At 43.5% G+C, this 461,373-nt stretch carries 463 protein-coding genes, 1 tRNA gene, 3 rRNA genes, 7 pseudogenes, 3 riboswitches and 1 other annotated feature (2 of these 478 running past the window's edge); of the genes and pseudogenes, 302 read left to right on the top strand and 172 right to left on the bottom strand.

Annotation, left to right across the window (positions count from 1 at the left end; all coding sequences use genetic code 11):
* The 5 genes from ERJ70_RS04095 to ERJ70_RS04115 form a co-directional block, all read left to right on the top strand.
* Positions 1-282: the final stretch of a PLP-dependent cysteine synthase family protein gene (locus ERJ70_RS04095; RefSeq protein WP_209367353.1), read on the top strand. The gene continues 642 nt to the left of window position 1, outside the view; 282 of the gene's 924 nt are visible here — the last part of the coding sequence; its start codon lies beyond the left edge, outside the window; its stop codon occupies positions 280-282.
* Entirely contained in the window at positions 282-1,415 is a 1,134-nt protein-coding gene (locus tag ERJ70_RS04100; protein ID WP_209367355.1) for a bifunctional cystathionine gamma-lyase/homocysteine desulfhydrase, read from the top strand. Before ERJ70_RS04095 ends, ERJ70_RS04100 begins: the two co-directional genes overlap by 1 nt.
* Before the next feature lie 54 nt (positions 1,416-1,469).
* Positions 1,470-1,808, top strand: coding sequence for a hypothetical protein (locus tag ERJ70_RS04105; protein ID WP_209367357.1), 339 nt, complete (start codon positions 1,470-1,472; stop codon positions 1,806-1,808).
* Positions 1,809-1,916: 108 nt separating this feature from the next.
* A complete protein-coding gene (locus ERJ70_RS04110; protein ID WP_209367359.1) occupies positions 1,917-3,293 on the top strand; it encodes a dipeptidase in 1,377 nt (458 codons plus the stop codon).
* Positions 3,294-3,570: 277 nt separating this feature from the next.
* The gene (locus ERJ70_RS04115; RefSeq protein WP_209367360.1) at positions 3,571-4,038 is read left to right on the top strand and encodes a PCYCGC motif-containing (lipo)protein; all 468 of its coding nucleotides are present in this window, start codon (positions 3,571-3,573) and stop codon (positions 4,036-4,038) included.
* 100 nt (positions 4,039-4,138) lie between these two features.
* On the opposite strand, the gene ERJ70_RS04120 is transcribed toward ERJ70_RS04115, so the two are convergent.
* Together ERJ70_RS04120 and ERJ70_RS04125 are read right to left on the bottom strand one after the other, a co-directional pair.
* Positions 4,139-4,426 carry a hypothetical protein gene (locus ERJ70_RS04120; protein ID WP_209367362.1) on the bottom strand — a complete coding sequence of 96 codons (288 nt, stop codon included), beginning with the start codon at positions 4,424-4,426 and terminating at the stop codon, positions 4,139-4,141.
* A 161-nt stretch (positions 4,427-4,587) separates the two neighbouring features.
* A complete protein-coding gene (locus ERJ70_RS04125) occupies positions 4,588-4,797 on the bottom strand; it encodes a hypothetical protein (RefSeq protein ID WP_209367364.1) in 210 nt (69 codons plus the stop codon).
* 234 nt (positions 4,798-5,031) lie between these two features.
* On the opposite strand from ERJ70_RS04125, the gene ERJ70_RS04130 reads away from it, so the two are divergent.
* Positions 5,032-6,441: a SpoVR family protein gene (locus ERJ70_RS04130; protein ID WP_209367366.1), complete on the top strand. Its 1,410-nt coding sequence runs from the start codon at positions 5,032-5,034 to the stop codon at positions 6,439-6,441.
* 379 nt (positions 6,442-6,820) lie between these two features.
* Here ERJ70_RS04130 and ERJ70_RS04135 read toward each other — a convergent pair whose 3' ends face one another.
* Entirely contained in the window at positions 6,821-7,456 is a 636-nt protein-coding gene (locus tag ERJ70_RS04135; RefSeq protein ID WP_209367368.1) for an FMN-dependent NADH-azoreductase, read from the bottom strand.
* Positions 7,457-7,630: 174 nt separating this feature from the next.
* On the bottom strand, positions 7,631-7,768 hold the full coding sequence (locus tag ERJ70_RS04140) for a hypothetical protein (protein ID WP_209367369.1): 138 nt from the start codon (positions 7,766-7,768) through the stop codon (positions 7,631-7,633).
* A 423-nt stretch (positions 7,769-8,191) separates the two neighbouring features.
* On the opposite strand from ERJ70_RS04140, the gene ERJ70_RS04145 reads away from it, so the two are divergent.
* The 4 genes from ERJ70_RS04145 (at position 8,192) to ERJ70_RS04160 (ending at position 13,316) form a co-directional block, all read left to right on the top strand.
* Entirely contained in the window at positions 8,192-9,046 is an 855-nt protein-coding gene (locus ERJ70_RS04145; RefSeq protein ID WP_209367371.1) for an STAS domain-containing protein, read from the top strand.
* A gap of 420 nt (positions 9,047-9,466) precedes the next feature.
* Positions 9,467-9,838 carry an ArsR/SmtB family transcription factor gene (locus ERJ70_RS04150; protein WP_209369119.1) on the top strand — a complete coding sequence of 124 codons (372 nt, stop codon included), beginning with the start codon at positions 9,467-9,469 and terminating at the stop codon, positions 9,836-9,838.
* Positions 9,828-11,951 carry a heavy metal translocating P-type ATPase gene (locus ERJ70_RS04155; protein WP_209367373.1) on the top strand — a complete coding sequence of 708 codons (2,124 nt, stop codon included), beginning with the start codon at positions 9,828-9,830 and terminating at the stop codon, positions 11,949-11,951. The genes ERJ70_RS04150 and ERJ70_RS04155 overlap by 11 nt, the downstream gene beginning before the upstream one ends.
* An 804-nt stretch (positions 11,952-12,755) precedes the next feature.
* On the top strand, positions 12,756-13,316 hold the full coding sequence (locus ERJ70_RS04160; protein ID WP_209367375.1) for a GNAT family N-acetyltransferase: 561 nt from the start codon (positions 12,756-12,758) through the stop codon (positions 13,314-13,316).
* Positions 13,317-13,780: 464 nt separating this feature from the next.
* Here ERJ70_RS04160 and ERJ70_RS04165 read toward each other — a convergent pair whose 3' ends face one another.
* The 3 genes from ERJ70_RS04165 to ERJ70_RS04175 form a co-directional block, all read right to left on the bottom strand.
* Positions 13,781-14,719, bottom strand: a complete 939-nt coding sequence (locus ERJ70_RS04165; RefSeq protein ID WP_209367377.1) for an NAD-dependent epimerase/dehydratase family protein — start codon at positions 14,717-14,719, stop codon at positions 13,781-13,783.
* Positions 14,720-14,736: 17 nt separating this feature from the next.
* A complete protein-coding gene (locus ERJ70_RS04170) occupies positions 14,737-15,840 on the bottom strand; it encodes a glycosyltransferase (protein WP_209367379.1) in 1,104 nt (367 codons plus the stop codon).
* A gap of 179 nt (positions 15,841-16,019) precedes the next feature.
* Complete coding sequence (locus ERJ70_RS04175) at positions 16,020-17,246, bottom strand: NTTRR-F1 domain (RefSeq protein WP_209367381.1); 1,227 nt, start codon at positions 17,244-17,246, stop codon at positions 16,020-16,022.
* 208 nt (positions 17,247-17,454) lie between these two features.
* Here ERJ70_RS04175 and ERJ70_RS04180 point away from each other — a divergent pair, with 208 nt between their 5' ends.
* Entirely contained in the window at positions 17,455-18,831 is a 1,377-nt protein-coding gene (locus ERJ70_RS04180) for a glycosyltransferase family protein (RefSeq protein ID WP_245208111.1), read from the top strand.
* A gap of 54 nt (positions 18,832-18,885) precedes the next feature.
* Here the strand turns inward: ERJ70_RS04180 and ERJ70_RS04185 are convergent, their stop codons facing one another.
* Genes ERJ70_RS04185 through ERJ70_RS04195 form a run of 3 tightly spaced genes read right to left on the bottom strand, consistent with a single transcriptional unit; the run spans position 18,886 to position 21,768 of the window.
* Complete coding sequence (locus ERJ70_RS04185; protein ID WP_209367383.1) at positions 18,886-19,578, bottom strand: N-acetyltransferase; 693 nt, start codon at positions 19,576-19,578, stop codon at positions 18,886-18,888.
* Positions 19,579-19,582: 4 nt separating this feature from the next.
* Positions 19,583-20,665 carry a Gfo/Idh/MocA family protein gene (locus ERJ70_RS04190; protein ID WP_209367385.1) on the bottom strand — a complete coding sequence of 361 codons (1,083 nt, stop codon included), beginning with the start codon at positions 20,663-20,665 and terminating at the stop codon, positions 19,583-19,585.
* Positions 20,662-21,768, bottom strand: coding sequence for a DegT/DnrJ/EryC1/StrS family aminotransferase (locus ERJ70_RS04195; RefSeq protein WP_209367386.1), 1,107 nt, complete (start codon positions 21,766-21,768; stop codon positions 20,662-20,664). The genes ERJ70_RS04190 and ERJ70_RS04195 overlap by 4 nt, the downstream gene beginning before the upstream one ends.
* Before the next feature lie 224 nt (positions 21,769-21,992).
* On the opposite strand from ERJ70_RS04195, the gene ERJ70_RS04200 reads away from it, so the two are divergent.
* Positions 21,993-23,324 carry a nucleotide sugar dehydrogenase gene (locus ERJ70_RS04200; protein WP_209367388.1) on the top strand — a complete coding sequence of 444 codons (1,332 nt, stop codon included), beginning with the start codon at positions 21,993-21,995 and terminating at the stop codon, positions 23,322-23,324.
* Between the two features lie 65 nt (positions 23,325-23,389).
* Here the strand turns inward: ERJ70_RS04200 and ERJ70_RS04205 are convergent, their stop codons facing one another.
* Positions 23,390-24,913, bottom strand: a complete 1,524-nt coding sequence (locus ERJ70_RS04205; RefSeq protein WP_209367389.1) for a hypothetical protein — start codon at positions 24,911-24,913, stop codon at positions 23,390-23,392.
* Positions 24,914-25,134: 221 nt separating this feature from the next.
* Here ERJ70_RS04205 and ERJ70_RS04210 point away from each other — a divergent pair, with 221 nt between their 5' ends.
* Positions 25,135-25,869, top strand: coding sequence for a BMQ_0737 family morphogenetic spore coat protein (locus tag ERJ70_RS04210; protein ID WP_209367391.1), 735 nt, complete (start codon positions 25,135-25,137; stop codon positions 25,867-25,869).
* 449 nt (positions 25,870-26,318) lie between these two features.
* Here the strand turns inward: ERJ70_RS04210 and ERJ70_RS04215 are convergent, their stop codons facing one another.
* The 4 genes from ERJ70_RS04215 to ERJ70_RS04230 form a co-directional block, all read right to left on the bottom strand.
* Positions 26,319-27,323, bottom strand: a complete 1,005-nt coding sequence (locus ERJ70_RS04215) for a TIGR00341 family protein (RefSeq protein ID WP_209367393.1) — start codon at positions 27,321-27,323, stop codon at positions 26,319-26,321.
* A gap of 456 nt (positions 27,324-27,779) precedes the next feature.
* Entirely contained in the window at positions 27,780-28,280 is a 501-nt protein-coding gene (locus ERJ70_RS04220) for a metallophosphoesterase family protein (protein ID WP_209367395.1), read from the bottom strand.
* 422 nt (positions 28,281-28,702) lie between these two features.
* Positions 28,703-29,452, bottom strand: a complete 750-nt coding sequence (locus ERJ70_RS04225; RefSeq protein ID WP_209367396.1) for a glucose 1-dehydrogenase — start codon at positions 29,450-29,452, stop codon at positions 28,703-28,705.
* A gap of 88 nt (positions 29,453-29,540) precedes the next feature.
* Positions 29,541-30,932, bottom strand: a complete 1,392-nt coding sequence (locus ERJ70_RS04230; protein WP_209367398.1) for an alanine/glycine:cation symporter family protein — start codon at positions 30,930-30,932, stop codon at positions 29,541-29,543.
* 158 nt (positions 30,933-31,090) lie between these two features.
* Between ERJ70_RS04230 and ERJ70_RS04235 the strand changes: the two genes are divergently transcribed.
* The 10 genes from ERJ70_RS04235 (at position 31,091) to ERJ70_RS04280 (ending at position 41,740) form a co-directional block, all read left to right on the top strand.
* Positions 31,091-31,417 (top strand): thioredoxin family protein, encoded by a 327-nt coding sequence (locus ERJ70_RS04235; RefSeq protein WP_209367400.1) that lies wholly within the window; start codon positions 31,091-31,093, stop codon positions 31,415-31,417.
* Between the two features lie 76 nt (positions 31,418-31,493).
* Positions 31,494-32,015 carry a DUF421 domain-containing protein gene (locus tag ERJ70_RS04240; RefSeq protein ID WP_209367402.1) on the top strand — a complete coding sequence of 174 codons (522 nt, stop codon included), beginning with the start codon at positions 31,494-31,496 and terminating at the stop codon, positions 32,013-32,015.
* Positions 32,016-32,074: 59 nt separating this feature from the next.
* Positions 32,075-32,404, top strand: a complete 330-nt coding sequence (locus ERJ70_RS04245) for an MGMT family protein (protein WP_209367404.1) — start codon at positions 32,075-32,077, stop codon at positions 32,402-32,404.
* Positions 32,405-33,205: 801 nt separating this feature from the next.
* Positions 33,206-33,661 carry a CBO0543 family protein gene (locus ERJ70_RS04250; RefSeq protein WP_209367405.1) on the top strand — a complete coding sequence of 152 codons (456 nt, stop codon included), beginning with the start codon at positions 33,206-33,208 and terminating at the stop codon, positions 33,659-33,661.
* Positions 33,662-34,013: 352 nt separating this feature from the next.
* Positions 34,014-35,579: ribosomal RNA gene (locus ERJ70_RS04255) — 16S ribosomal RNA — on the top strand.
* Between the two features lie 388 nt (positions 35,580-35,967).
* Positions 35,968-38,885 (top strand): 23S ribosomal RNA (locus ERJ70_RS04260).
* A gap of 326 nt (positions 38,886-39,211) precedes the next feature.
* A 5S ribosomal RNA gene (rrf, locus tag ERJ70_RS04265) occupies positions 39,212-39,327 on the top strand.
* Together the 16S, 23S and 5S rRNA genes form the textbook arrangement of a ribosomal RNA operon.
* Positions 39,328-39,695: 368 nt before the next feature.
* Positions 39,696-40,073, top strand: a complete 378-nt coding sequence (locus ERJ70_RS04270; protein ID WP_209367406.1) for a DUF2512 family protein — start codon at positions 39,696-39,698, stop codon at positions 40,071-40,073.
* A 280-nt stretch (positions 40,074-40,353) separates the two neighbouring features.
* Positions 40,354-41,301, top strand: a complete 948-nt coding sequence (locus ERJ70_RS04275) for an STAS domain-containing protein (RefSeq protein WP_209367407.1) — start codon at positions 40,354-40,356, stop codon at positions 41,299-41,301.
* A 10-nt stretch (positions 41,302-41,311) separates the two neighbouring features.
* Complete coding sequence (locus ERJ70_RS04280) at positions 41,312-41,740, top strand: hypothetical protein (protein ID WP_209367408.1); 429 nt, start codon at positions 41,312-41,314, stop codon at positions 41,738-41,740.
* Positions 41,741-41,794: 54 nt separating this feature from the next.
* On the opposite strand, the gene ERJ70_RS04285 is transcribed toward ERJ70_RS04280, so the two are convergent.
* Positions 41,795-41,935: a hypothetical protein gene (locus ERJ70_RS04285; RefSeq protein WP_209367409.1), complete on the bottom strand. Its 141-nt coding sequence runs from the start codon at positions 41,933-41,935 to the stop codon at positions 41,795-41,797.
* Positions 41,936-42,020: 85 nt separating this feature from the next.
* Between ERJ70_RS04285 and mug the strand changes: the two genes are divergently transcribed.
* The 3 genes from mug to ERJ70_RS04300 all read left to right on the top strand — a co-directional run bounded on the left by mug (position 42,021) and on the right by ERJ70_RS04300 (position 45,963).
* A complete protein-coding gene (mug, locus tag ERJ70_RS04290) occupies positions 42,021-42,545 on the top strand; it encodes a G/U mismatch-specific DNA glycosylase (RefSeq protein WP_209369123.1) in 525 nt (174 codons plus the stop codon).
* Positions 42,536-43,294, top strand: a complete 759-nt coding sequence (locus ERJ70_RS04295) for a (S)-benzoin forming benzil reductase (RefSeq protein ID WP_209367410.1) — start codon at positions 42,536-42,538, stop codon at positions 43,292-43,294. The genes mug and ERJ70_RS04295 overlap by 10 nt, the downstream gene beginning before the upstream one ends.
* Positions 43,295-44,010: 716 nt before the next feature.
* Complete coding sequence (locus ERJ70_RS04300; protein WP_209367411.1) at positions 44,011-45,963, top strand: aconitate hydratase; 1,953 nt, start codon at positions 44,011-44,013, stop codon at positions 45,961-45,963.
* 189 nt (positions 45,964-46,152) lie between these two features.
* Here the strand turns inward: ERJ70_RS04300 and ERJ70_RS04305 are convergent, their stop codons facing one another.
* Complete coding sequence (locus ERJ70_RS04305) at positions 46,153-46,770, bottom strand: NUDIX hydrolase (protein WP_209367412.1); 618 nt, start codon at positions 46,768-46,770, stop codon at positions 46,153-46,155.
* Positions 46,771-47,056: 286 nt separating this feature from the next.
* Here ERJ70_RS04305 and ERJ70_RS04310 point away from each other — a divergent pair, with 286 nt between their 5' ends.
* Positions 47,057-47,185, top strand: coding sequence for a YjcZ family sporulation protein (locus ERJ70_RS04310; protein WP_074598195.1), 129 nt, complete (start codon positions 47,057-47,059; stop codon positions 47,183-47,185).
* Positions 47,186-47,359: 174 nt separating this feature from the next.
* On the opposite strand, the gene ERJ70_RS04315 is transcribed toward ERJ70_RS04310, so the two are convergent.
* Entirely contained in the window at positions 47,360-47,878 is a 519-nt protein-coding gene (locus ERJ70_RS04315; RefSeq protein WP_245208112.1) for a GNAT family N-acetyltransferase, read from the bottom strand.
* A 323-nt stretch (positions 47,879-48,201) separates the two neighbouring features.
* Between ERJ70_RS04315 and map (ERJ70_RS04320) the strand changes: the two genes are divergently transcribed.
* The gene (gene map, locus ERJ70_RS04320) at positions 48,202-48,957 is read left to right on the top strand and encodes a type I methionyl aminopeptidase (RefSeq protein ID WP_209367413.1); all 756 of its coding nucleotides are present in this window, start codon (positions 48,202-48,204) and stop codon (positions 48,955-48,957) included.
* A gap of 103 nt (positions 48,958-49,060) precedes the next feature.
* Positions 49,061-49,837 (top strand): cobalamin-binding protein, encoded by a 777-nt coding sequence (locus ERJ70_RS04325; RefSeq protein ID WP_209367415.1) that lies wholly within the window; start codon positions 49,061-49,063, stop codon positions 49,835-49,837.
* Here the strand turns inward: ERJ70_RS04325 and nhaC are convergent.
* The gene (gene nhaC / locus ERJ70_RS04330; protein WP_209367417.1) at positions 49,834-51,189 is read right to left on the bottom strand and encodes a Na+/H+ antiporter NhaC; all 1,356 of its coding nucleotides are present in this window, start codon (positions 51,187-51,189) and stop codon (positions 49,834-49,836) included. The genes ERJ70_RS04325 and nhaC overlap by 4 nt on opposite strands.
* Positions 51,190-51,620: 431 nt before the next feature.
* Here nhaC and ERJ70_RS04335 point away from each other — a divergent pair, with 431 nt between their 5' ends.
* From ERJ70_RS04335 to ERJ70_RS04345, 3 genes are all read left to right on the top strand, one after another.
* On the top strand, positions 51,621-52,349 hold the full coding sequence (locus ERJ70_RS04335) for an AzlC family ABC transporter permease (RefSeq protein ID WP_209367419.1): 729 nt from the start codon (positions 51,621-51,623) through the stop codon (positions 52,347-52,349).
* Positions 52,346-52,639: an AzlD domain-containing protein gene (locus tag ERJ70_RS04340; protein ID WP_209367420.1), complete on the top strand. Its 294-nt coding sequence runs from the start codon at positions 52,346-52,348 to the stop codon at positions 52,637-52,639. Before ERJ70_RS04335 ends, ERJ70_RS04340 begins: the two co-directional genes overlap by 4 nt.
* 71 nt (positions 52,640-52,710) lie before the next feature.
* Entirely contained in the window at positions 52,711-53,262 is a 552-nt protein-coding gene (locus tag ERJ70_RS04345) for a GNAT family N-acetyltransferase (RefSeq protein WP_209367422.1), read from the top strand.
* A gap of 232 nt (positions 53,263-53,494) precedes the next feature.
* Here ERJ70_RS04345 and ERJ70_RS04350 read toward each other — a convergent pair whose 3' ends face one another.
* Positions 53,495-54,379, bottom strand: a complete 885-nt coding sequence (locus ERJ70_RS04350; RefSeq protein WP_209367423.1) for a cation diffusion facilitator family transporter — start codon at positions 54,377-54,379, stop codon at positions 53,495-53,497.
* 253 nt (positions 54,380-54,632) lie between these two features.
* On the opposite strand from ERJ70_RS04350, the gene ERJ70_RS04355 reads away from it, so the two are divergent.
* From ERJ70_RS04355 to ERJ70_RS04380, 6 genes are all read left to right on the top strand, one after another.
* Entirely contained in the window at positions 54,633-54,845 is a 213-nt protein-coding gene (locus tag ERJ70_RS04355) for a hypothetical protein (RefSeq protein ID WP_209367424.1), read from the top strand.
* 338 nt (positions 54,846-55,183) lie between these two features.
* Positions 55,184-55,780 carry an NAD(P)H:quinone oxidoreductase gene (gene wrbA, locus ERJ70_RS04360; protein WP_209367425.1) on the top strand — a complete coding sequence of 199 codons (597 nt, stop codon included), beginning with the start codon at positions 55,184-55,186 and terminating at the stop codon, positions 55,778-55,780.
* A 406-nt stretch (positions 55,781-56,186) separates the two neighbouring features.
* Positions 56,187-57,425, top strand: a complete 1,239-nt coding sequence (locus ERJ70_RS04365) for an MFS transporter (protein WP_209367426.1) — start codon at positions 56,187-56,189, stop codon at positions 57,423-57,425.
* A gap of 518 nt (positions 57,426-57,943) precedes the next feature.
* The gene (locus ERJ70_RS04370; protein WP_209367427.1) at positions 57,944-58,186 is read left to right on the top strand and encodes an IDEAL domain-containing protein; all 243 of its coding nucleotides are present in this window, start codon (positions 57,944-57,946) and stop codon (positions 58,184-58,186) included.
* Positions 58,187-58,334: 148 nt separating this feature from the next.
* A complete protein-coding gene (locus ERJ70_RS04375) occupies positions 58,335-59,168 on the top strand; it encodes a M15 family metallopeptidase (protein WP_209367428.1) in 834 nt (277 codons plus the stop codon).
* Between the two features lie 589 nt (positions 59,169-59,757).
* On the top strand, positions 59,758-61,050 hold the full coding sequence (locus tag ERJ70_RS04380) for an MFS transporter (protein ID WP_209367429.1): 1,293 nt from the start codon (positions 59,758-59,760) through the stop codon (positions 61,048-61,050).
* A 119-nt stretch (positions 61,051-61,169) separates the two neighbouring features.
* On the opposite strand, the gene ERJ70_RS04385 is transcribed toward ERJ70_RS04380, so the two are convergent.
* Entirely contained in the window at positions 61,170-62,087 is a 918-nt protein-coding gene (locus tag ERJ70_RS04385; protein ID WP_209367430.1) for a zinc dependent phospholipase C family protein, read from the bottom strand.
* 362 nt (positions 62,088-62,449) lie between these two features.
* On the opposite strand from ERJ70_RS04385, the gene fumC reads away from it, so the two are divergent.
* The 5 genes from fumC (at position 62,450) to ERJ70_RS04410 (ending at position 66,593) form a co-directional block, all read left to right on the top strand.
* Positions 62,450-63,835, top strand: coding sequence for a class II fumarate hydratase (gene fumC, locus ERJ70_RS04390; protein ID WP_209367432.1), 1,386 nt, complete (start codon positions 62,450-62,452; stop codon positions 63,833-63,835).
* A gap of 375 nt (positions 63,836-64,210) precedes the next feature.
* Positions 64,211-65,047, top strand: coding sequence for a YihY/virulence factor BrkB family protein (locus ERJ70_RS04395; RefSeq protein ID WP_209367434.1), 837 nt, complete (start codon positions 64,211-64,213; stop codon positions 65,045-65,047).
* Positions 65,048-65,137: 90 nt separating this feature from the next.
* Complete coding sequence (locus tag ERJ70_RS04400; protein WP_074598179.1) at positions 65,138-65,341, top strand: alpha/beta-type small acid-soluble spore protein; 204 nt, start codon at positions 65,138-65,140, stop codon at positions 65,339-65,341.
* Positions 65,342-65,811: 470 nt separating this feature from the next.
* Entirely contained in the window at positions 65,812-66,015 is a 204-nt protein-coding gene (locus ERJ70_RS04405) for an alpha/beta-type small acid-soluble spore protein (RefSeq protein WP_026569106.1), read from the top strand.
* A 395-nt stretch (positions 66,016-66,410) separates the two neighbouring features.
* The gene (locus ERJ70_RS04410) at positions 66,411-66,593 is read left to right on the top strand and encodes a hypothetical protein (protein ID WP_245208113.1); all 183 of its coding nucleotides are present in this window, start codon (positions 66,411-66,413) and stop codon (positions 66,591-66,593) included.
* Positions 66,594-66,641: 48 nt separating this feature from the next.
* Here the strand turns inward: ERJ70_RS04410 and msmX are convergent, their stop codons facing one another.
* The 4 genes from msmX to ERJ70_RS04430 form a co-directional block, all read right to left on the bottom strand.
* A complete protein-coding gene (gene msmX, locus ERJ70_RS04415) occupies positions 66,642-67,739 on the bottom strand; it encodes an ABC transporter ATP-binding protein (RefSeq protein WP_209367438.1) in 1,098 nt (365 codons plus the stop codon).
* A gap of 124 nt (positions 67,740-67,863) precedes the next feature.
* The gene (locus ERJ70_RS04420; protein WP_209367440.1) at positions 67,864-68,760 is read right to left on the bottom strand and encodes a PucR family transcriptional regulator; all 897 of its coding nucleotides are present in this window, start codon (positions 68,758-68,760) and stop codon (positions 67,864-67,866) included.
* A gap of 652 nt (positions 68,761-69,412) precedes the next feature.
* Positions 69,413-69,589, bottom strand: coding sequence for a hypothetical protein (locus ERJ70_RS04425; RefSeq protein ID WP_209367442.1), 177 nt, complete (start codon positions 69,587-69,589; stop codon positions 69,413-69,415).
* A 48-nt stretch (positions 69,590-69,637) separates the two neighbouring features.
* Positions 69,638-70,969 carry a YheC/YheD family endospore coat-associated protein gene (locus ERJ70_RS04430; RefSeq protein WP_209367444.1) on the bottom strand — a complete coding sequence of 444 codons (1,332 nt, stop codon included), beginning with the start codon at positions 70,967-70,969 and terminating at the stop codon, positions 69,638-69,640.
* Between the two features lie 113 nt (positions 70,970-71,082).
* Here ERJ70_RS04430 and ERJ70_RS04435 point away from each other — a divergent pair, with 113 nt between their 5' ends.
* Both ERJ70_RS04435 and ERJ70_RS04440 read left to right on the top strand, forming a co-directional pair.
* A complete protein-coding gene (locus ERJ70_RS04435; protein WP_209367446.1) occupies positions 71,083-72,222 on the top strand; it encodes a DUF445 domain-containing protein in 1,140 nt (379 codons plus the stop codon).
* A 102-nt stretch (positions 72,223-72,324) separates the two neighbouring features.
* The gene (locus ERJ70_RS04440; protein WP_209367448.1) at positions 72,325-72,681 is read left to right on the top strand and encodes a YlbF/YmcA family competence regulator; all 357 of its coding nucleotides are present in this window, start codon (positions 72,325-72,327) and stop codon (positions 72,679-72,681) included.
* 201 nt (positions 72,682-72,882) lie between these two features.
* Here the strand turns inward: ERJ70_RS04440 and ERJ70_RS04445 are convergent, their stop codons facing one another.
* Entirely contained in the window at positions 72,883-73,068 is a 186-nt protein-coding gene (locus tag ERJ70_RS04445; RefSeq protein ID WP_209367450.1) for a YhzD family protein, read from the bottom strand.
* A 413-nt stretch (positions 73,069-73,481) separates the two neighbouring features.
* On the opposite strand from ERJ70_RS04445, the gene ERJ70_RS04450 reads away from it, so the two are divergent.
* The 5 genes from ERJ70_RS04450 to ERJ70_RS04470 all read left to right on the top strand — a co-directional run bounded on the left by ERJ70_RS04450 (position 73,482) and on the right by ERJ70_RS04470 (position 81,055).
* Complete coding sequence (locus ERJ70_RS04450) at positions 73,482-74,381, top strand: ABC transporter ATP-binding protein (protein WP_209367452.1); 900 nt, start codon at positions 73,482-73,484, stop codon at positions 74,379-74,381.
* The gene (locus ERJ70_RS04455) at positions 74,374-75,624 is read left to right on the top strand and encodes an ABC transporter permease (protein ID WP_209367454.1); all 1,251 of its coding nucleotides are present in this window, start codon (positions 74,374-74,376) and stop codon (positions 75,622-75,624) included. The genes ERJ70_RS04450 and ERJ70_RS04455 overlap by 8 nt, the downstream gene beginning before the upstream one ends.
* A 646-nt stretch (positions 75,625-76,270) precedes the next feature.
* Positions 76,271-77,503 (top strand): metallophosphoesterase family protein, encoded by a 1,233-nt coding sequence (locus tag ERJ70_RS04460; RefSeq protein ID WP_209367456.1) that lies wholly within the window; start codon positions 76,271-76,273, stop codon positions 77,501-77,503.
* Between the two features lie 10 nt (positions 77,504-77,513).
* Positions 77,514-80,456 (top strand): ATP-binding protein, encoded by a 2,943-nt coding sequence (locus tag ERJ70_RS04465; RefSeq protein ID WP_209367457.1) that lies wholly within the window; start codon positions 77,514-77,516, stop codon positions 80,454-80,456.
* Positions 80,457-80,509: 53 nt separating this feature from the next.
* Positions 80,510-81,055, top strand: a complete 546-nt coding sequence (locus tag ERJ70_RS04470) for a GbsR/MarR family transcriptional regulator (RefSeq protein WP_209367459.1) — start codon at positions 80,510-80,512, stop codon at positions 81,053-81,055.
* Between the two features lie 284 nt (positions 81,056-81,339).
* Here ERJ70_RS04470 and ERJ70_RS04475 read toward each other — a convergent pair whose 3' ends face one another.
* Positions 81,340-82,569 carry a hydrolase gene (locus tag ERJ70_RS04475; RefSeq protein WP_209367461.1) on the bottom strand — a complete coding sequence of 410 codons (1,230 nt, stop codon included), beginning with the start codon at positions 82,567-82,569 and terminating at the stop codon, positions 81,340-81,342.
* Positions 82,570-82,815: 246 nt separating this feature from the next.
* Between ERJ70_RS04475 and ERJ70_RS04480 the strand changes: the two genes are divergently transcribed.
* Positions 82,816-84,087 carry an MDR family MFS transporter gene (locus ERJ70_RS04480; protein WP_309507315.1) on the top strand — a complete coding sequence of 424 codons (1,272 nt, stop codon included), beginning with the start codon at positions 82,816-82,818 and terminating at the stop codon, positions 84,085-84,087.
* 73 nt (positions 84,088-84,160) lie between these two features.
* The gene (locus tag ERJ70_RS04485) at positions 84,161-84,376 is read left to right on the top strand and encodes a sporulation YhaL family protein (protein ID WP_209367463.1); all 216 of its coding nucleotides are present in this window, start codon (positions 84,161-84,163) and stop codon (positions 84,374-84,376) included.
* A gap of 233 nt (positions 84,377-84,609) precedes the next feature.
* On the opposite strand, the gene ERJ70_RS04490 is transcribed toward ERJ70_RS04485, so the two are convergent.
* A complete protein-coding gene (locus ERJ70_RS04490; RefSeq protein WP_209367465.1) occupies positions 84,610-85,599 on the bottom strand; it encodes a peptidylprolyl isomerase in 990 nt (329 codons plus the stop codon).
* Positions 85,600-85,797: 198 nt separating this feature from the next.
* Between ERJ70_RS04490 and ERJ70_RS04495 the strand changes: the two genes are divergently transcribed.
* The gene (locus tag ERJ70_RS04495; protein WP_074598165.1) at positions 85,798-85,881 is read left to right on the top strand and encodes a YjcZ family sporulation protein; all 84 of its coding nucleotides are present in this window, start codon (positions 85,798-85,800) and stop codon (positions 85,879-85,881) included.
* 409 nt (positions 85,882-86,290) lie between these two features.
* Here ERJ70_RS04495 and ERJ70_RS04500 read toward each other — a convergent pair whose 3' ends face one another.
* Both ERJ70_RS04500 and ERJ70_RS04505 read right to left on the bottom strand, forming a co-directional pair.
* Complete coding sequence (locus ERJ70_RS04500) at positions 86,291-86,470, bottom strand: hypothetical protein (protein ID WP_026569119.1); 180 nt, start codon at positions 86,468-86,470, stop codon at positions 86,291-86,293.
* Positions 86,471-86,625: 155 nt separating this feature from the next.
* The gene (locus ERJ70_RS04505; RefSeq protein ID WP_209367466.1) at positions 86,626-87,159 is read right to left on the bottom strand and encodes a DUF3267 domain-containing protein; all 534 of its coding nucleotides are present in this window, start codon (positions 87,157-87,159) and stop codon (positions 86,626-86,628) included.
* A 279-nt stretch (positions 87,160-87,438) separates the two neighbouring features.
* Between ERJ70_RS04505 and ERJ70_RS04510 the strand changes: the two genes are divergently transcribed.
* Positions 87,439-87,777, top strand: a complete 339-nt coding sequence (locus ERJ70_RS04510; protein ID WP_209367467.1) for a DUF1878 family protein — start codon at positions 87,439-87,441, stop codon at positions 87,775-87,777.
* On the opposite strand, the gene ERJ70_RS04515 is transcribed toward ERJ70_RS04510, so the two are convergent.
* On the bottom strand, positions 87,774-88,304 hold the full coding sequence (locus ERJ70_RS04515) for a GbsR/MarR family transcriptional regulator (RefSeq protein WP_209367468.1): 531 nt from the start codon (positions 88,302-88,304) through the stop codon (positions 87,774-87,776). The two genes, ERJ70_RS04510 and ERJ70_RS04515, sit on opposite strands and share 4 nt — an antisense overlap.
* Positions 88,305-88,734: 430 nt before the next feature.
* On the opposite strand from ERJ70_RS04515, the gene ERJ70_RS04520 reads away from it, so the two are divergent.
* The 4 genes from ERJ70_RS04520 (at position 88,735) to ERJ70_RS04535 (ending at position 92,252) form a co-directional block, all read left to right on the top strand.
* Positions 88,735-89,934: a quaternary amine ABC transporter ATP-binding protein gene (locus tag ERJ70_RS04520; RefSeq protein ID WP_209367469.1), complete on the top strand. Its 1,200-nt coding sequence runs from the start codon at positions 88,735-88,737 to the stop codon at positions 89,932-89,934.
* Positions 89,927-90,784 (top strand): ABC transporter permease, encoded by an 858-nt coding sequence (locus tag ERJ70_RS04525; RefSeq protein ID WP_309507319.1) that lies wholly within the window; start codon positions 89,927-89,929, stop codon positions 90,782-90,784. Before ERJ70_RS04520 ends, ERJ70_RS04525 begins: the two co-directional genes overlap by 8 nt.
* A 73-nt stretch (positions 90,785-90,857) precedes the next feature.
* The gene (locus ERJ70_RS04530; RefSeq protein ID WP_209367470.1) at positions 90,858-91,790 is read left to right on the top strand and encodes a glycine betaine ABC transporter substrate-binding protein; all 933 of its coding nucleotides are present in this window, start codon (positions 90,858-90,860) and stop codon (positions 91,788-91,790) included.
* A 159-nt stretch (positions 91,791-91,949) separates the two neighbouring features.
* Positions 91,950-92,252, top strand: coding sequence for a transposase (locus ERJ70_RS04535; RefSeq protein ID WP_209367471.1), 303 nt, complete (start codon positions 91,950-91,952; stop codon positions 92,250-92,252).
* 608 nt (positions 92,253-92,860) lie between these two features.
* On the opposite strand, the gene ERJ70_RS04540 is transcribed toward ERJ70_RS04535, so the two are convergent.
* Complete coding sequence (locus tag ERJ70_RS04540; RefSeq protein ID WP_209367473.1) at positions 92,861-93,235, bottom strand: YtxH domain-containing protein; 375 nt, start codon at positions 93,233-93,235, stop codon at positions 92,861-92,863.
* Between the two features lie 106 nt (positions 93,236-93,341).
* Complete coding sequence (locus ERJ70_RS04545; protein WP_209367475.1) at positions 93,342-93,770, bottom strand: HIT family protein; 429 nt, start codon at positions 93,768-93,770, stop codon at positions 93,342-93,344.
* Between the two features lie 501 nt (positions 93,771-94,271).
* On the opposite strand from ERJ70_RS04545, the gene ERJ70_RS04550 reads away from it, so the two are divergent.
* From ERJ70_RS04550 to ERJ70_RS04560, 3 genes are read left to right on the top strand one after another with little or no spacing between them, the layout of a single operon-like run.
* Positions 94,272-95,015, top strand: coding sequence for an ABC transporter ATP-binding protein (locus ERJ70_RS04550; protein WP_209367477.1), 744 nt, complete (start codon positions 94,272-94,274; stop codon positions 95,013-95,015).
* Entirely contained in the window at positions 95,008-96,222 is a 1,215-nt protein-coding gene (locus tag ERJ70_RS04555) for an ABC transporter permease (protein WP_209367479.1), read from the top strand. The genes ERJ70_RS04550 and ERJ70_RS04555 overlap by 8 nt, the downstream gene beginning before the upstream one ends.
* A gap of 13 nt (positions 96,223-96,235) precedes the next feature.
* A complete protein-coding gene (locus tag ERJ70_RS04560) occupies positions 96,236-96,952 on the top strand; it encodes an EcsC family protein (RefSeq protein WP_309507323.1) in 717 nt (238 codons plus the stop codon).
* A gap of 1 nt (position 96,953) precedes the next feature.
* Here the strand turns inward: ERJ70_RS04560 and ERJ70_RS04565 are convergent, their stop codons facing one another.
* Positions 96,954-98,123 carry a M20 metallopeptidase family protein gene (locus ERJ70_RS04565; protein ID WP_309507324.1) on the bottom strand — a complete coding sequence of 390 codons (1,170 nt, stop codon included), beginning with the start codon at positions 98,121-98,123 and terminating at the stop codon, positions 96,954-96,956.
* Between the two features lie 254 nt (positions 98,124-98,377).
* A complete protein-coding gene (locus tag ERJ70_RS04570; protein ID WP_245208114.1) occupies positions 98,378-98,854 on the bottom strand; it encodes a ferritin-like domain-containing protein in 477 nt (158 codons plus the stop codon).
* A gap of 98 nt (positions 98,855-98,952) precedes the next feature.
* On the opposite strand from ERJ70_RS04570, the gene ERJ70_RS04575 reads away from it, so the two are divergent.
* From ERJ70_RS04575 to ERJ70_RS04600, 6 genes are all read left to right on the top strand, one after another.
* The gene (locus ERJ70_RS04575) at positions 98,953-99,609 is read left to right on the top strand and encodes a phosphatase PAP2 family protein (protein WP_209367481.1); all 657 of its coding nucleotides are present in this window, start codon (positions 98,953-98,955) and stop codon (positions 99,607-99,609) included.
* 190 nt (positions 99,610-99,799) lie between these two features.
* Positions 99,800-100,573 carry a cell wall-active antibiotics response protein LiaF gene (gene liaF, locus ERJ70_RS04580; RefSeq protein WP_209367482.1) on the top strand — a complete coding sequence of 258 codons (774 nt, stop codon included), beginning with the start codon at positions 99,800-99,802 and terminating at the stop codon, positions 100,571-100,573.
* Positions 100,574-100,585: 12 nt separating this feature from the next.
* Positions 100,586-101,623, top strand: a complete 1,038-nt coding sequence (locus ERJ70_RS04585) for a sensor histidine kinase (RefSeq protein ID WP_209367484.1) — start codon at positions 100,586-100,588, stop codon at positions 101,621-101,623.
* Between the two features lie 29 nt (positions 101,624-101,652).
* Complete coding sequence (locus tag ERJ70_RS04590) at positions 101,653-102,285, top strand: response regulator transcription factor (RefSeq protein WP_209367486.1); 633 nt, start codon at positions 101,653-101,655, stop codon at positions 102,283-102,285.
* Positions 102,286-102,505: 220 nt separating this feature from the next.
* Entirely contained in the window at positions 102,506-102,943 is a 438-nt protein-coding gene (locus ERJ70_RS04595) for a disulfide oxidoreductase (RefSeq protein WP_209367488.1), read from the top strand.
* The gene (locus ERJ70_RS04600) at positions 102,940-103,425 is read left to right on the top strand and encodes a thioredoxin family protein (protein WP_245208115.1); all 486 of its coding nucleotides are present in this window, start codon (positions 102,940-102,942) and stop codon (positions 103,423-103,425) included. The genes ERJ70_RS04595 and ERJ70_RS04600 overlap by 4 nt, the downstream gene beginning before the upstream one ends.
* Before the next feature lie 87 nt (positions 103,426-103,512).
* Here ERJ70_RS04600 and ERJ70_RS04605 read toward each other — a convergent pair whose 3' ends face one another.
* Positions 103,513-104,010 (bottom strand): antibiotic biosynthesis monooxygenase family protein, encoded by a 498-nt coding sequence (locus ERJ70_RS04605; protein WP_209367490.1) that lies wholly within the window; start codon positions 104,008-104,010, stop codon positions 103,513-103,515.
* Positions 104,011-104,299: 289 nt separating this feature from the next.
* Here ERJ70_RS04605 and ERJ70_RS04610 point away from each other — a divergent pair, with 289 nt between their 5' ends.
* The 4 genes from ERJ70_RS04610 (at position 104,300) to hemY (ending at position 110,235) form a co-directional block, all read left to right on the top strand.
* The gene (locus tag ERJ70_RS04610) at positions 104,300-106,462 is read left to right on the top strand and encodes a transglycosylase domain-containing protein (RefSeq protein WP_245208116.1); all 2,163 of its coding nucleotides are present in this window, start codon (positions 104,300-104,302) and stop codon (positions 106,460-106,462) included.
* A gap of 329 nt (positions 106,463-106,791) precedes the next feature.
* Positions 106,792-107,829 (top strand): uroporphyrinogen decarboxylase, encoded by a 1,038-nt coding sequence (gene hemE, locus ERJ70_RS04615; RefSeq protein ID WP_209367491.1) that lies wholly within the window; start codon positions 106,792-106,794, stop codon positions 107,827-107,829.
* A 53-nt stretch (positions 107,830-107,882) separates the two neighbouring features.
* A complete protein-coding gene (hemH, locus tag ERJ70_RS04620; protein ID WP_209367493.1) occupies positions 107,883-108,833 on the top strand; it encodes a ferrochelatase in 951 nt (316 codons plus the stop codon).
* Positions 108,826-110,235, top strand: coding sequence for a protoporphyrinogen oxidase (hemY, locus tag ERJ70_RS04625; RefSeq protein ID WP_209367495.1), 1,410 nt, complete (start codon positions 108,826-108,828; stop codon positions 110,233-110,235). The genes hemH and hemY overlap by 8 nt, the downstream gene beginning before the upstream one ends.
* A gap of 169 nt (positions 110,236-110,404) precedes the next feature.
* On the opposite strand, the gene yhfH is transcribed toward hemY, so the two are convergent.
* Positions 110,405-110,551 carry a protein YhfH gene (gene yhfH / locus ERJ70_RS04630; protein WP_309507326.1) on the bottom strand — a complete coding sequence of 49 codons (147 nt, stop codon included), beginning with the start codon at positions 110,549-110,551 and terminating at the stop codon, positions 110,405-110,407.
* Positions 110,552-110,632: 81 nt separating this feature from the next.
* On the opposite strand from yhfH, the gene ERJ70_RS04635 reads away from it, so the two are divergent.
* The 5 genes from ERJ70_RS04635 to ERJ70_RS04655 all read left to right on the top strand — a co-directional run bounded on the left by ERJ70_RS04635 (position 110,633) and on the right by ERJ70_RS04655 (position 116,582).
* Entirely contained in the window at positions 110,633-111,364 is a 732-nt protein-coding gene (locus ERJ70_RS04635) for an MBL fold metallo-hydrolase (RefSeq protein ID WP_209367498.1), read from the top strand.
* A 75-nt stretch (positions 111,365-111,439) separates the two neighbouring features.
* Positions 111,440-112,435: a lipoate--protein ligase gene (gene lplA, locus ERJ70_RS04640; RefSeq protein WP_209367500.1), complete on the top strand. Its 996-nt coding sequence runs from the start codon at positions 111,440-111,442 to the stop codon at positions 112,433-112,435.
* A 313-nt stretch (positions 112,436-112,748) separates the two neighbouring features.
* A complete protein-coding gene (locus ERJ70_RS04645) occupies positions 112,749-114,290 on the top strand; it encodes a fatty acid--CoA ligase family protein (RefSeq protein ID WP_209367502.1) in 1,542 nt (513 codons plus the stop codon).
* Positions 114,291-114,400: 110 nt separating this feature from the next.
* A complete protein-coding gene (locus ERJ70_RS04650) occupies positions 114,401-115,615 on the top strand; it encodes a M48 family metalloprotease (RefSeq protein WP_209367504.1) in 1,215 nt (404 codons plus the stop codon).
* A 28-nt stretch (positions 115,616-115,643) separates the two neighbouring features.
* Entirely contained in the window at positions 115,644-116,582 is a 939-nt protein-coding gene (locus tag ERJ70_RS04655) for a hypothetical protein (RefSeq protein ID WP_209367506.1), read from the top strand.
* On the opposite strand, the gene ERJ70_RS04660 is transcribed toward ERJ70_RS04655, so the two are convergent.
* The gene (locus ERJ70_RS04660; RefSeq protein WP_209367508.1) at positions 116,579-117,040 is read right to left on the bottom strand and encodes a DUF3939 domain-containing protein; all 462 of its coding nucleotides are present in this window, start codon (positions 117,038-117,040) and stop codon (positions 116,579-116,581) included. The two genes, ERJ70_RS04655 and ERJ70_RS04660, sit on opposite strands and share 4 nt — an antisense overlap.
* Positions 117,041-117,264: 224 nt before the next feature.
* Between ERJ70_RS04660 and ERJ70_RS04665 the strand changes: the two genes are divergently transcribed.
* Positions 117,265-117,774, top strand: a complete 510-nt coding sequence (locus ERJ70_RS04665) for a competence protein ComK (protein WP_209367510.1) — start codon at positions 117,265-117,267, stop codon at positions 117,772-117,774.
* On the opposite strand, the gene ERJ70_RS04670 is transcribed toward ERJ70_RS04665, so the two are convergent.
* Complete coding sequence (locus ERJ70_RS04670; RefSeq protein ID WP_209367511.1) at positions 117,722-118,111, bottom strand: YhjD family protein; 390 nt, start codon at positions 118,109-118,111, stop codon at positions 117,722-117,724. The genes ERJ70_RS04665 and ERJ70_RS04670 overlap by 53 nt on opposite strands.
* Positions 118,112-118,296: 185 nt before the next feature.
* Here ERJ70_RS04670 and ERJ70_RS04675 point away from each other — a divergent pair, with 185 nt between their 5' ends.
* Positions 118,297-118,566: a hypothetical protein gene (locus ERJ70_RS04675; RefSeq protein WP_209367512.1), complete on the top strand. Its 270-nt coding sequence runs from the start codon at positions 118,297-118,299 to the stop codon at positions 118,564-118,566.
* Positions 118,567-118,620: 54 nt separating this feature from the next.
* Here ERJ70_RS04675 and ERJ70_RS04680 read toward each other — a convergent pair whose 3' ends face one another.
* The 3 genes from ERJ70_RS04680 to ERJ70_RS04690 form a co-directional block, all read right to left on the bottom strand.
* A complete protein-coding gene (locus ERJ70_RS04680) occupies positions 118,621-118,953 on the bottom strand; it encodes a YolD-like family protein (RefSeq protein ID WP_209367513.1) in 333 nt (110 codons plus the stop codon).
* A gap of 2 nt (positions 118,954-118,955) precedes the next feature.
* The gene (locus ERJ70_RS04685) at positions 118,956-119,177 is read right to left on the bottom strand and encodes a WYL domain-containing protein (RefSeq protein ID WP_209367514.1); all 222 of its coding nucleotides are present in this window, start codon (positions 119,175-119,177) and stop codon (positions 118,956-118,958) included.
* A gap of 867 nt (positions 119,178-120,044) precedes the next feature.
* Positions 120,045-120,305, bottom strand: coding sequence for a hypothetical protein (locus ERJ70_RS04690; protein WP_209367515.1), 261 nt, complete (start codon positions 120,303-120,305; stop codon positions 120,045-120,047).
* 203 nt (positions 120,306-120,508) lie between these two features.
* Here ERJ70_RS04690 and ERJ70_RS04695 point away from each other — a divergent pair, with 203 nt between their 5' ends.
* Together ERJ70_RS04695 and lepB are read left to right on the top strand one after the other, a co-directional pair.
* Positions 120,509-121,144, top strand: a complete 636-nt coding sequence (locus ERJ70_RS04695; RefSeq protein WP_245208117.1) for a TVP38/TMEM64 family protein — start codon at positions 120,509-120,511, stop codon at positions 121,142-121,144.
* Positions 121,145-121,217: 73 nt separating this feature from the next.
* Entirely contained in the window at positions 121,218-121,760 is a 543-nt protein-coding gene (gene lepB / locus ERJ70_RS04700; RefSeq protein ID WP_209367516.1) for a signal peptidase I, read from the top strand.
* A gap of 291 nt (positions 121,761-122,051) precedes the next feature.
* Here lepB and ERJ70_RS04705 read toward each other — a convergent pair whose 3' ends face one another.
* Together ERJ70_RS04705 and ERJ70_RS04710 are read right to left on the bottom strand one after the other, a co-directional pair.
* Positions 122,052-122,783 carry a hypothetical protein gene (locus ERJ70_RS04705; protein ID WP_209367517.1) on the bottom strand — a complete coding sequence of 244 codons (732 nt, stop codon included), beginning with the start codon at positions 122,781-122,783 and terminating at the stop codon, positions 122,052-122,054.
* 170 nt (positions 122,784-122,953) lie between these two features.
* Positions 122,954-124,084, bottom strand: coding sequence for an MFS transporter (locus ERJ70_RS04710; RefSeq protein WP_209367519.1), 1,131 nt, complete (start codon positions 124,082-124,084; stop codon positions 122,954-122,956).
* A 77-nt stretch (positions 124,085-124,161) separates the two neighbouring features.
* Between ERJ70_RS04710 and addB the strand changes: the two genes are divergently transcribed.
* Positions 124,162-127,653 carry a helicase-exonuclease AddAB subunit AddB gene (gene addB / locus ERJ70_RS04715; RefSeq protein ID WP_209367521.1) on the top strand — a complete coding sequence of 1,164 codons (3,492 nt, stop codon included), beginning with the start codon at positions 124,162-124,164 and terminating at the stop codon, positions 127,651-127,653.
* Positions 127,653-131,378 carry a helicase-exonuclease AddAB subunit AddA gene (gene addA / locus ERJ70_RS04720; protein WP_209367523.1) on the top strand — a complete coding sequence of 1,242 codons (3,726 nt, stop codon included), beginning with the start codon at positions 127,653-127,655 and terminating at the stop codon, positions 131,376-131,378. Before addB ends, addA begins: the two co-directional genes overlap by 1 nt.
* Positions 131,379-131,540: 162 nt before the next feature.
* On the opposite strand, the gene ERJ70_RS04725 is transcribed toward addA, so the two are convergent.
* The 6 genes from ERJ70_RS04725 to ERJ70_RS04750 all read right to left on the bottom strand — a co-directional run bounded on the left by ERJ70_RS04725 (position 131,541) and on the right by ERJ70_RS04750 (position 133,450).
* Positions 131,541-131,759: a spore germination protein gene (locus tag ERJ70_RS04725; protein ID WP_026571138.1), complete on the bottom strand. Its 219-nt coding sequence runs from the start codon at positions 131,757-131,759 to the stop codon at positions 131,541-131,543.
* Positions 131,760-131,784: 25 nt separating this feature from the next.
* A complete protein-coding gene (locus tag ERJ70_RS04730; RefSeq protein WP_209367525.1) occupies positions 131,785-132,186 on the bottom strand; it encodes a spore germination protein GerPE in 402 nt (133 codons plus the stop codon).
* Positions 132,186-132,377, bottom strand: coding sequence for a spore germination protein GerPD (locus ERJ70_RS04735; protein ID WP_209367527.1), 192 nt, complete (start codon positions 132,375-132,377; stop codon positions 132,186-132,188). Before ERJ70_RS04735 ends, ERJ70_RS04730 begins: the two co-directional genes overlap by 1 nt.
* Entirely contained in the window at positions 132,374-132,937 is a 564-nt protein-coding gene (gerPC, locus tag ERJ70_RS04740; RefSeq protein ID WP_209367529.1) for a spore germination protein GerPC, read from the bottom strand. The genes ERJ70_RS04735 and gerPC overlap by 4 nt, the downstream gene beginning before the upstream one ends.
* A gap of 75 nt (positions 132,938-133,012) precedes the next feature.
* Positions 133,013-133,219, bottom strand: a complete 207-nt coding sequence (locus ERJ70_RS04745) for a spore germination protein GerPB (protein WP_209367531.1) — start codon at positions 133,217-133,219, stop codon at positions 133,013-133,015.
* Positions 133,220-133,231: 12 nt separating this feature from the next.
* Positions 133,232-133,450, bottom strand: a complete 219-nt coding sequence (locus ERJ70_RS04750; RefSeq protein WP_209367533.1) for a spore germination protein — start codon at positions 133,448-133,450, stop codon at positions 133,232-133,234.
* A 139-nt stretch (positions 133,451-133,589) separates the two neighbouring features.
* On the opposite strand from ERJ70_RS04750, the gene ERJ70_RS04755 reads away from it, so the two are divergent.
* Complete coding sequence (locus ERJ70_RS04755; RefSeq protein WP_209367535.1) at positions 133,590-134,786, top strand: DUF418 domain-containing protein; 1,197 nt, start codon at positions 133,590-133,592, stop codon at positions 134,784-134,786.
* Between the two features lie 298 nt (positions 134,787-135,084).
* Here the strand turns inward: ERJ70_RS04755 and ERJ70_RS04760 are convergent, their stop codons facing one another.
* Positions 135,085-136,281 (bottom strand): ornithine--oxo-acid transaminase, encoded by a 1,197-nt coding sequence (locus ERJ70_RS04760; RefSeq protein ID WP_209367536.1) that lies wholly within the window; start codon positions 136,279-136,281, stop codon positions 135,085-135,087.
* Positions 136,282-136,801: 520 nt separating this feature from the next.
* Here ERJ70_RS04760 and ERJ70_RS04765 point away from each other — a divergent pair.
* From ERJ70_RS04765 to ERJ70_RS04775, 3 genes are all read left to right on the top strand, one after another.
* Complete coding sequence (locus tag ERJ70_RS04765; RefSeq protein WP_209367538.1) at positions 136,802-137,176, top strand: YisL family protein; 375 nt, start codon at positions 136,802-136,804, stop codon at positions 137,174-137,176.
* Between the two features lie 237 nt (positions 137,177-137,413).
* Positions 137,414-139,261, top strand: a complete 1,848-nt coding sequence (gene asnB, locus ERJ70_RS04770; RefSeq protein WP_209367539.1) for an asparagine synthase (glutamine-hydrolyzing) — start codon at positions 137,414-137,416, stop codon at positions 139,259-139,261.
* Between the two features lie 38 nt (positions 139,262-139,299).
* Positions 139,300-139,749, top strand: coding sequence for a hypothetical protein (locus ERJ70_RS04775; RefSeq protein WP_209367540.1), 450 nt, complete (start codon positions 139,300-139,302; stop codon positions 139,747-139,749).
* Between the two features lie 120 nt (positions 139,750-139,869).
* Here ERJ70_RS04775 and ERJ70_RS04780 read toward each other — a convergent pair whose 3' ends face one another.
* Entirely contained in the window at positions 139,870-141,228 is a 1,359-nt protein-coding gene (locus ERJ70_RS04780; protein WP_209367541.1) for an MATE family efflux transporter, read from the bottom strand.
* 235 nt (positions 141,229-141,463) lie between these two features.
* Between ERJ70_RS04780 and ERJ70_RS04785 the strand changes: the two genes are divergently transcribed.
* Entirely contained in the window at positions 141,464-142,966 is a 1,503-nt protein-coding gene (locus tag ERJ70_RS04785) for an alpha-amylase family glycosyl hydrolase (protein WP_209367542.1), read from the top strand.
* A gap of 147 nt (positions 142,967-143,113) precedes the next feature.
* Here ERJ70_RS04785 and ERJ70_RS04790 read toward each other — a convergent pair whose 3' ends face one another.
* Together ERJ70_RS04790 and fakB are read right to left on the bottom strand one after the other, a co-directional pair.
* The gene (locus ERJ70_RS04790) at positions 143,114-143,968 is read right to left on the bottom strand and encodes an SDR family oxidoreductase (protein WP_209367543.1); all 855 of its coding nucleotides are present in this window, start codon (positions 143,966-143,968) and stop codon (positions 143,114-143,116) included.
* A gap of 437 nt (positions 143,969-144,405) precedes the next feature.
* Positions 144,406-145,266, bottom strand: coding sequence for a DegV family protein (fakB, locus tag ERJ70_RS04795; protein ID WP_209367544.1), 861 nt, complete (start codon positions 145,264-145,266; stop codon positions 144,406-144,408).
* A gap of 400 nt (positions 145,267-145,666) precedes the next feature.
* Here fakB and ERJ70_RS04800 point away from each other — a divergent pair, with 400 nt between their 5' ends.
* Positions 145,667-146,515 (top strand): YitT family protein, encoded by an 849-nt coding sequence (locus ERJ70_RS04800; protein ID WP_209367545.1) that lies wholly within the window; start codon positions 145,667-145,669, stop codon positions 146,513-146,515.
* A 229-nt stretch (positions 146,516-146,744) separates the two neighbouring features.
* Here the strand turns inward: ERJ70_RS04800 and ERJ70_RS04805 are convergent, their stop codons facing one another.
* From ERJ70_RS04805 to ERJ70_RS04820, 4 genes are all read right to left on the bottom strand, one after another.
* Positions 146,745-147,008, bottom strand: a complete 264-nt coding sequence (locus ERJ70_RS04805) for a NifU N-terminal domain-containing protein (protein WP_209367546.1) — start codon at positions 147,006-147,008, stop codon at positions 146,745-146,747.
* Between the two features lie 294 nt (positions 147,009-147,302).
* Entirely contained in the window at positions 147,303-147,506 is a 204-nt protein-coding gene (locus ERJ70_RS04810; protein WP_209367548.1) for a DUF3813 family protein, read from the bottom strand.
* Between the two features lie 2 nt (positions 147,507-147,508).
* A complete protein-coding gene (locus ERJ70_RS04815; RefSeq protein WP_162832887.1) occupies positions 147,509-147,658 on the bottom strand; it encodes a hypothetical protein in 150 nt (49 codons plus the stop codon).
* A gap of 185 nt (positions 147,659-147,843) precedes the next feature.
* The gene (locus tag ERJ70_RS04820; protein ID WP_209367549.1) at positions 147,844-148,683 is read right to left on the bottom strand and encodes a Cof-type HAD-IIB family hydrolase; all 840 of its coding nucleotides are present in this window, start codon (positions 148,681-148,683) and stop codon (positions 147,844-147,846) included.
* 150 nt (positions 148,684-148,833) lie between these two features.
* On the opposite strand from ERJ70_RS04820, the gene ERJ70_RS04825 reads away from it, so the two are divergent.
* Positions 148,834-149,598: an alpha/beta fold hydrolase gene (locus ERJ70_RS04825; RefSeq protein WP_209367551.1), complete on the top strand. Its 765-nt coding sequence runs from the start codon at positions 148,834-148,836 to the stop codon at positions 149,596-149,598.
* A 79-nt stretch (positions 149,599-149,677) separates the two neighbouring features.
* Complete coding sequence (locus tag ERJ70_RS04830) at positions 149,678-149,989, top strand: metal-sulfur cluster assembly factor (RefSeq protein WP_074598104.1); 312 nt, start codon at positions 149,678-149,680, stop codon at positions 149,987-149,989.
* A 273-nt stretch (positions 149,990-150,262) separates the two neighbouring features.
* Here the strand turns inward: ERJ70_RS04830 and ERJ70_RS04835 are convergent, their stop codons facing one another.
* Positions 150,263-151,084, bottom strand: a complete 822-nt coding sequence (locus ERJ70_RS04835; protein WP_209367553.1) for an undecaprenyl-diphosphate phosphatase — start codon at positions 151,082-151,084, stop codon at positions 150,263-150,265.
* Between the two features lie 131 nt (positions 151,085-151,215).
* Between ERJ70_RS04835 and ERJ70_RS04840 the strand changes: the two genes are divergently transcribed.
* Positions 151,216-151,545 carry a hypothetical protein gene (locus tag ERJ70_RS04840; protein ID WP_209367555.1) on the top strand — a complete coding sequence of 110 codons (330 nt, stop codon included), beginning with the start codon at positions 151,216-151,218 and terminating at the stop codon, positions 151,543-151,545.
* Between the two features lie 75 nt (positions 151,546-151,620).
* On the opposite strand, the gene ERJ70_RS04845 is transcribed toward ERJ70_RS04840, so the two are convergent.
* Positions 151,621-151,794: a YjzD family protein gene (locus ERJ70_RS04845; RefSeq protein ID WP_074598101.1), complete on the bottom strand. Its 174-nt coding sequence runs from the start codon at positions 151,792-151,794 to the stop codon at positions 151,621-151,623.
* A 137-nt stretch (positions 151,795-151,931) separates the two neighbouring features.
* Here ERJ70_RS04845 and ERJ70_RS04850 point away from each other — a divergent pair, with 137 nt between their 5' ends.
* Both ERJ70_RS04850 and ERJ70_RS04855 read left to right on the top strand, forming a co-directional pair.
* Complete coding sequence (locus ERJ70_RS04850) at positions 151,932-152,573, top strand: hypothetical protein (protein WP_209367557.1); 642 nt, start codon at positions 151,932-151,934, stop codon at positions 152,571-152,573.
* Between the two features lie 94 nt (positions 152,574-152,667).
* Complete coding sequence (locus ERJ70_RS04855) at positions 152,668-153,636, top strand: BMP family ABC transporter substrate-binding protein (RefSeq protein ID WP_245208118.1); 969 nt, start codon at positions 152,668-152,670, stop codon at positions 153,634-153,636.
* A gap of 359 nt (positions 153,637-153,995) precedes the next feature.
* On the opposite strand, the gene ERJ70_RS04860 is transcribed toward ERJ70_RS04855, so the two are convergent.
* Complete coding sequence (locus ERJ70_RS04860) at positions 153,996-154,235, bottom strand: hypothetical protein (protein ID WP_209367559.1); 240 nt, start codon at positions 154,233-154,235, stop codon at positions 153,996-153,998.
* A 174-nt stretch (positions 154,236-154,409) separates the two neighbouring features.
* On the opposite strand from ERJ70_RS04860, the gene ERJ70_RS04865 reads away from it, so the two are divergent.
* From ERJ70_RS04865 to ERJ70_RS04880, 4 genes are all read left to right on the top strand, one after another.
* The gene (locus tag ERJ70_RS04865; RefSeq protein WP_209367560.1) at positions 154,410-155,345 is read left to right on the top strand and encodes a beta-ketoacyl-ACP synthase III; all 936 of its coding nucleotides are present in this window, start codon (positions 154,410-154,412) and stop codon (positions 155,343-155,345) included.
* Positions 155,346-155,379: 34 nt separating this feature from the next.
* Positions 155,380-156,624 (top strand): beta-ketoacyl-ACP synthase II, encoded by a 1,245-nt coding sequence (gene fabF / locus ERJ70_RS04870; protein WP_209367562.1) that lies wholly within the window; start codon positions 155,380-155,382, stop codon positions 156,622-156,624.
* Between the two features lie 326 nt (positions 156,625-156,950).
* Complete coding sequence (locus ERJ70_RS04875) at positions 156,951-157,151, top strand: YuzI family membrane protein (protein WP_209367564.1); 201 nt, start codon at positions 156,951-156,953, stop codon at positions 157,149-157,151.
* Positions 157,152-157,364: 213 nt separating this feature from the next.
* Positions 157,365-158,132 carry a YjbA family protein gene (locus ERJ70_RS04880; protein WP_209367566.1) on the top strand — a complete coding sequence of 256 codons (768 nt, stop codon included), beginning with the start codon at positions 157,365-157,367 and terminating at the stop codon, positions 158,130-158,132.
* A gap of 129 nt (positions 158,133-158,261) precedes the next feature.
* Here ERJ70_RS04880 and trpS read toward each other — a convergent pair whose 3' ends face one another.
* The 3 genes and pseudogenes from trpS to ERJ70_RS04895 form a co-directional block, all read right to left on the bottom strand.
* Positions 158,262-159,263 carry a tryptophan--tRNA ligase gene (gene trpS, locus ERJ70_RS04885; RefSeq protein WP_209369141.1) on the bottom strand — a complete coding sequence of 334 codons (1,002 nt, stop codon included), beginning with the start codon at positions 159,261-159,263 and terminating at the stop codon, positions 158,262-158,264.
* An 88-nt stretch (positions 159,264-159,351) separates the two neighbouring features.
* Positions 159,352-159,532: a binding site (T-box leader), on the bottom strand.
* A gap of 568 nt (positions 159,533-160,100) precedes the next feature.
* Positions 160,101-160,793, bottom strand: a pseudogene (locus ERJ70_RS04890) (nuclease-related domain-containing protein); the annotation flags it as partial.
* Between the two features lie 416 nt (positions 160,794-161,209).
* Positions 161,210-161,575: a DUF3899 domain-containing protein gene (locus ERJ70_RS04895; RefSeq protein ID WP_209367567.1), complete on the bottom strand. Its 366-nt coding sequence runs from the start codon at positions 161,573-161,575 to the stop codon at positions 161,210-161,212.
* Between the two features lie 329 nt (positions 161,576-161,904).
* Between ERJ70_RS04895 and ERJ70_RS04900 the strand changes: the two genes are divergently transcribed.
* The 11 genes from ERJ70_RS04900 (at position 161,905) to pepF (ending at position 175,612) form a co-directional block, all read left to right on the top strand.
* Complete coding sequence (locus tag ERJ70_RS04900) at positions 161,905-163,617, top strand: peptide ABC transporter substrate-binding protein (protein ID WP_209367569.1); 1,713 nt, start codon at positions 161,905-161,907, stop codon at positions 163,615-163,617.
* Positions 163,618-163,783: 166 nt separating this feature from the next.
* Entirely contained in the window at positions 163,784-164,713 is a 930-nt protein-coding gene (gene opp3b / locus ERJ70_RS04905) for an oligopeptide ABC transporter permease (protein WP_209367571.1), read from the top strand.
* Positions 164,713-165,861 (top strand): oligopeptide ABC transporter permease, encoded by a 1,149-nt coding sequence (gene opp3C / locus ERJ70_RS04910; RefSeq protein ID WP_209367573.1) that lies wholly within the window; start codon positions 164,713-164,715, stop codon positions 165,859-165,861. Before opp3b ends, opp3C begins: the two co-directional genes overlap by 1 nt.
* A gap of 15 nt (positions 165,862-165,876) precedes the next feature.
* Entirely contained in the window at positions 165,877-166,941 is a 1,065-nt protein-coding gene (locus ERJ70_RS04915; RefSeq protein WP_209367575.1) for an ABC transporter ATP-binding protein, read from the top strand.
* Positions 166,942-166,943: 2 nt separating this feature from the next.
* On the top strand, positions 166,944-167,879 hold the full coding sequence (oppF, locus tag ERJ70_RS04920) for an ABC transporter ATP-binding protein (RefSeq protein ID WP_209369142.1): 936 nt from the start codon (positions 166,944-166,946) through the stop codon (positions 167,877-167,879).
* Between the two features lie 365 nt (positions 167,880-168,244).
* Positions 168,245-169,456: a putative glycoside hydrolase gene (locus ERJ70_RS04925; RefSeq protein WP_209367577.1), complete on the top strand. Its 1,212-nt coding sequence runs from the start codon at positions 168,245-168,247 to the stop codon at positions 169,454-169,456.
* 164 nt (positions 169,457-169,620) lie between these two features.
* Positions 169,621-170,214 (top strand): GNAT family N-acetyltransferase, encoded by a 594-nt coding sequence (locus ERJ70_RS04930; RefSeq protein WP_209367579.1) that lies wholly within the window; start codon positions 169,621-169,623, stop codon positions 170,212-170,214.
* Positions 170,215-170,585: 371 nt separating this feature from the next.
* The gene (spxA, locus tag ERJ70_RS04935; RefSeq protein ID WP_026571105.1) at positions 170,586-170,981 is read left to right on the top strand and encodes a transcriptional regulator SpxA; all 396 of its coding nucleotides are present in this window, start codon (positions 170,586-170,588) and stop codon (positions 170,979-170,981) included.
* A 500-nt stretch (positions 170,982-171,481) separates the two neighbouring features.
* Positions 171,482-172,180 (top strand): adaptor protein MecA, encoded by a 699-nt coding sequence (mecA, locus tag ERJ70_RS04940; protein WP_209367581.1) that lies wholly within the window; start codon positions 171,482-171,484, stop codon positions 172,178-172,180.
* Positions 172,181-172,479: 299 nt separating this feature from the next.
* A complete protein-coding gene (locus ERJ70_RS04945; RefSeq protein ID WP_209367583.1) occupies positions 172,480-173,652 on the top strand; it encodes a competence protein CoiA in 1,173 nt (390 codons plus the stop codon).
* Positions 173,653-173,791: 139 nt separating this feature from the next.
* Positions 173,792-175,612, top strand: a complete 1,821-nt coding sequence (gene pepF / locus ERJ70_RS04950) for an oligoendopeptidase F (RefSeq protein WP_209367585.1) — start codon at positions 173,792-173,794, stop codon at positions 175,610-175,612.
* 43 nt (positions 175,613-175,655) lie between these two features.
* Here the strand turns inward: pepF and ERJ70_RS20265 are convergent, their stop codons facing one another.
* The 4 genes from ERJ70_RS20265 to ERJ70_RS04965 form a co-directional block, all read right to left on the bottom strand.
* Positions 175,656-175,853, bottom strand: coding sequence for a hypothetical protein (locus ERJ70_RS20265; protein WP_074598083.1), 198 nt, complete (start codon positions 175,851-175,853; stop codon positions 175,656-175,658).
* A gap of 597 nt (positions 175,854-176,450) precedes the next feature.
* On the bottom strand, positions 176,451-177,347 hold the full coding sequence (locus ERJ70_RS04955) for a ClpXP adapter SpxH family protein (RefSeq protein ID WP_209367587.1): 897 nt from the start codon (positions 177,345-177,347) through the stop codon (positions 176,451-176,453).
* The gene (locus ERJ70_RS04960) at positions 177,344-177,745 is read right to left on the bottom strand and encodes a globin domain-containing protein (protein ID WP_209367588.1); all 402 of its coding nucleotides are present in this window, start codon (positions 177,743-177,745) and stop codon (positions 177,344-177,346) included. Before ERJ70_RS04960 ends, ERJ70_RS04955 begins: the two co-directional genes overlap by 4 nt.
* A gap of 147 nt (positions 177,746-177,892) precedes the next feature.
* The gene (locus ERJ70_RS04965) at positions 177,893-178,462 is read right to left on the bottom strand and encodes a CYTH domain-containing protein (protein WP_209367590.1); all 570 of its coding nucleotides are present in this window, start codon (positions 178,460-178,462) and stop codon (positions 177,893-177,895) included.
* 197 nt (positions 178,463-178,659) lie between these two features.
* Here ERJ70_RS04965 and yjbM point away from each other — a divergent pair, with 197 nt between their 5' ends.
* From yjbM to ERJ70_RS04980, 3 genes are read left to right on the top strand one after another with little or no spacing between them, the layout of a single operon-like run.
* The gene (yjbM, locus tag ERJ70_RS04970) at positions 178,660-179,280 is read left to right on the top strand and encodes a GTP diphosphokinase (RefSeq protein WP_245208119.1); all 621 of its coding nucleotides are present in this window, start codon (positions 178,660-178,662) and stop codon (positions 179,278-179,280) included.
* Positions 179,281-179,299: 19 nt separating this feature from the next.
* Positions 179,300-180,100, top strand: a complete 801-nt coding sequence (locus tag ERJ70_RS04975; RefSeq protein WP_209367592.1) for an NAD kinase — start codon at positions 179,300-179,302, stop codon at positions 180,098-180,100.
* 15 nt (positions 180,101-180,115) lie between these two features.
* Positions 180,116-181,003 (top strand): RluA family pseudouridine synthase, encoded by an 888-nt coding sequence (locus ERJ70_RS04980; RefSeq protein ID WP_309507334.1) that lies wholly within the window; start codon positions 180,116-180,118, stop codon positions 181,001-181,003.
* A 604-nt stretch (positions 181,004-181,607) separates the two neighbouring features.
* Here the strand turns inward: ERJ70_RS04980 and prpE are convergent.
* Entirely contained in the window at positions 181,608-182,348 is a 741-nt protein-coding gene (gene prpE, locus ERJ70_RS04985; RefSeq protein ID WP_209367594.1) for a bis(5'-nucleosyl)-tetraphosphatase PrpE, read from the bottom strand.
* Between the two features lie 78 nt (positions 182,349-182,426).
* Positions 182,427-183,622, bottom strand: a pseudogene (locus ERJ70_RS04990) (FtsW/RodA/SpoVE family cell cycle protein).
* Positions 183,623-183,982: 360 nt separating this feature from the next.
* Between ERJ70_RS04990 and mgtE the strand changes: the two are divergent.
* The 4 genes from mgtE (at position 183,983) to ERJ70_RS05010 (ending at position 189,705) form a co-directional block, all read left to right on the top strand.
* Complete coding sequence (mgtE, locus tag ERJ70_RS04995) at positions 183,983-185,353, top strand: magnesium transporter (protein ID WP_209367596.1); 1,371 nt, start codon at positions 183,983-183,985, stop codon at positions 185,351-185,353.
* Between the two features lie 13 nt (positions 185,354-185,366).
* A complete protein-coding gene (locus tag ERJ70_RS05000; protein ID WP_209367598.1) occupies positions 185,367-187,223 on the top strand; it encodes a monovalent cation:proton antiporter family protein in 1,857 nt (618 codons plus the stop codon).
* A 279-nt stretch (positions 187,224-187,502) separates the two neighbouring features.
* Positions 187,503-188,279, top strand: a complete 777-nt coding sequence (gene fabI / locus ERJ70_RS05005) for an enoyl-ACP reductase FabI (protein WP_209367600.1) — start codon at positions 187,503-187,505, stop codon at positions 188,277-188,279.
* A gap of 862 nt (positions 188,280-189,141) precedes the next feature.
* A complete protein-coding gene (locus tag ERJ70_RS05010) occupies positions 189,142-189,705 on the top strand; it encodes a CotO family spore coat protein (RefSeq protein ID WP_209367602.1) in 564 nt (187 codons plus the stop codon).
* 62 nt (positions 189,706-189,767) lie between these two features.
* On the opposite strand, the gene ERJ70_RS05015 is transcribed toward ERJ70_RS05010, so the two are convergent.
* On the bottom strand, positions 189,768-190,223 hold the full coding sequence (locus ERJ70_RS05015) for a CotY/CotZ family spore coat protein (protein ID WP_209367604.1): 456 nt from the start codon (positions 190,221-190,223) through the stop codon (positions 189,768-189,770).
* A 358-nt stretch (positions 190,224-190,581) separates the two neighbouring features.
* Between ERJ70_RS05015 and ERJ70_RS05020 the strand changes: the two genes are divergently transcribed.
* The 4 genes from ERJ70_RS05020 to ERJ70_RS05035 all read left to right on the top strand — a co-directional run bounded on the left by ERJ70_RS05020 (position 190,582) and on the right by ERJ70_RS05035 (position 192,456).
* Positions 190,582-190,818, top strand: a complete 237-nt coding sequence (locus tag ERJ70_RS05020) for a hypothetical protein (protein ID WP_209367606.1) — start codon at positions 190,582-190,584, stop codon at positions 190,816-190,818.
* A gap of 81 nt (positions 190,819-190,899) precedes the next feature.
* Positions 190,900-191,112, top strand: coding sequence for a hypothetical protein (locus ERJ70_RS05025; RefSeq protein WP_209367608.1), 213 nt, complete (start codon positions 190,900-190,902; stop codon positions 191,110-191,112).
* A gap of 70 nt (positions 191,113-191,182) precedes the next feature.
* Entirely contained in the window at positions 191,183-191,470 is a 288-nt protein-coding gene (locus ERJ70_RS05030; protein ID WP_209367610.1) for a hypothetical protein, read from the top strand.
* A gap of 83 nt (positions 191,471-191,553) precedes the next feature.
* Complete coding sequence (locus tag ERJ70_RS05035; protein ID WP_209367611.1) at positions 191,554-192,456, top strand: MBL fold metallo-hydrolase; 903 nt, start codon at positions 191,554-191,556, stop codon at positions 192,454-192,456.
* A gap of 72 nt (positions 192,457-192,528) precedes the next feature.
* Here the strand turns inward: ERJ70_RS05035 and ERJ70_RS05040 are convergent, their stop codons facing one another.
* The 5 genes from ERJ70_RS05040 to ERJ70_RS05060 all read right to left on the bottom strand — a co-directional run bounded on the left by ERJ70_RS05040 (position 192,529) and on the right by ERJ70_RS05060 (position 196,164).
* Entirely contained in the window at positions 192,529-193,299 is a 771-nt protein-coding gene (locus ERJ70_RS05040; protein WP_209367613.1) for an SDR family NAD(P)-dependent oxidoreductase, read from the bottom strand.
* Positions 193,300-193,442: 143 nt separating this feature from the next.
* Complete coding sequence (locus ERJ70_RS05045; RefSeq protein ID WP_209367615.1) at positions 193,443-194,120, bottom strand: DUF421 domain-containing protein; 678 nt, start codon at positions 194,118-194,120, stop codon at positions 193,443-193,445.
* Positions 194,121-194,271: 151 nt separating this feature from the next.
* Positions 194,272-194,694, bottom strand: coding sequence for a GNAT family N-acetyltransferase (locus ERJ70_RS05050; RefSeq protein ID WP_209367617.1), 423 nt, complete (start codon positions 194,692-194,694; stop codon positions 194,272-194,274).
* Positions 194,695-194,697: 3 nt separating this feature from the next.
* Positions 194,698-195,216 (bottom strand): YjcG family protein, encoded by a 519-nt coding sequence (locus ERJ70_RS05055; protein WP_209367619.1) that lies wholly within the window; start codon positions 195,214-195,216, stop codon positions 194,698-194,700.
* Between the two features lie 222 nt (positions 195,217-195,438).
* Entirely contained in the window at positions 195,439-196,164 is a 726-nt protein-coding gene (locus tag ERJ70_RS05060) for an alpha/beta hydrolase (protein WP_209367620.1), read from the bottom strand.
* 275 nt (positions 196,165-196,439) lie between these two features.
* On the opposite strand from ERJ70_RS05060, the gene ERJ70_RS05065 reads away from it, so the two are divergent.
* Entirely contained in the window at positions 196,440-197,009 is a 570-nt protein-coding gene (locus ERJ70_RS05065; RefSeq protein ID WP_209367622.1) for a general stress protein, read from the top strand.
* A 70-nt stretch (positions 197,010-197,079) separates the two neighbouring features.
* On the opposite strand, the pseudogene ERJ70_RS05070 reads toward ERJ70_RS05065, so the two are convergent.
* Positions 197,080-198,173: pseudogene (locus ERJ70_RS05070) on the bottom strand (NAD(P)-dependent alcohol dehydrogenase).
* Between the two features lie 191 nt (positions 198,174-198,364).
* Here ERJ70_RS05070 and ERJ70_RS05075 point away from each other — a divergent pair.
* Positions 198,365-199,321 (top strand): VanW family protein, encoded by a 957-nt coding sequence (locus ERJ70_RS05075; RefSeq protein WP_209367624.1) that lies wholly within the window; start codon positions 198,365-198,367, stop codon positions 199,319-199,321.
* Between the two features lie 7 nt (positions 199,322-199,328).
* Here the strand turns inward: ERJ70_RS05075 and ERJ70_RS05080 are convergent, their stop codons facing one another.
* The gene (locus ERJ70_RS05080) at positions 199,329-199,679 is read right to left on the bottom strand and encodes a hypothetical protein (RefSeq protein WP_209367626.1); all 351 of its coding nucleotides are present in this window, start codon (positions 199,677-199,679) and stop codon (positions 199,329-199,331) included.
* A 107-nt stretch (positions 199,680-199,786) separates the two neighbouring features.
* On the opposite strand from ERJ70_RS05080, the gene ERJ70_RS05085 reads away from it, so the two are divergent.
* The 6 genes from ERJ70_RS05085 to ERJ70_RS05110 all read left to right on the top strand — a co-directional run bounded on the left by ERJ70_RS05085 (position 199,787) and on the right by ERJ70_RS05110 (position 210,277).
* Positions 199,787-200,554, top strand: a complete 768-nt coding sequence (locus ERJ70_RS05085; protein ID WP_209367627.1) for an HAD-IIB family hydrolase — start codon at positions 199,787-199,789, stop codon at positions 200,552-200,554.
* A gap of 136 nt (positions 200,555-200,690) precedes the next feature.
* A tRNA-Val gene (locus tag ERJ70_RS05090) sits at positions 200,691-200,763 on the top strand.
* Positions 200,764-201,381: 618 nt separating this feature from the next.
* Positions 201,382-203,718, top strand: a complete 2,337-nt coding sequence (gene helD / locus ERJ70_RS05095) for an RNA polymerase recycling motor HelD (RefSeq protein ID WP_209367628.1) — start codon at positions 201,382-201,384, stop codon at positions 203,716-203,718.
* 124 nt (positions 203,719-203,842) lie between these two features.
* Positions 203,843-206,437, top strand: coding sequence for a phosphoenolpyruvate synthase (gene ppsA, locus ERJ70_RS05100; RefSeq protein ID WP_209367629.1), 2,595 nt, complete (start codon positions 203,843-203,845; stop codon positions 206,435-206,437).
* A gap of 345 nt (positions 206,438-206,782) precedes the next feature.
* Entirely contained in the window at positions 206,783-208,726 is a 1,944-nt protein-coding gene (locus ERJ70_RS05105; RefSeq protein ID WP_209367630.1) for a beta-glucoside-specific PTS transporter subunit IIABC, read from the top strand.
* A gap of 120 nt (positions 208,727-208,846) precedes the next feature.
* A complete protein-coding gene (locus ERJ70_RS05110) occupies positions 208,847-210,277 on the top strand; it encodes a glycoside hydrolase family 1 protein (RefSeq protein WP_209367631.1) in 1,431 nt (476 codons plus the stop codon).
* 112 nt (positions 210,278-210,389) lie between these two features.
* Here the strand turns inward: ERJ70_RS05110 and ERJ70_RS05115 are convergent, their stop codons facing one another.
* Positions 210,390-210,770, bottom strand: coding sequence for a hypothetical protein (locus ERJ70_RS05115; protein ID WP_209367632.1), 381 nt, complete (start codon positions 210,768-210,770; stop codon positions 210,390-210,392).
* Positions 210,771-210,962: 192 nt separating this feature from the next.
* The gene (locus ERJ70_RS05120) at positions 210,963-211,604 is read right to left on the bottom strand and encodes an O-methyltransferase (protein WP_209367633.1); all 642 of its coding nucleotides are present in this window, start codon (positions 211,602-211,604) and stop codon (positions 210,963-210,965) included.
* Between the two features lie 212 nt (positions 211,605-211,816).
* Here ERJ70_RS05120 and ERJ70_RS05125 point away from each other — a divergent pair, with 212 nt between their 5' ends.
* From ERJ70_RS05125 to ERJ70_RS05135, 3 genes are all read left to right on the top strand, one after another.
* Positions 211,817-211,969 carry a hypothetical protein gene (locus ERJ70_RS05125; protein ID WP_209367634.1) on the top strand — a complete coding sequence of 51 codons (153 nt, stop codon included), beginning with the start codon at positions 211,817-211,819 and terminating at the stop codon, positions 211,967-211,969.
* Positions 211,970-212,268: 299 nt separating this feature from the next.
* Positions 212,269-212,676, top strand: a complete 408-nt coding sequence (locus ERJ70_RS05130; RefSeq protein ID WP_209367636.1) for a CotD family spore coat protein — start codon at positions 212,269-212,271, stop codon at positions 212,674-212,676.
* Between the two features lie 102 nt (positions 212,677-212,778).
* Complete coding sequence (locus tag ERJ70_RS05135) at positions 212,779-213,555, top strand: N-acetylmuramoyl-L-alanine amidase (RefSeq protein WP_209367638.1); 777 nt, start codon at positions 212,779-212,781, stop codon at positions 213,553-213,555.
* Positions 213,556-213,882: 327 nt separating this feature from the next.
* Here the strand turns inward: ERJ70_RS05135 and ERJ70_RS05140 are convergent, their stop codons facing one another.
* On the bottom strand, positions 213,883-215,280 hold the full coding sequence (locus tag ERJ70_RS05140) for an L-cystine transporter (protein ID WP_209367640.1): 1,398 nt from the start codon (positions 215,278-215,280) through the stop codon (positions 213,883-213,885).
* Positions 215,281-215,494: 214 nt separating this feature from the next.
* Between ERJ70_RS05140 and ERJ70_RS05145 the strand changes: the two genes are divergently transcribed.
* Complete coding sequence (locus tag ERJ70_RS05145) at positions 215,495-216,835, top strand: C1 family peptidase (protein WP_209367642.1); 1,341 nt, start codon at positions 215,495-215,497, stop codon at positions 216,833-216,835.
* Between the two features lie 230 nt (positions 216,836-217,065).
* A pseudogene (gene tnpA, locus ERJ70_RS05150) lies at positions 217,066-217,539 on the top strand (IS200/IS605 family transposase).
* Positions 217,540-217,681: 142 nt separating this feature from the next.
* Here the strand turns inward: tnpA and ERJ70_RS05155 are convergent.
* A complete protein-coding gene (locus ERJ70_RS05155) occupies positions 217,682-218,182 on the bottom strand; it encodes a YndA family protein (RefSeq protein WP_209367644.1) in 501 nt (166 codons plus the stop codon).
* A gap of 174 nt (positions 218,183-218,356) precedes the next feature.
* On the opposite strand from ERJ70_RS05155, the gene ERJ70_RS05160 reads away from it, so the two are divergent.
* A complete protein-coding gene (locus ERJ70_RS05160; RefSeq protein ID WP_209367646.1) occupies positions 218,357-219,532 on the top strand; it encodes an FtsW/RodA/SpoVE family cell cycle protein in 1,176 nt (391 codons plus the stop codon).
* A 443-nt stretch (positions 219,533-219,975) separates the two neighbouring features.
* Here ERJ70_RS05160 and ERJ70_RS20115 read toward each other — a convergent pair whose 3' ends face one another.
* From ERJ70_RS20115 to ERJ70_RS05195, 7 genes and pseudogenes are all read right to left on the bottom strand, one after another.
* On the bottom strand, positions 219,976-220,101 hold the full coding sequence (locus ERJ70_RS20115; RefSeq protein ID WP_256439075.1) for a hypothetical protein: 126 nt from the start codon (positions 220,099-220,101) through the stop codon (positions 219,976-219,978).
* Positions 220,098-220,304 (bottom strand): annotated as a pseudogene (locus tag ERJ70_RS20205) (LytTR family DNA-binding domain-containing protein); the annotation flags it as partial. The pseudogene ERJ70_RS20205 and the gene ERJ70_RS20115, both read right to left, overlap by 4 nt.
* 421 nt (positions 220,305-220,725) lie before the next feature.
* Entirely contained in the window at positions 220,726-221,466 is a 741-nt protein-coding gene (gene map, locus ERJ70_RS05175) for a type I methionyl aminopeptidase (RefSeq protein ID WP_209367650.1), read from the bottom strand.
* A 324-nt stretch (positions 221,467-221,790) separates the two neighbouring features.
* The gene (locus tag ERJ70_RS05180) at positions 221,791-222,204 is read right to left on the bottom strand and encodes a DUF3021 domain-containing protein (RefSeq protein WP_209367652.1); all 414 of its coding nucleotides are present in this window, start codon (positions 222,202-222,204) and stop codon (positions 221,791-221,793) included.
* The gene (locus ERJ70_RS05185; protein WP_209369145.1) at positions 222,201-222,659 is read right to left on the bottom strand and encodes a LytTR family DNA-binding domain-containing protein; all 459 of its coding nucleotides are present in this window, start codon (positions 222,657-222,659) and stop codon (positions 222,201-222,203) included. The genes ERJ70_RS05180 and ERJ70_RS05185 overlap by 4 nt, the downstream gene beginning before the upstream one ends.
* Positions 222,660-222,875: 216 nt before the next feature.
* The gene (locus ERJ70_RS05190; RefSeq protein ID WP_245208122.1) at positions 222,876-223,139 is read right to left on the bottom strand and encodes a hypothetical protein; all 264 of its coding nucleotides are present in this window, start codon (positions 223,137-223,139) and stop codon (positions 222,876-222,878) included.
* 104 nt (positions 223,140-223,243) lie between these two features.
* Complete coding sequence (locus ERJ70_RS05195) at positions 223,244-223,405, bottom strand: YvrJ family protein (protein WP_245208123.1); 162 nt, start codon at positions 223,403-223,405, stop codon at positions 223,244-223,246.
* A 212-nt stretch (positions 223,406-223,617) separates the two neighbouring features.
* Between ERJ70_RS05195 and ERJ70_RS05200 the strand changes: the two genes are divergently transcribed.
* From ERJ70_RS05200 to ERJ70_RS05215, 4 genes are all read left to right on the top strand, one after another.
* Positions 223,618-224,232, top strand: coding sequence for a sigma factor-like helix-turn-helix DNA-binding protein (locus ERJ70_RS05200; RefSeq protein ID WP_209367654.1), 615 nt, complete (start codon positions 223,618-223,620; stop codon positions 224,230-224,232).
* Between the two features lie 4 nt (positions 224,233-224,236).
* Positions 224,237-224,434, top strand: coding sequence for a hypothetical protein (locus tag ERJ70_RS05205; protein WP_209367656.1), 198 nt, complete (start codon positions 224,237-224,239; stop codon positions 224,432-224,434).
* A 223-nt stretch (positions 224,435-224,657) separates the two neighbouring features.
* Positions 224,658-225,563, top strand: coding sequence for an ROK family protein (locus ERJ70_RS05210; protein WP_209367658.1), 906 nt, complete (start codon positions 224,658-224,660; stop codon positions 225,561-225,563).
* A 122-nt stretch (positions 225,564-225,685) separates the two neighbouring features.
* Positions 225,686-226,201, top strand: coding sequence for a GNAT family N-acetyltransferase (locus ERJ70_RS05215; RefSeq protein ID WP_245208124.1), 516 nt, complete (start codon positions 225,686-225,688; stop codon positions 226,199-226,201).
* 56 nt (positions 226,202-226,257) lie between these two features.
* Here ERJ70_RS05215 and ERJ70_RS05220 read toward each other — a convergent pair whose 3' ends face one another.
* Positions 226,258-227,079 (bottom strand): hypothetical protein, encoded by an 822-nt coding sequence (locus ERJ70_RS05220; RefSeq protein ID WP_209367662.1) that lies wholly within the window; start codon positions 227,077-227,079, stop codon positions 226,258-226,260.
* Positions 227,080-227,270: 191 nt separating this feature from the next.
* On the opposite strand from ERJ70_RS05220, the gene ERJ70_RS05225 reads away from it, so the two are divergent.
* The 3 genes from ERJ70_RS05225 to ERJ70_RS05235 all read left to right on the top strand — a co-directional run bounded on the left by ERJ70_RS05225 (position 227,271) and on the right by ERJ70_RS05235 (position 230,302).
* Complete coding sequence (locus tag ERJ70_RS05225; protein ID WP_209367664.1) at positions 227,271-227,720, top strand: DUF305 domain-containing protein; 450 nt, start codon at positions 227,271-227,273, stop codon at positions 227,718-227,720.
* Between the two features lie 328 nt (positions 227,721-228,048).
* Positions 228,049-229,548, top strand: a complete 1,500-nt coding sequence (locus ERJ70_RS05230) for a right-handed parallel beta-helix repeat-containing protein (RefSeq protein WP_209367666.1) — start codon at positions 228,049-228,051, stop codon at positions 229,546-229,548.
* Between the two features lie 241 nt (positions 229,549-229,789).
* Positions 229,790-230,302 carry a type 1 glutamine amidotransferase domain-containing protein gene (locus tag ERJ70_RS05235; RefSeq protein ID WP_209367668.1) on the top strand — a complete coding sequence of 171 codons (513 nt, stop codon included), beginning with the start codon at positions 229,790-229,792 and terminating at the stop codon, positions 230,300-230,302.
* Between the two features lie 326 nt (positions 230,303-230,628).
* On the opposite strand, the gene ERJ70_RS05240 is transcribed toward ERJ70_RS05235, so the two are convergent.
* Both ERJ70_RS05240 and ERJ70_RS05245 read right to left on the bottom strand, forming a co-directional pair.
* Entirely contained in the window at positions 230,629-231,012 is a 384-nt protein-coding gene (locus ERJ70_RS05240; protein WP_209367670.1) for a winged helix-turn-helix transcriptional regulator, read from the bottom strand.
* A gap of 123 nt (positions 231,013-231,135) precedes the next feature.
* Positions 231,136-232,287 carry an MFS transporter gene (locus ERJ70_RS05245; protein ID WP_209367672.1) on the bottom strand — a complete coding sequence of 384 codons (1,152 nt, stop codon included), beginning with the start codon at positions 232,285-232,287 and terminating at the stop codon, positions 231,136-231,138.
* Positions 232,288-232,610: 323 nt separating this feature from the next.
* On the opposite strand from ERJ70_RS05245, the gene ERJ70_RS05250 reads away from it, so the two are divergent.
* Entirely contained in the window at positions 232,611-233,966 is a 1,356-nt protein-coding gene (locus tag ERJ70_RS05250; protein ID WP_209367674.1) for an alkaline phosphatase, read from the top strand.
* 744 nt (positions 233,967-234,710) lie between these two features.
* On the opposite strand, the gene ERJ70_RS05255 is transcribed toward ERJ70_RS05250, so the two are convergent.
* Positions 234,711-235,148 (bottom strand): Lrp/AsnC family transcriptional regulator, encoded by a 438-nt coding sequence (locus ERJ70_RS05255; RefSeq protein ID WP_209367676.1) that lies wholly within the window; start codon positions 235,146-235,148, stop codon positions 234,711-234,713.
* Between the two features lie 120 nt (positions 235,149-235,268).
* On the opposite strand from ERJ70_RS05255, the gene ERJ70_RS05260 reads away from it, so the two are divergent.
* Together ERJ70_RS05260 and ERJ70_RS05265 are read left to right on the top strand one after the other, a co-directional pair.
* On the top strand, positions 235,269-235,682 hold the full coding sequence (locus ERJ70_RS05260; RefSeq protein WP_026571600.1) for a carboxymuconolactone decarboxylase family protein: 414 nt from the start codon (positions 235,269-235,271) through the stop codon (positions 235,680-235,682).
* Between the two features lie 84 nt (positions 235,683-235,766).
* Complete coding sequence (locus ERJ70_RS05265; RefSeq protein ID WP_209367678.1) at positions 235,767-236,597, top strand: alpha/beta hydrolase; 831 nt, start codon at positions 235,767-235,769, stop codon at positions 236,595-236,597.
* Positions 236,598-236,652: 55 nt separating this feature from the next.
* Here ERJ70_RS05265 and ymzB read toward each other — a convergent pair whose 3' ends face one another.
* Entirely contained in the window at positions 236,653-237,009 is a 357-nt protein-coding gene (ymzB, locus tag ERJ70_RS05270) for a protein YmzB (protein WP_209367679.1), read from the bottom strand.
* Positions 237,010-237,330: 321 nt separating this feature from the next.
* Here ymzB and ERJ70_RS05275 point away from each other — a divergent pair, with 321 nt between their 5' ends.
* Positions 237,331-237,864 (top strand): NADPH-dependent FMN reductase, encoded by a 534-nt coding sequence (locus ERJ70_RS05275; RefSeq protein WP_209367681.1) that lies wholly within the window; start codon positions 237,331-237,333, stop codon positions 237,862-237,864.
* Between the two features lie 33 nt (positions 237,865-237,897).
* The gene (locus tag ERJ70_RS05280; protein WP_209367683.1) at positions 237,898-238,134 is read left to right on the top strand and encodes a hypothetical protein; all 237 of its coding nucleotides are present in this window, start codon (positions 237,898-237,900) and stop codon (positions 238,132-238,134) included.
* 147 nt (positions 238,135-238,281) lie between these two features.
* Here ERJ70_RS05280 and ERJ70_RS05285 read toward each other — a convergent pair whose 3' ends face one another.
* The gene (locus tag ERJ70_RS05285) at positions 238,282-239,250 is read right to left on the bottom strand and encodes a helix-turn-helix transcriptional regulator (protein WP_209367685.1); all 969 of its coding nucleotides are present in this window, start codon (positions 239,248-239,250) and stop codon (positions 238,282-238,284) included.
* 109 nt (positions 239,251-239,359) lie between these two features.
* Between ERJ70_RS05285 and ERJ70_RS05290 the strand changes: the two genes are divergently transcribed.
* The 9 genes from ERJ70_RS05290 (at position 239,360) to ERJ70_RS05330 (ending at position 246,182) form a co-directional block, all read left to right on the top strand.
* Positions 239,360-240,196 carry an SDR family NAD(P)-dependent oxidoreductase gene (locus ERJ70_RS05290; protein WP_209367687.1) on the top strand — a complete coding sequence of 279 codons (837 nt, stop codon included), beginning with the start codon at positions 239,360-239,362 and terminating at the stop codon, positions 240,194-240,196.
* A 207-nt stretch (positions 240,197-240,403) separates the two neighbouring features.
* Complete coding sequence (locus tag ERJ70_RS05295; protein WP_209367689.1) at positions 240,404-240,967, top strand: sigma-70 family RNA polymerase sigma factor; 564 nt, start codon at positions 240,404-240,406, stop codon at positions 240,965-240,967.
* Positions 240,968-240,973: 6 nt separating this feature from the next.
* Entirely contained in the window at positions 240,974-242,038 is a 1,065-nt protein-coding gene (locus tag ERJ70_RS05300) for a DUF4030 domain-containing protein (protein WP_209367690.1), read from the top strand.
* Positions 242,039-242,140: 102 nt separating this feature from the next.
* A complete protein-coding gene (locus tag ERJ70_RS05305) occupies positions 242,141-242,935 on the top strand; it encodes a class I SAM-dependent DNA methyltransferase (protein WP_209367692.1) in 795 nt (264 codons plus the stop codon).
* Positions 242,936-243,378: 443 nt separating this feature from the next.
* The gene (locus ERJ70_RS05310; protein WP_209367694.1) at positions 243,379-243,873 is read left to right on the top strand and encodes a GNAT family N-acetyltransferase; all 495 of its coding nucleotides are present in this window, start codon (positions 243,379-243,381) and stop codon (positions 243,871-243,873) included.
* Between the two features lie 126 nt (positions 243,874-243,999).
* A complete protein-coding gene (locus ERJ70_RS05315) occupies positions 244,000-244,530 on the top strand; it encodes a sigma-70 family RNA polymerase sigma factor (protein WP_209367696.1) in 531 nt (176 codons plus the stop codon).
* A 5-nt stretch (positions 244,531-244,535) separates the two neighbouring features.
* Positions 244,536-244,952 carry a PadR family transcriptional regulator gene (locus ERJ70_RS05320; protein WP_209367697.1) on the top strand — a complete coding sequence of 139 codons (417 nt, stop codon included), beginning with the start codon at positions 244,536-244,538 and terminating at the stop codon, positions 244,950-244,952.
* Positions 244,945-245,409 (top strand): permease prefix domain 1-containing protein, encoded by a 465-nt coding sequence (locus ERJ70_RS05325; protein WP_209367699.1) that lies wholly within the window; start codon positions 244,945-244,947, stop codon positions 245,407-245,409. The genes ERJ70_RS05320 and ERJ70_RS05325 overlap by 8 nt, the downstream gene beginning before the upstream one ends.
* Positions 245,346-246,182: an FtsW/RodA/SpoVE family cell cycle protein gene (locus tag ERJ70_RS05330; RefSeq protein WP_245208125.1), complete on the top strand. Its 837-nt coding sequence runs from the start codon at positions 245,346-245,348 to the stop codon at positions 246,180-246,182. The genes ERJ70_RS05325 and ERJ70_RS05330 overlap by 64 nt, the downstream gene beginning before the upstream one ends.
* Before the next feature lie 127 nt (positions 246,183-246,309).
* Here ERJ70_RS05330 and ERJ70_RS05335 read toward each other — a convergent pair whose 3' ends face one another.
* Positions 246,310-247,215: a TetR/AcrR family transcriptional regulator gene (locus tag ERJ70_RS05335; protein ID WP_209367703.1), complete on the bottom strand. Its 906-nt coding sequence runs from the start codon at positions 247,213-247,215 to the stop codon at positions 246,310-246,312.
* A gap of 258 nt (positions 247,216-247,473) precedes the next feature.
* On the opposite strand from ERJ70_RS05335, the gene ERJ70_RS05340 reads away from it, so the two are divergent.
* The gene (locus tag ERJ70_RS05340; protein ID WP_209367705.1) at positions 247,474-248,898 is read left to right on the top strand and encodes a DHA2 family efflux MFS transporter permease subunit; all 1,425 of its coding nucleotides are present in this window, start codon (positions 247,474-247,476) and stop codon (positions 248,896-248,898) included.
* Between the two features lie 394 nt (positions 248,899-249,292).
* Here ERJ70_RS05340 and ERJ70_RS05345 read toward each other — a convergent pair whose 3' ends face one another.
* On the bottom strand, positions 249,293-249,922 hold the full coding sequence (locus ERJ70_RS05345; protein WP_245208126.1) for a TetR/AcrR family transcriptional regulator: 630 nt from the start codon (positions 249,920-249,922) through the stop codon (positions 249,293-249,295).
* A gap of 141 nt (positions 249,923-250,063) precedes the next feature.
* On the opposite strand from ERJ70_RS05345, the gene ERJ70_RS05350 reads away from it, so the two are divergent.
* Both ERJ70_RS05350 and ERJ70_RS05355 read left to right on the top strand, forming a co-directional pair.
* Positions 250,064-252,301: an MMPL family transporter gene (locus ERJ70_RS05350; protein WP_209367707.1), complete on the top strand. Its 2,238-nt coding sequence runs from the start codon at positions 250,064-250,066 to the stop codon at positions 252,299-252,301.
* A gap of 327 nt (positions 252,302-252,628) precedes the next feature.
* Positions 252,629-253,240: a class I SAM-dependent methyltransferase gene (locus tag ERJ70_RS05355; RefSeq protein ID WP_209367708.1), complete on the top strand. Its 612-nt coding sequence runs from the start codon at positions 252,629-252,631 to the stop codon at positions 253,238-253,240.
* 135 nt (positions 253,241-253,375) lie between these two features.
* On the opposite strand, the gene ERJ70_RS05360 is transcribed toward ERJ70_RS05355, so the two are convergent.
* Complete coding sequence (locus tag ERJ70_RS05360) at positions 253,376-253,702, bottom strand: four-helix bundle copper-binding protein (RefSeq protein ID WP_209367710.1); 327 nt, start codon at positions 253,700-253,702, stop codon at positions 253,376-253,378.
* A 305-nt stretch (positions 253,703-254,007) separates the two neighbouring features.
* On the opposite strand from ERJ70_RS05360, the gene ERJ70_RS05365 reads away from it, so the two are divergent.
* The 6 genes from ERJ70_RS05365 to ERJ70_RS05390 all read left to right on the top strand — a co-directional run bounded on the left by ERJ70_RS05365 (position 254,008) and on the right by ERJ70_RS05390 (position 265,229).
* A complete protein-coding gene (locus tag ERJ70_RS05365) occupies positions 254,008-255,945 on the top strand; it encodes a PTS mannitol transporter subunit IICBA (protein WP_209367711.1) in 1,938 nt (645 codons plus the stop codon).
* Between the two features lie 167 nt (positions 255,946-256,112).
* The gene (locus ERJ70_RS05370) at positions 256,113-258,200 is read left to right on the top strand and encodes a BglG family transcription antiterminator (RefSeq protein WP_209367713.1); all 2,088 of its coding nucleotides are present in this window, start codon (positions 256,113-256,115) and stop codon (positions 258,198-258,200) included.
* 5 nt (positions 258,201-258,205) lie between these two features.
* Entirely contained in the window at positions 258,206-259,348 is a 1,143-nt protein-coding gene (locus ERJ70_RS05375; protein ID WP_209367714.1) for a mannitol-1-phosphate 5-dehydrogenase, read from the top strand.
* Between the two features lie 826 nt (positions 259,349-260,174).
* Positions 260,175-261,797 (top strand): BCCT family transporter, encoded by a 1,623-nt coding sequence (locus ERJ70_RS05380; RefSeq protein ID WP_209367715.1) that lies wholly within the window; start codon positions 260,175-260,177, stop codon positions 261,795-261,797.
* Between the two features lie 122 nt (positions 261,798-261,919).
* The gene (locus ERJ70_RS20175) at positions 261,920-263,221 is read left to right on the top strand and encodes a globin-coupled sensor protein (protein WP_209367716.1); all 1,302 of its coding nucleotides are present in this window, start codon (positions 261,920-261,922) and stop codon (positions 263,219-263,221) included.
* Between the two features lie 511 nt (positions 263,222-263,732).
* On the top strand, positions 263,733-265,229 hold the full coding sequence (locus tag ERJ70_RS05390) for an esterase/lipase family protein (protein ID WP_209367717.1): 1,497 nt from the start codon (positions 263,733-263,735) through the stop codon (positions 265,227-265,229).
* A 71-nt stretch (positions 265,230-265,300) separates the two neighbouring features.
* Here the strand turns inward: ERJ70_RS05390 and rpsN are convergent, their stop codons facing one another.
* The 3 genes from rpsN to ERJ70_RS05405 all read right to left on the bottom strand — a co-directional run bounded on the left by rpsN (position 265,301) and on the right by ERJ70_RS05405 (position 266,745).
* On the bottom strand, positions 265,301-265,486 hold the full coding sequence (gene rpsN / locus ERJ70_RS05395; protein ID WP_011064535.1) for a 30S ribosomal protein S14: 186 nt from the start codon (positions 265,484-265,486) through the stop codon (positions 265,301-265,303).
* Positions 265,487-265,632: 146 nt separating this feature from the next.
* Positions 265,633-265,998, bottom strand: coding sequence for a DUF4363 family protein (locus ERJ70_RS05400; RefSeq protein ID WP_209367718.1), 366 nt, complete (start codon positions 265,996-265,998; stop codon positions 265,633-265,635).
* Positions 265,999-266,016: 18 nt separating this feature from the next.
* Positions 266,017-266,745: a DUF421 domain-containing protein gene (locus ERJ70_RS05405; RefSeq protein WP_209367719.1), complete on the bottom strand. Its 729-nt coding sequence runs from the start codon at positions 266,743-266,745 to the stop codon at positions 266,017-266,019.
* 200 nt (positions 266,746-266,945) lie between these two features.
* Between ERJ70_RS05405 and ERJ70_RS05410 the strand changes: the two genes are divergently transcribed.
* Positions 266,946-267,188, top strand: a complete 243-nt coding sequence (locus ERJ70_RS05410; RefSeq protein ID WP_026771686.1) for a hypothetical protein — start codon at positions 266,946-266,948, stop codon at positions 267,186-267,188.
* Positions 267,189-267,225: 37 nt separating this feature from the next.
* Here ERJ70_RS05410 and qoxD read toward each other — a convergent pair whose 3' ends face one another.
* The 4 genes from qoxD to qoxA form a co-directional block, all read right to left on the bottom strand.
* Complete coding sequence (qoxD, locus tag ERJ70_RS05415; RefSeq protein WP_209367720.1) at positions 267,226-267,510, bottom strand: cytochrome aa3 quinol oxidase subunit IV; 285 nt, start codon at positions 267,508-267,510, stop codon at positions 267,226-267,228.
* A 1-nt stretch (position 267,511) separates the two neighbouring features.
* Complete coding sequence (gene qoxC, locus ERJ70_RS05420) at positions 267,512-268,108, bottom strand: cytochrome aa3 quinol oxidase subunit III (RefSeq protein ID WP_209367722.1); 597 nt, start codon at positions 268,106-268,108, stop codon at positions 267,512-267,514.
* The gene (qoxB, locus tag ERJ70_RS05425; RefSeq protein ID WP_209367724.1) at positions 268,105-270,054 is read right to left on the bottom strand and encodes a cytochrome aa3 quinol oxidase subunit I; all 1,950 of its coding nucleotides are present in this window, start codon (positions 270,052-270,054) and stop codon (positions 268,105-268,107) included. The genes qoxC and qoxB overlap by 4 nt, the downstream gene beginning before the upstream one ends.
* 71 nt (positions 270,055-270,125) lie before the next feature.
* The gene (gene qoxA / locus ERJ70_RS05430) at positions 270,126-271,052 is read right to left on the bottom strand and encodes a cytochrome aa3 quinol oxidase subunit II (RefSeq protein ID WP_209367726.1); all 927 of its coding nucleotides are present in this window, start codon (positions 271,050-271,052) and stop codon (positions 270,126-270,128) included.
* A 597-nt stretch (positions 271,053-271,649) separates the two neighbouring features.
* On the opposite strand from qoxA, the gene ERJ70_RS05435 reads away from it, so the two are divergent.
* Positions 271,650-272,438, top strand: coding sequence for an SIR2 family NAD-dependent protein deacylase (locus tag ERJ70_RS05435; protein WP_209367728.1), 789 nt, complete (start codon positions 271,650-271,652; stop codon positions 272,436-272,438).
* A gap of 59 nt (positions 272,439-272,497) precedes the next feature.
* Here the strand turns inward: ERJ70_RS05435 and ERJ70_RS05440 are convergent, their stop codons facing one another.
* From ERJ70_RS05440 to ERJ70_RS05450, 3 genes are all read right to left on the bottom strand, one after another.
* Positions 272,498-273,115, bottom strand: coding sequence for an HD domain-containing protein (locus tag ERJ70_RS05440; protein WP_209367730.1), 618 nt, complete (start codon positions 273,113-273,115; stop codon positions 272,498-272,500).
* Positions 273,108-273,872, bottom strand: a complete 765-nt coding sequence (locus tag ERJ70_RS05445) for a potassium channel family protein (protein WP_209367732.1) — start codon at positions 273,870-273,872, stop codon at positions 273,108-273,110. The genes ERJ70_RS05440 and ERJ70_RS05445 overlap by 8 nt, the downstream gene beginning before the upstream one ends.
* A gap of 792 nt (positions 273,873-274,664) precedes the next feature.
* On the bottom strand, positions 274,665-275,849 hold the full coding sequence (locus ERJ70_RS05450) for a permease (RefSeq protein WP_209367733.1): 1,185 nt from the start codon (positions 275,847-275,849) through the stop codon (positions 274,665-274,667).
* Positions 275,850-276,119: 270 nt separating this feature from the next.
* Between ERJ70_RS05450 and ERJ70_RS05455 the strand changes: the two genes are divergently transcribed.
* Together ERJ70_RS05455 and ERJ70_RS05460 are read left to right on the top strand one after the other, a co-directional pair.
* Positions 276,120-276,299, top strand: coding sequence for a DinB family protein (locus ERJ70_RS05455; protein WP_209367735.1), 180 nt, complete (start codon positions 276,120-276,122; stop codon positions 276,297-276,299).
* A 161-nt stretch (positions 276,300-276,460) separates the two neighbouring features.
* The gene (locus tag ERJ70_RS05460; RefSeq protein ID WP_209367737.1) at positions 276,461-277,708 is read left to right on the top strand and encodes a sugar efflux transporter; all 1,248 of its coding nucleotides are present in this window, start codon (positions 276,461-276,463) and stop codon (positions 277,706-277,708) included.
* A 110-nt stretch (positions 277,709-277,818) separates the two neighbouring features.
* Here the strand turns inward: ERJ70_RS05460 and ERJ70_RS05465 are convergent, their stop codons facing one another.
* The 5 genes from ERJ70_RS05465 to ERJ70_RS05485 form a co-directional block, all read right to left on the bottom strand.
* Positions 277,819-278,214, bottom strand: a complete 396-nt coding sequence (locus tag ERJ70_RS05465; RefSeq protein ID WP_209367739.1) for a spore coat protein — start codon at positions 278,212-278,214, stop codon at positions 277,819-277,821.
* A gap of 28 nt (positions 278,215-278,242) precedes the next feature.
* The gene (locus tag ERJ70_RS05470) at positions 278,243-278,536 is read right to left on the bottom strand and encodes a hypothetical protein (RefSeq protein WP_209367741.1); all 294 of its coding nucleotides are present in this window, start codon (positions 278,534-278,536) and stop codon (positions 278,243-278,245) included.
* Between the two features lie 182 nt (positions 278,537-278,718).
* Positions 278,719-279,891 (bottom strand): Ger(x)C family spore germination protein, encoded by a 1,173-nt coding sequence (locus tag ERJ70_RS05475; protein ID WP_209367742.1) that lies wholly within the window; start codon positions 279,889-279,891, stop codon positions 278,719-278,721.
* Positions 279,878-280,981, bottom strand: coding sequence for a GerAB/ArcD/ProY family transporter (locus ERJ70_RS05480; RefSeq protein ID WP_209367743.1), 1,104 nt, complete (start codon positions 280,979-280,981; stop codon positions 279,878-279,880). The genes ERJ70_RS05475 and ERJ70_RS05480 overlap by 14 nt, the downstream gene beginning before the upstream one ends.
* Positions 280,981-282,516 (bottom strand): spore germination protein, encoded by a 1,536-nt coding sequence (locus ERJ70_RS05485; protein WP_209367744.1) that lies wholly within the window; start codon positions 282,514-282,516, stop codon positions 280,981-280,983. Before ERJ70_RS05485 ends, ERJ70_RS05480 begins: the two co-directional genes overlap by 1 nt.
* 360 nt (positions 282,517-282,876) lie before the next feature.
* Between ERJ70_RS05485 and ERJ70_RS05490 the strand changes: the two genes are divergently transcribed.
* The gene (locus tag ERJ70_RS05490) at positions 282,877-284,631 is read left to right on the top strand and encodes a PAS domain S-box protein (RefSeq protein WP_209367745.1); all 1,755 of its coding nucleotides are present in this window, start codon (positions 282,877-282,879) and stop codon (positions 284,629-284,631) included.
* Positions 284,632-284,781: 150 nt separating this feature from the next.
* On the opposite strand, the gene cysC is transcribed toward ERJ70_RS05490, so the two are convergent.
* Genes cysC through ERJ70_RS05510 form a run of 4 tightly spaced genes read right to left on the bottom strand, consistent with a single transcriptional unit; the run spans position 284,782 to position 288,365 of the window.
* The gene (gene cysC / locus ERJ70_RS05495) at positions 284,782-285,387 is read right to left on the bottom strand and encodes an adenylyl-sulfate kinase (protein ID WP_209367746.1); all 606 of its coding nucleotides are present in this window, start codon (positions 285,385-285,387) and stop codon (positions 284,782-284,784) included.
* Positions 285,384-286,541 (bottom strand): sulfate adenylyltransferase, encoded by a 1,158-nt coding sequence (gene sat / locus ERJ70_RS05500; RefSeq protein WP_209367747.1) that lies wholly within the window; start codon positions 286,539-286,541, stop codon positions 285,384-285,386. Before sat ends, cysC begins: the two co-directional genes overlap by 4 nt.
* Positions 286,538-287,635, bottom strand: a complete 1,098-nt coding sequence (cysP, locus tag ERJ70_RS05505; protein ID WP_209367748.1) for a sulfate permease — start codon at positions 287,633-287,635, stop codon at positions 286,538-286,540. The genes sat and cysP overlap by 4 nt, the downstream gene beginning before the upstream one ends.
* Positions 287,636-287,651: 16 nt before the next feature.
* Complete coding sequence (locus ERJ70_RS05510; RefSeq protein WP_209367749.1) at positions 287,652-288,365, bottom strand: phosphoadenylyl-sulfate reductase; 714 nt, start codon at positions 288,363-288,365, stop codon at positions 287,652-287,654.
* Positions 288,366-288,659: 294 nt separating this feature from the next.
* Between ERJ70_RS05510 and ERJ70_RS05515 the strand changes: the two genes are divergently transcribed.
* The 13 genes and pseudogenes from ERJ70_RS05515 (at position 288,660) to ERJ70_RS05575 (ending at position 298,478) form a co-directional block, all read left to right on the top strand.
* Entirely contained in the window at positions 288,660-289,418 is a 759-nt protein-coding gene (locus ERJ70_RS05515) for a phosphosulfolactate synthase (protein ID WP_209367750.1), read from the top strand.
* Positions 289,419-289,950: 532 nt separating this feature from the next.
* Positions 289,951-290,349, top strand: coding sequence for a VOC family protein (locus ERJ70_RS05520; protein ID WP_209367751.1), 399 nt, complete (start codon positions 289,951-289,953; stop codon positions 290,347-290,349).
* Positions 290,350-291,020: 671 nt separating this feature from the next.
* On the top strand, positions 291,021-291,893 hold the full coding sequence (locus ERJ70_RS05525; protein ID WP_209367753.1) for an ROK family protein: 873 nt from the start codon (positions 291,021-291,023) through the stop codon (positions 291,891-291,893).
* A gap of 33 nt (positions 291,894-291,926) precedes the next feature.
* The gene (locus tag ERJ70_RS05530) at positions 291,927-292,673 is read left to right on the top strand and encodes a GNAT family protein (protein WP_209367755.1); all 747 of its coding nucleotides are present in this window, start codon (positions 291,927-291,929) and stop codon (positions 292,671-292,673) included.
* 98 nt (positions 292,674-292,771) lie between these two features.
* Complete coding sequence (locus ERJ70_RS05535) at positions 292,772-292,942, top strand: hypothetical protein (protein ID WP_209367757.1); 171 nt, start codon at positions 292,772-292,774, stop codon at positions 292,940-292,942.
* A gap of 1 nt (position 292,943) precedes the next feature.
* Complete coding sequence (locus tag ERJ70_RS05540; protein WP_209367760.1) at positions 292,944-293,180, top strand: hypothetical protein; 237 nt, start codon at positions 292,944-292,946, stop codon at positions 293,178-293,180.
* Positions 293,181-293,360: 180 nt separating this feature from the next.
* A pseudogene (locus ERJ70_RS05545) lies at positions 293,361-293,636 on the top strand (GNAT family N-acetyltransferase); the annotation flags it as partial.
* Positions 293,637-293,725: 89 nt separating this feature from the next.
* Positions 293,726-294,481 carry an alpha/beta fold hydrolase gene (locus ERJ70_RS05550; protein ID WP_374099755.1) on the top strand — a complete coding sequence of 252 codons (756 nt, stop codon included), beginning with the start codon at positions 293,726-293,728 and terminating at the stop codon, positions 294,479-294,481.
* A 23-nt stretch (positions 294,482-294,504) separates the two neighbouring features.
* The gene (locus ERJ70_RS05555) at positions 294,505-295,740 is read left to right on the top strand and encodes an MFS transporter (protein ID WP_209367764.1); all 1,236 of its coding nucleotides are present in this window, start codon (positions 294,505-294,507) and stop codon (positions 295,738-295,740) included.
* Between the two features lie 19 nt (positions 295,741-295,759).
* Positions 295,760-296,305 carry a Rossmann-fold NAD(P)-binding domain-containing protein gene (locus ERJ70_RS05560; protein WP_209367766.1) on the top strand — a complete coding sequence of 182 codons (546 nt, stop codon included), beginning with the start codon at positions 295,760-295,762 and terminating at the stop codon, positions 296,303-296,305.
* Between the two features lie 23 nt (positions 296,306-296,328).
* Positions 296,329-297,225 carry a cidABC operon transcriptional activator CidR gene (cidR, locus tag ERJ70_RS05565; protein ID WP_209367768.1) on the top strand — a complete coding sequence of 299 codons (897 nt, stop codon included), beginning with the start codon at positions 296,329-296,331 and terminating at the stop codon, positions 297,223-297,225.
* 346 nt (positions 297,226-297,571) lie between these two features.
* Entirely contained in the window at positions 297,572-298,114 is a 543-nt protein-coding gene (locus ERJ70_RS05570) for an acyl-CoA thioesterase (RefSeq protein WP_209367770.1), read from the top strand.
* Positions 298,104-298,478: a hypothetical protein gene (locus ERJ70_RS05575; RefSeq protein ID WP_209367771.1), complete on the top strand. Its 375-nt coding sequence runs from the start codon at positions 298,104-298,106 to the stop codon at positions 298,476-298,478. Before ERJ70_RS05570 ends, ERJ70_RS05575 begins: the two co-directional genes overlap by 11 nt.
* Positions 298,479-298,571: 93 nt before the next feature.
* Here ERJ70_RS05575 and dacB read toward each other — a convergent pair whose 3' ends face one another.
* On the bottom strand, positions 298,572-300,068 hold the full coding sequence (gene dacB, locus ERJ70_RS05580; RefSeq protein WP_209369152.1) for a D-alanyl-D-alanine carboxypeptidase/D-alanyl-D-alanine endopeptidase: 1,497 nt from the start codon (positions 300,066-300,068) through the stop codon (positions 298,572-298,574).
* Between the two features lie 264 nt (positions 300,069-300,332).
* Between dacB and ERJ70_RS05585 the strand changes: the two genes are divergently transcribed.
* From ERJ70_RS05585 to ERJ70_RS05630, 10 genes are all read left to right on the top strand, one after another.
* A complete protein-coding gene (locus ERJ70_RS05585) occupies positions 300,333-301,121 on the top strand; it encodes an alpha/beta hydrolase (RefSeq protein ID WP_209367772.1) in 789 nt (262 codons plus the stop codon).
* Between the two features lie 360 nt (positions 301,122-301,481).
* Positions 301,482-302,489 (top strand): ABC transporter ATP-binding protein, encoded by a 1,008-nt coding sequence (locus ERJ70_RS05590; RefSeq protein WP_309507351.1) that lies wholly within the window; start codon positions 301,482-301,484, stop codon positions 302,487-302,489.
* Positions 302,476-303,399, top strand: coding sequence for an ABC transporter ATP-binding protein (locus tag ERJ70_RS05595; RefSeq protein WP_209367773.1), 924 nt, complete (start codon positions 302,476-302,478; stop codon positions 303,397-303,399). The genes ERJ70_RS05590 and ERJ70_RS05595 overlap by 14 nt, the downstream gene beginning before the upstream one ends.
* 7 nt (positions 303,400-303,406) lie before the next feature.
* Complete coding sequence (opp4B, locus tag ERJ70_RS05600; RefSeq protein WP_209367774.1) at positions 303,407-304,369, top strand: oligopeptide ABC transporter permease; 963 nt, start codon at positions 303,407-303,409, stop codon at positions 304,367-304,369.
* A gap of 20 nt (positions 304,370-304,389) precedes the next feature.
* Positions 304,390-305,289, top strand: a complete 900-nt coding sequence (locus ERJ70_RS05605) for an ABC transporter permease (protein WP_209367775.1) — start codon at positions 304,390-304,392, stop codon at positions 305,287-305,289.
* 103 nt (positions 305,290-305,392) lie between these two features.
* A complete protein-coding gene (gene opp4A / locus ERJ70_RS05610; RefSeq protein WP_209367776.1) occupies positions 305,393-307,219 on the top strand; it encodes an oligopeptide ABC transporter substrate-binding protein in 1,827 nt (608 codons plus the stop codon).
* A 229-nt stretch (positions 307,220-307,448) separates the two neighbouring features.
* The gene (locus ERJ70_RS05615) at positions 307,449-307,997 is read left to right on the top strand and encodes a GNAT family N-acetyltransferase (RefSeq protein WP_209369156.1); all 549 of its coding nucleotides are present in this window, start codon (positions 307,449-307,451) and stop codon (positions 307,995-307,997) included.
* A 17-nt stretch (positions 307,998-308,014) separates the two neighbouring features.
* Positions 308,015-308,671 carry an HAD family hydrolase gene (locus ERJ70_RS05620; protein WP_209367777.1) on the top strand — a complete coding sequence of 219 codons (657 nt, stop codon included), beginning with the start codon at positions 308,015-308,017 and terminating at the stop codon, positions 308,669-308,671.
* 216 nt (positions 308,672-308,887) lie between these two features.
* Positions 308,888-309,742, top strand: a complete 855-nt coding sequence (locus tag ERJ70_RS05625) for a TetR/AcrR family transcriptional regulator (protein ID WP_256439092.1) — start codon at positions 308,888-308,890, stop codon at positions 309,740-309,742.
* Positions 309,742-311,217, top strand: coding sequence for an MDR family MFS transporter (locus ERJ70_RS05630; protein WP_209367779.1), 1,476 nt, complete (start codon positions 309,742-309,744; stop codon positions 311,215-311,217). Before ERJ70_RS05625 ends, ERJ70_RS05630 begins: the two co-directional genes overlap by 1 nt.
* A gap of 222 nt (positions 311,218-311,439) precedes the next feature.
* Here the strand turns inward: ERJ70_RS05630 and ERJ70_RS05635 are convergent, their stop codons facing one another.
* Both ERJ70_RS05635 and ERJ70_RS05640 read right to left on the bottom strand, forming a co-directional pair.
* Complete coding sequence (locus ERJ70_RS05635) at positions 311,440-311,658, bottom strand: Spo0E family sporulation regulatory protein-aspartic acid phosphatase (RefSeq protein WP_209367780.1); 219 nt, start codon at positions 311,656-311,658, stop codon at positions 311,440-311,442.
* Between the two features lie 401 nt (positions 311,659-312,059).
* Positions 312,060-312,212: an aspartyl-phosphate phosphatase Spo0E family protein gene (locus tag ERJ70_RS05640; protein ID WP_209367781.1), complete on the bottom strand. Its 153-nt coding sequence runs from the start codon at positions 312,210-312,212 to the stop codon at positions 312,060-312,062.
* Between the two features lie 171 nt (positions 312,213-312,383).
* Here ERJ70_RS05640 and ERJ70_RS05645 point away from each other — a divergent pair, with 171 nt between their 5' ends.
* Complete coding sequence (locus tag ERJ70_RS05645) at positions 312,384-312,773, top strand: hypothetical protein (RefSeq protein WP_374099756.1); 390 nt, start codon at positions 312,384-312,386, stop codon at positions 312,771-312,773.
* A 130-nt stretch (positions 312,774-312,903) separates the two neighbouring features.
* On the opposite strand, the gene ERJ70_RS05650 is transcribed toward ERJ70_RS05645, so the two are convergent.
* The 3 genes from ERJ70_RS05650 to ERJ70_RS05660 form a co-directional block, all read right to left on the bottom strand.
* Complete coding sequence (locus ERJ70_RS05650) at positions 312,904-314,187, bottom strand: MFS transporter (RefSeq protein ID WP_209367782.1); 1,284 nt, start codon at positions 314,185-314,187, stop codon at positions 312,904-312,906.
* A gap of 296 nt (positions 314,188-314,483) precedes the next feature.
* Positions 314,484-315,089 carry a TetR/AcrR family transcriptional regulator gene (locus tag ERJ70_RS05655; protein WP_209367783.1) on the bottom strand — a complete coding sequence of 202 codons (606 nt, stop codon included), beginning with the start codon at positions 315,087-315,089 and terminating at the stop codon, positions 314,484-314,486.
* A 339-nt stretch (positions 315,090-315,428) separates the two neighbouring features.
* Positions 315,429-316,166, bottom strand: a complete 738-nt coding sequence (locus ERJ70_RS05660) for a DUF5694 domain-containing protein (RefSeq protein ID WP_245208127.1) — start codon at positions 316,164-316,166, stop codon at positions 315,429-315,431.
* 184 nt (positions 316,167-316,350) lie between these two features.
* Here ERJ70_RS05660 and ERJ70_RS05665 point away from each other — a divergent pair, with 184 nt between their 5' ends.
* From ERJ70_RS05665 to ERJ70_RS05725, 13 genes are all read left to right on the top strand, one after another.
* Entirely contained in the window at positions 316,351-316,503 is a 153-nt protein-coding gene (locus ERJ70_RS05665; RefSeq protein WP_209367784.1) for a small acid-soluble spore protein P, read from the top strand.
* A gap of 335 nt (positions 316,504-316,838) precedes the next feature.
* A complete protein-coding gene (locus ERJ70_RS05670; protein ID WP_209367785.1) occupies positions 316,839-317,792 on the top strand; it encodes a bifunctional riboflavin kinase/FAD synthetase in 954 nt (317 codons plus the stop codon).
* 36 nt (positions 317,793-317,828) lie between these two features.
* Positions 317,829-318,077 (top strand): YuzB family protein, encoded by a 249-nt coding sequence (locus ERJ70_RS05675; protein ID WP_209367787.1) that lies wholly within the window; start codon positions 317,829-317,831, stop codon positions 318,075-318,077.
* Positions 318,078-318,168: 91 nt separating this feature from the next.
* Complete coding sequence (locus ERJ70_RS05680) at positions 318,169-318,663, top strand: DUF1189 family protein (RefSeq protein ID WP_209367789.1); 495 nt, start codon at positions 318,169-318,171, stop codon at positions 318,661-318,663.
* Between the two features lie 141 nt (positions 318,664-318,804).
* Entirely contained in the window at positions 318,805-320,046 is a 1,242-nt protein-coding gene (locus ERJ70_RS05685; RefSeq protein WP_209367790.1) for a dicarboxylate/amino acid:cation symporter, read from the top strand.
* A gap of 908 nt (positions 320,047-320,954) precedes the next feature.
* Complete coding sequence (locus tag ERJ70_RS05690; protein WP_209367792.1) at positions 320,955-322,373, top strand: DHA2 family efflux MFS transporter permease subunit; 1,419 nt, start codon at positions 320,955-320,957, stop codon at positions 322,371-322,373.
* A 259-nt stretch (positions 322,374-322,632) separates the two neighbouring features.
* A complete protein-coding gene (licT, locus tag ERJ70_RS05695) occupies positions 322,633-323,499 on the top strand; it encodes a BglG family transcription antiterminator LicT (RefSeq protein ID WP_209367794.1) in 867 nt (288 codons plus the stop codon).
* A 413-nt stretch (positions 323,500-323,912) separates the two neighbouring features.
* On the top strand, positions 323,913-325,637 hold the full coding sequence (locus ERJ70_RS05700) for a carbon starvation CstA family protein (RefSeq protein WP_209367796.1): 1,725 nt from the start codon (positions 323,913-323,915) through the stop codon (positions 325,635-325,637).
* A gap of 231 nt (positions 325,638-325,868) precedes the next feature.
* On the top strand, positions 325,869-326,126 hold the full coding sequence (locus tag ERJ70_RS05705) for a cory-CC-star protein (RefSeq protein ID WP_209367798.1): 258 nt from the start codon (positions 325,869-325,871) through the stop codon (positions 326,124-326,126).
* 16 nt (positions 326,127-326,142) lie between these two features.
* Positions 326,143-327,090 (top strand): ArsA family ATPase, encoded by a 948-nt coding sequence (locus ERJ70_RS05710; protein ID WP_209367800.1) that lies wholly within the window; start codon positions 326,143-326,145, stop codon positions 327,088-327,090.
* Between the two features lie 184 nt (positions 327,091-327,274).
* Complete coding sequence (gene desA, locus ERJ70_RS05715) at positions 327,275-328,339, top strand: Delta(5) desaturase DesA (protein ID WP_309507354.1); 1,065 nt, start codon at positions 327,275-327,277, stop codon at positions 328,337-328,339.
* Between the two features lie 414 nt (positions 328,340-328,753).
* Positions 328,754-329,866 carry a sensor histidine kinase gene (locus ERJ70_RS05720; protein ID WP_209367804.1) on the top strand — a complete coding sequence of 371 codons (1,113 nt, stop codon included), beginning with the start codon at positions 328,754-328,756 and terminating at the stop codon, positions 329,864-329,866.
* A 21-nt stretch (positions 329,867-329,887) separates the two neighbouring features.
* Positions 329,888-330,487 carry a response regulator transcription factor gene (locus ERJ70_RS05725; RefSeq protein WP_209367806.1) on the top strand — a complete coding sequence of 200 codons (600 nt, stop codon included), beginning with the start codon at positions 329,888-329,890 and terminating at the stop codon, positions 330,485-330,487.
* On the opposite strand, the gene ERJ70_RS05730 is transcribed toward ERJ70_RS05725, so the two are convergent.
* From ERJ70_RS05730 to ERJ70_RS05740, 3 genes are all read right to left on the bottom strand, one after another.
* Entirely contained in the window at positions 330,480-331,760 is a 1,281-nt protein-coding gene (locus ERJ70_RS05730) for a glycosyl hydrolase family 18 protein (protein ID WP_209367807.1), read from the bottom strand. The genes ERJ70_RS05725 and ERJ70_RS05730 overlap by 8 nt on opposite strands.
* Before the next feature lie 257 nt (positions 331,761-332,017).
* On the bottom strand, positions 332,018-332,332 hold the full coding sequence (locus tag ERJ70_RS05735) for a DUF3889 domain-containing protein (protein WP_209367809.1): 315 nt from the start codon (positions 332,330-332,332) through the stop codon (positions 332,018-332,020).
* Between the two features lie 82 nt (positions 332,333-332,414).
* Positions 332,415-333,167: an AAA family ATPase gene (locus ERJ70_RS05740; RefSeq protein WP_209367811.1), complete on the bottom strand. Its 753-nt coding sequence runs from the start codon at positions 333,165-333,167 to the stop codon at positions 332,415-332,417.
* 111 nt (positions 333,168-333,278) lie between these two features.
* Positions 333,279-333,323, top strand: a riboswitch (PreQ1 riboswitch).
* Between the two features lie 148 nt (positions 333,324-333,471).
* On the opposite strand from ERJ70_RS05740, the gene queC reads away from it, so the two are divergent.
* Genes queC through queE form a run of 3 tightly spaced genes read left to right on the top strand, consistent with a single transcriptional unit; the run spans position 333,472 to position 335,334 of the window.
* Entirely contained in the window at positions 333,472-334,137 is a 666-nt protein-coding gene (gene queC / locus ERJ70_RS05745; RefSeq protein WP_209367813.1) for a 7-cyano-7-deazaguanine synthase QueC, read from the top strand.
* On the top strand, positions 334,137-334,613 hold the full coding sequence (gene queD, locus ERJ70_RS05750; RefSeq protein ID WP_209367815.1) for a 6-carboxytetrahydropterin synthase QueD: 477 nt from the start codon (positions 334,137-334,139) through the stop codon (positions 334,611-334,613). The genes queC and queD overlap by 1 nt, the downstream gene beginning before the upstream one ends.
* On the top strand, positions 334,606-335,334 hold the full coding sequence (gene queE, locus ERJ70_RS05755) for a 7-carboxy-7-deazaguanine synthase QueE (RefSeq protein WP_209367817.1): 729 nt from the start codon (positions 334,606-334,608) through the stop codon (positions 335,332-335,334). The genes queD and queE overlap by 8 nt, the downstream gene beginning before the upstream one ends.
* Before the next feature lie 56 nt (positions 335,335-335,390).
* Here queE and ERJ70_RS05760 read toward each other — a convergent pair whose 3' ends face one another.
* The gene (locus ERJ70_RS05760; protein ID WP_209367819.1) at positions 335,391-336,086 is read right to left on the bottom strand and encodes a DUF421 domain-containing protein; all 696 of its coding nucleotides are present in this window, start codon (positions 336,084-336,086) and stop codon (positions 335,391-335,393) included.
* A gap of 274 nt (positions 336,087-336,360) precedes the next feature.
* Here ERJ70_RS05760 and ERJ70_RS05765 point away from each other — a divergent pair, with 274 nt between their 5' ends.
* The 15 genes from ERJ70_RS05765 (at position 336,361) to ERJ70_RS05835 (ending at position 349,148) form a co-directional block, all read left to right on the top strand.
* Positions 336,361-337,395, top strand: a complete 1,035-nt coding sequence (locus tag ERJ70_RS05765; protein ID WP_209369160.1) for a S66 family peptidase — start codon at positions 336,361-336,363, stop codon at positions 337,393-337,395.
* Between the two features lie 15 nt (positions 337,396-337,410).
* Positions 337,411-337,851 carry a VOC family protein gene (locus tag ERJ70_RS05770; protein ID WP_209367821.1) on the top strand — a complete coding sequence of 147 codons (441 nt, stop codon included), beginning with the start codon at positions 337,411-337,413 and terminating at the stop codon, positions 337,849-337,851.
* A 12-nt stretch (positions 337,852-337,863) separates the two neighbouring features.
* Positions 337,864-338,280 carry a GNAT family N-acetyltransferase gene (locus tag ERJ70_RS05775; RefSeq protein WP_209367823.1) on the top strand — a complete coding sequence of 139 codons (417 nt, stop codon included), beginning with the start codon at positions 337,864-337,866 and terminating at the stop codon, positions 338,278-338,280.
* Between the two features lie 201 nt (positions 338,281-338,481).
* Complete coding sequence (locus ERJ70_RS05780) at positions 338,482-339,144, top strand: VC0807 family protein (RefSeq protein ID WP_209367825.1); 663 nt, start codon at positions 338,482-338,484, stop codon at positions 339,142-339,144.
* Positions 339,145-339,202: 58 nt separating this feature from the next.
* The gene (locus ERJ70_RS05785) at positions 339,203-340,297 is read left to right on the top strand and encodes a hypothetical protein (RefSeq protein WP_209367826.1); all 1,095 of its coding nucleotides are present in this window, start codon (positions 339,203-339,205) and stop codon (positions 340,295-340,297) included.
* 203 nt (positions 340,298-340,500) lie between these two features.
* Entirely contained in the window at positions 340,501-341,484 is a 984-nt protein-coding gene (locus ERJ70_RS05790) for a ring-cleaving dioxygenase (protein ID WP_209367828.1), read from the top strand.
* 224 nt (positions 341,485-341,708) lie between these two features.
* Positions 341,709-342,593 (top strand): LysR family transcriptional regulator, encoded by an 885-nt coding sequence (locus ERJ70_RS05795; protein WP_209367830.1) that lies wholly within the window; start codon positions 341,709-341,711, stop codon positions 342,591-342,593.
* Between the two features lie 113 nt (positions 342,594-342,706).
* Entirely contained in the window at positions 342,707-343,075 is a 369-nt protein-coding gene (locus ERJ70_RS05800; RefSeq protein ID WP_209367832.1) for a CidA/LrgA family protein, read from the top strand.
* Entirely contained in the window at positions 343,072-343,761 is a 690-nt protein-coding gene (locus ERJ70_RS05805) for an LrgB family protein (RefSeq protein ID WP_209367834.1), read from the top strand. Before ERJ70_RS05800 ends, ERJ70_RS05805 begins: the two co-directional genes overlap by 4 nt.
* 113 nt (positions 343,762-343,874) lie before the next feature.
* Positions 343,875-344,636, top strand: a complete 762-nt coding sequence (locus ERJ70_RS05810; protein WP_209367836.1) for a class I SAM-dependent methyltransferase — start codon at positions 343,875-343,877, stop codon at positions 344,634-344,636.
* Positions 344,637-344,870: 234 nt separating this feature from the next.
* Positions 344,871-345,209: a PadR family transcriptional regulator gene (locus ERJ70_RS05815; protein ID WP_209367838.1), complete on the top strand. Its 339-nt coding sequence runs from the start codon at positions 344,871-344,873 to the stop codon at positions 345,207-345,209.
* Between the two features lies 1 nt (position 345,210).
* Positions 345,211-345,555 carry a DUF1048 domain-containing protein gene (locus tag ERJ70_RS05820; protein ID WP_209367839.1) on the top strand — a complete coding sequence of 115 codons (345 nt, stop codon included), beginning with the start codon at positions 345,211-345,213 and terminating at the stop codon, positions 345,553-345,555.
* A gap of 435 nt (positions 345,556-345,990) precedes the next feature.
* Positions 345,991-346,752 carry an ABC transporter ATP-binding protein gene (locus ERJ70_RS05825; protein WP_209367841.1) on the top strand — a complete coding sequence of 254 codons (762 nt, stop codon included), beginning with the start codon at positions 345,991-345,993 and terminating at the stop codon, positions 346,750-346,752.
* Positions 346,753-347,502: an ABC transporter permease gene (locus ERJ70_RS05830; RefSeq protein WP_209367843.1), complete on the top strand. Its 750-nt coding sequence runs from the start codon at positions 346,753-346,755 to the stop codon at positions 347,500-347,502.
* A gap of 803 nt (positions 347,503-348,305) precedes the next feature.
* Complete coding sequence (locus ERJ70_RS05835) at positions 348,306-349,148, top strand: nucleotidyltransferase domain-containing protein (RefSeq protein ID WP_209367845.1); 843 nt, start codon at positions 348,306-348,308, stop codon at positions 349,146-349,148.
* Between the two features lie 633 nt (positions 349,149-349,781).
* Here ERJ70_RS05835 and ERJ70_RS05840 read toward each other — a convergent pair.
* Together ERJ70_RS05840 and ERJ70_RS05845 are read right to left on the bottom strand one after the other, a co-directional pair.
* Positions 349,782-350,333, bottom strand: a complete 552-nt coding sequence (locus tag ERJ70_RS05840) for a flavodoxin family protein (RefSeq protein WP_209367847.1) — start codon at positions 350,331-350,333, stop codon at positions 349,782-349,784.
* Entirely contained in the window at positions 350,330-350,929 is a 600-nt protein-coding gene (locus tag ERJ70_RS05845; protein ID WP_209367849.1) for an NAD(P)H oxidoreductase, read from the bottom strand. The genes ERJ70_RS05840 and ERJ70_RS05845 overlap by 4 nt, the downstream gene beginning before the upstream one ends.
* Before the next feature lie 121 nt (positions 350,930-351,050).
* Here ERJ70_RS05845 and ERJ70_RS05850 point away from each other — a divergent pair, with 121 nt between their 5' ends.
* Positions 351,051-351,893 (top strand): LysR family transcriptional regulator, encoded by an 843-nt coding sequence (locus ERJ70_RS05850; RefSeq protein WP_209367850.1) that lies wholly within the window; start codon positions 351,051-351,053, stop codon positions 351,891-351,893.
* 104 nt (positions 351,894-351,997) lie between these two features.
* Entirely contained in the window at positions 351,998-353,122 is a 1,125-nt protein-coding gene (gene yfkAB / locus ERJ70_RS05855) for a radical SAM/CxCxxxxC motif protein YfkAB (RefSeq protein WP_209367852.1), read from the top strand.
* A 50-nt stretch (positions 353,123-353,172) separates the two neighbouring features.
* Here the strand turns inward: yfkAB and ERJ70_RS05860 are convergent, their stop codons facing one another.
* The gene (locus tag ERJ70_RS05860) at positions 353,173-353,400 is read right to left on the bottom strand and encodes a hypothetical protein (RefSeq protein ID WP_209367854.1); all 228 of its coding nucleotides are present in this window, start codon (positions 353,398-353,400) and stop codon (positions 353,173-353,175) included.
* A 101-nt stretch (positions 353,401-353,501) separates the two neighbouring features.
* Here ERJ70_RS05860 and ERJ70_RS05865 point away from each other — a divergent pair, with 101 nt between their 5' ends.
* The 12 genes from ERJ70_RS05865 (at position 353,502) to ERJ70_RS05920 (ending at position 363,952) form a co-directional block, all read left to right on the top strand.
* Positions 353,502-354,041 (top strand): GNAT family N-acetyltransferase, encoded by a 540-nt coding sequence (locus ERJ70_RS05865; RefSeq protein WP_209367855.1) that lies wholly within the window; start codon positions 353,502-353,504, stop codon positions 354,039-354,041.
* Between the two features lie 97 nt (positions 354,042-354,138).
* Entirely contained in the window at positions 354,139-355,122 is a 984-nt protein-coding gene (locus ERJ70_RS05870) for an ABC transporter ATP-binding protein (RefSeq protein ID WP_209367856.1), read from the top strand.
* Positions 355,100-355,873 carry an ABC transporter permease gene (locus ERJ70_RS05875; RefSeq protein ID WP_209367857.1) on the top strand — a complete coding sequence of 258 codons (774 nt, stop codon included), beginning with the start codon at positions 355,100-355,102 and terminating at the stop codon, positions 355,871-355,873. Before ERJ70_RS05870 ends, ERJ70_RS05875 begins: the two co-directional genes overlap by 23 nt.
* Positions 355,874-355,947: 74 nt before the next feature.
* Complete coding sequence (locus ERJ70_RS05880; RefSeq protein WP_209367858.1) at positions 355,948-356,787, top strand: DUF2785 domain-containing protein; 840 nt, start codon at positions 355,948-355,950, stop codon at positions 356,785-356,787.
* Between the two features lie 159 nt (positions 356,788-356,946).
* Positions 356,947-357,480, top strand: coding sequence for a GNAT family N-acetyltransferase (locus ERJ70_RS05885; RefSeq protein ID WP_209367859.1), 534 nt, complete (start codon positions 356,947-356,949; stop codon positions 357,478-357,480).
* A gap of 104 nt (positions 357,481-357,584) precedes the next feature.
* A complete protein-coding gene (locus ERJ70_RS05890; protein WP_209367860.1) occupies positions 357,585-358,373 on the top strand; it encodes a nucleotidyltransferase domain-containing protein in 789 nt (262 codons plus the stop codon).
* A gap of 13 nt (positions 358,374-358,386) precedes the next feature.
* Positions 358,387-358,932 carry a GNAT family N-acetyltransferase gene (locus ERJ70_RS05895; RefSeq protein WP_209367861.1) on the top strand — a complete coding sequence of 182 codons (546 nt, stop codon included), beginning with the start codon at positions 358,387-358,389 and terminating at the stop codon, positions 358,930-358,932.
* 187 nt (positions 358,933-359,119) lie between these two features.
* A complete protein-coding gene (locus ERJ70_RS05900; protein WP_209367862.1) occupies positions 359,120-359,677 on the top strand; it encodes a TVP38/TMEM64 family protein in 558 nt (185 codons plus the stop codon).
* A gap of 290 nt (positions 359,678-359,967) precedes the next feature.
* Positions 359,968-361,446, top strand: coding sequence for an aldehyde dehydrogenase family protein (locus ERJ70_RS05905; protein ID WP_209367863.1), 1,479 nt, complete (start codon positions 359,968-359,970; stop codon positions 361,444-361,446).
* A 12-nt stretch (positions 361,447-361,458) separates the two neighbouring features.
* Entirely contained in the window at positions 361,459-361,638 is a 180-nt protein-coding gene (locus ERJ70_RS05910; protein WP_209367865.1) for an H-type small acid-soluble spore protein, read from the top strand.
* Positions 361,639-361,826: 188 nt separating this feature from the next.
* Complete coding sequence (locus ERJ70_RS05915) at positions 361,827-362,528, top strand: ABC transporter ATP-binding protein (protein WP_245208128.1); 702 nt, start codon at positions 361,827-361,829, stop codon at positions 362,526-362,528.
* Positions 362,525-363,952, top strand: coding sequence for a hypothetical protein (locus ERJ70_RS05920; protein WP_209367868.1), 1,428 nt, complete (start codon positions 362,525-362,527; stop codon positions 363,950-363,952). The genes ERJ70_RS05915 and ERJ70_RS05920 overlap by 4 nt, the downstream gene beginning before the upstream one ends.
* A 276-nt stretch (positions 363,953-364,228) precedes the next feature.
* Here ERJ70_RS05920 and ERJ70_RS05925 read toward each other — a convergent pair whose 3' ends face one another.
* Positions 364,229-365,719: a peptide MFS transporter gene (locus ERJ70_RS05925; RefSeq protein WP_209367869.1), complete on the bottom strand. Its 1,491-nt coding sequence runs from the start codon at positions 365,717-365,719 to the stop codon at positions 364,229-364,231.
* A gap of 251 nt (positions 365,720-365,970) precedes the next feature.
* Here ERJ70_RS05925 and ERJ70_RS05930 point away from each other — a divergent pair, with 251 nt between their 5' ends.
* The 5 genes from ERJ70_RS05930 to ERJ70_RS05950 all read left to right on the top strand — a co-directional run bounded on the left by ERJ70_RS05930 (position 365,971) and on the right by ERJ70_RS05950 (position 371,153).
* Positions 365,971-366,534: a beta-class carbonic anhydrase gene (locus ERJ70_RS05930; RefSeq protein WP_209367870.1), complete on the top strand. Its 564-nt coding sequence runs from the start codon at positions 365,971-365,973 to the stop codon at positions 366,532-366,534.
* Positions 366,535-366,745: 211 nt separating this feature from the next.
* A complete protein-coding gene (locus ERJ70_RS05935; RefSeq protein ID WP_209367871.1) occupies positions 366,746-366,985 on the top strand; it encodes a hypothetical protein in 240 nt (79 codons plus the stop codon).
* Between the two features lie 106 nt (positions 366,986-367,091).
* Positions 367,092-368,072, top strand: coding sequence for a C39 family peptidase (locus ERJ70_RS05940; RefSeq protein WP_245208129.1), 981 nt, complete (start codon positions 367,092-367,094; stop codon positions 368,070-368,072).
* 740 nt (positions 368,073-368,812) lie between these two features.
* Entirely contained in the window at positions 368,813-370,201 is a 1,389-nt protein-coding gene (locus ERJ70_RS05945; RefSeq protein WP_209367872.1) for a bifunctional metallophosphatase/5'-nucleotidase, read from the top strand.
* Positions 370,194-371,153, top strand: coding sequence for an aminoglycoside phosphotransferase family protein (locus ERJ70_RS05950; RefSeq protein ID WP_209367873.1), 960 nt, complete (start codon positions 370,194-370,196; stop codon positions 371,151-371,153). Before ERJ70_RS05945 ends, ERJ70_RS05950 begins: the two co-directional genes overlap by 8 nt.
* Here the strand turns inward: ERJ70_RS05950 and ERJ70_RS05955 are convergent.
* Positions 371,150-372,064, bottom strand: a complete 915-nt coding sequence (locus tag ERJ70_RS05955) for a phosphotransferase (RefSeq protein WP_209367874.1) — start codon at positions 372,062-372,064, stop codon at positions 371,150-371,152. The genes ERJ70_RS05950 and ERJ70_RS05955 overlap by 4 nt on opposite strands.
* A complete protein-coding gene (locus ERJ70_RS05960) occupies positions 372,057-373,841 on the bottom strand; it encodes an ABC transporter substrate-binding protein (RefSeq protein ID WP_209367875.1) in 1,785 nt (594 codons plus the stop codon). Before ERJ70_RS05960 ends, ERJ70_RS05955 begins: the two co-directional genes overlap by 8 nt.
* A gap of 100 nt (positions 373,842-373,941) precedes the next feature.
* Here ERJ70_RS05960 and ERJ70_RS05965 point away from each other — a divergent pair, with 100 nt between their 5' ends.
* The 3 genes from ERJ70_RS05965 to xylE all read left to right on the top strand — a co-directional run bounded on the left by ERJ70_RS05965 (position 373,942) and on the right by xylE (position 377,604).
* Positions 373,942-375,195, top strand: a complete 1,254-nt coding sequence (locus ERJ70_RS05965) for an MFS transporter (RefSeq protein WP_209367877.1) — start codon at positions 373,942-373,944, stop codon at positions 375,193-375,195.
* Between the two features lie 87 nt (positions 375,196-375,282).
* Complete coding sequence (locus ERJ70_RS05970) at positions 375,283-376,065, top strand: class I SAM-dependent methyltransferase (RefSeq protein ID WP_209367879.1); 783 nt, start codon at positions 375,283-375,285, stop codon at positions 376,063-376,065.
* A 141-nt stretch (positions 376,066-376,206) separates the two neighbouring features.
* On the top strand, positions 376,207-377,604 hold the full coding sequence (gene xylE / locus ERJ70_RS05975) for a D-xylose transporter XylE (RefSeq protein ID WP_209369163.1): 1,398 nt from the start codon (positions 376,207-376,209) through the stop codon (positions 377,602-377,604).
* 67 nt (positions 377,605-377,671) lie between these two features.
* Here the strand turns inward: xylE and ERJ70_RS05980 are convergent, their stop codons facing one another.
* Together ERJ70_RS05980 and ERJ70_RS05985 are read right to left on the bottom strand one after the other, a co-directional pair.
* Positions 377,672-378,463, bottom strand: coding sequence for a cytochrome c oxidase assembly protein (locus tag ERJ70_RS05980; RefSeq protein WP_245208130.1), 792 nt, complete (start codon positions 378,461-378,463; stop codon positions 377,672-377,674).
* 4 nt (positions 378,464-378,467) lie between these two features.
* A complete protein-coding gene (locus tag ERJ70_RS05985; protein WP_209367882.1) occupies positions 378,468-378,953 on the bottom strand; it encodes a DUF2243 domain-containing protein in 486 nt (161 codons plus the stop codon).
* Positions 378,954-379,317: 364 nt separating this feature from the next.
* Here ERJ70_RS05985 and ERJ70_RS05990 point away from each other — a divergent pair, with 364 nt between their 5' ends.
* The gene (locus ERJ70_RS05990; protein WP_209367884.1) at positions 379,318-379,482 is read left to right on the top strand and encodes a hypothetical protein; all 165 of its coding nucleotides are present in this window, start codon (positions 379,318-379,320) and stop codon (positions 379,480-379,482) included.
* 184 nt (positions 379,483-379,666) lie between these two features.
* On the opposite strand, the gene ERJ70_RS05995 is transcribed toward ERJ70_RS05990, so the two are convergent.
* The gene (locus ERJ70_RS05995; protein ID WP_209367885.1) at positions 379,667-380,563 is read right to left on the bottom strand and encodes a Rossmann-fold NAD(P)-binding domain-containing protein; all 897 of its coding nucleotides are present in this window, start codon (positions 380,561-380,563) and stop codon (positions 379,667-379,669) included.
* Between the two features lie 104 nt (positions 380,564-380,667).
* Here ERJ70_RS05995 and ERJ70_RS06000 point away from each other — a divergent pair, with 104 nt between their 5' ends.
* Complete coding sequence (locus tag ERJ70_RS06000) at positions 380,668-380,889, top strand: hypothetical protein (protein ID WP_209367887.1); 222 nt, start codon at positions 380,668-380,670, stop codon at positions 380,887-380,889.
* A gap of 57 nt (positions 380,890-380,946) precedes the next feature.
* Here the strand turns inward: ERJ70_RS06000 and ERJ70_RS06005 are convergent, their stop codons facing one another.
* The 3 genes and pseudogenes from ERJ70_RS06005 to ERJ70_RS06015 all read right to left on the bottom strand — a co-directional run.
* Complete coding sequence (locus tag ERJ70_RS06005; protein WP_209367889.1) at positions 380,947-381,690, bottom strand: ABC transporter permease; 744 nt, start codon at positions 381,688-381,690, stop codon at positions 380,947-380,949.
* 18 nt (positions 381,691-381,708) lie between these two features.
* Positions 381,709-382,617 carry an ABC transporter ATP-binding protein gene (locus tag ERJ70_RS06010; protein WP_209367891.1) on the bottom strand — a complete coding sequence of 303 codons (909 nt, stop codon included), beginning with the start codon at positions 382,615-382,617 and terminating at the stop codon, positions 381,709-381,711.
* 557 nt (positions 382,618-383,174) lie between these two features.
* Positions 383,175-383,750, bottom strand: a pseudogene (locus ERJ70_RS06015) (peptide-methionine (S)-S-oxide reductase MsrA); the annotation flags it as partial.
* Positions 383,751-383,951: 201 nt separating this feature from the next.
* Between ERJ70_RS06015 and ERJ70_RS06020 the strand changes: the two are divergent.
* Entirely contained in the window at positions 383,952-384,557 is a 606-nt protein-coding gene (locus ERJ70_RS06020; RefSeq protein ID WP_209367894.1) for a YpjP family protein, read from the top strand.
* Positions 384,558-384,621: 64 nt separating this feature from the next.
* Here ERJ70_RS06020 and ERJ70_RS06025 read toward each other — a convergent pair whose 3' ends face one another.
* Entirely contained in the window at positions 384,622-387,594 is a 2,973-nt protein-coding gene (locus ERJ70_RS06025) for a penicillin-binding protein 1A (RefSeq protein WP_209367896.1), read from the bottom strand.
* 265 nt (positions 387,595-387,859) lie between these two features.
* On the opposite strand from ERJ70_RS06025, the gene ERJ70_RS06030 reads away from it, so the two are divergent.
* From ERJ70_RS06030 to ERJ70_RS06060, 7 genes are all read left to right on the top strand, one after another.
* Positions 387,860-388,072, top strand: coding sequence for a CDGSH iron-sulfur domain-containing protein (locus ERJ70_RS06030; protein WP_209367897.1), 213 nt, complete (start codon positions 387,860-387,862; stop codon positions 388,070-388,072).
* Positions 388,073-388,113: 41 nt separating this feature from the next.
* Complete coding sequence (locus ERJ70_RS06035; RefSeq protein ID WP_209367898.1) at positions 388,114-388,368, top strand: hypothetical protein; 255 nt, start codon at positions 388,114-388,116, stop codon at positions 388,366-388,368.
* Between the two features lie 32 nt (positions 388,369-388,400).
* The gene (locus tag ERJ70_RS06040; RefSeq protein WP_209367899.1) at positions 388,401-389,015 is read left to right on the top strand and encodes a PH domain-containing protein; all 615 of its coding nucleotides are present in this window, start codon (positions 388,401-388,403) and stop codon (positions 389,013-389,015) included.
* Between the two features lie 483 nt (positions 389,016-389,498).
* A complete protein-coding gene (locus ERJ70_RS06045) occupies positions 389,499-390,770 on the top strand; it encodes an ammonium transporter (protein ID WP_209367900.1) in 1,272 nt (423 codons plus the stop codon).
* 26 nt (positions 390,771-390,796) lie between these two features.
* Positions 390,797-391,759 (top strand): DUF294 nucleotidyltransferase-like domain-containing protein, encoded by a 963-nt coding sequence (locus tag ERJ70_RS06050; protein ID WP_245208132.1) that lies wholly within the window; start codon positions 390,797-390,799, stop codon positions 391,757-391,759.
* Positions 391,756-392,487: an exonuclease domain-containing protein gene (locus ERJ70_RS06055; RefSeq protein WP_209367901.1), complete on the top strand. Its 732-nt coding sequence runs from the start codon at positions 391,756-391,758 to the stop codon at positions 392,485-392,487. Before ERJ70_RS06050 ends, ERJ70_RS06055 begins: the two co-directional genes overlap by 4 nt.
* Before the next feature lie 38 nt (positions 392,488-392,525).
* On the top strand, positions 392,526-392,765 hold the full coding sequence (locus tag ERJ70_RS06060; protein WP_245208133.1) for a MerR family transcriptional regulator: 240 nt from the start codon (positions 392,526-392,528) through the stop codon (positions 392,763-392,765).
* 175 nt (positions 392,766-392,940) lie between these two features.
* Here ERJ70_RS06060 and ERJ70_RS06065 read toward each other — a convergent pair whose 3' ends face one another.
* From ERJ70_RS06065 to ERJ70_RS06075, 3 genes are all read right to left on the bottom strand, one after another.
* A complete protein-coding gene (locus ERJ70_RS06065; RefSeq protein WP_209367902.1) occupies positions 392,941-394,149 on the bottom strand; it encodes a S8 family peptidase in 1,209 nt (402 codons plus the stop codon).
* 290 nt (positions 394,150-394,439) lie between these two features.
* Complete coding sequence (locus ERJ70_RS06070) at positions 394,440-396,425, bottom strand: methyl-accepting chemotaxis protein (RefSeq protein ID WP_209367903.1); 1,986 nt, start codon at positions 396,423-396,425, stop codon at positions 394,440-394,442.
* 132 nt (positions 396,426-396,557) lie between these two features.
* Complete coding sequence (locus ERJ70_RS06075) at positions 396,558-397,655, bottom strand: MGDG synthase family glycosyltransferase (protein ID WP_209367905.1); 1,098 nt, start codon at positions 397,653-397,655, stop codon at positions 396,558-396,560.
* Between the two features lie 151 nt (positions 397,656-397,806).
* Between ERJ70_RS06075 and ERJ70_RS06080 the strand changes: the two genes are divergently transcribed.
* Positions 397,807-398,661: a metallophosphoesterase gene (locus tag ERJ70_RS06080; RefSeq protein WP_245208188.1), complete on the top strand. Its 855-nt coding sequence runs from the start codon at positions 397,807-397,809 to the stop codon at positions 398,659-398,661.
* Positions 398,662-398,712: 51 nt separating this feature from the next.
* Here ERJ70_RS06080 and ERJ70_RS06085 read toward each other — a convergent pair whose 3' ends face one another.
* On the bottom strand, positions 398,713-399,273 hold the full coding sequence (locus ERJ70_RS06085) for a YkoP family protein (protein ID WP_209367908.1): 561 nt from the start codon (positions 399,271-399,273) through the stop codon (positions 398,713-398,715).
* Positions 399,274-399,634: 361 nt separating this feature from the next.
* Between ERJ70_RS06085 and ERJ70_RS06090 the strand changes: the two genes are divergently transcribed.
* The 3 genes from ERJ70_RS06090 to ERJ70_RS06100 all read left to right on the top strand — a co-directional run bounded on the left by ERJ70_RS06090 (position 399,635) and on the right by ERJ70_RS06100 (position 402,430).
* On the top strand, positions 399,635-400,459 hold the full coding sequence (locus ERJ70_RS06090) for an N-acetylmuramoyl-L-alanine amidase (RefSeq protein ID WP_209367910.1): 825 nt from the start codon (positions 399,635-399,637) through the stop codon (positions 400,457-400,459).
* 187 nt (positions 400,460-400,646) lie between these two features.
* On the top strand, positions 400,647-401,903 hold the full coding sequence (gene cypC, locus ERJ70_RS06095) for a CYP152 family fatty-acid peroxygenase CypC (RefSeq protein WP_209367912.1): 1,257 nt from the start codon (positions 400,647-400,649) through the stop codon (positions 401,901-401,903).
* Positions 401,904-402,184: 281 nt separating this feature from the next.
* Entirely contained in the window at positions 402,185-402,430 is a 246-nt protein-coding gene (locus ERJ70_RS06100) for a hypothetical protein (protein ID WP_209367914.1), read from the top strand.
* Between the two features lie 190 nt (positions 402,431-402,620).
* On the opposite strand, the gene ERJ70_RS06105 is transcribed toward ERJ70_RS06100, so the two are convergent.
* The 3 genes from ERJ70_RS06105 to ERJ70_RS06115 form a co-directional block, all read right to left on the bottom strand.
* Positions 402,621-402,764 carry a hypothetical protein gene (locus tag ERJ70_RS06105; protein WP_209367916.1) on the bottom strand — a complete coding sequence of 48 codons (144 nt, stop codon included), beginning with the start codon at positions 402,762-402,764 and terminating at the stop codon, positions 402,621-402,623.
* Positions 402,765-402,823: 59 nt separating this feature from the next.
* Positions 402,824-403,063 carry an STAS domain-containing protein gene (locus ERJ70_RS06110; protein WP_209367918.1) on the bottom strand — a complete coding sequence of 80 codons (240 nt, stop codon included), beginning with the start codon at positions 403,061-403,063 and terminating at the stop codon, positions 402,824-402,826.
* Positions 403,064-403,161: 98 nt separating this feature from the next.
* The gene (locus tag ERJ70_RS06115) at positions 403,162-403,329 is read right to left on the bottom strand and encodes an aspartyl-phosphate phosphatase Spo0E family protein (RefSeq protein ID WP_209367919.1); all 168 of its coding nucleotides are present in this window, start codon (positions 403,327-403,329) and stop codon (positions 403,162-403,164) included.
* A gap of 161 nt (positions 403,330-403,490) precedes the next feature.
* On the opposite strand from ERJ70_RS06115, the gene ERJ70_RS06120 reads away from it, so the two are divergent.
* Positions 403,491-404,543 (top strand): lactonase family protein, encoded by a 1,053-nt coding sequence (locus tag ERJ70_RS06120; protein WP_209367921.1) that lies wholly within the window; start codon positions 403,491-403,493, stop codon positions 404,541-404,543.
* A gap of 44 nt (positions 404,544-404,587) precedes the next feature.
* Here the strand turns inward: ERJ70_RS06120 and ERJ70_RS06125 are convergent, their stop codons facing one another.
* A complete protein-coding gene (locus tag ERJ70_RS06125; protein WP_209367923.1) occupies positions 404,588-406,090 on the bottom strand; it encodes a potassium/proton antiporter in 1,503 nt (500 codons plus the stop codon).
* A gap of 605 nt (positions 406,091-406,695) precedes the next feature.
* Complete coding sequence (locus ERJ70_RS06130) at positions 406,696-407,034, bottom strand: hypothetical protein (protein WP_209367925.1); 339 nt, start codon at positions 407,032-407,034, stop codon at positions 406,696-406,698.
* A gap of 222 nt (positions 407,035-407,256) precedes the next feature.
* Between ERJ70_RS06130 and ERJ70_RS06135 the strand changes: the two genes are divergently transcribed.
* The 8 genes from ERJ70_RS06135 to ERJ70_RS06170 all read left to right on the top strand — a co-directional run bounded on the left by ERJ70_RS06135 (position 407,257) and on the right by ERJ70_RS06170 (position 414,728).
* Entirely contained in the window at positions 407,257-407,643 is a 387-nt protein-coding gene (locus tag ERJ70_RS06135) for a GntR family transcriptional regulator (RefSeq protein WP_209367926.1), read from the top strand.
* Positions 407,640-408,539 carry an ABC transporter ATP-binding protein gene (locus ERJ70_RS06140; protein WP_209367928.1) on the top strand — a complete coding sequence of 300 codons (900 nt, stop codon included), beginning with the start codon at positions 407,640-407,642 and terminating at the stop codon, positions 408,537-408,539. The genes ERJ70_RS06135 and ERJ70_RS06140 overlap by 4 nt, the downstream gene beginning before the upstream one ends.
* Positions 408,514-410,487 (top strand): DUF6449 domain-containing protein, encoded by a 1,974-nt coding sequence (locus ERJ70_RS06145; protein WP_209367930.1) that lies wholly within the window; start codon positions 408,514-408,516, stop codon positions 410,485-410,487. Before ERJ70_RS06140 ends, ERJ70_RS06145 begins: the two co-directional genes overlap by 26 nt.
* A gap of 18 nt (positions 410,488-410,505) precedes the next feature.
* Positions 410,506-411,057, top strand: a complete 552-nt coding sequence (locus ERJ70_RS06150) for an RNA polymerase sigma factor (RefSeq protein WP_209367932.1) — start codon at positions 410,506-410,508, stop codon at positions 411,055-411,057.
* Between the two features lie 407 nt (positions 411,058-411,464).
* Positions 411,465-411,511, top strand: a riboswitch (PreQ1 riboswitch).
* A 121-nt stretch (positions 411,512-411,632) separates the two neighbouring features.
* Positions 411,633-412,130, top strand: a complete 498-nt coding sequence (gene queF / locus ERJ70_RS06155; protein ID WP_209367934.1) for a preQ(1) synthase — start codon at positions 411,633-411,635, stop codon at positions 412,128-412,130.
* Between the two features lie 72 nt (positions 412,131-412,202).
* Positions 412,203-412,832 carry a queuosine precursor transporter gene (locus ERJ70_RS06160; protein WP_209367936.1) on the top strand — a complete coding sequence of 210 codons (630 nt, stop codon included), beginning with the start codon at positions 412,203-412,205 and terminating at the stop codon, positions 412,830-412,832.
* Positions 412,833-413,203: 371 nt separating this feature from the next.
* Positions 413,204-413,956 (top strand): alpha/beta hydrolase, encoded by a 753-nt coding sequence (locus ERJ70_RS06165; protein ID WP_209367938.1) that lies wholly within the window; start codon positions 413,204-413,206, stop codon positions 413,954-413,956.
* A 196-nt stretch (positions 413,957-414,152) separates the two neighbouring features.
* Positions 414,153-414,728, top strand: coding sequence for a hypothetical protein (locus ERJ70_RS06170; protein WP_209367940.1), 576 nt, complete (start codon positions 414,153-414,155; stop codon positions 414,726-414,728).
* 99 nt (positions 414,729-414,827) lie between these two features.
* Here the strand turns inward: ERJ70_RS06170 and ERJ70_RS06175 are convergent, their stop codons facing one another.
* The gene (locus ERJ70_RS06175; RefSeq protein ID WP_074597885.1) at positions 414,828-415,052 is read right to left on the bottom strand and encodes a KGG domain-containing protein; all 225 of its coding nucleotides are present in this window, start codon (positions 415,050-415,052) and stop codon (positions 414,828-414,830) included.
* Positions 415,053-415,209: 157 nt separating this feature from the next.
* On the opposite strand from ERJ70_RS06175, the gene ERJ70_RS06180 reads away from it, so the two are divergent.
* From ERJ70_RS06180 to ERJ70_RS06200, 5 genes are all read left to right on the top strand, one after another.
* Positions 415,210-415,746, top strand: coding sequence for a YkuS family protein (locus ERJ70_RS06180; RefSeq protein ID WP_209367941.1), 537 nt, complete (start codon positions 415,210-415,212; stop codon positions 415,744-415,746).
* Between the two features lie 294 nt (positions 415,747-416,040).
* The gene (locus ERJ70_RS06185) at positions 416,041-416,997 is read left to right on the top strand and encodes an ABC transporter ATP-binding protein (protein WP_209367943.1); all 957 of its coding nucleotides are present in this window, start codon (positions 416,041-416,043) and stop codon (positions 416,995-416,997) included.
* Positions 416,975-417,916: an ABC transporter permease gene (locus ERJ70_RS06190; protein WP_209367945.1), complete on the top strand. Its 942-nt coding sequence runs from the start codon at positions 416,975-416,977 to the stop codon at positions 417,914-417,916. Before ERJ70_RS06185 ends, ERJ70_RS06190 begins: the two co-directional genes overlap by 23 nt.
* A gap of 83 nt (positions 417,917-417,999) precedes the next feature.
* On the top strand, positions 418,000-418,533 hold the full coding sequence (locus ERJ70_RS06195) for a DUF6773 family protein (RefSeq protein ID WP_209367947.1): 534 nt from the start codon (positions 418,000-418,002) through the stop codon (positions 418,531-418,533).
* Positions 418,530-418,724, top strand: coding sequence for a helix-turn-helix transcriptional regulator (locus ERJ70_RS06200; protein ID WP_209367948.1), 195 nt, complete (start codon positions 418,530-418,532; stop codon positions 418,722-418,724). Before ERJ70_RS06195 ends, ERJ70_RS06200 begins: the two co-directional genes overlap by 4 nt.
* Positions 418,725-418,762: 38 nt before the next feature.
* On the opposite strand, the gene ERJ70_RS06205 is transcribed toward ERJ70_RS06200, so the two are convergent.
* The gene (locus ERJ70_RS06205) at positions 418,763-419,125 is read right to left on the bottom strand and encodes a cupredoxin domain-containing protein (RefSeq protein WP_209367950.1); all 363 of its coding nucleotides are present in this window, start codon (positions 419,123-419,125) and stop codon (positions 418,763-418,765) included.
* Positions 419,126-419,599: 474 nt separating this feature from the next.
* On the opposite strand from ERJ70_RS06205, the gene ERJ70_RS06210 reads away from it, so the two are divergent.
* Positions 419,600-420,319: a Crp/Fnr family transcriptional regulator gene (locus ERJ70_RS06210; RefSeq protein ID WP_209367952.1), complete on the top strand. Its 720-nt coding sequence runs from the start codon at positions 419,600-419,602 to the stop codon at positions 420,317-420,319.
* 95 nt (positions 420,320-420,414) lie between these two features.
* On the opposite strand, the gene ERJ70_RS06215 is transcribed toward ERJ70_RS06210, so the two are convergent.
* Together ERJ70_RS06215 and mobA are read right to left on the bottom strand one after the other, a co-directional pair.
* A complete protein-coding gene (locus ERJ70_RS06215) occupies positions 420,415-420,822 on the bottom strand; it encodes a hypothetical protein (RefSeq protein WP_209367953.1) in 408 nt (135 codons plus the stop codon).
* A 310-nt stretch (positions 420,823-421,132) separates the two neighbouring features.
* On the bottom strand, positions 421,133-421,729 hold the full coding sequence (mobA, locus tag ERJ70_RS06220; RefSeq protein WP_209367955.1) for a molybdenum cofactor guanylyltransferase: 597 nt from the start codon (positions 421,727-421,729) through the stop codon (positions 421,133-421,135).
* Between the two features lie 169 nt (positions 421,730-421,898).
* Here mobA and ERJ70_RS06225 point away from each other — a divergent pair, with 169 nt between their 5' ends.
* From ERJ70_RS06225 to ERJ70_RS06235, 3 genes are read left to right on the top strand one after another with little or no spacing between them, the layout of a single operon-like run.
* Positions 421,899-422,057 carry a cytochrome c oxidase subunit 2A gene (locus tag ERJ70_RS06225; RefSeq protein WP_152525524.1) on the top strand — a complete coding sequence of 53 codons (159 nt, stop codon included), beginning with the start codon at positions 421,899-421,901 and terminating at the stop codon, positions 422,055-422,057.
* Between the two features lie 18 nt (positions 422,058-422,075).
* On the top strand, positions 422,076-422,540 hold the full coding sequence (locus ERJ70_RS06230; RefSeq protein ID WP_209367957.1) for a cytochrome c oxidase subunit II: 465 nt from the start codon (positions 422,076-422,078) through the stop codon (positions 422,538-422,540).
* Positions 422,541-424,184, top strand: a complete 1,644-nt coding sequence (locus ERJ70_RS06235; protein ID WP_209367959.1) for a b(o/a)3-type cytochrome-c oxidase subunit 1 — start codon at positions 422,541-422,543, stop codon at positions 424,182-424,184.
* 573 nt (positions 424,185-424,757) lie between these two features.
* Here the strand turns inward: ERJ70_RS06235 and ERJ70_RS06240 are convergent.
* The 3 genes from ERJ70_RS06240 to ERJ70_RS06250 all read right to left on the bottom strand — a co-directional run bounded on the left by ERJ70_RS06240 (position 424,758) and on the right by ERJ70_RS06250 (position 426,254).
* Positions 424,758-425,234 (bottom strand): GNAT family N-acetyltransferase, encoded by a 477-nt coding sequence (locus ERJ70_RS06240; RefSeq protein ID WP_209367961.1) that lies wholly within the window; start codon positions 425,232-425,234, stop codon positions 424,758-424,760.
* Positions 425,235-425,253: 19 nt separating this feature from the next.
* Positions 425,254-425,712 (bottom strand): helix-hairpin-helix domain-containing protein, encoded by a 459-nt coding sequence (locus ERJ70_RS06245; protein ID WP_209367963.1) that lies wholly within the window; start codon positions 425,710-425,712, stop codon positions 425,254-425,256.
* Between the two features lie 158 nt (positions 425,713-425,870).
* The gene (locus tag ERJ70_RS06250) at positions 425,871-426,254 is read right to left on the bottom strand and encodes a DUF2642 domain-containing protein (RefSeq protein WP_245208134.1); all 384 of its coding nucleotides are present in this window, start codon (positions 426,252-426,254) and stop codon (positions 425,871-425,873) included.
* 89 nt (positions 426,255-426,343) lie between these two features.
* Between ERJ70_RS06250 and ERJ70_RS06255 the strand changes: the two genes are divergently transcribed.
* Positions 426,344-426,832, top strand: coding sequence for a GNAT family N-acetyltransferase (locus ERJ70_RS06255; protein ID WP_209367964.1), 489 nt, complete (start codon positions 426,344-426,346; stop codon positions 426,830-426,832).
* Between the two features lie 8 nt (positions 426,833-426,840).
* On the opposite strand, the gene ERJ70_RS06260 is transcribed toward ERJ70_RS06255, so the two are convergent.
* The gene (locus tag ERJ70_RS06260; RefSeq protein ID WP_209367966.1) at positions 426,841-427,365 is read right to left on the bottom strand and encodes a hypothetical protein; all 525 of its coding nucleotides are present in this window, start codon (positions 427,363-427,365) and stop codon (positions 426,841-426,843) included.
* 198 nt (positions 427,366-427,563) lie between these two features.
* Between ERJ70_RS06260 and ERJ70_RS06265 the strand changes: the two genes are divergently transcribed.
* From ERJ70_RS06265 to ERJ70_RS06300, 8 genes are all read left to right on the top strand, one after another.
* Positions 427,564-428,505 (top strand): hypothetical protein, encoded by a 942-nt coding sequence (locus tag ERJ70_RS06265; RefSeq protein ID WP_209367968.1) that lies wholly within the window; start codon positions 427,564-427,566, stop codon positions 428,503-428,505.
* 1 nt (position 428,506) lies between these two features.
* The gene (locus ERJ70_RS06270; RefSeq protein ID WP_209367970.1) at positions 428,507-429,283 is read left to right on the top strand and encodes a hypothetical protein; all 777 of its coding nucleotides are present in this window, start codon (positions 428,507-428,509) and stop codon (positions 429,281-429,283) included.
* Between the two features lie 20 nt (positions 429,284-429,303).
* Positions 429,304-430,077, top strand: coding sequence for a hypothetical protein (locus tag ERJ70_RS06275; RefSeq protein WP_209367971.1), 774 nt, complete (start codon positions 429,304-429,306; stop codon positions 430,075-430,077).
* A complete protein-coding gene (locus ERJ70_RS06280; RefSeq protein WP_209367972.1) occupies positions 430,064-430,888 on the top strand; it encodes a hypothetical protein in 825 nt (274 codons plus the stop codon). The genes ERJ70_RS06275 and ERJ70_RS06280 overlap by 14 nt, the downstream gene beginning before the upstream one ends.
* The gene (locus ERJ70_RS06285; RefSeq protein WP_209367973.1) at positions 430,885-431,703 is read left to right on the top strand and encodes a DUF2705 family protein; all 819 of its coding nucleotides are present in this window, start codon (positions 430,885-430,887) and stop codon (positions 431,701-431,703) included. The genes ERJ70_RS06280 and ERJ70_RS06285 overlap by 4 nt, the downstream gene beginning before the upstream one ends.
* A gap of 13 nt (positions 431,704-431,716) precedes the next feature.
* On the top strand, positions 431,717-432,385 hold the full coding sequence (locus ERJ70_RS06290; RefSeq protein WP_209367974.1) for an ATP-binding cassette domain-containing protein: 669 nt from the start codon (positions 431,717-431,719) through the stop codon (positions 432,383-432,385).
* Positions 432,382-432,900, top strand: a complete 519-nt coding sequence (locus ERJ70_RS06295; protein WP_209367975.1) for a DUF4352 domain-containing protein — start codon at positions 432,382-432,384, stop codon at positions 432,898-432,900. Before ERJ70_RS06290 ends, ERJ70_RS06295 begins: the two co-directional genes overlap by 4 nt.
* 707 nt (positions 432,901-433,607) lie before the next feature.
* On the top strand, positions 433,608-435,116 hold the full coding sequence (locus ERJ70_RS06300) for a BCCT family transporter (RefSeq protein WP_209367976.1): 1,509 nt from the start codon (positions 433,608-433,610) through the stop codon (positions 435,114-435,116).
* 187 nt (positions 435,117-435,303) lie between these two features.
* Here the strand turns inward: ERJ70_RS06300 and ERJ70_RS06305 are convergent, their stop codons facing one another.
* A complete protein-coding gene (locus ERJ70_RS06305; protein ID WP_209367977.1) occupies positions 435,304-436,065 on the bottom strand; it encodes a class I SAM-dependent methyltransferase in 762 nt (253 codons plus the stop codon).
* Positions 436,066-436,446: 381 nt separating this feature from the next.
* Between ERJ70_RS06305 and ERJ70_RS06310 the strand changes: the two genes are divergently transcribed.
* Positions 436,447-437,676, top strand: a complete 1,230-nt coding sequence (locus ERJ70_RS06310; protein ID WP_209367978.1) for an IS110 family RNA-guided transposase — start codon at positions 436,447-436,449, stop codon at positions 437,674-437,676.
* Positions 437,677-438,034: 358 nt separating this feature from the next.
* Here the strand turns inward: ERJ70_RS06310 and ERJ70_RS06315 are convergent, their stop codons facing one another.
* Positions 438,035-438,496 (bottom strand): GNAT family N-acetyltransferase, encoded by a 462-nt coding sequence (locus ERJ70_RS06315; protein ID WP_209367980.1) that lies wholly within the window; start codon positions 438,494-438,496, stop codon positions 438,035-438,037.
* A 123-nt stretch (positions 438,497-438,619) separates the two neighbouring features.
* Between ERJ70_RS06315 and ERJ70_RS06320 the strand changes: the two genes are divergently transcribed.
* From ERJ70_RS06320 to ERJ70_RS06330, 3 genes are all read left to right on the top strand, one after another.
* Entirely contained in the window at positions 438,620-439,762 is a 1,143-nt protein-coding gene (locus ERJ70_RS06320) for a DEAD/DEAH box helicase (RefSeq protein WP_209367982.1), read from the top strand.
* Between the two features lie 296 nt (positions 439,763-440,058).
* On the top strand, positions 440,059-440,349 hold the full coding sequence (locus ERJ70_RS06325; RefSeq protein ID WP_209367984.1) for a DUF5316 domain-containing protein: 291 nt from the start codon (positions 440,059-440,061) through the stop codon (positions 440,347-440,349).
* A 34-nt stretch (positions 440,350-440,383) separates the two neighbouring features.
* The gene (locus ERJ70_RS06330; RefSeq protein WP_074597852.1) at positions 440,384-440,569 is read left to right on the top strand and encodes a hypothetical protein; all 186 of its coding nucleotides are present in this window, start codon (positions 440,384-440,386) and stop codon (positions 440,567-440,569) included.
* Here the strand turns inward: ERJ70_RS06330 and ERJ70_RS06335 are convergent.
* A complete protein-coding gene (locus ERJ70_RS06335) occupies positions 440,566-440,994 on the bottom strand; it encodes a VOC family protein (protein ID WP_209367985.1) in 429 nt (142 codons plus the stop codon). The genes ERJ70_RS06330 and ERJ70_RS06335 overlap by 4 nt on opposite strands.
* 80 nt (positions 440,995-441,074) lie before the next feature.
* On the opposite strand from ERJ70_RS06335, the gene ERJ70_RS06340 reads away from it, so the two are divergent.
* Positions 441,075-441,707: a Type 1 glutamine amidotransferase-like domain-containing protein gene (locus tag ERJ70_RS06340; protein WP_245208135.1), complete on the top strand. Its 633-nt coding sequence runs from the start codon at positions 441,075-441,077 to the stop codon at positions 441,705-441,707.
* A gap of 12 nt (positions 441,708-441,719) precedes the next feature.
* Positions 441,720-442,193 carry an isochorismatase gene (locus tag ERJ70_RS19995; RefSeq protein ID WP_245208136.1) on the top strand — a complete coding sequence of 158 codons (474 nt, stop codon included), beginning with the start codon at positions 441,720-441,722 and terminating at the stop codon, positions 442,191-442,193.
* Positions 442,194-442,407: 214 nt separating this feature from the next.
* On the opposite strand, the gene ERJ70_RS06350 is transcribed toward ERJ70_RS19995, so the two are convergent.
* Positions 442,408-442,800 carry a DUF1259 domain-containing protein gene (locus ERJ70_RS06350; RefSeq protein ID WP_209367987.1) on the bottom strand — a complete coding sequence of 131 codons (393 nt, stop codon included), beginning with the start codon at positions 442,798-442,800 and terminating at the stop codon, positions 442,408-442,410.
* Positions 442,801-442,925: 125 nt separating this feature from the next.
* Between ERJ70_RS06350 and ERJ70_RS06355 the strand changes: the two genes are divergently transcribed.
* Genes ERJ70_RS06355 through ERJ70_RS06365 form a run of 3 tightly spaced genes read left to right on the top strand, consistent with a single transcriptional unit; the run spans position 442,926 to position 443,948 of the window.
* A complete protein-coding gene (locus tag ERJ70_RS06355; protein WP_209367988.1) occupies positions 442,926-443,432 on the top strand; it encodes a GNAT family N-acetyltransferase in 507 nt (168 codons plus the stop codon).
* Between the two features lie 35 nt (positions 443,433-443,467).
* Positions 443,468-443,776: a hypothetical protein gene (locus ERJ70_RS06360; RefSeq protein ID WP_209367989.1), complete on the top strand. Its 309-nt coding sequence runs from the start codon at positions 443,468-443,470 to the stop codon at positions 443,774-443,776.
* Positions 443,777-443,780: 4 nt separating this feature from the next.
* Positions 443,781-443,948, top strand: a complete 168-nt coding sequence (locus ERJ70_RS06365) for a hypothetical protein (protein WP_209367990.1) — start codon at positions 443,781-443,783, stop codon at positions 443,946-443,948.
* A 37-nt stretch (positions 443,949-443,985) separates the two neighbouring features.
* Here ERJ70_RS06365 and ERJ70_RS06370 read toward each other — a convergent pair whose 3' ends face one another.
* From ERJ70_RS06370 to ERJ70_RS06385, 4 genes are all read right to left on the bottom strand, one after another.
* Complete coding sequence (locus ERJ70_RS06370) at positions 443,986-445,908, bottom strand: ATP-dependent DNA helicase (protein ID WP_209367991.1); 1,923 nt, start codon at positions 445,906-445,908, stop codon at positions 443,986-443,988.
* Between the two features lie 195 nt (positions 445,909-446,103).
* Positions 446,104-446,424: a DMT family transporter gene (locus ERJ70_RS06375; protein ID WP_245208137.1), complete on the bottom strand. Its 321-nt coding sequence runs from the start codon at positions 446,422-446,424 to the stop codon at positions 446,104-446,106.
* Entirely contained in the window at positions 446,421-446,765 is a 345-nt protein-coding gene (locus ERJ70_RS06380; protein ID WP_209367993.1) for a DMT family transporter, read from the bottom strand. The genes ERJ70_RS06375 and ERJ70_RS06380 overlap by 4 nt, the downstream gene beginning before the upstream one ends.
* Positions 446,766-447,259: 494 nt before the next feature.
* Positions 447,260-448,045: a hypothetical protein gene (locus ERJ70_RS06385; protein ID WP_209367995.1), complete on the bottom strand. Its 786-nt coding sequence runs from the start codon at positions 448,043-448,045 to the stop codon at positions 447,260-447,262.
* Positions 448,046-448,221: 176 nt separating this feature from the next.
* On the opposite strand from ERJ70_RS06385, the gene ERJ70_RS06390 reads away from it, so the two are divergent.
* The 3 genes from ERJ70_RS06390 to ERJ70_RS06400 all read left to right on the top strand — a co-directional run bounded on the left by ERJ70_RS06390 (position 448,222) and on the right by ERJ70_RS06400 (position 451,680).
* A complete protein-coding gene (locus ERJ70_RS06390) occupies positions 448,222-449,112 on the top strand; it encodes a 50S ribosomal protein L11 methyltransferase (RefSeq protein WP_209367997.1) in 891 nt (296 codons plus the stop codon).
* Positions 449,113-449,522: 410 nt separating this feature from the next.
* A complete protein-coding gene (locus ERJ70_RS06395; RefSeq protein ID WP_209367999.1) occupies positions 449,523-450,914 on the top strand; it encodes a sodium:solute symporter family protein in 1,392 nt (463 codons plus the stop codon).
* 133 nt (positions 450,915-451,047) lie between these two features.
* Positions 451,048-451,680, top strand: coding sequence for an SDR family oxidoreductase (locus tag ERJ70_RS06400; RefSeq protein WP_209368001.1), 633 nt, complete (start codon positions 451,048-451,050; stop codon positions 451,678-451,680).
* Between the two features lie 840 nt (positions 451,681-452,520).
* On the opposite strand, the gene ERJ70_RS06405 is transcribed toward ERJ70_RS06400, so the two are convergent.
* From ERJ70_RS06405 to ERJ70_RS06430, 6 genes are all read right to left on the bottom strand, one after another.
* Complete coding sequence (locus ERJ70_RS06405) at positions 452,521-452,751, bottom strand: hypothetical protein (RefSeq protein ID WP_209368003.1); 231 nt, start codon at positions 452,749-452,751, stop codon at positions 452,521-452,523.
* Between the two features lie 171 nt (positions 452,752-452,922).
* Entirely contained in the window at positions 452,923-453,090 is a 168-nt protein-coding gene (locus ERJ70_RS06410) for a hypothetical protein (RefSeq protein ID WP_209368005.1), read from the bottom strand.
* A gap of 119 nt (positions 453,091-453,209) precedes the next feature.
* The gene (locus tag ERJ70_RS06415) at positions 453,210-453,728 is read right to left on the bottom strand and encodes a hypothetical protein (protein ID WP_209368007.1); all 519 of its coding nucleotides are present in this window, start codon (positions 453,726-453,728) and stop codon (positions 453,210-453,212) included.
* Positions 453,729-454,189: 461 nt separating this feature from the next.
* A complete protein-coding gene (locus tag ERJ70_RS06420; RefSeq protein ID WP_209368009.1) occupies positions 454,190-455,032 on the bottom strand; it encodes a MetQ/NlpA family ABC transporter substrate-binding protein in 843 nt (280 codons plus the stop codon).
* Positions 455,033-455,076: 44 nt separating this feature from the next.
* The gene (locus ERJ70_RS06425; RefSeq protein WP_209368011.1) at positions 455,077-455,739 is read right to left on the bottom strand and encodes a methionine ABC transporter permease; all 663 of its coding nucleotides are present in this window, start codon (positions 455,737-455,739) and stop codon (positions 455,077-455,079) included.
* Complete coding sequence (locus ERJ70_RS06430) at positions 455,732-456,742, bottom strand: methionine ABC transporter ATP-binding protein (RefSeq protein ID WP_209368013.1); 1,011 nt, start codon at positions 456,740-456,742, stop codon at positions 455,732-455,734. The genes ERJ70_RS06425 and ERJ70_RS06430 overlap by 8 nt, the downstream gene beginning before the upstream one ends.
* A gap of 74 nt (positions 456,743-456,816) precedes the next feature.
* A riboswitch (SAM riboswitch) is annotated at positions 456,817-456,924 on the bottom strand.
* Positions 456,925-457,092: 168 nt separating this feature from the next.
* On the opposite strand from ERJ70_RS06430, the gene ERJ70_RS06435 reads away from it, so the two are divergent.
* Entirely contained in the window at positions 457,093-457,290 is a 198-nt protein-coding gene (locus tag ERJ70_RS06435; RefSeq protein WP_209368015.1) for a YwbE family protein, read from the top strand.
* A gap of 179 nt (positions 457,291-457,469) precedes the next feature.
* Here ERJ70_RS06435 and ERJ70_RS06440 read toward each other — a convergent pair whose 3' ends face one another.
* Complete coding sequence (locus ERJ70_RS06440) at positions 457,470-458,258, bottom strand: HAD family hydrolase (protein ID WP_209368017.1); 789 nt, start codon at positions 458,256-458,258, stop codon at positions 457,470-457,472.
* Between the two features lie 163 nt (positions 458,259-458,421).
* Between ERJ70_RS06440 and ERJ70_RS06445 the strand changes: the two genes are divergently transcribed.
* The 3 genes from ERJ70_RS06445 to ERJ70_RS06455 form a co-directional block, all read left to right on the top strand.
* Entirely contained in the window at positions 458,422-459,756 is a 1,335-nt protein-coding gene (locus ERJ70_RS06445) for a hypothetical protein (RefSeq protein WP_209368019.1), read from the top strand.
* A 102-nt stretch (positions 459,757-459,858) separates the two neighbouring features.
* Positions 459,859-460,929, top strand: coding sequence for a C45 family autoproteolytic acyltransferase/hydrolase (locus ERJ70_RS06450; RefSeq protein WP_209368021.1), 1,071 nt, complete (start codon positions 459,859-459,861; stop codon positions 460,927-460,929).
* Positions 460,930-461,210: 281 nt separating this feature from the next.
* On the top strand, positions 461,211-461,373 hold the 5' portion of the coding sequence (locus tag ERJ70_RS06455; protein WP_209368022.1) for an aspartyl-phosphate phosphatase Spo0E family protein. The gene runs 32 nt beyond the window's last position; the window shows 163 of its 195 coding nt (coding positions 1-163); its start codon is at positions 461,211-461,213; its stop codon lies off the right edge, out of view.

The raw sequence follows: 461,373 nt of genomic DNA on the forward strand, positions 1-461,373 counted from the left end.
GGACCGCATAAAACAGAAGGTATCGGCATGGAGTTTCTTCCAGATTATATGGAACGTTCTTATTTTGATGCCATCCATACTATACCGGATGAAGTCGCTTTCGACTATGTTAAAAAGCTGGCAGCGATGGAAGGTCTGTTGGTGGGAAGTTCTTCCGGAGCAGCCTGCTATGCCGGCTTACAAGAAGCCATGCAGGCGGAGCCGGGTACGAACATTGTCACGATCTTTCCTGACAGCAGTGAACGATATTTGAGTAAACGCATCTATCAAGGAGGAGTATAATGAAATCCAAAACGAAAGTTATCCATGCAGGCATTACAGGAGATGAAAAAACCGGCGCTGTTTCCGTGCCGATATATCAGGTAAGCACGTATGCCCAAGAGGCAGCTGGAAAACACACTGGATATGAGTATTCTCGTACAGGTAACCCGACACGGCATGCTTTGGAAACAACGATATCCGAGCTGGAAAACGGGAAAGCTGGTTTTGCCTTCGGTTCCGGTATGGCAGCAATTACTTCTGTCATGATGCTATTGAACAGCGGAGACCACATTGTCATGACCGATGATGTGTACGGTGGAACGTATCGTCTAATGACCGGTGTATTGAACCGCTTTGAACTCGATCATTCTTTTGTCGATACCAGTGATCCGGAAAAAGTCAAAGCAGCTATCCAATCGAATACAAAAGCGCTTTACATCGAGACGCCGACCAATCCACTGTTGAAAATCACAGACTTGAAAAAAATGGCTGAAATCGCTAAGGAAAACGACCTTTTGTTGATCGTCGACAATACTTTTGCCACTTCTTACTGGCAGCAGCCGATTGATTTAGGAGCGGATATTGTGCTCCACAGTGCAACCAAGTATGTCGGCGGCCACAGTGACGTCGTAGCTGGTTTGGTTGTCGTCAATTCCGATAAGTTGGCGGAAGAGCTCCACTACATCCAAAATTCTGTCGGCGGGGTACTTGGACCACAGGATTCCTGGTTGTTGATGCGTGGAATCAAGACGCTGGGACTCCGAATGGAAGCAGCAGAAAAGAACTCCCAACAGTTGGTGGAATTTCTGCAAAACCATCCACAGGTCAACACTATTTATTATCCCGGACTTCCGGACCATAAGGGACATGATATTGCCAAACAACAGGCAGATGGTTTTGGTGCCATGATTTCTTTTGACGTGGGCAGTTCTGAACAGGCGGACCAGGTGTTGTCTAAAGTAAAATACTTTACGATTGCTGAAAGCCTTGGCGCTGTTGAAAGCCTGATTTCAGTACCGGCGAAAATGACGCATGCATCGATTCCAAGAGAACGTCGCCTTGAACTTGGTATCACGGACGGATTGATCCGGATTTCTGTCGGGATTGAAGACAGCGAAGATTTGATCAATGATTTGAAACAGGCAATGGAGTAATAAAGACGCCAGCATCCAATCACAGTTCTGGTGAGAGGATGTTGGAAAAAACCGATGTTAATCGATTATCAAAAAGTGGCCGGGACAAAAACATGGCCACCAAAGCAAAAACCGAGCGAATTCAAAATGCTGATTGAATTCGCTCGGTTTTTTTGTAAGGTTAGACTTCCTTTTATCCTGTTGTTTGATGCGTGCTTCGAATCGCTACGGCAAGATACTACGCGTTCCACGGGCACGGCTTCAATTTCCTCCGAAAGCACCAACCGCTTTCTTGCGAGATTTTCAGCTCGTGCTGTTCCCGTTGGAGTCTCCGTATCGACCGAAAGGGTATTTTCGGTAAACTCTTTAGGGAAGCAACTGTTTGTAAAGGGCATCATATCGAAAAAAGGGTAGAAATAGGGAATTTTCTGGTTCTTTCTCCAGGCTGGGACGGCTCTTTTCTATTCCCATTTGAATTGTGCTAAAATAAAATTAGTAATGAAGCAAAGGATGTGGACCAGTATGTCAGAAAAAGTGTTAGCTTATTTACAAGATAACCGGGAACGCTTATTGGAAAAGTTAAACGAGTTCCTATCCATTCCAAGTATAAGCACGGACAGTGTACATAAACCGGATGTGGCAGCGGCAGCTGATTTTGTATCCAATTATTTAACCGAGATCGGTTTTACGACTGTAGAGGTACAAGAAACAAAAGGACATCCACTTGTCTATGGCGAATGGAGCGGTGCAGGAGAAGATGCTCCGACTGCTTTGTTGTATGGTCATTATGATGTCCAGCCTGCAGATCCGCTGGAACTGTGGGAGAGTGAACCTTTCAAACCGGAAGTGCGCGATGGCAGACTTTATGCACGCGGAGCTAGTGATGACAAAGGCCAAGTTTTCATGCATCTTGCTGTGTTTGAAGCTTACATGAAAACGGAAGGCTCCATGCCTGTCAATATCAAAGTATGTATTGAAGGGGAGGAAGAAATCGGCAGCGAAAACCTCTATCAAGTACTGGAGGACAAAAAAGAGCAGTTTTCTGCAGACTTTGCCATTATCTCTGATTCAGGAATGGTAGACACCGGACAACCTACGGTACTATATGGATTGAAAGGCTTCACAGGCTTGGAATTCACGGTGTATGGACCATCCAGCGACTTGCATTCCGGAATTTATGGCGGAGTGGTCCGCAACCCTGCGATGGCGATGGCGCACATGTTGGCTTCCTTAAAGGATGAGCAGGAAGTCGTTCAAGTGGACGGATTCTATGATGGGGTCGAAGAGCTGACAGAGGAAGAACGCAAGCTGATTGCAGATGTACCGGGTGAAAACTACCAGCAAACCACTGGAGTTGAAAAAACAGTGTCGGAAAAAGGGTTTACTGCCAAAGAGCACATGATGGCAAGACCGACAATGGAAATCAACGGCATGTTCAGCGGTTACCAGGGCGAGGGAACAAAAACAATCATTCCTTCTTCTGCCACGGCAAAGCTGACCTGCCGACTGGTACCAGGGATGGATCCTGACCAAATCCAGCAGCTGGTCATCGACCATTTGCATAAAAACTTGCCTGAGGGCGTGACGATGGATGTGAAGCCGGAACCATTGTCAGCGAAAGCATACAAAGTAAATCCTGATCATCCACTGATTAAAACTGCCGGCGATTCTCTGCAAAAGGCTTTCGGAAAAGAGGCGGTTTACGCGCGTCTAGGCGGATCGATTCCGGTTGTAGAGTCGATTGATTCGATCTTCCACATGCCGGTTGTACTGCTTGGTTTCGGGACACCGGAAGATCGGTTGCACTCCCCGAATGAAAGTTTCCCGCTGGAAAGCTTCGATAAAGGGATGGAAACACTCGTTTACTATTGGAACGAAGTGAAAAGTACGTCACTATAATCATAAAAAAGGCCCTGATCAGGGGTCTTTTTTACAATAGGAAGCGCTTGAGTCAAAAGTATCGTGGCCAAAATACAAACCGAACGATTTACATACCTTTGCCGCCGTTGAGTCGGGAGGTATCGATTTTAGTGAGATCGCCTTTTTTACCAGTGAAAAAGTACGACTTTCACGACGAACAAGAAGCTTGTATTTGTGAAGATTTACTGAAATCATTCCGAAGGTTCATACGGAAAGCGAAGCAACCGTTATAATGAAGGGAAGGAGGGGAGAAGGCTTGAAGAAATTAACCGTATATGTTTTTGCAATGCTGATCGTTATGGCTGCATTAGCTGCATGCAGCAGTCAGGAAACGGAAGAAGAACTGGCTCCCAATCATGAGCGGACGGCAGGTACCGATCAACTCCCGCAATTTTTAAAGGACGCGTCGGAAGACTTGCAGACGGTCTATCGATCTGCGGCAGAACACCAAGAGCTGCTTGAACAAATTCCTTGTTATTGTGGATGTGGGGATGCTTCTGTCGGCCATAAAGACAACCATGATTGCTTTGTTCATGAAATAGCAGACGATGGTGAGGTCGTTTGGGATACACATGGAATTGGCTGTCAGGTTTGTATCGATACAGCAGTCTATTCAATTAATGAATACGAGAAAGGGACCGACATTCCAACTATCCGTAAAACGATAGATAACACCTATCAAGATCATGGCTATCCAGAACCAACTCCGACCCCGGATGTTTAAAAGATAATGGTGAAAGGAGTTATTGAAAAAACCCGGAATTCTCATGTCCGGGCTTTTTCATGCAATCGATGTGATGGTGGTAATGGTGAATCAGGAAATTTCAAGTGGAGAGAAGTACTCCATTTGGGTCAACCAATCCTACAAAGGACCCTTGGTCGCCAGAAGAAAATTTGGCTAATACGTTCCCGCCTAGATAATCGCCTTCCGGACCTTGTTTCACAAGCAATGTACCTTTTTCTCCATCGAAAACAGGAATTTCTGCTTGTGTGAAATAGCCCTGATATTTTTCCGGTAAAGCAATTTTTACTTGCTCCCAACTTTCCCCGCCATCACTCGTCCTGTATAAATTCGGTACAGGTAGATTTCCCTTCTGTCCGATATTCCCCAAAAGAGATGAATCCTAGCTCGTTGTTAATGAAACCACCGTCTGTCACCAATGCCTGGGTGTCTTTAACCGAACCTGTCGTGTACCATTGATAATTTAGTGAATCTGGTAAAGCTTGCATTAGCCACTGTTCCATCACTTTTTAATTGCTGCATGAAATCGAATCAGAGCCGGTAGGCAATTGTTTCTGCTTTTTTGTCTCGATCCTCTACCTGTACAGTATGGGGAAGTTTGTTGATCATGTCTGTTTTTGTTTCTTGTGTTTCGGGGGCTTGCTCATTATCCTCTTGCTCGTTGTTACGCATCTGAACGCCAATGGCGATGACAAATAACACGAAAACAAATAGTATGAGCAGCCGCTTTGTATTATTCATTCAGTCATCCTTCATTAGTGGAATTGAAACGCTATTTTTAATCCGTATAGGGAAACAGTGATATTTGGCAAGCATAGACATATAAATTTTAACATAAATATCCAATTACCCAAGCAATATTGTAGGAAGTTAGAGTGCTTAATAGCTCGCTCCATTGTTCCTTTCTTTTCCCTTCATCATTGAGAACCGCCGTACATATATTGATGTAACACCACCATAAAGGGGAGATCATTGTTGAAACAAGCGGACCAGAACTCGCTGGAAAGAGCGATTGATGAAATAACGGAAATTGCCGAAGGATTCGGTCTCGATTTTTATCCGATGCGTTATGAAATTTGTCCGGCGGAAGTGATCTATACATTCGGCGCCTATGGAATGCCGACAAGGTTTTCCCATTGGAGCTTTGGGAAACAATTTCATAAAATGAAGCTTCAATATGATCTTGGACTGAGTAAAATTTATGAACTGGTCATCAATTCGAACCCCTGTTATGCCTTTCTTCTTAATTCAAACAGTCTAATTCAAAATAAACTGATTGTCGCGCACGTTCTGGCACACTGTGACTTCTTTAAAAATAATGTGCGTTTTCAAAATACCAACAGAGATATGGTGGAAAGCATGTCAGCAACCGCTGAGCGGATTGCTGCTTATGAAAAAGAACATGGACAGGAAGAAGTGGAGGCATTTCTCGATGCAGTACTTGCCATTCAGGAACACATTGATCCCAGGCTGATCAAACCTAAACTCGATTGGGAAAAAGATGAACCAGTGGAAGAGGTGCTGGATAAAACAACTCCATACGATGATTTGTGGAAGTTAGATGATACATCTCCAGTCCCCGATCGCCCGAAGAAGAAAAAGGCTTTCCCTCCGAAACCGGAAAAGGATATACTTTTGTTTATAGAAGAGTACAGCCGTACCCTGGAAGACTGGCAGCGGGATATCCTGACGATGATGCGGGAAGAAATGCTTTACTTTTGGCCTCAGCTCGAGACCAAAATCATGAATGAGGGTTGGGCATCTTTCTGGCATCAGCGTATTTTGAGAGAAATGGACCTGACCAGCGATGAGTCGTTGGAATTTGCTAAATTGAACGCTGGCGTTGTCCAGCCATCGAAAACACAAATAAATCCTTACTATTTGGGGGTTAAAATGTTTGAAGATATCGAAGAGCGCTTCAACCATCCGAGTGAGGAAATGATCAAATGGGGGGCAGAGCCAGGGAAAGGACGGGAAAAGATATTTGAAGTCAGGGAAATCGAATCGGATATATCGTTCCTCCGCAACTATATGACTAAAGAGTTCGTACATCGGGAAGATATGTACCTGTTTCAAAAACAAGGGCATGAATACAAAATTACAGATAAAGATTGGGAAGCGGTCAGAGATCAGCTGATCACCATGCGGGTAAATGGCGGGTTTCCTTACATTACCGTCCAGAATGGAGATTACCTGCGAAACGGAGAGCTTTATTTAAAGCATCATTATGAGGGAGTGGAGCTTGACCTGACATATTTAGAGCGGACGCTTCCATACATCTTTGAGCTCTGGGGCAGGAATGTTCACCTGGAAACAGTGGTTGAAGAGAAGGCAGCGCTTTTCAGCTATGAAGGAAACAAAGTGTATAAAAAATATCTGACATAAAAAAAGAGACTGGGACAAAAGCATCGTGACCAAAATGAAAACCGAACGATCCACCATTCGTTCGGTTTTTTGATGAGCAAAAAGCAAAACGTTTTACCCTATAAAAAGTGCAACTTTCCACTCCGGCAAGGTACTTCGCTTTCCGCGGGCACGGCTTCAGCTAACTTGGCAAAGCATACCGCTTTGCCAAGTGGATCTTCAGCTCGCGCTCATCCCGCTGGAGTCTGCGTACCTTGCCGTAGCGATTCGAAGCACGCAACAAACAGCAGGATAAAACGAGAAGATACAAATAAAAACCGAGCGTATTCAATCAGCATTTAGAATTCGCTCGGTTTTTGCTTTGGTGGCGCCATGCTTTTGTCCCGGCCTCTTTAGAGAGTTAAAAAGTACGTGCAAGTTCTTTTGCACGGGAAATACCATCTGCTTTGATGTCATCAGCTTTTTCCGGCATTGCGGCATGTCCTTCGATGAACAATCCTTCAAAGGAAGGTACACCGAAGAAATCCATGATGATACTGAGATAACGGTGGCCCATTTCCAGCTCTGCCGCCGGTCCTTCAGAATAAATACCGCCGCGTGCCTGGATATGCAAGGCTTTTTTGTCCGTCAAGAGACCGATTGGCCCTTCTTCTGTATATTTAAATGCTTTTCCTGCAACAGCAACGGAATCGATGTAGGCCTTCATCAAAGGTGGGAAAGAGAAGTTCCAGAACGGTGTTACGAAAACATACTTATCTGCCTGGATGAACTGTTCGCTCAGTTCTGAAAGACGGCCGACCTTAGCCTGTTCCTCCTTCGAAAGCTCCTCGAATCCTTTCCCTGACTGGAGTTTGCCCCAACCTTGAAAAACATCGGCATCAATATAAGGAATATTTTCTTTGTATAAATCAATCGGAACGATTTCGTCTTGCGGATTTTCTTGTTGATATGTTTCAATGAATGCCTGGGCGGCAGCCATACTGAACGATTGCGTTTCATCGTGTGGATGGGCCGTGATATATAATACTTGTGCCATTAAACTCACCTTTCTGTTTTGATTAGGATTAGTGTGGAAACAAGTATGTAAAAACATACATGACTCATTACCTTGAATTGAAGATAAACAATTCAAGGTAACATAGTAAAGCATCGATGTGATAACTGTCAATTGAAAAGGACCAGCCGTTTCACCGGCTGGTCCTGCGTTTTATTATTTTCCTATATAAGGATTTCCGCTTATGTTCTTTCTTGCTTCATCGGATATTTTTAAAGAATCCGATTTGGCTGCTTTCTCCATTGTAACAGGTGGGGTTCCGCTGCCGTCGTAGTGCAAAGGCTTTTGTTCCATGTAAAAACCTCCTTTTGATAGTTCTATTATACCAGAAAGCGGTTACATAATAAATCTTTTTTATTATTCCCTAAGGCTCTTGTCACATACTTTGTGGCTTGTAATTGGCGTATTTAGAAATGCTGCTTTATAACCGGAATAAATCTCCCTGACCTTCTACGTTAATGGAGCGGGGCGCGACGTTGGAGTAGCAAGTACTCGTAAGGATGCGACGAGGCCAAGTTAAAGTTTATGGCGCAGTTGATAAATTTTTGGTAACAACCAGCTCTTTGAACACCGCTTTTCCTAGAAGATAAGCTGGGTGCAAAAGCGCATCCTTATCAGTCTGCCAACAGTTATGATAAACTTGGGATTAAGAAAAATTGTCGGAAGATTGAATGAAAAAATTGACTCTAAACGGTCCATTAAAAGGGGTAGAAAAGTATGTCAAAACAGGACGAGTTGCTATACCAATATTTGATCGATCATGCTGCTTCAATTACGGACAGGTGGCTGCAAACAAGGAAAAGTGAAAATGGTTCCATATACTCGGCCCATTCGGATGATAGGGTAGAAACGATGCTGCGTGAACAGAACAAAATGACAATAGAAGCTGTCAGTAGTTCATTGCTTGCTGATGAAGGAACGGTAAATAAGCAGGTAGATGAATGGGCAAGAACAATCGGAGAAAGCAGAGTGGATTCAGATACGCCTATTTATGAAGTAATAGAAGCAATCAACAAGGCAGAGAATGTATTTATGGAGTTTGTCTTGCAGTTTATCGAAGAAAATGAGGAAATCGTACGAAAGGAAGATATCCTACGCTGGAATCGTAAGGTGAACTCAGCTTTTAATCAAATGGTGACGAAGTTTTCCGAGGTATATTACCGAATTACAACACAACGGCTTTTCTCCCAACAGGAATTGATCCATGAGCTAAGCACTCCGATTATACCGGTATTTGAAAGCATGGCAATTGCCCCGTTAATTGGAGAATTGGATTCCTATCGCGCCAAGTTCGTCATGGAGACCATTCCTGCTAAGTGTGTTGAAAAAGAGGTTGATCATTTGTTTATCGACCTTTCTGGTATGCCGACGATCGACACCATGATTGCTCAGCAAATTTATCAGCTGACCGGTATGTTGAAGTTGTTGGGAATTTCATCCACTATTTCCGGTATTCGTCCGGAAGTGGCTCAAACAGCTGTACAATTGGGAATCGATTTTGAAAGTACCGGTACATACAGTTCATTGAAACAGGCACTGCTGACAGCAGGATTAAATATTACAACGGAATAGTCATGTAAGAAAGAGCTTGGAAAAAAAGCATTGTGACCAAAATGAAAACCGAACGATTCACCATTCGTTCGGTTTTTTTGATGAGCAAAAAGCAAAACGTTCTACCCTATGAAAAGTGCAACTTTCCACTCCGACAAGGTACTTCGCTTTCCGCGGGCACGGCTTCAGCTAACTTGGCAAAGAATACCGCTTTGCCAAGTGGACCTTCAGCTCGCGCTCATCCCGATGGAGACTGCGTACCTTCCCTCCGTTGAAGGAGATATCTTCTCTTCGGATATGATTTCCGTTTTACCTATTGCGGTTACAGGTAGAATCAGAGAATACCGCCCTTTAACGAAAACATTCTAATGAACATTTGAATAATAAGTGAATATGATATAAAATGAACCCATTCAAATATTCGTTTGAATAAGGAGGGGCATAATGAAGTCAGATCGCTGTGAAATTTATTGTTATAACGAAGAAACAGTTAATCGGGTGAAAAATAACATAAACAGCGAAGATATTACCGGAATAGTGAAATTATTTAAAATAATGGCGGATGAAAACCGGGCTAAAATTATTTTTGCTTTATCACAGGAGAAAGAGCTTTGTGTTTGCGATGTGGCCAATATCATTGATACTTCCGTGGCAACCGCTTCCCATCATTTGAGGAGCTTGCGGAAAATGGGGCTGGCAACATACCGAAAGCAAGGAAAGCTTGCGTTTTATTCACTAGAGAGTGAATCAATGGTTCAATTACTAGTCCAGTCATTTACCCGTAAAGAAGGGGTGATGGCAAATGGACGATAAGCACATAAAGGAAGATGAAAAAAAGATTTATCGAATACAAGGTTTTACCTGAGCTGGCTGTGCCGGAAAGTTCGAAACGAACGTTAAACACCTGGATGGTGTTTCAGATGCAACCGTTAATTTTGGCGCTGCTAAACTGACAGTTTATGGAGATACTTCTATTGAACAATTAGAACAGGCAGGATCGTTTGAGAATTTAAAAGTGATGGAAGAGCATGAACGGTTTAACCAGCGGCAGCCATCCTTCTGGAAACAGGAAGAAAACCTTCGAGTTCTGATGGCCTTCCTTTTTCTTGCTGCTGCCTGGACTACAGGAAATATGGAGATAGACCAAGGGTTCATCCCGGTTGTTTTATATGGTTTATCGATTCTGACAGGTGGATATAAACTGCTCATCCAAGGGTTGAAGAACCTGGCTGCTTTTCAGTTTGACATGCGCACATTAATGACTGTAGCAGTGATTGGGGCAGCTGCAATCGGTGAATGGGGCGAGGCAGCAGTGGTCGTCATCCTGTTTGCGGTGAGTGAAGCATTGGAATCCTATTCGATGGATAAAGCGCGAGAGTCGATTCAATCCCTGTTGGACATAGCGCCTAAGCAGGCACTAATCAGAAGGGACGGACAGGAAATCTCTGTTTCTGTTGATGATATTCAAGTGAAAGACTTGATGCTGGTTAAGCCGGGACAAAAGCTCGCGATGGATGGAATAGTCGTAAAAGGGAGTTCCACTGTCAATCAGGCGGCTATAACTGGAGAATCTATACCGGCCTACAAAGAAACAGGAAGTACGGTATATGCCGGGACTATGAATGAAGATGGTTATATGGAAGTCGAAGTGACAAAACGGGCAAAGGATACGACACTTGCGAAGATCATTCATTTAGTGGAAGAGGCGCAAGCCGAACGGGCTCCCTCCCAGGCATTTATTGACAAATTTGCCGCCTGGTACACACCGGTGATCATTTTGTTTGCCTTGATACTCGCAGTCGTTCCTCCTCTGTTTTTGGGGAATTGGCACGATTGGCTATACAGAGGGCTCGCTGTTTTGGTAGTCGGTTGTCCATGTGCGTTGATTGTATCCACTCCTGTTTCCATCGTAACGGCGATTGGACACGCTGCAAAACATGGAGTACTCATAAAGGGCGGGGTTTATTTGGAAAAAGCAGGTGCCCTGTCGGTAATTGCTTTTGATAAAACGGGAACGCTGACAAAAGGAGTTCCAGAAGTGACCGATATCGTGCCTATTTCGGAGCACACGGAAAAAGAGATATTGCTTATGGCAGCTGCATTGGAAAAAAACTCCGGCCATCCGTTGGCGGCCGCGGTAACTCGTAAGGCGGACAGAGACTTTTTAGAATATCGCAGCCTGCCAGTAGAAGGATTTTATTCGATGACCGGGCAAGGAGTAAAAGCTTCCGTAAAAGGTACGGAATATTATTTAGGCAGTCCGAAATTATTTGCGGATAGCGTGCAATCATCCCGGCAGCTTTCCGATCGAATCCTGGCCATGCAGAAGAGCGGAAAAACTGTTCTTGTTTTGGGTACTGGTCAAGATGTGATTGGTCTGCTTGCTGTTGCCGATGGTATAAGGGAATCAAGTAAGGCTTCTATTGGAAAACTTCAAGCTTCTCATATTAAGACAGTAATGGTGACAGGAGACAATTCAGAAACGGCCAGAGCGATTGCCGAACAGTTGGGTATCGACGACGTACAGGCTGAACGGATGCCGGAGGAAAAGCTGGAATATATTAAACGCTTGCAGAAGAAACAGGATGTTGCCATGGTCGGAGATGGCATCAATGATGCGCCTGCTTTAGCTGCTTCCTCGGTAGGTATCGCCATGGGAGGTGCGGGAACAGACACAGCTCTTGAGACAGCAGATATTGCGTTGATGGCAGATGACTTGGAAAAACTTCCGTTTACCATGAAATTAAGCAGGAAAACATTGCAAATTATTAAACAAAATATTTCTTTCGCATTACTGATCAAGCTTGTCGCCCTGCTATTGGTTATCCCCGGTTGGTTAACACTATGGATGGCCATTTTTGCAGATATGGGTGCTACCTTGATTGTGACCTTGAACGGCCTCCGTCTGCTCAGGGTAAAAGATTAGCACTTCTAAGGACCTCCTGAAATCGTCAGGGGGGCTTTTGTTTGGCAGTATTCAAAAAGATTGAGGTACCTTTGTGAAAGATAGAAACTGCGCATTAACTTCCTTTGTAGTCCATGGGGCCTTTTTATAGTAGTGGTGTAGGCCAGCGCTACGAAAATACCCTGCGCTTTCCGCGGGCGGCTGGTGAGCTTCCTCGAGCTAACGCTCTGCGGGATCTCACCGAGGCCTTTCCTCCCGCTGGAGTCTTCGGGTATTTCCTTCGCTTAGAATAGCTCCTGTTTCTAAACGAGTGTACTAGACATTTTTCTATTGAATCACTTGTACTGTATGCATCTATAAAAACAAGCAGAAAGCCCAAGAGAAGGAGAAAAGACGGACCCCAACTTCTAAGAAGCAAAGCACGCGCGTCCTGACAACTGTTTTTAAGAAGTCTTGTTGGGTTACAAGGAAAAAGGTTTCTACGCTAGCGATAATTAGCATGCTTCTTAGCGCAGGAAGCATACGCAGACTCCTGCGGGAAAAGCGCGAGCTGAAGATCCACTTGGTAAAGCGGTTTTCTTTACCAAGTTAGCTGAAGCCGTGCCCGCGGAAAGCGAAGTATGCTACCGAAGCGGTGCTTAACACCACGCTTCTTGAACAGGCAATGGAACTTCCCATTATAGTTACTGCGTAGTTTATCTTAAATGCGCCAGTTAACAAGCAGCAAAGCAAGTGAAAATGCATGGACCAGGTTAGGAGGGATTGAAGCCATAGGTGGGTATGTTAAACTAATAGAAATACGAAAAGGCACCAGGGGGGATTTTTGTGTTTACTTATCAGGTGGATGAAGAAGTAGAATTAAAATTGATGGAATTAAGCGATGCTGAGGAGCTGTTTGCGTTGACAGACAGTTCCCGTGAGTACTTACGGGAGTTTTTGCGCTGGGTCGATGGGACAACCAGGAAAGAGGATACGCAAGCATTCATTCAGTCAGGCTTACAGCAGTTCGCAGATAACAAGAGCCTTACAACCGCCATTCTCTATCAAGGGAAGATCGCAGGAGTGATCGGTTTTCACGAAATCAATTGGAACAACAAAAGTGCTTCCATTGGCTATTGGCTGGGAGAAAATCATCAAGGTAAGGGGATAATGAGCAGATCGGTAAAAGCATTGACCAGTTATGGTTTCGCCAGACTTGATTTAAACCGTATCGAAATCCGGGCTGCAGCGGAGAACGTGAAGAGCAGGGCGATACCGGAAAAATTGGGATTTACCAAAGAAGGATGTATCAGACAAGCAGAGCGGCTGTACGACCATTTTGTCGACCATGTTGTATACGGCATGCTTGCTGCAGAATGGCCACATGAATATAAAAAGAACACATGAAAAAGACCCCCATCCTGAAATTGATTCAATAGATAAATAGGTGGGAAAAGCCTGTATCCATGATTACCTAAGTAATCATGGATACAGGCTTTTTAATCTTGATTCTTGACGGGAATTTCCCGGATTGTTGAAGCCGCAAAAAAATTTTTTCTAATCAGGTCGTGCGTGTGTCTGTGGTTACCAATTACTTTTTTGCCAGCGTTTATTGGGTCGGTACAGTGTCTTTGCTGGATTTAATAAACCGCAGGAACAGAAAACGTACAAGGGGTCCCATAACAAGTATCTGTAAAGGGAATGCCAATATATACCCGAACACCGATAATTAATCATGGATAATAGTATTGGTGTCATGTCCACTGTGTAAGTTGCTGGAAAGAAGGCCGAAGATGGACATAAAGAAAGCCATTCCCAGCACCATCAAAGAGAAGGGCTTTTCTGCAACAATCCTTATGACCAATCTAGTACTATTGATTTTTCAACCATTCATACGTACTCTCTAATCCCTTTTGCAAGGAGTGTTTCGGCTTCCATCCCAATTCCGTTTTGATTTTTTCGGTATCAAGACAACGGTTGGTTACGGTGTCAATCGTTCGTTCAGGCAGGTATTTCAGCGGACTGTTACTATCGGTGATGTCTTTTATATGTGCAGCTAACAAATGGATGGTAGTCTCTTTCCCTGTCCCGACGTTAAATACCTTTCCTGTTGCTACCGGATGAGAAGCTGCTATAAGAATGGCCTCGATGCCGTCTCCGATATAGGTGAAGTCGCGGGTTTGTTCACCGCTCCCATAAATGATCAACGGGTCTCCCGCTGCTGCTGCTTCAAAAAATTTGGCCACCACTCCGCAATAAGGGTTTGCTGCCAATTGGCCAGGCCCATATAGATTCGATAATCTTAAAATGGTAAACGGAAGCTTGGATAAGTGATAAAAAACATGACAGTAATGCTCCATAGAAAATTTGCTTGCTGCATATGGCATGGAAATATCATAATAATTTTCCGGGGTAGGTAGTATGTCTGCATTGTTATATACAGAGGCAGTTGATGTGTATACAAACCGTTTAATCGCTGGATTCAATTCCATCGTTTTCTTCAATAAAAAGTAACCACCAAATAAATTCGTTTGAAAGTCGGCCTCAATATCATCGACAGAGAGCAATAAGTTCCGGCAAGCTAAATGGAATACATAATCGACTTGAGGAAGAACTTCTTCCAGAACTTCCTGGTCGGTAATCGAGGCCTGATAAAAAGAAATCTTGTTTGATGGTGGAAGGGATTCCTTATGGCCGGTCGAAAGATCATCGATAATAAAGAGTTGATCAGTCTTGGGAAGTATGGCAGCTGCTAGTTGGGAGCCGACAAATCCGGCGCCTCCGGTAATCAGTACGTTACCAAAAGACATTTTTACATCACCTCCCTTTACTTCAACCCAGCAGTCTGATGCTGATTGATACCGAGTTTCTTTTCCAACAGTTCTTTGTTGAATATTATTTTTTTATCATTCGGACGGTATTCCCTTGCTTTTTCATTGTGCTCGTAAGATTTTTCGAAATCTTGAAGATTATAATAGCAGACACACATTTGCAGATGTGGATACCAGGTAGCATAGGCGGGATAGGTGAAGCTCCATTTATTTGGATCGGTTTCCAATTTTGTAGCTAAGTCATACCAGTATACCGCGGCTTTGTAATCCTGTTGACGCTGAAAATTAAAGCCGATGCGGCTGCAGGTTTCTGGACGGGGGAGTTTAGAAAACCGGAACGATTGGAACAGTGATTCCAGTTCCTTAACGGTTTCTCCCAAGTGCCGATGGCAATCTGCTTTATTTATGCATGCATACACTTTATCCTCTATCCAGCCGTCTTTCATGGCTATATTTTTTTCATAACTTTCAATCGCCTTTTCATAATGACCATTTTCTCTTAATTCGTTTCCATAATAAAAATAGTCCCGAGGGGAAAAGCTATCTCCTCTATCCAGCTTTTTCTGATATATCGACAGGTTCCTGCCAACTGAATGACGGATTTTTTTGTGGGTAACCGCGACATCAGAATTGATAATATTCCCATAAACTTCCAAATACTGATGACAGTCACCTTTCCATTTAAAGTTCCGGCTTCTTTTGACTAAGCGGTTTCTTCTGTATTGCAGGGTTACATTTCCGTATTCGTCGGTTCCAGCATTGTAATACATCGACACCGAATCCACTTCAGGGTTCAAGGTTTCCTTCAGCTTTTTTAATTTTACCCGGTCTTCATCCAAAATGACGTCATCCGCGTCTAAATATAAAATGTAATCTTTGGTGGCATATTTGAACGATTCATTCCGTGCTGCCGCAAAATCCCCTATCCACTCAAAATAAAAAACTCGATCCGTGTATTGTTTGGCTATGTTTACCGTTTTGTCGTTGGAACCGGTATCGACTATATTGATTTCATCGACAATATCTTTGATGGAATCCAAACATCTGGCGAGTACCGCTTCTTCATTCTTCACTATCATACATAAACTAATAGAAACCATGTTAATTCTCCTTTCACTTGTTAGCGATCCACTTTTTCCTTCTGCTCTTAGCTTATTTGGAGAAGCACGAATTGGTTTGTATGAAAACCTACCTTGACGAAAAAGGCAATTATCTTATTGGAATCGTCAAAAAGGAAAAAGGTGCTGATTGATCAACACCTTTTTCGGATTTATCCCGCTTAAGCGCCGGTAGGTCCAGTCGGCCCAGTAGGTCCAGTAGCACCAGTCGGTCCAGTAGCACCGGTAGGTCCAGTAGCACCGGTAGGTCCAGTAGCGCCTGTCGGTCCAGTGGCACCGGTAGGTCCAGTAGCGCCGGTAGGTCCAGTGGCACCGGTAGGTCCAGTAGCACCGGTAGGTCCAGTAGCACCGGTAGGTCCAGTGGCACCGGTAGGTCCAGTAGCGCCTGTCGGTCCAGTGGCACCGGTAGGTCCAGTAGCGCCGGTAGGTCCAGTAGCGCCGGTAGGTCCAGTGGCACCGGTCGCTCCAGTGGCACCAGTCGGTCCAGTAGCGCCAGTCGGTCCAGTGGCACCAGTCGGTCCAGTAGCGCCGGTAGGTCCAGTAGCGCCGGTAGGTCCAGTAACGCCGGTAGGTCCAGTAGCACCGGTAGGTCCAGTAGCACCGGTAGGTCCAGTGGCACCAGTCGGTCCAGTAGCACCAGTCGGTCCAGTAGCACCAGTCGGTCCAGTAGCACCGGTAGGTCCAGTAGCACCAGTCGGTCCAGTAGCGCCAGTCGGTCCAGTAGCACCAGTCGGTCCAGTAGCGCCGGTAGGTCCAGTAGCGCCGGTAGGTCCAGTAGCGCCGGTAGGTCCAGTAGCGCCGGTAGGTCCAGTAGCACCGGTAGGTCCAGTAGCGCCGGTAGGTCCAGTAGCACCAGTCGGTCCAGTAGGCCCGGTCGGTCCTATAGGTCCAGTAGGTCCAACCCCGCCGCCACCTTCAGCAGAAAGCAGTTCTACGTCATCTACTAATACCGCGGGGGCAGTGATAGCACTGACAGGCTTGCTGATAATCACTTGGGCTTGCGTAGTACCTGCTGGAGCAGGTTCGGTATTTTGATAGAAATTATGCCAAGTGCCATTATCGGCCAATGGAATATTGCCATAGAAAATTTCTGTTTCCAACCCTGTTCCTACGACCGTGTTTGCTGCGTTTAAAAACAATACTTGAATATTGATGACCGGGCTCGGATTCGTTGTTGTTTTGGCAAGAGAGACAAGCAATTCATATCTTTCGCCGGCAGTGGCAGCAACTGTTTGAGAAAGAGAGGCTTCGGCAGCTCCGCTGGCAAGCCTGGCCGAGTGAAATCCCGAATGTGCCTGGCCATTTACCACGGTGGTATTTACAGCGTTCCAGCCGGTAAGGTCACCTGTCTCGAAACTGCTATTAACAATAAGATCATTTAGTGACAAGTGTCTGTTTCCTCCTTATTCTTTAGATTTGAGAAACTAGTAATACTAGCGAAACTCACAATATAGTATGTCGCTTACGGTAGCTTGTTCAGGCTGATGTTACTGATATACCGCACATTTTCCTTTTCTATGAACCTGATTTAACTTAGTAACTTTAGAATCAGTCGTTCATACACTGAAATAAATGAAAACAAAAGGGAGAAAATAAATGATGGTTCCTTTAGAAAAGAAGATTCAAAGATTGTTGAATATTAAGAATGAAGAGGAGGCAAAAACCAAACTGAAAAAGCTTGAGAGCAACCGAACGTTTACTGGAGAATACTATGCTTTACATGCTTTCCTGGCAATCAGTGATCATTTCCTTCCACAGGGATGGTTGTGGTGCTGGAGGGGATTGGATAAAACCCCCGGAGATAAACAGCTGCTGTACATCATGGATTACATCAATAATGAATTGGGAAGGGAAGGTTTCCCGACGAGATTTTCCACCAGTATAAAAAACAGAGTGGAACAGGAAAAGATCCCGATAGAAGCTGCAGAACGGGAAAAAACAACTATTTTACAAGGAACAATGGAAATAGCCAATCAAATGCACACAATCTCAAAAGGAACCACCCGTTTAGGCGTTATCAATCATACATTGAACTATTATCCAGCCTACTTGGGTTATGCTTCGGACTACACCTGGCCGATTTCCAGAGAAATGCGTGCGCCAGGTTTCAATAACAACTTGAAGCGATTCACAGCTGACATTGTACCATTTTATGATCTTTTCCACTTTCATTTTGGCAAGACACTTACACTGAATCATGCTGATCTAGATGTGATAAAACACCAAAGAAAAGGCATGATTATGCATCATTGGGGAAGTGAAGTCCGTTTGTTGTCCACAGCCCGAAAAACGAATCCTTATGCTAAAGTGAAAATTGAGGATGAAAAAATGTTAAAGCAGAATCTCGCATTCCTTTCAGGAAAAATACCGCATTGCATCGTTGCTGATGAAGAGATGTACCAATATGTCAAAGATTATTACCAAAAGGTTTCCATTGTACCGTTGATGATTGACTTGCAAAAATATAAACCACCTGAAGTTTCCCGGCCGGTGCAGAACAGACCGTTGAAAATTGTCCACGCTCCGACTTCTCCGGAAATTAAAGGGACTTCCCATGTGGTAAATGCCATAGACAAGTTGAAAAGCGAATATTCCTTTGAATTTACCTTGATTCAAAAAATGTCCCATGAACAGGCAAGACAGGAGTACCAGAAGGCAGATTTGGTGATTGATCAACTGCACATCGGCAGTTATGGTCTGTTGGCGGTCGAATCGATGGCCATGGGGAAACCGGTCATCTGCTGGATCAGCGACTATATGAAGGAAAAATACCCATCGGATTTACCGCTTATTTCGGCAAATCCGGATTCCATAGAGAATACGTTGCGAAATTTATTGCAACATCCTGAACAGTTGGAAGAAATCGGACAAAAAAGCCGTATATACACGGAAGAACACCATGATATGATAAAAAACAGCCAACAGATTCTGCACATTTACGAAGAAGAGCTATCGGCCAATGACCTTTCTTAAATCAAATTAGCCAGGACCCAAAGCGGTCCTGGCTATGTTTGGTTGGAGTAACTGTCAATCCAGCTGTCTGGCTGGATTTCCTACCACCGTTTTCCCTTGCGCTACATTTTTGGTAACAACAGCTCCTGCGCCGACAATGGCATTTTCTGCGACAATAATTCCAGGGAGAAGTGTTGCGTTATTGCCGATTTTCGCCCCTTTTTTCAACACGGGTCCCTGATGGCGATAATTTCCCATTCCCATATATTTATCATTGGAAGAAGAAAAGCAAGGACCAATAAATACATCGTCTTCTATTACCATATCAGCTGTTATATAGGCATTGGTCTGTACAGTTACCTGTTTTCCGATGCGTGTATTGTTTTCCACCGTCGCATTCCTTCCAATAATGCTGTTTTCCGCAATTTCGGTATTTTCCCTTATACTGGCCAGGTCTCCAACCAGTACACCCTGGTGGAGAATAGTGCCTCGATAAATGACACAATTTCCACCGATTGTAACACCATCGCTGATGGATAGCGGAGGTAATTCTGACGAGGGCTTCCTGGCCATCTTTTTGTTGGCCATCGGCTGTTTACCGAGGCTGGTTAAATCCCCGATAAACACATTACTGCCGATAATCGTTCCTTTATGAATAATGACATTGCTGCCAATCGTTGTATTGTCTCCTATGATGACTTCCGGGCCGATAATAGCATTTTCGCCAAGTGAAACATTCTTTCCGATCCATGCGCTTTGATGAATCATTCACTCACTTCCCATTTTTAAAATTATCAAGCATCGTTGTTGTCGAAAAGGATGGAAGAGGGGAAGGGATTATTTTTCCCTGCTGATGGGAACGGTAAAGGCCGAAGATTACCTCCAAAGCTCTTTTTCCTTCTTCCCCCGTTACTAGCAATTCTGTATTTCCTTCCATCGATTCAATAAAATTCTCATACATCCGGCAGTGTTCTTCTTTTCGTCCAGCCAGTTCTTTCAGTTCTTCTGTTAATTCATCATGGTCCTGTACATAACACCTATCGATTTTATCCAAGCCGGGTCCGCTGATACTGACTGTCCCCTTCTCGGCAAAAATCGATAATTGATACCCGATATTCTCTGGCTTGGTGACGGTATTTGCTTCAATAATTCCCTTTGCCTTGTTGGAAAAGCTTATGATTCCAGCTGCTACATCTTCAATCTCTTTAACTTCCGGCGAATGATTGGCGATTTCCCCGTAAACGGAAACCGGTTCGCCAAGCAGCCATATCATTAAATCAATTACGTGGATTCCCTGATTGACGAGCATTCCGCCGTCCATAGACCAGCTTCCCCGCCAGCTGGCAGCTTGAAAGTAATCTTTACTGCGGTTGATTCGAATCGAAGCTACCCCCATGTATGGTTCTCCAAAGTATCCCTTGTCGATCAGCTCCTTTAAGCGGGACATGAACGGACGATAACGCAGTTGGTGACAGACAAGTACTCTTCGGTTGTATGCTTTGGCCAGCCGGTTGATTTCCTCGGCATCCTTCAGGGACAGGGAGATTGGCTTTTCAAGAATAATGTGCTTTTGCTGCTGTAGTGCTTGTTTTGCAATTTCCGCATGCAGGCCACTGACTACGGCAATTACGACAATGTCGACTGCAGGGTCGCTTATAAGATCGGCAAAATCGATATAGTGCTTAATCGCTTGTGTTGTGTTCGTTTTTTTCTGGTACATAGAAACAATTGCGTCCATTCGCTCTTCCTGAAGATCGCTGACCGCCGCTACATTCACATTGCTCAGGCTACTGATCGTTTCCACATGTTTATAAGCAATATGTCCACAGCCAATCAACCCAATGGAATAGCTCATTGTCTCTCATCCATTTCTTTTACAGCGGCAATTATTTTCCGTTGTTCATGATACTCAAGGAACGGGTGCATCGGGATTGCCAATAATCGGTTGGATAACTGCTCGGCCTCTGGGAAATCTCCTTGGCTATATCCTAATCCCTGATAAGCGGACTGGAGGTGCAAGCAGCAGGGATAATAAATGCCAGTGCTGATGTTATGGTCTTTTAGGAAGGCGGCTGCTTCATCTCGATTATCTGCTTTCAGGCAATACAGGTGATAAATGTGTGTTCGGTCTGATTTTGATTGGGGGGGGTGTATCGTATGCAGAGTAGAAAATGCATCTGTATAGGTCTTTGCCAGTTTTGCCCTCCTGTTGTTCCAGTCTTCAATATGCTGTAAACAAATCAACAAAATAGCGGCATGCATTTCATCAAGCCTGCTGTTATAGCCAATCGTGTCATGATAATATTTCCGATTGCTGCCATGGGCGCGCAGCTTCCTTATCTTCGCAGCAAGCCGTTTATCAGAAGTAGTGACTATTCCACCGTCCCCCAATGTGCCGAGATTTTTGGTGGGGAAAAAGGAGAAACAACCAGCGTCGGCCAAACTGCCGACAGGCATTCCTTTATATAACGCGCCGAAGGCTTGGCAGGCATCCTCGATTACTGCCAAATCATGTTGTTTTGCGATGGCGTTGATTTCATCCATATCGGCGGCCTGCCCGAATAAGTGAACAGGAAGGATCGCTTTCGTGCGAGGAGTGATTTTAGCAGAGATTTTCTCCGGATCGATTGTAAAAGAATCGGAAGTTACATCAGCAAAAACAGGTACGGCGCCGACTCTTGTTATCGCTTCTGCTGTTGCGAAAAAAGTGAACGGACTGGTTATCACTTCGTCCCCTTTACCGATGCCGAGGGCCTCTAGTGTCAGTAAAAGCGCATCCGTTCCATTGCCAACTGCCACAGCATCATCAGTACCAATTCGACTGGCCACTTTTCTCTCTAATTCCAATACTTTTGGACCAAGAATATAATTACCACTTCGCAACACATCGGTCACTGCTGTGAGTATGTCTTTTTCAATTGCGGTGAATTGCTTTTTCAAATTGATTAATGGAATCATCGTTTATCTCCTTTGCTTTAAAATTCAAAAATGATCCGTTATACATTAACGTATTTACAGGTTGTTCCTACGGTAACGGCATTCATCTTATATGAGCGCTGAATCTATTAACTACTTGACTCGAAAACTAGTAACAGTGCCTTTTTTGCGGATAGATTAGCACAGCAGACCTTTTGTTCTCATATAAAGTAATAGCTTTACTGAAAAACGAAAGGAACATTCAAATGAAAGCAGAAGAAAGAAAAGGAAACAAACGAATAGATAAAAACGAGGGAAATACACTTACACTTGGAGTTGTCGGGCTTGGTTATGTCGGCCTTCCAGTGGCAATTGGTTTTTCGAAACGTTACAAGGTGATCGGCTTTGATGTGGATAAGCAAAAAATAGAACAGCTAAAAAAACATAACGATATAACAAGAGAAATAAGCAAGCAGCAATTAGCAGCATCTGCTATCTCTTTTACAAGTGATCAAGAAGACTTATCATTGTGCGATTATCTTATTGTGGCGGTACCCACACCGATCAATGAGCAAAAGGAGCCCGATTTAAGCTATTTAATAGCAGCTTCTGAAACGGTGGGCCAAAATTTGACCGATGGGGCGACAGTAGTCTATGAATCTACCGTCTATCCTGGAGCCACAGAAGAAGTATGTATCCCCGTACTGGAAAAAACATCAGGGTTGAAAGCTGGCGAGGGGTTCTATGTAGCTTATTCACCGGAAAGGATCAATCCGGGAGATAGACAGCATACGTTTAATCAAATTGAGAAAATTGTCGCTGCCCAAAACCAAACTATAGTGGAAAAAGTGGCGGCTTTGTACCAAAGTGTCATTGATGCTCCCGTTTTTAAAGCGGATTCGATCAAAGTTGCAGAAACAGCGAAGGTGTTAGAAAACACGCAGCGGGATATCAATATTGCCTTGATGAATGAGCTGGCGATGATTTGTGATAAAGTCGGTATCGATACGTCCGATGTTCTTGATGCTGCTGGCACGAAGTGGAATTTCCTGCCGTTTACACCGGGACTTGTCGGCGGGCATTGTATTGGAGTAGACCCGTATTATTTGATCTATAAAGCAAAAACATTGGGTTACACTCCGGCATTTTTAGAAGCTGCCCGAAAAATCAACGATTCGATGGCTGGATTTGTCCATCGTACGATTGTTGAGGATATCATCCGTACCAGGTGTGATTTGAAAAATCTACGGATTACGGTAATGGGCATAACCTTTAAAGAAAATGTCCCGGATATGAGAAACTCCAAGGCCTTGGAAATTGTCAAAATGCTTTTAGATGATGGTTTGTCGGTAAACGTTTATGACCCTGTGGCCGATTCTCGGGAACTTGAGAATGCATTAGGAATTCGGTTGACTGAAAAACAATTCCTAGAACCTGCTGACATTCTTCTTGTATTGGTCCCCCATGAGGAATTTTCGAACATGACTGCTGGTGACATTTCCAGATTAGTGAAAAAGGATCGAGCTCTTGTGTTTGATTTGAAAAATATTTGGGGAAATCACCAGCTGCCATCATCCATTAACCGTAAAACGCTTTAACAGACGAAAAACCATCTCTTTTAGAAGAGGTGGTTTTTCCGATTAGGCAATGTCCAGTTTGTTTTTTAGGAGTTTACTTTATCCCAGAATTTCTTGAAAAGCGACTTTTTCTCTTCTGTTGCTTTTGACTGCTCTTTTTTGGCGGTTTCCGTTTGAACGGCAGGTTTTATGGCTGCCGGCTGTTGATTTTTGCCTTTCTCCTGGTCTGTCGATTGCGGTGGGGAGGAGACTGTTTCTGCTGTATGCGGTCCTCTGTTTTCTGCTTTTTGTGACGCCGGTGTTGTCGTTTGCGGGGCAAACGTTTGTGGTCGATTCTTTTCGGTGCCAGTCGATTCTGGATTAACAGGAGACCTGGCTTCCGTATTTGCTGATTTGTTACCGCCTTTCGGTTGTTCTGGTTTGTCGGACGTTTTTTGCGCTTTTTGTTGCTGCGCCTCTGCTGTTTTTATTGCTGTCTCAGCTTGTTCCTGTCTCGCTTTTTCTGCTGCCTTGGCCTCTTCTTGTTCCTTTATCTTCTGCAAAAAAGCGCGTTTATCTGCTTCGCTTTTTAATAAGATTGGTTGTTCTGCTTTTGCGGTTGTCGGTATTGCCGGTTTGTTTGGACTCGCAGTCTTGCTGACTGATGGTTCAACGCGGATTTGCGCGTTTACGTTATTTGCTGATGTGTCTGTACCTGAATTAGAATGTTTTTTGCTTTGGAGAGGTTGTGCATGATTTTTTTTTCCTTTTTTATCTATAACCGGGATCACAGATGCTCCCTGCAGGTCCCGATAATTGAACTGTGGCTGCTTGGTCGAAGGGTTATATGGGTTTGCGACAGGCTTTTGCGGTAACGCCGGCTCCTTCCGTCTTGGTTTAGGGGAAGAGGAGTGGGATTCCGTTTCCGTCACCGATTGTGTTTGCTCCTTCATCAACTCCTTCATCTCGGCAATTTCTGCCTGAAGTTTTTCCAACAAATCCGCCTGAAAAGGATTTTGTTGATTGGAAGCGGTCGATACCGGTGGAATCGGCTTACCTTGTTCTTTTGGCTTTGTAGAGGAGGATTCCTTCTGGACTGGTTCCTTTATATGGTTGAGAAAAGTAGAAGATGCTGCGGGTTCCTGTTTTGGATTTTGTTCATCCATCGCCTGATCATACTCCTTTCTTTTCCTATTCAGCGGTTGGCCGCTGGATTCGGTTAATTTTTGATCCAAGTAATATAGCAGTTGAAAGAGGAGGGCAACACTGTCTTTTATCGTTTCAGTCTGGGGAAGTTTCCGCCCCTCTGACAGTACATATGGTGTTTTTTTATTTTCGGAGTCTGCTGGACCGCCTTCCATTAGATTTGTTTTCTGTCTCCACTCAGTGAGTTCTCTTTCTTTCTCCTCCAGGGCTTCGGTTAATTGTTGGTTCTTTTTTTTATACCGTTTGATGGTTTCGGATTGAGTATGGTTTTGCTGTTCCAGTTGTTCTTGAAGTTCCAGATACTTTTCCTGCAATCGTTGATAATCCTGACTACAATCGTTTTCCTGAAAACTCCTGATCAGTTTTTTATATTTTCGTTGTTGGATTAATAGGTGATTGACGTCCTCCTTGCTATAACTTTTCACAAATTAGTCACCTCTTCACCCATAATATATAGAATATAGTATGAGGCTGTTTTCCGGGTTGTGACAGTTATCATTAGCAGTCTTTTAAGCTTTCATAACAAATTAGATAGACGCCCTTTTTTAAACAAATTAACTAGAAATAGACTTTTGGCATGTAGCAAGGCAGGGTTTATAACATAATTTGTTACTGAATAAAAATTATTATAAAGGAGTCGATAAACTTGGAGAGCCAATCTTTGCAGGGAGCTCAAGAGCTTCTATGTATAAACACTGAAAAAGTTTACGATTGGGTAATCTTACAAGCGAATGTCAGCCAAAATGTACTTGCTGCAGCTCTTGGTGCGCTGCCTATCGATCCGTGCGGACCTACTGTCAGCAATTTGACAACAACTTGTTATTTAGTGGATCCAGTGACCGGAGAGGAACTGGATTTAAATGAAGAAATCCCTATCGATGAGCTTGGAGAAAGAGAGGATCGGACTTTTGTTATCGATGGAGCGCTTGTGACTTTGCAACGGGTCACTTTCACAAAGCCGCTTTCCGTGATTGTAGAATTCAGCGGTTTGACTGGTACAACGCCATTCGTCGAAATCAGTGATCCGATTGCCATTGATATCCCGGAATCTCTTTACCTATGCGCACCGGAAGGAACCCGAATCGCTGTAAGACTTTCTGATCTCGACTGTAGTGTCAATGTCAACTGTACAGCAGGAGCATTAACAAGCGTTGACATCGTACTGGGAATTTGTCAAAGCGTCCAGTCCTTGGCTGATGTAACCATTGAACTAGTAGCAGATTTCTGCCAGCCACGAGATGTCTTGGTGGAACAATGCCCTACTCCAGCAATTCCGCCACAATGCCCAGTATTGTTCCCTGGCAACGGCGACAACGGCGATGGACCTACAGGACCGGCACCTACTCCAGCAACGCTTACCCGACCAAATTCCAACAGTTAATCAAATTGAAAAAAGCAGCTGTTTCCTTCGAAGGAACAGCTGTTTTTGTATGTTACCAGGAACTTGTGAAGATTGTTGGTTTTACTTAAAAGATCGAAACTGCGAACGAACTCTTTTATTCGGATAATTAATAAGTGCGAAACGTCGCTGGAGCAGAACACTTCTCTTTCCATGGGCACGGCATCAGCCAGGGTACTACCTGAGTAGGCTTCTTTGCTCCTTTGGGTCGAGGAATCCCGCTACAAAGCTTTACTACAGACGTAGACCTATTCGTCGGGACCATCGGACGCGTGCTGTTCCCATAGGAGGTTCACCAGCCGCCCGCGGAAAGCACAGGGTTCCGCAGCGCTGAACCTCAACTCAACGGATGTAGGAGGTTAGGACGGCGTATTCTACTATGGCGCAGTTTCTATGTATTACACGATTAGCAAGGATGCGAAAAGCGTCTGTTAAAACTGGATGAAGAAGATGGCGGTGGCTAGAATAAGGATGATCGCAGAAACGAAATAAAGCGAATATTTTCTTGAAGTTGACGCCGTCTTGATTTCCTGCCAATTGACTGGTTTGATTCCACTGAACCAAAACACAAGAATAGCGGAAAGGGTAATGGAATTAACGTTGACAAGCAATAGTAGAAGTGGTGTGAGCGCATTCTGCCAGGCGGCTGCACCAATCATCATTCCTAATACGATTGCCGGAGGAAGCAACGCCACGGAAACCATGACACCGACCAGTGCTTCAGATGCCCGCTTGATAAAGGATAATGCCCCAGCTGCACCAGCCGCCAAAGCCACCGCAATGTCGATAATTTGAATGTCTGTGCGGGATAAAAACTCCTGACTGTTTGCTGGCAGTGGAAAGAAGAAGCCAAAGCTTGCCGCGATAAGCAATGGAATCATCAGCCCGTACAGTGAAGTGATCACCGATTGACGCATGAGCTGATAGTCGCCCAAAACAGAGGCAAAGGCGGAGGAGGTAAAAGGACCGATCAATGGAGCAATTACCATGGCTCCAATTACGATTGCCGGGCTGTCTTTTATGATTCCCACTGTAGCGACGACCGAGGATAGCAGTAGGAACCAGGTGAAGCTTTTGGTTATTTCGCTTGATGAGTGAACAACATTGTATAACTCCTGTCGGCTGGCCCGGATTAATTCGTCATGTTTGGATGCTTCTTCTTCTTTTTCTTCTGCTTCATCCTCTTCTGCAATCCGTGGGATGTAGGCCGGAAGATTGAATAATAGCGCTTTGATTTCGTCGTTATGCTCGGCATTAAGTTCTAAAAAATTCAGTATTTCCTCTGAATCACTGGCTTTTACCAGCACTCGGACGAGGGAATATTTATCGGATTCGTTAGAATGCCAATGAGTTACAATCGGAAGCTCCTGTAACTGCCGGTGAAAATTTTCCATGCTCTTTTTGGGTAAATACACTTCAATCAATTGCAGTTTCATGTTCCCAATCCCTCCGACCGAATGAACGGATGATAATAATTGGCTTTAATTTTCTATCATCATCTTTAAAGGAGTACTCATTTAACTTTTCGAATATAAACTGTGACATTATGACAACCTTCTTGCTCTGGTAATTAGATGAAAATTTGCTTCGGCAGCATGCTATTGGATGCAAATAGTACGCGCAGTCTTTCAGCGTAGAGTTTTTCACAGCGAAGTTAGTTGCACTTAACGAAAAAGAAGATAAGAATTCACCTAAGTTGAGACGAAGTTTTTATAGAACACATCCTATTATGCGAATTTGGTTTTCGAAGATAGAGAAAAGACCGTCAAACAAGTAAATCGTATCTTACTTGCTGAGAATCTACTTTATACAATCTGCCAATTTCTGACCTTTTATACATAAAAAAACGGTCATGAAGGGAGCAGCTTCATGTCCGTTGTATAAGGGAAAAGTTAACTTTTGTCTTCATAAAATACGTGTTTAAGGTGAAAGGTGTTTTCTGTTAGTTGCAACAACCCATAGGAAAATTGGGGCTGTCTCCGTTTATCAGTCGGCGAACCAGGATTGAACAACGTGATTCCATTCACCTGTTTCAGGACGGGAATATGGGAATGGCCAAAAATGATCATATCGACTGGATGAGATTGAAAGGCGGTTAAAGCGCGTTTTTCCGTGGTTCCGCCTTTACCGTCTCCATGGGTGATACCAATCGTAATTCCGTTTCGTTCCATTACTTCTTTTCGATTGAGTCGTTCTTTCAATTCGTTTCTGTCCACATTGCCGGTCACTCCTATCACCGGAGCATATTCTTGCAGTTCTTCGAGTAATTCTACGGTTTGCCAGTCGCCGGCATGAAGGATTAAGTCTGCATTTTCTAATCCCGTCTTCAATTGCCGGGGGAGTTTTTTAGCCATCCTGGGCATGTGGGTATCAGAAAGAATGACAACCTCCATTATCCTGTCTCCTATCTAAAATAAGTGTTTTCAGACGGAGCTATCACTCCGTCTGTGGTCCGAGTGAAATTCAATCTGTTAGCTGTTATGTATTCCCTTCATGCCGTCTATACTAAAGGTATCAACGAAACAGGAGGGATTTCTCATGATGAATGAATACGAACTTCAGCAAATCATCGATGCCCGGCGTCCTCGATAATCCAATAAATTCTATGATAAAGGAGTTTAGCCAATGGGCATCGCATTGACAGATTAGACCTCTTCCTTACACCAATGGTAAAGGGAGGGGTTTTTCATTGTGTTTCAGGAAAGGGAAGGTTTCAGTCAGCAGAGAGGATCAGTACCACTGCTAAAACTTTTAAGAATAAGGCATCAGCTTGTCGCGAAGTTTTTCATTGAGCAGGTTGAATAATGAAAACTTGTTAATGTTCATAAATCATTTTTCTAGTCATCCCGCCATCAAGTATAAAGTTCTCTCCGGTCACAAAATCATTGCGCGGATCAGTCAAAAAAAGGCAGGCACGAGCAACATCTTCCGGTTTTCCCACTCGTTTCGCAGGATGCTGCGCATGGTCAATGGAACGCAAACCCCCGTAGTCGCCCGTTTCTATCCAGCCGGGACTGATTGCGTTCACCCTGATTCGGTCTTTGCTTAATGAGATGGCCAAAGCATGTGTCAAGGCGGAGATGCCGCCTTTAGAAGCAGCATAAGCTTCCGAGTCAGCTTCGGACATAAAGGCCCTGGTCGAAGCGATGTTCACAATAGCCCCGCCGTCCGGGTTGTCGCGCATTTTTTTAGCAGCTTGTTGGGCACATAAAAAATTCCCTCTCAAATTAGTATTAAGGACATCATCCCAATCATCGACTGTTAATTCATAGATGCTTTTAAAGCGGGAAACCCCTGCGTTATTAATCAAAATATCAATTTTTCCATAGGTCTCGACAGTTTTCATCACCAGATGCTCGATATCCTCCGGCCGGCGGACGTCTGTCTCAACAAACATACTGTTGCCGCCTTTTTTTTCGATTTCCGTGACGGTAGCTTTTCCAGCTTTCACGTCTTTTTCAGCTACTACTATTTTGGCGCCGGCGTCTCCGTAAGCGGCCGCGACGGCAGCGCCGATTCCGCTGCCGGCTCCGGTGACAATGACCGTCTTGTCTGTAAAGGTCATTTCCCTTCCTTCCTTTCAACGTGTTGGTTTTACGATATGATAACATGGATAAAGTTTGCAGCGGAATAAAATGCCCTGTCTGGCAGGATTATTTATCCGAAAACAACCGAACGGTTGGTTCTCCGTGCTTTTCTTTGTATATTCTTTCCATGTAATCCTCTGTGATTGCCTTTACTTCTTTATTCAAGAAAAGAAGTGGAAAGATATTGGCCAAAACCACAAAAGCGAGTACTAGATCAAGAAATTGCCAGACAAACTGCAGTCCTCCGATCGCGCCGACAAATACGGAGAAGATATAGACAATCCGCATCACCTTGGCCGCCTTTAATCCAAACAGATATTCCACCTGTTTTTCTCCGTAGAAAAGCAGGACACCCAACGTAGTCAGTACAAAGAACAAGAGAAAGATTGCAATAAAAGATCCGGCAAAATTGTTTCCGAATAAATCGGCGAAGGCAACGGTGATCATGTTTGATGCATCATCTACTCCGACATCCTGCCAGGCTCCGGTTACTAATACCGCAATACCGGAAACAGAACAAATAACAATGGTATCGACGAATACACTGACAATCCCCCAAATTGCCTGTTTAGATGGGTGGTCCGTTTGCGCCGCCGCATGGGCGATCGGTGCTGTTCCAACACCTGCTTCGTTGGAATATAAGCCCCGGGCAATTCCCCACCGAAGCGCTTGAGCGATTCCGGCACCAGCAAATCCACCAGCTGCTGAAATCGGTGTAAATGCATGGGCGAAGATCAATCCGAAAACATGGGGAAGCTGATCCACATGAGCCAAAATCACAGCAAGGGCCGCCAGTAGGTAAGAGATGACCATAAAGGGCACGAGCTTGTCTGTTACTTTACCAATCCGCTTGATGCCGCCAAATACAATCAGGGCAATAAAAATGGTGATGATGATACCGGAAACCCATGTTGGCCAGCCGAACGCCCCTTCAACTTGTGTGGCGATGGAATTGGATTGCACCATGGAACTTGGTATGACTTCAAGCATGAGGAAAAATGCGAATAAGAAGGCGACTTTATCCCATCCGAGGGCTTTTTTTATGTAGTATTGCGGGCCGCCTACCCATTCTCCTTCTTTATTTTTCTCGCGGTATTTTAAACCTAAAGCAATTTCGGCATATTTGGTGGCCATGCCAATCAATGCGACGATCCACATCCAGAAGAGTGCGCCCGGTCCACCGAGAGCGATTGCAACAGGCACGCCCACTATATTTGTGGCTCCTGCGGTGGAGGCTAATGCAGATGTGAAAGCCTGGAAGGGGGTGATCGATCCTTTGTGCTTGTTCTTTTTAAATATCTGACCTATCGTTTGATTTAAAATATGGCCGAAAAAACGAAATTGGAAAAACTTGAGTCGGATGGTCAAAAATAAGCCGGTGAAAATTAATAAAATAGAAAGTAAATACGTCCATAAAAAATCAGAAACAGCTGCAACGAGGTTCTCTAAAACGTCCATTTTTCTTTATCATTCCAATCATCAGATTTGTGAGGCTGCTTAATGCTGATTAATACCCTATCTCCACCGCTTTTAATCCTTCGTTTTTCTTGATATGACGCCTCCATGTTCCTATGCCTTTCCTACAGGGTATCCTTTTATTGAAAGGAGAATGTTTGATGGAGAAAGCAGAATCATTGAGCGAAATAGAAGCTCGAATACGGAAACATCGATTAGTACTGTTACTGATATCCCGACCAAATTGCTCCGTCTGTCAGGCGGTACGACCACAGATTGAGGAATTGCTATTGAAGAAAAGCGAAATTCACGGTTTTCATATCGATGCTGATCAGGTAACGGAAATTGCCGGTGCTTACTCTGTTTTCGCCGTTCCAGCCGTTATTGTCCTAGCCGAAGGGAAGGAAATGCTACGTAAAGTGCGTTTTATTCCAATGGGAGAACTGGAAAAACAATTGACGCAGCTTATTTCGGCCTATATAGAATAATGTGCACCTCGATTGTTTGAGGTGGAGACTAAACAGGAAAACATATCAAAAACGGTGCAGAAGGAGAGAAGCGATCATGTTTTCGTTTTCCTGGCCATCTATCGGCAGAGTTGTTTTAATCGGAATCCTTGCCTACATCGCCCTGATTGTCCTATTGCGAATAACAGGTAAGCGTACACTGACTAAATTGAATGCCTTCGATTTGGTGGTAACGGTGGCGATTGGTTCTACGCTTGCTACCATTCTATTAAATCAAAAGGTTTCTATTTTCCAGGGCATAACTGCGCTTGCCACCCTTGTATTCCTGCAGTTCGTTTTTGCCTGGTCTTCCATAAGAAGCACTTTTATCAATCGCCTAATCAAAGCAGAACCTAAATTATTATTTTATCAAGGACACTTTTTTGAGCAGGAAATGGAGAAGGAAAGAATTCAGCGAATAGAAGTTCTGCAGGCAGTTCGTAATCAGGGAATGGCTTCAATGGATTTAGTGGAAGCAGTCATACTGGAAACAGACGGAAGTATGTCCATTTTGACGAAGACTCGGAATGGATCTCACGATACGCTTCAAAATGTTAAAGGTTTTGATTCTTCATCATGATAGGAGATTAAAAACACTGTATAATGTAACGAAAGGTTTTAGTGACGGAGGAGTTAACGATGCACCAATTTACAGAAAATACAATCAAGCTGATCCAGGAAATACCGGAAGGAAAGGTGATGTACTATGGTCAAATTGCCAAGCATGCCGGAAATGCACGTGGGGCCAGACAAGTGGTTCGGGTTTTGCACTCTATGAGCAAGAAACATCATTTACCTTGGCATCGGGTCGTCAATGCCAAAGGGGAAATAAGTGTGAAGGGGGAAGAACAATTTCACACACAAAAACTTTCGCTGGAATTAGAAGGGGTAGAAGTGGATAGCGGGGGAACCATCAACTTGGATAAGTTTCTCTATGAGCCGGAGGAGGATGGGGAATGGAAGCGATAGTCCAACTGCAGCTTACCAGTCAAATAATGGAGTATTTCCTAGAAGTTTTTGGTTTGAGGAGCAAGACCAAAAACTTGGTGATTTTGAAAACCAGGTAAGACGCCGGGCAGTCCGGTTAAATCAAAGAGGTTGGTACAAAAGCTTAGTGGCAAAAACAAAAACCGAACGTTGATTCGAATTGACACCATTCGAACTCGTTTGGTTCTTTAATTTAATTATTTGGTAAAGTAAGTCGGCTTGGCAAGTGGATTCAATCGCCCTCATCCCGCTAGAGTCCTGCCCGTGGAAAGCGCAGTATCTTGATGGAACGGTGATAAGCGCTTATCAAACATCATATTAAAAGGAAGGTTTTACTGTTCTTCCATTGTACAGTCAGCTGAATACATAAATAAGTAAGCTCTTATATTTCCTATCCTGTCACCGTTCCTGTTTTTTAAGTGGGTGGTTGTAATGTCTCCGCCATTTTTTTTCATTGTATAGGAAATTATAAATTTAATTGACTGTGGATCATTATTGGCTGATACAGCCACATCCAGCTCCAGCGCCTACCCCCTCGAGGTCTTAAGCCCACCCTCGGTGTGGCAAAAAGCGCCACGCCGAGGTTGTTCTTAAGCTTGTCGGAGGCCCAAACGATGTGGGTCATGCAGGCGTTGCCACAGGACGTGGCGACTCTAGCCTGTACTCCTTTAAACAGGCGCTTGCGCTTTTGTTCTTAATCTAAACAATTTCTGGCTCAAATGGCTAATTGCATAAAAAGTAGAATTTTGTCGAAAATAGATAGCGAAAAGGAAGTGGTGGAAAATGAGCTTTCATATCGTATATGGTTTCCTTCTCCCCTGGGTTATAGCGACCGTTCATTTATTTCGATATCATAAAACGATTCTTCTTCTAATTTTCCCTGTTTGCAGCATGCTTGCATTTGCCGTGAATGATTTAGGTTTTACGTATGGTTTTTGGAGATTAGAATCTAAACCGCCTCTGGAAGGAGTACTTGCAATGCTTCCATATAACATAGGAATTTATCCTGTGTTGGCAAGCTATATGATTTTACTTGTAAGTCATCTAAGCAGACACCCCATATTGATTGTAATTGGTATAGCGTTGTTTACTACTTTCCTCGAGTTCTTAATGGTGGTCACGGACAGAGTAGAGTACAACAAAGGCTGGACAATTGGCTGGACATTTGTCTCCTATGTTATACCTTATTATTTAGTTTATCTATATTACCGTTGTTTACAAACGTTGCGGGTGATTTAGATAGGTGATACCTACAAAATGAGTCCGTTCAGGAATTTAATACCATGAAAAAGAGTATTGCGTTACGTGAATAGCCATGATATATTATGAAAGCTGCATCAGACAGCAAGCAACTAACGAAAAAACATATTGACTTTATAAAAAATAATATGTTATATTAATTAAGTTGCTGTTTTGAAAGAAACAACAATTAATCCAAAAAAATTGTTGACTTCATTCTAGCAAACTGTTATAATTATTAAGCTGTCGTTGAGACGGCATCATCAATTTGATCCTTGAAAACTGAACAAAACAACCAGTATGTCAAGCAAGATATACAAGCTAGTTTTTGAACGAGCAAGCAAGCTCACTTTTTATGGAGAGTTTGATCTTGGCTCAGGACGAACGCTGGCGGCGTGCCTAATACATGCAAGTCGAGCGCGGGAAGCAGGCAGATCCCTTCGGGGTGAAGCCTGTGGAACGAGCGGCGGACGGGTGAGTAACACGTGGGCAACCTGCCTGTAAGATCGGGATAACTCCGGGAAACCGGGGCTAATACCGGGTAATACCTTCCTCCGCATGGAGGAAGGTTGAAAGGCGGCCTTTTGGCTGTCACTTACAGATGGGCCCGCGGCGCATTAGCTAGTTGGTAGGGTAATGGCCTACCAAGGCAACGATGCGTAGCCGACCTGAGAGGGTGATCGGCCACACTGGGACTGAGACACGGCCCAGACTCCTACGGGAGGCAGCAGTAGGGAATCTTCCGCAATGGACGAAAGTCTGACGGAGCAACGCCGCGTGAACGATGAAGGTCTTCGGATCGTAAAGTTCTGTTGTCAGGGAAGAACAAGTACCGTTTGAACAAGGCGGTACCTTGACGGTACCTGACGAGGAAGCCCCGGCTAACTACGTGCCAGCAGCCGCGGTAATACGTAGGGGGCAAGCGTTGTCCGGAATTATTGGGCGTAAAGCGCGCGCAGGCGGTTCCTTAAGTCTGATGTGAAAGCCCACGGCTTAACCGTGGAGGGTCATTGGAAACTGGGGAACTTGAGTACAGAAGAGGAGAGCGGAATTCCACGTGTAGCGGTGAAATGCGTAGATATGTGGAGGAACACCAGTGGCGAAGGCGGCTCTCTGGTCTGTAACTGACGCTGAGGCGCGAAAGCGTGGGGAGCGAACAGGATTAGATACCCTGGTAGTCCACGCCGTAAACGATGAGTGCTAGGTGTTAGGGGGTTTCCGCCCCTTAGTGCTGAAGTTAACGCATTAAGCACTCCGCCTGGGGAGTACGGCCGCAAGGCTGAAACTCAAAAGAATTGACGGGGGCCCGCACAAGCGGTGGAGCATGTGGTTTAATTCGAAGCAACGCGAAGAACCTTACCAGGTCTTGACATCCTCTGATCCCTCTAGAGATAGAGGTTTCCCTTCGGGGACAGAGTGACAGGTGGTGCATGGTTGTCGTCAGCTCGTGTCGTGAGATGTTGGGTTAAGTCCCGCAACGAGCGCAACCCTTGACCTTAGTTGCCAGCATTCAGTTGGGCACTCTAGGGTGACTGCCGGTGACAAACCGGAGGAAGGTGGGGATGACGTCAAATCATCATGCCCCTTATGACCTGGGCTACACACGTGCTACAATGGATGGTACAAAGGGAAGCGAAACCGCGAGGTGAAGCAAATCCCATAAAACCATTCTCAGTTCGGATTGCAGGCTGCAACTCGCCTGCATGAAGCCGGAATCGCTAGTAATCGCGGATCAGCATGCCGCGGTGAATACGTTCCCGGGCCTTGTACACACCGCCCGTCACACCACGAGAGTTGGCAACACCCGAAGTCGGTGAGGTAACCTTTTTGGAGCCAGCCGCCGAAGGTGGGGCCAATGATTGGGGTGAAGTCGTAACAAGGTAGCCGTATCGGAAGGTGCGGCTGGATCACCTCCTTTCTAAGGATATACGAAAGGCGAAAGCACCCGGGGGATATACGAAAGGCGAAAGCACCCGGGTAGCGACGTACAAACTGGACTGAACCGAAGGAGATAAAGGAAACACAGCGAACAGCGTGAGCTGATGTTGACTTATCGTACGGAGGTGAGGGAAGTTGTGCTAGTCGCTGGGTGCTGGAGCTGGACAGGAATAGCTCTTACGAGCTAAACACAGGACATACTTGGTTGTTTGGTTCAGTTTTGAGGGATCAATTCCCTTAATTACTACTTGTACCTTGAAAACTAGATAAGATAAATAGGAAGTGAAGGCGACTGCTCAGCAGGAGCTGGAACTAGACTATGCAAGACATTCAACGACATTGAAGTAACACGTCATTCACGAACGATAAGTTAAGTGAAGAAGGGCGCACGGTGGATGCCTTGGCACTAGGAGCCGATGAAGGACGGGACAAACACCGATATGTCTCGGGGAGCCGTACGTAGGCATTGATCCGGGAATTTCCGAATGGGGGAACCCCCTGCCCGTAATGGGGCAGGACGCTTATCTGAATTCATAGGATAAGTGAGGCAGACCCGGGGAACTGAAACATCTCAGTACCCGGAGGAAGAGAAAGCAAATGCGATTTCCCAAGTAGCGGCGAGCGAAACGGAAACAGCCCAAACCAGAGAGCTTGCTCTCTGGGGTTGTAGGACACTCCATCGGAGTTACCAAGAAACAGTTTAAGCGAATCGATCTGGAACGATCAGCCAAAGAAGGTAAGAGCCCTGTAGTTGAAAGATTGTTTCCTCCGGAGTGGATCCTGAGTACGGCGGAACACGAGGAATTCCGTCGGAATCCGGGAGGACCATCTCCCAAGGCTAAATACTCCCTAGTGACCGATAGTGAACCAGTACCGTGAGGGAAAGGTGAAAAGCACCCCGGAAGGGGAGTGAAAGAGAACCTGAAACCGTGTGCCTACAAGTAGTCGAAGCCCGTTAATGGGTGACGGCGTGCCTTTTGTAGAATGAACCGGCGAGTTACGATCTCCTGCAAGGTTAAGTCGGATAGACGGAGCCGCAGCGAAAGCGAGTCTGAACAGGGCGAATCGAGTAGGGGGTCGTAGACCCGAAACCGTGTGATCTACCCATGTCCAGGGTGAAGGTCAGGTAACACTGACTGGAGGCCCGAACCCACGCGTGTTGAAAAACGCGGGGATGAGGTGTGGGTAGGGGTGAAATGCCAATCGAACACGGAGATAGCTGGTTCTCTCCGAAATAGCTTTAGGGCTAGCCTCAAGAGTTGAGTACTGGAGGTAGAGCACTGATTGGACTAGGGGCCCTCATCGGGTTACCGAATTCAGTCAAACTCCGAATGCCAGCCACTCGATCTTGGGAGTCAGACTATGGGTGATAAGGTTCATAGTCGAAAGGGAAACAGCCCAGACCGCCAGCTAAGGTCCCAAAGTATACGTTAAGTGGAAAAGGATGTGGAGTTGCTTAGACAACCAGGATGTTGGCTTAGAAGCAGCCATCATTTAAAGAGTGCGTAATAGCTCACTGGTCGAGTGACTCTGCGCCGAAAATATACCGGGGCTAAACGTATCACCGAAGCTGCGGATTGTTCTTACGAACAATGGTAGGAGAGCGTTCTAAGTGCAGCGAAGTCAGACCGTGAGGACTGGTGGAGCGCTTAGAAGTGAGAATGCCGGTATGAGTAGCGAAAAAAGAGTGAGAATCTCTTTCACCGAAAGCCTAAGGTTTCCTGAGGAAGGCTCGTCCGCTCAGGGTTAGTCGGGACCTAAGCCGAGGCCGAAAGGCGTAGGCGATGGACAACAGGTGGATATTCCTGTACCACCTCCTTTCCGTTTGAACGACGGGGGGACGCAGAAGGATAAGGAAAGCGCACTGCTGGTCATGTGCGCCCAAGCAGTAAGAGAGTCGGATAGGCAAATCCGTCCGGCAATCTCAAGCTGTGATGGGGAGGGAAATAAAGTACCGAAGTTCCTGATTTCACACTGCCAAGAAAAGCCTCTAGTGAGGAAAGAGGTGCCCGTACCGCAAACCGACACAGGTAGGCGAGGAGAGAATCCTAAGGTGATCGGGAGAACTCTCGTTAAGGAACTCGGCAAAATGACCCCGTAACTTCGGGAGAAGGGGTGCTTCTTTTGCGAGAAGCCGCAGTGAATAGGCCCAAGCGACTGTTTAGCAAAAACACAGGTCTCTGCGAAGCCGTAAGGCGAAGTATAGGGGCTGACACCTGCCCGGTGCTGGAAGGTTAAGGGGACGCGTTAGCCGCAAGGCGAAGCGTTGAACCGAAGCCCCAGTAAACGGCGGCCGTAACTATAACGGTCCTAAGGTAGCGAAATTCCTTGTCGGGTAAGTTCCGACCCGCACGAAAGGTGCAACGACTTGGGCACTGTCTCAACGAGAGACCCGGTGAAATTATACTATGCGTGAAGATGCGCATTACCCGCGACAGGACGGAAAGACCCCGTGGAGCTTTACTGTAGCCTGATATTGAATGTTGGTACAGCTTGTACAGGATAGGTGGGAGCCTTAGAAACCGGAGCGCTAGCTTCGGTGGAGGCGCCGGTGGGATACCACCCTGGCTGTACGGACCTTCTAACCCAGGACCGTGATCCGGTCCGGAGACAGTGTCAGGTGGGCAGTTTGACTGGGGCGGTCGCCTCCCAAAGAGTAACGGAGGCGCCCAAAGGTTCCCTCAGAATGGTTGGAAATCATTCGCAGAGTGTAAAGGCAGAAGGGAGCTTGACTGCGAGACCTACAAGTCGAGCAGGGACGAAAGTCGGGCTTAGTGATCCGGCGGTGCCGTATGGAAGGGCCGTCGCTCAACGGATAAAAGCTACCCCGGGGATAACAGGCTTATCTCCCCCAAGAGTCCACATCGACGGGGAGGTTTGGCACCTCGATGTCGGCTCATCGCATCCTGGGGCTGTAGTCGGTCCCAAGGGTTGGGCTGTTCGCCCATTAAAGCGGTACGCGAGCTGGGTTCAGAACGTCGTGAGACAGTTCGGTCCCTATCCGTCGTGGGCGTTGGAAGTTTGAGAGGAGCTGTCCTTAGTACGAGAGGACCGGGATGGACACACCGCTGGTGTACCAGTTGTTCCGCCAGGAGCATAGCTGGGTAGCTACGTGTGGAAGGGATAAGTGCTGAAAGCATCTAAGCATGAAGCCCACCTCTAGATGAGACTTCCCATCATTTTAAATGAGTAAGATCCCTCAGAGACGATGAGGTTGATAGGTCCGAGGTGGAAGCGTGGTGACACGTGCAGCTGACGGATACTAATCGATCGAGGACTTAACTTAAAACAAAAAGTGAAGGCGACTGGTCAACAGCGTATGGATAGATCAGCCAGATGGTAGTACGCCGCTTTGAGCGTACGAAAAGCTGGATGAACTATACACTAGCTGTTAGGAGCCGTAACTGGATTAAAACAAAAAGCGTAGCGGGCTTGGTCAGATGCGACACGCATAAGCCAGTCACCGAAAAGCCCTGTTTTATGGGCTTGTAGGGGAATGACTTATGACGCGAGCATCTAGTCCGCAGAGCTGGATTCAAACGTGTGAAGTTCGTTGATGTCTTCCTTCTTATCTAGTTTTGAAGGTACACTTTTCTTAAAAGCATACCGATGTCTGGTGGCAATAGCGGAGAGGCCACACCTGTTCCCATGCCGAACACAGTAGTTAAGCTCTCCAGCGCCCATGGTAGTTGGGGCTTTGCCCCTGCGAGAGTAGGACGCCGCCAGGCAAACCCAACACCCTTGAATGAGGACATCCTCGTTCAAGGGTGTTTTTTGTAATTGTTTCTTTGCAGAATTGGGTGCTGCTATGATTACTTTGCGATCGATGCTTTATAGCATTTTTTAGTAATATTTTGTTTGGGCAATCTTAGAGCACCATGTTACCATTCTGCTTCTAAAGAAGGGAAATAAAGTAATTTCCTCATGAAATTAATCACAGTCTCTACTTATATAAAATATAGCTTACTAGTCAATGAGAAATAGCAAATGTGAATTAAAAAATCAATAGTCCAATTTTACTAAAATGCAGATAAAACGTTTATCCTTCCTGGAAAAGCGGAATAACACTAACAACTACAGAAAAGGAGGTATTTTCATGGAACACGGAAAAGCCCTTGGCATGAAAGCGTTAATGGTTTTACCTATCATGTGGATTATTATGACGCTGATTTTTGATGTTTCTTTTTGGAGCACTACTATATTGGGGATTATCCTAATTGTAGCAGCGTATGCTCTTGGCGATATGATGATATTTCCGCGAACTAGCAACATGATGGCCACTCTATCTGACTTTGGTTTAGCGTTAATTGTGCTGTGGATTGGTCTTGCAGTTATCGGAGCAGAAAGTACCTTTTTACCAGCATTGATCACGGCAGTTGTAATAGCTGCAGGAGAATGGTTCTACCACAAATGGTTAGTGAAAAATAACATGGCGACAATCAGAGAAAGCCGTAAGTTATCCGAAAGTCATTAATAAATTTAATAGAAGAAGAATAAATCAAGCCCTCTGATTCTCAGTGAATCGGAGGGCTATTTGTATTACTTCTCTTTAAGAACGAGCATAATAAAAAACTACTAGAAGAAAAGTAGAGAAGCAGGTCTTCCAAATGAATAAACGCATTGTTTTGGTAAATCGACAGAAAGTGATAAAATGAGGGCGCAGGAAATACTGTCTTTGAATGGGGGAACGACAGATGAGCGAGTCCGTTTTAGAAAAACATGCTAGTTATACATGGCTCCCTAAAGAGGGAAGCATGAGATTTGAAGGACAGGATGTTATTATATTCTGGATCGAAACGGCGATGAAGTCGTTTGTTGATACAATAGAGGAAGTGTCCGGCAACGATGCAGCCAACGTGGTGATGGAAACAGCCGGTTTCAGAATGGGAAACATCGTCAGTGATTTTTTTAAACAAGATTGCATAAATAATGTGATTAACTCTTTTCCGGACATTTATGCCGCTGCAGGCTGGTGTGATTTGGAAATTGTCGATTTTTCAGAAGAAGAAAAAACGGCTGTCATTCGGGTGAGAAACAGCTGGGAGTACAAGGTAAACAAGGTGCAGGGAAAACAGAAAATGAGTACCTTTTTACCTGGACATTTTGCTGGTACATTGACCGGTCTGTTCGAGCAAAATACCGGTTTCTCGGTGGTGAAAAGCCAACTGGAAGGCGATGAATATGACGAAATTCATTACTACCCTTCTGAAGGGCATCCAGTCAGGGACATTCATCAATTCACAAGGATAAAGGAGCAAGAGGAAATAAAACGTCTGGAAAATATGGTCGAGGAGAGGACGGAAACGTTAACCACCCTTGTTAAAGAAATCTCTTCCCCGTTGATCCCCGTACTGGATGGGATTGTGGTGATGCCGCTGATCGGCAAATATGATGAGACCAGAGCCGATGATTTGTTGAGCAGAACAATGAAAAACTTACCGGAATACCAAGCCAATTTTTTAATCCTCGATGTAACGGGATTGGATGACGATTTGGATGCATATTCCATTACCCTTCTGCAAAGTTTGACCCATTCTTCCGAATTGCTGGGGACCAAGAGTGCTATTGTCGGTATTTCCCCGAATTTGAGCATGAAGTTGATCGAGGCTAAGGTTGATATGAAGGGTTTAAACTGTTTCTCTACGTTAAAACATGCGATTCACTTTGCACTGGCCCAGGAAGGGAAACAGATTATTGGTTAAGGAGAGAAATATGAGTAACGTGAATATGGAAATGACGGAGAGTCAGTACAAAAAGTTGACCGAGCTTGTTTATTTAGGGAATTGGCTAGTGAATGCCCACCGAAACGAAGAAATTACCCACTATGAAGAACTAGAACAATTTGTTTATAAAAATGCCGGGTTAGCCGATGTTGTGACATATGATGAAGAAGAAGATTTTTACAGCATGGCCCCTGAACAGGAAGAAAAACTCCATCGTTATATAAAGGAATATGAAGACTATAATTTTTGGGAAGAATTGACCTATCGACTGGCTAACCGTGACTTGTTGCGAGAGCTTGGGCCGAAAGGGAAACTGGAGCAAAAGGACATAGAAAGAAGGATTGAACTGGCTGAAGGATACGAGAACGAGTTTATAAAGAATGGATTGAGGAATGTGACCGTCAACAAAACCAGTTAGTAAAGGCAGCGCTCCCTTTTAGAGCGCTGCCTTTCTATTCATGTGCTGCACTGTTTATTCACTTGCTTCGGTCGTATTAAAAAACATTTTTTCATCTTTGTAAGTAGGGGTTTTTCCTTTATCACGATGCTGATCTTTCCCCATTTTTCCATCTGACTCGTAACTTTGCTTATACGTTTTCTTATCTTTGTCCAATTCTAAAACTCCTTTTATGTCGTAGGGTTGCCATGACCTGGTGCTGGTATGCAAATAATTCGAAAGAGAGGAGGTAGTGTCTATGTTGGAACCAATTCCTGATCATTTACGGAAACATTTGAAAATCCTGTTTGTAGGGTTTAATCCTAGTATTAAGTCATCTGAAACAGGTCATCATTATGCTAATCCAAACAACCGCTTCTGGACCATTCTCTATCGATCCGGACTGACACCTGTTAAGCTTTCCGCACAGGAAGATGCCCGGCTGCTGGAATATGGATATGGGTTAACAAACATCGTCTCGCGGCCGACAAAGGAAGCGGCTGATATAACGAAAGCGGAGTATCAGCGGGGAAGGGTGGATTTGCTGGATAAAATAACCCGTTATCATCCCAAAGTTGTTTGTTTTGTCGGGAAGGGAGTTTATCAGGAGTTTAGTCAGAAACGGCAGGTTCCTTGGGGAATGCAGGATGATCCTGTAAGCAGCAGCTATGAATTTGTAGCTCCGTCTTCGAGCGGCCTGGTCAGAATGAAACTGGACGAAATTACAGCTATTTATCAAAAATTGACAGAAGTATTGAAGAAAGGGGATGGCCACCAATGGAATTAGCTATCGTCACGGGAGCATCACGCGGTCTTGGCGCAGCTTTGACTAAGAGACTTTTGTTGCAAGGAACAAATGTCATCGGTATTTCACGACAGGATAATCAGGAGTTGCAGGAAATTGCTAAACAAAACCAGCTTCAGTATCAGTATTACAAATGTGATTTAGCCGACATCAAGGATGTTGAAAAAGTTTTTGAGCAGGTAGCAAATAAGGCTTTTAACGGTACCTTTGAAAAGGTTTATTTAATTAATAACGCTGGAGTAGTCAGTCCGATCGATACTGCCGGTAATTATGATACGGCTACTTTAAGCAATCATATCCAAGTTAATCAATTGGCTCCTATGACGACGACCAACTTACTGATTGCTGAGGCAGAAAAATCGTCTCTTCCACTAGTTGTAGTCAATGTCACTTCTGGTGCAGCGAATCGTTCTGTCTATGGCTGGAGTGCGTACAGCAGTACAAAAGCCGCGCTCAATCGATTTACGCAGACGGTCGCTCTCGAACAGAGTGCAAAAGAAACAGGAAATAAAGCCATATTGTATGACCCTGGCAAAATGGATACGGACATGCAAGGAACGATTCGCTCTTCCAGTGAAGAGCAATTCCAGGATGTGGAACAGTTCAAGCAATTGAAACAAGCCAATCAGTTACGGGGAGCAGAAATTGTCGCAGACCATCTGGTTTCCGTGATAAACCTCGGAGTCCGGCTGGAAAATGGTAAGATGTACAGTATCAAGGACGCTGATTAAAAACAATTTTGCCCCATAAAGGTGTAGATGGTGAGATAAGGCTGGGACATAACATAAAACCTTTTTAAAAACCGAACCATGACGGGAAAGGAAGGATGAAAAGAGTTCTGTTTCCAATGAAGGATGACAACCATTCCCACCGGCAATGAAGCACACATCTACCAACAGCATAAAAAGACGTCTATTAAAGGTTATCTTAAATGAAAAAATCAAAAGAGGCCGGGACAAAAGCATGGCTACCAAAGCAAAAACCGAGCGAATTCTAAATGCCAGTCAAATTCGTTCGGTTTTTATTTGTACATTTACATTTTCTTTTTATCCTGTTGTTTGATACGTGCTTCGAATCGCTACGGCAAGATACTTCGCGTTCCGTGGAAAGCGTAGTACCTTGCCGGAGTGGAAAGTTGCACTTTTCATAGGGTGGAACGTTTTGCTTTTTGCTCATCAAAAAAACCGAACGAATTGTGGAAGGTTTTCATTTTGGTCACGATGCTTTTGTCCCAGGCTCTTACTTTGGCTTCATGCTTTTATCCCAGCTGCTCCTTTACATAGTGATAAAGAAAATATCCGCTTTGAACAGAAAAATTTTTTCAGAAGGTTTGAAAGCGATTTAAGTAAGGGAAAAGATTGATATAGCATATTGGCAGTTTTCTGCTGTCAAAAAGAATGTACATCATGAAAAGCAAGCGAACTAAATTTGAAGAAAGGAGATATACATGGCACTTAACGTTGCGCAAAAATTGATGAAGGATCATTTGGTATCAGGAAAGATGGAAGCGGGAGAAGAAATTGGACTGAAAATTGATCAAACCTTGACCCAGGATGCAACAGGGACACTGGTTATGCTTGAACTGGAAGCTATGGGGATAGACCGAGTGAAAACGGAAGCCTCTGCGCAGTATGTCGATCATAATCTTATCCAGGTCGACCATAAGAATCCGGATGACCATTTATTCCTGGAAAGTGCAACAAGAAGATTCGGAGTCCACTTCAGCAAACCAGGAAACGGGGTGAGCCATCCGGTTCATATGCAGCGAATTGGGAAGCCGGGAAAAACGATGGTGGGCTCAGATAGCCATACCTGTGCTGCAGGATCAATTGGTATGCTGGCAATGGGAGCAGGTGGTATGGAAGTCGCGCTTGCCATGGCTGGCCAGCCATTCTACGTGAAAATGCCGAAAATATGGGGCGTGAACCTTACTGGTGAATTGCCGGACTGGGTAAGCGCCAAGGATGTTATCCTGGAACTGTTAAGAAGGCATGGTGTAAAAGGCGGTGTTGGAAAAATTATTGAGTTTTATGGACCTGGAGTCAGTCAACTCGGGGCTATGGATCGCCATGTGATTGCCAATATGGGGGCTGAATTGGGTGCCACTACTACTGTTTTTCCATCTGATGAAGAAGTGCGAAAATTTCTGGAGATGGAAGAGCGAGGCGAAGACTGGGTCGAGCTAAAAGCGGATAAGGATGCTTCCTATGATTTAGAGGAAGAAATCAATTTATCGATGTTGGAACCGTTAATCGCCAAGCCCTCCAGTCCTGGAAATGTCGTCCCTGTCCGAGAAGTGGCAGGTGAACCTATTTATCAGGCTTATATCGGATCTTCGGCAAATCCGGGATATCGCGATGTGGCAATCGTAGCGGAAATTTTGAAAGGGAAACAGGTTTCTAACAGTGTATCCCTGGATATTAATCCGGCATCTCGACAACTCTTGTCCGATATGACAAAGTCTGGACTGCTGTTTGAATTGATTCAGGCAGGAGGCAGGCTGCATCAGGCAGGATGTAACGGCTGTATAGGAATGGGGCAAGCGCCGGCAACCGGCAGAAACAGCTTGCGGACAACACCGCGCAACTTTCCGGGTCGTTCAGGTACCAAAGAGGATTCAGTGTTTTTGTGTAGCCCGGAAACAGCAGCTGCATCTGCCTTAACAGGAAAAATCACCGATCCGCGTGACCTGGATATGGAGTATCCGAAGGTTGAGCTTCCCGATAAGCCGACCATTAATAATGAATTGTTGGAGGAACCACTCCCTTTGGAGGAAGCAAGAAAAACGGAGCTTGTTAAAGGGCCGAATATATCGAAAATCCCTGAATTTGAAGCATTGCCAGATGAAATGGAATTACCTGTTTTATTCAAAGTTGGAGATGATATCTCGACAGATGAAATTTTAGCAGGCGGTGGGCGTGTCCTTCCTTATCGCAGTAATTTGGAGGAAATCAGTAAGTTTACTTTCGAAATTTTGGACGGAACTTATTATGAGCGGGCGATGGAAACGAGAGACGCCGGCGGTCATGTGATAATCGGCGGTAGTAACTATGGACAAGGCTCCAGCCGTGAACATGCTGCTCTCGCACCGCGTTATCTGGGGCTTCGCTTTGTTATCGTGAAGGATTATGCGAGAATTCACTGGCAAAATCTCGTCAACTTTGGCGTGTTGCCGTTAGAGTTTGTTCATGATGAGGATTATGACATGCTTGAACAGGGAGATGTACTGCGGGTGAAAAACCTGCATCGAACATTGCCGGCTACAAATGCATTGGAAGTTGAAGTGAAAGGGAAAGGACCGATAGAAGCTAAACACTCGCTTTCTAAACGTCAAATCGATGTCATGCTTCACGGAGGTTTGATTAACTGGGTCAAACAAGGTAAAGCCAAAAATAGTTAGATACGTCAAAACCTAACATATCAGTCCTTCAAAGAAGTGGCTGCCTCACTAGTAGAAAATCTATGGGGCAGCCATTTTTTAGGATAGGCAACAGTCTTACACCTGTTAGTTCTTTTGTGCGTCCTGATAATTGCGGTAAAGTGAGGATAAAAGATTATCAAGTGTTTTAGGCGCGTTCACCCCGTTGATTCAATCGAATCGGCAGGGTGCATTCGGGTCTGTAGCATCCTGGAACAATTGGAAAATTTGTTTTTGCGTATTCCGACTGATTGACAAGGGTGGCAACTGGTTCTCAGCAAAAAAAGCGGCATGGCTTGTTTCCACTCCGCCCGTCGGTTTGCCATCCTGCAGTTCGCATTGAACAAAAAATTTATAGACGTGATACGGCATCGGCGGGTGATCGTGCTGGATGGTATCATAAACGGCAAGCATTCGGACTGGTTTTACTTTTAATCCCGCCTCTTCCAATGTTTCCTTGGCAGCAACTTCACCTGGGGATAGCCCCACATCTCCCCATCCGCCGGGCAGTGCCCATTTCCCATCGGATTTTTCCTGAACCAGTAGAAGTTCCCCTTTTTCCAGTACAACAGCTCTTATATCCACTTTAGGCGTTTGATAGCCGGTTTCATTTGTAAACAAGTCTGTCAATTTAACAAAGGGGATGTCTGTATGGCTGGAGACAATTTCATTACTGATTTCCCGAAGGCGCTGAAAACGCTCTTGATCATATATATCTTGTGAATAAGCAAGACCTGCTTGTGCCAATGCCTGGATTTCTTTCGCCCAGGTCAGCCATTTCGGTTCCATGTCTGTACCTCCTGTCGATTTCATTTTAAGAAACGCCTTTTACAATAATGTTTGCTTTTAATCGAGACCATTGATTTACTTTCTCGTGTTTCCCTTCCCTGTTTTATTGGATGAGTACTTAACCAGCGCCGCGAAAATCCCCGCTTTCCGTGGGGAACACTTCCGTCTCCTCGTTGGCAAAAAACGTCCACTATACTGGTCAAATACCCAAATTCGATAAATGCCCTTCCGACTTCCAAGAAGCAACATACGCTATAGTACATCGGAAAAAGGAGGGATTGTTTAAATGAGTGGAGGAGCAGGTTACGGATATGGTTCCGGTTTTGCGTTGATTGTTGTCTTGTTCATCTTGCTTATTATTGTCGGGTCATCATGGTTTGGTGGTGGCGGTGGCTACGGCTACGGCGGATACTAATAAGCTCGACCGGTCCATTTAGATAAACCTAATCAATACAGGAGAGCTTCCAGTTGGAAGCTCTTTGTTTTGCTCTAATCCCCATGTTTTATTTTGGAGCTATTCTATTAAGGTAGCTATACCTTTGACTTCACCCAATTCTCGCACCTCCTGTAATTTCATTTCGTTTCATGCTTACTTGTTTTCTTCGTTGAAAAGAAAACAGACCATGTGTATTTCATCTACATATTTTTTTTCTTGTTTGATCGCATTTTTTTCTATTCCGTAACAGGTAAACCCCGCTTTTTTATACAAATGCTGAGCTGCAAGATTATCAGCTACTACGCTAAGTCCAAGTTGTTCTATGCCGATTTCCGCTGCATCTCGTTTTGCTCTCTTTAACAGTTCATATCCTACTCCGTTTCCTCTGGCAGATGCAGTCACATACATAGCCAGAATGTCTGCCTTATGAGCCACTTTTTCCTGTTCTTTTCGTAACATGGTGACAACACCGACAAGTTGTTTCTCCATGTATGCACCGTATGTATAATTAGAAACAGCCTCGAGTCTTTTGGCTGTCGAGTCAACCGGGTTCTCTTTTGCTAACGCAGCTTGATATGTAGTGAGAAATGCCTCTGGATTTTCCCGCAAAGCATCCAGTCTCAACTTCCAGTATTCAGCTGCATGGTCATGGCCAAGTCTGTGTATTTCCAATCAGATTCCTCCTGTAGAAACGAGAATAGATTTTCAGTTTATCATAGTATTACTGAATGTTGTGATTATTTTTAAGTGGTATTGTTTCAGGAGCTATAAAGTGTGACAGAACGATCCTGGACTTTCTTCTCTTACTTTATGGACAGGTTATTTTACGGAAAGGAACCGTCATGATAAACTTTATAATGGATAAAATCGCACAACGGAGATTATTAGCGCGTTTCATGCTCCTTTCATATACTGTTTATGCCCGTTGGTTCGGAAGATGATTTACCTGCCGTTTCCCTCATGATAAAATAGATGATGTAGAAAGGAAGTCATAGATGATTACACGTAAAAGCAATCGAGAAATTGAAAAGATGCAGGAGGCTGGCAAGCTGCTTGCATCCACCCATAAAGAAATAGCAAAAAGAATGAAACCGGGTGTTACCACCATGGAAATTGAGAAATTCGTCGAGGATTATCTTGCCAAGCATGGAGCAACAGCCGAGCAGAAGGGTTATAATGGTTACCAATTTGCTACTTGCGCCTCAATCAACGATGAAATTTGCCATGGGTTCCCTCGAGATGAAGCACTGAAAGACGGCGATATCGTCACCATCGATATGGTAGTCAACTTAAATGGAGGGCTTGCTGATTCTGCCTGGACATATGCAGTCGGCGATGTCGACGAGAAAGGGAAACGGTTGATGGAAGTCACCGAAAAGTCCCTTTACAAAGGAATAGAAAAGGCACAGGCTGGAAGCCGAATAGGAGATATTGGCCACGCTATTCAAACATATGCGGAAGCAGAAGGTTTTTCTGTTGTACGTGATTTTACGGGGCATGGCATCGGACCAACCATTCATGAGGATCCTCATATTCCCCATTTTGGTTTGGCAGGAAAAGGTCCGCGTTTAAAAGAAGGCATGGTTATCACAATCGAACCAATGTTGAATGAAGGCACTTGGCACAGTCAAATGGACAGTAACAATTGGACAGCACGGACAACTGACCAGGGAAGATCTGCCCAGTATGAACATACAGTAGTGATTACCAAGGAAGGCCCGAGAATTTTGACCAGTCAGGATGACATCTAAGAGAAAGCAGCAATTGCTTTCTCTTTTTATCGTCCCTGTTGGTTGCGAGTGTATAGCCGGCTTTTTAGAAAATGGCTATTACCAAGTGAAAGGAGGAGACGGTGTGCGGGTTATCTCTATTTGTCCGAGCAATACCGAGCTGCTTGATTATTTAGGGAAGGTGGATACGTTGATCGCGGTCGATGACTTCTCTGATTATCCTGAACGTGTCAAACAGTTGCCCAAAGTCGGTCCTGACTTATCAATCGATGTTGACAAAATTGCCGCGATGGGGCCCGATTTGGTTTTGGCTTCACTTAGTGTACCAGGCATGGAAAAAAATATTGAAGCGTTGGATAAACGGGGGGTTCCTTACATTATCTTGAATCCGAATTCTTTAGAAGAAATCGCCAAGGATTTGGAGACAACAGGTGCAGCAATTGGAGAAGAAGCTCTGGGCAAACAAAAAGCGTTGCAGTTCAAAAATGAAACCGCTTCCTTCCGGTTGGCAATGGCTTCTTCCTATAGGCCATCCCTTTATTGGGAATGGTGGCCGAAGCCAGTATTCACACCGGGAAGAGAAAATTGGCTCACGGAAATCAGCGAGCTGGCCGGCGCCCGGAATATTTTTGATTCGGAAGCAGAGGCAAGTGTACAAACGAACTGGGAAGAAGTAAGAAGCAGAAACCCAGACCATATTTGTCTGGTCTGGGTTGGCATTCAGGAACAAAAGATGCGTCCGGAATTAATCAAAAAACGTCCTGGGTGGAACGAGCTGGACGCTGTCCGGCAAAACCGGATTCATGTATTACCCGAGTCGCTGTTCTGCAGGCCATCGCCACGACTGCTGTTCGGTCTTGAAAAGCTGAACAAAATACTGGTGAAAGAACAAAGCCTTTAACGATCTCCTTTTATCATCAAGGTCAGCACAGGGCAAAGCATGCAGAAAAACGCAAATGGCAGGTATGTCAATACGGGTACTCCCAATACATCTGCCAAAAAGACACCGCATACGCTCCAAGGTACGAGCGGATTGATGACCGTGCCGGCGTCTTCCAATGTACGCGCCAATTTTTTTCGGGCGATTCCCTGTTCATCGTATATTTTTTTATAGGCTTCTCCGGTCAAAAGGATTGATAAATATTGTTCACCAATCAGGAGATTCGCTCCGATTGCCGTTAGCACAGTAGTCGTTGTCAATCTCCGAAGACTTGTCAGTTTGGACTGAATCGATTTTAATAGCGAGGGAATGATCCCAGTTACAAACAGCAAGCCACCTAACCCCAGAGCCAGAAGTACGAGGGAAATGGTCAAGAACATGGATTCCATGCCCCCTCTGCTCAGAAGACCGTCGACTGTTTCGATGCCTGTATTAGCCATGTATCCGGAATACCAGGTTTTCCAAATGGCCAGCCACCCCATGCTCCCGCTCAAGCCGGCAGTAAGCGTCGCCAGCAGACTGCTGGCAGCAATAGTCAAGAATGCCGGGATTTTAAACAAAGTGAGAACTATCAGGAGAACGAGCGGGAGCCAGGCATACCAATGCAGCAATCCAGAACCGGAAAGCCCCTGCTGATACTGATCAAGTTGAGTACCGCCAATCTGGCGGTTTGGCGAAAGGATGACAAAGATAATGAAAGTGATCAAAAAAGCCGGCAGGGTAGTCCAGGCCATGTTTTTAATATGCTGAAACAAATCGACTTCCACAATAGTCGAGGCAAGGTTGGTAGTATCCGAGAGTGGCGACATTTTGTCTCCGAAAAATGCCCCGGATACTACCGCTCCTGCCGAAACAGCCAATGATAAGTCCATGGCTTCGGCCATTCCGATAAAGGCCACACCGATGGTAGCGCTTGTTGTTAAGGAGCTCCCCAGCGCAGTTCCAATCAGAGCCGTAACGGCAAAAACAATGGCAAAAAACCAGGTGCCGCCGATGAGCTGGATGCCAGTATTCATTAGTACCGGTATAGTGCCGCTCACCATCCAGCTGCTGATCAGGATACCAATCAATAAAAATAGAAAAACGGCACCAATACCCGTCCGTGCACCTTCAGCCATTCCCGACTGCAAATCGGCAAACGGAATTCTTTTCAGAAGACCGTAAATTGTTACAGTCAAGACAGCCAGGATAAGAGGAATGTGCGGAACTGTTTCTAATTTAATGATAAATAAACCAATAATGACGATGACCAGTACCAGCAACATGGCGGCTTCCTGCCATGGCGGTGTCTGTTTGGGATTAATCTGAAACATAAGCATACTCCTTTTCTCGTTTTCAGCTTTTTCCTTTTGGGTCTCAGGAAGCTTCCTATCCATGAGGGGGGCGGACAAAAATAAAAAAAGCTCCATCCCTGAAAGGGACGAAGCTTTTTACTCCGCGGTACCACCCTAATTGATGAACGAATCCATCCAGCTTTTAAAACTGCCGCTTCTTGCGATCCTGTAATTCAACTTTACCCTGCCCGGGCTTCCACCAACCGCCCGGTCTCTATTGACTGACAGCAGTAAAGTCTACTTCGGAATCTGCGGAAAACTTTTATGGTAATCTGTTTCCGTGAATCATACAATAAAGCTTGTCTCCCTGTCAACGCCTGCTTACATGGTAAATAGTTGAAACTCTTTCTATTTAACTAGCATTCCGGTATAATGAATGAAAAATTTTTTTACATACCGGAGGGCAGCACATGTCAATAAAAGCAGTTGCAAAAACAGAAGAATCTGCTCGTCTTTATATGATTCAGAAAGGGATATCCAGAGGGGTACCGATTATGCTTGGCTATTTACCGGTTGCACTTACATATGGTGTACTGGCAAAACAGGCAGGAATGACGATTGTCGAGATCACCTTAATGAGTGTGCTTGTTTTTGCCGGAGCAAGCCAGTTCATGGGAGCTGGTATGATAGCGATAGGCACCGGGGCAATCGAAATTATCATTGCGACGTTTGTACTCAACTTCCGTCATTTTGTGATGAGTTTTTCGTTTATGAACCGGCTTCGTTTCATCGGTTTGAAGTGGAAGGTGCCTCTTTCACTCGGCTTGACGGATGAAACCTTTTCGGTCGCCTCCATGCATACGGAGGAGGCCAAGCAGGAAAAAGGGATGTATTTTTATGCAGCCTTAATGATAACAGCATATTCTGCATGGGTAGTTGGTTCTTTTTTAGGCGGGGTTCTAGGTGATATCATCCCGGCTGTTTTAAGCCAGAGTATGGGGATTGCATTATATGCCATGTTTATCGGTTTGCTTCTGCCCAGCGTCAGGAAGGAATTGCGGGTTGGTTTGATAGCGCTCATTGCGATGCTGGTCAATGCGTTTAGCAGTCAATTTATCAGTGATGGTTGGGCGATTGTACTTGGAACGCTCTTAGGCGGGCTGTGCGGCGTCTTTTTGCTAAAGGGGGAAAGGCAATGATTTTGTTCATCATCCTTGGCATGTCACTCGTTACCATGATTCCGCGAATACTACCAGCTTATATCGTCGACAAGGTCCATTTTCCAGAATGGATGAATAGGTGGCTTAACGCCATTCCTTACGCGGCTTTAGGGGCATTGATTTTTCCGGGAATATTGACAGTAAAACCCGATCAGCCGCATATAGGATTGATCGGCGGAGCTGTAGCTGTCATGTTGGCTTTCCTGGGGCTTAACATCATTCTTGTCGTTATCGGTGCTATTGCGACTGTCTTCCTTTTAACAATTTAAAGAAACAGAAGTTTGGTTTCCGGGTTACCCGATCTATTGGAAGTATAGATACAGAAAGAGGGGAAAAAAGGATGTACCGTATCAGAAAAGCTGAATTAAAAGATGCAGAGCAAATAGCCAATGTGCATGTGAACAGTTGGAAATCAACGTATTTTGAGCTGATTAATGAAAAAGATATGTCCAATATTACCTTCGAAAACCGGAAGGCCTTGTGGGAAACGATTTTGAAAATGCCAACCTCCGGTCAAGTTGCCTTGGTGGTAGAAAATACAGACGGGGAGATTATCGGCTTTGTATCAGGGGGCAAGGAACGGACGAAACGCTTTGGCTATGATGGGGAAATATATGCTATTTACTTGTTGGCAGATTATCAACAGCAAGGGCTTGGCACTTGGATGCTTGCGGCTTTCACGGAAGAAATGGTAAAGGAAGGCTATCAATCCATGCTGGTGTGGGTGCTTACCCAAAATCCGTCGAGCAGATTTTATGCAAAACACGGGGCACGTCAAATTGAGAAAGAAGATACAACCATCGGTGAAGGCACTTATCAGGAGTCTGCTTTTGGTTGGAAAGATATCCATGAATTATCGAAAAAACTGCAAAGCATGGAACAGCGGAGTTAAATAGAGTGGGTGGGGCCAAAAACGTGATCGATGCTTTGGCCCCACCCACTTTCATCGTATCAATTATAAAATCCGGGGTAGTACGGTCTGGCTCCAGCTGCTTCACCCTTCAGGTCTTAAGCTAATCCGCTGTTTGAAAAAAAGTAGTGTTAATGGGGGGAGCTTATCGGAGGTCACCCGCGTTTTTCTTATTCAGTGCAAAAGTATGAATGTTTGCAGAGGTACTTAGATGCTATCTATCTGTTATAGCATCTGGAGCAGGCTCAATATGGATATGTGCATGATTGACATCATGTTTTTCCTGCAGTAACTCCTCTATTCTCTCCGTAATCTCATGACTTTCCTGGACATCGAGAGTAGGTTCTACGTATATCGTTACTTCCACCAATGTCTGATTCCCATGCAGACGGCCTTTGATGTCTTTTACCTCTTTTACCTCTTCATCGCTGGCTATACTGTTTCTTATCGTTAGCAGTTCCCCTTCATCAAAACCATCTGTCAAGGTGTGCGTGGCATCGCGAAAAATATTCCAGGCAGTTTTACAAATGATGATGCCGACAATCAGACCCGCCGCAGGATCGAGCCAATATAAACCGAACTGTGCTCCGGCAATCCCGACGAAGGCTCCAATACTGACCAGGGCATCTGATTTGTTATCCTGTGCTGCCGCATGAAGGGATGAACTGTTGATCCTTTGCGAAAGCCGTAAATTGAAACGATAGACTGCAAGCATCACCACAGCACTGCCCAAAGCTGTCCAGGCAGTAATCATACTTGGCTGAGTCAGGGAATGATCGATGATTTTCTGAATTGTATCGAGAATGACCTGAAAACCTACGGTGACCATAATGAAAGCTGCCACCAGGGATGCGATCGTTTCGGCGCGGAAGTGACCGTAATGGTGATCCTCGTCCGGCGGCTTTCGAGAAATCCGCAAGCCGATTAATACGGCAACGGAAGCAACGACATCTGTTGTATTGTTAAGCCCGTCCGCTCTTAGGGCGTCCGAGTTTCCGATAGAAGCGATGATTAATTTGGATAGAGCCAAAATCAAGTAAGCGGCGATGCTGATCCAGGCTCCCCGTTCTCCTCTTTTTAAATTTTCATATTGACCCATGAAATGATTGCCTCCGCTTCCTGTCGCTTTTCCAGCAAACATAGCTTACCAAATGATACTTCAGTAAGTCTAGAGAAAAAAAGCTTGCTCCAGGCACTATAGTTGTCCTAAGGCAATTAAGTTTAATGAATGAAACGGACAGCCAAAAAACTTCGAATTGTCCAGACTGCGTAAGATTAATTGTACACATTTAAGGGTAAAGAAATACAAGGAATCATATTATTGGTTTTTATTATATCAAGGGAGTGAGAGCATGTATCGCGAAACGGTTATCATAGAAGGTTTAGTGGATGGAATGCGCTTCTCCAAATCAATTTTACTCTCCTACAATCCTCAACAGGAAACCATCGAAGAGGCAATCATTAATTTTTATAACAGTCAAGCACGAACCTTCGATGAACTCGCTGTCCAAAGAGGCTGGGGCGAGTGTTATTGGACTTTTCCTTCATACAGTAAAGTCGTTTAATGGGAGGCATGACCAATATGGTCTGCCTCTCTTTTGTGACTAAATTGAATGAGAAAAAAAGGTAGTTCGTCAATGGAATGAAGATGAAAACAAAGCAGTGGACCAGAAAAAACGCCCTTCATCCGGTCGAGGAAGATGGAAATGAAGCATAGGAACAGAAGAAACACATTTCATTCCGTCACGATACCTGAATCGTTACCAGAATTCTTGTTTTTTTCAAGCATTTATCAAAAATAATGTGAAACAGCTTATCATCTGCCTGTATAGGGTATAAAAATAGTGCATACTCTTGTAGGACAAGAGAATACTAGCGGGTAAAATGGAAAGGAGTATGAAATATGGTGAAAATGGCAATTTTTTATTATAGTTCCACGGGGACCAACTATCAATTGGCCCAATGGGCTGAATCTGCTGCAAAGGATGCAGGTGCTGAAGTCAGGGTCAGAAAGATTAAAGAACTTGCACCAGAAGAGGCGATAGCCCAAAATCCGGCTTGGAAAGAGCATTACGAGGCAACCAAAGATGTGCCGGAAGCGACTAATGATGATCTCGACTGGGCTGATGGATTTATTTTCAGTGTGCCGACCCGTTTTGGGAATGTCCCTTCGCAGGCTAAGCAGTTCTTCGACCAAGCTGGAGGACTATGGGCGGAAGGGAAGCTCGTCAACAAGGTAGTAAGCGCCATGACGTCTGCTCAAAATCCGCATGGTGGACAAGAAGCCACTACATTGAATTTATATACGACTATGTTCCATTGGGGAGCGATCATCGTCGGTCCTGGTTATACAGATCCGGTAACGTTTGCTGCCGGAGGAAACCCATATGGTATAAGTGTTAGTGTCGACCAGGATGGCAACATGATAGAGGATGTGGAAGCTGCTGTGAAGCATCAAGCGAAAAGAACAGTTGAAGTGACCAAAAAAATTGCAGAATAAATAAAAATCGGTTTACCAGAAGGGATGCCCCTTAAGTTATGAAAAACTTATCGGGCATCCCTTTACCTATAAGGGCTATCCGAAAAAATAGTACCGGCGTCGACTCCTCTCCTGTAAGTTTTATCCATCTTCCACTTACATTCATCGTATTCACCTTCCCCAGTAATCTCTTCGGTTTCGTTCTGCTTAAAAGAGCCAACTATCCTCCACTCCCGTGAAAACCGTCAATTCGACTAACAGGAGGCGAAAGTGATACCTCTCGAAGGTCAAGATCAAGTAATGTACTGATCCATTTCTCTCCCTTAAGGCATGCTTGTTCTCGCCATGCAGGCGACGTTGATTCTTGCATGAAAAAGCAGGACTTAGGAAAACATGAAAGGAGAGTATATTAGAAAGGAACATTGCCATGCATGCCACGAACAATCCGCACCAGGAAAGCGAAATACACGAAAAGAGATGGGCAATCGTTTCACTGGCTTCGATTCCGCTTATCATGACGTTGGGAAACTCGATGCTTATCCCGGTATTGCCGTTAATGGAAAAGGAAATGGATATTACCAAACTGCAATCAAGTTATATTATCACGGTCTATTCCATTGTAGCCATCTTTTTTATTCCCATGGCTGGATTTCTGTCCGATCGTTTTGGAAGGAAGGTCGTGATTGTTCCGTCCCTGATAGTCGTCGGGCTGGGAGGGTTGTTATCTGGATATGCTTCCTGGAAGTTGAGTGATCCATTTCCGTATATTTTGCTTGGCCGGATCCTTCAAGGAATAGGAACCTCAGGAACCGCACCGATTGTGTTGCCCCTGGTTGGAGACATGTTCCGCAGGGAGAAGGATGTGAGTGCAACACTTGGGCTGATTGAAACATCTAACACGTTTGGCAAAGTGTTAAGCCCTATTTTAGGCTCATTGCTGGCTGGAGTTATTTGGTTTTTACCATTTTGGGCCATCCCTGTATTTTGTGCGATTTCTTTACTTATGATCTTACTATTGGTACGTAAGCCGAAAAATGATAAAAAAGGACCGCCTTTCAAGGAATTCTGGAAGAATACCCGGAAAACCTTCCATAAACACGGGGGATGGTTGTCGGCAGTATTTGCCATAGGTGCGATTCTTATGTTTATTTTGTTTGGTATTTTGTTTTATTTATCGAGTGTTTTAGAAGATCAATATCATTTTTCTGGTATAAAAAAAGGTTTTTACTTGGCAGGTCCATTGGCCGCCCTCTGTCTGGCTTCTTACACAACTGGAAAAGTGATTAAAGATGACCTGGTGAAGATGAAATGGATAACTTTTTCCGGGATTCTGTTGTCCGGACTTTCGGTAGTTGCTGTCCGATTTTCTGATCAGTTTGTTTATTTATTGATTGTCTTTTTACTTTGCGGCGTCGGAATAGGGGCTGGTCTTCCATGTTTAGACGCCTTGATCACTGAAAGTATCGAAAAGGGTGTCAGAGGGACTATTACATGTATTTACAGCTCTGCCCGTTATTTAGGTGTGGCAGCAGGACCACCGATAATCGCGTTGTTAATGAAGACCAATTTGACTTGGATGGTAGTCTTACTTGCTGGCCTTGCGGTCGTGGCTGCTTTTCTTTCCTTTAAAACGATCCGGCCGGAAGCAGACGGGGAAAAAGCATAAGTAATCGGTAAGCCTGGGGATTGTCCTCCAGGCTTTTTTTGCTGTACAGGAAATGATAAATTTACCTGTCTGTGGATCATTATTGGCTGAAACAGCCACGTCCAGCTCCAGCACCAACCCTCTCGAGGTCTTAAGCCCACCTTCTGTGTGGCAAAAAGCGCCACGCCGAGGTTGTTCTTAAGCTTGTCGGAGGCCCAATCGATGTGGGTCATGCAGGCTCTAGCCTGTACAACTTTAAACCGCTTTACAAGTTGCATGCTAATAGAGCGGAGAAGCTGAATCCGAAAGTCCGCTGACAGAAGCGTTCTCCGTGATAGTGGGAAGCCATCTTCGAGTTGATTCGCAGTTTGAATTCTTAGCATACAAACTTAAAAAAAGGCTTGTCCCCTGCTAAGTGGGCACTTTTGAACGTTTTGGGAGGAAAGAATAAGGGAATTGTTCAATAAATATTCAGAAAATTATTGCATTATCACTAATTTTCTAGGATAATAAAAAAAAGGAACAAGGGGGCGTGTTCCATGAAAAAGCATAAAATCAATTATAGATTACAGGCTTTTGGAACCAATAGGAAAAGGAAAATCGTGGCTAGACGTGAAATCTCCTATGAAATTAGGCTGGCTACTCAATTACTCCTCGACGAATTATGTTTTAACTGGAACAAATCACGCTTAGAAGCTCAAATCAACAACTCGATTGATGCAAGTGACAGAGAAGCTTTCCTTTCCTTAAGCGAGCAATATCAGTCTTATGTTAAGGAATAAGCAGTATAGTTGAATAGATAAATCCTTGCCTTTTCTTTTTGAAGGCAGGGATTTTTTTACAGCATTTTTTTCTAAAAGAGCCCTCCCCATTATGTTACACTTAGAAACGTATCATAGAAAACAACAACCAGAAATGAAGGGGTTTATCATGAAGGGAAAAGCATTACTCATAACGGCGGCTCTTGGAGCCGTGTTGTTTGGCTGTCAGCAGAATGAAGAACCGAAGCAGGGTGAGGATACCAAAGCCAGTCAAACGGAACTGGATGATAAGCAAGCCTCTGACCAATCGGATTCCCAGGATGGGAATCAGGAGTCCGAACGGGATCAGGCAGGGCAAAAAGGTGACGAAAACAGTGAAAATAGCAGTGGAAATCTGGAAAAACCGGAGGACGGGGAAGTAGTTACCGTAGAGGATCCGGAAAGTACATTGGTGCTTGTCAATAAACAGTTTAAGCTTCCGGACGGTTATGAGCCACCCGACCTGATTGCGCCGGACGTGCCGTTTTATTTTGATGAAGATTTGGAAAAACGCTATATGCGCGAAGAAGCAGCGCATGCATTAGAAGATTTGTTCAACGAGGCCGAGGAGGCCGGCCTGGATTTGGTTGCTGCTTCCGGCTACCGCTCTTATGAACGCCAGGAAGAAATTTATCAGCAAAACGTCGACAGTATGGGACAGGAGGAAGCTGACAAATTCTCGGCACGGCCTGGCAATAGTGAGCATCAGACTGGCCTGGCCATGGATGTGACGTCAGCGGAGATGGCTTTCTCACTGGAGCAGTCCTTTAAACAGACCGATGAAGGGACATGGTTGGCAGAGAATGCCCATCATTACGGTTTTATTATCCGTTATCCAGAAGGAAAAGATCACATTACCGGCTATAGTTATGAGCCGTGGCATATCCGATATGTCGGGGAAAAGGCTGCCGAGAAAATCTACCAACAAGATTTGACTTTGGAAGAATACCTGTTTTCTGAATAAAACAGGTAGGCTGGGACAAAAGCATAGAGACCGAACCAAAAGCCGAACGTGATTCGAAATCCTAAATTTTTCGAACTCGTTCGGTTTTTTTGAAAGATAAGAAAGTATAAATTTCAGAGATGTCTAGCTCCAGCGCCTACCCCCTCGAGGCTTTGCTTAAGCTTGTCGGGGGCCCAAACGATGTGGGTCATGCAGGCGTTGCCACAGCACGTGGGGCTTTACCCTGTACTCCTCTGAACAGGCGCTTGCTCTTTTGTCCATTTTCATCCCCTCTCTTTTTAGGAAATCATTATTCCAACTTTTTATCGGTTCGTTTTTACAATGGAATTGGTGTCATGTCCCATTCTCCATCAAAGGCACCCTGAAAGATGGTTCCAGGGCGCCTGTTCCATAAATAGGACTAAAGCATGTCCATAAATCGTGTCACCAAGCATAACGAAATAGTAGCTGGCTTTTCTTTTGTTTCCTATTGTGGATGGGAGGATCCCTTCGAAAAAATGCAATTTTAGAAAAAACTGACAGAATCTTAACATAATTCGAGTGCTATTCTGTTATGCTTGGTTAAAGGGAAAAGGGAGGGGGAAGCTGGATGAAAAACAAACGGGTGCGCAGCTGGCTCTTATATGATTGGGGGAATTCTGCTTTCGCCACTACAATCATGGCGGCTATCTTACCAGTGTTTTATTACGATGTGGCTGCCCAAGGGCTTCCGGAAAACACGGCAGCGAGTTACTGGGGCTACTCCCAGTCCTTGGCGGTGTTGCTTGTTGCAGTCATGTCTCCAATCTTGGGGGCAATCAGTGACTATTCGGCAGCCAAAAAACAGTTTTTGCGTTTTTTTGCCTTTATGGGAATGATAGCAAGTGTACTTCTGGCTTTTGTCGGTGAAGGCGACTATTTATTTGCTTCGATCCTTTTAATTATCGGTACCATCGGGTTTTCAGGCGGAAATGTGTTTTATGATGCTTTTTTACCGGAAATAGCAGAGGGGGACAATATCGATCGCATTTCAACCAGGGGATTTGCCTATGGTTATATTGGCGGCGGACTGTTACTGGCTGTAAACGTTCTGATGCTGCTGAAACATGATTGGTTCGGCATGCCCGATCAGGCGATTGCAAGCCGTGTGTCCTTTGCCACAGTCGGACTTTGGTGGTTCGTTTTTTCGATTCCGCTATTCCGGAATATACAGGAGGAAAAGAAGCACCAACAGCAGCGCAGCCAGTCTTACGTAGTGATTGGTTTCAAACGGGTGGCTGGCACGTTCAGGGATCTAAAGCAGTATCGTCAGCTCTTAGTATTCTTGTTGGCTTTTTGGTTATATAATGATGGTGTTTCTACCATTATTAAAATGGCCACCATTTACGGGAAAGATATTGGTATTGATACTAATTCGCTGATAACCGCTCTTTTGATTACGCAGTTTATTGGCATTCCTTCCACATTCTTCTTCGGCTGGCTTGCAGGAAAAATCACGGCAAAGAGGGCATTGCTGATTTCCCTTTACACATACGTGGCCATCGTCATCTTAGGATTTTTTATGGTTTCTGCTTTTCATTTTTATTTACTGGCGGTTTGTGTCGGACTGGTTCAAGGCGGAGCGCAGGCATTGAGCCGTTCGATTTACGGAAGGATGGTACCGGGGGATAGACATGCGGAATTTTACGGATTTTATGGAATTTCTTCTAAATTCGCGGCCGTTTTTGGTCCGTTTCTGTTTGGATTTGTTGGACAGTTAACTGGTTCCAGCAGGTACGGGATTTTTTCCTTACTGCTTTTCTTTATAGCCGGGATCGTCCTCTTGCAAATGGTCAATATAGATAAAGGAATCGAGGAAGCGAACAAACAGACGAACGATGATTTAAAAGTGGAAGTACATTGACAGGATTCCTGATGGGGAAAGAAAAAGTCCGGCATTGTTAAAACGGAAGTGTCTAAACAACTGCCGGAGACGGAGAAAAGTGGCTTCTCATTCCTGTCTGTTAACAGGCTATTGCGAACTCAAACGATTGGATCACTGTATTGATTGGTCAACCCTAAGTGAAGGGCTTTGCCGGTATCGTAGGAGATGTTATCGATCAATGTTCGCAATTTTTCTTTCGTTGATTCTGAAGGACTGTTCCAGTAACCAACTACTTCATTCATGATTTCGATTCCTTCCAGCCTTGCCTGTTCGAACAATTGCCAAAAGCTTTCTCTGGAAGGCTCTTGTGTTGCCGGGTGATACCAGGTAGAGCCCGACTCATTGAGAAAATCAGCACGATCTGTTACCGGCCGATGGGAAAAAGCAGAAACGAGTGACGGGAACAAAGCATTTTTCCAACCATATGGATCATAAAGCAGCCGCAGAGCACGTTTCATGTCACGATAAGCGGACTCTACGTATTCGCTTCCCAGGTCTTCAGACAGGTCTGGATAATGTTTGCTGATCAACTTGGTCAGCAACCCAGCTACGTCTTTGCCTAGACGACGCCCGGTATCCAATTCCTTATGGACAGGAGCTTTCCAAGTTTTTAAATGACGCATTTTTTCTCCGACCAAGGTATCGATGATAATTTCTAAACGCTGATGGTTACTGCCTTGATACCCTGCTTTGTAGTGGATATAAGGATGGGCATTCCGATCAAGAATATGATGGGTGGCAAATCCAAATACATAGGCTTGTACGGCAAGTGTTTTGTCCCTCGCTTCTGTGATGAGATCGATCAGGAAATCACCACACTTTTCCGTATGCAAAAGGGTACCTATTTGGTTTACAGGTGAGGACTTTTTCCAGGGCCAAAAATTGTGGTAAAAAAATGGATCGGGCCCTTGTGCGCCAATTTTCATATAGGCATCCTGCTGCATGAATGGGTTTTCCTCCGTCAAAGAATCGGCGATTTCTTCGCAAAATAAAATATGAGTCCAACTGTTGGGCATTTCATTTCCTCCCTGGCAGGGTTAAACTGTTTGCAAGCTATTATATCGAATGATCCGGCAAAAAAGAATGACTATTCTGCGAAAAGTTTGTGTCGAATTCAGGACGGTTGAAACAAAAAGAAAGAGAGCCATGCTGGGCAGGCTCTCTTACACCACTTATAATCGCGAGCATAATCGAAGAAACGATATCCTGAAAAGTCTCTCCCTTCGCTTGCTTTGTCACTATTTTATCATGAAGTTCGAATAGAATAAATAGTTGGAAGATTATATCCTTATATTGTCAACAACCCGTCGGTTTTCTACATTCTTTGAAAATTTGGTACAATGAAGAAGAAGTATATTCAAAGGGAGGATGTCTAACGATGGATTATCGGATCGAAAAAGATACTTTGGGGGAAATGCACGTTGCGGCGGATAAATTTTGGGGAGCACAAACGCAACGAAGCAAGCAAAACTTTCCGATTGGTTCGGAAAAAATGCCACAGGAAGTCATTGATGGTTTTGCGGTTTTGAAAAAAAGTGCTGCGATGGCTAATCGTGACCTTGGCCTGCTGGAAGAAGATAAAGCGGAAGCAATTGCTTATGCAGCAGACAAAATTTTGGCAGGGGAACTGAAGGAACATTTTCCACTCGTTGTATGGCAGACAGGGAGCGGCACGCAATCCAATATGAACGTTAACGAAGTAATTGCCTATGTGGGAAACCAGTGGCTGGACGAGAAAAACAGTGAATACAAGCTTCATCCGAACGATGACGTTAATAAATCGCAAAGTTCGAATGATACATATCCGACCGCTTTGCATATCGGGGCTGTGCTCAAATTAGAGGATACTGTACTGCCTGCCCTTGACATCTTGAAACAAACATTAAAAGAAAAAATGGAAGCGTTTCAGGATATTGTGAAAATCGGCCGGACCCATTTACAGGATGCGACTCCGCTAACGCTGGGACAGGAAATCAGTGGTTGGCACCGAATGCTTGAAAAGTCAGAGGCAATGCTGGTCGACAGTATTCGTTATGTAAAAGAATTGGCGATCGGCGGTACAGCAGTAGGTACAGGGTTAAACGCTCATCCGGAATTTTCGGAACGCGTTTGTAAAAAAATCAACGAGTATACCGGCAAGGATTTTGTATCTGCTCCAAATAAGTTCCATGCGCTGACGAGCCATGACGAATTGGTCCATTCTCACGGCGCATTGAAAGCTTTGGCGGCAGATTTGATGAAGATTGCCAATGATGTACGTTGGCTAGCTAGTGGTCCGCGTTGTGGCATCGGGGAAATTACCATTCCAGCAAACGAACCAGGCAGTTCTATAATGCCGGGAAAAGTAAATCCTACGCAAAGCGAAGCGGTTACCATGGTTGCAGTCCAAGTAATGGGCAACGATGCTGCGATTGGTTTCGCGGCCAGTCAAGGTAACTTTGAACTAAATGTCTTTAAACCAGTTATCGCCCACAACTTTATCCAGTCTGCCCAATTATTGGCGGACAGCATGCTTTCCTTTGATGAGCGCTGTGTAAAAGGTTTGGAACCCAATCTGGAAAATATCGAGAAAAACCTGAAGGATTCGCTTATGCTGGTAACGGCACTGAATCCGCATATCGGTTATGAAAATGCTGCAAAAATAGCCAAAAAAGCTTTTGCTGATAATACAACACTAAAACAAGCAGCAGTCGATTCTGGCCTGTTGACCGCAGAGCAGTTTGACGAATACATCAACCCAAAAGAAATGACGTATCCGAAATAAAAATTAGCAAAAGAGCCTGGGACAAAAGCATCGTGACCAAAATAAAAACCGAACGATTCCACCATTCGTTCGGTTTTTTGATTAGCAAAAAGCAAACGTTCCACCCTATGAAAAATGAAACTTCCCACTACGTCAAGGTACTTAGCGATTCAAAGCACGTATCAAACACCAGGATAAAAAGAGAATATATAAATAAAAAAACGAACGAATTTGATAAAAATTTAAAATTCGTTCGTTTGTACTTTGATGCCATGCTTTTATTCCCGGCCTCATATGATACGTTTCACGGAGATGAAACCAGGCAATGATGATTGAACAGTATTCTTATCGGGGATATACCAAGCAAGGATATGTTTCTGATAGGAGGTTGAGGTAATGAGTAAAGTGATCGCGTACGGCAAAGAACTTGGAAAAGAGTTTAAAAAAGACGACGCAACTACTTTGGCGGCTGCCCAGGCATTTTATTATCTTCTGGCCATTGTTCCATTATTGATTTTGTTATTGTCGATTCTTCCTTACTTGTCGATCGACCCGCAGCGGGCGGTAAGCTTTGTGGAAAACGTGGTCCCATCTGAAATCGCCGGTACTTTTGAGGATACAGTTGTCAATGTTGTCAGTAACCAGCGCGGCGGTTTGCTGACGGTCGGTATTTTGGGTACTCTTTGGTCTGCTTCTAGGGCTGTCAACGCTTTTATCGATGCATCCAATCATGCTTATAATGTAGAAGAAACGAGATCTTTTATCAAAGTGAGGCTATTATCCCTCGGTTTGACATTAGGAATGGTGCTGGCGCTGGCAGTTGCTCTCGTTCTGCCGATTTTTGGAGGTGTTTTACTTGATTTTGTCAATTCATTAATCCAATTACCAAGCGGAACAGAGGTACTGATAAATATTTTGCGTTGGGTGATCAGTATCTTCGTGATGATTGTGATTTTAACAGCACTGTATTGGCTGGCGCCTAACATCGATTTTCCAATTCGCCAGGTAGTACCCGGGGCCGTTTGTGCTGCAGTAATATGGCAGGTCATTTCTTTTGGTTTTTCCTTTTATTTGGGGAACTTCAGCAACTATTCAGCTACTTACGGGAGTCTCGGCGGGGTAGTCATTCTCTTGCTTTGGTTCTTTCTGACAGGCCTGACACTCGTCATTGGAGCGGAAATCAATGCCATTTATCATCGGAAAAAGCGGGCTCGTGAAGACGTAAGTGCTTGATTATTTTACAAGTTAACGCTGAATTACCAAAGTTTTCTCCTAATAATCTGACGTTTCTGTTTCATACTAGGATTACAGGAGGTGATACACATGGCAAGCAACAACTCTAATCAATTACTCGTGCCTGGTATCGAGCAAGCATTGGATCAAATGAAAGTCGAAATCGCCCAAGAATTCGGCGTTAACCTTGGCGCTGATACAGTATCTCGTGCTAATGGTTCTGTAGGTGGAGAGATCACCAAGCGTCTTGTAAGAACTGCTCAACAGCAAATGGGCGGTTCACAACAATTTTAATTTTCCCCTCTGACAATTTTATAATATGGCTGAGGAGGCACTTGTTTATAAGTGCCTCCTTTTTCAGTGTATAGGAAATGATAAATTTAATTGACTGTGGATAATTATTGGCTGAAACAGCCACGTCCAGCTCCAGCGCCTATCCCCTCGAGGTCTTAAGCTCACCCTCTGTGTGGCAAAAAGCGCGATGCCGAGGCTGTTCTTAAGCTTGTCGGGGGCCCAAACGATGAGGGTCATGCAGGCGTTGCCACAGGACGTGGCCGCTCTAGCCTGTACTCCTTTAAAGGTGCTTGCGCTTTTGTCCTTAGAGGAAAAAGGAATATGTTTCGGGTGGTGACCCTTCAGAGTACGGGTGAATGTTGGGTTCAATCCATTGGAGAGCCTCTTCCTGCGCATGATATATTTACCAAACAAGTGGATAAATATTATCTGTCCTCCCGTAAATAATAGGGTTACAGGAGGTGATACACATGGCAAGCAACAATAACAATCAATTGCTAGTACCAGGAGTAGAGCAAGCGTTAGATCAAATGAAAGTCGAAATCGCACAAGAATTCGGCGTTAACCTTGGCGCTGACACCACCTCTCGTGCCAACGGATCTGTTGGTGGAGAAATCACGAAACGTCTTGTAAGAACTGCCCAACAACAAATGGGTGGTACTCAACAATCATAAGTGAATCAATAATGGCAGGGAGAGACACCGATTCAGGTGTCTCTCTACTTACTTTTCAGGGAATGTTAAAAGGTGCTTTTCATAGGAGTGTTGCTATATAATCCTCCGTGTTGAAAAAAGGACCTGACGCATGCGTGAATCTGTCTGGCTTTTTCTGTTTTTGGAGTGCACATCAGCCCACCGCAGAAAACATTTCTGTAATGTGGAATCGTCAAGTTCCGTTAAAGGACTGAAGGAAGTAAAACCAAAGCCTTTTTATCAGGAATATCAGGAATATCAGGAAATGAAACGGTACACGTTATACTTGGAAGGGGGAAAAAAATGGCATGTATGCTTGTCCGCTTTGCAATGGAATGAGAACGGTTCAAAGAGCGTGTCCAGCGTGTGGGGGAGAGATGACAGATCAAGGAAAATTGGTTGATTTCATGGGGGATTATAGTCCCTATCTCGTTATTGAAATTGCCAAGACTGTCGACGGGGTAAAAGATTCCAGAAGCAGTCATACGTGTGTTCATTTATTTCAGTGTTTGGGCTGTGATACCCAGAAGACGGAAGTAATACAGGAAATTCCGAAGTAATAAAAAAAGAGCAACAGGCTTGGGGGAATGCTTGCTGCTCCAAAACACTTATCTAATTCTTAATTCAGAATCTATATCGAAAAAGTGGGCTTTGTTCATATCAAGGGCCAAGTCGATTTTTTCTCCGCCATTAATGTCTGTCCGTGAATCTACACGGGCGATGAAATCCTGATCATTTACTTTGGAGTATAGATAGGATTCAGATCCCATCAATTCGGCAACATCGATGGTAGCAGTGATTTTTGTGCCTGGCGTCGACTCAATAAATACTGGTTCATCGTGCATGTCTTCTGGACGAATGCCAAGAAGTAATTCTTTGCCTACATAATTTTGGGCGCGGAGTGTTTTCATTTTTCCTTCCGGAACCTGAATTTTGATATCGCCGATTTGGAATTCGCCTTCATTCAAAGTCCCTGTCAGGAAGTTCATGGAAGGAGAACCGATAAATCCTCCAACAAAAACATTCTCCGGTTTATCATATACTTCTTTTGGAGCGCCCACCTGTTGGATGATACCATCCTTTAATACAACTAGGCGGGTTGCCATCGTCATCGCTTCCGTCTGGTCGTGGGTAACATAAATGGTAGTAGTCTGCAGACGTTTATGCAGTTTTTGGATTTCTGCACGCATTTGCACCCTTAGTTTTGCATCCAGGTTGGAAAGCGGCTCATCCATCAGGAACACTTTGGCATCCCGTACAATGGCACGGCCAAGTGCCACACGCTGACGCTGTCCACCTGACAACGCTTTCGGTTTACGGTCAAGATACCCTTCAAGCCCGAGGATTTTAGCAGCGTTTTGGACACGCTGATCGATTTCGTCTTTTTTGAATTTACGAAGTTTCAATCCAAAAGCCATGTTGTCATACACATTCATATGCGGGTATAAGGCATAGTTTTGGAATACCATGGCGATGTCCCGATCCTTCGGTGCCACATCATTCATACGGGTGTTATCAATATAAAAGTCTCCGTCTGAAATTTCTTCCAAGCCGGCAATCATTCTTAAAGTAGTAGACTTTCCGCAACCGGAAGGACCGACAAATACCACAAACTCTTTATCGGCTATTTCCAGGTTGAAATCTTCGACCGCTGTAACGTTTTTATCGTAGACCTTGTAAATGTTCTTCAGACTAAGTTCAGCCATGTTTATCTCCTCCCGCTTTATGTAAGCGTTTTTATTTATAGGTTCATTGTACGCAATTGTCTGATACCCGTAAATGGACGAAGTGCACAAAGTCTTGCAGCAGGTTTTGTGCACACTAACCAATTCAGCGTATTTGGTTAATCATTAACGCTAAATAAACCGTTAAAGCGCCCTTGAACTGTTTGACGTCGATCCCGGTTTTTTCAATGAATTTGTCTACACGGTACTGAAGGCTGTTGCGGTGCATATATAGTTCTTTGGCAGCCATGGTGGCATTGGAGTTACATTCAAGAAACGTCTGAATGGTCGCCAGCAATTCTTTCTCTTCCAACGTATCCTGAAAAACAGCGGAAACAATCTCTTCGTTTCGTACGCTCGACTGCGACAGAATGAGGTACGGAACAGCGTCGATAAAAGATAGCACAGAGCTTTTGGTGTACCTGCGAACCGTTTCAAACCATTCCGCGCCTTTTTGAAAACGTTTGCGAGCGTGGACTAAATCAGAAAAAGACGGTCCGATAAAAAGATGGACTTTCATGTAAAAGTCGCTCATTAACAAATCGGTGATTTGTCCATAGCTGATTTTCCCATCATCTGGCTCGCGGCCTTGTTCAACGATGACCCCTTGATTGGCTGAAATCCAAACGATGGGGACGAATTCAGGATAAAAGCCGGCAATAGCCTCCCGAAAAGCTGCTGGTTCAATAGTGGATTCAGATAAATGAAAATAAATAAAACGGTAAGCATCGCCCTTTATCTCTGGCACCTGATCAGACGGTGTGCCATGAAGGAGAAGTTCCGTCCAAGCGAGCTCCTGTTGGTTCAATGGTGCATGACGGAAATGATAAGACTGAAGGAAGGCTTCCAGGAGAAGCAGATCCTTTTCCGTAAGTTCCTTTTCAGGGATGCCGACTATTTCGTTTTTATCCGTAGTAAACCATCGGTAAGCATCTATGTCTGGCTGCTCTTCCGGGCGGTATTCAATTAGTCCGGGAAAAACAGCGCGTAGTTTGTTAATCATAAAAAGGGCCTCCCTCCTCCTGTTTTCTTTCATTATACCAAAAGGGACAAGCAGGGAAGATTTGAATGAGTGGAAAGTGTTCTGTCCTAAGAAGAAAAGTGATGATAACAGAAAAGTGGATGGTTATGCTTTTACTTAGCGAAACGGGCTGACAAACGGGAGAAAAGCTTAATGAGGTTGGGACATAACATACATCTACCTGCAAAAATCGAACGAATTCTAAATGCTAATCGAATTCGCTCGGTTTTTTGATTTGTAAGTTCCTTAGATAGACTTCCTTTTATCCTGTTGTTTGATGAGTGCTTCATATCGCTACGTTTCGCGTTCTGCTTTTTACATGACCAGGATAGTAGCTTCTCTTTTTAATAGTGCAAATCTCCACTCCGGCAAGGTACTTCACTTTCCGCGGGCACGGCTTCAGCTAACTTAGTAAAGAAAAGCACTTTACCAAGTGGATCTTCAGCTCGCGCTCTTCCCGCTAGAGTCTGCGTACCTTGCCTCCGTTTGGAAAGCTAAGCCGCATAAAAATCAGGAGTCCTCTTTATCATTTTTATGCGGTTGGTATTGGCACACTCAAATTGCCGAAGAATAAAGGAAACTTCCCATCCTGATTTTTCGTCTTCGTCAAAAAAGAGTCTGTCATGCTGTTTAGTTAATCGGGATCAGGAAAGGGACGTTCTTGCCGAGGTAAATCGCGACTGTTTTCGATTTGGCTTCGTTCTTTATTTTCACGCACGGTTCCACCGGCAAGTCCCTCATTGATCATCCGGTCGACATCAAGTTCGTAGTTTTTTTTATCCTTAAAAAGAGACTTTTCTTTTTTCTTCATCACTTTCATCCCTCCTTACCTGAATAGGATTGCTAAGAAGGCGGTGAATCATTCCTTGTTTACTCTTTCTTGAAGATTGGTCAAGTAGAAGGCAAATTGAAACGGGGAGGCCAGCACGGTTTCCGCCTGTTCCTGGAGCTTCGGGTGCTGGAAGACACCGTAGCCAGGTTTAGAGTTCACCTCAAACAACCAGACACGTCCCTCTTTATCGATTCCGAAATCAATGCCGATTTCCCCGATGGTTGACGGATAGTTTTTTTCGATGATCCCGGCAACTAACAGAGCCATTGTTTCCAAACGCTTTTTAATTTTTTTCCCGTCTTCTTCTCCAAATACTTCTTCAACTAGCAATACTTTTCCACCACGTTTCAAATGGGTGGTCAAGCTCCCTTTTCCGGCGAATTTTGCACAGATAAGGGGGACTTCCCAACTGTTTCGGTGGTTCTTGTTGACATGGACACGAAAATCTAGCGGGCTTTTTCTCTTTTGAACTAAGTCGATTTCCTGCTGGGCTACGTAACCTTCCATTCCATTTGGGAAATGCTGTTGAAAAAAAGCTGTTGGTTTTTCGTAGCGGTTTACCTGCGGTTTATCCTCCAAGTAGTAATGGCATTCCAATTCTCCTGAAGGGAGCTTACGGCACTTGATGATCCCTTCCCCTCTGCTCCCATGAATCGGTTTAATATACACATTATATTTTTTGAGCATTGTTTCGATTTTTTTCTCAGAAGGGTGTAAAATAGTTTCCGGTACAAGAAAGGAACATGCCGGATCTTTCATCATGTATTGATAAATTTCCCATTTGTTGAAAAAACTGTTGTTAAACAAAACTGCTTGTTCTGTCAGAATGGACTTAGCCCGGATTACTGCCGGATGGTGTTCTGTTTTACGATTGGGAATTCGATTGTAAATCACCTTGGGTATTGGAAAGCGTCCTTGCTTCCAGCTCCCTTTCTCGAAATAAAAAGCCTGGATATGTGTTTTGTCGCGGTCGATATGCTGGTGGCCAAAAATCAGTGCCTGCATCCCCATCTTTTCTCCAGCCCTGTTCATCCGGAGGAAAATGGGGGAGCGTTCATCTGCCAGAAAATCATTTCCGGAGAAACCGGCAGTAAAGATACCCATCGTCAACAGGATCGTACATCGTTTTTTCTGAAGTTTCACTGTGAAGGAAGAGCTTTTGTGCAGGTTGAGCAGGTCCTTCAAGCGGGAAGAGATGTATAACGTTTCAGAATCTTTGTCATGGACAAGCGTTTCAACAGGGGAGTGAATGGGGCCGTATTGTATCTCCGTTATAGCCTGAAACTTTTCTAAATGGCGGTAAGGAACAATCATCCGGCTTTGGTTGCCAGGATAAAATTTAATCTTGAACGTTTCCATCGCAAAATCCCCTCCCGTTGATAGCATGTTCTACTAACCAATTATATGTGGAAGTTCCCGTCGCATGCGTGGGAACTCTGGCAAGCAATTGATAAAGAGAGGTCGATGTAAAAGTGTCAGCAATTGTATTGATCATCATGATGATCGTAATAGGAGCAATTATTGGCGGATTGACGAATTCGCTAGCGATTAAAATGTTGTTTCGTCCTTATGAGGCCAAATATCTTGGATCCTGGAAGCTTCCATTCACCCCTGGATTGATTCCAAAGCGAAGGGATGAGCTAGCCAGACAATTGGGACGCATGGTGGTAGAACACCTGCTGACCCCGTCTGGAATCAGAAAAAAGTTACAGCAGCCCCTCTTTCAAAAACAACTGACCAGTTGGGCGCAAAAGGAAACAGCAAGCCTGCTTGACAGCAATGCAACCTTAAAAGAAGCATTGGCATCTGCAGGATTCACTGTGAACGAGCGGGAAGTCAGAGAGAAGATTGCCGAGCTGTCTGAGCAACAATATCGGGAGTTCATTTCGGCTATTCACGAAAAGACGTTGCATGATTTTTTGCCGCCGGAATGGGAACAAAAAATCAATAACGGAGTAAGCCGTGCTGGCGAATTCGCTCAGGATAAACTGGTGGAGTACTTATCGAGCGCGGAAGCAAAAAATAAAATAGGCGCAGTCGTGGAGAGTTATCTGGATGGGAAGGGTTTTTTCGGAAATATGATTTCCTCTTTTCTTGGGAATGAAGGACTTGCCGACAAAATTCAGCCATTACTTGTCGATTATGTCAGGTCGGAGGAGGCTGGTACGATCATCGAAAAAATGCTCGGCCAGGAAGTGGAACGCCTTTACTACCAGACAACGATCGGCGAACTTGAAGAAAAAGTGGGGGCAGATGAAATGGCTCGTGTGATCGGTCAAGTGGTTTCCCGGTCCGTTCCGGTCGACCGTTGGTTGAATAAAACTATACAGACATGGACAGAACCTTTTAAACAGCAAGTCCTGACTAATATGGTTCCAAACGTGGTCGACAAAGTTTCCAGTGCTCTCGGCGATCGGATGGAAGGATTGATGGACAGCCTCCACCTGGCCGAAATAGTTGAAAAAGAAGTAGAGGCATTTCCAACCAAAAGGATTGAGCAGCTAGTACTGGACATATCCAGGCGGGAGTTCAAGATGATTACCTATCTGGGCGCATTGCTCGGAGGAGCGATTGGTTTTATACAGGGAATGATTGTGACGTTGTTGAATTAGTGGAGTCCTCTATTTATCATCCCTATGACTATACATTGTATTTTAGGTTTGTTATAGTGGGGAAAGTAGCGTGAGAACGCAAAAATAGGAGGATTTTACAAAATGGCAAATATTTATGACAGTGCCTACGATCTAGAAAAGGCAATCCGTGAAAGTGATGAATTTAAAGGGCTGAAACAAGCTTACGATAAGGTAATGGCCGATGAATCGGCAAAAAAAATGTTTGATGATTTCCGTACTACCCAAATGCAGCTTCAAGAAAAACAAATGCAAGGCCAGGAAATCACCGAAGAAGAAGTCGAGAAAGCAAAAGGTGTTGTAGAATTGGTCCAGCAACATCCGGAGATTTCCAAGCTGATGGAAGAAGAACAACGACTGAACGTTGTTATTAATGATGTAAGCAAAATCATTACGAAACCATTAGAAGAGCTGTACGGTAACCCGGATCAGCAGCAGTAAGACACAGAAGCAGCCCCATCCTTGCTTTGATGGGGCTGCTTTTTTCCTTTTATCAGAGCGTGTACATTCCAGAGGCGTTATTGCTCCTTTACCCCTTCGAGTATTTCCTCTGTGTCCTGTCAGCACTGTGCAGGTGGCTTTGCTTTAACTTGCCGGAGGAGCTTGCACTTTTCTTATGGCTTAAAAGACGTGCAGAAGTTCTCAGCGATGAAACAATACAAGTTTTCCATCCGGAGAAATACAGCGGTGCGTGTAGTTGCTATATTCCAAATCTTCGAGTCGATTGGTCCCGATTTGTTCAGCATCTTTATCACTTGCTGCTTCGAAGGTTTCCTCCAGCAGTTTTTTTCCTTCTTGGTCAAATACAGTTAGTACATAAGCTTTCACTAATGACCCTCCTACATGATGATTCCGTATACTTATTCTTTGTAACCCGGCCAAATTCCTTTAAGAATACAGTTTTTTAACAGGTTATTGCTTTTGTCCCAGAAACAGCAAGTAACATTATGGAAATTCACTTCCCTTCTTGCTAATCTCTTCGCAATTGTTTCGGTTGTTAGAAAATAGGTGTGCTTGTTGTATAGTGTCTTTCTGCAGTCTCGGCTTAAGGAACATCCAAAGAGTTTTGGTTACTTTCTATTTTATGTCCATTGGGACTAAAGCAACTTAAACGATAAGTGGTTGTGGATAAAAATAACCTATAACCCTATACCCTTTCAACAGAAAAATATATAATGAAAACGGAACTTTTCGATTAGATAGTACGTAAATACAGGGGAGATGGGGAGAGGAGATGTTCTATGACATTAAAAATCAGTAATGTTACCAAGCGTTTTGGCAACTTCACAGCAGTCGACAATCTGTCACTTGAGATTCCGGAAGGCCAGATTTTCGGTTTTCTGGGTGCTAATGGAGCAGGTAAAACGACAACATTCCGGATGATACTCGGGCTGCTGGATATTACAGAGGGCAGTATCGATTGGGATGGCAAAAAAATCAATTACAGCAACAGTGATGCAATCGGATATTTACCCGAAGAGCGTGGTTTATATCCCAAGCTGACGGTCAAAGACCAAATTATTTATCTTGGCCGGCTGCGCGGCATGCAAAAAAATGAAATCGTCGCTGAATTAAAAGGGTGGCTAGAAAAGTTTCGTGTCCCTGCTTATTTAGATAAAAAAATCGAGGAACTATCAAAGGGGAACCAGCAAAAAATACAATTTATTTCCGCCGTCATTCACCGGCCCAAGTTGCTGATACTGGATGAGCCGTTCTCCGGCCTTGATCCAGTCAATGTGGAAATGCTTAAGCAGGCTGTAGTGGACTTGAAAAGTAAAGGAACTTCGATTGTGTTTTCATCCCACCGGATGGAGCATGTAGAAGAGCTTTGTGAGTATTTATGCATCATGCAGCATGGCAGTCCGGTCGTTCATGGCTCCTTAAAAGAAATCAAGCGTGCATTTGGCAAGAAAAAACTATTTATTCATGCTGATTTTGACTTGGCATTCTTAAAGGATCTTGCCGGTGTCGTTCATTATAAAGCAACGACAGAAGGATGCGAGCTGCAAATCAATGATGAAGCGGTATCACAGGAAGTGCTGACTGCCCTTCACGATCGAGGGTTTGTGAGAAAATTCGCTCTTGAAGAGCCGTCCTTAAACGATATTTTTATTGAGAAAGCAGGTGCATCTTATGAATAAATTTTGGATCGTTTTGTCCCATACATACATGACCCGTTTCAAAACGAAGTCATTTTTGATCACCAATATCATCGCTTTACTTGTTATCGTGGGAATGGCCAATATCACTTCGATTATCGATTTGTTTGATAGTGAGGAAAATAGAGAAGTAGCGGTTCTCGATGAAACAGGAGAGATCTTTACTTCGCTAAAAGAGAGTGTGGAAAACACGGCTTCTGATGTTACGCTGGAACAATATGAAGGAACAGCAGAAGAAGCAAAAGAGGCTGTTGAGGCAGAAGATTATGAGGCCTTTCTTTCAATAAGCTATGACGAACAAAACTTGCCGCAGGCTTCCTATTACGCTAACCAAATTGCCTCATCTGAACTTAGCAACACGTTGGAGCAACAATTACAGCAGATCAAAGTAGCAATGGCGACGAACAATGCAGGAATCGATCAGTCGCAGCTTGAGGAAATTTATCAACCAGTGGCATTTGAAGCAGTGGCATTGCAAGAGAGCGCAAAAACAGAGGAAGAATTGAGTGAGGCACGCGGTCTCGTGTATATTATCTTGTTTTTGCTTTATATCTCGGTGATAACATATGGCAATATGATCGCTATGGATATTGCCAATGAAAAGACATCACGGGTCATGGAAATTTTGATTTCCAGTGCTTCGCCAGTGAGTCAGATGTTTGCCAAGATACTTGGGATAGCACTGCTCGGTTTGACCCAAGTCGGTTTGTTTATTGTCGTCGGTTATATCGTCCTGCAACAAAAACAATCTGAAATGACAGGTGGCGTGTTTGAATACTTTGGCCTGTCTGGAGTGACGGCTTCCACTTTTATCTATGCAATTGTATTTTTTGTTCTTGGTTATTTGTTGTATGCGACGCTGGCGGCGATGCTCGGTTCCCTCGTCAGCCGCATCGAGGATGTACAGCAATTGATGATGCCGATGATATTCCTGGTGATGATTGCCTTTTTCATCGCTATGTTCGGTTTAAATGTGCCTGAATCCAGTTTCGTGACAGTCACTTCTTATATCCCGTTTTTCACTCCGATGTTGATGTTCCTGCGAGTGGGCATGCTGGATGTTCCAGCATGGGAGGTTGCCTTGTCGATCGTCATCATGCTTGCTTCGATTGGTTTGCTAGCGGCGTTGGGAGCCCGGGTTTATCGCGGAGGTGTTTTGATGTACGGCAAAGCATCTTCGTTAAAAGACTTTAAAAAAGCTTTACAGCTTTCCAAAAAATCCTGACACGTTTTCCGGGAAGGCTCTAACATCATTTGAAAGAGGCAGGAGTATCCTATAAATCCACTTGCAAAATCAAACGATAACAGGATAAGAAGATGATAAGTACTTCTTATGCATTCGGTAGATTACGCGATGGAAGAAGCGGCGAAGGAAAGTGAAGTTTTTTAGGTAGGCTTTCTTTCATTCTGTTGTTTGATGTGTGCTTTAAATCGCTGCGTCAAGATACTGTGCCTTCTCGGGCACGGCTTCAAATTCCTCCGAAAGCATAAACCTGCGGACAGCGAAGTGCCTTGCGGAGTGGATATCATTGGGGAGAACGGTTTATTTTTTGTCAAGTTCATTGCAGGTTGGAGTAAAAATCAAAAAAGAAAGAGGCCTGGACAAAGCATGGCCACCAAAGCAAAAACCGAGCGAATTCTAACTGTCAATCAAATTCGTTCGGTTTTTATTTGGGTCACGATGCTTTTGTTCCAGGCTCTTTACTTTATGCTTTCGTTCAGCCCCTATTATCATTGGCTGATTTCGAACAGGCTATCTTTCGTTCGTTATCGTAGTTGGAAGTCGCAATTCATCTTCAAAACGAACGTGCATTCGGCTTTTGGATTTGCTAAAATAAAGATATATAGTCAACTGGGAAAGGGAAATGTATATGGCAAAGGAAAAAATATCATTTTTACATAGTGCCGATTTGCATTTGGACAGTCCGTTCAAAGGTTTGGGAAACGTACCCGGAGGTGTTTTTGAAGAAATCAGAGGAAGTACGTTTGGTGCTTTGGAAGCGCTTGTCCGACTGGCAATCGAAAAGCATGTCGACTTTGTTTTGATCGCCGGGGATGTGTTTGATGAAAATCAGCACAGTCTGTTTGCAAGAATGCAGTTAAAGGCGGCTTTTGAGAAGTTGGACGTTCACCACATTGAAGTTTTCTTATCCTATGGAAATCATGACTTCACAGAAGGCAGCCAGTTTATTGATCAATTTCCTGAAAATGTCCATGTATTTTCCGACCAGCAGGTCCGTTCGATTCCTTTTCGGAAAAATGGCGAGACTGCTGCTAATATTTATGGTTTCAGTTACCGGGAAAGGGCGGTCACGAAGAATAAAACGCAGGAATACACCGTACAAGGAACAGCACCGTATCATATCGCCATGCTGCACGGTAGTCTTCACAGTAACAAAGAGCATGATGTTTATGCTCCTTTCCACTTGCGGGACCTGACGGAAAAGGAGTTTGATTATTGGGCGCTGGGACATATTCATACTCGTGACATCTTAAACCAATTCCCTCCGGTCGTCTACCCAGGGAACATTCAGGGACGCTCAAAAAAAGAATCAGGTGAAAAAGGCTGTTACCATGTAGAGTTAAAAGACGGAGAGGCAGAACTGACTTTTCACCCGTTGCAGCAAATACGGTTTGAAAGCATCAAAGTGGATGTTTCCTCATGCAAAGATCCCCAAGAGATGGTTCCGGTGATGGAAGGGCACTTGGAGGAGTGTAAAAATCGTTATGGAAAAGCGATTCTCCACGCCATTTTTTTCAGCAATCAACCTGTCCTTCAGGACTGGCATCAGACTGGGTATCTGGATGAAACAGTTGACTTTTGTAATGAAATCGATCGAATCGACAATAAATGGGCTTACATACAAGGATACTCGGTTCATGTTGAACATAGCTGGAACCGGGAGGAGCTGGAGAAGGGGCACCATTTTGCCGGTGAATTGGCAAAAAGGTTTCAGGAGACAGACAATATCACCCGTTATTTACAGCCGCTCATGCATCACCGCAAGGCAAGAAAGTATCTTTCCGGATTTTCGGAAGAAGAGCAGTCGGAAATCAAACAGATGGCAGAAAACTTGTTGATGAACCAGTTTTTAAAGAAATGAGGGAGACGCAATGAAGCTGTTAGCAGCCCATATCTATGGATTCGGTAAATGGCAGGACTTCCGTGTTAAGTTCCCGGAGGAAAACCTGTTCCTTATCAGTGGGCCCAATGAGTCCGGCAAGTCGACAATCCGGCAGTTCCTGTTGTTTATCCTATTCGGCCTCCCGCCGAAGCAGCGTGAATTTTTTCGACCAAAAACCGGCGGAAAAATCGGAGGGAGGTTAAAGCTGTGGACAGAAGAAGCAGGTATGTTTTATATTGAACGAACTCATGAAAAACAAAGTGGAGAGGCCGTTTGCTACCTCCCTGACGGAAGCGTCAAGGGGAGTGACTGGTGGAGCAAACAGTTAAAAGGAATGAACCGGGAAAGTTTTGAATCCGTGTTCTCGTTTGATGCCGATGACTTAATGAAACTGCATGCCATGAAGGCGGATGAGCTCGGAGAACTTCTTCTTGGCGTAGGAATGACCGGAACGGACAAAATATATTCTATTGAAAAACAATTGGAAAATGAGTTGGACAAGCGGTTCAAGCCGCATGGAAAGAACCCGGAAATAAACAGCCAGCTGAACAAATTAGCATCAATGCAGCAAGAGTGGATTCAGTTGCAGGAGCAGGAGGAATCCTACCAGCAGCAAAAAAAAGCAGAAACTGAACTGGTAAGCTATCTAGAAATGATACAGCGGGATTTAGAGGATGCAAAAGCGGTAAGGACGAAACAAGAAAAACTAGTGCAGGCTTTGCCGATTCTTTACATGCTTGCAGAAGAAGAAGGCAAATGGACCCAACTACCTGAAACAGACCACTTTCCGGAAAATGGTCTGGAGCGTTATGAGTATCTTCAGGAGCAGCTGCTGCCATTACGGAGCAGGTTGGCGGTATTGGAAAGCAACGAACGGGAGTACCGGCAAGAAATATGGACACTTCACCAGCAATTATGGCCGAAAGAGAAACTGGAAAGGGCAGAGGCATTAGGTGCTGATTATGAAACGTATCAGCAGCAGGCAAGCCAGTTAGATTATCTGAAACAGATGAGGAAAAAAGCGGTCACAGAATTAAAGCAGCAGGTAAACGACCTTCATCTTGATTTCAATTGGGAGCAACTTGGTTCTCTTTCTATGCCTTTTCACCTCGAGGACAGCTGGCATCAAATAAAAGAGGCAGAGCAGCAGGTGGAAGCAGAATGGGAGAGCATTGAACGGGAAGAACGAAGTACAGAGGAACAGCTGCGTTCTTTGCGGGAAGAGCAGAGAAGATTGGATACGGGGATACTCGAGGAATCAAAAGCTGTAGAACTACAGCAAATGATAGATGAAAAACGTACGCAGAAGTATGTTGAGTCGTCTAATAGGAATCCGGTGTTTCCTGACCAGTTTGACCAATGGCGGAAGAGGCAGGCATGGACGTTGTTGGGTGCAACAGCAATAGGTGCCGTGTTGTTAGGGACAGCAGCATTCCTGTCCGATATAAAAAGCTTTTATGCGATTGGTCTTATTTTGTTTCTGGTTGGAATGGTTCCGGTCTGGAGGACGAGAAGGCTGCCCGATCCTGCTTCAGAGCGTGAACCGGTTACTTTGCGATGGACGGAGACTGATTACAAGGAGGCCGAAGAGAAGCTTCGCCGTCATTATCAGATTTTGGATGAACAGCATTCCATCAACGGCCAAATCAAACAGCGGTCGCTTCAGTTATTGAAGCTTTCCGAAAGGAAAAAATTCATCCAAGAAAAACAACTACAGGTTGAACGACAAATCAGAGAACAAAAAAGCCAATATCCTTTTCTCACCGATGTGGCCCCGGCTTATTGGCCGAAACTGTACCATAAATTGAATGCCTGTATGGAAAAATACCATTCTCTTATACGCTTAGATCAGGAGCAAGATGAGCTCATCCAACAGATGGAGGATTACAGAAAAACGTTAACGGTCTTTTTTAAAGAGGATGGGTTGGATGAAGCCGATAAAACCAGCGACTTTGTTCATTTACTCCTTGAACAGCTGGAAACACAAAGACAAATCAGGCAGACGCTCTCGCAGTATGAGGAATGGTTGGAAAGAACCATAAGGGAGAGGGAACGACTCTTGGAGGAAATGCAGCCTTATGAACAGGACACGGTCTTGTTATTCAAGACGGCAGGTGTTCAAAATGAAGAAGAATTCCGGCGTCTTGGAAGGCAACAACAAGAGGCACATTCAATTAGGGGGAAAATGGACAGCTGCCGCAGTCAACTTGCTCCGCTTCTGTCAAGGAACGAGATCAGCCATTACCTTGACAATTTGCCCAGTCAGGCGGAAGCAGAACAAGGGTTGGAACAAATCGAGAACAAATTGGAAGAGTTGGAATCCAGAATGGATGCATCCAGGCAACAGTTAGCGGACATCCGCTCCAAAATCAGTGGAATGGAGCGGTCGGAACATTTTTCTCAATTCAAGCACCAGTATTCCGGGGAAATTGAACAGCTGAAAAAACAAGTCAAACAATGGGCAGTTTACCAAACGGCCAAAGAAATTCTGGCCGAGACAAAACGGAGTTATCAGCAGGATTACTTACCCCACACACTCAAGGCAGCTGCTGCTCACTTCCATAAATTGACGGACGGAAAGTATGCGGACATTTTTCCTCCCAAAGAAGGCCGTCCATTTTCCGTATCAGACCAGGAAGGGTTCAGATATGCCGTGGAAGAACTTTCTAAGGGGACAGCCGATCAACTCTACGTATCCCTTCGACTTGCTTTAAGCAGCGTGTATCAAGCAGAAAAAATGCCTTTTTTTATTGATGATGCCTTTGTCCATTTTGATCAAAAACGAGAAGAGGAATTTGGCAGCATTCTCAAAAACATTGCTGACCAACAACAACAGATTATTCTATTTTCAAGCAGCAAATCTATTCAAAAGAGCTTGGAAGAGGTACCTGTTATCGATTTAGAAAATAGAGAAGTAATGGAATTAGCATAATCGGCAAAGGAATGATAAAATAACTGAAGATAAAGTGGTTGGAGGGTATTCCATTGCCAAATAGTGACAAATCAAGCGAATGGTCTGAGTATGAAGAAACCATTGAAAAGTTTATACAAGTGATTGCAAAAAACATGAACCTTTACGGGATTACTTCATCAGTAGGACGTCTATACGGTGCCTTGTATTTTGCAGAAGAACCGATGACACTGGATGATATGCGTGACGCGCTGGAGATGAGCAAGACAAGTATGTCGACAGGAGTCAGATCATTGGCTGAGATGAAAATGGTTCAGCCGGCATATAAAAAAGGGGTAAGGAAGGACTTGTATAAATCAGAAGAGGATTGGTATAAATCCTTCACTTCTTTGTTCGGGAACAGGTGGCGTCACCATACGGAAACAAACATTGAAGAAGCGGAAGAAGCTATTCATGAGCTGGAGCTGATTCGAGACCAGACCGAAGACGATCATTTAAAGCAGAAAATAGCCGACGATATCGACAGGCTGAAATACGCCCAAAACTATTATCGCTGGCTGATGAAATTCATCCAGGTCGTCGAATCCGGTGAAATTTTCAAGTACGTCCCAAAGCACTAGGTATTCCAAAACCCTTGCCGGCCAGGCAAGGGTTTTTATGAGCGTAACTGGGATAAAAGCATGGTTGCCAAAACAATAACCGAACGATATTCAAAATGGTAAGCATTCGAATTTTTTCTGCTTGCAATTCAAGAGAGCAAACTCCCAATCCGGAAATGCGAAGTACTTATCTAAAACCAGCATAAAAGGAAGTCTATCTAAGGAGCTTACCATATAACAACTTAGTTCTTTTCATACTACTTCAGGAAATAGCTGGAGGCTTGTAAACGAGAAAGTATTATTTGTTACTTCACTACTTCGCTGTTTTCGTAGCGACTGTCCAGATAATCGACAAAATGGATGATGTATCCGTCGATTGTTTGCGGCTTTTGAATACAGGATCCCCATTCTGGAAGTCCGTGATGGCATAATATGCAATGGGACATCTGATGAATGGTTTCCATGGATAACGAAATCCCCTCGGTTTCAATTATTTTGTTCAACAGCAGGACCCCATAGGGAATATGCCCGATCATAACTCCCAATTCATCCATCGTGATACCGGCTTGCTTTCGATTTTCCTGTACTGTTTGCTCCGCTGTCGGAAATAGAAAGTGGAAAGTATCGAACGTTTTACCGGCATGGTCGTATTCAAGCAGCTTTCCGATATCGTGGAACAATATACTCGTCATGATCACATCGTAATCCGGTTGTTTTTCTTTATGCTCCATCATACCTTGTAACTGTCGGTACAAATGATCGATTGTGTCCTTCCAGACTAAATGCTGCAGGCCATTATCTGACTGGAATTGCGACCACAGTTCACTTTTATATGCTTTCTCCACTACATTGATCAGCTTCATTGCTGCTTGAAAGTGGTTATCTTCTGTTTTTAAAAGATATCTGGCGAATCGCATCAGACCGACAGTATGCTTTAGCAGTCCTCCCAAATAATTATGGTGATATCCTTTTGCAGCCGGCCTGATTCGAAATTGATCCCAAAAGCGGGTCATGACGGCGCGGGCGATTTGGCGGTAAGGGTGTTGTAATTCATCAAGGTAACTGAACAACTCCACCGTCAAGTCTTCGATGCTTTGTTGGGTATATGGCAACAGAGAAAAAGGGTTTACTTCTGTTTTACATGGTGTAAGTTTTTGGATAGTGAGCGATTTAAATCCTCTGAACTCATCAACCATCGCTTCTACATCAAACACAGCGAACTTTTCCAGAAGTGGCTGGTTTTGTTCGACGGAGCCTTGATTATCCCACATCTTTGCATTCATTACACCTGCATTATTACTGAAACGGAGTTTTAGAAACTGTTTGTTGGTCTTGGTGAGCTGGACTTGATAGTCATTTAATAAAAGCCGGAGGTTGATGGTACTGCCCGGCACTTGGTCATCCAGTATAAAAAATTCACTGCTTTCCGGGAGTGCAGGCGGAGGGAATTCAGCCAGAATTTGCTTCCGCTGTAATTCATCCTTTGTATAGTTAATCGGGATAAAATCATAAAAATAAGAGGCTTGATCAGCCATATCTATCACTCCATTTTTCTTCAAACTTCTGTATCTACTGCATAAAGCAGAGATTCTCCTCTTATTGTAACGCAATGTAGCATGGTTGAATATCCATTTCTATTGCAAAAACTGTTTCTGTATTTTCCGTGCTTCCTAAAGTGGTGTTTCTGGTATAATGAAAAAATCAGTGCCGAAAGAACCAGCTAATACCAACGGAATATGGTTAATACAGGCAAGGAAAACTGTAGAGAAACAGAGGGGAATATGATGAGGTGGAAGGATTGGGATCGTAACTTAAAAATTCGTCTATTTGGCGAAGGGACAACAAATTTTCTTTTTTGGTCTTATTTTCCGTTTATGACAATTCTCTTTGAAAATTCATTTGGGAAGGACAAAGCTGGTTGGCTTTTAGTGTTATCGCAGGCATTTTCTGTGATAGCCAGCTTGACAGGAGGGTATTGTGCAGACCGCTTCGGCAGGAAACGGATGATGGTCATTTCCTCTTTCGGGCAGTTTTTGACGTTTCTGTTATTTGCATTTGCAAACTCGCCTTGGTACCAGTCACCTATAGGAACGTTTGTAGCATTCAGCCTGCTGGGAATATGGGGAGCGTTATATTGGCCAGCATCACATGCGATGGTCGCCGACGTGGTGTCAGAAAGACACCGTGCTTCAGTATTCGCTGTATTTTATACGTCGATCAATATTGCAGTCGTTGTCGGCCCGATCATCGGAAGTTTTTTGTTTTACAGTTACCGGTTCGAAATGCTGCTGGCTGGGGCGGTTCTGACTGGGGCTTTGACGATTATTCTGCAACGGTTCCTGGGTGAAACGGTGACGTTGAAGATTCGGAAGAAAGAAGCAAAAGTTCGTTGGTACAAAGCTGTATGGGACGAACTAAGTGACTATCGAATCATAGCCAAAGACCGGACTTTTTTATTGTTTATCATCGCTGGCGTTCTTGTTGCGCAGACATTTATGCAACTCGATATTCTCATCGCTGTCTATACAAGCGAAGTGATTGATAACCAGACTTTGCTGCAACTGGGGGATTTTAGGCTCAGCATCAGTGGAGAGAAAGCATTCGCCCTGGTGCTGGCTGAGAATGGACTATTGGTAGCTATATTTACGGTGTTTATTACCCGTGTCATGAACCGTTTCAAAGAAAAACCGGTGTTCGTGGCATCCAGTCTTCTTTATGCTGTAGGAATATTCTTATATGGGATTACCGAGAGTATTTGGATGTTTATTTTTGCCATGGCCTTATTCACCTTGGCCGAGCTGATGGTAGTCGGCATTCAGGAAAGCTTTGTCGCCAAACTAGCACCAAAGCAAATGCGCGGGCAGTATTTTTCCGCAGCCAGCCTCCGTTTCACAGTAGGCAAATTAATGGCGCCCCTAAGTCTGGTGTTGACAAACTATCTTGCATACTCTTTTGTGTTTGCCACATTAGGACTGTTTGCTGTCATGAGTGCTTTTGTATATTGGTATATGTTTAAAAAATTGGCAAGCAAACAGAAACGAGCCGAAATCTGACAACAGGCCAGTCATATTTGACGTGTCCTTGCATATATTTTAAATAGCAAATAGGGACAAGGAGGGCTGTGCGATGATACTAGGAATTCCTTGGTGGGTTTATATGTTCATCCTTTTTATTTTTTTCAGTGGATATATGGCTTATAGGGCCGTTAGAGCAGAGAAAAAACTGGAAATGCAGTTTATTGAACGGGAAGGAAAAATATACATGGATCGCATAAAAAATGAACGAGGGCAGAGAAAACAAAATGAAGCAGAGTCAGAACAGAAACAAATGACTTCTATGTAAGGGGTGCAGCGACGGACATGAGGATCATGAAAAAATAGAGGTTGAGGAAAAAGCATAGCGGACAAATCCAAAACCGGACGTTGATATAACTCGTTCGGTTTTTTTATGTCAAGTTATTGTATGTTTCCGCAACTTTTACAAATGAAAAAAGCTTGTGTTTTACGGAAATGTCCTAAAGGAGTTCTTAGAAGTCATAAAGGCCCGGACGAGAGTCCGGGCTGCTTTCAGTTCATTTATTGTTCTGATGATTCTTCAGAGCTACCATCAGAGCTATCTTGGTTTTCTTCAGAACTTTCGTTAGAACCTTCGTCAGAAGAGTCTTCTTCAGTGTTGCCAGAGTCTTCTGTCTGTTGCTCTTCTGGTGTAGTTGTTTCAAACAAATCTTTGAATTGATCGATCTTTACATCGATATTCGCATCTTCCATCAATTGCTGCATTTTTTTCTGAGCAGTAGCGTCATCTACTTTAGTAGATGCGATATCTCTGCGAATTTGATCGCGGATGTCTTCAAGAGGTTCTACTTCCTCTTCAGCATCTTTACGTTCTGTTACCTGGATGATGTGCCAGCCGTTGGAAGTTTGTACCGGATCGCTGATTTCATCAACCTTTAGGTTATAAGCTGCTTTTTCAAACTCAGGTACCATGTCCCCAACACCAAATGTTCCAAGGTCGCCGCCATTTTCAGCAGAAGCCGTATCGGTTGAGTATTCTTTCGCCAGTTCAGCAAAGTCACCGCCGTCTTCCAGTTTCTGCTTCACTTCTTTTGCAGTTTCTTCATCTTGAACAAGGATGTGCCTTGCTACGAGGTCGGTTTTCATGTTTTCATATCTTTGTTTGATTTCTTCATCCGAAACTTCTACATCTTCGGTAACAGCTTTTTCTTGTAGCATATTCAAACGCAGAACCTCTTTGAATTCTTCCTCATCAGAGAATCCGCTTTGCTGAAGCACCATTTCAAATTGGTCTCCGTATTGTTCTTTTAATGAGTCCAATTCTTTCTGAACTTGATCATCTTCTACTTCATAATTGCCCTCAAGAACTTTTTTCGTGACTAACTGTTGAAGAACAGTCTCACCATTTTGGTCTTTCAATTCCTGGTAGAATTCTTCTTTACTGACGTTACCTGATTTTGTTTCTACCACGGTTTCCGGGTCATCCGAAGAACAAGCGGACAGAGCCAGAATTCCGACTGCCAAGGATGCCGATAATGCGATTTTTTTCATTATATAAACACTCCTACTCTCCAAAAACTTTTCGTACAAGCTTTGACAAGCTCTTGAAATAATATAACACATTTAGCAGTGAAAAAAATAGTCTATTCCTGTAATTACACACTTTTTACTAAATTTCGGGCATCTGCCTATGCTCGATGCTATCCCGCTGCATAGGATGGAACAAAAGACAACAAGGGGGTGTTGCAGATGGGCGCAGGATACCAAGGCGGATTTGCGTTGATTGTCGTTTTATTCATTTTGCTGATCATTGTCGGAGCAGCATGGCTGTAAAGCAGTGAGAAAAATAACATTTTTCCGGTCGTAAAAAGGGATGACCAGTGGGCGGTTGCTCATGGTCATCCCTTTTTGAAAAGATAAGAAAGTATAAATTTCAGAGATGTCTAGCTCCCAGCGCCTCCCCCTCGAGGCTTTGCTTAAGCTTGACGGAGGCCCAAACGATGTGGGTCATGCAGGCGTTTCCACAGGACGTGGCGGCTTTAAGCATTTACTCCTTTGAATAGGCGCTTGCGCTTTTCTTTAGAGTTGAATAAGTTGACGTGATGGAGTGTCTACCCCCCCTTCGGACTCTTAAGTCAAACCTGTATGCAGCATAGAACCCAACCAGGGTTTTGACTTAAGCATACGGGGGAATCGAGGCGCTCCCACATTTTTTCCTCTTGTCAAAGGGCTCTAATGTTTTTTACGTAAATAGTACCTCTACATAAGAAGAGATCAACAAGATGGTTATCAATATATTGATTGTTCTGAATACATTCGGCTGCCGTTCCTGAGACATTTCTGTTCTTACTACAAGTTTATGGGTTAATGAATTAAATAGAAATAGTACGAACAAAGCGAAAATAGCAAAAAAGACTGGCATATCTTATGACCTCCTTTACACCTATACAATACTTTATCAAAATTTATCTTGCTTGAACAGTTATACCCTGCAGAAAATCTTCTAGTCTGCTTTTCCAGTTTCATGTAAAAAAGAAGAATAAAAAACAGCATCCGTTTACCGGATGCTGTGTACAATCAAATTAAAATATCGTAACCATCTTTGGCATTTTCGATGATGCATTTGCGCGGTGCTTTGACAACATGGCTGGCATACAAAAAGTCTGTAAAAGAAAGACCGATGTTAACAGACAAGAATAGTAGAAAATAAACATAATAGCCAATAAATACATAGCTTGATACCAATCCGGCAGCAGTTACCAATAACGCCGGCGCCAGTAGAATGAACAGCGATGTCGTTTTGGACATTTTTGATCTTGTACGGAAAGAAAATGTCGGAAATAATCCCAGATTCATCTTCCAGTTAATTTTCACTCGTTTATTAGTCAATATTAATGGTAAAATATGTGTAAGTTTATGAATGGTCGGCAAAAAAACCAGCCCGATAATTAAAGGGATGAATCCATGGTCCTTTACTGTTCCTGCTTCATGGATCATGGAAAAAATTAAATAAAAGAAAATGAATGCCATCATACCTGTAAGCATGGATAGTATATAAATGCGATTGATACCGAATTCTTTGTATAGATTGATAGTTTTCCAGCAATTCATTTTTTTATCCCCCTTTGCACGGCTGTCAGATGGTTGTATGGGGCGGCATCATCGCCTTGCCCTCAACGAATGATAGTATGTTTCCAGGGAAAAATCAATAGCTTTTTATGAAAAAAAATATTATTTTATAATCAGAAATTTCACTGATATCCCAAACCTTGTCATGCCGGGGTTTATCACGGATTTTGAGCGGGGTGTAACATCCTGTCCGTGCAGCTATTTTTTTCTGTTTAAAGCTGGATATTATATAATTACATTATGAGGCAGGAGGGGAAACGTATGGGCATCGATAGAAATGAAACAATAAACTTTCATCTTCACTTGCTGTTGAAAATCAAAGAAATTGACCAGTATCCTTTTACAAAGTTAGTCATTGAAAAAGAGTTGACGCAGGAAGAGTATCGCAATCTTATGCAATGGACGGATCGTATTCATCAAGAATTCCTGGCGCAGACCGAAGAAGGCTTCCTCGACGTAACTCCACTGTTGATAAAATTTGTCGGAATGCTCCATTATAAACTGGAGCCGAGGCAGACGATAGAGGCATTAAAAAAGGAAGGATATTACCCTTCCTTGATGGATGCGTTCTTGAAGCTTCCGGCTTTGAGAAATACCTAATGGTTAAGTTTTTGATCAATCAGTGTGGAAGCAGTGGGCTTTATTCTTAAAAAAGCCTCTTCCAACAGCTGGTGAAACGTTATCATATCTTTCAAACGGTCATTCAGTTCGTCAAATTCCTTCGAATCAGCCGAAAAGGAGAAGTTATCTGCATCTTGAACGAGCAGTGTTTCGATTTGTTCCAGCGACTGTTTTTGCCGGCTGGCGGCATCCACCCATTTATGAATGAAGGCGGACATAAATTTCCTATACAAATTTTCATCCGCACGGTAAAAATCTTTTCGTTCCCCTTTTTTCCACACACGTTCGACTAAATTCAATTCTAAAAGAGTCCGTATTCCGGTACTCATAGAGGTTTTGCTTTTCCCCAACGCTTCACTCATTTCATCCAGGGTCATGGGAACTCCTATTAAATACAGAATAGCAAACAACCGCGCCTCTGAAGGGGTAAGGCCGAACATCTCTATTGTTTTGGCAAATTCCGTGGTGATTAATTCGTTGATATCTTCTAGATTGTAATCCGACATATAATCCTCCTTCAAAGCTTGGCAGAGTATACAGACAAGCATCCCAGCCCGGTCTCTGTATATTCTCAGCTTGGTTTGCTGGAAATTTTTAAATAGTATGATGCATCATAGGTTACACTATTAGCGATTTTTTTAAAATCATGTCATTGGGTAGATATCCAAAGCAATTCCAAGTAATTCAAAGGAAAAACCCGTAAAAATTTGTTCAGTTTAAACTGTATGAAAAATATATACAAAATCAGTGGTATGTTATGTTTGAATTTTATCCCCGAATAGGGATATAGTATTAAGAGTGATTGATTTGGTGTTCGGATTTTTCCTTTTCTTGTAGTAGGAAAGTAATAAATGAAACAGATAAACCAAATTCAACGTAACGTTTGCGTGACAAGCACGTTATACAGAAAACAACAGGCTAAGAGAGGTGAATGACATGCCGGTAATTGAAGTTCAGGGTTTATCCAAAGTTTTCGGCAAAAATAATAAGCAGGCGCTGAAGTTGTTGGATCAAGGGAAACCCAAAGATGAAATATTAAAAGAAACTGGCAATACGGTTGGTGTGAACCGGGCATCCTTTGAGGTCGAAGAAGGTGAAATTTTCGTCATCATGGGTTTGTCAGGAAGTGGTAAATCGACGTTGGTACGTCTAATCAATCGACTGATTGAACCCACAGAGGGCAGTGTCTTTATTGATGGGGAAGATTTGGCAAAAATGGATAAAAAGAACCTTCGCCGAGTCCGTCGGGAGAAATTGAGTATGGTATTCCAAAAATTCGCATTGTTTCCTCACCGTACGATCTTGGAAAATGCCGAATACGGCTTGGAGATTCAAGGGGTAGAAAAAGAGGAAAGAAGCAAAAAGGCGAAAGAATCATTGGAAATGGTCGGTTTGGGTGGCTATATGCACCAGTATCCGGCACAGCTTTCCGGTGGTATGCAGCAGCGTGTCGGTCTGGCACGGGCACTGGCGAACGATCCAGAAGTCCTGCTTATGGATGAAGCTTTCTCCGCATTGGATCCGTTGATAAGAAAAGAAATGCAGGATGAGTTGCTTGATCTGCAGGAAACGATGAAAAAGACCATCTTGTTCATCACGCATGACTTGGATGAAGCATTGCGGATTGGTGATAGGATTGCTCTGATGAAAGACGGATCGATTGTCCAAATCGGTACACCGGAAGAAATCCTGGTCCATCCTGCCAATGACTATGTAGAAAAGTTTGTGGAGGACGTAGATCGCTCGAAGGTATTGACCGCACAGCATATCATGAAGCGTCCTGAAACAATTAATATCGAGAAGCACGGCCCGCGTGTTGCACTAGAACGAATGAGGGAAGAAGGACTCTCCAGTATTTATGTAACGGACAGAAAACGGAATATCAAAGGATATGTCACAGCGGATGACGCTTCCGATGCTAGAAAACGTGAAATCACTGATCTTACAGAAATATTGAGGACTGATGTCCCGCAAGTTGGAATGGAAACATCCATGAACGATATCTTTGAGATCATTCATGATTCGCCGGTGCCTGTTGCCGTTGTAGAAGATGGCAAGCTAATGGGTATTATCGTTAGAGGCGCAGTTATATCCGCTCTGGCGGGGGAAACAGAGGTGATCAGTGAAGATGATTAATTTTATGGAAAACATTACACAGATACCAATAGCTGATTGGGTATCCAACTTTACCGATTGGCTTACAAATACTTTTTCATTTTTGTTCAACCCGATCAAAAATGATTTCGGTGCTTTCATGGAATGGCTGGCTGAGCTTTTAGCATCGATTCCACCTGTCATCGTCATTCTATTAGTAGTAATTCTGGCGTTTTTCGCCAGCGGTAAGCGGTTCGGTTTGGCGGCCTTTTCCTTGATTGGCCTGCTTTTAATCTGGAACCAGGGACTTTGGGAAGAATTAATGTTTACTTTTACACTCGTATTGGTGGCAAGTCTTTTGTCAATTATTATCGGCGTTCCATTTGGCATTTTGATGTCTAAAAGTAAAACAGCAGAAGCAATCATTACGCCGATACTTGACTTTATGCAGACGATGCCGGCATTTGTTTATTTGATTCCGGCTGTAGCCTTCTTCAGCATCGGGATGGTACCAGGTATTTTTGCTTCCTTGATATTCGCCACACCGCCGACCGTGCGGTTCACCAACCTTGGAATCAGACAGGTTTCCAGTGAATTGGTGGAAGCATCAGAGGCATTCGGGAGCACTGGTTCCCAAAAATTATTCAAAGTCGAATTGCCGATGGCGAAAAAGACTATCATGGCCGGCATCAACCAAACGGTCATGCTGGCGTTGTCGATGGTGGTTATCGCATCGATGATCGGTGCACCGGGATTAGGTCGTGAAGTGCTGTCATCCTTGCAACGTGCTCAAGTTGGAACAGGGTTCGTAGCAGGATTGGGAATTGTTATCCTGGCCATTATCATCGATCGATTCACGCAAAGCTTGAATTCCCAAAAAGGGGATGCGTAAAACGTATTGTTGGCCGCTTTTCTGCGGAAAAGTTAACCATATAAATAAAAAATGAAGGGGAGAATGATTAGTTATGATTAATCTTAACTTAAAGCGTCTCGGCCTTGCTGCCGGACTATCGCTTACACTAGTAGCAGCCGGCTGCGGATCTGATGAAGGTTCTGACTCAGAAAACGCAGGGAGCGACAATGGCGGCGGTGAGACAAACTATAGCGAAGAAATTGATTACACCATTACAGGTATCGAGCCTGGTGCCGGTGTTGTACAAGCAGCAGAAGACGCTACGGAAACTTACGACAGCCTTGCCGGCTGGGAAGTGGAAACTTCTTCAAGTGGTGCAATGGCAACTGCATTGGGAGAAGCAATCGATAATGAAGAGCCAATTGTTGTTACAGGTTGGACACCACACTGGAAATTCGCGAAATACGACCTTAAATATCTAGAGGATCCAGAAGGCGTTTTTGGTGAAGCAGAAGAAATCAAAACCATGGTCCGTCAAGGCTTGGAAGATGATATGCCAAATGCCTATCAAATCCTTGACCAGTTCAACTGGGAATCTTCGGATATGGAAGAAGTAATGCTTGAAATCACCAATGGCACTTCTCCAGAAGATGCTGCTGCTACTTGGGTGGAAGACAATGCTGATAAAGTGGCAGAGTGGACAGATGGAGCAGAAGAAGTGGACGGAACTGAAATCGAACTTGCTTACGTTGAGTGGGATTCTGAAGTTGCGTCAACGAACGTTATTGCCAAAGTATTGGAAGACCAAGGGTTCAATGTAACCATTACACCGCTTGACAATGCTGTTATGTGGCAAGCTGTAGCAAATGGTGACGCTGATGGAATGGTTGCTGCTTGGCTGCCAGCTACACATGGTGCACAATTTGAAGAGTATGGAGATCAAGTTGAAGATCTTGGAGCCAACCTGGAAGGCGCAAAAATTGGCTTGGTTGTTCCGGAATACATGGATGTAGATTCCATTGAAGATCTGCAGCCTGCTGAATAATTAGTTCTGCAAGATAAAACGGTCTGTCGATAAAAAATATCGGCGGACCGTTTTTTTGCTGTATTTTGCTGTAGGGGTGAGCAAGGCGCTTGCGCTTTTGTCCCTGCAATCGAAATTTCATGCTTTCTTTCAAATAAGGCTGCCCAAAAGTCACTTTTTTTGGGTTCTATACTGAATGTGGTGGAAGTGGAGAATAAAGAGACTATTGACATCCTCCCCGATCAAAAAGTAGAGAAGTTTGAACAGTATTTGCTTTCCTGTGATACTAGTAAAGTGGAAATCGTCGTGATGGATTTATCGAAGTCATTTAAGCAGGCTGTCCTTAAGGTAGTAGGAGATCCATTAATCATTACCGACCGATTTCATTTCATGCGGCAGATTTATTTGGGGTTGGATGAAGTACGTGGAGAAGTTCAACGAGATGTAGATAAGGCGACATGTATTTTACATGAAGCGAAGTAAAAAGCTGTTGGGGAAATCGCCTTCCAAACTGTCAGAAGAAGGGTGGCACAAGGTTGAAAATCTTCTACAGATCCATCCCCATTGAAAGAAGCGTATGCGTTAAAGAACAGGTTGGATGAATGGGTTAAGACAGTGATGAGAAGACAGCCGGAAAAGGACTGGAGGAATGTCTGAAATGGATGCGTGCTTCAAATATAGAGGCATTTCGCCGTGTAAGAAAACAGTTGGAAAAAGAGATTTTACAGTCATTCATGTATTCTATTTAATAATGGGTATATTTAGGGGATAAACAATACGATAAAGGTTTTAAAACGAGATTCCTTTGGAATTCTATGGCAACAAGCGGTTAAAAGGCTCTATAGAGCGAAATAGCATAACAGAGGAAATAAGCGAGACTCCTGCGGAAAAACGGGCGGCCGAGACTCCACAGCGGGCTTTGCGAGGAGGCTCGGGCGTTCGTCCGCGGAAAGCAAGTTTATTTCCACTGCGGCTTGAGGATAATCGCTATTTTGATGGGAGGAGCCTTTCGATAAAGAGTTGGTGGCGTGAAAAATCACACCACCACATTTAACAGAGAACCTTTTTTGTGACGAATGGGACAGCCTCAATTACGCTTGATTTGACTTTTGTTTTTGGGTTTTCTCTTCCAGTTCTTTTAAACTGTCTTCAATTTGTGCTAAATACGTCTGGATGTTTTTCTGATGTGGCTCAATCGTATTCTTCCAAGATTCAATCGACGTTTTCATATCAGCCGATAGGTCCTTGATCATCGTAGCCCCTTCTTTAGAAGTTTGCGTAATTTGTTCCTTCAGTTGGAAACCTTCCTGTTTCAGTTTTTTAAATGTGTCCATTAAGTCATCTCTCCGCGCGTTCACTTGACCGCGGATTTCTTTACCCGAAGATGGTGTGCTAAGCAAGGCAGCTGCGGCGCTTACCGCTCCGCCAATTACAAAGCCTAATAAAATCGATTTGCTGTCAGCCATGACATACACCCCTTTCCCTATTATTATACTTATTTTCTCGAAAAATTCCGAGCTGAAACTACTATTTTCAAACTTCGACTTTTAGTCCGGCATTGACAGCCGTTTGTTATAGATAGTTCCCGACTGTTCCGGCGATTTGCTGCAGCTCATCCTGAGAATAGGCATTGGCATTTGTTTTCCAAATAGCATCAAATCCGTCTCCTTTACCGTAGCGCGGAATAAGGTGGATATGAAGGTGAAAAACGGATTGTCCGGCAGGCTCCTCATTGTTGTTTAGCAAGTTAAGTCCAACTGGCTGGAATGCTTCTTTGATGGCATTTGCTACCTTCGGAACTCTTTTGAACAATTCCTGCGCCACCTCCGGCGGTGTCTCGTAAATGTTTTTGGCATGCTTTTTCGGGATGATCAGCGTATGGCCTTTTGTGACCTGGCTCAAATCAAGAAAAGCATAGACATGTTCATCTTCATACACTTTGGCGGAAGGGATTTCTCCTGCCGCAATTTTACAGAAAATGCAATCCTCCGTATGGCTCATCAAATCGCTCCTTCTATGTAATGAAACCTTTATTTACTCTATTGTATAAAGGAAAGATGGCCTGTGTAAAGCAACTATACCTGTGAAAAAGCAAACGGACCGCCCGCAGCAGGAAAAGTCATCCGGTTGGACTTACCTGCTTTGGAACGGCCCGCTGCCGAAGAAGAAGGATATTCTAAGCATCTGTAGAATAACTTGTTGTAATTATAATGAATCAGAGTGTGATTCAGTCAATTACTGTTGGAAACCTTTCGTCAACACCCCATTTGGCTGAAGTAGTTGCTTTCCTGTAAGGAAAAGGTTTAATAAGTTTTCTTTAGATGGTCGATCACCAACACCTCATTCCGAGTAGTGGAGATGTAATCCTTTCTTCTTCCTTTACAGTTTGTGTTAGTAGAAGCAATCGTATTCACTGTTTTTTTGGTAAAACCCGTCATTAAATGATAAAATTTTATTGATTAAGAATGTACGAAAAGATGATGAGAGAAAGTGGGGAAGTACTTGGAACCTTTATTACATATTAAAGACTTATCAGGTGGATATACACATAAAAATGTTCTGCATGAAGTTTCGTTCGATGTTTTTCCAAATGAGATCGTCGGATTGATCGGGTTGAACGGTGCCGGCAAAAGCACAACAATCAAGCACGTTATCGGATTGATGCAACCGAAACAGGGAAGAGTCGCTATCGAAGGGAAGTCATTTCAGGAAGCCCCTGAAGCTTATCGCAGCAAGTTTACCTATATACCGGAGATGCCTGTACTATACGAAGAACTAACATTGGAGGAACATCTCCGTTTAACGGCCATGGCGTACGGATTGGATGAGCAAACCTTTCAAAAGCGGTTGACGCCGCTTTTGAAAGAGTTCCGGCTTGAAAAGAAAATGAAGTGGTTCCCTGTTCATTTTTCCAAAGGGATGCGGCAAAAAGTGATGATCATGTGTTCCTTTCTGGTTGATCCGCCTTTGTATGTCGTCGACGAACCATTTGTTGGTCTTGACCCTTTAGGCATCCAATCTTACTTGCAGCTGATGAACGATGTAAAGGCAAGAGGAGGCGGTGTGCTGATGTCCACCCATATTCTGGCTACAGCGGAACGTTATTGTGACCGCTTCGTCATTCTTCATGATGGAAAAATACGTGCGCTTGGTACCCTGCAGGAGTTACGGCATCAATTTGGCATGGAACAAGCAGCGCTTGATGATTTGTATGTTGAACTGACAAAGGAAGATGGCCATGTTTGATGCCAATCAGTTTTTTAAAGACAGGTTTTCTTCTCATATGAAGGAGATCAATCGTTACTTAAGGTACATTTTCACTGGTCACCTGGTGATTGCCATGTTGTTTTTCGTTTCGGCGCTGGCCTACTACTATCAGCAATGGCTGGCAAATATGCCTGAGGATTTTCCGGCCAACTTGGTAATGGGCATCGTTTTTGGTGTCATTGCTGCTTATAGCCCTTTCCGGACATTGCTAAAGGAAGCGGATATTGTTTTTTTGCTTCCGGCGGAGACGAAAATGGGGCCATATTTCCGGAATGCATTTATGTATAGCTTTGTCATCCAGCTTTATCTGTTGGCACTTGCTGCTGCCGCGTTGGCTCCATTGTATCATGCAGCGCGGGCAGAAATAGGAGGGCCTGCTTATTCCCTGATCCTGCTTCTGTTTGTTTTGTTTAAAATATGGAATTTGGCTGCCTCCTGGTGGATATTGAAAGTGCGTGATGCCAACCTGCGGGTGCTGGATTTCATTGCCAGGGTGGTACTGAATATTGCTGCATTTTACTTATTTGCCAGCGGAGAAAATTTGCTGGCAGGGTTTGCAACATTGTTGCTGGCTGGCATTTTTGGATATGACTATTACTTGAACCGGAAAAACGGTGGGCTGGCTTGGGATCTCCTGGTTGAGAAGGACAATGCCAGGATGCGGTCTTTCTACCGACTTGCCAATATGTTCACCGATGTACCACACTTGAAAAATCAAGTGAAAAAACGACATTGGCTTGTAGCATTATTGCTAAAGCGCATGCCTCTGCAACAGAATCGAACCTTCGATTATCTCTACCGGATCACTACCGTAAGGAGCAGTGATTATTTGGGCGTGTATCTTCGCTTACTCATCATTGGCGGAATTGCAGCATTTTTAGTGCCAAATATGTGGGTGAAAATCATTTTTTGCCTGCTGTTTCTTTATTTGAGTGGATTTCAGCTGACGAGTTTGTGGCAGCACCATCGTACGGTAGTTTGGCTCGATTTATATCCCGTAAAACCGGAATGGCGACGCACTGCCTTGCTTCGTTGGATGCTGCAATTGATGTTTGTTCAGACATTCCTGTTTGGCTTGTTGTTTTTGTTTATGCAGCTCTTCACAGGCCTGTTGATTGTATGGGCGGCCGGAGGTGCTTTCAGTTATTGGTTTGTCAACGGCTATGTAAAAAAACAACTTGCGTAAGGAGCGCATGTCTATGACTGAAATGAAAAAATATGAAAAACAGGCGCTGTCCGAGGCGCGCCGGTTCGTTCAATCGGCTGGTAGAAAATCGTCACTGCTTCAACGTAGTTCGAAGCAAATTCAAACTAAAATAAATCAAAAGATTCCCAATCAGGTTCACCAGCTTGTGACCGAAAGTATCCGCTCGATGATCGAGGTTTCTTTGACTTCTTCCCATTACATTTTGCCAGTCGATACTTCCGGGCTTGTTACATTGGAAGACAGGGAAGATGCTGTCAAGCACCGGCTCAAACAGTATAAACGCACAGCGATGATGGAAGGAGCCGGCACGGGTGCTGGAGGAATTTTGCTCGGCATGGCTGACTTCCCGATGCTGCTGAGTATCAAAATGAAGTTTTTGTTTGATGTCGGCCAGCTGTATGGGTTTGAAGTAAAGAAACACGAGGAAAGGGTGTTTTTGCTGCATGTATTTTTGCTTGCTTTTTCGAGTGATCGGAAGAGGGAGGAAGTGTTGCATATGCTTGTGAACTGGCAGGACGAAAAGGAACGGAGCCGTCAAGTGGATTGGCGTACATTGCAGCAGGAGTATCGGGATACCATTGATTTGGCGAAGCTGCTGCAATTGGTTCCCGGCTTTGGGGCACTGGTTGGAGCTTTTGCCAATGGGCGGTTTTTAGATAAATTAGGGGAGACGGCCATCAACATGTACCGTCTCCGTGTGTTAACCTGATTTATTTTTCCTGATAGGCTTTATAGGTTTGAGCCAGAGCTTTTGCCGCGATTGGCAGTGCCCGTTCATCAATATCGAACATTGGATGATGATGCGGATAATAATGGTCCTCTTTCTTCGCACCCGTGAAGAAGAAAGCGCCAGGCTTATCCAAAATGTAATAAGAAAAGTCCTCGCCGACCATGCCTGGCACCACTTCCTGCGAATGTTCCACCCCTGGCACCTGCTCTGCAGCTTTTAGAACAAGTGCTGCTTCCTCCGGGTGATTAATGACAGGCGGGTAGCCTTTTTCATAATGAAATTCATAATCGGCATCGTACCCGATACAAACACCTTTGATGACCTTTTCCATTTCTTCGATTATCAAATCCTGTATCTCCGGGTCGAATGTCCGGACAGTACCGGTGATTTTCGCTGTATCGGCAATAATGTTGAACGTGCTGCCGGATTGGAATGTGCCAATTGTCAAGACGGCCGTACCAAGGGGATCGATCCTGCGGCTGACGATATTTTGCAGCGTGGTAACCAGCTGTGAGCCAATGACAATAGCATCTTTTGTCTGATGGGGCTGTGCCCCATGGCCGCCTTTTCCCTTGATATTGATTTCAAAGCGGTCAGCTCCGGCCATAAACTCTTTCAACGATGTCTCTACCGTACCAAGCGGCGTGTTGGACCATAGATGAGTGCCGAATACTGCGTCCACGTCATCCAGGATTCCCGACTCCACAATCGATTTTGCACCGCCTGGAGCCAGCTCCTCAGCATGCTGATGGACGAACACCACGGTGCCTGGGAGTTCTTCCTTGAATTCATGGAGTGCTTTGGCAAGGACAAGCAATGTTGCTGTGTGGCCATCATGACCGCAGGCATGCATAACGCCATCCACTTTTGATTTATAAGGTACATCTTTTTCATCTTGGATGGGGAGCGCGTCAAAATCAGCTCGCAGAGCGACCTTTTTCCCTGGCTTGCCGCCTTTCAGGGTGGCCACGACTCCATTGCCGCCGACTTTTGTTTGATAAGGAATCCCCAGTTTTTCGTATGTATCAGCAATATATTGGGACGTTTTCTCTTCCTGGAAAGACAATTCTGGATATTGGTGCAGGTACCGGCGGATATCCACCATTTCCTGATAGTATTCATCTAACCGAGCCATGACTTTATTCCACAAAACAATTCCCCCTTTACCTTTCCCACCAGTATACCACAGCAGTAATGGAAGAAAAGTGATAACAACCTGGCGTTCTGAAAAGCTGGTTGTTATCTAATGGGGGGAGGGAATGTTTTGGGGTAGTGGCTATTTAACAAAAACCGAACAGGTTCGAATGGATAGATTCGAACCTGTTCGGTTTTGTTTTGGCTTTTATGCTTTTTTTGTTATAGTGTTGATTTGCCATTCAAAACATTGGTACGATGCTTAAGCCCTTAAGCCAACCTTGAGTCAGAAAGCAGGCGGTCGATTTCTTCCTTATGTCCGGTTTCATCTGCAATCATATCTTCCAGTTTCACGACTAACTCGGTAAAGCCTAACGCTTCCGCTTGTTTCTTGCGTTGTTCATACCGGTCAATTGTGTCCTGTTCAGCCTTACGCGCTTCCTCCAACATTGCTTTCACTTCTGTCAGCTGTTTCACTTCAGCGGGCTTCGTTATCGGGGTTCCGCCCAGGATAGCTATTTTATCCGATAAATACAGCGCATGGCCGATTTCGTCGTTGATTTCATCCTCGAAAAAAGGTTTTAGTGCGGATCGGTATAGTCCAGAGACGACAGCCGCATTGTATGTGTACATAATCGTAGCTGCATATTCGTTGGCAAGATCTTCATTCAATCCATCAATCAGTTCTTGTAATTGAGCACTGTCAGCCATCACCATCATCCTTTCCAAAATTAATTTGTTTGGCATAAATACAATTCCCTGGGAGTTTTTTTATAAACATTCCGGGAATTTATAAACAGATTGATAATAACAATAGTAATAGCAAGTCTAAAAAGGAGCAGAGTATGAAAAAACGAACCTATTTTTTTCTATCTTTTTTACTGTTGGCGATAGTGTCCAGCGCCTTTATTACCTTGGAAGTGTTATTTCGTGAAGAACCGATTTTAGATCGGTGGACAGCACCCGCCGTTCAAGGAATAGACAAGACTTTATTGTTCTTTGTATTCCGCTGGTTGACAGAATTGGGATCTGGCACGTTTCTCACGCCTTTTACGATAGTTGCAGCACTGTTTTTGCTGCTATATTCGCGAGATTGGCTGGCCGCGCTTATGATGGCTTCGGGCACCCTGCTCGGTTACCGGGTGAACCATTGGATCAAGCTGGCTGTCGAAAGAGAACGACCGCGGTTATTTTCAGAAGCTGAAGGAGTGGGGTATAGTTTCCCTTCCGGTCACGCCATGGTTTCTCTGATTGCCTACGGCCTGCTCATCTATTTTCTATTGAAATATGTTAAATCAGAGAAGTCAGCGCTATTCCTCAATATTTTTGGTATCTGCCTCATTTTATTAATTGGCGTAAGCCGTTATGTGATCCGTGTCCATTATTTGACGGATGTGCTTGGAGGTTATGCTTTTGGCTTTATTTTCCTGTCGATCTGGATTGGTTTTTATTCCTTTTTGCAACACCTCATCAAACCGAAATATCGCCGTCTCCGTCTTTAGACGGAGACAATCCCCTTCCACCGGTCGTTCAAGACCGGTGTGCTTTTTTTTATAATAGATTTAAGAAACGAAACGGCTACCTTGTCATTTTATCAGGATAAAGAATCGTGTATTGGTGTATTCCGTTTCATATAGGCAGGGATTTGACGATCCGAACCCGAATATTGAATGGATGAGGGGAGAATTACAAATGAAAAACAGCCAATTAATGCGCAGTATTGCAGCCATAGCCATTATATGTTTCGGAGCTGCGCTGGTATTAGCGAACATCGGCATCATCTCTTGGGACTTAGCGGAGGTCTGGTTATATGTTTATCCTGCTTTTTTCGTCGTTCTTGGGGTGAAGTGGACATGGGATGGCATCAGATATAAAAACGGCATTACGTTTGGTTCTTTTTTGATTGTGTTTGGCGGATTATTACTGCTTGACCGATTTGGAATCATTCCGTTTTCCTTCACAGATGTCTATAAATTATGGCCGTTGCTGCTGGTTTATTTGGGCTTCAGCATTTTTGGAAGTTCAACGAAAAGAAAGCGTAGGCGAAAATTCCAGTTTATTTTTGACACCGATGATCAAAAAGCGAATAAGAAAATACCCAAAAAACAACGCCTGGCTGTGGGAGAGCATAACTTCAGCGAACCAAACTGGCGGGTGGAGCCGATGGATTTGTGGAATGCCGTCGGAGACTATCATATTGATTTTACAAAAGCCTTCATTCCGGACGAGGAAATTCCGATAAGTATTCAAGGATGGGCAGGGGATATTCGGGTATTGATGCCGGAAAACGTAGAGATGTCGATTCAGGCACATGTCAAAGCGGGAGAAATCAATGTATTCGGCATGAACGCGGATGGAATGAACCGCGAGATTTTTTATGAAACACCAAATTACGACCAGGCTACTCGAAAGCTTGATATTTTCTTGAGTATGAAGGCTGGGTCAATCCGTGTAGACAGAGTTTAGGGGGAACAGGATATGTTAAAACGCTTGAATACGGTCCGGTATACCTATATCCGTTCGCTGTTATATGGGTTGTTTTTAACAACAGTCACTCTGCTGGCCATGCTTTTGTCGGTATTCGTCCTGTTCCAGCCGGTCTGGCTCGACGTGACAAGCATTTTTATCACGATTTTGTTATACATATGTTTAGGGGTGTTCATCTCTATCTATGTTGGCTTCAAGTCAAGCAGCGACATGAAAGATCGAATGGATTATTTATCGGTTCTGATCACACAATTATCTCGCGGCAACTACACTTCACGGGTGTATTTCAGCGAAGAGGATGAGATTGCGCGTATTGGCGATGAGTTGAATGAGCTCGGAGAGAAGTTGCAGAATCAGGTGAGATCGCTGCAAAGAATGGCGGATGAACGGGCGGAATACGCCAAATCAGCTCATAAGGCCGCTACCATAGAAGAACGTCAACGGCTTGCCCGCGATTTGCACGATGCGGTCAGCCAGCAGTTATTTGCCCTGACGATGATGTCCCAGGCATCTTTACGTCTGTTCGACCGTGATCCTGCACAGGCCAGAGAACAACTGGAGGAGATCTCAGCTACTGCATTGAAGGCTCAAACGGAGATGCGGGCATTGCTGCTTCACTTGCGCCCGGTTGATTTATCTGGCCAGCCACTGAAAAAAGGCGTGCAAGAGCTCGTAGCAGAATTACGACAAAAATGCCAAATTAACTTTCAACTAAAAGTGGAGGAAATCGAAGCATTGTCGGCTACTGCCGAAGAACACTTATTCAGGATTGTGCAGGAATCGTTGTCGAATACACTGCGGCATGCGAATGCGACGGAAGTCACGCTTCAGATTGTCGAAAGGCACAACGAATTATTTTTACATATAGCTGATAATGGGAGTGGATTCGACGTCAATACCGATGAGCGTAAAAAAACTTCTTATGGGTTAAAAACAATGAAAGAACGCTGTGAGGAGATTGGCGGAACTTTTACCATCCGCTCTCAAGTCGGCTCAGGTACTCATATTGATATTAGAATACCATTATAATGACAACAGAGGGGAAGGGAAACGGGAGGATGATCAAAGTAGTAGTTGTAGATGACCACGAAATAGTCCGAAAAGGCGTGATTGCCTATTTGAAAACGGAGCCCGGCTTAGAAATAGTCGGGGAAGCTTCAAGCGGCATACAGGGAGCAAAAGTTGCGAAAGAGACGAAGCCTGATGTAGTTCTCATGGATCTCATTATGGAAAACGGTACGGGGATTGAAGCAACCAGGCAAATCATGGGCGTTAATCCGCATTGCAAAGTAATTATTCTGACAAGCTATTATGACGATGAACAAGTTTTTCCAGCCCTGGAGGCAGGTGCTTACAGCTACATGCTGAAAACATCCAGCGCTGATGAAATTGCGGCTGCTATAAAAAAGGCGGCAGACGGGGAGCCGGTGATCGAACCGAAGGTAGCGAGTAAAATGATGACCAGCTTCCGCCCATCAGCTGTAAAGCCGCACGAACAATTGACCGAACGGGAACTCGAGGTTCTCATGTGCATCGGAGATGGCTTGACCAATCAGGAAATCGGCGAGAAACTTTATATCGGAATTAAGACCGTAAAAACACACGTCAGCAATATTTTGAGCAAGCTCGAAGTCCACGATCGGACACAGGCCGCTGTCTATGCACATAAAAACGGGCTGTTCCGTAAGTAATCAAGGCAGGGGATGTGCGTTAAGCGAATAATGCTTACAGGCATTCCCTTTTTTATAACCGGCCCTTGTGAGAACAATAGGCAAGCAATATTTTTTTACCGAAAATGATAGCATTGCCCTTGAAGAGAGACGCCCGAGGTATTTCTGAATATTTTCCCTTTGTTTTTGTTCCCTTCACTAGTATAATGTTTTTGAATGCGTTTGGAGAGAGGGGTATTTCATGGCAGGTAGTCAACAAACAAAAGAAAACATCCTGTTGATCATATGGGGACAAGCCGTAGCAGCGATGCTCGGAAGTTTGTTTTTCTCGGAATTCATGGGATACGACCCCTGTGAGTTATGCTGGTATCAACGGATCTTAATGTATCCGCTCGTCATCATTTACGGATATGCAGCTGTTAAAAAAGACATCCGTTTTGGGTTACCTGGATTAATTATGAGCGGAATAGGCATTTGTGTTTCGACCTATCATTATTTAGTCCAAAAGCTTCCTGCTCTTCACGAAGCAGGGGAATCGTGTGGATTGGTGCCGTGTAACGGCCAGTACGTCAATTACTTCGGCTTTGTCACCATTCCTTTTTTGGCTTTAATAGCTTTCCTTGTCATTTTTGTTTTACATATTATTTTGCTTTTACAACAAAGGAGAGGGAACGAGTGAATAAAAAAATGTGGATTATCCTTGGGGTAATCGTTGTATTGATCGGCGCTCTGATATTCGTCGTCAATTATCAAAACAACCAGAAAATGGCTGACAATCCTTATGGAAAAGAGAATCTGCGTCAATCGACCATTGATCAGCTCGATAATGAATTATACCAAAATCAGATTTTACCGGGTGAATTGGAAGAAAAGCTTGATAATCAAGAAGACGTAACCGTCTATTTTTACAGTCCGGAATGTGTCCATTGTCAAAATACGACGCCAGTGATTGTCCCGATGACGGAAGAGTATGGAATCGATTTGAAAAAGTTGAACATCCTTGAGTTTCAAGAGCCGTGGGAAACATATAATATCGAAGGAACGCCTACTGTGATTCATTTTGAAAACGGAGAGGAAGCCGCACGTATCAGCGGTGAGCAGTCCGTGACAACCTGGGATGGCTTTTTTCAGGAAAATGTGTTGGATGAAGAAGAACAATAACGTAGGAAAAGCAGGCTGTCGATAATAACGACAGCCTGCTTTTTTTCCTTAAAGAAAGACTCCTTCGCTCATCTTTCATGCCAAACGTCAAGCCGGTTCGATCATGTTTCCTTCTGTAGTATAGGATGGCCCTGCATGATAAGGCGGCCGTTTTTTTGACTTGGAGGAAGAATGCGCGGCCACAAACGCATCTGAATTCTTCCAATTTTGATAGCTTTCCTTGGAATCCCATTGAACCATTACCACGTATTTGTTTCCTTGTAAGGGCCGCAGGACACGGAGTGCCTGAAAGCCTGGAATGTCGTTCATGGAGCCGGCCCGCTTTTTAAACTGGTCTTCAAAGATCGGTTTTCCCTCGTACGTCACGGGAATATTATTCATAACGACAAAGCCGCTTTGCTGCAGCTCGCCATCCGCCACAAAACTTTCATAGTCTCTGGCTTGTTCGAAAATATTAGATTTTTTTCCTTCATAGTAAGCCATGGTGGAATCAGCAGCCTGCATTAAGTAAATCGGGATATCAGGATGATCTGATTGAATTTTCACGAGAAAATCATAAGTCCCATTCGTGATATGCGCTTTCATTTTCACTCGCCTGCCTTTTGCTTAATGGTTGGTATGTATAGTATATACCCTATAAGAATCAGGGGTATGCCCTTCCTTTATTTTAAGCTTAGCAAGCAGATCAAGTCCTTGCAAGTATATTTCAAGGAATGGAACAATCAAAAACAAGCCAGCTGTTCGTGGAATTCCTTTTCATACCCTTCCAGGACATCTCACGGTTAACTTCCTATTTATTGGGTGTGGGATCTGTCGTATAATGAAAAGAATGGCTTTACTTAGCTGCAGAAAGATTTAGATAAAGGTGGAAAATATGAACATAGATATTATTTTAAAGTGGGTAATTCGGTTGAAATGGCCGCTGCTTATCGGCGGTGCAATTTTTTTACTCGGTTTGATCGGTTATCTGACTATTTTATTCGGGGGCAGGTTTGTCGTTGATGACCAGGATCTAATCCTGCCTGCAGCATCGATTGTAGAAACAAAAGATGGGGAGAGAATCGGCGAAATCTATGATGAATATCGCCGTCCGGTAACCATTAAAAAAATTCCCGACCATGTGGAAGACGCTTTTGTGGCGATTGAAGACAACCGTTTTTACGAGCATGCTGGAGTCGATTTCAAGGCGGTGACGAGGGCTGTGTTCCGGGATATTGTTTCTATGGAAAAAGCGGAGGGCGGCAGCACGATTACCCAGCAGCTGGCGAAAAATTTATTTTTGCATAATGATAAGACATGGATGCGAAAAACGAAAGAGGTTATGGCTGCGATTTATTTGGAACGAAATTTCAGCAAAGATAAAATCTTTGAATATTATTTGAATGAAATATATTTTGCCCATGGAATATACGGTGTCGGAGCGGCGGCTGGATTTTACTTTAGTAAACCGGTTGATGAACTGACTGTCACAGAAGGGGCGCTTCTTGCGGCAATGTCGAAAGCACCCAACACGTATTCACCGCTTGTAGATGAAGAAAAAGCAAAAGAGCGACGTGACTTGGTGTTACAGCAAATGAACCAGCTCGATATGCTGAAGCCGGAACAAACGCTGCAGCTTCAAGGGAAAACACTGGGGGTCAACCAGCAGAAAAAGGAAGATAAACCATGGGATGCCTCCTATATGGATTTGGCAATTAAAGAAGCAGCGGAAAAATATCAGCTGACACTTCCGGAATTGAAGCGGGGCGGCTACAAGCTTGTTGTCAATGTTGACGAGGCAGCACAGCGGACCGCTTATGAACATTTTCAACAAGAGGAGTATTTTCCTGGATCGGCAGCGGGAGTGGAAGGTTCCTTTGTTTTGATTGATCACAGGTCCGGCGAAATTGCTGCTGCTATCGGAGGGCGTGATTATCAGATCGGCAGCATAAATCGTGTTACAACTGCCAGACAACCTGGCTCTACCATGAAGCCCCTTGCTGTATATGGACCTGCAATGATGATGGAAGAATATACTCCTTATTCGCTGCTCGTTGATGAAGAGCGGAGCTATGGGGATTATACCGCCCGGAATTATGACGGCTCTTATAGCGGGCAGGTAACCATGTATGAAGCACTACAGCAATCGAAAAACGCGCCGGCAGTCTGGTTATTGAATGAAATAGGAATTTCCAATGCAAAAGAGTATTTAGAGAAGATGGATATTTCCTTGTCTGATAACGGATTGGCTATTGCACTCGGAGGACTTGAACAAGGGGTTTCACCGTTGCAGCTTGCACAGGCTTACGGAACCTTTCCAAATGGAGGAAAAATGAAGAGCGCCACGGCCATCAACAAGATTTTTGATCGAGATGGAGAACTGCTGGAAAACCAGATACCAAAACCAAAGCAAGTATTTTCACCTCAAACAGCGTGGAATATGGTTCGGATGTTGGAAGCAGTGGTCGATAAAGGAACAGGAAAAGAAGGCAGCTATTCTGGTGCTTTGGCAGGAAAAACAGGCTCCACCCAGCATCCATCCGTAGATGGAAAAGTCAAGGATGCCTGGTTTGCGGGCTTCACACCCGAATACAGCAGCGCACTATGGATTGGATACGATCAAGCGGATGAAGGGCATTTCCTGACAGCAGGGAGTGAAATCCCCACCAAACTGACAAAAGCTATTTTGAGCGATCTTGACAAGCAGCAGAAACTGGCCGAAGTGTTTGAACAGCCGGAAAATGTCAAAGATGTAGAAGAACCAGTGGATTTACCCGAAATCACGGACCTGTCTGCTCGCTATAGTCTTGGCGGATTATCATTGGTCCGTGGGAAATTGACATGGACAGCTTCCGCTGATGATCGGATTCAGTACGAAGTGTACCGGGTTAAAAACGGAAATGAACAAAAGATTGGTGAAGTGGAAGGAAAGGGAACCTATCAAATCAATCGCATTGGCTTATTTGAACAGGCCTCTTACTATGTAGTTCCTGTCGACCCGTTGACAGGACAGCGAGGAAAACCATCGAATCAATCCGAGCTTTCCCTTGATTTTTAACGAAGGGTCTTTGTGGATGCTTTGTTGTATTTTTAATGGCACAGAGGAAACAAATCACGACACGATTACCAGGAAACCTTTATATGAGCCGGGATTTAACGCAGCGGAAGTCGGAGCGGCTGGTTAGCGCTCGATTCAAACGAACGAGCAAGCAAATTCCTGCTTAAGATTACCTCATCATATGATATTTTAAGGTTAGAGAATGGTGAAAGATCGACAGCTTGTGCAATTACGCACAAATTAGTGACAAATAAGGCCAATTGCTATACATCAAATTTATTAATCGGTATAGTGATTATGGAATGGATTAGAGATAAAGGGTGAAACGGATGGCAAGGACAATCAATGATACAATACTGAAAGCATTCAGGGGGGAACCGACCGATTATACGCCTGTATGGTATATGCGACAGGCAGGACGGTCACAGAAAGAATACCGGGAGTTAAAAGAAAAATACTCCCTGTTTGAAATTACACATCAACCAGAGCTTTGTGCTTATGTGACGAGACTTCCGGTCGAACATTATGGAGTCGACGCTGCGATTTTATACAAAGACATTATGTCGCCGCTGCCGGCCATTGGAGTGGATGTGGAAATCAAATCCGGAATCGGACCTGTCATCGACAAGCAGATCCGCTCTAAGAGCGATGTCGAAAAACTTGGCACGATCGATCCTGTCTCCGACGTCCCTTACGTACTCGAGACAATCCGGCTCTTGGCAGAAGAACAGCTGGATGTACCGTTGATCGGATTCAGCGGCGCACCGTTTACGTTGGCAAGTTACATGGTCGAAGGCGGACCGTCAAAGAACTATCATAAAACGAAAGCGATGATGTATAGTGACCCGGCTGCTTGGTTTGCCTTGATGGATAAGCTGGCCGACATGACGATCACGTATGCCAAGGCACAAATCCAAGCGGGTGCAAAAGCATTTCAAATTTTTGATTCGTGGGTTGGCACCTTGCATGCGGCTGATTACCGAGAATACATCAAACCGGTGATGCAGCGGATCTTTTCAGAACTAAAAAGTGAGGGTGTTCCCTTAATTTTGTTTGGGGTCGGGGCTCGCCATCTGATTTTGGAGTGGAATGATCTTCCTGTAGACGTCCTCGGTCTGGATTGGCGTACATCGGTAATGGAAGCACGGGAAATGGGAATTACCAAAACACTGCAAGGGAATCTTGATCCCGCCCTGCTCGTTTCAGATTGGAAAGCGACGGAAATGAAAGCGCAGGCGATTTTGGATGAAGCAGATGGCCAACCGGGCTTTGTTTTTAACCTCGGTCATGGTGTGACGCCGGAAATCGAACCGGCGACCTTGAAAAGGCTGACAGATTTCATCCATGATTACTCCAGCCGCAAGTAACGGTTATAGAGAAATTAGGAAGAAGAGATAAAAAAGCTAAGAGGTGTTGGAAAGTGGCAAAGAAAAAAATTGGTTTACTGGTCATGGCTTATGGTACGCCATATAAAGAAGAAGATATTGAACGTTATTATACGGACATCCGGCACGGCAGAAAGCCGACACCGGAAATGCTGCAGGATTTGACAGAAAGGTATCGCGCAATCGGCGGAATATCTCCGCTGGCGGAGATTACCAAACAGCAGGCACAAGGCATCGAAGAACGTCTCAATGAAATCCAGGATGAAGTGGAATTCGTCCATTACCTTGGCCTGAAACATATCGAACCGTTTATCGAGGATGCTGTTGGGCAAATGGCTGCTGACGGAATCGAAGAAGCTGTATCGCTGGTGCTGGCTCCACACTATTCCACTTTCAGTGTCAAGTCATACAACGGCCGGGCTCAGAAGGAAGCAGAAAAGCATGGCAGACCGCAAATCACCTCGGTCGAAAGCTGGTATGATGAACCTGGCTTTATTGATTACTGGGTTAAAGCTATTTCCAAAGTTTACGGCCAAATGGACGAACAAGAAAAAGAGAAAGCAGTTTTGGTCGTTTCGGCACATAGTCTTCCTGAAAAAATCTTAGAACACGGCGATCCGTATCCAGACCAATTGAGGCGGACAGCCGAGTTGATTTCGGAAGCTACCGGCATTGAACAATACGAATTGGGCTGGCAAAGCGAAGGGAATACACCGGATCCTTGGTTAGGCCCTGATGTCCAGGACCTGACGAGGGAGCTTTACCATGAAAAAGGTTACCGTTCTTTTGTTTATGCTCCGGTTGGATTTGTCGTCAACCATTTGGAAGTACTATATGATAATGATTACGAATGCAAGGTTGTTTGTGACGAATTGGGTGCGAACTATTACCGTCCGGAAATGCCGAACGCAAAGCCGGAATTTCTCCATACGCTGGCAGATGTAGTTTTGCGCAAATACCGTCAAAGTAATGATCACCATGCCTGATTTGAAACAAATCGTCATCGTCGGCGGTGGTATTACCGGCTTGACTGCTGCTTATTACCTGCAGAAAAGGATAAGAGAAGAGCAGCTGCCATATAAAGTGAAGCTTGTGGAAGCGAGCGAACGTCTTGGTGGAAAAATCAAATCTGTTAAGCGAGATGGCTATACTTTCGAACGCGGTCCTGACTCGTTTTTGATCAGAAAGCCGTCTGCAGCACGTCTGGTCAAGGAAGCAGGTCTGGAGGATGACTTGATCAAGAACGGAACCGGCCAGTCGTATATTTTGGTGGATAAAAAGCTGCATAAAATGCCAAGCGGTTCTTATATGGGCATTCCTACTCAAGTTAGTCCGTTTTTGTTTTCCGGAGTTTTTTCCGTCAAAGGGAAACTGCGTGCCGGCTTGGATTTTATCAAGCCAAAAGGAAAACAGGCCGGCGATCAATCGCTAGGCTTGTTTTTCCGCCGGCGTTTCGGCGATGAGTTGGTCGAAAATTTGGTTGAACCGTTGCTTTCCGGTATATATGCCGGAGATATTGACGAACTTAGCCTGATGGCGACATTCCCTAACTTTTACGATTTGGAACAGGAGCATCGCAGCCTGGTGAAAGGGTTGCGTAAAACCGTGCCGAAAAAGAAGAGCAACAAGGGGAAGAAGCCGAGCATGTTTTATTCGCTTAAGAATGGTCTGGAATCTTTGGTCGATGCTGTGGAAGACAAGCTTGAGCCCGGAACGGTCGTAAAAGGAACAGGTGTGGATCATATCGAACAGAAGGATGGCCATTATCATATGCTGCTCAGCGATGGTACGGTTATCCAGGCTGATTCCGTAGTAATGGCAACCCCACATTTCGCGGCAAGACGGATGCTCAGCCAGTATGAGTTCATGGATGTTTTCAAAGAAATGCCAGCCACATCGGTTGCCAACGTCGCTCTTGCCTTTGATCAGTCCGCGATCAAAAAAGATATCGATGGTACAGGTTTTGTTGTTTCCCGGAACAGTGATTATCGGATTACCGCTTGTACATGGACACATAAAAAGTGGCCGCAATCTGCTCCGGAAGGAAAAGCGTTGCTCCGATGCTATGTAGGCCGGCCAGGGGATGAGCAGGTGGTTGATTTATCCGACCAGGAAATCGTCGATATTGTGCTTCAAGATTTAAAGAAAATCATGAAAATTACCAAGGAACCGGAGTTTGCCGTGGTAAGCCGATGGAAAAATGCAATGCCCCAATATGCAGTTGGACATAAAGATCGTTTGAATCATGTCCGTGCTAAGATGGAGGCAGAGCTTCCCGGTTTATTTTTAGCAGGAAGTTCCTATGAAGGAATTGGTATTCCTGACTGTATCGATCAGGGAGAAGCTGCGGTTGATCAGGTTCTGTCATTTTTGCATCAACAAAGATAAAGACACGAAAACAAGCAAAGGAAATCTTCCTTTGCTTGTTTTATAGCCGTTCTATTCCTTGAAGTGGGACAGAGAAATTACTTGAACAGAAAAATGAAAGCTTGCAGAAAATCGAAAAGATTCTCTGCAAGCTGTGTATTTTGCATAGACTGCTAAGGTTCCGGCTTCTTTATCTGGCGGGGTGATCGCATTGGTCACATAAGTTTCCATAACAATCGGCTTTTTCAATTATTTCTTTCCCACAATTGTGACACTTTTTTCGCGGCAGATTTTTGAAAAACTCCATAATGCTCAGCAAAGAAAATCCCCTCCACATGTCGTTGTGGTTTCATTGTATTATAACAGAAAGAGAAAATCAATATTTTGTTTTATAACAATTTAAAAGAGGTGAATGCCCATGAAATGGACAGTGATTGGCTATTGGGGAGCATATCCGGAGAAAGGAGAAGCAACTTCTGCCTATCTGATCGAGCAGGATGGTTTTCGGTGTTTGATTGACTGTGGCAGTGGTGCTCTTTCCCGGCTGCAACGTTTTGTCGATGTTAAGGAACTGGATGCCATTGTTTTATCCCATTATCACCAAGATCATATGGCGGATATCGGTGTGTTGCAGTACAGCTGGCTGGTACAGAACAGTTTGCATCACACGAAACATAAACTGCCGATTTACGGACATGGCGAGGATGAATCAGGTTTTGCCGCCTTGAACCATCAATTTACCGAAGGAATTGCTTATCAGGAAGGCGATATCCTCGATATTGGTCCTTTCCAATTTACCTTCCAGCGGACAACACACCCGGTTCCATGCTTTGCGATGCGGATTCGTATTGGAGACCAGGTTATTGTCTATACAGCGGACAGCAGCTTTGATCAGGAATTGATCCCATACTGCAGCAAAGCTGATTTGCTTATCAGCGAGTGTAGTTTTTATCATGGGCAGGACGCTGCCAAAGCAGGGCATATGACGAGCAGTCAGTGCGGTCGGCTTGCAGCTTCGGCTGGAGCAAAACAGCTGCTTCTTACGCATCTTCCCCACTTCGGGAACAGGGAGGATTTGGTCAAAGAAGCTCGAAGAGAATATGACGGACCAATCCAGCTGGCCTATGAAGGATGGGTTTGGCAAGGGTAAAAAAGTCCCATGAATTGCTCTTGTCTGAGACTTTCGATAAAATAAGGAAAGACAAGCATTAAGGAGGGTATAATCATGTTGTTTATCGATAACGAGGGAATTACCGATCCTCATATCAATTTAGCGATCGAAGAATATATTCTGAAAAACTTTGGAGCAGACGATACATATTTACTGTTCTATATTAACGAACCTTCTATCATTATCGGAAAAAACCAAAATACCATCGAAGAAATCAACACTAATTATGTCGATGCCAATGGTATTCATGTTGTCCGCAGACTTTCCGGAGGCGGCGCAGTCTATCATGACGAAGGGAACTTGAATTTTAGTTTTATTACCAAGGACGATGGCAACAGTTTTCATGATTTTGCAAAATTCACCGAACCGGTAACCGATGCTTTGCAAAAGCTGGGGGTCAACGCTGAACTTAAGGGACGCAACGATATTGTTGTAGATGGAAGGAAAATTTCCGGTAATGCCCAATTTTCCACGAGAGGTCGTATGTTCAGCCATGGCACGCTGATGTTTGATTCCGAGATTGAAAATGTAGTTTCGGCTTTAAATGTCAAAATGGAAAAAATCAAATCAAAGGGAATTAAGTCGATTCGCAGTCGTGTGGCCAACATCTCGGAATTCCTCGAAGAAAAGATTACGATGGATGAGTTTAAAGCGTTGATTCTGCGCTACATTTTCGATGTAGAAGACGTAAAAGATGTCCCGCAGTACAAACTGACAGAGGAAGACTGGAAGAATATCCATCAGTTGTCTGAAGAGCGTTATCAGCGCTGGGATTGGAATTACGGCCGTTCTCCTGCGTTCAATATTCAACAATCCCATAAGTTTCCGGCGGGCTCTGTCGATGTTCGGCTTGATGTCAAAAAAGGAACAATTGAGAATGTGAAAATTTACGGCGACTTCTTTGGCGTCGGCGATATAGAGGATGTCGAGTCAAAGCTGATCGGTGCCCGTTATAATCGCCAGGCAATCGAAGAGGCATTGCATGACATCGATGTCAGCCATTATCTAGGCAAAATCTCCAGAGAAGAGTTTGTTGATTTAATCTATTAAGCAATCGTACAAGAGGAAGAGGCTGCGATAAAAGTTTCAGGCCAATGCAACCGAACGATGATTCGAAACTGACCATTCGAGCTCGTTCGGTTTTTTAATGGTAAATATAAATGTGGAAGTAGCACTCTCCTAAAAATGGTGTGAACGCTTCACTCCGGGCATCTCGCTTTCTTCTCCTTATAGGGAGAGGTCGGCTGTAGCCTTTCCACGTTTCTCCAGTTTTTTCTAACGCCATCTTGCTAGAAAACAAGGTTTGTCTTATAATAAAGGATAAGGCCATAGTGAATGACCATTCATTCAGGGGAGGGGTAACATGAATATAAGTGATCAAATTTCTATCACCGCCAAACAACATCCCGAGAAAACGGCATACATATTTGAAGGCAAGGAAACGAGTTATCTGGAATTGGAAGGCATGATCAACAAATTTGCCGATAGTCTTGTGGGACTTGGTTATCAAAAGGGAGACCATCTTGCACTGGTGGTCGGAAATAGTCCGCATTTTGTAATCGGCTTATATGGAGCATTGCGGGCAGGAATCATTGTCATTCCCATCAATCCGATTTATACTCCCGATGAAATCTCGTATATTTTGCAAAACGGGGATGTCAAAGGAATCATTACCATGGATGTGCTTGCCGGAAAGTTCGCACAAATCTCGGACGTTCTAGAGGATGTAGAGCATATGATTATTGCGGAAACCGGAGCCGGTACCGAGACAGTCGGCGCTGTCTTATCAGCAAAAATGAAATCGTTTTCAAAATTGATGGAAGAAGGAAATGTTCGTTTTGATCGTCCTGAGCTTCAAGAAGATGATATTGCCCTGGTGCTCTATACTTCCGGTACGACGGGAAAACCGAAGGGCGCCATGCTCACCCACCGTAATCTTTATTCCAATGCCAAGGATACGGCAGATTACCTGGAGATGGACGGCGAGGATAAAGTAATCGCGGCTCTTCCGATGTTTCACGTCTTCTGTTTGACGGTAGCATTGAATGCGCCGTTGATGAATGGAGGAACGGTGCTGATTGTACCGAAGTTTTCTCCTGAAGCAGTGTTCAAGCTGGCAAAAGAACAACAGGCGACTGTTTTTGCCGGAGTTCCGACGATGTATAATTATTTGCTGCAAACCCCTGGAGGGCATGCAGATGACTTTCAGAGCATAAGGCTTTGCATTTCCGGAGGGGCTGCTATGCCAGTGGCACTATTGAAAAATTTCGAGCAAAAATTCGGGGTGATGGTATCCGAGGGCTACGGTTTGTCGGAAGCATCACCGGTTACTTGTTTCAACCCATTGGATCGTGAACGGAAACCTGGTTCTATCGGTACCAATATCAAAAATGTCGAGAATAAGGTGGTAGACGAGTTGGGGAACGAGCTTCCGCCTGGTGAAGTAGGTGAATTAGTCGTTCGTGGTCCCAATGTAATGGCCGGATACTACAAGCTGCCGGAAGAAACGGAGGCAGTACTGCGGGACGGCTGGCTGTATACAGGAGATATGGCCAGAATGGACGATGAAGGTTATTTTTACATTGTCGACAGGCGAAAGGATATGATTTTGGTCGGCGGTTACAATGTCTATCCGCGCGAGGTGGAGGAGGTATTATACGAGCATCCCGATATTGCTGAAGTAGCTGTCGTCGGTATGCCGGATCCTGATCAGGGAGAGACTGTCGTCACCTTTGTCGTCACGGAAAACAACGCCTTGAAAGCCCCGGATGTTATTGCGTTTTGCGGAGAACGGCTTGCTAAATATAAGGTGCCTGCCGTTGTAGAGTTCCTGGATGAACTGCCGAAGAATACGACTGGTAAAATTCTACGGAAGCAGCTGCGTGATAAAGTGGCTCAATTATAAGCGATATAGCAGACAGATAAAAGAATATGGTAAAATTTAAGAATCTCCTGCCCAAGAACGGCGGGGGATTCGTTTTTCTGAGAATGAGAATTCCGGCAGGAGGAAATCAGATGAAAAAGTTGCTGGCAGCTTATTTGTTCTTTCTTATGATTATATGGGGATATTTCCTATTCTTTTATCCGTTGGAGACGTATGGTAGTTCTAATTACGCAGCTATGGCGCACTCCATGTACTTTTCCAAGCTTCCACTCGAATGGCTGTTGTTGTATACCATCATCAAAAAAGGCTGGTCGATGGTATGGATGGAACATATCGAGCGATTCACAGGCAGACTTTGGTTAAAAACATTGCTTTTTTCGCTGCTGCTGACTGTCGCTTATCAGTTCGTTCGCCTTCCGTTCAATGTCATTTGGTTTGCCATCAGCAGAAGAGAAGGAACCAGCAATCAAACAGTCGGAAACTGGTTCTATGAGCTTGGGCTGGACAGTCTGTTCTTCTGGCTCGTTTTAGCAGCTTGTATTTATGCGGCGTTGGTATTGATGGCCAGATTTAAAAATTGGTGGTTTGGATTATGGTTGCTCGCGCTTCCGGCAGCTGTGTTCGTGGTGTATATTCAGCCAGTTTGGATCGATCCATTGTATGAGGACTTCACGGCAATGGATCCCGGACCGCTACGAACAGCAATCGAAGATTTGACGGAAAAAGCGGGACTGAAGGATGCTACCCTGCTTCAAGTCGATATGAGTGAAAAAACCACCACTTTTAATGCCTATGTCACCGGAATTATGGGGAATGCCCGGATTGTCCTGTGGGATACGACACTAGAAGGAATGCCGCAGGATGAAGTGCTGTTTATCCTCAGCCATGAGATCGGCCATTATGTGAAGCATCATGTGTACATAGGAGTGGCTGGCTATTTGCTACTGAGTTTGCTTTTGCTTTATGCTGGTGCGTTGCTTTACCGGGTTGTCTGCAAGAATGTTTTAACGAAACAGTCATCTTCTCGTTGGAATGATTTGCGAGCTGTTCCGATTCTGTTGCTGATTTTTTCTTTGCTGCTTACTGCCGCACAACCACTGTCATTAGCTGTTTCCCGGCAAATCGAGGCTTCTGCCGATCGTTATGCAGTAGAGAAAAGCGACAGTGATCAGCTGCGGGCGGGCATTTCCAGTTTTCGACGAATGGCAGAGCAGTCGAAGAGCGATGTGAATCCTGCTTTTTGGATAAAGTGGCTGCGGTACAGTCATCCATCGATTCAGGAGCGAATTAATCGAATTGAGAAAGAGCTTACGGAGCGTGAAACCAATTCGGGCAGTTCTTCGTAAATAGAAGGGAAGGGATGGGATGAACTTGATGATTGATTTTCAAGAACAACTAATGAATGAAAAGGAAAAGATGCGAGAAAAGCAAAACTTGAACACCCAGCTTATCGTCCTGGCTGCCCAGTTGGAAGATTTACGGAAAACGGAAGCCCGGATGAAGCGAAGGCTGGAAGATGAAAAAGTGGATGTGGAAAAACTAGAAGGAATCAGCCTAAAAGGTGTTTTTATGACGATCGCCGGAAAAAAGGAGGAATTACTTGACAAAGAACGGCAGGAGGTACTGGAAGCCCAATTAAAGTGGAAGGAAGCACGTTCCGCCCTGGAAGAGTTGGAACGGGAGCATAGCAGAATCTCTGCCAGAATTGAATCACTCGGTTATCCGGAAGAACAGGTGGAACGCCTCCTGGAGAAAAAGGAGCAGTATTTGTTGGAACACGGGCATCAGGCAGGAGAAGAGCTGCTTGATCTGTCGGAAGCGATTGGCGAGTTGCGGGCAGATGCCAACGAAATCAAAGAAGCCCTGGCTGCCGGCCGGGAAGCATCAAGCGCTCTTTCCAAGGCGGAAGAAGCCTTGCGCAGTGCAGAAAATTGGGGGACGCTCGATATGTTCGGCGGTGGGATGATCACCACAGCAGTTAAACATGGTCGCATTGACGATGCGAGTAAAGAGGTACACGTAGCCCAACGGTTGTTGCGTAAGTTTTCGAATGAACTTGATGATATCGGTAACTCGTTTGCAGTCGACGTTTCCATATCCGGCGGCTGGACTGTGGCTGATTACTTTTTTGACGGCCTGATAACGGACTGGTTTATTCAAGGCCAAATCAAGGATTCGCTTGAACAAGTCAGCACAGTCAAAAGGGAAACCGATCGGACGGTGGCCAAGCTGGAGGAACTGTTCGGAGATGTAAAACGTAAAATCGAGGAACTGGAGGGAAATAAACGCCGACTGCTTGAAACACCGCTCTAAGGCCGGCGGTGGGTGACCATATCTTCCTCCTCCGTAATGAAGAAGGGACGATCCGGACAGTTGGATAACAATCCGAGCTTTTCCAGTTTCAAGTAGTTGACTTGTTTGTCGGGGTCTCCTTCTGTTACCGGAAGCTTTCCGGTTTGCTCACGATAATGGTCGACAGCTTGCTGAACTTTGTCCAGGTCTTCGGCGAGCTGTTTATCTTTTTCCTCGAAGATCTCATACGTTTCCCGGGACATGTAGTACGTTTGTTGCGGCTTGGCTTCCAAATAGGGAGCAAGCAGCTGGTAGTCAATCGTCCTGTCGGAGTTGATAATCACTTCCAACGGTATTTCAGAGGCCAATTCTGCGCTGTATCGCCGGACGGCATCTTTCACCTCTGAAAGGCTCACCGGCTTAACGGGGAGTTGTTTCTGCTGCGACTCGTTTTTCTGTTTTTTGTTCTTTTTCCACATGGCGTTTCCTCCTTATTTGAAAGATTTAATACCTTTGATATATCTAGAGTATAGCAAACCTGCACGCCGGGGTTAAAACGTTTTCATTATGAAGAGGCGAGTATGACAAATAGCCGTATTTTTTTACAAAAAATTCAATTTATTCTACCATTTTATTCAATTTTCTGGTAAATTAGGGGTAGGCCTTTCACATGCCTAACTATTGAATGAAGGGATGGTAGTCTATGATGTATGAAACGCATTATGAAGTAACTCCGCTTACGCTTGCTGTCATTGGAGGGGATAAAGGGAACAGGTTTTCTTCCCGGGTCCTGGAAGAAGAAGAAATAATCCAGGTGAAACAGCCGGCAAGCAAAATCATCGACCTTGCCTGTAAGTTCTTTGGGAGCAGTCTGCGGGGCAGGCAGGAAGGGACCAAGGATATCTGCAACATTACACACAAAGTACCTGTCTCCATTGATCCTTCGAGCGGTATGTATTTTTTCCCCACAGCTTCTCCTAATAGCCCTCAATGCTCGTGGATTGCCCACTCGCATATCGATCGAATCAGCAAGGCTGCGAATCAATCCACAGAAGTTATCTTCAAGAATGGAACTTCCATTACACTCCCTGTTTCTCACGGCATCATTTTGAATCAAATTCAAAGGACTGCGCAATTTCGTTACTTGCTTGATCACCGGATTAAGTATTTGTGGAAGAATAATGCTGATATGGTTGCTGAGCCTTTTGTATAAGTTCCCGTAGAATGGTTTCCACTTTTTTTCGAATGGCAGGATTAAAATAGTTTCTTTTTTCTTCTCGTCCCTGACAGATAAATAAAAAAGAGGAGAAAGAATCATTTTTATTTAAAGAGACGACCTGCAGCTGTTCATTTGCCATACGGCTCCGAAGCTGTCGGCGTTCTGCTACAGCTTCCTGCTCCATTTTGCCAAGCAGGTCTGTGTAAGGCTCTTTGATTTTGAAACTGCCTGTTTGAATGCTCTGCAGATCCTTTTGGATGACCACAATGGCCATGGAAAGAAATAGAAAACGGGAAGCAACGGAAAGCTGTTCTTCGCTGAGATAACGCACAATTACTCCTCCTTACCGAACATGTGTTCTATTATACCCCAAACCGATTGATTCTAAAACCAAAACCTGTGAAAAAAGTAAATAAAGGCAGTGAAAGGCCGGAAACACGAAGCAGGTCAATAGGACATCGGCATGGGCTGTTATTTTTTCTGTATTTCGGATACCCTATGATTGGGTGATAAAAAATGAAAGCAACCGAATTGGAAAGCAAGCGTTTCGACAAAGCGCTTGATGAAATTCTCGATTTATTCAACAACCTGGAAAACGATGCACCGATCATTGATTTCGGGCAGGATGTCCTCGACAATATTGCACGAGCCAAAAAGAAATATGGAGATAAAATGGTGGACGAAAAAATAAATACAGTAGTAAGGGAAATGCTTTCCTGGCTCGAACTGGATGATGTGAAACTGGATTCGGAGGAAGAGGAGAATGAGCAGGACGGTGAATCCTGAAAAAGCTTATATGCGTCGAATGTAGTCGGCTCCTTCTCCCGGCAATCCTGCCGTTTACTCAATTATTTCCACGTCCACGATGGCTTCGACGGGAAGAAATTCGAGACCGTCGTGGTTTTCGATTTCAAGTTTACCCATTCCCACTCCTTTTATGAAACCTTCCAGCATTTCGATTCGCTGTGCTTCATAGAAGTAAAGGGAAACTTTTTGTTTGTATTCGATTGCCTGCATGATCGTTCGCTGCATTTCCTCTAATTTATCACTGCTGAGAATCGGTTTTTCAACGTCCTTTTCTGATTCATACCACTGATTGAGCATTTCCACATGCTCAGGCAGCATGAGGGAAGTCCACTTAATGGTTCCCCGGTCCTGATGTTTGCCTTGCATGACTATGCCCCCCGACGTCGCAGTTTTTTAGCCGGATGAATGGCCAAAATGTTTTCCAGGCGAAAAGTCCTGACTTGCTTGCGGTAAAAGCAGTAAGCCACCACCTGTTCTTCTTTAATCTGGAGAATTCGGACTATGCGCTGTGACAGCCGTCCGTTTTTAGCCTGATAAATCATTTCTACCTTTGTTTTGTTTTCCATAGCCAGATGAAGCACAGTTTCCATTTGTTTTCACTCCTTAAAGGGAACGTTTGTTCTTATTATATGCAGAATGCGATTATTTTACAACCAAATAAACCCTGGTAATTTATACCTAACCTGCCGGAGAAGAGTAACTGCCATTCTGCCTAATCAATAAACACTGCCTTTACGGGCAACAAAACGGCTGTGCTACAGGAGTCAAGAAAATAAAAATCCAGTTTATAAAGATGAGTGGAACAAACAGGTTGAAGCTTCAGCCCTTCCACACGAAGCCATGAGAGGGACAGGCAAAAATAAAAGGAGCCTGGGACAAAAGCATCGTGACCAAAATGAAAACCGAACGATTCCCAATTCGTTCGGTTTTTTTGATGAGCTAAAAGCAAATGCTATGAAAAGTGCCACTTTCCACTCCGGCAAGGTACTGCGCTTTCCGCGGGCATGGCTTCAGCTAACTTGGCAAAGCATACCGCTTTGCCAAGTGGATCTTCAGCTCGCGCTCATCCCGCTGGAGTCTGCGTACCTTGCCTCCGTTGAAGGAGATACCTTCTCTTCAGATGTGATTTCCGTGTTGCCCTATTTCTGTTACAGATAGAAAGCTGAGCTGCATGGAAACCGCTTATTTATGCTATTATCAGATTGTAAAGAATAAAGGAACCCCCATGCTGATTTTCGTCTTCGTCACTGTTTAGATACCTATCAGCCAATAGAAGAATACGGTTTATCTTGTCTTGATCATGTGGAAATCAGAGCACAAAAACGTAGCGATTCGAAGCACGTATCAAACAACAGGATAAAAAGAAAATACACAAATAAAACCGAACGAATTTGATTGGCATTTGGAATTCGTTCGGTTTTTGCTTTGTTGGTCATGTTTTGTCCCGGCCTCCTTATTTAGAAGGGAAAATAGAAAAAAATCAGAAACAAGGCAATAGCAATCAAAAAAGTTGCTCCATAAATGATACTTAGCAAGGGCACATTTTCCTTCATCGAGCGCTTTTCATAGTCCATCGAACGATCCAACTCCTGTTCATGCCGATTCTCGGCTTTTTCATAGACCCTCGCTTTGTCTGACTCCGACTTTCCTAATCGCAATGTTATAATAAGGGCAGCGATACAGACGATAAAGGCTGAGATCATCAAAAAAACATACATGTTATCCCCCCTAAAAGGTTCTCTGTCTCTATTATCTGTGTTTATTAGAAGAAAAACAACGGGAGAATGTGACACAGGGGACACCCTCTAACAGAAAAAGACAACGGACTGGGCAATTTTCCTTGTTTACATTACAATTAAAATAGGGAAACTGGTTAGTAAGCAGTACATAACTGCAAGTGCGGGTGCGAGGAGAATAGAACTTGTACATATTTAACATAGATATCAACGAACTTAGAGAATTAATTGAAAGTAATAGATTTGATGATTTGCTGATGCAGCTATTGAAAACGTATGAAGGCCTCGGACCGCTGCCGGGCATTTTACTGCCTTTCATTGAGGCTTTTCTGCCGTTTTTGCCGCTGGTCGTTTTTGTGCTTGCCAATGCAGCGGCATATGGATTGCTCGAAGGCTTTTTGTTTTCCTGGATCGGTGCCAGTGCCGGGGCTTTATGTGTCTTTATGCTTGTGCGCAAGCTTGGAAATAAACGTTTTTTTATTTGGCTGCGGAAAAATAAGCAAGTGGAGCGGGTGACCGAATGGCTGGAACGGCACGGATTCGGTCCGTTGTTTTTGCTAATGTGCTTTCCGTTTTCTCCGTCTTCTGTCATCAATATCGTCGCTGCGTTGTCCAAAGTCAGCTTTCAACAATTCATCCTTGCCGTGCTATTGGGAAAGACGGTGATGATTTTTACGATTGCCTTCGTGGGGGACAGTATTGTTTCTTTTGCCCAGAACCCGGTCAAGACAATCGTCGTCGGAATCTGTATTCTGTTGTTTTGGATCTTCGGTAAATTCTTAGAGCAGCGGCTGCAAAGCAAGGCCAGGGAACGAGGGTAGCTTTTAAATAGAGGATTAATATTTTTTCTGAAGGGTAAAATATGGATAGAAACAGCACCTGGAGGAAAAGACAATGAAAAGAATAAATTATTGGAAAGTATTACGGACGGTAGTGATTGCAGGAATACTGGCAGTACTTTTCCGTTCGTATTTATTTGCTAGTTATGTTGTGGACGGAAAATCGATGGAGCCTACCCTGTATGACGAAAACTTGATCATGGTGAACAAGATGGCCTATGACTTGCACAATATCAACCGGTTTGATGTGATTGTCTTTCACGCTAATGAAAAAGAAGATTACGTGAAACGTGTAATCGGCACCCCGGGAGATACGATCGAGTACAAGAACGACCGTTTATATCTGAACGGAGAGCCGGTCGAGGAAGAGTATTTAGAACCGTTTAAAAAGGATGATGGCAAACCGCTGACAGAAGATTTTTCCCTGGATGGAGTCACGGGTGAGAGTGAAGTGCCAGAGGGGAAACTGTTTGTCATGGGAGATAACAGACGGGAAAGCCTGGACAGCAGGTATTTCGGATTTGTTTCCCAAGACGAGGTCGTCGGAAAGGTTGACGTGAGATACTGGCCGCTTTCACAATTAGGTGTGAGCTTTTAAAAAAACTTTTCGCACGCTCAATCTTACAGTGATACAAAATGCAACCTAGTGAAACCTGAGAAGCTAGTTCTATGTTATTATAAAGTGCTTAGACTCGCTTTGACAGAATACTTCGCTTTCCGCAGGCTTCGCACGGAGAGCGTAGTGTATTTCCGTAGCACCGTATTAGCACCTTACATTACCATGATAAAAAATGGTACGCCATATACGTGGGATGAAGGTAATTGGGATAAAACGAAACAACCAACAGGGACAGTCATCTCAGGAGGGGCTGTCCCTATTGGTGTGTAATCAAATGATCAACAACAGCAGGGTGTAGCCGGCAACACCCGTCAAAAAAGCGCCGAAGCTGCTTTGTCTTTCTTCGGGAAGCTCTTCTTTTAAAATATTGAGAATGACACCGCCGGCAAGAAAAGCTGTTAAAAAGGAAACAAGGAACGGCTTCACCTCATACAAACTTCCTACTATCCAGCCGACCAGCACTGCCACGCTCAGCAGCCAGCGGCCGTATTTATCATAAACCCTTTCGTGTCGTTCGCGGAGACTGAAATCATTAATGATAAAATGGACAGCCAGCGCCAGAAAGTAAAAAAACATTCCTGTAATGTCCGTAAATTCCTCAGTAATCAATAAATAGCCAATAATCGCATTATAAAAAAAGAAGGAACCAATATGGGTCCAAAAAACTCCCGTATTGGTCTTACCCGGACCGGCAGCGTTATTTTTTCGTTTAGACACTTTTACCATCCGTTCCAGTCCATAAAAAAGGGTCAGTCCTGCAAGGGCGACCAGGTAAATATGTGATTCCAGAAAAGATAAACCTTCTGTAGTCAATGTCTCTTCGACAGCCTGCTGGTGTTCATTCAGATCGGGCAATAAATGAATAAACACATATGCGACAGCAACGCCGCCGGAAATAGACAGAAGCCTGCTCCTCGGTACATTGTTCAGGAACAGCAATTTTTCGGAAAATAAATGAATCAAAACAAAACACAAAGCAAACAAAAAACTCATCCAGAACATGTAAATTCTTCCTCCTTCCCTGACTCTTTCGTTATTCCCTGTTTGGTAAAGGATTATCCGGATTTTTTCTACCAAAAGAAAGCTTGTCCAATCTCTGGTCAGACCGCTATGTAATTGAATAAAACGAACGTTTGTTCTATAATGGGATAGAAACAGCAAGGGAGCTGTTTTTAATCAGGCAGCACCCTTGCAAAAACGGTCAGCCCGGTAAACAGGAGTGGAATCAGCAGCAATACTAGCGAAAATCCGATTGTTGGAGCTAAAGCAGATCCCATAGTAGCACCAGACAAAAGGGTAAACGAGTAAATCGCAACAGCACTTGTTCCGGCGGTTGCATGACGTCCAACCAGGAGTACAACCATGGGGATGGTCAGCGATGTGGATACAATCATGAAAAAGGAAGCAATTGCAATGGTTCCTACATTTAAATGAATAGCCGCTGGAAGAAACCCGGCTGCCATAATCGCCAAATGCAGCCGCAGTACCCGTTTGGCTCCGAATTTTTTCAACACAATGCTTGTAAAAAAAGAAGGGAGAATCCCGATTAAGCTGATGGCGCGGAACAACTGCAGCGGAATCGGAAATTCGGGCCAGCTGGTATAAAGATAGATTTCAAAAGCCCCATAGAACAGCATGATCGGAAACAATAGGAAAAAGGCGATCAGGTAAAGACTGCGGACAATGCGGTTGCGCAAGCATGATAAAATAGAAGCAGTAAGTTTCTTGAACTGAAGACCGTTTGCTTTGGCAGATGGTTGCAAGGTAAACAATAAAAAAATGAAACAGGAAAGATAAAATACACTGAAGGCAATGAACACACTGGAAACAGAAAAAATATCGGCGAATGCTGCTGCAATAATTTGACCGAATACACCGGCAAAAAGGAATCCGGTATTGATGAGAGCGATGGCTAATCCCTGCAGGGCGGGGGAAAAGCTGCGAAAACAATAGCCGAATGCCAGGGGTGCGAAACTTGCAGCAAGCAGCCCTTGTATTACACGCAATAATAAAATAGATTCGATGGAATCAGCCAGGGCGATGGCCGCGGTTATTAGCGTCAATATAGCCATACCGGTCAACATGATCCGGCTTAAAGGCAGCTGATCGGCTAAAAACCCGAAAAACAAAAGACCGAATGCGTATGCCAGGATAAAGAAAGAACTGGCCAGAGAAGCATTCCCGATTGATACGTTGTACGTTTCGGACAGCAGCGGATGCAAGGGGATCATTACATACAAACTGCTTGCGACAAAAACAGCACAATAAATCAAGGCGGCCGCGCTAATCGTTTGCTTGGCCATTCTGCCGCCTCCTTTTCGATAGACTAGTGTACTATATGTTTCAAGGATAATTTTGTGAAAAAGGGGAGAGAGTGACGATGGGTGTCCGGTTTTTATTAGGAAAAGCAGGGGCTGGAAAAAGTAATCACTGCCTGCAGGAAATAGAAGGAAAATTGAACGAAGATCCAAAAGGACCACCGCTTTTGTATATTGTGCCGGACCAAATGACCTTTCAGCAGGAATATGCGCTACTGAAAAGGGATTCGATCAACGGGAGCATCAGAGGGCAGGTATTCAGTTTTTCACGTTTGTCCTGGCGGGTTTTTCAGGAGACCGGAGGAGGCACCAGGAAGTTTATCAGCTCTACGGGTGTCCAAATGATGCTTCGGAAAATCACCGAGGAACGGAAATCCGATTGGAATGTGTTCCAAAAAGCGATTGAAAAGCAAGGCTTCATGGAGCAATTGGAGCAGATGATCACCGAGTTCAAACGGTACCGGATTTCCCCTGAAGCACTTGCCGGGCAAATCGTTAACATGGATCGCTTCACCCATAAGTACCCCGGGGAGAATGCATTGCGGAATAAGCTGGAAGACTTGAGTTATATCTATGACCGGTTGGTCGATGCGTTGCGAGATCAATATATTGATAGTGAGGATCAGCTGCAGCTGTTGGCGGAAAAAATAGAAGAGGCATCATCCCTTGAAGATGCAGAAGTGTATATTGACGGATTTCATCATTTCACGCCGCAGGAAATGCAAGTTGTCGAAGCATTGATGAAAAAAACAAAGCAGGTGACCATCACTCTGGCTATAGATGGGCCAGCAGATGAAGAAGCGTCTGAACTGGATTTGTTCTGTCTGCCGACCGAAACCTATCATGCTGTCCGGGCTGTTGCAAAGGAAAACGGCATCCCGGTCGATGAAATCCGGCACCTTGGGCAGGAAGAAGGACGGTTTGCCAACAGACCATATTTTTCTCATTTGGAGAAGTACTTTGATAAACGACCGGCACCTGAATACCCGGGCTATGTGCCGATTCAGCTGGCACAGGCTGTCCATCCGCGTGCAGAAGTAGAAGGAGCGGCACAGGAAATCCTGCGTATCGTCCGGGAGGAAGGCTACCGGTATAAAGATATCGCTGTTCTGATCCGCCAAACGGACGTTTATCATGATTTGATCGACACCGTTTTCGAAGATTACGGTATCCCTGTGTTTATCGATGAAAAACGGACGATGATGAATCATCCGCTGCTGGAGCTTATCCGTTCCGCACTTGATGTAGTGGAAGGGAACTGGCGCTATGATGCGGTATTCCGTCTTCTGAAAACGGGCTTTATTCCTGCATCTGACAGTGAATATCCTTTAACGGAAGATGCGATTGATGAATTGGAAAATTATGTTCTGGAATATGGCATCCGTGGTAGAGACCGCTGGTTCAGTGACCAGGAGTGGAGGTTTCAGCGTTTTCGGGGATTTGACCAGGCATCGCAAACAGATAAAGAACGGGAAATCCAGTCGAGGATCAACCGCTACCGCAGCCAAGTAGTCCAGTTTCTTCAACCGTTTGACGAACAAGTCAGGGGAGCGGCTACTGTCATGGATAGAGCGAGTATCCTTTTTGAATGGTTGGAAACGCTCCAAGTACCACGCCAACTGGAAGAAGTCCGTACGGAATTGGACGAGCAGGGGCGAAATGAACAAGGGCGGGAACAGGAACAAGTATGGGACGGGGTGATTCAGCTTCTCGATGAAATGGTAGAGATTATCGGGGAAGAGCGTTTGTCGTTACAGGTGTTCCGTACTACCCTGGAGTCCGGTTTTGAATCGCTCAAATTTGCCCATGTACCACCAAGTATGGACCATGTTGTCACCGGTACAATCGACCGGTCGCGGATCAGCGGTATCAAGTGTGCCTTTTTGCTGGGGGTCAACGAAGGGGTCTGGCCGATGAAGCCGGCAGCAGATGGCATGATTTCGGAAGAGGAACGGGAATTGCTTGCGGAGCAAGGTCTCCGTTTGGCAGATGGCAGCAAACGCCAGCTGCTGGATGACTGGTTTTATGTCTACCTTGCTTTTACTTGTGCACAGGACAAGCTTTGGATTAGCTATCCGCTTAGTGATGAGGAAGGAAAATCAAAAGTACCATCCCAGTTGATTAATCGTATCGAGGATTTATTCCCGACCTGTTGCGATCACCTGCTACTGCAGGATCCGGAAGAACTGATGGAAGCCGACCGGTTCATCTCGACCCCCATAAAGACGAGATCGGCGCTGACAGCGCAGCTGGCCCGGAATTTGCGCGGCTATCCGATTCATGATATCTGGTGGAATGTATTAAACTGGTATATCGAGCATGAGCCGAAGGATGGCACTGTATTTACCATTCTGCAAAGTCTGTTTTATAAAAATACGCCGACCAATTTAAAAGAGGAAACAGCCAAACAGTTGTATCCACGTGAAGTGAAAGCGAGTGTCTCCCGTCTGGAAATGTATTACCGCTGTTCCTATCAGCACTTTGCCAAGTACAGTCTAGGCTTGGAGGAACGCCGCACTTATAAACTGGATGCCCCGGATATTGGGCAGCTTTTCCATGAGGCATTAAAGAAAATCACGGAATGGATTCAACAAGAAGGCCGCAATTTTTCCGACTTGCAACGGGACGAAACCAGCAAGTATGCAAGCCGGGCGGTACAAAACCTTGCTCCTGTGCTGCAGCATCAAATCCTGCACAGCTCGAACCGGTACCAGTATATTCAGCAAAAGCTTCAGGAGATTATCGCCAGGGCGGCTTTCGTTTTAAGTGAACAGGCAAGACAAAGTAAATTTTCTCCCATCGGATTGGAGCTCGGATTCGGTCCCAACCAGGAGCTGCCGCCGATTACGATCGACCTGCCGAATGGTTTCGAACTGATGCTGCGGGGAAGAATCGACAGGGTCGACAAAGCATTGGAACAGGAAAATTTGCTTTTGCGGATTATCGATTATAAATCAAGCTCCAAGGGATTGAATCTCGTAGAAGTTTATTACGGTCTTGCCCTGCAAATGCTGTCTTATCTTGATGTGATTTTATCCCACTCGGAGCAATGGCTCGGCGCCAAGGCAAGCCCTGCCGGAGTATTGTACTTTCATGTTCACAATCCAATGATTTCCGGCAATAAACGGCTTGATGATCCGGATATCGAACAGGAGATTTTTAAGAAATTCAAAATGCAGGGGCTGCTGCTGGAAGACGAACAAATTGTCAAAATGATGGATACAGGGCTTGACAGCGGAATGAGTCAAATCGTCCCAGCCGGATTGAAAAAAAACGGTGGCTTCCGCAAAGGTTCCTATACTGCAGGACAGGAAGCTTTCGATCAATTGCGTGAGTATATCCGGGACCTGATGGTACAGGCTGGCACGGATATTACCGACGGTGGTGTACATCTCAACCCGTATCAGCAGAAGCAGCAAGTGGCCTGTACCTACTGTCCGTTTAAATCGGTTTGCCAATTTGACCCGACGCTCCACGAAAATAATTACCGCAGACTGAAGGATATGAAGGACGACGAAGTACTCGATTTGATCACCCGGAAGGAGGAAGACTGATGCCGCAATGGACCAAAGAACAGGAAGAAGCAATTTACGCAGCTGGAAGCGATATTCTGGTCGCGGCTGCTGCCGGATCTGGTAAAACGGCAGTACTTGTCGAAAGAATCATCCAAAAACTGTTGAATAAGGAAAATCCGGTGGATATCGATTCCCTTCTCGTCGTAACTTTCACCAACGCAGCAGCTCAGGAGATGCGGAACCGTGTAGGGGCCGCACTGGAAGAAGCACTACAGGAAAACCCCGGCTCTCTCCATTTAAAAAAGCAGTTGTCGTTGTTGCAGCGGGCATCGATATCGACGCTGCATTCCTTTTGTATGGATGTAGTCAGGCAACACGCCTATATGCTGGATATCGACCCTGGATTCCGTATCGCCGATGATATTGAAGGAGATATGATCAGACAGGAAGTCCTGGAAGATATGTTTGAAGATTGGTACGGAAAAGAAGGAGAGGAACAAAAAGCATTTTTCTCAGTGGTAGACCGCTTTTCCAATGACCGCAGTGATTTGGAAGTAGAAGAACTGATTCTTAAGTTATATGATTTTGCGACACAGAATCCGTGGCCGGATGCATGGCTGGATCAAATGGCTGCGATGTACGATGTGAATGAAGAGGCAGGTGAAGAATCGCTGCCCTGGCTGCCCATCCTGAAGCGGGAAGTGAACAGCCAGCTGGATGCGATGCAGCATGAAGCACAGTCTGCTCTTGACTTAACCAGAGATAACGATGGTCCCTACCATTATGCGGAAACGATTGATGCTGATTTGGAAATGATCCAGCAGGCGAAGGCATTGCTACAAATCTCATGGAAAAAACTTCAACAATTTTTCAAAGAAAGCAAGTTTCAAACGCTATCCAGAAAAAAAGCGGACTGTGCAGAAGAGAAAAAAGACAAAGTGAAGGAGTTGCGAAGCAGCTATAAAAAACGCTGGAATGACCTGGCTGAAGACTGGTTTTCCCGGAGCATGGATGCCTATTTGGCAGACATGAAAGGACTGCATCCAACCGTTGTCCAGCTTACTTCGCTCGTCAAGGAATTCAAACGGCGCTATACACAATTGAAAAAGGAAAAAGCGATTGTCGACTTTTCCGACTTAGAGCATTATTGCCTGCAGGTATTACTGGATGACACATCGACTCCGGAAAAACCTGTCCCATCCAGTGTTGCCGGCAATCTCCGCAACAACTTCACGGAAGTTATGGTCGATGAATACCAGGATACTAACTTGGTACAGGAAACGTTGCTTTCGCTGATTACCGATCAGGAAGGTGCAGGGAACATGTTCATGGTCGGGGACGTCAAGCAAAGCATTTATCGGTTCCGGCATGCTGAGCCTTCCTTGTTTTTGAATAAATACAAGCAATATGCAGATGAAGCAAGTCCAGGGAAACGAATCGATCTTGCCAGGAATTTTCGAAGCCGGGAGCAGGTATTGGCTGCGGCCAACTATATTTTCCGTCAGCTTCTAAGTGAAGACGTCGGTGAAATGGAGTATGAACCGGAGGCAGAACTGATTTATGCCAACCGTATTTATGATGAACTGCAGTTTGGTGACACAGATGCGGAACTGCACATCATTGATCGGGAAAACCAGGAAGAACGCCAGCAGGAAGATACAGGGGAAGAAAATTTCCAGGATTTAGAGAAAGCACAGCTGGAGGCACGTGCATATGCACGGATGATAAAAAAATGGATCGGGGATGAACAAATCCCGCCAATGAAGGTAGTCGATAAGGCGAGTGGAACCCAGCGTGACATCCAATACCGCGACATCGTGATCCTGATGCGGTCGATGACGTGGGCACCGACGATAACCGAGGAATTAAAACAACAGGGGATCCCGGTGTATGCAGAACTTTCAACTGGTTATCTTGAAGCGATTGAAATCAAAATCATGATCAGTTTGTTGAAAGTAATCGATAATCCGAGACAGGACATTCCCCTTGCTTCGGTACTCCGTTCCCCGATTGTCGGTCTCGATGAGGAAGACTTGGCGGAAATCCGTCTGGCGAAAAAACAGGCAGCCTATTACGATGCCTTGCAGTCGTTCATCGCCTCATCAGCCGATAACCGAAAAGTGGAAAAAGTCCGATCGTTCATCAACCAGTTAAAGGATTGGAGATTACGCGCACGTCAAGGTGCGTTGTCTGAGTTAATCTGGCAGATTTACCGGGAATCAGGCTATTATGACTTTGTCGGCGGGATTCCAGGCGGAAGACAGCGCCAGGCTAACTTGCGAGCATTATATGATCGGGCGCGTACCTATGAGAATACATCTTTCCGTGGGTTGTTCCGCTTTTTGCGGTTTATTGAGAGAATGGAAGAACGCGGCGACGATTTAGGTGCAGCCAGAGCTCTGGGCGAACAGGAGGACGTCGTCCGCTTGATGACTATCCATAAAAGCAAGGGGCTGGAATTTCCAGTCGTTATCGTCGGGGCAATGGATAAACAATTCAACCAGCAGGATTTGAAGCAAAAATACTTGCTGCACAAAGACCTCGGTTTCGGCAGTAAATATATTGATCCGGACAAACGCATCATGTACCCGACCCTCGCTTATCATGCGTTGAAAAAAGAGAAGCAGCGGGAAATGCTTGCAGAGGAAATGCGCGTGCTGTATGTGGCATTGACTAGGGCTAAAGAGAAGTTGGTAATGGTCGGTAATGTGGCGTCCTTTGAAAAGAAGCAGGAAAAGTGGCAGCAAATCATTGATCATCCCGAATGGGTACTGCCTTCCCATTTCCGTTTGGAAACCCAAAGCTATCTCGACTGGGTCGGACCAGCTCTGATTAGGCATGATGCCAATCAACCGCTCCGCGATGTAGAAGTAAGCGTCCAAGTTCCAGAGTCAATTCGGCGTGACAGTTCCGATTGGCAGGTCCAGTTGTTACATGGCAGTGAATTCGCCAATCTGGATACGTTGGAAGCGGTGGAACAGGAAAAAATCAAAACATCTGTACAAGAATGGAAGACCCTTCCTGATACGAGGCCAGAATTGGATAATAAAGTGGCAGCCCGTTTATCCTTTGTCTATCCAAACAGGAATGCAGCCTTTTATCGTGCTAAACAAACCGTAACAGAGTTGAAACGACAACGGGAAATAAAAGATGAGTATAGTAGTGATCAGCTAGTTCAGCGTCATCAGGCGCCTATCATCAGGCGGCCACGCTTTATGCAGCAGGAAAAGCGATTGACAGCTGCCGAAAAAGGAAGTGCCATGCATGCCGTCATGCAGCATCTGCCATTCGATCGGGCATGGAAAAAGACTGCGCTTGTCGAATTCGTCCAGGGGCTGGTAACCAAAGAGATACTAACGCAGGAAGAAGCCGATGTCATTGATAGTACAGCTATTGAGCGCTTCTTTACGACAGAAATAGGCAGGATGGCTATTGAAACAGAAAAAGTAACACGGGAGGTTCCGTTCAGTTTATCTATCAATGCAAAAGAAGTATATGCAGATTGGCAGGAAGAAACTGATGAACAGGTACTTGTCCAAGGGGTGATAGATTGTATTATCCCGGACGGTGAGGGATGGATCATCATCGATTATAAAACAGACAGTGTCGATGGAGACGTTACGCCCGAGCTGAAGCGGCAACTATTATCGCGCTATCAGGTCCAGCTTGATTTATATGGACGGGCGCTTGAACAAATTTGGAAGCAGCCAGTCACGAAAAAGTATCTGTATTTCTTTGATGGGGCATTGTTAATGGAAGTTTAAGAAGTTGCTTGTCCAATAGTTGAAAGAATAGAAGGAACCGGTTCGCTTTCTTGGCAAACCGGTTTTTTCTTCCTCATTCCAGCATACGTTTTCCCCTTCCCCTGGAAACTAGTACGTAATGAAGCAGGCAAGCGGAAAACATCTCCGCATCCGAAAAACGGACTAAGCGTTTGCGGAAACATTTTGATCTGCAACGTCGGGGTCAGCCGTATTTGTAGCACTCAAACCGCTGTTGGTATTGATGAAGTCACCGGTATTGAAAGAACCAGAGCCGGAACTTACTTTGGAAGTGCTTTTAGGGGAAAGATAAAAGCTGTCACCAAAGTTGATGACCCCTCCGTCTATACCGTTGATCTTGATTGGTCCGACTATCGACGGCATTATATGACACCTTCTTTTTTTGCATTTAATACATTGTATTGACCGGAGAGTTATTCTGTTCCTCCCTGAGAATACGAATGTGTTTTATCCGCGCTTCGGTATCCAGAACGTTCAAACTTCCCAACTGCACAGTGGAAGAAGCGGATACCCCAAGCACGCTGATGTTTCCTACACATATTTTGGGACGATGATGGATGGTTGTCTGTCTGACGAGGGGAGCAGGAGGAAGAGCCGCGGATTGTTTGCTGAATACGGGAAAGTCAGCAAACTCAACCGGCACATCCCCTTTCTTGGTAATCCCCTCTTCCTGAACGGCAATGGCCAGCATCTTGGCCCGTATGCTGCCTACATCCCCGATTTCAAAAATCGAACTATACGCCACTGAATTGACATAGATGGTATCTACATAGGAAGTGCGCTTCTGCATTAATAATCTTCCTCTGCTTGACGGCCCAACGGAACAAGGGAACCAACAATATAAGACTCAGGAGGGGTATCGTAAAAGGACTGCAAATTGATTTGTTCATTATCCCCGACCAAGAGTGTGGAAGAGGAAGAGACACCGGAAACTTCAATATTGCCGACATTTATGTCCCAATTGTGTACGGTATAATTCATTCAGGGAAATCTCCTTTTCGAAAAAATTCATGGAGGGAATGGTTGATTTCCTTCCAGACTTGATCTTGGATGAACTCAGCATCTGGTGTGTCCCCCTCCCTATGTTCAAGATAGTAAGCCGCCCGTTCTGGCAGCTGTTGTTTTATATCCTGGAGCAAAATATCGCGCTGTTTGGGGGAGAGTGCCCGTTTGTATTGATTGGACAATTTTTCCAACAGCATTGGAGCTTCGGACGTTACAAAGCGGTCCAGATTTGCGACAATTTGTTGTCCCGGTGGGGGTGAGTAAGGCTGAATAGCCGCTGGCTGCTGCTGGTTGACAGCAAAATCTTCAATGGATTCCAAGCCTTCAGGACTTATTCCGATATGCAAGGTTCCATCAAGGCGTTCTATTTTTAATTGATCAAAATGATAGTCGATTCTCTCAACATTCGTATGATTGGTCTTCTGATTATTTTCCAAGTCGGCCACCCTTGCTTCCAGGTCTCGCAGCCGCTGCTCCTGGTTTTGGATATATTGCTGCAGCTGGTTGAAGTATGCTTGCCAGTACTGTGGATGCATCGTTGGAAAACTCCTTTCTGGGCAAAGACCTATAGGTTACAAGGTTAGATTATGCTGAAAAAGCGAATTGGTGCATTATCCAGGTGGGGCAAGCGGGACGAGTGGTTCCTGTTCGGAAATTGCTTCTGCTTCCTCGGCTTGTTCGGTGTAACCGCCGGTATTATAAAGTTCCGCATTGGCTCGAATGATACCCGCGCTGCCAATTTGCAGAATGGATGAGTTGGAAACACTGTTCACTTTCAGCGTGTGGATAGAGATGGATTGATGGACGGTCAAATGCACAATGAATCCCCCTTATGGGCCAATATTCGGCTGATCAATTACGTCATCATCTTTAAAGTTTGTGACAGAGTTTTGGAGTTGGATTTGGATACCGTTCCCCGTATTGAAAGAGCCGCCGCCGGCAAAGGTTTTGGAAGTCGTGTACGGATTGATGGCGTAGACATCCCCGATATTGAATATGCTCGATGAAGATACCGTATTGACTTTTACCGCTCCTACTACCGCAGGCATAGCACGATTCCTCCTTTCTAATACTTTATGAAAATGATTAAAAACTGTTCGACCGTCCATGAAAATGTCATGGTACATTTCAAACGATTCAGCTACAATGACAATAGGTAGAAAGCAAATAGGAATAAGGGGGAAATTGATGACGAAGACAGGCTCTCCACTAAATGAAAACCAGCGGCTTATTTGGATAGATGCAGCGAGGGGGCTGGCCATTCTCGGTATATTCATGGTAAATGCGCCAGCCTTCAATGCTCCGTTCTTTCTGTATGGCGGAGCAGGTGATTACTGGGACAATAAACTGGATCATGCAGTACAGACTGGAATCGATATTTTTTTTCAAGCCAGCTTTTATACACTTTTTTCCTTTTTGTTCGGATTCGGGATGCAAGTGATGTATGACAGGCTGCAGGAGAAAAAACAAAACACAATCTATGTATTGGTCCGCAGGCTTGTGGTTTTGATTTGTTTTGGGATTATACACGCCTTTTTGATTTGGCACGGAGATATTTTGTTGTCCTATGGAATTATCGGTTTTTGGTTGTTTTGTTTTTACCGGAGGCAGAACCGCACGTTATTGGGGTGGAGTTTGGGCCTGCTGTTAATACCGACCGGGCTTCTAACCATGTTATCCTATGCAGCCAGAAATTTCCTTTCGGATATATCAGCAGGGGACAGTCAGAGAATTGCAGAGGCAATGGCCAACTATGGAGAAGGGAGTCTCTTGGACATTTTACGGCAGAATGCTGCGGACTGGTTATATGCCAATGGAGGAATTGCCTACTTGTTTTTGACATTCAGCCTGCTCCCGATGTTTTTATTGGGGATGTATGCTTCCCGCAAGAGGTGGCTGCATGACACCGACCGATATCGGTCGGTACTGGTCAAGCTTTGGATTTGGACTTGTATCGTATTTATCCTTATGAAAGTTGGTCCTTATATAATTGGCAATCCATTTTGGTTAAATGAGGCGAAACGGGCTGTTGGTGGAAGTGCTTCTGCGTTATTCTATGTACTTTCCGTCACTTTGGCGTTCCGCACAAAGTATGGTCGAATGTTGTTAATGCCGCTTGCCTCTGTGGGAAGGATGTCGCTTACTAATTACTTGGGACAGTCACTCATTTGCTTCTTTCTGTTTTATAGTGCAGGTCTCGGACTCTATGGAGCCGTACGACCTATCTATTCAGTCGTACTCGTCCTCATGATTTTCAGTTTGCAAATCTTCCTGAGCAAGTGGTGGTTCAGGTATTTTCGTTTTGGTCCTGCAGAGTGGCTTTGGCGGAGTTTGACTTACGGAGAAAAGCAACAGTTAAGGCGACGCGTTCGGTCTGTTGATTAAAGAAAAGGGAAGAGGTTGGGGTATTACATAACACAGACTAACCGAACGATGACAGGATAGGAAGTGTGAAAAGTACTTCTGTTGTGCTTATGGCTGGTGATGCAATGGAGAAAGCGAGGGACCAGCGAATGAACTTGGTAATAGGAGGCTTTCTAACTTTCTTTTTAGAATGAATGGCGGAAAAGACACTGATAAGCACTCATCAAAAAACCGAACGTGTTCGAATGTTTGAAAATTCGAATCAGCGTTCGGTCTTTGCTTTCGATACGATCTTTTGGACCAGCCACTTCTTGGTGAATTATGATTCTAGTACTTGTTTAATTTGCTCGACCGCCCAAACTAAATCTGATTTCTCGACTGTCAGCGGTGGAGCGAAACGAATGACGTTTTCGTGTGTTTCTTTGCAAAGCAATCCTTTTGCTTTCAGCCGTTCACAGTAAGGCCGGGCGGATTCCGTTAGTTCAACACCGATAAACAATCCTCTTCCGCGAACCTCTTTGATTGCCGGATTTTTAATCTTTACTAGTTCTCCCATCATGTAATTTCCAAGTTCGAGCGAACGATCCGCCAGTTTTTCCTCTTCCAATACATCAAGGGCTGCGATTGAAACAGCACATGCAAGGGGGTTTCCGCCAAAAGTGGATCCGTGCGATCCAGGATTGAACACACCGAGAATATCTTTATTCGCTACAACACAAGAGATTGGGAATACTCCTCCGCCAAGTGCCTTGCCTAGTATCAATACATCAGGGGAAACTTGTTCCCAATCACAGGCAAACATTTTTCCGCTCCTGCCCAGACCTGCTTGAATTTCATCAGCGATGAACAGGACATTGTTTTGTTTGCATATGTCATGGGCCTGTTTTAAATAACCTTCTGGTGGGATGACAATACCAGCTTCCCCTTGGATTGGTTCCATCAGGAATCCTGCCGTGTTTTCGTTAATAGCCTCTTTAAGCGCGTTGATATCACCATATGGTATCAGTTTGATTCCTGGTAACATTGGACCGAATCCACGCTTGTATTCATCCTCTGAAGATAGGGAAACCGCAGTCATTGTTCTGCCATGGAAGTTACCGGTACAGGCGATGATCTCTGCCTGGTCTTCCTGAATTCCCTTCACCTCATAGCCCCAGCGCCGTACTGCCTTAATGGCGGTTTCTACCGCTTCAGCTCCAGTATTCATCGGCAATGCCATTTCTTTGTTTGTCAGCTTGCATACTTTTTCGTACCATGGACCTAGTTGGTCGTTGTGAAACGCTCTTGATGTCAGGGTTACGCGGTCTGCTTGCTGCTTCAAGGCATCGATAATCCGTGGATGCCGGTGTCCTTGATTGACTGCTGAATAAGCGCTAAGCATATCCATGTAGCGGTTTCCTTCGGGATCCTCTACCCAGACTCCTTCAGCCTTGGCAACCACAATCGGCAGCGGGTGGTAATTTTTAGCTCCATATTCCTGCGTTTGGTCAATGATTTCCTGACTCGATCGTACCATGGTATCCCTCCGTTTCAATGTTAAGCATACGCTTTCAATTATAACAGTTTTTTCATATATAGGAAGTTCAAAAATGCGGGAAAAATGACACGGCGAATTTCGTCGTTAGCTTGCTGGTCCGTTCCTCATGTATCGAAGGCATACAATGCGGTACTCCCACCTGCGCTGCCTAGAACTTCTTGGTCCTTTTTGTCCTCTATTTGAACATTGTATATAGGGAGGAAGTTCAAAAATGCGGGAAAAATGACACGGCGAATTTCGTCGTTAGCTTGCTGGTCCGTTCCTCACGGTGAAAAGGAAACCTTCTACTAAAATCACCCACGTCCTGTAGGGATGTAGAAGCCACCACCTCCAGTGAAAATCCGCTCCGGTACTCCCAACTACGCTGGATAGAACTTCTTGTTCCTTTATTGAATGAAAGATGGTGTTCATAGAAATGTGCGAAAGGACACATTTTTCAAATGAAATGTTTTCGGAAAAATGATATGATAGCGTTGATTGAATAAAAAGGAGGTACGTCATGACGACGCATCTACATATCACTTCATGGGTACTAGCGTTTATTTTATTTGGACTAGCTTTGATGTTTAAAAAGCAGGGTAAAGACAAACCGGCAAAAATTTTACAGATGATTTTGCGACTCGATTACCTGTTGATCTTGTATTCTGGTGGTGACTTGATTGCGTACTACTTCCAGCAAAGTTATATGCTTGGAGAAGTCATCGTTAAGGGATTGGCAGGAATTTGGGTGATCGCAGCTATGGAAATGATTGCTGTGAAATACAGCAAAGGCAAGCCAGTTTTGGGTGTCTGGGTACAGTTTGCTATCGCGGTGCTCATTGTTCTGGTTCTAGGTTTTGGCAGACTGCCATTCGGCCTGCATTTCATGTCTTGAGTTTGTTCTACACCGTCTCCGCGGATATTCTGCGGAGACGGTGTTTTTTGTATGGGATTAAATTTGGGGGAAAAGTGTGCTATCTGTTTATAAAATCTACGAGAAACAACTTCAATCTTGTGATTGCAGCTGTTTCTTGAGGATCACTTGTGGCAAAATAGGCTTGACTTAGACACACTCTGGGCGCTTTTATCATAAGCATATAGAAGGGCTAAAAGAAAGGGTGTGTTTTCGTATATGTGTGGGATCACAGGCTGGATAGATTTTAAACGCAACTTATCCGGGGAAATAGCCACCGTTCGTAAAATGGCTGGGACCATCCGGCATCGGGGACCTGATGAATATAACGAGTGGATTTCCAATCACGCTGCGTTTGGTCATCAACGATTGATTGTTGTCGACCCCGAAGGTGGAAAGCAGCCAATGGAGTGCCTGCGCGGGGAAGAAAAATATGTCATGATTTACAATGGTGAACTTTACAATACAGAGGACCTGCGCCAAGAACTATTGGAAAAAGGCTGGAGTTTTACTTCCCATTCTGATACGGAAGTATTATTGAAGAGTTTTATCCAGTGGAGAGAGGCCTGTGTCGAAAAGTTAAATGGAATTTTTGCGTTCGCCATCTGGGATTCGGAAAAGCAGCAGTTGTTTATGGCGCGAGACCGCCTTGGCGTCAAACCGTTGTTTTTCAAACAGCATGGGGAGGGGCTCTTGTTTTCTTCTGAAATAAAAGCGCTGCTGGCTCATCCTGAAGTAGAACCTGTTTTGGATCGTGAAGGATTAAGTGAAGTGCTTGCGCTTGGTCCATCTCGTACTCCCGGTCATGGAGTATTCAAAGGGATCAATGAAATTCCTGCTGCTCACATCGGAATTTTTAATCAGGATGGATTTCAAACGCACCGCTATTGGAATGTAGTCAGCAAACAGCATGAAGACGACGTGGAAACAACAGCCCGGACTATTAGGGAATTGCTGACTGATGCTGTAGAACGACAGCTGGTTTCCGATGTTTCCCTCGGCACTTTTTTATCAGGAGGGGTGGATTCAAGCGCCATAACCGCGATTGCGGCCAATTACTTGCAGGCTAATGGAAAAGGGCCGTTATCGACATTCTCGATCGATTATCAGGGCAATGAAAAATATTTTAAACAAAGTTCCTTTCAACCGAATAGCGACAATGACTTTATCGGAAAGATGAGCACCTTTAGCGGGACCAATCATCATCCCTTTGTCATGGATAACATGACGTTGGCAGAAATGTTGAAAGAAGCTGTTGAGATGCGTGACTTGCCTGGGATGGCGGATGTAGATTCCTCGCTACTTTGGTTTTGCCGTCAGACGAAACAGGAGGTGACCGTCGCCCTTTCCGGAGAATGCGCGGATGAAATTTTTGGAGGATATCCTTGGTTTTATCGTGAAGACGATTTAACCCGGGAAGGCTTCCCATGGATTCGTTCCTCTGAAGTGAGACGATCCTTATTAACGGAAGAATGGAAACAAAAACTCGATTTACAGGGTTACATGCTGAAACGATACCAGGAAACGATCGATGGAACGCCGGAATATGAGGGGGACAGTCCCCTGGAAAAACAGCGCCGGCAAATGTTTTATCTAAACATGAACTGGTTCATGCCGACACTTCTGGATAGAAAGGACCGGATGAGTATGGGGGCCAGTTTTGAAGCAAGGGTCCCATTCAGCGACCATCGACTTGTTGAATATGTTTGGAATATACCATGGGAAATGAAGACATATAACGGTAGGGAAAAGGGGATTTTAAGAAAGGCATTGGAGGGGCTGCTCCCGAATGAAATCCTTTATCGGAAAAAGAGCCCATATCCAAAAACCCACAATCCTGTCTACACGGGTGCCGTTGTTTCATGGCTGGAAGAAATAAGCAGGGATCCGGATGCCAGGCTGTTTGAACTGTTTAGTCGGAAAGAAATCGAAAAATTGATTCAAACAGAAGGAAAACAAATAGAGGCACCGTGGTTTGGTCAACTAATGACTGGGCCGCAGCTGTTGGCCCATCTCGGCCAAATTGATCACTGGCTTCGAACCTATCAAATTAAGATAGAAAATTAATCGTATATTGTGTAAAAAAAGCTTGGGACAAAAGCATCATGACCAAAATGAAAACCGAACGATTTCACCATTCGTTCGGTTTTTTTGATGAACAAAAAGCAAACTTTCCACCCTATGAAAAGTGCCACTTCCACTCCGGCAAGGTACTTCGCTTTCCGCGGGCACGGCTTCAGCTAACTTGGCAAAGCATACCGCTTTGCCAAGTGGATCTTCAGCTCGCGCTCATCCCGCTGGAATCTGCGCACCTTGCCTTCGTTGAAGGAGATACTTTCTCTTCTGGTGTGATTTCCGTTTTGCCTATTACCGTTACAGGTAGAAAGCTGAGCTGCATGGAAACCGCCTTTTTATGCCATAGTCCAATTTCTAAAAAAATAAAGGACCGCCATGCTGATTTTTCCTCTTCATCACTGTTTAGATACCTATCAACCAATAGAAGAATACGGTCCATCTTGTCTTTATTAGGTGGACATCAGCCAACGAAAACGTAGCGATTCGAAGTACGCATCAAACGAACATCCAAATAAAAACCGAACGAATTTGATTGACAGTTAGCATTCGCTCGGTTTTTGCTTTGGTGGCCATGCTTTTGTCCCGGCCACTTTTTAAAACTATTTCCCATAGGGTTCTGCTTTAATGAAGTTTTCTTTTACCCAAACTTTGGACCGCCATCTCCGCAGCATCAATAACCCCCGCAGCCATTCATCCGCTATAAAAGCAATCCATACGCCGATTAATCCCAATCCAAGGTATAAACCGAAAAACCAGGCGAAAGAGACACTGACCCCCCACATGGAAAGAATCCCGATAAAGACAGGAAATCGTACATCGCCAGCTGCACGAAGCGAGCTGATGACCACAAGGTTAAATGCCCGGCCAGGTTCCAGGATAATGGTCACCAACAGCAAGGCAGCGCCTTTCTCCATAATAGTGGCATTATCGGTAAAGATACCCAGCAAAAAGTCGCTGGCAAAATAAATCAGTATGGCGGCGAACGTGGAGATGGCAATCGAGATTTGCAGGCTCTTGATGCCATACTTATAGGCCGTATCGACTTCCCCCGCACCAATCAGGTGGCCGATTAATATTTGTGTTCCTTGGCCGATAGCCAGAGCAAACAGGAAAATGAACATCATGATATTCTGGACATAAACCTTGGTGGTCAATGCCAGGGTTCCGAGCTGGGCGATAAAATAGGTGATAACCATCTGGCTGGCATTATAAGAAAGCTGTTCTCCGGCTGAAGGAATTCCGATATTCAATAAATCGCGGATATCCTGTTTGTTATAAGAAAAGAAAGAAGAGAATGGCAATGTTTTCTCACTGCGTCTTAACAAGAGAAGCAGAAGGACGGTAAATCCTAAGAAGCGGCTGACGATGGTTGAATAAGCTACCCCTTCCACTCCTAACACAGGGAAACCGAACGGACCGAAAATAACGGTATAGTTTCCGATTATATTAAGCACATTCATGCCAATCGTTACGTACATGGTATCTTTTGTGAATCCATAGCTTCTTAAAACAGCAGCGACTGTCATGATCAATGCCTGAACAAAGATCAATCCTCCGACAATGTTTAAGTAGACCCCTGCTTCGCCCATCAATTCGACAGGCAAATCCATTATCTTTAAAATTTGCTTGCTAAACAAAAACAAAGCGATGCTCAACAGCAGGGAAAACCATAAATTGAGGCTGAGCGAGGTAACAGCGATGGCACCAGCTGTATTCTGTTTCCCGGCTCCAAGGTTTTGTGCAACGAGCACACCTGCACCGGCGGCTACGAATCCGAACATGACGATAATGACTGAAATCACCTGATTGGAGACCCCGACGGCTGCCACGGAACTGTCGGAATATTGGCTTAGCATCAAGGTGTCTGCATTTCCCATCAGCATATGCAGTAGTATTTCAATGAATATGGGCCAAGTCAGAGCGAAGAGGCTTTGCTTTTTTATCTCTATTTGATTCATTTGATATCCTCACGATCAAAAAAATTAGAAAATCCAATTAAGTATATACCGCCAGTATGCATTTGTCAGTACATAATGCAACAAAACGTCTAAATGGTAATTATGACGCACTTGTGACACTTTTATGGAATTAGGGGAAATTGGTATGATCATGATTGACGGACAGGTCTGAGAAAGCTACCCTTTATTAAGAAAGCTTTTATGCTTCTAATAACACCTGTAGGAGGAACGGAATGTGAAGAAGTTATTGGCAGCAGCGGCTGTATTGCCGTTTCTTCTTTTTTACTCACAACCTATTAGTGCTGTAGAACAAGAAGATACATTGGCAGAAGAATCTATTTACTATATTCTTTTAGACCGTTTTGTAAACGGAAACTTTGACAATGACAAGGAAATTGATATCGAAGACCCCAATGCCTTGCATGGCGGCGATCTGCAAGGGGTCATTAGCAAGCTTGACGATTTGAAAGAAATGGGCTTTACTGCTATTAACATTAGCCCGCTCATGGAAAATGAAAAAGATGGTTATCATGGTTTTTGGGTAACGGACTTTACTGCGATAGAACCTCATTCGGGGACGATGGAAACTGCTGCTGAATTGGTGGAAGAAGCGCACAAACGTGACATGAAAGTGTTCATGGATTTTCCAGTCAATCATACGTCTGCCTCGCATCCATGGCTTACAGATCAGGACAAGCAAGGCTGGTACGCGAGTGAACATGATCAGCAACAAGAACAAGCAGAGCTTCTGCAGTCTCCATGGCTCGAGGACTTGCCACAGTTGGATTTGCAAAACAAAGAGGTTGTAGCTGCATTGAGTGAGGCAGGGGAGTTTTGGCTGAAAGAAACCGGTTTGGATGGCTACCGGATAGGTATCGAACCAGATACCCCAGCTTCGTTTGTAGCCGACTTTTCTGAAACACTGCATGCTGAACAGCAGGGATTTTCCCTTTTAGCCGACTGGAAGCATGCCGATAAGGAAGGAATGGAATCCTTTCGGGAAGCGGGTATCGATTTAATTATTGATTACGAGCAAACCAAATCCCTTGATCAGGTATTTCAGGCACCAGGGAATGAATTATCTAATTTATCCGATAGGAAAGAGTCAGGAAATAACGGTGTGGCACTGGACAGCCAGATGACAACCCGCTTCACAAAAATGGCGATTGAGCTCGAAGAAAATCCGGTGACAAGATGGAAGCTGGGATTGACTTATTTGTACTTGGGTCCGGGCACCCCTGTCATTTATCAAGGGTCAGAGGTAGCAATGGGGAATGAAGATGATGCACCAGATCACCGTACGGCGCAGTTGAATAGTGGCAATGATGAGCTGAGCCAGTATCTGGAACGATTGTCTGCTATTCGCCAACAGTTCGCTCCTTTTACGAAGGGGAATATGGAGCTGGTAGATAGCAACGGAGCAATGAGTTTGTTCAAACGTACTTACGAAGGGGAAACCGTTTATTTTGCCATCAATAATGCTACAGCGACTAAGGCTGTGACAATTGACGGTATTCAAGCAGGCAAACAGCTCCGCGGACTGCTCAACGATGAGACGGTTCGGGCCGATGAAGAAGGGCATTACAAAATCGGTCTGGACCGCGAAACAGCAGAAGTTTATGTCGTCGAGGATGACAAAGGGATCAATTGGTTGTTTGTTTCCTTTATTTTAGCAGTGCTTGGGGCATTTGTTTTTGCCATTGTTTTTCTGAAGAAGAAACAAAAGTCCAGGCCGTAGAACAAAACATCAAAGAAGAGGAAAATATCGATACCCGCACTCTTTTTTGACAGATAAAAGTGCCGTTCCGACCAAACCGGAACGGCACTTTTACTTACTTTATCTCTCTACCACGCTACCAAGGCGGGGGACTGACCCCGCCTGCAATTAGCCGTTTAGGACGACTCCGCCGTTGACATGGATCATTTGGCCGGAGACGTAGCTTGAATCCTTGCTGGCCAGGTAAACGTAAGCTGGAGCGACTTCCTTTGGTTCGCCGGGGCGGCCCATTGGATAGTTGCTGCCGAATTTAGCGACTTTTTCTTCATCAAAGCTTGCAGGAATTAAAGGCGTCCAAATCGGGCCTGGTGCCACGCCATTGACGCGGATACCTTTCCCGACCAATGATTCGGACAATGCCCGGGTAAAGGAAGTGATTGCCCCCTTTGTCGCCGTATAATCAATCAGGGAAGCATTGCCGACATAAGCATTAATGGAGGAAGTATTAATAATGGTACTACCTTCCTGCATGTGTGGTACCACAGCTTTGACCATATAGAAAAAAGGGTAAAAGTTGGTCTGAAATGTTTTTTCCATTTGTTCGTTTGTTATATCTAAAAATTCGCTCTGCGGATATTGGACACCGGCATTGTTGACTAAGATATCAACTTTTCCGAAGGTTTCAACCGTTTTTTGAACTGCTGAGGAGCAAAATTCAGCATTGGTTACATCGCCAGGAAGCAATAGGCATTGTTGTCCTTCCTCTTCGACCAATTCTTTAGTCTTCTGGGCGTCTTCCTCTTCATCCAGGTAAATGATGGCGACATCTGCGCCTTCTTTTGCATAATAAAGGCTTACAGAACGTCCAATTCCGCTATCTCCTCCGGTAATGATTGCTTTCTTCCCTTGCAATTTTCCGCTGCCTTTATAGTCAGGATCTACATAGTTAGGCAGCGGGTCCATTTCATGTTCAAGCCCTGGCTGCCGGTCCTGATGCTGTTTTGGTTGTAGTTCGTCTGCCATGTTATCCCTCCATGTTTGTTTTGTTTTAACCAATACCCTTCCTTAAACCCCAATAATCGCAGCGAGCAGGCCGGCAGATTATTCCGAGTTAAAGGAGATTGGGATATACCGTAAATTATTGGAAAAATCAAACGATAACAGGATAGGAATTTTAAAAGAACTTCTTAGTGGATTCACGGTTATGCAAGGGAAGAACAGCGGAGGATGGTGAACGCCTTAGATAGACTTTCATTCTGTTGTCGTGTTGCGCCACGGAAAGCGAAGTACCTTGCCCAAGTGGATAATTGCACCATTCTTTTGAGAAGGATAGTTTATCATTTAGTTAACTAACAGGAAAAAAGCAAAAACAAAAACCGATCGAGTTCGAAGCTTTGAAATTCGAAACATCGTTCGGTTTTTGCTCTGGTTACTATGCTTATGTCCCAGCCACGTGCATTTTATTGGTAGTCATCGTTCAAGAAAAACAAAGCAAGTGTTCCAGGACCGGAATGGGCGCCGATCGCCGAACCGACCATTTCAATATGGATATCTTCGGTTTTAAAGCGTTCTCTGATCATTTCGGCCAGCTGCCTGGCATTTTCTATATCATCTCCGTGGCTGATGCCGATTGGCTGGTTTTGAAAATCTTTTCCCCGTTCCTCCATTACATCTACCATTCGTTTCAACACACGTTTGGAACCACGGATTTTTTCCAGTGGTATCAGTTTACCATCTTCAACATGCAAAAGAGGTTTGATTTTTAGCAACGAACCGACAAATGCTGCCGTTTTGCTTACTCGGCCACCGCGATACAAATACTCCAGATCATCTACTGTGAAGATGTGCTCCATGTGATCAGCATGGTATCTGGCAATTTTTTCAATCTTAGTGAGACTTTCTCCTTCATTTGCAAGCTTGGCGGCTCGCAGGACGACCAATCCGTGCCCCAGTGAAGCGCAATGGGTGTCTAGCACTTGGACTTCCCAGTCAGGATAATCCTCCTTGACTTCTTGCATGGCCATTCTGCCTGCATTATACGTTCCCGAAAGTTCGGAAGAGAAAGCGATGTAAAGACATGGCTGGTTTTGTCTAGCATAGTTTTCAAACGCTTCACGGAATTTCTGCGGACTGACTTGCGACGTTTTCGGTGCTTTTCCTGCGCGCATGGCATCATAGACTGCTTTCGCAGATATTGTTTTCGCATCTTCAAAGTTTTCATTGTCGAGTTCGACAGTCAGTGATACCATATCAATGTTGTATTTTTCATAATGGCTTTGCGAAAGGTCACACGCAGAATCGGTGATAATTTTCACATTCATGTTTTCCACCCTCAATTCGGATCATTTTTAATACGGTAAAAAGTAAAATGGGAGTTTCCAAAAAAGAAACCAACATGGAATCCTGCTTAACAAACAGGCCCCGTCTGGATGATAAATTAATCAGTGCAGTTTATTTACAGTGTAAGCGTACAGCTACCGTTAGTCAAAGCTTTTTCCCATTTAGTTGGATTGACGTTGAATGCGATACTGCCGATTATTTGTACGATTAGCTGGGTATGGAAAAGAGAAGCTTATTTTTGCTACATATGGAAACGATAAGGACATGTAGAAAAAATAGCCCGATAAGATGATGAAAAACAACAGGGATACAGGGAGCGGCCACACCTGGAACCAGCCGTACAGGCGTGGCTTTTGACCGGGATAAACGAAGGAGGCAGTTATGTTTTTCATTGAAGCGAGAAGAATTTTTATCGTGATGGTGGGGGCATTGTTCAATGCAATTGCATTAAACTTTTTCCTGATTGCCGCGAATGTGTATGCCAGCGGTTTTACAGGTATTGCCCAGCTTTTATCAAGTATTTTTCAAGACTTTTTCAATATCAATGGAGTAAGCACTGGTATCATATTATTTATTTTGAATATACCGGTTGCCATATTGGGCTGGTACAAAGTCGGGAAGGGTTTTACGATTTACAGTGTAATCTCGGTCATATTCACGACGATTTTTCTTGAAGTGTTGCCGGTACAGCCATTATCAGAGGATATTATTCTAAATGCTGTTTTCGGCGGTGTCATCGGCGGTATAGGTGTCGGTATGACATTAAAATGGGGGGCATCCACAGGCGGTCTTGATATCGTGGCGATGGTCTTGTCCCGTATGAAGGACAAACCGATCGGTAATTTCTTTTTGATCATCAACAGCGGAATCATCATTGTCGCTGGTTTGCTGTATGAGGCAGAGAATGCCTTGTATACGTTGCTGACTTTATATGTAACAACAAGGGTAATCGATGCGCTCCATACCCGTCATGAAAAAGTGACAGCCATGATTGTCACGCGCAAAGCAGAGGAGATGCAAAAAGCGATTCATGACAAGATGATCCGTGGTATCACGATTTTACCTGCTCGTGGAGCATACAGTCGTGAACACAAGGACATGATGGTACTTGTGATCACCAGGTATGAACTGTATGATTTGGAGCGGATTATTTCGGAAGTGGATCCGCAGGCGTTCACGAATGTTGTGCAGACAACCGGAATATTTGGTTTCTTCCGGCGCAACGATTAATATCCTTTTTTGAAGCATAAGCCTGACTCTAGACTGGATAGGGCCGGCATCTTCCATTCGGTATGGGAAGTATTTTAAGCTGATTTAAGAGGATATAAAAAGAGCTGTTCAAAGAAGTGCAAAGACTTCTTGAACAGCTTTCTTTTTATGATTATTAACAAGGCATGTGCAGAAAACATGTGATTGCACTCAGACTTACGCCTTCATCCAATCTGTTTTACAGAAAATCTTAATATCCGTATTCGTTTAAAATAGCTTCCACTTGTGGGGTAAGTGACTCCCACTCCACATCGAATTTTTTGTTTACTGTGATGAAGTTTTGGAAACCGAAAACATTGTCGACTCCGTCTAGTTCCATCAGGTCATTCAGCACCTTGTGCTCACTTGTTTGTCCAGCCATCACGGACACGCTATTATTTCCCTCAAATATCATGGAATCCGTTGTAAATTTCATTGCATTTGGGTTCGGTGTCGCTTCCACTCGTACACTCATGCTTAGTCCTCCTATGTAACACAGATTTACGTCCATAATAGCAGATATTTGTCAATTACAAAAGCAATTGAGGATAAATGAAGGATAAGGAAAGAAGGGATTGTCATTGGATTCGTAAGTTATCAAGATACGCTCACTTATTTCCTGGGTAATAATTGTCTAGTCCTGTCGTTTTATGTTCATTTCGTAAAACACTCCTTGCATTTTTCTGGTTCCGTTAGATGGTACAGGGAGAGGGAGCACGCTATGAATTATTGAAAAGGACGGCACCCGGATGGATGCCGCCCTGTCAGTTTACTGCAATTGGTTATGACGGTTAAGCTGCTCTTCTAACTGCTGAAGCTGTTCTTGCTCTTCGGGGGAAGCGCTTGTATAAGCAGATTGGATTGCATTGCGAGCTGCTTGTTTCTCTTGTTCGCTGACATTCTGGCCGCCGTTTGTCATGTTGGTTATACGGTTCATCGCATTTCTAGCTTGCTGCATGAAATTGTTTGCCATTGTTAAAAACCTCCCAGAGTATGTTGGTCTGCTTGTTCCTCTTTACGCTCGACATCGGTAAAGCGTTCCCGATAAGGAAAGCGTTCATCGTGTCTTTTTACCGAATCCGCACCCTGCTGCGTAAATCGTTTCGACTTGCTTTTTCTGCTCATTTCCATTCCCCCTAATAGAAATGTCCACGAAAGACCTGCTGGAAGCAGGCAACAGACTCTTTGTCGCAACACCGACAGCCGTGAAAACCAGCGTACAAAAAAGCTTGAACGCTATTGCGTTCAAGCTTAGTATGGACTTCGTAAGGAAAAAGAATGACTTGAAAAAGATGCCAGAATTAAGCGCGTTATTTAGTACTGGTGCTTTGGACTCCGAGATGCAAATACTCTTCCAGGAAGCCACCAATACCATCCGCTTCATTGGTTTCGGCGACATGATTCGCCAATTTCTTCAGTTCCTCGATGCCATTTCCCATCGCCACGCCGACACCAGCATATTCAATCATTTCCAAATCGTTGTCTTCGTCTCCAAAAGCAATAATGTGTGACTGTGGAATATCAAAATAGCGGGCGATTTTTTCCAGTCCGACTGCTTTATTCAGCCCTTTACGGACGATTTCGATCACATGCCATGGAGCCCCCCACTTGCGGTGTTCGATGACGGAAGCGTGTTTGTCATCCAGGTGGGAGCGGAGCTCTTGTATATGTTCTTCCTGAGGGTGTATCAACAGGGAGGTTGGATCATTTTGTAAGTTATTTTTCAGGCTGCCGACAGTAACAGGATTAGCCTGGTCGGTGTGGAAGATTTTCATTAATTCTTCATCATACCGATCAAGGTAGACGTCGTCCCCGACCTCGGCCATGATATTGTTGACCTCCAAGTCATAACAAGACTGGACGATTGCTTTTGCTGTCCGGTTGGGTAGCGGTGAATGGACGGCATCCCATTTTTTATCTAATGGATGATGAATCAACGCTCCGTTAAAGTTCACCATTGGGGTGTCCAACTCCAGTTCCTTGTAATAGTCAATGCTGGCACGATGGGGTCTGCCGGTGGCAATCACCACGATATGGCCGGCTTGTTTTGCCTGCATAACTACCTTTTTTGTTTTCTCGCTTATTACTTTGTTGTCTGTAAGCAGGGTTCCGTCAAGATCCAATGCTATCAAATGCTGGTTCATTTTCATTTATTTAATCACCTCTTATGTAAGTATAGTTTATCGGTGAACAGGTTATCTGTAAAGAATGGGTTAATTTTACTGTTTGTTTTGCATGTTTTTAGCGTAACGATTATCATGGAAGTAAGACTACCACTATTGATGAGAGGATAAGAAGATATGATCAGCGTAAGCAGAGAAAAATGGAATGAGATTCCCGTCCTTATTGTCGTCGATGCAGAAAAAAGCAGAGAGCCACTGCCGGTCCTTACATATTTTCATGGCTACACAAGCGCTAAAGAACATAACCTGCCACTTGCTTATTTGCTCGCAGAAAAAGGCTTCCGGGTTATTCTCCCGGACAGTATCCTTCATGGGGATAGAGCCGAAGACTTATCAGCAAATGATATGAATATCCGTTTTTTTGAAATTGTCAGCCAAAACATAAAGGATTTGCAAGTGATTAAGAATATCCTGGAAGAAAAAGGGCTGCTGCTTGATGAAAGGTTCGGTCTTGCTGGAACCAGTATGGGAGGGATCACCACGGCCGCTGCCTTAACGCAATATCCTTGGATTAAAGCATCTGCGGTGCTGATGGGATCTCCGAAAATCACCGATTATGCGAAAGCATTGGTCGATCAAATGAAGAAATCCAGTGCTGATTTTGAAATGTCGGACGAACAGATTCATACCATTTATCAGCAGCTGGAGACCATTGATTTGTCGAAGCAGATGGACAAGCTATATGAACGGCCACTGTTTTTCTGGCATGGCGAAGCCGACCCGGTCGTACCTTTTGACCATGCATACAGTTTTTACAATGAAGTCGTTCCTTATTATAAAAATCCGGAAAGCATCCGTTTCTTACGCGAGGTCGGCCGAGGACACAAGGTCAGCAGGTTCGCTGTACTGGAGACCGTGAAATGGTTCGATATGCAATTGTAGAGGCTTCGAAGATTATCATTTAAAAAATGACCGATATGTGTTTATAATAAGAAGAACCAATATCAAGGAGGTTTGTATCATGGAGGAAGCGTTGCAGGAAAACTTGATGGGTGCTCTTGAGAACGTAATTGACCCGGAACTCGGGATAGATATTGTAAACTTAGGCCTTGTCTATGGAGTTGATTTAGACGATAACGGTGTGGCCACTGTCACCATGACATTGACGGCAATGGGCTGCCCACTGGCAGGCCATATTGAACAAGATGTCAAATTTGTTCTGAGCGACATCCCGGAGGTAAAGGAAACAAACGTCAATATCGTTTGGAATCCGCCTTGGTCGAAAGACCGGATGTCAAGATATGCAAAGATCGCTCTGGGTATTCCAGATTAATGATTGCCTAAACCTCTTGCACATCGCAAGGGGTTTTTTAGTTGGATTAAAAGTTCTCGGATAAATTAACACGGAAACGAACGGAGACCGATGAGAACCCTTCATCCAGGCAAAAAGTTCGAATGGAGACGGAGAGAAGCAAAAAAACTTGTTATCACGGTGATGAAAATGTGAATAAAGAATGATTATTGATCCTAACATATCACCAAATGAAACAGAATAGTGGATAAGGAAAAAAGCTGTCCGCATCATTCATGCTGGACAGCTTTTCTTTTATAAGAACAATATGGCAAGAATACCGACAATGAAGCAGTAGAAGGAAAAATATTTTAAGTTTCCTTTTGCCATGATATTTATAAACCACCGCAACGAATAATAGGTGGCAATAATGGCAGCCATAAACGCAAGCAAGTGAGGGATGAACAGGGCGCTGAACTGATCATCGTTCACAATCTCCCCGATGCTGAGCACAAGCGTACCCAGACTTACGGGAATATAAAGCAAAAACGAGTAACGCAGTGCGGTTTCTTTATGCATGCCAAGCAGCATGGCACCGACGATCGTGGCTCCTGAACGGCTGATTCCCGGTATCAACGCCACAGCCTGTGCCAGTCCGACGATAAGCGCATCCTTGAATGTGATCTCGCCGTCATTTTTGTATCCTTTAATATTGCGGATGATCCACAAGGCAATTCCTGTGACAATCAAGGTGATACCGACCATTTTCGAAAAACTGAATATATGTTCAATCTGTTCTTCGAACAAAATTCCGATAATGCCGGCCGGAATGGTTCCGACGATCAAGTACAAAATGAAATTAAAATCGTCTCGTGTTTCCGGCTGTTTGGTGAACAGATAACGGAATCCGTTTTGAATTAAACGGAAAATATCATTTTTGTAAACAAGCAGTACCGCAATTAACGAACCTGCGTTTACTAAAATTTCAAAGGACAATCCATGAATGTCCAACTGGAATAAATTCCTCAGGAGGACGAGGTGGCCGCTGGATGAAATCGGTATCGGCTCTGTAAACCCTTGAAACAATCCTAAAAATACATATTTGACTAAAATCCAAAAATCGTTGGCAAAATCCATGTTTTTCCTCCCAATTTTACAAAGCAATGCTTTTATCTAGTATGGTTCCTTGTCACCTTATATATAGTCGTCGCCCCTGTCACACACCCAGGCAGCTATGAATAGGCTAAAGTGTGAAGGAGGTAGTCAACATGAACAGACCACACAGCCACCACCATATATATGAGCTTTGCAAGTCCCATATGAATTCCTATGTACTTGCTGAATTGAATGATGGGTCCAAAGTGGACGGTATCGTTGTCGATTTGGACGAAGACTTTGTGTATTTGGCGGTTCCGATCCAAACAACTGTCCCAGAGTATTATACAGGATATGGAGACGATCGGCAGTTTGGATACTATCCTGGTTATGGCTATCCAGGATACGGTTATCCCGGATACGGATTTGGACCGGGAAGGTTCCGCCGTCTTGTGCTGCCGTTGACAGCACTTGTGGCTTTAAGTGCGCTGCCCTGGTATTAAATTTTTCCGTAAGAATAAACCCTTGCCGACTCCTTGTGGGCAAGGGTTTTCAACCAAAATGGCAGCGGATGCAGCCTATTCTGTTTCTTCCTTCAAGGCACCGCCTAAAAGAAAAATTGCTACAGAAAAAATTACTGTTAACACAAGCACCTGATCGAACGGTAGAGTTGCTCCGCCCATGCTTGATAATACATACGATATCAAAAAGCTAAGTAAAAATGACCAGATAACTGTCCAAAGATAACGCAATCATTTCACCTCATTTTTTACACATTCTATTTTCAGTTTAGCAGAAGCCAGTTAAAAAATAAATATAAAAAATAGTAATACACACAAAATCCTGTGCATAATGTTGGCGGGAATATCGGAAAGGGAGGGCGTTTCCTATGTATTTGGTTTTACCCTGCTTTGACTGGATCGGTTTTCATCTCTGTGAGAAGTTGCTGCAACAGGGCGAACAAGTTATTGGGATAGGGGAAGCAAGGACTGCCAGGCAAGATAATTTTTGGGGTTTTTTGGCACGGAACAGTTCCTTTCAATTATTTTCAACGATGGAGGAGTATCAAACAGGCAAAACAGAAGCAAAATTAGAAGCGATCATACAAATTGAAACGGTGCAAAAAACTCCCATGCTGGATGCCGGCAACATACCTAAAAAATTTTTCCTCAGCAGGGTAAAGCAAGAAAAACTTCAAGAAGAATGGTGCCATGTGCATTTACCACTATTATATGGCGAATGGATGCCCAGGACAGAGGACAGCCTGACAAGACCGGATGGGGGGACTGTCCCCTTTAATTCGGAATCTTTCCTTACTGACGCTGTATATATAGGAGACTTTTTTCAGGAATTCCTTCCTCTGTTGGAAATAAAGCAGCCGAGTAAGCACATTGTCATGTGTCCTCCCGGTAAAGAGGAGGATAAAAGAGAAGTGGATGCTGAAGTGATTCCCGTTCTTCCCTCAGAAAAGCCAGAGTTGCGTCAAAAGAAATTGAATCAGCATTATGAAAAATTTATGCCTTTTTACTAATGTAATCAGAATGTAATAATTCGAAGCGTTTACGGACTAGCAGTAAGACGGTAGAATAGTACTAGAGATTACTGACCGATTGGGAGTGCGCACGGTGAAAAATAGATACCGATTTGTTCCGCTTGTCTTCCTTGCCGGTTTCTGTTTCCTTTTGGCAGCCGGCTGCTCCACTATGGGTGGAGGAGAAATCAACAGGGTCGGCATGCTTGTTGAAAATTCCATCCATGATCAGACTTGGGGAAATAAAGGCTATCAGGGACTTTTGAAAATCAAAGAAGAATATGATGTAGACGTATATTTTAAAGAAGGTATCCAAACACAGCAGGATGTCAATCGAGCTGTCGAGGAATTCTCTAACCAGGGGATTAATTTAATCTTTGGTCACAGTAGTAACTACGGAAAAATGCTCGATGAAATCAATGAGGCGTATCCAGACATTCATTTCGTTTACTTCAATGGAGGATATACAGGTGATAATTTGACATCCGTCAATTTTAATTCTCATGCCATGGGATTTTTCAGTGGAATGGTGGCCGGAAAAATGACCTCTACCAACAATGTCGGATTGATCGGTGCTTTTGAATGGCAGCCGGAAATTGAGGGCTTTTATGAGGGAGTCAATTACCAAAATCCCGACGCATATGTACATATGAATTTCGTGAATAGCTGGAATGACAGCGACAGGGCTTTGGATTTGCTGGAACAAATGAGCGCAAAAGACGTCGATGTTTTCTATCCGACAGGAGATCAGTTCAGTGTCCAGGTGATCAACAAAGTAAAAGAAAAAGGATTATATGCAATCGGTTATGTCACCGATCAGGCTAGTTTGGGCAAAAACACGGTATTGACCAGTACCGTTCAGCATGTCGATGATATTTACTTGCAAACAGCGGAAGCTTTCAATGAAGGAAAACTGAAAGGAGATGTGAGGACATACGACTTTCAGGATGGAGGAATCACAATGGGGGAATTCAGTCCTGAAGTACCGGAGAGCTTTGTTGAAGAAATCCAGGATGCGATTGACCGATATAAAGACACCGGCTTGCTGCCAAATGAACAATAATATCTCCATATATAAGGCTGCCTTACTGCTGGACAAGCAGGCAGTCTTTTTTTGCTGTATAGGAAATGATAAATTTAACAGTGTGTGGATCATTATTGGCTGAACCAGCCACGTCCAGCTCCAGCGCCTACCCCCTCGAGGTCTTAAGCCCGCCCTCTGTGTGGCAAAAAGCGCCACGCCGAGGCTGTTCTTAAGCTTGTCGGAGGCCCAAACGATGTGGGTCATGCAGGCGTTGCCACAGGACGTGGCGGCTTTAGCCTGTACTCCTTTAAACAGGCGCTTGCGCTTTTGTCCGTTCCTGTTGTCTCCTAAAATCAAGCGTCCGTAAATGCACGGACGCAGCTTGGCAGCAATGGTCGTCATTTCCGGAATTGCTTGATTAATCCGGAGATTTCTCTAACGTATGGCGATAGTTGCTGATAAGTTTCCATTACAGTCTGGGCTGTGCCAAACAAATCAAATGACTCCGTTTCTTCCGCCTGGTCCGGTGCAGCGACAGCCTCCTTTCCATCCTGTGAAGCCCTTCTCCGAGGCCCGAACATCATTTCATCGAAGCGGTTGTATCCTGGTTCATTGCTATTTTGATTTCTTTCGGCCATTTTTCTCACCTCCCATACTATTTTATTGAAAGGCAAGCCCCGAAGCGCAGGCGGCCATCACGGATATGGTGGAATAGTCTTTGAAAAACTTGAATAAAATATAGGAATCGATTAAAATTAGTACCAAGTCTTAATAATTGATAGTAAACTCTGTATGATGAGGAGAGATAATAGATGAGGGCAGGTATAACAGGTACCGGTCACTATGTACCGGAAAAAGTGCTCACCAATTTTGATTTGGAAAAAATAGTTGATACAACAGATGAATGGATCCGGACGAGGACCGGGATTGAAGAGAGAAGAATTGCAGAAGATGATATGGATACGTCGGAAATGGCATACCGAGCCGCAGTGAACGCGATGGAAGAAGCGGGTATTACGGCAAAAGACCTGGATATGATCATGGTGGCGACCGTGACTCCAGATACACCATTTCCATCCGTATCATGCATGCTGCAGGATCGGTTGGGAGCCGATAAGGTTGCGGCAATGGATTTAAGCGCCGCGTGTTCCGGTTTTATGTATGGCATGGTAACAGCCAAACAGTTCATTGATACCGGTGTTTATAAAAATATCCTTGTCGTAGGAGTGGAAAAACTGTCCAAAATCACGGACTGGACGGACCGTAACACTTGTGTCCTGTTCGGTGACGGTGCTGGAGCAGCAATTATCGGTGAAGTCAGTGACGAACGCGGCATTTTATCTTTCGAACTGGGAGCTGACGGATCAGGCGGTAAATATCTGTTTCAAGATAAGGACTACTTGAGCATGAACGGCCGCGAGGTGTTCAAGTTTGCAGTACGGCAGATGCCAGAGTCTTCGGTGAATGTAGTCGAAAAAGCTGGATACAAACGGGAAGACGTCGATTATTTAATTCCTCATCAAGCCAATATTCGAATCATGGAAGCAGCGCGCGAGAAACTTGGCATTCCAGAAGAAAGAATGGCGGCGTCGGTAAAGAAATATGGAAATACCTCGGCAGCTTCCATTCCGATTGCTTTGTCAGAAGGAGTAAAAAACGGTAAAATAAAGGAAGATGACTTAGTGGTTCTTGTCGGTTTTGGCGGAGGACTTACATGGGGTGCGGTTGCATTCAAATATGGTAGATAAGAAATGACACGGGATAGAGAAGGAGGAGTATAAAATGGAGAATAGACGTGTAGTTATCACAGGGCTGGGAGCTGTCAGCCCTGTCGGTAATGATGTAGACACGATGTGGGGAAATATAATAGAAGGAACATCCGGAATCGATTTTGTGACAAAAGTAGACAAAGACGATTTTCCAGCGAAAGTTGCCGGTGAGGTGAAAGACTGGGATCCGGTAAATTACATGGAGAAAAAAGAAGCCAAACGGATGGATTTGTTTACACAATATGCCGTCGGAGCGGCAAAAATGGCGGTCAAGGACGCGGACTTGGATATCACGGAAGAACTGGCCCCGCGGGTTGGTGTTTGGGTCGGTTCCGGAATCGGCGGCATGAAGACATACGAAGAGCAATTCGAAAAGTTTCAGGAAAAAGGCTATCGCCGGGTTAGTCCGTTCTTTGTACCAATGCTTATACCAGATATGGCAGCTGGCCAGATCTCGATCCAATTGGGAGCGAAAGGCATTAATTCCTGCACGGTAACCGCTTGTGCATCAGGAACGAATTCCATCGGTGACGCCTATAAAGTCATTCAGCGTGGAGATGCAGATGTTATGATTACCGGTGGCGCGGAAGCACCGCTCACGAAAATGGCTTTCGCCGGTTTTTCCACGGCAAAAGCGTTGACGTTCAATGACGATCCGAAAACAGCGAGTCGTCCATTCGATCAAAATCGTGACGGATTTGTCATGGGCGAAGGTGCAGGAATACTGGTTATTGAATCGTTGGAATCTGCAAAACAGCGCGGAGCAAAAATTTACGGTGAGATAGTAGGTTACGGATCTGCTGGAGATGCTTATCATATTACTTCTCCAGCTCCAGAAGGGGAAGGCGCAGTTCGTGCTATGAATCAGGCAATAAGCGATGCAGGCGTTGACGCTTCTCAAATTGCTTATATCAATGCCCATGGAACAAGTACCGAATTAAACGATCCTTTTGAAACAAAAGCAATCAAGCAAGTTTTCGGAGGGCATGCTGAAAACTTGGCGATATCTTCTACCAAATCGATGACCGGCCACTTGCTGGGAGCTGCAGGGGCCATTGAAGCAATTATTTCGGTAAAATCCATTAATGAGAGCATTTTACCGCCAACGATCAATTTGGAAACTCCAGATCCAGAATGTGATCTCGATTACGTCGCGAATCAAGCGAGACAGCAGGAATACGAATATGCTTTGAGTAACTCGCTCGGATTCGGCGGTCACAATGCGACCCTCATTTTCAAGAAATACCAGGATGCATAAACTTTTCATGAACCCCATTCCCACTACAGGGAATGGGGTTTTTGCTTGTTAACTGAATGATGAATAATCACTGACGTTAAGTTTCTGTTTTAGAGGGATATCAAAATAAGATATCCGTTCGGGGTAGGTCAGAACAACATAGAGAAGCAAGTCCATAATGAATAAAGCAAGTAAACATTACGCATTAGCGACTTTTCGCTGATCTTTTTTTATAAGAAGTTGGGCACTAGCCCTTTTCTTGATCAAGCAAACATACAGGCATTAGAACAGCCTGTCCTACATACATATAAGTAAATGATCAAGGTGGACAGGCAGGGGGAAAAATCGTGGGCTATGTTTTATTGTTTCTTGTGGGATTCGGTTTAGCAGTATCTGGAGGTGTTACGTTCATTCTCTATTTGAACTTTATTCCGGCCGGCCTTTCCTGGATTGATTACTTTTTATTTATCCAGGGCAGATTGGAATGCTACTTTCTCCCGCTAGGTCTGCTGCTGATAATCATTGCAATTTATAAGTACCCAGGGTAATACCTGTTAATTATTAGGTTGGTTAGAATAAATATTCCTTTTTTGGCCATAATGTATCGTAAATAAAGGTTAAATATTGTACGGTTCACAGTTTCCGGCCAGGCCGTCTGGCAGCAGGCAGGACAAGATGATGGAAACAGCATGAGGGAATGCCGGCAAGCCTGAATGGGCCGCAATTTTCTAACGATCCAATTAATAAAGCGGGGGTTCGACATGTTGTATTTACACGACGTATGGGTGAATTGGTTTGAAGGCGAAGAAAACGGCTATAATGTTTGTGCATTTCATGAATGGAGAAAAGAAGACGGCATTGAACTGCTGGATCAGGTACCGGTTCTTTACATTGATGAAATGTTGTACCACTATATAGAAAATGATTTGCAGGATCTGCCAAAAAGCCTGCTCGAAGCAATCCATCAGCGGGCATATTTGCGGAAAAACCAGGAGCGGATATCTTTGGAATATGCGTGTGTGATCACAGATGGCCAATCGATTTTGGCAATCGATACGATGGGTTACCATCTGCCGGTTCGAAAAAGCAGGTTGATACCGAGACAGGAACGTCTGGTATATGATCTAATTGACGGCACAAGCAGGCTGGAGTTTTCTTTTTCACCGGAACAAAGGGAGAAAGAATATCATATATTGTCACTTTCACCTGATTCGATGCTCGGACTAACAAGGAAAGAACGACAGCTAAAGCAATTATTGATGATGGCTTTGGATCAGCTGGAGGGTACGAAAAACTTACAGGAAGTCCGTTACTGGCTGACAGAGTGGAACCCAGATCAATATTCGCAAATTCGGGAGATGGACTTTGACGCTGCCTGGCAAGCCTTGTATGAAGGCGTGAGCCCGGGATGGAGCAGAGCTCATGAAGAACTTTGTGCCAAGCTGGTAAAGGGGCAGCCATTTTTCGAGAAAATGTATGAGCTAGAACAGAATCAGGACCAGCAAAATACTTACAAACGAATGCTTTAACTAAAGAGAGAGACCAGATCACTGCCGGTCTCTCTTTAAATGTAAATATGGACAAGGAAAACCCGCAAATAGGACTGTGATTTTGCGGGTTTTTCCTTTAAAAAGCATTTTAAATACTTTGCTCGAATGTTACTTTTTCGGTTTCTTTTTGACTCTGCCCAGTCCCATTGCTTTTTTGGCTTTGGCAAGCATTTTGTTTGCTGCCTGCTCCGCTTTATCAGCACCGTTATCCAGAATGTCATCAAGCTCCTGCGAGTCGATCAACTCATAGTATCGCTCTTGGAGAGGCTTGAGTACGGAAATAACTGCATCAGCGGTATCCTGTTTAAATTGGCCATAACCTTTGTCCTGATACTTGCTTTCCAGTTCAGCGATAGAGGAGCCGGTACAACTGGCGTGAATGGCAAGCAGGTTGGAAACACCCGGTTTATTTTCTTTATCAAATTTAACAATACCCTCTGAATCTGTGACGGCACTTTTGATTTTCTTTTCGATTTTTTTCTCGTCATCCAGCATGAAAATGGATGCCTTTTGATTCGAATCTGATTTGCTCATTTTTTTGGTTGGGTCTTGTAGCGACATAATTCTTGCACCAGTTTTTGGAATACTTACTTCCGGCACGGTAAAGATGTCATTAAACTTATTGTTGAACCTTTGCGCTAAATTACGGGTTAGTTCCAAATGCTGCTTTTGGTCATCCCCTACTGGCACTATATCTGTTTTATAAAGCAAAATGTCCGCAGCCATTAGAGGAGGATAGGTAAGCAGTGATGAAGAAACTGCTTCTTTTCCTGCCGATTTGTCTTTGAATTGTGTCATCCGCTCCAATTCGCCGATATAACTGATGGATTGCAACATCCAACCCAGCTGTGTATGTGCTGCCACCTCGGACTGGATGAACAATGTCGATTTTTCTGGATCTATTCCTGATGCCAAGTAGAGAGCTGCCAGCGAGCGGATGTTGTCACGCAGTTTTAAACGGTCTTGTGGAACGGTAATCGCATGCTCGTCGACAATACAAAAATAACAGTGGTTTTCTTCCTGTAAGTCCACAAATTGTTTCATTGCTCCCAGATAGTTTCCGAGTGTCAGCGTTCCGCTCGGCTGAATTCCCGAAAATATAGTCTTCAATGTAATCACCTCTTCATAATCTGCAGCGTTGATAAAGGATATTGCGAGCATAAATTGAGCACAAAAAAAGCTCATTCTTTCCTTCTTTCGAAGGGACGAATGAACCGCGGTGCCACCCTTATTATCAAACTGTTATCCAGTTCGATCACTTAAGAATTCAACTTAGCTCGAAAGTCCAATTCCAATTCACCTTGATGCTTGTTTCCACCAACCACAAGCTCTCTATAAACCAGCGGGCAATTGTACTACGCCTTTTTCATTGCTAAAGATATTGATTTTTTATCATTATATAAAGACTTTTAACGAAATGCAAGGGCGAACCTCGAAATGTATTTCTCGATATGATAGGAAGGTGCGCATTGGTAATGAAAAAAGCGGCTTCACCAGTAAAAAGAACATACAATGAAGCAGGGGAGGACGAAAACGCCCTTCATTGCCGATGAAGATCAAAGTGGAGTTGAGAACCGACGAAAATGCACTTCACCAGGGCGATGAAGATCAAAGTGAAGCAGAGGAGCGATGAAAACGCCCTTCATCAGGGCGATGAAGATCAAAGTGAAGCCGAGAGACGTAGGAAATACCCTTCATCGGGGCGATGAAAATCAAAGTGAAGCCGAGAGACGTAGGAAATGCCCTTCATCGGTGTGATGAAGATCAAAGTGAAGCAAAGGAACGACGGAAACGCACTTCATCGGTGTAATGAAGATCAAAATGAAGCAGAGGAGCGACGAAAACGCCCTTAATCAGGATGATGAAGATCAAAATGAAGCCGAGAACCGTCGGAAATGTACTTCATCTTGTCTATAAAAAACATATCAAGATAGAAAGCAACCAAAATTATATGAAGTAGGCCCATTGATGGACACCTACCATTTTGTAGTTGCTTGCAAGTAGCCTTCTAATCCTTTGCTTAGAAGTCACAATTTGGCACCAATCATGAATGATATTGGTAGTAATCTTCACATCAGGAAAGAGAACCTCAAACTCTTTTACGGTTCGTAATACTGCCGTTTGTAAGGATTCCATAAACCCACAATCATTACAAACGCATTCTCTCTTCACAACATATACAGAAAATGAGTGGCATCTGAAACAAGTAATCCCTTTCCGTAATCGATCATAATCGTAGAAAGTTATTTGTGTATATGGGGAATCTGTTTTACTTATATCTGTCAGTTGATCAGCCAGTTTTTTATGTTTATCCGTTAATTTAGAAGTGATGGAGTTTAATTGTTTCATGTACTCATTAATCTGGGTGGGAAAAATCATCGGTTTATCTAAAGGGGCCTGGTATAAGGTGAAGGAGGGATTGATAAAAACACAAGCACCCTCTATTTGAAGGTTTGATCCAAGTCGGAGGAGCAATTGGCGTAGTAAGGATTCACTTCTACTCAACTGGTGTAGTGGATTTATAACTTCCAAACTTGGCTTCTTATAAAGTTTATCCGCTTCGTAAAAATAATCTCCTTGATAGTTTTTCACTTCAAAAAAGTATATTTTTTCTGGTGAAATAATAAGGGAATCAATTTGAAAGGTAGTGCTATTTACTTCAAATAATTAATCATTTAACACCAGGCATTCTCCATGGAGTTTTTCTGTTAGTCTGTCAAACATGAGTTCTCTCTCGTAGCCTCTTTGTAAATTGAAATAGTGCTGCTTACCTTTGCTGGACAAATTCATTCGCTTGTTTAATAAAGTAAGGATGATTAATTCCTTTGACTTCGTACGGGATTTAAAAATCAAGCATGTCCACCTCACCTTAAGGAAATCGTATTTCTGTTTATTATAAAGGGTCTATATTCGTTGTAAAATAGTTGTTCCGCCAATTAAGAGGCTGTGTTTTGTCCAAAAATGAAGTAAAAGACAGGGGAAAATAAAGAAGCGGATGCACATACCCGCTTCTTTATAAAATATTATATTCATAAAATTACCAACAGAGTACAGCCCTAACCTGCATAAAACCAAGCTAGCAGGAAAAGCATCAAAATCAGTAAACCGATACCCTGAAAGCACGCTGCTTTGACAAAGGAAATGCTTACTTTTTCAGAAGGTACCGTATCATTATCTGAAAGATAATCTCTCCGCTTGAAGCTCCGTTCGAAGGATTTCCTGAAACCATAAACGACGCCATCAAAAAAACCGCCATGGACAATCCATAAAAATATCCCGACAAACAGCCAGCATGCTCCGAAATAAAAAAGGATATTGATCAGATGTTCCAGTTGCAGTGCAGGAGCGGCAATCAGGAAAAAAGCAAGGCCGACTGCAAGGTTTATGCCAAGCAGCGCCCATTTATTTTGAAGGACTTTCATACATACACCAACTTTTCCATAGATATGAAGTATTATAGCATGATTGGACAAACGGTAAAATAATTCGTGATGGAGGAAATTGCAGACCGAAAATAGGGGATGAATAATTAGCACCTTGATATGGTTTCGTAAAAACAAGCAATGACTGACAATAAACTAGTCCAAAAGAACTATTTTGTGTAACTAGAATGCAATGTTTGCGGGGTTTGATAAAATTTTTGTAAAAAAAATGATGCAAAATTGTATGAAAACTTGTATAATTCAAATTGTGGATCAAACATCCGCGCAAATATTTAGAAAATTTAATCTAAGGGGAGGTCATTTACTTCATGAGAAAGGCAAATTGGCTATTGCTTGCAATGGCACTACTATTGAGTGTTTTCCTTGCAGCTTGTTCCGGCGGATCCAGTTCCGAAGGCGACAGCAGCGGTGAAGACACAGGATCAACGGAAGAAGGTACCGATGAAGGTACTTCAGAAGAAGGCGGAGAGGCGAGCGGCGAACAGGTGCTTAACCTGCTTGACACTTCACAAATTCCGACAATGGATTCTTCGCTAGCAACTGATGCAGTTGCATTCCAATACTTAGGCTCTACTATGGAAGGTCTTTACCGTCTAGGTGAAAATGCTGAACCGGTACCAGGTATTGCTGAAGGAGAACCAGAAGTAAGTGAAGACGGCTTGACTTGGAACATAAAATTACGTGAAGATGCAGTATGGTCCAATGGTGACCCGGTCACTGCCCACGATTTCGTATTCGCTTGGAGACGTGCTATCGATCCGGAAACAGGATCTGAATACGGCCCGTTCATGATGAACGACGTACTTAAAAACGCTACTGCCATCAACAATGGTGAAAAAGACCTTGAAGAGCTTGGCGTTGAAGCAGTCAGCGACTATGAACTGAAAATCACTTTGGAAAAAGCTGTACCATATTTCCACAGCTTGCTTACATTCGGTACTTACCTGCCGCTAAACGAAGACTTTGTAACAGAACAAGGCGACGACTACGCGCTAACTTCTGATAACTTGATTTACAACGGCCCATTCGTACTTGAAGATTGGGATCCGAAAGCAAACGAGTCATGGACAATGAAAAAGAACCCAGATTATTGGGATGCTGAAACTGTCCAGCTGGAAGAAATCAATGTAAATGTTGTAAAAGAAACAAGTACTGCGGTTAACTTATATGAAACGGGTGAAACAGACCGTGCTAGTTTGACTGCTGAATTCGTGGAACAATATGCAGGAACAGAAGATTACCGTACAATGCCTGAACCTACTTTGTTCTACTTGAAAATGAACCAGGCAAATGAATACCTTGCAAACCAAAACATCCGTAAGGCGATTGCGATGGCAATCAACAAACAGGATTTGGTCGATGTAATCCTTGCTAACGGATCAATTCCGGCTAACTTTGCAGTACCAGTTGATTTCACTACACATCCTGAATCTGGGGAAGATTTCCGTGATATCAATGGTGATTTGCTTACCACAGACAAAGAACAAGCGAAAGAATTGTGGCAAAAAGGTCTTGATGAGCTGGGTGTAGATTCTATCGAACTAGGCTATCTTGGCGGTGACACCGAAACTGCTACGGAAATGGACGCTTACATCAAGAACCAGCTTGAAGAAACGCTTGAAGGTTTGACTGTCAACATTTCTTCCGTACCATTTGAAGAGCGTCTTGCGAGAGATGAAGCTTCTGACTATGACATCCAAAATTCCGGCTGGGGTCCTGACTATCTTGACCCAAGTACATGGTTGAACATGTGGACTTCTGACAGCCCATATATGACAATGAACTATAACAACGAAGAATACGATGCATTGATCAAAGAAGCAAATAACGAATTATTAACAGATCTACCTGCACGTTATGACAACTTCCTTGAAGCAGAAAAAGTGCTGATGGATGATGCGGCAATCGCTCCTTTGTACCAGCGTTCCCGTGCATATCTGTGGAGACCATCTGTTAAAGGTGTTATTTTCAATCCAATGGGGGCAGACTTCTCATATAAGTGGGCTTATATCGAAGAATAAACTTGATAACTTTGAGATGATGTAATACCTCTTTGGTAGAGGAGAGGAGAGTGTACTGCCAGCTACTTGCCGGCGTATACTCTCTTTTTCAGTTTAACCAGATTGTTTGAATTATTAGAAGATTAAATATAATAGATTTAAATATAATAGATTAGGAGGGATAGGGATGGTTAGATATATACTGCAACGACTTGGCTATATGCTGCTTACGTTGTTTTTGATTGCTACATTTTCGTTCTTTCTCATGAAAATGCTGCCAGGCTCACCGATGAAAGCAGAGCAAAAGCTTTCCGAAGCACAGTTGGAAATCCTTTATGAAAAATATGACTTAAATGACCCAGTACCTGTACAATATATCAATTATTTAGGCAAACTTGTTCAAGGAGATTTAGGTGTATCATTCCAGATGAATAACCAGCCGGTAACTGCTTTGCTAGCTAACAGAATACCTGTTTCGGCACATTTAGGTTTCCAGGCGATGATTCTTGGAACCATTCTCGGTATGCTGCTCGGATTGGTGGCCGCTGTTCGAAATAACAGCTGGATCGATTATACATCAAACGTCATTTCGGTAATAGGAATATCGATTCCATCGTTTATTTTTGCCGGCTTACTTCAATACTTTGTCGGTGTCAAGCTAGGTCTTTTGCCAATCGCTTTCTGGGAAGGCTTCCAGCATACGATTATGCCGACAATAGCTTTGGCGATTTTTCCGCTCGCAATAGCGGCGCGTTTCCTGCGTACAGAGATGATCGAAGTACTTGGTTCAGATTACATTGTAACCGCACGGGCGAAAGGTGTTACAAAGGGTGGCATTATGTTCAAGCACGGCCTGCGTAATGCATTGATTCCTTTGGTAACTGTAATGGGACCGATGGCAGTCAGCCTTATGACAGGTACATTGGTTATCGAAAAGATTTTCTCGATTCCTGGTATTGGAGAACAATTTGTCACTTCGGTAACGACTGACGACTTTCCGGTTATTATGGGTACAACCCTTTTCTTCGCCTTCTTCTTCATCTTGATAATACTTGTAATCGATATACTGTACGGCATCATTGATCCGCGTATTCGATTAGCTGGAGGTAAAGATTGATGGACAAAGAAAAGTTAAATAAAGATCTGTTTGTACCTGCTAAGCCTGATGAAAATGAAAGTGAACAAATCCAGCGCCCTAACTTGACTTATTGGCAGGATGCCTGGAGACGTTTGAAAACGAACAAAGGGGCGATATTCGGACTGGTCGTGATCGTTTTGATTGGCATCATGTCCATAATCGGGCCCCACTTTAACGAAGATGGGGTAGATGACCAGGATTTAGGCTTGTCTAAGCTGCCTCCTCGTGTGCAAGGATTGGAATCTATTCAATGGCTGCGGCTCGATGGAACAAAATCGGAAACCTATGAAGCTGCCAGCGTCGATGCAGCCAAAGAACGGATGCGTCAGCGTTTTACCCAGACGGATGATGAATTCATTACTTATGATGTGAAACGTGAAGGCGATGGTAGTAAGGACTCTGCTAAAGTAACTGGCTACTATCATATTTATGAAGCAAAAGGAATTCAGGATGAGTATTTTTGGTTTGGTACCGATACATTGGGGCGTGACCTATTTACACGTACCTGGTATGGAACAAGGATTTCCTTGTTGATTGCGTTTGTTGCTGCGGCAATCGATATGCTGATTGGTGTAGCATATGGCGGTATTTCCGGCTACTTTGGTGGCAGGACAGATAACGTTATGCAGCGTATCATCGAGATACTTGTCGGCATTCCGAACCTTGTTGTGGTTATTCTGATGATCATGATACTCGACCCTGGTATAATTGCGATAATTATCGCGTTAACGATAACGGGCTGGACTGGAATGGCGAGAATTGTCAGGGGACAAGTACTCAAGTTGAAGGGTCAGGAGTTTGTATTGGCTTCTCGGACATTGGGATCCTCGCATCCTAGAATATTGTCGAAGCATCTGATTCCCAATACCATGGGGATGATCATTGTAAACACAATGTTCACCATCCCTAACGCCATTTTCTTTGAAGCGTTCTTGAGCTTTATCGGTTTGGGATTGCAGCCGCCGGATGCGTCGCTTGGTACATTGATCAACGATGGATTCAAAGCGTTGCAAATCAACCCGCATATCATGATTTTCCCTGCGATCGTCATTTCATTGATTATGATCGGATTTAATATTTTGGCAGACGGACTGCGTGATGCGTTAGATCCGAAGATGCGTGAATAGGAGGCATGTGCTGACATGGAGAATATTTTAGAAGTAAATGACTTACACATCTCCTTTGATACGTACGGCGGAGAAGTAAAAGCGGTACGCGGTGTTACCTTTGACTTAAAAAAAGGAGAAACATTAGCGATAGTGGGGGAATCTGGTTCTGGTAAATCTGTGACCACGAGAGCACTAGCGAGATTGATTCCCTCACCGCCGGGCCGGATAAAACAAGGAGAAATATTGTTTGATGGCAAAGACTTGGCAAAACTGAAAGAAAAAGAGATGCAGGAAATCCGCGGGAAAGACATTTCAACCATTTTCCAGGATCCGATGACATCTTTAAACCCGACGATGAAAATCGGAAATCAAATCATGGAAGGACTTATCAAGCACCAAAAAATGAGCCGTACACAGGCGAAAAGCCGTGCGGTCGAACTGCTGGAGCTTGTGGGACTTCCAAATCCGACGGAGAGAATCAACCAGTATCCGCACCAATTTTCAGGCGGGCAGCGTCAGCGGGTTGTCATTGCTATTGCGTTGGCATGTAATCCGAAAATCTTGATTGCCGACGAACCGACTACAGCATTGGATGTAACGATCCAGGCACAAATTTTAGAGTTGATGAAGGATATTCAAAAGAAAACAGAAAGCTCGATTATCTTTATCACCCATGATTTAGGAGTGGTGGCGAACGTCGCTGATCGTGTTGCCGTAATGTATGCCGGCAAAATCGTGGAAATCGGAACAGTAGATGAAATCTTCTATAATCCGAAACACCCATATACATGGGGATTGTTAGGATCGATGCCGACGCTTGACAATACAGAGGATAGCCTTATCGCTATTCCAGGTTCGCCTCCGGATATGCTGAAGCCGCCAAAAGGGGATGCTTTCGCTCCTCGGAACGAATATGCATTGGAAATTGATAAGGAAATGGAACCGCCGATGTTCAAGGTATCCGATACCCACTATGCGGCGACCTGGCTCTTGCATGAATATGCTCCGGACATTGAGCCTCCAGAGGCAGTTAAACGCCGTATGAAGGGATTTGCCCAGACAGGAGCCGGCGATTCGAAGGAAGGTGAACGGCCGTGACCGTGACTCAGGAAAAGTTATTGGAAGTAAGCAACTTAAAGCAATACTTTAAAACTGGCAGGCACAGTGTTGTAAAAGCAATAGACGGTATTTCTTTTGATATATATAAAGGAGAAACATTTGGCCTTGTTGGTGAATCGGGCTGCGGTAAATCAACAACCGGCCGTACGATCATTCGTTTGTATGATGCAACGGATGGAAATGTGAAGTTTAATGGTGAAGATGTACATGGTAAGAAAAACAGCCAGGATTTGAAAAAGTTCAACCAGAAAATGCAAATGATTTTCCAAGATCCATATGCTTCTTTAAATCCGCGTATGACTGTCATGGATATCATTGCAGAAGGACTGGATGTTCACGGCCTATCCAAAAGCCCGCAGGCACGTAAACAGCGGGTGGAAGAACTACTGGAAAGAGTCGGACTGAACAAAGAACACGCCAACCGTTATCCGCATGAATTTAGCGGTGGACAGCGGCAGCGTATTGGTATCGCCAGAGCTCTGGCAGTCGACCCTGAATTTATCATTGCCGACGAACCAATCTCTGCGCTTGATGTGTCCATCCAGGCGCAAGTTGTAAACCTGTTGAAAGAACTGCAAGAGGATCACGGATTAACCTATCTATTTATCGCACACGATTTGTCCATGGTAAAATATATCAGTGACCGCATTGGGGTTATGTATTTCGGAAAACTCGTGGAACTTGCAGACAGTGATGAACTGTACAAAAATCCTTTACACCCTTACACGAAATCACTGCTTTCGGCAATACCACTGCCAGACCCTGATTACGAAAGAAACCGCCAGCGTGTTGATTATGATCCAAGCCAGCATGATACCAGTGAAGAGCCGGAATTCCGGGAAATCACACCAGGCCATTGGGTATCATGTACCACAAAAGAATTTGAAGCATACAAGCAAGAGTTAAATAAAAATTGAAAATAGCAGATTCGTGATAAAATAAAAGGAAGGGCTTGACTTATTATAGGCCCTTCTTCAAAAAATCATCAGCATTTTTACCGTTATGCTGATGATTTTTTGTTTGTTTTATGCTTGCCATGTAGTGTCAGAGAATGGCAGTCACTTTCCATTTATTCTGCTGCTGTCTATTCGATCTCAGCATTCGAACATACCGTTTTCAATGGACATTTCACTGTTTCACACTTTAGACGAAAGGGTAATAAAATACGATAGTCAAAAATAGTAAAATAACGACAAAAACAGCAATTTCGGGTTCCAACATCCCCTATATTTCTTTTATAATAGAAGTACGCCTTAATACATAAAATAGGAGATTGATAGCGATGGGGAAACGACAACTGAAGACAATGATTTTTGCCATGCTCCTGCTGATGCTCGTATCCGTCCCAAAGGTAGACGCTGCGGAGGAAACGAAAACCATGAAAACACACCATAGGAGCATGAGTGGTGTCGAAACATATAAAGTTCCCGAACGGATTTCACGATTCTCCTATAACTCAGGCTTGAATTTTGAGTATCCTGATCATGTCAGGGGAATTTATGTAACCGGTAATTCAGCAGGTGGAGAGCGGTTTGACCGATTAATCAAGCTGATTAATGACACAGAGCTGAATAGTATGGTAATCGATGTGAAAGAGGATCACGGCAATGTAACCTTCAAATTTGAGGAAGACTCTCCATATGCAGACGTGGGAACTAATTATATCCGAAGCCCGGAAAAGATGCTCAAACGTCTGGAGGAAGAAGGGATTTATCCAATTGCCAGAATCGTGGTATTTAAGGATCCTGTACTGGCAAAAGAACGTCCGGATTTATCTTTTACCCAAAACGGAGAGGTTTGGGTAAATGGCAAGGGAGAAGCGTTTGTGAGCCCGTTTCAAAAAGAAGTATGGGACTATAACATTGAGTTGGCAAAACAGGTAGCGGAAATGGGCTTTCAGGAAATACAGTTTGATTATGTCCGCTTCCCGGAGGGTTTTGAGACCAGGGCCGAAGAATTGGAGTATGATCAGGGAGATTATGCTGATTTGGAAATGAATGGTGTCAAAAAACGAGTGAAAGCAGTTACGGATTTCGTTTCCCATGCCAAGGAAGAATTATCCGATTATGATGTCGATGTGTCCGTCGATATCTTTGGTTATTCTGCCACGATTGAAGAAGCGCCTGGAATTGGACAAAACTTCTCTAAAATAGCTGACAATGTGGATGTAATTTCTTCTATGATTTATCCGAGCCATTGGACATCTTATTTTGGCATTGATAATCCGGATGAGGAACCATACAAATTAGTTACCGAATATGCCAAAGTGGAAAACGAGGTATTGGGAAGCTTGGAAGACCCTCCGGTTTCACGGCCATGGATTCAGGATTTTGAAGCGCCATGGTTGTATAGCGGTAAAACGAAACAATATGGCAAAGACGAAGTCGAAGCACAAATAAAAGCTCTAAATGAGAATGGCATCCATGAATTTCTCATTTGGAATTCTGGAAACAGTTATACAGAAAATGTTGATTATACACCATTAGATGAATAAACAAACACTGCCGGTATTTCCGGCAGTGTTTGTTTATTCGAAGTACAAACGCATGATTAGAAAATCAGTCATCGGGAAAAACTAACTGGAGCCTGTGAGAAGATTTAACAATTGAAGGATATTCCGTTATAATAAAAAGGACTACAAATACAAGGAGTAGATCAATGAACTGGTACGAAAAGCTAAACAAGTATTTTCCCGTAGAAGAGATGAAGTCTCAAAAGCATATGGAAATGCTGTTAAAGGAAAAAGGCGACGTCTATTATAAAGACGAGGGACCCCATCATGTGCTTATGTACGCAGAGTTCAAATCGTTCATCTTTATCGATTATGTATATGTATCTGCAGCATCTCGAGGTCAAGGACTGGGACATCAATTAATCGAAAAGCTGAAAGCCAGGAACAAACCGATTATCCTGGAAGTGGAACCGGTTGATTACGAAGACAGCGACACGGAAAAACGGTTGAAATTTTACCAGCGAGAGGGATTTGTTCATGCACAGTCGATCGGCTACAATCGGCGGAGCCTTGCGACGAATGAAGACACTCCGATGGAAATTTTATATTGGAGTCCGGATAATCAGGATGAAGAAGAAATATATAAACAAATGAAAAAAATGTACGAAGACATTCACACTTATAAAGACGAAGAAATTTACGGAAAGTCCTACCAACCTGTTGATGAAGTACTGACGTATGATGATGATCGAGAAGCTGATGACATTTTTGATGCCTTAAAACAATCTGAAGGCGTGTGATCATTTCGAAAGCTGCCCTTTGTCACGGGTGGCTTTCTTCTATTACACATTTATTTTACGTCCTCTAAAAAGATGCTTATTGTTTTGACCAGAGGACGAAAATGAGATCTTGAAAAAATAAAAAAAAGTTTTTTAAAAAAAGGTTTAACGTAAAGGAAGCCGGGGTACTTTAAATATAAGTTTACTTCATTTTGTGACAACTTTTAAGAAGATGGCAAATTAATTCAAGAAATTGCATAAAAACCTACCTTCATATTGACAAGTATAGTATACTATACATAGAAGAGTTATTTAAAGTAATTTTAATTTAATATCTTCTTCAAATCATAAAATGACGATAAATAATCTGCGTTATGAGGAGTGAAGTTTCCATGGTAACACTTTATACCTCACCAAGTTGTACATCTTGCCGTAAAGCAAAAGCATGGTTAGAAGAGCATGATATACCATTCAGTGAGCGAAATATCTTCTCGGAAACCTTGACGCTTGATGAAATCAAGGAAATTTTGAGAATGACAGAAGATGGCACCGATGAAATAATTTCTACAAGGTCTAAAGTTTTTCAAAAACTAGATATGAATCTTGATCAACTTCCAATGAAAGACCTCTTTAACTTAATTCAAGAAAATCCTGGTCTTCTTCGCCGCCCAATCATTCTTGATGAGAAAAGATTGCAGGTAGGCTATAATGAAGATGAAATTCGCAGATTCTTACCTAGAACTGTCCGTACTTTCCAATTGCGGGAAGCGCAAAGAATGGTTAACTAATATAGCATAGAGGCGCGGGTCTTTTTAAAGGACCTGCGTTTTTTCTATTTCTAGAGGTTGAAAGGGTGAAGCGTCCTGATCGCCAACCCAGCAATAAAAAAGAAAACCTCACGTGACTTTTGGCCTCGGCATCGGTTTTGTCTGTCTTAACGGATCGGCAAACTGTGCTGAGGCGAAATAATGACTACCAAATTTTTCAGTAAATTCACCAGGTATAAAGGGATGACATTTTGCCATAAATAAGCTAAAATAAATATTTATAGACTGGTATTCTAAGGTGCCGGTTTGTATTTATTTAAAAAGATTAATCTTTGTTTTTTTAGAAAATATAGGCTTTTATATTTTCAAAAACAATTTTTTTATCATAAAATAAAGATAAGAAGCTGTTGCTTATATTTGAGGGTTGATGGAAACTCGTAACGGGTATGGATTTATAGGATTACAAATAGGTGAAGTTTTTCTCTTCCACCTAATAATAAGTAGAAGGGAGAGAGAAGAAAGTGGAAATCGAACGAATCAATGAAAATACAGTCAAATTCTACATTTCTTATATGGATATTGAAGATAGAGGGTTCGACCGCGAAGAAATTTGGTATAACCGAGAGCGGAGCGAGCAGCTTTTTTGGCAAGTAATGGACGAAGTCAACTACAAGGAAGATGATTTCAATGTTGATGGTCCACTTTGGATTCAAGTACAGGCACTTGATAAAGGATTGGAGATTGTTGTGACAAAAGCACAATTATCCAAGGACGGTCAAAACCTTGAATTACCAACGGAAAATGGCAAAACAATCGATATGCCGGTTGATGAGAAAATCGAATCCATGCTGGATGAAAAGTATGGCAGTTCCGATGAGGCTGGTCATGAGACCAATCATCATTCCGATGATGATGAGGAGGGTAATTTGTCGTTCGTGGTTAGCTTTAAAGATTTTGAAGATATCATTCAACTAAGCCATTATTTTACTGAAACAGAAGGATTGACGGATCGTCTGTACCATTTTGAGGATCAGTACTTGTTATATTTAGAATTTGAAGAAAACTATATGACGGACGATGAGCAAGAAGATATTTTAAGTCAGCTGCTTGAATTCGGCCATGAATCCACGATTACCATCCATCGATTGGAGGAGTATGGCAAGCCAATATTTGCTGAGCATGCTCTTTCACAAATTAAGCAATATTTTCCTGCTAAGTAAGCAAAGCATTCGACAAAAGTCGGATGCTTTATTTTTTTGTATCTTTTCTTAAGTCATCCAGACAGGAATTGTTCATCAAGCGACGAATCCTTTTATATAAAGGCTGTTTTCTAAAAGATTGTTTCTTGCCTGCGTTGTTTGGACTGCGTGCAAACGAACCGCTTCGTCAGCATTCTTTACTTTTCGAGAACACGATCTCAGTCAAATAGTCGCAAGTTTCCATCAGCAGGGAAAAGTTTGAAAGAGCAAGAAAGTCTGCGAAAAGAGCCTTTATTAAAAAAAAGGAGGGATAGATAATTATGCTGCAAGCTTGTAATCAGGATGGCGTGCCGGTCATCCTGGCTAACTTTAAGCGTTCGTTTGTGGAGAGAATGCGTACAAAACAAAGGTTTTACTGTCCGGTATGCGGCGAGAGGGTAATTGTTAAAGCAGGCAGGACAATGATTGCACACTTTTCTCATTCCCCGAATAGTTCTTGCGCTGTTGTTAGAGGAGAAGGTGAGTACCATGAACGGGGCAAGTTGCATTTATTTCAATGGCTTAAAAATCAGGGACTGAATGTTACGCTTGAAAAGTATTTGCCGGAAATCCGCAGAAGACCGGATATTTTGCTTCGCCTCGGCAGGAAAGTGATCGCTTTGGAATACCAATGTGCAGCATTAGACAGAGAAGAATTATATAAGCGAACGGAGGATTATCGCAAACTTGCTATCGAACCTTTATGGATACTTGGTGGAAATCGCTTAAAGCGAACAGGCGCCAGAAAAATGCGGTTAACATCAATGGATCAGTCTTTTTTAACTCGTTATAATCAAAGTGATTCTCTGCTAATGAACTTTTATTGTCCAAATACTTATCAATTCTGTCTGTTCCGACAGATCCAATCTGCAGGAAACGGCCAATTTTATGGAGACTTGCATTTTCTTCCACGGAGGCACACCCGCTTCCTCCTTTTATTACAAGATAGGAAACCATTTCAACCATTTTTATTGGAGAGTTGGCTGCAAGAAAAGCAGAAGTTTCGAACAAAACCACCATCAAAATGGACAGGCCGCCTTCATCAGTCGTGGCGTCAATGGCTCTACCAAAAAGGTTACCACCAGAGTCTGCTGCCGAGTTATGTTTATCTTCCAGTTTTCGGTCAGTATAGAATGAAAACCCCGCCGTGGGATTGGCAAAGCAGGCTGTGCCTCGAATATCTAAAAGGTTTACCCCTCCATCGTACCGTCTCCCTAGCCCCCTGTTATCGTCTATTAAAGACGGAAATCAAACCCTCATCCGAATTTCCACTTATAAGCAGTCCGCACGATCCTATCCGCGAGTATTTAAAGTTGTTAGAATCACTGCAAATGGTATCCTTCGAGAATGAACACCAATTGAAAAAACAAACCCCGATTACTTTTCCTGAAAATGTGGAACAAGCCCTAAGTGATGATAGAAAGATTATCGAGGCCCTGCAAAAGCAATACTGATTTTCTCGAGCATCAACTCGCATGATTGAGCAGTAAGAACGATATAATAGAAAAGAGCTCTCCTTTTACAGGAAGGAATTTGCGGGATATACCGAGAATTGGGAAATGGATAGCTGAAAAAATTATCAAGGAGGAATAGATGTTGGCACAAGCGAACAAAGAACTGCAAAGCCGTGAACAAGTACCGTTAGAACGAACATGGAGACTGGAAGATATCTTTGTCATAGATGAAGAATGGGAAAAAGAATTTGAAGCGTTGAAAAGCAAGCTGCCGGAATTCAAACAATACCAGGGAAAGGTAAATGAATCGGCAGATACGCTTTATAACCTTTTAAAACTACAAGATAATGTGTCCGAGCGTTTGGGCAAACTTTATACATACGCTCATATGAGATACGACCAGGACACAACCAATTCACTATACCAGGCGTTGAATGCCAAAGCGGAAAATCTTCTTACACAGGCTTCGAGCGCGATGAGCTTCATTGTACCGGAGATTTTGTCGTTAGACGAAGAAAAGCTGAAGACGTTTATTGAAGAAAATCAAGAATTGAAACAGTATGAACATACCTTGAATGAAATAAACAGACAACGTCCGCATGTTTTATCAGAAAAGGAAGAGGAACTGCTAGCGGAGGTTTCCGAGGTTACCGATAATCCGTCTCAGACCTTTGGGATGTTAAACAATGCCGATTTAACTTTTCCATCGATCAAAGATGAGGAAGGAAATGAAGTCGACCTGACGCATGGACGATATATCAACTTTTTGGAGTCCGACGATCCACGTGTGCGAAAAGATGCTTTCAAGGCGATGTATGAAACATTCGGCAGCTTTAAAAATACCTTTGCTTCTACTTTGAGCGGAGCTGTCAAAAAGAATAATTTTTACGCAAAAATACGCAAATACGATTCTGCCCGCCAGGCAGCGTTGGATAACAACAATATCCCGGAAGAGGTCTATGATAACCTGGTCAGTGCGGTCAATGAACGGCTACCGCTTCTGCACCGCTATGTAGAGCTGCGCAAGCGTGTTCTCAAGCTTGATGAGCTGCATATGTATGATCTTTATACACCGCTGGTAAAGGATATCTCGATGAAAATATCGTTTGAAGAAGCTCAAGAAACGGTGCTGAATGGATTGGCACCAATCGGAGAGGAGTATGTAAATACCATCCGGGAAGGGTATAAAGATCGCTGGATAGATGTAGATGAAAACAAAGGAAAGCGCAGCGGGGCATACTCTTCTGGAGCTTACGGGACAAATCCATACATTTTGTTAAATTGGCAGGACAACTTGAACAATCTGTTCACGCTTGCTCATGAGCTGGGTCATTCCATGCACAGCTACTATTCAAGAAAAAATCAACCATTCCGTTATGGAAACTATTCCATTTTCGTCGCTGAAGTGGCATCTACTTGCAATGAAGCTCTTATGAATGAGTACCTTATCCAGAACACCGAAGATGAAAAGGAAAAACTGTTTTTGCTGAACCACTTCCTTGAAGGCTTCCGCGGTACAGTTTTCCGTCAGACTATGTTCGCTGAATTCGAGCATGACATCCATACCCATATGCAAAATGGGGAAGCTTTAACCGCGGATAAATTGACTGAGATGTATTATGAATTAAATAAGAAGTATTTTGGTGATGAACTGGTGATTGATGAAGAAATCGGCCTGGAATGGGCAAGAATTCCTCATTTCTATTACAATTATTACGTGTATCAGTATGCGACCGGTTACGCCGCTGCGACTTCGTTGGCGGCGCAAATATTGAAAGAAGAACAGCCTGCTGTCGATCGGTATTTAGAATTTCTAAAGGCAGGGAGCAGTGATTATCCAATTGAAGTGTTGAAAAAAGCGGGTGTCGACATGACGTCGAAGAAACCGATCTTAGACGCACTGCGGGTGTTTGAAGATAAGCTTTCGGAAATGGAATCTTTGTTGGATAAAGTGGAATAAAAACAGAGCAGACACCTGTTTTAAATAAGGTGTCTGCTCTGTTTCACCACCTGCGGCTTCTCATCCTGGAAAACCCCTTGAAGGCATGTCTGTACACGAAAGAGAAAATGGTGAGATATATCGTGATGAATAAAAGAGGTAACGTGAAGTACAAGGGTAAAAGCCTCATAAAACCGAGTAAGTTGAGGAAGAATGCAGCGACAGTTGCCAGCAAAAAGATAAAAGGCAGTAAGCCTTGCATGCCTTGGCCTCCCTTTAAAAGTTGTTAAGAAAATTGTATGCATGCTGTTATCTTGATAGAAGTATGACAGTTTTGTGAATACATGAGCAAAACTGTTGCTTCCTTTTTTTATTCTTGATATATTTTACTTGTGAGATAATTAACAAACAATACCCCTTTGTTTGACTTAACTTTCTCCCATCCCCCTTTGTCTATAGAACATAGACAAAAGGAAGGATATACTCTGTATATCCTTCCTTTTTTTATGTTTCATAAAAGATAGAAACTGTGCAATAACTGTAATGGGAAGTTCCATTGCCTATTCAAAAAGAGTGTCAACCAACGCTTCGGTAGCATACTCCGCTTTCCGCGGGCACGGCTTCAGCTAACCTGGTAAAGAAAACCGCTTTACCAAGTGGATCTTCAGCTCACCAGCCGCCCGCGGAAAGCGCAGGGTATTTCCGCAGCGCCGAAAACACCCACTCAGCGAATATAGGAGGGTTAGGAAGACGCATTCAACCTATTTCGCAGTATCTATCAATTGCGCTGTGTTATAAAAAACACCCCGGCAAATTATCGGGGTGTCATAAACGTCCTTTTGTGAACAAGAGGGGGGAATCAGCCTTTAACGTGGCGGTAAAAGGTTCCATACTTCACTGGAACTTTTTCCACCATTTGTTTTAACTGAAGTTTTTTCATTTCTTTTTCTGTTTTTTCTTTAGACCAGTCATAGACAACGGAAATTTCTTTGTTGCCGACAAAACCGTAATAGGAAATAAATTCTTCCAACTCCGGTTTTTTGGCCGGAGGCGGATCCATTTGCAACATTTGCTTTAATACCTTTACGTAAATGTCATAAGGGTATAACCCCGAGACTTTCAAGCCGCCTTCTTCCTCGGATTCATTAAAGAATACCATGGTGGGGATGTATTCGACTTCCATCTCTTGTGTTAACTTCAAGTCACATTGCAGTGCTTTTTTTGCAGAATTAGAATACAGGTCCTGTGTGAACTCTTGTACATCAAGGTTCACCTCTCTGGCACACTCAATCAAGGCTGTCTCATCCGAAATATCCCGTTTATTCAAGAACAGTTTTTCTTGTACTTTACGCAAGAAGTTTCTGCCCGCTTTTTTTCCTTGTAGCTCGGCCGCTTTGATTGCAATGGATGCAAGCCATGGCAGATTGACGGGGTTCTCCAGCCATAAATCACCGTCACAGCTCATCCCGGTACGGGAGGCTGTCCGTTCCCATATTTCCTTTAATTTTTTTGGTTTATCAAATTTATCTTTATTCAACACGGTAAGATGCCCGCTCAGAATCGGACGAATGGTGAAAAACCTGCCATATTCAATGGAGAGCTTTTTCAAGCTTGGTTCCAAAGACCAGCATTCCGGACATAAAGGATCTACGAAGACATAGATTTCAACCGGTTTTTTCAACAAATCGAAAAAGCCATACTGCGCCGAGTTTCTTGTGTCTGCACTACTAGTTGGCCCAGTTGGTTTCCAGCTCACAACGATTCTCCTTTCTCATCCTCAGGTGTATTCATCATATGCGATGCTGTCATTGTCAATCGTTCAAAAATGGCACTTCGATAGGGCTCTTCCACTTCGGCTTCTGCTAAGGCTTGTTCCATGCACTCGAGCCAGGCGTCACGTCTGGTCGGGGTGATCGGAAACGGCAAATGTCGTCTCCGAAGCATGGGATGCCCGTGTTCTTCCGTATATAAAGCTGGGCCACCGAACAGCTGCGTAAGAAACTGTGTTTGTTTTCTGGCGGTTTCTGTTAAATCATCTGGAAAAATCGGTATTAATGCCGGATGTTTTGCCACCCGTTTATAAAAGGCTTGAACGAGTTCTTCTATTTTTTCCCTGCCGCCTATGGCTTCATACAGGGTAACGGAATCAGTCATGTTTCATTTCCTCTCCAACTTTGCAAGAAAGTCACTTTTAAGCTTTCCCCAACCGTATATTTTCAATTTCCGGATGTACGAAAACAAGCTTAACAAGATTTTTCCTTATTGTAACAATTGCCGGTTATATTGGGCAACTTATCTGTTTTACATGGAGTCGTAGAACCTTTTAATTTTGTTCGGGGTCTGTTTTTTGCTAATTTCCAGGCGATCAAGAAGTTCATCGAATACTTGCTGGCCATGCTGCCGTTCTTTTGCCTCCACTTCCAATTCATAATCGGTATACCCGTTATAAGTGCTATGGTCCAATACTACTATGGTTTCTTTGAATTCTGTTTCGATTCTTCGGGTACTCAGAGCGCCGCCATAAGCCAGTGCCGCAAAGTCAATTCCGAGCTGGTTAAGTTGGGTTGCAACCTGTGGTTTTGGTATGATGTCTCCATTAATCCACGAAGCTGCTTCTTGTTCTGTCAGTGTATCGTGTGTTTCCAGTAGCCCTTCTGGATGAGGTTCCTTCAACGTCAATTGCCATTCCCCGTTTTTTTCACGTATGCGCAGTGCAGCTCCTTGCTGCTTCAATTCAAATCCAGGAGTTTCAAAATAATGATTCGTATGACTTAATGCCCCTGCTTCTTCTACTTCTAAAAATTCACACAGACGATCATATTCTGTTTTAGTCAGCAGGTTTTTAAATTCTATTTCTATTTCCTGTGCCATTCTCATTCCTCCTGTTCCATCATTCCTTGTATCTCATTATGGTGGAAATAAACCACCAATTGCAAAAGAAGTCTCTTTGGAAAATTCCGTTAAGCCATATGTCTAAATGGTAAACCAGCAGGAATTTTATGATACAATTAAGGTTGACGAAACCAGGAGTATCAGCAAGCAAGATGATCGAAGGTGGTGCGTGACAAGTGAATTGGGAAGCTTTTCTTGCTCCGTATGTGCAAGTTGTAGAGGAATTAAAGGTAAAACTAAAGGGGATGCGGGCCCAATTTGAATTTGAATCCCGGCATTCGCCGATTGAATTCATTACTGGAAGGGTAAAACCCGTACCAAGCATCTTGGAAAAAGTACATCGAAAAGACACGGATTTGCCTCGTTTGGAAGAGGAAATACAGGACATCGCCGGTGTCAGGGTGGTATGCCAATTCGTAGATGATATATATACCATTATCGATATGCTTCGAAGCAGGAATGATTTTTCCATAATCGAGGAGAAGGATTATATATCTTCCAAAAAAGATAGTGGTTACCGTTCTTACCATATGATCATTCGGTATCCGGTGGAGACAATTCATGGAGAAAAAATGGTCATGGCTGAAATCCAAATACGTACACTGGCTATGAATTTCTGGGCGACAAATGAGCATTCATTAAATTATAAATATGACGGGCAAATACCTGCAGATATTAAAGCGCGTCTTCAGGGCGCTGCCGAAGCAGCATTCAAACTGGACGAGGAAATGGCCAAGATAAAAGACGAAGTCCAGGAAGCACAGCGAATTTTCCATAAAAACAAAAGCAGTCGCTAAAAGGAGGGCGAGAGCCGATATGAAATTTGCAATTACATCAAAAGGGGATACTAAATCTGAAGAATTGAAAGCGACGATTAAGCAATATTTGGTTGATTTTGAACTGGTCTACGATGAAGAGGAACCAGACCTCGTAGTTTCTGTTGGTGGTGATGGGACATTTCTGGAAGCATTTCATACATATATCAACCGCTTGGACAAAACGGCATTTATTGGGATTCATACTGGTCATCTGGGCTTTTATGCTGATTGGGTTCCGGATGAGGTGGAAAAACTGATTATCGAAATCGCCAAAAATCCATTTCAAGTGGTGGAATACCCATTATTGGAAGTCACGATTTGCCCTAAAGAAGGAGGAAAAACGGACCGCTTCTTGGCGTTGAATGAATGCTCCATTAAAACAGCTGAAGGTTCGGTTGTATTGGATGTGGAAATAAAAGGGGAACACTTTGAAACATTCCGTGGGGATGGTCTGTGTATTTCCACCCCGTCCGGGAGTACGGCTTACAATAAAGCATTGGGTGGCGGCATCATCCATCCATCATTGGAGTCGATTCAAATAACCGAAATGGCATCGATCAACAACCGGGTGTTCCGGACGATCGGCTCGCCACTTATCCTGCCAAAGCACCATGCCTGCGATTTTCGGCCGATTTATGACAAAAGTTTTTTGATTACAATCGACCATATTACCAAAACGTACGCAAATGTCGAACGGATTATTTGCAAAGTAGCGGATGAGAAAATAAGATTTGCCCGATTCCGTTCGTTCCCGTTTTGGAAAAGAGTGCATGATTCGTTTGTTGCAGATGAAAGATAAATTAATGGTGAAAAGGTGAGATGCTTGAATTGGAAAATTACAGCCGAGCATGAAGGCATGCTTATTAAAGAATATCTACAACAAATTCAAGGCTTTTCACGGCGGATATTGCGTTCAGTAAAGTTCGGCGGAGGAGCGATTTTGAAAAACGGACAGCCTGTAACTGTCCGGCATGAACTGGCTGCAGGCGATGTACTGGCGGTTGTATTTCCGCCGGAAAAGCGGGGCAGTCACTTGATAGGGGAGGACATCCCGCTTGACATCGTTTACGAGGATGAAGATATCCTTGTCTTGAACAAGCCAGCAGGGGTTGTCACGATTCCATCCATGCTGCATCCAACCGGGACAATTGCCAACGCGCTGATCGGTTACTATGAACGTCTGGGCCTTACCTATACGGTTCATGTTGTGACACGGCTGGACAGGGATACATCGGGATTGCTGTTGGTGGCGAAACATCGGTTCAGCCATTCTTTGCTGTTTGAAAAACAAAAGGCTGGAAGCGTGAATCGCAGTTATTATGCGCTGGTAGAGGGAGAACTTGAAACGGAGAGTGCAACGATCGACGCTCCGATTGCCAAAAAAGAGACTTCGATGATCGAACGGGAAGTAGTTGCTGAAGGAAAGCGAGCCGTCACCCATTACCAGGTGATCCGGCACACGGCCGGAGGCAGCCTGGTCAATGTCCGACTGGAAACGGGAAGAACCCATCAAATCCGTGTACACTTTGCCCATATCGGGCATCCCTTGATGGGAGATGATTTGTATGGCGGCCATGAAGATAAAATCGAAAGGCAGGCTCTTCATTGTAAGACGCTTGCCTTCCAGCACCCGGCAACGGGAGAACGCCTTGAATTTTCTGCTCCCATGCCTGAAGATATGAAAAAACTTTTAGACGAATAATATATGCTTGGAACAAAGACAGTGGCCAAAACAAAACCAGACGGTGCTTCGAAATGCTCTGCATCCGAACTCGTTTGGTTTTTCTTATTTGCTGTATCGCATTTTTGATGCCTGTTATTAGCGGATTTGATATAAACTGCGACGTAACTGTAATGGGAAATTCCAATGCCTATTAAAAAAGGTTGTAAACCACCGCTTCGGTAGCATACTTCGCTTTCCGCGGGCACGGCTTCAGCTAACTTGGTAAAGAAAAACGCTTTGCCAAGTGGATCTTCAGCTCGCGCTTTTCCAGCAGGAGTCTGCGTATGCTACCTACGCTAAGAGGCATGCTGAATATCGCAAGCGTAGAAACTTTTTCTTAGAGACTCAACAAGCTATCTTACAAACAGTTGTCAGGAAATATGTACTTCTTTTCATAAAAAGACAGTCGGGGTTCCGTCTTTTCTCCTTCTCTTGGACTTTCTGCTTGTTTTCCCGCAGCGCCGCACCGCACTTCACTCAATAAAAGTAGGTTAGAAAGGCACATTCAAGTTATGTCGTAGTCTATATTTTGTGTAAAAGCAACTATCCTTGTAGAAAATAGCCTTTAGGTCCCCGCTCTGTATCAATCAAATGATCGGAATTTTTCTTCCATGAATGGCTGTTGTGAGGGTACGGACACGGTTTTTTCCTCAGGGAGCCTGAATGCGGTCAGCTTATTTCCGAACACGCATCCGGTATCAATGTTGATCGTACGGTTAACGATCCTCGGTTCACGGACGGGCGTATGCCCATAAACAATCCAATCATTCCCCTGGTACTGCTGAGCCCAATCGCGTCTGACAGGCCGTCCGTCTTCATGCGTTTCGCCCGTAATATCCCCGTATAGGACAAAGGTCTTTACTTTTTCACCTGATTTACCGATTAAATTCTGGCGAATGCCGGCGTGAGCAACGACAGCATGTGCTTCAGGCAACAGCAAATAAAGCGGGGCAGCTTCATATAAATCCATGAAGTGGTGTCGGACCAACTTTTGTTGTTTACTGTCCAATGCTTTATATTCGGCAACGGTTGTTTCCAGGCCATGTTGTTGTTTCACGTTATTTCCCAAAAAATAGCGGTAAAGCTTGTTGCAATGGTTTCCTGGTACATATTTTGCCGCTTTCTTAACGCGCACCATTTCATAAACCAGCTTGACCACCGAAACAGAGTCTGGCCCACGGTCGGTCAAATCCCCGATAAACACTGGAACTCTTCCATCCGGATGCACAGGAATGCCTTTTTTCATATAGTAGCCGAGCTCTTCAAATAAGTGTTGCAATTCTTCATAGCAGCCGTGGATATCACCGATGATGTCCAATTTCACGATTGATCTCTCCTGTTTCAAATTTTCCACCACCAACAAAAAAGGGGGAAGCTATCTTCTAGCATTCCACCCCGATGGTTAATCAAACATATATTGTTTTGTCCGCGATCGGATATTCAAGGCAAGCCCGATGGCAATCATATAGGTGAGCGTCGAGCTTCCTCCATAGCTAAGGAACGGGAGCGGAAGACCGGTAATCGGAAGGAGCTGGACCGACATTCCGATGTTTTGGAAAATTTGAAAAGCAAACATACCGATTAAACCGGTGATAATAAAGCTGCCATATTCATCATTGCTTTGCAGGGCAATATATATCAGCCGATAAATCAGTAAAAACAACAAGGTGATAACAATACTAGCACCTACGAAGCCGTATTGTTCCGCTATGGCGGTAAATATCATATCGGTTTGTCTTTCCGGTACATCTACTTCAAAATCCCGCATCCCTTTACCGGTTAGCTGTCCGGATGCTATTGCAAGCATCGCTTTTTTTAGCTGATAACCTGATTCCGCATATTTTTCAGGATCAAGCCAGCCGTAGAAACGGCTCTCCACGTGCTTGAAGACACTTTCTTCCAAAGTTGTCCCCACCGTATCGGGGAACATTAGGGACAGACCGATTGCCGCCCCGATAATCATAAGCCCAAGCAGTGTTACTGCCGACAGGACACGCCAGCGGATGCCGGATACGAGTACCATACAGGCGACAATCGCAGCCAGCACAAGAAAGCCGCCTAAATCAGGCTGGACGGCAATAAAATCTTTGCTATCAACCATAGGTCGCTTTTATTGGTGCGCGTTTTGAATTTTTCATTATGGCTGACCAAAACATGTGCTAACGCGATGACTAGAAACACTTTGAAAAATTCCGCCGGCTGGATGGTCCCTATTCCAGAGAATATAAACCAACTGGTCGCGTTATTGGCGGTATGGATGATTTGCGGCGGAAAATGGAAGAACAGCATCAACATCAACAGGGTGACCATACCTGCTCCATATAAATACCAGGAAATATGGCGGAAGCGGTCGTAATCAATCCACATAATCCCACCGACCACTAGACCGCCTGCAACGTACCAGGCTATCTGTTTTAGAAAATAGTTATCCTGCGCTTCACTGCCCAAATAAGGATGGACAGAATATAGTGTGAAACAGCTGACGATTCCAAGCAAAAGCACGATAAATATTAATGTATAATCGATTGAAGAATTGTTGTTAGAATTCATAAGGTTCCTTTCTTTCCTGACTATTAACAGAGTTAAACAGTCAACCATTTTACATCCGGCCCATAGATTTTGTTTAATATATTGAAACAATCAGGTCTTTCTTGTACATTAAGATGAGGTTTTCTGCCTTATCGAGAAGAAAGGCAATCGCTTTATGCAAAAAAGTATCTGTTATGGATTTTTTTCGATAAAATATAGAATAAATTACTTTCTTGTTTATGGAAAGTAAAAAGAAGTCAAAGTCATACATAGTTCAGCTTACATCATATTGTTAATAATTTTAAGCGTTGTTTTGGTTCTTCTAACAAAAAATACAAAAACTACAACGTAAGTTCACGTTTCTGTCGTTGACAAAAAGTCAGCCGGCACTTACGATAATACTTTCTAGAAGTAAGGGGGATTGTATGGATGGAGCATTTAGATGAACAAGAAAGAGAGCAATATTGGGAAAAAATCCAGGATGCCTTGTTCAATCAGCAAATCGACCAGTTTCGGGCAGAGTTTCTCGAACTGCATCCTTACGATCAGGCGAAAATCTTCGAAACACAATCGGAGCAGGTCCGCCAACAGATTTATTCCTATCTGGCATCTGAAGAAATAGCAGATGTAATGGAAAATATTGATATAGAAGATATCGAGCCATTCTTTACTGAAATGACAACCGCTTTTGCGGCGAATGTCCTTGCGGAAATGTCCACGGATGACGCGGTGGATATACTGAACCAGCTCGATAAAAACAAGGTAGCAAGCTATTTGACGATCATGGAAAAAGAAGCTGCCGAAGAAATTAAACAGCTGTTGCATTACGAAGAAAAGACGGCAGGAAGTATTATGACGACAGAGTTCGTTGTGCTGAATGCCAACCAGACCATCAAAGAAGCAATGAAGCATTTGCGTAAGGAAGCGCCAGATGCGGAAACGATTTACTATACCTATGTAATTGACAATCAAAAACGGCTTGTCGGTGTCCTGTCGCTTCGTGACTTGATTATCGCAGAAGGAGATTGGCTCATTTCCGATGTCATGAGCGAACGGGTTGTTTCTGTGCCTGTCGGTGAAGACCAGGAGGATATCGCGAAAATGATGCGTGATTATGATTTCCTGGCGCTCCCTGTAGTCGATTTTCAAGATCACTTGCTTGGAATTATCACAGTTGACGATATTATGGATGTCATGCAGGAAGAGGCTAGCGACGACTACTCCAAACTGGCCGGTATTTCGGACGTAGACAGTCCGGATGACAGTGCGATTGCATCAGCGAAAAAACGTCTTCCTTGGTTGATCATCCTGCTGTTTCTAGGTCTCTTGACTGCAAGTCTTATCGGTCGATTTGAAGATACACTCGACCAGGTTGCCATCCTGGCGATATTCATCCCCTTGATTGGCGGTATGGCAGGGAATACAGGGACACAGGCATTGGCAGTCGCCGTTAGAGGAATTGCAACTGGAGAATTTGAAAAACAAGGCAAGTGGAAAATGATTGCCCGTGAGGCGGGAACCGGACTGATTACTGGTTTATGCTGCGGGACAGTTATAACCCTGGTGGTTTATATCTGGCAGGGGGATATTTTTCTCGGCTTATTAGTCGGCATTTCTATCATGGCCACGCTGATTGTGGCCACCATCGCTGGTTCTTTGATTCCGATCATGATGCACCGGCTCAATATTGATCCAGCAGTAGCTTCCGGGCCATTTATCACGACAATTAACGATATCATCTCAGTCTTGATATATTTTGGAATGGCTACAGCATTTATGAACTTACTAATACATGGATAGGAGGTTGTGACATATGGAGCATGGAGAATCAGTAACCTCCCTGGTGATTGTCATTCTAGCGGCATTTTTCACCCCGATCTTAATGCATCGCCTACGTTTGAAAGCCATTCCTGTAGTCGTAGCTGAAATCATCGTCGGGTTGATCATTGGACATAGCGGCTTTAATATCGTAGATGACAGCACCTGGCTGGAGACACTTTCCACGTTGGGATTCATTTTTCTTATGTTTTTAAGCGGTCTGGAAATAGACTTTACAATATTTGCTAAAAAGGGCAGGAACAAACGCAACAGCAACCAAACAAATAAACAGCCAAGTGCAGTATGGATTGCCATAATCGTGTTTCTGGCCATTTTAGCGTTGTCCCTGCTGTTGTCTTACTTATTCGTTTTGGGCGGCTTTATCGACAATATGTTCTTGATGACATTGATCATATCCACTATTTCACTCGGTGTTGTCGTGCCAACCTTAAAAGAAGCACAGGCAATGAAGACTACTGTCGGCCAGACAATCCTGTTGATTGCCGTGATCGCCGACCTGGTGACAATGATTTTGTTGGCGGTGTTCGTTTCATTTTATGGAGAAGAAGCGGGCAACATGTGGCTTCTGCTTATTCTATTTGGTGCCGGAGTGTTGCTGTACTTTGTCGGCAAACGATTCCGAAACCAGACATTTTTGGAGACGATGTCGAAGGGAACCATCCAAATTGGCACTCGTGCCGTATTTACACTGATCATTTTCCTGGTGGCCTTATCGGAAACAGTAGGTGCTGAAAACATCCTTGGTGCGTTTTTGGCTGGTGCATTGGTTTCCTTGTTATCGCCTAACCAGGAATTAGTACAGAAACTGGATAGCTTCGGCTACGGCTTTTTAATTCCCATATTTTTTGTCATGGTCGGTGTCGATATCGACATTTGGTCCTTGTTCAGTAATCCGAAAGTACTGGCATTGATACCTTTGCTCTTTATTGCTTTATTGGTATCTAAATTAGTGCCGGTGTTGATTATGAGAAAATGGTATGATTGGCGGACGGTTGTTAGCTCTGGGATGATTCTCACCACGACCTTATCCTTGGTAATCGCTGCTGCCACGATTGGAGAAAGAATGGGCATCATCGACAACCAAATGGAAGGTGCATTAATTTTGGTGGCCGTTTTGACTTGCCTGGTTACTCCGCCGGTCTTCAAAAAGTTATATGTAAATAATGTAGAACCGGAGCATAAGCAAGTCGTTTCCTTCATCGGGACTAACCAGGCAACATTGCCGGTTGTCCGGGAGTTGGATAATAATATGTTTGAAATCTATATGTACCATACGAAAATGGAAAAGCTCGATGAGAAAATCACCAGATCGATTTTCGATATCACCCAGTTGGACAGCTACGACATTGGTTTAATGGAAAAAATGAATGTTTTCGATGTAGATATTCTCGTTGTATCCACCGGGAATGAAGAGAAGAATGCGGAAATTGCATCTTATGCGAAAGAAAAAGGTGTCGAGCGTGTCATTGCCCGTGTGGAAAAACCTGGACTCGATAAGGAATTGAAGGAACTGGGAATCGATGTCTTCTCTGTATTGCTTTCCAGTAAGGCGTTGCTTAAAGCGTTGATTGTAGCGCCGAGTGTCGTGGATATTTTGACCGAACAGGAGAGCGCCCTTTACGAAATCAACATGAATAATCCGATGTATCACGAAAGTCTTATAAGAGAGTTTCCGTTTACTGGTGATGTTATCATGGTGCGGATATTCCGAGGCAAAGATTCAATCGTTCCTCATGGGGATACGGAGTTGCGGTTGGGAGATCACCTCATCGTCACAGGTTCTTCTGAATATGTGGAAGAATTACAATCATTGTTAGAATACGGTTTTTAAAACATCCTGTCCGGCGTTGTGTCGGGCAGGATTATTACTTTTATGCGAGAATTACTAGATTGGTTGGAAATCGTGAAAAGAAGTTGAGTTTTATGCAACAGATCATTCCGCATATCACCGTTGAAAACTGCAAAGAGGCATTAACGTGCCAAAAGCATAGCAAGGGCTGATCTCGATAAATCAGTTGTGTTTACCGGAAAGTTTCGATAAGATAATAATAGTATCAGGTACTAATAACTAGTATTAAAAACAAGCATCAACCTCAAGGAGGAAAAAGGAATGAAGTTTACACTGGAAGGTCGTACATATGTCGTAATGGGTGTGGCCAATAAAAGGAGTATTGCCTGGGGAATCGCAAGGTCCCTGCATGAAGCCGGGGCAAGACTTATTTTCACTTATGCCAATGAACGGTTTGAAAAGCCGGTAAAAGATTTAGTATCCACATTAGAAGGGCAGGATGCACTGTTTTATGAGTGTGATGTTACCAATGATGAAGCAGTCAACGCCACTTTTCAGCAAATTGGAGAAGATGTCGGCACAATTCACGGACTAGCCCACTGTATTGCATTCGCTGATAAAGAGGATTTGAAGGGCGAGTTTGTCGAAACGAGCAGGGACGGCTTCTTGCTATCGCAAAACATAAGTGCTTTCTCACTGGTCGCTGTCACAAGAGCTGCAGAAAAACTGATGACAGAGGGCGGAAGCATCGTGACCATGACGTACCTAGGTGGAGAACGTGTCGTGCAAAATTACAATGTTATGGGAGTCGCAAAGGCCAGTCTTGATGCGAGTGTGAAGTATTTGGCCAATGACTTAGGAAAGCGCAACATACGAGTCAATGCCATTTCTGCAGGTCCGATTCGTACTCTGTCGGCAAAAGGCATTGGCGAGTTCAACAGCGTACTGAAGCAGATCGAGGAAAAAGCTCCGTTGCGCCGGACAGTAACCCAGGAAGAAGTTGGCGATACGGCCTATTATCTGATGAGCGATCTTTCCCGTGGAGTGACTGGAGAAACCATCCACGTCGATTCCGGCTTTAACATTCTCGGTATTTAAGCAGAAAAAAATATAGAGTAAAAACCGCACGCCAATTGGTGTGCGGTTTTTTGCAATAGCTCCTTTTTTATATTTGTGTGACATTGAAGGTTGGAGTGGATAGAAATTGCGACATAGTGAATACGTCTTCCTAGTCCCCTATATTAAGGGGGGGCCGCTGCGGAAATACCCTGCGCTTTCCGCGGGCGGCTGGTGAGCTTCCTCGAGCTAACGCTCTGCGGGATCTCACCGAGGCCTTTCCTCCCGCTGGAGTCTCCGGGTATTTCCTTCGCTAGGACCAGCTTTCTGTATCTGATGGGGGTATTGCCCTTTTCCACTTGGAAACAAGATTCTTTATTTTACTAACAAATATTAGTTTGGGCTGTCTGTTATAAGAGCTTGACTGGAAGAAGCAGAGCCAGCCTTCAAAATTAGGTTTATTCGTTTTCCTTTAGGGGCAATTTGCTTCCTACCTGCCGATAAATATTCTCAGAAGCTGCAAATTTTCTGTTATTCAAGATAGATTTCTGATAAAAAAAGTACTCAGAAAGGTCTAACACGTGGTATTCCTAACCAAATTCAGAAATCACCACCAGCGGAGTCAGAACACGGAGACTCCTAAGGGAACAGAACGTGTCCGAAGACCCCGCAAAGAAGCGTTCTTTGCTTCTGCGGAGTCTGAGGCCGTGCCCATGGAAAGCGAAGTGTTCTGCCGCAGCGAGGTTTTTCACTCATCCATCATCAGAATAAAAGAGTTACTGCGTAGTTTATTTTTATTGTAACAAAAGCAACTCCTTTTCCAATTTATAAAAATAGGCACATCCCCAGGAAATACTCATATAATGTGGGGAAGAGTTTTGAAGAAGGGGAGGAAGCCATTTTTATGAATGGAAACAAAAACACCGCCCGTGAACCGATGTTGTATATAACCCAGCCCAAAATGGAAAAACCAACTGCCTCCATGCAAACCGACTACCGGACACCGAGAAAAAAGAAACGTAAACCGGATCGCGGAAGCTCAATAAAGGAGAAAGAACAAAGGAAGCGAAGTAGTGGAAAAGAATTGGAAGCAGAAGCGAATACCTTGCAAGAATCGGAGCATCCCCCTGCTGAAACGGAAACCATAGAAAAAGAAAAAATAAAAGAAAAAGCACAGCCAGCAGAAGTTTCCGAGAATGAACCGGAAGCGAAAGAAACGGGAACAAGTCAAAGAACGAGCCGCAAACGGTTTCGGGATATGACAAACGAAGAGAAAATCAACTACTTTGTCGGGCTGCCGAGAACCGTGCCACGAATGAAATGTGAGGTTGTCACAGACAAAGAAACGCATCGAGGAATCATCTATGACTATCAGGAAGGACTTGTGTACATGAAGACGATCAAGCGTCCGTTCAAAGCACAAGTCGACCAGGAAACCATCAAAAGTATTAAACTACTTGGATTTTAAGCAAGAAAAAGTCCGGCCGTACCCGACCGGACTTCTTTCTATAAGATGGAGTGCTGTAAAAATTACAAAGCGCTGATGGCTGGCAGACAAGTAACATGGCAGAAGCAGTTCAAGTCTACAGTGATGCAAATTCCAGTTACTTCTAGATGGCTGGTGTCCTGGTCAACTGGAGATTTTGGATCATCGTCGTGATCGTTTGGCTCACGCAGCAATTCCAAAACCGCGCAACAGTCGTCATCCACACTTTTTACCCGGAAATAGAAACTGCTGGTTGCATCGCCTAAATCGTCGGATGGCACACCAAATCCTTTGAAAGGCTTGCAGCTCCCTTTGCAGTATAGAATAACCGGTACTGTATCCAACCCATTGTTGCTAGGGTCGTTACCGCCTAACAGGTCGCTGATGGATTGCTCACAGCTGGTGGTACAATCAGAAAGTACATCGGACTGTGCATCGGAGATTTCCCTCAGGATATCGCATACACAGCTGCCAGTTTTATAATCACTTCCACAACTCATTCTATCTAACCCCTTTCCAATGATGATTGACTTTTGTCCTTAATAGAATATGTTCGAAGGGGGTTAGTGTGTGGGCAATTACCATATATATTGTCTTGCCTTTCAGGAAAATTTTTTCGCACTTCCTCTTGAACAGGGCGGATGTCTATACCTGAAATTAGACATTCACATAGGATAATAGCGATCAATACTTTACTAATAAGGAGCGCTCATTGGAGAACGTCCAGCTTATAGTCCTCATCGGCTGCAACTACGAGGGCAGTAGGCGATCCGGGCAGGATGCAAGCTGGAAAGGGAGGGAAGGATAAGGGTCTTTTCCTGCTAAGTGAGCAGCATTAATAAGGGAGTGAAGAGGAAAATGTCAGAAAAGAAAAAGGTTATTTATGTGAAGGACCTGGTAATCAAAGCGGATAACGTCACCTTTGAACCACCTCGTCAACCACGGCATCATGTTGATCCATTTTTCGGTCCTAGGAGAATGGAAGCCGAAGAAGTGGGAGAAAAGGAACAAGAAGAGGCAGTGGAAGCTGTAGAAGAAGAACATGAAGAGCATCACCAGGAAGAGGATGGGAGAAAAGGTTTCTCCTGGATTTAGTATCAGAGGGACAGCTGACTTGCTGTCTCTTTTTGTGTATCACTGCTGTCTATGGATTTTTCGTATAAAAGAGGTGAAGGTATGGTCGACAAGTCCGACATCTTTCCGATGAAAAAGAATTTGCAAATAATCGAAAAGCATTTACACAAAAATGAAAAATGGCTGCGATTGCCGGAAAAGCATATCGCCGAATTAGAAAGCAAAGCTACTGCCTGGAATACGCAATTTCTGAAAGAAATGGATCAGCTGGAAGCCGTCATGAAGGAATTGCAAGATTTTATAGATAAGGAATAAGCACTAGAATACTTTTTGGGAAAAGCGGGTATAGATGAATAACCAAAGGTAGGAAAAAGGGGTGTAATAGGTGGGGTATTTGTTGCCAGTCCCGCTTTATCAGTATCAGGATTACCAGGAGCGTGTAACTAGAAATGCGCCAAGCCCATTCTATATCGAAGGCGTCTATAAGTCCCACCTGGATACCAAGCATAAACAAATTGAACAAGAAGAAAATAGAAAAACGCAAGTTGACTGTAAACCTTCAGAAATGAAAAAAGTGCTGTATGCTCCAAGGACCGTCCACAAATCCTATTTAGCAGAAAAGATATACGCTGATGTGACAGGAAAAGGACGCCATTTTAGCGAAACCATATAACCAGACAAAGGGTCCGCTGCGAAGCTGGTGCATAACTGCCCGGCAAGGCGGGCCGTTTAGTTTTGAGAAAAGGAGCAGGTTATATGGAATTCCAACCATTAAAAGAAGGGACATGTTACTACTTTGAGGGACCGGTCAATATCGGCTATTTACGGAATGGTGAGGAAGGAATGCTGATTGATGCAGGGATTGACGCTTCTACCATGAAAAAAGTGTTAAAGTGGTTGAAGCAGGAGGAATTACCTCTCACGCATTTGTTCATTACCCATGCTCATTCAGACCACTATGGGGGAGCTAACTATTTGCAAAGCCGGCAGGGGGTGCATACAGCAGCACCGGTCTTGGAAGCGGCGATTTTACAATATCCAATTCTCGAACCGTTGTATTTGTTTGGCGGGAACGACCCGCTTCCCGAGCTTCGAAACAAGTTTTTGGAAGGGGCTCCGATTCAAATAGACCAAATGATCGATGAAGGGTTTTGTCAAATCGGCAGTTTTGCTATCGAAGCGATCCTTTTACCAGGTCACAGCTATCATCAACTTGGGCTTCTTTACCAGGAAATTTTCTATGCTGGAGATAGCTACTTTGGCGAGAAGCAATTGGAAAAACATGGAATCCCTTATCTTACCGATACACAGCTTGCCATGGATAGTTTACATAAATTGAAAGGAATAACGTGCCAGGGAGCGGTTCCGGGACATGGGACATATGAAGAGAATTTCCAATCCACTGTTCAGTCGAATTTCGATTATCATGAGCAGCTGCTTGAGTGGCTTGAGGAAGAAATCGGCAAAAAACCGGATGGTATGAGCCATGAGGATGTAATTGCATCGATGTGCGCCAATTATCACGTGCGGGCTTCGCAGCTGTCACAATGGCTATTATTCCGTACAGCTGTCACTGCCTATTTGACCGCTCTTCTAAAACAAAATCGGATAACGAGCGAAATTAAAGATTACCGTTGGTTTTTCAAGGTTCTCCGCTGATATGGAAACAATTCTTATAAAGGACCTTAAGTCGGCAGTTGTCAGTGTCCGACATAAGGTCTTTTGCTGTCTTTAGCTTGCTCCCATACCACCATCAATTCTATATTGGGCACCAGTTATAAAACTGCTGTCCTCCGATGCGAGAAATAGGACAAGTTTTGCAATATCACTGGATTCTCCATAACGGCCCAACGGGATATCCTTCATGAAATCATCTTTGGCCACATTGGCATCACTCGGGTTAGCACCAGCTTCTAATGAGCGCATCATACGGGTATCTACAGGTGATGGATGGATAGAGTTGACTCTTACATTGTGTGAGGCAACTTCCAATGCGGCTGTTTTCGTAATACCTATAACTGCATGTTTGGAAGCAACATAAGGGGCGACACCGGGACTACCCATCAAGCCTGCCACAGAGGAAGTGTTAATAACGGTACCGCTGTTTTGTTTTATCATTACTGGGAGGACATGCTGCAAACCGAGAAAAACGCCGCGAACATTGACACTCAAGACCTTGTCTAGATCCTCGATTTGTTGATCTACAATCGGTGCCACTTTTCCTTCGATCCCGGCATTATTGAAAAAGATATCAATCGAACCAAATTCGCTGACGGTTTTGTCAACATAGTTCTTGACGTCTTCCTCTTTCGATACATTTGCTGGAATGGTTAGTACGTCACCGAAAGATTTTAACTCTGTCTTTGCCTTGTTAAGCGTTTCCTGATTTAAATCCACTAAAGCAACCTTGGCTCCTTCTTCCAGAAAATACTGAGCGGTCACTTTCCCGATACCGCCTGCTCCGCCAGTGATAATTGCCGTCTTTCCATTTAATCTGCCCATTTACGATCGCTCCTTTTGATGTAGTTCCATTGGCTTCCTTCCATTCATTCTTGTAGTAAATTTTCCCTATTCCTAATCCAATAAACATAGAGCTAGAGAAAATCTGGAAAGCACCAAATCAAAAGGAAAGGCGAAGAATTTAATTAATACGGTTGGATATGCAGCGGATGGCCTTCCTTCCATTCAGCAAAAAATACATCTTCTGGCGACTGGACCTCTTGTTTGGAAAGTTCCGTATGTAGCCACTTTTCATCTAGATCAGCTTCGGCTAGATTGTCATATAATATTTCGCCGTCTGATATGAGGGTGAAGGCCAATAATGGTTCCTGCGGCTGTAGATTCATATCCTGTCGCGTCGGGGGCTGGGCCTGGGATTTTTTCATGACCGAAATGGATCCATCGGTTTCCAGGATGGCGAAGGCTACCTCGTTAACAGAAAATGCCCCCTTAGCACGCAGTAGATGCTGCAGCTGGTTGATATCAAGCTTGCTTTTTTTCATCTGTTCTCGCTGTAAATGCCCTTTATTGATGATGATTGCAGGCATTCCTTCCAGCAGCCTGCGTGATTTTTTGAACTTTTGGGTAACGATCTCTGTCACATAGAGTAAAATTCCCCATAGTAACACCGCGTAGCCAATTTCAAACAAGCCCGCCTGATCGTCAAACAAAGCGTTTCCGACCAGTTCACCCAATATGAGTGCAGCGATGAAGTCAAAAGCGGTCAATTGGGTGATTTGAGTTTTTCCTAAAAATTTCGTAATCAAAAACAAAGCGAAAAATCCAAAAATCGTCTCTACTAATATAGAAACGGCATTATCCATTTTCACAACCCCCCTAGCGTTCTTTTTTATCCTTGCCAATTATCAGGGGGGGCATACGGAAAAAGGGGTATAAAACAGTTCCTGGTTTCATGATCTGCGGAAGGAGAGGGCTATAAAAAAACCTTGCCGAAAAGACAAGGTTTCATCGTACTTATAATTCTTTTATCATGGTGACATGCGGGATGCCGGCGTCCATGAACTCCCCAGAAACGGTTTGATAGCCAAGTGATTTATAAAAATCCTCTGCGTGTGTCTGGGCATTCAGTTTGGACTTTTGGAATCCGTTTTCCAGAATGGCAGCTTCCATTTCTTTGATTATCTGTGAACCGAAAGAGCGGCCGCGATACTCCTTGAGGACACAGATTCTTTCCAGCTTTCCATACGGGTCGACAAATCGAAGCCTGCTTGCTGCAACTGGTATTTCATTTTCATAGCCGACGAAATGGATGGCTTCCTCTTCAAGCTCATCGATCTCCAGTTCCGCCGGGACTTTTTGCTCCTCGACAAAGACAGTGTTTCTTACATGATACGCTTGTTTTTGTTCTGTTTCTGTTTCCACTTGTTTGACTTGCATTATTTAATTCTTCTCCTCGCCGAATGTAAAGGTTTCAAATACTGTCCACGCGCCATTTTCCAACTGGTACATCAACTGAAAACGATCGACAGTCTGCTCCAGGTCAAAGCTTTGCATTTTTAAACTTCCAAATACATCCGAGTATTCGTCGTGTGAAAGCTTTTGGGCAATGGTTATGTGTGGGACGAAAGAATACGTTTTTTCTTGCGGCAGGTTACCGGTATGCAATCTTTCGTTCAATTTAAGCAATTCATCGACAGGCTCAACTTTTAAGTATATCGTGTTGGTCACCGGGGAAAAAGAGCTTACTTTATGAATCTGTAACGGAAAAGGCTTTGTTTCTGCCGCCACTTTTCGTAGTTCTCCCACAATCGGTTTTAAATCATCTTCATTGGCCTCGAACGGCTCTTTTAATGTAAGATGTGGCGGAATGAGTGCATAATGTGGATCATACCGCTTTCTGTATGAATTAGCCGTATCTTGAATTTTCTTTTCTGGAAAAATAGCAATACCATATCTCATGAATATTCCTCCTGTATGATTGGTTTACGTTAGGCAATATTGAATAGCTTGGTATTTTGATTGATCATGTAGCTAATTCCAATTCGGTTACCAACCATTATATCAAAAATTGGTAAAACGGGCGTAGCCTAAATTAGTGAAAATGCACAAATTTAAAAAAACGCTGCTTGGAGCCCTGGCAAAGGATCTTCGCTGGTAAATCGTAAGGTTGCTTATACACTGTTATCCATTAAACATGGTGACAAGGGCCCGCTTCAAGTCCTTTTGCCAGAACTTCCATGTATGATTTCCGTCAAGTTCATGGTACACATAGTTGGTGTCCTGTTGTTCGATAAGCTCGCGAAGCTTTCGGTTCGGTTCCAGAAAATCTTTGCGATCCCCTGCTGTTGTCGGGACATCTGTTTCCTCGTTTCCGATAGTGTGGTATATATCGAGGGTGTCGACCGACTTGGCAGATTGAACAGCATTCAGAACTTTTTCATCAACATACGGTGACTGCATGATTACTTTTCCGAAAGTGTTCGAATATTTTAAAGCTGTCATCAAAGCCAACGTTCCTGCCAGTGAGTCGCCAATCAATGCCCGGCTGCCACCTACGTGATATGTCGGCAGTTCTTCATCCAACAGTGGAACCACCTCGTGGAGAAGGAACTGCATATAAGCAGCCTGCTTACTGCCGTTAGGATGATATTTATCCTGACGGTCGTATTTATCATTATAATGAATCCCTACAAAAACAGTATTTTCAATCTCTCCGTCGCTATGCAGCCGATCGCTCAGTGTCGCGATCCGGCCAAGCTGAAAGTAATCATCTCCATCCTGCATAATACAGACATGGTACTTGTACAAAGGAGAGAAAGACTCCGGCAGATACCATTTAATCGTCATGATTTCATCTAAGTACTTGCTGTCGATTTGTCGATCAAGCATCTTTCCTTTTCTACCCATTGTAACTCACTCCCTTAACATCCAGCCAAGAAGTATCCTAAAAGATTCCCCCTGCCGCCCACAACTAAACAAATCTAAGCCCAGTTTAACATAAAACAACAAAAAAAGAACATAGGAGTGCAGGGAGTGTGCAGGGGGGACAGTCCCTCCGTGAATCATTTCACAAGTAAATTGCCATTAGATTTGGGGACAGTCCCCGATAAATGGAGGGATAAGATTTATCTGCGCTCCCGCCGGGTATAGAGTGGTAAAACCTTTAAAGGAGGCTGACTTAGATGGAAAGTAAAGTCATTGGCGGTGTTTTCAAAACGCAGGAAGATGCAATCAAAGCGATTAAAGAGCTGCAAGAAAAAGGCTATAAGAAAGATGATATATCGGTATTCGCCAAGGATAGCGATGAAGCAGAAGCGATTGGCGATGAAACGGATACCAGTGTAAGCAAAGATAAGAGTGGACGTGGCAAAAATGCCGGAAAAGGACTCGGTATTGGAGTTGGTACCGGCGGCGTACTAGGAGGGATTACCGGTTTGATTGCCGAAGTAGGCCTTCTGGCTATACCCGGTGTCGGAGCCATCGCTGCGGCAGGTCCGATCGCTGCTGCTTTAACAGGAGCAGGCATTGGAGCCGGCGGTGGCGGTATTGTCGGTGCACTTGTGGGTGCAGGTATCCCCGAAGAACATGCCAAGGAATATGAACGCCATCTAAAAAATGGACATATCGTTGTTTTAGTCGAGACAGGGGAGAACGATCGAGAAGTTTATAAAACCTTCCTGGCCAATAAAACGGAAAACCATACCATCTATCCAGACGAAGTAGTGGTTAACGAACCGAGAAGTCATCAGTAAAGGACTGATGAGAAGAAAGTGGGGACAGTCCCTCTGTGAATCTGCTCACAGAGGGACTGTCCCCATTCTTTTAATGCTCCATTTTGACAATCGGTTTTACGGTAGTACCTTGTTTCGAATCAGCAAAAGCTTGGTTGATGTCTTTCAATTCATAGAAATTGATGAGTTTATCGAATGGAAACTGTCCGTTTTTGTAGTACGCAATCAATTTAGGTATGAACAGTTGGGGGATGGCATTTCCTTCAATGGCTCCTACAAGCCCTTTACCCAAAGCCATGATGTCCTCGAAAACGTTGAACTCCGTTTCCTGGGTAACGCCTACGACAGCAGAGATTCCTAACGGCTTCAATGCTTGTACAGACTGACGAGCCAAAGCGGGTACGCTGGTTGTTTCAACAGCATAGTTCGTACCCCGCCGGTCAGCTTTCGGATTTCTTCTACTGTATCGACTTCTTTGCCATTAAGGACGTGACTGGCCCCTAATTCTTTTGCCAATTCCAAGCGGCTTTCATGCACATCGATTGCGATGATTTGGGAACAGCCGACAATTTTCGCTGCCATCACAGCGCTAAGACCGACAGCTCCGCATCCAAAGACAGCTATGGTTTCACCAAAATTCGGCTGTAACTTGTTCAACACAGTACCACTCCCGGTCTGAATGCCACAGCCGAGCGGTCCGAGTAATGCAAGATCGACATCTTTATCTACCTTTACCACATTGCGCTCATTTGCAATGGCAAAAGTTCCAAACGAGGATTGGCCGAAGAAGCTGGAAACGGACTCTCCATCTTGCTTAATCCGAGTGGTGTTGTCATTCATTTTCCCTCCGAAATTCAAATCATTAAAAAACAAGCAGTAAGCAGGATGCCCGGACAAACAATTCTCACAATGCCCACAGGATGAAAAGGATAGAACAACATGATCTCCTTTTTCGACCGTATGGACATTGGATCCGACTTTTTCAATAATGCCGGAACCTTCGTGTCCCAGAACAGCAGGGAGCGGGACAGGAACTTCCTGATCCCTTGCCACAGCATCCGTATGACAGACACCAGAAGCAACTACCTTTACCAATACTTCATTATCGGTTGGTTCCGCCAGTTCCACTTCTTCAATTTGAAAATCTTCCCCTTTACCATGAATTACAGCAGCTTTCACTTTCATTTCCATTCTCCTTTTATCGTCATTTCCTCGTAGCTTTCCCAAAAAAAATGAAGATAACCCGCAGCGGGGTCAGTCCCTCTGTGAATTATTCACAGAGGGACTGACCCCAAAAATCCACCACGAAATAAGCAATACCAATCAACTCACATGATTTGTCTGTTTTCATCCATACTAGTAGCGGAGGTATCTTTATGAAAACGTTTCTTTTAACAATTTTATTGGCGTCGGTTATTTCGGTCCAGCAGCATCCGCCCGAACCGCCAAAGCAGCCAACCAAACCAGAAGTACAACAACCGCCGGCGTTCACGGTCACCCATGAAGGTAAAACAATCCATCAGATAACAGGTAAAGATGTGAGTCTTCCTTATATAGAGGGAATGTGGCTTGATATGACAAAATACAATCAATTCCAGGAAGAAGTCGCTTCACAGGTATATCGTGAACCAGTCAATGCCAAAATTGATGAGAGCGGACAAATAAAGCCGGCAAAACCTGGCCGTGAACTTGATCGGGAGCAGTTCAACCACCAATTTGCGAGCTACTTTTATGGACGTGAAGCTTCCAAGGTGGAGACACCGCTCCGGGTTGTCCATCCACGTGTCGATGAAGAACTGCTTGCTTCTATTCGTGAGCGAAAAATCGGCCAGTATGTCACTTACTATAATGAAAGCAATAAAGAACGATCGAAGAACGTAGCACTCGCTGCTGAGGCAATCGACAGCCATGTCGTGTTTCCAAGCGAAACCTTCTCTTTTAATGGTGTTGTAGGAAAACGGACGAAAGAAAAGGGCTACCTGCCGGCACCGGTGATTGTAAAAGGGGAATTGGCGGAAGATATCGGCGGGGGCATCTGCCAAATTTCCTCCACTCTTTATAATGCAGTCGACCAGGCAGGCGTGAAAATAATCGAAAGGTATTCCCACAGTCGCCGTGTTCCATATGTGCCGCCCGGGAGAGACGCTACAGTCAGTTGGTATGGTCCGGACTTCACCTTCGAAAATGATTATAACCAGCCTATATTAATTCGGGCAAAAGCAGTAAATGGGAGAGTATTGATCAACATCTTTTCATCCGAAACAATTGAAAATGAGAAACGCGAAGTACCGGAAGCGGATGCGGAACCACCAAAAGAGGTGCCGGCCGAGTAGAAACCGCTCAATCGATTCCTTGCACCCCGAGATCATCAAGCAAAATTTTTAACTCTTCCGCCGCCCGGTCCGTGCCCTTGTAATAGTCCTCTATGCTGCAGTCTTGTAAGTAACGATAGCGATCGATAATATCATCGAGCGCCACTCGTTCTTCATCGGCTGCATTCAAGTAATAGGGAGCCAGGGCGGCACATAACACGGTGAACGCGCCCTGGCTGTTTTCTATATAATCAACCGTAATGATACCAGCCATCGAGTTATTCTTTTTTATGTTCAATGCCCGCTTTGCAGCAATTTCAAGCTTGATTGCAATTTGTTGACTGAACACATGAAACAGTCCCTTCTTTTCCGATTTCATTTATACCATCTTACCAGAAGAGAAAGCGCTTTAAAAAGATAAAGACCTTTTTTTGTAGATAGACCATGTTATAATAAGCGCAAAAGACGGCAGGGAGATTAGAAAAGATGAACATTGTGTTTGATTTGGACGGGACTATTTGTTTCAAAGGAAAACCCGTATCAGAAAACGTTTTGCAAGCGTTGGAACAGCTCCAGGAACATGGCCATTCGATTATTTTTGCTTCGGCACGTCCGATTCGAGACATGTTGCCAGTGCTTGATTCGCGATTTCATACATATACCATGATAGGGGGAAATGGATCACTGATTTCCGAACGAGGAAGTCTCACGCATAAAACTGCATTTTCGCATCACCAACTAGAAGTTATCAAACATTTGATCGATAGCCAAAACGCTGCTTATTTAGTTGATGGAGAGTGGAACTATTCTTATACAGGGCCGGCAGACCATGCCATTTTAAGCAAGGTAGATCCAGGCAAATTAGCAAAAAATATACCGATCGAGCAACATCCGGCTGTGGTAAAAGCACTTATTCTATCTGCTGTTGATATGAATTTGCTCGCCAGGGAACTGGAAAAAATAGATGTTGTTCTTCATCGTCACTCCGCAGAAAATGTGCTGGATATTAGTCCTGAAAATATTGATAAACGTACAGCGTTACTTACGATTGGCATAGATGATTATATCGCGTTCGGAAATGATGCTAATGATATACGGATGTTCCAAGGGGCACACCATGCAGTAATGATCGGCCATCATGCCGAGCTTGCTTCTTTTGCTTCGGAAGAAATCCCGTTAGATGGAGACTTTGAAGCGGTGATAGCTGAACGTATTGTACAACTAAGCACAGCCTGCGAAGGAAGTAAGGTATAAGAAAAATTCAGACTAAGCATGGCTGAACCTTTCTTTATCGCCTATACGTTTACAAGAGACAAGGCAAAAAAGAATAGTATTGACAAAAGGGGAATTACCTATTAAAGTAATAGTTGTCGATAAAATATTATAATGTGATTCCGTAGCTCAGCTGGGAGAGCGCCACCTTGACAGGGTGGAGGTCGTTGGTTCGAGCCCAATCGGAATCATACCCAGAACCCTTGATAGAAAAGGGTTCTTTTTTTTGCCTGAAGTGAAAAAACGGTTCTCTGTCAATTACAAAGTTAGGTGCGTAAAAGGGCTTTCTCTGATATTTTTTATATAGCATAGTGTATGGAAGGTGATATATTTGCTTAAAGTTTTAGGATATTTTTTTACCATAACTGTAATCATATACATAATGTTTACAGTATCGGCAACAATGCTGGACGTTAATAGTGAAGGGGCGGTTTTTCACATACTCATATTTATGACTTTGCTTTTGACCCTGATTTCAGCTTTGCTAATTAGGATAATTGAACTGATGAAAAAATAGTTGATTTAAATAATTCTGGTTGTCCATCTAAATAGCAAAAAAGACAGCGATAACAGAAATACATAAAAAAAAGAGTGGGATTTAAGCTTACACGCTAAATCCCACTCTTTTTTTGAAAGCAATAAATTCAAGGGCATAACAAAAAACCATTGAATCATCTTGGATTTCATGGTAAATTAAATAGGTATGTATTGGTGTAAAACGAAATACTTCATACTACCTCTATTTTAATTATACGACTTACACAATGCATTAGTCAACCCTTTTATAAAAATTTTTAAGGAGTGTTGCTATGGGATTGGATTTTCAGCAGGAGAAGATGCGGTTAGCCCGGGTTCAAAAGACACTTACGGAAGAAGTCGACAGACTTGAAGAAGAAACTTCCAGGCGAAAAAAAGAGGTTGTTCATATCCGGAAGCATTTTTGGGATGAAGTGAAGGTGAACACCGAAACCTTTGATGATTACTTGGAAACCATTATTGGTTTGAGACAAGAGGCGCAGGCCTTATCGGTAACTCAGAGTATCCACCGACATGCATCCAAGCGGCTGTCAACATTGCACCGTATGCAGGACATACCCTACTTCGGCCGGATTGATTTTAGGGAAGACGGGGCTTCTGACGTGGAGGAGATTTACATTGGCATTTCCTCGCTTAGAGACGATAGCGGCGAAAACTTTCTGATTTACGACTGGAGGTCGCCGATTGCAAGTGTTTACTACGATTTTCAGCCTGGTCCGGCAAAGTATGCTGCTCCAGGTGGAGAAGTCCAAGGTGAATTGAAGAAAAAGTGGCAGTACCTTATTCGCGGGGGTGAGCTTGAATCTCTGTTCGATACGAGTCTTACCATAGGGGATGAAATTTTACAGGAAGTCCTGGGTAAAGGTACTGACAAACAAATGCACAGTATAGTAGCGACAATTCAACAGGAGCAGAACCGTATTATCCGTCATGATCATGGAAGACTGCTAGTTGTTCATGGTGCAGCTGGAAGTGGCAAGACTTCGGTCGCTATGCAACGGATTGCTTATTTGCTCTACAAATATCGAGATCGCTTGCATGCTGATCAAATTATTCTGTTTTCGCCTAATTCCATGTTTAGCAGTTATGTGTCCAATGTATTGCCGGAACTGGGAGAAGAAAATATGCAACAAGTTACGTTTCAGGAATACCTGAATCACCGATTGAATAAACAGTTTCAAGTAGAAAATCCCTACGAACAATTGGAATATGTTTTAACTGCTGAGAACACCTCTTCCTACCAGACAAGGCTAGCGGGCATCCGGTTGAAAGGATCTTCCAGCTTTGTCGATGCGGTCCAATCGTACAGACGGTCTCTGGAATATACCGGAATGATTTTCAAGGATATTGCCTTCAGAGGGGAATCGATCATAACTGCGAGACAGATAGAAGAAAGGTTTTATAATCAAGACGCATCTCTTCGCTTTCCTAACAGACTTGAAAAATTGAAGGATTGGTTAATCAAAAAAATAAAAGAAATTCAAAAGGTAGAAAGGAAAAGGCCGTGGGTACAAGAGGAAATCGAACTACTAAGTGACGATGCGTACCAAGAGGCGCGAACCTTCTTGGCGGAAAAACGAGGGTTGAAACGAGAAGAGATTGCCCACTATGAGGTCGAGCCAGACGAACTTGCACGGTTGATCGTTCATCAAAAGTGGATGCCGTTACGAAAAAAGATCCGCTCGTTTCGTTTCATCGATTTTAAAGGAATTTACAGGCAGCTTTTTGATGATTCCTCTCAATTCGTAAAAGGAGAAAATACAGCGAAGTGGTCGGCTATTTGTAAGGCGACGCAGGAAATGCTGGATGAAGATAAACTATTTTATGAGGATGCTGCGCCATTTCTATTTCTGAAAGAGTTGATTCAGGGCTTTCAGACGAACAGCTCGATCAAACATCTCGTTGTTGATGAGGCTCAGGATTATACACCTTTTCAATTTGAGTTTTTGAAGCGTTTATTCCCCTCAGCAAGGATGACAGTGCTCGGCGACTTTAATCAGGCAATATTCGCCCATGCCAATGGAAGGGTAGATTTCGACACGCTAACCAGCCTGTACGGTCCGGATAGAACAGAAGTGATCAATTTAGCGCGGAGTTACCGATCGACCAAACCGATTATTGAATGTACAAGAAGACTTGTTCCTAATGGTGGAGAAATAATTCCTTTTGAACGTGCTGGGGAACGACCTGTTCTGAAACAAGTAGTTGATCGAGTAGAACTGCACAGTTGTATTGTCTCCCAAATAGCAGCGTTGCAAAGGTTAGGACATAAAAGTATCGCCATCATATGCAAATCCGCCAAAGAAAGTGAAAGGGCATATGAATCCTTGGCATGTATTAAAGATATCAAGCTGTTAAAGAGTAACTCGGCGACCTACGAACAAGGAGTCGTTGTGTTGCCGGCATATTTGTCCAAAGGTGTGGAATTCGATGCTGTGATTATTTACGATGCATCGGAAAACGTGTATGGAGACGAGAGTTTGCGGAGAATATTTTACACAGCTTGCACCAGAGCTATGCATTATTTGCAGTTTTATAGTGTCGGGGTACCGAGCCCCTTTTTGCGGACCGTGTTGCGGAATGGGTACGTTCAATGTGCCTCCACCTAACGGAGGTTTTAAACACCAGATGATATCAGGCTAATGCCTAAGGTATAGGAATAAACACAGAAGAGGAAGAAAATGCGTGGTTGTTCAAGTAAAACCTATTGGACTAGAAATGGGAGGGATTGTAATGGATGCTTTTGTTTTGAAATTTCAAGACATCGACAACGCAAGACAAAAAGTGGTCGGTGGCAAAGCGATGAATATGGCCAAATGCTCGAAGCTGGAAGGAATACACGTGCCAGCAGGGTTTTGTGTTACCACTGAAGCTTATAAAAGAGCCATTGGGGAAAACCAGGCGTTTCATGAACTGCTGGATCGCCTGGCAGCTAAAAACCTGGGGGAACGAGAAGAAATCAGGGGAATAAGCAAGAAAATCCGTGATCTGATTGAGGGAATTGAAATTGAGAATAGAATCAAAGAAGATATCGATGAATGTCTTTTATCTTTGGGTTTCGAACAAGCGTATGCAGTGCGTTCCAGTGCGACTGCTGAAGATTTACCAGACGCCTCCTTTGCGGGTCAACATGAAACGTATCTAAATATCATAGGAAGAGAATCCATTCTGCGCTATATCAGAAAGTGTTGGGCATCCCTGTTCACAGAGCGTGCTGTCGTTTATCGTATGAGGAATGGATTTGAGCACAGTCAAGTGTATTTATCCGTTATTGTTCAACAAATGGTATTTCCACAGTCCTCAGGAATTTTATTTACTGCTAATCCCGTAACCTCCAATCGAAAACTGCTATCGATCGATGCCGGTTTTGGGCTAGGTGAGGGGCTTGTCTCTGGTTTCGTGTCGGCGGACAATTATAAAGTGCGGGAAGGGGAGATTGTGGAGAAGAAGATCTCTAACAAAAAGTTGGCTATATACGCACGGAAAGAAGGTGGAACGCAGCGAAGGGAAGTGGAATCTCCGCGACAAAATCTTTCCACTCTGACAGATGAGCAGGTTTTAGAACTTGAAAAAATCGGCAGAAAGATTGAGGCGTACTTTGGCTGTCCCCAGGATATTGAATGGTGTTATGTGGAGGGTGCACTCTATATCCTTCAAAGTAGACCGATAACGACTTTATACCCGATCCCCGAAACAGGTGATCAAGAAAATCATGTCTTTCTATCTGTCGGCCATCAACAAATGATGACCGATGCGATGAAACCGTTGGGCCTCTCTTTGTTTCTGTCGACGACGAATGCCCCCATGTTCGAGGCGGGAGGAAGACTGTTTGTTGATTGTACACAGTCTTTGGCTTCACCTTCCCAAAGAGAAACATTGCTGAACACCATAGGACAATCAGAGCCCCTCACAAAAGACGCCCTCACAAAGCTGGTGGAACGGGAAGGTTTTATCCAACCCAGACCAAACGATCAACAAGAAAAAAAGTCGGAAGGCAGCAATATGCCGGCGAACTTCGAAGACGAACCGTCTATCGTTCCTCATTTGATGGAGCGGCAGCGAAAGTCAATAGAGACGTTAAAGCAAACAATCCAAACGAAAACAGGAGCGGGCTTATTCCGTTTTATTTTAGAGGATATCCAGCAACTAAAGAAGAACCTGTTTAACCCTGAGGGATTACGTGTGATCAATGGGGCGATGAAGGCTTCGTCGTGGCTCAATGAAAAAATGAACGAGTGGTTGGGCGAAAAAAGCGTAGCAGATACGCTTTCTTTATCTGTACCAAACAATGTCACTTCAGAAATGGGCCTGGAGCTGATGGAGGTCGCAGACGTTATCCGTCCTTATCCGGAAATCATCCGGTATCTGGAGGATATAAAAGACGATAGCTTTTTAGATGAACTGGCTATATTTAATGGGGGGCAGGAAGCCAAAGATGCTATCAATGCTTACCTCGACAAGTATGGAATGCGATGTCCCGGTGAAATCGATATAACGAAAACGCGTTGGCGTGAAAAACCATCCATCCTCATCCCGATGATTCTCAGTAATATTCGTAACTTTGAACATGGCGCTGGCACAAGGAAATTCGAGCAAGGACGACAGTTGGCTTTGAAAAAAGAACAAGAGCTGCTAGTTCGATTAAAACAATTACCGGATGGTGAACGAAAAGCCGAAAAGACAAAACAAATGATCGGCCACCTTCGAAGTTTCATCGGCTACCGGGAATATCCTAAATATGGGATGGTAAGTCGCTACTATGTGTATAAGCGGGCTTTATGGAAAGAAGCCGGACAGCTTGTCGCGGCCAATATCATTCATGAAAAAGAAGACATTTTCTATCTTTATTTTGAAGAACTGCTCGAAGCAGCAACCACACGTCATTTGGATTACCGGCTCATCATCCAACGAAAAAAAGACTACCAACGGTATAAAAAACTAACCCCGCCACGCGTGCTCACTTCCGAGGGAGAAGTCATCGCAGGTGAATATGAACGAGAAAATCTTCCTGATCAAGCCTTGCCGGGCCTACCGGTTTCTTCCGGAGTAGTAGAAGGGAGAGCGCGGGTCATCATGGATATGGAAGAGGCAGAGTTGAAAGATGGTGATATTTTGATCACTGCTTATACAGATCCCAGCTGGACACCTTTATTTGTGACGATAAAAGCCCTCGTCACCGAAGTTGGCGGACTGATGACCCACGGAACGGTGATTGCAAGGGAATATGGCTTGCCGGCAGTTGTCGGGGTGGAAGATGCTACGAAGCTGGTTCAGGATGGACAAAGAATTAGGGTGAACGGTACGGAAGGATATATAGAGATACTCTGATTAACGGATAGAAGGTAGCGGGTAATATACCCGGTACCTTCTCAATCCGATAAAAGGCTGGAAGGTTTTGTTGTCCAGCATGAACCCAAAGAGCTTACAGAAGTCGCTTCTTTTGAAAGAAATAGGTGGTGAAGTTGTGAAATCGCTTAATTTTATTATTGACACCCCACAATAACAGTGGTAAATTAAATTTGTAAACGCCAACAATATCATAAACAATTTAGGAATGTTACCTATCTTGGGCATAACCTGAATCGATTTGAGCGACGCATTGCTATGTGTCTATTCAAAACGGTTCAGGTTTTTTATTTACAAAAATACGAAGGAAAGACAGGGGGAATCACGATGAAATACAATCAATTGGCGAAAGACATAATCGAAAATGTCGGCGGCAAAGAAAACGTTAACAGTGTCGTCCACTGTATCACACGCCTTCGCTTCAAATTGAAGGATGAAGGAAAAGCGAATACAGAAACGTTGAAAAACATGGATGGCGTTGTCACCGTTCGCAAAAGCGGCGGCCAGTATCAGGTCGTCATCGGAAACCACGTAGCGGATGTTTATCAGGCTGTAGTCGAGGAAGGCGGTTTCCAGGCACAAAAAGAAGTAACCGGTGAGGAAGAGACGGATAAAGGGAGTCTGTTCAATCGTTTTATCGATATGATCTCCGGAATCTTCACCCCGATACTTGGTGTATTGGCGGCTTCGGGTATGATCAAAGGATTCAACGCTCTGTTTGTGGCACTCGGTTGGCTGAATGAGGAGGGCGGAACTTACCAGATTCTGAATGCCATCGGGGATGGGTTGTTTTATTTCTTGCCGATTCTTTTAGGGTACACAGCGATGAAAAAATTCGGCGGTACACCGTTCTTGGGAATGGTTATCGCAATGGCACTGGTTTATCCCGATTTGGAAGGAATTCCGGCTTCGGGTGACCCTTTGTACACATTGTTTTCGGGAACCATGTTTGAATCACCAGTGTATATTGAATTTTTTGGTATTCCGGTCATTTTGATGACCTACTCGATGTCGGTTATCCCGATCATTGTCTCGGCATTCTTTGCGGTTAAGGTGGAAAATTTCCTTAAGAAAATCGTACCGTCTGTTGTAAAGATGTTTTTGGTTCCCATGTTCACCTTGCTGATAATTATCCCCTTGACCTTTATCATTATTGGTCCGATTGCGACCTGGGCAAGTCAGTTAATCGGTCAGGCGACAATTTGGGCTTATGATCTTAGTCCAGTTATTGCGGGAATTTTCCTTGGAGGTTTCTGGCTGGTGTTTGTCATGTTCGGTCTGCATTGGGGACTCGTTCCAATCGCGATGAACAATATTGCTGTTGGCGGCATCGACCCGAATTTGGCATTGATTTTTGTCCATTCCTTTGCACTTGCAGCCGCGATATTCGCTGTTTGGTTACGAACAAAAAACCAAAATACGAAAACATTAAGTGTACCGGCGATCATATCTGCGATTTTCGGTGTTACAGAGCCGGGGATGTATGGTATCGCACTTCCGCTTAAGAAACCATTTGTTTTTACGATTATTTCCTCGGCAATAGGCGGAGGAATCCTTGGGCTGTTTGGTACCCAAGCTTATGTCATGGGCGGTCTGGGAGTGTTCCAATATCCTTCCTTTATCCATCCGGAAGAAGGGCTCAACACAGCGGCCATAGGTGCACTGGGGGCAGTGGGAGTCGGCGCGGTTTTGGCTTTCGTTTTAACTTACTTCTTCGGCAGTGTCAATAAAATAGAAGAAAGCACAGCAGGATTGGAAAACACGACGTCTTCCGATGATTCTCGGGGAGAGATAGCCGCAGGGGAAGAAAAAGTGAACGACGAAACGATTTTCAGCCCTCTAAATGGAGAGGTAAGAAACCTGGCTGAGATTGAGGATACAGCTTTCGCATCTGGTTCGTTAGGAGATGGGATTGCGATTGAACCGACAGAAGGAAAAGTGTATGCGCCAGTTTCCGGTACCATTTCCGCTTTATTTCCAAGCAATCATGCCATTGGCATCCTGTCTGACCAAGGTGCAGAGGTGTTGATTCATATCGGAATGGATACGGTACAGTTGAATGGAAAACACTTTGAAGCTCATATTGAACAGGGAAGTCGGGTGGAATTAGGTCAACTCTTGATTGAATTCGATTTGGATGCCATTAGGAAAGACGGCTTTTCCTTGACCACACCTGTAGTGGTTCCGAATTGTGATCATTACGAAATCAAAATGACGAGCGAACAAGAAGTAAAGGCTCAAGATGTATTGTTTGAAGCAAAAGCGAGATAAAGTAATACTGTAGCGGAGGCTGGTAAAAAAGGCCGGTCTCCCCTCTTACTGATAAGGTGGTATGGGGATTGAACACTACAGTCATTATTTTTGATAAATGAAAAATTGGAGGAATAAACAATGGCAAAACGTTTTCCACAAGGATTTCTATGGGGCGGCGCAACAGCTGCCAATCAGATTGAAGGCGGTTTTCATGAAGGAAATAAAGGACTGAATATTGCCGATGTACTACCAGGTGGTAAAGAAAGATTATCGCTAATAAGCAATCCTGGTTTCGACTTTGAGATTGATCCAGAAAAGTTTTACCCGAACCATGAAGCCATCGACTTTTATCACCGATACAAAGAGGATATCGCCTTGTTTGCGGAAATGGGCTTTAAAGTGTTCCGCATGTCGATAGCATGGACACGCATTTTTCCAAACGGCGATGAGCTCGAGCCGAATGAAGAGGGCCTTGCCTTTTATGATCGAGTATTCGATGAATTACACAAGCATGGCATTGAGCCGGTGGTTACGATTTCCCATTATGAAATGCCGGTTCATTTGGTGAAAGAATATGGCGGATGGAGAAGCAGGGAAGTGGTCACCTTTTTTGAAAGATACGTAAAAGCGATCTTCAACCGCTATCAAGGCAAAGTGAAGTATTGGATGACTTTTAATGAAATCAATAGCGGTCTGATGATGCCGATTATGGGGCTAGGTTTCTCCATCCAAAAAGAAGCAGATAAGTATCAGCCGACTTTCCAGGCATTCCATCATCAATTCGTTGCCAGTGCCAAAGCGGTCAAGTTGTGTCATGAAATGATGCCGGAAGCACAAATAGGCTGCATGATTATTTTCGCTCCCGTATATGCTTACGACAGTAATCCCGAGAACGCCATGCACGCACTCCAGGAAGAAGAACTGTTTAACTACTTCTGTGCTGACGTTCAAGTGAGGGGGGAATACCCGGCCTTTATCAACCGCTATTTCAAAGAACATGGGATTGAATTAGAAATGGAAGACGGGGATCTCGACATCATCAAAGAAGGGACCGTAGACTATATTGGATTCAGTTATTATATGTCTCGTACCGAAAAGAAAGACAAATCCGACTTGGATGGAATCCAGGGCAACATTATGCAAGGGGTTAAAAACCCGTTCTTGAAAGCGAGTGACTGGGGCTGGGAAATAGATCCGATCGGTTTACGCATTTCCTTGAACAAGCTATACGGAAGATATGAAGTTCCTTTGTTTATTGTGGAAAATGGCTTAGGCGCTTATGACAAAGTAGAAGAGGATGGTCCGATCAACGATGATTATCGGATTGAATACCTCCGCGAACATATTGAACAAATGGGCGAAGCAATCGAAGATGGTGTGGACCTGATGGGATACACAAGCTGGGGCTGTATTGATTTGGTCAGTGCATCGTCTGGCGAATATTCGAAGCGTTATGGGTTTATCTATGTAGACAAGCATGATGATGGCAGCGGTACGTTAGAAAGGAAGCGGAAAAAGTCCTTTTATTGGTACAAAGATGTCATCAACTCGGATGGGGAAAAGTTGTAAATGAAGAGTGTTATTGAGCAAAAAATGACTCCTGCCAGGTTTGGAATCTACCGGGAGTAATGCAATAAAGAAGCCGCGTTTTGAAGAGACTTCAAACGTGGCTTCCTTTATATCAAGGAGTCAATGTGATTTTTTCCGATTTTTCTCCCCAGTCAATCTCAAATGCAACTGCTTCTGCCTCTGATTGCGCACAACCTTCACACATACTGCCACTTCCTTCAATTAATCCATTTTCGTTCAATATGTCTTCACCTTTTGTGCTGCCGGTATCATAATCAAAAGCATAGGAAATCCTTTCTTCCGGTAACGGTTCCACTCCTTTATAGGAGATACTAAAAGAGGTTTCTTGCTTGTTTTCTTCAGGTTGATAGATTTCATATCTGACCTGCCAATTTTCGCTTTCTCCTGTGTACAACTTATAAGTTTGATTATCATTATCACAAGCTGTTAAGGAAAACACGATTAAAAAAGATAAAAGCAAAAGTTTATTCAATAGAAACACTCCTAATGATGTGTGGGCTTTTACAGAGTGAAAAGCGGATTTTTCACTGTCATTTTAACACATGGGAACTTGGTCAAGAAAACCTCCAAAGTAAACGATTACCAAATAAAACGGTTAAAAGAAAAGTCAACAGCGAAACATCCGATTTTGCTGTTGACCTTCCTGGACATTGAGAACCACAATCTATTTTTCTTTTACTCTGGAAACGGTCAATCCATCTCCTATTGGAATGAGCAATGACTCTAATTTAGGATGATTGGCAGTAAGCTCGTTGAAACGCTTCATATGCTCGGTATAACGTTTTTGCTTAGCATCCTTATCTGCTACACTACCTCCAGCCAAAACATTGTCGGCAACAATTAACGCACCAGGTTCGGCGAGCTTGATGCAACGCTCCAGGTAATGGTGGTAATTTTCTTTGTCCGCATCGATAAAGAAAAAATCAAACTGACGCTGATCAACTGACAGCTGCTCAAGGCCTTCCAGTGCAGGCCCCATAATGTAAGTGACTTGGTTGCCAAAGCCCGCTTTAGCTAGATTGTTTCTTGCCACTTCAGCGTATTTTTCCTCCAGCTCCAGGGAAGTCAAATTTCCACCACTGCCAAATCCCCTTGCAAGGCAAATGCCGCTATAACCGCCTAGTGCTCCGATCTCCAGTACATTCTCAGCACCAGTAAAGGAAACAAGCATGGTAAGCAGTTTTCCGGAGGATGGAGATACGGATATCGCCGGCATGTTGTTATCCCTGATGGACGCTGTTACCTCCTCTAGAATTTCGTCTTTGCTGACAAAAACACTGTCAATATAACGGTTTATTTGTTTCATTATGAATCTCCTCTCAATTAATCTATTTCCATCTATTATACTACATGGCGTTTTTGATAACCTGTATCTTAGTATTTGCATTCCGGATAACAATGGAAAGTGTTTTTCCTTCCGTATAAAAGTAGGAAAAAATCATTTATACTTAATATACAGAAAATGGCAAAATGATTTCTCCGAATGGAAACAGGTCAGTCTTAAAAAGGAGGAACGGGATGAGAAAAAGGTACACGTGGAGAAGTTTTTCATCTTTAATCGCAGCAATTTTGTTGTTGGCCGGAATGTGGCTTCCTTTTCTAAATGTTGTAGGTTTTAATTTGATGATGATTGGTGCCGTGGTTAACGTGGTGTTCACCATTTATGGATAAGTACGGAAAAAAACCATTGCTAATCCTAGGGTTGATCATCACTTCAGCTCAACTTTCTTTTGTCTTTATCACAATGTATGTGATACGCCTTGCTCCTTGAGATCTCTATACTGCACGACTAAGTCAAGAATCCTGCCCCCCTTACTGAAGGGAGGCAGGATTTTTGCTATAGACAGAAACTATTTTCGCCCAGATGTTTAGTAGAAGTGCACATTTTTCTTCGACAAGATATTTGTCTAGGACAAACCGTTTTTTCTTTCATACAATGTAGTATCCCTAGAAGAAAGGGGGGAGATAGAATGGGACGTTATCATAATCGTGAAGAACGGAGGAATGCCGTTTCACCGAGCGAGACTTCACCAGCAGGGGATGAAATGGTAGTCCATCCGACAGAAAGGGTAGTTAACACTAGAACAAGACAGCGTGTCGTGAAGAATGTTCATCCGACCGAAGTAGAAAACGTTAATAGAACCGTTGTAAGAAACGAGAATTATTATCCTGTCAGAAATTACGATGTAAATGAAACCGTAGTAGAAGATTATGACTGCGGTAGTGACCTCAACAACCCAAACTGCAGACGTGTCAGTCCAGCTTCGGATAGTAATGATAATCGAGGACATTGCGGACGTGTCAGCCCGGCTTCAGAAAATAATAATCGTGGACGCGACAGATGTTGCTGCCGCCATCATAGGCGAAGTTGGATTTAAACAGGAGCACCCATTATGGGTGCTTCTTCCGAATTACCAGTGCATTCAGATTACTGCTTAGTAAATTTTTAATATTCGTTTTATTTTCCGAGGAGGATGAACATGACAAAAATATTTATTGACCCTGGTCATGGCGGTAGTGATCCCGGCGCTACTGGAAATGGATTACAGGAGAAGCATTTGACCTTAGCCATTGCCCTGAAACTACGCGATATTCTAAATAGTCAGTATGAAGGACACTCTATCATGTTGTCGCGCACTACCGATCAAAACATCTCTTTATCCCAGCGGACCAATATGGCCAATAACTGGGGAGCCGACTATTTAGTATCGATTCATATCAATGCGGGTGGCGGAACAGGGTTTGAATCGTACACGTTCAATGGCAGTTATTCTGGAAAGGCGGAAACAAACCGGCTAAGGGGGATTGTTCATGACGCGGTTGTCAACCAAACTGGGTTTAGAGACCGTGGCAAAAAAGAAGCAAACTTCCATATGCTTAGGGAATCTGCTATGCCGGCGGTGTTGACGGAGAACGGTTTTATTGACCATTCCGCAGATGCAGCAAACCTTAAATCAGATGCTTTTCTTACCCGAATTGCCCGAGGGCATGCAGTCGGACTGGCGAACGCACTCGGTTTGACTCCAAAAAGTAGTGGCGGAGATACCGGAACGCAGAAATTTGTTGAGATTATTGTGGATTCCTTATGGACCTACAATACGGCAGATTGGGATGATAAGGCTGTCGTTGTGAATAGAGGAGAAGTTTTTACCGTCATCCGGGACAAGTTCCCAGTTGGTGGTGGTTATATGTATCAGATTAAAAGTGGGTTGTATATCACAGCAAATTCATCATATGTCAGGTATTATACGAGGTAATGGCACAAAAATACCGTTTCACTGATTATTTATCCGTACAAGAAAGATATCCTTCCTATTGGTTGATGAGCACTTCTCATCGGCAGTCAAGATAATACGCTTTCCAAGGGCGCGGCTTCAACTTTCCTCCGAATACGAAGTACGTGTACTATTCAAATAACCTAAGGGTAGGCTTGAGAGCTGGACAGCATCCTGCCAGATTATATAAAACTTATTACCACAAAAAGAAAAAACCGAACGAGTCCAAGCATTCCGGAGCATCGTTCGGTTTCTGCATTGGCCGCTATGTTTTATTCCAGCTTCGCTGAGGGTTAAAACAAATTGTTATTACAACGACTGACTGTCATCAATCGCTGTTTGGTCATGAAATCTTTTTACATGGAGCTTGCCTAAAATACGCGAAGTCAGCGTTCCGGAGACCATCGCCCCGTTCACGTTCAAGGCAGTTCGGCCCATATCGATGAACGCTTCGATCGAGATCAACAGCCCGGCTAACGCAACCGGCATATTCAAGGAAGACAACACGATCAACGCTGCAAATGTTGCGCCGCCTCCCACACCGGCAATACCGAAGGAACTGATACCGATGATGAGTACCAACTGTAAAATGAATAACGGATCAAGCGGATCGATTCCGACCGTCGGGGCGATCATGACGGCCAGCATAGCTGGATAGATACCAGCGCACCCATTTTGCCCCATGGTCGCTCCGAATGATGCTGAGATATTTGCAATTCCCTCTTCAACTCCAAGTGCATTTTTTTGAGCGGAAATAGTTAACGGAATCGTACCGGCACTAGAACGGGAGGTAAACGCAAAGCCTAACACTGGAATCACTTTTTTCAAAAACGTCATCGGATTCAATCCGAATACTCCTACTAATACCAAATGAATCACAAACATTGTCAGTAATGCTGCGTAAGAGGCGAGTACGAACTTACCCAGTTCGACAATGCCGGCGAAATCGGTAGTCGCGACAGTATTAGCCATCAAGGCTAAAATGCCATATGGAGTTAAACGCAAAATCAATGTGACGATGCGCATAACTACTGCATAAACGACATTTACCATATTGGTGAACGCTTCGGCCTGTGCTGGATTTTTCCGTCGCAATCCTAAGACAGCAATTCCGACAATAACTGAGAATACCACAACTGCAATGACGGAAGTGGAACGCTGTCCGGTCATGTCCAGGAATATGTTTGAAGGAATGAAGTTCAATATTTTTTGTGGGGTGGATTGTCCTTCCACCACATCATCCAAGGTTGCCTCCAGAGAAGAACCTCGCTCCTGCTCAGCTTGACCTGCCTCGATTTGTCCAGCATCCAAATCGAAAATGGTAGCAGAGACAATACCGACCAACGCTGCTACCATGGTGGTAGTAATGAGAATACCGATGATCCAAGCGGACATTTTCCCTAACTCCGCAGATCTGTCGAGATTAATAATGGATTGAATAATCGATACCAGTACAAGCGGAATAACAATCATCATCAGAAAATTCACATAGCCACGTCCTACGATACTGTACCAATCTGCAGTGGTGATAAGCACTTCTGAACCACTGCCATAAATCCATTGTAAAACAGCCCCGAGAATGATTCCCAGACCTAATCCGGTAAAGACCCGTTTCGAAAAGGAAACGTGCTTTCGCTGAAGGGTAATTAATACACCAATGATTGCAAGCAATACAGCGATATTAAGAAAAACCCAAAGTAACACCATCCATAAACCTCCTCCACTTTTGTATTCGTTAGTATATGCACCCGAAGAATGCATGCTTACTAATATCTATAAATCCTATCTAATTTGTATGCTTTAAGGGTGTAAAATTAATTTAAATTATGAATTGGTTTGATGATTTCTGAATCTTTAGTCTTTCCGGATAAAAAGGCGTATAATGGAATAGGTAATCTACATAGAAGGGGAGGAAAAACAGATGACCAAGAAAATCGATAAAGATATGGTAGAGGCTTTTTCGAATAGTCTCTATAATGATCCGCAAAACCAGGTGATAAAGGATGCGATCATGAAAAACGGCATCCAGGCTTCGATTCAGAACAATGATTCGGTTGTAGCGATGAATCACGTGTTTTCGGAGGAAATCAAAACGGGAAAAGTGACCAATCAAAAGCAAAGTGGACGCTGTTGGATGTTTGCGGCATTGAACACATTTACACACAAATTGAACGATTTGTTTAATCTCAAGGATTTTGAGCTATCGCAAAATTATACGAATTTCTGGGATAAGTTCGAAAAAGCAAATTACTTTTTGGAAAACATACTGGATACAGTGGAGGAACCATTGGATGGAAGGTTGGTTTCCTGGCTATTAGATACCCCGCAGCAGGACGGCGGGCAATGGGATATGTTCGTTTCGTTGATTGATAAATATGGGGTCGTACCGAAACAAGTGATGCCGGAAACCTTTCATAGCAGCAATTCTTCTCAATTGAATCAGCTGTTGGACGCCTCTTTGCGCAAGGATGCCGTTGAACTTCGCAGACTTCATGGAGAAGGCAAACCGGAAGCGGAGCTACAGCAAGTAAAAGAGGGGATGCTATCGAACATTTATACCTTGCTTGTTTATGCTCTCGGTGAGCCTCCTGAGACGTTTGATTTTGAATTCAGGGACGAAGATCATGGCTTCCATCGCGAAGAAGGTATAACCCCGCATGCATTCTTTGAAAAATATGTCGGGATCAACCTTCATGATTATGTAAGTGTCATTAATGCCCCGACAGAAGATAAGCCATACGGAAAAACGTATACCGTTTCGCGGCTGGGCAATGTGATCGACGGAACATCGATCAAATATTTAAATGTCGATATGAAGACGTTGAAAGAGCTCGCCGTCAAGCAAATCAAGGATAATGAAAGTGTCTGGTTCGGCTGTGATGTCGGTCAGGACTCCAATCGGAAAGAAGGGATCATGGATACTGCTCTATTTGATTATGAACAGGCATTCGGCTTCTCGCCTGGGATGTCGAAAGCGGAACGGCTTGACTTTAAGGACGGACTGCTGACACATGCTATGGTGTTGACGGGGGTCAATCTCGTCGATAATAAACCAAATCGATGGAAGGTTGAGAACAGCTGGGGAGAAAAAGTAGGCGACAAGGGCTACTTCGTGATGAGTGATGAATGGATGAACGAATACACTTATCAGGTAGTCGTACACAAAAAATACTTATCAGAAGAACTGAAGCAAGCCTGGGATCAGGAGCCAGTGGTCTTGAAGCCGTGGGATCCTATGGGGTCGCTTGCTGTTATGAAGTAAAGAAAAAATTGGCCGGGACAAAAGCTTGGCCACCAAAGCAATACCGAGCGAATTCTAAATGCTATTCGAATTCGCTCGGTTTATTTAATGAAATAGAAAACCCCTGGCTATGCCGGGGGTTCCGGAGAGCTTACAGCGTGGTAATAAAAAAACCTCTCTTCATGGTAGGATAAAGTTGGTTTCCCGACCACTTCATCTCACCAAAGAAGGAGGTATGCCCTTTGAAGGACATGAATAGTTTAGCACATACAACATGGAATTGTAAGTATCACGTAGTCTTTGCTCCCAAGTACAGAAGACAAATCATTTATGGAAAGTATAAAAAGAGTATAGGGCAAATTATAAGAGATTTATGTGAACGGAAAGGTGTAATCATCCATGAAGCAAATGCCTGTCCGGATTACATCCATATGTTAGTCAGTATTCCACCCAAGCTAAGTGTATCTCAATTTATGGGGTACTAAAAAGGAAAAAGCAGTCTGATGATATTTGATCGGCACGCTAATTTGAAATATCTATATGGGAATCGGAAATTCTGGTGTCGAGGTTTCTACGTTGATACAGTGGGCAGAAATAAGAAACAAATCCAAGAATATATAAGAAATCAGCTAAAAGAAGATTATATGGCTGATCAGTTAACCTTGTTCGAAGAACATGACCCATTTACAGGGAAAAAAATCGGAAGAAATAACGAAATTATTTAGAATTAGTGAGTGAATGTGGTGCAGGCGGGAAACCTTTTCGGTGGGCCTTTCAGGCTGAGGCCGGTAACAGAGGCTTTCAGCCACAGAACAAACCACCAGTTCACACTGGTGGTTTTGATTTTAAAATCTTTATCCGAGATTGTTAATCATAATATGTTAGGTCAATACCACTGCTGCCATAAGTTGTTCGTATGTTAATATAAAATTCAGCAGTATCATTACTACCATCTACGTATCCACCTATATTTCTCCAAATTGCCCATCCACCTGAAGAATCAAGGTAACGTACCGCTAATTCTTCTGGAGAATTTCCTGATTCATCTTCTTCAAATAGCTTGACTTGGATGGTGCCTATGGAGGAAGGTCTATATGGGTCTACTTTTACAGCAAAGTCTCCGCCGTTAGAGTCAACTGTATAAGTGGTATCCCAAGCATTATTATTCAGCGGTCGATTCCATGATGTATCTACTGCCCATGAAGGGTGGGTATATACTTTATCCCAGCTTCCAGCACCTAGTGTACTAATTCCAGTGACTGCAACATCATTCGATGACGGGCTTGCTGCGTGTGTTTTTAATGAACTTAATGGACTAACCGCTAACATTACTATCAAAAAACCTGATAAAATGAATCTTTTCTTCATACTTAGCTCCTCCTTTTACTTTAAAGAATTAGCTAATTCCATTTAATAATGAGCTCACTATAATTAGAGTATACTTAATTTGCGGAATTTTGTAAACTCTTGATAATATTTTCTTTTTATATAACTGCATTTAACATTTATGTTAAAATGAAAGCGACAGAGAAAATCAAAAGGATGAAAGCATTGAATAAAAGATTACATGGTTCGAATGATTTAATACTATTACTGTTTGGTTTTATAAGCATCAGCCTGGTAGCCATTTACAATGCAGAACAGTTGGAACAATACAGCGGGGAAAATTTTCTTATTAAGCAATTGTTTTGGTTTGTATTAGGGTTGGTCATAATTGCATTGATTCAATTAATCGATTTAGAAAGCATATACTTATTAAGCTTTTATTTATATTTAGCCGGCTTAGTTCTATTAGTAGTTCTTCATCTAAGTCCTGAGGCAATAGCACCGAATATAAACAGTGCAAAAAGTTGGTTCAGAGTAGGTGGTATTACTTTCCAACCTTCAGAATTAGTAAAAATAACTACAATTGTTTATTTGGCTGCTACAATATCTAAGCATAGGAAAAAACACAAAAATAGAGATGTCAAAAGCGATATAAAGCTGTTGCTGAAATTGTTGATAATCGGAATTATACCGGTGGGGATTATTATTCTTCAGCCGGATTTCGGCACTGCTATGGTTTATTTGGCTATAATGGGAGGAATTATTTTTTTGTCTGGTATCGATTGGAAAATAATTACTTCTATCATTTTATTTGTTGCCCTGACTGTAGGAATTATCGGAATGTTAGTAGTGAAATTCCCTGAATTTACTCAATCTACGCTTCATATTGCGCCTTATCAAATGGACAGGATAGAAACTTGGCTGGGATTTTCAGAAAGTGATTCCGATAACTCGTTCCACTTTCGAAGATCTTTACTGGCTATTGGTTCAGGACAATTAACTGGAAAAGGGATTAACAATACAGAAGTCTATATACCGGAAGCCCAAACTGATTTTATTTTTTCTATAATCGGAGAAACATTTGGTTTTACCGGATGTGCGATAGTGATACTGTTGTATTTTTTACTAATATATAAATTAGTCTCATTGGGGCTTAAAATTCACCCTAACTATGATTTTGGTGCTTTTGTATGTTTCGGTTATTTAATTTTAATTTTTATTCATACTTTTCAAAATGTAGGTATGACTATAGGGGTTATGCCAATTACTGGAATACCGTTACTTCTAATAAGCTACGGTGGCAGCTCTGTGTTATCTGCAATGATTGGCTATGCATTGATTATAAAGGTCAATAGTGAACAAAATAGGCTTGACAATTCACTTTTTAAGTGAATTGTCAAGGTAAATAATCACCACGTAACTCCTGTTTATTTAGCGATTTCTTTCCTCTAAAAAAATAGGAAAATGGTGTTTTTGGTATATCGAGTTATTTTATTGGAAAACGGTTAAAAATGATTAATTACCATTTTGTGGAGGGGTCAATAGTTATTGAATATGGTTTAGTTCCTCGTTTAACTTCCTAAACTGATTTTTGAAATAAAGGTAAAAGCAAATAAATCCAGCGCACCGCATATAATGTCAGCGTTATAACAAGGAATAACAGCATGCTTGATGTTCCAGTTGGAATCCAGCAAAATCTAATAGGTAAGCACAAAGTAAACAACTATGACGGTGAAAGTGAAGGATGGTCTGCTCGATTTGTGATAAAGTCCTGATTTCAAAATAAAGAAGTTTCACAGAAAATCCATCCGCATAATATAGAGACAAGCGATTTTTTAGGAAAAGCCACCCCCATCGAGTACTTTTTCATCTCCAAAATACACCAGAGTATTAGTAGCCAATACGGCAATAAATGCACCAAAAAAGATGTCAATCAAGCTTCTGAATAAAAAGGTTTTCACTTTTTATCCCTCCTGTTCATTTTTAATATGGAACTGATTACTGACTTAATAACGAGATGCATATTCCTTCGCCCGGATTTGAAGTGGACACAAAGTGTGCCGTTGAAGGTTGTTTCGAAGTGGCTGATTTTAAAAAGATTTACGACAAACGACTTGGAAATCCTAATAAACCGGTCCCTAGGCAGAGTTTGGTCCATTTCATATAAATTTTCTTTGACCTATTCCTGCTGGGGTTGCTGCCAGGACTGTATCCCGTTCTGATTGAAAATAATAAACCTCCTCTGGTTTCAAAATATGTTATTGCTCCTCGTTTTTCCCTTTCGAGCTGAAAATCAACTTGGAAAAGCGCTTTTCTTTACCAAGTTATCTGTAGCCGTGATCGCGGAAAACGAATTACCTCGCCGTAATGAAGGGCTAGAATGGTTGCTTTTTCTAAGTGTTTATTTAATAGGTACATTTTAATGGGATTCGTTCGGTTTTTATTCTGTATACTATGTTTTGCCCCGGCCCTTTTTATTAATGTATCAAAATATTGCCGCTGCAGTCCGGATCCGATTCTTAAACTGCAATTGAAAAAGTTACTCGCATACTCCCTTAATTTCTCAGTGTTAGGTATTCGTTCTCTTACAATGTGGTAATAATCGGCCCTTTCTTCGTAAGGATAATCGTATGTTCGTATTGAGCAACAAAGCTTTCGTCGGTTAGGAAGGTCCATCCATCTTTAGATTGGAAAACTTCCTCTTCCAATGTAGAGATGAAAGGTTCGAAGGCAATTACCATCCCATCTTTTAAAATTTCGTCGTCCCAAGGAGAGTGGAAATTGAAAATATGTTCCGGTTCCTCGTGAATGGAGCGCCCGATACCGTGTCCGGTAAGATTTTTTATGACTGTTAAGCCATGCTGATTTGCTACATTGTGTACAATTTTTCCGAGCCCGCTTTTTTTTAAACCTGGTTTTGCATGCTTAAGTCCGGAGTCGAATGCTTCTTTAGCCACGTCACATATTTTCTGTAAGACCATCTGACCTTTTCCAACAACAAAGGAAATGCCGGTATCAGCGAAATAACCATTTTTCGAACCAGAAACATCGATATTAACAAGATCCCCTTCATGAATAGTCCGTTCCCTTGGGATTCCGTGTGCTACTTCTTCATTTATACTAATACACGTAAATCCTGGAAAATCATATTCTCCCTTTGGGGCAGATTGAGCTCCTGTTTTTTCAAAAAGCTCTCCTGCGATTTTATCAAGTTCTTTTGTGGTGATTCCTGGTTTGGTGTAACAAACTAATTCTTTTCGAATCGCTCCACAAATTTCGCCAATTTCTTTTAAACCCTTAAAATCTTCTTCCGTCTTTGCAATCATTGGTTATCCTCACTTTTTAACGTATTGTATGATCCGTATTCCATTCAGCTTCTAGTATAAACGGAACGTCTTTTTCCTCAACAAATGGTTCATCGAAAGGACAGGCAATCAAGAGAACATCATATGCTGAAAACTTTCGTATACCTTACCCCAAGCTATTTTCCACTCCTAAAGAGAACAAATAATAAGGCAAATGTCAGGATACCGGCAAAATTTATTGATACTGCCAAAAAAAGAGGATATCAGCTTTTATATAAACTAACTATTCTCTTATTATAGTCTATTGAACGAAACCGATGGTGAGTAAGGCGCCCTGCGTATTTCTTATTCAACATGCTGTAGCTCCTCGTTTAGCTTTCTGGACTGATTTTTAAAATAAAGGTAAAAACAAATCCAGATCACTGAATACAAGGCCAGTGTTATCACTAGGAATAACAGGATACTGGATGTTCCGGCCGGAATCCAGCCGATTTGATAGGCCAGTACAAAGTAAGCAGCCATGGCCGTAACGAAGTGAAGCCCGGTTTGCTGAAATAGCGATAAAGATCTGATTTCAAAGTAAAGCGGGGTAACTGAAAATAACCATCCACAAAATATTGATCCAAGCGAATTTTTTAGGAAAAGTCCCCCGTCGAGTACATTTTCCCCTCCGAAATACACCAGAGAATTAGTAGCCAATACGGCAATAAATGCACCAAAAAAGATGCCAATCAAGCTTCTGAATAAAAAGGTTTTCACTTTTTATCCCTCCTGTTCATTTTTAAAATAGATCGGATATTACTGACATAATGCCGTGAAGCATATTCCTTCGCCCCGGATTTGAAGTGGACACAGAGTGTGCCGTTGAATGATGGTTCGAAGTGGCTGATTTCATAAAGATTTGCGACAATGGACTTAGAAATTCGGATAAACCGGTTCTTAGGAAGGATTTGATCCAGTTCATATAATTTTTCTTTGACCTTGAAGAAACCTGCTGGGGTTGCTGCCATGACTGTATCTCGTTCCGATTGAAAGTAGTAAACCTCTTCCGGTTTTAAAATATGTTGTTGATCCCCGTTTTTCCCGATAATAAAGTTTGTTTTTCTGTTCTCCAGGAAATCGAGAACTTGTTTAATCGAATCGTCGATTTCCCTGCATTGGATCGTAACGGTTGTACCTTTATGATTACGATCCACATCCAATAACACCTTCACCATTTCCCCTCCTTTTGTTCGATTCGTTAAATCCAGTATAGAGGGGCTTTCATTTCTTGTCATCATGATGGAGACAAAACGTCAAACCGAAAAGACAAGATGCAATTCTCTTTCTGCAACCTGCAAAGGAGTGCTTGGAACAACAGGTGGTTCTATGTATCTCTAATCAAAAAGGGGGACTGTCCCTGCAAAACAGTCTCCCCTTTCATTTTTAACCTAATAATAGCCCCCATATGGTGGATATCCATAATATGGCGGATAAAGCAGCGAGCTCCCTAACAGTCCGCCGACCACACCTCCAAGAAATGGAGAACCAAAGCCTCCATATCCATGAAACGGCAGTGGTCCGAAGAAAGGTCGTGGTCCGAAAAAAGGTCTTGGCCCATAAAATGGGCGCGGACCGTAAAAGGGTCGCCCGCGTTCTTCTATGAAACCTTGCTGCTGCTCGTAAGATGGATATCCTTGTAACGGCTCTTGCATACTCATTTCCCCCTCTTTATAAATAGCGTTGCTTCATTTTATTTAAGAGGGGGGCAAATGTAGCCTGTTTCCTCGATCAGGCTGAAAAGTTGGGCTGCTATCCCTCATCGAGTATTTTTTGTACCAAGGGCATCGCGTAGCTTGTCGATGGATTCAGCCAGGGTCATTATTCTTTTTTCGAAACGGATTAACAGATATAAAACCAGGACGACAGGAAAACCAAGATTGCTGATCAATGCCATCCATGTTGTAATGGATGTCTCCACTATGGATCCCCTCCTTATTATTCCTTCTATTTACTAAAGAGCTGCCTCTCCTGAAAAAGTAAACCAGAACAAGATAGTTATATTTACACTAGAAATTGGAACAAATATTGCGATATAATGACAAAAAAAGCGAACGCATGTTCTTATTTTTTCGGAAATTAGTTTATTTTTATTCTGTTTCAAGCTCTTTACATAGTAGGAGGGATTCATCTATGGAATATGAGCGCTACTCAAACAATCAGCATGACATCGTGGAAGAGTTCTTTGAAAGGTATCACAATTTCGCAAGGCAACCGGTTGTCAAGTCGTTCTTTTCGACTGAGGAAAACAAACTGCTATTGGAAAAGGCATTGGTAGAAAGGACAGAAGAAAGTCGAAAAAGACTGGATAATAAATTTCGAGATTATTATCACCGGGCAAAATTGACCAAGTATTTTTCGAATTTGATTTATTTTAATTCAATCAATTTTGATAAGCGTACACGTACGTACTATGAAAAGTATTTAACGATACTCAATCAGCCGTTGTCCGATAAAGAAACGGATTCTGAAGATGAATGGATCGATATCATTTCCAAAGAAACGTTTGATCCTGTGGAAGAGATCGTAAGAGATAGTGAAAAATTGGAAGATCACATCCTGGATGAAGCGTTATACGATGCCATTCAGCAATTAAGCATGCTTCAAAAAGAGGTGCTCGCACTCATATATGTAAACCAATTAAAAATCAAAGAAGTAGCTGCTGTAAGGAAAACCTCCTCTCAAAATATATCCAAAATTCACAGGCAGGCAATCGCCAAGTTAAAAAAATATCTGAAAGAAAGGTGACACGATGAAACAAGAACACTATTTAATTACCGAGTTCATTACCCAAATGGAACCCAAAATAAAAAAATCGATCAAATCCACTTCCTTTCAGGAAAGAGACGATTTGGAACAGGAAATAAAATTGAAAATGGTCGAGACGGTATCCAGAGGAGTGATCAAAGAAACGCCTGGTTTCTGGGAGTTCAAACAATCATTCGAATAAGAGAGTGGACACCAGCCAACTTATTTACAATGTTTGGCTGGTGTCTCTATGTAGTAAGGATAGAGTAGATTTCGATTAGGACTTATGATAGTTTGAACAAAAAGGACTGTACACCAGTATCTTTCTATAGGAGTTGTACGAGATAGGTCCTAACTGGTATGAGCAGACCATTATCAAATAAAATGGAACGGAAGAGATTATAGGGCAAAGGGGGAGGGAGCGATTGAAGGGCAAGTTTATTTCATTTGATGTGGGCGGGACGAAAGTGAAGCATTCGGTTATGCTTGGGGACGGCACCATATTGGAAAAGGATCAATACGATACACCGGTCTCTGATTTAGAGAAATTTTTGATGGAAATGGAACTTATCATCAAGGAGTATCGTTCCCGCCATTCGGTTAACGGGATAGCGATTAGTATGCCTGGTCCGATAAATCCTGTAACTGGATATTTGGATTCTGATACAGCGGGTAATGTGGTCTGTATAAGAAGAAGGAGCATTAAAACGTTGTTGGAAGAGAAGATCGACTTGCCGGTAGAGGTGGAAAACGACGGGAATTGTGCTGCTTTGGCTGAACAGTTCAACGGTAATGCACAAGGCGTAAAAGATTTTGTATGTGTAACGATCGGGACAGGAATTGGCGGAGGAATTGTGGTCGACGGAAAAGTTTTGCGCGGCAAGTCATTTAGGGGTGGAGAATTCGGGTTTATGATAACGAATAGGTCACTTCCTGACAAAGCGATATGGCATCGTAATGGTGCGACCGGAAGCCTGACTCAGAATTACAGACAATCCATGCGGCTTGATACGAACTATAGAGTGGAAGGACAAACGATTTTTCGACAGGCCGAGCAGGATGAACAAAGTGCTACTATGTTGGATGATTGGTTGACAAGTGTTAGCTGCGGATTGTACAACCTGGCTGTTACACTGAATCCGGAGATCATACTAGTGGGGGGCGGTGTTAGCGCGCAAACGGACCTTCTTCAAAAGATAGAAACGAAGCTGGAGCAACTGGAATTTTGGAAGGACTTCCGTGTCCCGCTTGCTGTTTGTAAACATAAGAATGATGCAGGTATGATCGGGGCCGTGCAACATTTTTTGTTAAGACAAGGACAAAACCTCTAACAAGTACAGAATCTAAAAAAGCAGGAGTTATGCCTGCTTTTGTCTGGGTCTATATGATGAGAATGACACGAATAATTATGTTAATATGAGGACGAATCCAGATTTTTGGAGGTGGTTGAGTGGTGGAGGTAAGACGTGCACGCGCGGAAGACGTTGAAGGAATCGCACAAGTATGTATAGAAGGATGCTGGGATACTTATGCAGGAATCAGAAGCAGGGAAAATATTGAACGGAATAATCGCATTTTTTATAATCACGAACGGATAACAAGCGAGCTTCAGGAGGAAGATGGCTGGGACGGATACATAGTGGCCGTCGATAATGAGGAAGTGGTAGGAGCAATCGGCGGAGGAATGATCAGTGAAAAAGAAAGTGAAGTATATGTGCTATATCTTGATCCCGGGCGGCGTAGAGAAGGAATTGGCAGCAAGTTACTGGAGTTCCTGACCGGTATTCATTTGGAAAAAGGGGCAAAACGACAGTGGGTATCTGTCCAAAAAGGGAATCAAAAAGGACTCCCTTTTTATGAAGCAAAGGGGTTTCAATACCAGTCGGAGAGACCTGCTTATTCCAATGTTGAGGGGGAAAACTACCTTTCCTTCCGAATGAGCAGGGAAATAGGAAAAGGCGATGCTTAATAAAAAGCTTGTAGAAAACCTTTGTTTTTTCTACAAGCTGAGTGCAATTCTTTAATTTACTTCACGGAGGTAGTCATTTCCAAGGCATCCAATGGCACCCGATCAGTCCTCAACCGATAAACCTTATCCTGCTCTTGCCACCGTATATCCACCTGGACCTCTTTGCCGCCCTGAGGATAATCTACCAACACGGCGCCTGTATTTTCCGGTGCCGGAAGCATATGGGTTTCCAGGTACTCCACCATTTTTTTCGCAATGCCGGGCTGGTCCATATCATCTTTAGTAAGGGAGCTAATACTGAAAAGCCAGTTCCCTTCTTGCCAGCTGAAGTAATGATGCCCCGCAGCGCCTTCACCATAACCGGTAATACCATGCCCCAAGTCTGTTGCTCCTTCACTATAGGAGGGGACTTCTTTGCCACTCTGGAATTCGTTCATCGCACTGCTGGCAGCTTCTGCTGAATTATATAAAGTCCCGGAAAAAGTGGCAACCTCTTCTCCTGATGAAGTCTGATATTTAACTGTATAAGCAGTTTCCGAGTTTTTCTCTATCTTTGGTTCAACATCTTCTTTGGTCGGAAAACTGGTCGGCAGTTTGATAACGGACTGTTTCATTTTTAATTGTTCGCTAACAGAAGAAGATTCTACATTGCTTGTTCCGGTGTTCTCGTCCGTTTCGTTCTGTGTATCGCTATTTTTTTCACTAACTTGTTCGCTTTCAGTTTCATCATCACTGCCTGCCTCAACATTTTGATTTTCAGCCGATGGTGTTGTCTCAGAGTCTGCTTGCTGATCATTATTATTGTCGGATGTACAACCTGTCGCAACTAGAAAACTTCCTAACATGAACGGCAGAATAATGGAACTTTTCATTGTCATTTTTGATTCCTTCTTTGCTTTTTTTAGTAGTGTTCCCAGTAGAATAATCAATAAACAATTTATCGATACTAAGAGCCGCTTTCGCTGGAAAATTCATAGCTGAAGGGGGGGTTAAAAAACCTCAAAGATTGTTTTGTCTCCTGATAGGCAGGGTATTTTTCTGATAAAGCGATTAAAAGGAGTGACAATAGTTGAAAGCGTATATACGATTTGCCGGCATGGTTTTAACTTCTACCATTGTTATGTTTATCTTCAAATATTTTAGTACTTATCAGTTGGATCATGTGTTTTTCAGTGAGACAAGGGTCTATATGGCAATCATGATGGGGGCAGCCATGACGATGATTATGTTGCTTTTTATGTTTCGCATGCTCAAGAACAGAAAAGCCAATATCGGAATTGCAGCGGGAAGTATTGTAGTGTTTTTCTTATCGTTATTTCTGCTCCGCAGCCAGACTTTGGTCGATGATACAGATTATATGGAAGCAATGATCCCGCACCATTCTATCGCCATATTGACAAGTGAACGTGCTCAAATAACAGATCCGAGAGTCCGGAAGCTTGCCGATGAAATCATCAAGGCACAACGCAGAGAAATAGGCGAGATGAAAAAACTGATCAAAGATCTTAAAGATGAGTAATGAACGATTCAGGAACTAGAGACCGGTCTTCAATGGCCGGTTTTTTAACTGATAAGAAGTAATGATTTCATGATTATACTGTTCCAGTCCCTTCCGTCTACTTTTCTGAAAAATCTTCATTCCATCATATATGGCAATAGACCGCCATCGTGTGTCTTAAGCTAACCATTTGGAAGAGCTGACTTCCCTTTACTTATCCCCATATCCTCCAGTACTTTATTTCTTGTATATTACGAAAAAAAAGAAATAGTTATTTAAAGAGATGTTGTAAAAAAACATGAAAATAGCCTGCGCCTGCGTAATCACGATTCAGGAAGGGAGGATAGATATGTGGATAAATGTAGTAGATTATGGAGCGGTCGGTGACGGACAGACAAAGGATGCGGTTGTAATTCAGGCTGCATTGGATGAAGCAAGATGTACAGAAAGGGGGGGAATGGTGATAATCCCTGCGGGGACGTATCGATTGGAAAAAACCTTGTACGTGTCTTCCAATACACATATTATTGCCGCCCCCACTGCCAGATTGTTGAGAGATCATGACGGTTACCTTGTTACCAATGGTCGGCCCAAAGAGTCATTCGAGGGGTATGATGGCCATTCGAACATCACCATAGAAGGCGGTATTTGGGATTTTAATGGAGTAGAACGACGAAAAATGCATAACTGTTTTGCAATCGGCCATGGGGAAAATATAACATTGGAGCGGATGGAAATAAGGGACGTTGCCGGAGCACATGCAATAGAGGTTTGTGGCTGCCGAAACGTTTGGATCAACGGCTGTAGGTTCTTAGGGTTCATTGACACTGGGGGTCGCTCCTTTTCGGAAGCTGTCCAAATTGACTTGATGAAAGCTGTTTGGGTATTTAGTGCATTCGGTGCTTACGATCAGACCATTTGCGAAAACATATGGATCAACGATTGTTATTTCGGTTCCTCCGACACAGAAGGGAGCCAGGTGTGGCCGCGCGGAATTGGAAGTCATTCATCCACAATCGGTGTCTGGCATGAAAATATCGTGATAAGCGGTAATGTGTTCGAAGGTACCTCAAAACAGGCTGTGCGAGGGTATAGTTGGAAAAATGTCCAAATCCATCACAACCAGCTATTGCATTGTGGAGCAGGTATAGAGGTTTCATCCCCTCCATTAAGTGACGCAAAGGATACTAAAAATATCTTTGGAATCCAAACCGGGAAGAGTCAGCCGTGTGAAAATACGGAGATTGTAAGCAATATTATAACAGGCGGACTTTCTTATCATCACGGTATCGCCATTATCGGGGAAAGGACCGGAATAATGGAAAACGTCTCGATTAGCGGCAACATTATCTCGGATTCAGCAGAGCAAAGCAACTATTCGGGTGTAAATATTGTTTATGGGGATACCGTGAAGGTACACAATAACATACTGAAAAACTTAAAAGGAACAGCAATTACTGCTGGGAAGGGAAATAGTTATAATATCCAGGATAATGCTATTTCTCGAGCTGGTGGGGATGGCATTGCTATTATCGGCTCGACCGATGGAGTGGATATTAAAAATAATTCTATCCATTATATTCAGGATAATGGGATTGTGATATCGGATAAGGTAAAGATGGCTGTTATACACGGCAACACAATTAACGGAGTGAATGGGAGGAATATGGATGCTTGTCCAATTTCAGTCAAGCAGGCTGATTATGTAACAATCAGTGCTAACACCTATTTTGATGAAAAGCCTGAATTCCAAGTTTCGACAATGCTAAATATTGCTTCCTCCTGTAACCATGTCTTGCAGAATGAAAATTATTTTCCGAGTCCTTCCAGAAACGCTTCTCAGTCTTGAACAGATGAATCCTTCTCCATTTTCAAAAGAAGAAGAGGATTGGCTGATTCTTGCAATCGAGTATTATATGAAGCAAACTGAAATGCTGACAGAAGAATAGGTGCACTCACTCCTGCTGTTAAGTAACCTTCAGGTAACCATCTTACCCGTAAGTGCGGTCTTCCCTTTCTTTTTTTGCTTCGATAGAATAAACAGTGCGGGTTCATTCCGTAAGCTGTAAAGAAGGAAAGGGAGGATTTTGATGAGTAAAAAAATCGCGGTTTTAGTTACTGATATGGTGGAAGAAATCGAATTGACGGATCCAGCCGAAAAATTTAAGGATGCCGGGCATACTATTGAACTAATCGGGCAAGAAGCCGGGAAACAAATCACTGGTAAAAATGGAGATTCCTTTACGATTGATAAAGGAATCGAGGAAGTATCCGCTGACTCCTTTGATGCATTATTGGTACCTGGAGGTTTTTCTCCTGACTTGTTGCGTATCGATGAACGGAATGCGGCTTTCGCACGTTCTTTTTTTGAATCTAAAAAACCCGTATTCGCGATTTGCCATGGCCCTCAGTTCTTAATTGATACAGATCAACTCAACGGATTGGATGTGACAGGCTTTACTTCCATCCGGAAAGATTTGATCAATGCAGGTGCCAACTTCAAGGATGAGGAAGTAGTAGTGGATCAAAATCTTGTTACCAGCCGTACACCGGATGACCTTCCAGCATTCAACCGTGAGGCACTGAAGCTGCTTGAAGGGTAACGAAGTAAAAAGAACAGCCTAACACCACGGGCTGTTCTTTTCTTTACTGTATAGAAAATGATAAATTTAACTGTCTGTATATAATTATTGGCAGAAACAGCCACGTCCAGCTCCAGCGCCTACCCCTCGAGGTCTTAACCCCCCCTCTGTGTAGCAAAAAGCGCCACGCCGAGGCTGTTCTTTAGCTTGTCGGAGGCTCAAACGATTGTGGGTCATGCAGGCGTTGCCACAGGACGTGGCGGCCTGTACACCTTTAAACAGGCGCTTGCGTTTTTGTCCTAAATCGATGCCGGACTTTTGTCTAAGGTGCAACAATTATAAATTGTTTATGACTCTTTCACAATACCTTCTTCTTTTAGCTGATCGATCCGTTTTTTCCCCCACTCATACATCTGTTCGATGATGGGCAATAACGTATATCCAAGTGCTGTCATTGAATACTCCACTTTTGGAGGCGTCTCTGGATATACCTTCCGTTGAATTATGCCGTCCTCTATCAATTCTTTTAATTGATTGGAAAGGGTTTTATGGGAAATGTTTTTGAAGAGTCGTTCCAAATCACTAAAACGATGGGTTCCTTCCACGCCTAAATGCCATAAAATTACCACCTTCCATTTTCCGCTAATGATGGAAAGGGTTAACTCTTTTTCACAATGATAATCCCCGTTCTCCAGCTTTGTTTTTATTTCTTCCCGCAATGTATTGCACATGGGTAACTTCCTTCCTGGTTCAATAGGTTTTATTCCTATAGAATAATCTGTTTCTATTGTTAGTTCAATAACTAAACTTCGAACGCCTCGATAAATGAAAGGCATTTTCGAAAAAGAGAAAGATCAGATATGCTGCAACTTCCCATTAGAGGAACGCAATCTTGTATAGCCGGCAATTGTCAGCACCGTCATGCTGACAAGAAATGCGATAAAGTACGGCGATATGGAATCACGGACCACCCCTGTAAAAAAAGAGCTGCTGATGATACCCAGCGAGTAGATAGCCGACATAAAACCAAATGCTCTGCCATGGCTTTGTTTGCTTGTATTGTCTGTGACTGCTGTTGCCATCGCAGGCATGACCAAGCCGGAGAAAATACCAAGGAAAAACAATAATACTGCCAGAGGAAGAACCGATGTGAAAATACCTGCCAAGGCCATCGCCATTCCAAATAAACCGATGACTAGACGTTTAAAGGGGGAGAAGCGATTGACAAAAAACATTGACAACATCAGTAGAGTGCCAATGCCCATATAACTGAACAGTCTGCCAGTATCAAAAGTAGATAACCCATTTTCTACGGCTAAATATGGTACTTCGTAAATGACGACCCCGTGTACATACATGGCCGCAAACCCGATCAGATAGACAGCGATTAATTTGGGATTCGTTTCAAACTTAATGGTAGCATTCGATGGGGAAAGGGAAACTACTGGTTTCGTTTCCTTTAAGGAACGTGCAGCATAAAGCCCGATAGCCAGCATGGTACTGCCGATAATCCAATAAGTGTTTTGATAACCAATGAGGACAACCAGCTTACCGCCGATCAGTGGGGCGGCAATACCAGCAATGGTAGAAAACAGTCCGTTGATCGCCATATTTTTTCCTTGCTGTCTGCTGTTGTCGGCGAATCCGGAAAGCATGGTAAAAGCTGCAGGAATCAAAAATGCCAGAGCAAAACCATTCAGGGCATGCAAAACCAACAAGTCGCCAGAATCATTGGCGAAGGCATGGGCAATAAACAACAACCCAGAAGCAAAAATAGGCAGTGTGATGAATAGTTTTTTACCAAGCCGGTCGATTAACGGGCCGGCGAGAACATTGCCGGATAAATTGGTGAATGAGGTAACACTCAGGATGATGCCGATAAAAACGCTGGTTGCTCCGAATGCTGCCGCATATGGTGTGAATACGGGAACCTGAACTCTCATTGCTAAACTGATAAAAAACAAAACGATAAAAATGTGCCATTTATTAGCTGTAGTTTTTTTCATTTTCTCACCTCGTAAAACTTTATGAAGGAGAGGTAAGAATTAGACGAGCAATTGGTTCCAGCTTGTTTTTATAAATCCAATGTAAACTTTGTTAAGTCTGCTGATTAGGATATTTTATCTAGGCCCTCGAAACAAGTCTTTCATCCAGGAAAACCAGACTAACTTTTCTAGTCCTTTATAAGTCGGAAAACTGGATGAGGGAGTAGCTGCATAGGCCTATTCAATCAAAATTACAGCAAATCGACATTTTTACGTTCTATTTATCTTTCTTCAATAAAACCAGATTAATATATTACTTGAAATCATAATTTGGAGGGAAACCTATGAATAACAAACGCATGTTAAAAAGATTGGCAGTTCCACTAGTGATAACAGGAGTAGCCCTGGGAAGCTTATTTACCTTCTATACTCCATCGGAAGCGAATCAAGAACAAAACCATGCAAAAGTAAAAAATGTTATTTTTTTGATTGGTGATGGCATGGGACCTGCCTATAACACGATGTACCGTTACTTGAAAGATGATCCAAGTACACCAATGATGGAGTCTACTGCCTTTGATTCTTACTTGGTGGGGATGCAAAAAACCTATCCCCACGATCATGAAGAAAACATTACGGATTCTGCTGCTGCTGCAACTTCCATGGCTGGCGGAGTAAAGACATACAATGGTGCGATTGCAGTCGATACAGAGAAGCAAGATGTTAAAACAGTGCTTGAGCAAGCAAAAGAACAAGGAAAGTCGACTGGTTTGGTCGTGACCTCCCAGGTCAATCATGCGACACCAGCTGCTTTTGGTGCGCACGATGAATCCAGGCAAAACTATAATCAGATAGCCGATGACTACTATGATGATTTAGTAAATGGCCAGCATAAAGTGGACGTACTTTTAGGCGGCGGAACAAGCTATTTTGAACGGGAAGACCGAAATTTGGTAGAAGCATTTCAAAAGGATGGGTACAGTTATGTAACCAGCCGTAAACAACTGCTGAAGGATGATCATAATCAAGTTTTAGGGTTGTTTGCCCCGGTAGGAATGGACAAAATGATTGATCGAAACGCATCCACTCCCTCTTTAGCTGAAATGACTAATTCTGCTCTTGATCGTCTGAGTAAGGATAAAGACGGTTTTTTCCTTATGGTTGAAGGAAGTCAAATTGATTGGGCAGGACACGATAATGATGTGGTTGGGGCTATGAGTGAAATGGAAGACTTCGAAAAAGCATTCAAAGCAGCGATTGAATACGCAAAGAAAGACAAGCATACCCTGGTAGTTGCCACAGCTGATCATTCTACGGGAGGATTGTCTATCGGAGCTAATGGCCCGTATGTTTGGAATCCGGCGCCAATAAAGGCGGCAAAACGAACTCCGGATTATATGGCACAGGAAATAACGAATGGTGAGCCAGTGAGATCTGTGTTGGATAAATACATTGATTTAGCTTTGACGGAAGATGAGATTCAATCAGTGGAAACAGCAAGCCAAAGCGGAGAGGTAACGGATATCGACAATGCCATTGAAGCGATATTTAACGAGCGATCTGGAACTGGCTGGACTACAGGCGGACATACTGGTGTCGATGTGAATATCTACGCATATGGACCGGGTTCTGACCAATTTGCTGGTTCACTGGAAAATACAGAAACAGCTGAGAAACTATTCGACTTTTTACGTAATTGAATAACAAGCTGAATATCCTGAGACAAAAGCATCATGACCAAAATGAAAACCGAACGATACCACCATTCGTTCGGTTTTTTTGATGAGCAAAAAGCAAAACGTTTTACACTATGAAAAGTGCAACTTTCCACTCCGGCAAGGTACTTCGCTTTCCGCGGGCACGGCTTCAGCTAACTTGGCAAAGAATACCGCTTTGCCAAGTGGATCTTCAGCTCGCGCTCATCCCGCTGGAGTCTGTGTACCTTGCCTCCGTTGGATGGAGATATCTTCTCTTCAGGTGTGTTTTTCGTTTTGCCTATTCATGTTACGGATAGAAAGCGAAGCCGCATGGAAACCAGGAGTACTTCTTTAGCCAATTTATGCTATAAAGAAAAAAGGCCCCCCAAGCCTTTCGTCTTCGTCACTGTTTAGATACCTATCAACCAATAGAAGAGAACGGTCCATCTTGTCTTGATCATATGGAAATCAGACCACGAAAACATAGCGAAGGCAAGATACGGAGACTCCTACGGGAATAGCACGAGCTGAAAATCCCGCAATAAAGCGTTTTTTTAACTTTCTGAGGAAGTTGAAGCCGTGCCCGTGAAACGCGTAGTATCTTGCAGTAGCGATTTGAAACACACGTCAAACAACAGGATAAAACGAGACTACACAAAAAAACGAACGGATTTGATCGGAAACTATAATTCGTTCGGTTTGTACTTTAGTGGCCACGCTTTTGTCCCGGCCTCTTTTAATTATATTTTATAAATGAAATGATAGATTGGTTTCTACTTTAGAAAAGATAAAATGGGTAACCGTTACAGCAAAGGTACTTAACGTATTAATAAATTCTTCTGCCTGTGTAAAATCTTTAAAATGCAACTTAAGCATATAACATGCTTTGCCGGCAATTCGATAACAAAACTCTACATTAGAGAACGTTTGGATTTTATTTTTAAAGGCTTCGTAGTTTCCGTCTTTCACGGTAGCTTCTATCAAGCATTGTATCGGATAGCCCAACTTTTCATAGTCGACTTCGAGGGTATATTGCTGGATGATTCCGAAAGATTCCATTTGTCTCACCCTTTCCGTCACAGATGGAGAAGAAAGATTGACTCTCCTGCCAAGCTCACTCATTGACAAACGGCTGTTTTTCTGTAATTCATCTATTATTTTTACATCGATATCATCTATTTTCATATTTTAAATGATTCCTCCTTATTACGTTTGATTTCTAAAGGATTTTGTATATTTTCTTTAAAAAGTGTATGTGAAAGATTTAGTTATTATCTTATCATTATAAAACAAGGAGGGATAGGGATGGTCAGAATTAATCAGTCGAAAATTGGGGAAACGCCTTTCCAACAACTATTGGGGCATAACCCGAGGATAATGGAAAGTTGGACATTGCTCGGGAAAGTGTTGGAAAAGGACGGACAACTGTCGGTAGAACTTAAAGAGCAGGTGAGAAGGACGCTGGCTCAGCGAAATGGCTGTCAATACTGCAAAGCAAAAGGAAAACCGAACCCGCATATTGTGGATGAAAGAGTACTTACCGCAACAGGATTTGCTGAAGTTTTTGCCAGGTTACATGGAGAAATACCAGACTCCGTGTTCGATGTATTACGGGATGTGTTTTCAGAAAAAGAAATCAGTGAATTGATCGCTTTTATTTGCTTTACCACTGCTCAGCAAAATGTTGGAGCTGTTTTGCAATTAGAAGCAGAGGCTTGATCGGATAATATGCCGTGAAAAAAAGTTCTCCATCCTTTATCTTAGTAATAGATCATACATTTTTAAGGCTGAGGGGTGAGAGGATTGAGAATCGAAAAGCAGACATTCGGTACAGAAGGTGCATACGCAATAGCATATTTATGGGAGGATTCTTCTCAATTCAAGACTGGGGAGAAACGTCCGGCAGTGGTGATATGCCCAGGAGGAGGCTATACCCACACTTCCGACAGGGAAGCAGATCCTGTGGCGATGAAGTATTTCTCAGAAGGATACCATGTCATTACTGTCAGATATTCTTGCATTTCTTCTGATACACCTTTATTTCCCGATCCTTATGTACAGCTCGGTTCAACTTTTTTGTGGCTGCGTTCAAACGCGGAGAACTGGCATGTCGATTTGGAGCAAATCGTCCTGACTGGTTTTTCGGCAGGAGGGCACCTTGCTCTCACATTTACGGCAGAAAAGGAATGGGTAGCTGGACTACTGGGTGTTTCTTCGAAAAAATTGCATGTTAATCACTTGGTATTATGTTATCCGGTCGTCAATTTCACATATGGATGGCCAAAAGAAGTAGAAAAGGAGAAAAAAATCAAATATTTATTCGGGCATGACTTTCATCAACCAACAAAGAAAAGGCTTATCCAACCTGACAAGTATATGCCGGACTCACTTCCAAGAACCTTTATCTGGCATACAAGGGATGATGCTACGGTGCCGGTGGAAAATTCGATGAAACTGATGCTCGCCCTTCAGGAAAAACAAATCCCGCATGAGGCTCACTTTTTTGAAAGCGGGGTACATGGCCTTTCGTTAGGCAATGCCGTCTCGGCTGCATACAAAGAGCAAATCAATCCGTATTGTGAACCTTGGTTTGACCTTGCTTTAAATTGGTTGAAAAAAGAGATCAAGCAATGAAAAAACATGGCACCTATCTATTTGGTGTCATGTTTTTACTATGTAAGGCTTCTTCCTATTCAGCTGCTAATTCAATGGTATAGGTTCCACGGTCGGTCGTTAAAGAAAAACGGGAATCCTCGTATTGATATAAAGTAGAATCCTCAATCGGAATTTCGTACACCTGATCTGGAAGTGGCTGTGCATTTGCCGCATCCGTAAGCATGGTACCGTCGCCGTTTAACTGCAGCTTATGCTTCGCTTGATAGTCGTCGATTCTTCGTGTATCCGTATCATAGGAAACGGCATTTAACCGAAGGACTGTCTCATCATAATCCCCGATTTCCTGTTTTGTTACTTTAATGGTCTTGCCATTCCATTGCTGTAATAATTGATTGAAACCTTCGATTGATAAAAATTGTGGTTGTGCCATGATCATCCCTCCTTGGTTTAGCGTTTCCGAAAAGCAGAGAATCATACGATTTTTGCTTTCGACCAAAGTAGGGGAGAAGGGTGAAAGCTTTTATGCGAAAAAGTTGTTAATGGCTTATAACACCCTGAAAATGGTAAACTGTACCCAGTGTATTAAAAATCATCTGTTACAGGAAAAAAGAACAGACTGCGGGTTAAAGACAATTAGAGAAAAAAGGAATAAGATATCGTGAAGCTTCTCGTTTATTAAGAAACAGAGACAATTTGTTTTGGGGAGTGTGCAAGAAGCTGATCGAGCTTATCTATACAGGAGGGTACGACTATGAAGCTTGTGGGAATATCAGGATCGTTGGTTGGCTGGAAGACCCATGTAGCCATCAATAAAGTGTTGGCAGCTGCTAAAGCGATTGACTCAGATGTGAAAACGGAAATGATCGATTTGAAGGACTATGATGTGGAATTTGTGCGCGGAACGCCGCTCGCATATTATAATGAAGATACATTTCATGTAGTAAATAAAATATTGGCCGCTGATTTTATAGTTATCGGCACACCGATTTACCAGGCATCTATTTCTGGCGCATTGAAAAATCTGCTTGACCACTTCCCTGTCGATGCTTTTAAGAATAAAGTTACAGGAATTGTGACTACTGGAGCAGTCGAAAAGCATTTTCTTGTCTCCGAATATCAGTTAAAACCGATTCTTTCTTATTTGAAGGGATTGGTACCAGCCTTGAATGTTTTTATCCATAACGACTCATTTGACGATGAAAATGAAATCATTGACGAAGAGGTTACCGAACGCATCAGGAAATTTGCGGCAGAACTGGTAAGATTGCAGCAGAATATCAGTTGACCGGATTAAAAGACAGCAAGAGAAGGAGGAAGCATGATGGAACTGGACGCTCTGTTACAAGACATTTCAATATGGCGGGCTGAGCAAACGGAAATTGGAGAGCCGACTATTCCGAAAAAAATTCTAATCCACCCCACGATATTGGAAGCAATTAGAACAGATGAGCGAATAGATCAATATAGTACAGGACAGGAAGAGGACAATTCTTTCGTAATGTTTGGCGCTCGTGTGGTCCCCACCATAGATGTGTTGAAATGGGAGATAGAATAAGCATAGATAATTCACAAAAATACTTTAAACCAGCAGCTGAAGGGACAGTGCTGGTTTTCATTTTTGTCAAAAAGGGCTGTATCTAAAATCTGGAGGACGCTCCTTTTTCACTAAGAGCAATTTTTTACCATACTGGTCGTTTGCTTCCTAGTCATTTTGTTGATAAAAAGCGGCTGTAGCTTTTGCCATATCGCTGACTTTGTTATGTAGCCGTTTTGGTTTTAGGACCCTGATTTGATTGGCGAAACCTAAGATATATGCTGCTGCTTCCTCTTCTGTATTGAAAACTAAATCAACAGGAACCCACCCTTCTTGTGATGGATCCTTTACTTTGAGAATCCGGACAAAACGTCCAGTGAAAGTCAACCGGGGCAGGATTGCTTCAAAAACCTGTACCGAAACGTGGTATTCAGGTAAATTCTTGATAAATGCTTTTGTAGTAGAATGCCAATAACTTGCAAGGTCGAAACTCTTCGGACGAATAAAGGTTTCAGCGGTTGGTTTAGCGGCTTTTATTCTGGAAATTCGGTAACTACGGATTTCGTTATTCTCTTTACCAGCAATAAAATACCAGTTGTTTCCTTTAGCAACTAATCCTAGTGGTTTTACTATCCTCTCATCCTCACTGCCATCTGCACGCTGGTATTCTATCCTTAATTTTTTTGTTTGCCAGATTGCTTGCTGAAGTACAGAAAATGAAGCCACATTTTCTTGTTTTTGTCTCCAATTACTCGTATCGATATAGATGCGGTTCCACACTGCTTTAGCACTATTTTGTTGTACTGCTGGAAGGGATGCGAATAATTTGTTTCTGGCGTCTTCAGCTTCACGTTTAAGTCCAAGATCCTCTAGCAACTGTATCGAGTAAGAAATAAACAAGGCATGGACTTCAGCCTCTTTAAAACCAGTAAGGCTTGTTTTATAGTTATCAAGTAATGACCATCCGCCTTGCTTGCCACGTTCTGCAACAACTGGGATACCTATCCTGCTGAGCACTTCCATGTCTCGATAAATCGTCCGTTCTGAAACTTCCAGTTTTTCGGATAGCTGTTTTGCTGTCAACTTATCGTACGACTGCAATAATAATAAAATCGATATTAGCCGGTCTCCTCTCATCGTGTTCACCTACTTTTCGTATATACAGATTATTTAATGAAATATGACAGAGGTTGTCAAGATAGCTTGTTTACAATGAATACATCTTTTATAGAAAGGGTGTAGTGATTTGAAAAAGTTAACAGGGAAGATTGCATTGGTGACTGGAGCAAGCAGAGGTGCAGGGCGGGGGATTGCAATAGAATTAGGGAAAGCAGGAGCGACAGTTTATGTTACAGGACGTAGCTTAAAAGAGAGGTCTACCCAAAATTTCCCTGGATCTATCGATGAAACTGCAGAGGAAATTATAGAGGCAGGAGGGATGGCAATTGCCATTCGATGCGATCACACGAAAGACGAAGAGACAGCAGCGGTAATAGAACAGATACGAAGGGAACAAGGAAAACTGGATATTTTAGTAAATAATGTCTGGGGAGCACATGATCTTGGGGTGGAAGGAGGGCCTTTTTGGGAACTTCCTTTAGAACATTGGGATACGATGTTCACGGCTGGTGTCCGTGCCCAATTGGCGACGAATCATTATGCGGTTCCTTTTATGCGGGAAAATCAGGAGGCGGTTATTTTCCATACAACCTTTTGGGATGATGGTAATTACACAAGACAGTTCTATTATGACTTGGCCAAGAATGCACTTGTACGCATGGCTTATGGACTTTCGATAGAGCTAAAGAAGGATAATATCGCTGTAATTGCTGTTTCTCCGGGATTTATGAGAACGGAATTAGTACTTAAATATCATCAATCAGATGAGGAGCACTGGCAGCAGTCAAAGGATTTACAAGGTACAGAAACCCCGTTTTATATTGGTCGGGGCATTACAGCTTTGGCTGAAGATCCTGATATTATGGAGAAAACGGGTAGAGTATGTAAAGTCGCTGACCTTGCAAAGGAATACCAGTTTGCCGATGTGGACGGACGTTATATTCCTCCTTTTACAATAAAATAAACAGGCAGAAAGCATCCTTACAGGGTGCTTTTTCTATTATCTAAAAGATGTTCTGAAAAGTTAACTATGTCGCAGTTCCTATCAACAGAAATAATTAATAAGCTGCGAAGCATGCAAATGAAGGGGGGGTGTTTTTTAATAATTGTTTGGAAAAAAATGAAACAAAAAAATCCGTTTACCAGTCTAAAAGTTGGAAGGGGGATTCACATGAGGGATAATCGCGATATTCCAATACCGTTTGACCAAGAGGAAGTTCATGAACAAGAGAAAGAGCAAATACTGAAAGAACTAATGGCTTCCTATTCACAAAAAGTGTTCTTGCTTGCCTATTCCTTTGTACAAGACCATGGCATGGCAGAAGACATTTCACAGGAAGTTTTTATTAAGTGCTATCAGAATTTAAAACAATATCGGGGTGAAGCCTCGTTATCCACCTGGCTGTATCGGATTACAGCAAATACATCAAAAGACGTCTTAAGAAAAAATAAACTAGCCATCCTTATGCAGCCGAGGCAATTTTTTGAACCATTTAAGCGCAGCGAAAGTCCAGAAGTGTCTTATCTAAAACAAGACCAACGGGAAGAAGTATTGCAGAGTATTTTCTCGCTCCCGATTAAATATCGGGAAATTCTCATCCTGTATTATTTTCACGAACAAAAGGTGGAGGAAATTGCAGTTTCCCTTGCTATTAATTCCAATACTGTTCGAACCAGACTAGTCCGGGGGAGAGAAAGATTAAAACGAGTGTTAACTTCTCGAATAGGAGAGTGATCCTTAATGGATAAGAAGTTAAAAGAGACGAAAAGTTACTATTACGATCATTATTTCTCAAAGGATACAGCTAAAAAAATTGAAGACAGGGTTTTTGAAAAGTTGCAAGCCAAGCCAAAAACACAAGGGTTCGGAAAGAAAGTAATTTATTTAAGTTCAGCAGCAGTCATTCTTATGGGTCTGTTAATTGGTTCTGCATTTACTTCTCCGACCGTAGCTAACGTCCTTGCGCAAATCCCGGTTCTGAATGGACTGTTCGAAAAAGGTTCTGACTCTTCTTTAGTGGGCTCAATAGTTGATGAATTGCAAGATGAGGGCTATAAGGTTGGTGGAGCCAGCCTGCATGTAAGAACCAAAACAATCGGAATAGAAATAGATGGTTCGGAAAGCTATTATGAAGAAGTCAAAGAAGAAGTGAAACGAAAGGCCATCAACCTTCTGGAAGCAAAGGGAGTTGATGCCTATAAGGTGAATATAACCTTACACAAAGAACCAGTAGACCCCGAGTCAGAGATGACAACAGAGCAAATAAAGCAGATGGAAGCGTATCAGGAGCAAAGTCAGCAACTGCAAAAAGCCATTCTCGAAAAGATGGAAAAAGAGGGGTATGAGATTCTTTCGGCAAACGTTAGAATCAATGACATAGAACGATTTATTCCATTGGAAATTCCTATTACGGAAACCCGCATAGATGAAATGAAAGCAATCGCAAGAGATTTGGCTGAGGAGACCGAATTAGGCGATTTCAAAATAAAAGTATATAAAATAGATCCGGAAAAACAAAAAGCGGAGCAAAGATGGATGCCTGTTATAAGTGCGATGGGAGAAGGATTAATCGGAATGGAAGAGCTTAAAGTCGAAGGATTTGCTTATTCCTTTTATCCATCCCCACTTACGTTCTCCATCAGGACTTCGATTGAGGCTGATCAAAAAGATGCTAAGGAACTGGTAGCCGAGATTGAAAGGGAAGCCCGGCAATTTATTGAATCGGATGAAGTGAAAGAAAATGTGAAGGATGATGAATACATCATTAATATTTATAGTAAGGACGAGGAAATATTGAACCACTAATTATGGAAGAAGCGTTTCTGATTTATATCAGAAGCGCTTTTTTTGCAGGTGATACTCCCACTTGTGGAGAAAATTTTTAGAGTGAAAGGAGTTGGTATAAAAATGAAAAAATATGATAGGAACCTTTTCGAAGGAACGGCAACCTATTATGCAAAATACAGGCCGGTGTATCCTTCAACTCTCGTTCGATTTTTAGTGCAGCGTTTTTCCTTGAATGGCGAACAACCATTGATTGATATAGGTTGTGGGACTGGACAACTGACTACCCGCTTTAGTGATTGGTGTAGCAGGATTGTTGGTCTAGATACGGATGCAGGAATGATTATGGAAGCGAAATGCCTTCAACAAAAACTACGATATGGAAACATTGATTGGATACATGGTGATTTGCAGGATTATATTCAACAACATAACGAGGAATTTTTTCAGTTAGCAATCATTGCCAAGGCATTTCATTGGATGGAACGCGAGAAGACATTGGAACTATTATATCCGTTACTAAATAAAGGAGGGGGAATAGCAATAATCGATTCTTATAACTCGAACGGTTCACAGGAATTGTGGAAAAGAAAATTCAAGGATGTGGTGACTCATTGGTATGGAAAAGAACGGAGGGCTGGTAATACTACTTATCGACATCCCGATCGAAGTTATGAAACAATCATTAACGATTCTGATTTCGATTTAGAAGTTCACCGGCTTCCGTCCTATGAAGTGACTTGGACAGTTGAATCCATCATCGGAAATTTATACTCAACCTCTTATGGAGCGAAACGATTTCTCGGTAATAGAGAGAAGGAATTCGAAACAGAAGCGAGGGAAATATTGCTCTCCACGAATCCAGCCGGGGTATTCAAGGAGCAAGTAGAATTGACTATTAAAATGGCTATCAAGTGACCGGGGGGCAATCTTGTTGAGGTTGAAATTTGTTAGAAAGGAAGCAATAAAGAAGCTTCCTTTCCTCTATTCTTAGCACTTACGGCAGATTAGCCCTGTCCCAAAGCTGGTTACGCAAAATAAGACGGCTAGTAACAAAACGAAAAGTGCTAGAATTATAATGGAAATCAAACCAAAACATTCACCAGGTTGTTCGGGTTCTGGTTCGGGTTCTGGCTCTGGCTGCGGCGGGCAGCATGGTTGGCAAGGCGGCTGGCATATGTCTCTCCACCGTGGCTGCCAGGTAGAACAAATCATAGGTATCCTCCTTTGCTGACGTATAGTATAGAGTATGGAATTGTAATCTTGCCTGATTGGTACAATGATGGAAATTATGGTGTAATGTGTGTATAATCCTACTTTGCAAAAGTAGTCGATAGATAAAGCGAAAGGGAGATATACATATGCCAGAATTTAGTACGGAAAGATTGGAAATGCACACGTTGACAGCTGATATGATGGAAGCAGTGTTAAAAGGGGAGGCGGAGTTTGAGCGTACCGTACCGTATAAAATCGATTCCGAGTGGCCCTTGGAAGTTTATAAGAATCTTTTTCCTTATAAAATTGAGCGCTTCCGTAAGGTTCCTTCCGAAAATGAATGGGAAGGGCTGATAGTTGATAAAACAGACAACAGGATTGTCGGCGATATGGGATTTAAAGGCGGACCAAACGAAGAAGGAGTGATTGATTTAGGTTACAGCATCATTCCAAGTTGCCGAGGCAAGGGATTTGCCACCGAAATGGGAAAAGCAATGGTAGAATGGGGACTCACTCAGCCCGGGGTGAAAAAGGTGATGGCTAGTTGTGATCCCGACAATGCTCCTTCCATCCGTGTATTGGAGAAAATAGGTTTTCAACCGACGATACAAACGGATGATTCGATCTATTGGTTGTATTGAACAGCATATAAGTATTAGCCAAAAAGAGGCATTCCTTTACTGATGAAGCCTCTTTTTTGTTTATACTGAGAAAAACAAAAACCTTGCCTTTATGTTTCTCGTCTAACTACCAGGGAGGTGATCAAATTGGAAGAATACACAGCAGAAGATGTAATAGAGGATAGAGAAGAAATAATCGATCAACTCATGCAGGATTATGGCCAGGATATTTTGCAGCTTGCTTTTTCTTATGTAAAGGATAAAGGAGCTGCTGAGGATTTAACACAAGAAATCTTTATAAAATGTTACAAGAAGCTTCATACATACGATGGAAAATCGAAACTGAAAACATGGTTGTGGAGAATTGCCATTAATCATTGTAAAGATTATTTGAAGAGCTGGTACATAAGAAATGTTTTCACTGATGGATCTGACAATTTCCAGAAGAGCACCAGCCCGGATGATGTAGAAAAGACAGTTATCCAAAAAAGTGAGGATCAACAGCTTATGGGAGCCGTCATGGAACTTCCGGTGAAATACCGAGAAGTGATTTACTTGTTTTATTACGAAGACTTGCCACTGAATGAGGTATCGATTGTAACCGGGAAAAACGTCAATACGGTGAAGACACGATTAAGAAAAGCAAAAAAATTGCTGCGAAAAAAGTTGGGAGGCTGAACAATTTGGAGAAAAGGCTGAGTAAATTGAAAAACGCAATGGACAAAACGATCTTCAAGGATTTGGACTTTTCGGAACGTCACAGAAGTGCCGTGTTTCAAGTAATAGGAAAGGAAGAGAAGAAAGAGGAGGATGTATTTCGGGCTGTATTACAGCTGCTTGTCCAAGAGAAGACAGGTGTTGAACTAGCAAAACTACTCCGGGCAAGGGGAATAAAAAATTTCGAGAACAACGAAGGATTTCTTTATACCACGCTCCATCGTCTTGAGCTAAAAGGACATTTGGCTGCCAATTGGAGTGAGGAGGGAGAAAAACGGTATCAATTAAACCGGAGAGGAAAGCGCCTTTTGGCAAGAATGGAAAAGAGTGCTATTAAACAAGGTGATTTGAAGTTATGGCTGGAAGTGACAGCTAATGAATAACAACAGGAAAAGATTTCTTGAAACCGTTGTGAAAGAGATAAGATCACCGTCTGTCCGAAAAATGATAGTGACCGAGCTTGATCACCATATTGATAAAGAGAAACAACGTTTTATAACATCAGGAATGAGCGAAGAGGATGCGGAAGAAAAAGCGGTTGCTCAAATGGGGAATCCTGTTCCATTAGGGAAAGAATTGAAAAAACTGCACAGGCCCAGAGTTGATTGGTGGATAGCAGGTCTATTGATGATGGCTCTCTGTTTCGGCTTTTTACCATTGTTGGCGATGGACGAGAATTTAGGATTCGTGCCACATAAGATTATCTACACAATAGTTGGGGTAGTGATTACAGGGGGACTGATGCTGGTTGACTATTCAAAAATAGTCAAATTTCGATGGGCAAGTTACCTTGGTGGACTGTTTTTGTTAGTCTTTTTAATCCTTTTTCCAACTGCTTAGTAAACGGCTTCCCTTATGTCGAACTGGGACCGCTCGTTTTTACCATTCTGGATACGATTCCATTCTTTTTCATTAGCTGGACTGGCTTGTTAACGGATAGAAAAGCGAATGGACTTATCCTTTACATTCTCCACCTAGTTCCATATTTTCTGTTTGTGTTTATTGGAAATGTGTTGGCTACGCTCCTCTATTCATTTATCATTATAGGCATGGTTGTGTGGGCTGATATGGCTCGACTTAAAAAAATATATTTGCTCATAATCGGTGCGTCTGGACTGGTTATCAGTTTGGCCACGCGCTTAAAAACGTCTATTACAGGAGAATACACAGAGGAAACAACGTTTGTTTATTCCAATATTCAAGAAGTATTTACCCATGCCAAATGGCTGCGGATGGGAGAAGGGAATCGAACTGCAGGTGTGCCGGAAGCTCATACGGATTTAGCCCTTGTTACCATCATTCATCAGTTTGGTTGGCTGGCCGGATTATTCACTGTAATCGAGCTTATTGGACTCCTGGCAAGAATGCTGTTCATTTTCCCGCGTGTGAATGAACCGTTGGGAAAAGTACTGATTGGCGGTGGAGTAACCTTGCTTGCCTTCCAAACATTCTACAACCTGGGTATGATTTTGGGGATTTTCCCGCTTGTGGGGGTACCGTTGCCATTTATTAGTTACGGTTCTTTTCCGATTGTGCTTAATGCCATCGTGCTTGGACTCGTGCTTAGTGTTTATCGACGAAAATCGACCTTCCATGCAATCAAAGTAGAGTGAATTGGTGAAACCCGTTTGGGCAAAAGTGCCAAACGGGTTTGTGTATGCCGTTCGTGTTTGTAACTATTGGACAGTAATTACGCCTTCCTTTTTTATCCGCGACTTAAGCTTCAAAGCTTGTGTAAATTCATTCTGTCTGCTTCCCAGTGGATTTTATATATTGACTTGTTTTAGCAGCAATTTCTCTGGCTTCATTGGCAAATGGAGTATCTTCAAAAGCTTTATAGAATGGACGGAGCAGGGATTCAACGACCGCATTCCGGATATTGGCAGCAGAAAGCTCTTCAAACAAGACATCCGCCAAGTCAAGCATGTTTTTTGGTGTTTGTTTCGGCCTGGTTCTGATATCCTGTCTCAATCTTCCTAATAAGTGAAGAATGTCCCCTTTTGGTACTCGATGAATTTCAATATTATTTTTCAACATTTCCATTGCTTCCAAATCTAGAAGTGCTTTTTTTTCCTTTACCATGACCGGAAGGATTTCTTTTATATACTGAATAATCGTCCTTGCGGCTTTTACCGGATCTAGTGGGGCATCATGCGTCATTCGCCAAGTAATGGAGATATGTTGCATCATTCCGTAAAATAGGACAGCTGCTTCATAAGAGTAAGGCCGTACTTGTTCCCCGAAAACGTCGGTAAACCGTTCGGCCAGCCATTCATGTTCATGTAATCGATGCAGGGAAATCATTTTTTTCAATTCTTTGTCGCCGGAATGCAGAATTGAATTGTACACAGCAATGAGGTTTTGCTGATGATTGATGTTTAATAGAACGGATATCTGCTGGATCAACAACTCGATATCTGTAGGATCGTTACCAGCTAGCATTTCCTGCCTTTGTAAACTAGCTTCGTAACGGGCCCTATCTAAAATGACGAGTACGCACTCGTTTTTTGACGCAAAATAATTATAGAAAGTTCCTTTGGAAATACCGGCCCGCGTTAATATGTCCTGAAGCGAAGTTTGCTCGATCCCTTTCTCGATAAATAGCTGCAAGGCGCTGTCAATAACTTGCTTTTTTCGATCGCTCATATAATTCCCCCGAAATTATACCGATGGTATATTTTATAAATGCTTATATCATAGCGTTTACTAATTAATTTTTCAAATCCCTTGATTTAATTATACCACTAGTATAGAATGTCTCAAGTGACCGGAATTATGGAGAAGGAAAAAACGCTCCCTGGTGGCTCCGTTTTATTCAGTGAATCTGTCTTTGCCACTTCAGGAGTAATAATAAAGAAATTTCCTATGAACTAATACTATCTATTTTAAGAAAGAAGGAATACCATGGTTGAGAGTCAAAACGCTGCATCGTCACCGCAAAATATCAATAAAATTCCTCTGATGATCGTGCTGATTTCCGGAGCATTTGCTGCTATTTTGAATCAAACATTGTTAGCAACTGCTTTGCCGCACATAATGAGGGATTTGGATTTAAATGCAAATACTGCCCAGTGGCTGCAGTCTATTTTTATGCTGGTAAACGGAATCATGATTCCAGTTACCGCTTTTTTGATTGAACGGTTTACAACTCGTAACTTATTCTTCACCGCCATGGGGCTTTTTGGATTGGGTACAATAATATGTGCATTTGCCCCTGGTTTTTCCATTCTAATGGTCGGCAGAATCCTGCAAGCATCCGGAGCAGGGATTATCATGCCGTTGATGCAAACCATTTTGTTTTTAATATTCCCTGTAGAGCGGCGCGGAACCGCGATGGGAATGTTCGGTTTGGTTATTGCCTTTGCTCCCGCAATTGGCCCGACACTTTCCGGCTGGCTAGTAGAAAATTATCCATGGAGAAGTTTGTTTTATGTTATTTTCCCGATTATCGTGATTGATTTGATTGTTTCTTACTTCATTTTGAAAAACGTGACCGAACAAAAAAATCCACGGGTTGATGTCTTGTCGATTATCCTTTCATCACTGGGATTTGGCGGTTTATTATATGGATTCAGTACAGCCGGCAACAGTGGATGGGGAAGCTATCAGGTGGTTATCTCCATGATAGTCGGCGCGATAAGCTTATACTTCTTTATCACTCGTCAATCGAAGCTTAAACAACCGATACTCCAGTTCAAAGTATTCCAACACAAGATGTTTACCATTACCACTGCTCTTGGCATGATCGTATTTATTGCCATGATTGGCGGTGCGGTTATTCTGCCGCTGTTTATGCAGAATATGCTTGGATATACTGCCTTTGAATCGGGATTGATGCTGCTGCCTGGTGCTTTACTGATGGGAGTAATGAACCCGATTATGGGCCGGTTGTTCGACAAATTTGGTGCCAAGTGGCTGGCGATTATCGGGCTGGCAGATTTGGTCGTCACTACATTTATGTTTACGGACATGACAGGTGACACAACCTTCACTTACTTGGCTACTGTGAACGCGGCTAGAATGCTCGGTGTCGCGATGGTAATGATGCCGGTCACTACAGCTGGTCTCAATCAGCTGCCACCACACCTGATCCCGCATGGCACAGCGATGAACAACACCATGCGTCAGGTTGCCGGAGCTGTTGGTACAGCACTGTTGGTAACGGTTATGACCAATAATGTACAGCCTGAAAATGGAATCGATGGTGCTGTCCATGGGGTGAATGTTTCCTTTATCGTGGCAGGTATAATCGCGATTATCGGACTCGTTTTGTCATTCTTCATCAAAAACTCCCGTCCTTCTGTCGGAGAGGATACGGAGCAGGCTTAAATGCACTAAATTCAAAAAACCAGTCAACTGTTGTGTTGACTGGTTTTTTTGCTGTAAAGGAAATTATAAAATTAATTGACTGTGGATAATTATTGGCTGAACCAGCCACGTCCAGCTCCAGCGCCTACCCCCTCGAGGTCTTAAGCCCACCCTCTGTGTGGCAAAAAGCGCCGCGCCGAGGCTGTTCTTAAGCTTGTCGGAGGCCCAAACGATGTGGGTCATGCAGGCGTTGCCACAGGACGTGACAGCTTTAGCCTGTACTCCTTTAAACAGGCGCTTGCGCTTTTGTCCCTATCGAACAGTAGCATAGAGAGGAATGTTTTTTTTGATCTAAGTACAGCGCATCCAACAGTCTCTACATACATAAGATTAACCCTCTTGAAACCACTGGAGGTTAGACTTTCTCTGGATTTAAGCCTCTCCAGAAAAAATCAACGATTTGTTCGGCGGTTTGCGTTGTTGTCGGAAAAATGCCATTTCCGTTCCGATTTCGATAGTTGCCAACCCGCAGCAATGCTACGTAGGCATGGGCAGCAAATGTGGAATCAATACTGCTTGTTTCTTTCTTTTCTCCTGCTTCTCTAATCGCTTGTTCAATAGCTTTATATAATTGTTCCTCAGCATGCTGCATTCTGGTTATCTGTTCTTCTGACAAATTATTTTTTGTTTCGCGCATGAAACTGTCTAAGTCTATATTGAATGTGGCAGTCAAGTGTGCTTCGGCAATTTCCAGCAGGCGTTCGCGTAACGGAATATCTTTTTGTAAAATCCCTTGGGTTTGTCCATGAATCCGGGTAATTAGTTGTACGATGGTTTCTGTAAACAAGGAAGCCTTGCTTGGATAGTAATAATATATGGTAGCTTTGGTGAGGTTGGCAGCCTTGGCTACGTCGTCCACGGATACTTCCTGGTAACTATGGGCTAAAAAAAGCTCGATGGCTGCCTGGAGGATGATGTCGGTTGTCGGTTGTTTTCGGTCACTTGCGCGCGGTCTTCCCAGCGGCCGTTGGTTATTCGCGGTCAATCTCGCTCTCTCCTTATTTCCTTCTATTTCTGCAAGTATATCATACGTTTTTAATAAAGATATTTCCTGTAAATTGAAAATTAACCAACCGGTATATATAATTAATATCAGTACTTACTTTCAATCGGAGAAGGGGATGGCATGAACAATTTTACAGAATGGTTAGGCAAAGCGATAGCAGGTATGAGAACCAGATGGTTAACCGTGGTGATATGGGTTGCCCTTGTGGCAGTAGTATCGATGGTGTGGCCTCAGGTGAATAAAGAAGAAACAGGATCGAATAATCTGTTACCGGGAGATGCAATGTCGGAAGAGGCTGCCAGGCTTGCTGATGAACAGTTTCCGGATAATTCGGGTGTTCCGTTACTTGTGGTATGGTACAGAGATGGCGGATTGACAGAAGAAGATTTTTTATCTGTACAATCATTGTTCGGCAAGTTGGAAGAAAACCCGCTCGAAAATCAAAAAATGATTCCAGGATTTGGAGAAATGCCTGTGCCGGTATTGCAAGAGGCAGCCTCAGAAGATGAAATGGCACTAACGACTCCGATATTTTTTAGCGAGGAAGCTGTCACAGATGAACTGCAAGCAGCGATGGTCAGTTTGCAGCAGCGCATAAATGAGATTTCGGAGGAGCAGGTCTTTGAAAAAGACCTCGAATCTGAAGGGCTTCACGTAAGATTTACCGGCCCGGCAGGCATTCAGACGGATACCACTGCTTTGTTCAGCCAGGCGGATGTGACCTTGTTGATTGCGACTGTCTTATTGGTATTGGTATTGCTGATTGTTTTATACCGTTCTCCTATATTAGCGGTTGTTCCGCTGATAGGTGTAGGTTTTGCGTATGGTTTGGTCAGCCCGTTGCTAGGTTTCTTTGCCAGTCAGGGCTGGATTGTCGTCGATGCACAGGCAGTATCGATCATGACTGTCCTGTTATTTGGGGCTGGAACAGATTATTGTTTGTTCCTTGTTTCCCGTTACCGGGATGAACTGCAATTGGAGGCGAATAAATATAAGGCACTGCAGCTGGCGATTGCCAATTCCGGTGGGGCCATTATGATGAGTGCACTTACCACGGCGATTGGTTTGTTGACTTTATCGCTGGCGCAGTATGCTTCTTACGATCGATTTGCTGTTCCCTTCAGTCTTGCGATTGTTATTATGTGTATTGCTGTGCTAACCTTGCTTCCGGCAATTTTGGCCATTTTCGGTAGAACGGCTTTCTTCCCATTCATACCAAGAACAGAAAAGATGGCGAAAGAATTAACAGAGAAAAAAGGAAAACCAGTTCGGCAACCAAAAACGAGAAGCAAGTTCAGTAAAGCGGCAGGTCGACTGGTTACGGAGAAGCCATGGGCAATTATTATTGTCTGCCTTCTTTTCTTGGGCGGACTGGCAGCATTCGTACCAAAAATCGATTACACGTATGGCGTGCTGGATTCTTTTCCAGATGATATGCCGTCCCGGGAAGGTTTTGCTGTAATTGCTGAACACTATCCTCCCGGAGAAATTGCTCCAGTCGATATGATCGTCGAGACAGATAGCGGGATAGATGAAATGCAATCGGCTATCGCTGGAATGGACAATGTTGCGAGGGTAAGTGATCCGAGATTTGGGGAGAACAATGAGGATTTTGTTCATTACTCCGTCACGCTATCTATCGACCCTTATTCTTCTGAAGCTGTAGCCATGGTTCCGGATTTAAAGGATCGTGCAGAGGATGTACTGGAACAGGAGGGCATGGAAAATGCTGATGACCATGTATGGATTGGCGGAGAAACAGCAATTCTTTTTGACACCGAACAAATAACCAGCCGTGACCAAAATATCATTATTCCGGTCATCCTTGTTATCATCGCTATTTTGCTGCTGGTATATTTACGTTCGATTGTTGCAATGACTTATTTACTGTTGACGGTTGTTTTGTCTTTCTTTTCCGCATTGGGGCTGGGTTGGCTGTTTATCCATTACGGAATGGATGAGCCGGCGATGCAAGGGCTGATCCCGTTATACGCCTTTGTATTTCTTGTAGCACTAGGCGGTGATTACAATATTTTTATGATATCGAGTATTTGGAGAAACCGGAAACGGATGCCGTTAAAACAGGCAATTGCAGAAGGGGTAGGGGAAACCAGCAGTGTCATTACTTCCGCAGGCCTTATTTTGGCAGGAACATTTTCTGTTTTAGCTGTCATGCCGATGCAGGTGCTTGTTCAGTTTGGTGTCGTCACCGCCATCGGTGTGTTACTCGATACCTTTATCGTCAGACCGTTGCTCGTCCCCGCCATTACCACCGTGCTGGGAAAATATGCGTTCTGGCCAGGGGCTTTGTGGAAAAAAACGGATGCTCAACTCCAGAAAAAAAGAAGTTCATGGTAAAAAGAGTACCGCCAGCCAAACTGGCGGTACTTCTTTGCATGGAAGGTAAGAAAGTATGAGTTCTGATGTGATGTTGTCAGGACCTTTCCGTGGTCTTAAGCCAATCCCTGTACAGCAGAAGGAATCCACTCAGAGGTTTCTCTCAAGCTGATTGGTGGTGAGTAGAGAGATTCCTCGTTTAAAATTGTAGAGAAGTGGAGGGGTTTGCGGAAATGATGGCCAGCCTCATGTATTGAATTAATCAGATTTATTTGTAACGATAGATAACATTTTTTAATGATTGTTTGATAACAATGGCGTATATTAGGTACAAGAGGTGAAGGGGAAATGGGAAAATGGTTTCCAACAGTCTATGATTTTTTCATGAAACCTTTGGAGAAACATAGGTTTAAGGATATTCGAAGCAATCTTATAGCAAAAGCAAAAGGAAGAGTTCTAGAGATTGGTTCCGGCTCAGGAATCAATTTACCACACTATCAGCACTGTGTTGAACAAGTGACGGCTATAGATCCCAATGAACAGATGTTGCAGCGTTCTGCTAAATTTGTGCGGCAGGGAAAAGTGCAAGTCCAACTTATAAAGGCAGAGGCGGAGAAACTTCCCTTCGCAGACAATACATTTGATACGGTAGTAGCAACGCTGGTATTTTGTACGGTTGCGGATCCACAAAAAGCCATTTTAGAAATAAAAAGAGTCAGCAAACCCGGAGCAAGGATACTCTTATTCGAGCATGTTAAAGTACATCATCCGTTTTGGGCGAAGATCCAAGATATACTAACACCGGCTTGGAAAAAAGTATGTGACGGCTGCCATTTAAACCGGAACACACTTGATTATATAAAACAAGCGGATTTATCTGTCCTTGAATTTAAAAATTACTACAAAGGAATATTTATAACGGTAGATTGTTCATACCAGCCAGAAGTGAATAAGAAATAGGTGTCACCCAGCCTAAATGATTCAAACACAAGCAAATTAGTGAAGTGAAGTTGTTTAGAAGGGCTAATATGTTTATATAGTAGAAAAAAGTCTCCGGAATAATTCCGGAGACTTTTTTAGGAGTTCCTTACTAAATTAAGCAACTTTACGGCAAGCATCTGCACACTTCATGCAGATATCCGCACATTTCTGGCAATGTTCTTGTTCGTGCTTTTTACATTCATTTCCACAGTCTTCGCAAATTTTTGCACATACAGAAGCAAGTTCCGCTACATATGGTGTACCACGCGTAATTGCTTGAGCCAGGTAACCGCAAATATCCGCGCATTCACGATCAAGGCGAATGCATGGTGCCATCATTTTCACGTCGTCTTCCTCTAGACAGGCATCATAACAGTGGTTGCACTGTACCATACAGTCATGTAAAGTGTTGAGAAGCTCTTGATATTTTTCGTGTGCCATTTTATCGTCCCTCCATTAAGTATATTACATATAATCATCTTCCCCGTTTGAAGCCAGATTAAACCGATAGTTATCTGACAAGGAATATGCGAGGGAATCTGATGCTTAAACCCTCGCAATGGATAACGAATGAACTTGGTGGACAAGTACACAATAATGCCATAGGTCATTATGCATAGGAGAAACATTACCTTTGTCTTATTGACTGCGACAAAGGTAATGTTAGTGTTTCTTGAATGGCGTTTACATGTGACTTATGATGATAACGTCTGATATTATCTTATTTTATTGAAAGGAAGTATAATATGGCTCAATCATCTGTAAAAGTTGCAATACAGAAGTTTGGTAATTTCCTTAGTTCCATGGTATTACCCAACATTGGTGCTTTTATTGCCTGGGGTTTGATTACGGCATTGTTTATTCCGGATGGAATCATTCCGAATGAAGAGCTTGCCAAGTTAGTTGACCCGATGGTTAAGTACTTATTGCCGCTGTTAATCGGTTATACTGGCGGTAAATTGATTCACGATCAACGCGGAGGGGTGGTCGGCGCGATTGCCACCATCGGTGTGATTGTCGGAGCTCCCGATACGCCAATGTTCCTTGGCGCGATGATCATGGGTCCTCTTGGGGGATATGTGATCAAAAAATTTGATCAGTTAATCGAAGGGAAAATCAGAACCGGTTTCGAAATGCTTGTCAATAACTTTTCTGCCGGTATTCTTGGTGGATTGCTTGCAATCCTGTCTTTCCTTGCGATCGGCCCGGCTGTAGACGGATTCACGCAAGTGTTGGTTGTAGGTGTCGACTGGTTAGTAGGCGCGGGCTTATTGCCATTGACAAGTATCCTGATCGAACCGGCAAAAATCCTGTTCCTGAACAATGCAATCAACCACGGGGTGTTGTCTCCGATTGGCCTTGAGCAGGTACAGAATGCAGGGAAGTCTGTGTTATTCCTGCTAGAAGCCAACCCGGGACCAGGTCTGGGTGTCTTGTTAGCCTTCTCTCTCTTCGGAAAAGGTTCTGCTAAACAATCTGCTCCAGGAGCAGGAATCATTCACTTCTTGGGCGGTATCCATGAAATTTATTTCCCATATGTATTGATGAAACCTATGTTGTTCATCGCTGTTATTCTTGGCGGAATGAGCGGCGTATTTACGTTGGTACTGTTGGGCGGAGGCCTTGTGGCTCCTTCCTCGCCGGGAAGTATTATTGCTATTACAGCTGTCACTCCACCACAGGCAATGTCTTATGTCGCCAACTATGCGGGTGTGATAGTGGCTGCGGTAGTTTCATTTGTTGTTTCGGCAATTGTGCTTAAATCCGGAAAGCAGTCAGAAGAAGATATTGATCAAGCAACCAAAAAGATGGAAGAAATGAAAGGAAAGAAAAGCTCTGTTGCAGGCTCTGTATCTTCGGGAGCTGCAGAAAACACAGCGGAACATGGTGTGATGCCTGAAGAGGTAGACAAAATCGTATTCGCCTGTGATGCCGGCATGGGTTCGAGCGCCATGGGAGCTTCCTTGCTGCGTAAAAAGGTAAAGGAAGCTGATCTCGATGTGGCGGTGACGAATACGTCGATCAGCAACCTGCCGAGTGACGCGCAAATCGTCATTACACAGGAAGAGCTGACACCACGTGCTCAAAACAAGCTGCCGAACGCTTACCATATTTCGGTGGATAACTTCTTATCCAGCCCTGAATATGACAAGCTGATTGACAGCTTACAAAGCGGGGTATCAGAAGAACTGGCTGAACTTACGGAAGATTCTCAGGAAGAGGTAACAGAACCAGATCCGGGAAAAGCAGATGATGATGATGACTTGCTTCTCGAAGAGAACATTTTTATCGGCCAGGAATTTGACTCGAAAGAGGACGCAATTCGCTTTGCTGGGGAAGCATTGGTGAAAGCGGGCTATGTAGAAGAAAGCTATGTTGATGCCATGATTGAACGGGATAACATAACATCCACATACATGGGGAACAATGTAGCGATTCCACACGGCACGGAAGATGCAAAAAAAGCGGTGCTCAAATCTGGTTTCACAGTTGTACAGGTACCGAATGGTGTCGATTTTGACGGAGAAGAAACAAAATTGATTTTCGGAATCGCAGGAAAAGACGGTACCCACTTGGAAATCCTTTCAGGAATTGCAGTCATTTGTTCGGAAATGGAAAATATCGAACAGATGGTCCAGGCAAAAACAGCGAAAGAACTGAAGGACATCATCAACAGTAAATAAGTGCAGCATAGAGGAGAAAGGCGGGGGTATTCCTGCCTTTCTGTTCTACTTTCAGCCCAAAAACTGGAATGAGGAACAAGAAGAGGTTCGCAAGCATTTTCTTGTTTTCCTGTATAGATGGACCAAGTACTTAGAAGAACATTTTAATGTAGAAATGAGTGGGTAATATGTTTATTACATCACGAGAAAAATCCATCATCAATCTGATTGTTAGAACCTCAGGAAAGCATACCGCACAATCTTTGGCTGCGTTTCTCAATGTAAGCGTAAGGACGATTCAGCGTGATTTGAAATCAGTAGAAAAATCATTGCGACAATTTCAGTTGGGATTGACCAGAACGTCGAGTGATGGGCTCGTCATCGCTGGAAAAAATGAGCATATTTACCGTCTGATGCAGCACCTTTCCAGTCTGAATCCGACAGATGAAACGCCGGAGGAGCGAAAACTTTACCTGTTGATCACTTTGCTGCAGGATGGGCCGTCTTTTAAGACGCAGGTGCTGGCAAAACAGCTAGGCGTCAGCACGGCGACTTTGAGTGCTTATTTGGATGATTTGGCTGCCTGGCTGGAGAAATTCCGGGTGAGGCTTTCGAGGAAACGTGGAGTAGGCGTGGAATTGAACGCACAGGAGTCCGACAAAAGGAAGGCTCTGGCCGGCTACTTTTCCGTGCATTTCCATGAAGAGCTGATCGAGCAATTATACTTGCTGCAAAAAGGGAATCAGGTAGAGGGACCTGTGTTGAGTTACTTTTCCCCACAATATCTATTGGAAATAGATACGTTGGTTAGCCGAACGATCAATAAGGGACAATCCAGACTTGCCGACAGCGATTACATCGGTTTGGTTATTCATATTTGTATCACCATGCAGCGATCGGAAAATCAATATCTATTGGAGGAAAATGACCAATCTGTGGACAAATCCTCCATGGAGTACCAGGGAATGAAGCAAATATGCGAAGAGTTGAAACAGAAGTATGGGGTGCCTCTTACGGAAAAGGATGTGCTATTTCTGTCGGTTATTTTAAAGGGGTCCAAGCTACAGGCTGCTGATGCCATTGAATACGACAGCATCATGCTGGGCAGGTTGATCAAAAATGTCATTGCGGATGTTTCCAAACAGCTCCATGTCCATTTGGCGGATGACTTCTCGCTATTTCAGGGTCTGCTCGCGCATATGGAGCCTTCTTTGTTTCGCCTGCAACAAGAAATGGAATTATTCAACCCTTTGACCGAAGATATAAAGCGGAAATACCCGGTATTGTTCATGGCTGTCAAAAAAAGTTTGGAAGATAACTTTGAAGATGTCCGGTTTCCGGATGAAGAAGTAGCTTTTATCGTACTTCATTTTGGCTCGGCAATGTTGATGAATGAGGAGAAGACATCGATACAAGCGGTGGTTGTCTGTCCGACGGGGATAGGTGCTTCGAAAATGCTAGCGAGTCGTATTCAGCAGGAAATCCCGGAAATTGAAAAAGTAGATATATTATCGATCAACGACTTTCAACATGCGGATCTGGATTCGTTTGATATCGTCATTTCTACCGTGCGGCTGCCTTTTACAGAATTTGATTACATCCTGGTGAGCCCTTTGCTCAGCGAAGAAGACACGGAAGCGATCCATGATTTTTTACAACGAAATCTGGAAAAAATGACAAGCAAAAAACACTATCTGCGACCAGCGGAAGAAAATGGATCTGTAAACCATTCAGAGCAACCGGCAATTCATGATTTGTTGAAGGAAATCAAGGAGGTCCACTCCAGCATAGAAGGAATTCTTGCTAATCTTCGGGTTTACCGCCAGCAGCAATCGACTGATCACCGGGAAGTATTGTGGAAAATGGTCGAACAAGCTGAGGACGACAACCTGCTGGAGGATTCGAAAAAAATCGTGAAAGAGCTTGAGGAACGTGAAAAAAGAGGCGGCTTAGGGATTCCGGGGACGAACATGGGCTTGTACCATTGTCGGGATGATCATATTCAAGAATTGATTTTTCAAATATCTCATCTAGAGCAGCCTTGTACCATTAAAGGAATGGATGGTCAGGAAGTGCAAATGAAAAACTTGTTGTTAATGCTTGCACCCGATAGCATGAGCCCTCGTGAGCAGGAAGTCCTTAGCCTGATTAGCACGAGTATAATTGAAAATGATGTCGCTATGATGATTTTTTCATCATCAAACGAAGCCATGATTCGCAAAAAATTGGAGGACCTGTTTTTGGATTACCTTCAAAATAACTTGATAAAGGAATGATGACGTTGAAACAAACCGTTCACTTTGGTGCAGGAAATATCGGGCGTGGTTTTATCGGTGGTTTATTCGCCGAGTCTGGTTACCATGTTACTTTTGTCGATATTGCTGACCAAATCATTGATAAATTGAATGAACAAAAAAGCTATCAGGTTAAATTGGCTACCGAGCAGGAACAAACGACCACAATTGAAAATGTATCCGGCCTAAACAATATGAAGCAGGAAGAGGAAGTGATCGAAGCGATCAAGGGTGCCGTATATCTGACCACGGCAATCGGACCGAACATTCTACCGCGGATTGCTCCGTTGATTGCCCGTGGGTTATCAGAGCGTGTCTATGAAACGGATGAACCCCTCTATGTCATTGCTTGTGAAAACCAAATCTCTGCTACTGATATCTTGAAAAAACATATCTTGGACAATCTGGATGAGGACACCAAAGAAAGACTGGAAGGCAGGGTGTTTTTCTTCAACTCTGCAGTCGACAGAATTGTTCCTATCCAGGAAGATCCAGAGTCGCTTGATGTTCTGGTCGAGCCATACTTTGAATGGGTAGTCGAAACAAAACAAACTATCCCGCCAATTGAAGGAATGACGGTCGTTGAGGAGCTGGCACCTTTTATTGAGCGTAAACTATTCACTGTAAATACAGGTCATGCAGTGATTGCTTACTTTGGTTATCTTGCTGGAAAGAGTACAATTGATAAAACATTGGCAGACGAGACGATTGCTAAGCAAGTACAAGAAACCTTGAAAGAAACCGGTGCCTATCTCGTGAGGCAGTATGGACTGAATGAAGAAGAACATCTCGCCTATATCCAAAAAAACATCGAGCGCTTTAAAAATCCGTACCTGAACGATGCTGTTACCAGAGTGGGCCGTGCTCCGATGCGTAAGCTAGGACCAGAGGACAGGCTGATCCGCCCGGCAACAGAGGCCCAGAAAGCGGGATTGTCGTTCACAAATTTAGCGAAGGCGATCGCAGCAGCACTGCTTTTTGACTACGAAGAAGATGAAGAAGCCGTGAAAATTCAGGAAATGCTCAAGGAGCATGGACCGGCATATGTGCTGAAAGAAGTGAGTGGCCTGGATGAAGGCAGTGAAATCAGCAAAAAAGTAATCGAGCAATACCATGCATTGAAACAATAAAATTCAGTTATGATGAAAACGCCTGGAGGAATGCCTTCAGGCGTTTTTGTTAGCTTTTTTTATGTAGGGTCGTAATAAATATAAACTACGACATAGCTTGAATGCGTCTTCCTAACTTCCTACTTTTATTGAGTTGGAGTTCGGCGCTGCGGAAATATCCTGCGCTTTCCGCGGGCGGCTGGTGAGCTTCCTCGAGCTAACGCTCTGCAGGATCTCACCGAGGCCTTTCCTCCCGCAGGAGTCTCCGGGTATTTCCTTCGCTTGGACCAGCTTCCTGTTTCTAACGGAGAGTATTTTCCATTCTCACTTTTAAATGTATTTTCTTCATCCACTAAACATTGATTGTGTGAGTCAGCAATCTGTCAGAGATAGGAACTGTTTTCGTTTTTCGGAGGCTTCATTAAGGTTTTGACTCTGCAGAATATTATCCACAGACACAATGTATAAGGGATAAGTTCTTCTATGGAGAGATTCGTTACCAAGCTGCGAGAAAATGCGAGACTCCTGTGGGAATGGAACAGTCTGAAGACCCCGCAGCTGGCGTTTTTCCAGCGAGGAGGCTGAAGCGTTCCCCACGGAAAGCGAGTGTTTTTCCGCAGCGTTGGATTAGCACTCATTCTGTTAAGACTAGGAGGAAGAGACATCAGGGTTATGTCGCAGTTTCTAACCAATACGAAATATTAACAGTGGAAGGGTAATTATTTTGTCATTGAACGGTTAATGACGGGCGGACCGGATAAAAATACGTTTTTAAACAAAACTAACAGATAGAAGGTTTCATATTCCTATTTACAATTCCTCATAACTTTCAGGAAAGGAAGATAACATGAAAAATCGCTTAATTGATTGGCCGACTTTTATTGGAGCTTTAATAATATTGCTGGCAGTTACCATCCCGCTAGTCTTGTTTCCTGAACAGGGAGAAGCATTTGTCCTGGCGGCCAATGATTTTGTCACCCAAAACTTCGGCGTTGTTTATTTGCTCGTCGGCTTTGTTTTGTTTTTCTTTCTGATATACGTGGCGTTTAGCGTGAACGGACACATAAAACTGGGCGAAAAAGACGAAAAGCCAGAGTTTAACACTTTTTCCTGGGCGGCTATGTTGTTTTGTGCCGGAATTGGTTCCAGTATTTTGTACTGGGGAACGATTGAATGGGCGTACTATTATCAGGCTCCACCCTTTGGGATTGAAACAGGTTCCAAAGAGGCAATCCAGTGGGCCAGTTCTTACGGAATATTCCATTGGGGGCCGATTGCCTGGGCGATTTATACTCTTCCGGCATTGCCGATGGCTTACTTTTATTACGTCCGGAAGAAACCGGTGTTAAAAATAAGTGAAGCTTGCCGGCCATTGATCGGGCGGCTGACTGATGGTCCTGTCGGTAAACTAATCGATATTTTGTTTATGTTCGGATTGATGGGCGGGGCAGGTACTACACTTGCCCTTGGAGCACCGATGATTGCGGAGGGTGTTTCCCGGCTGACGGGCCTGCCCGCGAATATGACCATGCAGACGATTATCCTGATTTTGTGTACGACGATTTTCGCTATCAGCGCTTATTCGGGGCTGCGGAAGGGTATCAAAGTGCTCAGTGATTTGAATCTTTGGCTGGCTATCTTTTTGCTGGCATTCATTTTTGTATTCGGCCCGACTACCTTCATTGCTGAGACGACGACCAATAGTATCGGCTTGATCTTGGATAATTTTTTTCATATGAGCACGTGGACAGAACCATTCAATAATTTAGGGCCGTTCGAACGTACAGGTTTTCCAGAAGGATGGACGGTATTCTATTGGGCATGGTGGCTTGTATATGCCCCATTTGTTGGCTTGTTTGTCGCGAAAATTTCCCGTGGCCGGACGATTCGCCAAATGGTTCTTGGAACGATTATTTATGGTTCGCTTGGTAGTTTATTGTTTTTTGGTATCATGGGGAACTTCGGACTGTATATGCAGCTTACCGGTCAGTTCGATGTAGTTAGTGTGTTGAATGACCAAGGTGCACCTTATGCGATTATCAGCATAATCAATCAACTGCCATGGGCGCCTTTGATTATCCTTGTTTTTACCGTCTTGGCGATTATCTTTCTAGCAACCACGTTTGATTCAAGCTCCTATATTCTTGCTTCTGTTGTCCAGTCGGAAGTGGAGGATGAACCATTACGCTGGAATCGTTTGTTTTGGGCATTCACCCTATGTTTGATGCCGTTGGTGCTGATGTTTATCGGTGGGTTGTCGACGTTACAGACAGCAAGCATTGTCGGTGGTTTTCCGTTATTGTTTATCATGCTTATGTTGGCATGGTCGTTCATGAAAGCATCCACCGATGACTTGAAGGCATCCGAACACTATAAACCGAAAACAATCAATCTTGACTCCAAAAAGATATTGCAGCGGTTGAGGCGAAAGAGGAAAAGGCAGGAAAAGCCTGATGAACCAGAAAGCTGATCGGAGTTTGCTAGTGAAGGATAAACGTTCCAATATGCCCTTTAGTTCTCTTCTTCATAATCCCTCCTATCCATCCGATATTAAATAAGAAGGAAATAAAAGGAATATATGGGGGAAAAGTCATGCAGTTAGGGTTTAAAAAGAGAAAAGAAACAAGCAGGGGGACTTTTATCGACGAAACACTTGTCGGGAACACAAGGATGAACATCGATCATTATCAAGATTTAAAGAAACAAATCAAAATGATCAACCTGCAAAAACAGGATTTAGTGGTGCTCGTTTCCTTGAAGCCTTTTGTTCAGGAGAATATCCATGCTATCGTGGAACAGTTTTACCGCAATTTGAAGCATGAAAGTTCTTTGATGGGCATCATTGAAAGCAATAGTTCGGTCGACAGGCTGAAACAAACACTACTCGTCCACATTCAAGAGATGTTTGACGGGAAGATCGACGATGATTTTATTGATAAACGGCTGAAAATTGCTCATATACATTTTAAAATCGGGTTGCAGCCCAAGTGGTATATGTGCGCCTTCCAAGACTTATTGCTGTCTCTTATTGCCATCATCCACGAAAAAATACAAACAAAAGAAGAATCGCTCAAGGCGATCGAAGCCGTAACTAAAATATTGAGCCTGGAGCAACAACTCGTATTGGATGCTTTCCAGCAAGAAAATGAGAAGACCCATCGTGAACAAGAGGAAGAGATGAATCTGTTGCACAGTGAAATCAAGGATACCTCCTCCGAATTGGCAGCTGTGTTTGAAGAAACCACAGGATCGATCGGAGAGCTGGTGGCTAACTTAGAAGGGATTCTGCGTATTTCTAAAGAGGGAACCGAAACATCTATGGATGTTGAACAGACATCCATCACCGGAAAACAAGACCTGGAAAGTCAGCAGGAAAAAATGACGGATATTAATGACCGGATGGAAAAAATCAAAAAAGAAACAGAGAGTCTCCTGGAAATATCCAATCAAATAGGAGAAGTTGTCACCATTGTAACCGGAATTGCAGAGCAAACGAATTTGCTAGCCTTAAATGCCTCGATTGAAGCTGCCAGAGCAGGTGAACATGGGAAAGGGTTTACTGTAGTCGCCGATGAAGTACGGAAGCTGGCCGAAGAAACAAAGAATTCGGTAGCAAGTGTCTCCGAGCTTGTTGGAAAAACGGACGCTCAAATCAATGGTGTTTCTTCCTACATTTCGGAAGTTAGGGAGTTAATCCATAACGGAACGGATGACATGAAACAAATCAATCAAGTGTTTGACACGATTGTATTAAAAATGAAGCAAAGCAAGAATCAAAGTGATTCGATTGAGGTGGAAATCGAAACCTTCAAAAGCAGTCTGGATGAAGTAAATAATGCTGTGACACATGTAGCCGGATCCATTGATGGGCTGGTGGAATTGACGAAAAAATAAATTTAAATAATTCTAGTCTTTCTTAGCAGTTTCTTCCGATAGGATCATCAGCGTTTTCCACGATGCTGGTGATTTTTTGTCTTTGTATAGGAAATGATAAATTTAACTGTCTGTGGGTCATGCAGGCGTTGCCACAGGACGTGGCGGCCCTAGCCTGTACTCCTTTAAACAGGTCTTGCGCTTATTCTTTAGGTTGTTGGATTTGAAAGTGATAGCGCTAAGCATTAGCGCGTGTTATCCATCTACGAAAAAACACCCGCTTTCCGCAGGAAGCTGGAGGGGGGGATTTCAGTAATTCCTTTTTTTTTTACGCTGAATTCTTTCTTTATGTTCCCTCTGCTGACCTCAGGTATCCTCTTATTCAACCAAGACATGTTTTCTCATCGTTTTTTGCATACCTTCATCTCTGGGAGACAAGGTTATGTAAAATATTACACCTGTTTCTGTATATAAGTTCTACCTCTTTCATCTCCTTATATACTCTCAATGAGAATAAAAAAGGAGTGAGGAAATGCTGAAAAAGGTGCTGGTTGTATTTGTTCTGTTGTTTGGTCTACTTCCCGCAGCGGTACTGGCGGGGTCATTTGGAAAAGGGGATCCTCCAGGGAATCCAGGAGAATGGTATGTCGGTACAACACCTTCCAATGGTTCGGATGCCAATCATCCCATTTTGTTCGTTCACGGTCTCAACAGTTCTTCCTCCACATGGTGGGAAGAAAATGACATGTATGATACAGCTTTTGTAAATGGATTTGAAACAGCGTTTATCGATTTATATCCGACCAGGGATATGTGGGACAATGGAGAGTTGCTTGCTCAGAAGTTGCAGGAAGTATATTCTTTTTATGGAGAAAAGGTTGTCGTCGTGGCTCATAGTAAAGGTGGGATCGATGTTCAGTCTGCTGTGGTTCACTACGGGGCAGCACCATATGTCGAGAAAGTCATTACCTTGTCGACCCCACACCACGGCAGCCAGCTTGCTGATCTTGCTTACAGTAGCTGGGCCGGTTGGCTGGCGGAAATATTGGGAAGCAAAAATGATGCGACCTACTCGCTCCAGACTGGTTACATGGCGAATTTCCGATCCATTACGGATCAGGTTACAGGCGAAATTCCTTTTTTCACGTTTGGGGGAACGGAGCGAGGAAGCTTTGGCAGCTCACTGTATTGGGGAGGTTTGTATCTGAGCAGTTATGGACCGAATGACGGTACTGTGACAGTCGCAAGCTCCAGGCTGCCTTATGGAATGGAGATAAGCGCTGGGGCATGGAATCACCAGACCATTAAACAAGGGAGCTCTACCTTTGAACTGTTTTCTGGCTTTTTATCTGAAACTGGAGAAGAAACTCAAACCTTGAACACACCTTCTCCATTAGAGAAAAACGAACAGGCGGTTCAACAGGATGAGCAGTATGGATTTATACTAAGAGGCGGTCAGTCACAAGGGAAACAGACAGAATCTTTTTATGTAGAAAAGGGGGCGGAAGGATTACAAGTCGACTGGATAAGTGATGAAAAAAATCCACGATTACAACTTGTGGGTCCGGACCGAAAAACATATACAGCCTTTTCCATAGAAGCAGATAAGACGGATTATTTAATGGGAGCGTACCATCATCGGATTTTGATATCAAAACCAATCTCTGGTAAGTGGTCGATTTCAGCTGACACTGATCAGACGCAACATTACTTGCTTCAAGCAGCTATCGATAGTCCACTTAATAGGAACCTGAAGGTTGAGATGGTGGATAATCAATTTAACGTTGCTGCAATTGATCAAGCAAAACAACCGACTGTAACCGTGAAACTGGAGAAATATAAAAATAGTCAGCAACAAACACAGGTGGTACACCATCTTGATCGGGCTTCCAATTACCGCTTGCCAGATTTGGGAGCGGGAGTGTATAACGTAACATTCGATATTCAAGGTGAGAGTGGAGGAGAGAAATATCAACGGACGGTTGTAAAATCGATTTATGTAGATGATAAAGGGAGGATGTATCCATGACTTTCATGAAAAGGAGACAGCACTGAGTAGGAAATAAGCAGGAAGAGCCAGCTTTTTCAGCTGACCCGTGATTACCAGCTTGCTTTCTTGACGCCAGGAATTTGTCCTTTATAAGCTAATTCTCGAAAACAAATTCGGCATAGCTTGAATTTACGAATGACAGAGTGGGGACGGCCGCATCGCTCGCAGCGCGTATATTCTTGTACTTTGAATTTTTGCGGGCGCTTCTGTTTCGCTATCATTGATTTTTTAGCCAAGATAATGTACCTCCTTTTATGAAAATATTTATAGAAAGGATAGAATCTAATAGATTGAAATAGATATTATACCATACTATGGATGAATAAGATAATGGGAAAGTCACCCAATAGAAAAAGGCTTGTACCAGAAAGTCTATGTAAATTCATCTGGCCAATTGTTCCCACTGTCCATAGTAATAATAAATCTCTTCCAGCACACTTTGATCATCTTCGGCTTCGACAGCGCCGCGAATGCGGGCGATCGTTCCGTCTATTTCCAACAGTTGTTCTTTTTCTACACTGAATTGTATGCGCCGTGCGATTTTATCCCAGGCTTTTTCCATCTTGGCGGTTTCCGTCTTTACCTTGCTCCAGTCTTTGTTTTTTACACCAGCTTCAATAAGTTGAATGGATTCATATAGACGATCATCTTTTCCAAGTGGCTGTTTTAGAAAGGCGCCACTATTCATAACGGCAATGAAAACAGACAAGGTTAATAATGGAATAAAGTATAAAAGAAACTTTTTCATCAGTGGTTCCCTCCGTCCTTAGTAAGGTCCATCATAGTCGCCCATTTCAGTTTCCTTTCCAATATTATCGTCAAATTTATCGACATAAAGACGGTCGTTTGGAAGGATTAAAGCGTAGGAAACTTCCTTGATATTCTCGATATTGTGGGCACGAAGTTGCTGGTGAAGCCAATCCCTGTCTTTTTTTCGCTGCTCAAGATTCTGGTCCAATACCACGCCGTCCTGAATCACTTCTGTGGCCAGGCGTCCGGGTTTAGTCGGAATCTGCAAATCCTTGCGGGTGACAGGAAGGTATTCCGGTTTTGGTTTGATAGACAGTTCTCCGTTAATTTCGAATACGGCATATTCCACTTGTGTGATATCAAAGATTTGTTGACTGCGCAACAGGGTCATCAATTCGCTCAATTTTATCCGCATTTTTCTCAGATTGGTCTCCAAAATCTTGCCGTTTTCTATTACAACTGTTGGTTCTCCATCGAGCACTTTTCCGAGATACCGGTTTTTAATCGTAATGTATTGTAGCAATCCAGTCAACAAAGCATAACCAACAAGCCCCAGCCAATGCGCCCATGCCTTGGCGGATAGATCTGTTGCCAGAGTGGCCGCAATGGATCCGATCGTAATGCCGTTGATATAGTCAAAAAAAGTGAGTTGACCGACCTCTTGTTTGCCGAGCAATCTGGTGAAAATCAGCAAGGTGAAAAATGAAATAATGACTCGGATGATTACAACAACGGTTTCATTCATCGCAGGCATCTCCTTTCTTTCATCATTCTATTTTTTACAGAACCAGAAAATTTATTAGCCTCGATGAGTCATGTTTGACAACCCCTCATAACGGAAATAATACAAGGAAAGGAAAAAAGATTCACAATTCCGTAACAAACTTTTGACAAAGATGTGAACAAGATGGATAATAGAGGTAAGAATAAAGGAGGATGAGTTGGATGGCAACAAAAGCTCAAATTCTCAATGCAACCAAAATAACAGGGGCTGTCGTGCTGACGGCAGGTATTATCATTTTTTTGGCAGGTTTCTTTGCAAGCGGTTCCAGTATTTTGACGCCGATTGGAATCGGGACTGTGATGGGAGCCGTGTTTATCTTTCTTATGGGTGTTTTCTTTGTAGTGACCGAAGAAATCCTGGAGAAAATCGAACACCGGAAGCAAATGGGTTCCAAACATGCATAAAAAGAGCACCTGGCAGCAGGTGCTCTTTTTCTATTATTTATACATAACCCCAAATCATTGCCAACAGTGTTCCGAATACAGTAAGCAGGGCAATGATGACACCGTAATAAATATTGAGATAAATCGACCCTCTATCCTCTGATTCGCCGGCATGCATGAACACGATCAGCTGTAAACCGGCTTGAGTGAAGGCTGTTAAAAGCAATACAGTCATGCCAACGGCAAACGACATATCCAGAAAGTAAACCAGCAGCGCAACGATCGTCAGGATTAACGAAAAGACAAAGCCCATGACTTGCTTACGTGGGAATAGTTCTTTCATATTACATCATTCCTTTCAAGTAGACGAAACTGAATATGAAAATCCAGACGACGTCCAGAAAGTGCCAGTAAAGCGAGAATATGAATGATTTATTTGCCGTTTCCGGAGTGAGGCCCCGTTTTTTGATTTGGATGAGGATGAACAATCCCCAGAACAAACCGAAGGTGACGTGTGCTCCGTGTGTCCCTAAAGTGGACAGCAGAATCGACGTGAACGCACTTGTCTGCAATGCAGCTCCTTCTTCAATATACGTGAAGAATTCCACTACCTCGAATCCGACAAAGGCAAGTCCTAACAGCAAGGTAATGCTGAAGAAAGCGATTGTCGCTTTTTTATTCATCAGTCGCATTGCATGGACGCCGAGACCAATGGTAAAACTACTGGTCAGCAGGATAAAGGTTTCAAAGATGACCGGCATGATTTCAAAAATTTCGCTGCCGGAAGGACCGCTTCCTGTCCGGCCTTCTAATGTAAAATAAGAGGCGAACAGGGTGGCGAACAGCATGATTTCAGCCCCAAGGAACATCCAAAAGCCTAATATATTCAAGTTATTTTGTTCCGTACTGTATTCGAGAGGCTTTGTTTGGTCTACCTTCATTGTCGGGCACCTCCCAATTTTTCTTCCGTTTCTTTCACTTCTTCTACCGGTATGTGGTAGCCGTGATCCTGTTCAAAAGAACGGTGTGCCAGGCAGGCAAAGATACCAAGCAGCGCAATGACTGCCAAAATCCAGATGCTGAATACCAAGGCAAAACCGAGCACAAAGAAGATGGCACTCATGATAAAGGGAACCCCGCTGTTATTCGGCATGTGAATTTCTTTATACTCGCCAGGAAACAGCTTGTGACCGTTTTTCTTAGAATCCCAGAATGCTTCACTGGAATTGACCTGCGGTGTAATCGCAAAGTTGTAATCAGGTACAGGCGTATGGGTGGCCCATTCGAGCGAGCGGGCGTCCCATGGATCAGAACTGATGTCTCTGGATGCATAGCGTGTGCTGTAATAAATGTTATAAACGATTGTCACAAATCCTGCGGCCAGCATGATGGCACCGACAAAGGAAATCATATTCCAAATGCCGAATCCAGTTGCTTCCGAGTACGTGTACATCCGGCGCGCCTGTCCGTCCAGTCCGGAAATGAACATCGGGAAGAAGGCGACACATGTACCGATGGAAATCAGCCAGAAGGATAATTTGCCGATTCGTTCGTTCAGCATAAAACCGAACATTTTTGGCCACCAGTAGGTGAGTCCTGCCAGCATGGCAAATACAACTCCTGGAATGATTACCAGATGGAAGTGGGCAACCAGAAACATCGTGTTATGGTATTGATAGTCGGCTGCCGACATACCAAGCATGACCCCGGTAACACCGCCGATTGTGAAAATCGGAATGAAGCCTAGCGAATAAAGCATCGGAACAGTGATCGTGATTTTCCCTTTCCAAAGGGTGAACAGCCAGTTGAAAATCTTGATTCCGGTCGGTATCGCAATCGCCATCGTCGTGATGGAGAAGATACTGTTGACCATTGCCCCTTGTCCCATGGTAAAGAAGTGATGCACCCATACGACAAAGGAAAGCACGGAAATCAACACAATCGATGCGACCATCGATTTGTACCCGTAGAGATTCCGCCGGGCGAAAGTCGGGATGATTTCACTGTAAATACCGAAGGCCGGTAATATGAGAATATAAACTTCCGGGTGTCCCCAAACCCAGAACAGGTTGGCCCACAGCATATCCATTCCGCCATCGGTCGTGGTAAAGAAGTTACCGCCGAATAAACGGTCGATGGTTCCCATGGCCAAAGCTACTGTCAATACAGGGAAGGCAAACACGATGATCAGGTTGGTGATCAAAGCCGACCATGTAAACATCGGCATTTTCATCAGTGTCATGCCCGGTGCCCGCATTTTTAATATGGTTACGATAAAGTTGATACCGGTAATCAGTGTACCCAGACCAGCGATTTGAATCGCAATCATGTAATAGTTGGTACCAACTGATTGGCTGAATTCATTTCCGGCCAACGGGAAGTACGATGTCCAGCCGGCATCTGGAGATCCGCCGATGACAAAGGAAATGTTAAACAGCATGGCTCCCCAAAAATAAAGCCAAAAGCTTAACGCGTTCAGACGAGGGAACGCAACATCGCGCGCCCCGATTTGCAATGGTACGACAAAGTTCATCAAAGCCATGATAAATGCCATGGCCATAAAGATAATCATCACTACACCATGGGTGGTGAATATTTCGTTGTAGTGCTGGGAGTCAAGCAACGTATTTTCAGGGAGGGCAGTTTGTGCCCGCATCATGATGGCGTCGGCTCCTCCGCGGAACAGCATCAGTAAAGCGGAGATTAAATACATCATACCGATCCGTTTATGGTCTACGGTAGTCAGCCACTCGCGCCATAGATAGCCCCATTTTTTTGTATAAGTGACACCTGCGACGATCGCTACCAAGGTGAGCGTAATGGCCACCATGGATGCATAAATCACAGGACTTGGATGAGGTATGGCAAATCTATCAAAAAAGTCCATCCTTTTGTGACTCCTTTCAGGAAATAACTCGAATAGTCTAACCTAACTTGTATTCTGTCAATCTACTAGTCTTACTCAGATGGATCATGGCTTTCATCCATGTTTTCATGGTCCATATCCATGTTTCCTTCTTCCGAGTCTTCTGAGCTGCTGCCATGGTTATGACCGCCATGCTCGCCCTCGGGAGGAGGAGAGAATTCCAAGTGTGTGCTGGAAAATGTCAACTGTCCAAGATGTCCTGGCTCCAGCAGTTCTTTGTACTTATCTTCCGTAAGCGGTTTTGCCGTATCTTGGACCTCATCGACCCATTCATCGAATTCATCCGGTGGAACGGCGTTGACGCTAAAAGTGTTTTCCGCAAAACCTTCTCCGCTGAAGTTGGCATTCCTGCCCATATATTCACCAGGTGCGTCAGCTGCCAGGTGAAGGGTGGTCACCATGTCAGACATCGCATATTTTTGTCCGCCAAGCTGTGGTACCCAAAAGCTGGTGATAGGCCCTTCCGAGTAAAGCTTGAATTCCAATGCTCTGTCGGTTGGAATGTAAAGGTAATTGACTGTTTCTATCCCTTCTTCCGGATAACTGAAATGCCATTTCCAGTTGGAAGATTGAGCATAAACAACCAATGGATCTTGATCTTCGTAACCTTCTGGAGTCGCCTCGACAAGATAGTTGCTTCGTACAGAAACGATCGAAAGAACGATAACAATAAGGACTGGTATCCCGACAATAATGCCTTCGACAATGTGATTTCCCTCGATATGGGGAGGCTCATAATCGTCGCTTTGATTCGAAGCGCGGTATTTGACCAACATATAAATTAAAATGGCAAAAACAGCTATAACGATAAAGGACATAATACCAATCGATAATAGGATGACATCTGCCTGTGTCTGGGCTTGCGGCCCTTTAGGATTTAAAATCATCAATGGTTCACAGCCGGTCAATACAGTCATGACTGCAAACATAAGTAATATCAAAGTGCCTTTTATTTTCATGAAAGGTACCCCTTTCTGTTTATTTAGTAGCTTATCAAGCAGCTAAAGCGGTACATGGTCTTTTCATTTAATTATCATAGTACGGCGTATGGAAAAATACAATTATATGTGAAGTTTGTCACAAAAGGTTCATGTTTTATTGTGATTTTTGTCACTGAATGTTCATGATTATATATAGGGAGAAATTGACGAATAAGATGTTCGCCTTAAATACGGAACAGCCGCTAGTCTGGTGGGACTTTCTGTTGGTGATTTTGTTTTTTTACAGGGTCTTATTTTAACACTTTTTTAGAACTACAACGCCATCGATGGAAAAAGGATCCGTCAAACCAAGACAAATTTTTTTCTGTTTGTCTTTTATCATATCCTCCTGCTAGACCGTCATTTAGCATCGAAGTATGGCAGTCCGTTTACCCATTATCGAAAAACTACCAGTGAATTCATTCCCTTTATTTACAGAATTTACTCCACTAAGCGTTATGAAATCGCCATAATAACAGGGAATGAACATGCAACTTGTTTTGTAATTAGTAATACCATTAGGGGCAAATGGGTAAAGTAAATGGATGTTTTGATCCATACAGCAGGAGGGACATTATGTCGCTTGAACTACTGTTAAACAAGATAGTCAACAGTGAAGTGATTATTTGGGCAGGGGCTGGCTTTTCTCTTTATGCCGGTATGCCTGCTGTCGATGAAATCAAACGGGAAGTCCAAGATTCATGCAGTGTCCAGGAGTGGAAACAACTTGAAACGATAAAGCACTTTCCAGATATGGTAGAGGAATTTATTCGCCTGCGCCATGGTTCCCGCAAACCAATTGTCGAAATCATGAACAGGATGATTGACAAAAATCCGGTGAATCTTTATGTTCATAAGCAACTTGCCGGGATTTCTACCATCCATACCATCATCACGACAAATTATGATCGGTTATTCGAACTGGCTTATGGAAACAGATTAGCAACAGTTTTCACAGATGCCCAGTTGGAAGAAGCAGACGAAAAGCCTGTACAGCTATATAAAATCCACGGTGATATCCGGACTCCGGAAAGTATGTTGATATCCAGCGGGGATTATGCAGATTATGAGGAAAGGCATACGAGGAAGATTTGGCAAAGACTGAAGTCATTGGCGGCTCAAAAGTCCATTTTGTTCATTGGGTACAGTTTTGCAGATGAAAATAATGATCTTTTCATCACCAATGTGTTAAAACATCTGGAAAAAAACGACCAACCATCATACTTAGTCATTCCTGATCTGCCGGAGCTGAAACTGACTCATTTACAGAAGAAAAATATTGAGCCAATCAATCTTACGGGTGAAGCGTTCGTCGATCATATCTATCAGCACGTGAACGGAAGTGGAAAGTCCGTTGAAGTGTGAGGTAATAAAAAAGCCCCTTTCTCCTTATAAGTCGAAAATTGGGGCAATATGATCAAGTTTTATAGAAGGTGGTTGACTTCGTTTAAGGAAACACCAGCTTTTTTCAACTTTGATTCTGCCTCTTGCTCGACCAATTGTCGAAACGAGGTTAGCGCCTGATCGAAGTCTGTGTGTTTGCCCAACATGAAACTCATTTTATATTCAACTTCCAGCCAGGTAGCAATGTCTGCTTCGTTATGCTGTAGTTGTGCTTCCAGCTTATCGAGAGCATTGGCGACTTTTGCTTCATAACTGGACTTATCCTCAAACTCCATCCACAGCTGCTGAATATCATTTCCTAAATCACCACCAAGCATCTTACGGATGTTTTCAATTGCCTGAAGCTCCCGTTCTTGTTTTTCCATCTGTGCCTGCTGGTTGTCCATTGTATCAAAAGCTGGGATATCCGTTGCTTCTGCTTCCACCAGGTCATGAATGGTGATCATTTTCAAAAGCTTTGCTGTATCGACTTGTTTGCCAAGATATGGTTCCAGAAAAACCGCCATCAACGTCACCCGCCATGAGTGCTCTGCGACACTTTCTTGCCGTCCATTTGATAGCCAGCTGTGCCGCAGCTCATACTTTAACTTTTCAGCTAATTTAAGTACTTCTAGTATTCGTTTCAATGCTTCATTCATGGTTTATCTCCTTCGTTAGAGCGGAACGCTCTCTCATTTTTTCTTTCTTTAACTCGTTCAGTAGTAAAGCAAGTTGATTCACTTCTGAATAGGTAAGGCTGTCAAAACGATTTAATTGGTTTTGAACAAATTCAACTGTAGGATGTTTCGTTTGCTTTTCTTTCACGAAAAAAGTAGTTATCGATCCGGTAAGCATTCCGATTATGCCTATGCCAATTAACATTAAAAACACAGCAATCAACCTCCCCGGAGCAGTAGAAGGGGAAATATCTCCATACCCCACTGTGGTGGTAGTGACAATCGACCACCACAGCCCATCCATAAAACTGTCGATATTTGGCTCAACATATCGCACAATGATGGTTGATATAAAAATTAGCAGGACAGACACTGTTAATACTCTATCTAAGCCATTGGTCCGAAGTATAGCAAATAGTTGCTTGTAATGATTTTTAGACAACGAAATGATTCGCAAAACTCTATATAACCTAGCTATACGAGCTGTTTGAAAAAGGGCATCAAGTGGCAACGCCGCGATAATATCCAAAGGGTTTTTTTTAACATACTCCCATTTTGCAGGACTGATTATTAAGCGGATAGTCACGTCCAGAAAGAAAAACAACCATATGACAAAGTGAAGATAAGTCCACCTTTCTTCATCAAGCCAGATAAAGAAAACGGACACAAAGGCAAGAATGGCCATAAATACTTCGTAAGCTAATGTCCAACTGGTGTTCCTGAAAAAGTTCCTATTCATTGTATCATTCGTTATTGCAGCTTGCTATCTACTATTCTACTAAATTGTGTATAATTATGTAAATATTCTACGGAACCGGCTTAGGGGCATTTTCTATAAAGGGGGTACTCTACGTTGGTTGAAGGGTGCAGCGTCTAGCTATTCCAAAACGATAATGAAGAGAAAATAAAGAGCCTGGGACAAAAGCATGGCCACCAAAGCAAAAACCGAGTGAATTCTAAATGCCAGTCAAATTTGTTCGGTTTTTATTTGTATTTTCTCTTTTTATCCTGCTGTTTGATGCGTGCTTCGAATCGCTACGTTTTTGTGTTCTGATTTCCACACGATCAAGACAAGATGAACCGTATTTTTCTATTGGCTGATAGGTATCCAAACAGGGAAGAAAACGAAAAATCAGCATGGTCGTTCCTTATATTCTTTAAAAATCGGACAATAGCATAAGGATAAAGAAGTACTCCTGGTATCCATGCTGCTTCGCTTTCTATCCGTAACGGCAATAGGCAAAACAGAAATCACACCAGAAGAGAATGTATCTCCTTCAACGGAGGCAAGGTGCGCAGACTCCAGCGGGATGAGCGCGAGCTGAAGATCCACTTGGCAAAGCGGTATTCTTTTCCAAGTTAGCTAAAAGCCGTGCCCGCGGAAAGCGAAGTACCTTGCCGGAGTGGAAAGTGGCACCTTTTTATAAGGGGGAACGTTTTGCTTTTTGCTCATCAAAAAAACCGAACGAATGGTGGATTCGTTCGGTTTTCATTTTGGTCAAGATGCTTTTGTCCCAGGATCTTTTTATTCCTATAGCTTCAATACAAAATGAAGGATCGTTCCAACAGCCAAGAAAGCGATGCAAATCCAGGTGATTATGGTTTTAAACCGAGAATCCCCTTCCATGCTCATCATTCCAGCATGTGCTCCTGACTGCTTAAATTGTCGGAAAAGCCAGAGAGTGAACAGGGCAATCAAGGCAAAAGCGATATTGAACCAAAAAGTATAATCGACTTGGAAAGGACTTTCGTTCATGATTTGTCGACCGGATTCCGGCAGGATACCTAGTGCGGCAAATCCCCCGTGGATAAGGAAAGCTGTAATTACAATCGAAACATAAAATATACCAGCTATATAAAGAGCCAACTTCCAACCATAGTATTTTTTGTTGACCATCACGATTGGCGGAACAATCAAATCTGAATAAATAAACGCCATGATACCAGCGAAGGTCACGCCACTTGATGCCAAAATGGTTGATATCGGAATGTTTCCCATCGAACCGATAAAGGTTAATGCAGCAGCCAGCGGAGCGATCAGGGCATTTTCCAATACTACCCAAAAACCACCATCTGTTCCTGCCATGAATAACCCTTCCCAAAATGATTCTGGAACAACGGTTGCCATGATTCCGGCGATAGTGAAACCAATCGTAATGTCCTTCCATACCATTTGCCAATTCATGACGAACTCATGTCCAACCTGGTACCATCCTTTTTTTGTACGGATCTTCTTTTTCCAGTCAAACTCCTCCTGGTGTTCATCTTCTGTGCGGTCGCGGGCAGCTTGAACCCATTTTTTCGGCATGGTGATACGGGCCAGGATGGAGACAACCATGATCAAAAGAATACCTCCGATGATTTCTGCTACGACAAATTGCCATCCTAAAAAGATATAAATCAAAATTCCTAATTCTATTACCAGGTTTGTTGATGAAAATAAAAATGCAAGTGTAGCGACAAAATGTGCGCCTTTTTTGAATAAGCTTTTTCCGGCAGCAAGAGCTGCAAAGGAACAAGAGGAGCTAATTGCCCCGAAAAGTGTTGCAAGTCCGATTGATTTAGCATTGTCTTTTCCAATATATTTGGCTAATTTTCCTTGAGGGATGAAAGCCTGGATCATCGAGCTGATTAAATATCCGAGTATGAATGCCCATCCAGCTTTCCAAAAAAAGCCGAGGGACGTAATCGCTGATTGTCCGAATTGTTCCCACATAGTAGTCACCTCCATTATTTCTTATCGTAAATACCAAGAACTGTTTCGATGGGATAAAATTCGACTTCTCATGTTTTATTTCCACTCACTTCCTGCCGCTAAACGGTACGAAGAGCTTATGTATTCTTGATAGGGTGGGGACGAGGAGAATACGCCTATTCGCGCATATATACTGGCGGCAAAAGAAATATTGCCTGCAAGAATAGCAGGTAACTCGTCTGCTTCTCATCCGGTCTGGCCTGAGATGAATCTGGCGGATGTACGTAAAGGATGCGAGAGCACCACTTGAACGTTGAAACGATTTTGGAAAATGGGGAATTCGATAAGTTAGTAACCTACCAAACCAGTACAGGAAAATCTTGTACACATTCGCTAGGCGACATCTTGGTTCATTTGGCATTGCATGGTGAGCATCACCGCGGCCAAATCATCAACGTCTCGGGAACATGAAAAAGAACATGCGGATTTCATCACGTTTCGTCGTTAAAGAAGCTACAGATGCTGATATAACATAGAAGCGGCGACTAATTAGTTGTTTCCTGAAATCGATGGTGGGATAATAGTCCAGAGGATAAATCGAAAAAGGCAGATTAATAGAAGGAAGGATACATGTGGCAAGAAATTTTTTACGGTCGGTAAAGCATCGGACAGCAATGGTTTGGAATATTCCTTCATTCCCTATTTTATTGCTTTTAAATTTTATGGTAGGGCTTTCGATGTCTTTGTTTGTCCCTTTTTCCTCGATATTCGGGTTGGATGTAGTTGGTATGAGCAACATGGCATATGGTGTGTTCATGATGATAATGGCTGTAGGGGGAGTGGTCATCAGTACATACATCGGTAAACTGTCGGATCGGAACATAAGCAGGAAGATGATTTTGGTAATTACGTCGGTCGCTGCGATATTTGGGTACATCGGCTTTGCTTACATTCGTGATTACTATTTATTATCGATGGTGGCGTTTTTTCTGCTTGGCATGGCTTCAGCAACGATGCCGCAGTTATGGGCACATGCTCGGGAGATATTAGAATCCTCTGAAGTTCCTAAGAGGGAAATCCCTTTTGTGATGAACATATTTCGCATGTTTACGGCGCTTGCCTGGACAGTCGGCCCGGCTTTTGCAGGTTGGGTACTGGTACTTGTTGACTTCGAAGGACTATTTTTATTGGTGGCGTTTGGCTTTTTCCTATGCATCATCGCAGTGGTGGCCTTTATCAAGGATGAACCGAAAAAACAAGATATGTCCGGAAAACAAGTGGTACTAGGGAAATTCATCTTCCGTCCTTATATTTTTGCCAATATAGTAGCCATGTTTCTGCTGCATGCAGCAACGACAATCAACATGCAGAACATCCCTCAGTTTGTCACTAAAGTCCTCGGGGGTACGGAAGCACATGTCGGGATGATCTTTAGTGTTCCCCCTGTTTTTGAAATACCGTTAATGATTGCTTTCGGTATCCTGGCGACGAGGCTTGATCTAGGATGGCTAATTAAACTCGGCTTTTTATTTTCATTTGTTTACTTTTTGCTGTTATGGAACGTGACAGCTCCATGGCAGATATACCCGCTGCAACTATTGAGCGCAGCCAATGTGGCAATAACTGCTGGTTTGGCAGTGACTTATTTTCAAAATTTCCTGCCAAAAGAACCGGGAACAGCCACAACCTTATATATGAATGCGCAAAAAATCGGGCAGACAATCGGGTTTTTATTGTTCGGTTATGTTTCCTCCCTATTGAGTTATGAAAATGTATTTATTATTTGTATCATTTTTACGGGAGTCGGATTCCTTATCTTGCTTGCTGCCGGAAAGAAAAAAAGTGGCTCTTCTCTTCCCTTGTATGATGGAGTCAGATAAAAGGAGAACGGTTTTGAAGGCTGACACATAAAATAGGAAAGGATCGGATGTTACTTCCGATCCTTTCAGGGGAACGACGGGGTATTTTAAACATTGGAAAGGGGAAGGGATTACAGTATATCCAGCTGGGCGACCAGGGATACCAGGATTTGAATAAGAACCTGGATGGATGCTGCCACATCCGTATCTGTAGTGGTCACCGTGACACCTTCCGAACCATCAACTACAATCAGCTGACGGTTGGATTGACCAATGCGAGAGTACTGCAACAGTTCCTCTGTCACCTGAGTAGCACGGGTATCATCCGCAATCGAAATGTGGATGACGATGGCAATCGCCACCTGAAGGGCAGCCTGCAGTGAAACGGCTACCTGCGTGTCCGTAGTATCCACCGTTACTTCTGTAGAGTTCAATACAAAGATTGCTTCCCTTGAACTTTGCTCGAGGTCGGCAATTTGGTCAGCGTATTGGCTGACATGATTTGCTGAGTTGCTATTTTTACCCATTTAAAAATTCCTCCTTGAAATTTTAAATTCAGGCCTCGGGGCCTTTATTTTTTTGTTGAATTTGTTGCAGTTTTTTTAAGATTTCTTCCGTTTGTGGTTGGAAAGCATTGTTTTTGTTTTGTTGATCGGTAAGAAATGCTTCTGCCTGTGATTTCAGACTTTCCACCGATTCTTTGATCTGCGCTTTTTCATTCGAAGATAATTCGCGCAGTCGTTTATTCCCTCTTGAGATATTAAGCCGGTTAAATAAATCCGAAACATGCATTTGAATCAGATTGCCGGAAATTTCATTTAAATTGCTTTTAAAATGCTCATCCGCCAATATTCTCCCTCCTTTAGCACTTGTATTGAACTTCTACTTTATATATATTTCTTTTTTGAGGTTAAGGAAGGGTTCCTATCATGGTAGTAAGAAAAATAGATAACTGTATCATACAATTTGTCCACTATTTCGGTGTATTGGAAAGAATGAAATAGAAAAAGCACAGAATTTTTTTCTGTGCTTCATCGGTTTGATATTCGGTTGGGAACTTCTTTTCTTAAGGCATTTTCATGCTGTATCTTAACATCCACCTCTACTTCTATATTCATTTTTGCGTAAATTTCCGGCCAATTTTTTTTGATGCGCTGCCAATCTTTCGGGAACTGTTCGCGTATCGTTCTGCGTAGAAATAAAACATCATGATTTTCTTCTTGCATTTTACGAATCATTTCTGTCGTCAATGTCTTAATATGGTTTGCAGTCGCTTTTTCCATTTCCGAGATACTCATTTCTGCAGGGCTGTCCATTATGGATACTTCTTCATTAATTCGGTAATGGACTGTAGGGGAACTACCATTTACTTTGATTGTGGGTTTACTCGATTGCGTAATACTACTGGTGATCAGGTTCCCTTTTTCCGTGGGTATTTCCAAGATGGATCGCTTACCTACCTTCCCCGTCAAATACATCCAAGCTTTTGCATCTAATTCAGTAAGCTCCGTTACCAGCTTGTACTGGTCGTAAAATGCCATTTTGTTTACTTGTGCCCATGCGTTTTGTCCGGAGGCTTCTGTTTTGTTCAAACTAGTATTCATAACCATATTGGCCATAGGCGTAAAAGCCAGTACATCTGGATCCGATTGGTGAACTAATAATTCATTTAAATTTACAGGACGATAGGTTGATGACCGATTGGCCACATTAAGAATGTTTTTGACCCCGCTCGCCAGGTTTGACTCGAAAGGGGTTTTTGAACGTAATAGATTTTCGGCCTTTCCCTTCGCTGTTATGATATTTACGGTTCTTCTTATCTCGAATTCCCGATCAATGGTTGTGATGACATCCTTTATTCCATGATTGGCTACTCCTTCCCCAATCAATATCAATTCCATGTGGGAATAGATTGGGGTACGGGGAGAGATTTCTGTCAGCTTAGCCATTGCCTGTCCAAGTGAGTCAGCTTCAATCGAGTAAGTCGTGTTTTCCTGACTGCCGGTGCTTTGGGATCCTCCTGTTGAAAACTCTTTTGGCAGCGCCCATTGAAAGGTCACGCGCAGCTTTTCTTCATCCGTTATGTCCAACGCCATCCCCATAAGGAAATTGATATCTGATATTTCATTTCGATCCCAGCAGCCTGTCAAAACGAGCAACCAAAAGAAAATAAGGATTCCTTTTTTCACTTTAGTTTGCAGCATGGTTCCTCACCTTTACCCGTATAAAAAAAGTTAAAAAGATCAGGATTGGAAAAATCGCCTGGAATAGTAAACACCAGTAGACCCACTGATCAAAAATGAATAGAAACAGACTTGAGGTATCCGGTAAGAGTGTGACAATACAGATAAACCCAACAATGATTAAAAAGAAATCGAGGATTTTTCCGTTTTTATTCCGATTCAAGGTGTGTTTCAATGTTTTGACGGATACGGAAAAAAAGATACCGCTGACCAACAGTATCGCTCCGGCCCAGATGGTAACGAGAAAAATTTCCATTCGTTCCATGAACTCGCCCATTTGAATCATGGTGATTAATTCTACTGTTGGATATTGAAGGCGCTGTAATTCAAACGGAGAAAATACGCCGACTTCTTCTACAATTACAAGGCTTGTCAGTAGAAAGGCGAAAAAGACTCCTGCGAATATTTTTCTATGCTTGCGCTTTTCGTTTTTATAGTTAACGAATGGAAACAGCGTAGCGACTAAGAAAACTTGGCCATAGCTGGCGAACGCAACAATCGTACTATATGCAAATCCTTTTGCTTGAGAAGGCAGAACCGGTTGATAATAGGGTAAGTTAATTTCCGGAAATACAGAAAGTGCCAGGAAAGTTAAAGTAAAAATCAAAAGAATCAGTACCATGTTGCTTGCCCGGGCCAGTACTTCGATTCCCAAAAGAGAACAATACAGGCAAAGCATTAATACCAACAGTAGGATAGAAATCATCGGCGTAGTCGGAAGAAATAATACCTTGAATGTGGTCACAATCATTTGAACGTGAATGATAAATAGTACAAAAAAGTAAAGGAAATAGCAGCCGCCTACAAAAGCTCCCAAAAATTTTCCGAATAAGTATTGCAGGACAGCAGGAAAGCTTTTGTCTGGAAATTGCTCAGCTATATATAACATCATTTTCATCAAAGCTACTGCCGCAATGGTGGCCAAAAGTAAAGGAAGCCATAAATGTTGTCCAACGTGTTCAGACAACACAGCAGGAGCATAAACGTAAATTTGCACAATCAAAGTGAGCATTATTAAAGATGTCATCTGGCCATGGGTGATTCGCAACATTAATCGTCCTTTTTACGATATTTTTTACCGGGATTTCGTTTACTTGGAAATTGTTTAAGAGAAGGCTGATCAACAGTAAACTTTTGATACCTTGCCTGCTGAAATAATGGAAATCGAAAAATGGTATCGCTTAAACCTTTCGGGAATAATGGGGCATGCGGAGCTAAGTATGGATAGCCGAACGACCGGAGGCTTGACAAATATAGGTAAAGTCCAAGCAGGCCCCAGACAATGCCGAAAAAGCCGAATGTTGCCGATAAAAAAATAAAGGCGAACCGGAGAATCCGAAAAGATACACCCAAACTATAGTTTGGAATAATAAAGGAAGAGATAGCTGTAATCGAAACAATGATAATGACCAAGGGACTGACAAATCCGGCGCGTACTGCGGCATCCCCAATAACAAGTGCCCCGACAATGCTAATCGTGTTTCCGATTGCTTTGGGCAGGCGAAGTCCTGCTTCCCGCAAAAATTCAAATGTAATTTCCATAAATAAGGTTTCAATTAAAGCTGGAAAAGGGACTGTTTCTCTGCCGGCAGCAATGCTAAGAGCCAGCGCGGTAGGAATCATCTCATGGTGAAAGGTAGTAAGTGCTATATACAGGCTGGGCAGCAGCAAAGAAACAAATAAGGCGGAAAACCGGATCATGCGCAGCAATGTTGCAATGTACATGGAATCATAATAATCATCAGGTGCTTGAAGCAGGGAAAACATGCTGATCGGTCCATATAATACAAAAGGAGAACCATCGACGATGATCGCTATTTTTCCCTCTATGATATTAGCCGCGATTTTATCGGGCCGTTCACTGCTTCCGACTAGCGGCACGATTGCATAAGAGTGATCTTTGATAAAGGATTGAATTTGATTGCTCGATTGGATGGCGTCTACTTCTATCCGGCTTAACCGCTTTTTAATTTCATTGATGATTTCCTCGCTGGCCACGCCATCCAGATACATTAAAACAATCTCCGTTTGTGAGATTGTACCAGCTTTTTTCTTTTCCACTTTTAAGTGGTGGCTGAAGATTCTTTTTCTTATCAGAGAAATATTGGTTTGGAAACTTTCTGTAAACCCTTCGCGTGGTCCTTTTATCGTTGCTTCTGCTGCAGGTTCTTCAATAGCGCGTTCTTTAATATCCTGTATATCGATTACGATGGCTTCTTTACTGTTAGAAACAAAAACGACAAAATTCCCTCTGGTCAGCGCCTGAATAACATGCTTGAAACTGGTTTCTTTTTTATAGCTGAAAGGGAGGTGCTCCAGCATGGAAGTTTCCTCTTTTTCGACAGCTTTCTTGAGATAATTTAGAATTTGTTTTACTTTTTTATCGTCGACCAATGTCTCTATGTATGCAATTCCAAATACTTGTGTGATAGAAAACACTTGTAAATCGTCATTGTTTTTTAAGTAGCGGGAAGAAAGTAAGTCCATATTATCTTGGAGTTTAGTGGAAATCGCACTTTCGTCTGTGGTGAAGCGGCTGGCATAGGAAATGTTCCTTGTCTTTTTGTCTTTTCTCCTTTTCCACATGAAGCAGCTCTCCCGTCGTACAGATTGGTTTCCTCTAGTGTGCACGAAAAGAGAGGGGGTCATGCACTTATCGTTTAGATTAGCCATTTGTTTGGAGGTTTTTAGGAAAAACAGGTAAGGTTATAAAGTGCTTATCTTTAGATCGGTATCATTAGAAGATTGGAAAAAGTTGTTGTCGAATAATGTAGAAAAATAACTGGGTATTTCATGAAATAATGGTATAATTGATGAAAGGAAAACAGGCGTATTCCGGATCTTGTGTTCGACAATAGATGGCAATACTGTTTTATTTTACGTTGTTTCGTTGGCTTATGAGGGGGCAGTAGTCTGAAAGGAATCCGACAATGAGGAGAACAATCTATGTTTGCTATATTTAAAGATCTTAAATACTTTGATCTTATCTTTAACAGTATTCCCGATATGGTCTTCATGATTTCTCGCGATAAAAGCGGGGAATTTTATTATGTTACAGCCAATCAGTCTGCTGTCGATAACCTCAAGTTTCCAGCTGATTATGCTGGCAAAAAAATAACAGAGCTAGTGCCGGCCTATTCAGCAAAAGTCATCATTTCAATGTACGAGAAAGCTGTGAATACCGGTGACGCTGTTTTATATGAAGAAATAATTGAATTTCCCGATGATAAAGCGGGAAGTCCCAAGACTAGGCAGGGCTGGGTGGAGTCAAGGCTTACCCCGGTATTCAATGAGCAGGGTGAGTGTGAGTATATCATTGCCATCACTAGAGAAATCACTGATCGTAAGAACCGGGAACGGGAATTAAACCGGGTGAAAGAGCAGTTCGAATTGATTTTTCAAAATGTAGCAGATCCTGTTTTCACCTTTGATGAGGAAGGCAATTATCAGCATGTAAATCCCGGTTTCAGCAAGCTGTTTGGCTGGTCAAGGGAAGAGCTGGCTGCTAATCCAGCCATCAGTATTCTCCCGGATGCTGAAAAAGAAAAGGATAAATTCTCTGAAATTCTGACCAGGCTGAAAAATGGAGAAGTAATCGAAAATGATTTTGCTGAACGCCAAACGAAAAATGGTTCAACAATTCGTATTCTCGCTTCTTATACGCCTATTCTTGAAGAGGGAAGAATGACCGGCGGGATTGCCGTTTATAAAAATATTACCAATGTCGAAGAATTGCGTGAACAGCTGAAAGAAAGCGAGGATAGGTATCGGATAATCGTCGAGAATTCCAATGACTTGATCGGGGTTACCGATAGGGAGGGAAAGATTGTCTATGCATCTCCTTCCCATAAACGTATATTAGGATTGCATCCGGACTTCTATGTAGGGAAGTCGTTTCTTTCTTTTGTCTGCCAGGAAGATATGAGTAAGGTAGAGGATTTTTTGACAAGGATATTGGAATCTGGTGATTCGGATGAAATGGAATACCGCCGTTTAGATAAAAGTGGAAGGATTATTTGGGTACATTGCAAAGGCGGACCTGTTAGAAACACAAAGGGGGAAGTCGAGAAAATCGTTTTTGTGTCGAGGGATGTTTCCGAACGTAAACAAAAAGAGATAGCTCTGGAAACCCAGGCATTGCATGATGAACTGACCGGATTGCCAAACCGTACGTTGTTTGCCAGATACCTGGAAGAGGCAATGAGTGACACCGACCGTACCGGTAGACAAACCGGATTAATGATGTTGGACTGTGACAATTTCAAGTGTGTCAATGATGAGCACGGTCATGATGCCGGTGACGAGGTCATCCGTGAGTTCGCAAGACGGATTGCTGCTGTTATCGGTACGGAACAGATTGCAGCCCGCTTGGGAGGCGATGAATTCCAGGTTTTATTGCCGGAATTAATGGAAAGGGAAAAAGCAAAATCAATCAGTGAGGGGATCATCGCCGCAATGGAGGAGCCATTTGTTATCAACGAAGTTGCGCTTTATTTGACCACGAGTATCGGCATTGCCTACTATTCAGCGAATGAACAAAAAACAAAAGAGGATTTGGTGAAGGAAGCTGATTTGGCACTTTATCAGTCGAAGAATCAAGGAAAGAATAGATATACCATCTATCAAGGGACAGCAAATAGAATAAAGGGTATGAAAAGAAGCTGGCTGAGACGTCTGTTTCAAAAAGCACAAGGTAAGTGAAATCCTGCTGAAATAATCAGCAGGATTTTTATGGTTGATTCTATCAATAGGAAGCATAGCAAAAACTTCTACCTCATTCGTGTGATGGGGACTGACCCTGCCCTCGTTTTACGAGGACAGGGTCAGTCCCCCAATGCTCTTACCGAATGCTTAGTTTTTTGGTAGGAGGTTTTGTTCTTCCAGGTATTTGATTATGGTTTCTGCCGCCTGTTTAACAGTGCAGTGTTCTGTATTGATGGTCAGTTCTGGGTTGATAGGGGCTTCATAGGGGGAATCGATTCCCGTAAAATCCTGGATGATCCCTTTTCGCGCTTTTTGATAAAGTCCCTTTGGATCCCTGCTCTCACACACGTCGAAAGGACAATCTATGAAAATTTCATGGAATTCCCCTTCTTCAAATATCTTTCTAACCTGGTCCCGGTCTTTTCGATAGGGGGAGATGAAGGCAGTCATAACAATCTGGCCGCTGTCGACAAATAATTTTGCCACCTCGCCGACTCTCCGGATATTTTCCACTCTGTCTTTCGGGCTGAATCCGAGCTCTTTGTTCAAGCCATGCCGAATGTTATCGCCGTCCAGGACGAAGCTCCTTATCCCTAGTTCATGAAGCTGGTAATCCAGTTCGTTTGCCAGCGTCGATTTGCCAGATCCAGAATACCCGGTAAACCACAAGGCGCAGCTTTTGTGATTATTCAACTTTTGGCGATCTGATTTTGTTACCGTGGCAGGATGCCAAATAATATGGTTTTGTCTCATTTGTCACTCCCCATTTCGATTACAGTTTCCGCCATTCCCTCTATCAACTTGCTTGCAACTTCCGGCCTGCTGAATTGCTTCGGAGGCATTTTGCCTTCACGTAGCATTTTTCGCACTTTGGTTCCCGACAGTGCAACATGATGTTCCTTTCCATGAGGACACGTTTTACTGGTCCCCATCCCTTCACATCTCCGACAGAAAAAGCTATTTTCAAAGCGTAAAATCGTTATGCCGATTTCCTCTTCAGAAAATTGCTCAAATATCTTTTGGGCATCGTAAGTACCATAGTAATCGCCGACACCTGCATGATCACGGCCGACAATAAAATGAGTACAGCCATAATTTTTGCGGACAAGGGCATGGAAGACGGCTTCCCTTGGGCCTGCATAGCGCATGGCTGCCGGAAAAACGGCCAGAAAGACTCGGTCCGCAGGATAGTAGTTTTCAAGTAAAATTTGATAACATTCCATACGAAGGTCACTGGGAATATCACCGGCTTTTGTTTCGCCGACCAAAGGATGGAGCAATAAACCATCAACATTTTCCAAGGCCGTTTTTTGAATATATTCGTGGGCCCGGTGAACCGGATTACGGGTCTGAAAGCCAACAACGGTTTTCCAGCCGAGCTCGGTGATTTTTTCCCTCGTCTGGATTGGCTCCAAGTGGCATCCGGTGGAAAATGCTGCTTTTGGTGGGAATTTAATCAACGTAATCGGACCGCCGAGATAAATGTTCGGGCGTTGATAAAGTTTTTTTACGCCAGGGTGTTCCTGATCCGTCGTTTGAAATACATTAGCTGCCTCCACCTCTTTGTCTGGTGTGAAAATATCCTCGATTGACATGATGCCGTATATGGTTTCATCGTAAACGAGGTTGATTGTATCGTGGATTCTGACACGGCTGGCCGTATCGGCATCGACCGGCAAAGTAATGGGAATGCTCCAGGGGAGCCCGGAGTCCAACCGCATCCCTTCGACTACTGTCTGATAATCTGCTTTATTCATGAAGCCGGTTAAGGGACTATAGGCACCAGTGGCTATCAGCTCCAAATCACTGAGAGCCATTTCGTCCAATTGAATTTCTTGGTTATTTTCATTCGGGAGATAACTTGTATCTACCCGGTCTACGAGTTTATCACCATGGGGTTTTATCATTTTTTCATTACCTCCTGGTTGGTTAAGACTACAGGCTTTTCATATAAGGGGTTCGGCTGCTCGGCTGGCTTCCATAAAGACAGAAGCCCGACGAGACCGACAAAGGCCAAAATCATCAAGACACCTGATAAATCAAAATCAATCATTATTTTCACTAGATTATAAGAAATGACCAAGGAGAATAGCGGAGAGAGCAGCCAGGTTTTGACCAGCTTGGCAAAAATTGCACGTTTCCATAGCCGCTTTCCCTGATCTGCTGCCCCGGCTCCTAATATACTGCAGGTGGTCACTTGTGTATGGGGAACAGGAATGCCGAAAAGCGAGGAGGTTATTACCAGAATAGCGCCAATTCCGGAAATGGCGCTTCCTTGAAGCAAGCTTAAATCGGTAATCTTCTTCCCGTTCGTTTCGATTACTTTGCTTCCTAGAAAAAATGCTCCGAAAGCGACAAATATACCTCCAAGCATCGTTCCAAGGCCGATTGAAATCATACCTGATGCAACCAAAGGGCCGACAGCATTGGCGACGTTGTTCATTCCTGCCGAGAACGCCTCCATAAACCCCGTGAAAATGACCAAAACAGCGAGCGATTTTTTCCAGCGGTCACTTTGTATAGTTGGAAAAACGGCCTCGATTTTCCGAATCAGTTTATTGGCTGTAAAGGCAAGCAAAAATGCCAAACAGGGAACGAAGAGCCAACAAAGGACAATGATCAACAATGTTTTAAGATACAGTATCTGAAAGGCTATCCCGACACCTACAATTGCGCCTACGGTGACTTCACTGGTGGATAATGGGATACCGCCCAGGTTGGCGATAAATAATGCCAACCCAGCTGAACTGAGGATAACAAGTACGATAGGGACGGAAATGATGTTTTCCGGCACGATGTCGGAACCGAGCGTTTTGACAACTTCTCCACCGCCATATACGGCTCCAAGAAATACCCCGGCTGCACATAAGAACAATGCCATTTTACGCGTTTTGATGGCGCCTGATCCATAAGCAATTCCCATGGAAGCAGCGGCACCACTGGCTCCGATGTTTATAGCAAAGAAACCGGCAATCACGAATGCAAGTATGATCATAATCATTGGCAACTGCCCCTAATCAGGCTTGATGAAGCCCACACTCTTTTTTGGAGAAATTTGTCCACCGGCCAGACCGAAAATCACTGTCGGATTCAACCGGAACGGTACATTTTGCACAACCGATGCTGGGATAGTCATGGTCATGCAGTTCGTTGTATGGTAATTGGTTGAGCTTGATATAATTCCATACATCTTCCCATGACCAGTGGATCAATGGACAAATTTTTATCTTGCCGAATTTCTCGTCTTTGTTTACATAGTTGACTTTGCTTCTGGATGCAGATTGCTCTCGCCGCAGGCCGGATATCCAGGCATCGACATCCTGTAGCTGCTGTTGCAGCGGTTCGATTTTTCGGATGTGGCAGCATAGGTTAGGGTTTCTTTCCCACAAGTTGTCTCCGTAGTCGGTCGCCTGTTGTTCAAGTGTCTTGGCTGGCTTTGCCATGATGAGGTTAAGGGCAGGATATTTTTTCTTTACTTTTTCGATAAGCGAATAGGTCTCTGCAAAATGTAAATCCGTATCGAGGAAGATTACTTTTGCCTCCGGATTCACCTTCGAAATTAAATCAATTAGCACCATCCCTTCAGCTCCGAAACTACAAGCATAGGCAATCCGGTCTTTATATGTTCGGTAGGCCCATTTGAGGACATCCATAAAGTCTTTCAACTGTAAATCGAGTTGGTGCTGTTTGCTTTCCTCCCATGTTTCAAACGTTAGTTTATCTGTTTCCATTATTCTCCCTCCGCTTTGTCCGGCATTGTTTTTCTGCTGAAAAAAAAAGACGCACTGCTTTCTTTTCAGGCATTTTGGGTGTTTGCCTTAAGGTAATTGTATTCAGACGGTCGCTTGATTGTTAAAAGTGGGCTATTTCGGAAGGTTGTAACGAAATGCTTCTGGGCGAATATACTTGGTGTAGGCTGTAGGCTTGAAAAAGACCAGCGAACTGGAGACGGTACGGAAGAGTCCGTGTGCCGGCTGGCAAGGCTGAGGAGTGCTTAGAAATTTCGACGGTGAGGTGAATGGAGATTGACAGAAACAAACTTACGGTTACCGATAAGAGAGGGCAAGCCGAGAGAAAGCGGCATCACAGTGTTAATCGACAATGGGGCACCCTTCCAATTACTTAAAGCTACAGTAGATAATGCCAGTGACTATATCGATTTTATTAAATTCGGCTGGGGAACCTCTTTGCTATCCAAAAACTTGCAACAAAAAATCAATTATCTAATCAGGAAAGAAATTGATTATTTTTTCGGTGGCACCTTGTTTGAAAAGTTTTTGAGTCAGGAAAAGGTCGAGGCCTTTTATGACTACTGTCGCAGTTTTGATTGCAGCTATGTAGAGATTTCCAATGGGACACTCGCTATTTCTAATCATCAAAAAGCGGAATATGTAAGGGAATTTTCCAGGGATTTTTCTGTTTTCAGCGAGGTTGGCACAAAAGATTCTTCCGCTGCGTTAAAGGAACATTCCAAAGAATGGTTGTCTAATATACATGAGGACATCGAAGCGGGAGCCGCTAAAGTAATCACAGAAGCGAGGGAATCCGGAAGCGGCGGTATTTGCGGAACGGATGGCAGCATTCGCGATGATATTTTTGATGAAATTGTTGCTGCCGGTATACCAATGGAGCGGCTTATATTTGAAGCTCCGACCAAGTCGTTGCAAACTTTTTTTATCAAACAAATCGGTTCCAACGTCAATTTGGCCAATGTTGCTTTAAACGATGTGATCAGTCTGGAAACACTGCGACTAGGCCTGCGTTCGGATACCTTTCACTTATAACAGGGATCTAGTTCATACTTTGTTGCTTGTTGATTAGACGTAGTTGAAAGAAACTGCGCAGTAACTTGTTCTCTTCTGTTGTTCTTTACTAGAAAATGTGTAGTTTCCAATGCTGCGGAAATACCCTGCGCTTTCCGTGGGCGGCTCGAGCTTGCGCTCTCCGGGATCTCACCGAGGCCTCTCCTCCCGCAGGAGTCTCCGGGTGTTTCCTTCGCTAGAACAGCCGCCTGTTTCTAATGGAGAGTACTGCCTTTTCTCACTTGGGAATACCGGTTCCTCATTCTATTGGAAATCAGTTGGGCGAGCGGTCTGCTATGAGAGCTCAACTGGAAGACGCAGACCCCGTAAAGAAGCGTTCTTTACTTTTGCGGAGTCTGAGGCCGTGCCCATGGAAAGCGAAGTATTCTGCCGTAGCGAGGTTTTGCACTCATCTTTCATCAGAATAAGATAGTTAGTTCGCAATTAATATCGTTTGTGCAGAAAAAATAATCTCTTAGAAAACAGCTTAAATTTTAAAAATGAGGTGGAGGAAATGAGAGAAACGAATAAAGTTTTTCACTTAGCGATTCCGTGCAAGGAATTAGATGAAACAGTTGATTTTTACGAGAAACTGGGCTGTAAACTGGCCAGAAGATACGATGACCGGGTCACTTTTGACTTCTTCGGTGATCAAGTGGTTTGCCATTTAAGTCCGAATAACATTGATGAAAATCCGAAAATGTATCCAAGACATTACGGGATAACGTTCTTAAATCGAGAGGAATATGAACAGGCATTGGAGTATGCCATTGCAGAAAAATTGCCTTTTTATACGGAACCCATGGTCAGATTTAAAGGAAAACAGGAAGAACACATGACCTTCTTTTTGATCGATCCGGCCAACAATTTACTGGAGTTTAAATATTACCATGATTCTTCCATGGTTTATTAATCCGAAAAGCTAACCCGGCGTAGTTATGTCGGGTTTTTCTCGTGGAGCTGTTCATCCCTTGAGTGAGCGGCATCTTGATTTTGTAAATTTCTAATCGAGTAATTTAAACAGAAAGGGTAAAGACAAATTTTATATGAATCTGTTGCTGATTAGATTGGTGGAAAAGGGATAAATAGAAGTTCATTCAAGGTATGAAGTTCGAATTATAGTGGAGGCAAGCGAGAAAAGAAGTTCATTCGAGGTATGAAGTTCGAATTATAGTGGAGGCAAGCGAGAAAAGAAGTTCATTCAAGGTATGAAGTTCGAATTATAGTGAAGGCAAGCGAGAAAAGAAGTTCATCCAAGGCATGAAGTTCGAATGGGAGTGGAGGTAGGTGCAAAAAGATGTTCATCGGGCTCGGGAAGATCAAGTTTGGCTTTAGTTTTGAAAAACCTAAAGAGATTTCGTAATTTTTATAATTGACTATTCTGCCAATTCAAGCGAAAAAAATGGTATGATGTAAAACAAGATATTCTACGGTGGGGAGGATGATTGTTAATGTTCATAGGAGGAAATGGCTCTGTCCTCCGCTTGTTTTCCTATGGGCAGGAAAGAAGAGTTCGAACGGGCAAGTGAGTATGGAGGACCGAATCAGGATAAGTCAAATATAGCAAAGTCGGGAGGAATCCGGATGTATCTTGGAGCTATCGAAGCAGGCGGCACGAAATTTGTTTGTGCTGTCAGCAATGAACAGTTGGAAATCGTCGATCAAGTCTGTATCCCTACGACCACTCCTCAAGAGACGCTGCGAAAGGTGTTTTCCTTTTTTAATCAGTATGAATTGCGATCAATGGGGATTGGTTCTTTCGGTCCGATAGATATAAACATACAATCAGCTACATATGGCTTTATAACAAGTACACCAAAACCTGGTTGGAGAAATTTTGATTTTCTCGGTACGATCAAAAAACACTACCAAGTACCAGTTGCCTGGACGACAGATGTGAATGCGGCAGCCTATGGAGAATATAAAAAAGGTAGCGCCAGGGACGATGCAAGCTGTCTATATTTGACGGTCGGCACTGGTATTGGTGGTGGAGCTGTGATCGACGGTAAGCTGCTTGAAGCCTTTGGCCATCCGGAAATGGGGCATGTGCTTGTTCGCACGCATGAAGAAGACACTTTCCAGGGTTCCTGCCCCTATCATGGCAACTGTCTGGAAGGCATGGCATCCGGTCCGGCTATTGAAGGAAGGACTGGGAGAAAAGCGCAATCGCTAAAAAAGGAAGATTCCGTATGGGAAATGGAAGCATATTACCTCGCTCAAGCTTTGAACAATTATACATTGATTTTAAGACCGGACAAAATAATACTAGGCGGCGGAGTGATGAACCAAATACACTTATTTCCGCTAATCCGAACAGCGTTTGAAGAGTTGAATAATGCGTATGTTCCGGTACCGGTTTTAGAGCAATATATAGTAGCACCTGGTTTGGGAGACCATGCAGGCATAACAGGCTGTTTGCTGTTGGCATCAACCTTAGAAGTGGAAAAGGAAAGCTGACAGAGCATTGTGGATATTGAAGGAGGGGGAGGTATGAGCATTCCTATACCAGACGATGAGTCGCTGTTCAACAATGTTAAATACCTGCAAGGAACGGACTACTTGACCATTGAAGGAACGGAGGACTTGACGGATCGGCAACTGCAGCGATTAATCCAGTTGCTGGCTGACCATCCAGAGTTCAGAAAGATTCCGACCATTACGATACTCGTTGAAGGCACTATCTCGGAGCACATGGAAAATATACTTAGGAGCAGGAGCTTTCATTTACATGATGAAGTTGTCTTTTATCAAAGAAGGCTTGAAGATTTAATAAATGTTCAGTCAGCTTGGACCATACGATCTTTGCACGAGCTAAATCAAAAAGACTTTCTAAAGGTTTGGGAGAAGGTCATTTCTGGTTCTTTGAATGCGTCTTCAATTCTTTCGATGGAAAAACAGATGGACAGTGTCAAAGCTGAACTTGGCAGCCGGTATAAGGATTCCTGTCTTGTAGCTTTTGAAGAAAAGAAACCGATTGGGATACTAATGCCTCACATCGAACCAGGTACGGAACTGGAAGGACGATTGTTTTACTTTGGCCTTGTGCCCGATGAAAGAAATAAACGACAAAGCAGGGGGCTCCACTTGCATGCCTTAGCTAGATTGAAGCATGATTTTCATGCTGCCGTGTATGTTGGAAGTACAAGTATAAACAATCTTCCGATGAGAAAGGTTTTTGAGCAGAACGGCTGCCAATGGCTCGGCAAAAAACTGGTTTATAAACGTACAGCAACTTAAACCGGGAAGTTCGGCTATTTGCTGTATTTTCTAACCGGGCAATTAATTAATAGGTATAAAAGGAAAGTTCGGAAACGGCATAAAGAGGAGGAGATCGTTTGAGCTCAAATAGTAACTTGATCATTCCAGCGGGTTTGTTTATTGGATTAGGCTTTGGCATGTTATTTCACAACCCTGCCGCAGGGATTTTCATCGGTTTAGGAGCGGGCTTTTTGCTGCGCTTTGTACTTTCTTTATTTGAAAACAAACAAAACACCGGGGGAGACTAGAATGAAATTCAAGGCTGTAAGAATAATGTTCATTTTAATTGTCATCGGCTCTTCAGGCGTCAACCTACTGGCTGGAGACTCTGACTTGCTCCCGTATACGATGCTTGCGGGAGCAGCTTTACTTTTATTGAATGGAATGAGTGAACTTAACAGATCCAATCCGACTAATTGGGGGTATATGAGTTTAGCGGTGTCTTTGTTTTTATTGATCGTATCCATTGAAGGATTTTTAAGTTAGAGATTCTTTTTCCTGAATATCAGCGTTTATTCTAGTCGTAGAGGAGACATGGACTGCAAACGAAAGAAAAAATTCGCAGTGCCATCTTTCCAGCTTTGTTTGAACTTGACTAAAAAGAGAGACTTGATTGAAAAACACAACCACCACGACAAACCGACTTAACATCAGACCGCTTATGAAAGGGACGCATTCAAATGGGGGAGAGTCGGCTACACGGTTCACAATCAACTTTGGCGGAAAGGCTATGGAACCGAAGCGATCAAGGCTGCCTTGCAAATGGCGTTAACAGATTTGGGGTACCACCGGATCGAAGCGCATATCAACTTGGATAACAACCCGTCGATTAATCTCGCTGTCAGCTGTGGGATGGAATACGAATGCACAAGAAAAGAATTTATTTATGAATTTGATCAATGGACAGACAATCATGTTTATCATATGAATGCTAATGGATAGTAACTATTCTTCTTGGAGGAAAGATAATGCCGTATTGTTGCGTAGAAGGTACCGAGTTTTATTACCAGAAAATCGGACAGGGAATGCCAATGTTGATGCTTCATGGGTTCGGTCCAGACTCAAGATTGATGGGCGGTTGTATGGAACCTGTTTTTGAAAGACGGAATGGATACCAGCGGATCTATGTCGACCTCCCTGGGATGGGAAGGACAAAAGGGAAGCCCGGAACCGAAAGTGCCGATGGCTTTTTGAGATTGATTATTGGATTTATTGATGAGGTTATAAAAGGGAAGCCTTTTTTAATTGCTGGGGAGTCTTACGGTGGGTATCTGGCCCGCGGACTGCTGGAACATAGACGGAAACAAATAAAAGGGGCTGTGTTTATTTGTCCTGTGATTTTTCCTGACAAGCAAAAGCGGACCCTGCCGGAAAAGATACAAGTCTACCGAGATGAAGTGTTTCTTCAATCACTCGATCGTGAAAATAGGGAAGCATTCATAGAAGAAAATACGGTGCTTAACCGTAAAACATGGGAACGTTTCCGAGAAGAAGTATTAGCGGGACTGCGGATGGCCGATGGGGAGTTTCTTGCCAAAGTCCAGGACAACTATCAGTTTACTTTTCCAATTGACACGGTGGTTTTTTCTGAACCAATTCTGTTTTTATTGGGAAAGCAGGACGCAGTTGTCGGTTACAAGGATGCGTTCAAGCTGGATGGAACATTTCCGCGCGGTACGTTTGCTGTACTGGATAAGGCTGGACATTATCTGCAGATCGAACAAGCGCGATTGTTTGAAGTCCATATGCATGAATGGTTCGACAGGGTGGAGCAAGGGAACATGTAGCGGCCGGAGGGGAGGAGAATAGGATGCAACATCAGAAGGCAAAGAAACATGCGATGTTATTGTTGGTCGGGGTGGGGATTTCTTCCTTTGGAGACTTTATTTATTTGGTTGCCATCAATGTTCTCGTCCTTCAGTTGACTGGGTCGGCGGCCGCTGTTGCAGGGCTATGGATAATGGGTCCTGTTGCTTCTATTTTGACGAAATTCTGGTCTGGAAGTTTGATAGACCGGTTGAACAAACGGAGGCTGATGATCCTGACAGATGTTTTTCGCGCTTTGTTAGTAGCTGTCATTCCGTTTATAACTACTATAGGGCTTATATATTTCTGTTTGTTTTTCCTGTCTGTAGCCAAGGCATTCTTTGAACCAACCTCCGTTTCTTATATAACCGGAGTGATACCAAAACAGCAGCGGAAACGCTTCAATTCTTTCCGCAGTCTTGTCACTTCCGGCGCTTTTTTAGTCGGTCCTGCCATTGCTGGTGTGCTGCTTATGGTGACGACAGCGAGTATTGCTATCTGGATAAATGCCGTTTCTTTCTTGCTTTCTGCCTTTTTTCTAAGCTGGCTGCCAAATCTGGAACAGAAAGAAGATACTCCCGGAACGTTTGCTTGGAGGTTCCTCAGAGAGGACTGGCAGCAGGTCATCGATTTTAGTAAAAAACATGCATATGTCATGTCGATTTATTTGTTTGCCCAGTTATTCACGGTGGTGGCATTGGGAATGGATGCGCAGGAAGTCGTCTTTACTCAGCAGGTGCTCGGTTTGACAGAGGCGGAATTTGGATTGCTTATCAGTATTACCGGGGCTGGTTCTATCGTCGGGGCAGCCACCATATCGATTCTTGCAAAGAAACTATCGATCCGGCTGTTGGTTGCCAGCGGCTATTTACTGGTTGCGGCAGGTTATCTCATTTATGCACTGTCCTTTTCTTTTTGGTCGGTGGCTGTTGGATTTATTATTCTTGGATTCTTTAATGCTTTTTCGTCTACAGGTCTTCTGACGTTTTACCAAAATAATGTACCATTATCAATCATGGGCAGAATCACCAGCGTGTATGGTACCTTACAAAGTCTGTTGCAAATCGTGTTTATTTTGTTGATTGGGTTTACCGGAGACTTGGTTCCGTTACGTTACAGCATTATTGCTGCTTCCTTGTTGACGGTGGCCTTGAGTGTCGTCATGACAGCATTGGTTTACCAGCCTTCCCGGAATCGGCATTTTGCAGAAGAATCAGAAGCTGCAGAAATGGCCAATTAAGTAGATTGGAGCTGATCAGATGAATGAAAAACACGCTTTGGTCATCGGGGGAACAGGTATGCTGGCAAAAGTGACATTATGGCTGGCAGACAACCATGCCAACGTTTCCGTGATTGGCAGAACGCAAAAGAAACATCGGGACTTGATAGAGAAGGCAAGTGACCCGGCACAGCTCAACAACATCGCAGTAGATTATTATGATTTGGGCGCACTGGAAACCAAACTGAAACAAGCTATGGACAGGTATGGGCCGATCACCGTTGCGGTCTGTTGGTCGCCCTTTTATCCTGCTGTCGAACGGATTTGTCAGGTGATTTCCGAAAGGACAGATAACTGGCAGCTTTACCATGTAAAAGGAAGCAGGCGATATTTTGAAGATGAACCATTAAGCGTGCCAGCATCCTGTCAATATCGCAGTATTTACTTGGGGTTTGTCTTAACGGGAAATCTATCAAGATGGTTGACTCACGATGAAATAGCTGGTGGTATAATAGAAGGTGTGAAGAAAGATGAAGCTAGAGTTGTCGTCGGGACGATTCATCCTTATGAGAATCGCCCTCGCTGAATGGATGAAAAGAGGTGCATACCGTGGATATCAGACATTTAAAATATTTTATAGAAGTTTGTCAGTACAACAGTTTTACTCGAGCCGCGGATCATTTATACGTAACGCAGCCTACCATCAGCAAGATGATAAAAAATCTTGAAGCGGAGCTGGGCGTTGAGCTTTTTGATCGATCAAAAAAGCAGTTAGAACTGACGGATGCTGGACGGATTATATTGGAACAAGCCCACACCATCGATAAGGCGTTTGACAATTTGCAAACAGAATTGGATGATCTATTAGGATTGCAAAAAGGGCATATTCGTATCGGTTTACCTCCGATCATGGATGCCGATAAGTTTATTCGTATTCTAGGAGACTTTCATCAACTGTATCCACAAATAACATTTCAACTTATAGAAAACGGGATGAAAAAAATCGAAGAAGATATTTACCATGATGAGTTGGACGTGGGAATCACCGTGTTGCCAACAGTGGAAGATGAGTTCCATTACTTTTCTTTCATGAAAGAAGAATTACGAGTAGTAATCCCTGAATCCCATCCGCTCGCTTCCAGAAAACAAATAAAGTTGGAAGAATTGAAGGAACAGCGTTTCATATTGTTCAACAAGGACTTTGCGCTGAATGATCAAATTTCAGAGGCTTGTAGAAATGCCGGATTTATTCCACGGGTAGTAGCTGAAAGCTCCCAATGGGACTTTATCGGGAAAATGATCGCGACAAATTTAGGTATTTGTATATTGCCTTACAGTGTTTCCCAGCTTCTAAAAGAAAATGTGCAGACAATAAAAGTAGTAAAGCCGACAATTGAATGGGACTTAGCTGTCATATGGAGAAAAAATCATTACTTGTCTTATGCGACAAGAGAGTGGCTGGAATTTACCCAAGAGCGATTGACATTAGGAAACACCTCGGAATAGAGGTGTTTTTTTTTGCTGTATAGGAAATTATAAATTTAATTGTCTGTGGATAATTATTGGCTGAACCAGCCACGTCCAGCTCCAGCGCCTACCCCCTCGAGGTCTTAAGCCCACCCTCTATGTGGCAAAAAGCGCCACGCCGAGGCTGTTCTTAAGCTTGTCGGGGGTGAGCAAGGCGCTTGCGCTTTTGTCCTAGCGTTTTACAGAATCAATGGGTTTCTAGTGTGGACTGAAGCGATTACATAGATAAAATCTATCCGTTCCATAAAAAATATCCATTTTACGAATCCTTTCCGGCAGTCTTACACTCAATATGTACACAAAAAAAGAAGGAAGGATCGATCCAATGATTGATGCAAAGAATCCAAAAGAAAGCTTGATCGTCAATACGGATCAGGTAATGATCAATGATCTGAATAATTATAATACATTGTTTGGCGGCGTGTTGATGAAAAAATTGGATAATAACGCTACCTTGTCGGCAAGGCGTCACGCCAGAGTCAAAGAATGCGTGACAGCCTCGACAGATTCTATTGATTTCCTGCACCCAATCCATCAGACCGATTCGGTTTGTGTCGAATCATTTGTTTCATACACGGGAAATAAATCGATGGAAATTTTTTGTAAGGTCATTGCCGAGGATATGCTTACAGGCGAGCGAAGGATGGCAGCCACGGCATTCTTAACGTTTGTTGCACTTGACGAAAACAAAAAGCCGATTAAAGTACCGGAAATCATCCCGGAAACCGAAGAAGAAAAATTTCTTTACGAGTCAGGGAAAGAGCGTGCAGAAATCCGTAGACAACGTAGAAAGCACAGCAAGGAACTAACGGAAAAAATCGGCATACGAAAGCCGTGGGAAAGAGGAGTGAAGGTGCATGACCAATAAATTAGCTAGTCTGACAGAAATCTATCAGGCAAAGGCAGATATAGAACAATTAAAACAGCAAAAACCGGAACTGTATGAACAACTTCTTCACGTAGTGAGCCTTACAAGACAGCTTCAGATCAAATACGGTTATTTGGGTTCCTTGTTGATGGAGGAAAGCACACCAAAATATCAACCGAAATTTGTAAGGGAGTCCGTTCTCAGTCTTTATCTTGAAGAAGTAGAAAAGCTGAAAAAACATCAGGACATCGGGTTAGTGAGGGATATCATCGAGAGGAACCGCCAGGTAAGCGAATCGAAAATATGCCTATTGTTGCTTGGAGCCAAGCCAGAGCTGCTTCAAGGATCCATGATTATGAATTAAGAAAGACGGACTGTTGAGCTTTGTATGGTTGCTGAATAGAGGATAGCAAAAGATAAGCTGTTCCGCATCCGCTGCAGGAACAGCTTGGTTTTTTTAGAATTTATGCTTTGCCAGTGTCATGGCAATGTCGTCTTCGATAGCAGTGATACCAGAACGAGCACCTAAATAATTGTTTACCATGATGGAAAAGATCAGTTTTTCTCCATCTTTGGCAGTTACATAGCCAGACAGCGTTGAAACGCTATTCAATGAACCTGTTTTTGCTTTCACATTTCCTTTTGCAGGTTCTTCTTTCATCCGGGAACGAAGGGTTCCACCGACCAAGCGATCGGAAATGCCCGCTACAGGGAGAGATTGCTCCCAGACTGGGAACCAGCTTTTTTCTTGGGCGTTGTACAATAACTGCGACAGACTATTGGCAGGGATATAGGTTTTATGCGACATACCTGATCCGTCACGCAGTTGAACAGTATTGGTATCTACACCCAATTTTTTCGCAACAGCCTCGGTCACCTGCAGGCCTTTTTCCCAGCTTCCTTCTCCATGCGCTACTTTTCCCATCTCTTTTGTCAAGATTTCTCCGTGTCCATTGTTGCTTAACTTCATAAACGGAACCAACAGCTTCTGTAAAGGCATGGATTTCTTTTCGGCAAGCTTCGTTGCTTGCTTAGGGGTTTTATGGAAAACAGTATTTTTATTCCCGATAAAAGAAATGCCTTCTTCAGCCAGCGTCCGCCGAAAAACATTCAATGTATAACCAGTGGGCTCCCAAACGGAGGACCACGATTTAGATGTCGATCCGTTTAACGGCATGCTACCCTCAATGACGATTTCGTTTGTCCCGTGCTGGCGTGTAATGGAAATATCCTTCGAATCATCTTCCGCAACCATTCTGGTCTGGTTGTTGATCGTTAGGTAGTCATTCTCAGGCGTCATATGGATGTTAGCAGGTTCTCCAATCTGATCAGAAGGTGTTACCTCGACAATGACCGTTCCGGCATCATAATCGGAATCAGGAGACAGAGTAAGAGCAGATACCTGGGCACCGGTATAGAATGGTTCATCCGACCAATTTAAGTCTTCAGACAAACGAACGTCATCATACCAAGTGTCATCTCCAATCAGCTTGCCTTTAATTTTGTGAATGCCTCGTTCATGCAATTCTGCTGCAAATTGCTTTAAGTCTTGCTCCAGTAATGTCGGATCCCCTTTCCCTTTGAGATAGAGATTGCCATGTAATACATTGCCTTTTACTAATCCATCAGTCCATACCTCTGTTGTAAATTGGTAGTCCGGTCCCAATGTTTCCAAGGCGGCAGTACTCGTCAACAATTTCATATTGGAAGCAGGCCGCAACCGTGTATTTCCGTTTTGTGCGTAGATCAATTCGCCTGTTTTGGCTTTTCGGACGCTAACTCCCGTCACAGTACCGGCGAGTTTATCATCTGCCAGAATTTCATCTAACTTTTGTTTTAATGTAGTTGTCTCTGCTGTTTGGCTCTTAGGAGGATCTTCAGAAGCAGTGAGTTGGAAGTTGATGGTTTGTCCGGTTAATGGAAGGAAGACTAGAATTGCAAATACTAGCAGCATTAAGGTACGCTTTTTAATGATAGACAAGTTTTCACATCCTTTCTTAAAGTGTTTGAATAGTTAAATAATAATGGATTTATATCCTAATATGGTGATTTTTTTGGAAAACAATTCCGATTACCTAGTTGGGTGGAAGCTTTTATGGCTTTTGCAGGAGGTATATAGTTGGAGCCTTTATTCAGCCTATTAAAAAAGTGTAGGAAAAAGAAGTGGTTTCTATACAAGTGTTCATCGAAAACATAAGCACGAAAAGGAGAGAAGGAGTTGGAAAAGAAACGAAGATTATCCCCAGGTGTAAAACAGTTCGAAATCGAGTCCAGCAAAAATGAACATTACCAGCTGATGTTGAGTGTCCCGGACAAGGAGGTACCGATAGAAGGATTTCCTGTATTTTACGTGTTGGATGGAAATGCTTTCTTTCATACGATACGTGAAATGGTACGTGTGCAATCGCATAAGCCGGACAAAACCGGAGTCGTTCCGATGGTTATAGTTGGACTCGGCCATCCAACAGAAAAGGACTTTGATCCAGCATACCGAATCCGAGATTATACCTTTCCGATTAAAAACGGAAAAGTTCCCCCTCAATTTTCTGATTATGAAAATGGACAGGCAGAAGCTTTTGCGAATTTTATTGAGTCAGAAGTCAAACCGTTGATTTCAGAATATGTATCCATTAATACACAGAAGCAGGCGCTGTTTGGCCATTCTCTAGGAGGATTGTTCGTTCTTTATTCACTATTCAACTATCCTGGTTCATTTCAACGTTATGTCGCATGCAGTCCGTCTTTATGGTGGGATGATCGGGGAATATACCGTTTTTTTGAAAGATGGCAAAATAGGATAAAACGAACAACAACAGATACAAGGATTTTTATGGCAGCAGGATCATTGGAAAGGGACTTCATGCGGGAAGACGTCAGGCGGCTCGCCGATAGGTTTGCTGAATGGTCTCCTTCCTTGTTTTCCGTCTATCATGAGGCGGAAGGGGAAAACCACATATCCGCTGTCCATAGTGTGATAAGCAAAATCCTCCGCTTTGTCTCCTCCTGAAGGCAACGAGCCGTAGGTAGATCAATTGAACCGTTACAAAAGCCCCGGGAAAGGGATGAGAAGTCAGAATTTTCCTTCTTTTGGTCCCTTTCTCGTATCCTCTTTTTTTTATAAAATGAACATACTTCTTCACACAGATGAACGGATGCTTATGTACAACCTCATTAAGCTTTCTTTGAAAAAATTCCCTTATCCCCAATGACTTTATAAAACAAACATGTTAAAAATTTTCTGAAAAAACAAAAAATAGCTTGTTTTCTTGAATTTTATTCCCTATAATAATGCTCATCATCCTTTTTATCCTAATTTTTCTATTTGTGATAAAAAATGTAATATAACATAAAACAGGGAGGGAGAATATTGGCTGATACGTTACTAGAGGTTAAGCACTTAAACACGTCTTTTCGAATTAACGATAATTATTATGCTGCAGTAGATGACGTGTCGTTGACGGTAAATAAAAATGAAGTGTTGGCTATTGTCGGTGAGTCTGGTTCTGGAAAAAGTGCTTTGGCTTTTTCCATCATGGGGTTACATAATCGGGCGAAAATAGAAGGCGGCATATTTTTTAAACAACAGGATTTGGTTGGATTGCCGAAGAGCAAGCTCAATAAGCTCCGCGGCGACGAACTTTCCATGATTTTTCAGGACCCACTAACTGCTTTAAATCCTCTCATGAATATTGAAGATCAAATAGGGGAAACCATTCTGCTTCACCATAAGAAGTTATCCAGAAAAAAGCGGAAAGAAAGAGTGATCGATTTACTGAATCAAGTGGGCATCCCTCGTCCTGAACAAATCTGTGAGCAGTTTCCTCATCAACTTTCCGGGGGGATGAGACAACGGGTAATCATTGCCATTGCAATAGCAAACAATCCGGAATTATTAATCGCCGATGAACCGACAACAGCATTGGATGTAACCATCCAGGCGCAAATTTTAGATTTAATCCAAGACTTAAAAGAAAGCATGCATACCGGAATCATTTTGATTACACATGATCTAGGGGTAGTGGCTGAAATGGCGGACAGGGTCGCAGTGATGTATGCAGGCCAGATAGTGGAGCTAGCAGACGTCCATACGCTATTTGAAAAACCGCTCCATCCTTATACACGATCACTTTTGCATTCGGTTCCGAATGAGGGACAGGATAAACTTCATGTCATACAAGGGATAGTTCCTTCACTCCAGCATCTTCCGAGACAGGGCTGTCGGTTTGCAGAGCGTATCCCGTGGCTGGATGGTTCTGCGCATGAGGAAAATCCAGAATTGCATGAAGTGAAGCCAGATCATTTCGTGCGGTGCACGTGTTATCGCCATTTCCATTTCCCGGCTGAAAGGGAGGGGTGGACGCATGGCATTTCTTGAAGTGAAAAATTTAAAAGTCCACTTCCCGGTCAGGGGTGGATTGTTCAACCGGAAAATAGATGCTGTCAAAGCAGTGGACGGTGTATCTTTTACGATTGAACAAGGAAAAACCTACGGATTGGTGGGGGAATCCGGTTCAGGAAAAACAACTACCGGACGAGCGATCATCGGCTTGAACAAAATAACGGCGGGACAGGTGATTTTCGAAGGGCAAGGTTTAACGGGTAAAAGCTCCAGGGTGCAAAAAGATGTACAAATGATCTTTCAAGATCCTTACTCCTCTCTGAATCCGAGGAAACGTGTGCTGGATCTTATCGCCGAACCGCTCCGGAACTATGAAAAGCTAACCAAACAGGACGAGCTGGAACAAGTGATACAGCTCTTAAAAAAAGTGGGACTAAGCCAGGATAGCATCTGGAAATATCCGCATGAATTTTCAGGTGGTCAGCGGCAGAGAATCGGAATTGCCCGGGCGATAGCATTGAAACCGAAACTGATCATAGCCGACGAACCAGTTTCTGCGCTCGATGTATCTGTCCAAGCCCAAGTGCTGAACTTTATGCAGGAAATCCAGGAGGAACTAAACCTTACATATCTGTTTATCAGCCACGATTTAGGAATCGTCAAACATATGAGTGACCGAATCGGGATTATGTACAAGGGCCGTTTTGTCGAAGAGGGAACAACAGGAGAGATATTCAATAGTCCGCAACACATATACACAAAACGACTGGTCGCGGCGATTCCAGACATTGATCCGAAAAAACGGTCTTTGCAAAAACATCTGCGCCAAGAAGTACAATCCGAATACAAACGCTCTTACCATGATTATTTTGATGAACAAGGGCATGTCTATGATTTGCGTAACATCTCTGATTCCCATCTAGCAGCATTGCCGGAGAAAGGTTGATGATCCTATGTGGAAATTCATTGTTAGAAGATTGTTTATTACCATGCCACAGGTTTTATTGCTGAGTGTCTTGGTGTTTCTAATGGCTCAGATGATGCCCGGTGATGCTCTCTCTGGACAAATCGACCCGAACATCGATCCAGCGGCAATCGAGGCACAACGAGAAAAACTTGGCTTGAACGACCCTTGGTATGTGCAGTATGTGGATTGGGTAGGTTCTGCTCTTCATGGCGATCTCGGTCAGTCTTTCCGTCACAAAATGCCGGTAACGGACCTGATTGGACAGCGGCTCGCCAATTCGTTTTGGCTTGCTGTTGCAACCCTGATTCTAACCTATCTAATTGCAATACCGCTTGGCATTATTAGTGGCAGATACAATGACACACTTCGTGACCAGCTGATTACCGGTTATACCTATATAGGATTTGCTACTCCACTGTTTATTTTTGCTTTGGTGTCTTTATGGGTCTTCGGATTTAAACTGGAATGGTTTCCGACTGGTGGCAGCGTGGCACCAGGACTTGAGCCAGGAACCTTCCCTTATATTGTGAGTAAACTGCAGCACCTTTTATTGCCGGCCCTGTCCATGGCTTTGATTACCACGGTGAATACTGTCCAATACTTGCGCAGTGAAATCATCGATACCAAGCAAAAAGACTTTATCATCACGGCAAGAGCAAAAGGGGCGCCGGAATCCAGAGTCTATCATCGCCACATCCTACGAAACTCCCTGCTACCGCTTGCTGCATTCCTTGGTTTTGAGATCACTGGTTTGATAGGTGGGACCATTTTTGTAGAAACGATTTACAGTTACCCGGGAATGGGATTGTTGTTCATGGATTCTATCACGCTTCGTGATTATAGCGTGGTCACTTCGGTCGTATTGCTACTGGGAGTAGTCTCCATCTTAGGTGTGCTGCTGTCGGATATCATTTTAAGTATGGTAGATCCGAGAATCCGTATTAAATAAAAGATAAAGAGGTGATACACATGGCTGAATTACAGGCTGGCGCCACTGGTAGGCAGGAAAAAAGCCCTTCCGCATTAAAAATTATGTGGAGAGAATTGGCCAGGGACAAGGTCGCATTGATATCTTTCATTTTCTTGCTGATGGTAACAGTTTTTGTATATGGCATCTCCTTGTTTTTGAATCAGGATGAAATCGTGGCAGTCGACTTGTTTGAAATTCATCAGCCTCCAACCGGAGAATTTTGGCTGGGCACTGATTATGGTGGCAGGGATGTGTTTGGCCAATTGATTATCGGTACGCGCAATTCTCTGTCTATCGGTATTCTGGTCACCTTGATGACCGGTATCATCGGCGTACTATATGGGTTGATTTCCGGTTACTTTGGCGGAACGGTTGATAACATCATGATGCGGATTGTTGACTTCTTTCTTATCCTCCCCTTTTTGATGATTGTCATTGTATTTTTGGCCATTGTTCCAAAATATGATATTTTTTCGTTTTCTTTGATTATGACGTCCTTTTTGTGGATGGGGATTGCCAGGTTGATCCGATCCAAAGCTTTGCAGGAACGGGAGTTGGATTATGCACAGGCATCCAAATCGCTGGGAACTCCGGAATGGAAAATCATGTTTTCGCAGGTCCTGCCAAATTTAAGTTCTTTGATTATCGTTACCATGACGTTGAATTTAGCTGCGAATATTGGTTTGGAGTCCGGGCTGTCTTTTTTAGGATTCGGATTTCCGGAAAGCACGCCAAGTCTTGGCACTTTGCTTGGTTATGCAAGGAACCCGCAAACCTTGGAGTTCAGATGGTGGATTTGGGTTCCTGCAGCAGTGTTGATTTTTGTTCTAATGTTAAGCGTACGCAATGTCGGAGAAGCACTGAAGCGTGCTTCCGACTCAAGGCAGAGGAGAGGATGAAGGACGTTCAATTGATACTCACATCAATAATCTTGTTATTGATGATGTGTATAGATAGTCAGTTCACTAGTGCTGACACACCATTTTAAGGGGAGGAAATTAGATGAGAAAAAAACATTATGGCAAGCTGTTGTTCTTGTTGATGCTGGCCTTTCTGTTCTTCGTTTTGGCGGCGTGCAGTGACGAGGATGCAGGAGCGGAAGTCGAAGGAAAAGACGATGCGGAGAAGGGTGAGTCTGCACAGGACGAGGTTTTCTCGATTGATGATTTTGAACAAATCAAGACCAATCAAGGAGAGGCAATCGAAGGTGGAACGCTTAACTTCGGCTTGGTTTCCGATACCGCTTTTGAAGGTACATTGAACTTTAATTTTTACTCCGGAAATCCAGACGCACAGGTGATTAGCTGGTTCGATGAATCGTTGTTGGACGTAGATGAAAATTATGCCTATACGAATGATGGAGCTGCAACGCTTGATGTAGACCGGGAAGCAAAGACAATCACATTCAAAATCCGTGATAATGTCAACTGGCATGATGGCGAGCCTGTGACAGCTGAAGACTGGCAGTTTGCCTATGAGGTGATAGGCCACCCGGACTACGACGGAATTCGTTATGGATCGGATTTTACGATTATCAAAGGCATGGAAGCCTACCATAATGGAAAAGCAGATACGATATCCGGAATTGAGGTCATCGATGAGAAAACGATGAAAATAACGTATGACACCTTTACCCCGTCGCTTTTGTCGAGCGGAATTTGGTCCTATGCGATGCCAAAACATATCTTTAAAGATATTCCGGTTGCAGACATGTCTTCCTCCCCGGAAGTACGTGAACACCCAATCGGGATGGGGCCGTTTAAAGTAGATTCTATTGTACCCGGTGAATCCGTGACGTTCGTGAAAAACGAAGATTACTGGCGGGGAGAACCGAATCTCGACGGGGTTACGCTAAAAGTAATCAACCCGAATGTAGTCGTGCAGGCACTGGAAAATGGAGAAGTGGATTTGGTGGATAGTTTTCCAACCGATCAATATCCGGAAAATGCGGATATGTCCAACGTAGAGTTTGTCGGTGACGTGGATCTTGCTTATACGTATATCGGATTTAAATTAGGGAAGTGGGATGCAGACGCCGGTGAGGTGGTCCCAGATCCGGACGCAAAAATGGCAGACGTTGATCTTAGAAGAGCCATGTGGCATGCCGTAGACAATGATGCGGTCGGCAAGAAGTTTTACAATGGTCTTCGCTGGAACGCCAGTACACTCATTCCGCCTTCCCATCCTGACTACCATGATGATAGTATCGAAGCACCAACTTACGATCCTGACAAGGCGAATCAGCTTTTGGATGATGCTGGCTATGAAGATGTCAATGGTGATGGTATCCGCGAGGACAAAGATGGCAATGAACTTGTGATCAATTTTGCTTCGATGTCAGGCGGTGACACTGCAGAACCGTTGGCTCAATACTATATCCAGGCGTGGGAAGCAGTAGGTTTGAAAGTTGAGTTGCTTGATGGACGCTTACAGGAATTCAATACTTTCTATGACCGTGTGGAAGCGGATGATCCGGAAATCGACATTTATCAGGGTGCATGGTCTGTAGGGTATGATGTCAATCCGGCTGGTTTATACGGAAGGGATGCCGCTTTTAATTACACCCGTTATGCAAGTGAAGAAAACGACGCATTGCTGCAGGAAGGTGTATCGGAAAAAGCATTCGACGAGGCATATCGTCAGGATGTCTACAGTAAATGGCAGGAGCTGATGGTGGAAGAAATTCCAGTATTCCCGACCGTTTACCGGGCAGTGATCATTCCGGTGAACAACCGGGTGCAAAACTATGCTGTCGACTTCAAAGAAGGTGTCGGCATCTATCGTTACCAACTAGCGGTAACCCAGGAAGAGGCAGTAACTGCTGAATAATTCATGAAGCTAGAAGTGCTGGGATAAAAGAACAGTGACCAAAGCAAAAACCGAACGAATTCGAAGTTTTATTTCGAATCATCGTTCGGTTTTTCTAGTAGCATGAAAAATGAGGAGATTGTCGACGAAGTTAAATGGATTAGGATATAGTATATGTAACGAAGGTGAAGACAAATTTTAAAGCGAATCCAAAAGGAGGGAGCCCATGCTTCATAATGAGGAAAAACTGTTGCTGGAAGGCAAGGACATTTATTTGCGCCCGTTCGAAAAGGGTGATGCTGCTCAAACACTTCAGCTGCAAAAAAGGAACAAGGAATTTTTTGAACGGTTTTCGATGACTCGAAGTGAAGCTTATTATACCTTGTCTACTCAACAGAAGTTAATGGAATCGTTTCGTGCGAAAAGAGAGGCAGATGAAGCGTATCACTTTGGAATCTACCAAAAGAGTGACCACCAGCTGGTAGGGAACATTCAGTTGTTACAGGTTGTGCGCGGTTCTTTGCAAAGTTCATTTATCGGTTATTTCGTTGATGAGAGCCACAATGGAAAAGGGTATGCCTCCGAAGCAGTAAAGCAAATAACTTCCTATGCATTTAATGGATTAAAATTACACCGAATTGAAGCCGGGGTCATGCCGCACAACAAAGGATCAATACGGGTGTTGGAGAAGGCGGGTTTTCACCGGGAAGGAATAGCCAGAAAAAATGTGTTCATTAACGGGAAATGGGAAGATCATCAAGTATTGGCTCTTCTTAACCCCGCTGATTCGGTTTCCTGACATGGAGGAGGTGCAATATGATACAGGCTGTTCTGTTTGATCTGGATGGCACCATGCTGGATCGTGAAAGGAGCATCCGGTTATTCATCCAAGGTCAGTATGACCGGATGGAGAACTATTTAAGAGATGTGGATAAAACAGATTTTATCGAAGCTTTTTTGAAATTAGACGCCGGCGGATATGTTTGGAAAGACAGGGTGTATCAGCAGCTGGTCAGTAAATTTTCAATTCGCTCTGTTTCCTGGCAGGAATTGCTGGATGATTACATAAGCCAATTTAGACACAGTTGTATCCCTTTTCCCAACCTTAAAGTAGTCCTGGAAACCTTGAGATACAAGCGGTTAAAGTTAGGAGTCATCACAAACGGCCGTTATCCTTTTCAACTGGATGCAATCAAGGCGCTCGGTATCGAACGATATTTTGATTTGCTGTTAATTTCTGAAAAAGAAGGAATCGGGAAACCGGATCCAGCTATTTTTCATAGAGCTTCAAAGCAGCTGAACGTTCCGCTGGATAAATGTTTATTTGTCGGTGACCATCCGGAAAAGGATATGGAAGCGGCAGGAAAAGCAGGGATGGTTACTGTTTGGAAGAAAACGACAGGCTATAAAGCGGAAAAAGCGGACTATACCATTCGCCGTTTAGAAGAATTACTTGAGTTAGAAGTTGTTTAACGATGGCAACCATGGAAAAGAGGTAGGAACAGGAGAAGAGATGCTCTCCCCTTGTTCCTATTTTTTATCTCAATAGACCAATTGGTTTTGTTGACAAAAAGCGTGATGTATCATAAGATAATCCTCATGATTAAATGACCAGTTGGTACTAAAAAGTAACCGCTTGGTTTTGGGGGGAGACAGATCAGTAAAAAGCAGGTTTTAAAAGAAGCGGCAATTCGACTATTCGCGGAAAAAGGCTACCATATGACCTCCATACAGGAAATCGCTCTAGAGACGGGGGTTTCCAAGGGAGCTTTTTACAAACATTTTGCCAGTAAAGAAGCGTTACTAATTGAATTGGTTAAGGACTGCCACAATAAAATGTTTCTAAAAGCCCATTCTGTTCAAGTTGACGGGGCATTGACCGGAAAGGAATTACTACAAAAGCGAATAGAAATTGAGCTCGAACAAACTCGGAAAAACAGTTCGATTCTCTTTACCTTGTTCAAAGAATTCCCTCCTGGAGAGTCGAATGAAATTTCTCAAATGATGAAAGAGTTCCATATGAAATTAATTCAGTGGCATAAACAATGTCTAATCGAGGCATTTGGAGACAGCGATGCGATCTGGGATATCGTCGTGATGTTCGAGGGGATATTGAAAGAGTATATATCGCTGCTGGTATTCAAGCAGACCCAAGTACCAGTGGGCCGATTGGCTCATTTACTGACAGATGTTTTAGAATCTATGATTAATCGAGCAAAAAATCTGGAACCTATTCTCAACGAAGAGACGGTGTTACCGGACAAACAGAATGATAATCCTGCCATCCTGAAACAACAGCTGCATAAACTAATGGAGTCTGTCAGACAAGAGGCTGAAACACTTCTAGTACCGGACAAAATGAAGAACGATACATTAGCGGCTCTGAATCATCTTTCAGAGGAAATACAAAAAGACAAACCGCAGATATACTTGCTTGATGCATTAATTGATTATTTAAAACAGCAGGATTGTTTAGTAAGCAGTATTCTGCAAATCGAGCACACACTAAACAGATTATTGAGGGAAGAAGGAGAAGATAGATAATGGCAGAAGAAAACCAACAAACAAGCCAGCCTGATATAAAAATCGGTCCGATGCTAGCCGTCATGTTAATCGGTGCATTCGTCGGTTTATTGAATGAAACTTTGCTGGCAACCGCATTGCCATCCATCATGGCTGATTTTGGTATTACAGAAAATAAAGTGCAATGGCTGACCACAGCTTTTCTACTGACGAACGGGGTGATGATCCCGATTTCCGCTTTTTTAATTGAACGATTTACGACAAGGAAGTTGTTCATGACTGCTTTCAGTATTTTTGGGTTAGGTACATTGATCAGTTCACTGTCCCACGTATTTCCTTTACTACTAACGGGCCGGGTTATCCAGGCTGCAGGATCGGGAATCATGCTCCCGTTGATGATGACCGTCATTTTAACCGTGATCCCGAGAGAAAGGCGTGGTGCGGTTATGGGAATGGCGGGAATCGTCATCTCGTTTGCCCCGGCAATCGGACCGACGCTGTCCGGATGGCTATTAGAATACTTTTCATGGAGGGCGCTGTTCTATATTGTGCTGCCCATCGTGATTTTGACCATTGTGTTTGCTTACTTTTCAATGAGGAATGTCACTAGATTAACCAAGCCCAAGATCGATATTTTGTCGATTATCATGTCATCATTCGGTTTCGGCGGATTGTTGTATGGATTCAGCAGCGCTGGGGAAGATGGCTGGAGCAGCTCCAAAGTACTTGTTTGCTTGATCGGCGGTGCTATTATCCTGGCATTATTCATATGGCGCCAGCTAAAACTGGCTACACCGCTGTTGCAATTCAAAGTATTTAAATTCAACATTTTCAGCCTATCCCTAATCATAACCATGATCGTATTGATGTCGATGATCGGTGCAGAAACATTGCTGCCGCTATACATGCAGAATTTACGTGGTTTTACACCACTTGAGTCCGGCCTGATGTTGCTACCGGGTGCGATTGTAATGGGAATCATGTCGCCGATTACAGGGATGATGTTCGATAAGTTTGGAGCGCGCTGGCTAGCGGTGCCTGGTTTGGCTATAGTTGCAGTCACAACCTATATATTCACGAACTTGTCGATGGACACCTCGTTTACCATGCTTGCTATTGTGTATGCTGTTCGTATGTTCGGTTTGGCGTTAGCCATGATGCCGGTTATGACAGCCGGACTAAACCAAATTCCAGATGAATGGAATGCCCACGGTTCAGCCATGGCGAACACAATGCAACAGGTGTCCGCATCGATTGGCACAGCTATCCTTATCACCGTGATGACAACTGCTGCCAAAAACTATCAGCCGGATATGTCTTCACTGGCAGGACTATCCCAGGCGGATGCGAAGCAGCAGGTAGCCAATAGTGCGCTGTTGCATGGCTATAATAGCGCCTTTTTGTTTGCTTCCATCCTTGCTTTGGCCGGGATGCTGCTCGCACTGTTTTTAAATACGAAAAAAACTGACGAGAAAACGACGACAGTAGAAGAATAGCAGTAGCGGCATACTTCTGGTAATCCAGAGGTATGCCGTTTTTTTAAAAGATAAGAAAGTATAAATTTCAGAGATGTCTAGCTCCAGCACCTACCCCCTCGAGGTCTTAAGTCCACCCTCTGTGTGGCAAAAAGCTTTACAGGAAAAGTAGAAGAAAGGATAACTCGATACAGCATAACGAATAATGTCGGTTCCCACATTTTTTCGCTGAAGATTTCAGGTTTACGAGTTTTCTTTATCTGCTCTTTTTCCTGAAGACTGCCGGAATGGACTGCAGCCGTATCGACTTCCATACTTTTCCTTTCGCCAGCGGACCACTACCTCGTGCATCTCATTGGTAAGGCGAAGCAATTCCTCATCTGACAAACTGTGCGATTTTTCATAAACTACATACATTTCCCTTCTTAGCTGCTCCATCTTTTTTTCTAGCTGTTTCAACATATTACTTCTCTACTTTCTTATGTAGATTGATTCATTACCACCATGCTTTTCAACAATAGCTGATCATTTTTCCTCAGAGACTTTTCGTAGAACCTTGTGTCTTGAGATGAAAAATTGGAAGGACTTTTGTTTGTAAAGCAATTTTATTTTCCACTCTGTACAGCAGTATCGCTTATGGGAAGCTGGTAAGAAAAAAGTTGTTATCTGACATTGTATTATCAAGGAAAGTTCACTCCTATTCAAGGGAACGTGTGTTCTTATTGTATAAGAACAACAGTGAATAGGCAAGCATACGATAGATGTATTTTAAAATGAAGTATAAAACGAAAGTAGACAGGATGTGGGACGATGTGAATCTTGAGGATGATACAGGGTCTGGGAAGTACCGAACGAAAACCGATTTAGTGAATTGATTTTGTTTTTTGGAATTCATTGAGCAGCTTATCCAGTGCCTGGGAAATTTTTAGGACTTCATTCCCGTCCGGCTCACTGCTATAGGCTTTATACATCTTCAATCTTAATTGTTCTATCTCTCTTTCTAGATCTTTTTTCATAAATTATACCCTACCTTATCTATGATTCTATTGAAATAGTATCTTTTTTTTCGAATTAATTCAATTAAAAGTAGTACCTTTTTCACAAAAATTCCTTTATTTGGATACAGAAACGAAAATTAGACGGATGACATACAATGAGATGTAACCATAGGGAAGGAGGTTCAGAATATGTATCATCCATGGCAGATGCCTTCAAATCCCCCATCTGATTGGTGGGAAAGGGGACAAATGGATACGCAGCCAGGTACTCCTGGTATTCCGTCATTTCCGCCACCGACGCAACCGCCAGGAGGTTCTCCGCAGGCAGGACCCCCGACCAGTCCGCCGCCATCAGTAGTGCCGCAGCAACCACCATATCAAACCTATGCGGTCGATCCAGGAGGAATCCGCGGCTGTTTGTTCCGTTTCACCTATGTTTGGCTGGAAGGATTTGAATCCTTCTGGTATTATCCAACCTTTGTCGGTCGCCGAAGCATAGCGGGTTACCGCTGGACTGGATTCCGGTGGGTTTACTTCGGAATTGATTTGAATCGGATTGAATCGTTTCAATGCTATTGAGGAAGAGTCCCCAAATAAGGGCCGGTAAGAAGAAGCATCCTTCTCCGGCTTTTTTCTGATTTTAAAAAATTCGATGATCGCTTCCTGTATAAGAGGGTGGAATGTATTTTTGAAAATATTTTAAAGCGGTTCAGGAACTGATTTGTGATGCAGCAGATCGGGTTTTCTCTGATGCGTTTCTTCCAGTCAATCGACTGAAAATGACAATAGTGACTGTTCCCATCAAAAGAAATGCAACCGTTAAGACAGAAGTTGACAGGAAGCTGCTGAGAAAAATAAACAAACCAGCAATCACAGCTCCAAGAATTGTCATTAATCCAAATACGGCCATGTATGTACTTCTGGCATGGTCTGGTACCATATTGGCCAGCATTGTCTGTTTTACTGGAATGTGCAGCAATTCGCCCAAAGTAGCAAAGAACATGGCGGCAATCAGCACAATGGCTGAATCGTGAAAGCTGAGCACGGTGTAACCAAGGAAGTAAAGCACGAGTCCTCCAAGTAAAACAAAACGATCGTTCAGCCTTCTTAATAAGTAGGATACGACAACGGTCAAACATACAACCAAAATAGTATTTTCAGCTTTCAAAATCCCTAGTAAATTGATCCCATCTGCTTGAAACGGCAATAATGGGACCAACTGTCTCGCTTCGGGGATGTCGTCTGCCAGACGAAGCCCGATGTAATTAGTCAATTGTTCCTCTGTCGCGACGATAAGCAAATTTGCTAAAGTGAATACCGCAAAAGTTTTGTGCCTTAAGACGCTGAAATAGGTTCTGACTCCATTGCCCAAACTTTTTTGAGGTACTGTAGCTTTCTTAGATTCGCTGGTTGCTTCGGATTGAAACGATTCCTTGATAAAAAATATAGTCATTACGAGCGAAGTCATGGTGGCGGCTGCAACCCCCAAAAACAGAAGGAAATAATGGTCCATAAATAGGAAGGCACCCGTAATCCCGCCGATCGATATGGCAAGGTTTTGCAGCCAATAAGAAAATGTGTACACTGCTTTTCGGTTTTCTGGAGTGCTTTCATCGATGATCATCGCTTGGTAGGCAGGGGTTGCTGATCCGAGAAAAAAATGAATGACGACAAATAGAACAAAGGTGAAGTAGGGAAGGCTCAGCCAGGGGGAGTTGACTGCTGCGACAAATAGAAAGCCGCCTAGCACGATTGCTTCAGAACAGACTATTACAGGCTTTCTTCCCTTCTTATCTGCTATGTATCCTCCGGTAAAGGAACCGGCGATATTAGCTGCCATTACGCTCAAAAACATAAAGCCCGTAATCATCGTTCCCAGCATACTGGAGAAAAAAACGACTAGATAAGGAGTAACGGCAGCGTTAGCTGTTGTGGTGATAAATTGAAGGACTAATCGAATTTGGATGGTTCGGGAAAAAGTAAAAAAATTCATGTTTCTATCTCCTTTTTTGATTGATTAATCAATCATTTTTGCTGTATAGGAAATGATAAATTTAACTGTCTGTGGATCATTATTGGCTGAAACAGCCACGTCCAGCTCTAGCGCCTACCCCCTCGAGGTCTTAAGCCCACCCTCTGTGTGGCAAAAAGCGCCACGCCGAGGCTGTTCTTAAGCTTGTCGGAGGCCCAAACGATGTGGGTCATGCAGGCGTTGCCACAGGACGTGGCGGCCCTAGTCTGTACGCCTTTAAACAGGCGCTTGCGCATTTGTTCATGCGAACCGTTATCCTATGGAATGTTCGGTCCAAATAACTGCATGGCAACCGGCGAAAAGTCAGACCAAATATCATGATCAGGCTGATCGGCCAAATTTAGCCTGATTCCCATCAGAAAGGAAGTGTAGGCAATAGAACAGGTGAGAGGATCTATCTCACTGCGAAGCTGGCCACTGTTTTGACCTTGTGCAACCAAGTCTGCAATTTTATAACGGAAGGTATAATAAAATTGATCAAGCTCTTTAAATTGGCGTTCGAATCGTTGGGGCTGTCCGATTACCTGGGTAACAAGCCGCAAGTAAGTACCGACACTGGCAAATAAGCGGATATGCTTATCGATCATGGTTTCTAATTCCTTGTATGGGTCTTCTGCATTTGGATTGAAGTCCATTAACAGAGGGGAAAGTTCTTTCAGACGCTCTACAACTGCATGATGAAATAACGCTTCTTTGTTTTCAAAATACGTAAATACGCTGCCGAAGCTTACTCCGGAAGCTTTTGCAACCTTGGAAATAGTGGTGTCATTATAACCGTGTTCTGAAAACAAGATAATCGCCTGTTCCAAAATTTTATCTCTTTTTGCATTCATTTTTTCGATTTGATTAGCTGAAAGTGGCATGTACATCTCCTTACTAACAATTGATTGATCAATCAATTGTTAGTATATAACAAAGATATAATAGTTGTAAACGTATTTTTTTCACAAAATCCTATGTGTCCTAATAAACCGCGAAATAAGTTTTTCATGACTTTTTAGCATCTTTACAGGAACATGCTAATTAGGCGCGCGGAAAAATACAAGCTTTCCGTAATGGACGCTATAGCAAGGAGACTCCATGAATCAGCTTCTTCACTCCCTTGGGACTGCGGTTACTTTCCCCACCGAAAACATTTGATTCGGGGAAGCCAGCAACGTAGCCTTTCTTGAAGATAGCTATGAACATAGATAAATTTGTTTTTAGAAAGTCAGATAGTCGAGGGCGGGAATAACGTCAAATTGTCCGCTCTCCTGCAAAAATCGGGTGAGTAAATGGATGTGCCCTGCTCCGATTATCAATAGTGTCCGATCCCCAGCAGCAGTTATTTCAGCAAGATTCGCGTAAAGGATTAGATTTCTTTGGTACCACCACCTTAGCCAGTCAATGCCAACATAGTTTTCTTCCTTCCCAATACGGGCTACAGCCATATTCATTTCATGATCAAGTGTGCTTCGTACCTCCATGTTACAAGCCATGATCAATTCAACTATATTGGTCGTAGCGGAATAGGTGTTGATTTGCGGTTGGTAATGCTCCGTAATTAATTCGTACATTTCCGGCTGTTCTGTTTTCGCCCAGTTTATTGCCTGACCAATTCCGATATTTCCGAGCGATTCCATCCAATCGACCGCATACACCTGATGATGATTCAATTCGTCTGCACACCGGAAACCGAATTGATGAATTTCGTTTACTTCAAGTGAAAATTTCCCGTTTCTGTATTGCTGAAAGTCATGGTTCAGGGTATTGTGATGCTTTTTTTCGACTTCTAAGGCAATTTTCGTCGGTTGAAATTCTTTTAAGCAGTCGACCACCTTTTTAATATCCTGCTTGTTTTGCTCCGTTAAAGTTCCGTCCATTTGATAACGAAATAAGTCTGGGGTGTAGCGCATATGGAAAGTGCCAAAGACCATTATTTGAGGTTTTGCGTTACTCAATTTCCTTCGTTCCCCTTTCTTATGGTTTTTCTGTTTAGACAAGTTGGTGTATATAGGTCATGATACCTGAATACTCCAAAAAAAGGAATGCTTATTCGGCTTATAATGGAAAGCACGCTTCATTTGGAATAAGGAGGATGGGTTAATTAGAAACTATCGATAATTACAGAAAGGAGGACATTAAATGTCAGGTAGACGTGAAGGCCCAAAACAACAAAAGCAGCCCAACCTGCCGAAAAGTCCAAGTCAGCCTTATGGAGAACCATTAAGCGGGTCCCATCAAGTGAAAAATCAAAACCATTCTCGTCAGAAACGAAAATCTTCTCATGATTTATAGAAAAAGGCAGCCGTCCGGGCTGCTTTTTTTCTGTATCTCAGAAAAATGAAAAATCGGCTAAAATATCCAGCAATGGAGTACTACTATATAGCCGTATCCGTCAAAGGTACGCCAATCGACGAGTTTTCTGTACAAAAGTGCTTGGCACTTTACAGTTTAGCGGTTTTATCTAGTATAATGGGGATGTCTGGGATTTTGTCAGAACAAAAAACTGGACGATGGGTAGAAAAGCAAACAAGGAAATCTGTTTTGCCCGTGCAGGGTATTTGATAAATAGAGGAATTCGAATGGCTGTCGAGGACAGCGAGAATCAGCAAATAGGGAGCTAATAAGGAATGGAGATTATTCAAATTCAAGACGCGCCTCCAGCGAATAACGAGCCAATCATTTTATGTATCGGAAAATTTGATGGTGTCCACCTCGGTCACCAGTCGATATTACGGCAAGCCGGGCGCTTGAAAGAAACCGGACAGTCATTAGCGGTCATGACCTTCCACCCGCATCCCCTGTGGGCATTAAAGCGTGATGAACGATATAGACAATGTGTGACACCGAGCAGGGAGAAATACCGCCAGCTGGAACGTCTTGGTGTCAGCAAAGTATATGAAATCGAATTTACGGAAAAATACGCAGAGACGACCCCTGAAACATTTGTTTATCAGCATCTATCCTTGCTGAATATTAAAGGGATTGTAGTAGGGGAAGGGTTCAATTTTGGCAAAGGCCGTAAATCGGATACCGACCTTTTGACAGATTTATCAGCTGATATCGGAATTCCGGTAACAATAGCGCCGTTAATGACAATTGGCGGTCAGAAAATCAGCAGTACGGATATCAGGGCCTCCATCCGAGAGGGCCAGTTTGAAAAAGTTAACACATTGCTTGGCAGAAACTATTCCGTAAACGGAAAAGTAGTGGAAGGGGATGCGCTTGGCAGGAAGCTTGGCTTTCCGACCGCTAACTTGGCACCGGATGGCGATTATGAGTTGCCGGGAAGCGGTGTATATCTAGGAAGCGTCGAGATAGCCACAGAGAACGACATGGCGGGCGAATGCTGGTATGCACTAATCAATGCAGGTTACCGACCAACGGTAAATGGGAAAGATTATCTGATTGAAGCCTATTTATTGGATTTCTCTGGCGACCTCTACGGCAAATCGATGAAGGTGTCGTTCATTCAAAAAATGCGTGAAGAAGAAAACTTTGCTTCCCTTGATGAATTAATCAAGCAAATGAACAAAGACAAAGAAGAGGCGCGCGTGAAACTTGGACTAAATAATCACTCCTGAAAAAGCCGAAGTTTGCGGCAGAGAGAGGGGCTGACAATGGGAATAGTGGTTGTCGAAATTTGCGACGCCAGTTTGATCAATGAAGTGGATGTTGAACAAATTTTGGAATCGGAGTATTCGGAAGTTTCGGTAGTGAAATACGATTGCTTGTCCTTTTGCGGACTTTGCCGGGTACGTCCCTATGCCATGGTAAATGGGACCCGCGTGTTCGGCAAGACTGCAGAAGAGTGTCTGAAAGCAATCCGGAGCCAAATCGACGAAGAACTGGCTTTTTATATGGATTAAACTGGACAAAATACGTCTCCGACTAGCTTCAGCTGTGCTATAATAAAGATCGTTCCGATTTTGGGAGAGCTGGCTGCAGGAGTTGAAGAACGTGGAATTGATAAAAATATTCAAACACAGCATTGCATTGCCGAAAAAGCAGGCTGTGTTCTGGCTTAACAGAGTAAGCATGCGCGATACCTTGGTATATATTTTCTTGTTGATATTTGTTTTATATTTACCGGAAGGCTATGCTTTGGCCTTTCAGAAAAACCTTTTATTGGACAGTGATTTGCGGAGTGTATTCATCCTGCAGAGCATTACTTTTTATCCGATGTATGTCATTTTCACCGGATTGGTGGTCATTTCTGCCCTGGCTGCTGGCGCTCTGCTAATGGCACGTTTGCTGCACAGGAAGCTTGCTTTCCAGCATCTCTGGAAAATGACAGCCTTTGCTTTGACATTGCCGCTTATTATTTATACTGCGATAAAATTGACAGGCTGGGGAAATGGTTACCTTGTTTTGCTGTTGCTTGTCGGTCTTTATTTGATTCTATACAAAATGATTACCGTTTATCCAAAAAGAAAAAAGCAATCAAGTCGATGAGTTATCCAAAACCTTTATCATTTGTATTTACGAATGGTAAAGGTTTTTTAAATTGTAAAAATATTTTTGAAATATTCGGATAATTACAAGGTCGTGTGCATAACTTTAAAGAAAGCGCTTTCATTAAAAGGAGGAGATAGCATGAGGTTGACTACCAAGATTTTTATTGGCCTGTTGCTCGGTGCTGTAGTAGGACTTATTTTGCATTTTTCTGCGCCGAGCTTGTTTGAAACACTTGATAATTATGTATTCAGCTTACTCGGTACCCTGTTCTTAAATTTAATCAAAATGCTTGTCGTTCCGATTGTGTTTTTTTCCATTGTTCTCGGTACTGCTTCATTAGGGGATCCCAAAAAACTTGGCCGTATAGGCGGCAAGACCGTGGCGTTTTTCCTGGCGACCACGACGATTGCCATTACCATTGCTTTGGTTCTCGCTTATTTGTTCCAGCCTGGTAAAACAGGTATCGATACAACAGGCGCCACTTTCGAAAGCAGGGAAGCACCGACCGTAGTGGAAACTTTCACGAATATTATCCCGGTTAATCCTATCCAATCGTTGGCTGAAGGAAACATGCTGCAAATTATCGCTTTTTCGATATTTGTTGGATTTGCACTGGCGATGCTTGGTAAAAAGACCGAAGGGGTATTGCGTTTAATGGAGCAAGGCAACGATATTATGATGTTTTTGGTTAACTTAATCATGCGTTTCGCACCATACGGTGCCTTCGGTTTATTGGCCTCAGCTATTGGGACAATGGGATTGGATGGAGCTAAAGCAATGGCCTCGTATATGTTGGTAGTCCTTGCAGGTCTTGTGATTCATGCGGTCATTACCTACGGTACAGCTGTATCTTTATTAGGAAAAATGAATCCAGTCCATTTCTTAAAAGGATTTTTCCCAGCTATGACGGTAGGCTTCAGTACTTCTAGCAGCAGTGCCACACTGCCGGTGTCGATGAAAACGGCACAGGAGAATTTGAATGTCCCCAAATCGATTAGCAGCTTTGTACAGCCGCTGGGTTCCACCATCAACATGGACGGGACGGCAATCATGCAAGGGGTCGCAACGGTGTTCATCGCCCAGGTTTATGCTGTGGATCTTTCTTTTTCTCAATTGTTGATGGTCGTGTTGGTCGCTGTTCTGGCGAGTATTGGGACGGCTGGTGTACCAGGAGTCGGATTGATTATGCTTGCAATGGTATTGACCCAGGTATCGCTCCCTGTCGAAGGCATCGCTTTGATTATCGGTATCGATCGACTGCTTGATATGACAAGGACTGCCCTGAATGTGACGGGAGATGCGGCTTGTGCTGTTGTGGTGGCGGAGTCAGAAAAGAAACATCAGGATGGTGAGGAGAATCCTCAACAGCTGCATGCTTAAAAATTAATAGCAGATGTCTATACGGCAGAAAGATCCTGGGACAAAAGCATCGTGACCAAAATGAAAACCGAACGATACCCCCAATTCGTTCGGTTTTTTTGATGAGCAAAAAGCAAAACGTTCTATCCTATGAAAAGTGCTACTTCCCCCTCCGGCAAGGTACTTCGCTTTCCGCGGATCAGCTAACTTGGCAAAGAATACCGCTTTGCCAAGTGGATCTTCAGCTCGCGCTCACCCCGCTGGAGTCTGAGTACCTTGCCTCCGTTGGATGGAGATACCTTCTCTTCTGGTGTGATTTCCATTTTGCCTATTGCCGTTGCGAAAAGAAAGTGAAGCCGCATGGAAACCAGGAGTATTTCTTTATCTTTTTTATGCTATAAAGAATAAAGGAATCCCCAAGCCTTTCGTCTTCATCACTGTTTAGATACCTATCAGCCAATAGAAGAATACGGTTCTATTCATCTTGTCTTGATCACGTAGAAATCAGACCGCAAAAATGTAGCGAAGGCAAGATACGGAGACTCCTACGGGAACAGCACGAGCTGAAAATCCCGCAAGAAAGCGGTTGTTGCTTTCTGAGGAAGTGGAAGCCGTGCCCGTGGAACGCGTAGTATCTTGCCGTAGCGATTTGAAGCACACATCAAACAACAGGATAAAACGAGAATAACAAAAAAACCGAACGAATTTGATCGGCATTTAGAATTCGCTCGGTTTTTGCTTTAGTAGCCATGCTTTTGTCCCGGCCCCTTTCTGTCTTTTTGCTTTCTAAAAAATTCGTGAAATTTAAGTCTCTATAATAGAATTCCTTTAGGAAATCAGTTAATCTATTGAGGTGAAATGAACAACAAAAGAAAATACATAGATGACAGACCGGACGACACGGGCTGGAAAGAGAGAGGAAGAAGAATATGACTACAACCAGCTACAAGAGATCGACGATTGTAACCTTACTGCTGGCCGGGGCCTTTATTGCCATTCTTAATCAAACATTGATGATTACCGCCATACCTCCGATTATGGAAGAGATGGGAATATCGGCAAACACGGGACAATGGCTCACCACTGTTTTTATGCTTGTCAATGGAATCATGATTCCCGTCAGTGCATTTTTACTTGAACGTTTTACGACAAGACAATTATTCATCACAGCGATGAGTGTGTTTGCATTCGGAACGTTGGTTGCCGGGCTGGCTCCCAGCTTTCCCCTTTTACTGCTTGGGCGGGTGATTCAGTCAGCGGGGGCGGGTGTCATGTTGCCGTTGATGCAGACAGTATTTCTGATGATATTTCCTGTTAACAAGCGCGGAGCAGCAATGGGGCTTATCGGACTGGTTATTTCGTTTGCTCCTGCAATTGGTCCTGCATTGTCTGGATGGATCACTTCTCATTATTCCTGGCGGCTATTGTTTTTCATCATTTTGCCGATCGCGATTATTGATATTGTAGTGGCTATATTCGCCATGAAAAATGTGACCGAAGTAAGCAGACCGCGGGTCGATATCCTTTCGATTATTTTATCTTCGCTGGGATTTGGCAGTTTGCTTTACGGATTTACCAGTGCGGGAAACAACGGCTGGTTCGCACCGTTGACCCTTATCTCGCTCGGAGTCGGAGTTTTGGCCCTGGTTCTGTTTATCAGCAGGCAACTGCGGCTTGAACATCCAATGCTGGAATTCCGGGTCTTTAAATATCCGATTTTTCCACTAGCTGTCATGGTAGGGATGATTGTATTTATGGGGTTAATCGGTGTGGAGACCATCATCCCGCTATATATGCAAAATATGCGTGAATTCAGTGCGTTTGAGGCAGGTCTTGCTTTACTTCCGGGTGCCTTGATTACCGGGTTCATGTCACCTGTAACTGGCAGGATTTTTGATAAAGTGGGGGCCCGCTGGCTGGCGATCATTGGACTAACTATCATTACTGGTTCTTCCTTTGTGTTTTCCAACCTGGGCACTTCCACCTCGTTTAGCTTTATAACCATCATGTACAGCATCAGGATGTTTGGGTTGTCAATGGTAATGATGCCAATCGCTACGGCAGGCTTGAACCAGCTGCCACAGCGTTTAATCCCACATGGAGCGGCGATGGACAATACAATGAGACAAATTGCAGCCTCTGTTGGCACCGCTATCCTGGTTACCGTCATGACAACCTCTGCTTCCAATGCAGCAGATAGGCCTGAAATTACTTATCCGGATATATACGGAGCAAATATGGCATTTATTGTTGTTTCCCTGTTATCCTTGCTGGGACTGCTTCTTTCCTTTTTTATTAAAAATACCAAGCCAGAAGCTGAGCCGAAACGACAAGGAGATAACGGCTGAATTAGCCCTTCTTGGCATACACCAAGAGGGCTTTCTAGTCCAATTGTCTTATCTTAATCATTGACACCGTTTATTGCTTATGTTTTAATGAAAGAAACCGCTAACAATTTCATAATAATGGATTGTTACTGTTCGGCAGGCAAAACCTAAGTTTGTGGTAAAGTATTCTGAAAGGGATATTTATGCCCGAATTTAGGTTTTTTTATTTTAGTAGCGTTTTTCTTTTTATCATTCATTTACTTATTGAGGGCGAGCGATTATGGAAATAAAAAAAGTCTTTAACAATAATGTCGTATTAACGGAAAATAAACATAGTCAGGAAATGGTTGTGATGGGAAGAGGTTTGGCGTTTAAAAAACGGCCTGGTGATCCCATTAACCCAGACAAAGTGGAAAAGACATTTGTACTGGAAAATCAGGGGGTATCAGACAAGCTCGCCGAATTGCTTAGTGAGATCCCGGAGGAGTACTTTGATTTGTCCTACCAAATCATCGATTATGCCAAAACACGGCTTCCTTATAAACTAGACGATTATATTTATGTTGCACTGACCGATCATCTGAGTTTTGCCATCAGCAGGTATAAGCAGGGAATCCATCTTCCCAATGCCTTGTTATGGGAAATCAGGAAATATTATAAACAGGAATTTCAGGTTGCGATGGCATCGCTTGATATAATAGAAAAATCAATTGGTGTGAGATTGGAAGAGGATGAGGCAGGATCCATTGCACTTCATTTGGTCAATAGTCAGTTATCAGGGGAGAGCATGGAAGCCACCGTGAAAATGACCAAGATGGTAAACAACATCTTGAATATCGTCAAGTATTATTTTCAAATTGAATTAGATGAAAGCTCCATTAATTATGAACGCTTTCTGATCCATTTGCGTTTTTTTGCGCTGCGGTCGGTCCGAGAGGAAAAGGCTCCTGTCGAGCATTCGGATGACTTTTTATACGAACAAGTGAAAAAGAAATACCATAAAGCATTTTTATGCAGTGAAAAGGTCGCTGCCTTTGTTGAAACAAACTATGACTGGCATGTGACAAAGGATGAAATCATCTATTTAACGCTCCACATCCATCGTGTCACCAATCGGCATGATATGAATGCCGATCCTTCTGATTAGTTCGAAAAACCTAAGATTAATACAAGCGGTTCCCTTCTGGAGGGGCCGCTTGTATATTTTTTGCCGGAATCTCTTGTCCTCGATAGAATATTTGTCCTTTGCTTTGAACGCTCCGTACTCTTTTTGTTATCCTTTTTGACACTTGGCAAAAAGGCTCGAACAAAAAAGCTAACTACACTTTAAACAGCATAACATCAGCGCTCTTCTTACAATGGATGGCTAAAGACATAGATTTTACACCAGCCGCCAACCTTCTATCATGAATCGGAACTTGAGGAATGCCTAAGTGAAATGCTTGTATTTCTTTCTATCTTTTTTTAAGCTGAAATCAGCATCATGGTAAACGCTTACACATATAGTGGATAAGGAATACTTAACAGATTCTATCAAAAAAGATGAGGGAGGGCGTTTCATTGAGCAGTTTGTTAGTTGCTGCAATTGGAATCATTATCTTCATTCTTGGTTACCGTTTTTACTCGAAGTTTGTAGCAGAAAAAATTTATCGGCTTGATCCGAATTATCTGACCCCGGCACACCAGTATAAGGACGGAGTCGATTTTGTCCCAACCAACAAGTATGTTGTCTGGGGGCACCATTTCACATCGGTCGCGGGGGCTGCACCAATTCTCGGACCTGCAATAGCCGTTTATTGGGGATGGCTGCCTGCATTCCTGTGGGTCGTGCTTGGAACGGTTTTTGCCGCAGGCGTTCATGACTTCGGTACCCTGGTTTTGTCTGTCAGGAATAAAGGGCAGTCGATCGGAACACTGGCCCACCGGTTAATCGGTAAAAAAGCAAAACTACTATTTTTGTTTATCATATTGATTCTAGTTTTGATGATCAATGCCGTTTTTGCCTGGGTGATTTCGAATCTATTTATTTCTTACCCTGCCAGTGTACTTCCGGTATTTATTCAAATTCCGCTGGCGATTTGGATTGGCTATGCTGTATATAAAGGGAAAACAAAAATGCTTTTGCCTTCCATCATTGCCCTGGTGGTCATGTATGGTGTAGCCATTCTGGCCAGCAATATAGACTTTCTGCAAATTGATGTCGTTGCGTACTTTGGAGGGGAAGGTGCTGCCGGCCTGTTTGGAATGGGCGCAGTTTCCAGCGCTTTTCTAATTTGGATTGTGATATTAATGGTTTACGTTTATATTGCTTCGACCCTTCCTGTATGGAAATTGCTGCAGCCACGTGATTATATTAATTCCCATCAGCTGGTAGTTGGAATGGCTATCCTATATCTCGGGCTGTTGTTCACCAATCCTGCGGTGACAGCTCCTGCTGCAAGCTCGGCAAGCGATGTATCCTGGTTCCCGCTGTTGTTCATTACAGTTGCTTGTGGTGCTATTTCAGGGTTTCATGGATTGGTGTCCTCCGGAACTTCTTCCAAGCAGTTAAACAAAGAAACGGACGCTCGCTTTGTCGGATATTTTGGAGCCGTGGGCGAAGGGGCACTTGCGTTAGTATCGATTCTGGCGGTTATTACCTTGTTTCCTTCGGCTGGTGATTTCACGGCAGCCTATTCCAGTTTCGCCCAGGCGAATGCAACCGGGCTGGGGAACTTTGTCGAAGGTGCGAGTCAGTTGGCAAATGGGCTGGCAATTCCTCCTGGAATCGCCACCACGATTGTTTCAATCATTGTCGTCAGCTTTGCAGCAACAACGCTCGATACTTCGGTAAGATTAATGCGATATATCATTGCCGAACTCGGCGTCGAGTATAAAATCCCTGCGTTATCAAAGATGCATGTAGCAACAAGCATTGCTGTCATCCTGAGTGCTGTGCTTGTCCTGCTGCCGGAAGGCTCCAAAGGATTTGGATCCGGAGGGTACTTGTTATGGCCATTATTCGGTACCTCCAATCAGCTGCTAGCGGGTATCAGCTTGCTATTGATTTCCATCTGGCTGAAACGGCAGGGAAGGAATTTCCTGGTCACCTTGATTCCGATGGTGTTTCTGTTGATCATGACGCTGCTTGCGATGTTCAACCAAGTGCTTTTCCAATGGTCGTGGTTTGGTTCTGATGCCAATATGCTTTTATTTGTTCTGGGAGCAGTCATTTTTGTGTTTGCCGTGTGGATTATCATCACTGCCATCTCCACGTTGACCAAGAACGATATAAAGGAATCCTGAATGAGGTATTACGCCTGTCCATAAGGGAAGCAACGTTTCTTTATTGAAAAAGGGGCACATTGCTGCCCCTTTTTTCTTAAAAGATAAGAAAGTATAAATTTCAGAGATGTCTAGCTGTCGGATGCCCAAACGATGTGAGTCATGCAGGCGTTGCCACAGGCCGTGGCGGCTTTAGCCTGTACTCCTTTAAACAGGCGCTTGTGCTTTTCTTCAAGGAATGGAGGATGAAAGATGAGGGATAAATTTAAAACACTGGTTCAATGGTACGATGAAATGCTAAGCCTTCCGCATCGTAGTGAAGTAGCCCGGGAATTACGGGATGAAGACGACTTGTTTATGCTGCTTCTCTATTCGGAAATGGTAGGTATACCGAATCCTGTATACTATTACACGCTTGAACTGTATCCTTATATGTTGGAAAAATTCCATGACTGGCATTTGCGGATGGGGATGGAAAAATCACCGCTGGACGGTATTCGCTGTTGTTGAATAGGAGGATGCTACGATGAATGATCTTTTGCAAAAGCCGATTTTATTTGTGGGTGGCAAAGGAGGAGTGGGGAAATCGACAACGGCAGCATCGCTTGCATATTCTGCTGCCGAAGCAGGAAAACGGGTTTTGCTAGTGTCGACCGATCCTGCACATAATCTTGGGGACATTTTTAGCTGTGAAGTGGGTGCGGAAAGCTTCCATGTTGCTGATTGTTTATCCGTATTAGAGGTTGATGCCGCTAAGGAGGCAGAAGCTTATATCAAAGGTGTCAAGGACAACCTATCTGGTTTAGTGAAATCGAGCCTAGTGGAAGAAGTGAACAGGCAGATGGATATGGCGAAGGCGTCGCCAGGAGCTGAGGAGGCGGCTTTGTTCGATCGGATAGTATCCATCATTTTGGAGGAGCGGGAACACTTTGACTATCTTATTTTTGATACAGCACCGACCGGCCATACAGTGAGGCTTCTTAGCCTTCCAGAATTGATGGGTGTGTGGATGGACGGCATGTTGGAGAGAAGACGCAAGACAAATGAAAATTACAGTCAATTGTTAAATGACGGAGATCCAGTCGAGGACCCAATATTTGACGTCTTAGTGAAGCGGAGGCAAAAGTTTGAACATGCGCGAACGGTGTTGCTTGATCATAAGGAGACAGGCTTTCTTTTCGTGCTCAATCCAGAAAAGCTTCCTATCGAAGAAACAAAGAAAGCTATTGCTCAGTTGGAACCTTTTCACATCCACATTGACTCCCTGGTAGTCAATAAAGTGCTGCCGGAATATGCCGATGGTGATTTTTTTCAAAGGCGCAAACAAATTGAACAGCCTTACCTGGATGAAATCGCAAGCGTTTTTTCCAACAAAAAGTTATTTTATGTTCCGCTTTTCTCGGAAGATATGGCTGATATCGACAGTCTGTCTACCTATGCAACGTATTTGACCAATTCGGAATCTGTCAGGTAAAGAAGAGTCTATTCTGTAGATAATTGCTTCTGTATAGACATAAATTGCGGACTATATGACAAATGTCATACGGGAGGCTTGACGTTTGTGTCTGTTTATCGGCACGTTTTTCCTCTAACATGGAGTTAAGCTAAGCGGTTTATCCCAGAAAAAGTATGGACAAACATGCTTGAGGAGGAAAACAATGAGTAAACAAAAACAAGCGGAATTAAGAAAAAATGTAGCTCCTTATGAAAAAGCGGACAAAAAATCGAGCGTTATACAACTGTTGAATACAGTACCGGCCTTTTTCATTCTTTGGTTTTTGGCTTACCAAAGTCTGTCTGTTTCCATTTGGTTAACCATTCCTTTGGCAATCGTGGCAGCTGGTTTTGTTGTACGGATGTTCATAATCTTCCATGATTGTGCCCATCAATCATTTTTCAAAAACAAAAAAGCCAATCGTATCCTGGGAACGTTGACTGGTATTATTACACACTTTGCATTTGAAAAGTGGAAAAGAAGCCACTCTATTCATCATGCTACGAGTGGGAACTTAGATAAACGAGGGACTGGCGATATGTGGGTAATGACTGTGGAAGAGTATAAGCAAGCCTCATTTTGGCAAAAGCTTACTTACAGAATGTACCGCAATCCATTCGTCATGTTCGGTCTCGGTCCGATTTTCTTATTCCTGATTGATAATCGGTTTAATCGCAAGGGAGCAAGGCGTAAAGAACGTTTGAACACTTATTTGATCAATGCTTCGTTGGTGGCCATCTACAGCTTGCTGCTTTGGGCAATCGGCTGGGAAGCGCTGCTGATCATTCAAGGAACCATTTTATTTGTATCAGGAGCTCTAGGCATCTGGCTGTTTTATGTACAGCACCAATTTGAAGACTCCTATTTTGAAAATGAGGCAGAGTGGGATTATGTCAAAGCTGCTGTAGACGGCAGTTCTTACTATAAACTGCCAAAAGTGATTCAATGGATTACAGGGAGCATCGGCTTCCATCACGTTCACCATTTGAATCCGCGTGTTCCTAATTATTATCTGGAAGAGGCGCATGCATCCACTCCACCGCTGCAAAAGGCTACGACGATAACCTTTCTATCCAGCTTGGAATCCCTGCGATTCCGGTTGTATGATGAACAAAGCAAAACCTTTGTCAGTTTTAAGTCTGTTAAAAACATCCGACAAACTGATCAAAAAAAATCTGTCAGCGACCTTAATCTAACGAACAGAAGACCAGGTTTCCAGGAAAAATAGTCTCCTATTGAATAACCCTCCGAAGGTACAATTGGAGGGTTATTTGACTGTATAGGAAATGATATATTTAACTCTCTGTGGATCATTATTGGCTGAAACAGCCACGTCCAGCTCCAGCCTACCCCCTCGAGGTCTTAAGCCCAACCTCTGTGTGGCAAAAAGCGCCACGCCAAGGCTGTTCTTAAGCTTGTGGGAGGCCCAAACGATGTGGGTCATGCAGGCGTTGCCACACAGGACGTGGCGGCTCTAGCCTGTACTCCTTTAAACAGGCGCTTGCGCTTTGGTCCTTAATCATTCTATTTCCATTGAAAGTATGCAAAAAAGAAGGTTTTGAAAGAAGATAGGCTATTATTCGTGTTTTTGCTATACTTTCTTTAGGTGTGAATAGAAATTTGAAGTAGCAGGAGGAACGTTATGCATAATTGGTTCCACATTATTCCCAAAAACACCGGCCTTAGTACTTATGTCTGGATTATTTTTTGTGTTTTGCCATTTTATTTTATTTTCCGTTCCTCAGCTTTAATGGAAATCCTTTTCGGTATAGGGATGATTCTTTCGTTTTTCATTTCCTATCGATTGTCTTTTATTAAAAAAGGGTGGCCGGTTTATATTTGGGTGAGCGTGGAGATGCTCATCAGCATTGTTATGACTTTATTTTTCGGTTACGTATATTTCGCTCTCTTTTTAGCTTTTTTCATTGGCAACATTCAACAAAAGGGCGGGTTTATCACTCTTTATATCATCCATTTAACCACTACTATTGCGTCTATCACCTATGGTTTTTTCTTGCATTTTGATTTATTTTTTACGCAGCTTCCTTTTATCATTATCAGCTTGATCGGAGTGATATTATTACCGTTTAACATGTATAATCGGATTAAACGGGAAAAACTGGAGGGGCAGCTGGAGGATGCGAATAATAGGATTTCACAATTAATGGTCATGGAGGAGCGCCAAAGGATTGCCCGCGATTTGCATGATACGCTGGGACAAAAGTTATCTTTGATTGGCCTGAAGAGTGATTTGGCAGGAAAATTAATTACTTCCAAGCCAGAAGCAGCTAAATCGGAAATAAATGATATCCACCAAACAGCACGGACAGCCTTAAAGGAAGTTAGAGAAATGGTTTCTGGAATGAGGGCGGCAAAGTTACAGGAAGAAGTATCGCATATACGGCAACTTTTGAAAGCTGCTGATATGGAGTTTACCATCGAAACCAGTCAGGAAATGAACGATATTCCGCTGTTGGTGGAAAATGTACTTAGTATGTGTTTGAAAGAAGCAGTAACTAACGTAGTCAAACATAGCCAAGCGACTTTTTGTAAAGTAGCGATACAGCAGTTGCCAAATGGCTGGCAAATCGTAGTGGAAGACAACGGCCGGGGAATTGGACAGGATACTGCTTCCTTGGGAGGGCATGGATTAAAAGGGATGAGAGAAAGGCTTGAATTTGTCAACGGCAGCCTCAAAGTGGAGTCGAAAGCCGGCACCGAAATCTGTATTCGAGTGCCAAATCCTGTCCAATAAGAGAGAAAGGAGGAATGGCTTGTGATTCGAATAGTGATTGCTGAAGATCAGCAGATGCTCCTCGGAGCACTAGGATCGTTGTTGGATTTGGAAGAAGATATGGAAGTGGTCGGAATGGCCAGGAACGGGGAAGAAGCGGTGTCGTTAGTCCGGAAAAAGCAGCCCGATATCTGCATGATGGATATCGAAATGCCTGTAAAAAGCGGATTGGAGGCAGCGGAAGAGTTGCAGGATAATGCATGCAAAGTGATTATATTAACGACTTTTGCCAGGCCGGGTTACTTCGAGCGGGCCCGAAAAGCGGATGTGTACGGTTATTTGCTAAAAGATAGCCCTAGTGAGGAATTGGCGAATTCCATCCGGGTCATTATCGACGGCCGCAAGGTTTATGCACCGGAATTGATCGATATCGCCTATGCGGAAGCAAATCCCCTAACAGGTCGGGAAGAACAGGTTATCAAGCTGATGGCGGATGGAAAAGATACGCAAGAGATAGCAGACCAGCTGTCTATCACCAACGGAACGGTTCGTAATTATATTTCCGTGATCCTCGACAAACTAGAAGTCAGCAATCGAATCGAAGCCATTTCGCGTTTCCGGGAAAAGGGCTGGTTCAAATAGTTTTTAATACAGCCATATTTTTTTCTAAATAGGCCCAGTTTTGCGGGAAATCATAGCCTATCCTCCAGTAGGCTGCGCCTGCCAATTGATAGGCTTCCAAAAGCTGATATTTGATCGAAAGGCTGCGAATATCTTCGAACCAGACAGTCCGCTTCTGTTCATTGAGAGTGTAAGTATAGTAAGGGGAGCGGGCTTCCTGATCATATTCAATGACCGTGTAATTTTCCAATGCTTTTTGCTGGGCTTCCAGCGCAGACAAAGCTGTCGCGGGCCCGGTCGTGTTAGCAGCGGAAGTGCCCGGCCAGTCATAGCCAAACAAAGCAATGGCAATCGTCAGGCTGCTTTCAGGAATCAAGCTTGCAGCATAACGGACGACATCTTCTACCCATCCAATAGGGGCAATTGGATCGGGTGGTCCTTCGGTATATCCATAATCATAAGTCAATACCGTTACCAAATCCGCCGAGGCTCCGATTGCCAGATAATCGAAAGCGCCGGAAAATGGATTGTCTGGCATATCTTCCGATTTAGCAAATACATTGACGTGCAGCAGCAAATCGCCGATAGCAGCCTTCAGTTCCTTGAAAAAGGTGGTGAAGGCCTCCCTTGATGAAGGGGGGATGAATTCAAAATCAAGGCTGACACCTTTGTAGCCTTTTTCTTCGATTGTATGAACAATGTTGTTGACTAACACTGTTCTTGCTTCCGGTTGTAGGACACTTTCCGCTAATTCAGGGCTGAATGTACCTTCCGCGTAATTGCTTACGACCATCAATGGGTCGATATCACGGTGAATCAATGCTTCAATCAGTTCTTCGTCATCTACGTCGGAGAGGCCTCCGTCAGATTGTGCAGCGTAAGTGAATACTGCTCCATACGTCAAGGAAGCAGACGGTTCATCTAATAACTCGGGAATGGATGCCGGGTCAAATGCATCGATAAAACCGATCGTTCGAATCGGATAACGAACTGGAGATGGAATTGCCAGTACATTTCCTATCGGTAGATTAGTCGGAGATATATCTGGATTGGCCTGCAGCAGGAGTGGAATGGTAGACCGCCATTTCCTTGCCAACTTTGCCAGACTGTCGTCTTGTTGGATACGGACGTAGCGTACCGGTAAGACGGCAGGAGATGGAACGTACAAAGCAAGACCAGGCATTAACAGATCACTCGTCAGCCCATTCGTTTTCCTAATGGCTTCAATGGTTGTCTGATAAGCAAATGCAATAGACCAAAGGGTGTCCCCCGGCCTGACCACATGAATCTCCATATACATCCGTCCTTTCTGTTACCACAACACATTTTATGGCGGGAACAGTACCATTTATGCATGATATGTATAGAAGACTCGTTAAAAAACGAGGATGGAACAAAAAAAGCACGCTTTTCGCAGAAGCACGCTTTTCGCAGAAGCGCGCTTTTTTCTCGTGCCTAGAAGGAAACTGGGAGGAGCCACGAGAGAGCAAAGTGTGTGCCAAACAACTTCCTTTTTACGCATACAAATTCTCAAAAACGTATGACCGAATTTTATTCCATTTCATCGAAGTAAACATCGATCAGTTGCTCTGTTTTGGGATTTACCAGGACATAAACGCGGACTTCTTTCGTTTCATCCCCCTCAAGTGTAATAAGAAAATTAAATTGCTCCCTTTCATCAGAAATAAAAACTTTTCCCTGGTAGGCGTAATCGGTTGCATTATAGTCTGGATACTGTGCTTTAGCATCTTCTAAGGCAATACTTCCCCACTCGGCGTATTCGGGCTGGGCAAGAGCTATCATAGGGAACATAAGGAAAATCATAGCAAATACAAGGGAAACTTTTACGGCATGTTTGTGAGGCATTACTTTCAGCTCCAATCATCTTTTGCTTTATTTTTCGCCGCAGCCGTCAAGTTATACATTTTTCCCCGCGTATTTACCCAGATTATTGAAGCAAATGGTGCAAGAGCCGGTCTTTATCTTCAAAAAACTGTTTCATGATTGTATAATGGCTGGTATCCTCCAAAGGAACTTCCTCAATTCCCGATTCACTTAACTGAAGGATTTTCGCTCCGGGATAGGCCATCAAAATCGGAGAGTGCGTGGAAATGATAAATTGTGACCCTTGTTCGATTAACTCATGAATACGAGCGAGCATGGACATCTGGCGTATTGGTGACAGCGCAGCCTCCGGCTCATCTAGAATATACAAGCCGTTTCCCCGGAAACGGTGAAGGAATGCTGCAAAAAAAGATTCACCATGAGACTGCTTATGTAAGGAACGTCCGCCAAATCCATCGATGACTTTTCCTCCCCCCGGCCCTTTGTCCAATTCTTCAATATTGCTCGCGACATTATAGAACGTTTCCGCCCGGAAGAAAAAACTGTCTGTTGGCCGCTTTACTCCTTTTACCAATCGGATATAGTGATCAAGTTCCGAATGGGAATCATAGCTGGAAAAGTTGAAATGTAGGGTGCCGCCTTCGGGATTAAATCCATAAGCAATTGCTATAGCTTCTAACAAGGTTGATTTCCCCATGCCGTTCTCTCCTACTAAGTAGGTGATCGTGGGATGAAAATCGATTTCATCCAGAGAACGGACCGCAGGTAAATGAAACGGAAACCTATTAGCGGCGGGAATCTCTTCACCGTTCCATGTAATGGATTTAATAAACTGCGTCGAATTGGTTAATTTCATCGTAACCGCCTCCTTTTGTTTCCTGTGTCTATTGTACAGCTTTCGTGTAAATTCGTAATCCAAAAGTTGCTTTTTGTTTTGCGCCAGGCATGTTATGATGAGAATGCAACTAAATAAGAGGTTCTAGCTACACCCTCTATAAAAAACTAAGGAATGACTATACTTTCTTAGGTATAGTTTTTTTGTGTTCGTTTTTTGTTTACTTGAAAGATCGGTGCCTGTATTTCCGTCTTCTTTTACAGGGAACGATTCAACTCAATGTGTAGATAGAATTCTCGTTTCAATTGGAAAGGGGGATTTTTTAATGGAAAAAAACAAAGCGGTGGTTGTGTTTAGCGGAGGGCAGGACAGTACCACGTGCCTGTTTTGGGCTATGGAAAAATTTGATGAGGTCGAGGCCGTGACGTTTGATTACAATCAACGCCACCAAGAGGAGATCGAGGTTGCCAGAGAAATCACTGCCGATCTGGATATCAAGCATACGGTATTGGATATGTCGTTATTAAACCAACTTGCCCCGAATGCGCTGACAAGAACGGAGATAGAGGTGACAGAAGGAGAAAATGGCGGACTGCCATCTACGTTTGTACCTGGACGCAACTTGTTGTTTTTATCATTTGCTACGATTATGGCGAAACAAATAGGTGCCAAACATGTGGTGACAGGCGTATGTGAGACGGATTTCAGCGGCTATCCGGATTGCCGTGATGTATTCGTCAAATCGTTAAATGTTACGCTGAATTTATCGATGGATGAACAGTTTGTCATTCATACACCATTAATGTGGCTCAATAAAACCGAAACATGGGAACTTGCCGATCAACTGAACGCCTTTACGTTTGTCCGGGAAAAAACATTGACCTGTTACCATGGCATACGGGCTGATGGCTGTGGAGAATGCCCTGCTTGCAAGCTTCGTCGTGCTGGATTGGATGCCTACATAGCAAAGCGGGAAGGAGCGCAGGCTTAATGGAAGGGCTTGGTTTTACCATTGTAGAGAAGTTGGAGAAACTCGGGGAAGATATTCAAAAAGAAGAGTTGAGATATCATCAGAAACGGGTGCTGATAAGCAAAGAGTTCACTTTCGACGCTGCTCACCATTTACATGCGTACGAAGGAAAATGTAAAAATCTTCACGGCCATACCTACCGGGTGATCTTCGGCATCAGCGGGTTCACGAATGATATTGGAATCGTCCTGGATTTCGGCGATATAAAAAAAATATGGAAAGAAAAAATAGAAGTGCAACTGGACCACCGTTATTTGAATGAGATGCTGCCAGCAATGAACACGACAGCGGAAAATATCGTCGTCTGGATTTATCGACAAATGGACTTGGCACTAAAAAATTTGGATAATCGCAGTCTTCGAGTTGAGTACGTTAAACTGTATGAAACCCCGACAAGTTTTGCAGAAGCGCGGAGGGAGTGGATGGAAAATGATTAAATTCCCCGTTCTGGAAGTTTTCGGTCCGACCATACAAGGAGAAGGGATGGTTGTCGGAAGAAAAACAATGTTTGTCCGAACGGCCGGCTGTGATTATGGCTGTTCCTGGTGTGATTCAGCTTTTACGTGGGATGGCAGTACAAAGGAAGACATCAGGATGATGACTGCTGACGAAATTATGGAAGGACTGCAGGCAAAAGGCGGAAGCCGATTTGACCATGTGACGATTTCCGGCGGCAATCCAGCATTGCTGCAAAACTTGGGCGAGCTGATCAATATGCTGCATGACCAAGGCGTCGAAGTTGCATTGGAGACACAGGGCAGCCGCTGGCAGGATTGGTTTATCGATATAGATGACTTGACCATTTCTCCTAAACCGCCCAGTTCCGGCATGAAAACGAATTGGCAGGTGCTCGACACCATTGTAAACCGGCTGGCTGACAGTGGGAGGCAGTCCCATACCAGTTTGAAGGTGGTCGTTTTTGATGAGGAGGATTTGCATTATGCCTCCGTCGTACATCACCGTTACCCACAGGTGGATTTTTATTTGCAAGTGGGCAATGACGATTTAGCAGAAGCTGATCCTGCAATCCTGGCAGCTAAACTGTTGGAAAAGTATCAGTGGCTGATTGACCAGGTTATGCAATCTGACATGCTCAACCATGTCCGCGTTCTCCCACAGGTGCATGCACTCGTATGGGGAAACAAGCGTGGCGTATAGGAACAAGAAGAAAACAAGAACCGCTATCAACTCCTTTAGGAAGCGGTTCTTGTTTTTTAATGCAGTAAATTATCTTTGCTATCGATAAATAGAGAGCCGTCTTGCTGTACTTCTGCGTAAAAGACATCTTCAACGGAATCGACACCAGCCTGCTGAAGCTGCTTCTCCAGCCATGCATTATCCAAATTTAATTTGGACAAATTTTGAGAAAGGATTTTCCCGTCAGAGACAACCTCGGTGGCGAGTGGATATGTAGTCGGTTGACTGCCTACCATCATATCGCTTTTGTTCACCGATTGCTTATCTTGTTTTTTCATGACGGAAAGCTTTCCGTTTGTTTCAAAAATAGCATAGTCAACATCCTTTAAGGAAAAAACATTTTTCTGTCTTAACATCGCTTTTAACGAGTCCAGGTCCAGTCTGCTTTTCTGCATGGCATCTTCAATGATTTTCCCCTCTTTGATGACAGTGATCGGAGTGCCAGTAACCACTTTTCTTGCTTGTTTGGACTTTATATCGATTAAGTCCATGATCAGGGTAAAGGCACTCCAGCCTGCCAAGGCAATAATACCGTTCCGTAAACTGAAATTTTGATTGGCAACAAGGTTTGCTGTTATGGAACCGATTGCGATAGCCGATACAAAGTTGAAAAAGGTCATCTGGCTGATTTCTTTTCTTCCCATTATTCTTGTCAGGACAAACAAAGCCAAAAAGCCGATGGAAATTCGAAGTATTAGTTCCATTATATCCATACATAATCATCCTTTTTCTTTTCTGATTTCTGCTTAGTTATTTGTCTCTGGGAAAAAACTATTCGATAGCAAGGCAATTTTAAAATTTTTTTGCACTCTTATAGCATCCTGCATAGCTCGTCACAGAAAACCGGCTGCGGAAATATTGCGCTGTTTGCTTCCTATTTGGAAATGGATTACACAGTTTTCTTAAGTCGAAAAGGTCGAAATATAAAGGAATTTCCATGATGAAACCGAATAAGTAATGTAGAGTGTGAAAGAGGTGATCATGAACATGTTGATGAAGCCAGAAAAACTGAAGCCCGGTGACCGGGTTGCTACGATTAGTCCTTCTTGGGGAGGGGCGGGAGAACCTGAATTACGCTGGAGATATCAGCAGGGAATCAAAAGACTTTCAGATGTTTTCGGTCTTGAAGTGGTGGCAATGCCCCACAGTCTGAAAGGAGCAGCGTTTCTTTACCATCATCCTGAATCCCGTGCGGAAGACATCATGACCGCATTTCGGGATCCAACCATTAAGGCGGTTATCGCGAATATCGGCGGGGATGACAGTATCAGACTGCTGCCTTACATTGACTTCGAAGTGATCCGTCAGAATCCGAAAATTTTGATGGGGTATTCGGATGTGACGATTGCGCATTTGTTTTGTCATAAAGCTGGTGTGTCATCTTTTTATGGGCCAGCAATTATGACAGATTTCGCTGAAAACGTGGAAATGGATGCCTATACGGTTGAGAATATGAAACGAACATTCTTCCGTACGGAACCAATCGGAGAAATCAAACCTGCAAAGCAGTGGACGAGTGAACGTCTGGAATGGTTAGAAGAAAATAAAAACAAACGAAGAAGTCTGCGTCCAAATGCTGGCTATGAACTTTTACAAGGAAAAGGGCGCGTACAAGGCCGGCTTATCGGCGGTTGTATAGAAGTCCTGGAATTTGCGAAGCAAACCATTCTGTGGCCGGATGAGGAATATTGGGAAGACAGCATCTTGTTTTTTGAAACGTCTGAGGAAAAACCGGAACCAGATTTTATCAAGTACTGGCTGCGCAATTATGCTGCACAGGGAATACTGGAGAAGGCGAACGGTATCATCTTTGGAAAACCAATGGACGAAACATATTATGAGGAATACAAATCAGTCATCAGGCAAGTGATGGAGGAGCATAATCTTACCAAGCTGCCGATTCTTCATAATCTGAATTTCGGACATACCGAACCGAAATTCATCCTGCCATACGGTGCGAGGGCGGAAATTGATTGTGAAGACTTGGCTTTTTCTATCTTAGAAAGCGGTGTGAAAGAATAAAGGAGGGACCAAAGAATGAATCGTTTGAATTTGATAACGCTCGGCGTCCGAGATATGGTGGAATCCTTGCATTTCTATCGTGACGGTCTCGGTTTCGAGGTTATTGTCTATGGGGAGGAATCGAACCCTGAGGTGATTTTCTTCAATAACCGCGGGACAAAAATTTCGCTTTTTCCTATGGAACAACTGGCAAAAGACATCAACGAACAAGACCCGCCGGTGTTAAATCCGAGTGCTGCCGCAATCAGTCTAGCATACAACGGAAAATCGATACAGGAAGTCGATGAAGTCTTCGCCAAGGCTGCTGAAGCAGGGGCCAGAATCGTCAAACAGCCTCAAACGGTGTTTTGGGGTGGTTATAGCGGCTACTTTCAAGATCCGAATGGATTTTATTGGGAAGTTGCTTATGGGGAAAATTGGGAATTTGATGACAGTGATATGTTAATCATGAATTAAGAGGAGAAAGAAATGAAACTTGAAAAAACGGATAATCAGTCAGATAAAGAGTATATAAGAGAAAAATTAATTGAACATAATATGAGCCAGCTGCCCAATCATTTGAAAACCCCGAAAGAGAGCATCTGTTTTACGGTGACATCAGAGAATGGTGACATCATCGGCGGGATCACCGGGACAATGTATTGGCATCACCTGCATATAGATTTTCTTTGGGTGGATGAACGCCATCGTTCCAAAGTATATGGGGCACAGTTATTGAAGCAGGCCGAAATACTTGCGGAGCAAAAACAATGCCGTTTGATTTTTCTTGATACGTTCAGCTTCCAGGCGCCAGAATTTTATCAAAAGCAGGGTTATCAGGTGTTCGGGGTCCTGGAAGACCATCCTAAGGGATTCGATCAATATTTCTTGCAAAAAAGACTATAAAACGTGGGAGGCTGATATATCGGCCTTTCTTTTTTGCTTTTAGCACTCTTTTTTTCGAATGCTTTATAGCCACTGATAATAAGGCACAATAAATTGTTAGAAAACTTTGAGTGTTAATATCCTTCATTTTTGCAATGAAACCTTATTTTGCAGGGTTTCGTACTAAAGAAAAACATCAGATTAATTGGAAAGGTGGTTGGAATGAAGAAAAATATTGTTTTGCTCGACATTATTTTTTATGTCTTATTTCCATTATTTATTTGGCATTTTATCCGTGATTTCATCGGAGATTATTATACTATGCTGCTATCTTCTGTCCCGGGGATTATTTACAGTGTATATCGCTTTTTCGAATTGAAACGAATCAACTTTTTCGGCGTCTTTATTCTCGTTACGCTGATGATCGAGACGTTGGTTGATGTCCTGGCAGGCTCTTCTCTGCAATTGCTTTGGAACAAAGTCTTCTATGCTGGAGCTATGAGTTTGTTTTTTTTCAGTTCCATCATTATCAAAAAGCCGATTACCCTTTACTTCGGTTTGGATTTTGCTGAATTGCAAGGCTATGATCGGAAGTTTAGTAAATGTCTTTATTATCAGAAACAGCTTTTTCTGATTTTTCAGCTGATCACGCTTGTTTTTGCGTTGAGGAGTGGCGTCCTTGCTTTGGTAAAAGCCTGGTTGATTATAGAATACGGAGTGGAGGCATTCGATAAAGGGATCATTCTTCGTCAGGCATTCAGCTGGCTGTTAACCGGGATTACGATCGCAGGCTTTTTCTATATTGGAAAAGTCATCTATACATCGCCGGAATTAATCAAGAAAGCGGAAAGGGAAATGGCAGAGAAGGAAGCACGTCCTAGTTGACAGATAACTTTCGTGTTTTTTCTGTAAAAATATATAAATAGGAGGAGTTTTCGTCTAAATGCTTTTTCTTACTGCAACTCCTGCGCTAGAGTTGGAACATATTAACAAAATCCTGAAAACCGAGGGAATGAAAGAGATAGCGACTGAGTCAGGAATTAATAGATTAGGAGAAGGTGCCTGGCACTTTGCCTATTTGATTGAAGAAGAACAACTTGTTCTGCGTATTCCAAAGAAAATTGCCTATGAAAAAGAAGTCCTTTTCAACGAAAAAGCATTAAGGGAGGAATATGCTGCTACGCTTGCGTTTTACCAGCATGCGAACAAGGTGAAAAAAGGGATTTGTCCTGAGCATTTTAAGTTCCGTGTAAAGAAGGATATGACCTACACAATGGAATCCTATATGGGGGATTCCGCTGGATTAAGCCAACAAACAACAAAAGAATCGAAACAATACGGAAGAGAGTTAGGGATGTTTTTTCGGGCGCTTGAATCGGTGAAGCCTCCTTATAAGGGGATAGGTTATCTTGAAGAAGGAGAAAACGGTGAACTAAGAGGTAAGATGGGAAAGGATTTGCATGCATTTCTTTTGGAGGAGTCAAGAGAATATGAGGAAGAATTACAAGAATTGGTTGCTAGTCCCTACGAGTTTAACAAAGAAAAAGTGATCAAGAAGGCAGAGTGTCTTCTTTTAAATCGCTCGGTAGATAAGGAACAAGTCGTCCTGACCAATCAGGATACGTCCCCTGAAAATATTCTTTTTACGCAACGTGGCGCTAAAATGATCGATCCTTTTCCCCTTCTATATTCTGGGACATCTCTTGCTGCTAATCACCTTTTCAACTATCAAACCTTGTTTCCCACCTTTTATAACACAATAAGGTATGGAAAGGGCAACTATGATCGATATATTCCTCAGTTAGCAGCTAATGCCAAAGGGTTTATGGAAGGATATACTGCAGGTTCCAGACAGAAGCATGCTGATTTACACGTGGAAGTATTCTTAAAGTTACTGACAATGTCCTACACCCACCTTCAGTTGTTAAAAGAGGAAGTGTTAAATCGTGAACAAGTAATTCGCTTTGGTACGAAAGCACAGGTGGAAGAACGTTTATTGATCTATCTAAAAAAACTGGAAGGTTATCCACTCTTTTAGATTATTCCTACTGTCTCCTATGACGGATTTATCTGTAAATATGGGTACAAGATACTTGGATTGACACTAAAAACGAGCACATGATATATTTATCTTGAATTAAAGATATTTTTGGAAGAGTAGAAATAGGAATGAGACATTAGCCGCCGGGAATAGCTAAGGCGTCTACGGTGGCTCGTGATTTTATACATGGAGGAATAGAGATGAACCAGTTGAAAGGAATTCATCACGTAACAGCGATTACCAGCAGTGCGGAAAAGAACTATGAATTTTTTACGTATGTTCTTGGAATGCGGCTTGTGAAAAAAACAGTCAATCAGGATGATATCCAAACATATCATTTGTTTTTCGCTGATGATACAGGCAGCCCGGGTACCGACATGACGTTTTTCGATTTTCCCGGGATACCAAAAGGCGAGCATGGAACCAATGAAATTTTTAAAACATCCTTCCGGGTTCCGAGTGACGCTGCTTTGGACTATTGGGTGAAGCGGTTTGACCGTCTGGAAGTAAAACATACCGGCATCAAAGAACAGTTCGGCAAAAAAACGTTGTCGTTCGTCGACTTTGATGACCAGCATTACCAATTGGTATCCGATGAACACAATGAAGGGGTCGCATCGGGAACACCATGGCAGGATGGCCCGATTCCATTGGAATATGCCATCACCGGCCTAGGTCCGATATTTGTGCGGATTGCGAATTTCGATTACTTTAAAGAAATGATGGAAAAAGTTCTGGTCTTTAACGAAATAGATCAGGAAGGTTCTTTCCATTTATTCGAAGTTGGTGAAGGAGGAAATGGTGCACAAGTCATTGTGGAACACAACAAAGTACTTCCTCAAGCACGCCAAGGATTTGGTACCGTCCATCATGCCGCTTTCCGTATCGAGGACCGGAAAGAGTTAGAAGAGTGGGATCAATGGTATCGAAGATTTGGTTTTCAAACCTCCGGGTATGTTGACCGTTTCTTCTTTAAATCATTGTACACAAGGGTGGCACCGCAAATTTTGTTTGAGTTGGCAACCGATGGTCCAGGCTTCATGGGCGACGAACCATATGAAACGCTGGGAGAAAAGCTTTCACTGCCGCCATTTCTCGAGTCGAAACGTGACCAAATCGAAAATGCGGTTCGGCCGATTGATACGGTCAGAAGTACGAGAAAGATCGAAAAAGAATATGAGTAAATACAGCAGACACTTGTATGGAGTTTTTTCTTCATGGCAAGTGTCTTTTTTTATTAGTAAGTACATTATCCGTCTCCGTATCCTCCCGCAGGCTCGCCAACCTTTCTTTATTGGTGATGAATAGCTCTACTATTAAGCATGTTTTTCTTGTTTCCTGCATCGGTCTGATAAAATGACGATAGTTGAATCGAATAGCAGTTATACTAACGATAGGAGGTGCCCGGATGGAATTACGTCAATTGCATTATTTTTTAGAGGTGGCAAAACAACAAAGCATCACCAAAGCGGCGGTATCACTCCATATTTCTCAACCGGCATTAAGTAAAATGATCAAAGCCCTCGAGGAAGAATTGGGCATGACGTTGATCGTCCGATCCAATAAAACGAGTGAACTGACAGATGCCGGTATGGTGGTAAAAGAATATGCGAAGAAAATTCATGGCCAATTGGATGATATGGCAACCATATTGAATGATTTGACGCAGTTGGAACGTGGTGCCATTCATATCGGACTGCCTCCGATCATCGGCAGCTTGTTTTTTCCGAATGTGTTATCTGCCTTTCATAAGAAATACCCAAACATTAAAATAACCATCACCGAGTATGGAGGTGCTAAGGTTGTGAAAAGTGTAGATGAGGGGGAACTGGATCTGGCGGTCGCTGTGCTGCCCGTCGATGAGGATATATTTAATATCTATCCGATTGTAGAAGAAAAAATGAATGTTGTCGTGCCGCAGGAACATCGTTTTGCCAATCGAAAATCAATTGATTTAATGGAATTAAAAGATGAAGAATTTATTTTTTATCATGAAGATTTTGCCCTTCATGACATCATTCTGGAGAAGTTCATTCAGGCTGGTTATCACCCGGATATTTTGTTTAAAAGTTCGCAATGGGATTTGATGGCGGAAATGGTCGCGGCCAATCTCGGGATTACGATTTTACCTGATTCGATCTGTAACAAAGTGAAGAACAGCGGTTTGCATATTCTGAAAGTGAATCCAACCATTCCTTGGAATCTTGCGGTGATTACAAAAAAGGAAAAGTACATTTCTTATGCAAGCAGGACGTTTATTGATTTTATCCAGCAGATGCACGAACGAATATAACCAAAAGTTATATGTTGTATAATATTTATGTATTTTACGAATGAAGACAACGGTTGTAAGATGAGAATAATCGAATTTTTAAGCTTAGGTATAGGAGTTTGGAGGGAAAGGCTTTGAAAATCATTACGATTCTTATTCAAATTGTCTTCATTCATTTGTTTCTGCTTCTGGGAGCTGGTGTCAAAGTACTTATTCCGATTCCGATACCAGCATCGATGATCGGACTTCTGCTGTTGTTTTTGGCCCTCTGCCTGAAGTTGGTAAAACTGGAATGGGTCGAGCAGGGCGGAAACTGGCTGATCGCAGAACTGTTACTGTTTTTCGTGCCATCTGCGGTCGGAATTGTTAATTATGATGAAATGCTTAGCTGGCAAGGCTTCAGTACAGTGTTGATCATCGGAATAAGCACTTTTATTGTCATGGGCACCACCGCCTTTATTGCAGATAAAATCATGATCCGGAAAGAGCGTGATACCCAATGAGTATCATCTTTTTTATTTTCGTAACCAGTTTGTTATATATGTTGGCGAAGGCAGGATATAAACGCATGCCGCTGCCAATTTTTCACCCGTTGCTGTTAAGCCCGATTTTGATCATTGGTTTAATCAGTTTGCTGCATGTGTCTGCCGATCAATATTTAGACAGTGCAAGTCTGCTCACGCATATGCTGGGACCGGCAACCGTTGCATTTGCCATTCCCATTTATAAGCATTTATCCGTATTGAAAAAATATATCGGTACAATCGTGACCAGCATTACCATTGGTACGCTCGTTGCAATATTTTCTTCTTTCTTGCTTTCGATGCTTATGCACTTGAACAATCAATTTCTGGTCAGTGTACTGCCAAGGTCGATTACCACGCCAATTGCCATCGAAGTTTCAAAAGATATTGGCGGTATTCCTACCTTGACAACCGTTTTTGTCATCCTCACCGGCATTATCGGCGGGATCATCGGACCAGCCGTGATCAAGCGCTTTTCGATAAAATCGACGATAGCAAAAGGCCTGGCGTTAGGTACGAGTGCGCACGGCGTCGGAACCAATAAAGCAATGGAATATGGCGAGCAAGCTGCAACTTTCTCGACCTTGGCGATGATTTTCGCCGCCAGCATAACTGTATTATGGGGCAAGTTTTTAATTCCCATGCTTGTCTCGTTTATCGGCTGACCTGAATGCAGGTCAGCTTTTTTTGTAAAAACCTTAGTGGTAAAACAGCTTGCTTTTTTGAAATTTTAAAGGGATTTTATTGCTTCTCATGGAATTACCAGGGAGTGGAGGCGATGAAATTGACAGAAGAGCTATTGGAAAAAAATAGGTCCGGTTGGAATGCAGTAGCACACCATTTTAACGGACAGGATGCGTTGCCGGGATATGGACCATACGCACAGTCGGAGGAAGAATTACAGTTATTTGGGGAGATAGCCAGCAAAAAGGTACTGGATATTGGTTTTGGCAGCGGTCATTCACTAAAATATATGGCAGAAAAAGGTGCAGCAGAGTTATGGGGTGTTGATTTTTCAGAAGAACAAAAAGGGATTGCGGAAATTACCCTGCAGGATCATCTGACTCACTTGTTCTGTGCACCTATGGAAACGGAGATCGGCCTGCCCAAAGCATATTTTGATTACGTTTATTCGATTTATGCAATCGGCTGGACGACAGATCTACCCGCAACCTTTCAATTGATCTATTCGTATCTGAAAGTAGGAGGCTCCTTTATATTCAGTTGGGACCACCCTTTATATCCCCATATGAAAAGCGAGGATGGACGTTTTTATTTAGATGCCTCTTATCAGGAGGAAGGCATGCTGCAATTCGATAATTTCAAAGGGGAAAATAAACCGATGGCATTTCAGCGACGGAAGATGAGCACGTACCTCAACGCCTTGATCACTGCTGGATTTACTATCGAACGCGTGATAGAAAGCGATGTTCCAGCCGATCTAAAAGACGTAAAAGCAGAGCAGTCTGACGGTTATTATTCCTTGTATAAGGCACAACGATTTCCTGCTGCGATGATTATAAAAGCCGTGAAAAAATAATGACATAAACGGAGTTAGGTTGAAACAGGCAGACCATTGGGGCAGGGCTGCCTGTTTTGTATTTTTCCTAGAGAGATATAATTCCTCAACAAGATTCTGAGAACTTCCTCGTAAAGTGGTTTCAGAAGAAAAACGTTTGACAAGAACAGCTATTATGTATTACTATATACCAGTAGTAAGTATTGCTTATTACCGGTAATACAGAATACTGATTAATACAAATGGGTGATGAAGTTGGAAAAAATAACAGAATTGCTGAAAGGGGTGCTCGAGGGTTGTGTGCTTGAAATCATCAGCCGTGGAGAAACATACGGCTATGAAATCACACAACAGCTGCGGGAACTTGGCTTCACTGATGTAGTGGAAGGAACAGTATATACAATTACCATACGGCTTGAGAAAAACAACCTCGTGGATATAGAAAAAAAACAATCCACTGTGGGACCGCCGAGAAAATTTTATACACTGAATGCAGCAGGTCAAGAACGCCTTGAAAATTTTTGGGAAAGATGGGAATTTATTTCAGACAAAATGAATGAACTAAAAATGAAAGAAATCAAAAGGAGAAGGTAAAATGAGTTTTTTTGAAAAAATTATCGGGAGTCTGGAAGAGAAGCGGGAATGGAGGGCTATGGAGGCTCGTGCGAAGGCACTTCCAAGTGAGTACCATAACGCTTATAAAGCTATTCAAAAATATATGTGGACCTCCGGTGGCCTCACGGATTGGAAGGAAACTAGCCGGATCTTTCGCGGCATTCTTGACCTTTTCGAGGAAGGGGCTGCGGATGGCAAGAAAGTCACTGACCTTACGGGTGAAGACGTGGCTGCTTTTTGCGACGAACTAGTGAAGGATTCGAAAACCTGGCAGGATAAATATCGTGCGAAGTTAAATGAGACAATCGGGCGCAATGAAAGGTGAAATGAGATTGAGTCTCTCTGCCATCTACACATAGCCAGTCTGAAAATAACATTCGCTTTCGCTCCGCATAAATCATTTGTCGGTGAACTGGTGGTACGTGCTAAAGCACATCGGCTAAGCACCATGAAAATTTCAATTACCGTATGAAACATTGAAAACGAAATGCAAAAAATCATTCTGACTGAATGGCTGGTAACAAAAGATCTGTTGCCAACTTCCCTATTCAGTTCTATTTTTAACCTAGTAGTAAGTGGTACTGAATACCAGTAACACTAAGTAGAGATAAATTATCTAGAACAGAGCTCTGCAAGGCCCTTCAATGATTGAACGTTCATTGTCTGAAGGAGAACAATCCTCTAGCTTATCAGGCAGAGTGCCCTAAACTCGGTTTTCGGAAGCGGCTTGCTGGCGCTTTTTATAAGGAGGAAAACTAAAATGAGCAATACAGCAATTACGGTAAAAAGATTAAAAAAAACCTTTAAAGACAAGGAAGTCTTAAAGGGAGTCGATTTTGAGGTGAAACATGGTGAAATTTTCGCTCTGCTAGGCTCAAACGGAGCCGGCAAGACGACGGCGGTTAACATCCTCTCGACGTTGATGAAGCCGGATGGCGGAGAAGTAAGTATTTGCGGCTTTGACGTTCAGCGTCAACCAGAACATGTTCGCCAACGCATAAGTTTGACAGGGCAGTTTGCTGCTTTAGATGGCATGCAAACCGGGTGGGAAAATCTAATAATGATTGCCAAGTTGCGGGGAGTTTCTAATCCCACTCAAGTCGCCGATAAATTGCTTGCGAAATTCCACCTGACTGATGCGGCCAACCAACGCGCAGACAAGTATTCTGGCGGAATGAAGCGCAGACTTGACCTTGCCATGAGTTTGATTGGGAAACCAGAAGTCATTTTTCTCGATGAACCGACCACAGGGCTTGACCCAGAAGCGCGGATTGAAGTATGGGAAACAGTCCAGGAGCTTGCCGGCAGTGGCACGACCATATTGCTGACGACTCAATACCTGGAGGAAGCCGAACAACTAGCCGACCGTATCGCCATCCTTCATGGCGGAAAAATCATCACCACTGGCACCCTCACCGAACTAAAGGAGATGTTCCCGCCAGTGAAAGTGGAATATGTCGAGAAGCAGCCGACATTGGAGGAAATTTTTCTCGCAATCATTGGTAAAAAGGAGGGGAAGTAAATGAAAAGGAAAACAGGAGTATTACTAGGTCGTTTAATGCGTAATATCTTGCGCAGCCCGGATACCATCATCACAGTTGCGGTTACGCCGATTATGATGATGCTGCTTTTTGTTTACGTATTTGGCGGAGCCATAGAAACAGGCACGGATAACTACGTCAATTATTTGTTACCGGGAATCTTGCTAATCGCAATCGCATCGGGTGTTGCTTATACTTCCTTACGGCTATTTACGGATGTGAAAAGCGGACTGATGGCGCGTTTTATTACAATGCCCATCAAGCGTTCATCGATATTGTGGGCACACGTATTCACCTCGGTTGTTTCCAATGCACTTACTGTAGTGATTGTTATACTCGTTGCGCTCTTGATGGGATTCCGTTCTGACGCCGATATCCTGGATTGGCTGGCGGTAGGTGGCATACTTGGACTATTCACACTGGCACTGACGTGGCTGGCGATCATCCCCGGATTGACAGCAGGGTCAATGGAAGGGGCAACAGCATACTCTTATCCACTGATTTTCTTACCGTTTATCAGTTCTGCTTTCGTTCCCACCGATACGATGCCTAAGGCTGTTCGTGCATTCGCTGAAAACCAGCCCGTCACTTCCATCGTGAATTCCATTCGTGCCCTCTTGTATCAAGGTACTGTCGGAAACGGTATCTGGACTGCGCTTGCCTGGTGTGTTGGAATCATGATCATCGCTTATTTGATAGCCAGTAAAGTTTTTAAGCGCCAGTTAGGATAAGCGTATTAGAAAATAAGTTCAACATAAAAAGATGGATATAAAAAGTACGGGATCACGATTAAGTAGTTCTGTTTCCGGTGGAGAAAAATACAAAATAGCATATTAATCAGAGACCAAATCGCATATGATTAGGTCTCTGGTTTTCCCCTATATCAACGATTATTGAATATACCACTTGAATTAAGCTTTACAAAATCGCAAGAACTTTATTAACACGCTGACAGTCTCTGTTGTCAACGATTTATTGATATTAGTTGCTATGTTGATTCTTCTACAACAATGCAGGTCAATGCTTTTGAGATATTATGTTAAAATAAATAGACAGTTTATTAAGGATTGTTCTTAACCGTTGCAGGTCAGTTTCCCAGATGAAGGGGGAGAATTTGATGTATAAGTTTGTGGTCATTTTTATACATGTTTTACTATTCCTGGCGACAACCGTAATTGGGTTGGGAGCAGTATATAATATCGCTTCACCAGACCCAAGTAGAACATATGAAGTTTGATTCAAAGCTGTTGCCATTTTTAATATCCTTGTAATACTATCCATTTTTGTACAGTTAAAGCTAAAAAAAGTTTGGGTGTTTTTAATCACAGTTTTTGGCTTAATTGTCTTATTCTATTTCTTACCAAATATAGTGTTTTACATTGAGGGTGTTTTTTAAGAGTGGTCAGCTCATAACATTAACATACAGTAATACCCTGCTGGTTGGAGTTTCCCTTAGTTAAACTTTAGGGATGCAATAATCGAACAATCAAAGGGATTGAATTGATAGTAAAAAAGATATGGGGGCTTCCAAAGTATGACTGAAATTAAAGAAATAGGGTCTTTATGTCCTGTAGACGACAAAGGCTATATCATAAACCAGTCTGATCCAAATAAAATCAATGATAAATATCGAGAAGTTGTCCGACTAATAAATGAAAGCTGTCTTTCCGTTTTACCAAACGAAATTCACAGCATTTACATAAGAGGTTCTGTCCCAAGAGGGTTAGACATTGAAGGTGTATCGGATGTGGACGTAATAATCGTAACCTATTCCAATCCTGAAGAACTTGATCTTTATTGGGTGGAGGAGGCGGAACAAATTATTGATCAGAAATTCTCCTTTATAAATGGTGTGGAATTAGGGTTCAGCCCTTTAAGTGAGGTTGAGGAGTCAACATATTGCTCCATGATCCCGTTTATTCTAAAAACCTATGGTATCTGTGTGTATGGCGAAAACCTAATAGGTAAGCTCCCTGATTATAAACCCGATAGCTCTTTGGCGAATGAACACCTCATTCACTTAACAACTCTGATTGAAAGAGCGAAGGATGATTTAATGGGAAATGACGATATTGAGGACATTAAGGATTGCTGTTCATGGATCATGCGAATTATTGTGAGGGCTGGCGCTGCGCTTGTCATTGTTCAAGAACAGGCTTACACAAGGGACCTATTCCCAGCCTATAAACTGTTTTCTAATCATTACCCTGAAAAAGAGCCTCAGATGAGAACGGCTCTCTGGTACGCAATCAACCCTTTAACAGAGTCAGAAGAAATATTGAAATTCTTGCATGGCTTTGGAAGTTGGATAAAGGCAGAAGCAGAAGATTGGCTTAACGTTTATAACCCGGCAAGGGAAATACATCTACCGCTTTAAATAATGTACTCCTATTGATTTAAAGGGCGTATTTAGATGAACAGGACATTGACAAAACAAAGAGTCGTGACCAAAATAAATGGCACCGAACTTTGAAAAGATAAGAAAGTTTAAATTTCAGAGATGTCTAGCTCCTGCGCCTAACCCCTCGAGGTCTTAAGCAAATCCTCTGTGTGGCAAAAGCCCACCACTTCGAGGCTTTGCTTAAGCTAGTCGGAGGCCCGAATGATGTGGGTCATGCAGGCGTTGCCACAGGACGTGGCGGTTTTAGCCTGTACTCCTTTGAACAGGCGCTTCTGCTTTCCTTTATTAGAATAAAGGAAATCGTTCTGTTCTACCCTTCACTTATAAAAAGACGATGAAAACGTAGCGAAGGCAAGATACGGAGACTCCGACGGGAACAGCACGAGCTGAAAATCCCGCAAGAAAGCGTCTTTTGCTTTCTGAGGAAGTTGAAGCTGTGCCCGTGGAAAGCGTAGTATCTTGCCGTAGCAATACGAAGCACTCCCCAAACAACAGGATAATTTGTGATCACTGTATTATGGGCTAAACGGAATGTAATCGAATATTAATTCTCCTGTGATGTTAGCCCTCTCGACGGGATTGCAACTACTTTAAACAATCTAGTGGTTCTTAATTTCCTAATTGTTTAAACTGTTGATTCCATAAATCGGCCTTAGCCAATGCGAAGGGATCGTTTTGTATCTCACCAGGTTTGTTGGCCTGACCGATGATATAATCGGAAAACTCGACACCAACGTAATCAAAAATCGCCTTGAATTGTTGAATCAAAGGAAGCGCTGAAATTTTAGGATCAGGTGAATTACCGGTTATGATAACATACGCTTTTTTCTGTTTGATCAACTCTTTAAAACGGAAACGAGGATCGCGCATATACTGGCTCCAACGGTCAAAAAAGATTTTCATCTGTCCGGACATACCAAACCAGTATAAAGGCGTGGCGAATACAATGATGTCATGATCCAGAAATTCCTTGAGCAACCTTTCATAGTCATCCTCCACAGCTGTAAAGCCTTCTTCCGTATGTCGTTCGTCTATAATAGGATTCATTTGATAATCGAGCAGGTGTATGGACGTATGGTCAACACCACCAAGTGCCTGTTCGACCAGGTAATCACTGTTTCCATCTTTTCGAGAACTGCCTAGTAAGGTCAAAATGTTCATGATTCGATCTCCTTTTCATCTGAAAGTACCGAGTATTGTTTCCCCAGTTTATAAGCTTCTTCAAGTAGCATATCCACATGGTCTGGGGTCGGATTGATTGTTTGGTAGAACAATTCGAAATGAGAGTGTTCGATGCCGCAGTAGTCGGCAAGTCCTATATTGAAATAACGACGCATCATGGAATCGTACTTCCTTTTACTGAATCGTTCAGGAGGAGCGCCTGCCAAGGTGAGCCATAGAACGCGTTCAATCGGAAGTTTATTCCCTCCGTACGCAAAACCATAATTCCACACGCGGTCGATATACCCTTTCATCAAAGCCGGCATACTCCACCACCATAAAGGAAAGACAAACGCCAAGCCATCATATTGTTTCAACCGTTCCATTTCTGCTGTTGTTTGAGGGGAGAAGTGCTGGCAGGTATTATTCCAATCAGGTTCATCGTCTTCTTCCACTAATGGATTAAAACCGCTTCGGTATAAATCGAGCTTATCGGCTATATGTCCAGCGTCTTTTAGCCCTTCCATAAATTTCTCTGCAACGGCAAATGTCAAAGAATTTTTTCGTGGATGGGTAATAAAGGTCAACACCTTCATGATGATCACTCGCCTTCCAATTGAACTGTTTATAAGAACAGTCTATAATAGAAAGTTGATTCAGTAAAATTGAAGTTTTAGATAGTTTTATTCGATAAAAATGATAATAAGGAGGTATTGCATGGAGTTGCGTCATCTCGTTACTTTTGAAACCATCGTGGAAAAAGGAGGGTTTAAAAAAGCTGCAGATGAATTGGGATATGCACAGTCCTCGATAACTGCCCATATTAAAGCTTTGGAAGAGGAACTTGGGTATCCCTTATTTGACCGGATGGGAAAGACGATCACCCTTACCGAGACCGGCAGGCGATTTTTTCCATATGCCGTTGACATCATCAATTTGTACGCCAAATCAAAACAAATCATCAAGGAAGGCGACCAACCAGCAGGGCCTTTATCCATCGGAGCAAGTGAATCACTGATGATTTATTGGCTGCCAAGTAAAATCCGGCGATTCATGGAGCAGTATCCCTTGGTGGAGTTGACGCTTAAATCAATAGATTATGAAAATCTTTCCGGCCAATTAAAGAAGGGAGATATAGATGCGGCGATTCTGGTAGATGCTGCTGATTGGCAGCCCAAGGATTTAACAATTGAGAAAATCAAAGAGGAACGCCTTACACTTGTTGAAGCAGCAAAACCTTCTGCCCCGCGTATAGCTGAAACCATGCTGGTAACGGAGTACACATGCAGCTGGAGACCATTGATTGAGGACTATCTAAAAAAAGAAGCGGGATATGCAAAAATAGAACTGCCGAGTATTGAAGCAATCAAACAGTGTGTTTTGAGTGGATTGGGAAAAGCCATGTTACCTTCTTTTACAGTAAAGGATGCAGTGGAAAACGGTGAATTGACAGCAATCCCGATAACCACTGGGAATGAAATTGGGATTTATACTGCTGTCCACAAAGACAAGTGGCGTTCGCGCAATTTACAGGCATTCCTGTCATTGCTGTCAGAATAGAAAACAGAACGAGAAGATTCTTATAAACTTCTTTCTTCATAAGAGGATTCGTATGTTACGATAGAAAAAGTTATTAGTTGAACAACCGAAAGGAAGTTACATAAATGAACGCTAATATAATCGCTGATAAGATGACACCGGCCAATGATCCTTGGGAAGCGTACTTGGATGTAAACCAGCACGGGGAAATGGTGTTGTCCAATGTGGAATTTACAACGACGACGTTATGCAATATGCGCTGTAATCATTGTGCAGTGGGATATGCCCTGCGGGATCGCGATCCGGAAGCACTTCCTATGGACCTGATTTTCCGGCGTTTGGATGAAATTCCGCATTTGCGGGCAATCAGCATTACCGGCGGAGAGCCGATGATGTCCAAAAAATCTGTCAGGAATTATGTCCTGCCCCTGCTTCAATACGCCCATGCCCGCGGGGTGAGAACCCAGATTAACTCGAACCTAACCCTGCCATACGGACGTTATGACGATATCATTCCTTATCTGGATGTTCTCCATATTTCCCATAACTGGGGGACGGAAGAGGAATTCGCAGAAACAGGGTTTGCTCGAATGGAACGAAAGCCGACGATGGAAAATCGCAAAAAGTACTTTGCGCGGATGGTTGAAAATGCCCAGCGCCTTTCTAAAGAAGGCGTCATGGTTTCCGCCGAAACTATGCTGAACGGCAGGACATTTCCCTACTTGGAAAAAATCCATGACCACATACAGGAAATGGGCTGTACACGGCACGAGATACATCCTATGTACCCTGTCGATTTTGCTGAAAATCTGGAAACATTGAGTTTGGAACAAATAAGAACGGCTATTCGCCGGCTGCTTGTACACCGGAATGAAGACATTTGGATGCTGTTCGGAACGCTTCCGTTCTATCCATGCAGTTCTTCACCCGAAGAGTTGGAATTGCAGCAGCAGCTATATGCCGCCAGGAATGTTTCTGTCCGTAACGATCCAGATGGCCGCTCGAGGCTCAACGTCAGTATTTTTACCGGGGAAGTAACAGTTACTGACTTTGGCGATGAACCACCGCTTGGAAATATTCAAACCGTTCCTTTACAAGAGTCCTATCGACGCTGGATGGAGACGAAAACCGCCAAATCGTTGAACTGTCATTGTCCGGCAGTCAAGTGCTTAGGTCCGAATGTTTTGGTGAAGAATACGTACTACCCAGATACCGATTTCCAACAAAAACAAGCAAACATTAGCAGATGAGATAGAAGAGCAGGAGCAAACGTTCCTGCTCTTCTATTCATCTAGTGTAGCTAGTCACCGGGCTTTTCTAACCCGCGTTGGTGTTCTCCATTAACAGAGGCAGTTGCTCCGCGGTGTCCAGCTTCTTTGCGGAAGCCTTTCTCTGGTTTTCCGGCATTTTCGATGTTTCCAGTTGCTTGATAACCAGCCACTTCTTCTGTTGAAGTGGTACCATACAGTCCCATGCCGCTTAGTTCGGCATTCGCTTCTTTTTCGGGATGACTTTCCTTGTCCGTCATACCTTACACCTCCTTATAACGTAATGTAACCAAACGGAGCTTATCCATTGCGATTAATTTTGCAAACAGTCGATTAGAAAAAAGAAAGGGGAGAGCATCAAATGAATTTGAAAGGCGAAATGTTATTCTTAAGAGAATTAAAGCGAAAAGACTGGCTTGATGTTCATGCGTATGCGGCTTTACCGGAATCCAGCTCTTTTCAGCCATGGGGACCTAATACAGAGGAACAATCCCGACAGTATGTAAATCAATGCATGCAGGAAGCATGCGTGTCCCCGAGGCATCGATACGCGCTAGCTATTACTTTGTCCGGGACAGGTGAAATGGTTGGGTGTTGTGAACTAAAACTTCGCGATGTTGTCAATAAAACAGGGGAATTATCTTATATTGTGCATCCAAAGTATTGGGGGCGAGGAATCGCTTCGGAAGCATCGGATTTAATGGTTTCCTATGGTTTTTGCCAGTTGGGACTTCACCGCATTATTGCTACCTGTGATCCGAGAAACAAAGGTTCAAAAAGAGTATTGGAAAAGCTAGGGATGAAAAAGGAAGGGCTGTTGAGAGAGAACATTAAACCAGAGATGGAATGGCGTGATTCCTTGTTGTTTAGTATTTTAGACAGTGAATGGAAAAAATACTGAGCTGTACGTCTCCAGACTGATATTGTATTCCAGCAATTTACAAGACCTTACCCCTCCCGTAAAATAAAAGCAATCAAGAGTATGGGAGGATGATGGGATGGAGACAATTCTTGAGGTCAATCAATTAAGGAAAACGTACAAAAAAAGAAAAACAAAAGAAGTTGTCCAAGCGGTCAATGGCATTTCGTTTAAAGTCAATCGCGGAGAAATATTGGGGCTGCTAGGGCCGAACGGAGCCGGAAAAACGACAACCATCAAAATGATATGCGGTCTATTGACACCGGATGATGGGGCGATTGTGATTAACGGTGTGGACCAGCATAAAAAGCGACTGAAAGCTCTGCGCCACATCAGCGCTGTTTTGGAAGGAAACCGAAATCTGTACTGGAGACTTTCTGTGCTTGAGAATTTAGAGTATTTTGCGGGCAATCGCGGTTCATCCCGCAAAGAGGTCGCGGCTATCATTGATGATTTGCTGATCAAATTTAAGCTCAAGGAAAAAGAAAATGAACTGGTTAATCGGCTTTCTCGCGGCATGCAACAAAAGCTGGCAATTGCAGTTGCCATGTTGGCGGAAAGCGAAGTAATCCTCCTCGACGAACCGACACTCGGACTGGATGTGGAAACAGGTTATGAGGTCCGGGAAATATTAAAAGCGATTGTTCGTCAATATAACCGGACAATCATCATCAGCTCCCACGATATGGATGTTATTCAAGATATTTGTGAACGGACGGTTATTATCAATCAGGGAAACGTTGTCACCGATGACAGGGTGGAAAACCTCTTGAAACTGTTTGAGGTACGTTCTTACGCAGTCACACTTGGAAACCAGTTGGATGAACAACAAAAACAATTACTCACCGAAAAATTCCCATTTCACCTCTACACTGAAGATTCTCTTCAGTCAACCTTGGAAATCGACCTTGCAAAAAGCGATGAAATCTATGATTTGTTTGATATATTGAAGCTGGCTTCTACGCCTGTCGAAGCGATCGACCGTAAGTCGGTCAATTTTGAACAAATTTTCATGAAGATTGTAAAGGGGGAAACCAGCCATGCGCTTACTCAATCTTCTTAAAGCCAATCTGCGTAAAGAATACATAGAACTAAAGCGTTATTTGCCCAACACCATCGCACTTTTGCTTACCTTCTATATCATTTTCCTAGGACTGTTTTTTGGCATACAGGTCATTGGAGATCCGTCCACACAGGCAGTTAACACTCAGTTTGTCATCGTCAATTATATTTTTTGGTACCTGACCATGGTAGTGGTCAACGACATTGGTTGGAAAATAACGAATGAGGCGACACAGGGAACCCTGGAACAGCTGAGCATGTCACCAATGGGCATCTGGCGCATCATCACCGTCCGGCTGATCGCTTCCACTTTCCTTCATTTTGTCATCATGGTTGGATTGCTTTACCTTTCAATGGCAACTGCCGGAGAGTGGCTGAATCTGGATGTGCTAACCCTGCTGCCGATTTTCGTGTTGACCATCATTAGTATGTTTGGTGTTGGTTTTATGATTGCAGGTCTTGCCATTATCTTGAAACAAGTGCAGGCGTTTCTGCAAATTCTCCAGTTCATTTTGGCTGGTTTGGTTTTCATTCCGCTTGCCACAGCACCATTTCTCGCATTTTTTCCAATCGTAAAAGGAGTTGAGCTAGTACGCCAGGTAATGATTGACGGAATCACACTGACTCAAATTCCGAGTGGTGATTACCTCACTTTACTGTTTAATGCAGTGTTCTATTTTGGTCTTGGTCTTGGTGTCTTTGTCTATTGTGAGCGAATTGCGAGGGCCAAGGGTTTGCTTGCCCACTATTAAGGCGGAGACTTGAAGTTTTGCAGAACAAAGACAATATACAAAATGACTGTCGTTAAAAGGAGAAACGATCTATCATGGATACCCAACAATTGACCAATCGATTAAAGCAGCTAAAAAAGAATAAAGATGCTTGCATTTCAGGAGAAGAACTTGATTTGTTAACAAAAGAAATGCTTTGCCACATAGGAGTTACCGATCCGATTCTTCGTGATGAACTGATTTATCCTGTGTTCAGCCAACTAATCATGAACGGTGATTATACGAAAGAGCAGTTGGCAGTCCTATTAGTGGTATGTCTTGATGAGAGTCATTTATTTTATAAAGTCGGCGGGACAAAAGACGACTCGGTTTTTACCAGGTCGTTTTCTTCCCTGATCATCGCTGTTCTGTTACATAAAAATTTGCAAACTGGCTTTCTTAATGCAAAACAACTGCTGACGGTAAAGCAAGCTTTGCTGACATATTTGAAGGAAGAAAAGGACATCAGAGGCCTGGTGGAAGATAAAGGGTGGGCTCATAGTATTGCCCATGCAGCAGACGCCATCGGTGAACTGGTCCAACAGCCTGGCATCGAATCCTGTTATCAGGAGATATACCAAGCAGTTGTTCGGGTGATGGGTTTTTCGAGCGGTTTTTATGGTTTAGAAGAGGATGAGCGGATGGCATTGCCGGTTACAGCAATGCTGGAACGGGGTTTCAGCGAGGAATCTGTACTCCAGGAAATCACCTTTGTTACAGAAGAGCTGGAGGCTAACTTTGCTGTTGGGAGCCAACAGCTATTTATCCACCGGGCAAATATAAAGCAATTTTTAAGAAGTTTGTATTTTCGCCTAGTCTACAAGCGAAGTCACTCAAACTTACAAGAAGATATAAGGAGGGCGATTATTCAAATAAGCCGGCCATACTATAGTTGATGTACATCTTACCTTCGTGGGGAGCAAGCATGGACAGTTGCGCAGCACTCAAGACTTCGGAACAGGAATAAAAACCAGACAAGAGATGATGCATGCGAAATGAAAAAGATTAGAAAGGTCATCACCAATCAATCATAGAGTAATAGGGGAGGAGAAAGAATGGATATTTCAACCGTTATGAATGAAAAAGAAGACTTGGAGGGACTGGCAGCTGTCTATTGTCGTGTCCATCATCCTGACAATCCGGAACACCATCTTGAGAGAATGAAAGAAAGGATTCAAAAACACGCTGCATATCCAGGATTTAAGGCAATGAAGGCGGTAAATGAGACCGGCGCGCCAGTTGGCATGGCTTATGGATATACGTCGATGCCTGGACAATTCTATCGCAGCAAAATCGAAGCTTTTTTGGACGAGAAAGAAAGGCGTGCATGGCTGGATGACTGTTTTGAATTTGTTGAGCTTGCTGTTGATCCTGCTTTTCAAAGAATGCGAATGGGCAGCAAGCTCCATGATGCTCTACTTAAAGAGTCGCATCATGCTGTTTCGGTATTGACGACACAGGTCGATAATCGTGCCGCAAAAAGTCTTTATGAGGCCAAAGGATGGGTAGTGATCAAATCTGCAATCCGTCCGATGGAAACCGGCCCGTTGCTAACGTTGATGGGTAACAGTCAGTTATCCAGATTCTGATTTTTCTGATCGGAACGAGTATCCGCTGAAATTAAACCTTGTCATCCCCTTTGCTACGTAATATAATGACGTAATATTTACTTTTAAAAAGGGAGGAAGGAAGTGTGATACAAGAGGAGGCGCTAGAGAAAATTACTGCAAGCCTGCAAACGGATCCGCTAGTTCGGGCAGTGTTTGTCAAGGGCTCGATAGGACGCGGGGAGCATGATGAGAACTCGGACATTGATCTTTATTGTCTTGTGGAAGAATCGGACAAGCAATCATTCTTGGAGCGTCGTCTCCTTCATTTGCAGGCCTATGGATCCTTATTGTTTTACGATGATATATTTATCATTGCTCCACAAATTATTGCCGTGTATGAAGATTTACTGCACGTGGATTTGTTCACGGTTACAGAAGAGACTTATATCGATAAGGATTATTTCCGGGTAAAGTATGATCCGGAACGGCTGATGGATAAATATGTAGCAAGGCAGCATTTAACTTTGTCGCAGGAAGAATTTTTAGATGATGTAACCGATGTTGCTTGGTTTTTGCTGCAGTACCGTAAAACCGCTTTGCGTGGAAATGATTTGTGGGCTGCAGGAGTTTTACACCATGTTGCAGTCCATCTTACCAGGGTACTGCTGCATTGCTATTCGCCAACCCGGGCCCAGTTGGGATTGAAAGCAGTGGAAGACTCGCTTCCCGTAGAAATGAAGGCGGAAGTGCGAACCATCCTTCAATACATTACACCGGATTTGCATTCACAAGCAGCTGCTCATGTTGTCCGGCTTTTGCAGGAACATAAACAATGGCTGTTACCACAAATGGCTTCTGCTCCTTATGTGAAGCGTTTGTTGACGACAATGATAGCCGCGGAAACGTGGGAATATCAACCTACTAAGCTGTAAAGGGGGCAAAAAAATGTTTACTTATCCACTTGACGAACAGTCCTATTTGAAAATGTTGGAACCAGGTGATGCGGCTGAATTATTTTTGCTAACCTGGAATTCGATGGATCGTTTGAAGAAATGGCTTCCTTTAATCGGAAGTAACAGGAGACAAGAAGACACCGAAGCTTTTATCAAATCTTCCCTTATACAATTGAGCGAAAACAATGGGTTTCAGGCAGGCATTTGGCATCAAGATAAAATAGCCGGTGTTATCGGCTTTCATTACGTTAATTGGTATAACCGCACAACAAGTATCGGTTATTGGATCGGTGATGGTTTCGAGGGAAAAGGGTTGATGACCAAAGCCTGCAGGGCGATGGTTCAACAAGCATTTGAAAACTGGCAGCTAAACCGGGTGGAAATCAGGGCAGCAGAGGAAAATGTGAAAAGCAGATCCATTCCGGAAAAGCTGGGTTTTACGCAAGAAGGAAAAATTCGGCAGGCCGAATTATTACAGGGAGAGTACGTCGACCATGTTGTTTACGGATTGCTAGCAGAAGAATGGCAGAAACAGTAACGATAAAACAGTTGATTCATTAAATTTTTCTTATCTAAACGAACATCGTGACCATCTAATAAAAGCAGCATAGACTGGTATTGCAAGCAATTCTTGTCCTTAACGAGAGACACATATCTTTTCAAATTGGGCCATTTCTTATAAAATGCTATAGGACTTGTATTCTTGCAGGGAGAGGAGGATGTGTATGGATAATTTCAATGATTCCATTCAATCCTTGATAGAAGGGGCAGGATGGTTGGCCCCCGCACTATTTATTCTTATTCATTTGATTAGGCCCTTTTTGTTTTTACCGGTGATTGTCGTATGTATCGCCGGAGGTGTATTGTTTGGATTTGTAGAAGGAGCGGTATTGTCCTTTATTGGGTTATCGCTGATGAGTCTCATTTTTTATAAATTGGTCAGTAGATTTCCGCGTTTTCGGGAAGGAGTAGCCCGCCTGAAAACCAAGTTTTTGCATGATCGAACGATTACGGTCAGTCAGGTGATGGTTCTTCGTGTCATGCCGTTTGTGCATTTTCATTTATTGTCGTTGTACTTGATGGAAATGACCAACGGTTTTAAAAGTTATATGTACTACTCTGCTTTAGGAGTTATTTTACCGGCCGTTTTATACACTGCTTTTGGCGAGGCGATTACGGAGTTTTCATGGTATGTAGTCAGTTTATTCATGCTTTTATTAGCTGCTGTTTATGCGCTTTTAGGAAGAATTCATCAAATGAATATAGAAGGCAGTAACAGTTAATCGCCCCTGGTTTACCGGCCAGAAAGTAAGGGGCTGTCCGTCAGTTCTTTGGACTAATGGGCAGCCCTTTTTTTGATGATGAGAAAACCACGGGACAGCAAACCTGAAAAAACAAATTTTTTCTGATTATCCGGATGCAGTTAGTGAATAGGAGGGTCAGTCCCTCTGTGAACTCATTCACAGAGGGACTGACCCCAAAAAACGCTGGATAAAAAAGGTGAATGACAAAGAAAATGTTGTGAATACTAGAAGTATTATTTGGATGTTAATGGGAAGGAAGTGTATACAGAATGACTGATAAACAGATTGTCATTGATGCAATTATTAATGGGGAAAAGTTTAAAGCTGAAAAACAGGCACCCCGGGAAAACCCGGCGAGACCGGATGAAGTCGTCGGATATGCCCCCATCAATACACGAGAGGACACCGTCCGAGCAATTGATGCCGCCCATGATGCTTTTCCATCCTGGGCAGAGTCCGACATGCAAGACAGAATTAAGCGGATGCGGACAGCAATTCAGAACATTAAAGATCGTACACCCGAGATAGCTGAATTGCTGAGCCGCGAGCATGGCAAGCCATTATATGATTCAAAAGGTGAAATAGGGGTTTCCTTGGCATGGATGGAGTTTGCCTGCGATAATGTGGCAGAAGTCTTGGAAAACGAAGTCCAACAACATGATGGTGGAAAAACAATCATCGCCAAAGATGCGATCGGTGTTGTCTCCGCCATATCACCATGGAACTATCCGATATCCCTTTCCACCATAAAAATCGCTCCCGCTTTGCTGGCAGGTAACACCATGGTCTTGAAACCTAGCCCACTGGCTCCGCTAGCCGTTAGTGTGGTAACCGAAATCATTGCAGATGCTTTTCCGCCAGGGGTGCTGAATTTAGTACATGGTGAGGCGGATGTCGGTGTGGAACTTACTTCCAATCCTAAAGTTGCCAAGATAGCCTTTACTGGCGGCACGGAAACGGCGAAGCATATTATGAAAGCTGCTGCTGAGACAATCAAGCACATGACCTTGGAATTGGGAGGGAATGATGCCGCGATTGTTCTGAAGGATTTTGATGTAAATGATGAAAAAGCCATGCGCCGTCTTGTCATATCCAACTTTCTTACCGCTGGGCAAATATGCATGATTGCCAAGCGCGTGTATGTTGACCGGTCCATCTATGAACAATTTGTCGAGAAATATATTGAAGCAGCCAATAAATGGATACGGGTGGGGGACCCATTTGGTAAAGATACGACTATCGGCTCGGTGAATAATAAAAAGCAGATGGAGTTTGTTCAAAGTCTGGTGGATGATGCCAAAGACAAAGGCGCCAAAGTAGTAAAGCTTGGCAAAATTCTCGATCAGGATTTGTACGAAAAAGGGTACTTTATGCAGCCTACTGTAGTACTGGGTGCCGGATATGATGATCCAATCGTGGTAGAAGAGCAATTTGGCCCTACTGTACCTATACTGCCATTTGATGATGATCAGCATGCAATCAATTTGGCGAACGATAGTATTTTTGGCCTGACCAGCTCGGTTTGGGGAGAAGAAGAGCATGCCGTGAAAGTTGCCAAACATATTCAAGCAGGAACGACGATGATCAATACAGCAGCAGTCCAGGGGCTCGATGTCCGTTTTCCATTTGGCGGTGTAAAACAGTCTGGCATGGGACGTGAATATGGAAAAGAAGGGATTCTTGCCTACACCGATACACATGTCATAAACATACCCGATGAACGCGATCTTCCATATATTCCCGAATAAGGAGGAAAAGTGATGGAAAGCCAACGTGCAAAAGCGATCAGACAGTCACAAGATTTAATCAAGGTTACCTATCAGGGAAATCCTGTTTACATTCAAGAAATCGACGAACAGAACGGAACCGCACAGGTATATGTCCTGGAGGATCCATCACGTCAGCAAAACGTAGCAATTGAACAGCTCCAGGAAAGCTAGTCGGTCTTAAAGCTTGTAGAGAAACGGTTTCGTTTTTCTGCAAGCTTTTTTTATACTACCCCTCGAAGAGAAGACTCCGAAAAATTACTAGCTACGAGAATACTCCCAACACTGCTCCATTATTTCTACCAAAAACGAAACCGATCGATACCAAAAAACGTAAATTGGTTATAACAAAAATAGGGCAGGTGATCCATTTGCAAGGATTGCTGGTAGAAGAGGTTTCCGTAGAAATAAACCGGGAACAAATCTTGCAACATATTTCATTCCAATTGAAACCTGGGACCATCACCGCATTAGTGGGTCATAATGGAGCGGGAAAGTCGACCATCATGAAAACATTGATTGGACTACAGGAGAGGAAAACGGGGAACATTGTTTTGAATGGCGTCTCCCACGAGGAAGATTTTCTTCCCTTTAAACAAATGGTATCCTACATACCCGAAGAGCCGTTTTTGCTTCCGGAACTAACCGCTATGCAGCATTTTCAACTTTATGGCCGAAGTTATCAAATCGATGAACAGGAGCTAGTGAAGAAGGTTGATTACTTATCCGGAAAGATGGAAATAACCGATAAACTTGATGAGTTTCCCGAATCATTATCAAAGGGAATGCGGCAAAAAGTACAGACGATATGTGCACTGCTTCCCGAAGTTCCCTTACTGCTTATTGATGAACCATTTATGGGGTTGGACATTTATGCTTCTGAATTTTTAGCAGAAGCCATGAAAGAGAAAGCTGAACAGGGAACGGCGATTTTATTGACTTCCCACCAATTGGATCGTGTCCAGCAGTTAGCAGATCATTTTATCATGCTTCAGCATGGAAAAGTGGCAGACCATGGAGATATAAACAGCTTTCATGTACTGAAACGGAGATCCTCAGAATGACTGGGTTTGAAAATCCCTGGAGTGTTTATCGCTATGTAAAAAGACATCGATTCAGAAAAAAATCAAAGCTGTACAAGCTAGCCTTCGGTGTAAGCTTTGATGTGACTATATCAATCTATTTAGGGGCATTCCTGCTGTTTGGGTTTTTCATTTTATATGAAACGTTGCAAGAATCGGCTGAAAGAATTCTCCAGCTTCAATCGTTTGTTACTGCCAATTATCTCAATTTAATGCTAATCATGCTTGTGCGCCCTGTTGTGACGTCCTATACCAGGCCAGGGGTGCTTTTCTCGAGTGCCGAATTGAAATTAAGCATGCTGCCATTTTCCAAACAACAGCTTTGGCAATATTGTATAGGAGAGAAAATGCTGAAAACCACGGCTTTTTGGACGGTGCTTGCTAGTCTTATCGCTTTTATTACGCCGCTTTCTTTCCGTTTTGTCATGGTGACAGCCGGTTTGATTATTTTAATGGAAGTGTTAGTGGCGGTGCCTCAGTGGCGGTTGTATCAAAAACGTTTTTTAATGAAATTGATTGCAAGCGCAGGAATTGTCGTGATAGCAGCAATTGTCAGGATGCTTAATATGTTTGTCGGCGGTTCGGCTTGGTGGATGGCAGCATTGTTTGTATTGCTTACTGGTACAAACATATTGCTGCTAAAAAGAGCAACCCAATCAGTAAACTGGTCGAAAGTCGTGCAGACGAATGACTTGATTATCTGGAATATGTGGTTCATCAACAAAATTTCGCAGATGGAAATAAAGCCTCCACCCAAGCAGGGATGGATTCAGCAATTATTCACAAGTAGAGTGAATCGTAAAAGATTTGATTACTCCGACCCCGTTAGCATTTATCGCAGACTCTGGAAAACCTATTTATTGGAACAGAAAGAAGCGGTAATCCGTACGATTGGCAGTGTCTTGATTCTATTGGTGCTTCTAGGTTCCCGCAATGATTGGCTGTTTGGGTTCGGAATAGCGCTGGCGATCTTTTTATTTGTGCAAATGGCTTCCAGTTTTTTTACTGGTGGTTTCGGCAACAGGCTAGTTTATTGTTTGCCTTGGGAGTTGAAGCAGTGGAAGCGTGGTTTCTTCTTCTGGTTTGCCCGTGCGGGACTGATCATTTGCCTGGTGCTTACAATGTGCTTACTTATGTTACAGGAGCAGCTGTGGTGGTTCCCGGTTCAATTATGGTTTTATATAGGTTTAACGAAGCGATTTTTTGATTATCAGTTGGAAATCAAGATGTCGGTTTTAGCTAAAACAAAACGTCAAATGCCCGTTGATCAGACTTTAATGGTTTCCTTGTTATTCTGCCTGGCTGCCAATAGTATTGCTTATCCATTTGTATCAGTTATCGGTATGGTCATGTTAGGCTGGAAACAGAAGGAGTATGTTTTACTTGCTGGAAAAGGAGGAAGATAGTCTAGGCGTGTTAAAAAGCGTTTCGTCAGATTCCTATTGAAAAAAGCATCTGTATGCATGGAAATAAAAGTGAAAAAGCGCCATCCCCTTGTTCGACCAGGGGAGGTAAGCGAAATGCTTAGAAAGACATACAGCAGTGGAGGAACGGGGAGATAGAATAGGCAGCATAAGGCGGAGTTACATAAAAAGCGGCTCGACGCTCAGACCGCCAAGCCGCTTTTGTTAACAATTATCAAAAAATTTATTGTGTGGACAGTTACTAAATAAACGCTGCTGTTACTTGACACCTTGCATTTTCTTTTGAATGACAGGGGAAAGCAGGAACAGCAACAAGCTTAGTACCAATGCGGATCCACCGATAATACCAAAGTAAAGTGTTTCGGTTTCGTCGGTGTAGAATTTAACAATTTGTGCGTTGATCGCCTGGGCTGCTGCATTGGACAGGAACCACAGACTCATCGTTTGAGCTGAGAATGCCGCAGGCGCCAATTTCGTGGTGGCTGACAATCCGACTGGAGATAAGCACAATTCACCAAGCACCACGATAAAGTAACTTAGTACCAGCCATAACGGATTGACTAATGCATCTCCGCTCATTGCTCCGGGTACCAGGATAACGATGAACGACAAACCGGCAAACAACAGACCTAAAGAGAATTTCTTTGGTACGGACGGCTGGCGATCACCGAGCTTGACCCATAACCAGGCAAATAAAGGTGCCAGGAAGATAATGAACAACGGATTCAGTGACTGGAACCAAGCCGGAGAAATATCAAAACCTGCGAATTGTAATTGCGTACGCTGATCGGCATAGTTAGCCAGGATTGTCGATCCTTGTTCTTGAATAGCCCAAAACATTACCGAAGCGATGAAGAGGGGAATATATGCGATAATCCTTGACCGTTCAACAGTTGTTGTCTTCGGACTACGGTACATGACCACAAAATAAGTAGTAGGAATCAAAATACCAAGCACGCCGATCAATCCGATAAACGTGTCAAAAGTAAGCAGTCCCATTGGAATAGTAAAAGCGATAAGCACAATGACCACTATAGCAGCCAGTACCAACCATTTAGTGAATTTTTTCTTTTCCTCTGCTGACAGAGGATTACCAACATAGTTTCCGGCAAGACCTAGGTTCTTCTTTCTCGTAAAGATATAAACCATTAATCCACAAAACATTCCGACTGCAGCTACACCGAAACCTAGATGGAAGTTAACTTCTGTTCCTAATGTTCCGACAATCCATGGAGCAAGAAAACCACCTAGGTTAATGCCCATGTAAAAAATACTAAAGCCGGCATCACGACGCTGGTCTTCCTCACTATAAATCTCACCGACCATGGTAGAAACATTCGGTTTCAATAAACCTGTTCCCAAGACGATCAGCACCATTGATACAAAGAACAATGTAATGCTGCCTGGGATTGCCAAGGCAATATGCCCGAACATAATCAAAATTCCACCATATAAAAGTGCTCTTGAAGTACCGAGGACTCTATCGGCAAGCCAGCCTCCAATTATCCCCGACATATATACAAGCGATCCATAAATAGACATAATAGCAAGCGCGGTGCTTTCCGGCAGGCCTAATCCACCGCTGGATACTTCGTAGTACATGTAAAATACGAGAATCGCTCGCATTCCATAGTAGGAAAAACGTTCCCAAAACTCAGTGAAAAATAGCGTAAACAAACCTTTCGGGTGACCAAAAAAGCCTTTCTGAGGTACGCTGTCCACAATTTTCTGTTTTTTCTCGCTAGTCATAAGCAACCTCCTTTTATTACCTTTACCATATTATTTCTATCTAGTTAAAATGTCAAAGTAAAATTCAGGCAATAGCTTGCAAATATTGATAGGGAGGGATTATTTTTAATAGGAAGAAGGTGAAGTAGAGGTGTTTTTACGGATACCTCCTATTTACTGGGTGGAGAAATAAATACCTATTCATTTTATTTTTTACCAAAGACCTTTTATAATTAATCTAGTACATATAATAGAAGAAGAGAGGGACCAATATGAAATTACTGGAAGAAATTTTAGCGCACAATGAGCAGTTTGTCGAGAGCAAGGACTATGAAAAATATCAAACAGACAAGTTCCCAAATAAGCGGGCGGTCATCATCTCCTGCATGGATACCCGTCTCGTCGAATTGCTTCCACAATCGATGAATATCGGAAATGGAGATGCAAAAGTCATTAAAACTGCTGGAGCAATTGTCGCTGATCCGTTTGGCAGCGTTATGCAGAGCATACTCGTAGCTGTTTATGAACTGAAAGCAGACGAGGTATTTGTTGTCGGCCATCATAACTGCGGCATGTCCAGTCTAAACGCTGAATCGATGTTGGACAAAGTGAAAGAACGTGGGGTAAGTGAAGAAACGTTGACGACACTGGAGCATTCCGGTATAGATCTTGATCAGTTTTTACAAGGTTTTGATCGGGTGGAAGACAGTGTCAAGCACAGTGTCAAAACCATCAAGCATCATCCGATGCTGCCTTCCGATGTGCCAGTGCACGGATTGGTCATTGCACCTGATACCGGAAAACTAGACGTCGTGGTAGACGGATACAAAAAATAACCGAAAAAAGAGCCATTCTGCTGATGCATTTCAGTGGGATGGCTTTTTTTATTATATAGGAAATTATAAATTTAACTGTCTGTGGATTATTATTGGCTGAACCAGCCACGTCCAGCTCCAGCGCCTACCCCCTCGAGGTCTTAAGCCCACCCTCTGTGTGGCAAAAAGCGCCACGCCGAGGCTGTTCTTAAGCTTGTCGGAGGCCCAAACGATGTGGGTCATGCAGGCGTTGCCACAGGACGTGGCGGCTTTAGCCTGTACTCCTTTAAACAGGCGCCTGCTCTTTTGTCCTTTTGACGAAGTTACTGAGATAAAAATAACACTTGTTTTTCTGTTTTTCTTTCTATTCTATTTTACCAAAAGACTAAATTCGCCAAGAGAGTCTCCCAAAAAGGAAGGAATTTTTATAAAATTTGGAAAAAGGGTGGAAATAACTAGACAAGTAATATAGTATAAACGGGAAAGGATATTCTTTTTATTACCATTAAAATAGATAAAAAATACTATTTAAAATTGATTCTATGAGACTAGAAAAGATAGTAGAGAGGATTTTTTTAGTGGGGAAAAACGTTAGGAAGTTAATGATTGTAACGGTGGTGGTTATGCTTTTTATGACTAGTTTCTATTTTTCTAAAAGTAAACACGTCCAGGCGTCAGGAGTTCGGATAAAAGGAATACCGGTTTTCGATCAATACCCCGAACTTCCAACAGGCTGTGAATCGACAGCACTGGCAATGCTGTTAAATTGGGGTGGAGTCGAAATAAGTAAGTTTGAAGTAGTAGAAAGGCTGCCGAAAGGGAAGAAGGTCAGAGAAATAGATGGACAAGCTGTGGGAGCAAATCCCCACTTTCAATTTGTTGGCGACCCATATTCGGAGGAAGGCAGCTTTGGAGTCTTTGAGGGACCTATCTTACATACGATTGATCAGATTATGCCTGGAAGGGCAGTTGATTTAACCGGAAAAAATTTTCAAGCGATTTTGGATGTCATCCAGTCTGGAAAGCCTGTGATGGCATGGACTACGATTAACCAGCAAAAAACCTATCATAGTACTTCATGGGTAGATGAAGAAGGCGAACAAATAGATTGGTATCGTTATGAGCATGCTGTTGTTATCGTTGGTTTTGATGAAGAACATGTTATCGTCAACGACCCATATACTGGCCAAGAGGAAGTGTACGATCGGGCACTATTCAAGGAAAATTGGCGATCAATGGGAAGAAGAGCTGTGACCTTGAAAATGGATGAAAAAGACCTTCAACCGCCAGAAAAAGTGGAAATGAAAAGTTTTACGCAACCGAGAAAAACGGCCAGCAGAACTAAAAAAGAAACAAATTCAGGCAACGAATCTCCTGCAATACTAATTAAGGGAGAAAAAAGTCAGCGAAAAAATGATTTAAAAGAAAAAAACAAGAATCGAAAAGTGAAGAGTAAAACAGTAGAAGAAGATACACATGCTAATCAATCCACCTCGTTATGGAAGCATATAACGAGTACTAGAACGTTAGCTATCAATGCGTTGAAAATTTTATGGTGAAGTACAGGAAAGCGGTCCCTTTTTATAAGGAGCGGACCGTTTTTTTATCAGGAATTCTGGGAGTTTTTTATGAATTATTATAAGGACAGGCCATTTTCACATGCTTAGTTGCACTTTGTGTAAGTTGATAGAAACTACGAACTAGCTCTCTTATTCTGGTGATAGATAAGTGCGAAACCTCGCTGCGGCAGAATACTTAGCTTTCCTTGGGCACGAATCCAGCCAGGGTATTACGTGAACAACCTTCTTTGCTTCCTTGGATCAAGGATACCAGCTACAGAGCTTTACTTATGAGTCCTGTCCTTAAGAACAACTAGACATAGACATCTTATAAACGCTTGCCAGGAAAGGTGTGCTTCTATTCGCTTTTCTTCTTCTCTTGGATTTTCAGCTTGCTTTCTTAGCTATGTTTTTGACAAGAAGTTTCAGGTAGTATCAAGTGAATCAAGAGAAAAATGTGCCAGTATATTCGTTTAGAACAGGAAGCTGTTCCTGGCGAAATACTCGGAGACTCCCACGGGAGGAAAGGCCTCGGTGAGATCCCGCAGAGCTTTCAAGCTCAAGGAAACTCACCAGCCGCCCGCGGAAAGCGTAGGCTATTTCTGCAGCGCACATTTCAGCTCAACGCCTGATGAATGGGAGAAGTCTCTTGGTAGTTACGCTGCAGTTTCTATCTTTTTATGTAATAGCAACCGTATTAAAAAATAGCCAGAATAACAGTAATAAAAGGGGGATATTTAATGAAGCTTAAAATCATACATACCAATGATCTGCACAGTCATTTTGACAACTTTTCCAAAGCCGTGTCACTGATCCGACAGCAGAAGGATGAACATACCTTACTGCTGGACGGCGGCGACTTTGCCGATTTCAAAAGCATCGAACTACAGGGAACAAAAGGAAAGGCAGCAATCGAGTTGTTGACAGAAGCTGGATACGATGCATTGACCATCGGAAACAATGAAATGTTCAATGGTATGGAGACACTGAAACATATGGCAGGAAACAGTCCGATTCCATTTATCAGCAACAATCTTTTGAAAAAAGATCTGTCCCCGATTGAGGGAGTGGTTAGTAGCACAATCATCGAAAAAAATGGGCTACGCATCTTGGTAACCGGTTCGTCTCCAAATTTGGAGGAATTCAACGACGGGCTCGGTATCCATGTATCCGACTATAAAACTGCATTGCAAACAGAATTGGAAAGAAGGCAAGGATTGTTTGACCTTTGTGTGGTATTAAGCCATATCGGAACGACCGCAGATCAAAAGCTTGCAGAAGAAGTCGAAGGAATTGATGTTCTGATATCCGCTCATGACCACCAGCTTTATGCCGAACCGAGGCTTATAAATGGCACGATTTGCAACAGTGCTGGGTCATTTGGAGAACATGTAGGCGTTCTGGAGTTAATGGTAGAAAACGGGAATGTCTGCTTGACCGACAGTAGCATGCTCTCTACAGATAAGGCTGAAGCATCAAGTAGCATTACCGATATACTGGCAAACAGTAAAGAAAAAGCAGTTAAAAATTTAAGTCAGCCCCTTTACACATTGAAGCAGCCGCTATGGCATGATGTTGTAGAGGAAAACCCGTTGTCGAATTTAATCGCCGACGGGTTGAAAGATTTATTGCAGACCGATATCGGCTTGATCAATAGCGGTATCGCCCTTGCAGGTATATTTGAGCACGTATCGGAGAAAAAACTGATCGAAACCTGTCCTTCTCCATTAAATCCGACGTCCTTTGAGATAAAGGGAAAAACGTTAAAAGCTGCGGTGGAGCAGTCACTGGATGCTCAGGTTTGCCTGGCAGATGGCAGAGGTCCGGGGTTCAGAGGTAAATATGCCGGCAGACTGCATATTTCCGGAGCGACAGCTGTGCATGACGGCAATCGTCTCATCAAGGTAACCATTGCCGGCCGGGAGATCGAGGATGAAATTTGGTACACAGTGGCCAGCTCGGATTACTTGCAGCGAGGGTCAGGCTATCCGGTTCTGGCCGATAACCGTAACCCTGTGTTCAAACCGGAGTACATCCGTGACGTCATCCGAGAGTATGCTGCCAAACCCTCCTTCTTGAAACAAGCGACAATCGGACGCTGGATTAAAGGTGCCGATATCCTTGTTTGAAAACAGATGGAACAGGACACTCTTACAGGAGCGCTTTGTCAAAAATATCAAGCATCACTTTAAACAGGAAGGCGAAGCGTGGCTGGAACGACTGCCGGAAATAAGCCATCAATGTGAGCAAACTTGGCAGGTGGAGATGATGAAACCATACGAGCTGTCAATCAACTATGTTGCACCTGCAGTTGGGAAAGATGGAAGAAAATTGGTCGTAAAGCTGTCGGTTCCAGGGGAAGAATTTACTTGTGAGTTGGAAGCGCTTCGGCAATTGGAATCCCCGGCAATGGTCCGATTGATAGCTTTTGACGAGAACCTGGGAGCCCTTCTTTTAGAACGAATGGAACCGGGTGGAACGCTGGCTGAGGTAGAAGAGGAGGATAAAGCTTGCCGGATTGCGGCGGATGTGTTTGAGCAGCTGACAAGAGAACCACTGGGCGAAACAACGCTCCCGACCACAGAGGACCGGACGGCGTCCTTGGCAAAAATTGTTTCCTATTATCCAGCTGGATGCGGACCGATCAGCCGATCGACACTGCTGGAGGCACAGCAGACCTTTAACCGTTTACACAGGACAAGGAAAAAGCAATGGCTGTTACACGGTGACTTCCATCATTATAATATCCTGCAAGACGGAGAAGAGAAATGGAAAGCGATTGACCCCAAAGGCTTAATCGGAGAACGGGAGTACGACTTGATACAATTTTTACTAAACAAGCTTCCGGAAGAAGATCCTGTTTCTGTCATCGACAAACGGATACAGATTTTCTCGGAATTTCTGAAGCTTGATAAGCAGCGCTTTGTATTATGGGGATTCTGCCACAGTGTGTTGGCTACCTGCTGGACGGTTGAGGGAAACGGCAATTATAACCGTCCGTTTTACCGGGCGATCGCTGCTTTCCAACAGATTCACCAAAAATATTACCATCACGAAGTCCACGAAGCGGAAATACGCTAATCGAATGAGTGGTCTGAAGTGGCTTGCATTTTTTTTAACCGCTTGAATTTTTCCAGGGCAGTCGGCCAATTCACCATTTGTCCTTTTTTTACTTGATATAGCAATTCATGAAAGACGGGTTGAAGACCATAGAAATTCCGGATACGTTCGAAAAGATGTGCAACAGGTTCCCTCCCTGAATAATACCGCAGTACCTGGCGGGTAAAGGCCGGTCCGAAATCCCAATAAAATCCGGCAAAATCAAAGGCTGGATCCCCGTACTGGGAATCAGTGAAATCGATGATACCGGTAACCAGTCCGGATTCCTTGTTAAAAATTATATTGTTTGCAGATAAATCTCCGTGAATCCAAGCTTGTTGGATTGGTTGTTGTTCAGTTTCTTGTAGAAATCCATGAAAAAAATTAGAGACGATCATGCTTTCGTCTTCAGCTAAATTGGGAAGGATATGCGTTTCGACTGAATCAAATAACCGCTGCCAGTACTCCTGTGTATGAATAGTCAAAAGGGGACTGTCAACTTGCTTGGCAGGAATCTCGTGCAGCTTACTGAGAAATTCGCCAAGCAGCTTTGCGTTGTCTTGATTAGAAATCAGTGCAGCATGTTGAGGACTTGTCAGAGCCTCTCCCTTGATAAGCGGGTAATATACAGCAATGGTTCTGCCTTGCTTATCCCGAATCACCTGAAAGTTGGGGACCTGCAACGGCGGACTCGTTTTCTCGATTGCTTTCAACAGGGCGGTTTCCCGCTCGGTATGGCGGCGGACGGCTTGATTTTGGGGAAAGCGGAAGACAAGCTCCTCATTTATAATGATAATGTCATGGTCCCAGCCTGAATAGTTGAAGCTGGTTGTTTCAATGGTTAACCAGGGAAGATGTTGGCTAATGATGGATAACATCGTCTGTTCATTCATTTTTGCTCTCCTTTCTTGCCGATAAGTGGTTAAACCAGAGTTGTGTATAATCGACCCACCCCAGTGCATTCAGCTGAATTCTTTCTACGTTTTGCGGATAGATGGCGAACTGCTCTAATCGATATAAAAAAAGGAAATGATGGTGGGTGCACAACTTCGCTTCTTCCTGCTGTAATCCGTAAACACATTCCCTCTCTGAAAGACTTTCAGCAATAATCTGTTGAATCCGTGTTCGGCTTTGGCCGGGCAGGTGGTGGGCGGGTAAACTGTGCGTTCCCTGAAAAAAGGTCAAATAGGTGAGGAGACGACTCTCGTCGGCAAGCTGCTCTCCCAACAACATATCTGCCTCCTGGAGATTCTGTTCCATCAATTCCTCATAGGGAAGAAAATGTAAGGACACTCTCACACCCGTTTTTGCTAATTGTTGTTGAATCCACTTGCCATCCAATTCGTTCCCAGCTCCTGTGTAACTATATAGGTGAAATGTTTCCCCTTGATAGCTGCTTGCATGGAGTAGTTCATGTGCCAAAGCGGGATTCCGAAGTAACGAGACGTCGTTTTCGGTATCGCGAAAAAGTCTGTCAGCTGGTAAGTAACGATTTCCCTGCAGCTGTTTAATCAATTTCTCTGGTTGTAACAAATGAAAAATAGCTTTGCGCAGTAATGGGTCAGTGGCCAGCTTTCCTTTATTGCCATTCAAGGACAACAGCTTGCACCCTTGATCGACCGCGGTTGTTTGCTGGAAGTTTGCTGTCGATTTTGAAGCGTAAGGGTATTGATAAAAATTGACTCGTTCACTTTCCACCACATCAGTGGCTTGGTTGTCATACAACTCAGGGAAAAAATACATAATGACTTCATCCAGGAAGGGGCGGGTTCCGAAAAAATGTTCAAAGGTCCGGAGCCTCAATTGTGTTTTAGTATTTTCAATTTCCTGAAACGGCCCTGTCCCGATTGGTGATCCAACAAGGTTCCCTACAGGTACAATGCTACCACCCATGCTTGCGGCAAGATGCAAAAAATAAGGCATCGGTTTTTGAAAGGTAAACTGTATGGCGTAAGTATGAAGCGGCTCCGCTTTTTCAAGGTTGTCCAACATCCAGTGATAGGCTGAGGATACCGACCGATGGCGAAGATAGCTGTAACATACATCCTCTGCGGTCATTTCTTTATCATCATGAAAACGAACCCCTTTTCTTAACTGAAAAATCCATACGGTATCGTTGTGGTGATGGGACCAGGCATGCGCCAGCTCGGGCACATGTTCTGCAGCTTTTTCGTCATAACGGACCAGCCGGTTGTATATGTGTCGCATGATATGGTTTTCCGAGCGGCGATGAACCAGTAGTGGATCCAGTTTCGGCAGCGGTCGGTAAGAAGGGAATTGAAGCCGGTCGATTGTATCGATTTGTTTCGTATGGCCCCCATCAGTAGTGAAAAACAACCAGTCGATAAACAGTTGCTGCGTATGTCTGCTGATGGAAAACCGTTGTAAAAAACGAATTCCTTCTTCCATCGAAACGGTGCTACGTTCTTTTGCTTCAGCGAGAATCAGGTCTTCCAGATCAGCTATTAACTGAATGGAGGAAGTGTTTCCCCTTCCTTTTCCTGGCTTCCATATAATCCAGCCGGCTTGTTGCATACGGTGGACGATCAATTTGGCATTTCGTTCTGTACAGGCTAAGTGTTTGCCAAGCTCTCCAATGGTGATAGCGTGAGTCTTTCCAAGGTCGGGCAGTATCCCGTATAAACGTTGATAGTGTTCCAACAACCTCATTTTGTCACCTCTCTTGTAAAAGGGGAAATACAGTTGTCTCGATTATACACTTTTTTTCCTCTTTTTAGCATGTAGACTTTAAGAAGAGGGGGGAGATTTCATGAAAAAGGGAACCAACAAACACAGAAGTGGTGAAACGAGTGATGTTGGAAAAAAACAAATCATCGGAATAGCATTCATCACAGCAGCATCTGTTCTGGGGGATGCCATGTTGCTGATCGCGCTGCCGATATATTGGAAGGATGCTGGACTTGACTCGCTGTGGCAAGTAGGAGTGCTTCTGTCGGTCAATCGGTTTATCCGGCTTCCGGTCAACCCACTGATCGGTTTGTTTTATCAACATTTTCACCGACGTACCGGTATCATGATAGCGGTATGCTTGGCCGTATTAACGACGGCTTCATATGGATGGATGGCGAATTTTTGGCTGCTTCTGCTCATGCGGGCAATATGGGGGATTTCCTGGTCACTTCTTCGGCTCGGCGGATATCTGTCTGTGATTGAGGCGTCGAATGACAGCAATCGGGGTCAGTATGTTGGATTATATAATGGATTATGGGGGCTCGGAGGATTGACCGGTATGCTTGCCGGTGGAATGTTGATTGATCAAACCTCTTTTCTGTTTACTTCCAGCCTGTTTGCTTTTATCGGACTATTGGCAATTCCGGCAGTATATTGGTTCATACCGTCCAATCATCAAGAAAGTTCTTCTAAGCCTGGAGCGCAGTCAGCAGTAAGAAAATGGTGGTCGGTCCATACATGGTTAGTGCTTGGTACTGGTGGGGTAGTTGGCATCATGGTGTTTGGTTTGTTTGCGACAACGCTCAGTCAATTGATAGCTGGCAACATTTCAACTGACTGGTCTGTAGGCGGCTTTGCCGTTGGGGCGGCAACAATTGCTGGTGTCATACAGGCAGTACGCTGGGGCTGGGATCCATTTGTTGCTCCAATGATTGGAAAAGCACTAACGACGCACCGTGCTATGGTTCGGTCGTTGTTGGTCGTATTGTTTTCTGGCGGATTTGTTTTCCTACTGCTCGGAAACGCTGCTTCGCTGACCATTCTGTTACCAGCATTGTTGATATTCCAGCTGATTTCTACAGGGTTTGTCACCACATCCGACACAATGGCCGCTAGTACAGCGGCGAAGACAGATCGTATAAAAATGATGACCGCCTATACCATCATCGTCGATGTAGGGGCAGCATTGGGACCGCTCATTTCGTTCTTTTTGCTGGATATAACAAGTATTGCGCTGGTCTACACACTGGCCGGGATTATCTTTTTCGCAGTTGGCTTATGCTGGCTGATTGCTTATGCTACCAATAGCAGCGGTTTTAAACATGAAGGATGAAACGATGGGTACGTAGAAGGAATTTATGAGTAGAATCTAGAATGAAGAGATGGATTGGAATATGAAATCCAGAAAGGAACTAGAGCGATGAACCAAGAGAATCAATCGAAAGCAGATGTCCAGGCCCAGTTTGGAAAAAATGCAGCCAATTATGTAACTAGTACGATTCATGCCCAGGGAAAAGATTTGGAAAAATTGAAAGCAATTATCGATTGGACTGGTGAAGAGTGCGTATTGGATATTGCAACAGGAGGAGGACATGTAGCGAATACGCTGGCTCCTCTGGTGAAAAAGGTGACTGCCGTCGATTTGACCACAGAGATTCTAGCTGTTTCCCGGACGTTTCTAGAGAAAAACGGGCATACAAACGTAGAATTTATGGAAGCAGACGCTGAACAGCTGTCATTTCCAGATGAATCCTTTGATAGTGCTGTCTGCAGAATTGCTGCCCACCATTTTTCAAATGTAGCAGCATTTGTCCAGGAAGCCTACCGGGTGCTGAAAAGAAGCGGTACATTCATCCTCATCGACAATACAGCACCAGAAGCAGAAAAAATGGACTTTTTCTATAACCAGATTGAAAAACGCCGGGATTATAGTCATCAGCGTGCCTTGAAAAAATCGGAATGGGTCCAGATGATTGAGGAACAAGGGTTTGAGCTGGAGGAACTGTATCGGTTTCCTAAACAGTTTTATTTTGAAAAATGGTGCAAAACGATGGACTTGCCCGATAATGAAAAACATGCCTTATCAAAGGAGATGCTTCAGGCGCCGGAGGATATCAAGAGGAAGTTCTGCATCACGGAGGAAGAAGGGAAGGTGGCTAGCTTTCAAGCGGAGGCGAGCCTTATAAAAGCTATAAAAAGATAAAATTTTATTATAATAATGAGTCATCATACTTAGTTCGTTTACTGGACAAACAAAGATACACTTGATAAAATATCCCTGAGAAAGCGATTACAGCTGAAAGGGGTGGAGACGGAGAGTGAAATCGATACTTTCCGGCAGCAAATGAAAAATCAAAAACAGCTTTATATTATTCTTGTAACTCTGGTAGCAACACTTGGCGGATTGTTATTCGGTTATGATACTGCTGTCATTTCCGGTGCAGAGGGGGCATTGCAGGCTTATTTTGCCGATAATCTGAATCTCAGTGCGCTTGTCCATGGGATAACGGTTTCGAGTGCCCTGATTGGATGTATCATCGGGGGGCTTCTGTCCGGTTACTTAGCTTCCAACCTTGGCCGGAAGTATTCACTCGTGCTGGCAGCCGTGTTATTCCTTGTTTCCGCACTAGGATCGGCATTTCCCGAGGTTCTATTTTTTACAAAAGGAGAACCGACGATGGCCTTGTTGGTGACCTTCAATCTCTATCGGATAATTGGAGGGATCGGTGTCGGACTTGCTTCTGCAGTGTCTCCGATGTATATCGGCGAAATTGCACCTCCCGAAACGAGAGGAAGCCTTGTTTCACTGAACCAGTTCGCCATCATATTCGGCATGCTGGTCGTCTATTTTGTGAATTGGGGTATTGCCAAGGGGCAATCCGTCGCTTGGGTAAATGAAACCGGTTGGCGCTATATGTTTTTATCAGAGGCAATACCAGCAGCACTGTTTCTCTTTTTGCTCTTTTTTGTACCGGAAACGCCGAGGTACCTTGTTTCCAAGCAGCAAAATGAAAAGGCAAAGGAAATACTCAGTAAGATTTACGATAAAACAATGGCAAAGGCAACGATGTTTGAAATTGAAAAGTCCTTTGATGAAAAAAAGGGAAAACTATTCGCTTTTGGCAAGAGGATAATTGTGATCGGTGTTTTGCTATCTGTTTTCCAGCAATTCGTCGGCATTAACGTTGCGCTTTATTATGCGCCGCGCATCTTTGAGAGCATGGGAGCTGCCCGGGATGCATCCATGTTCCAGACAATCATTATGGGACTGGTCAATGTCGTCTTTACCCTCATTGCCATCTTCACAGTCGATAAATTCGGACGGAAACCATTGCTGATAATCGGCTCGATCGGGATGACTGTAGGAATGTTCGGTGTAGCCGGCATGGCATTTTCTAATGCGATCGGGATTGGCACCCTTATTTTCATTATCATTTATACGGCTTCCTTTATGATGTCTTGGGGTCCGATTGTCTGGGTATTAATCGCAGAAATTTTTCCAAACAAAATCCGCGGACAGGCAGTTGCGATTGCCGTTGCGGCTCAGTGGGCAGCCAATTATTTTATTTCTTCTACTTATCCATCGATGATGGAATTCAGCGGTGGATTGACCTATTCCTTCTATGGGATAATGAGTATTCTCTCTGCCTTGTTCGTATGGAAAATGGTACCCGAGACCAAAGGCCGTTCTCTGGAAGAACTGGAGTCGATTTTGGTAAGGAACAAGAGACATTCCGCTTAATGTATCCGGTTTCTTAGTGAATAAAGGACGAAACAACCATCCACCGAGATAAATGGTGGATGGTTGTTTATTGGTCTAATTGGGTTATAGGATGCCCAGCTTGCTGAGAATGTGGCCGGGCTGCCTTGAACCAGTGCAGGCAGACGAGAAAAATGAGGACTGCGTCAATAAAATCCCCTCCGTAATACATCAGCATACTGCCGGCTTCTGCCTCCGATGTGGAGACTTGGGCAGGCGGATTGGCATAGAGATATTTTGCCAGTATGGCGTGTCCTGCCAGCGCTGCCAGCAGGATGCTGGCTCGATAGCGGTAACCCGCCCGGTGTGGTGTCGGGTCGATATAGACCATGGAAGCGGTGAACAGATATCCCGCGATGAAAACATGTAAATGGATAAATATGTGCAGCAGGAGACTCTGATGCATGGCTTCGTAAAATCCCGTCGTATATAATATCCAGAGTCCGCCGATATTTAAAACGGTGGCAAATGCCGGATCAGTAAACAAAGAAAAAGGGCGGCTTCTTAACAGCCACGAAACACGCCTGGCATAATACACAGGCAATGCACGCAGTAATAGCGTTAGCGGAGCACCGAGAACCATTAGGAGCGGAGCAAGCATTCCTACTAGTAAATGGCCAAGCATATGAAAGAAAAAGCTATGTTGAGCAAGTACCGCCAATGGTCCAGCAACGGCAATTCCTGCCAACATACAGCCAGCGGACCAGCTGCATGTCCGCAAAATCGACCAACGACGCTGGCGTCTGGCCGAATATATTACTCCGATCATATACATGAAACAAGCAAGAACGAAAGGAAGCAACAGAAGCAGCTGGGCGACTATGGATAAAGAATCATGCATTGGCTTATCCATCCTCCTTGATTCTTTTAGGTCGTGTACGAATGAGTAATAACAGGCCGGACAGCAACATGCAGAAAGCCGTGATATTCCAGGCAACATCATAGGGGAGAATGTCAACGTCATAGCGGATTTGATGCAATTTCCACAGCTTATGTTGTATCGTTCCGTCGTACAGCTGAAAGAGTCCGGCACCAGTCAGTACTCCGCCAAACCAACGTTTGACATACCAAGTATTCCGACGTCGTAAATCTGCCACAAGAAATAAGCTGCCAATGGTAGCGAACCAGCTGAAAGCATGAAAAAAGCCGTCAGAAACAAGGCCGATATTCGTTGTAGCCTTATCATAAAAATGATGCCAATGAAGCAGCTGATGGAAAACGGCCTCGTCAATAAAAGCAATCAAGCCCAAACCGAACAGGAAACCGGACCATAAGTTTCGGGAAGCATATCGAACTGCAATCGGATAATCCATTTTTTTTACATCATGCATAAAACTGGTCCTCCTTTGATAATCAAAAGTACGTTTTTTTATTTAGTTTGTCTTAAAATAGGGGAATGAAAACCTGTTGATCGAATTTTGAATGTATTAATTACTACCCGAACAAAGAGATTGATGAAACCAGAGAAGAAAGGGGCAGACCTTATAGTGTATAAAAGAAGTACAACTCCTGTTCGTGAAGAAGAGCGATAATCCCGGAAAGAAGATCAACAACAGGAAAAAGAAGAGCGACTATCGGGAAAAGAGGATCAACTTCCGAGAAGAAGAGCGATAATGCCGGAAAGAAGATCAACAACAGGAAAAAGAAGAGCGACTCGCAGGAAAAGAGGATCAACTCCCGTGAAGAAGAGCGATAATGCCGGAAAGAAGATCAACAACAGGAAAAAGAAGAGCGACTATCGGGAAAAGAGGATCAACTTCCGAGAAGAAGAGCGATAATCCCAGAAAGAAGATCAACAACAGGAAAAAGAAGAGCGACCCGCAGGAAAAGAAGATCAACTTCCGAGAAGAAGAGCGATAATCCCGGAAAGAAGATCAACAACAGGAAAAAGAAGAGCGACTCGCAGGAAAAGAAGATCAACTTCCGAGAAGAAGAGCGATAATGCCGGAAAGAAGATCAACAAAAGGAAAAAGAAGAGCGACTCGCAGGAAAAGAGGATCAACTCCTGGAAAAAGAAGAGCGACTATCGGGATAGGATGATAAACTATGTGATCCTCTCCAAATGCCTTTTGAACAGTTTCATCACTAGCAGATGGATTATTGCCTGACTATATTTATAGACAAACCAGGGCAGGGATGGCTGGTATTCATGAATGGCTATCAGACAATGGTTGCTTGACGGAAGCTGGCAGAATTCCAGCCTGCCAGCAAGGTTGGCTGCTAGAAGACCTCCGGCTATGCGATAGATGGATCGGCCAGGAAAGCTGTTTTCTTCTGAATAGTGCAGAGTGAGCAGCGGACGACTGAGAAGAACAGTGCGCACGCGGCAAAAATTTCCATGCCATTCTGTTTTAATCAGAGGGCTTCCTATACGGTTGAGCCATTTTGTATAATAAAATGCCGCCCATTTTGCGCCTTTTCCACGGGGCAGTCTGACACGCTGAATAGACCGGACGGCCCCAGTAGAGGCCGGGAATATAGTTGGGATCTCGATAAGGCTCGATGGAAGGGGGATTGTTTTCACAGGTACTCCCGAAGTCCCGAGCGCTTTTTCCACCTCTGCGGGGTTGCCGGAAGGTATCCACCCATTTGGCTTCATATAAATAATTTTTCCTATACGAGTCTCCCTTACAGCCCTGGCAAAGCTGTCAGCTGCCAGAACCGCCATGTCCGGCAGTAAAGCCTGGGATAAACGTACTGCAGGAAATTCAACAGGATATAAAAATACCGCCAAATCTGCCCCCTGCAATCCGCTTATGATAGAGTCTACGTTAAAAAGATCACATTGTTGTGTGGAAATATTTTTAGAGTTCTGTTCCATATTTTGTGAGTTGCATAATCTTATAACTTTGTAGTTCCTGGCAAGCCTGGCTAGTACTTTATCGCCTGGTGTTCCGCTTGCCCCTATAACAGCAACTGTCAATCGATTTCTTTGTTTCATTGTCTACCTCCGGATCATTCAGCTTTGCATTCTTTCTTTTCATTGTAAATCAACCATGTTCATTTGTTAAAATGTAGAAAAGCTAAGGTGAGGAGAGGATAGGGGTGAAAGAGTTTAAAGTAACCTATTTTTTCGATCAGGAACACTATATCCGTCGGTTTATCTTTGCCGATTCGCAGGAAAAGGCCGAAGAGCTAATTCAAAGTGAGCGGAATGACTATGTCTCGTTTCGTGACAGCAGGGGAATTTACCACGAGCTCCATCCGCGTGACGTCCGGGTAATTCAACTATCTGAGTATTTCCGAAAACAAAAAAAGCCAAAGTAGGGCAAGAAACAGGAAAAGCATCCATCCGGCGTCTGTTGCAGGATGAATGCTTTTGTATCAACTTTTAGCTAGTCGTAAGTACCGCTGGTATCCGGTAATGGCAATCAGTACACCGATTGCGCCGCCGACAAGCAAGATGGCTATCGGCCGCCATATATCCAAAACCCCGCCATCATGGAGAATGATCTCTTTATAGCCTTCCAATCCCCAATATTGCGGGATAAACTTGCAGATGGTCTGCATGATGTCCGGCATGATTTCAATTGGCATCCATAGCCCGCCAAGTAACGCTCCTCCCAGTGCAATGATTTGCGTCAGCGCAATGCCCATGTTTTCCGTTTTCACTAGTACTGCCATGGCCAATCCCCAGCTTGTTGCGAGAAAAGCCTGGAACAGGGACATGACGATGAGTGCAGTCGGATCACCGAGGGGCAGGTCATAAACAAGGACTCCGAACAAGAACAAAACAGCGATTTGCAAGAGAACGATAATCATAAAAGGAATCCACTTGCCCATAAAGTAACTGCTGACAGAAAGCGGAGTACTGGCAATACGAGCGACCATTCCGCGCTCCCGGTCCTTAATGAAAGTAATTAAGATAGAGATCATGATAAAAAACGTGAATATGACGGTATATCCAGGAATGATTTGGGTGACGGTTTCTGTATATTCAACCCCTTCTTGACCGGAGAAAACAGCAACAAAGACAATAATGAAAAGAATCGGTAAAATAAAAGTCCAAAACCAAATTCCTTTATCATGCATATTCTTTTTTAATTCCATTTGAGCTATAGCCCACAATGTGAATCCTCCTCTCGTTTAGTTATCGCGCAGCTTTGTGCCGGTCAACTGGAAGAAAATGTCCTCCAGCTTCGGGTAATACAATTCCAATCTCCGTGGCTGCAGACCAAGCTCACGAAAACGGACGAGCAACTTCTCTAAGGTGGCAAGGGGCTCTGCATCGCTGACTAAATAGCCCTCCCCTTTAGGAGCGATTTGATAGGGATGGAGGTGCTCCGCTTCTATCGTATCACCGGAAACGTATAAAGAAGGGGTGCCGTACTTTTCCATCAACCTGTTCATGGTTCCATTTTCCAATAATACCCCTTTATCGATAAGGCCTATTCTGTCACAAAGCTGTTCGACCTCTTCCATGTAATGACTGGAATAAATAATCGTACTGCCGTCTGCTTTTAATTGCTCGATGATCGAGAAAATAGAGTTTCGTGATTGTGGATCTATTCCCACGGTGGGTTCATCCATGATAACAATTGCAGGATCATGCAGCAGGGCACACCCAATGTTCAACCGACGCTTCATCCCACCGGAAAAATCCAGTACAGTATCTTTGCTTCGTTCCGTCAAACCGATTTTTTCTAACACGTTATCAATACGATTGTTCAAGTTTTTTCCTGAAAGTCCGTAAAGTCGACCGAAAAGCAGCAAATTATCCCTGGCTGTCAATGTTTCTTCCAGACAGAGCTCCTGCGGGATATAGCCAATCAGCTGCTTGACCGCTTGTTTTTCTTTTGCTACAGAAAATCGATCAACGACAACGTCACCTTCAAAATGCCTTAAGATGCCAGCAAGGATTTTCATCAATGTCGACTTTCCAGCACCATTCGGACCGACAAGACCAAAGCAAGATCCTTTGTCAATCGTAAACTCGATATTGGTCAATGCCTGGATTTTGCCATACGACTTGCTCACTTGGGCTACTTCAATCAAATTTTCCCCTCCTTAAAAGTTCCTTTGTAACAACATCTAGTTAACTTTACGCATGATATGGATGAAAGTTTCAGAATATTTTAGAAAACAGGAGTGTATTACGAAAAAAAGGGAAGACTTCCCTTCGTCGCATACTTTGTTGTTCGTTCATTGCCGTGGGTGATAGAAATTGTGCCATAGCTTGAATGAGTCTCCCTAACCTCCACATTAATGGAGTCGGAGCGCGGAGCTACGGAAATATACTCTGCGCTTTCCAGGTGGCTGGTGAGTTTCCTCGAGTTTGCGCTATGTGGAATTTCACCGAAGCCATTCCTCCCGCTGAAGTCTCCGGGTATTTCGCTATGAACAGCTTCCTGTTCTGAAACCTGTAAAGGGGGAAGGAAGCCACGTGAGGGTTGCGCTGCAGTTTTTCCTTTTGTGCAAAAGCAGCAATCACTTGGAATTCTTTCTAAAAAACGAGGCCTAACAATAATGCTTGAGGGAGAGGTTTCAAAGGAAAGGGCTGCCAATCGACAAAACGAACGATTAGCAGCCCGGCTGTCTTCCTGGTTATCTGTTCACCAGCGGATTGATTTTATTGTATGAAGCAGTTTTCCTTGCTCTGCTTCACAGATTGGCCAGTTTTTTATTTCGGACCTCAATTCCGCCATTGTGATCCAGCCTTTCACAAAACTGTTCAGGCGGGCTGGTAGGGTGGCATTGTTAAAGGCCTCGAAAGAAGGGTACAGTTCTTGCAATTTGTTCACTGCATCTGGGTACCTTTTTATGAAGTATTTTTGGTGTCTTTCTTCAGCTAGTGTGAAGCTGTAAAAAGGGGCGATTTCTGTTTGAATTGTCTTTGATGACTGCTTTTCCAGTTTATTTTTAACGCTCTGGATTGCCGGCAATTCACAAGTATCTTGATATAACAACAAAGACAAATATTGGCGGCCTTTATAGCTGTCACGGTTAGGGTTATGGCTCTTCCAAAAATGTTCAAGCAGTGTTTGATAGGAAAGAAGCGATGGATCGAAGTCGATTTGAACCATTTCGGTATGATCGCCGATCGTTTTATATGTTGGATGATTTGTCGTTCCACCGGCATAGCCGGTGCGGGTACGAACCACTCCTGGTAAATGCCCGAACCGGGCTTCTGTACCCCAGAATCAGCCCATGCCCAGGGTAGCGGTTTGCAAGAAGTCTGTGCTGCTCGTTTCCATGATAACCCTCCCAAAAGCTGTTTTCCTTATCATATGTGTTTGTCTTGGCAATGTCCAGTGGATGGTATAAAAGTTTTATAGACTTTTCAGCTTAACATGATAAACTATAAGTAGTACATAAAGGGAGACATTTCTATGAAACTCTGGTTGAAGAAAATATCTGTCATCTTGATCACGTTCATGACGCTGGGTATGTACATCCCGCCAAACTATTTGGATACGAGCGCAGCAGAAAAAGACGAAGTATTCTCCAAATCTGATTCCGATAGTCATGCTGAAGTCACCGTTGGTGTGGTGGACAGGGAAGAGGAAACGTCAACCGATGAATTAGCAGACAATAGTCAGTTGATTGCTTCCTTCAGAGAACAAGCTGCTGAGCGGACCGTTGCCAAACTCGGCCCAAGGATTTATCCCAAGGTGGAGGATGAGTTTACGTCTACTATTCTTCCGGTGCTCGAACAAGTGGTCAATGATATTTTAGTAGATGCCGGAGAAGAAAAAATCCCTTATTTTGTTATTACGGAACAACCAGGAAGTGGTTATGGAGAGCGTATTTTCAATATTCACGACAATCAGACCGATGAAGATGTAGCTAAATTTCATGTAAGACGTGATAACCGTCCTGGTGAAGGATATTGGTTTAATTTCCATTATCATATAAACAGGGATGGCTTTGAAGGACACTATACAATAGGGGAAATTTATTGGGATAAAAATACGCCGCCGAAGTGGACGGTATAAGTAATAGAAGAAAGAGAAAGGCAGGAGCTTTCGGCTCCTGCCTTTCTCTGTTTTTTTAGCCGTCTTAATCTTCCGCGTCTGCAGCATCACTTCCATTTTCTCCGGTATTGTCAGAATCAGCTGCATCAGCCGATTGATTTGTCTCGCTCTCTCCTTGGCTATTTTCTTCTTCTGCGGTTTCTGGGTCTTCTCCTGCTGCATCATTATTATTTTCCGCTTGACTGTCTTGATTAGCATTCGTATTCTGACTTTCATTATTATTTGATTCATTTTCACCATTGTTTTCTTCATTACTGTTCTCACTTGATTCAGTTTCATCACCATCTGTTTCTTCGTCACTGTTTTCACTTGACTCATCAGAGGAATCGGAGTCCTGTTCTTCTTCATTTTCTTCTTCATCGGATTCCTCATTTTCTGAACCTTCTCCTGTGGCCCCGCTGTTATCTTCTTGATTATCGTCATTCTGGTCTGCGGTGTCCTGATCACTGTTATTTTCAGCCGTTGTTTCTTCCTCGTTTTCTTGTTCTGACTGATTATCCGTTTCGTTTTCTGTATCTTCTTCCTTGTTTCCATCTTCACTGGATGACGAACTGTCTTCCTCGTTCTCTCCATCTGAATCAGTTTCTTCACTTTGCTGTGAACTGCTTTGATTGTCACCGTTGCTGGTACTGTCTTCTTCTTCTGTATCGGTATCGACAACGATGGAGGCGGGATCGCTTTCTTCTTCTTCCGATACAGCCCGGACAGTAAAGGTGTAAGATTCTCCCGATTTGATAGAAGGAATGGTTATTTCTGTTTCGTCTGTTTCTTTATCTGTGATGGAAGAACCCCCTTCAGCAGAAGCTTCCACTTCAAAATGCACCTCCCGGTCGTCGTCTTCATTCTGTTCATAATCCCAGTCTAATTGGACCGTAGCTTTGTCTTTATCGTAGTCAGCAGACAACCCTTCCGGTGCAGGCAGTTCAGGGATAAATTCATCTGATTCCTGTTTTGGTACTTCTCCTTTTACAAACAATTCTGTTGAAATTTTATCCTCTGGCGTAAAACTGCTGGCTAGCTTTGGCGGGTTGGTTCCTTCTTCTATCTTTTTCTCTACGACACTATCCGGTTTTTTGAAATCTTCCGTGTCTTTCTCCTCGGTAACGTTGGCCATGACATGCTTGAATATCTTTTTGGCGATATCTTTCTCATTTCCTGTTAACGGATTTTTTCTGTCTTGATAACCAGTCCAAATTGCTGCGGTATAATCTGTCGTGTAACCTGCAAACCAGGAATCCGGTGAACTGTCTTCCGGAATATTGTATTTTTCAACTGAATCCTCTGAGTAGTTTGTGGTTCCTGTTTTGCCTGCAACAGGCAAACCGGAAATGTTCGCCTTGTATCCGGTAGCCTCTGGTTTTTTGATTACATCTTTTAACATATCCGTAACCATGTAAGAGGTATAGTCTTCCATTGCTTGATGGCTTTCATGATTGGTTTCCAATGTTTTTCCGTCTCTTTGTTCGATTTTCGTAACGGTGTATGGCTCGTTATATGTTCCGCCGTTGCCGAATGCGGCATATGCCCCGGCTATTTGCAGAGGACTTGTGCCTTTCGATATTCCGCCGATGGCAGCACTTTCCATTAACGGTTCTTCCAGGTTCAAACCAAGCTTTTTTGCGAAATCGGCGGCGTTTTCGTGTCCAGCTTCATTGAAGGTTTTGATTGCCGGAATGTTCCGGGAATCCCACAATGCTTCGCGTATCGTAATTTCTCCTTTATACTTTCCATCCCAGTTGTGTGGTTCCTCGCCATTTTCATACTCGAATTCTTCGTCATTCACAATATGGGCGGTGGACCACTTTTTATATTCAATTGCTGGTCCATAAGCCAATATTGGTTTGATGACGGAACCAGGCTGCCTGCTTGTGTCGGTGGCAAAGTTGAAGGCGCGTTTGGTGCTCTTGGCATAGTTGCGGCCGCCACCTACAGCGCGAATCGCCCCATTTTTTGTATCGAGCAAGGTGATTCCAGCTTGGAATGGCTGCCCGTCCTTGTCTTCTGGGTAATCAATTGCATCCTCCTTGTTCAGCATATCTTCTATTGCTGATTGGGCATCAGGGTCGAGGGTAGTGTGGATCTTTAATCCATCCTCATAAATGTTGTAATCACCGATGGCATCTACCTCACTGATCACGACGTCTATAAAAGCTTCATAACCATCAGAGGCGGACAAGTAAGTTCGTTCTCCATCATCACGTTTAACGAGTCCCTCGGTGATAGGAGTTTTTTCTGCCTTCATCCGTTCTTCATGCGTAATCTTATCATGTTCTTCCATTAGCGACAGGACAATGTCGCGTCTTTCCTTTGCCCGTTCGGGATGGTCATAAGGATTGTAACCGTTCGGACTCTGAGGCATACCGGCAAGCAGGGCTGCTTGCGGCAGCGTGAGCTCATCAAGCTCCTTGTCGAAGTAGTAATCTGCTGCTGTGGCAATACCGTATATGTTATCGGAGTAATAAATTTTGTTTACATACATTTCAAAGATTTCCTGTTTGCTGTATTCCTGTTCCAATTTCACAGCCAGCCATGCTTCCTGGGCTTTTCTTTTCAAAGACTTTTCCGAAGATAAAAATGAGCGTTTTATGACTTGTTGGGTGAGGGTGCTTGCACCTTCTGATCCAAACCCTTCGGTTATGTTCGCTATTATTGCCCCGCCAAGCCTTAGAGGGTCAATGCCGAAATGCTCATAAAATCTGACATCCTCAGTGGCTAAAATGGCATCCTCTACTAAACCGGGAATCTCGTCATAATTTACCTGTTCCCTTTTTTTGTTCCCTATTGCCGCCACGACGTTGCCGTCTTTATCAAGAATTTGGGAAGCTGCCGGGTCTACCAAATCCTTTTCATTTAAAGGCGGCGCCTGGTTCGCATAATATGCAAACACACCAGCACCAGTCAGAAGGCCGGCCAAGCCCAATAAAAGAATCAGGAAAAATAGCTTCAGCCACAGTGGTTTCTTTTTCCTTCTTTCCATTCGAGATTTCTGTTCAGCCATGTTTGTTTCCTCACTTTCAATAAATCGTACATAGTTCTTCTTTTTTTGAACTGCTTCATCCGAAGAAATAAAGACCTTTAATTGTATACCCGATCTAGCAAACAGCCGAACTTTCAGTTTCTGCCAAAACTTTATGCTGTACAGTCATGTTTCCTTCCGAATTGGAATCTACTATAGGGAAAAAGCCAATCTTGAAGGACAATCTGGAGGAAGGCTGGACAGTCTATCCGGCAATCAGTACAATTTTAGAGGAGGGGAGATGAAGATGAGCGAAAAACAAAAAGCGATTATTCAAGTGAGGGATAATGGTTCCATCCTAGTCAAAGGGGATGTAGAATTGTTGGATGCAGATGGAAATGTATATGAAACAAAACCTGCTTTTTCTTTATGCAGATGCGGTGCTTCCAGCAATAAGCCGTTCTGCGACGGTACTCATAAGAAAATTGGCTTCGAAAGCAAAACGCGGGTACATGACTAAGAGATAATTGAGCATGTGAAAAAGTAATAGGGGGAGCGGTTATGGAATTTATCGGATTGATCATTTCGATTGCGGTTACCATCTACTTGGTGGTCGACGCGCCTAAGCATGGAAAGAGTCCGGTTTTATGGGGAGTTCTCGGCTTTATATTCAGTTTGTTGACGCTTGGAATCTATTGGATCCAGACAGGAAGGAAAGTGATTGGCTGGATTCTGACTATCGTTATCATTATTGGTGTTATTTTGATTCTGTTCGCGTTCTTTGTGTTGTTTTGGTTCATAGTCGATTCTCAATAACGGAGATTTGCTAAATGAAGGAGGAGTAGAAAATGTTTAAAAAGGTAGCTTCAGATGCGCTTGGATTAAGTGATATCGGGAGTGTGATCACACCGGAAGATTATGATAAAACGGATGCTGACGACTATGTCATGCATGAAGATGGAGAAAAAATTTACTTTCTGATCAAATCGAAGTCAGATGAGTATTGTTTCACAAACAAAGCGTTGATTCACTTAGATGGTACGAGCGCCACCAGCAAGAAGAAGACATTGCATCGATATAGCTACTATGCAAAGGATGTCTCGAACGTCGCGCTTGAAACAGCCGGTACAATCGATTTAGATGTAGAAATCAAGTTCACGCTGGGCGGGACTGCATTTTCGATCGATGTACATAAAAAATTCATCGCTGAAATCAAGGATTTATACAAGACACTTCTCAAAATGGAAGAAATCACGGAGGACAACCAACAGTACCTGGATTATGCGAAGCAAAGTTTGGAACTGGCTTCTGCGACGCTTAACCAAAGCAGAAGCAGTGAGGCTCGTATATCGGAAGAATTCAACGATATCAATAACGCAGCATTTGACTGGCTGAAAAAACAAAAGCAACTTTATACAAGAAAGGACTACGGAGAAGTTTTTGAGCTGTTTATCAATCAATGAGGAAAAGGGCTGTACATAAGTCGGTTAACGACTTTTGTGCAGCCCTTTTTTTAAAAGATAAGAAAGCATAAATTTCAGAGATGTTTAGCTCCAGCGCCTACCCCCTCGAGGCATTAAGCCCACCCTCTGTGAGCAAAAAGCACCACGCCGAGACTGTTAGCTTGTCCGTGTGATTGTTTCATCTTATTCATAGCTTTTTGCGGATATAGGGGCATCTATAGGAATTAAAGAGCTATTTGCTGGGAGCGATAAGTCGCTGCCGAAGCTTTCAGGTGTCACAGGAAGAAAAACCCTCTACCAAAGGCACACAGCGGTTGCGAAAAGTTAGGGAACACGGGTATAACGCTTCAAAAAATGGAAGCCCTTTCCTGAAAAACCTTGTCAGATAATCTTACAATGGAATTGCGCGAAAATTTTGATACTGTTAACTTTATACTTAACATTTGATGTTAACAGACATCACATATAAGGGGAGGAGAACTTATGGATCCTATTTTTTTAATGAATAATGTTTGGATCATGGTTAGCGGAGTACTCGTGTTTTTAATGCTTGGAGGGTTTATCTTACTGGAAGCAGGCTCGACCCGGATGAAGAATGCCGGTCATATTGCAGGAAAGACAGTATTCACTGTCGGAATCACCTCGTTGGTATTCTGGGCTGTCGGCTGGGGCTTCATCTATGGAAGTGAGGGAACTTTAATCGGATTTGGCGATTTCTTTTTTGGTGATGCCACTACCATGGGCGAGGGATTAGCCGGTTCTACCGACTTCTTCTTCCAAATGGCATTTGCTTGTATCGCAATGACTGTTGCTTTTGGCGGGTTTGCGGAAAGAGCGAAATTATCTGCTTATGTAGTATTTGCTGTTCTGTTCTCGGCGCTTGTTTACCCGGTCGTTGCCCACTGGATTTGGGGCGGCGGCTGGCTGGCGGATCATGGGAAACAGGATTTTGCCGGATCGACAGTTGTCCATTTGACTGGCGCGATGGCTGCACTTGCTGCAACCATTATTTTGAAGCCAAGAATCGGTAAGTATAACAAAAATGGTTCTTCTAATGATATTGCCGGACATAATCAGGTTTATACCGCTTTAGGCGTATTGATTCTCTGGATCGGCTGGTTTGGATTCAACGCAGGTAGTACACTGGAAGTAGCAGATGCATTCTTCGGTTATGTAGCATTGAATACGCAATTGGCTGCAGGTGCCGGTGCTATCGGTGCAATGCTTATCGTATGGGCAGTCACAGGAAAAGCGGATGTGCCTACCACCTTGAATGGTGCACTCGCAGGCCTTGTTGCCATCACGGCATCTTGTGCATTCGTGGAACCTTGGGCAGCGGTCGTCATCGGATTTATCGGCGGATTGATTGTTTTCTTGAGCATGAAGTTTTTCGATAAAGCAAAAATCGACGACCCAATCTTCGCATTGTCTGTCCACGGTACAGTTGGTGTATGGGGAACGTTGTCCAATGGTTTATTCGCGACGCCGGAACTGGCAAGTGTCGGTCGTCCAGGGTTATTCTATGGCGGCGGCTTTGAACAGCTGGGAGTCCAAATCATGGGGGTTGTTACAAGTGGACTGTATGCCTTTGTGGTTGCCTTCATCCTGTTAAAAATCATGGATAAAGCCATGGGCGGTCTCCGCGTTTCGGAAGAAGAAGAAATTGTCGGCCTTGACTTGAGCGAGCATGGCAGCTATGGTTATCCTGAAAACTTGCCACAGACAGATAAAAATACAAAAGCAACTGGAGCGTAACGTTGTCTAAAAGGGTGGATTCGGTTGTGAAAACCTATCGGGAAATGAAGGTTAATCGTAAGTGCCTTCCGGCGGCTGCGGTAAATCATCAAAAACTGAATGCATACCATGATCAGCTGATGGCACAAACCGTACAATTTGCAATGGAAAAAGTCAGAGGAGAGCTGGGGGATCCCCCTGCTCCCTTTGCTTTCTTTTTAATGGGTAGTGCCGGCAGGTTTGAACAATCAGTATGGAGCGATCAAGACCACGGTATTATTTTTGCTGGGGATGATACATGTAAGTCTTATTTTTTAAGGGCAGGAACTGAAATAACGGACGCATTGGAATTGGTTGGTTATGAGCGATGCGATGGAGAAGTAATGGCTTCCAATCCGCTGTGGTGCAAGTCAGTGGAAGACTGGCATCAGCAAATAACAGACTGGATGACAGAAGCCAGCTGGCAGTCCTTGCGTCATTTCTCTACTTTTTTCGATTCGAGGGTATTGATAGGGGATGCTGGCTATTTGACGGAGCTGAAAAAAACCGCTTTTTCCATCCTTGAAAAGCAGCCCGCCCTTTATCAACGTCTGATTGACAACGTGGATTTTTACAAAAAAGGAATCGGTATATTTGGACAGTTGCTTCCTGAACAGCAAGGGGAGCAGTCCGGTACCATCCATTTAAAACAGAAGGCATTTTTTCCGTATGTCAACGCACTTAGGCTTCTGGCTTTAAAGAATAAGATTTTCGCTCCTTCCACCTTATCAAGATTCAGGCAGCTGCCAGAAGAATATCATTCCTTGCAGACATATGAAAAAGACTTCAAAGCACTTCTGGAATTCCGCCTGAAATTTCGCAGAGAGGCAAAGACGTACAAGGAAGTACACCTTATTCCGATTCAGGATTTAAACAAGCAGGAAAAACAGGAGTTAAAAAGCATGATGAGAAAAGGATATAAGCTTTTTTCCAAAACGAAAACCAAAATAGAAGAAGCGTGTCCAAAATGATCATGGATCAAATGATTCAATTTGTAAAACAGATGTCGGGTAAGCTTGGGGCAAGTCCTTATGCCGCGCTTCCGAATCAGACAGACCCGGGAAAAATGGCTTACATGCGAGAATTGCAGCGCGAGTTGAAAAACAAAGATGTACTTGAAGTCCCTTTGTCTGAATTAAGTGTGGTTGTCTTTGACTTGGAAACGACTGGTTTTTTTCCGTATAAAGGGGATCAAATCCTTTCCATCGGTGCTGTGAAGATGCGAGGTAGTCAGCTAATCGACAATGAAACGTTTTATGCACCTGTACATTGTGAAACGCCTCTGACTGAAGAAGTGGCGAATCTTACCGGGCTGACCGATGAGGTGCTTGCAGAAGCAGATACCATTCACGATGTTTTAAGAGGATTTTATCAGTTTATCAAAGCTGATCCGTTAGTGGCACATCATGCCAATCATGAAAAACAGTTTATGAAGCATGCAACCTGGATGTCGCTTCGTATGAACTTTCAACACCGGATAATCGATACATCGTTTTTGACGAAAACAGTGGAACCAGAGGCACATTTGGTAACATTGGATGAATGCTGTGCCCATTTCGGAATTGAAATTGAACATCGACACCATGCGCTCCATGATGCCATGGCCGCCGCCCGCCTCTGGGCAGCAGGTATAGAAGCGATTCAAAAACAAGGATTTACCAACCTAAAGGAAGTATATGCACACGTGGCATCCAAATGAGACCACCTTTTGAGAGAAAATAAAAGGAGGGGAAGGGGTTGAACCACGACATTCCTGACGATGTAGCTGCTTTCCCGATGCGTGTAGTAAAGGATCTAACAAGTCTGTCCGCCAGGCAAATTCGTTATTATGAAAAACACGGGCTGATTAAGCCTGCCAGAAATGAGGCAAATAGAAGAGTATATACCATGAAGGACATTAACAGGCTGAAAAAAGTGAAGGAACTAATCGATAAAGGGATCAATATTGCCGGAATTAAGGCAATGCTTAAATCTTGATAAGAAACGGATAGCTTATTTTAGTGCTTTTGAAAGAAGTGGAAGAATAGAGACGGAGACAGACTTTGGTTGAAAACGAAAAGGCTTATGACTGCTTGTACACAGTCATAAGCCTTTTTCTATCCTGCCTTAATGGTCGTGGGGGGGAGCAGGTTCGGTTTTGTGATTCTTTTGATTAATAATTAACAGCATCATAGGAATTGATTCTGCCATGCTCGAAATAGTAACCGGTTCCGCTGATCGGATCAGCTGTCTGTTCGATGGCCTGCCGGATCTGGGCATTGTTTCTTCCTTGTCCAGCCAGTAACCCGGCAAGACCAGCCACGTGAGGGGAGGCCATCGAAGTTCCGGACATGTAAGCATATCCATTGTTAGGAACAGTGGCGGCAATATCAACCCCTGGTGCGGTTACATCCACCCAGGTTCCGTAATTGGAGAAGGATGCCTTCTGATCGTTTCGGTCGACCGCTCCGACCGCGATGACATTATTGTAAGAAGCAGGTTCAAAAGTAGTGGAGACGCCATCGTTTCCAGCTGCTGCAACAACAACTGTTCCTTTGTTCCAAGCATAATTCACTGCATTTTCCAATGTTTGTGTATCACAGTTGCATCCCAGCGATAAGTTGATGACTTCTGCGCCATAATCGGCAGCATAGCGAATGCCATCTGCGATGTCAGCTAGCGAACCACTTCCGTTGGCATCGAGAACACGGACGGCAAGAATGGATGTATTTGGCGCCATACCAGCGATACCGGCTCCGTTGTTTGTTTCAGCAGCGGCGGTACCTGCAACATGCGTGCCGTGGCCGTTCAAGTCCATTGGCGTGTAATCGTTGTCGACGAAATCATATCCTCTAATCGTTTTGCTGTCCAAATCGGTATGGTTGTAATCGACGCCTGTATCCAAAACAGCTATTTCCTGGCCGCTGCTACCTCTCGTTACATCCCATGCTCTGTCGGTGGAGGTATTCTGTGGTCCGTATTGATAATTGCGATAATACGTATCATTCGGTGTCCAGGTCGCACTAAAGGTGTAATTTGGCTCCGCATACTCCACATTCGGGTTTTTCTCGAGTGCCTTGACGACTGCTTCGACATTGCCGACTTGCAGCACTTTGAAAGGGGAGTCCACCTTATCTTCGTCAGGAAGGACTTTTGCATCCAGACTCTTTAGTGCCTGGCTCTGCAAGGATTTTCCTGCTTTCTCCTTAAATTTGACGACCACCTCGCCTTTTTGGTAACTCCCTTTCTCGACAGATGCTACCGGAGCTGGGGCTTCTTTTGATTTTTCCAGCTGATCGGCAGCGGATGCTGCGTCAGTCAGCGATGGAAAAATGGCCAAAGAGACAACAAGTGACAAACCGGCAAACAATGAACTTTTCATACAATTCCTCCTTTAAAAGATTTATCTACCAATTCTGCGAATTAATAGGAATACCTGCTAAAATAAGGTTGGGAAAATCCTATAAATTTACTTGGATAAAGGAAGTGTTTAAACAGTATGTTTCCTGGGGCAAACATATGCCAAAAGCCCCGGTTCGTGATTTTTTCTGCAGTAAAAGAGGAAAGTTTAAGGTAGTAAAGGAGGGATAAACGGGGATATAGCTATACTGATTGAAAAACAAAGAAAAACCCTGCGTATGAGGGATACACAGGGTGAAAAGCTAGTGCTTTTTAAATTTTGAATTGTTTGACCAGGTCTTGCAGTTCTTCTGCCATTTGTGACAGGGAAGTGGCGGATCCGCTGATCTCCTCCATGGATGCCAGCTGTTCTTCTGTCGAAGCAGACACATTTTGGGCACCGTCTGAAGTGAAATCTGCAACCTTGGCTACTTCTTCAAATGTGCTGACAAATTGCTCTGTACCAGAAGCGATTTCCTGGATTTTAGAAGTTACTTGTTCGATTTGCTGGGAAACAGTGGTGACAAACCCAGTAATTTCAGTGAAGGATTCGCCAGCATGGTGAACGACGGTAATTCCTTTTTCCACTTCCTCCGTACCAGATTTCATTGATTCCACCGCATTCGATGTTTCCGTTTGAATCGTCCCGATCATTTGACGGATTTGGTCTGTCGATTGTGCCGATTGTTCAGCTAATTTCCGCACTTCATCAGCAACGACCGCAAATCCTTTGCCGTGTTCGCCGGCCCGTGCTGCTTCAATAGCAGCATTTAATGCCAGCAGATTGGTTTGTTCGGCGATATCGGTGATGACATCGACAATTTTGCTGATTTCCTTGGAATGACTGCCAAGCCCTTGAATACTGCCGGATAGTTCGTTGACTGTTTGCTTGATATATTCCATTTGCCCGACAGTAGTTTCGATTGCTTTGTTTCCTTCTTTAACAGCAGAAGAAGCACTGGCTGTCGTAGACGAGACTTCATTTGAGCTCTCTGCAATTTGCTGGATCGATTTGGACATTTCCTCTGCCATTTGCGTACTTTCGACAATCCGTGAAGATTGGCTGTCCATTCCGGAAGCCACTTCCTGGATGGAGGAAGAAATCTGCTCGGTGGCGGACGTGTTTTGTTCCGTGCTGGCGTTCAACTGCTCAGAAGAAGCTGCCAGGCCGCTAGCTTTTTCACGGACTTGTAAGATGACATTGCTAAGGTTGTCACGCATTTTGTTGAACGCTTCGCCAAGTTTACCTAGTTCATCATTGCGCTGGACATCGACATTGACACTGAGGTCTCCGTCACTGATACGATCCGCTGCGTTGACAAGATCGCTGATCGGTTTATTAATGGAGCGAATAATAAAGAAAATGACTGCTCCTCCGAGTAAGATTGCGATGGCGATGACGATGATGGTAGTAATCAGGATTGGCATTACTGCAGATGTGACTTCGCTCTGGTACATGGTGCCGACCACTTTCCAGCCTGTCACGTCACTTGTCGCAAAGGCAAGCTTCTTCTGTTCCCCTTCGAAACTATAATCAAAACTCCCTGATTCATTAGCCTGGATATCTTGGAAAAAATCTTCCGTTGCTTCAGAACCCGCTTCATTGGTCGGATGGCTAATATAATGGTTGGTGCCATCCAGTAAAAATAAGTAGCCTTCTTTTCCAATCGAGACCTGGTTTGTCATATCGGTAAGACTGCCCAGTTCCAGATTGACTGCTACGACACCCTGGTTATCGGCAGTTGCCTTTGCCAATGTCACCACTACCTGCTCGGAAGACTTTGAAACGTATGGATCGGTCACGATGACATTGCCCTTGTCCTCCATTGCCTGCTGGTACCACGGTCGTTCGCGCGGATCGTAGTCAGGCGGATTTTTGAAGGATGTCGGTGAATTCATGAATTGTCCTGTCTCGGTACCAATAAAAGTCTGCTCCACGTCTGCCTTGGAATCCTGGATGGTATCCAGTAATTCGCGAGTTCGGGCATCACTGTCGTTTTCAATGTCGGCAGCTTGAATCGCGTTGGATAAGTAATCGATGTTTTCCTGCTGGGCGGATACGAATTGGTCTACCGTCTGACTGACAAGATCGACATTCTTTTCTGCGTTTTGTACCATTTGGCTTTCCACTTTGTTTGCGGCGCTCATGTAAGAGCTGATTGCGATGATGATACTCGGAATTAAAAGCACTCCTAGAAAAGCAATGATCAATCTATTTTTTAAACTAACGGACCGATTGCTAATGTTTTTCTTTTTCATTTGTTTTCCCCCTGTTCATGTTGCAAAATTAAACATTTTGTTTTTGTTTTTTGCCCGCTCTGATTATATCGTCTTAATTTACAACATCTTAATAGGGGGAGACCATTTTCTTCAAACAATTTTTCATTTGTTTTACAGGCTGTTCAACTGCTGATACAGCAAAGAGGATGCGTCAAGAGAGAGGTCGCGATGGTAGGCAGCAAGACTTGCTTCTAAACGGGGTGCTTGCATGTCATCGGCGAAAAAGCGGATGATCCGCTGTTCCAGATTTTGCATCCCGACGCTGTCTATGGCGATGCCAAGTTGTTTGATCAGTTTTAGGTTGATCTCTTCTTGTCCTGGTAAAGCATGATAGATAAAGACCGGTTTTTGCTTTCTAATACACTCGCTGATCGTAACGCCGCCCGGCTTGCTGACGACGGCATCGACTTGGTCGTATATTTCATTCATTTGTTCTCGGGACTCGATATATTTTAGCGGTCTAATAGATACGGAATGCTCATTTTGTAAGCTCGTGTACAATTTTTGATTTTTTCCGCAAAGGACATAACAGGTACAATTATGTACTTTCATATCCCCAATCAGCCGTTTTAAGCCGCCGACCCCCAAACTTCCTCCACTAATCAACAGAGTCGGTTTGCCCTGGTCGGGCAATCGGAACGGGGAAGGCTTGATCGCCTTGTGGATGGGAATTCCTGTTAGGAAGATGGTATCGGGATGCGCTCCTTTTTTAACCAAGTCATCCTTGAAAATACGAGAGGAAACAAAATGCATATCTGCATCTTTCTTTGCCCACATATGGTGAGCGAAAAAATCGGTATAAACATTGATGAGTGGAACATCCAGGTGTTCCTTCTGTTTCAAGCGTCCGATAATGTAAGAGGGGAGGGAATGTGTACAAATGACAGCATCTGGTTGTTCCTCTTCCAAAAGCGTTTTGAATGCTTTGGTGAACAGGAAGTCATATAAAGGAAAATTTTTTTGGGCAATTGGCTCGTCATATACCGATTTCTGGTACAGCCAACTGTAGGTTTGCGGCAAATATTGAATCCATTTTAGATAGGTTCCAGAAATGAGGTTTTCCAGTTTACCGAAAGTATAGGCAAGAGGATCTATTTTCTTGCAAATAAATCGGTTATCGAGATCCAGCATATGGTCGATGATTGTATCGGCTACTTGGTGATGTCCTGATGAAAGCTGTAAAAATGGCAAAAAGAGAAGCTTTTTCACATCGGATTCCCTCCATTTTTTATCCTATGGATTAGTATGGGCGAAAATAGTAATTTTTCTTCGTCTCGTGATGAGTATCTCTCTGGCAGCGAAACCAGTAATTACTAGTCCAGCGTCCTACCGAATTCCTGTATAATGGAGGGCGGAGGTGCTGACGATGTTACTATTATTGATAGCCGTGGTGACTCTTTTGACCGCGATTGGAATGAAAGCTTACCAGAACACGAAGCATGTTGTAATCAATACGTTGGATCTCGGATCAGCCCATAATACTAAACAGGAATCCCCGCTGCAGATTTTGCATCTGTCAGATTTGCACTTGGAAAATATATCGATTTCTCCCCAGCAGCTCTACGAAAAATTAAAAGATGAACCGATTGATTTGATTGCTCTCACAGGAGATTTTCTCGACAGAAAACGTACAATTCCCAAATTGGAACCATATTTGCAAAAGTTGAATCATCTGAAGCCTACTTACGGAATGTATGCTGTCTTTGGAAACCACGATTATGTACTGAATAAGGAAAGTTTTCAGGATTTACGAGAGGTTCTGGAAGCGAATGACTGTACAGTGCTTCAGAATGAAAACAGAACCATATTTTTAGATGAGCATCCACTTCATATAATAGGAATTGATGACTATGGTACAGGTCATAGCGAACTTTCGCCGTCCTTTAAAGGGATAGGAGACGGGTATCGACTTGTTTTGACCCATGATCCGAACGTCGTGTTGGAAATGGAGGATTATGCTTATGATTATCTGTTATCCGGTCATTTTCATGGCGGCCAAATTCTTTATCCAAAAGCTTACCATTTGGTGAAAATGGGAAAACTGGTCAGGATGAATATGATTAAGGGTTTACACCAGCACCACGGTAGGAAGTTTTACATTAGTGAAGGTCTTGGCCAGACAGGCTTGAATATTCGGATCGGAAGCCGGCCGGAAATTACCATTCACCGGGTACAATCAGGGTTGAAAGCTATCCAGGAGAAAGCGGTAGGCTAAAAGCCAACTAGCTGTTAACCAGCATGGTTGGCTTTTTGTCTTTTATAGGGATTATTTTTTGTAGGCACTCAGCAATTTTTGTTTGGACATAAATAAATACATTGGTTCCTGTTTGAGTTTATGAAGGCTGGAAGTGTTCGTCGCAAGTTTATTGATGGTCGAGAAAATAACTTGCTTGAACCATTTGTAAGCTGGATTGGAGATAGCATAGGTTTCAAAGCCGAGTCTTCGGCAGATTTTGTGATTCAGTACGGTAATCCCGATGATGCCTTTTATTTGCTCATGCTTAACATGGTCTCTTACATAGGCTGCCAATCCGGGAAGCGAGGCTTGTACCGTTTGATAAATGTGTCGTCCTTTTCGGATTTCGCTCGAAATATCATATGTTTCATTGATTAACCGGATGTTGTGAAGATGGATTTTGATCAATGTATCATTTTTGGTGATGGAAGTGCCGTCTGCCAGTGTAATATCTTTCCCCTGGTAAGAAGTGAGCCGCACCCTGAAAATATTTTGGAAGTCGTTGGTACTTTCTTTAATATAGGTGAGCCGGGTGCATTGAAAGTAAATGGGATCTGAATAAGTCCAGAACTGAATAAGGTTCCTTCTCACTTTTTTTCATTCCTTTCGTTAGGATAGCCATATTTATTTTGGAGAAAAAAACAGATATTATTTACTTTCCGTGGCGTTAGCATAAATTCCCTTTTGTAAATGGCTCTGAAGTGGAATATGCCTAGTTTCATCTACTGAATGAATCGTAATCGATTGTCTTGCGTCGGCTTTTAACGAATATTGGACCTTGCGAGAAGAAAAAAATTAGTAATAGGTTGTTAAATTGACATGCCTGTCTTCTTTATTTAGTAACAAGCGGTTGGATAACCACTCAAATTGTCGAAGGTTCGGCGCCGCTTCGACAGTCTGCTGTATGATGCCGACCTCTTGTTCCCAATCATTTATGAAGGAGCTGGTATAGATGGTACGAGTAGCGATTGATATTGGCCATGGATCAAACACATGGGAAAATGGCGGAGGAAAAGGGGTTATTCGCAACGGGGTCGTCTATGAAGAGCATGACTTCAATTCTCTGGTTGCACAGGAACTGGACCGACTGCTCCGCAGTAACGGGATCGACACATTGCTTTATCAGCAGCCGTTTTCACCTGAGGTCGGCTTGACCCAACGGACAAATTACTATAATGCCCAGAATGTCGATTTGGTCTGGTCGATTCATGCGAATGCAAGTTCTTCAACCAGCGCGGAAGGGCGTTGTGCCTTTTACTGGTACACAGCGAGCGAAGCACGCCGGCTGGCAGAATTATATGTCGAAGAAGTGCGAAATGCCGGTTACAGCACGCATGGAACCGGTCTTCATGCCAGTCAGCCGGGCAGTTGGACGAATCTGCATATTTGTCGGGAAACCAACATGACTGCCGTTCTGACAGAAAACGGATTTATGACGAATAATACTGATTTTCAGCGGATTTTCGGTTCTGGACAATCGACCTATGTGGCCAACATCGCCCGGATTCATGCTAAGGCTATTTGTCGATTCTTCGGCATCAGCTTTGAAGATGACGGGGGCGGCAATACCGGACAACAATATATTGAGATTCTTGCTGATTCTTTATGGACATATAATACAGCGAATTGGAATGACAGGGCGGTCATTGTCAGCCGCGGTGAAGTGTTTACCGTCATTCGCGATCGTTTCTATGTGGATGGCGGCTATATGTATCAAATCAAAAGCGGGTTGTATATCACTGCCAATCCGACATATGTGCGAGTATATACGCGGTAATACGTTATTTCGGGCTGCCGAGAGAAATCTTGGCAGCCTTTCTTTTTTCTTCTTTGCCAGTTATTACATATTCAAGCCCAGTCTGGAGATGCTATTGTTTGATAACAACAGAACCCGGGAATCAGAATAAAAAACTACATAGATTCCAATAATTAACTGGGAACTGCCCTTAAAAGGAGATGTTACCATGGCCAGAGACACTCGCATACCTCGGGAAAAAGGGTTGGATAACAGCCTGTCGCTCATGCAAGAGGGATACCTTTATATACCGAACAGATGTCGTCGGTTTCAATCAAACATTTTTGAAACACGACTGCTGGGACAAAAAGCGATTTGCATGGGCGGCGAAGAGGCTGCAGAGATTTTTTATGATAACGACCGTTTTCAACGGAAGGGAGCTGCACCAAAACGAGTACAAAAGACGTTATTTGGTGTGAATGGTGTCCAAACAATGGATGGAGCTGCCCATCATCATCGAAAACAATTGTTTATGTCGCTGATGACAGAAAAAAGATTGAAGGTATTGAACGATATTACTGCAGAACAATGGCAGGCGAGCATCAGTGAATGGGAAAAGCAGGACAAAGTAGTTCTTTTAGAGGAAGCCAGACAAATCATGTACCGGATTGGTTGTAAATGGGCTGGTGTGCCGGTGAAAGAGAAGCAAGTGGAGCAGCATGCTGGCGACCTTGGCGCGATGATCGATGCATTTGGAGCCGTCGGTCCCCGTTATCAAAAGGGACGCAGGGCACGGACGCGCATGGAACAATGGGCTCGTCAGATCGTAACGGATGTACGTAACGGGAAATTAGAGCCGCCTGAGGAATCGGCTGCTTATGCGATGGCTTTTCACCTAGATTTAAACAATAGAAGGTTAAGTACGCAAATGGCAGCGGTGGAATTACTGAACATCATCCGTCCGATTGTTGCTATTTCCCGGTTCATTACTTTTGGTGCCATGGCAATGCATGACCATCCGGAAGTTCGGGAAAAGGTGAAAAAAGATAGAGAAAGTTACCGGAAATGGTTTGTACAGGAAATTCGGCGTTTTTATCCATTCGGTCCATTTACAGGAGCAAGAGTACGTCGGAATTTTACTTGGAAAGGACATGCATTCAAAAAAGGCACACTTGTCCTGCTTGATCTTTATGGCACAAATCACCATCCGGAGATTTGGGAAGAGCCGGAACAATTCCGGCCAGAACGTTTTCGCCACTGGAAAGGGAGCCCCTTCGATTTTATCCCGCAAGGCGGTGGGGAATACGATATGGGACATCGCTGTGCCGGCGAATGGGTCACTATTGAAGTCATGAAAACCAGCCTGGCTTTTCTGACGATGATTGATTATGAAGTTCCCCCACAGGATAAGAGCATTGATATGGCCAGGATGCCGACCTTGCCAAAAAGCAGGTTCGTCATCACAAATGTAACCAGTAGAAGATAAAAGAGCCTGGGACAAAAGCATCATGACCAAAATAAAAACCGAACGATTCGTTCGGTTTTTTTGATGAGCAAAAAGCAAAACGTTTTACCCTATGAAAAGTGCAAATTTCCACTCCGGAAAGGTACTTCGCTTTCCACGGGCGGCTGGTGAACTTCCTCGAGCTTGTACTCTATGGGAGCTTTGTAAGAAGTAATACTCGTCACCTTTCAGATGTTTGAAAATTCAAATAAATATTGAATTGTTGTCGAATCGGTGTATAGTAGATGCAAGGGGGAGTTAATATGAAGTGGGAAGTACCGCCACATAGCAGCGAAGGTTTCAAATTAATTGGAACCGAAAAGATAAATGGAGAGATTCTGTTATATGTTATTGGTTCCAAAGTGAACAGAGAGAAGGTATGGTTAAGCCATATCCACAAGGAGAATGAAGCTTTACAATATTATGTTTCTTCTTATTTGCCTAAAATCCTTTCAGGTGTATATGATATTGGTTTGACGAGTCCTAAACCTTATTACGTGTCCAGATGAAAGCTGTTGGTTCGATTGATAGCGGAAACAGACAACTCTTCTAGTAGTTATAGACAGAAAAAAGGGATCAGTGACTTTTTAACTGATCCTTTTAGTAGTAGGGCAGAATTACATTCTTGTATCGGCACATCCCCTCGAGCAGGGGAGCCTGGGAAAGTCAGCAAGACGACGGCCAAGTTTTCTTTTTTCTTTATTTAAATAGTTTTTTAATTCCTTTACCGGCTGATTTACCTGCAGCACGTCTGCCGATTCTTTTACCGACACGCCCTTTTCTGACAGCGTCGATATCATTCCATATCCGAAGTATTTTGTAGATATTTGATTTTAGGCCCATCTTTCACCTCTCCTGTTTCCTACTAGATCAATGGTCGTTTCACTATTCCTCTCCATCTCTTACTCCAATAAAATACAGAGCCAAGGGACTTGATAGGAAATTTGATTCCAATCTGGGTGGCAACTAGAGCTAAATCTGCCGCATCCGATGATGATTGGTTCAATGCCTAACAAACTCATTGATTTTAAAAAATTATCGGCAACATAGGTGTCGAGGTTGATGTCGACAGAAAAATCCAGTATCAACCACTCGATATCCTGTTCCGTGACCGTGGCGGGAATATGATGCAGAAAGCTCAACACATCCTTCCAATCTCATTTCTCTTTTTACCATGACACAATTTACTATATTTGTCATGATGCTTAACAATTTCTGTTTTGTAAAGAATTACACGAATTTATTCCGTTCCTTTTGGGTCTTTTAAAACATCAAACAAATTCAACGCTTCATCCAGTGTCTGGGATATTTTTAAAATTTCCGGGCTTTGTGGATCACACGTGAACACTTGATACATTTTCCAACGAAGAGTTTCGATTTTCATTTCTACTAGCTCTATCTCTTTCATGTGCATCCCCCCTTTTCTATCTATCTTTCAGAACGTGTGTTCTGGACAGATTAACGTCATTATAAGGGATTTTTTAGAAAAAGGATAGGGAAACGTTAAAAAATACAGATTTTGATGGTTATGGTATAGTGAAAGTATCTTTTTATGGAGGTGGACTAGTAATGGTTAAACAACAAATCCTCGGATATATTGGTACATACACGAACGGGGAAAGCTTAGGCATTTATTCGTTTGCGCTGGATCAGTCGAATGGGGAGGTTTCCGTCGTAGCGGATGCTGCTCATGTAGAAAAACCAACTTATTTAACGATAAGCAAGAATAATAAGTACCTATATTCTGTCATGCAGGAACAAGATGGCGGGGGTGCGGCAGCTTACTCTATTAATGAAAATGGTACCCTTACTTTGGTTAATAAACAGGTGTTGGAAGGTGCTGCTCCTTGCCATATCAGCATTGACAGTTCAAACAAACAATTGGTTACAGCCAATTATCATAAAGGTACGGTCGATGCCTACCCAGTCGATGCTGACACAGGAGCAATTGCCCCTGCTTCATCCATAGTCGAACATGACGGGTCCGGACCTCATGAAAGACAGGAAAAACCGCATGTTCATTTTTCGGGTTACACGCCAGATGAAAACTATGTCGTCGTAGTTGATTTAGGGTCCGATACGATAAAAACATACGAAATCAATGATAGGAAACTGGAGGAAGTAAGCAGCCTTTCCACTAAACCAGGGAGCGGACCACGCCATATTGTGTTCCATCCCAATGGGAAGTTTGCCTATGTAATGACGGAGCTGAGCAATGAGGTCCTTGTTCTTGCTTACGATCAGATGAACGGAAGTTTCTCCCAAGTCCAGTCGATTTCGACCATTCCAGAAAGCTTTACGGAAAACAGCCAAGGCAGTGCCATTCATATTTCATCAGATGGACGCTTTGTGTATGCCGGAAATCGCGGCCATGACAGTATTGCCTTGTTTGCAGTGGAAGAGGACGGTGAAAAGCTGACGTTTGTGGAACACTATTCGACAGAAGGGGATTGGCCGCGCGATTTCTGCTTGGATCCTTCTGAAAAATACTTACTGGCATCTAACCAAAATTCCAGTAATTTGACCTTATTTACTCGTGATACGGAAACCGGAAAACTGGAACTAAAGCAAAAAGATGTGACAGTGCCGAATCCGGTTTGTGTGAAATTTATCCATCAGTAAAAAAAGGAAGGAGGCATTCGCTCGTCTAAAGTGGATGCCTCCTTTTAGTCTTTATGGACTTTTTTCGTTTTTCTCTCGTCTTTTTCTTCTGTTTTCTTTGCTTTCTTCTTACCAAAAAGAAGCGCCCTGACCTGGTCGCGCTGCTTTTTGTGGGTAAGAACATACAACGTATCCCCGGTTTGAAGGATTGAGCTCCCTGTAGGAGTAATCACTTTTCCTTCCCGGATGATAGCGGTGATCAGTGTTTCTTCTGGAAGAGTTAAGTCCTCAAGCGTCACTCCTGTCGCTGGTGTATTCTCGCTAATGGTTGCCTCCATGATTTCCGCTCCGGATCTCCCAAGTGTAATCAATTCCATCGTAGGAAAAGGACTTGCCTGCCTCGTTTCTGTCAATTTCAACTTGCTGCCAAGCCAGGATAACGTGCTTCCTTGAATCAGGGCGGAAGTAAGCACCACGAAAAATACGACGTTAAAAATCAACTGACTGTTTTCCACCCCGGCGAGCGTTGGATAAGTGGCGAGGATGACTGGTACTGCCCCTTTCAAACCTGCCCAGGAGATGAATGTCTTTTCCTTGCCGGAGTATTTCATAAAGAGCATGCTGAGAAATACACCGACAGGCCGTGCGATAAACATTAAAACCACTGATAAGAAAAGACCTTGCCAAAAGATTTCAAGTAGTTGTTCAGGGAAAACTAGTAACCCCAAGAGAATGAACATGATAATTTGCATCATCCAGGCAAAGCCTTCGTTGAATCGTAAAATTGAAAATCGGTACATCAAATCATTGTTGCCGATATAAACCGCCATAACGTAAACGGCAAGCAGACCGCTGCCGCCGACAGCGGAAGTGAAAGCATAGGTGAAAATAGCACATGCAAGCGCAAGAACAGGATACAAACCGGAAGCATCGAGCGTGATTTTATTGATAACAGTGGTCGTTGCTTTACCAAGCAGGATACCGATCACCAATCCGATTCCCATTTGCCAGAAAAAGCTTCCGACTGCAGTCCATATAGAACTGTCCGGCAGCTGAATGACTTCGATGAACGTTACGGTCAAAAAAACGGCCATCGGATCGTTGGTACCGGACTCGGCTTCCAATGTAGAGGTGATTCGCCGCTTGATATTTTTGTTGCCGAGAACAGAAAATACTGCCGCAGCATCCGTCGAGCCGACGATGGCACCGAAGAGCATTCCTTCAAGCAGGGACAGGTCCAGGATATACATGGCTGCAATACCCGTTACGACCGTGGTAATCAACACGCCGATTGTAGCAAGAATTCCTGCGGCTCCCAGGACTGGGCGGATATTTCCCCACTTGGTTTGCGTACCACCTTCAAACAAAATGATGATTAAGGCGACAATACCGATCAATTGGCTGAGTTTCGCATTTTCAAAGAATATGTAATTGTTTAGAAACATACCGACCAGTAGAAAGAGTACAAGCGAGGGAAGCCCTAATCGTGTGGAGAATTTTGTAGCCAGCACCCCGATGATCAACATGGTAGAAAATAAAAATATCAATGCTTGAACCGATAACTCCAACTTTTGTTCAATCCTCTCACAAATAAATAATTTTCTTTCTATTATCAATAGTAATCGTATTTTTAGTAAATAACAAAATTCTCGCATTGTTGGAAAGAAAAAACATGAATGGACAAAAACAGACTGCCGAAATACGGCAGTCTGGCGAGCCTGTAACGAGCTCTATTTTTAAGGGGGGAGGAAGTTTCCATCTACTTCTACCTCACCAATAGGAAGTAGAGAATAACCATTTAGATGAGATGTATAGATACAATATCCTCAATGGCGAAAGATTAAACCTATTTTTTCAAAATAAAATGGATGGCTTATACTCATTCGGCATAGCGATAATCCTTTTGTTCAAAATATAACTTTCAACAAGGCTGTATTCTATGAGTTTTTACTGCTGCACAAAAGATATAAACCGCGAATTAACTCTGTTGCTGCTTCCTCCTATTCTTTACAGATGAGTGCTAATCCAGCGCTGCGGAAAGCGCAGGGTGTTTCCGCAGCGCTGTTCTCCTATCCAATAAAGGTTGGATGTCAGGAAGACGCATTCAAACTACTGCGCAGTTTCTATCCAATACACCAATTAATTCGGAACAAGAGCCTTTAACAAACGGGTGTTATTTATCATTGCTAATCAATAATAAATGAACAAAATATTCTTGTATTGCTACAATTACCGAAATCAGAATTGCTCCGGTCAGGGTGATGTGGATATCCGAAAAAACAGCAGCAATAAGCAGCAGTAATCCTATAGTGGCTGCGAAATCGAGTAAGATACTCAGCCAAAATGTCTTTCTCCGCAAAAGTAAAGCTTCCATCACGACTCCAACCACCGCAAGCAAAACGATCGCTGCAATGGTCTGCCACACCGATTCAAATTGGACTCCTTCATAAATAGAAGTGAAGAGCAAAATAATAATTGGCAGCATCACGATTTTAATCAGTAAACTAATCATCCCAGCAACCTCCTCTTTCCCAAGTATTACCTTTGATCCTTTTTATAAAACCAATTCGTACGTGGAAGCAGTAACTTTTCGTTATTGGAAATATCTTCTACAGGCTGGTTTTATAAAAAATCTAAATTATCACTTCTCAAATTCATTTGGTTAGGATATACTTTAACTGTATTACTAATATTAATACAGTTAATACAGTTAACCGGAAGCGGAGGTTACGCGATGTTCGATCTCGATGTTAGAAGCCGGAAGCCCATATATGAACAGTTGGTCGATAAGCTGAAAGAGCTGATCATCAACGATGTTCTTCAAGTAGATGAAAAACTCCCCTCTGTTCGTGTACTGGCCCAACAATTAACAATCAATCCAAATACGATTCAAAAAGCTTATAGAGAACTGGAGACACAAGGCTATATTTATTCGGTCAAAGGAAAAGGAAGTTTTGTCAACAAACTGGTAAAAACGGAGAAATCGGAAGAACTGCAGAAAGTGAAAGCCCAATTGGAAAAATTAATAGCTGAAGCAATGTTTTTCGGGATGACGAAGGATGAGTTACAGACATTGATCAATGAAATAGAGGATCAAGTAAAGAGGGGGGAATCGCGATGATTGTCAGTAACAGTATTAGCAAGAAATATGAAAAATCTCATGTGTTACAACATGTCAGTTTACAGGTTCGCAAGGGCTCTATTTACGGCTTGCTGGGATCGAATGGAGCCGGAAAAACGACTTTAATGAAGATCATTGCCGGAATTGCCAGACCGGAAGATGGAGAAATAACGATAGACGGCAAAGGTGTTTTCGAGGATACAGAAGTGAAGGCGAAAATGTTTTTTCTTTCCGACTCCCTTTATTTCTTTTCCCAATACACCATCAAACAGATGGCTGACTTTTTTCGGGATACGTACCCTGACTGGAATCAGGAGCGTTTTTTAAAACTGCAGCACTTGTTTCAGCTGGATATGAAAAAGAAAATCAGCCAGTTCTCGAAGGGGATGCAGCGTCAGGTCGCGTTTTGGCTCGCTTTGTCCACCATGCCGGAATATCTCGTTTTAGATGAACCATTCGACGGATTGGATGCCGTTATCCGGAAAAAAATTAAAAACTTGCTTGTACAGGACGTCGCAGAAAGGGAGATGACGATTGTCATTTCTTCTCACAACCTCCGGGAAATAGAGGATATTTGTGATTATATCGGCATTCTTCATCAAGGGAAGCTTTTGTTGGAAAAAGACATTGATGATTTGAAATCAGATATCCATAAGGTTCAGGTAGCCTTTCGGGAAAAGCCGGACACGGAAGTCTGGGATGGCCTGGACATATTATACAAAGAGAGACGCGGCAGTGTGATTTTGGCGATTGTGAGAGGGAAGGAAGAACACATCGTTTCTCACTTGGAACAATATCACCCAGTCATTCTCGACCTGCTGCCATTAACACTAGAAGAAATATTTGTGTATGAAATGGGGGACGCCGGTTATGCGATCGAAAACATCCTTGTTTAACAAACAGTTATTGAAGCAGGATTTATTGAGTACAGGCTGGATTGCTATTGTTTACTTCGCGGGTCTGGTATTTTCACTGCCGTTGAACTTGCTGATGTTAGAAACAAATGAACGGATGGAATATTCCTTTAATAGTTTGTTTGAGTCTAATGGAGAGATTCAATTATTCCTTCTATATATTATCCCGGTACTGGTCGCCGTGTTTTTATATCGATACATGCAAGTGAAAAATGCTTCAGATTTCATACACAGCCTGCCAATCACTCGAAGGAAGATCTTTAACCATCACTTTCTTATCGGAATAGCGCTTATAGTAATGCCTTTACTGTTAACAGCCGTAATTTTGTCATTGATGCTGCCGGCCCTGGATTTGTACATGGTTTACACGCAGGCAGACATTTGGGAGTGGTTTGGCGCTTCTGTCGCTTTTTCTCTCTTGCTGTTCTCAGCGGGAGTATTGATTGGGATGTTTACCGGTATTTCTGCGGTGCAGGGTGTATTGACGTACATTTTCCTCCTGTTTCCAGCTGGTATTCTTGTATTGATTTATTCCAACCTGAATGTCTTATTGGATGGATTTCCAACGTCTTACTATCACCTTACCAATGTGAACTTGTATTCACCGTTAACAGATTTTGTTGATATGAACGATTGGAAGTTTCATGGCTGGAAGTTTAGCATCTACTTACTACTTTCTGTGGTGTTTTACGCCTTGGCTTGGTTCATTTATCACAAAAGGCCGGCTGAAGCTAGTGGTCAGCCTTTGGCATTTCACCAAGTGCGGCCAATTTTTAAATATGGCGTAACCACCTGCATGCTACTGTTCGGAGGGTTTTATTTCGACGAAACCGACAACTACTTCGGTTGGATAGTCTTTGGCTATGTATTGGGCTCATTTATCGGCTATTTGGTAGCCGAGATGGTCCTGCAAAAAACGTGGCGTGTATTCGGCAAATGGAAAGGATATGTTCTGTTTCTAGCAGCCGCAGGGGCCGTCATTCTTCTGCTTTCTTTCGATATTACGGGTTATGAAAAAAGGATACCGGAAGCGGAACAGATTGAATCGGTTTACTTTAATGAAAATCCAATGTACTACAATGATGAACGCTCAACAAAAAACATAAGGAAACTGGCAATCCAGGATCCGGCAATCATTAGAAAGATCCAGAATTTGCATCAGCAAATTGTTGAACAATCGATTAGTGGTTTGCCAGAAAATCGCGCTAATAAAGAAAAATTGTTTTTCAGTTACCAGTTGAAAAACGGAAGCAGGATCAATCGGGAGTACTATATCGATTTAGACGAAACGTTTGCACCATACTTGAAGCCGATTTATGAGTCCCGTGAATATAAGGAAATCAAGAACAGGATTTTGACACTGGATGAAAATGACTTTAGCAATTTGGTTATTTTCAATGAATTCGATCGTTCTAGCAGCACTCGTATTGTGGAAAAAACTGAAATTAAAGAAGCCCTGCAGAATTTGAAGCAAGATATTTATGATCAAACATATGAGGAAATGGTCCATCCAATCGACACCATGGCTTATATTGAATTTCCAGAAGGGGAAAACATGATGTACCAGCTTCCAATACTGCGTTCTTATGAAAGATTTGGAAACTGGCTGAAAAAACAGGGGATTTACGACCAAACAATCATCCAGGCTGAAGATATTTCTTATGCAGTCATATTGGATGAAAGAGAAGAAAGTGAAGATGTATATCAGACGTTTTATGAAAGCAAAAATGGTGACAACGGTCTGGTTGTCGAAGATAAACAAAAACTAAGAGAGACTCTGGAAACGACAGCAAGTGAAAATCATGGGACGAATGTTTCTTCCCACTATTATGTTGGTCTTTTCCTAGAAGGGGATGAACAGCCGGTTATCCGTCCTATATCCAAAAATAATGTGCCAGCATTTGTTACCGATTATTTTGGAAACAAATAAAAAGGAGAGAGAATGGAAATGAAAGAAGCTAAGACGGGGGAGGGAATTTGTTTTGAAGCCGTTTATCAACAGTATTACCAACGGATGTATTTGGTTTCGGTCGGTATAACGAAAGATCGTTGTCTTGCCGAAGATGTCGTTCAGGATGCTTTCATCAAGGCCTATAAGCATTTTGATAAATTGCGTGACCATGACAAGCTCGGAGCATGGTTGACAAGCATTGCTTACCGGACTGCTATCGATGCAATCAGGAAAGAGAAAAAGCGGACTTATGTCCCGCTTGAGGATGTGTACTTGACCAGCCAGGAAAGCAGCTCGGAAGAACGGGTGGTTGAAAAACAAGTGGAATACAAATGGACCGAAGAACAAATAAAGCGGCAGGTAGTCTTGCTGAGCCCTAAACTTCGCAAGGTCTTCACCTTGAAATACCAAAACGAGTGGACTGATAAAGAAATCGCCGGCAGCTTAAGACTCGCCCTTGGAACCGTCAAAGCAAGATTATACAGGGCCAGAAAACGTGTCAAAGAAGGAATGGAACAGACAAGCCCAACCACCAATATCAGCGCCTGAAAACTTTGTCCGGGAGCCGGGGGCGGATCCGGGGTCCGGATCCGGGGTCAGTCCCCGGCCAGGGTAAAACCAGGGAAGTAAGCCCCTTGAAGACCTTTTGGGGTCAGTCCCTCCGAGTGTGGAATCGGGGATTTTAATGGCCATTAGTGGGCCGAGGGGACAGACCCTGAACCGGTCTTATTGCAGGCGGAAATTACAGGAAAGCTTGAATTATCAAGAGATTAGGGAGTTCGGGGACAGTCCCCGCGATTATAAAATACGAAGGAAAACTGGCTTGTGGGGTCAGTCCCTCTCGACGTAATTCGAGGTTGTGAAGGATTGTCGGGGGACTGACCCCATACTTCTGTTTGACTTTTTAGGACATGCTCTATATAATTAGTCGGGAAATAAGGAGATAATCCGTTTGATCGGGAGAGGTTCTTAGCGAAAACCCTCTATAAAAAACTAAGGACATTAACAGGTGCTTTAGGCCATGTCCGTTAGGGGCATGGTCTTTTTGTTCCGATCTTTTAAGAAGATGTGTTATGACAAATAATCCTTGCTGGTAAACAGACAAGTAAAAAGGAGCGTTCAAGATGGCAGGAAGAAGAGATGAAGAGCTGACAGACATAACATTGCTGGGAAGTCAGGGGACGACCTATCAATTTGACTATACACCGGAAGTACTTGAGACATTTGATAATAAACATCCGGATCGTGATTATTTTGTGAAATTCAATTGCCCTGAATTCACCACACTTTGCCCTAAAACAGGACAGCCCGATTTCGGGACCGTCTATATCAGTTACATTCCGGATGAAAAAATGGTGGAGAGTAAATCTTTGAAGTTATACCTGTTTAGCTTCCGCAATCATGGTGACTTTCATGAAGATAGTATGAATATCATCATGAATGATCTAATTAACTTAATGGACCCTCGGTATATTGAAGTATGGGGGAAATTCACTCCTCGTGGAGGAATCTCCATAGATCCATTCTGTAATTATGGTAAGCCGGATACTAAATTCGTTCAGATGGCTGACCATCGAATGATGAACCATGACCTCTATCCCGAAAAAATCGATAATCGATAAAAATCTTTCTTAGTTAGAAGAGGGTACTACCTAGTTCCTTTCCTTGTTTCAAGACGAAAGGGAGAAGAAGCAATGTTGATTTATTTAAATGCACTATTCACCGGTCTCTTGGTAATTTCCAATGTGCTCGGTGTGAAATTATTTGCTGCAGGAGGTGTAGTCCTGCCGGCAGCCGTGATTGTATATGTCATCACCTATTTGATAACCGACGTAATCGGTGAGGTTTATGGAAAGGACGCCGCCCGAAAGACAGTTCAAGCGGGATTTATTACCCAGATATTAGCAATGATTTTTATCTTTATTGCCATCGAGCTACCGGCGGCACCTGTGTTTGCAGAACAAATCGAATTTGAAACAGTACTTGGCGGTAGTTTCCGAGTAATGCTGGCAAGCTTGGTGTCCTATATAGCCAGTCAAAACTTAGATGTTTCCATTTTCCATTCTTTAAAGAAGAAACATGGAAGTGAGAAACTATGGCTGCGCAATAACTTTTCGACAATCACCAGCCAACTGATTGATACGATTTTATTCGTCACCATAGCTTTTGGAGGGACAGTCCCCTTCGGTGTGCTTGTCGTAATGATCGGTTCGCAGTATCTCTTTAAAGTAATAGTTGCTCTCATCGATACACCAATTGCTTACCTGTTGGTCAAGATGGCAGGAAAGTCGGAAACCAAGCAACGCGCCGTCCTTTCCAAGTAAAGATGAAAGTTAAAACCGCCGTTTCCTAGTGAACGGCGGTTTATTTAATTAGGGACAGTCCCTCCCCTGCTTATATTTTATCCCCAATCCCGCTCCTGCCAAGGATTTCAACCGTTTTGGATATCAGTAAGGTTGTTTCTATTAGACAAAAAATGCCTATATGGGGTCAGTCCCTCCTATATTGAAAATCAATAAAAGTTTCAATTTAGGCCTCTTTTGGGGACTGACCCCCTTAGCTACCCCCTTAGCGCCCCCTTAGTCGTTTTCTTTTCAAAAGATGGTTTGTATTTTTTCTGGGTTATGGTAAGATTTAACTGTTATACATGAAAAGTAGAGATACATATTTTTGTTTGAAATAGGGAGGTAGTATGATGGCGGCTAATTATCGAGTGATGAAGGATGCAGATGCTTTTTACTTTGCCGGCAATGAAATTGGCGTGCTGGTTATACACGGATTCACCGGTACGACGCAGAGTATGCGATATATAGGTGAACAGTTTGCGGCAGAAGGTTTTACTGTCCTGGGACCGAGATTGGAAGGCCATGGTACTGATCCGGAGGATATGGAAGCGTCTACTTACCAGGATTGGATTGATAACGTAGAAGCGGGCTTGGCAACGTTAAAGGAAGAATGCTCCAAGTTGTTTGTCGCCGGTTTGTCCATGGGTGGTACGTTGACATTATACTTAGCGGAGCAGCACCCGGAAATAAATGGGATTCTGCCCATTAATGCTGCTGTGGATATTCCAGAAATGGCTGAAAATTACCGGAAATTGTCCCAGACGGATACTAGATTTGTAAATGGAATCGGCTCCGATATCAAAAGGCCGGGGGTCAAAGAACTTGCCTACGAAAAAACCCCGGTTAAATCGATGGGAGAGATAGTCACATTAACGGAAATGGTCAAGCAAAATTTAAGCAATATTACGGCCCCTGCCTTGATCTTTTCTTCTAATGAAGATCATGTCGTTCCGCCGGAAAATTCGAAACTTATTTATGATTCGGTTTCTTCGGCTGAAAAAACGTTGTTTCCCTTGGAAGCAAGCTACCACGTTGCCACTTTGGACAACGACAAAGAAGTGATTGCGAATAAAGCGATTCAATTCATTAAAGCAAACTGCTAAACGCAGAATTTCATAGTCACAGGACATATAAATCAACCACCTTTATCACACCAGGTGGTTGATTTATTCTATGTTATGATTGCAAACTACTAGTCTGAAATAAAGAAAAAAGCTAAAATAATCAGTAGAGTATTCTAGGATTCACTAAACGTTCATAAAAAAAGACAGAAAAGCGCAAGGAAAGGATGCTGCAGACATGCCGAGAAGCGGGAAAAGAAAACGGATGGGCTGGTTCGGCTGGAGTTTGACTGCTTTAGGTATCACATTGGTGGTTGCGGTTGCTTTTTTCTCCTTTGTTTTTGACTTAGGGGGCATCGGACTATTCAATGACCGGCAGACAGAAACTAGTGAACAGCAGACCGAAGAGTCTTCTGAATCCGGACAAAGCCAGGAGGAACTGGAACAAAAAGCGGAAGAGACGAGAGAGTCGGTAGGTAAAGAATACGAAGATGTTGGCGACTTTGTAGCCGAAACTCATGACTTTTATAACGATACCACGGGTTATGGCCGGATTGACAATCTCGATTGGTCCGAACAAGAAACAGAGGCAGAGGAGATTCTCGCTGTGCTGGACGAAATGCTGCCGAAAGTGAAGGACGATGCCTTAAAGAGTGATTTGGAAAAAATTGATCAGCTGGCAACTTCAGCTCTCGATGATGACAATAAAAAAACAGTTAGAAGCTTGCACCGTATGTTTCATGATTTGGATATCGCCCTCAATGATTACCAGGGTACGGATAAAATTTGGGGAGTAACCAATACTTTGAAGTAACAGCCAAAAAGCAAACAAAAAACGAGCTTAGAATATAAGCTCGTTTTTCGCAGGTTTGTCATCTATATGAAAACCTCAGCCTTCCTGCTGCATGATCTGTTAAGAATTGTTGTTTTTATTTTGCTGTTGGCGTCCGCGTGTTTCTCCGCCTTTTTTGCCGATTTCTTCATAAAATTCTTCGTCATGGTTCTTAGACGTTGTTTCTCCGCCCTTTTTACCAATTTCTTCATAGAATTCCTGGTCGTGATTACGAGAAGTTTTTTCCCCACCTTTGCGACCTGCTTCCTCTACAGACATTTTCTTGTTATTGTTCTTGTCAGCCATTCTATAAAACTCCTTTCGTGAGTGTTATATGATGCTTACATAACTACTATTCACTCTGTACAAAATACTAAACATACTAGGATCGAAAAATATATTGTTTACTCTATCTTGATAACGGGCAAATTATAACCAACAACAGCTGAGGAGGTAAATATAGATGGTAAGAGTTGCAGTAGAACAACCATTCGAAGATGTGAAAAAGCAATTGAACAAAAAAGGCTACCAAGCGGAAATGCTCGAACGAAAAGTGGATGCTGCCGAATTTGATGCGGTCGTTGTAAGAGATCTGGAAGACTTGACGGACATCCACATGAATGTACCATTGATTTCCGCCCGCGGACGAAGTGTAAAAGAAATCGTTGCTGAAGTGGAAGAAAGACTACAACGCGCTGGAACAATCGATAAGAAATCCGGTGGCATCTCTGGTAAACAACTTGTAAACGGCCTTGCTGTAGGGAGCATTGTCGGAGTCACCATTGGTTTTATGCTAGCTCCAGCCAGCGGCAAGAAGACACGTGACAATTTGAATCAAAAACTGCAGCAGACGAAACAGCAGACCATGAATCTGACCGGCAAAGTGAAGGATAAGGTGCCAGGCCAATCCACCAGTAATCTGGATGATGACAGTAAAAATGAGCTTGCTGCCCAGGAACGGGATTTAGAATTAATCGGTGGCACAGAGCTGAAAAAATAAATGATGGTTAAAAAGGCATCCTTCTCCGGGTGCCTTTTTATTTAGCATGTTTCAACAGGCCGTGTAAAACCGTTGGAAAACGCTCGATATGCATGCAAGGGAATGGGGGCAAAACATTCCGGCTTTTCGGCTTTCCTTCCGTCTATAAAGGCGCATCAGCCATTAGGCTGGTGCGCTTTTTTATGGTTATGAAGAAAAATATAATAAGCTAAATGACAAATATATATTGCAAAAAGACAATTTTAATATATAATGAAAACAGAACGAGAGGAAGATAAAGAGGAGGGATGCAAGTTGGCTTTAGGAATTCAATTGAAAGATGTGACGAAGAAAATCGGCGGAAGTACGATTATCGATCAGCTGTCGCTCGACATCCATAAAGGTGAAGTATTTGGCTTACTCGGTCCAAACGGGGCAGGGAAAACAACGACAATCCGGATGATAGTTGGCTTGATGGCCATTACATCGGGAGATATCCTGATCGATGGTATATCCATATCAAAAGAACGCTCGGCTACTGCTCACAAACTCGGTGCGATTGTCGAAAATCCGGATTTCTATTTATATATGAGCGGTTTAGATAATTTACGCTACTTCGCCAAGCTTCAGGATAAAAAGATCAGTAGGAAAACCATCGATGATGTGGTACGTGTTGTCGGGTTAACCGAAAGCATTCAAAAAAAGGTGAAGACCTATTCACTCGGCATGAAACAGCGTCTCGGTTTAGCGCAGAGCTTGTTGCATCGACCAAAGGTGCTGATATTGGATGAACCGACGAATGGATTGGATCCAGCTGGTATCCGTGAATTCCGGGAGTACATCCGCAGGCTGGCGAGTGAACAAAATATGACCATAATAATATCTAGCCACTTATTATCAGAAATTGAATTGATGTGCGACCGAGTAGCGATTATACAAAACGGGCGGCTGATCCGTACGGAAACTATCAAAGAGAGACCAGACAAAGAGAACTTTGAAAAACCGGCCAGTCAAGTAGTGATAGAACTGGCCGACAGCAAGAATGCCGAACAGTTACTTCATCAAAAACTGCCATCACTTGAAACCCGCCGCTCAGGAGAGCAGCTTTACATCCAAGCAGATAAAGAAATGACCGCGAAAGTCATTCAATTGTTGGCAACTGAAAGCCATGCGATCTATCGGGTAAGGGACGGCCAGCAAACATTGGAAGATCGTTTTCTGGAAATAACCAATGAAAAGGGGGAGGCATATGCTGACGCTCACTCGCAATGAATGGTTTAAACTAAGCAAAAAGCCATCTATTTATTTGATGGGGGTGATTATTGTCCTGCTGGTCATAGCTACTGGGATGATTGGTAAAATCACAGAGGATGCTCATTCGGTGCCGGATAATTGGCAGGAGAACCTGGCTGCAAAAAATGAGCAGATGAAAGAGCAAAACCAGGAACATGCGAATAATCCAATTTTGACAGAAAACAACCGAAACCAGATTGCAGTCAATAACTATCGAATCGATCATGACATCAAACCCGGCGCCGAGCTGAGTGTCTGGTCTTATACAGTGGAAAATGTTCCCTTGATTTCTGTTGCCGGTTTATTGGTGATGATCATTGCAGCCGGAATTGTATCTTCGGAGTTCAGCGGGGGAACGATTAAGCTGGTGATGATCCGTCCTGCCCCGCGTTGGAAAGTATTGCTGGCCAAATATTTGACGGTATTGGCCTATGGCTTGCTGCTTGTGGTGCTATTGTTCATTGCCTCATTGGCAGTGGGTGTCATCTTGTTCGGCATGGGTGAATCTATGGTCCACTTGACGGTCAACAACGGAGTCGTTTCCGAAGAGAATGTGCTTGTATATCTGCTTCGTTATTTCTTTTTCTCCACTATCGACCTATGGATGATGGTGTCGCTTGCTTTTGCCTTGTCCGCGATTTTCAGGAATACAGCAGTATCTCTCGGTGTTTCGCTGTTTGCGTATTTGATGGGAGGCACTTTCACAAGCTTGCTGGCAGAACGGTTCGATTGGACCAAGTACTTGTTGTTTGCCAACACAGATTTAAACCGTTATGTGAGTGGGACTCCTTTTGTGGAAGGAATGACGATGACATTTTCGATTGTTATGCTGTTTCTGTACTTGGCAGTGTTCCTTGGAACAGCTTTTATGACTTTCACCAAACGGGATATCTCCTGATCCATCATGCAGAAGTACGGCTTTCGATAATCTGTTCCGCCTGCTAAAATAAAACAAGAACCTGCAAAAAAGGGTGGTAAAACATGAACAATCCTTTTAAAAGGAATAGACGAAAAGATGAGCGCATTACCAATCTGCAAAACAAAATCTATCGAGAGATTTATCATTTGGTATTGATCATTTGCGTCCTGTCCTTGATTTTCAAGTATGCAACTAGTGGTGCTGATTTTAAGAACGTTTGGCTTGAACTGGTCATTTTACTTGTTACGTCGATTTATTATACGGTACGATCGACGGGAATGGGGATTTTTTCTGCCGAAGTAGAAATGCATGATCAGACAAACAAACGCCCGATGAGTGTAAAAACCATTTTGATCGGTGCTTTGTTTGGTGCTGGATGGGCTATCTTTCTAGGGATTCACAGTGCAGTGAGCTACGCTGATACAGCAACGCAGTCGGTTTATTACTTCCTGCTTACGTCGGTTGTTTCCTTTATAATCTATATTCCATTCTTGATGATCGTGAACGGTTTCGCTTATTGGGGAGCGAAGAAAAGGAGCGACAGGGCGGTTGCAAAAGAATTGGAAGATGAAGAAGAGCAGGATGAGGAAAGATGAAGAACATCCGGATGAAAGTAGCCAGAACAGAAATGGATCTGTCACAGGAGGAATTGGCCAAGCGTGTCGGCGTATCGCGTCAGACCATTGGACTGATCGAACTGGGGAAATATAATCCAAGCCTGAATCTGTGCATTGCAATTTGCAAAACGTTGTCTAAAACGCTCGACGAATTGTTCTGGGAAGATTAAAAAACCTCCGTGCCCGTTTGGGTCCGGAGGTTTTCCAATTATTCCACAATCAAAGTCGAGGACATATCTTCATGGCCTTCGCCGCAAGGTAGGGCACATTTAATCACGTATTCGCCGGCTTCCAGTGTAGCTGTTGCGGATCCCTCGTTTTCAATTTTGACATCCGTTCCTTCGATTTCGATGGCATGGACGCCTTCTTCATTGGTCAGATTGAATGTGATTTCTCCAGCGGGCGCCGTGTATTCTTTTTTGTCAAACTGCCAGTTGCTTGCGGCAATATCGACAACTGCGGCAGAACCACCGTCATCCCCTTTGGCTGCTCCGGCATCATCACCACCGCCGCAAGCCGCCAGCAATAAAATGAACATCGAGACCATAAGTGCTAAAAGTGCTTTTTTCATCGTTAAAAACCTCCCGGAAAATTGTTTGAATGCTTTTCACATTTTTAGTGTAAAACACCTTCCGGATGAGTGGCTGTGAGAAATGTCACATTTCCCATCTGTTCAAAATAACGTAACAATTTTTTACCAAATAATAATGCAAATGATTGAGGCGAGGAGTATGATGAAAGTATCAAGAAGGGGATATTTATCATCCTTTATAAGATGTCAGTGAATCCTACGCTGCGGAAAAACACTACGCTTTCCGCGGGTGGCTGGTGAGCCTCCTCGAGCTAACGCTCTCCGGGGTCTCGCCTAGGCCATTCCTCCCGCAGGAGTCTTCGTGTTTTTCCTCCGCTGGTGACATGCTTCCTGGCACTCAATCTCTTTTTCATCCAACAGAAACGTAACAAAGGAAGCATGCATCTACTCTGTAGTCTTGTACAGCACTTATTTATGAAAACAGCAACATCGAAAAATGGGGAGGCGGATTACATGGTGACAGCTGTAAAACAAGAACAGGCAGTCGGCAACACCTGGCAGTTCACAAAAGAAAGCTTTGAAAAAATACAAGGGATCATGTATCAACACGTGTTTTCGGCGGGCTCCACGTTGTTTTGGGAAGGGGACGAAGCAGAAAAACTTTATTTTCTTGAGAGTGGTTCCGTCCGCCTGGTGAAAACAGCTGATGATGGAAAGGACCTGTGCCTCTATTACTTTCATGAAGGTGATTTGTTCGGAGAAATCCAATATCCCGGGCAGGAAGGACAGATGTCGTATACTGCCGAAGTCCTGCAGGATGCGCGGATCGGCATCATTCAGCAGCGTGATCTGGAAATACTGTTATGGCAGCATGGTGACTTGGCGATTGAATTCAGCCGCTGGCTCGGATACATGCAGCAGCTTACTCAGGTGAAGCTAAGGGATTTGATGTTCCATGGGAAAAATGGAGCGCTCGCTTCCACCCTGATCCGTGCTGCCAACACGTATGGCGTGCAGGATGGCGGAACCATCCGCTTTACCGAAAAATTCACCAATGCAGAGCTGGCCAGCCTGATCGGCGCTACTCGCGAGACGGTCAATCGGATGCTGAACCAATTGAAAAAGCAACAGATAATCGACATCGAACACGGCCGGATCGTGATTCTCGATTTGGCTGAACTAAAAGCCATTTGCCATTGTGAAGAATGCCCGCTTGGCATCTGCCGTTTATAGTGAATCCGTCTCCCCGGGGAAATCCCCGGTTTTTTGTTTCTATGAAGGCTGCTATAGCGGGTGGAATAGTTTCCTGTCTAATCGAGTGAAGCATTTTATCTTGCCTTGGATGGTGTTTGAAGTGTTATATTCATTTTTCCATCTCTGAATCGAACATATGGATCTTCTCTTTCACCTACAAGTAATTTTCCTTTCCATATTTGTGCTATTTCATGATACTCTTCTCTTTTTCCATTCACCTCTGCTGTTATAGAAATATGGTGCCAGAAAGTATGGCCATCAGCATATTCCACCTCTGAAATCTCGTAATCTTTGATGGCGTAGTTCTGCTCTTTTAAAAAGGCTGTTTTTTTCATATAAAAGTCTTTCGCCTCTGCTTCTGTTAGTGCCGTTCCGGTAGACAAGTGTTCGTTGGTGTTTTCTTGATAATCGTATAGGTACAGAACGTCAAATGCGTCTTCATATTTTCCGTTGATAAGGGATTGATAATAGTGATTGATCATATGTTCTGCATCTTTTTCCGGAAAGTAATTTTTTCTTATGCTGGGCCATGAAAGAACAACTATACCGAGGAGTGCGACGAAAACAACAAGCGCAACAACTTTTTTGATGGTAATCCCCCCACTTTTTCATGCTAATCTACCGATTGATTCTATCACATTTTTGCTGATAGAGAAGCGAGAAAAAGGAATCCTATGTGGTGATTGATTCAATTCCCTTTTAAAACCTACAGAAATTCTGCCGACTAACGCGATTTCTGAATCTTACACCTTATACAGCAACGTACAGGCAATTCTTTCAATCTACTATCCTTCATTCAACGATGAAGTGGTCGTTGCTACATACATCAGGATATTGTCTGAAAAACTGGCTGCTCCATCCATATCTCTGCAGTTCCGTCTCATCCATTCCCAGCCATTCCAATGACTGAAAACATTCGTAGAACGATACAGGCTTCCTTTTTTCTATACATCCACAAACCGTTTTCAGCGTCTGCTGACGCCGATATAATCCATGAAACGGAATCGGGGTGTTTTGGATATACGGAACGACTGCCGAATGACCCGTTTGTTGAAGTCTCTCCTTCATCGCTGCTGCCGCTTGAGAGGATAAAGCGGGCATATCACAGCTGACCAGCCAGATTAAAGGATAGCTGGCAAGGGAGAATCCGGCATGAATTGCCCCTAATACCCCTTTGTTTTTGTGAAAGACGGTGACAACGCGGATATCTGATCCGACCAATGGCAAAAATGTCATCGGATTATCGGTGACGAGCACAATTTCCTCGACAAATTGCTGCATTTCCCTGATTTGATGGTCGATCAACCTTTCCCCATCCAGTTTCTGCTGGGCAATCTCTTCCGCATATGGATGGATGCTTCGATCTGCTATTATAATGCCGCTTTTCATCCTTTCCCCTCCCTTGTTTTTTCCTGTTCAGCATAACTGTTTTGAAAATACAAAACTGTAATGGAAGTCACATTCCCGACTTATTGAAAAGGATGTGATATTTATCACAGAATCGACCTGTCATGTTCCGCTACAATCAAATTAGATTAAAGGGAAGGGAGCGTTCACGATGGCGAAATTGGATTCTGCCAAATCGTTCGAAGCCGAAAAAGAGCACGCCGGGAAAACAGAACCGAAGCTTAACGGAACCTTGTTGTCCGTCATGCTCGTCGGAGGATTCATCATATTATCCTGGATCGGGGTGTACGCGCTTTATCTATCCAGGTAGGAAAAGGGGGAGTAACAGATGCACATGCACAAGTATGAAAAAATATGGCTGATTTTTGGCGGTATCACCTTGATTGTATTCCTGTCGGTAATCGGTGTCAGCGCATTTGCCATGGGACATCATCCACCAAGCGATATGACGACAATCGACCCGGAAAAAGTAAAGGAAACAGCACCTTTCGATGACCCTGGTCTGAAGAAAATCGGTGACAATGAATATGAAGCGGTGATGGTTGCCCAGGCGTTCATGTTCGGGGAACCCTTAGAAGTGCCGAAGGGGGCGACCGTTCATTTCAAGGTGACGAGTGCGGATGTGGTTCATGGCTTTTCGATTCCGGGAACGAACGTGAACATGATGGTCACACCAGGGCATATCAATACGATTACCCACACGTTCGACGAAGCCGGTGAGTTTTTGATCATTTGCAATGAATATTGCGGAGTCGGCCACCAGGCCATGAGCGGAAGGATAGAGGTGAATTAAATGGAAACCACGTTGATCAATCGGAAAGATGCGAAGTTGAGTCTTGCCCATATTTATGTAGGCTTTATCGCCGTATTGCTTGGAGGGATTGCCGGATTGCTGCAAACCTTTGTCCGCAGCGGGGCGATTACATTGCCGGCGGGGATTGGCTATTATCAGCTGTTGACCGCCCATGGCGTTCTGTTAGCACTTGTATTCACTACTTATTTTATTATTGGATTTTTGTACTCGGGCATCAGCAAAACAACGGGAACGCTGGCTGAAGGACCACGAAAACTTGGCTGGGCCGGCTATTATGTCATGACGACAGGAACCGTGATTACCACGATCATGATTTTGACTAACGATGCCAGTGTGTTGTACACGTTTTACGCGCCGCTTCAGGCCTCGCCATGGTTTTATATTGGGCTTGCACTCGTCGTGATCGGAAGCTGGATCAGCGGAGCCGGCATGTTCCGTCAGTATCGTAATTGGAAAAAAGCCAATCCTGGTCAGCTTTCTCCGTTGTTCAGTTTCATGGCAGTGATGACGATGCTGCTTTGGCTGATCGCCACACTGGGAGTGGCAGCTACTGTCGTCCTGCAATTGATTCCATGGTCATTCGGCTGGGTGGACACCATCAATGTCCTGTTGAGTCGCACTCTGTTTTGGTATTTCGGCCATCCGCTTGTCTATTTTTGGCTGCTGCCTGCTTATATTTGCTGGTATGTCATCATTCCGAAAATCATTGGCGGAAAAATTTTCAGTGATTCGTTGGCCAGATTGTCCTTTGTCTTGTTCTTGCTGTTTTCGATCCCGGTCGGCTTTCACCATCAATTGCTCGAATCCGGAGTATCGCATACATGGAAGTTTATCCAGGTAACCTTGACCTTTATGGTCATTGTCCCTTCGTTGATGACAGCCTTCTCCTTGTTTGCCACCTTTGAATTGAGCGGCAGGCAGAAGGGTGCTAGAGGACTGTTCGGATGGGTGAAAAAATTGCCATGGAAGGATGCACGGTTCTTTGCACCATTTATGGGCATGCTGATATTCATTCCTGCCGGGGCAGGCGGCATCATCAATGCCAGTAACCAACTGAACCAAGTCATCCATAACACGCTTTGGGTCACCGGTCACTTTCACTTGACGGTAGCAACCAGTGTCGCTTTAACCTTTTTCGGAATCGCTTATTGGCTGATCCCGCATTTGACAGGGCGGACATTGACGAAGAAAATCAATTTGCTTGCCAACATCCAGACAATCATTTGGGTAGTCGGGATGGCGATGATGTCCGGGGCGATGCATACGGTCGGATTGTTAGGGGCCCCGAGAAGAACCGCTTATACGACATATAGTGATTATCCCGATGCATTGGGGTGGATTCCTTATGAAGTGGCAATGGCTGTCGGAGGGAGCTTCTTGTTTATCGGCATTCTCGTCTTAGTTTACATTGTCGTCCATTTGAGCTTTTTTGCACCAAAAGGGGTGGAAGCGTACCCTATCGGCGAAGTGGCGGATCAGGCAGAACGTACTCCGGCAATCCTGGAAAATTGGAAGCTGTGGATCAGTGTTTGCGTCGCTTTGATCTTGTTCGCTTATACGATCCCGATAATGGAAATTATCGAAAATGCTCCTCCAGGGTCACCTGGATTCAGGCTTTGGTGACATTAAAAAATAAGAATCTATTCCATTGAAAAAACATGCCGGAATCCTCGAGGATCGAGGACACTGAAAAAGTCTTTTCTAATCTAAAAGAGCTGTTAAAGTTTGTTGTTGATTCTCACGAATCGCTTATCGGTGGATGCTTGCCGCGGGCACGGCCTCAGCTAACTTGGTCAAGAAAATCACTTGACCAAGTGGATCTTCGGCTCGTGCTGTTCCCGCAGGCGTCACCACCGAACGCTCATCGTGGAATCAACAGATGGTAAAACGAAAAAGAGTGATTTTCTTTGATTTATAAAAGCAAGTCACTCTTTTTTCTTACCAGGAAAGTAATACATAAAAGGAAGGGATTCAATGTTAGACCGATGGCGATTTTCACAGCTAATGTGAAACGAATCGTTAAACTAATGAAGGAATAGATGGCACAAATCACTTGAAATTAGATAAAAAGTGGTCTGTATGGAAATTCAGTTCCATACAGACCGCTTTTTTAAAATTCTACTTTTCAAAGACCTCCAGTTTTTCAGTGGCCTCGAATCTTCTGGCATGTTTTTGTTTTTCTCTTTCTAAGTGAAATCAGTTCAGTATCCGGTACATCATCAGGTCATCGACATACTTTCCTTCTAAAAAAAACTCATCTACCAATCTTCCCTGTTCTACATATCCGTTGCGTTCATAAAAGTGGATTGCTGAGAGATTGGTTGCCAGGACGCGCAGACATAATTTATGGATGCCCTGTTTTTTTGCTTCTTTTTCGACAAATCGCAAAAGGGTTGAACCAACTTTTTGTCCCTGAAAATCTGGGTGTACGCCAATCACCAACTCCCAAACGTGCCGGTTGGAATCTAGCGGTATAGGACTCCGATAACGGATAAAACCTGCAACAGATTCATCGATTACAGCAACGTATTGACTGCCGGGAGGACAGCGTTCCTCATAAGCGGCAAGCGATTCCCACTTATGTGGGTGTGGAGTGTTTTCCACATTCCAAATGAGATTGTTTAGCTGCATTAATTGCTGTGAATCCTTGTGCAAAGACGGACGTATTTTCACGATTTTCCTCCTAGACGGATTACCCGGCCGGCTTTGGTCTTGACGCTGGATAACCATGTCTCTGCCGATAATTTTTTCTTTCAGCGGTAAACTCAAACCACTGTTTCTTGCTGTCCGGGTTTTCTGCATAATATACCACACAGCGAAGCTGATCCTCTACACACGGATCAATTGGTGTTTGGAGCTTCTTTTCCAGGCAATCCAGCAACTCAGCTGGATTTTCGCCACGCACCTCTTCAAGGGTGTACTTTCCAAGGTGATTTACCAGATTTTCTGCCAGACGACAGCCAATCGACGGTATTTGTTGGAAAGTGGCCAATCCTTTTAACAACCTGGCCCGATCATAAGTGATATCCATTAAATCAGATAGTGTTTTTAACTCTAAATTGGCAATCTGATGGAGTCTAATCTTTGCCTTGCGTAAGGAGCTTCTCTCTTCCGCGGTCAGCGGAAGTTTAGGGGTTTTAGGTGTGCACATGTAATCACCTCTATTCCAAATAATTGCCTCCTCATTTAATTCGACTTAACCTGCTGCTTTCCTTTAAATATTTTCTTTGTTTTGCAGGATTTTTGGTGATTTTCCTTGTATCTTTGTAGGGAGAGTAAGAGGAATGGTAAAGGAAGCTGATCTTGGCGTTACCGATACGTAATCGGCAGCCCTTCAAAATAAACAATCTGGGAAATACGGATATGGAGTGCCCGCGTTTTACTGATGTTTAATTGGATATGATCCACTGCAACGCCACTAAGCAGTCCCTCCACTTTTCCCGCAGTAGTCATCACGCTAATTTGCTGGCCCTGGTGCCGGCTTAAGTGGTCGATATAGACGGGGTCAAAAGGGGCCATATACTGCGTTGGTTGGGGCAAAGCCGGGACAGAATAAACAGGAGTTGTCGGCGAGGGCATTTGGTTGATATATGCCGGCTGTACGATCGGCTGCAGCATTACTGGGGTTTCTTCAGGTGTTCCGTCACGGATTTCCGATTCGGCGTTAAGTTGGGAACGATCTCTTTCTTCCATATTCCTATCACGTTCCTTCCATTGATGTATGGCTTTATATGTATGTCGCCAACATCCTGATTATGCCGGTTTAAAAGGAGTTGACAGGAGTGTTAGTAACCAATCATTGTATATTGCAACTGTTACAGCCCAGTGATTATGAAAGTATTCTCCGGCTTTATCGAAATGAGAAAGTGAGAAAATATCTTGGTGGCACTGTACCGGAACATAAAATCAGGGAAAACTTTCAGCATTTATTTGCCTCCGGTACGCCCTCTTGCCATTGGACGGTAAGGGAGAAATCAACGGAGAGCTTTATCGGCACGGTTTCGCTCGATCTGCATCACGATGGAGATGCTACCGAGATATCGTATCAATTTCTCCCTTTGTTTTGGGGAAAAGGCTATGCAACAGAAGCTGTCCAAACCGTAATCGATTATGGGTTTGCTACCTTGGGACTGCCAGAAATTGTGGCAGAAACACAAACGGAAAATGAACGATCAAGACGGCTTTTGGAAAGGCTGGGAATGGAAGAGTCACGATCAGTCGAACGTTTCGGTGAACAGCAAACGATCCATCGATTGCTGAATTTGAATTGATTGTTTTTTTATGAGTAAAAAGCCTGATAAAAATGCCGGTAGGTGTCTTGTTGCGACCTTATGTCGGAAAGTGGAACATACATCCAGCCCATTTCCTCCAGAAAGGCTTCATATCTTCTAAGTAGCTCTGTCTGCTGCAGCGCCATCTCTACATGCGCATTTCTCAACGCCATGTCCTTCATCATCAAAGCAGAAGAAAAATTGTCACCTGCCATTTGCTTAGCCGTGGAATGGACCTCCAAGGCAATCCACTGATCGTTTTCTCCCGCTTCTCCATTTTGCCAGTTTTCATATCCTTTTTCCTCGAATACATATAAAGGCGGTACTTCAATCGGTTCATGAAAAGCAGGATCAATAAAAGCGAGCATGATATGGACATGACCCTGCATGGCATTGGCCTGCTGACGGATGATTTTCTTCAATTGTGACGACTGGACCATTCGCTGGTAAACGTTCAGTTTATGGATGATTCCCTTGTGCGCAGATAAGTGCTCGGCCATGATTCCCAAATCGGCTGCAGGAAGAATGTGCATAACAGCACCCCCGGTAAGTTGTGTTGATTTCACTATATGAATGGGCAGGAGATGTGTGCGATTAATATAGATAGATTTTGATTTATATTACAGAATTTTAACAATAATATTGCAATTATACATCATGATGGTAAAATAAGGTAGTGAATAGAATGTTAAATAATTTGCTTATAAATTCCTGATGAAGGAGGGAGGCGTGTGAAAAAATACCTTCCAGTTCTATTGATCACAATACTCGCGCTGACGTTAACAGGCATCAAATTGTATCCGACGATAGCCGGGGCGTTGAATAAAGAAGAAACGCAAAAAAAACAGCAGCTATCAAATGATTCAGATGAAATCGCCCAGGAAACGAAGCATAAAAATCCCCTGCTCGATGATGACTTCCCATTTAAACTCGAGGAACAAGAAAAATATGCGCAAGAAAATCCCGATAAATTTGCTATCGTGGAGAAAATGTATTATGCATGGGATTACATTGACAATGCCGAAGGGTTGTATGAATACGGAAATAACGGCCAAGTGGAAAATCGGGTTACCTTTCATGTCGATTTTGAACAAAAGCAAAACAAAGCCCTCTATGAGACATTGGAGAATGGAAGTGTGGTGGAAACCGAGCACTTTTTATTGCATGACGGACAGATGACGGGCAGGCTTGATGAACAACAAATTTATTATCAGGAGCCTGTAAAGAACAATCCGCGGCAAGACGATATCAGTGCATTGACCGATGCGCTGGGAAAAGATGCTGGTCTAATCATTGGCAGTGAAGAGTGGATGGTTCTGTTCGATAATTATGACAGCTGGGAATATGAGGAAACGACAGCATTCGGCATTCCTGCTTTCAAAATAAAGGGAACACTCACAAAAGATACTTCAGAGATGCTGGCTGGTCCGTTTGAGATGACGGTCGCCAAAGAAACCGGCGTATTGCTCGATTTGCAATGCTATGGAGAGGAAGACAAGGAAAAACCCGTATATTTTATAAAGGTCGCGGATATTTCCATTAACGACGGGATTGAAAATGCAGAGGAAGTTTTCCAACTGGATGTATCAGACAGTGAGGAATTGCCTTTTGAAGAATATGGTAAGGAAACATATGGCGCCAAAGCCGGTGGCGAGAAAACAGGATGGGATTAGGATGCGGGTGTTTTGGAAAGGTTATTGGTCATGGAACCACCTGGTGGCTGGTTTGTTTTATATGCTGCTTGTGATCATGGCCTCGATTGCCATGTCCCTATCGGGGCCTTATAATCATTCTTTATTTGACTTTATAGTGAATCTGCGAGGCGGTGGAAGCGCAGGTGCGACTGTGCTGCTATATGGAGCACTTCCCATTATTACGCTAGTATTCCCATTGATAATAGACAGGATGGAAACCGTAATGGTCGTCACCAGGTTGAAGCAGCAAAAACAACTGTTCTCTCAACATGTAATCTTTGCTGTTTGTTTCAACTTTTTGTTGATTTGTTTGATGGCAGCGGCTGGATTGTCAGCTGCATATTTCTTGACCGGCAGTCTGGAAAATTTATGGGGAGAAGAATCGGGAGCGATTTATTATTTTCTCGACAATAAAGCGCATTTCCCGTTTTATGTGCCGCACGTGACGGGTTGGAAAGTCTGGTTCTACATATGGAGCAATCGTTTTTTCTATTTAATGATGGTCAGCATGTTCGTTTTATGCTTCCAAACAGTGTTCCGAAAAAAAACACTCACGTTTATCGGCATGATGGTTTTGTTCGGAACGCCATTTCCCTATTTACTCGATTTTTCGGTGTTTTTACATCCGATACACATTGAAATGCCGTTATGGCTGTCCTGGCAGGATCAAATGTTTAATCTTGTTTATTTACTGTTTTGGAATGCAGTTGCTTATTTCCTAGCAAGCAGGCTGTACACTAAGAAAGAATTTTACTAGAGAAAAAAAGGGGGGATTCCATGCTGGGAATGGAATGGAAACGAGTTTCTACACGTCCTGCATTTTGGTTGGCAATAGTGGTGGGCGTTGTGTTGGCCGTCGTTCCGGCCATACAGATGTGGCCGCAGCATGTGACAGAGGATTACTATTATACGTATCCGAGAAGTGCTTTCATCTCCTGGTTTTACTTTGATGGAGCAGGCTTGTATTACATATATGCGTTGCTTGTGCCGATTCTTGCTTCGATTGCTTTTGCAGATTCATACGCTGAGGATGCAAACACAGGTTTTATCAAAAACATCTTGACCAAAGTGGAAAAGAAAAAATATTTTCTCGTTCGTTATGTTTTTAATTTTGTTATAGGCGGAGTGGTGGCAGTATTTCCGTTAATCCTCAATTTTCTGCTTGAAATGGCGGCATACCCGTTAATTGAAAACAACTACTATTTCGGGATGAACCTGGTTCATAGCGAAAATTTGTTGCCGAACTTGTTTTACGAGCACCCGCTTGCCTATGTACTAGTGGTCGTGCTGCTCATTTTTTTGCTGGGCGGTATGCTGGCTTCCTTAGGCCTGGCATTTTCGTTTCTGGTGAAGAACCGGTACATCGTTTTGATACTGCCCTTACTGATTTTTATGGCTTTAGATGTACTGATTCCTTTTTCGCATAGTATTTCTGCGGTGTTTTTGTACAACGGCAGTTGGAATTTCGCCGGCACGGCTTATTTGGCAGTAGGTATCTTCGGCTCGTTTATTTGGTGTATTGTACAGGGGTACAAACATGAAACAATCTAACGTATGGACGATCACCCGCAAAGGTATTGCATCCCTTGGAAGCCGTTGGTTCTATGTGTTGATTTATTTCTTGCTTATCATTCTGGGGCTGACTTTTTCTGTCTTCTATAACTCTGTCTCCAGTGAGGAAGGATTGATGGAAAAAGTAGGGGTTCTGGATTTAGTGGTATTTCTCGACAAAACCTCCGGAACCACGAATCATTCCATGCTCACTTTCCTGGCGATCCCGTTGATCGTCAGTATCGTCCACTTGCTGGTGCAGTACCAGGAGAGAAGCAATGTGATCCTGAAAATCGGTTCACGGTTTACATTATGGCAAACCCATGCCGCTTTCGCCTTCATTGTTTCGTTCGTCTTGACTGTTTGCCTGTTAATCGTTTCGTACGTACTAAGTGGACTGATAGTCGGGTTTGACAATACTTGGATTACGAAGGACAGCATTTTATATGAATTATTAGGTGATAAACAGCTTTTTCCCTCCGTCGTGCCTTATGTTTCGACAGGGAGAGTTTTGACGATAGTTTTTGTGACCAAGTTTCTCAGTTTTCTGTTAATCTTTTTTCTAGCGTTGTTTCTTAAACGCTTCATCAAAAATATAGCAATCATTTTCATCATCCTGCTAGCTATGTCTGGACTAGATAGAACGGGCATGGTTCCATTTGAATTTTTCACTTTCTTTGCTTCGCTATCACTTGAAGACTGGCTGCATCCGGTGCACATCTATTATAAGTGCTTCTATTTATTTGTTCTATCCCTTTTTTTATATGGGATAACCGGGCTGCTTTATGAAAAGAAGGATTTTTTGCAATGAGAAAACGACTTGTCTTTAAGTGGTTGCTCTATCGCGATATAGCCTACAGCTTTTCCTACAGCAAAATAAAGTACGGTATCTTTTTTATTCTTACGGCATTGTTGGCGGCAGGCAAAGCGCTTCAGCTGCAAGGCATAGACTCTGCCGGCAGTGTCGATGTCCTCTATTTTATGTTGAAGGATGAAGGATACTTTTTGAATCTTGATAATTATCAAGTCCCTGTCGATTGGATTTTCTTTCAAACTGTCGCGCTATTTTTGCTCAGTGACTATTATGTACACGATTTGGGGAGAAACGCGCTGTATGTGACCATCCGCAGTTCTTCCAAAGCAACTTTTCTGCTGGCAAAGCTTTGCTGGTTGATTTTGCAGACGGCTGCACTGTTTGTCGGGGTGTTCTTGGTTGTTTTCTGTGTGACAGGATTGGTGCTCGGCCACTTTTCTCTGGAAGTTACGCCTTTTTATCAACACCACATCATGCCGATGCTGCAGCTTGATAGATCGCCGTTGCAATTGATGGCACAGTTGCTGATCGGCTACATCGTGACGACGTTGGTTCTGTCGACGGCTCAACTGCTGCTCGTCCAATTTTTGGATCCGATCGTTTCGTTTTTGATTGTCGTTCTGTTGCTCGGAATCTCGACGATAGTCGACAGCAGATGGCTGCCTGCTATTCATTCGATGATTTTAAGACAGGAAATCTTTGATCTGGAGCACGCACTTAGCTGGCAGTTTTCCTATCTGTACAGTGCTGCTTTGTTTATCGTTTTATCCATAGCTGCCTTGCTGGTATACAGGCGAAAGGACATTTTATAAAGGGGGAAACAAGATGACTGGCACTGCGTTTTTAGAAGCCAACCACGTTTCAAAACAAATTAAAAAAGAACAGGTATTGGCGGATATTGATTTATCTTTACATAAAGGGAAAATTTATGGCTTCCGCGGAAAAAATGGATCGGGAAAAACGATGCTGTTCCGCCTGCTTTGTGGATTGATACGGGCTAGCGAAGGTTCCGTGAAAGTAGACGGGAAAACGCTTGGGGAGGATATTTCCTTCCCGCCGAGTGTCGGTGTATTAATCGAATATCCAGGTTTTCTAAATGGATACACAGGTTTTAAAAACCTGAAGCTTCTCGCTGAAATCAACAAAATCGTCGATGATGAAAAGATTAAGCAGTCGATTCGGATGGTCGGTCTTGACCCTGATGACAAACGGAAATATCGTAAATATTCGTTGGGGATGAAGCAGCGGCTGGGAATTGCCCAGGCGATCATGGAAGAGCCGGAACTGATTATTCTGGATGAACCGACAAACGCTCTCGATTCTGACGGAGTGGAAGAGATAAAAAAAGTGCTGCTCGATCTCAAAGCAGATGGAAAATGTATTTTGATTGCAAGCCATGATAAGGAGGAGCTGGATTATCTTTCCGACGAGATTTTCATGATGGAAAACGGCAAAATCGTCGATCACTATGCGCTGGAAGGTGATTCCGCGTGAACAGGAAAAGATTTTTGGCATTACTTCTCGTTGTTGCCGTTGTGGCGGCATACTCGGCGCGAGTCTATGCGGTCAACAAAGGGGTGGCGAAAGAATACAGCATTGAATCCTTTGCAGTAGGAGATGAAATTTCCTTAGGGGATGCCGTTCTGACAGTGGAAGACGTCCGCTATGGAGATGAAACCGAGGAAAAGCATGGTCAGGAGTGGATACAGTGCACCGTGACAATGGAGTTGGAGAACACTTCGGAAGAAGCAATTTCGAAGGTAAAAGCCATCGAAACCAAGCTTGCTTACGGTAGGGATGTGTACCAAACGAACCAAGGGGATTTTGACATAAATGCCCTGCTAAACATTGAGCCCGGGAAGCAAGAGAAAATCGAGTTGACTTATGAAGTCAAAGTCGAGGACCGACAGGGGCAAGGCAAGCTTTATATCGTACAGGATTTGTATCCGGAACTGGTTGAGAAAGCGTATAAACAAGGCAAAAGGTATGGGATGGCAGTTGAATTTTAGTAAAGGTACCGATCTCTTTAAGAAGGTTAAGTGCTTGAAATCGCTTCGGCAGCATACTTCGCTTTCCGCGGGCACGGCCTCAGTTTCCTCAGAAGGAGCCCGCTTCTTGCGGAATCTTCGGACTCGTGCTATTCCCGCAGGAGTCTGCTCATGCTGCCTACGCTAGTTGTAGTTTTTTATTAAAAATCTTTAAAAAAAGATAAATAATTACAAGAGGGATGTAACAATCAACGAAAATGCTAAGAAGGTTTAATAAAAAACACATTAAAGACGAAGGAAATACAGGAAGACTCCTCGAAAATACAAAACGATTTTCTTCGTGCGATGCATCGCTGCCGCAGCCTTCCTTGGGACTGCGGTTACTCGTCCCACCGAAAACACCTGTCCTGCGGGAGGAAAGGCTTTGGTGAGATCCCGCATAGCGTAAGCTTGAGGAAGCTCACCAGCCGCCCGCGGAAAGCGTAAGGGTATTTCCGCAGCGCCGCATTCCAGCTCAACGAGTGAATGATGCTAGAAAGTCTTTTTTTGAAATTACGCCGCAATTTCTATCAAAAGTATAATGTGAATGAGATAGAGTTGGCGAACAGTGCCTTTTTTAAAAACAGGTATCCATAGGATAGCTGTTTTTCCTTTTCCGTCTGTTTTATCTCTTTTCGGGAATGGGTACAGCATAAGGATGAGCTGTACCGAAGGAAAGAGGTGGAAATATGGACAGAGCTAAAAAGAAAGCGCCTGGTGCCGTTTTTTCCGTCAGCTTTTGCATCATCGTATTGTTCGTCGCTTGGGGAGTCGTTTTTCCTGAGCAGTTGAGCCAGGCGTCGACAGCCGGTCTTCACTGGATGCGCAATTACTTTAGCTGGTTTTATATGCTGGCTACGACGATTTTTGTGTTAACTTGCTTATACCTTGCCATCGGTCCTTATCGTCATTTGAAGCTGGGCAAGCCTGACAGCAAGCCCACCTACTCCTTTTTCACCTGGCTCGGGCTTTTGTTCGCGGCCGGGATGGGTGTCGGTCTCGTCTTCTGGGGCGTGGCAGAACCAGTCTTGCATTATGTAGAACCGCCGCCGGGCTACGAGGCGGAAACGAATGAAGCGGCCAAAGCTGCATTGACTTACAGTGTATTCCATTGGGCGCTCCAGCCCTGGGGAGTATTTGCGATCATCGTCTTATCGATGGCGTTTTTTAAATTCAGGAGAAATCGTCCTGGATTGATCAGCCATGCCTTTTATCCTTTGCTCGGCGAACGGACGGATGGAGTAGTGGGAAAAGTGATCAACATTTTTGCCACGCTTGCTACTGCAATAGGAGTGGCAACAACCTTTGGGCTCAGTGCCATGCAAGTGAGCGGCGGAATTTCCGAAGTCTTCGGAACGCCGAATAGTAAAGTGACCCAGCTGATTATCATTGCAGTTGTCACTGGCTTGTTCATCACCTCGGCGGTTTCCGGGGTAAACAAAGGCATGCGCTACTTAAGCTCAAGCAATATTATCATCGCAGGTGTGCTGATGGTTTTCGTGCTTGTCCTTGGCCCGACCGCATTTTTACTGGAAAGCTTTACGACAGCGGTCGGGCAGTATATCGGTCAATATATTCCGATGAGCTTATCGTTGTCGCCTTATTCAGATGGTTCCTGGCGGGGACAATGGACGATTTTCTTCTGGGCCTGGGTAATTGCCTGGGGACCCTATGTCGGGACGTTTATAGCCCGTATTTCACGAGGCAGGACGATCAGAGAGTTCGTTTTCGGTGTCTTGTTTGTCCCGGCTTTGCTTGGTGCGATTTGGTTTTCCATCATGGGCGGCACCGGCTTGCATATGCAAATCAGCGAAGGTATCGACATTGCTTCCAGAGCACAACAGCATGAGGAAGTGGCATTCTTCATGATGCTCGGCAACCTTCCGCTAGGATTGGTATTGAATATATTGGGTATTTTGTTGATCACGATTTTCTTCATTACTTCAGCTGATTCTGCTAGTTATGTGTTAAGTGTTTTGTCTTCAAAAGGTACACTGAATCCTAAGACCCTGACGAAGCTTTCTTGGGGGTTTCTGATTTCGATCACGGCAGCGGTCTTGCTTCTAAGCGGCGGACTGGAAGCATTACGCGCAGTGGCAATCATGACTGCGATGCCGTTCACAGTGATCATTCTCGTGATGATCGTCTCGTTAATCAAAGGGCTTCGGGAAGAGTTCGGCAAGCATCCGACAAATTGAAGAAAACCGGCAGGTAATTTGCCGGTTTTTTTAGGAGAAAAAATTTTATAGAAAAGCTCTGTTAAAATGAATTATTTGGCTTACTAAACAAACGTTAATTTTTGTTTGATAGTTAGCAAGTACTTAACTTATAGTTTTGTGAGACTGTCCCGGTATGAAAACTCCCCATTAATTGAAGAAATACATTTTACTCTTTTTTTGCAGTAGCCTCGAATGTAATTATTTGGTCCGAATCAGTCGGATATTGTCCGTACTTATAATCAGCCGAAATGATTATGTCTTCAAACCCTATCTTTTCAAGCAACATTTTAAACTCTTCAACGCCATACCATCGCAATGGAAATTGTTCTAGTTCAGTGTGGAGTAGCTCGCCATTATTCCATTTTTCATAGCGGTTATGAGAAATTTTGTACTGGTTTAAATAGTCAACCTCGACTACTTTTGATTCCAATGTAATGATATCGCCATTCTTCGTTTTCCAAGTTCTTGTTGATATTTTGTCAATTGAAAAATCAGTTTCTAGAAAAGTATCTAAAATCAGCCGACCTCCATTAGAGAGGTGGTTATAGAAATTTTTTATTGCTTTGATAGAGTCTTCTCTCTTATGTAACAGCAAGAATGTTCCATTCGGCACGATAATAGCTTCATATTTTGTATCTGATGAAAATGACTCCATCTGACCCTCGAATAGTTTTGGGTTGAGTCCTCTATCATCACAGTTATGACGGCATATTTTTAACATTTCTTGCGAAACATCCATGCCATCCACTTTCAACCCGCTTTCTAAGAGAGGGATAAGCATTCGTCCAGTTCCAACTCCTGGTTCAAGGACTTGACCCTTACAAGAGGCTAATCGATCGCCATAAAATTCAACATCTCCAAATGAAAGGCCAATATATTTGTCCATATCATATACTTCTGAAGAAAGTTTATGATAATAACCTAACACTGTATCATCTCCTCGTATATTATGTTTAGGCCCTCAAATAGAGCCTTCAGTTTTTACATTTTTTCCTGCTATCAATGTCAAAAAGTCTTGGACACCCTGAGATATTTCTAGATAATGGTCTTAGGATCATTTGGGACAATTCTTTCATCTCCTGTGGCTCGACCACACTTTAAGACTGTTTCCCAGTGTACGTGCGGAACTTCCTACTCGCAGGCTGTGCACCTTGTTCTTCGAACCTAGAAAATAGTAGCTCTAGGGCGGCTTTCGAACCAAGGATAGTACTGATACACGAGGTTGCTGATCGGCGTTCACACTAGGGATATCTCAGGGCGTCCAAGAAATAAGTACCAATGATTCTAATTTGAAAGGAGGGTATCCCCCGTGAAATTATTTGCTGGATTAGATGTTAGTTCTTTTGATATCAAGGTTTGCTTACTAAATGGTGAAGGAGATAAACTCAGAAGCTTCACCGTATCCAATGATCTACCAGGTGCAACTCTATTACGAGATTCTATTCTAGAGTGTGTCGAAGGCCAAAAAGTCGATATACTCAAAATTGGTCTTGAGTCTACGTCGGTCTATAGCTTTCATCCATCTATGTTTTTTCATAATGACGAGTCACTCAAGGCACTTGGTACACAAGTGTTTGTCATGAATCCTAAACAAATTAAGAACTTTAAAAAGAGTTATAGTGATATGGACAAAACCGATGAGATTGATGCATTTGTTATAGCTGATTACCTGCGCTTTGGCCGAGCCAATATGTCTGTTGTTAAAGAGAGCCAATACATAGCACTCCAACAGCTTACTCGTTCGAGATACCAACTCGTTCATCAGGTGACCAAAGAAAAACAGCACTTTCTTCAACACTTGAGTTACAAATGCAATACCTTTCAAGAGGAAGTGGACTCCTCCATTTTTGGTAATGCCATGATGGAACTCTTTTTCGAGAAATTCAGTTTAGAAGAACTATCTCAAATGCCATTGGAAGATCTAGCTGCATTCCTTCAAGAGAAAGGGAAGAATCGTTTCAGTGATGCCGAATGTGTAGCTAAATCAATCCAAAAAGCCGTTCGTTCTTCTTATCGATTAGACAAGGTCTTGGAAAACTCTATTGATCTCATCCTTGGCACTACTATTGAAGTGATTCGCACACTTCAAAAACAAGTAAAAGAGATAGATAAAGCCATCAAACGGATCATGGCTGGATTAACGGAAACACTTGAAACAATCCCAGGGATTGGACCTGTGTTTTCTGCAGGAATTATTGCAGAAATTGGCCAAATTGAACGCTTTGATGATGAGACAAAGATTGCTAAATACGCAGGCCTCTATTGGCGTAAAAATCAATCAGGACGTTTTACAGCTGATGATACTTCGCTATCTCGTAATGGGAATCAGTACCTTAGATATTACCTTGTTGAAGCCGCCAACTCGGTAAGAAGACAAGTTCCTGAGTACCAAGCGTATTACGCGAAGAAATACAAAGAAGTACCAAAACACCAACATAAAAGGGCACTCGTCTTAACCGCAAGAAAATTAGTACGGTTGGTTGATGCGCTACTACGCAATCACCAAGTCTACACGTCGAAAAGGAGCGTGAATGAATGAAGCATATCTAGCTTCTAAATCCTTTTTATTCCATTCCAGTAATTTACATATATTACTGGTCTAGTTTGGTGTTGCCTTTTTTGATAAAGTGTACCTTGATTATCAAATATTAATTTAATTTTTGTTTGACATATTACCGCAGGTCTTTTTATCTTTTTAGTACACCTTCACCTGTAACAATTATGCTTCGATCGATAAATAGATAACCTAAGTGTACCATAAATTACCATATTCTGTATCAGAACTATTTCATCATTCAGTCTTTCGTAGTGACTTCCTTATTAGCCGTTACCAGAGCTTATAATGAGAAGGCTGACAGGCACGTTTTGGAGAGAAATAAATTTATTAGGAATACCCTTCATAAATGCTTATAAACAGTTTCGCGGTATGGCTGGAAGCCCTTGTTATGATAAAAAGTCTTGGCTGATTCATTGGCGGTCCAGTAGTCCAGTTCAATGCGGCTAATTCCTTCAGACGCGGCCCTGTCGAATATTTCTTCCATTAACCTGGAACCAAATCCTTTGCCTTGATAGGCGTTCTCTATGCTTATTTGATGGACATAAATGGATTGGTATGTATCCAGATAGGCAATTCCAGGATAGGTTCTTTTTTCAATCCAGGCAAAACCGGCTGGTTGTTTGTCCTCTTCTACGAGCAAAAAGGTAAATTCCGGTTTATCGATGATGCTTTCAAAGAAACCAAGTGCCTTTTGGGCATTGTATTCGTCGAAGATATCGGGATAAAGCTGCCGGTGAAGCTGGTGTACGGTTTGATTTAGATTTGCGATAGTTTGGCAGTCGGTTGTTTCAGTGATGTTCAAGTTTTATTCCCCCTATTAACGGTTTGCTTGTATTATAGCTTATAATAGACAGGAGTAGGGTGGAATTTTAGCGCTCATACTAGAAACGAAATGAATAGAGACAACAGAAAGGATTTTTTATAAATGCCACAAGGAATCGATATGTTATTTTTAGAGCCTCGACCGTATTTGCGTTCAGCGTGGGAAAAGGCTGGTTTTACAGTGCCGACAGCAATCCAGAAAAAAGCAATTCCGGAGATACTGCAAGGAAAAGATGTGATTGCGGAATCACCGACCGGAAGCGGAAAAACGCTTGCTTACATATTACCGCTTTTACAAAAAATAGATCCAGAAAAAAAGCATGTCCAGACAGTGATTCTTGCATCCTCTCATGAGTTGGTCATGCAAATCCATCAGGAAATCCAAACCTGGGCTGCCGGCAGCGGAATTGGCAGTGCATCGCTTATCGGCGGAGCGAACATCAAACGTCAGCTGGAAAAGCTGAAAAAACGCCCGCAAATCATAGCCGGTACACCGGGAAGAGTGCAGGAACTAATTAATAAAAAGAAGTTGAAGATGCATGAAGTGAAAACGATCGTATTGGATGAAGCGGATCAATTAGTGGTTACCGAGCATGAGAAAACAATCCAGGCCATCATCAAAAGCACCTTGAACGAGCGGCAGCTGTTGGTGTTTTCCGCTACCATTTCCAGAGCAGTGGAAGAGGCCGCCTTGTACATGATGGAAGAACCATCCGTAATTCGTATAGGCAGAGAAGAAACAGATACCCCTCCTGTCAAGCACGGCTATTTAGTAGTAGAGGTACGAGAAAAGCTGGAAGTGCTGCGCAAACTGATTCGTCGTAAGGACCATATAAAAGCGTTGGCCTTCGGCAATGATATCGGCAGCCTCACTGTCCTTGCTGAAAAGCTGGAGTACAAGGGAATCAATGCTGGTATCCTGCATGGGGATTCCAAGAAACAGCAGCGAGAGCGAACAATCAAGGCCTTCCGTTCTGGTGAATTGGATCTTCTCTTGGCGACAGACGTAGCTGGAAGAGGTCTGGATATCAAAGATATTACCGATATCATCAATATCGATCTACCTGGAGAGGCAGACCAATATATCCACCGAGCGGGAAGAACCGGACGGCTCGGTACCACTGGAGGAGAAGTCCTGTCCATCATTACAGCACAGGAAGAAAAGAAACTCAAAAGGTATAGCAGCCAGCTCAACATCCCGATAACCAGAAAAAAACTCTACAAAGGCACCTTGCAATCTTATTAGAGGGGTCAGTCCCTCCAAGCGGTCAATGACCTTTGGAGGGACTGACCCCAAAAGGTCTCTTAAAGCGGTGATTAGAAGGGGAAATACTAATTTTCCGGGGTTTGTAGCGGTTTGGGGTCTGACCCCAAACCGCTTTCTACTGCGAAATAACCAGAAGAAGGGACAGTCCCCGAAACGCTCATAAAAGCATAAAACTGCTTTTTAGATGGGTTCGGGGACTGTCCCCTCCATTTTTTTGGAACTTTTTGGCTTGCTTATTCGTATAGGTAGTAATGAGGGAAAGGCAGGTGTTTTGTATGAAGGCTGTGTATTTTGGGTTTATCGGGGTTGGAGTGGCACTAATTACAGCTTTTGTTACAACCGATTTTACGTATCTTTATAAGATTACGGGAGCGGCTGCATTGCTTTGTGTGACTCTTGCCGGTTTGACATCTGGGGCTTTTGTCAGCGGTCAGCAATATGGAAGGAATATTCATTCGGAAACAAAACAGACAAGACAAGAAAGGTATGGCATGATGTTGTTTTCGTTAAAAGCTGCCGTTCCCAATATCTGTTCAGCTATCCTATTTTATTTATTGATTGCATAATAAAGTTCGAATCCTTACATAAGGAGGGATCAATATGACGATGTTTGGCTGGATTTTCTGGGGAGCAATTGCGGTGATAGTAGTCATTGCCATCATCTTAAAGCTCAAATTTAACATGAAGTCGCCTGATTCTAGTAAGTCGACTGCTCAAATGCAGGCGGAGGAACGGGCGAGAAGCCAATTCGACAAGCTGCCGCCCGGTGGTGGTTTCGGTGGCTAATTTTTTTCTGTATTCTCAGGATAATCACAATATTCGATGATGGTACCTTCTGTATCAGCTGGATTCAAATAAACCAAGCGACGGCCGTGCTTGTTGACACGAAAACTGTCAGGCAAGGTGCGGATTCCTGCTGTTTTTAAATCCTCCAAGGCTTTTTCCAAGTCATGGACGTGGTAGGCTATGTGATGGACTCCTTTGCCTTTTTGCCTGATGAATCGGGCGATGGGGGAGGTTTCATTATTTGTCGGTTTTAGCAGCTCTGTGCGGTTTCCGTTCACTTCCATAATAGCAATTTCGCTCTCGACCCCTTTTGTTTCACTTCGGTAACGATCGATGAGTTTTCCGCCCAGGACGTGTTGATAAAAAGCAATGCTTGCTTCTAAATCACGGACTGCAATTCCAATGTGATCGAGTTCGTATGTCATAAAAATTCTCCTTTAATCAGGTTGAGCTCATTTTACCATATTCTCAGAACCTATAAATCTTAAAAAGGTCGGTGGATTCTATGCAACACTTATTTCTATTCGGCGGAAGTCCGCCATTTACGCCAGAGTTGGGAAAGGTTTTTGCCGAAACTGCCAGGCAGGCAACCAAAAAAGTTGCCATTTTATTCTTGGAGAGAGAGGGCTGGGAGGAGTATATGTCGAAGTATACTTCGGTATTAAAAGAGCATGGTCTGCAGGACTTCTTTTACATGCCGCTTCACGTCCACGTCTCAACAAGTGAATTGGAACAGTTAGACGCATGCAGCGGTATTGTCATCGGTGGGGGAGATACCGTTCGCTACCGTAACTACATAGTGGATACGCCAATTGGTGAACGGATAAGGCAGCGTTATCTGTCGGGAGTGCCGGTAGCCGGATTTTCTGCCGGGGCATTGATCAGTCCGGAGCACTGTGTCATACCTCCTATCGATAATCGGGAAGGAAAACATTTATTTCTTCCTGGTTTGGGGCTAATCGAAGATATCATCATCAGTGCCCATTTTACGAAGTGGCAAGAAGAAGCAAACCTGCAAAAAGCACTCCGGAAAACGGCCGTTCCCACAGGTTATGGCATAGACGATGATGCTGGGTGTTATTTTAAGAATCAGTCATTGGTTCTAACAGAGGGAAATATCAAAGTAATGAGAGGCTAAAGGGGGAGTAGAATGATTCAATTGGCTGACGACTATAAAAAACGTTCGATTCGCTTCTTAGAAATTTGGCAAAAGCAAGGTTGGCGGATGAAGGTTTACGGTATTTCCTATCAGGGAGGGCAACCGAGGAAAGAACTGGTCGATACAGCCAGAACATTAGCATTGCAGACAGTGCCTTTTCCGGCGATGAACAGCGACCGTTACGGCGTCGGGTTCATCGGCGTGCACGATGGGAAGGATTCAGATTTTATTTTCATCGACTGGTGGTCCAATGAAAATGAACTAAACCATCATGTATATATTTCAAAACATGGAGAGAAACCGCAGTTTGAATATTGCACACCAAAAGGACTGATAGCCTGTACGTGGGATCTCAAGGTATTGAATTTCGAAAGGGACTGTTGGGTGATGGCGGTGTTAAACAATCCAGCCGGCACTCCCGATATAGATCAGTATTTACAGTATCACATGAACGAGGATTTCTAAGTATAGGATTTATTATAAGAGGATAATGCTTCTCTACAGCAAATGTTGATCATACAGCACCCTGTCTGTACCACGTTAACCGAGTGTAATTCCGTAGTGTTAATTAGCATTCGAGTCATGGACATAGCTCAAGATTCTATTTGAAGCAACAAAATCTGTGAAAATACCATAGAAAAAAAGGGTCCTCGAAACATAAGAAGACCCTTTAACATTTCTAATCTTTTAAAACGGAAATGGCCTTTGAAAGCTTCCGCGCAAAATCTTCCGGTTTTTCAACAGATTGAACGTGGAGGTACTTGATATTCGGCTCGGCGAACAACCAGTGATTATGCAAAGCAGTAATTGTAAGATCGTTTTTACCGAGAGCCCTTGTGAATTCGGGTATTTCTTCCGGGAGTACTACAATTTCAGCATGATTCAAGGCAGTACCGTCTTCTTCCAGGGATTCAAAATGAATTTCCATCGATAATTCGCTTTTGAAGGGACGCCCTTGAACCGTGACGTCCAAGTCCCGTTCTTTTTCAGCTTCGCACATTCCGTCCTCGACTTCGGTTTCCACACCGAGGATGTCACCGAAAGTTTTCGCTATTTCCTGGATATCTGGCATACAAGTCATCTCCTTTAAATTGTCTATGTAATTCCTTTTTCCCTATGAAGAAGAACGTACACCCTTGATTTGGAAAAAATAAAAGCAAGCCAATCAGCTAACTAAAAGGAAAGAGGAGAAGCAGTTTGATAACCATAAAAAAAGCCCAGCCGGAACATGCAGCTGGAATCGCAAGCGTATGCACGAAGGCTAATTGGGATACATACAGGGAATTGCGGAGTGAGGCATATATTGAAAGAGTCATTGAAGAATATTATAACCAGTCGCGAATTCTCAAGGAAATCGAAAAGACGGGCAGATCCTGGGGCGGCTGGTTTGTAGCGCTGGAAGAGGGAAATGTAGTCGGAGCAGCTGGAGGCGGAATGACGGAAGAAAAGGAAGCGGAGATATATGTGCTTTATCTTGATCCGGCACGGCGGAATGAGGGAATTGGAACCATGTTGCTTGAGGCAGTTACTGAACAGCAAAAACATTTGGGTGCAATCAAGCAATGGGTGTCCGTAGCGGAAGGTAACCAAAAGGCGATTCCCTTTTACGAGACTCGTGGGTTCCAAATTCATTCCAAGCAGCCCGACTATGGAAGTTCCCAAGACGAGTATTACCAATCACTTCGCTACATGCGCCTATTATGAAGAAGGGTAACAATGTCAAAGAGAGGAGGGTTCTAATGGAGGGTACCTTGATCGCAGTAGTGCTGTTTCTGATTATCGCAGCAAGCATTGCCATGAAATTCAGAAAGGCAATCGGGTTCAAAGTGGTTCATTCTGCGTTTTCCTTAAAAGAATACAGCAGGATCGCTTCCCGGCTTGAGCAAAATGGAATCCCTTTCAACGTAACGTCCCACCAGAAAAACCATGTACCAATCGGGACGGTTCAACCGATCAAGACAGGAGAAACCTTTACCCAGTATGACTTTTTGGTGAAAAAAAGATACGCAGCCGAAGCGCGGCATGTTTTGCAAAATGAGAGGGGTTGATTTTTTGTCGCGGAAATGGAGAGACTTTGCTGTCATTCTCCCGGGCACGATTGGGACCTGGATGTTTTTTCGTGATGGAAATATGGCGATGGGCATCTTGTGCCTGATTTGCGGATTCATTTGGGTGGTAAGCACAGTAAAGGAATACCGCAAAAGTGATCCACAGCATTAAGAAAAACCAAGCTCTCCACTAAGAGCTTGGTTTTGGTTTACCATTGTATATCGACCGGGAGGACCTTTTCGATCGCTTGTCGATAGCTATTTGTTTCTTCTGGCTTCAGCCAGATGTGGATGGTGCCATTATCGTTACTAGACCTGATCAACCTGCCGATCCCTTGCCGAAGCCGGAGAAGCATATAAGGCTCATCAACCGATTCAATTGGATTGGCAGCATGCTTTCGTTTGGCCTGAAAGACAGGATCATGCGGCGGGAAAGGAAGAGAAACGATGATTACCTGCGTCAAAGCATCTCCCGGAACATCCAATCCTTCCCATAAGTGATAGGAACACAGCACCGAAGACGGATCCAATTGAAACTTACGTACTGTTTCACTGATTTCCCGATCTCCTTCATAAAGCATGCTGAAGGACCAGTCTTGCTTGTCCGCCCAAGAACGGAACAAATCCATCTCTTGTTTGGAAGAGAAGAGAAGCAGGGAGCGCCCTTCATTTTCCTGTAGTTGTTCCCTGATTCGGCTCCACTTGTCTTCCTTGTCGACGTGTCCGTAAATAGCCATTTGTCTCCCATAATCAAATGGGGAGGAGACAGAAAAAGAGTCATAGGACGCAATCCCCAAACTGCCTGCCAAGTGGGAGAAATCTCCTCCTTGCGATAAGGTGGCCGACGAGAAGATGAACGGGATGCTTTGGGAAAAGACTTCTTTTTTTAGTACATCTTCCACTAAACGCGGCATGATGACCAGCGTCGTATCTGTCCCGGCTTCTTCCAGCCAATAAATTCCTTCATCGTCTTTTAACAAAATCGATAACCCATAGGAGAAAAATTCCAGATACTCTTCAATGATCCGAATGTGGTAAGGATCGATGGTAAACAATTCAGAATCGAACACTAACTGTTCCAGGACCTGTTGTACCTTTTCATTTAACGTATGTGCCATTCGCAACAGGTTGTCCGTGAGCGTGACTTCCTTACGAGAGGATCCTTCCACTATAGTTGATTTTTCGGATAAAAGGCCAAACCAATCTTCATGAAGGGTAAGAATGTCTTCAATCAAGTAAAGGGTTTCTTCCCGTACATCCTGACTCATGTAACCTGTCAACACCTTGGTCAAGGTGTCGGCATGAAAACGGTACGTCAAGCCTTTTTGTGCAGCAAACTCCAACAGATGTCCTTCATCAAAAACAACACAACTGGCTTCTGGCAGCAACGGCATTTGGCCTTCCCGTTTCCTCGATTCTTTTGTCCAGACATGCTCCATGTAAAAATCGTGGGAACAAATAATCAAATCAGTGGCATGGCGGTAGTACTCCCTGTTCAGTGTCTGGCCGCTCCGGTGGCGCCATTCACAAGTAGAGCATTGCTGTAAAGGATCCCAGGCAATTTTCTCCCATGTTTGATTGGAGACCCACGGATATTCTTTCCGGTCGCCATAACGTTCGAATGCCTTCATGGATGCTCCCTGGTCAAAAACAAAGTCAGGTATTTGATCGTGGACACCCAATACGCTCTCATCATCGGTCCGATTTGCCAGGGCGTCCAGTTTTCGCACACAGACGTATTGCTCCCTGGATTTGGCCAGACGTACATCGACACTGAGACCGAGAGCTTCCTCCAGCTTTTCGATATCGCCGCCCTTTTTGACCAGCTGTTCGATCAACGTTTCATCCGCACAGGAAATGATAGCAGGTTTACGTTGGTGGCGTGCATAACAAATGGCATAAAGCAGGTAAACAAACGTTTTTCCCGTACCGACGCCTGCTTCTGCAAATATGGTCCGCTTGTTTTTAAAGGCTTGTTCCAATTGAAAAGCCATGTAAATTTGTTCATCTCTCAATTCGTAACCTTGTTCCGGTAACATATCGTAAAAAACGTCGCCTACATAGTCGCCGAGGCGATCATAAAAATTTTCCGTCTTGTCAACGGTAAATGGAAGTGAACTTGTTTTAGACATAACATTCTCCTCAAATACATGATCAGTCGCTAAACTTTAATGATACCATAAAAGATGATGTCTTACCGGGAGAAAAATGGAAAGGAGGAATTTTTACAGGCATTCACTGAAACATTTTTGACATAACTGTTATGTAGAGAACTATAAACAAATAAAATCCGCACCTGATCCAAGTGCGGATTCATTCTTCATATGTCAGCCTGTCTCCAGATGAAGGAGGACAACACCTGCTATGATCATGCATATCGACATGATTTTCAGTCGATTGTATGTTTCGTGGAAAAACAAAATGCCGATTACCGCTGTCGAGACTACCGTAACTCCAGACCAGACTGCATAAACGAAGCCAACTTCAAAGTGTTGCACAGCCAGCGTTAAACAGGTCAGGCAGAGGGCATAGCACAAAAAAGCCGAAATAGTCGGAACAGGTCTTGTATAACCTCTGGCCAGCTTAACCGATAGATTCGATAAAAAGGCCAGCACTAGGCTGCTGATTAAATAAACATACGCCATCATGCTCCCTCCCCGGCTGAAGGGGTTTTTTGTCTTGTACTGACGTTCAGACCAATAACGCCGGCAATAATCAGCAATGTTCCTGCAACCTTTACAGCAGAATTGGATTCTCCGAAAGCAAGGATTCCGACACTGACAATCAAGGCAGTTCCCACACCGGACCAAATCGCGTTCACGACACTGATTTCTGAATGATACGCAATTGTGATGTACAAAGTGAATGAGATGGCGTAACAGACAGCGACGATGGCCGCTGCCATCCAGCTGTTGTCTGCCAACTTCATGAACGAGGCACCGGTCGTTTCCAATATGATCGAGGTACTCAGCAAGCCGTAAAATTTCATGATGTTGTCCTCCTTGAATGTTGAACTGGTCCCAGGGCCGTTAAAGTTTATTGCTTCAAATAAATTTGCATTACGATACCTCACAAAAAAGACATTAAAACTAAGCGGGCAAAATTTTAACTAGTTTGTAATCTTTTGCGAAGAAATATGGCTAGCTGTTAATAGAAAGATTAAACTTGCATTTTCGTTTAGGAGGAAGAGGGGCGGAATCTTTTTCATCAAAAAGCTTGTCAGATATGTTGACAAATGATTAGATAGGATGCCTCCCCTGTGATACATTGTTAGCAGATAAGAGAGAAAAAGGGGAGTCAATACACAGTACGAAGCAAGCAGTCCGGGGGTAAACAGATCATTGCTTGACAGCAAAGCCTGGTTTGCAATTTCAAACGACCTATAAAATGGATTTTGCTTAATAATACAAGGACATTAACGTTCTACCCTGGATAGAAAGCGAAAAAAACTTGTAGAGAAACCTTTGTTTCTCTACAAGTTTTTTACTGTTCTTTTTCCAATTTATAGACACCTTCCGGGCTATGTACTACCACATGTGTTTGATCAATTATTTCCAACCCTACTTCTCTGGAGGTGAATGTTTTATCCTCTTCATCCGGTTGATACAGAAATACACCGGAGAACGTGTCCTCTGAACGGCTGTTGACGGCCAGGACTTGCTCTTGGTTATGGATGGAAATATGAAGATTACTTGTGAGTCCTTTTGTAAAAGTGACGGTTTCATCCGACTCTGTTTCTTTCCAGTCCCCATACAACGTGTCGAGCTCTTGGTTATCGAAAGCTGTAAACGTATAGGAAGCAGTACCATCGATGGTCAGCTTTGCAGAGGTCTCGCCTGTTTTTTCCAGACTGGCATCTTTACCTTTCCATTCCGGACGGTCTTCCGGAGCTTTGACAATCTGACCAAGTACGGTATTTCCGTTTTTTTCTTGGATATCCATGAAGAAAGTCGTCAGACCATTCGCTTCCCTATCCTTTTCTGTACGGTTTAATTTCTGGAAATGGATAGATCCCAGTCCGAATTCCATACTAGGCAACTCGGAATTGCCCCATCCGAATTCATCCATCTTGTATAAGGCATTCAGCTCTTTTGTCCGTTCTTCTTCATCTTTTTCGCTGATTTGCGCCGGGATCGCAGCATCAACAGACAGTTCCAGCTGACTTTCTATTTGATTATCCTCCGAGTGCGTTTCTGCGGTGGAACTTGACTGACAACCAGCCAATACCGCCGTCATAATCACGGGAATATATATGATTGCATTTCGCAAGGTAACACTCCTAAAAATCAATTTTTCCGATAGAATCGCCGTATTATAGTGTATCAGTTTTCCTGCTTTTTTTATAGAGAAATTTTTGTGAAGTTCAGGACAGACAGGTTGGTTGAAAAGGGGGGAAAGAAGTCCTTATACTTAAAAAGAAGATGAATAAGAAAGGAACTTTGGACATGTTACATGAATTTGTAGTCCGGTTATCGACTGATAGTGTGGACGAAGCAATCGAAAAATTAAATGCGGTCGGTGTTTATCATCTATATTACGAGCCTCCGATTGAAATTTTTCAAGTCGAGAATGGATATGACTATCGGGAAATCGAACAAAAGTATGCCGAGTTAAAAGTATATGCAGAAGAGGACAGTCTTCCCGGGCTTCCGCAAGCATACTTTACGCGGATAGAGCAGGCATTGAAGGTGCCAAAAGAAGCTATTCATTATCGGGAAGTGGATGAGCAACAGTGGGATACGGCTTTTGAAGACATCGATCTGGAAAATGGCTGGATCCTTTGCTATTCGGGCAAAGAGGATAACTATCCGGACAAGCAATTACTGAAATTCGAACCGCAGGCTGCATTCGGGACGGGTCTCCATGAAACGACACAGGACTGTCTGCGCATCCTGTTGTCAATGGATTTATCCGGCCAAACGATCCTTGATCTTGGAACTGGTTCTGGTGTGTTGTCAGTAGCGGCTGGATTGAAGGGAGCGCATTCGCTGACCGCTGTTGATTATGAACCAGTGGAAAGGGAAATTCGCTTGAATGCCGAGCTGAATGATTTGCAGCAGCCGCTACTGGTGGAAAAGGCCGACCTGCTAATAGGGGATTACCGAATAAAAGAGCGTTACGATTTGATCATCATCAATATCGGGGCAGAGGAAACAAGAAAAATAGTGGACAGACATCTGCTAGCTGAAAAAAACAGCACATTCCTGATTTCCGGTATTGTCGAGTGGAATGCAGAAAGTGTTGTCGCTGATTTTCACAAGAAAGGATTTTCCGTTAAGGAAAAACGACAGGCCAATGAATGGGTGACGATTCTTTTTGAAAAAACAGCTTATTGATTGAGATATCCCTGGTTGAATGTTTCCGGGGATATTTTCTTGTTGTATAGGAAATTATAAATTTAATTGAATGTGGATCATTATTGGCTGAAACAGCCACGTCCAGCTCCAGCGCCTACACCCTCGAGGTCTTAAGCCCACCCTCTGTGTGGCAAAAAGCGCCACGCCGAGGCTGTTCTTAAGCTTGTCGGGGGTGAGCAAGGCGCTTGCGCTTTTGTCCTTTATTAGAGAATCCTTACAGTAGGACAGGTGTATTCTGTGGGATGAAGAACGTATTTCCATAGATGTATAACCTTTCGTTTTTTTCAAGTCTGGTTGATAAAAAAAGTCAGTATGTTACCCTTTTCATTGTGTGTCAATCGCTGCAGGATGGAAGATCGATCTAAACTTAAAAAGGAGAGATTATCAACATGGAACTTACCAACAATCCAGCATTACTTTGGTTTGTGGGAGCCTATGGTGTGGTTATGATCGCCATGGGGATATACTTTTCAAAGAAGATTGCAAGCAGCGAAGACTTTATATTAGCCGGAAAAGGCTTGGGGACTATTGTCCTGACGGGGACATTGCTTGCTACCTGGACTGGAAGCGGCAGCATCTCCGGCGGGGAGACATCCATGGCTTTCAGTTATGGCATCATTCCAGCATTATTAATGATGCTTCCAACTTTGGTCGGTATCGGTATATTATACCTAATCGCCCCGAAAATTCGTCAATTTGGCAAATACACGGTTTCCGGCATTCTTGAAGATAAATATGGGACCACTGCACGGATGATAGCCAGTATTATCATTATTTTAGCCTTTGTCGGTATTGTTTCTTATCAAATGACAGGGCTGGGATTCATTTTGAATCTGACAACCGGTATGTCCGTTGAAGTCGGAACCATTATTGGTGCGATTCTAATTATCTTTCTGGCCACTATTGGCGGACTGCGCTCCGTGGCACCGACGGATGCTTTAAGTGCTTTTCTTGCGATTGCCGCTTTATTTATTACGTTGCCGACTATCTTTATAATAGCTGGTGGCTGGGATGAGATTACTGCCAATGTACCTGCGGATCACCTAACAGCCACCGGAACGTTATCGAACGTACAACTACTCGGGTTTTTGCTTCCCTCTTTGTTTTTATTATTAGGCGATCAAAATATGTATCAACGGCTTGCTTCTTCATCTGGTGACAAATCCTCTAAGAAGGCGCAAATTGGCTGGTTGATAGGAATGCTGCTCATTTCGCCTTCCATTTCCTTTATTTCTTTTGCCTCCCGTTCTCTTTTCCCTGATATTGATCCGGGTATGGCGTTGATGGCTACCACCGTGGTAATGCCTACAGTTGTGGGGGGGATCCTTTTAGCAGCGGCTACAGCGTTTATCGTTACTACCGGAAACTCATATCTGCTGTCAGCTGCTACAAATGTCACCTACGATATTGTCGGCAAGTTCATAAAAAAAGACGCGACAGACAAACAGTTATTAAAAATGACTAAGCTTTTCATTATTCTGTTAGGGCTGTTAGCCTATTTGCTCATCGCTTATTTTCCGACAGTACTGGAAGTGCAAATGTATGCCTATACGGTTTATGGCGCGGGCCTGACGCCAGCAATCTTAGCTGTTTTCTTTTGGAAGAGGGTGAATGCCGCAGGAGGTGTTGCTTCGATGGTCGCCGGAGTAATTACTACCCTGATTTGGGAAATACCGCTTGGTAAACCATTTGATTTAAACAGTGTTATTATCGCTCTGCCAGTTGCAGTAATTGTACTTGTCATCGTCACGTTTATGACAACTTCCACTACAGAAAAGTAATAGCACTTTTCTTGCCTGTTTCAACAGGAAGATGACTCGGGAAGATACTTGTGTGCGGAATAATTGCCTTCTTTTAACAGGCATGAAATAATTTTGGAGTCAGAACAAACAAGGAAAAAGGAGAGTTGTGCCTATGAAAGTACTTGTAGCAGGTGCCAATGGACATACCGGCCGTCTTATTTTGCAATATTTGGTGGAACGTGACCATGAGGCGTATGGCATGGTACGTGATGAACAGCAGGCTCCTCGTTTGAAAAATATAGGTGCCCATGTTGTGACAGGAGACTTGGAAAAAGACGTATCCGATCTCGTAAAAGGCATGGATGCGGTTATTTTTGCCGCAGGTTCCGGTTCTAAAACAGGTCCTGAAAAGACCAAGGATGTGGACCGTGACGGAGCCATCAACTTAGTCGATACGGCGAAAAAACAAGGTGTCGACCGTTTCGTTATGCTTAGTTCCATTTTTGCTGACCAGCCGGATGTAGCCGAAGGCTCGTTTGGCTATTACCTGCAAATGAAAGGGGAGGCGGATGAGCACTTGCGTAACAGCGGTTTAACGTATACCATTGTCCGGCCGGGCGGATTGACACACGAAGAGCCTACCGGTAAAGTGCAAGCTGCTGAAGACGTCGAAAGAGGCTCCATCAGTCGGGGCGATGTTGCAAATGTGATTGTAACCTCTCTCGAAGAAACAAACACGCATCATAAGTCCTTTGATTTAATCGAAGGAGAAGACGAAATCCCGGAGGCATTGAAAAAACTGTAGGCAAAAAGCGTTCCTTATTATAGGGACGCTTTTTTTGTATGAAGCACTTTATCTAATTGGTGAAAATTGATAAGAAGCGGAACCCCAGGAAAAAAGCACTTCATTCGGTTGATGAAGATTAAAAGGCAGCGGAACCCGAGGGAAAAAGCACTTCATTCGGTTGATGAAGATTAAAAGGAAGCGAAACCCGAGGAAAAAAGCACTTCATCCAGTTGATGAAGATCAAAAGGAAGCGAAACCCGAGGAAAAAAGCACTTCATCGAGTTGATGAAGATCAAAAGGAAGCAGAACCCGAGGAAAAAAGCACTTCATCCAGTTGATGAAGATCAAAAGGAAGCGGAACCCGAGGAAAAAAGCACTTCATCCGGTTGGTGAAGATCAAAATGGAGCGTAACCCCGGGGAAAAAGCACTTCATTCGGTTGATGAAGATTAAAAGGAAGCGGAACCCGAGGAAAAAAGCACTTCATCCGGTTGATGAAGATCAAAATAGAGCATAATCCCGGGTAAAAAAGCACTTCATCCAGTTGATGAAGATCAAAAGGAAGCGGAACCCGAGGAAAAAAGCACTTCATCCGGTTGATGAAGATTAAAAGGAAGCGTAACCCCGGGGAAAAAGCACTTCATTCGGTTGATGAAGATTAAAAGGAAGCAGAACCGAGGAAAAAAGCACTTCATCGAGTTGATGAAGACCGAATCGTAGAGAAATAGGAGAAAAAAGATGTTCATCCCCTGTTCAACGGTTTTTTACTTCACCAAGTATGTTTCCATTCGGCGAAATTTCAGCGTCTGTCTCTATTTAGCATGAAGGATACATAACGGGAGAGCCAGACGCTGTATTTCTATATCCATACTCCGATTAAGTACACAAAAATGCCGATGATCAAACTGCCGATTGCAGGTATCAGTGTTTTGGAGTGGCTTACCAAATTCACCAATCCGAGGTAAAAGAAAAACACGGCTAGGTAAGTAAATGGCGATACCGATTGAAAAACGGAAGCCAAAAATAGCAGTATAAGTGCAACGAGGGTATGAAGCCCGGCCAGTTTTCCGGACTGTTTTCTATCTGTCATGGAAATCGATCCTTTCGGGTTGTTACCCTGCCATTATACGCCAATTTTCTTGTTAGGGGAAACCTATCGACAAACGCAAAAAAAGACGAAAAGGAAAGTATCCCGAAGCTAGCCTTTTCGCCTCTATATAATAGAAAGGAGACTAAAATTGGAGAACGCCAATAACATTACCTACTGCTGTTTTTTTGCTGCTTGAGCAGCTCCGGCAAAGCGCTTCTTCACGCTGTCAAGATTTGATCGCCTGCTGGCAGCCTTCGTTACCAACTGTTGCTTTTTGGATTGAACGGCGGCTCTAAGATCTTTCAGCTTTGCCTGGTGAGCATTTGCATTTGGGAGCATAAATGGTATCCCTCCTTCCATACTATAGCGTATGGAAAGGATGCTACTTTGCTAGTATGTTTCTACTAGAATATCTAACCATTTTTGAAATGACCGCTTTGCAATCCTCGGATTCCCATTTAATTTTCCTTGTCTTCTCCCACCATATCACTTAACATTTTGGTCATTGATTTAAATTTTTCTTCGTCATTAAGCATATCCTTCATCGCTCCAAAAGCTTCCTTGGAAAGCTCCGGATCATTGAGGACCTTTTCCATCAATTTGCCGCTGTCCCCGCTAGAAGTAAAGTTCTTTAACAGTTCGCTAAAATCCTTATTTGCCATTTTACTCATCACTCCATTCAAAAAATTTTTCGGCAATCGCGTCCGGGCCAATTCTATCACTTGCTGAAATCCATTTTTTATTTGCGGTGTATTTAAGGTTTGCAGCAGGCCCTGCAGTTTATCCAGAGAGTCTGTATTTAACTGCCTCGTCTGCCATTCAGCGCGAAGACGGTCAAGAAAGTTCGTCGACTCGACTAAAACTGCCTGTTGCTGCTCGCTTTGTTGTCGATTAAGCATCCGGTGCTGTTCTTGAGGATCATTAACCTGCCGGAAACCTGCAGGGGTTTTTTCAAAAAAAAGCGTCCTTTTAGCCATTATTTCACCATCCTTTATTTATACTTTCTATACATAATTACGTAGGGAGGAAGGTTTCGTCCGTGTGAATGACTAATATTGCCCGCCTTTTTGAAAAATAGATAGCAGTCCGTTTCCCGGCAGGTTCAGACGACTATTTTTGCGTATTTCCGCGGTTTGTTGTCATGTCTGTCTATACCAAGCGTCGTAAATTTCATAGTTTGGTAATGTGAGGCCTCACCAAAAATCTTTTTAATAGAATAGAGGTGATATTGCATGGCTATCGTAGCTGCAATCCTATTGTTGTTCTTCTGGTTTGTAGTATTTACACCAATCATTCTATTAATTGCTGTTTTGGCTGCTCTAGGCATCTAAAATGACAATATAAGCCAGCTTCTCACTTCTCCTCCATCCAGGAAAATTGCTGAACGGTAGAGGGAAAAATAAAAGCAATGGCGCAGTCGCGCCATTGCTTTCGTTTTCTATTCTTCTTTCATCCATTCCGGTTTTCCGAAGCCTTGGAATTCTTCATCGATAATCTGTTCAAATTCATCCGATTCGACTACTTCTTTTATATCCTCGACATATTGTTTGTCGAGATCTTCCGTGTTGACTACAACTCGATTTCGATAGTCGTCAGGCATTTCTTCAAGCGCCAGTGCATCCAGCAAATCCATATCGGCTGCCAGAGCATAGTTCCCAGGTACGGCTGCTAAGTCTTCGCTCTCCACCGCTCTTGGAAGCTGACCGGCTTCGATTTCCTGGAAATTCAGGTTTTTAGGGTTTTCGACGATGTCATCTACAGAAGCACGTAATGGATCGACGTCTTCGCTGATCGTAATCAGTCCTTCATCCTGGAGCATGACCAGCGTTCTTGCCAAGTTTGTTGGATCGTTGGCGATGACAACGGTACTGCCGTCTTCAATAGCGTCTTTACTGTCATATGTGTTGGAGTAGAGTCCCATCGGTGCTGTCGGTACAATGATTACTTCTGATAAGTCCATGTTGTTTTCTTCTGCAAAAGATTCCATGTAGATTTTATGTTGGAACAAGTTGGCGTCCAAGTCGCCGTTCGCCAACGAATTATTCGGCTGAATATAGTCGGTGAATTCCTTATTTTCCACGGTATAGCCTTTTTCCTCAAGAAGTGGAGCGATGGCTTTATTGACCATATCGCTGTATGGTCCGGTTGTGGCACCAAAGGTTATCTCTTTTTTGCCACTGTCGCTTCCTTCGCCATTACTTCCGCTGTCACCTTCATCTGAGCCGCAGGCAGCCAACACCGTAAGTAGTAAAATCGTCAAAAAGGTTAATAATTTTTTCATTCTCGTTCCTCCTCATTCTTCGTTGATAAACTATTTATTATTTCTCAGCGTTTGTTGACCGCTTTAGCGATAAAATCACCGAGATACTGCACAAATTGAACTAATACAATCAATACGATGACAGTGGTGAACATCACCGTATCATCATAGCGGTAATAGCCATACCGGATAGCCAAGTCGCCGATACCGCCGCCTCCAACCGTGCCTGCCATTGCTGAGTAACCGATCAGGCTGATGGCCGTGATGGTCAATCCGCTGATAAGGCCGGGTTTCGCTTCTGGAAAGATGATGTCTTTGATAATCATCCACGGAGAAGCCCCGACGGCAACGGCAGCTTCGACAACACCTTTATCGATTTCCCTGGCAGCCGATTCGACAATACGGGCATAAAAGGGAATGGCGGCCACCGATAAGGAAACCGATGCAGCCAGTGGACCGATGGTTGTGTGGGTCAGCCATTTGGTAAAGGGAATCAGGAAAACGAGTAAAATAATAAATGGTATCGATCGAATTAAATTAACAATGATTCCGACAACCAGTTTTACAAATTTGTTTTCCAGAAATAGTCCTTTATCGGTGACATAAAGCAAAATCCCCATCGGCAAACCGATAACAATTGCCACCAGCAAGCTTATTCCTACCATCAGCATTGTTTCAAAAAAAGCGGTATTCAGCTCAGGCAAAATGTCGATTATCCGATCAAGCATGCTGAATCACCTCCAGCTGATTGACGCGCTCTTTTAAGTAAGCAATCGCTTTGTCTACTTCGGTTTGTTCACCGGTCATTTCCATAATGAAAATACCGAGCGGTGTTTCACCGATATATTCGACTTTTCCATGCAAGATATTCCCCCGAACCTGGAAAGACTGCAACATATCGGATACAACGGCTTCCCCGGCGATGTCACCGCGGAATTGGAGCCGCATCAAGGTTCCGGTGCAGTTTTCCAACAATTTGGCCGGCAGTTCAAAGCTAAGGACAGTTTGAATGAATGCTTTGGTGAGCGGTTCGGTCGGATTGGCGAAAATTTCATAGGTAGATCCTTCTTCGATGACGCGTCCATCCTGCATGACCGCACAGCGATTGCAGATTTCTTTGACAACTTCCATTTCGTGGGTAATGATGACAATCGTAATGCCAAACTCCTGATTGATTTTTTTCAGCAGCTTTAATATCGACTTCGTCGTACCCGGATCAAGAGCGGAAGTCGCCTCATCACAAAGCAGGACCTTCGGATTGTTTGCAAGGGCCCGGGCGATGCTCACCCGTTGTTTTTGACCACCGCTAAGTTGAGCGGGATAGTCGTTCGCTTTTTCACGTAAGCCGACTAATTCAAGCAATTCCAAAACGCGATTTTTCCGTTTGGATTTGGGGACCCCGGCAGCTTTTAAAGCAAAGGTGACATTCTCGAAGACCGTTTTAGATGAAACCAGGTAAAACCCCTGGAAAATCATCCCGATCGACTGTCTTGCTACCCGGAGTTCCCTGCTGGATAAGTTCAACAAATCCACTCCGTCGATCCATACTTTGCCGGTAGTCGGCCGCTCCAAAATATTCATACAGCGGAGCAATGTGCTTTTTCCGGCTCCGCTATACCCGACGATGCCGTAGATTTCCCCTTTATTGATGTCAAGGGAAACATCGTCAACGCCGTTCACCAAGCCGGCTTTTGTTTTAAATACCTTACTAACCTTTTCAATTGTAATCATCCTGTTCACCCCATACATCGTCCGAAAAATAAAAAAACTCTTTCATTCAGAAAGAGGGAAGAAAAACTATTCAATCCTTATCTTTCAGAATGAATCACCATTCTGCAGGAGGTAGCACCACTCCGCATGGAAGGTTGCTGTGACGTCGACAGGCCTGTTCCCTCGGTCACTCTGGATAAGATTTTTAGCTATGTAATTTGTAAGTAAGATAGATTCTATCATAATTGGCTGATAAATGTTTGTCAATGTAATTTAATTGGTAAAAATCAAAAAATTACAGAAGGTTTTCATGGAAACGCCGGGGTTTTAATGGTAAGATGCAAACAGCAATGATGGAAGGAGTGACCTTGTTGGATGGAAGAAAACGCAGCAACATAAACCCGGGTGATACAGTGGATATTGTCCTGAAAAAAGACCAGCGGTCCGGAAATTTGACCAGGGGGATTGTGCGGGATATCCTCACTAATTCAAGCGAACATCCGCATGGAATCAAAGTCCGTTTGGAAGATGGACAGGTTGGAAGGGTCAAGTCCGTCCATAAGGTTTGAAAATGGATGAAATAAAACAAAGGAGCGACCGTCATTTTTAAGAACAGACGGATCGCTCCTTTTTTATATGTTAGTTGGAATCTAGCCTTCTAAGTTTGAAGTTCTGTCTCTGTGGGGAATAATCCCTTCCTCGGCTGTCCTTAAGCTTGCCGGGGTGAGCGAGACATCCCGCGTTTTTCTTAATTTAGCAGTCCCAAGCTTTGCAGTCCTTTATAGATGCCGGAATCTTCTACAGTCGTTGTCCGATGCTTGGCATATTGGAAAAGATCAGGGTGAGCATTCCCCATGGCAAATCCTTCGCCGACTGCCTGCATTAACTGTTTGTCATTCATGCCATCTCCGAAAGCGATCGCGCTTTCTTTCGGGATTTGCAGTCTATCGAGTAACTTCGCCACAGCTTTTCCTTTATTGACACTGTCTCTTATGACATCGTAGCAATGGTCCAGTCCACTTACGTTTACTTGGGAAAAATCAATGTCATCCTCTACTTTGTAAAGCGTAGTATCTGTTTTCGAAAGCTTCATTAAGGTAACACCCAAAATCTCATCGATCACTTCTGGCCCGAATATGGCGTTTTTCTTTAATTCAAATACATCGATGAACTGCTTGACGACATCGGCTTCCATCGAAGTATAATAATTTTTTTCACTTGTATAAAGCACCATTTCATGTCCATGGCGGCTGGCCGTTTCAGTGAATTTTCGAACCGTATCAGCCTTCAGCGGTTCATCGACAATTACTTCATCCCGGTAGATGGCAAAAGCGCCGTTATAACCGATAAAGGAATGGATGTCGAGTTCCGTGGCGATATCAGCGATTTCATGGAGTGGACGGCCAGTTGCCAGGAAAACCTCCACACCTTTTTCTTTGACCTCCAGCACTGCTTGTCTGGTGGAGTCTTGGATTGTATGATCAGGACGCAGAATAGTGCCATCAATGTCTAAAAACAAAACCTTGTAATCGCTCATGTGATTCTCCTTTTGCTTGATTGATTATACGTTAACTAGAAAGAATCTTATCACATCTTTTGATTTTAATGAAAACTTTGCCCTTATTTTTGGGTAATACGTGATAAGGGCCGTTATGGTAAAATAGGCAAAAACGAAGCGTCTAAAATACGGGAGAGCAGACATGAAAAACTTACATAAGCAAGTAATCGATTTTCGAAACGGAGATTTTACAGAAAGTATAGGAAAGCTTGGAATTAAAGACGATTTTCTTATCATTGCTGGAATGGAGGTGTTTCCTCCTTTCAGAACACCATTTGGCGAACTTTTTCTGAAAGATGATTTTGAACTGGAAGGCCCGGGGATGAATGGTCGCCTGGTACCCGTGATACAGGAAAACCTGGGGAAGATTGTCAGTAACTTGAAAGCTGTCCGATTTTACATAGGACACGAGCAAGATATAATACAGACGCCGAGTAAGGAAGAAATACAACATAGGGTTGATGATGTCAATCAGCAGTACGACTGCCTGGACAGCGAACAAGTGCAGCGCTGGCTATATCAAAACAATTCAGATTATCGACGTAAAATAGCATCTGCCAGAGAATGTACTGAACAAACAATCCAAACCTTGTATATTTCCAATCTGGATTTTCCTGATGTAAAAGAAACGGCGGCTGATTATTTACAGCTGCCTGAGTTAAAGGAACACCTTCGGGAAACAGGGCCAGAGGAGGGCAAAACCTATGTGGGGTTGCTCCTCTGTGGCAATCATGTTCAATGGGGGGGAAAAAACGGAGACGAAACTGTGCTGAAAGATAAACTAGAGCATGAATACAGGAAGTGGTGGATGGAAAACAAAGCTGAAGACCACTTGTGTCGTAAAGTGATTGTTCCACTGGAAAGAGAGAAAGAAGGTTCCTACATCGCTGTCTACCATTACGTTTTTCCGGGATTTGGCGGGAAGTATCAGTCGGGTCGGTTGCGTTACAGCGTTTGTTCGAGCTTTTCGGAGGGCGTGCTCGCCAAAGACGATTTGCAAATGCAAAATAAGCTGCGGAACAGCAATCAAACCGAGTATTTCCTATTGTTCAACCGTAAATTGGAAGTCGTTTATACTGCTGGGCTTAATGAGCGATATTGCCAGAATTGCAACGAGTTTTATTACCCATTGCCACAGCATTTCCTCATGGAGGACCGCTTGAAAAAATACAGTCCGTTTATTCAGCAAAGGCATATTTCTGTAGAGGTCAGTCTTTTTAACAAAACCAAGTATTTGTTTGATGAGTACGATTGTTCTGCGTGCGGAGAGAAGCTGAGAAAGGTCTATCAAGTGTTCACCAAGCCTTCCAAACCAAGAAGGTACGAGACTGAAAGCCAGGAAGACTATGCGATCTACGATTACCTGTCAATGGAAGATAAAATGGAAGCAGAAGAGAGAAGCAGCCGGCATGAACTGGAATGGATCACCGAACAGGACCAAACCATTTTTGACAGAAGTCCTTACGAGGAAGACTGATAACGGTAAATTGCTGCTGGTTTAGCAATCTTTTTCCTTTTCTTATTTTGATAGTTTCCGTTATCCTTTTAAAATAAATAGCAGATAAAGAGGGAGCAGCAGATGAAACAAATTTACAGTAACATCATCCAATTCCGCGGCACCCATTATGAGTTCGGCCGCAAACAAGGAGAAGAACTGAAGGGTTCCTTAACCGTTCAGAATCGTGAAAAGCAATGGAAGGTAAGAAAACCGCGTTTTACAGTGGATAAGAAAGAGGCAGAACATGCAATTACCCAATTTTCCCCGGGTGTATGGCAGGAACTGCTAGGTTTACGGGATGCCTTGGGTTGGCCAATGGAACGGGTGTTGATGGAGTTTGGCGGCTATCGGGTTGAATACGAAAAATCGGGCTGCTCGATTGTGACAGGGGACAATTATTTTGTCCGGAATTATGATTATCATCCTAAAACATATGAAGGCCGATACGTTATGTTCCAGCCGACTGATGGAGGGTATGCGATTATGGGTCCTTCCCAGCGTATCACCGGGCGTCCCGATGGGATGAACGAAAAGGGACTGGTGCTAGGTTACAATTTTATGCACCGTAAAAAACCTGGGGATGGATTTATATGTGCCATGATAGGCAGACTCGTGCTCGAATCATGTGCAAATGTAGAGGAAGCGGACATAATGTTGAAGGAAATTCCGCATCGCCATTCGTTTAGTTATATCGTTTATGATGCCGTGGGAGAAACATTTGTCGTAGAGGCATCTCCGAGAGGTGTGGAAGTCCGTCGGTCCAATGTATGCACGAATCATTTTGAAATCATGAAGAAGGAAAACCGTAACTATTTGGTGGATTCGGAACGCAGAAAGGGAATCATTGAAGGAGAAAGACAAGCTTTTAAAAACGGATATGATGCTTTCCGGCTGATGAATGACTCGGATAAGGGGGTATTTTCCGATCAGTACCGCAACTGGGCGGGTACTATCCATACATCTGCCTATTTCCCCCAGGAGATGAAAGCATGGTTTGCATTGGGGGGAGATCAGGAGCCGACAGAAATAGACGTAAAAGAATGGCTGGATGGGGATGACTATCCCAATCGGCGAATCTTTGGAGAAGTAAATACAGACATTCCGTTCGTTCATATGGAAGAGGGAGCAAGCTGGATGAACGGGAAACGTTAAAAGAGGATGGACGGCAAAAGCCGTCCATATTTTATAAATGCTGAGTTCAAATATATTCTGTCATTTGGAAAAAAGATAATAAAGAGGGGTAAGGCGGTGCCGCGAAATGACCCTTCACTTTCCACTGGCGGCTGGTGTCCCTCCTACGGAAAGAATCGGAGTAAAGCTCTCAGACAGACAAGTGTTGGGAATTTGTAACATTATGCGTGATTTTTCCATTCTTTTGCCACAATAAATTGAGACAATGTCATAATAGACTTTCCAGAAGGATGGTTTTACATATGGGCAAATGTAAGGCAACGATTGGGGAAATGCAAGCGAAAATAGATAAAAAGCGCAAGGATCTTTATGAGTTAGCTCGGATAAAAGGTATTGCAAGTTCAGAAGTGTTAAGGTGCAGTGAGGAATTAGATCAATTGATATTTATCTTGCAACACATGAAAT

Source organism: Sediminibacillus dalangtanensis (assembly GCF_017792025.1).
Lineage (GTDB): Bacteria > Bacillota > Bacilli > Bacillales > Amphibacillaceae > Sediminibacillus > Sediminibacillus dalangtanensis.

Excerpts from the sequence above, each read along its gene's own strand:
- ERJ70_RS04100 (WP_209367355.1), top strand. The coding sequence starts at position 282 with ATGAAATCCAAAACGAAAGTTATCCATGCAGGCATTACAGGAGATGAA.
- ERJ70_RS04105 (WP_209367357.1), top strand. The coding sequence starts at position 1,470 with ATGTTAATCGATTATCAAAAAGTGGCCGGGACAAAAACATGGCCACCA.
- ERJ70_RS04110 (WP_209367359.1), top strand. The coding sequence starts at position 1,917 with ATGTCAGAAAAAGTGTTAGCTTATTTACAAGATAACCGGGAACGCTTA.
- ERJ70_RS04125 (WP_209367364.1), bottom strand. The coding sequence starts at position 4,797 with ATGAATAATACAAAGCGGCTGCTCATACTATTTGTTTTCGTGTTATTT.
- ERJ70_RS04135 (WP_209367368.1), bottom strand. The coding sequence starts at position 7,456 with ATGGCACAAGTATTATATATCACGGCCCATCCACACGATGAAACGCAA.
- ERJ70_RS04140 (WP_209367369.1), bottom strand. The coding sequence starts at position 7,768 with ATGGAACAAAAGCCTTTGCACTACGACGGCAGCGGAACCCCACCTGTT.
- ERJ70_RS04145 (WP_209367371.1), top strand. The coding sequence starts at position 8,192 with ATGTCAAAACAGGACGAGTTGCTATACCAATATTTGATCGATCATGCT.
- ERJ70_RS04165 (WP_209367377.1), bottom strand. The coding sequence starts at position 14,719 with ATGTCTTTTGGTAACGTACTGATTACCGGAGGCGCCGGATTTGTCGGC.
- ERJ70_RS04170 (WP_209367379.1), bottom strand. The coding sequence starts at position 15,840 with ATGGTTTCTATTAGTTTATGTATGATAGTGAAGAATGAAGAAGCGGTA.
- ERJ70_RS04180 (WP_245208111.1), top strand. The coding sequence starts at position 17,455 with ATGATGGTTCCTTTAGAAAAGAAGATTCAAAGATTGTTGAATATTAAG.
- ERJ70_RS04185 (WP_209367383.1), bottom strand. The coding sequence starts at position 19,578 with ATGATTCATCAAAGCGCATGGATCGGAAAGAATGTTTCACTTGGCGAA.
- ERJ70_RS04190 (WP_209367385.1), bottom strand. The coding sequence starts at position 20,665 with ATGAGCTATTCCATTGGGTTGATTGGCTGTGGACATATTGCTTATAAA.
- ERJ70_RS04195 (WP_209367386.1), bottom strand. The coding sequence starts at position 21,768 with ATGATTCCATTAATCAATTTGAAAAAGCAATTCACCGCAATTGAAAAA.
- ERJ70_RS04200 (WP_209367388.1), top strand. The coding sequence starts at position 21,993 with ATGAAAGCAGAAGAAAGAAAAGGAAACAAACGAATAGATAAAAACGAG.
- ERJ70_RS04215 (WP_209367393.1), bottom strand. The coding sequence starts at position 27,323 with ATGAAACTGCAATTGATTGAAGTGTATTTACCCAAAAAGAGCATGGAA.
- ERJ70_RS04220 (WP_209367395.1), bottom strand. The coding sequence starts at position 28,280 with ATGGAGGTTGTCATTCTTTCTGATACCCACATGCCCAGGATGGCTAAA.
- ERJ70_RS04225 (WP_209367396.1), bottom strand. The coding sequence starts at position 29,452 with ATGACCTTTACAGACAAGACGGTCATTGTCACCGGAGCCGGCAGCGGA.
- ERJ70_RS04230 (WP_209367398.1), bottom strand. The coding sequence starts at position 30,932 with ATGGACGTTTTAGAGAACCTCGTTGCAGCTGTTTCTGATTTTTTATGG.
- ERJ70_RS04235 (WP_209367400.1), top strand. The coding sequence starts at position 31,091 with ATGGAGAAAGCAGAATCATTGAGCGAAATAGAAGCTCGAATACGGAAA.
- ERJ70_RS04240 (WP_209367402.1), top strand. The coding sequence starts at position 31,494 with ATGTTTTCGTTTTCCTGGCCATCTATCGGCAGAGTTGTTTTAATCGGA.
- ERJ70_RS04245 (WP_209367404.1), top strand. The coding sequence starts at position 32,075 with ATGCACCAATTTACAGAAAATACAATCAAGCTGATCCAGGAAATACCG.
- ERJ70_RS04250 (WP_209367405.1), top strand. The coding sequence starts at position 33,206 with ATGAGCTTTCATATCGTATATGGTTTCCTTCTCCCCTGGGTTATAGCG.
- ERJ70_RS04270 (WP_209367406.1), top strand. The coding sequence starts at position 39,696 with ATGGAACACGGAAAAGCCCTTGGCATGAAAGCGTTAATGGTTTTACCT.
- ERJ70_RS04275 (WP_209367407.1), top strand. The coding sequence starts at position 40,354 with ATGAGATTTGAAGGACAGGATGTTATTATATTCTGGATCGAAACGGCG.
- ERJ70_RS04280 (WP_209367408.1), top strand. The coding sequence starts at position 41,312 with ATGAGTAACGTGAATATGGAAATGACGGAGAGTCAGTACAAAAAGTTG.
- ERJ70_RS04295 (WP_209367410.1), top strand. The coding sequence starts at position 42,536 with ATGGAATTAGCTATCGTCACGGGAGCATCACGCGGTCTTGGCGCAGCT.
- ERJ70_RS04300 (WP_209367411.1), top strand. The coding sequence starts at position 44,011 with ATGGCACTTAACGTTGCGCAAAAATTGATGAAGGATCATTTGGTATCA.
- ERJ70_RS04305 (WP_209367412.1), bottom strand. The coding sequence starts at position 46,770 with ATGGAACCGAAATGGCTGACCTGGGCGAAAGAAATCCAGGCATTGGCA.
- ERJ70_RS04310 (WP_074598195.1), top strand. The coding sequence starts at position 47,057 with ATGAGTGGAGGAGCAGGTTACGGATATGGTTCCGGTTTTGCGTTGATT.
- map (WP_209367413.1), top strand. The coding sequence starts at position 48,202 with ATGATTACACGTAAAAGCAATCGAGAAATTGAAAAGATGCAGGAGGCT.
- nhaC (WP_209367417.1), bottom strand. The coding sequence starts at position 51,189 with ATGTTTCAGATTAATCCCAAACAGACACCGCCATGGCAGGAAGCCGCC.
- ERJ70_RS04335 (WP_209367419.1), top strand. The coding sequence starts at position 51,621 with ATGTCAATAAAAGCAGTTGCAAAAACAGAAGAATCTGCTCGTCTTTAT.
- ERJ70_RS04340 (WP_209367420.1), top strand. The coding sequence starts at position 52,346 with ATGATTTTGTTCATCATCCTTGGCATGTCACTCGTTACCATGATTCCG.
- ERJ70_RS04345 (WP_209367422.1), top strand. The coding sequence starts at position 52,711 with ATGTACCGTATCAGAAAAGCTGAATTAAAAGATGCAGAGCAAATAGCC.
- ERJ70_RS04350 (WP_209367423.1), bottom strand. The coding sequence starts at position 54,379 with ATGGGTCAATATGAAAATTTAAAAAGAGGAGAACGGGGAGCCTGGATC.
- ERJ70_RS04355 (WP_209367424.1), top strand. The coding sequence starts at position 54,633 with ATGTATCGCGAAACGGTTATCATAGAAGGTTTAGTGGATGGAATGCGC.
- wrbA (WP_209367425.1), top strand. The coding sequence starts at position 55,184 with ATGGTGAAAATGGCAATTTTTTATTATAGTTCCACGGGGACCAACTAT.
- ERJ70_RS04365 (WP_209367426.1), top strand. The coding sequence starts at position 56,187 with ATGCATGCCACGAACAATCCGCACCAGGAAAGCGAAATACACGAAAAG.
- ERJ70_RS04370 (WP_209367427.1), top strand. The coding sequence starts at position 57,944 with ATGAAAAAGCATAAAATCAATTATAGATTACAGGCTTTTGGAACCAAT.
- ERJ70_RS04375 (WP_209367428.1), top strand. The coding sequence starts at position 58,335 with ATGAAGGGAAAAGCATTACTCATAACGGCGGCTCTTGGAGCCGTGTTG.
- ERJ70_RS04380 (WP_209367429.1), top strand. The coding sequence starts at position 59,758 with ATGAAAAACAAACGGGTGCGCAGCTGGCTCTTATATGATTGGGGGAAT.
- ERJ70_RS04385 (WP_209367430.1), bottom strand. The coding sequence starts at position 62,087 with ATGCCCAACAGTTGGACTCATATTTTATTTTGCGAAGAAATCGCCGAT.
- fumC (WP_209367432.1), top strand. The coding sequence starts at position 62,450 with ATGGATTATCGGATCGAAAAAGATACTTTGGGGGAAATGCACGTTGCG.
- ERJ70_RS04395 (WP_209367434.1), top strand. The coding sequence starts at position 64,211 with ATGAGTAAAGTGATCGCGTACGGCAAAGAACTTGGAAAAGAGTTTAAA.
- ERJ70_RS04400 (WP_074598179.1), top strand. The coding sequence starts at position 65,138 with ATGGCAAGCAACAACTCTAATCAATTACTCGTGCCTGGTATCGAGCAA.
- ERJ70_RS04405 (WP_026569106.1), top strand. The coding sequence starts at position 65,812 with ATGGCAAGCAACAATAACAATCAATTGCTAGTACCAGGAGTAGAGCAA.
- ERJ70_RS04410 (WP_245208113.1), top strand. The coding sequence starts at position 66,411 with ATGACAGATCAAGGAAAATTGGTTGATTTCATGGGGGATTATAGTCCC.
- msmX (WP_209367438.1), bottom strand. The coding sequence starts at position 67,739 with ATGGCTGAACTTAGTCTGAAGAACATTTACAAGGTCTACGATAAAAAC.
- ERJ70_RS04420 (WP_209367440.1), bottom strand. The coding sequence starts at position 68,760 with ATGATTAACAAACTACGCGCTGTTTTTCCCGGACTAATTGAATACCGC.
- ERJ70_RS04425 (WP_209367442.1), bottom strand. The coding sequence starts at position 69,589 with ATGAAGAAAAAAGAAAAGTCTCTTTTTAAGGATAAAAAAAACTACGAA.
- ERJ70_RS04430 (WP_209367444.1), bottom strand. The coding sequence starts at position 70,969 with ATGGAAACGTTCAAGATTAAATTTTATCCTGGCAACCAAAGCCGGATG.
- ERJ70_RS04440 (WP_209367448.1), top strand. The coding sequence starts at position 72,325 with ATGGCAAATATTTATGACAGTGCCTACGATCTAGAAAAGGCAATCCGT.
- ERJ70_RS04450 (WP_209367452.1), top strand. The coding sequence starts at position 73,482 with ATGACATTAAAAATCAGTAATGTTACCAAGCGTTTTGGCAACTTCACA.
- ERJ70_RS04455 (WP_209367454.1), top strand. The coding sequence starts at position 74,374 with ATGAATAAATTTTGGATCGTTTTGTCCCATACATACATGACCCGTTTC.
- ERJ70_RS04460 (WP_209367456.1), top strand. The coding sequence starts at position 76,271 with ATGGCAAAGGAAAAAATATCATTTTTACATAGTGCCGATTTGCATTTG.
- ERJ70_RS04465 (WP_209367457.1), top strand. The coding sequence starts at position 77,514 with ATGAAGCTGTTAGCAGCCCATATCTATGGATTCGGTAAATGGCAGGAC.
- ERJ70_RS04475 (WP_209367461.1), bottom strand. The coding sequence starts at position 82,569 with ATGGCTGATCAAGCCTCTTATTTTTATGATTTTATCCCGATTAACTAT.
- ERJ70_RS04480 (WP_309507315.1), top strand. The coding sequence starts at position 82,816 with ATGATGAGGTGGAAGGATTGGGATCGTAACTTAAAAATTCGTCTATTT.
- ERJ70_RS04485 (WP_209367463.1), top strand. The coding sequence starts at position 84,161 with ATGATACTAGGAATTCCTTGGTGGGTTTATATGTTCATCCTTTTTATT.
- ERJ70_RS04490 (WP_209367465.1), bottom strand. The coding sequence starts at position 85,599 with ATGAAAAAAATCGCATTATCGGCATCCTTGGCAGTCGGAATTCTGGCT.
- ERJ70_RS04495 (WP_074598165.1), top strand. The coding sequence starts at position 85,798 with ATGGGCGCAGGATACCAAGGCGGATTTGCGTTGATTGTCGTTTTATTC.
- ERJ70_RS04500 (WP_026569119.1), bottom strand. The coding sequence starts at position 86,470 with ATGCCAGTCTTTTTTGCTATTTTCGCTTTGTTCGTACTATTTCTATTT.
- ERJ70_RS04505 (WP_209367466.1), bottom strand. The coding sequence starts at position 87,159 with ATGAATTGCTGGAAAACTATCAATCTATACAAAGAATTCGGTATCAAT.
- ERJ70_RS04510 (WP_209367467.1), top strand. The coding sequence starts at position 87,439 with ATGGGCATCGATAGAAATGAAACAATAAACTTTCATCTTCACTTGCTG.
- ERJ70_RS04515 (WP_209367468.1), bottom strand. The coding sequence starts at position 88,304 with ATGTCGGATTACAATCTAGAAGATATCAACGAATTAATCACCACGGAA.
- ERJ70_RS04520 (WP_209367469.1), top strand. The coding sequence starts at position 88,735 with ATGCCGGTAATTGAAGTTCAGGGTTTATCCAAAGTTTTCGGCAAAAAT.
- ERJ70_RS04525 (WP_309507319.1), top strand. The coding sequence starts at position 89,927 with ATGATTAATTTTATGGAAAACATTACACAGATACCAATAGCTGATTGG.
- ERJ70_RS04530 (WP_209367470.1), top strand. The coding sequence starts at position 90,858 with ATGATTAATCTTAACTTAAAGCGTCTCGGCCTTGCTGCCGGACTATCG.
- ERJ70_RS04540 (WP_209367473.1), bottom strand. The coding sequence starts at position 93,235 with ATGGCTGACAGCAAATCGATTTTATTAGGCTTTGTAATTGGCGGAGCG.
- ERJ70_RS04545 (WP_209367475.1), bottom strand. The coding sequence starts at position 93,770 with ATGAGCCATACGGAGGATTGCATTTTCTGTAAAATTGCGGCAGGAGAA.
- ERJ70_RS04555 (WP_209367479.1), top strand. The coding sequence starts at position 95,008 with ATGTTTGATGCCAATCAGTTTTTTAAAGACAGGTTTTCTTCTCATATG.
- ERJ70_RS04560 (WP_309507323.1), top strand. The coding sequence starts at position 96,236 with ATGACTGAAATGAAAAAATATGAAAAACAGGCGCTGTCCGAGGCGCGC.
- ERJ70_RS04570 (WP_245208114.1), bottom strand. The coding sequence starts at position 98,854 with ATGCCAAACAAATTAATTTTGGAAAGGATGATGGTGATGGCTGACAGT.
- ERJ70_RS04575 (WP_209367481.1), top strand. The coding sequence starts at position 98,953 with ATGAAAAAACGAACCTATTTTTTTCTATCTTTTTTACTGTTGGCGATA.
- liaF (WP_209367482.1), top strand. The coding sequence starts at position 99,800 with ATGAAAAACAGCCAATTAATGCGCAGTATTGCAGCCATAGCCATTATA.
- ERJ70_RS04585 (WP_209367484.1), top strand. The coding sequence starts at position 100,586 with ATGTTAAAACGCTTGAATACGGTCCGGTATACCTATATCCGTTCGCTG.
- ERJ70_RS04590 (WP_209367486.1), top strand. The coding sequence starts at position 101,653 with ATGATCAAAGTAGTAGTTGTAGATGACCACGAAATAGTCCGAAAAGGC.
- ERJ70_RS04595 (WP_209367488.1), top strand. The coding sequence starts at position 102,506 with ATGGCAGGTAGTCAACAAACAAAAGAAAACATCCTGTTGATCATATGG.
- ERJ70_RS04605 (WP_209367490.1), bottom strand. The coding sequence starts at position 104,010 with ATGAAAGCGCATATCACGAATGGGACTTATGATTTTCTCGTGAAAATT.
- ERJ70_RS04610 (WP_245208116.1), top strand. The coding sequence starts at position 104,300 with ATGAACATAGATATTATTTTAAAGTGGGTAATTCGGTTGAAATGGCCG.
- hemE (WP_209367491.1), top strand. The coding sequence starts at position 106,792 with ATGGCAAGGACAATCAATGATACAATACTGAAAGCATTCAGGGGGGAA.
- hemY (WP_209367495.1), top strand. The coding sequence starts at position 108,826 with ATGCCTGATTTGAAACAAATCGTCATCGTCGGCGGTGGTATTACCGGC.
- yhfH (WP_309507326.1), bottom strand. The coding sequence starts at position 110,551 with ATGTGGAGGGGATTTTCTTTGCTGAGCATTATGGAGTTTTTCAAAAAT.
- ERJ70_RS04635 (WP_209367498.1), top strand. The coding sequence starts at position 110,633 with ATGAAATGGACAGTGATTGGCTATTGGGGAGCATATCCGGAGAAAGGA.
- lplA (WP_209367500.1), top strand. The coding sequence starts at position 111,440 with ATGTTGTTTATCGATAACGAGGGAATTACCGATCCTCATATCAATTTA.
- ERJ70_RS04645 (WP_209367502.1), top strand. The coding sequence starts at position 112,749 with ATGAATATAAGTGATCAAATTTCTATCACCGCCAAACAACATCCCGAG.
- ERJ70_RS04650 (WP_209367504.1), top strand. The coding sequence starts at position 114,401 with ATGAAAAAGTTGCTGGCAGCTTATTTGTTCTTTCTTATGATTATATGG.
- ERJ70_RS04655 (WP_209367506.1), top strand. The coding sequence starts at position 115,644 with ATGATTGATTTTCAAGAACAACTAATGAATGAAAAGGAAAAGATGCGA.
- ERJ70_RS04660 (WP_209367508.1), bottom strand. The coding sequence starts at position 117,040 with ATGTGGAAAAAGAACAAAAAACAGAAAAACGAGTCGCAGCAGAAACAA.
- ERJ70_RS04665 (WP_209367510.1), top strand. The coding sequence starts at position 117,265 with ATGATGTATGAAACGCATTATGAAGTAACTCCGCTTACGCTTGCTGTC.
- ERJ70_RS04675 (WP_209367512.1), top strand. The coding sequence starts at position 118,297 with ATGAAAGCAACCGAATTGGAAAGCAAGCGTTTCGACAAAGCGCTTGAT.
- ERJ70_RS04680 (WP_209367513.1), bottom strand. The coding sequence starts at position 118,953 with ATGCAAGGCAAACATCAGGACCGGGGAACCATTAAGTGGACTTCCCTC.
- ERJ70_RS04685 (WP_209367514.1), bottom strand. The coding sequence starts at position 119,177 with ATGGAAACTGTGCTTCATCTGGCTATGGAAAACAAAACAAAGGTAGAA.
- ERJ70_RS04690 (WP_209367515.1), bottom strand. The coding sequence starts at position 120,305 with ATGTATGTTTTTTTGATGATCTCAGCCTTTATCGTCTGTATCGCTGCC.
- lepB (WP_209367516.1), top strand. The coding sequence starts at position 121,218 with ATGAAAAGAATAAATTATTGGAAAGTATTACGGACGGTAGTGATTGCA.
- ERJ70_RS04705 (WP_209367517.1), bottom strand. The coding sequence starts at position 122,783 with ATGTTCTGGATGAGTTTTTTGTTTGCTTTGTGTTTTGTTTTGATTCAT.
- ERJ70_RS04710 (WP_209367519.1), bottom strand. The coding sequence starts at position 124,084 with ATGGCCAAGCAAACGATTAGCGCGGCCGCCTTGATTTATTGTGCTGTT.
- addB (WP_209367521.1), top strand. The coding sequence starts at position 124,162 with ATGGGTGTCCGGTTTTTATTAGGAAAAGCAGGGGCTGGAAAAAGTAAT.
- addA (WP_209367523.1), top strand. The coding sequence starts at position 127,653 with ATGCCGCAATGGACCAAAGAACAGGAAGAAGCAATTTACGCAGCTGGA.
- ERJ70_RS04725 (WP_026571138.1), bottom strand. The coding sequence starts at position 131,759 with ATGCCGTCGATAGTCGGACCAATCAAGATCAACGGTATAGACGGAGGG.
- ERJ70_RS04730 (WP_209367525.1), bottom strand. The coding sequence starts at position 132,186 with ATGCAGAAGCGCACTTCCTATGTAGATACCATCTATGTCAATTCAGTG.
- ERJ70_RS04735 (WP_209367527.1), bottom strand. The coding sequence starts at position 132,377 with ATGAATTATACCGTACACAATTGGGACATAAATGTCGGCAATATTGAA.
- gerPC (WP_209367529.1), bottom strand. The coding sequence starts at position 132,937 with ATGCATCCACAGTACTGGCAAGCATACTTCAACCAGCTGCAGCAATAT.
- ERJ70_RS04750 (WP_209367533.1), bottom strand. The coding sequence starts at position 133,450 with ATGCCTGCGGTAGTAGGAGCGGTAAAAGTCAATACGGTATCTTCATCG.
- ERJ70_RS04755 (WP_209367535.1), top strand. The coding sequence starts at position 133,590 with ATGACGAAGACAGGCTCTCCACTAAATGAAAACCAGCGGCTTATTTGG.
- ERJ70_RS04760 (WP_209367536.1), bottom strand. The coding sequence starts at position 136,281 with ATGGTACGATCGAGTCAGGAAATCATTGACCAAACGCAGGAATATGGA.
- ERJ70_RS04765 (WP_209367538.1), top strand. The coding sequence starts at position 136,802 with ATGACGACGCATCTACATATCACTTCATGGGTACTAGCGTTTATTTTA.
- asnB (WP_209367539.1), top strand. The coding sequence starts at position 137,414 with ATGTGTGGGATCACAGGCTGGATAGATTTTAAACGCAACTTATCCGGG.
- ERJ70_RS04775 (WP_209367540.1), top strand. The coding sequence starts at position 139,300 with ATGACCAAAATGAAAACCGAACGATTTCACCATTCGTTCGGTTTTTTT.
- ERJ70_RS04780 (WP_209367541.1), bottom strand. The coding sequence starts at position 141,228 with ATGAATCAAATAGAGATAAAAAAGCAAAGCCTCTTCGCTCTGACTTGG.
- ERJ70_RS04790 (WP_209367543.1), bottom strand. The coding sequence starts at position 143,968 with ATGGCAGACGAACTACAACCAAAACAGCATCAGGACCGGCAGCCAGGG.
- fakB (WP_209367544.1), bottom strand. The coding sequence starts at position 145,266 with ATGAATGTGAAAATTATCACCGATTCTGCGTGTGACCTTTCGCAAAGC.
- ERJ70_RS04800 (WP_209367545.1), top strand. The coding sequence starts at position 145,667 with ATGTTTTTCATTGAAGCGAGAAGAATTTTTATCGTGATGGTGGGGGCA.
- ERJ70_RS04805 (WP_209367546.1), bottom strand. The coding sequence starts at position 147,008 with ATGAGTGTACGAGTGGAAGCGACACCGAACCCAAATGCAATGAAATTT.
- ERJ70_RS04810 (WP_209367548.1), bottom strand. The coding sequence starts at position 147,506 with ATGGCAAACAATTTCATGCAGCAAGCTAGAAATGCGATGAACCGTATA.
- ERJ70_RS04815 (WP_162832887.1), bottom strand. The coding sequence starts at position 147,658 with ATGAGCAGAAAAAGCAAGTCGAAACGATTTACGCAGCAGGGTGCGGAT.
- ERJ70_RS04820 (WP_209367549.1), bottom strand. The coding sequence starts at position 148,683 with ATGAAAATGAACCAGCATTTGATAGCATTGGATCTTGACGGAACCCTG.
- ERJ70_RS04825 (WP_209367551.1), top strand. The coding sequence starts at position 148,834 with ATGATCAGCGTAAGCAGAGAAAAATGGAATGAGATTCCCGTCCTTATT.
- ERJ70_RS04830 (WP_074598104.1), top strand. The coding sequence starts at position 149,678 with ATGGAGGAAGCGTTGCAGGAAAACTTGATGGGTGCTCTTGAGAACGTA.
- ERJ70_RS04835 (WP_209367553.1), bottom strand. The coding sequence starts at position 151,084 with ATGGATTTTGCCAACGATTTTTGGATTTTAGTCAAATATGTATTTTTA.
- ERJ70_RS04840 (WP_209367555.1), top strand. The coding sequence starts at position 151,216 with ATGAACAGACCACACAGCCACCACCATATATATGAGCTTTGCAAGTCC.
- ERJ70_RS04850 (WP_209367557.1), top strand. The coding sequence starts at position 151,932 with ATGTATTTGGTTTTACCCTGCTTTGACTGGATCGGTTTTCATCTCTGT.
- ERJ70_RS04860 (WP_209367559.1), bottom strand. The coding sequence starts at position 154,235 with ATGGCCGAAAGAAATCAAAATAGCAATGAACCAGGATACAACCGCTTC.
- ERJ70_RS04865 (WP_209367560.1), top strand. The coding sequence starts at position 154,410 with ATGAGGGCAGGTATAACAGGTACCGGTCACTATGTACCGGAAAAAGTG.
- fabF (WP_209367562.1), top strand. The coding sequence starts at position 155,380 with ATGGAGAATAGACGTGTAGTTATCACAGGGCTGGGAGCTGTCAGCCCT.
- ERJ70_RS04880 (WP_209367566.1), top strand. The coding sequence starts at position 157,365 with ATGTTGTATTTACACGACGTATGGGTGAATTGGTTTGAAGGCGAAGAA.
- ERJ70_RS04895 (WP_209367567.1), bottom strand. The coding sequence starts at position 161,575 with ATGAAAGTCCTTCAAAATAAATGGGCGCTGCTTGGCATAAACCTTGCA.
- ERJ70_RS04900 (WP_209367569.1), top strand. The coding sequence starts at position 161,905 with ATGAGAAAGGCAAATTGGCTATTGCTTGCAATGGCACTACTATTGAGT.
- opp3b (WP_209367571.1), top strand. The coding sequence starts at position 163,784 with ATGGTTAGATATATACTGCAACGACTTGGCTATATGCTGCTTACGTTG.
- opp3C (WP_209367573.1), top strand. The coding sequence starts at position 164,713 with ATGGACAAAGAAAAGTTAAATAAAGATCTGTTTGTACCTGCTAAGCCT.
- ERJ70_RS04915 (WP_209367575.1), top strand. The coding sequence starts at position 165,877 with ATGGAGAATATTTTAGAAGTAAATGACTTACACATCTCCTTTGATACG.
- ERJ70_RS04925 (WP_209367577.1), top strand. The coding sequence starts at position 168,245 with ATGGGGAAACGACAACTGAAGACAATGATTTTTGCCATGCTCCTGCTG.
- ERJ70_RS04930 (WP_209367579.1), top strand. The coding sequence starts at position 169,621 with ATGAACTGGTACGAAAAGCTAAACAAGTATTTTCCCGTAGAAGAGATG.
- spxA (WP_026571105.1), top strand. The coding sequence starts at position 170,586 with ATGGTAACACTTTATACCTCACCAAGTTGTACATCTTGCCGTAAAGCA.
- ERJ70_RS04945 (WP_209367583.1), top strand. The coding sequence starts at position 172,480 with ATGCTGCAAGCTTGTAATCAGGATGGCGTGCCGGTCATCCTGGCTAAC.
- pepF (WP_209367585.1), top strand. The coding sequence starts at position 173,792 with ATGTTGGCACAAGCGAACAAAGAACTGCAAAGCCGTGAACAAGTACCG.
- ERJ70_RS20265 (WP_074598083.1), bottom strand. The coding sequence starts at position 175,853 with ATGCAAGGCTTACTGCCTTTTATCTTTTTGCTGGCAACTGTCGCTGCA.
- ERJ70_RS04960 (WP_209367588.1), bottom strand. The coding sequence starts at position 177,745 with ATGACTGATTCCGTTACCCTGTATGAAGCCATAGGCGGCAGGGAAAAA.
- ERJ70_RS04965 (WP_209367590.1), bottom strand. The coding sequence starts at position 178,462 with ATGGCACAGGAAATAGAAATAGAATTTAAAAACCTGCTGACTAAAACA.
- ERJ70_RS04975 (WP_209367592.1), top strand. The coding sequence starts at position 179,300 with ATGAAATTTGCAATTACATCAAAAGGGGATACTAAATCTGAAGAATTG.
- mgtE (WP_209367596.1), top strand. The coding sequence starts at position 183,983 with ATGGAGCATTTAGATGAACAAGAAAGAGAGCAATATTGGGAAAAAATC.
- ERJ70_RS05000 (WP_209367598.1), top strand. The coding sequence starts at position 185,367 with ATGGAGCATGGAGAATCAGTAACCTCCCTGGTGATTGTCATTCTAGCG.
- fabI (WP_209367600.1), top strand. The coding sequence starts at position 187,503 with ATGAAGTTTACACTGGAAGGTCGTACATATGTCGTAATGGGTGTGGCC.
- ERJ70_RS05010 (WP_209367602.1), top strand. The coding sequence starts at position 189,142 with ATGAATGGAAACAAAAACACCGCCCGTGAACCGATGTTGTATATAACC.
- ERJ70_RS05015 (WP_209367604.1), bottom strand. The coding sequence starts at position 190,223 with ATGAGTTGTGGAAGTGATTATAAAACTGGCAGCTGTGTATGCGATATC.
- ERJ70_RS05020 (WP_209367606.1), top strand. The coding sequence starts at position 190,582 with ATGTCAGAAAAGAAAAAGGTTATTTATGTGAAGGACCTGGTAATCAAA.
- ERJ70_RS05025 (WP_209367608.1), top strand. The coding sequence starts at position 190,900 with ATGGTCGACAAGTCCGACATCTTTCCGATGAAAAAGAATTTGCAAATA.
- ERJ70_RS05035 (WP_209367611.1), top strand. The coding sequence starts at position 191,554 with ATGGAATTCCAACCATTAAAAGAAGGGACATGTTACTACTTTGAGGGA.
- ERJ70_RS05040 (WP_209367613.1), bottom strand. The coding sequence starts at position 193,299 with ATGGGCAGATTAAATGGAAAGACGGCAATTATCACTGGCGGAGCAGGC.
- ERJ70_RS05045 (WP_209367615.1), bottom strand. The coding sequence starts at position 194,120 with ATGGATAATGCCGTTTCTATATTAGTAGAGACGATTTTTGGATTTTTC.
- ERJ70_RS05050 (WP_209367617.1), bottom strand. The coding sequence starts at position 194,694 with ATGCAAGTCAAACAAGTGGAAACAGAAACAGAACAAAAACAAGCGTAT.
- ERJ70_RS05055 (WP_209367619.1), bottom strand. The coding sequence starts at position 195,216 with ATGAGATATGGTATTGCTATTTTTCCAGAAAAGAAAATTCAAGATACG.
- ERJ70_RS05060 (WP_209367620.1), bottom strand. The coding sequence starts at position 196,164 with ATGGGTAGAAAAGGAAAGATGCTTGATCGACAAATCGACAGCAAGTAC.
- ERJ70_RS05065 (WP_209367622.1), top strand. The coding sequence starts at position 196,440 with ATGGAAAGTAAAGTCATTGGCGGTGTTTTCAAAACGCAGGAAGATGCA.
- ERJ70_RS05075 (WP_209367624.1), top strand. The coding sequence starts at position 198,365 with ATGAAAACGTTTCTTTTAACAATTTTATTGGCGTCGGTTATTTCGGTC.
- ERJ70_RS05080 (WP_209367626.1), bottom strand. The coding sequence starts at position 199,679 with ATGAAATCGGAAAAGAAGGGACTGTTTCATGTGTTCAGTCAACAAATT.
- ERJ70_RS05085 (WP_209367627.1), top strand. The coding sequence starts at position 199,787 with ATGAACATTGTGTTTGATTTGGACGGGACTATTTGTTTCAAAGGAAAA.
- helD (WP_209367628.1), top strand. The coding sequence starts at position 201,382 with ATGGGATTGGATTTTCAGCAGGAGAAGATGCGGTTAGCCCGGGTTCAA.
- ppsA (WP_209367629.1), top strand. The coding sequence starts at position 203,843 with ATGGATGCTTTTGTTTTGAAATTTCAAGACATCGACAACGCAAGACAA.
- ERJ70_RS05105 (WP_209367630.1), top strand. The coding sequence starts at position 206,783 with ATGAAATACAATCAATTGGCGAAAGACATAATCGAAAATGTCGGCGGC.
- ERJ70_RS05110 (WP_209367631.1), top strand. The coding sequence starts at position 208,847 with ATGGCAAAACGTTTTCCACAAGGATTTCTATGGGGCGGCGCAACAGCT.
- ERJ70_RS05120 (WP_209367633.1), bottom strand. The coding sequence starts at position 211,604 with ATGAAACAAATAAACCGTTATATTGACAGTGTTTTTGTCAGCAAAGAC.
- ERJ70_RS05125 (WP_209367634.1), top strand. The coding sequence starts at position 211,817 with ATGAGAAAAAGGTACACGTGGAGAAGTTTTTCATCTTTAATCGCAGCA.
- ERJ70_RS05130 (WP_209367636.1), top strand. The coding sequence starts at position 212,269 with ATGGGACGTTATCATAATCGTGAAGAACGGAGGAATGCCGTTTCACCG.
- ERJ70_RS05135 (WP_209367638.1), top strand. The coding sequence starts at position 212,779 with ATGACAAAAATATTTATTGACCCTGGTCATGGCGGTAGTGATCCCGGC.
- ERJ70_RS05140 (WP_209367640.1), bottom strand. The coding sequence starts at position 215,280 with ATGGTGTTACTTTGGGTTTTTCTTAATATCGCTGTATTGCTTGCAATC.
- ERJ70_RS05145 (WP_209367642.1), top strand. The coding sequence starts at position 215,495 with ATGACCAAGAAAATCGATAAAGATATGGTAGAGGCTTTTTCGAATAGT.
- ERJ70_RS05155 (WP_209367644.1), bottom strand. The coding sequence starts at position 218,182 with ATGAAGAAAAGATTCATTTTATCAGGTTTTTTGATAGTAATGTTAGCG.
- ERJ70_RS05160 (WP_209367646.1), top strand. The coding sequence starts at position 218,357 with ATGAAAGCATTGAATAAAAGATTACATGGTTCGAATGATTTAATACTA.
- map (WP_209367650.1), bottom strand. The coding sequence starts at position 221,466 with ATGATTGCAAAGACGGAAGAAGATTTTAAGGGTTTAAAAGAAATTGGC.
- ERJ70_RS05190 (WP_245208122.1), bottom strand. The coding sequence starts at position 223,139 with ATGCAAGAGCCGTTACAAGGATATCCATCTTACGAGCAGCAGCAAGGT.
- ERJ70_RS05200 (WP_209367654.1), top strand. The coding sequence starts at position 223,618 with ATGGAATATGAGCGCTACTCAAACAATCAGCATGACATCGTGGAAGAG.
- ERJ70_RS05205 (WP_209367656.1), top strand. The coding sequence starts at position 224,237 with ATGAAACAAGAACACTATTTAATTACCGAGTTCATTACCCAAATGGAA.
- ERJ70_RS05220 (WP_209367662.1), bottom strand. The coding sequence starts at position 227,079 with ATGACAATGAAAAGTTCCATTATTCTGCCGTTCATGTTAGGAAGTTTT.
- ERJ70_RS05230 (WP_209367666.1), top strand. The coding sequence starts at position 228,049 with ATGTGGATAAATGTAGTAGATTATGGAGCGGTCGGTGACGGACAGACA.
- ERJ70_RS05235 (WP_209367668.1), top strand. The coding sequence starts at position 229,790 with ATGAGTAAAAAAATCGCGGTTTTAGTTACTGATATGGTGGAAGAAATC.
- ERJ70_RS05240 (WP_209367670.1), bottom strand. The coding sequence starts at position 231,012 with ATGTGCAATACATTGCGGGAAGAAATAAAAACAAAGCTGGAGAACGGG.
- ERJ70_RS05245 (WP_209367672.1), bottom strand. The coding sequence starts at position 232,287 with ATGAAAAAAACTACAGCTAATAAATGGCACATTTTTATCGTTTTGTTT.
- ERJ70_RS05250 (WP_209367674.1), top strand. The coding sequence starts at position 232,611 with ATGAATAACAAACGCATGTTAAAAAGATTGGCAGTTCCACTAGTGATA.
- ERJ70_RS05255 (WP_209367676.1), bottom strand. The coding sequence starts at position 235,148 with ATGAAAATAGATGATATCGATGTAAAAATAATAGATGAATTACAGAAA.
- ERJ70_RS05260 (WP_026571600.1), top strand. The coding sequence starts at position 235,269 with ATGGTCAGAATTAATCAGTCGAAAATTGGGGAAACGCCTTTCCAACAA.
- ymzB (WP_209367679.1), bottom strand. The coding sequence starts at position 237,009 with ATGGCACAACCACAATTTTTATCAATCGAAGGTTTCAATCAATTATTA.
- ERJ70_RS05275 (WP_209367681.1), top strand. The coding sequence starts at position 237,331 with ATGAAGCTTGTGGGAATATCAGGATCGTTGGTTGGCTGGAAGACCCAT.
- ERJ70_RS05280 (WP_209367683.1), top strand. The coding sequence starts at position 237,898 with ATGATGGAACTGGACGCTCTGTTACAAGACATTTCAATATGGCGGGCT.
- ERJ70_RS05285 (WP_209367685.1), bottom strand. The coding sequence starts at position 239,250 with ATGAGAGGAGACCGGCTAATATCGATTTTATTATTATTGCAGTCGTAC.
- ERJ70_RS05295 (WP_209367689.1), top strand. The coding sequence starts at position 240,404 with ATGAGGGATAATCGCGATATTCCAATACCGTTTGACCAAGAGGAAGTT.
- ERJ70_RS05300 (WP_209367690.1), top strand. The coding sequence starts at position 240,974 with ATGGATAAGAAGTTAAAAGAGACGAAAAGTTACTATTACGATCATTAT.
- ERJ70_RS05305 (WP_209367692.1), top strand. The coding sequence starts at position 242,141 with ATGAAAAAATATGATAGGAACCTTTTCGAAGGAACGGCAACCTATTAT.
- ERJ70_RS05310 (WP_209367694.1), top strand. The coding sequence starts at position 243,379 with ATGCCAGAATTTAGTACGGAAAGATTGGAAATGCACACGTTGACAGCT.
- ERJ70_RS05325 (WP_209367699.1), top strand. The coding sequence starts at position 244,945 with ATGAATAACAACAGGAAAAGATTTCTTGAAACCGTTGTGAAAGAGATA.
- ERJ70_RS05330 (WP_245208125.1), top strand. The coding sequence starts at position 245,346 with ATGGGCAAGTTACCTTGGTGGACTGTTTTTGTTAGTCTTTTTAATCCT.
- ERJ70_RS05335 (WP_209367703.1), bottom strand. The coding sequence starts at position 247,215 with ATGAGCGATCGAAAAAAGCAAGTTATTGACAGCGCCTTGCAGCTATTT.
- ERJ70_RS05340 (WP_209367705.1), top strand. The coding sequence starts at position 247,474 with ATGGTTGAGAGTCAAAACGCTGCATCGTCACCGCAAAATATCAATAAA.
- ERJ70_RS05350 (WP_209367707.1), top strand. The coding sequence starts at position 250,064 with ATGAACAATTTTACAGAATGGTTAGGCAAAGCGATAGCAGGTATGAGA.
- ERJ70_RS05355 (WP_209367708.1), top strand. The coding sequence starts at position 252,629 with ATGGGAAAATGGTTTCCAACAGTCTATGATTTTTTCATGAAACCTTTG.
- ERJ70_RS05360 (WP_209367710.1), bottom strand. The coding sequence starts at position 253,702 with ATGGCACACGAAAAATATCAAGAGCTTCTCAACACTTTACATGACTGT.
- ERJ70_RS05365 (WP_209367711.1), top strand. The coding sequence starts at position 254,008 with ATGGCTCAATCATCTGTAAAAGTTGCAATACAGAAGTTTGGTAATTTC.
- ERJ70_RS05370 (WP_209367713.1), top strand. The coding sequence starts at position 256,113 with ATGTTTATTACATCACGAGAAAAATCCATCATCAATCTGATTGTTAGA.
- ERJ70_RS05380 (WP_209367715.1), top strand. The coding sequence starts at position 260,175 with ATGAAAAATCGCTTAATTGATTGGCCGACTTTTATTGGAGCTTTAATA.
- ERJ70_RS20175 (WP_209367716.1), top strand. The coding sequence starts at position 261,920 with ATGCAGTTAGGGTTTAAAAAGAGAAAAGAAACAAGCAGGGGGACTTTT.
- ERJ70_RS05390 (WP_209367717.1), top strand. The coding sequence starts at position 263,733 with ATGCTGAAAAAGGTGCTGGTTGTATTTGTTCTGTTGTTTGGTCTACTT.
- ERJ70_RS05400 (WP_209367718.1), bottom strand. The coding sequence starts at position 265,998 with ATGAAAAAGTTTCTTTTATACTTTATTCCATTATTAACCTTGTCTGTT.
- ERJ70_RS05405 (WP_209367719.1), bottom strand. The coding sequence starts at position 266,745 with ATGAATGAAACCGTTGTTGTAATCATCCGAGTCATTATTTCATTTTTC.
- ERJ70_RS05410 (WP_026771686.1), top strand. The coding sequence starts at position 266,946 with ATGGCAACAAAAGCTCAAATTCTCAATGCAACCAAAATAACAGGGGCT.
- qoxD (WP_209367720.1), bottom strand. The coding sequence starts at position 267,510 with ATGAAAGAACTATTCCCACGTAAGCAAGTCATGGGCTTTGTCTTTTCG.
- qoxC (WP_209367722.1), bottom strand. The coding sequence starts at position 268,108 with ATGAAGGTAGACCAAACAAAGCCTCTCGAATACAGTACGGAACAAAAT.
- qoxB (WP_209367724.1), bottom strand. The coding sequence starts at position 270,054 with ATGGACTTTTTTGATAGATTTGCCATACCTCATCCAAGTCCTGTGATT.
- qoxA (WP_209367726.1), bottom strand. The coding sequence starts at position 271,052 with ATGAAAATAAAAGGCACTTTGATATTACTTATGTTTGCAGTCATGACT.
- ERJ70_RS05435 (WP_209367728.1), top strand. The coding sequence starts at position 271,650 with ATGTCGCTTGAACTACTGTTAAACAAGATAGTCAACAGTGAAGTGATT.
- ERJ70_RS05440 (WP_209367730.1), bottom strand. The coding sequence starts at position 273,115 with ATGAATGAAGCATTGAAACGAATACTAGAAGTACTTAAATTAGCTGAA.
- ERJ70_RS05445 (WP_209367732.1), bottom strand. The coding sequence starts at position 273,872 with ATGAATAGGAACTTTTTCAGGAACACCAGTTGGACATTAGCTTACGAA.
- ERJ70_RS05450 (WP_209367733.1), bottom strand. The coding sequence starts at position 275,849 with ATGTGGGAACAATTCGGACAATCAGCGATTACGTCCCTCGGCTTTTTT.
- ERJ70_RS05455 (WP_209367735.1), top strand. The coding sequence starts at position 276,120 with ATGCGAGAGCACCACTTGAACGTTGAAACGATTTTGGAAAATGGGGAA.
- ERJ70_RS05465 (WP_209367739.1), bottom strand. The coding sequence starts at position 278,214 with ATGGGTAAAAATAGCAACTCAGCAAATCATGTCAGCCAATACGCTGAC.
- ERJ70_RS05475 (WP_209367742.1), bottom strand. The coding sequence starts at position 279,891 with ATGCTGCAAACTAAAGTGAAAAAAGGAATCCTTATTTTCTTTTGGTTG.
- ERJ70_RS05480 (WP_209367743.1), bottom strand. The coding sequence starts at position 280,981 with ATGTTGCGAATCACCCATGGCCAGATGACATCTTTAATAATGCTCACT.
- ERJ70_RS05485 (WP_209367744.1), bottom strand. The coding sequence starts at position 282,516 with ATGTGGAAAAGGAGAAAAGACAAAAAGACAAGGAACATTTCCTATGCC.
- ERJ70_RS05490 (WP_209367745.1), top strand. The coding sequence starts at position 282,877 with ATGTTTGCTATATTTAAAGATCTTAAATACTTTGATCTTATCTTTAAC.
- cysC (WP_209367746.1), bottom strand. The coding sequence starts at position 285,387 with ATGAGACAAAACCATATTATTTGGCATCCTGCCACGGTAACAAAATCA.
- sat (WP_209367747.1), bottom strand. The coding sequence starts at position 286,541 with ATGATAAAACCCCATGGTGATAAACTCGTAGACCGGGTAGATACAAGT.
- cysP (WP_209367748.1), bottom strand. The coding sequence starts at position 287,635 with ATGATTATGATCATACTTGCATTCGTGATTGCCGGTTTCTTTGCTATA.
- ERJ70_RS05510 (WP_209367749.1), bottom strand. The coding sequence starts at position 288,365 with ATGGAAACAGATAAACTAACGTTTGAAACATGGGAGGAAAGCAAACAG.
- ERJ70_RS05520 (WP_209367751.1), top strand. The coding sequence starts at position 289,951 with ATGAGAGAAACGAATAAAGTTTTTCACTTAGCGATTCCGTGCAAGGAA.
- ERJ70_RS05525 (WP_209367753.1), top strand. The coding sequence starts at position 291,021 with ATGTATCTTGGAGCTATCGAAGCAGGCGGCACGAAATTTGTTTGTGCT.
- ERJ70_RS05530 (WP_209367755.1), top strand. The coding sequence starts at position 291,927 with ATGAGCATTCCTATACCAGACGATGAGTCGCTGTTCAACAATGTTAAA.
- ERJ70_RS05540 (WP_209367760.1), top strand. The coding sequence starts at position 292,944 with ATGAAATTCAAGGCTGTAAGAATAATGTTCATTTTAATTGTCATCGGC.
- ERJ70_RS05550 (WP_374099755.1), top strand. The coding sequence starts at position 293,726 with ATGTTGATGCTTCATGGGTTCGGTCCAGACTCAAGATTGATGGGCGGT.
- ERJ70_RS05555 (WP_209367764.1), top strand. The coding sequence starts at position 294,505 with ATGCAACATCAGAAGGCAAAGAAACATGCGATGTTATTGTTGGTCGGG.
- ERJ70_RS05560 (WP_209367766.1), top strand. The coding sequence starts at position 295,760 with ATGAATGAAAAACACGCTTTGGTCATCGGGGGAACAGGTATGCTGGCA.
- ERJ70_RS05570 (WP_209367770.1), top strand. The coding sequence starts at position 297,572 with ATGATTGATGCAAAGAATCCAAAAGAAAGCTTGATCGTCAATACGGAT.
- ERJ70_RS05575 (WP_209367771.1), top strand. The coding sequence starts at position 298,104 with ATGACCAATAAATTAGCTAGTCTGACAGAAATCTATCAGGCAAAGGCA.
- dacB (WP_209369152.1), bottom strand. The coding sequence starts at position 300,068 with ATGCTGCTAGTATTTGCAATTCTAGTCTTCCTTCCATTAACCGGACAA.
- ERJ70_RS05595 (WP_209367773.1), top strand. The coding sequence starts at position 302,476 with ATGGCATTTCTTGAAGTGAAAAATTTAAAAGTCCACTTCCCGGTCAGG.
- opp4B (WP_209367774.1), top strand. The coding sequence starts at position 303,407 with ATGTGGAAATTCATTGTTAGAAGATTGTTTATTACCATGCCACAGGTT.
- ERJ70_RS05605 (WP_209367775.1), top strand. The coding sequence starts at position 304,390 with ATGGCTGAATTACAGGCTGGCGCCACTGGTAGGCAGGAAAAAAGCCCT.
- opp4A (WP_209367776.1), top strand. The coding sequence starts at position 305,393 with ATGAGAAAAAAACATTATGGCAAGCTGTTGTTCTTGTTGATGCTGGCC.
- ERJ70_RS05620 (WP_209367777.1), top strand. The coding sequence starts at position 308,015 with ATGATACAGGCTGTTCTGTTTGATCTGGATGGCACCATGCTGGATCGT.
- ERJ70_RS05630 (WP_209367779.1), top strand. The coding sequence starts at position 309,742 with ATGGCAGAAGAAAACCAACAAACAAGCCAGCCTGATATAAAAATCGGT.
- ERJ70_RS05635 (WP_209367780.1), bottom strand. The coding sequence starts at position 311,658 with ATGTTGAAACAGCTAGAAAAAAAGATGGAGCAGCTAAGAAGGGAAATG.
- ERJ70_RS05640 (WP_209367781.1), bottom strand. The coding sequence starts at position 312,212 with ATGAAAAAAGATCTAGAAAGAGAGATAGAACAATTAAGATTGAAGATG.
- ERJ70_RS05645 (WP_374099756.1), top strand. The coding sequence starts at position 312,384 with ATGTATCATCCATGGCAGATGCCTTCAAATCCCCCATCTGATTGGTGG.
- ERJ70_RS05650 (WP_209367782.1), bottom strand. The coding sequence starts at position 314,187 with ATGAATTTTTTTACTTTTTCCCGAACCATCCAAATTCGATTAGTCCTT.
- ERJ70_RS05655 (WP_209367783.1), bottom strand. The coding sequence starts at position 315,089 with ATGCCACTTTCAGCTAATCAAATCGAAAAAATGAATGCAAAAAGAGAT.
- ERJ70_RS05665 (WP_209367784.1), top strand. The coding sequence starts at position 316,351 with ATGTCAGGTAGACGTGAAGGCCCAAAACAACAAAAGCAGCCCAACCTG.
- ERJ70_RS05670 (WP_209367785.1), top strand. The coding sequence starts at position 316,839 with ATGGAGATTATTCAAATTCAAGACGCGCCTCCAGCGAATAACGAGCCA.
- ERJ70_RS05675 (WP_209367787.1), top strand. The coding sequence starts at position 317,829 with ATGGGAATAGTGGTTGTCGAAATTTGCGACGCCAGTTTGATCAATGAA.
- ERJ70_RS05685 (WP_209367790.1), top strand. The coding sequence starts at position 318,805 with ATGAGGTTGACTACCAAGATTTTTATTGGCCTGTTGCTCGGTGCTGTA.
- ERJ70_RS05690 (WP_209367792.1), top strand. The coding sequence starts at position 320,955 with ATGACTACAACCAGCTACAAGAGATCGACGATTGTAACCTTACTGCTG.
- licT (WP_209367794.1), top strand. The coding sequence starts at position 322,633 with ATGGAAATAAAAAAAGTCTTTAACAATAATGTCGTATTAACGGAAAAT.
- ERJ70_RS05705 (WP_209367798.1), top strand. The coding sequence starts at position 325,869 with ATGAGGGATAAATTTAAAACACTGGTTCAATGGTACGATGAAATGCTA.
- ERJ70_RS05710 (WP_209367800.1), top strand. The coding sequence starts at position 326,143 with ATGAATGATCTTTTGCAAAAGCCGATTTTATTTGTGGGTGGCAAAGGA.
- desA (WP_309507354.1), top strand. The coding sequence starts at position 327,275 with ATGAGTAAACAAAAACAAGCGGAATTAAGAAAAAATGTAGCTCCTTAT.
- ERJ70_RS05720 (WP_209367804.1), top strand. The coding sequence starts at position 328,754 with ATGCATAATTGGTTCCACATTATTCCCAAAAACACCGGCCTTAGTACT.
- ERJ70_RS05730 (WP_209367807.1), bottom strand. The coding sequence starts at position 331,760 with ATGGAGATTCATGTGGTCAGGCCGGGGGACACCCTTTGGTCTATTGCA.
- ERJ70_RS05735 (WP_209367809.1), bottom strand. The coding sequence starts at position 332,332 with ATGCCTCACAAACATGCCGTAAAAGTTTCCCTTGTATTTGCTATGATT.
- ERJ70_RS05740 (WP_209367811.1), bottom strand. The coding sequence starts at position 333,167 with ATGAAATTAACCAATTCGACGCAGTTTATTAAATCCATTACATGGAAC.
- queC (WP_209367813.1), top strand. The coding sequence starts at position 333,472 with ATGGAAAAAAACAAAGCGGTGGTTGTGTTTAGCGGAGGGCAGGACAGT.
- queD (WP_209367815.1), top strand. The coding sequence starts at position 334,137 with ATGGAAGGGCTTGGTTTTACCATTGTAGAGAAGTTGGAGAAACTCGGG.
- queE (WP_209367817.1), top strand. The coding sequence starts at position 334,606 with ATGATTAAATTCCCCGTTCTGGAAGTTTTCGGTCCGACCATACAAGGA.
- ERJ70_RS05760 (WP_209367819.1), bottom strand. The coding sequence starts at position 336,086 with ATGGATATAATGGAACTAATACTTCGAATTTCCATCGGCTTTTTGGCT.
- ERJ70_RS05765 (WP_209369160.1), top strand. The coding sequence starts at position 336,361 with ATGTTGATGAAGCCAGAAAAACTGAAGCCCGGTGACCGGGTTGCTACG.
- ERJ70_RS05770 (WP_209367821.1), top strand. The coding sequence starts at position 337,411 with ATGAATCGTTTGAATTTGATAACGCTCGGCGTCCGAGATATGGTGGAA.
- ERJ70_RS05775 (WP_209367823.1), top strand. The coding sequence starts at position 337,864 with ATGAAACTTGAAAAAACGGATAATCAGTCAGATAAAGAGTATATAAGA.
- ERJ70_RS05780 (WP_209367825.1), top strand. The coding sequence starts at position 338,482 with ATGAAGAAAAATATTGTTTTGCTCGACATTATTTTTTATGTCTTATTT.
- ERJ70_RS05785 (WP_209367826.1), top strand. The coding sequence starts at position 339,203 with ATGCTTTTTCTTACTGCAACTCCTGCGCTAGAGTTGGAACATATTAAC.
- ERJ70_RS05790 (WP_209367828.1), top strand. The coding sequence starts at position 340,501 with ATGAACCAGTTGAAAGGAATTCATCACGTAACAGCGATTACCAGCAGT.
- ERJ70_RS05795 (WP_209367830.1), top strand. The coding sequence starts at position 341,709 with ATGGAATTACGTCAATTGCATTATTTTTTAGAGGTGGCAAAACAACAA.
- ERJ70_RS05805 (WP_209367834.1), top strand. The coding sequence starts at position 343,072 with ATGAGTATCATCTTTTTTATTTTCGTAACCAGTTTGTTATATATGTTG.
- ERJ70_RS05810 (WP_209367836.1), top strand. The coding sequence starts at position 343,875 with ATGAAATTGACAGAAGAGCTATTGGAAAAAAATAGGTCCGGTTGGAAT.
- ERJ70_RS05820 (WP_209367839.1), top strand. The coding sequence starts at position 345,211 with ATGAGTTTTTTTGAAAAAATTATCGGGAGTCTGGAAGAGAAGCGGGAA.
- ERJ70_RS05825 (WP_209367841.1), top strand. The coding sequence starts at position 345,991 with ATGAGCAATACAGCAATTACGGTAAAAAGATTAAAAAAAACCTTTAAA.
- ERJ70_RS05830 (WP_209367843.1), top strand. The coding sequence starts at position 346,753 with ATGAAAAGGAAAACAGGAGTATTACTAGGTCGTTTAATGCGTAATATC.
- ERJ70_RS05835 (WP_209367845.1), top strand. The coding sequence starts at position 348,306 with ATGACTGAAATTAAAGAAATAGGGTCTTTATGTCCTGTAGACGACAAA.
- ERJ70_RS05840 (WP_209367847.1), bottom strand. The coding sequence starts at position 350,333 with ATGAACATTTTGACCTTACTAGGCAGTTCTCGAAAAGATGGAAACAGT.
- ERJ70_RS05845 (WP_209367849.1), bottom strand. The coding sequence starts at position 350,929 with ATGAAGGTGTTGACCTTTATTACCCATCCACGAAAAAATTCTTTGACA.
- ERJ70_RS05850 (WP_209367850.1), top strand. The coding sequence starts at position 351,051 with ATGGAGTTGCGTCATCTCGTTACTTTTGAAACCATCGTGGAAAAAGGA.
- yfkAB (WP_209367852.1), top strand. The coding sequence starts at position 351,998 with ATGAACGCTAATATAATCGCTGATAAGATGACACCGGCCAATGATCCT.
- ERJ70_RS05860 (WP_209367854.1), bottom strand. The coding sequence starts at position 353,400 with ATGACGGACAAGGAAAGTCATCCCGAAAAAGAAGCGAATGCCGAACTA.
- ERJ70_RS05865 (WP_209367855.1), top strand. The coding sequence starts at position 353,502 with ATGAATTTGAAAGGCGAAATGTTATTCTTAAGAGAATTAAAGCGAAAA.
- ERJ70_RS05870 (WP_209367856.1), top strand. The coding sequence starts at position 354,139 with ATGGAGACAATTCTTGAGGTCAATCAATTAAGGAAAACGTACAAAAAA.
- ERJ70_RS05875 (WP_209367857.1), top strand. The coding sequence starts at position 355,100 with ATGCGCTTACTCAATCTTCTTAAAGCCAATCTGCGTAAAGAATACATA.
- ERJ70_RS05880 (WP_209367858.1), top strand. The coding sequence starts at position 355,948 with ATGGATACCCAACAATTGACCAATCGATTAAAGCAGCTAAAAAAGAAT.
- ERJ70_RS05885 (WP_209367859.1), top strand. The coding sequence starts at position 356,947 with ATGGATATTTCAACCGTTATGAATGAAAAAGAAGACTTGGAGGGACTG.
- ERJ70_RS05895 (WP_209367861.1), top strand. The coding sequence starts at position 358,387 with ATGTTTACTTATCCACTTGACGAACAGTCCTATTTGAAAATGTTGGAA.
- ERJ70_RS05900 (WP_209367862.1), top strand. The coding sequence starts at position 359,120 with ATGGATAATTTCAATGATTCCATTCAATCCTTGATAGAAGGGGCAGGA.
- ERJ70_RS05905 (WP_209367863.1), top strand. The coding sequence starts at position 359,968 with ATGACTGATAAACAGATTGTCATTGATGCAATTATTAATGGGGAAAAG.
- ERJ70_RS05910 (WP_209367865.1), top strand. The coding sequence starts at position 361,459 with ATGGAAAGCCAACGTGCAAAAGCGATCAGACAGTCACAAGATTTAATC.
- ERJ70_RS05920 (WP_209367868.1), top strand. The coding sequence starts at position 362,525 with ATGACTGGGTTTGAAAATCCCTGGAGTGTTTATCGCTATGTAAAAAGA.
- ERJ70_RS05925 (WP_209367869.1), bottom strand. The coding sequence starts at position 365,719 with ATGACTAGCGAGAAAAAACAGAAAATTGTGGACAGCGTACCTCAGAAA.
- ERJ70_RS05930 (WP_209367870.1), top strand. The coding sequence starts at position 365,971 with ATGAAATTACTGGAAGAAATTTTAGCGCACAATGAGCAGTTTGTCGAG.
- ERJ70_RS05935 (WP_209367871.1), top strand. The coding sequence starts at position 366,746 with ATGTGGGTCATGCAGGCGTTGCCACAGGACGTGGCGGCTTTAGCCTGT.
- ERJ70_RS05945 (WP_209367872.1), top strand. The coding sequence starts at position 368,813 with ATGAAGCTTAAAATCATACATACCAATGATCTGCACAGTCATTTTGAC.
- ERJ70_RS05955 (WP_209367874.1), bottom strand. The coding sequence starts at position 372,064 with ATGAATGAACAGACGATGTTATCCATCATTAGCCAACATCTTCCCTGG.
- ERJ70_RS05960 (WP_209367875.1), bottom strand. The coding sequence starts at position 373,841 with ATGAGGTTGTTGGAACACTATCAACGTTTATACGGGATACTGCCCGAC.
- ERJ70_RS05965 (WP_209367877.1), top strand. The coding sequence starts at position 373,942 with ATGAAAAAGGGAACCAACAAACACAGAAGTGGTGAAACGAGTGATGTT.
- ERJ70_RS05970 (WP_209367879.1), top strand. The coding sequence starts at position 375,283 with ATGAACCAAGAGAATCAATCGAAAGCAGATGTCCAGGCCCAGTTTGGA.
- xylE (WP_209369163.1), top strand. The coding sequence starts at position 376,207 with ATGAAAAATCAAAAACAGCTTTATATTATTCTTGTAACTCTGGTAGCA.
- ERJ70_RS05980 (WP_245208130.1), bottom strand. The coding sequence starts at position 378,463 with ATGCATGATTCTTTATCCATAGTCGCCCAGCTGCTTCTGTTGCTTCCT.
- ERJ70_RS05985 (WP_209367882.1), bottom strand. The coding sequence starts at position 378,953 with ATGCATGATGTAAAAAAAATGGATTATCCGATTGCAGTTCGATATGCT.
- ERJ70_RS05990 (WP_209367884.1), top strand. The coding sequence starts at position 379,318 with ATGCCGGAAAGAAGATCAACAACAGGAAAAAGAAGAGCGACTATCGGG.
- ERJ70_RS05995 (WP_209367885.1), bottom strand. The coding sequence starts at position 380,563 with ATGAAACAAAGAAATCGATTGACAGTTGCTGTTATAGGGGCAAGCGGA.
- ERJ70_RS06020 (WP_209367894.1), top strand. The coding sequence starts at position 383,952 with ATGAAACTCTGGTTGAAGAAAATATCTGTCATCTTGATCACGTTCATG.
- ERJ70_RS06025 (WP_209367896.1), bottom strand. The coding sequence starts at position 387,594 with ATGGCTGAACAGAAATCTCGAATGGAAAGAAGGAAAAAGAAACCACTG.
- ERJ70_RS06030 (WP_209367897.1), top strand. The coding sequence starts at position 387,860 with ATGAGCGAAAAACAAAAAGCGATTATTCAAGTGAGGGATAATGGTTCC.
- ERJ70_RS06035 (WP_209367898.1), top strand. The coding sequence starts at position 388,114 with ATGGAATTTATCGGATTGATCATTTCGATTGCGGTTACCATCTACTTG.
- ERJ70_RS06040 (WP_209367899.1), top strand. The coding sequence starts at position 388,401 with ATGTTTAAAAAGGTAGCTTCAGATGCGCTTGGATTAAGTGATATCGGG.
- ERJ70_RS06045 (WP_209367900.1), top strand. The coding sequence starts at position 389,499 with ATGGATCCTATTTTTTTAATGAATAATGTTTGGATCATGGTTAGCGGA.
- ERJ70_RS06055 (WP_209367901.1), top strand. The coding sequence starts at position 391,756 with ATGATCATGGATCAAATGATTCAATTTGTAAAACAGATGTCGGGTAAG.
- ERJ70_RS06065 (WP_209367902.1), bottom strand. The coding sequence starts at position 394,149 with ATGAAAAGTTCATTGTTTGCCGGTTTGTCACTTGTTGTCTCTTTGGCC.
- ERJ70_RS06070 (WP_209367903.1), bottom strand. The coding sequence starts at position 396,425 with ATGAAAAAGAAAAACATTAGCAATCGGTCCGTTAGTTTAAAAAATAGA.
- ERJ70_RS06090 (WP_209367910.1), top strand. The coding sequence starts at position 399,635 with ATGGTACGAGTAGCGATTGATATTGGCCATGGATCAAACACATGGGAA.
- cypC (WP_209367912.1), top strand. The coding sequence starts at position 400,647 with ATGGCCAGAGACACTCGCATACCTCGGGAAAAAGGGTTGGATAACAGC.
- ERJ70_RS06100 (WP_209367914.1), top strand. The coding sequence starts at position 402,185 with ATGAAGTGGGAAGTACCGCCACATAGCAGCGAAGGTTTCAAATTAATT.
- ERJ70_RS06105 (WP_209367916.1), bottom strand. The coding sequence starts at position 402,764 with ATGGGCCTAAAATCAAATATCTACAAAATACTTCGGATATGGAATGAT.
- ERJ70_RS06115 (WP_209367919.1), bottom strand. The coding sequence starts at position 403,329 with ATGAAAGAGATAGAGCTAGTAGAAATGAAAATCGAAACTCTTCGTTGG.
- ERJ70_RS06120 (WP_209367921.1), top strand. The coding sequence starts at position 403,491 with ATGGTTAAACAACAAATCCTCGGATATATTGGTACATACACGAACGGG.
- ERJ70_RS06130 (WP_209367925.1), bottom strand. The coding sequence starts at position 407,034 with ATGATTAGTTTACTGATTAAAATCGTGATGCTGCCAATTATTATTTTG.
- ERJ70_RS06135 (WP_209367926.1), top strand. The coding sequence starts at position 407,257 with ATGTTCGATCTCGATGTTAGAAGCCGGAAGCCCATATATGAACAGTTG.
- ERJ70_RS06140 (WP_209367928.1), top strand. The coding sequence starts at position 407,640 with ATGATTGTCAGTAACAGTATTAGCAAGAAATATGAAAAATCTCATGTG.
- ERJ70_RS06145 (WP_209367930.1), top strand. The coding sequence starts at position 408,514 with ATGCGATCGAAAACATCCTTGTTTAACAAACAGTTATTGAAGCAGGAT.
- ERJ70_RS06150 (WP_209367932.1), top strand. The coding sequence starts at position 410,506 with ATGAAAGAAGCTAAGACGGGGGAGGGAATTTGTTTTGAAGCCGTTTAT.
- queF (WP_209367934.1), top strand. The coding sequence starts at position 411,633 with ATGGCAGGAAGAAGAGATGAAGAGCTGACAGACATAACATTGCTGGGA.
- ERJ70_RS06160 (WP_209367936.1), top strand. The coding sequence starts at position 412,203 with ATGTTGATTTATTTAAATGCACTATTCACCGGTCTCTTGGTAATTTCC.
- ERJ70_RS06165 (WP_209367938.1), top strand. The coding sequence starts at position 413,204 with ATGGCGGCTAATTATCGAGTGATGAAGGATGCAGATGCTTTTTACTTT.
- ERJ70_RS06170 (WP_209367940.1), top strand. The coding sequence starts at position 414,153 with ATGCCGAGAAGCGGGAAAAGAAAACGGATGGGCTGGTTCGGCTGGAGT.
- ERJ70_RS06175 (WP_074597885.1), bottom strand. The coding sequence starts at position 415,052 with ATGGCTGACAAGAACAATAACAAGAAAATGTCTGTAGAGGAAGCAGGT.
- ERJ70_RS06180 (WP_209367941.1), top strand. The coding sequence starts at position 415,210 with ATGGTAAGAGTTGCAGTAGAACAACCATTCGAAGATGTGAAAAAGCAA.
- ERJ70_RS06190 (WP_209367945.1), top strand. The coding sequence starts at position 416,975 with ATGCTGACGCTCACTCGCAATGAATGGTTTAAACTAAGCAAAAAGCCA.
- ERJ70_RS06195 (WP_209367947.1), top strand. The coding sequence starts at position 418,000 with ATGAACAATCCTTTTAAAAGGAATAGACGAAAAGATGAGCGCATTACC.
- ERJ70_RS06200 (WP_209367948.1), top strand. The coding sequence starts at position 418,530 with ATGAAGAACATCCGGATGAAAGTAGCCAGAACAGAAATGGATCTGTCA.
- ERJ70_RS06205 (WP_209367950.1), bottom strand. The coding sequence starts at position 419,125 with ATGAAAAAAGCACTTTTAGCACTTATGGTCTCGATGTTCATTTTATTG.
- ERJ70_RS06210 (WP_209367952.1), top strand. The coding sequence starts at position 419,600 with ATGGTGACAGCTGTAAAACAAGAACAGGCAGTCGGCAACACCTGGCAG.
- ERJ70_RS06215 (WP_209367953.1), bottom strand. The coding sequence starts at position 420,822 with ATGATCAATCACTATTATCAATCCCTTATCAACGGAAAATATGAAGAC.
- mobA (WP_209367955.1), bottom strand. The coding sequence starts at position 421,729 with ATGAAAAGCGGCATTATAATAGCAGATCGAAGCATCCATCCATATGCG.
- ERJ70_RS06225 (WP_152525524.1), top strand. The coding sequence starts at position 421,899 with ATGGCGAAATTGGATTCTGCCAAATCGTTCGAAGCCGAAAAAGAGCAC.
- ERJ70_RS06230 (WP_209367957.1), top strand. The coding sequence starts at position 422,076 with ATGCACATGCACAAGTATGAAAAAATATGGCTGATTTTTGGCGGTATC.
- ERJ70_RS06235 (WP_209367959.1), top strand. The coding sequence starts at position 422,541 with ATGGAAACCACGTTGATCAATCGGAAAGATGCGAAGTTGAGTCTTGCC.
- ERJ70_RS06245 (WP_209367963.1), bottom strand. The coding sequence starts at position 425,712 with ATGTGCACACCTAAAACCCCTAAACTTCCGCTGACCGCGGAAGAGAGA.
- ERJ70_RS06250 (WP_245208134.1), bottom strand. The coding sequence starts at position 426,254 with ATGGAAGAAAGAGATCGTTCCCAACTTAACGCCGAATCGGAAATCCGT.
- ERJ70_RS06260 (WP_209367966.1), bottom strand. The coding sequence starts at position 427,365 with ATGCACATTCTTCCTGCAGCCGATTTGGGAATCATGGCCGAGCACTTA.
- ERJ70_RS06270 (WP_209367970.1), top strand. The coding sequence starts at position 428,507 with ATGCGGGTGTTTTGGAAAGGTTATTGGTCATGGAACCACCTGGTGGCT.
- ERJ70_RS06275 (WP_209367971.1), top strand. The coding sequence starts at position 429,304 with ATGCTGGGAATGGAATGGAAACGAGTTTCTACACGTCCTGCATTTTGG.
- ERJ70_RS06280 (WP_209367972.1), top strand. The coding sequence starts at position 430,064 with ATGAAACAATCTAACGTATGGACGATCACCCGCAAAGGTATTGCATCC.
- ERJ70_RS06285 (WP_209367973.1), top strand. The coding sequence starts at position 430,885 with ATGAGAAAACGACTTGTCTTTAAGTGGTTGCTCTATCGCGATATAGCC.
- ERJ70_RS06290 (WP_209367974.1), top strand. The coding sequence starts at position 431,717 with ATGACTGGCACTGCGTTTTTAGAAGCCAACCACGTTTCAAAACAAATT.
- ERJ70_RS06300 (WP_209367976.1), top strand. The coding sequence starts at position 433,608 with ATGGACAGAGCTAAAAAGAAAGCGCCTGGTGCCGTTTTTTCCGTCAGC.
- ERJ70_RS06320 (WP_209367982.1), top strand. The coding sequence starts at position 438,620 with ATGCCACAAGGAATCGATATGTTATTTTTAGAGCCTCGACCGTATTTG.
- ERJ70_RS06325 (WP_209367984.1), top strand. The coding sequence starts at position 440,059 with ATGAAGGCTGTGTATTTTGGGTTTATCGGGGTTGGAGTGGCACTAATT.
- ERJ70_RS06330 (WP_074597852.1), top strand. The coding sequence starts at position 440,384 with ATGACGATGTTTGGCTGGATTTTCTGGGGAGCAATTGCGGTGATAGTA.
- ERJ70_RS06335 (WP_209367985.1), bottom strand. The coding sequence starts at position 440,994 with ATGACATACGAACTCGATCACATTGGAATTGCAGTCCGTGATTTAGAA.
- ERJ70_RS06340 (WP_245208135.1), top strand. The coding sequence starts at position 441,075 with ATGCAACACTTATTTCTATTCGGCGGAAGTCCGCCATTTACGCCAGAG.
- ERJ70_RS19995 (WP_245208136.1), top strand. The coding sequence starts at position 441,720 with ATGATTCAATTGGCTGACGACTATAAAAAACGTTCGATTCGCTTCTTA.
- ERJ70_RS06350 (WP_209367987.1), bottom strand. The coding sequence starts at position 442,800 with ATGCCAGATATCCAGGAAATAGCGAAAACTTTCGGTGACATCCTCGGT.
- ERJ70_RS06360 (WP_209367989.1), top strand. The coding sequence starts at position 443,468 with ATGGAGGGTACCTTGATCGCAGTAGTGCTGTTTCTGATTATCGCAGCA.
- ERJ70_RS06370 (WP_209367991.1), bottom strand. The coding sequence starts at position 445,908 with ATGTCTAAAACAAGTTCACTTCCATTTACCGTTGACAAGACGGAAAAT.
- ERJ70_RS06375 (WP_245208137.1), bottom strand. The coding sequence starts at position 446,424 with ATGATGGCGTATGTTTATTTAATCAGCAGCCTAGTGCTGGCCTTTTTA.
- ERJ70_RS06380 (WP_209367993.1), bottom strand. The coding sequence starts at position 446,765 with ATGAAATTTTACGGCTTGCTGAGTACCTCGATCATATTGGAAACGACC.
- ERJ70_RS06390 (WP_209367997.1), top strand. The coding sequence starts at position 448,222 with ATGTTACATGAATTTGTAGTCCGGTTATCGACTGATAGTGTGGACGAA.
- ERJ70_RS06395 (WP_209367999.1), top strand. The coding sequence starts at position 449,523 with ATGGAACTTACCAACAATCCAGCATTACTTTGGTTTGTGGGAGCCTAT.
- ERJ70_RS06400 (WP_209368001.1), top strand. The coding sequence starts at position 451,048 with ATGAAAGTACTTGTAGCAGGTGCCAATGGACATACCGGCCGTCTTATT.
- ERJ70_RS06405 (WP_209368003.1), bottom strand. The coding sequence starts at position 452,751 with ATGACAGATAGAAAACAGTCCGGAAAACTGGCCGGGCTTCATACCCTC.
- ERJ70_RS06410 (WP_209368005.1), bottom strand. The coding sequence starts at position 453,090 with ATGCTCCCAAATGCAAATGCTCACCAGGCAAAGCTGAAAGATCTTAGA.
- ERJ70_RS06415 (WP_209368007.1), bottom strand. The coding sequence starts at position 453,728 with ATGGCTAAAAGGACGCTTTTTTTTGAAAAAACCCCTGCAGGTTTCCGG.
- ERJ70_RS06420 (WP_209368009.1), bottom strand. The coding sequence starts at position 455,032 with ATGAAAAAATTATTAACCTTTTTGACGATTTTACTACTTACGGTGTTG.
- ERJ70_RS06425 (WP_209368011.1), bottom strand. The coding sequence starts at position 455,739 with ATGCTTGATCGGATAATCGACATTTTGCCTGAGCTGAATACCGCTTTT.
- ERJ70_RS06430 (WP_209368013.1), bottom strand. The coding sequence starts at position 456,742 with ATGATTACAATTGAAAAGGTTAGTAAGGTATTTAAAACAAAAGCCGGC.
- ERJ70_RS06440 (WP_209368017.1), bottom strand. The coding sequence starts at position 458,258 with ATGAGCGATTACAAGGTTTTGTTTTTAGACATTGATGGCACTATTCTG.
- ERJ70_RS06445 (WP_209368019.1), top strand. The coding sequence starts at position 458,422 with ATGAAAAACTTACATAAGCAAGTAATCGATTTTCGAAACGGAGATTTT.
- ERJ70_RS06450 (WP_209368021.1), top strand. The coding sequence starts at position 459,859 with ATGAAACAAATTTACAGTAACATCATCCAATTCCGCGGCACCCATTAT.